The sequence below is a fragment of the Mesorhizobium sp. B2-3-7 genome (genome assembly GCF_006442695.1).
Taxonomy (GTDB): domain Bacteria; phylum Pseudomonadota; class Alphaproteobacteria; order Rhizobiales; family Rhizobiaceae; genus Mesorhizobium.
The window spans coordinates 1-452038 of record NZ_VFVV01000002.1; the positions used below are offsets into that span (position 1 = coordinate 1).

Below are 452038 nucleotides of genomic sequence, written 5' to 3' on the forward strand. Positions count from 1 at the left end.
GCGACCGAATGCAGGTCCAGCACCACCGTGTCGTCCGGATTGGAGGCGTCCGAATGATGAAGCGACAGATATTGCTCGACGGTCACCTTGCCGGTGGCCGGATCGATCGACAGCGCGAACGCCGCATCGCCATCGAACATGCCGCCCTGGACGACGCCGACCACGACGCCGTTGGCCAGCGTCTGCAAGGTGATCAGCGAGCCGTCGGTGACAGCAAGGCCGGAGACCGCATTGGTGACGCTTAGCGCATAGACGGTGCTGCCCGAAACGGCCGGACCGTCGGCGCCGAACAGCGCCGTGATGTTGACGAAGGCACTGTCGCTGGTGCCGTGCGCGATCGCGCCGGTGCCGCCGACATCGGGATCCTCGCCCTTGGTGACCGTACCAGTGTCGATCCCAGCCGGGGTGCTCGTGGTCGCCGTCTCGTCAAGCGCTACCGTAACGCCGGTGGCGGCGACAGCCGTCACCTTCGGCCCGTCGTCGTCGAAACTGATCTGGCCCGACACGTCGGCGCTGGCGCTGGCGGAGTCGCCATCGCTATCCGTGACCGTGACCTTCACGGCCAGCGAGCCGGCGGTGAGTGCAACCGTGTCGTCGGGATTACCGGTGTCGGAATGGTGGAGCGACAGATATTGCTCGACGGTCACCTTGCCGGTGGCCGGATCGATCGACAGCGCGAACGCGGCCTCGCCCTTGAACGCGCCGCCCTGCACGACTCCGACAACCACTCCGTTCGCAAGCGTCTGCAAGGTGATCGTTGAGCCGTCGGTGACGGTCAGGCCGGAAACGGCGTTCGTGACGCTCAGCTGATAGACGGTGGCGGTGCTTGCCGCCGGGCCGTCGCCGCCGAACAGCGCCGTCACATTGACCAGGGCGCCGTTGCTGGTGCCGGAGGTGATCGCCCCGGTACCGCCGATATCGGGATCATCGCCCTTGACGATGGTTCCTGTGTTGATCGCAGCCGCCATGCTCAAGGCCTGCGTTTCGTCGAGTGAGACCACGGCGCCGGCGTCGGCGACGACTGTCACCAAAGGTCCATCGTCGTGGAACTGGATCGCGCCGCCGATCTGGGCACCGCCGAATGCGCTGTCGCCATCGAAGTCGGTGACGGTCACCGAGGCTGTGATCTTGCCCGAGAGGGTCAGCACGTCGTCATGGGCAGCAGCGCTCGATCCATCGACAGTGTGCTCCAGCGGAGCGTATTGGGTGACCGTAAGCGTGCCATTGCCGTTGATGACGATGGTAAAGGCGGTGTGGGTGCCGCCGTTCTGATAAGTGCCGGTGACCGTCGTCGCATTGGTCTGCAGCAGCGTGATCGCAAAATCGCCAATGGCCGTCTTCAGGCCCGAATCGAGCGATGCGACATTGCCGGTCAGGCCCAGCGCATAGGCGATGCCGCCGCCGGCGGCGGCGCCGTCGGCACCGAAATTGGATGCAACGGAAATAATCGGGTTGGCGCTCGTCACATCGATCGGAAAGCCAGCCGGCGAACCGGCGTTGCTTTCATCGAGCACCGCGGAACTGGCTGCCGTGTTGCCCACCGTCAGGGCAGGGCTGTCGTCCTCGACGATCACGGTCATGTTGGCCGTTGCCGAGCCGCCGAACGGGTCCTGCACGGTAACCGGGACGACGATGGAGAGGTCATCCTCGAAGCCGGCCAGCGGGTGGTCGAGGGGACCGAGCAGGGCGATCTGGAAGGTTCCCGTGCTCGCATCCGTGATGGTGACGCTGATCACAACGTCCGATCCGACCCTGCCGACGAGATGCGTCGAATCGACCAGTTCCCACACGACGTCGGTGCCGTGCGAGGTAAGCGTCGTGGCAGGCACTCCGAGGCCGTAGGTCAGCGGATCGCCATTGGGATCCGTAGCGCCGAAGCTGCCGTTGATCACCGAAAGATTCGATTCGTCGAAGGGTGAGCCGGGATCGCCGTCCGGGTTTGCGCCGGAAAGCCCTTCTTCCGACACGCGGACGGTGAGATCGCCAAATTCCGGGTTCGCATTGGGAAGGAACAGTTCCCGCCTCTCGGCCTGCCCGAACTGCAGATCGGTCGGCGGCAAGAGCGCCGAAAGATCAAATCCATCGCCGATGCCGCCAGGAGGAATTTCAAAATTTCCACCGGCGCTCGAGGTCGAACCTCCAGGGCCAGCCGACATCGAACCATCGGCGCCGAAGGCGACATCCACATGGCTCGCCTCGAGCGCGGCGATCAAGGCGACGCGCGGCACCTCGACGTCGCCAAGTACGAAGGTCGGCACGTTGAGCGCGCCGTCCTTGATCACGATGACCGAGCCGTCGGCCTGTTCGAGCACGAGATTGTGGCCGTCGACCTTGATGTTGTCGATAGAGACGTTCGCCGGAAGCTTCACGACGTTGCCGGCGTCGGCGACGTATTCGTGCGGCGCGGCTGCCGCCTGGGCCTTCGCCTCCGCGGGTGCTTCCGCCGGCGCGCCACTGCCCACATCGACCGGCACTGGTTCGGCCGCTGCCGGCGCGGCCTGTTGCGTCGAAGCCGCCTGTGCGACCTGGAACTCTGCCGGCGAGGTCTGGTCGTGACGTTCACTGGCCATGGAATGCTCGTCCCACGAACCCGAAACGGCGTCCAATTCGTTATTGATGGTCATTGCTTGTACCCCTCCGGCATTTCCCCGAAAGAGACAGCGGCAGCCATTACTTTGCAACCGTCCGTCAATCTACTTTATATACCATTATATGCCTACAATGGCATTTTTTACGCGTGGTAAACTGGGAGCATATATTCTGTTATATAAGTCGATAGGTGCCAGTGCGGATGAGGCCTCGCCCCCTGTTGCATGGTAAATAGAAGTATAAATTCAAATAAAATTTTACGAAAAATAGTGGAAACAAGTTTCGTCGCCATTATCTACCTTCATTGGCAATAATTTGAGACAAGATCGGTACCGTCCACAGTCAAAAGGTGGGCGTTATGAAAAAAGAAAAAACCGCGCCGGGAACAGCCGGCCTCAAGCTACTCTTGCTGACGATCAGCCTCGCAGGCCTGCCGCAGCCATCGCTCGCGAGCGTCCATTTAGAGGGCACCGCTTCGGTCGGCGGGCTTGTTGAAGACGTGCGGATGCCGCCCAGCCTGGGCGGCGTTTCCCTGGAAAGATTCCAGCCTTGGCGACCGGCGGTAGGATACCAGCCCGACCTGGTTTCCATGAGTTACACGATCGACGATGCCCAAGCGGGCGTTGCGCCGGCGCCTGCGAATGTCGGAATTGATCCCATCAAGACGGCAACGATTATCCCCGGCGTGTTCGGCTCGGTCGCGTTGTCCATGCATAACTTTCCCGTCGCCGCGCGGTGGGCACCGGTCTACCAGGCAATTGTCGGCTGCTCGGCGGGCAGTGCCTGCGAGCAGAAGAGTGCGGCTTTTGCCAGGCTGATCTCGTCGGCACAGGGCAAAGGGTTCAGCGAGAAACTGTCATTCGTCAACAGCGGCATCAATCACCTGATCGCCTACAGGAAGGACAGCGTCATCTATGGCAAGCTCGATTACTGGGCAAAGCCCACCGAGGTGCTCGATAAGCGCGCCGGCGACTGCGAGGATTTCGTCATACTGAAGATGACGGCGCTGCTGAGGGCCGGCATCCCCGCGCAAAGCATGGCGTTGGTTGTTCTCCAGGATCGCAGGCGGGGATTCTTCCATGCGGTCCTGTCGGTAAGCACGGCAAGTGGCGTGTTCATTCTCGACAGCCTCAACAACACCGTGCTGCGCGACAGCGATCTCCCCGATTATGTGCCGCTTTATTCCTTCAGCACGGACCGAGCCTGGATCCATGGTTCGAGATCGGGCAGCGCGCAGGTCGCGGAGATCAAGGGCGGTTTTGCAGGCGTCGCGCCCGGCGAGGGATTGCAGCCCGACACGGCTTCTGGAGCGCTTGCCCGTCGGTGAGCAACCGCGGTTCGCCGGCTTTTATGGAAAACGCCGAACCGCTCTATCTCTTTGTTTTGCGCAATTCCCAACGGAAAGCGCTACACGCTTTTCCCGGGAAGCGTTTCGCACTTTTCCTGGAACTGCTGCTAGCCGCTGACGAATGCCATCAGCAGGTCCTGCCCGACCAGCGGTGCTCGCACGGCATTCAATTGGCCACGATATCGGCGTTCGCCGGCGCCGATGACGAACCCGCTGGCGACCGGAATCTCGCCATTGGCATCCAGCCGCGCGAAGATGTCCGCCACGTTGAGATCGAGCGCCAGCCTGAGATCCTGACGCCCGTCATCGCTCGGCGCCGTCGGCAATTGGCGCTTTACCAATTGTTGGAACGGAGCGTTGAAGGTCAGGATCTTTTTCGACGATGAAAGGGCGAAGGCGGGCGAGGGGCAGGCGACCAGTATCGCGGTGATCGTCCTGATCGACGCAAGCCTCTTCAACGTCAGGTTTTCTTCCGTCAAGTCACGAATGCAGGCAACCCTGATCGCCGACGTCAGATTGCCGGCCGGAGGCTGGCTCTCGGCGATCTCATCGACAAGCATGCCGATCGTGCATTTGCGGCTTTCCGCCATCTGCCTGAGCGACGTCCAGAACGTCCGCTCCAGGCGGATGCCGCGGCGGATGCCGCGGCGCGCGACAACCCGGAACTCCATACCGAGGTCTTCCGTAGCCATCGGCACGAGCAATCGCTCAAGGACAGCGGGAGGCGTGGCGCTATCGTTCACTCATCGCCTCCTCTCGTGCCTTGTTTATGGGTTTCAGCAGGTAGGTCAGGATCGTCTTGCGGCCGGTCTTGATGTCGACGGAGCAGATCATGCCCGGGATGATCGAATAGGTCTTGCCATCCCGCGTCAGCGTCGACCTGTCGGTCGCGACGCGCACCTGATAATAGGGCTCGCCTGTCTTCTGGTCGACGAGACTGTCGGCGGTGATGTTCGAGACCTTGCCTTCGATGCCGCCGAAGATCGAGAAATCATAGGCGGTGACCTTGATCAGCGCCTCCTGGTCCGGCCGGATGAAGGCAACGTCGCGGGGCGAAACCCGCGCTTCGACCAGCAAGGTCTCCGAAGTCGGAACGATGCCGGCGACCACCGCGCCGGGCTGCACGAACGCGCCAACCGTATTGATGTCAAGCGTGTTGACGATACCGTCGACTGGAGAACGGATGTCGGTGCGGGCCACCTTGTCGGTCGCGCCGCGAATGGTTTCATCGACCACCGAGAGGTCAGCCAGCGCCTGCGTGAGGTCGCTCAGCGCCTCCTGTTGCAGCTGCAGGCCGAGCTCGTCGACCTGAAGCTGGGCCTCGGTGATAGCCGATTTGGCTTTCTTGGTGGTTTCTCCAGCAAGCGTCAGCTGCCCATTGAGCTCGGTCTGCTCGCGTTCGACCCGGAGTTGCTCGGTTCGCGCCATCAGGCCTTTCTTGACCATGGCTTCGACCAGCTTTGCCTCCTGGTCGCTGACGACCAGATTCTTCGTGAGGCGATCGGAATTGGCGGTCGCCTCGTCCAATTCCTTCTCGCGCTGATCGAGGCGCGACTTGAGAACCGACAGCTTGACTTCGAAGTTGTCGCGGCGGGCGACGAGCAGCTTCTGCTCGTTGTCGCAGATTTCCGGGGCGACCTTCTGGATTTCGGCCGGACATGGAAATTCGCCTTGCAGATCGCCGCTCTGCTCGAACTTCAGCCGTGCAATGCGGGTCTGTAATGCCCGTGCCTTGGCCTGTTGCTCGCCAAGGCTAGAGGTGTTGAACGTATTGTCGAGGCGGATGATGAGGTCGTTCTTCTTCACGACCTGCCCGATCTTGACGGCAATTTCCTGGACGACGCCCGGCTCGCTGGCCTGGATGATCTGCGTTTTGGAAGCAGGTATGACCTTGCCGTCGCCGCGTGCGATTTCATCCACCTCGGCAAAGGACGCCCAAGCAACGGAAGACACGAAGAGTGCACCTATGATAAATATGGACGCCGACGCAAAGAGCGGCGGCCGGTCTTCCCTTGCAAGCATTTCCCACGGCCCCAACGCATTGAATACTTTGATAGTTTTCGTTCTTCAGGTGCTTTTTTTCTGCAGCGCCTGTATCACTTGGTCCTTTGGTCCATCGGCAACGATCCTGCCTTGCTCGATGACGATAAGCCGGTCGGCAAGTTCGAGCATGCTGAAGCGGTGCGTGGAGACGATCAGCGTGGTGTTTCGATCGAAAGCCACTTTGAGCTGCTTGATCAGTTGACGCTCGGAAGCCAGATCCATCGAGCCGGACGGCTCGTCCAGGAAGACGACTTTCGGTTTCGTCAGCAACAGCCGGGCGATCGCCATCGTCTGTCTCTGGCCGCCCGAGAGATTGGTGCCGCGCTCGCCGACATTCATGTCATAGCCGCGCGGGTGGCGGGAGACGAAATCGTCGACGCCGGCGGCCTTGGCCGCTTCGACGATCTGCTCATCGGTCGCCTCCGGACAGGCCATCAAAAGATTTTCCTTGATGGTGCCTGAAAACAGATCGTTCGCCTGCGCGACGATGCCGACGGCGGCCCGAACCTCGGAGGGGTGGTATTGACGGATGTCGATGCCGTCCAGCAGCAGTTCGCCGGAACTCGGCAAGAAAAGCCTGCCGATCAGCCGCCCCATCGTCGTCTTTCCCGATCCTATGCGGCCGATGATGCCGATCCGCTCCCCCGGCTTCACGGAGAAATTCAGGCCGGTCAGGACTTCGTTCTCGGAGCCGGGATAGGTAAAGCCGACGTTCCGGAACACCATGGCGCCGTTGCGGATGGGCCGGTTGACGAAGCCCACAGTGTCCGGACGATCCTCCGGCTGAGCCATGATCGAATTCACCATCCGCAAAGAGAGCATGGCCTGGCGCAATCTCGACAAGGTGATGGCGATCTGCCCGAGCGGGGCCACAGCCCGGCTGGCCAGCATGACGGTGCCGATGATGGCTCCGGTGGAGACATGTCCTTCGGAGAAGGCGTAGGCGCCGGCCACCACCAGCGCGACGGTGACCAGCTGCTGGATGGCCTGCGTTATATTGCCGGCGGCGGCCGAAAGCTGCTTGATCTTCTCGGAGGTGTTGGAGGCGTTTTTGGAATGCTCTCCCCATTTTCGCAACAGGTAGGCTTCGGCGCGCAGCGACTTGATCGTCTCCAGCGTGGAAATGGATTCGACCAGCAGCGCCTGGCGCTGCGAGGCCTCGTTCATGGAGGCCGCCACACGCTTGCCGATGCGCCGCTGCGTGACCAGTCCGACGATCACCGACGCGACGAAGGCCAGCGCGGGTATCATGACCAGCCAGCCGCCTATCGCATAGATGACGAGGAGAAAAACAAACACGAAAGCCGTGTCGATGAACACGCTGATGGTGTTGGACGTGAAGAATTCGCGCACGAATTCATATTGGGTTACGCGATTTGCGTATTCGCCCGTCGAGCCCGGCCGTGCCGCCAGAGACGAGTTCAGCACCTTCTCGAACAGCATGTATGAAATGCGCAGATCCGCCTTGCGCCCGGCATAGTCGATGAGCGATGCCCGGGAGGTCTTTAGCAGCAGGTCGAACAGGATGACCGCGCCGATGCCGATGGCCAGCACCCAGAGCGTCGATATCGCTTTGTTCGGCAGGATCCTGTCGTACACGTTCATGGTGAAGATCGGCGAGGCGATGGCGAGCAGATTGATGAACACCGCCGACAGGATAACTTTCGAATAGGTGCGCCAGAACGGCCCCATCGTTCCCGTCAGCCAATGTCGCCGCTCGATTTTCGGCGCCGAGCCGACGCTCATGGCCTCCGTCGCGTTGGCGTAGGTGATGGAGAAGGACGCACCGCCGCTGATATAGCTGTTGGCCAGCTCCGACCGGCTGATCGTGGTGCGCCCGTCCTCCTGGGGAGCTGTAAAATATTCCCCGGCTTCACCATCGGCCAGCAGCGCGACAGGCAGCTGGCTGACGCGAAAGACGATCGCGGGGAGGTCGATGCGCCCCCGAACAAAGTCGCGCTGGCTGAATTCGGTGATTTCAAGGCCGACGCGCTCGGCAAGATGCCGGATTGCGTCGATATCGATGCGCGTTTCGGCCAGCGGCACGCCGGCAAAGAGCACGGTTTCGGCGCTGGGGCGGCCGAGATATGCGGCGACGGCCGAAAAGCAGGCCTTGAAAGCCTCTTTCGGTGACAGGATGTTGGGTTGCTGGTTCACGATCCGCCCGCGGGGACTCTCGATCGATCCTTAGGCCCGCCTATTTTTTCCTGACCGGTGCCAGAATATCGAACGGCACGTCGTTTTTCTGTTCCGAGGGCGTGCGCGCATAGGTTTCGGTGTCGGCCGTTTCCGGCGCGGCGAACTCGGTCCGCGCGTATGCCGTAGCCTGTTTTGGCGGGTGGACGTCCATCGTTTTCAGCAACTGCCCGGTCGCCGCCAGAAGCCGATATTGCGCGAAAAGGGATGCGTAGGACGCGGTGTCGGCCAGTGTCGCGGTGTTGAATCGCGTGTTCTGCGCATCGAGCACGTCGAGCAACGAGCGCTGACCGACCTTAAACTGTTCGCGATAGGACGCGACCAGCTTTTCGTTGGAGACTGCTTGTAGCTTCAGGGTCTTGGCCAGATCGGCCTGCCGGAAGCGACGATCCCATGACGTGCGAACGGCTTCCTCGATCTCTCGGAGAACCTGGTGCATCGCGAGCCGCTGCTCGCTGGTGCGGCGGATCTGCTCCTGCTCATTGGCCTTGTCGATGCCGCCCCGATAGAGATTCCAGCGCAACACCAGACGTGCCTGCAGATCGGATGCGTCTCCATTGTCGCCGTCAATGTCGTAGCCCGCCCGGGCAGAGCCTTCGGCAATGATCGAAGGGCCGTATTTCGCGCGCGCCGCGTCCACCAGCGAGGCCGCCGCGGCAATATCGCTGTTGGCCATGTGGACGCGCGGGTTGCTCTCGCGCGCAAGGCCCAAGGCATCGTCCAGCGACCTTGGCAGCGTGCCGGACACGTCAGCCGGCCTCGCTGCATTGGTCAGCGGCTTGCCGACAGTCTTGAAAAACCGTATCCGCGCGGCCTCCAGTTCCTCCGACGCTTCCTGCATGCGGGCCTTGGCCGCGAACAGCCGCTCCTCAGCCTGTTGCCGGTCGGCTTCGTTCAACCCGCCGCCGGCAATGCCTTCCTGGATGTCGTGGAGGATTGCTTGATGGAAGCCCAGGTTTTTCTTTGCCTCGGCAACAATCGAAGCCTGGAGCATGTATTCGAGGTAGTCCTGGACAACAGAGAGGCCGATGAATTCCGACCGTTCCAGCACTCGAAACGACGCGCCATCGACGCGGGAGGCCTGGCGGTTCAATTCTGCGCGCCTTGCGCCGCTGTCATAGAGCGTCTGCGAAACGGTCAGGTCGGTTTCTGCCGGATAAAGCGCGTCGTCCTCTATCGAGAGTGCGCGCCGTGACGAATTGTCGAGACGGCGAGCGCCAGCCGACGCCTGCAGGTCGACGCTGGGCAAATAGAGGCCCTTTGCCTGACGCAATTCGAACTCGATCGCTTCGCGATTTTCTATCGCCTGGCCGATCTCCGGATTGGATTCGACCGCTACCGCCACGGCCTCCTTGAGCGTGAGGGCGTTCGCCCCCCCGCAAGTCAGCATCGTAGCCGCCATCAAAAGACCAAGGCGCTTGCCTATGGCCGACATGCCAGTTCTATTCATTTAGCCCACCCGTTTCCCCAACGCCTTCCTCAAGGCGCATAAGCGGGCCAACCCCAGGCCCACCATTGCCGAATTACCCGATATATTCAGAAAATACGTGAGCGAATATTAATTTAGGCGACTCTAAATGGGTTTTCCCAGTCATGAGCAGCGACATGTAGCAAAAATAACACATAACAGCGGGACCGATGGGGGTGGGAGAATGCCGATCGGCTGCAACGAAAAAATGCCTTGGTTGGAGCGGCTAGGGCACTTTTTGAAAAAAACCGCATAATGGTCCCGAAAGTTGCCTGGGCCGAGACGGTGGCGCTGTTGCCGAACGGGGATGCCGGACGCGGACTATAACGGATGTAGCCTCCGATAACTGCCGATAACGCGTCAATGGAGTGCTGCCCATCCAGTCACAAGAACAAGGGCAAGCGTAACCAGCGCTCCCGAAACGTACAGAACCGTCCTGACACTGCCTCCCTTTGCGGCGTTTCCGCCACGTAGGTAGATTCCCAGATGAATCAGGCGTATCGCCAGGTGCAGCCCCACAAGCGTCGCCAATGTGGTCGGTCCAACACCAACCATCATCGCCAGCACCGCGGGCACGACAAAGGGCGCCAGCGCCTCAACCGAGTTCATGTGGACGCGGTCGATCCTGTAGAGCGGGTTGTGGTCGTCCGCCGGGACTACCGGTCCTGAAAGCACCCCTGCAAATCCCTTGGACGAACCGGAATAGACTGCCAACACCACCGACAGCAAACAAAGCGTAAGCACGCCGAGGATGCTTAACCAATAGACTTCCATATTGTCTCTGCTCCTGGAATCTCAGTGGGCGATACGGTGCTTGCGAGTCATACCCCATGAACTGCAACGCGGTTGTCAGGCTGTCCGATGGTTGAACAAGTCGTGGAACCGTTGCAGGTAGAGCGGCCAGCCCTGATCGCTATCAACTGCACCCCTCACGCCTACCCAGCCTTCCCCATGGCGCTCGAAATGCCGGTGCTCGATCTCAACTCGGGTTCTGTTCTCGGTCTCGGCCGTGAACCGGACCTCCCATTCGCTCGTCTTGTTCGGGTCGGTCTCGATCTGCCACCGAGGGCTGATGTCCCAGCTCAGAACCAGCCGGCTGGGCGGATCGTAGGCCAACACACGAGCCCAGCGGCACTCGCTGCCATCCACACCTCGGTCGTAAATGTGCCCTCCGACCCGGGGTTCGAAGATCGTTTCTGCGATCGGAACGGCAAGAAGATTGTGCTCTCGAGGTTTGAATCTCCCGAAATCCTCGGTGAAAACCTTGAAGGCACGCGCAATGGATGCCTCGACAACGACGAAATGCCTTACGGGCGCGAGTGCAGGGTCCTTACTCATGCTTGGTCCTTTTTTGGATACTCGACGGCTAATTTGTAGCCCGCCAGGGTCTTGCTCCAGAACTGGTCGATTTCCGCGCGCAGGCCTGCCAGCCCATCCTGATCGATACGGTATATGCGTTCTTTGCCCGAGCGCGTGTCGGCCACAAGCCCGGCAGCCTTGAGTATCTTCAAGTGCTGAGAGACGGCCGGCCGGGTTACAGGCAGGGCACGAGCAAGTCCGCTGACCGAACAGGGCTGTTCGACCAGCAGTTCGAAGATCGTGCGCCTTGTCGGATCTCCGAGCGCTGTCCAGTAGTTCGCGTTAGTGGCCACTAACGCGAACTTAAATCGATGGCCGCGACCTGTCAATATCGGGAGGTCAACGATGCGTCGTCCAAGCCCCCGTCCGGCTCCGCGGGATTAAAGGAAACCATTCAGCGACCTGCGCCGTCTCGTGGCGTGAATCATGCGGCCGTCGCAGAGAGTGCCCGTTGCGCTTTGACGGTATCGGCATACCGAATTGCATTTTTTGAATTGGTCTTTGCCGACCTGCCTTGGCATTTATCGAGCAGTCAGTTGATGCTGGGATCGAGGATGGCCAAAGTGGCGCAAGTCTATTGCAATCGGCGTTACATGCCCGAAGACGAGGCGCGCATCGGTCTCTTCGATCGGGGGTTCCTCTTTGCAGACGCGGTCTACGAGGTGACCGCCGTGATGGGCGGCAGGCTGATAGACAATGATTTCCATCTCAATCGTCTCCAGCGGTCGCTTGCCGAGATATGTATTCCCATGCCCGTGACGCTGCCTGAGATAGAAGCCATTCAATTGGAACTGATCTCGCTCAACGGATTGGATGAAGGAACGGTCTATCTCCAGATTTCGCGCGGCGAAGCCAAGCGCAATTTCCTGTTTCCCGATGATCTTGAGCCGACCATGGTCGCCTTCACAAGCGCCCGCAAACTCGTAGGAACCAAGGCTCAGGCCGAAGGCGTCGCCGTCGACCTGGCGCCTGATCCGCGCTGGGCGCGGCGCGACATAAAGACTGTCATGCTGCTGGGGCAGGTTCTGGCAAAGCATGCTGCAAGCGAGAAAGGCTTCGATGATGTCTGGTTTGTCGAGGGTGGACAGGTGACCGAGGGCGCATCGGCGACGGCTTTCATCGTTACGCACGACGGCCGTGTCATTACTCGCGCCAATTCTCAAGCCATCCTGCCCGGCTGTACGCGGCGAGCAGTGGCGCGTCTATGTGAAGACCAGGGCATTTTGTTTGAAGAGCGTGCGTTCTCGCCAGAGGAGGCGTTTTCGGCGGCGGAAGCGTTCCTGACCTCCGCCTCCAGCCTGGTCACCCCCGTCATCCGTATTGCCGGCCACAGGATCGGAAACGGCCAACCTGGTCCATTGACACGCCGCCTGCAGGAAATTTACGTCCAGACAGCTTTTGCAGAGATGAACGGGCATGCGGCCGGAAGAGCGGCCCTTGCTTGATGAGTGGGATGTGAAAATGGGCGCGGCACGGCGTTTAGGCCTTTGCATGGGGCGGCTGCCGCCCGGCCCGAACAATGCGATCACGGACGTGCCGGGTGTCCTGGTCGGCCATAAGACGATCATCGCCGACGGACTTGCGACAGGCGTCACCGCCGTCTTGCCCCATGGCGGCGACCTGTTCAGATCCAAGGTCAGGGCGGCGGTCGATATCATCAACGGTTTCGGCAAGTCCGTCGGGCTCATGCAATTGTCCGAACTGTGCACGATCGAAACGCCGATCCTTCTGACCAACACGTTCTCGGTCGCACCATGTGCGGAGGCGCTGATCAAGCGTGCCATTGCCGCCAACCCGGAGATCGGGCGCAAGACCAGCACGGTCAACCCCGTCGTTTGCGAATGCAACGACGGCGGCATCAATGATATTCAGGCAATGGCGGTCACCCGGCATGACGCCGAAGCGGCGCTGGATGCCGCGAGCGCCGGTCCGGTCGAACAGGGCAGCATCGGCGCCGGCACCGGAATGACGTCGTTTGGCTTCAAGGCGGGTATCGGCAGCGCGTCCAGGTCTGTCGAGATCGGGTCTCGCGCCTTCACGCTTGGCGCTCTGGTGTTGTCCAACTTCGGCAGGGCAGGGGATCTTGTCCTCCCGGATGGCCGCAGAGCCGATCCCAAAGGGCTCGGCGAGCCTGAAAGCGGGTCGATCATCATCATTCTCGGCACGGATATTCCTCTTGACGACCGGCAATTGAACCGTGCCGCCAGCCGGGCCGGCGCCGGCATTGCCCGCCTCGGTTCGTATTGGGGACACGGCAGTGGCGATATCGCCATCGCCTTCACGACCGCCGATCCTCTGCCGCACGTCTCGCCTTCACCGTTCATTTCGATTTCGCGTGTCGATGACAGATACATCGACCTCGTTTTCGAAGCGGTTGTGGAAACCACGGTCGAGGCCGTTCTGAACGCCCTGTGCGCCGCGCAAGGCGTGGTTGGACGAAATAGACGCAGGATTCCGGCGTTGACCGACTGGCTGAAGGAGCCCCTTTGAGCATGAAGATTTTCATTTCGGCCGATATCGAAGGCACCGCGGGCATTCAATCCTGGGACGAGGCGGAAAGAACGCATGCCGACCACAGGGAATTCCGCGAACTGATGACCGGGGAGGTCCTGGCCGCCTGCGAAGGAGCGCGAGCCGCTGGCGCCACCGAAATCATGATCAAGGATGCGCATGACAGCGGGCGCAACCTTATTCTCGAACGCATGCCGCCTTTCGCGCGCATCGTGAGGGGCTGGTCGGGACATCCGGACGCAATGATGTTCGGGATCGATGAAAGCTTCGATGCCGCGCTTTATGCCGGCTACCATTCCAAGGCCGGCGTCGAGGACAACCCGCTTGCACACACATCGACATTGCGAATATCGCGGCTGATCCTGAATGGCGAAACAGCGTCCGAATTCACATTGAATGCGTTGTGCGCCGCGCGCTATGGCGTGCGCTCGGTATTTCTTTCCGGCGACGAAGGCATTTGCGCCGACGCCAGAGCCCTCGTCCCGGGGATAGCCACTGTCGAAACCCTCAAAGGCATCGGCGCGGCCACCATCTCCCTGGCGCCTGCGGCGGCGCGCGGCGCAATATGCGAGGGCGTTGAAAGGGCGTTGCGCGACAGGGCGCGGCAAGCTTTGCCGTCAATGCCGGAAAGGGTCGAGATCATCATCGAATTCAGCAACCCCGTCGATGCCTATCGCGCCTCCTGGTATCCCGGAGTGCGCCGGCACGGGCCACGTGCCGTCGCCTTTGCATCGAACGACTATTTCGAGGTGCTGCGCGCCTTCCGCTTCATGAAGAGCTGAAGGTCGCCGTGCCCGCGGCTGGCGCGGCGGGCTTCAACGTTTGCGCCAGCGCCTTGGATGATTGCCAAAGAGCCTCCACCATGGTGCTTCGCGTCTTCTCCGAGCTGCGATACAATCGTATCTCGAGATCGAGCGTCCATGTGCTGTCATTCGAACAGATGACAAGGGCTCCATTGGAGATGTCGTTCTCGACGAGGCTTTCCGGCAGCCAGCAGATGCCCGCGCCGGTCAGCGCAAGTTCCTTGAGTCCGGCGCTTATTGTGCTTTCATGCACTGTCTGACGCCGGAACGGCGAGTGCTTCGAGAACAGTTTTCCGAGGGCGACACCAAAGAAAGAGCTGTAACCATAGCCCAGATAGGGCAAAGCTCGCTTTGCCGTTTCCGGACTGTCCAGAATGCCCGCCGCGGGCACGGTCGACTTGTCGAAGCGCAGTTCCGGCGCCGCGACCGGGATGAGCCGATCCGATCCGATAGCCAGATGAGAAAACTTGTCGCGATCCAGGTGAAACGGCACTTCACGGTGCGCATAGGTCAGGAAGAAGTCGGTTTCGCCATCGGTCAGTGCAGCCAGGTTCGCCTCGATGCCACCCCTGTCAGCCATGAAGGATGTGCCGAAGGTGCGAGTGTTCCGCTGCACCTCCCGCAGCCAAACCGGAAAGAACGTGATGGTCAATGTGTGAAGGGCCGCAAAGCGTACAAGCCCCTGTTCCGCAGGCGGGCGCAGAGACTCGCGCACCGAATAGAACATCCTGATGGCGTCTTGCGCCATCGGAAGAAAATTGCGTCCGGCCGATGTCAGTTCGGCCGGCATGGTGGCACGACTGATGAGCGGTGCTCCGAGCCACGTCTCAAGCTGCTTGATGCGCCGACTGAAGGCCGACTGGGTGACATTGCGGATTTCGGCTGCCCGCGAAAAGCTCGATGTTTCTGCAAGTGTCACGAAATCTTCGAGCCATTTGATTTCCACGCGGCCTCTCCTCCACTGCGTTCGAGCATTGATCCAGCCGCAATGGGAGCATATTTCATTATAATTGCAATGTTATGCAAATTTTGCATGCTTGATTGCGAAAACCGAATTGGCCTTGTGATCGCCGACGCCCCAACGTCTGCAAAACGAAAAAGCTGGCAACTGGAGCCGGTGGCAGGGGAACGTGACGTCGAGCGCGGGAGAAGAATCTGACCGCACACGAAACGGAATGCCACTCAAAGTCAAATCTATGTCGGCGACGTCCGTGAACGCCGGGGAGAAGAAAAGGCAGCATGAATTCGCAGAACCAAGCCGATCTCGTTTTGCATGGCGGCAAGATTTGGACCGGTTACGGAAATCCGATCGCGGAGGCGATTGCGGTCTTGGGCAACCAAGTCGTGGCCAGTGGCTCCAACGCCGATATCAAGCCCCTGATCGGAAAGGGCACGAGGGTCGTGGATCTGGCCGGGCGCTTCGCAATGCCCGGTTTGAACGATGCGCACCTGCATCTGATCTCGACGGGGCTCCTGCGTGGCAAGGTCGATGCGACGCCCGATGCCGCGCCGACCCGCGGCGCGCTGATGGCTGCGTTGCAGGCACGGGCCGCCGAAACGCCCAAAGGCGCATGGGTGACCGCGCGCGGTTTTGACCAGACCCGATATCCGGACGCACTGATGCCGACCGTGAAGGAGCTGGACGCCGCCCTGCCGGATCATCCCGTTTCGGTCACGCGCGCCTGCGGCCATGTCACTGTCGTGAATTCGCTGGCGCTGGCGCTGGCGGGAATCGATATCGACACGCCCGATCCGGATGGTGGCGTCATTGGGCGCGAGGCCGGGCAACTGACCGGAATGCTGGCTGAGAACGCCCAGAACCTCGTCTACGACGTCCAGCCGACACCCTCTTTCGCCGAGATACTCGATGCTATCGAAGCGGGGGGCCGTGACCTCCTACGGTTCGGCATAACGTCCTGCATGGACGCGGCCACTGGCCAGATCGACGGTATGGCCGAGATCGAGGCTTATCATGAGGCCGAGCGCAGCGGCCGGCTCCCGGTACGGGTCTGGGCAACACTTCTGGGCGACCCCGGTTCGTCCATCGTCGAGCCTTGCCATGCCGCGGGTCTCGTTACCGGGGTCGGCAGCGACATGTTCCGCATAGGCGGCGTGAAGATATTCACGGACGGCTCGGCCGGCGGACGCACGGCCTGGATGCGCCAGCCATATATTGGCCAGCCTGACAATTTCGGTGTCCGGATGCTGCCAGACGCTCAATTGTTCGAACTGGTCGACCGCTACACCGCAATGGGCTACACCATGGTCTGCCATGGCATTGGCGATGCCGCCATCGACCAGCTCGTGCGGGCTTATGAACGTGTGCGCGCCGCCAGGCCGGATCACAAGCACCGGCACCGGATCGAGCATTGCGGTTATGTCGATGGTGCCATCAATCAGCGGATGTTGAAGGCAGGCATCCTGCCTGCGCCGCAGCAGGCCTTCATCTATGATTTCGGCGACGCCTACGTCTCTGTTCTCGGGCCGGAGCGCGGGTTGCGCTCCTATCCGATCGGAACCTGGGATCGCCTCGGCATGAAGCCGTCCACCGGCAGCGACTCGCCGGTCTGTTCGCCCAATCCCTTCCCGGACCTCTACGCCATGCTGACGCGCAAGACGCACAAGGGCACGGTAATGGACGCTTCCGAGATACTGACGCCCGAGCAGGCGTTGCGCGCCTATACCGAACATGGTGCCTACTCCCAGGGCGCGGAAATGGTGAAGGGCCGGCTGGAGCCTGGAATGCTCGCGGACATCGCCGTGTTCTCCAACGACCTCCTGACGGCCACACCGGAGACAATCCTGCGTGAAACGCGCTGTGAGATGACAATTCTGGATGGGCGCATCGTCCATGAAGGAAGTTGAGGCGGAATGCCGGCTGGGCCCGTCTCTGACAGGAAATCACCAACGAACCACAGGGAGGAATTGAGGGATGTTGAACAGACTTGGCTTGATCGCGGCGCTTGCGCTTGGAACGGCGACCGCCGCGCTGGCGCAGGACGCCACACCGAAGGATGGGGGGAAATTGGTGTTCACCGCGCCCTATGGCAACTCCATCACATCGCTGGACATCACGGCGACACCGCATACGCAAGACGAGATCGTGGCCAAAGCGATCAACCGCTCCCTCTACAAATGGAACCCGGAAAGCGGCAAGCCTGAGCTCGACCTCGCCGAAACGGTAGAGAAGTCGGCGGATGGCAAGACCTATACCTACAAGCTCCGGGAAGCGACCTTTCACAATGGCGACAAGCTCGACGCCGATGACGTGATCTGGTCCTACAACCGTCTGGCCGATCCCAAGAAGGCCCTGCCGGGCGCCGAGCAGATGTTGCAGATCGCCGGCGTCGCCGAATTTCAGGCAGGCAAGGCCGATCATATTTCCGGGTTGAAGAAGATCGACGACAGGACCATCGAAATCACCTTCATCAACCTGGCCGATCCGGGCTGGAACCTGATGTCCAACTATGCGCCGATCTACTCCAAGGACTATCCGGAGGATCAGCTCGCCTCCAAGCCGAACGGCCTTGGCCCGTTCAAGCTCGCCAATTACGTCGCGGGCTCGAAGGTCGAACTGGAGAAGTTCGACGGCTATTATGAGAAGGGCAAGCCGCATCTCGACAAGCTCGACATCATGCTGATGGGCGAAGCTTCGGCTCGCGACGTCGCCTTCCGCAACGCGGAGATCGATACCAACGTTCTCGGCCCTGTGCAGTATGAGGCCTACAGCCAGGATCCGGCGCTGAAGGATCACATCCTTGAGGTGGCCGAAGTCTACACCCGCAATATCGGCTTCAATCCGAAGGTCGAGGCATTCAAGGACAAGCGCGTCCGGCAGGCGATCAATTATGCGATCAACAAGGACCTGATTGTCGAGAAGCTCTTGAAGAACAAGGCTTATCCCGCGGTCTCCTGGCTGCCGATTTCATCGCCGGCCTTCGACAAGGACGCCAAGCCCTATGCCTATGATCCGGAAAAGGCCAAGGAACTGCTGAAGGAGGCAGGGTTCGAGACCGGTCTGAAGTTCTCGGTCACCGCGACCTCGAACGAAAGCTGGGGCCTGCCGATCGTCGAGGCGATCATCCCGATGCTGGCCAAGGTGGGCGTCACCGTGACGACCGACCCGGTGGAAAGCTCGGTCCTGTCCGACAAGATCCTGTCCGACAATTTTGATGCCTTTATCTGGTCGAACTCGTCGGGCCCGGATCCGCTGAAATATCTGAACTGCTTCTATTCGAAGACATCGCAAACCGCCTGCAACTACGTCAAGTTCAACAATGCCGACTTCGACAAGCTGATCGAGCAGGCAGGCAACGAAACCGATCCGGCCAAACAGAACGATCTTCTGAGGCAAGCCAACAACCTGCTGCAGGACGAGGCTCCGGTCTGGTTCTTCAATTACAACAAGGCCGTCATGGCCTACCAGCCATGGGTCCACGGGCTGAAGCCGAACGGCGCGGAACTGGCTATCCAGGATTACGAGGACATCTGGATCGACGACAGCGCACCCGCATCACGCAAGTAGCGCGATGGCATGGCTGGCGGGCGGGACCGGTTTGTACGGCCCCGCCCACCGCATGGCGCCCACTCCTCGCCCGCCGCATGGCGCCCAGTTGTTGAAAGGCAGGATTCGCGGATGTCGCGCTTCATCTTTCGTCGCACGCTGCAGATGATCCCGACCCTGCTGGCGGTCGTGCTGATCATTTTCGTGATATTCAGCGTCGTCCCCGGCAGCTTCATATCGAGCCTGATGTCGGAGGGGCGCAACGCCACGAATGCCGATGTGATGGCGCATCTGAACGAGCAGTTCGGGCTGGACAAGCCTCTGCCGGTCCGCCTGTGGGACTATCTGTGGGGGCTGGCGCATTTCGACCTTGGAATTTCCTACCGCACCCGCGAACCGGTGTGGAACGTGATCGAGCCGCGGCTCTGGCCTTCGATCAAACTGGCGCTGGCGGCGATGGGCTTTGCCGCGGCAGTCGGTATTCCTCTGGGATTTCTGGCCGCGCTGAAGCCCGGCAGCGTGTTGGACACCGGCACGATGATGCTGGCGGTTTCCGGCCTGTCGGTTCCCGAATTCTGGCTAGGCTTGCTGCTAATGTACGTCTTTGCGCTGCAGCTCGGTCTGCTGCCGAGCTTCGGCTACCAGCCCGGCGGCATCCGCTACATCATATTGCCTGCCATCGCGCTCGGCGTATCGCCGATGGCGCTCCTGGCGCGAACCACCCGCGCTGGCGTTCTGGACGTGATGAACGCGGATTTCGTGCGAACGGCGCGAGCCAAAGGGTTGACCGAACCGCGTCTGGTGCGCAGTCACGTCACCCGCAACGTGCTGGTGTTGATCCTGACCACGCTTGGCCTTCAGATCGGTTCGCTCATGGGGCAGGCGATCGTGATCGAGAAACTGTTTTCCTGGCCAGGGATCGGGTCGCTTCTGGTCGACAGCGTGTCGGCACGCGACATTCCCGTGGTTCAGGGTACGGTCATCGTGATCGTGTTGTGGTTCCTTGTCATCAACATGCTGGTCGATATCGCCTATGCCATGATCGACCCGCGCATCAAGGTGGCCTGATCCATGCGGTTGCGTTTCAATTTCGCCCTTGGCCTGGCGCTGGCGTTGCTCGTGGTCGCCGCAGCCGTCAGCGCCGGCTGGATTGCCCCGTACAACCCGATATTCGACGCCGACCTGATGAATTCTGAAATGCCGCCGAGCTGGGACCATCTTTTGGGCACGGACGGGCAGGGTCGCGACGTCTTTTCCCGTATCCTCTACGGCGCCAGGGTGTCGCTGACCGTCGGCCTCGTTTCGCAGTTGATCAACTCGTGCATCGGTATGGCGCTTGGGGTTTCGGCCGGTTATTTCGGAGGCTGGTGGGACGACCTGGTGAACGGGCTGACCAACGTCATGCTGGCGATCCCATCCCTGGTCTTCGCGCTCGCCATCATGGCGGTGTTGGGACCCGGCTTGCCAAGTCTCCTGATCGCATTGGGCCTGACCAACTGGTCCTGGACCTGCCGCATCGCCCGCAGCTCCACCTTGTCGCTCAAGAATCAGGGCTTCGTGCAGGCCGCCAGGGCGGCCGGCTTCAGCGACGCCAACATCATGCGCACGCAGATACTGCCGAATATCGTCGGTCCGGTGCTGGTCATCGCGACACTTGGCATCGGCGGCGCGGTTCTGGCGGAAGCTGCACTGTCTTTCCTCGGCGTCGGCATCCGGCCACCACAGCCGAGCTGGGGGAACATGCTGACCGACGCGCGCGAACTGATCCGCACCGCCCCCTGGGCCTCGCTGTTCCCCGGCCTCGCAATCTTCGCCACGGTCCTTGGCTTCAATCTGCTCGGTGACGGGCTGCGCGACATGCTGGATCCGCATATGAGGATAAGGCAGGCATGAGCGGCATTCTTCCCGACCCTGTTCTGTCCATCCGCGACTTGCGCATCGGCGTCGGCAAGCGGAACGAAATCCTTCACGGCGTGTCTTTCGATATCCTGCCTGGGGAAACTTACGGACTTGTCGGCGAATCCGGTTCGGGCAAAAGCATCACCGGCCTTTCGGTGATGGGGTTGCTTAAACGCCCGCTGGAGGTGACCGGCGGCTCGATCTTCTTCCGGAGCCAGGACGTGTTGAAGCTTGGCAGCCGCGCCAGGCGCCGTCTGCGCGGCGACCGTATGGCGATGGTGTTTCAAGAGCCCATGACGGCGCTCAATCCGCTGATGGCGATTGGCCGTCAGATCGCGGAAATGTTCGTCGTTCACAGGGGCTTCGGGTGGTCGGATGCGCGCAGGAAAGCCGTCGAGGCACTGGAAAGTGTTCGTGTGCCGGCGCCCGAGGAACGCGCCCTGTCCTACCCCCATCAACTGTCGGGAGGGATGCGCCAGCGCGTCATGGTCGCCATTGCACTGGCCTGCCGTCCCGACCTGCTGATTGCGGACGAGCCGACCACCGCACTTGATGTGACGGTCCAGGCAGGCGTCCTGGAATTGCTTGCCGAGCTTTGCACGGCTGAAGGAACGGCCGTGCTGCTGGTCAGTCACGATTTGGGCGTGATCGCCAATATGTGCCGGCGCGTCGGGGTCATGGACCGGGGGCGGCTCGTCGAGGAGCAGGACACCAAGGCTCTGTTCGAAAATCCGCTGCATCCCTATACCCGAGGCCTGCTCGCGGCACGCCCTCGCCTGGGGTCGCGAACGCTGGTTGGACGCGCCCGCCTGACCGAACTGGACCAGGTCGTGGGCAGCGAGGAGCGTGGACGCGACGCACCGACGCTGACCACGCCGCGCGGCCTTGGTCTGGAGGCGACCGCATGAACCAGCCTCTTCTGGAAATCCGCGACCTCAACGTCCATTTCCCGCTGCCGCGTCGCTCGCTGTTGGGGCCAAAGCGGACGCTTCGTGCCGTTCAGGGCGTGAATCTGACCCTGAACGACGGAGAGTGCCTGTCCATCGTCGGTGAATCCGGCTGCGGAAAATCCACCACCGCGCTGACCGTGATGGGTCTGCAGGAGCCGACTTCGGGAAGAATCCTGTTCCAGGGCAAGCCGTTGACAGGCCCTGGCGCTCCCGCCCGCAAGGAGCGCGCGCGCATCGCTCAGATGGTGTTTCAGGACCCGTATGCGTCGCTGAATCCGCGCCAGACCATCGGCCGCATGCTGTCCTCGCAGCTTTCCCTGCATGGAATTGCCAAGGGAAGCGAGGCCAGCCACCGCGTCGCCGAGATGCTGACCCGCGTCGGCCTGACGCCCGATCACGCCGACCGTTATCCGCATGAATTCTCCGGTGGGCAGCGCCAGCGGATCGGCATCGCGCGGGCGTTGATGCTTGATCCGAAGATCCTGGTGCTGGACGAGCCGGTGTCGGCATTGGACGTGTCTATCCAGGCGCAGATCATCAACCTGCTGATGGACCTGCAGGAAACGCTGGGCTTGAGCTACATCATGATCTCCCACGATCTGAGCGTGGTCGAGCATGTCAGCGACAGGGTTGCCGTCATGTATTTCGGCCGCGTGGTGGAGGAGGGTGACTGGCATTCGATTTTTAGTCGCCCGACGCATCCCTACACGCGTCGCCTGATCGGTTCGGTTCCCGATCCCGACGCGATCCTGACCGGGGCACGCACCTTGCCGGATGCCGCCTTCGTCCCAGACGCCGCCCGCTTTTCGCCCGACATTTCGCGCCGTCCGGACCCCGACGAAGAACCCGAGTCAAGCGAGCTTGTCGAGATCGGCCGCGGTCATCGCGTGCGTCTCGCGCAATAGGAATTGCCCATGACCTTCAATGTCCTTACCTGCGAATTCATGCACGAGAGCAATACGTTCTCGCGCTTCCGCACCGACTTGCCGCAGTTTCAGGTGGACACGCTTCTCCTTGGCGACGACGCGATCCGCGCCCGCCGCAACGCCAACACCGAACTTGCTGGGTTCATGGATGTGGCGGAACCGGCGGGCTGGAACGTGATCCACGCGATTTCGGCACATGCCGTGCCCGGGGGGCGGGTGACGAAAGCCGCCTATGACCACATCGCCGGTATTGTCCTGGAGGCAGCGCGTTCGAACAAGAGCCGCCTCGACGGAGTGCTGCTTGGACTTCATGGCTCGATGGTGCCTGAGTTTTGCCCGGACGGGGAAGGGTATCTGCTAGGCCTTCTGCGGGCCGAACTTGGAGCGGACATTCCTGTTGCGGTAACGCTCGACCTTCATGCGATGGTGTCCGAAGACATGGTTCGGGACGCGCAGATCCTTGTTTCCTACAAGACCTATCCGCATGTGGACATGCGCGAAATCGGCGCGCATGCCGCCCGTATCCTGGATCGCGCAATGAAAGGTGAAATCGCGCCCCGGACCGTCAGGGCGCATGTGCCGATGCTGGACGAAGCGAATTCCGGCCGCACCGACATTCCCGAGACGCTGGCCCTTTATGACCGCGCCCGCGAGGCCGAGGCCGAGGGCTTGCTCGCGGTTTCCGTCAATGCAGCCTTCACGGGCGCCGACGTGTCCTGCGTCGGTCCCACCGTGCTCGCAACCTATGACAGCCGTGATCCCGGCGCCAAGCCAACCGCCATGCGTGTGACAGAGGAAATTGCGGGCAGGATCTGGCAGGGCCGGACCAAGAAGCGCAATGTTTTCATCGAGGTCGATGAGGCGGCTGCCGAGGCGCATGCCTGGCGCGGCGACAAACCGCTTGTTATCGCCGATTACGCCGACAATCCCGGCGCCGGTTCCTACGGCGACTCGACCGCGCTGTTGAAGGGCCTGCTTGATGCGGGAATAAAGGGTGCGGTACTCGCGCCGATGATCGATCCTCAAGCGGCAAATGAATTGCACCGTCACCGGCAAGGCGAAACCGTGACGGTGACGATTGGCGGCAAGGGCGACGCCAACTTCGGCGGTGGCCCGCTAACGGTGAGGGGTGTGCTGACCAGGCTTTCGGAGGGCAACTATGTCGGCGACGGACCGATTCAGGGCGGGCTGACCCATAGTTTCGGGCCCACCGCCGTAATCGATGTCGACGGGATCGAAGTCCTGGTCGTTTCAGAAGCGCAGCAGATGGTCGACCTCCAGCAATTGCGCGCTTTCGGGATAGAACCAACGGCTCGCCGCGTGTTGGTCCTGAAGTCGATGCAGCATTTCCGGGCGGCATTCGAGCCGATAGCGGGCAAGGTCATCGTCTGCGATGCGGGCGCGCTGGCAACGCCGCGGGCAGAGCGGCGCCCCTATATCCACGCGCCGCGCCCGCTCTGGCCGCTCGACAAGGATTTCGAGCGCTTCGTTCGTCCCTTGGTCGACACACTCTAAATTACCAAAGCGGGGCCAGTGCAGACGGCCCCTTCCTGGATGCGAATGCTGACAGCGAGCGCACTCTTCGCAGGCCCTGCATGTCGACCGGATTTGACCTCGCCATCCTCCTCCTCAGCGTGCCCTCGATACCGTCCAGTACGATGCCGCGCACACGCGTGGCGACGCGGTGCTATCGATCACCGACCGTCAAGACATCGCCACGTTTGCGATACGCTTCAGCTCATCTATTCGCTCCGACCTGCGGGCCTGCCCGGGCCGTTCTTCGAGGCTCGGAAAACGGCGGCGTCCGTGCTGCATCGTGACGCGAGTCGTCCCAGTGCCAGAAGTCGAGAACGGCTGCGGTAATAGCCTCTGGCGCGTCCTCCTGAACAAGATGCTTCGCATCCGGTACGACAACGAGTGGAGCGTTTGGAATGCGCCGTGCGAGTTCCTCACCATCTTTCAGCGGGATGAATTCATCCTCGGCGCCCCAAAGAATGGTCACGGAGCAGCGGATTTCGCCGTAACGATCCTCGATCTCCATGCTGTATTTGTCGTCCATCTGCGCCACCTGGCGCCAGAACGCCTTCTTACCCTCCTCGGTAAGCCAGGGCTGGAGATAAAGCCGCATCTCTTCTTCGCGCAATCCGTGCTTCACAGCGGCACCGATATACGCGCGCAGGACGGCTTCATGGATATAGGCCGGTAGACCGGCAAAAACGTCTTCGTGCGTCTTGGCCGCCTGCACCAGCGCGGATCCCTGCGGGCTGATTGCGACAGGATCGATCAGCATGAGGCTGCTGTAGTCGATGCCGTCCATGAGATGGGCGCGCAGCGCGGCAGACCCGCCAAAGTCATGCGCGACGACGTCCGGGCGCTCTATACCCCAGTGCTTTACCAGCGCCGCGAAAAGTCCATTCTGAAGACCGTGCAGAACGTCGGTATCCGGCTTGTCGGACTGCCCGAAACCTACCAAATCATAATAGAAAACCCGACGGTGCCGCGCGAGCCACGGTGCAATTCGCCGCCACACCAGCGAGGAAAATGGCGAGCCGTGCAAGAGGACCGCAGCCTGTCCCTTGCCGAGCGTGCCCCAGGCGATCGCATGACCGCGGTAGATGAAGCGTTCAGGCAGAGTCCAGTTCGCAGTCATCTCGTCCTCCGTATCCAGAGACTTGTCCAGGAATCCGACAGGAAGCGGGTCGGACCGAAACTCTCAGCCATGGTGCGATGGTGCGAATTCCGGCCCTGGACAATCTCTCGGCGACAGAAACCCAGGTGGTAGCGTCGTCAGGCCAGCCGTGCAGCAGCAAAGCCGCTGTGTCATGCTTCGCGCCTTTCTCCAGAAAGGCGATGTCGAGCATTTGTAGCCGCGGTTGACGGCATGATGAAGCGCGCGTGGGTCTGCATCCCTGCCCAACGAGGACGGCGCGATCGGGTTCCTTGGCATGCGACCATCCGGCCGCTCTTGTCGACCTCCGTCCGAGGCAGCCCGTTCACGGAAAGCCTTCCCCTATCCGAGCCGGACTTGCTTCATGATCCTGTTCCTCAGATGACCCCGCCATTCGCTCGGACGATCTGGCCGTTGATCCAGCCGCTGTCCGGTCCGACCAGCAGGGAGACGACGCGCGCGATGTCGTCGACCTCGCCCAGACGGCCGAGCGGGTTCATATGTTTGATGCGATCGAGCGTCGCCTGATCCTTGCCTTCGAGAAAAAGCTCGGTGGCCACCGGCCCCGGCGCAACCGCGTTGACCGTGATGGCGCGGGATCCCAACTCCTTCGCCAGAATGTGGGTGAGCGCTTCGACCGCGGCCTTGGTGGCCGCATAAACGCCATAGGTCGGCTGGTAGAGTCCGACGACGCTGGTCGAGAAGTTCACGATGCGGCCGCCGTCGCGCAGGCGCCTCGCCGCCTCGCGAAGGCCGTTGAACGTGCCCTTGAGATTGATCGCGATGGTCTGATCGAAAGTCGCATCATCAAATTGAGCGACCGGTGCGAGCTTCATGATGCCGGCATTGTTCACCAGCACGTCGACGCCGCCATGGGCCGCTTCGGCGGAATCGAACATCCGTCTCACAGCTTGGGGGTCGCTGACATCGGCCTGGAAGGAGGTGGCCCGACCGCCGGCCTTTTCGATCTCGTCCACCAGCTTGGCGGCCGCTTTGGTGCTACCTGCATAGTTGATGACGACCGTGAGGCCGTCGCTCGCCAGCCGGCGGGCGATGGCCGCTCCAATGCCACGAGACGCTCCCGTGACGATCGCAACTTTGTTCGTTGACGTGGTCATTGTCGTTGTTCCTTTGCCGTGTTGTTGCCGACATCAATCCTTCGCTCGATATTCCTGCGGGATCACGAAGACCTCGTCGGCGCGGGCGTAACCGCCGTCCTTGACCTCCTCGATCAGGACCATGGTATGCGGCCGAGCGGCCTCGGAGAAATATTCCACGAGCATCGCGGTGGCCCGATGGACGATCTCTTCTTTCTGGGCCCGGTTCAGCGCCGCCTCGGGGACCTTGAAATTGACGAAAGGCATGATCTTCACTCCTGTCGATCTGAGGACTTGAATGGTGTGAAGATAGCCGTTTTTAAAACTAGCACTAGAAAGCCGATTTCAACATCACCATTTCAAAAACCATAACAATCGACTACGAGATGGTCATGGATCGTATCGACGTCATGCGGCTCTTCGTCAGGATCGTCGAGCGTGGGAGCTTTGCCCAGGCCTCGCGGGACCTGCAGGTTCCGCGGCCCACTGCCACTCATGCGATCCAGCGCCTGGAAGCGGATCTCGGCGTTCGGCTCCTCGAACGGACAACTCGAAATGTGAGGCCGACGCTCGATGGCGCACTCTACCATGAACGCTGCATCCGGCTCCTTGCGGACCTGGATGAGGTGGAGAGCGTCTTCAGGAATGCCGAACCCAAGGGTCCGCTTCGTGTGGATATGCAGGGGACCATCGCGCGGTTTTTCGTCATGCCTGCCTTGCCCGAGTTCATCATGCGTTATCCCGGCATCTCACTCAGCCTCAGCGAAGGCGACCGGATGGTCGACCTCATCACTGAAGGTGTCGATTGCGTCGTGCGAGCCGGCGAGCTGTCCGACTCGTCTCTGATCGGTCGCCGCATAACCGCATTCGAGCAACTCACCCTGGCGAGCCCAGCCTATCTTGAACGTCACGGCGTCCCTTCGACACCGGATGATCTCGGCGGCCATCGCATGGTTGCCTATACCGCCTCCGCGACAGGGCAGCCGTACCCGCTGGAATTCTATAAGGACGGCGCGGCAAGGGAGGTTCCACTACCCTACGACATCGTCGTCCGGGGCGCCGAAATCTACACGGCCTCCGGCGTCGCTGGGCTCGGGTTGATACAGGTCCCGCGTTATCGCGTAGAGCATCAGATCGCCACCGGGCAGTTGGTTCCGGTACTGGAAGCCTTCCCACCACCGCCGATACCCGTATCCGTGCTCTATCCCCAGAGCCGCCATCTGTCTTCGCGGATCAGGGTGTTCATTGATTGGCTGGCGGAGGTTTTTCGGGCCCCTCGCGGCGTTGCCGGGAGTTCCTCTCAGAAGGGCTCGGTCGAGATATCAAGCTGAGGCAGTTCATCGTTGCACGGAAAGGCGGAACAGGTACGCCACGCTTCGGCACACCGTCTCATGGCCTGCCCCTTGACACGAATGTGAGATGCCTCTGGTGCATTCTCAGACGAAGGCGTCTGGCGAGCAGAAGCGCCAGACCAAGCACAAATACGATGCCGCCCCCCACCAGCCCCTGGGCCGCCAGAACCAGCACCGTCTGCTCTGTCGTCGAGCCTGCCCGCATCTGGCGCACATCGGCTGCCGTGACGCTGACTTGCGGGTTTCCGAAGCGCGCTGTCACATAGTTTGCAAGGGCCGCCACCTGGCCGTCGTCCAGCCAGCCGTCAAAGGCCGCCATCGATTTGCGGCCCGCGACGCCGCCTGCCTTGACGCCTTCAAGGATGGTCATGACGACATTCTCAGGCGAGGTTACGCCGAGAGTGCTGTTGTTGGTCAGTGATGGATAGGTGCCATCCGCCGATCCGCCTCCGTTCAGGCCATGACATCCCGAGCAGAGCGACCGGTAGAGATCGTCGCCCACCGCGACCCCGCTGCCCTCCACGCTGGTCTTCGTCCCGGCATCGCGGGCGGCTGCGGGCGGATTGGTCCACGCGAAGCGCGGCCGCTTCTCGTCTCCCGATTGGGCGGGCACGGTCCTGAGATAGGCGACGACGGCATGAATGTCATCGTCCGAAAGATATTGCAGACTGTTCATGACCGTTTCCGCCATCGGACCGCCCGCATATGCCTTTCCAGGTACGGCGCCGGTCTTGAGAAACCGAAACAGCTCCTCATCGCTCCAGCCGCCTATGCCCGCGATCTTGTCGCCGCTGATGTTGAACGCCTGCCAGATGCCGGCGCTGCCGCTGGCAAGCTTGCGATCTTCATCCATGCCGAACGTCGTATTCCTTGGAGTGTGGCAGGCGCCGCAGTGGCCAAGCACCTCCACCAGGTAGGCGCCCCTGTTCCATGCGCCGGTTCGGCTTGGATTTGGTCCGAAGCCGCCGGCGTGGAGGTTGGCAAGTTTCCACAACCAGAGCGTCCAGCGCTGGTTAAATGGAAAGGGCAGTATGTTTGGCGGCGGCGGCTGAGAAATCGGCGCGGTCGTGAGCAGGTAGGCTCGGATCGCGAGCACATCCTCGCGGTTCATCCCGACGAAGCTGTCATATGGCATGGCGGGATAGAGATCGGCCCCGTCGCGTCTGACGCCTTTCTGCACGGCTCGCACGAATTCGTCGGCGGAATAGCGCCCGATGCCTGTGTCGAGGTCCGGTGTGATGTTGGTGGAATAGACATCGCCGAACGGCGTCGGCACCCGATAGCCTCCGGCGAAAGGCCGGCTCGGATTGGACGTGTGGCAGCCGACGCAATCGGCGGCTCGGGCAAGATATTCGCCTTTCTGGATCTCGTTCGCCCGCAGCGGCGTGCCAGGCGCCAGCGACGCCATGACGGCCGCGATTCGTAGGAGAACGGCGAGGAACGGAACGCTTGCAGCAGGCCAACGCAAACACTGCCAATGGCGGATGACCGCTCGTCGGCTCCGCTGCACAGTCACAGTTCGCATCCGCTGAAGATCAATCCGGCCGCCATTTGCGCCAGCATGACGAGCGTGAACAGGGCCCCGATGCCTACCGAAGTCCTGGCCAGAAACGCGCGCGTGCGCGCCTTCAGGGGCGGGCTCGTGCCGTGCCCTGGATCATGAACGGCGCGCCATGACAACAGGACGCCCAGCGCCGCGACGGCGGCGCCTGTCAGCGAGAACAGAACAGTGGGCTGAAACCCGGCGTCGCATTGCCAATATGCGATTGAATAGTCGAGCTGCAGCGATATCGCCCACGCCGTTGGTCCGGTGGCCATGCCTGCCCAGGAAACGCCCGTGCGGATCGCCTGCATGTTACATCCTCGGAACCCAGTAGATTACGAGATAGAGCACGACCCATGAGACGACCACGAAGCCCCAGTAGAAGGCATTGTCCGACACGTCGCTGAAGTGGCGTCCGGTGTTGCCTTTCTTGGTGAACATGAGAACGGCGAGCACGATCGTGTCCCCGACATCGGTGAGGAGGTGTGTCGTGTGCAGGCCGAGCAGGAACCAGACGATCGACCCGTAGGCGTTCTGGTCCCAGGAGATCCGGAGCGCGGGAAATTCCCAGATGCGCACGATCAGGGGAAGAATTCCGGCGATCGACATGACGACGATGCCGATGCGCACCTTCACAAGGTCCTGCCGCCGCGCCCAAAGATCGATCAGACGGTTGGGGACGGCGCTGGCAAGCAGAATGATCAATATTGCCGTGCCCGGCAGGAGGTCGGGTGCCGGCGCTCCGATCGGCCAATGCCGCGCCTGCACAGCCAGGTAGAAATAGGTGCCGATCGCCAGGGCAAAACCGGTTGCTTCAAGGGTGATGAAGGCCACCGTTCCCCACCAGATCGGGCTTGCCGATCCAAAATCATAGGTGGGCAGGTGGCTGACGTCGACGGTTGGCCAGTGTCTCATTCTTCGTCCTCCGGCTCGCCTTTCGGCCAGAACCAGCAGATAAAGCCGATCGAGACCGGTATCGCGCCCCAGACCACCGCCCATGGCGTGTAAATCGAGCCCAGAAACGCGCCACCCACGGCGATGGCCGAGAGCAGCGGCCAGATCGAATTGTCGGCCGATGGCACGCGCAGTTGCGGCACCGCATCGGCGACCGTGCCGGCAAGCACTTCGCGCGCATCGACGCGCAGGCCCTCGACCACCGGGAGTATGTCGGGTTCGGCCCAGAGCGGCTCGCGATGGGTCACCACTGGCAGGCGCGAAAAATCGTAGGAAGCCGGCGGTGACGTCGTTGCCCATTCCAGTGTGCTCGCCCCCCAGGGATTGTCTCCCGCGAGGCGACCGTTGCGAAGGCTGAGCAGCATGTTCAGGACGAGAAGCGCGAAGCCGGCGAACACCACCAGCGACGAGATGCTGATGAACAGGTTCGTGCCGCCCCAGCCGCTCGCCGGCGGATAGGTGTAGACGCGCCGCGGCATGCCTTGCAAGCCAAGGATGTGCATCGGGAAGAAGGTGAGATTGAAGCCGATGAAGACAAGCCAGAAATTCCAGCGGCCGAGCCTCTCGGACAGCATGCGGCCGGTGATCTTGGGAAACCAGTAGTAGACGGCGCCGAGCAGGGGGAAGACGGCGCCTCCGACCAGCACATAGTGGAAATGTGCGACGACGAAATAGGTATCGTGCACCTGCAGGTCGAGCGGCACCGAGGCGACCATGACCCCGGTCAGCCCGCCGATCACGAAGGTGAAGATGAAGCCGAGCACGAAAAGCAGCGGCGTGGCAAAAATCGGCCGGCCGCCCCAGATCGTCGCGATCCAGCAGAAGATCTGGATGCCGCTCGGAATGGCGATCATCATCGAGGAGGCGGTGAAGAAGCTTTCGCCGAGCTGCGGCAGGCCCGTGGCGAACATATGGTGCACCCATAGTCCAAAGGATAGGAAGCCGATCGCAACCAGCGACAGCACGATCCCGAGATAGCCAAAGACCGGACGGCGCACGAAGCTCGGCAGGATAGCCGAGACGAAGCCGGTCGCGGGAATGAAGATGATATAGACCTCCGGGTGGCCGAAGAACCAGAACAGGTGCTGCCAGAGCAGTGCGTCGCCCCCCGCCGCCGGGTCGAAGAACCTGGTGCCGACCAGCCGGTCGAGGATCAGCATGGTGCTCGACACCATCACCGCGGGCATGGCGAACAATATGATGAAAGCCATGACGAGGACTGACCAGACATAGAGCGGGATGCGATCGAGCGACATGCCAGGGGCGCGCTGCTTGAACACAGTCGCGATGATCTCGACGGCGACCGCGAGTGCGGACACTTCGGTGTAGGTCACCATCTGCGCCCAGAAATCGGGGCGCTTGCCGATCCCATATTCAGGTCCGGCGAGCGGCACGTAGGAAAACCAGCCGGCATCCGCGCCGGTGTCGAAAGCGAAGGCGATCCAGATCATCAACCCACCGGAGAGATAGACCCAGTAGCTGAAGGCGTTGAGCCGCGGGAAGGCGACGTTTCGGGTGCCGATCATCAGCGGCACCAGGTAGATGGCGAACGCTTCCATGACCGGTACGGCGAACAGGAACATCATCGTCGTGCCATGCATGGTGAAGAGCTGGTTGTAGAGATCGGGGCCGATATGGCGTGCCTCCGGCGTGGCAAGCTGGAACCGCATGGCAAGTGCCGACAGGCCTGCAAGGGCGAGGAACAGGAAGGCCGTCACCATATAGCGCCGGGCGATCAGCTTGTGGTCGACCGTGACCAGCCAACCATAGAGGCCGTTCGGCGTCCGCCAGGCATGCGCCAGATAGTCGTGCAGTCTTGCCTCGTCGAGCCCGGTGTCGCGGATGCCTTTCAGGGCCGCTTCCTGTTTTCGCCTAGCCGTCTTCCTGGCAACGCCACTCATTCAAGACTTCCAAGATAGGCGACGACCGCACGAAGATCGTCGGCGCTGAGAGCAATGCGCGGCATCTTCGCGCCGGGTTTTATGGATTGCGGATCGGCGATCCACGCGGCGAGCGCGCCGGGTGTCATGGCCAGCGTGTCGGCGGCCAATGCACGCCGGTGTGCGAGATGGGTAAGGTCGGGCCCGACCGCTCCCTTGGCCGGCGTCCCCCTTATCGTGTGGCAGAGCGCGCAACCGGTGGAAAGAAAAGCCCGCTGGCCGCGGCGTTCCTCCTCGCTGGCAGGCGCGATGGCGGCGGCGTCTTGTCTGGACCGCCATGCCTCGAACGCTTCGCGGCTTTCCGCGATGATGGTGACGGCCATGTGAGCATGCTGGTAGCCGCAGAACTCGGCGCACTGGCCGCGATAGATACCAGGCCTGTCGGCAATGAGGGTGATCTCGCTCGGCCGGCCCGGAATGAGGTCCCTTTTACCGGCGAGGCTTGGCACCCAGAAGCTGTGAATGACATCGGTCGAATCGAGTTCCACCTTTACCCGTTCGCCGACGGGAAGATGGATCTCGTTCGCCGTGACAATCATGCGCGACCGATCATCGTTGGGATAGCGTATTTCCCACCACCATTGATGCCCTGTGATGCGGATGGTGAGCGTCTCCTTTCCGCCCAGCGAGGCAATGGATTTGCCGGCGAAGAAGCTCGTTATCGTCAGCGCGGCGAGAACCAGCACGGTCGCCGCGACGGCGCTTCCGACCGCGCGGCTAAACCTGTGCTCCTGATGGCTGTCGATGACCAGCGGCGGGGGTCCTGCTTGTGCCCGGCGCTGATGGAAGAGCGCCATTGCCAGGGCCAGCATGACGAGCAGCCAGGTGATGGTCGCCACCGCGCCAAAAGACCAGATGAGATCGAGAATCGCACGGGCATTCGCACCATGTGCGTGGAGTGCGGATTGCCAGCCGCTGCACCCGCTCAGGACCGGTGCCGAGACCACTGTAGACGCGAGGCCGAGCCATTTCAGGACGCCTGGAAGACGGCTGCCGGACGTGCTTCGAGCTGGACGTGCAAAGGCGGACGCAATGGGCCATTGCCGCCGTTGCCGCAGGCGGATGGACGGGCCCGTGCATCTTGCCATGTGAAATCCCCATGGATGCCAAGGCGATAACGCGAATCGCTGTAAAAGGATGCCTGGCAACGATGGCCGGCTTTTCTCCGCCATGCGATTGGCGCCGGGCCGATGCTTGCGCGCCGGGAGCGCAACCAAATGGCGGATATGTCCGTTTCTCCAGGCAAAGGCGCGGGACGCGCATCGGACGGTTCCACGCCGCGAAAGCTTAGGAACTAGCCATGAGCAACACAGACAAAACGGCCGGCGGAAATCGAAGCGTCGCAGGCAAGGACGATCACAGCCAGGACGCGACGCGCAACGACCGCCGAGGCAGGGAAGAGACGCGGCAGGAACAGGCTGCGGACAGCCATCCGGAAGAGGATCCGGCGGAGGGCTCTCGCCAAACGGTCGAGCACGAGTTGGACAGGCTGGATCGGTCGGGGCGCAGCGCCTCGCAATCCGCGGGCGAGGGCCAGGTGGAACGCGCGCGTGAGGAGCTGCGGAAGCAGGTCAGCGAAGAGACGCAATTACCGGGACGAGGTTCCGCCTGACAGCGGCTGTGGATCGCCCCGCGGTTGGCTTTTTGTTTCGATTCTTCGGTGTCAGACGGCACGCAGGTCGTGTCGGGCCTGCCGCCTTCCGCTTTCCCGGATCCAGAGGGTCGCCATGAGCAGCGCCGCCCCGCCATAGATCAGGCCGGCTAGGGGAAGGTGCGGGTGAAGAGCCTCACCGCACTCTTTTCGACCGTCGGCCCCAGGCATATCCATGTCGATCTTCAAGGCGATGCGGCTCCAGCCGCATCAACGGCCAAGGCGGGCGCTGCGTTTCATTGGCGGTTGGCTTCCACAGGAACAAAAAGCTTGACCGGAGGTTCGAACCTCAATCTCGGCATCGGCACTTGGTCGGAACAATCGACATGATTTTTTCCCGTGTGGCCTCGTTGGACACGCATCTCCCATGAGTGGAGCAGCTGACGATGCCGGCCGAAGCGAGGGAAAGCGAAAAGACGGCGGCATCACACGCGCTCTCGGGCTCGGACTGATCACTGGGGCGGCTGACGACGATTGCTCGGCCATTGGCACCTATGCGAGTGCCGGAGCCCGGTTCGGGCCCGACCTTTTGTGGACGGCTCCTGTCACTCTCCCGATGATGTACATCGTCGTCTATCTCTCGTCCAAACTTGGCCAGGTGTCGGGCCGTGGTCTTTTCAAGGTCATTTCCGATTTCTATCCGCGTTGGCTGCTGTGGTCCGTGCTGGTGGGCGTGCTGATCGGCAACACGATCGAGGCAGCCGCCGACCTTGGCGCGATGTCGGCGGCTGTCGTGCTGTTCGTTCCGCTGCCTTCAAACTCGGTCGTCATCGGTGTCGCGATGATTATTTTTGCCTTGCAGATGTTCGGATCCTACAAGCTAATCCGCAACATATTCCGATGGTTGGCACTGGCCCTGCTCGCCTATGTGGTCTCCGCTGTGCTCGCCAAGCCGGATGTGGTCTCGGTGCTGCGCGGCACCTTGCTGCCGAAAATCGAGTTCAGCCGCGAATATCTGTCCATCATCGTCGCCATCATCGGCACGACGCTGTCCGCCTATCTCTACACCTGGCAGTCCAATCAGGAGGTGGAGGAGGAGATCGCCAAGGGCAGGACGAGCCTCGAAGAGCGCAAGGGAGCCACCGAGGGTGAACTCCGCCGGTCCCGGCGCGATATCCTGATCGGCATGATCTTTTCCAACCTGATCATGTATTTCATCATCCTTTCGACCGGATCGACGCTGTACGAGGCGGGGCATACCCAGATCGAAACGGCAGCGCAGGCGGCCGAAGCGCTGCGGCCGCTTGCGGGCGACGCGGCAGGAATTCTCTTTGCGGCCGGGGTGATCGGCGTCGGCTTCCTGGCGGTGCCGGTCATGACTGCCGGCGCCGCTTTCGATTTCGCGCAGGCCATGGGGTGGAAGAATGGCTTGAACGCCAAGCCCCGGCATGCGCCCAAATTCTACATCGCGACGGGAGTGATCACCCTGGTGGCGGTGGGTCTCAATTTCTTTGGCTTCAACCCGATGAAAGCCTTGGTCTGGTCCGGCATCGTGCAGGGTTTTTCGACGCCACCTCTGCTGCTTCTCATGCTCATCATGACCAACAATCGCAAGATCATGGGCGACAAGGTCAACAGCAGGGCCACCAACATTCTGGGCGGCGTGACGACCATAGCGGTCTTTGCGGCGTCCGCGGGACTGGTGGCGACCTGGTTCATGTAGTTCGCCGGCGCGGAAGGACGTTCAGGCGCAGTGGAACATCCACGGTCAACTCTCGTTGAAATGCGTGTGAGAGAAAGGGCTGTCCATGTCAAAGCTCCAAGCCGCCACTCAAGAGCATTTAGAGCAACTGAGACTCGAGGCTTCGGCTCGTTTCGCCCCGATGATGCTGCATGAGGCATTGTTGCGTCTTTCCCGGGCCTGCGGGGGTGATAGCCTTGCCCGGTTCGAGAAAGCCATGGTCGATCAGATCGAGGCGACCAAGGACGATCGAGCCGATTTCGAGGCAATCAAGGAATTCGCGATCGAACAGCTTTATGCCTGGATCAGGAACGCGAACGAATCGCCGGATAAGAAGCAACCGCTGGAAAAGATAGAGGACCGCAGAACCCCCGGCCGCTCGGAAGAGCCGCAAACGCTGGAGGATCAGCTGCAGGCCGGTCTGGAAGATTCCTTTCCCGCCAGCGACCCGCCAGCGGTGGTGTCCACCTCCATTCCAGGCGGAGCCAAGAAGCTGGTCGGAACCGACGAAGTGCTGAGAAAACAGCGGGAGGCCAAGGAGCAAGACCGCCCCTAGCCCGCACCGACTGGAATCCCGCTGGCCGAACCGCCGCTCACGGACGGGAATCCGTGCCGGTCGATAGCGTCACAGCTTGACGGCCGCTTCCCGGGCCCACAGCCGCAGCTTGCGGCAAGCCTGCACGAATGTGTTGGCGGAGGCTGCGGAGTCCAGCCGCATCAATCCCTCATCGGCATCGGCTGCGATGCCTGCCTTGGCCAGGAGAGGCGCGGCTCCCGGTGTGAAGCCGATGAATTTGCAATGCGCAAAGGCATCCGACACGAAGTCCTTCGCGGCTGCCTCCTTGACCAACAACTCGGCGCCCGGCTCGGACAGGAGCAGTACCACGGCGTCGAACAGGACCGACGGACCGCCGTCGATCATGTGTCTGGCTTCGATGTGGGTGCCGTCTGCGGCCTCGACGCCGCCCACCTTGGGCGCTATCACCTCCATGACCGCGCCTTCCGTTTCGATGGCCGAGCGAAGTTGTTCGAAAAGGGCCGTGTCGGCCCCGTCGCTCAGCAAGACGCCGACCTTGCGGCCTTTGAAACTGTCGGGGCCGTTCTCGATAATGCTGAGAGCCGGAGACGGCGGCAGGTCGTCGCGCGGCGGGACGGCGGCCTCGGCGGGGTCGGGCATGTTTCGAATGCCAAGCTTGTCGGCGACTTGAGTCGCCAGCGTTTCATCTATGTTCAGCAGATGCGCCACCATGCGTTCGCGGATCGCCGGTGCCTGCACCTTGCTCAATTCGAATGTCAGCGCCATGGCGATATGGCGTTGCTCCGGCGCTGTCTGGCTGTTGAAGAATTGCCGCGCCTGGCTGTAGTGGTCGGCGAAGCTCTCCGCCCGCAGACGCACCTTCTGCCCCTCTTCGGCGTCGGCGAAAGAGCGGAAGCCGCGTTGCGGATCCTCGCGGGGACCCGAGCCCCACGAATTCGGCTCATAGTTGGCGCGGCCGACCGGGTTGTGCATGGCCATGTGCCCGTCCTGCTGAAAATGTGCGAAGGGGCATTTCGGAGCGTTGATTGGAATATGGGTGAAGTTCGGGCTGCCCAGCCGCTTCAACTGGGTGTCGAGATAGGAGAAGTTGCGGCCCTGCAGAAGCGGGTCGTTGGAGAAGTCGATCCCGGGCGGCACGTTCTGGGTCATGAATGCAACCTGCTCGGTCTCGGCGAAGAAATTCTCCGGCATGCGGTCGAGCACCAGCCGCCCGACCGGGATTGGCTCGATGATCTCTTCAGGGATGATCTTCGTGGCGTCCAAGATGTCGAAGTCGAAGCTGTCGGCAAAATCCTGGTCGAACAATTGCACCGCCAGCTCCCATTCCGGGAAGTTTCCTGACTGGATCGCTTCCCACAGGTCGCGGCGGTGGAAGTCGGGATCGGCGCCATTGATCTTGACCGCTTCGTTCCAGATCACCGACTGCATGCCGAGTTTCGGCTTCCAGATGAATTTGACGAATGTGGATTCGTCGTTGGCATTGACGAGGCGGAACGTGTGGACGCCAAAGCCTTGCATGAAACGGAAGGAGCGCGGTATCGCTCGATCCGACATGATCCACATGACCATGTGCATCGATTCCGGCATCAGGCTGATGAAATCCCAGAAATTGTCATGTGCGGTCTGGGCCTGCGGGAAAGCCCGGTCTGGCTCCTGCTTGGCAGCATGGATGAGGTCCGGAAATTTGATGGCGTCCTGGATGAAGAACACGGGAATATTGTTGCCGACGAGGTCCCAATTGCCTTCTTTGGTATAGAGCTTGACGGCAAAGCCGCGCACGTCTCGGGCGAGGTCGAACGAGCCCTTGTTGCCGGCAACGGTCGAGAACCGCACGAAGGCAGGCGTCTTTTCGCCGGTACGCTGGAAAATGTCGGCACGCGTGTATTTGGCCAGCGATTCGTAGGTCTCGAAATAGCCATGAGCGCCGTAACCGCGGGCATGCACCACCCTTTCCGGGATGCGTTCGTGATCGAAGTGGAAGATCTTGTCGCGAAAGTGGGAGTCCTCGATCAGAGACGGTCCGCGCTCGCCAATCCGCAATGTGTTCTGGTCGTCGGAGACAGGCGTTCCCAGGGCAGTCGTGAGAACAGGCGTGTCGGCTTCCGCGATCTGGTGCAATTCGCCGCCATTTCCGCGCGCGGCATTCTGATCGTGCATACGCGCCGATTTGGGAACTGAACGGTGTGCGGATTTGGCCATGATTTTTTCCTCGATTGACGCTCGTGGGCTGACTTGGCTCAAGGCGCCGAACTGCCGGTGCATGGCTTTGTTCCCGCACAACGGCGCGTCGCGCCTATCCTAAGCCAGCGCGAACACGCTGGTGGACGGCGCGCAAGGGGGGCGCGGCCGCAGCAGGATCGTTCGGCCGCATCAGAATTTTCTGGAGAGTTGTCTTCAACGCCCGGAACGATACAAACGTCCATGCATTTAGCTGGGGTCTGCATTCATACTTCTTTCTGGGAGCTGGACCATTGTCAGGCGAAGGCTATCTTTTGGCCGACCAGGAAACCCATGAAGTTTCCATCGTTGACCTGATACCCGCGCTACGGGCTTTCGCGCGCACCTTCTGCCGTATTCCCGACGATGCCGACGATCTGGTGCAGGAAACGTTGACGAAGGGCCTTGCCAACATCGACAAGTTCGAACCCGGCACGCGCATGAAGTCGTGGCTCTTCACGATCATGCGCAACACCTACTACACCCGGGTCAAGGTCGCGGCCAGGGAAGCGCCTGGCCTGCTCGACTGCGCGTCCTCGAGGCCGATTTCGGAAGCCACACAGGAATGGACCGTTCAGAGCAAGGAAGTTCACGGCGCCATCCAGAGGCTCCCTGAACACCAGCGCGAGGTGCTGATGCTGATCGGCGTCCTAGGTGTCAGCTATGAGGAGACGGCCGAGATATGTGGCTGTGCGGTGGGAACGGTCAAAAGCCGGCTCAACCGTGCCCGCGCCGCCGTTCTTGAGTTCCTGGGGGAGAGTTCGCTGCAGACGCTGATGGAAAGACGAAATCATCTGTCGGACGGGCAGATCGATATCGATGCCGACAGCCGCAGATAGTCAGTTCTTTATGTCGCGCCGGCGTTTCGCAAGGAGCGCGTTTTGCAGTTCGATCGCCAGTCTGGTCAAGCGATCAGGAACCTTTTCCTGCTCGATCGCGATCAGCAGAGAGGCAATCTCCTGATCCATCGCCATTCCTGCGCGCGGGTCCATTCTATCATCGCTCGAACGAGACATCGTATTCCCTGGCTGGATGGATGGCAGTCCGTCATCCTATTGTGATGACAAGCAACCGCCATTACAAGGAGATGCCCGGTGCCGAAACCGTTGCCGGCAGCCCTTGCACAGGTTTTTCTTCCACTCTCGATTGCCGAGGTCACAGATCCACTGCGGCGCTTTCAGTCCTTCAGCAATCGATTTGCGGCATGATCCTGATATTGATCGGACTTGATCTGATTGCCGTCCAGGCCGCGTTCCTCGCTGTGCTGCTTCTTGTCCCTGTTGGATAAAACGGCATTCTCTTCGATCTTGTCCTTGGCCAGTTCGGTCATTGCTCCGGCGCCGGCCCCTTTGCCGTGGCTGCCACGGCCGATATGTTTCTTGCTGCCGGATGCCATGCTGTCCTCCTTCGAATTGGCGCCGCTCTTCAGCGTCGCTGTGTTCGACGCCCGAACTGGCATTGGCTGGTAATGTTCCGTCACGCCGGCAAGCAGGAAGGCGTCGCCGTCCCACAGCCGAAACGCTTTTTCGCCATCGATGACGACCTGCAATCCGTGACGTTGCGCCAGGTGACGGATATCGGAGCGGTCCAAAAACAGTGATTCGCGATATGAGTAGTTCAGCAAGGCCAGCCTGCCCGGCCTTTTGAGGACGCGCGCAATTTCGCCGAAATGCCGCTCCGCCACGCCGGCTAGCACCAGATAGGGGAAACTGTCGACCGCCAGAACGCAGTCGAAACTCGCGTCGCCGAACTCCGCCAGATCCAGGCCTGAGGTCCGCCGCAACTCTACATTGCCAAGCGCTGCGCATTGCTCACGGGCGATCGAGACCATCCTCGACGATATGTCGATACCGACGACCCGCCCACAGGATGCCGACAGCGCGCGTTCGAAACGCCCGATGCCGCAACCGATGTCCAGAATGTTGCGTCCAGCACCGGTGAAGTCTTGCGCTGTCAGCCATGCAACGATTTCGTCGGTCGTGGCTGCCAGCCTTTCCTCATCGCCAAGGGAAGCCAACTGGACACTCGCCACCCGGGAAATCGCTGCCGCGGCATCAAAGCCCGAGGCCAGCCGCGTCACGACATCTGCATCCGTCTCGTCGTCGTCGCGTTCGTGACGAACGGCAGAACCCGTTTTCTGCAACGTGGCAAAAACCTCCGATCCGCGGCGAAGCAGCCCGGCTATCTGCTGGAGCCTTTCCCTGTCTCGAGTATCGACCGGATCGATCTCCGCCACGATCTCCGCCAATTCGACTGCCCCGATGCCTGGGTGGAGATGCAGCGCCAGCCTGGCGATGACGGCCTCGGCACTGACAGCGTCCGCCATACAGTCCTCGACCGCCAGCCTGACCGCTATCCGGCGGCGCACGGATGTTGGTTCCATCGAAACCATGGTCTCATTTCCGCGTCCAAGTCCTTCGCATCGTCCACCTGTCGCCAGCGCCCCAGCCATATTTGTACGGCTCCTGGCCGCGCAGGAAGTCGAACTCGCGCGCACCTTCGCGGATCGATTCGGCGATTGCGTGGCCGACCAGGATCGCGCCTGGACTTTCCTCGGCATAGGCAGGATCGAAACCGCCAAGATAGGCATAGGCACGGCCGCGATGGTGAAATCCGTAGTAGGCGCCGATTGGCTTGCCGTCGATGGCGAGCACCCAGCGTCGGGTCAGATCTCGAGCGTCGAGCAGGGGAAGCGAGCACCTGTGGAATTGCTCGACGGCGGGGTCGGCCAGCACGCCGCCTCCGTTTCCGGCCCAGCGCGCGCCGTGCAGGCCTATCAGGTGGTCGAGGAACAGTTGAGGATCGCCTCGTGCCGGCGACAACTCGACCCGGCCGCGTCTGGATGCGGCGCGGCGCGCCCGGCGCAACTGGCGTCTGCGCCGGGCAGGGACGCAGCCCGCCAGCGTTTCATCGCCGTCGGTGGCAAGCACGGGACAAACGGCGTGGCCGACCAGTCCATCGGCTTTCAATTCGGGATGTTCGATCGCCAGACCGGCACTGCCTTGCGGCAGATCCGGCAGGATCCACTGCGACCACTCGATCGAGAGTATCTTCTCTGCAAGGGCAGTGGCGACCTGGGCCTCGCTGCCGGGCACACACAGCACGTCCAGATAGTCGCTGAGGGAAATGCCGATCGGAAGCAGTTTCGAGCCTTCCGTGCCATGTTCGAGATAGAGCGGCGCCAGGCCCACCAGATCGTTGCCGCGCCAGATGGCGACCGTCGCCAGCTCCCCCGGAGCGAATGTGCGCCACCACGGCAGCAGCCAGGCGGGACATTGAAAGGGCGTCGCCGACGAACTCTGCTCCCACAGGTTCCACCAGTGCGGCGCCAGTGCATGCAATTGCTCTGGATCGCCGATGATCTCGCTGCGCAGCATCTGCTCTTTCACCGCACCGCGGCGAGACGCCTGCGGTCGGCGCCGAGCCGGGCCAGCGCCAGATAGGCGCTCATGTAGGACGAGACCATGCGCTCGAGCGAAAACCGCCGGCGCGCCTCGCTTCGGCACGTCTCGGCATCAAGGCTGGGTGCCGCGACAATTGCTTGCGCCATCTCGTCGACATTGTTGACGATAAAGCCGGTCTTGCCGTGCTCGACCACTTCGGGAAGCGCACCATTTGGAAAGGCGATCACCGGTGTGCCGCAGGCGAGTGCTTCCATCGCGACCAGCGAACTGGTCTCGGCGGCGAGGCTCGGAACGACCAGGCAGCGTGCTGCATTGAGCAAGCGCCGCTTGGCGATGAAGCCGAGCGGACCGAGGAAGCGGCGCCGACGATCGAGGCGAGGTTCGACCTCATCGCGAAAGTACTGGGTATGCGTCTCGTAAGGATAGACCCGCCCGCCGATGACCAGCGGCACATCAGCCTGCCTGGCGGCATCCAATGCCAGGTGTATGCCCTTTTCCGGGCAGATGCGGCTGAGCACGACGGCGAAGTCGCCCCTGGGCCGCGGCTGGTTCAGCGCGTCGATATCGACACCATTCGGGATCGGGGCAACCAAGCTTGCGTCCGGCGGTGCGGTTCTTTGCTGGGCTGACGAGACGGCGTGAAGCCAGAGATCGTCGCGCCCTGGGCGCAGCGCCCCGGCCGGGTACCAGTCGAGCGGCAGGTGAAGCGTCACCAGGGTCGGACCGTCGGCAGGCAGGTAGGCGTCGAAGTCGATGCCATGCAGGTGAACCACGTCGATCGGCCATTGGGCGCGGGCAGCGGCGATCGCGGCGCGATGGGACTCCTGTGCCCGGTTTTTTGCTGACTGGTCGAGCACGCCGGCTTCGGCGGGCGTTTCCACCAGAATGCCGCTTGCACTGGAACCCTGGCAGCCGATGACGATGGATCGGTGACCGGCGCGGGTCAGGGCCTGATCGAGCATTGACAGCACCTGCTCGGCGCCGCCAACGGCGTTCGGTCCCACCGGCGCGAGAGGATAGGCAACATTGAGCACTGTGAGCGTCATGGCCGGTCGAGCCGGAGCGCCTCGTGAGCACGGGCGCTTGCATGCAGCCAGGTGCCGGGCTCGAAGCCCAGCGGCAGCGATTCATAGTAGAGCCTGCCATCGTTGGGCAGCTTCAGGAAATCATAGGTCGGCGCCAGCCGGAAACGCTCGGTGCGGGTCGAGAACGGCGCCAGCGTCCGCTGCTGCGTCAGGTGGCTGGCCAGCATGCGCTGCTTTTGCTGAAAGGCCGCTTCGGTCAGGCAGACCTCTATGCAATCACTGCCGGTGCCGCTGGCGAAATCCTGAAATACCGGGCCGTCCGGGCCAGCCGAATAAAAGGCCATTTCGATGACGGTGGGCACGGGCCGGCGGTCACGGCGCAGAAGATGGCAGGCCGCGTGAACGGCGAAAGCGGTCGCGTCGTGGTCGGGATGGCCTCCCTCGAAAGGATGTGTGCAGACGAAGCGGATGTCGGGTTCGCAAACAAGGCAGGCGAGTTCCTGCGCGAGCGCCACGAGATTCGCCGCAGCCTCCTTGTCGGGATAGCCAAGAGCGGTCAGGCCCGATGGCGATATGCCGGCCGCGGCCAAGGCTTCCGTCAGTTCCGCACGGCGGGCATCGGCATAGTCCTGCCATGTCTCGAAACCATGCGCTTGCGCGTCGGCAAGATCGCGTGGTGCTCCGTCCGTGACATGGACGATGCGGCATGACCGCAGTCCGGCAAGATGCCCGCCGATGCCGATCGTCTCGTCGTCCGGATGCGCGACGACGACCATGATGGCGGAGCCATGTGCTGCGTCACTGCCCGTCAACAGGGCCGCGAATTCGCCCAGGGTTGCCGACGGTTGATGCATGGGGGCCTCACGCTGCCGAGGCTCGCCGCTTCGACGTGGAAGCCACGCCGGGCGCGTAGCGGCGGATCATGGTTGCACAGAATTCGGCGAATTCCTCCGGCACCAGCGGCGGACTGGTGTGGTGAGGCATCATCCCGCGATGCTCTGGCGTGAAGCAGAAGGTGACGGTCACGTCGAAATCGGCGAGCGCTTCCATCTGTCGGTCGAACCAGTTCAATGCATTCGGCCTGAAACTGTCGGCCCAGGAAAGTCCGGTCCGCATATTGGTGACCCCGAGCCGCTTCATCCAGGCGACGGCGTCGTCCAGCCGCGGGTCCTCGAAATGAAACCACTGCACCAGCCCCATCTCGGGCGTATGGCGCAGGAATTCCTCCAGTGCCGGTTTTGGCGTGCCGTCCTGGCGCAGCAGCCCCATATGGAAGTGACGATAGTAGGAGGAGCCTTCCGCTTCGCGATGGCGCGTTGTTGCTTCCCATTCGCGCGGGAGATCATAAAGGCTGTACCACTGGATGCGCGGAGCGTTGCCGAGCAGCAATTCAGCGGTGCGCCTGAGGCCCCAGACCTGGATCTCGTCGGCGCCGAAGGTCGATACGCCAACTTCGCTGACCCAGATCGGGAGATCGGTGACGGCCGCGATCTCACCGATCTTCTGTGGCCATTCCTGGATCTGCCACAGGTTCCAGTCGAGCGGAAAGCCATGCACCGCGACGGCATCAACGTGGTCCAGCAATCTGAGTTCCTTCATGCGCGTGACGAAGCCGGGGTCGATCGGAGAGATGCCGCCGAGCACCTTGGTCAGGGCCGGGTTCTCGGACGCTATCGCATCCGCCGACAACATTGCCATGGCGGCGAAGCGGCTCCAATCGGGGTCGAGCTCGGGATCCCAATGCGATTTGTTGTTGGGCTCGTTCCAGATCATCGCGGCTTCAATCATGGATCTGTCCTTTCGACGGGTAGACGGCGCCGCCGCCGGCCGGATCGCCGGCGGAACGGCAAAAATAAACCTCCTGCTCGGGGTGCAAAAAAATCTCGAAGCCGGCGCTGCGCAACATCGCTTCGGTGCAGGCGCGGTTGGGAATCCACCAATTGGTCGGATCGTCGGCATATCGATGTTCGATGAAATGCAGTTTCGGAAATTCCGGCCGCTCGAACAGGTCGTGCGTCCAGAAATGATAATTCTGCTCAAGCGCAGGCAGATCGGCGCTGCCGCGTTGCATGGACTGGAAGATCATCAGGTCGCCGGCGACATGCCCGCGGATCAGGTCGAGCGCGAGCAGGGGATGGCGCAGGTGGTAAAGAACCCCCATGAACAGCACGATGTCGAATGTCTCGCGCAGGGCGCCGACGTCATAAACCGAAAGCTTCTGGAACTCGATGTCGCAGTCCGCGATCTCGGCGGCAAAGCGCGCCTGTGCCAGATAGGCCTCGTCGAAATCGATGCCGAGGACGCGACCGGCGCCGCGCCGTTTCATTTCGATGGAATAGAAACCGGCATTGCAGCCGATATCGAGCACGGACTTGCCGGACAGGTCGGCTGGAATGGCATAGGCGAACTTGCGCCATTTGACCAGCGGGTAGTTACCGAGAAAATGGTCCGGAGCAGTTTCGACGCCGGCCAGTTCCATGTTGTGGAACCATGGGCCGAGGGCATCGATACGGCGTTGGATTTCAGCATGGGAATGCAGCATGGCTAAGCTCCTTCGCCCGGAACGGCATGCGAATGTGCAGTAGGCGCGATCATCGTGGGCCGGTGCTGTTTGGACGCAGCATCGTCGTCGAGCAGCCGAAGGGCCGCGCGATAACCGTTGAAAGTGCCGACATCGACGTAGGCGGCCCCTGCCTTCACCCCATACGCCTGACCGCCCGCCGTCAGGTAGGCGTTGATCAACGTGCCGATATATTCGTCATAGCAATCCCGCTCGCGCCAGAGTGCCGCGAGCTGGTGCAGGACATGGCCCGGCATCTTGAACGCGCCCCATATCCAGTTCGTCGCCGCGTCCTGCCGCTTGACCTGGATTTCCCGCACCCGGCCCTCCTCGTCGAGAACCACGGCATCGAAGAATTCCGGCCGATCCACCGGGAAGAGCAGGAATGACAGCCGGTCGTACGGCAGACGGCAGAAGCCGTCTTCGGGAAACCAGATCGTATCGGGAAGCCCGATCAACACCGTCTCGTCCGGTGCGACGAGGGGTGCTGCCCGGAAGATGGCGTCGCAAAGGCCAACAGGGTTGGGTTGTACCACGAACAGAGCGGTCGCCGCTCCGTAGCCCGCGGCATAGTATTCGAGAATGTCGGATTTACCCGATCCGATGATGAAACAGACCTTGTCGACGCCGGCGCGCACCATCCGCCGCACCAGGTACTCGCTTACGGCACATGGGCGCTCTGTCTGTCCATCGATCCGGCTCCCGACCGGCAGCAGCTCTTTCGAGAAGCCGAGCGGTTGAATGCGGCTGCCGCGTCCGGCAGCGGGCACGATGCCCAACATCAGACTGCTTCCTTCATCGGTTCGCCGGCCGACCTCTGCAAGGCTTCGTTCAGGATGCGATCCAGTTCCGCCGCGCGCCGCGTGGATGTGTGTTCGTCCAGAACCCGTTCACGCGCACGGCTTCGAATTGCATCGAGCTCGTGCGATGGCAGTTTGAGCGCCGCGATTACGTCGTCTGTGTCGTACGCCAGCAGGATCTCGCTACCGGGTTCGAAGAAACTGCTGAGGCCCGGCCAGGTGTCGGTGACGATCGGCACGCCGCATGCCGCTGCTTCGAACAGCCGGCCCGAAGGGCACCACCCCTTTTGCGCCATCGCCTCGCGCGTCACATTCAGCGTCAGGCGGGACGACGAAAAGAAGGCTGGATGATCTGCCGGCGGAAGATGCCTGACGAAGAAGATGTTGTCGCTCCACGGGAATTCCTGTGGATATTGTGCACCGCCGATGATGAAGCGGTGGTCAGGCAGGAGTGCGGCCGGACGGACCAGCAGTTTCTCGACGCCGGCCTGGCGATCTGCCGCATAGGTCCCGAGATAGGACAGATCGCCCGCAAATTCCGGCCTAGGTACTGCCGGCCGGTGTTGGTCGGGATCGACGTGGCCATAGAGCGGCACCACGTGGCGTGCACCGAGGACCGACTTGAGTGCATCGATTGCCGAGCCGCCCGTGTAACTCAGGACGAGATCGAAATCGGCAAGGCCCTCGGGCCCGAAATAGGGTGGGCGTTCACCTTGATCGAGGCGCGCCAGAGTGACCGGAGTGTCCAAGTCGTAAAAGACGCGCAGCCCGCGGCATGCCTGCTGCGCCAGGCGCGAAGCGTCCACGGCGTCGGGACAGTAGGAGGTAATGATGACGACGTCGGATTGCTTGATCGTCTGCTCCGCGACCCTCCGGATGTCCTCCCAGTCGGGGTAGAGCACGATATTGCCGCCATCCAGTTGATCGAGGTCCCGCGCACCGGCATAGTAGGGGGTGTTGCGCTCGAAAAAGGTGATGGACCAGCCGTGCCGGGCCAGCGCGCGGATCAGGCCACGCCACAGGGTGGCGTGGCCGTTTCCCCATGAAGACGTGACGGTGAGACCGAAAATGACCATCTGCATCCGGCAAGTCCTCGTCAGGCAAGTTCGTTCAGACGGATGAGCTTTGCTCCCCAGTCTCCGGACACGATCGTCGTGATTGAGGCGGGGTCGATATCGAAGCGAAAACTGTCGCCGACGGGCAGACCAAGCACATGGCAGATGGCTGCCTTGATCACGTCGGCATGGCTGATCAGCGCGACGCATTGATTCTGATGCCGCTCGCGAGCCTGATCCATCAGCGAGACGATACGCTGTTGGACATCCAGCATGGTTTCGCCGCTTGGGGTGCTTGCTTCCTGCCGCCGGCTGTTCCACGCCTGCCAGCCGGCATCGCCGTTCAGCTCCTCGAACGTCTTTCCCGACCAGATGCCGAAGTCGATCTCGTCGAGTTCGGCGCAGATCGCGATTTCGCCGACATTACAGGCAGTCGCGATCGGCTTGGCGGTTTCCTGCGTGCGCTCGCGTGGGCTGCACCAGATAGCGGCAATCGGCTCGCGGGCCATGCGGCGGCCAAGATGCGCCGCCTGAGCCCTGCCGGATTCGCCAAGGCGAACTCCGCCCATCCGTCCGGCCAGATAGGAGCCGACATTGTCGTGTGCCGCGTGCCGGATCAGGAAGAAGGTCGTCGTCATTCCGCGGCATCGAGCATAGGCTCGTCCCTGCCTGTGATGAATGCGAGCGTGCGCTGCCGAGCTTCGGCATCGGTGAACTGCTCAGGCGGAGACTTCATGAAATAGCTGCACGGACCGGTCAGCGCGCCGGCGATGCCGCGGTCAAGCGCCAGCTTGGCGCAGCGCACGGCGTCGATGACCACGCCGGCCGAATTGGGCGAATCCCAGACTTCCAGCTTGAGTTCGGCGTTGAGCGGCACTCCACCGAAGGTCGTGCCTTCAACCCGGATGTAGGCCCATTTGCGATCGGTGAGCCATGGCACATGGTCACTGGGGCCGACATGAATGTTGCCCGGCTCCAGGGGAACATCGAACTGGCTGGTCACGGACTGCGTCTTCGAGATCTTCTTCGATTCCAGCCGCTCGCGTTCCAGCATGTTGAGGAAATCGGTGTTGCCGCCGAAGTTCAACTGATAAGTGCGGTCGATGCGGACGCCGCGCTCGCGGAAGAGATTGGCCAGCAACCGATGCACGATTGTCGCGCCGACCTGGCTCTTGATATCGTCGCCGACCAGCGGCAGCCCGCGTTCCTCGAAACGCAGGCGCCATTCGGGCCGTGACGCGATGAAAACCGGTATGCAGTTGACGAAGGCGCAGCCGGCCTCGAGGGCGCATTCGGCATAAAAGCGCGTCGCTTCCTCCGACCCCACCGGCAGGTACGAGACGAGCACATCGGCACCGCTGTTCCGCAGGATTTCGCTGACATTGGCAACCGGCTCCGGCGCTTCCTCGATTTCCGTGCGCAGATATTTGCCGATGCCGTCCAACGTGGGGCCACGCTCCACGCGAACCCCGGTTGCAACCGCATCGGCAAAACGGAACGTGTTGTTCGGGGCGCTGTAGATCGCTTCGGCCACGTCGCACCCGACCTTGCCCTTGGCGACGTCGAACGCACAGACGACCTCGATGTCATCGACGTGGTACCCGCCGAGATCGGCGTGCATCAGCCCGGGGATCGGCTCGTTGCCTTTTGCGTCTCGGTAATAGGAAAGGCCTTGCACCAGGGAGGATGCGCAATTGCCTACACCGACGATACCGACACGAACTTTCTTCGATCCCACGAAACTGCCGTCCTGTGCTGTCCAAGGTAAGTTCCTGGGCCCGAACCGTCAGCTTGCCGGAATGTTCCTTGGCATGTGGAAAAATTGCGCGCGGCAGGATGGATCAAAGCCGCGCATGCCGCGTTGGCGCACGGCGAGCTTGGAATCGGTGGATGATCGTCTACGGCGACCACAAACGAACGGAAGACGCGCGACAGCTTCGCGAGGCTGCAAGCGAAATGGCTGAAAGCCTCGATTGCAGGCCCTGCGGCATTCAACGCCACGCTGCGCTGGTAGGGTTGTTCGTCAAGGTCTCGGAACTGGTCCAGGCACTGGCCGACGTCGAGTTCGAGGCCCGCGGCGGGGACACCCCTTCGCCGAGGCAGCGGCAAGGTGCCAAGCTGCTGGTCGGCCTTGCGGCGGAAGTGGCGAGGTCCTGGCGAAGCGGCTTCACAGTGACCGGCGCCGTCGATCCCATGCTGAGGCATATGCTGGCCGCGCTCGACTGCCGGGGCAAGGTTCTTACCGGCACGGCCGAGGGATACGCGCATTATGCGCTCTATCCTGAAAGCTATCTCGGCGCGGCGCGGGCATCAGGCCTCGACGCGAATACATGCGTCATCGGCATCCGCAGCATTGGCCTCGGGCTTGCCGCCCTGGTCGCCGCGGCGATCGACGCGCCGGTACCCATCAGCGTGCGCCCGATCGGCCATCCTTTCCGCAGGTATGTCAACGCCGACCCGGAATTGATCAGCGCCTGGAGGGACAAGCCCTCGGCTTGCTTCGCTGTCGTCGACGAGGGCCCCGGCCTGTCGGGCAGTTCGATGCATGCCGTCGTCGCATGGCTGCGGCGGCTGGGCATCGATAGGGATCGCATTCACCTGTTCCCCAGCCATTCCGGCGGCCCAGGTGCCGAAGCCTCTAAGGAGGTTCGTGAGACATGGTCGGGTTGCCGCAAACATGTGGCGCGGGCCTTCGAACGCACCTTCCCGGGCGGCGCGCAAATGCCGACGCTACGCGATTGGGTGGCGGAGGCTGCCGGCAGCCCGCAATTGGCCCTGACCGAAATATCCGCTGGAGAGTGGCGAAACCTCCACTACGCCGAGGAGAGGCTCTGGCCGCCGAGTCAACGCGGCATCGAGCGGCGAAAATTCCTGGCGTCCGCGGGACGCGATCGGTGGCTCGTCAAATTTGCCGGCCTCGGTCAAACCGGGCAGCGCAAGATGCAAACCGCGGAGATGCTGCACGAAGCCGGCTTCGGACCGCAGATCGTCGGGCTTTGTCACGGTTTTCTGGTTGAACGGTGGGTCGAGGGAAAGACAATGGATCAGGTAAACCTGTCCAGAGACAGGCTTGTCGCGGAGCTCGCACACTATCTCGCTTGGCGTGCGGCCAATCTCAGAACTCCGGAACTGGGTGCTGGATTGCCGGAACTCGCTGAGATGGCCGTCCACAATGGCGCCGAAGCCCTGGGTGAGCGGCGCGCGGCGGAGCTGCGGAACTGGTTCTCGAAGCGTGCCCCTGCGCAAGCGCTGCCACGGGTCGAGATCGACGGAAGGCTTCACCCGTGGGAGTTTCTCGTTTGTGCCGACGGGACGTTGATCAAGACGGATGCCGTCGATCACTGCCGGGGACATGATTTGATCGGCTGCCAGCCCATAGAGTGGGATATTGCCGGCGCTTGCGTCGAATATGGATTTTCCGACAGCGAGCTAGCGACGTTGGTCCACCGCATGGAAGCCGGGGAGCGGCTCAATATCGATACCGGCCTCATTGACTGTCTCGAACCTTGCTACCTGGCGTTTCAACTGGGACTCTGGGACGTTGCTGCCCGATCCGAGCATGGCCCGGAGAAGCCAAGGCTGGTAGCTGCGGCAACGCGGTACAAGAAAGGGCTGCTACGCTTCCTGGAGAGGTCCGGGCCGTGACGATCAGTCCAGTCTCCGCAGCATGTCCGCTTCGCGTTCGAGAATGGTGGCCACTTCCTCGCGCTGCAGATGCGTCATCATTAGGCTGACGCAGCACTCGAGATAGGTGATGGAGGCCCGTCGCAGAAAGGCAGCCGTCTCTCTTTCCGCAATCTGCTCGATATCCTTTGCGGATCGTTTGGGTTGCACAGGTCCGTTCTCCATAGCGGGATCTCATCGTCAAACCCCGAGCTTGCCAGGATGTTCCGCGCAATCCGCAAAAGTGCGGCAGGAGGCATGACCGTGCTTGAGCGGTCATACCGGAACACGTGGCTGCGGCGGCCTGGCCTCAGGCCGGAAGGTTCTGCAACCTGCCCGATCTTGCGTTTGTCGCAATAGCTGTCATCCGGCCGTCGATCCCGCTGGTTTCGAGATTGGAGAAGTATCCGATCGTCTGCATCAGCCCTTGCCTGAGCGGCACTTTCGGCGTCCAGCCGAGCAGCGCCTTCGCACGCGAGATGTCGGGCTGCCTCCGGCGGGGATCGTCTTGCGGCAAGGGCAGGAATTTCAGATCCGATTTGGTTCCGGTCATGTCTCTCACCATGGATGCCAGTCGCATGATGGTGAATTCTCCGGGATTGCCCAGGTTGACAGGTTTTCCGGGATTGGGGTCGAGATCCATCAGGCGCATCATACCTTCGATCAGATCGGAGACGTAGCAGAAGGACCTTGTCTGCAACCCATCACCGAATATCGTCATCGAGCGCTTCTCAAGCGCCTGCATGATCAGGTTCGAGACGATGCGGCCGTCGGCGGGGTCCATCCTGGGACCGTAGGTATTGAAGATGCGAGCCACGCGAATATCGGCTTTTGCTGCTCTCAGATAATCGAAGCAAAGCGTTTCGGCGGTGCGCTTGCCTTCGTCGTAGCAGGCGCGCGGGCCGGTGAAGTTCACATGGCCAACATAGTCTTCCCGTTGCGGATGTTGTTCCGGGTCGCCATAAACTTCACTTGTCGACGCCTGCAGGAATCGCGCATTGTTGCGGGCGGCGAGTTCGAGCAGGTTGAGCGTTCCGATGACGCAGGTGCGTGTCGTGTGTATCGGATCGGCCTGGTAGCGCGGCGGCGAAGCAGCGCATGCCAGGTTGAAAACGCGATCGACCGGCTCGCCGAGGTTCAGCGGCCGGCAGATATCCTGCTCGATCAGCCGGAAGCGCGGCTGGTCCATGATCGAGACGATGTTGTCCATGCGGCCGGTAAGGAAATTGTCGACGCAGATCACACGCCAGCCGTTGCGGAACAACGTTTCGCAAAGATGCGAGCCGAGGAAACCCGCGCCGCCGGCGACAAGCACTGTCTTCGCCCTTCGCGCTTTTCTTGTTTGCCGCATCGCTGTTTTCTCCTGTCTTTCAGTCATGCTGCGGTTCCGATATCGAGATCGATCATCGCCGCTCTCGGTCGTGTCAGCAGCGACACGAATTCGCGGGCCCTGGCCGCACCGGTATGTGCTGCCAGGACGAGTTCGCGCGCCCGGCCGGCCATGGCGAGCCGGGCGCGCTCGGATTCCCTGAGCAGGATATCGACGATGTCATCCGCCTTGTCGGCCGTGCGGATCGCCGAAGCAGGAAAGAAGCTGTCGAGACCCGGCCAGCGATCGCTGATAATCGGCGTGCCGCAAGCGGCAGCCTCGAAAAGCCGTACGCTGGGCGACCATCCGGCGGCGATCATCGATCTGCGCGTGACGTTCAGCGTGTAGCGCTGGCGGCTATAGAATGCGGCATGGTCGGCCGGCGGCAAATGTTCGATTCGTTCGACATTCTCAGGCCAGACGATGTCGGACGGATATTGCGAGCCGGCGACGACGAAACGGCGCTCCGGCATGCGCCGTGCGGGCTCGAGCAACAGCGCGTTGAGCGTTGCCTGCCGGTCGGTGCTGTAGGTGCCGAGATAACCGAGGTCCCAGCCGACTGGGTCGGCGGTTCGGTGATGCCGTTGCGGATCGACCGAACAGTAGAGCGGTTCGGCACGGCGCGCACCGAAATCCTGCGCCAGTCGGCCAAGCGTCGGCCCGCCGGTGAAGGAGAAATAGACATCGAAATACGGAATCTGGCGCCGACTAAGATAGTCGCATTCATCCGTCGAAAGCTTTGCCAGGGTCACCGGCGTGTCGATGTCATAAAAGCAGAGCGCCCCTTTGCAGAGCGCCGCGGCAATGTCGATGACCGCGCGCCCCTCCGGAACGAAGGACCCGACGACCACGACATCGGCCTGTTGCAGGCGTCGTGCCCAGTCCTGTTGTAACTCCTGCGTCGTTTCGTAGTAGCGCAGAGTGCAGAAATCGGGATCGCGCAAGTCGCGGTGATTGGCATACCACGGCACGTTGCGCTCCAGGAAGGTCACGCGGTGACCGAGTTCATGCAGGCCTTTCAGCAGGCCTCGAAATGTCGTGGCGTGGCCGTTTCCCCAGGACGAGGAGAGGGACAGGCCGAGAAAGACGATGTTGAGCCGCTTGGTCATTACGCCGCCTCCACGGTCCCGCGCTCGAAGTGCCGCCTCAAGACCGTATCGGTCACGGCCGCTCTCATGGCGTAGGTATGTTCACCGCGGACGCGGCGCAGCGCGGACGCGCCGATCGCCTTTGCCCGATTGGGGGTCAAGGTGCGCATGATTTCGGCGACATCGCCGCCGTCGCGCGCGACCAGGATCTCCTCGCCGGGTTTCAGGAACAGTTCGACGCCCAGCCACGCATCCGTGATGAGGCAGGCACCGGCGCCCGCCGCCTCGAAAACCCGGGTGGCGGGCGAAAAGCCGTTTGCGGCCATGCTGTCGCGGCTGATGTTCAACACGGCCTTCGGGGTGACGTTGAAGGCGTTGTGGTCGCGGGTGCCGACGTGGCCGAGCCAACTGACATTGCCGGGAAGCGGCTTGTCGCCCCAGCCCGATCCGCCAAGCAGGAAACGCTGCTCCTGCAAACGGCTGGCCGGATCGAGAAAAAACGCCTCGACGCGCGCCTCACGGTCCGGCAGCCGGTTTCCGAGGAAAGCGAGGTCGCAAGCAAAACGCGCCTGACTGGCGACTGGATAATGCGTTTCAGGATCGAGCGCATTGTAGATCGGCACGCATTCCTTCGCTCCCATGGCGCGATAGGCCCAGACCACGGGGTCGCCGCCGCCATAGGTCAACACAAGATCGATTTGCCGCAGCGCGGCATGCAGCGGATGGTCCGGTTCATCGCGCAATTGGCCGAGCGTCGCCGGAGCATCCACGTCCCAGAACACGACGAGCGCGTCAGGACGCGCGTGATCGAGCACGGCGCGCAGCAGCGCCTCATCCTCGAAACCGACGCCGCTCGCCTTGACGACGATATCCGCCTCGGCGGCGCACGCCGCCACCTGCATCAGCGCGTGCTGGGTCGCCTCGTACACGACGACGGCGCACCAATCCGGCGCCTCGATGTCGCGGTTGTTCCGGCGGTCATAGACGTCAGGTTCATAGAAGGTGATTTCGTAGCCGAGTTGGGAAAGCCCCTTGAGCAACCCACGGTAATAGGTAGCGGCGCCGTTCCAGTAGGACGACAACAGGCTCGATCCATAAAAAGCGATCTTCATTCAGCAGCTTCCTTTGCGGCGGTCGGATTGGTGATGTGTTGAGGTCCGCATTCGGCGAGCACGCCGAACAACTCGTCCACGCGGTGCCGGCATGTGTGCCGCAGGCGGATGGTCTCGAGACCAGACGCCGCCAGGGAGGCAGCGAAATCCGCGTCGCCGAGTACGGCCCAGAGGTGTCGCCGCATCTGGGAGCCATTGTCCGCGAACAGGAAATCGACGCCTGGCCTGAACAGTTGCTCGGTGTCGGACCACGGGGCCGAAATCAGCGGAATGCCGCAGGCGAGCGCCTCGAACACGCGGATGGTCGGAATGCCGGGCAGGCCTTCCCGATAGGGGCGGCGCGGAACATGCACCGTGACACGATGCGCTGCGAACGCCTTCGGCACGTCGGCATTGGCGATCCAGCCTTCATGGCGCAGGCCGGCGGCTGCGAGATCGGCGAGCGCCTGCCTGGGGTAGCGCACGCCATGAACGGTGGCATCGAGGCCGAGTTCGTGCACCGGCTCGATCAGAAATTCCTTGAGCTCCGCGGTACGCTCGTCGTCGCCCCAGTTTCCAATCCAGATCAGATCGGAGGTCGGGCGGATCTCAGGATGCGGTCTGAACAGGCGGTCGTCAGCCGCCTCGTGCCAGGTGAAGACGCGTTTGCCCCACCCGGCGCGCAGGTAGCTCTCGCGCAGGGCTTCGCCAAAGGCGAGGACGCCGTCGTAATGCTCCAGCCGGAGCGCCGAGATCGCCTCGGTCGCCGACACGGCGCGGTGGTGGGTGTCGTGAAACAGGAGGATAAAGTTGCCGCCGTTGGCCCTGGCGCGACCAAGGCGCGCGACGAGGTCCGGCTCGGTCCATTCATGGACGACCACCACGTCCGCATCGGCGATCCAGGCCTCGTGGTCGAAGCCGGCATCGTAGGTCACCGGCATCAGCTCGGGGAAATCGTTCCTGAAGCGCTCGATGGCGAAGGAGCCCTTCTCGGCCAGCAGATTCGAGCGGCTCCAGCCGTCCGCCGGCTCCAGCGCGATCGCCTGATGCTGGCGCGCGACCAGCTCCCGCATGACGCCGCGCAGGAAATGTGCGTTGCCGTGGTTCCAGTCGGAAACGACCGAATGGGTATAAAACAGAAAGCGCATGATCAGCGCTCCGCCATCGCTAGGGCCGCTTTGTCGTAGACGTCGCGCATGGCCGTTGCCTGCCTCGCCAGCGAAAACCTGCGGCTCCGGCGCAGGGCTGCCCGTCCGAGCTCCCGCCTGTGCTGCGCATCCGCGGAGAGACGGTTGATGCAGGCGGCGAGGTCGTGCGGGTCGCGCGCGTCGTAGAATAACGCGGCCCCGTCCCATAACTCGCGGTAGGTGGCGATGTCGGATAGAACCAGCGGCGTCGCCGACATGGCCGCTTCCAGCGTCGCCAGGCCGAACGGCTCGTAGAGCGATGGCGACACGAAGATTCCGGCGCGTGCCATCAGGGAGCGCATCTCATCATGCGGTAGCGCTCCGAGAGCGACGGCATGGCTGAAGCCGGCGCGCTGGCCGTCCGGACCTAGCGTGGAACCGGCTGCAAAGACGGGCCATTGCGTTATCGACGCGGCCTGGTCGATCACCGCGGCGTTCTTGGCTTCATCCCACCAGCGGGCGGCGGCGAAGACGAGCGGTTGACGCTTTTCGGCTTTCGCTACCGGGCGGGCGCCGTTGGCGACGACATTAAGATGCGCGATTTGTCCATAGCAGGTTTCGAGCATGCCGGCGTGGCTGTGGCTCGGCGCGATGACGGCGTCGGCCCTGTCGAAGCCGCGCCTGTTGCGCTGCCTCTGCCAGTCCCATGCTCTGTCCACCGCCTGTCCCTTGACGGCATGGAACCATGTGACCACGCAGGAATGCGAGACCACCACGACAGGGCAGGGCGCATCGAGCCCCACTGCCTGCGTCGGCGCATTGAGATGAACAAGGTCGATGGCGTGGTCACGAATGGGCGCATGCAGCTCCCCCGGCAACGCATCGAGGTCGCTGGCATTGCGGGTCATCCAGTCCGGCGGCGTGTTCAGCCAGCTCAGTGTCGCCAAGGACTGTGCTTCTTCGGCCTGTTGCGTGGATGGTTCCGGACCGAGACCGGCGAGCAAAACGCTGTCCCCGCCATCCACGAATTCCCGCGCCAGATCAAGCGCGTACCGCCACACGCCGCCCACGGCATCGACCGTCATCAAGATGCGCCGCGAACGCGGGGTCAGTGTCCGCAACATGTCGCCTCCAGTTCCGCCAGCGGACGCGGGCGCTTCTCCTGGATGTCGCTGAATTTTTGGAACGAGGCGAGATAGTGTTCATGCGCGCGCTCCCACGCGATGTCATCGGGCTCGCCCCAAAGCTCGCGATAGCTGGGCGAACTCGGGTAGGGATAGAGCGGTACCGGCTCATTGGCCCATACCCCGTTGTCGATCAGGTGGTTTCGCCAGTAGTCGACCAGGGCAGGGTCATCTTCGACCACGCCGATCAGATTGGCCTGGACGAACGGAACATGGCGTCTTGCATCGACGAGCAGCGCGGCGAGTTCCTCCGTGCCCAGGCGGCAGCGCTTGGCCAGCATGGCCCGGCCCTCCACTGTCAGGCTTTCGAGGCCCGCTTCGATTGACACGCAACCGGCCGCGCCAAGCAATTCCAGCAGTTCGGGCTTCCACAGGTCGATGCGGGTCTGTACGCCGAATTTCACGTCACGGTCGACCAGTGCCTCCAGCAAGGCTTTCTGCGGCAGGAAAATCTCGTCGATGAAGTAGATATAGCCGACACCTTGGGCGATCAGCCGGTCTATTTCCGTCACGACCGCCTCGTGATTTCGGCGGCGATAGGCATCGCGGAAATCCATCTTGGCGCAGAAGCTGCAATTGTAAGGGCAGCCGCGCGACGCCTCGACTTCCGCGCCGAACCCCACCTGGTGGTCGTCGAACCTGTGATGGTGGTGCGCGTGCGCGGCGATCCAGTCCGATGGCCATTCGAGCGGCGGATGGTCGATGAACGAACTGGCGTGGACGCCGCCGTTCGAGATCAGCCTTGCTTCGCTAAAGTAGGCGGTTGACGACACCGCACTCCAATCATCGCGCCGTGCAAGGTCGGCCACGACCTCCTCGCATTCGCCGCGCACGATGATGTCGACGCCGAGCTTGCGCAGCGTTGGCGCCGGTGTCGCCGAGCCATGCGGCCCGACCGCGACGGTGCGCCCGCCCCGCCCGGCAAGGCGGTTGAGAAAATCGGCCGGCACGCGCAATTCCGGCGGCGCGCAGCGCCAGAACAGATAGGTCGGCGCGGTGGTGACGACCGTCATTGCCGGCGCGAACTCGGCCACCCGTTCGGAAAGGCTGGAATTGTCAAGCTTCTGAAGCTGTCCGTCCAGCATCAGAACCTCATGGCCAGCCCGTTCGAGCAAGGCTTTCGAGTAGCCGAGTTCCAGGGGTAGATGCGGTTGGCGGCAGCCGAAATAGATGCTGTCGTCGTAGGTCCAGAATGGGTTGACCAACGCGATTTTCATGCGACGTACCTCTCGGCTTCGGCGTGGGGTTCGAGCCGGTGACGCTGCAACCATTCGGCGAGGTCGCGGATGCCTTCGCGCCACGAAACATGCGCCGTCCAGCCAAGCGTGGTTTGCATCTTCCTGGTATCGGCGACGAAGAAGGGCTGGTCGCCCGTCCGCTCTGCCTCATAACGGATCGACAGTGCTCGATCCGTCAGGGTACCGATCTCGCTCAACAGCATGCGCAGGCTGAGCGCATTTTTCGGTCCGCCGCCGAGATTGAACGCCTGGCCCGTGATCGTCTCGATCCGGTCGAGCACGGCCCTGTAGGCTGCAACCGCATCGGAGACGTGCAGGATGTCGCGCACCTGCCTGCCGTCGCCGTAAATGGTTATCGGCCGCCCCGAAAGCGCGCAAAGCAGGAAGTGCGCAACCCAGCCCTGGTCCTCCGTTCCGAACTGGCGCGGACCGTAGATGCAGCTCATCCGCAGGACCGCCGTCGGCAAGCCATAGGACTTGGCGTAGTCGAGCACGTACTGGTCGGCCGCGCCTTTGGAGCAGCCATAGGGTGTGCAAAAGTCCAGGCTGCGGCCCTCGCCGATACCCTCGGTGCGGATCGCAGGGTGGCAGGGCACATAGCGCTCGCCCTCCGGGCGAACTGCGATGTCGGGGAGGCTGCCGTACACCTTGTTGGTGCTGGCGAAGATCACCGGGATGCGTTCGCCGCTCTGTCGCGCCGCCTCCAGGACGTTGAAAGTTCCCCTAAGGTTAATGTCGAAATCCTCGCCCGGCCGAACCAGGCTGGTGGTAACGGCGGTCTGCGCGGCCAGGTGGAATATGGCTTTCGACCCCGTGAGGGCCGAAGCCAAGGCGTTGGCGTCGCGCACATCGACAGTTTCCACGGTGAGGCGGCTTCCATGCTTGTGCGACAACCATTCAAGGTTCTGTTCGACACCGGGGCGACTGAGATTGTCGATCACCAGCACCGGCTCGCCGTCCGACAACAGGCTGTCGGCGAGATTGGACCCGATGAAGCCGCTGCCGCCGACGATGGCGACAGGTGCTTCGCGACGATTGCGTCTACCCGGCTTCATGACACCAGCCCGCGTTCTTCGAGCTCGCGTTTCATGTCGGCGCCGCGATCGATGGCAATCGTGTTGCGCACCCAGGAAACGAAGTCGCCGAGGGAATTCTCCAACTGCCGCCCTGGTTCGAAACCCAGCAGTTCGCGCGCCTTGGAAATGTCGGCGAAGCAGTTGCGAATGTCACCGGAACGCGCTTTGCCGAGCAGCTCGGGCGAGCGGTCCGGCGTTCCCATGGCCTCGGCCAGCAGCCGCGCGACATCGCGGATCGCATAAGCCCGGCCGCTTCCGATGTTGATGACGTGGCCTTTTGCCTGGCGTTGCTCCAGTGCCAGGCGAAAGGCGCGGGCGACGTCACGTACATGAACGAAATCGCGCTTCTGCTGGCCATCTTCGAAGATCATCGGCCGCTTACCGTTGGCCAGACGCGAGGCGAAGTTGGCCAGCACGCCGGTATAGGGGTTTGAAAGCGCCTGTCCGGCGCCGAAAACGTTGAACAGGCGCAGCGCCACCGCATCGACGCCATAGGCTTCGCCGAAGATCAGCACGGCGCGTTCCTGGGCATATTTCGTCAATGCATAGATGGAGGCGAGATCGATCGGCTTTTCTTCGTCTGTCGGCAACGGCGAGAGAGGTTCACCGTCCGCCGACAAGGGATCCCACTGTCCGCCTTTGAGGTCGTTGGCCTTGCGCCGGGCGTTGCCGACGCGCCGGCCGTCGGGCGTGGCATACAGACCTTCGCCGTAGACGCTCATCGAAGACGCGACGACGATCCGCTCGACCGGGTGCTTGATCAACACCTCGAGCAGTGTTGCAGTGCCGAGATCGTTGGCGCCGACATAGCGGGCGATCTCGTACATGGATTGGCCGACGCCGACTTCCGCAGCCAGGTGAACCACCCCGTCGACGCCCTTCAGCGCCTTGGTGACGGCTTCGCGATCGCGCACGTCGCCCTTGATCAGTTCGGCTCCAGCGGGAAGGTTGACCGCTTCGCCGCCATGCACCTGATCCAGCAATGCATCTAGGATGCAAACCGAATAACCGTGATCGGCGAATTCTTGTGCGACGTGGCGACCAATGAAACCACAGCCCCCTGTGACCAGTATACGTTTCACGACAACTCCTCGGACTGGTGACCTCGGCGCCCCCAACTTCTCGGCAAAAGCTTTGTTCCCTGCGCATCAACAAAGTTCTCCTGGCGGTTTCATTCGACAGCAGGCGCATCGCACCACGCGACGGGTGCTGGAACATTGCCTGCCGTGTGCTGTTAGGACGCTCAACAGTTGCCGCGGTGCGTGCGCGGCGAGAGAGCTGGCTGAAAGGAGATTTCAATGTCGCAATCGCAGACGACCACCAATCACGAGGAGATTCGCAAATGGGCCGAGGAGCGGAACGGCCGGCCGGCAGTGGTGCGAACCAAGGGCGAGGGCGGCATCCTGCGGATCGATTTCGGCGAGCCCGAGGAGGCATTCGAACCAGTCGAATGGGATGAGTTCTTTCGGATATTCGATGAGAACCGTCTGGCTTTTCTTTACCAGGCCAACACCGGCGGCGGGCAAACCAGCCGTTTCAACAAGTTCGTCGAGCGTGACCAAAAGGGCTGACCGAGGGCCGGCTGGCGATCAATCGGAAACCTGGTTCGGCTCAGTTCAGAAGCCTTGCGCCGCCGGACTTTGCCAAATCGCGCATGATGGCGTTAAGCCAGTCTTCGGTGGACTGGCCGATCCGCCTTTGGTCGATGTCACGGATCGCTCGCTCGAGCGTCCTTTCGACAAGCCGGTCGGAGGCTTCCACATCCCCCAGCAACAGACGTGCCGCAAGCCTGAGCTTGGGCAGGAGCGAAAACACGTCATCCGGCGAACTTGGCACAAAGCCGCTCGCCTCAGCCGGGCCTTGCGGCGGGAAAAGGGCGTTGAATACAGCCCCGCTGCCCGAGGATTTTCGCAGGTTGCTGGCATGCCGGAGATGTTCGGGAATGGCGATATCGCTGTCACCGCTGAAAAACACGAACGGGACGCCGCGGCGCATCAGTTCGTCCGCGATCGGAAAGACACGTCGCCCGTTGAGGTTGACGTCGAGGATGGCAGCCTCGGCCGATTCAGTGTGCAATGATGCTTGTTCGACCGTCGCTGCCGGTCCCAGGATGATCGCACCCATATTGCTGAAATAGCGGGCGAGATCTCCGGCTACCATCCATTCGTCTTCGACGATCAGAAGATGCACCCCTTGCAGATCGCGCACCCGGTCATCCTTTCTCGAGCAGTATCTGGTGGAAACAGTGTCGCCGAGCCTGCTGGCGTTTCGGCACGAGCCCGGCAATTCCACGCCGCTGACTCCATGTGCGTCGGGAGCTTTGTTTCAGATGGACGTTTGGTCATTGAACACGTGAACTCCAAATTCAACGCCATCCGTCGCGACTTGTTCCGTATCTCCGCCGCGCCTATGCTTACCTGCTGTCCAGCCTGCTCATAAGTGATTTCGCACAAAGGTGCCGAAAGGGGAACTTCCAGTGACAGCCCAGGCGAAAAGATTTCCCATCGTGGGCGTCGGCGCGTCCGCCGGCGGGATTCCGGCGATGGAAGGGCTGTTCAAGGGGATGACCGATCAGCCCGGCATGGCGTTCGTCGTCATTACTCATCTCAGCCCTAAGCGAGAGAGCCTGTTGCACGAGGTCGTCGGCCGCTACACCGAAATGGCGGTCGAAATCGCGGCGGACGGCATGGTCGTTCAACCGAACCACGTCTATGTCATGCCGCAGAACGTGACCATGACCATCGACAAGGGAATGCTGCGCCTGCGCCGGCCCAATGGGTTCAGCCAGGAGCGCAAACCCATAGACATCTTCTTCAGCGCACTGGCCGAAGACCAGGGCGAACATGCCGTCGGCGTCATCCTGTCGGGCGGAGATTCCGATGGAACCTTGGGCGCCAAGGCGATCAAGGAGCATGGCGGGCTCACCGTCGCGCAGATCTCCGACGGCTACGGCCCGCGCAACCCCGATATGCCGCAGAGCGCCATCACCAGCGGACTTATCGATATAGCCGCGCCCGCCGAGGAGATCGGCACGAAACTGGAAGCCTTCACGCGCGGCTTCGACGCGTTGAATGGGTTGGCGGAGGAGGATAGCGTCCGCACGGCGGGTATGGAAAAGGTCCTGTCTCAGATCTACGGCATCCTGCGCAGCCACTCAGGCCATGATTTCTCGGGCTACAAGACCAAGACGTTCCTGCGACGCATCAAGCGGCGCATGCAGATCGCGCAGATGCAATCCATTGGCGCATACGTGGAATGGCTGCAGAAGGACCCTCGCGAGGTGATGAACCTTTTTCGCGACCTGCTGATCAACGTCACCAGCTTCTTTCGCGATCCCGAGGCCTTCGAAATGCTCGAGCGAAAGATCGTACCGCAACTCTTCGAAGGCAAGACCGCCAACGACATCATCAGGGTGTGGATTCCCGGCTGCGCCACAGGCGAAGAGGTGTTCTCCATCGGCATCCTGCTACGCGAACATGTGGAAAAGCTCCCGGTCGTTCCGCGAATCCAGATATTCGCGACCGATATCGACGAACCGGCGCTGGCGGTGGCGCGGGCAGGGCGCTATCCCGAAGCCTTGCTGCAGGGACTTTCCCCCGAACGCCGCCAACGGTTTTTCAATGGCGACGGCGACACCTATGTCATCAGCAACGAGATACGGGAGCTGTGCATCTTCTCGCCGCACAGCGTCGTTCGCGACCCGCCTTTCTCACGCATGGACCTGGTCTCGTGCCGCAACCTGCTGATCTATTTCGGCCCAGCCATTCAGAGCCGGGTCATTCCTATTTTTCATTACGCCCTGAAGCCTGGCGGTTACCTTTTCCTCGGCACCTCGGAGAGCGTCGGACAGAACGACGATCTGTTCGCTACCGTCGACAAGAAACATCGCATCTTCCAGGCGCGGGAGCATGCCTCGCCGCATGTCAGGCTGCCGGCCCTGATCGGCGATGGCCGTTCAGGCGCGTTCCCGTCCGAGAGCACTGGCTTGAGGAAGGGAGCCGCCGGTTATCCCCTACGCCAGGCGGTCGAGGCGCAGGTGCTGGAGCGCTTCGCCCCCCCGCATGTGCTGGTCAACGCCGAGGGCGATGTCGTCTACTACTCAGCTCGCACCGGCAAATATCTCGAAGCGCCGCAAGGCATTCCCAGCCGGCAACTGTTGACAATGGCGCGCCGTGGGCTGCGACTCGACTTGCGCGCCGCGCTGCGGGAAGCGACGTCGACGCGCCGGACCGTCATACGGGAAAATCTCACGGTCGAGGAGGATGATGAGCGGATCCAGCCGATCAAGCTCACCATTGAGCCGCTGGCGGAACGCGACAATGGCGAGCCGCTCTATCTCGTCCTGTTCGAACCGTCGGGACCTACGCAGATCCGCACAGACCAAGGCGGCAGCCATGACACCGACAGCACCGCCGATCTGGAGCGAGAACTGCGCGATGCGAGGGAGCGCCTGCAATCGACGATCGAGGAATATGAGACCGCACTGGAAGAGGTGAAATCGTCCAACGAGGAACTCGTCTCTGTCAACGAGGAGGCCCAGTCGACCAATGAGGAACTTGAGGCCTCGAAGGAGGAAATGCAGTCGCTCAATGAGGAACTGAACACTATCAATGCCGAGTTGACGAACAAGATCGAGGAACTCGATCACGCCAACAGCGATCTGCGCAACCTGTTCGAAAGCACGGAGATCGCGACCATTTTCCTCGATCGCAATCTGGTGGTGCGGACCTTCACGCCCGCGGCTTCGTCGTTCTTCAGTCTGCGACCCTCCGACGTCGGCCGGCCGCTGACGGACCTGTCGAGCCAGTTGGAGTATCCCGAGTTGAAGCAGCATATCGCCGAGGTGTTCGAGACAGGCGAGACCCTGAACCACCACCTTGCGCGCGACAGCGCCGGGCGGTTTCACATGGTCCATATCAATCCCTATCGGGACAAGAGCAACCGCGTTCAGGGTGTGGTCGTGACACTGGTCGACGTCACCACTCTGGCTCAGGCGGAAGAACATCAGCAGGTTCTCATCTCTGAGCTCAACCACCGGGTCAAGAACATGTTGGCGGTGATCGTCAGCATTGCGAGCCGCACGCGGGAGAAATCCGTGTCGAAGGATGAATTCGCGGAAGCCTTGATCGGGCGCTTGCATGCGATGTCGCGGGCCTATGGGTTATTGAGCCGGAAAAGCTGGAAGGAAGCTTCGGTCAGCGAGCTGCTTCACCAGGAGCTCGAGCCGTTTGGCATTGAACGGTTCGAACTGAACGGCCAGGAGATAGAACTTGGACCGCAACAGGGCCTTTCCCTTAGCATGGCCGTCCACGAACTGGCCACCAACGCGGCCAAATATGGCGGTCTTTCCAAACCTCGTGGCAAGGTGGTGGTGATGTGGTCGATCGCTGACGACATGTTTACGCTTACCTGGCGCGAGAAGGACGGTCCCCCTGTCAATGAACCCGTCGGCAGCGGCTTCGGCCTCACGCTGCTGCAGGGAGAGATCGGCTACAGGCTTGGCGGCCATGTCGAAACCGTTTTTCGCAAGGAAGGCCTCAACGTTCAGATCGCATTTCCCGTTAACCGGAAGGAGGGGTCGTGAACGACGGACCGCGCGTCCTGGTTGTCGAGGATGAATGGCTAATCGCGGAAGACACCGCGTTAGTCCTGCGTAGCGCCGGTTACCAGGTGGTCGGTCCCGCGCCTTCGGTAGCCGCGGCGCTTCGTCTCGTCGGCTCGGACAAGATCGACATGGCGTTGCTGGACATTCAGTTGAACGGTGAAACGAGCCTGCCCCTCGCGGAGACATTGCAGGCGCAGGGTGTTCCCTTCGCCCTCATGACGGGATTTGGCGCGCGCGACCTACCGGCATCCTTTCGCGACTGCAAATTCGTGCCCAAGCCGGCGACTGAAGCAGCTATCCTGGCTGCGCTGGCCGACCTGGGGTCGCTGCGCGACGTTTCGCGTTGACGGGCACTCGAAGGGCGCCACAGGATCAGTCCAAGGGCTTGTCCGTCGGTCGCGGAGTCGTGCTGGGCTGACGGGGACGACCGGCATTTCGATTGGCTGTGGGATTGTCCAGGGGAGGGGCTGAAGGGTGAGATCCTCCGGCAGTCTTCGGCGTCGGCGATTTCGCCCCTGCGTCCGTATCACCGGCGTCTCGCCTCGGGTGTGGCAAACCATCGGTGTTCGGAGACCGAATAACGGGTTTCGAGCGAGAATTCTCGTTGGCCATGGCGGCCCCCTTCTTCTGAACCGAACTCAGCGGGTCAATCGCCGACACAGCAGAAGGTTCCGAACTGCCAATGCCGATCGGGCGGGCGTCCAACGGATGCCGGGAATGAGACAGCTCTTGCCTCTGGAATTGCGACATCTCAGCCATGCGGCCGCATAACCACCTTGATGCAACCATCCTGCTTGTCTCGGAAGGTCTTGTAGAGGTCCGGCCCGGCTTCGAGCTCGGCTCTGTGGGTGATGACGAAAGACGGGTCGATCTCGCCATTCTGGACCTTGGCCAGAAGTGGTTCGAGATAGCGCTGGGTATGGGTTTGGCCCATTCGGAAGGTCAGCCCCTTGTTCATCGCGGCGCCGAACGGGATGTGATCGACCAGGCCGATATAGACGCCGGGAACCGAGATGGTGCCGCCCTTGCGGCAGCAATAGATCGCCTCTCGCAGCACATGCGGCCGATCGGTGCCGAGATAGACGGCGGCCTTCACCTTGTCGAGCATGGCGTCGGCGCTGGCGCCGGGGTCGGATTCAGTGCCGACGCAGTCGATGCAGCGATCCGGGCCGCGGCCGTCGGTCATCGCCATCAGTGCGTCGTAGATATTGGAATTGCTGAAGTCGAGCGTCTCTGCTTTGCCGTGTTCACGCGCCATGGCCAGCCGCTCCGGCACCTTGTCGATGGCGATGACGCGGCCGGCGCCGAGCATCCACGCGCTCTGGATGGCGAATTGGCCAACCGGGCCGCAACCCCATATCGCGACCGTATCGCCCGGCTCGATGCCGGCGTTCTCTGCCGCCATGTAGCCGGTCGGGAAGATGTCGGAGAGAAACAGCACCTGTTCATCTTCCATTCCCTCCGGCACCTTGATCGGACCGACATCGGCGAACGGAACCCGCAGATATTCCGCTTGTCCGCCCCAATAGCCGCCGACAAGATGCGAATATCCGAAAAGGCCGGCCGGCGATTGCCCCATCGCTTCGGCGGCCTGTTTTGCGTTGGGATTCGAGCGGTCGCAAAGCGAAAACAGCCCGTTCTGGCAAAACCAGCACTCGCCGCAGGAAATGTTGAACGGCACCACCACCCGGTCACCCTTCTTGAACTTCGAATGGCCCTGACCAACCTCCACCACTTCGCCCATCGTCTCGTGGCCAAGCACGTCGCCCGATTTCATCGTCGGCATGTAACCGTTCATCAGGTGGAGGTCGGAGCCGCATATGGCGCAGCACGTAACCTTGATGATCACGTCGCGGTCATCCTCGATGACGGGATCGGCCACTTGGTCGCAGCGTATGTCGCCTTTGCCGTGCCATGTAAGGGCTTTCACGATGTTGCTCCTGAGTTTCGAGGGTGCGTTTCATTGGTGAGACGCGCGTTTCTCGTGCGTGGCGCCGAAGATGCCGCCGGTCAGTCCTGGGACGCCGAGCCCGGCGCAGCCATCTCGCGGTGCTGTTCGGCCAGCGTACCCGCTGGCGTGACATGCGCAGCGGCGACCTGCAGCTTGTTCTTCCAGCCGCTGACCACCTGTTCTTCGCCAGTCATCATCGCTTCGTAGCCGGCCTTGGCAACGTCGGCCGGATTGTCCTTCTCGTCGGTGCCGACCTTGGTGTCCATCATCTCGGCGCGTTCGAAGAAGCGTGTCTGCGTGGCGCCGGGCATCAACACGGTCACCGTGACGCCGGTGTCCTGCAATTCGTGACGCAAGGCGATCGCGAAGGAATCGATGAATGCCTTGGTGCCGTTGTAGACGGCTTGGAAAGTCCCGGGCATGAAACCGGCGATCGACCCGGTGAAAAGAATGCGCCCGCGCCCGCGGCGAGCCATCTTGGCGCCGAGTTCATGCGCGAGATACACCGTTCCGGTGATATTGGTGTCGATGATGCGCCGGATCTTCCCCCAGTCCTGGTCGACGAAGCCATTCCCGAGCCCGCGTCCAGCGTTGAGAAACAGCAGGTCGATGTCACGCTCGCCAATTCGGGAGATCAGCCGATCCACGCCTTCGACGGTCGCGAGATCGGCCTCGACGGCTTCGACTGCGATATTATGTGAGCCGAGTGCCTCGGCGGCCTGCTGGATTGCCGGTTCATCAGCCGCAACGACGAGATTGTAGCCATCCTTCGCGCAGAGTTTCGCAAGTTCCTTGCCTATGCCGCTCGAGGCGCCGGTGACCACTGCGAGTTTTGCATCCGTCATGATTTCCTCCGTCGTGCCGGCCGAACCAGCAGAGGAGATGATTGTTCCGTGGATCGGTATCGTCCGGTCGGCGCCTGTCGGGAGTCTGACTTCTGCTCTTGGCCGGGCGATGGATTTTCGGAATTCGGGCGGGAACAACCGGATGGTCCCGCAGTTCGGCGCGTGCAGGAGGAACATGATGCAACATGCTGATAAGATCGCGCTCCGGCGTGTGAAAATGCTGGTCGAGCAATATGTGCTGACCAGGAGCAGGCGATATGATTTCGTGTCGACGGAGTTGGCTTGCAGGGCCATTCGTGAGGTGATGCGCAGCCCGATCGAAGATGCCGAACTGGATCGCATGTTGGCCAGAAGCGCGGCCAGGCAGGGGCTTTCGGTGCGATTCGACCGGATGGAAGCTTGGCAGGCTGCTTCGCCATCTCCCACCGAAGGAGTATCGATATGAGAGCCGTGTTGCTGATGCTGGCACTGGTCTGTCTGGCCGGGTGCAACAATCCCGATCCCGACAAATCCAAAGCGGATACGAACAGTCAGCCGGTCGACAAAAACCCCACAACCGACACGAACCCCACCCCACAAACCACCACCGGCGGAGATCAGCAAGGCACCCAACCGGCCCAGCCGGCATCCCCTAAGCCGGCTGGCGGCTAGCTACCGGCCTAGCCCACCAGACTGGGACCGCCATAGAGCAGTTCATCGTCTGCGGAAACGGCTAACCACTCTGTGTTGTTGTTTTTGCGCAATTCCTAAGGGAAAGCGCACCGCGCTTTTCCCCGGAAAGCCGTACACACTTTTCCTGGATTGCTTTAGTGGCGCGCCGAGCTTCTCGTTCTGGGTTCCCTGGCAACAATTCTGACGGGTACCGATTTGACGGCGGGGACGTGAGCCTTCTTGGCCCGGTGCCACAGAGGAACCAGGGGATTGAGTTCCGGATAATAACCGGCGCAGTTGCCTTCGGGCACGGAGTAGGGGGTGATGCGCAAACCTCGAACCCGCCGCTCCACGCCATCATCGGCATGGGTTTCCAGATCGATTTCCTGCCCGGCGCTCAATCCGAACCGCTGAATGTCGGCCTCGTTCATCAACAGGACCATGCGTGTGCCGTGTATGCCGCGCAGTCTGTCATTGTACCCATAGACGGTGGTATTGAACTGGTCATTGGAGCGCACCGTTATCAGCGTCAGCACATTGTGACCCGAAACATCGATGTCCGGGTCTGTTTCAAGCGTCGTCGGCAGCTTGAAATTGGCTTTCTTGTTCGGCGTCTCCCAGACCCGTTTCGAGGCCTTGATATCGCGGTGAAAGCCTCCCGGCGTCAGGAACCGCTTGTTGAACTCACGAAAATGCTGCGGGTAACAACGCTCGATCTCATCGCGGATAAGGGAATAATCGGCGACCCATTTATCCCACGGGATCGAACTCACCCCCGATACGGTGGCCTTGGCCAGTTCCGCCACGATCTTCGGTTCGGAAAGCAGATGCGGTGAAGCCGGCGGACGCGAACCGAAGGAGCCGTGGATACAGGCGGTGGAGTCCTCCATTGAAACGGTCTGGTCACCGCTCGCCTGATGGTCCCTTTCCAGCCGCGACAGGCAGGGCAGCAGATAGGTCACCGCCCCTGGCAGGAGATGGCTGCGGTTGAGCTTGGTGGCGACTTCGACATGCAGCCCAAGCCGACGCCATGCTTTCTCGATCAGGCCGGTTTCGGGAACGGCGCGAACGAAATTGCCGCCGAGTCCGATGAAGCCTTTCACCGAGCCGGCGATGACGCCCTCGCAGGCCTCGACCGTGTCGAGACCCTTCTCGCGTGGCGGCTCGAAATCATAGAACCGGGCGAACTTGTCGAGCGGAACGAGCTCGGGCTTTTCGGATATGCCGATAGTGCGCTGGCCCTGGACATTGGAATGGCCGCGCAGCGGTGAAATGCCGGCGCCGGGCTTTCCCATGTTGCCGCGCATGAGCAGCAGGTTGCATAGCATCTGGACGTTCTCGGTACCGTGCCGGTGCTGTGTCAAACCCATGCCGTAATTGCCGATCACCGCATTGGAGCGGCTGTAGACCTCGGCAACATGTTCGAGATCCGCCTGCGCTATTCCCGAGCGCCTGACGACTTCGTCCCACCTGGCTGCCCGCAAGTAAGCCTCGAATTCGGCAAAACCATCCGTGTGCTCGGCAATGAAATCGACGTCGAGGACGCGCGGATTCCCGTGTTCCCGTGCCGCGTCGTCGAGCGCCAGCACCGCCTTGGCGATGCCGGTCATGGCGGCGATATCGCCGCCGCTGCGGACCTGGAAGAAGTCGCTGGACATCTTCGTGCCGGGCCCCGGCGACAGCATCTCAAGGGGATCTTGCGGATTCTTGAAGCGCTTCAGCCCCCTTTCCGGCAAGGGATTGAAGGTGAACACCGGCACCCCACGTTGACGAGCCTCTTGCAGCGGATGCAGCAGCCGCGGCGCCGTCACCCCGGTGTTGTGGCCAAAAAAGAACATCATGTCGCACTGGGAGAAGTCCTCGAGCTGCACGGTTCCAACCGGCGAGCCGATCGATTCGGGCAGCCCGACCGATGTCGATTCGTGGCACATGTTGGAAGAATCGGGCAGGTTCGATGAGCCATAGATACGCGCAAAGAGCTGATACATGAACGAAGCCTCCAGCGAGGCCCGGCCGGATGTGTAGAAGACGACCGATTTCGGATCGAGCCGCCGCAGCTCCATGCCGATCTCGAGGAATGCGTCATCCCAGGAAACCGGTTCATAGCGGTCGGTGACGGCATTGTAGCGTAGGGGATCCGTAAGCCTACCCTGTTTTTCGAGGTCACGATCCGGCCAGTCGAGCAGTTCGGTGACCGTATGTCGTGCGAAGAAATCCGGGCCGCAACGCAGCTTTGTCTGATCCCACATGGTCGCCTTCGCGCCATTTTCGCAGAACTCGAAGGGCCGCGGATCGGCCGGCTTGGCCCATGAACAGGAAACGCACATGTAGCCATCGGCCTTGTTCTGCTTGAGCAGCGTGCTCCATATGCCCGACATCAGCAGGCCTTCGCCGTATGCCTTGCGGACCAATGACCTCAGGGATCCCCATCCGCCGGTGGGATGGTTGTATTTTTTTGTTTCGATACGGTCGGTTACGGCAGGTTTCATCGAGATCGTCCTTGAAGAACCGATACCGAACCTCGCCCGTCACCGATTGTTCCCGCGGCTCCGTGCAGTGTTGGGGTCGAATCTTGCGGGTCGAAGCCGACGCGACCGAGGAGTGATCGCGGCCGGTCGTGGAACTATTTTCGTGATCGGCTGTTCGGCTTGGGAAGGGAGCCTGGCAATGGTGCGACGCAATGCAGTGCTTTCGCTCGTGATAGCCGCCATCATCATCATCGGCTTCCTCATAGGATCTCTCTATGCCGACATGGGCTGGCATACCTCGCCACTGAAGCGGGCGCCTGAACAGAACCGGGGCGGTAACGCGCCGACGGATACTTCGCCAGCCGCGGGTGTCCGGAAAAATCCCCAGGAAAACACCGAAATGCCGGGGCAGCAGTAGCGACCTCGAACGGGATCCCGCGCGAAAGGATGTCATGCTGTCAGATCCTACCGTGCTGATCTTGATGTATTTCCTGCTGCCGGTCTGGTTGGCCGCCGGATTTGCCGACTGGCTCTGCCATCGCGCCTCTCACATCGAATCGACGACAGGCGCCAAGGAATCGTTGATCCACCTTCTGATGTTCGCCGAGGTCGGAATACCTTTGCTGGCCGCCATGTTTCTTGACGTGAATGCTCTCATCATTCTCGTCATGATCGTTACCTTCTTCGTCCACGAGGCGACAGCGATGTGGGACGTCAGCTACGCCACCACCGCCCGCACCGTCACGCCGATCGAGCAGCACGTTCACAGCTTCCTGGAGATGATCCCGCTGATGGGGCTGGTCAGCGTCATTTCCCTCCACTGGGGACAGTTCCTCGCCTTGTTCGGGGCAGGGACGGAAACCGCGCGCTTCGAACTTGTCTGGAAATCGCAGCAGCTGCCGGTGATCTACATTGCCTGCGTGATGGGCGTGATCCTGCTTTTCGAACTGCTTCCCTATCTGGAAGAGCTCGTCAGGGGATTGCGGGCCAATGCCGGGAAACTGATCCCGTCGAAGGCCAGGCGAGGAGATCCGGGCCAGACGACATGGCGTTGACACGGATCGCGCGGCAGCACCCCTCCAGCCGCCGGCGTCGGATATCCCGCCGGTCCGCAATGCCAGCATCCTTGTGCGGAACATTTCTGCCGGGCTGGCCATTGAGCGAGCGGGCATGGCAGCGATGGGGAGTGCGATGATGGGATTTCTATCCGACCTCGACAAGAAACTGACGGACAATGTCTACGAACATGGCAGCCAGCTCACCGATTCCGCCGCGGATCTCCCGCAGACGGTCGGCGAAATTGTCGAACGGCTGATGCCTTTCGTCCAACCTGAGGCGCGCGAGACGGTCAAGGCTCAGATTCTGGGCCTGATCCACGAGTACAAAGCCGAGCGCACCCGGAGCGCCGCCGAGCAGGATCATCCAGACTGAACTACCCGTTCTGGTCTATCGCGTGAGGCGCCGGCTGGCTGCCGCCCCCGCTGCCCGATGTATCGCGACCGAACCATATCCAAGCCGCGACAAGCACAATCACCACAATGGCTATCCAGGCAATGAGACGGGGCATTGAGGGATCCTTCCCTGCCAGTCGATCATTTGGGGGCGCGACGATCAGGATGGAAATCGAACCGCCCCGCCGCCTCCTCGTTAATCCGGCTACCGATCCTTTGTTCCGCTCGCGCTGGTCCCTGCCTCGGTTGACGGGGAGGGCGGGCGCGCTAGATCAAAACTTACGCCGAACATGGTTTTCGTTGGTGGGGGAGGTCATTCGTGTGGCGGGTCCAACGCCGGATCTAATTCTTAGCGGTCGTCGCCTTGGCCGCAACAGCGCATGCCTGCTGTTGCTCATGGCCATGTCGACCGCGTGCTCGTCCTCGGACCAGATCGAACAGCAATCCCGAACTGCCGCCTCGACGGCGCAGACCGTATCAATGACGCTTGATGCCTGGGCGGCGGGAGCTGCCCCTTCCAAATATGCTTCGGGCACGCTGCAATCGGCCGGCACGACACTGGCCGATATCGACGCGAAGATCCGATCGGCCACTACGGCTGAACCTGCCGAGCAGGCTGCGTTGGCGGAGGCGGTCAAGGACCTGTCGATCGCGGTGAACCGCGCCCAGGCGGGAGTGCAAGCGGACCGCCGCCCGCAAGTGCAGGAGGCTCAGGAAGATATTCGGACGGCCACGCGCTCCCTGGCCGCCGCTTACTTCAGATATTTCGCGCCGAAGCCATGAAGAAGCTCCTGGAAATATCGCTGGGCATCGTCACCAGTGTTGGCGGCTTCCTGGAAGTCGGATCGATGGCGACGGCAGCCCAGGCAGGTGCGACCTTCGGGTTTCAGCTGATCTGGGCGGTGGTTCTCGGCACCATCTGCATCATTTTTCTGGTCGAGATGGCCGGCCGGTTTGCCGCCGTGAGCCATCACACGATCTCTGACGGGATCCGGGAACGATTTGGCTTCAACGTTTCGCTATGGCCATTGCTTGCCGCCCTGCTGGTCAATTTCATGCTGCTGTCCGCCGAGATCGGTGGTGTTGCCATCGCGCTCGAACTTGCCACCGGCATTGGCTTCCAATGGTGGGCTTTACCCGTGGCTTTGATGGCATGGCTGTTGCTGTGGAAAGGCACGTTCGGACTGATCGAGAAAGGCGTGTCGATACTCGGCCTCGTGACGCTGTGCTTCGTGGTCGCAGCGGTGATGCTGAAGCCCGATTGGACAGCTGTCGCGTCCGGCGCGGTGCCTACACTGCCGGCCCACGACGCGGCGAATTACTGGTACATGGCGGTCAGCATTCTTGGCGCTTCGATATCGCCTTACCTGTTCATGTTCTATTCCTCGGGGGCGATCGAGGACCAGTGGGACAGAAGCTATCTCGGAACCAATCGGGCCATCGCCGGACTGGGCATGGCGTTTGGCGGCACCATTTCGATCGGTGTCTTGATGGTGGCCGCGCTCGTGCTTGCAACGCACGGCATCGATCAGGTCGACGACTATCATCAATTACCATTGATGCTGATCCCGATATTCGGCTTCTGGGGGTTCGTCCTGTTCGTTGCCTCGCTCGCTATCGCTTGCTTCGGCGCCGCACTCGAGGTTGGGCTGCAACAGGCTTATCTGGTGGCGCAAGGGTTTGGATGGAACTGGGGCGAAAACCTCAAGCCACGCGACGATCCTGGCTTCAGTGCCGTCTACACGGTATCATTGTTTCTGGCCGCCATCCCCATCATGCTTGGGCTCGATCCGCTGAAGCTCACCATTTTTTCCATGGCGCTGACCGCCGCCAGCCTGCCGCTGACGGTAATTCCTTTCCTTTTCCTGCTGAACGACAAGCGCTATGTCGGCGAGCACCGCAACGGCATTGTCTCGAATGCCGCGGTGATCTTCATCATCGGGCTTGGTTTCGTGCTCGCCGTGGTGACCATTCCCCTGCAGATATTCGGAGGCACGTGATGGATTTGCTGCGCGACATCCTCGACAAGCAGATCGTCGACCGCGAGCAGGTCAAGATCGGCAAGATCGACGGGCTGGTGGCGGAGTTGCGGCCGGGCAAGCCGCCGAGGATCATCGCGGTCGAGCTCGGCTCCGTCACCTTGGCGCGTCGACTGGGCGTACGGCCAGGGCGTTGGATGACGCAACTCGCGGCAGCGTGGGGCGGCAAACGCCATCGCAAGCCGCACCGGATCGCCTGGAAGAAGGTCCAGGACATAGGCGTCGACATCCAGTTCGATATCGATGTGCGCGAAACCTCGATCTTCGCCTGGCAGGACTGGCTGCGCGACCATGTCATCGGACGCATTCCGGGAGCTTGATGATGTCCACCGTCAACCTCGAGCATCTGGCCGGACGACGCGTTCTCTCGCGGCAAGGCGAAAGCATCGGCTATATCGAGGAGATACGAGCCGAACCGGCCGGCGACGACTTCGTCGTTACCGAATTCCATGTCGGTATCTACGCCGCTTTCGAGCGTCTCTCGGCCTCGACCATCGGCACGGCGGTGCTGGATTTCTTCCGGTTGCGCCGTCGCGACGGCCTGTACCGTATTCCCTGGGACAAGCTCGACATCTCCGATCCTGCACGGCCGCGGCTGCTGTGTTCGACAACGGAACTTTCCGGCATGAAGGGCGCCCCCGAATTTCATCCACGAGGGAGGCAGGATCGATGACGACCCAGGCGGACGGCCGCGCGAAAGTGCTCGAACCAAGGGTTGTCTGATGCTGTCTGCACTCAGGATGATGCGCCTTACCGCAGCAGGCTGGCTGCCAGGAACACCGCGGCCGCTATCAGCACGAAGGCCGCAATCATCATTAGCGGCCAGTTGCTGCGGGGCTGCAGTTCGGGCTCGTTCTCCACCGGCCGCATCGCGTTGGCGAAGCTGGCATCGTTTTCGAATTTTGGCCGGAGAGAACGCTGCGGACCTGCTTCAGTGACCGGGTTCTGCGTGTCCGCCGCCTCGGCGTCGGTCTCGAACGGGGCAACTGCAGGATCGAATCCGGGCGTTTTGTCCCGTGTGGCTCCGGCCTGAACTTCTCCCCTGGCTGCGGCAGGTGTGGAATTTGAAATCTTGGCCATGAACTCTCCTCGGAACCCAATTCGGCAAGTTCGCTCGGTCGACAGATTGACGCTCATGGGTCGCATTTAAAATCAAATCTCGCAGCCGCCGATTTGTTCCGCGCCGCGGTCCCGATGTTGAGGGTCTCCTGGCCGGCTGTGGGGCCTGTCCGAAGGCGCTTGCAGCGCATCGCACGGCGCCGGAACAAAGCCCATCCTGGCTTGTTAGGGCGCATCGTAAGTTCGCGCATCGACAAGGACAAAGCCAATGAAAACGCGACACCTTCTTGCCTCGCTCGCCGCTGCTTCCATGCTTATCGCAATGCCTGCTTTGGCTGCTTCCGACAGCGCTCAGGATTTCGTCGACAAGGCCGCCGTCGGCGGCAAGTTCGAGGTCGATTCGAGCAAGATTGCCCAGGACAAGGCCCAGGATCAAAGCATCAAGAATTTCGCGCAGACGATGATCCGGGACCATGGCGCGGCCAACGCCAAGCTGGAAACAATTGCCGGCGAACAGAAGTTGAAGGTGCCGACGGCGCTCGATGCGCAGCATCAGGCCGATCTGGATAAGCTCCAGAACGCACAGCCGCCAATCGATCCGGCCTATGTGGACATGCAGCGCAAGGCGCACGCCGATGCCGTCAATCTGTTTGAAAGCTACGCCCGCGACGGCGACAACGCGGCCCTCAAGACGTTCGCCCAGCAAACGGTCGGCACCTTGAAGATGCATCGGCAGATGATCGAAAAGATCGCCTCCGCCCAGGACTCCATCACGGGAGCGACAACGCCCGCGGTGAAAACCACGAACACACCCAATGCCGCGGCCCTGGTGCCCGGCGCAAACAGTTTCACCGAGCCCCAGGCAAAGAGCCGCATCGAGGATGCCGGCTATTCCAATGTGTCGAAGCTTGCCAAGGACGATCAAGGCATCTGGCGCGGGCAGGCGACCAAGTCAGGCCAAAGTGTCGCCGTCGGGCTCGACTATCAGGGCAACGTCGTCGCCGACAGCAAATGAGCACGATCAGGAGATATCAAAATGAAAACCGTAACTGCACTGTTCGACAACTATGACGACGCAGCCGACGCGGTCGGCGAACTGGAAGCGTCCGGAGTGCCACATTCCGATATCAGCATCATCGCCAACAACTCGGATGGCTGGTACGAGAGAGATCGTTCCGAAACCGCTGAAGATGCCGCGAGCGGCGCAGGGATAGGGGCCGTGGTCGGTGGCGCCGGCGGTTTGCTGACAGGGTTGGGCGTCATGGCCGTTCCGGGCGTCGGACCTGTGGTTGCGGCCGGATGGCTTGCCGCTACCGCCACCGGGGCGGTTGCCGGCGCGGTGGCTGGTGGTGCGGCGGGCGGTATCATTGGCGCTCTGACGGATTCGGGCGTTTCCGAAAACGATGCAAATGTCTATGCAGAGGGCGTACGTCGTGGCGGTACGCTGGTGACGGCCAAGGTGGACGATGGGCTTGTTCCGGAAGCCGAGGACATTCTGGGTCAGTCCAGCTCGGTTGACGTGATGGAACGCCGCAGGGCTTACGAGGCGGATGGCTGGACCGGCTTTGACGTCAACGCGGGCGACTATGTCCCTGAGCGCGACGGCGGCAGGGCAATAAACCGGCCCTGAAGAACAAGCCTGCCAGGGCGGCGGGGCACTTTGCAGCCAGGCCGGCGTGGGTGCCTCGCCCGAAATTTGATCTTCGGGACATGTGCGAGGGATGTTTGGACCGCTGATCGAGTTTGCTGTGGGCCACAGTAGCTACAATCAATCCTTGTCCTGATGATAGAGCCGATCGGTGGCTCGATCGCTTTCTCTGTGTTCTGCGGGACCGCGGCGACGTCGAGTGACAATGACGTAGGCCAGCAATACGAGCAGTAGCAATGGCCCGCCGGCGACGACGATCAACCACATGACGCTTTCAAACATGGGAGGTCTCCTTTCCCTCACAACCGGCAAGGAGAAGAACCGTTCCGCGCGTGGACGACGGCACCTGGATCAATCTGCCTTCAATTGCCGGCCACGTTCGTAGGTTCCGACGAGTTCCGCCTGCTCCAGCAAATGTTTTTGCGCCTCCTGCCAGATACGCTCCACGCCCGTGCTTGCGGGGATAGCAAGGTTCGGCGTGTCGAGCGCCGCCAGCCGGAAGTGGTAGTGATGGACACCGTGGCCCACAGGCGGTTCAGGGCCGTCGTAATAGGCGTTACCGAAATCGTTCCGCGCTTGCCTGAGGGCCTGTGGACCCGGTCTGCCGCTTTCCGCTTCGGGCAACTCCTGCACCTCCGGCGATATGTTGAACACCCCCCAATGGCCGAACATTCCGCTCGGCGCGTCGGGATCCTGGACGACAAGGACGAGGCTCTTTGTGCCGTCCGGTACCCCGGCCCACTTCAGAGGCGGAGATACGTTCTTGCCGTCACGAGTATAGGCTTCGGGGATCTCTCCGCCGTCGGCAAAGGCGGGGCTGCTGAGCGTCAGGGGCATGGTTGGCACTCCTTTGAGGGAACATTCGATCGCATCACCGCCGCGTCGCAAAGCGTGCCGGAATTGTTGCGGTCATCGAATTGCTTGCGAGCACGTTCCGGCGCGGCTCAAGCGCGCTGCGGCTCGAAAGGATTCTAAGATCCCGTCATAAGCGGCTTGAGGACGAATATGGCCAAGAGGCCAATAAAAAACACGGCGGCGATCACGACACCCCAGGTGATGAGCTTTCCGGTACCGCGTTGCTCTTCCTCGCGAGACAGGTCTTCCGGCATTGCGCGGATCCTCCTGTAAGGTTCGATGATTTTAACAACCTGTTTTGTCGAGGTCCCGGCAGCCAAATCCAGAGCAGGACCCGCAGTTCAACTCGAACGCACCCCGCTCTGGACAGGAAGGCTGCCGGGCGCTTAGCGCCGGGCTGCCCCGCGGCTAAGCGGCTTTCTCAAGAGCCCGCTCATTGACCCCGCCTTCGCCTAAGCCTGTAAGCGCTTCATCGGTTGCCACTTCCTCTTTGAGCGTCTCGTTGAGGAGCTTGACCGCGTCGCTCTTGCCAAGCTGTTCAGCCCACGCGATCAACGTGCCGTAGCGTGCGATTTCATAGTGCTCGACCGCCTGTGCCGCTCCGACCAGTCCTGCATCCAATGCTGGGTCGCCCTTATAGTCGTCGAGAATCTCCGAACCCTCTTCGAGAATGCCGTCGATTGCCGGACAGGTCTTGCCGCGGGCTGGCTTGTCCATCAGGTCGAACACCTGTTCGAGGCGGTCGACCTGGCCTTCGGTTTCCACGCGATGTTTCTCGAACGCCGCCGCGACCTCCTCGGACTCGGCACCCTTGGCCATCTTGGGCAGCGCCTTTAGTATTTTCTTTTCGGCGTAATAAATATCCTTCAGCCCGTCGAGGAACAGGGCTTCCAGCCCTTTCGTCGCCGCCTTCTTCGCAGTCGCCATGTCTTCGTCTCCCTAAGGTTGTCATGAAAGCTCCACCACCGGTGTAGCTTTCCATAACCTTGAACACGGGCCGTTGTTCCCGCCGGATCGAGACAAAGACAAGGACGGCCGTATCTCACACGATCGCACTGTCCCAGCTGACATAGTGCGCATCGCTTGACGCTGGCTGCGGTCCAGCTACCTCTCACCAGCCGGCTGGAGAGAGTGCGCAGCGGGTTTTCGACCTTCTAGTCTAGGTTCGGCCCGCACGCGTGCTGGCGGCCTTCTGCGCTGCTTTCTTTCTTCCGGCAGCACCCTTGGTGCGGACCGCCTTGCGTGCGGCGGCGGACCGGCCTGCAGTGCCCTTCGTCTCCGAGGCTTTCTTGGCTGCGGCCGAGCGCTCCTCGGCCGTCCGGCGCGACGCCGCCTGCTTGGTCTGTCTTGAAAGCGCCTCATGGGATGCCGTGTTCTTCGGCTCGTGCTCGAGAACCTCGGAAACGGCCTTCGAGACCTTGGGGCTGCGTTTTGGCTTACGTTCGCCCTGGCCAACTTCATAGGCGTATTCGGCGCTCTTGCGGGTGCTCTCCTTGACGCTTCGTTTCTTGGGCGGAGGCAGGTCGACGCCTGCGCGGCGCGCCTCCGAAAGACCGATGGCGATCGCCTGCTTGGTCGAGCGCGCGCCGTGCTTGCCGCGACGGACCTTCTCGATCTCGTCATGCACGAATTCGCCGGCCTGCGTGGTGGGCGATTTACCTTCGCGCTTGTCTTTTTTCGCTTTCTCGATGGTTTTCTTATCCGGCATCGCTTTCTCCTCGTTGGATACAGCGGGACAGATGGCGGTGCGACGTCGCGACCTCCAGAAAACCTAACGCATCGATGGCGCGAATGATCCGGAGGAAAAGAGACTTTCTCCGGCGACAATCTACAGATCGGCCGGACGCCACGAGAGCGCCGACAGCGTCGCGAGACAGAGTGCTGCAAATACAATCGCGGTATTTACCGCATGAGAATATTCCCATTGCTGCCTGAGCGCTTCCCAGTTTGCGGGAATTGTCGTCCAGTTCTGCGTCGCCTGGTTGGCAGGGAGCGTCCAGACAACGAAGATCGCGAGCATGATCGCGAAACACAGCGCCGCAAGCAGGGCGAGCCAAAAGGGCCAAGCCTGTGAGCGCACGGAGATCGCCAACAATGCGTTCACGATCAGCGCGGCAGGCCAGAGCAATCCAAGGATCGCCCATCCGTAATAGATGCCTTGGACGGTGAAATATTCCGGCTGCGGCAGAGATATCTTGTTGGGGAGAGCTGCGAGATGGGCCCCTGCCGGGATGAGCGCGAGGGCCGAAATGACAATGGCGAGAAATTGCAGAACCCTGACTGTCATGGAAGCTTCTCCGCGGAATGATTTTTAACGCGCCGACGACCCAATCGATCTGGCTCTCTGATGAGGCGTTGGCGCCGGCGTCACGCGGGCAGTTGGCGCAGGAACCATTGGATCGCGAGGTCCGCCACTTCTTCCATCGCGCCGGGCTCCTCGAACAGGTGCGTCGCAGCCGGAACGATGGCCAGCTCCTTTTCACACCGCAGCGCCGCGAACGCCGAACGGTTGAGCGCAATCACCTGCGTGTCTGCGCCGCCGACCACGAGCAGCGTTGGTGCCCGGACGCGGGGCAGGGCAGGTGCCGCAAGATCCGGACGCCCGCCGCGCGAGACGACGGCGGCCGCCCGATCCGGACGTTCGGCCGCAGCTATCAGCGCCGCGGCAGCCCCTGTGCTCGCGCCGAAATAACCGACGCGCAGCGCCGACGTTTCCTCGGACATGTGCAGCCAGTCGGTAACCTGAACCAGTCGATCGGCGAGCAAGCGGATGTCGAACCGCAACTCGGCGGTAATCTGGTCGATACGCTCCTCTTCGGTCGTCAACAGGTCGATGAGCAACGTGGCGAGTTCCGCCTCGTTCAACCGTCCGGCCACATAGCGGTTGCGCGGGCTGTGCCGGCTGCTGCCGCTGCCGTGAGCGAAGAGGACGAGCCCACGGGCTTCCTGCGGCAGCGACAGGTTGCCCGCGAGCATTGCGCCGCCGGCGGGAACCTGCACGGCCTTCTCGTTTGTCTTCAGGACTGAGACCATGGCGATCTCCATCTCAACTGGATCGGTCCCTAAACCCCGAACGGATAGGTCTCCGCGAGCTCGCCGGCGTCCCATTGCGAGCTGCGCTCCAGCGGCTCAACCGCCCGCGTCTCGTCGAAATGCAGCAGCATGTCGAATTGCGCGGCAAGGTCGGCATGGAAGTAGTGGCTGGCCCGTTCGGTCTCAGGCCGGTAGATGACGCCGATCGCGCGCTCCAGGAGCCGTCGCGGCAGGGCTTCGCCGTCGCCGCGCAGATCGAGCTGGAAGCGATCAGCCGGGACTGCATGCAGCAGCGCCTCATAGCTGCGCGCTAGGGCAGGCCGGACAACCTTGCGCTCCGCGGGGCCGTCCCAGTTCGATGCCGCCGTCACCGTTCCTTGATACGTCGTGAAGCCGACGAGGAAGGCGTCGCGCTGATGCTTTTCGCGGATAAGCTGTCCGAGGTTGATTTCGCCATGCAGGCTCCTGTCCGTCGCCCTGGCGTCGCCGAGATGGGAGTTATGCGCCCAAACCACGATCTTCGGCGGCCGCCCGAGCCGGCCGAGATGAGCGGTGAGAGCTTCGAACGTCTCGGCCATGTGCCGGTCACGCAGGTTCCAGGTCGATTCGGGCGCCAGGAACATGGCGCGATAATAGGCCTCCGCATTCTTCACCAGGCGGGCGTTTTGCTGCGCCGCGAAGAGTTCGTCCGCGATGGCGCCTTCGCGCGGCTCGGCCTTCGCCGGGCGCCGCTTCAGCATCTCGACCAGCTGTGCGACCACAGCCTCCTGGCAAGATTTATCGACCTCATTGCCGGCTATGAAGCCATAAGCCTGCGGGTCAGGGCCGAAATGGTCGAAACAGGCATAGCGGCGACGCGCGATCTCCGCCGCGGCCGGGTCGGCCTTTTCGAGATAGCGCAGCACAGCCTTCATCGCGCCATGCAGGGCATAGAGGTCGAGGCCGTAGAACCCGGCTTTCGGATTGCCCTTGCCGGGCGCTTCATTGTGCCGGCGCAGCCATTCGACAAAATCGACGACGACCCTGTTCCGCCACATCCAGATCGGGAAGCGCCGGAAATCGGCGAGCGCCTCTTCGGCGTCGATATCCTCGCCTGTTCCCTGAACATAGCGGTTGACCCGGTATGTGTCGGGCCAGTCGGCTTCGACAGCGACGGCGGCAAAACCCTGCTCCTCGATCAGCCGCCGCGTGATCCGCGCGCGCTCCTGATAGAATTCGTGTGTGCCGTGCGAAGCTTCACCGAGCAACACGAAGCGCGCCTCGCCGATCGCCGCCAAGAGCTCGTCGTAGTCTCGCGCGTCTCCGGAGAGCCGAACGACGTGCTTGTGCAATCGGTTTGCCGTATTCTGCGGCGCATCGTGGCCGGACGGTGCGGTTGGTCGCCCCGCCTTGGCGAGAAGGGCGCGGACCTCGTCGTCGCTGGTTTGGGAGAAATCTTCATACCAGCGCCCGACGCCGATGAGCGGCTGCGGCGTCGTCGCACAGACGACCTCGTCGGCCTCGCTCTCCATCGCCTCGCAGGTGTCGGGACTGCCGACCGGAACGGCCGCAACGATACGGGCAGGCCGCTTTCCGCGCAGCGCCCTGACCGCCGCGCGCATGGTCGACCCAGTGGCGAGCCCATCGTCCACGAGAATGACGATTCGATCCTCCACAAGGAGCGGTACCCGCTCGCCGCGATAGAGGTGCTCGCGGCGTAAAAGCTCCCTCTCCTCGCTGGCAGTGACCGCATCGATGACGTGGGCCGGCACAGCGAGGCCTTCCACGATCTCGTCGTTCAGGACGCGTACGCCGGAGGTCGCGATTGCGCCCATGGCCAACTCTTCGTAACCGGGAACGCCGAGCTTGCGTACGACGAAAACGTCGAGCGGTGCCTTCAATGCCTGTGCGACTTCGTAGGCGACAGGCACGCCGCCGCGCGGCAGCGCCAGCACGGTGACATCATCGCGCGCTGCGAAGTGGCCGAGCTTATCAGCGAGAACGCGTCCTGCCTCGCGACGATCCGAAAAGACAATAGTCATGATCTCAAGCCCAATATTTGCGTCGCGCCCACCCTTTGGAGTCCCGCTGCAAGGCTTTGATTGGCCGAGGCCACACGGGGCGGCAAGGCGTGGCGCAGGCACGTCATTGGCGTGTTCGTCGCCAAGAGTTCGAGCGGCGGGCATTCCCAAGCCATCCCCCACTGCGCCGATGCTCGGAAACGGCCTAATCCCCCAAGGGTTCCGTGTCGCTCCGGTGCGGCTAGTCCGGATCGCTCCAAAAGCGTTGCCTTTGTTTCCGGAGGGAACAAAGCGGCCTGCCGGAGATTGGGGCACGCAGGAGGAGTTTCCAATGGACAAGGAAGAACTCATAAAGCGACGAGCCTACGAGATCTGGGAGCGCGAAGGCCGCCCGCCGGGCCGAGAGCAGGAGCATTGGGACCAGGCCGTGCAGGAAATAGAGGCGGAAGGATCGGAAGCCGAGCGCGGTCCGGTGGTGCCCGATCCGACCATCGGCAGCGGGTCGGAGCCTCGAAGCTCCTGAAGCGACGTCACTTGCCGCCAAGGAGGAAAAATGCGTCGACCGACTGTTCATTCCGTCGACGCATTCGAGATGGCGTCTCGGTCAACGTCCGAGCAGCGCCCTGAGCCTGGCGAAGATATTGAAACCTTCGCCCATGGCGGCGCGCACGCGAACGGCGACCCACCCGGCTTTCATGGTCGCACCGACGTGGCAATCGCAGACGATGTTGTGCAACTGCCAGTTGGACAGTTCGAAAAAGCGCTTTGCCTCGCCATAGGTGTCGCCTTCCAGACCCTGCGCCCGCAGTATCGGATCTTCGAACGCGACGCTGATGGGGGATTGCACGCAGTAGGCGTTTTCGCGCATGTCGGGGCTCATATATTCGGTGCCCGGAAGCGCTCCGAGGCGCCGTTCAGGATGACGCTCAAGAAGACTTGCCCAGCGCTCCAGGCGTTGGTTCCGCGTCATTGTCGGGCACACCGTATCAACTTCCGCGATTGCGTGTAGTTGTTCGAGTGTATGGGACTTCATGGTCAGCTCCTGTTGATCCAGGTTCCTCCCGCTTCAAGGTGAGTCGCGAGATCACGACAGCGCGCTCGCCGTCGCCGCGCTCCGAACTCTTTGTTGTCGCTGAAGTTCCATCATTTTGAGAATTTGAAGGCTGGTGCGGCGGCAACTCGGCAAACCCCAGGGCCGTTGCGCCACCTCGGTCGGTGCTGGGTCAGCCCCTTCCAACTCCACGCTCCTGGCCCCGGCCGGCTTTCGGCGCAGGAGTGTCGGTGTTCAATGCTGGAGATCGTCGGGCGGGTCCTCCAGGCTCCTGCTGGGGTGAATTTCGTTCGAGAGGGGGATATCCATCGTGCAGATCACCTCGGCATCGGTGAAGCGCAGCGAGCCAGCTCCGCCGATCTCATAGGGCACCACCTTTTCGATCAGCTCGGATCCGAAGCCGCGTCGCGCAGGTATTGCTGCCGGACCATGCAGGTCCTCGATCCAGCGGATCTTCAGCTCCTGTCTGGCGGGCGTGCCACCCACTTTCCAGCTTACGCTGATTGATTTGTCGGCTGCCGACAGCGCGCCATATTTCATCGAGTTGGTGGCGAGTTCGTGGAACGCCAGGCCCAAGGTCTCCGCCGTCTTTCCGGACAAGGAAATATCCGGGCCATCTATGGTGAACTGATCTTCCGTCCGGCCGCCTTGGGACGCAAGCTCGTCAAGGACAAGCATGTCAAGCTGCACGGTGGCCGAGGCCGATCGCATCAGCACATTGTGCGTGCGTGCAAGCGCATTGATGCGGCCCTCGAGGTGAAAGGCATAGTCCTCGACATTGTTGCTGTTTTCAACCGACCGGCGAGCGATCGAACGGACAATGCTCAACGTGTTGCGAACGCGGTGCTGCAATTCGGCGGCAAATGCCTTCGTCGCCTGGAGGCGGTCGCGTGTGACCTGGAGTTCGGCTTCGAGCCGGGCGATATGATCGTCACGTTCGTCCATCTGTTCATCGACATGGCTGAGCCGCATCGACGCGGAAGCATCGCGTTCTTCGGCGGACACACCTTGCGGACGGGAGAATGTACCCGTGACGTCTTTCTTGGGAGGTCTTTTTCCAGCCACCTGTCAGTCTTTCAACCGTTCATCGATCATGCGCGGTGCCAAGCGCATCGTCTCGTCGGCCTTTGGCTCGCGTTCACGCGCCCAGGATTGGCTTTCGTGCCGCCGCGCGCGGTTTTCAGCCGGCGAAAATGATACCGTCGAGCCGGCAGGAGCATTAATGCCGCCGCTGTCGGCGGAAATATGGAGGGCGATCGCAGCGGCCCAGCGGATCGATCGTACCTGCCGATCCGCCGATCAAATCGCGCTTGGCCATCGCTCGCTACCGCCTCCGGTCACGCCGAACCGGCAGAAGCAGGCCAGGTTCCCTATGATGTTTCATTTTTGCGCTCCACTCGATGAGGCCGTGCCTGATCATGCAAAAGGCTCCCTGACGTCCAACAGATGAAGGTAATCAGGATTGAAAAAGGCCGCCGCCTCCAGTTTCGCCAGGTTCTTGATCGTTACAGTGCCGTTGTTGAACGAAATGAGGCCGTCGCGCCTGAGATCCTGAAGCGTACGGTTGATGTGCACGTTCGAAAGACCGAGCGTATCGCCCAGGGTCGCCTGGGTTACCGGTAGGGGATAGCTCTTGCCGGCCGTTTCACCAATTGCGTGAAGCCTGTGGAACAGCTCGCAAAAAAGGTGAGCCATCCGCTCATAAGCAGTCCGCTGGCCGATGTTGACGACCCATTCGCGGGTGATCGCCTCGTCGAGCAGCGTGGTCCACCAGAGCGCACGCGTAAGATTGGGATAGCTGTTGGTGAAGCCGAGGATGGCGCTCTGCGGGATCGCCGCAACCTTGGAGCGGCTGAGAGCACCGATCGAGTGGTCCATGCGCCGCAGCAGGAACACGTGAAGATCGCAAAGGTCGCCCGGCACCAAATAGGCAAGGATCTGTCGCCGACCGTCTTCGAGAATCTTGTAGCGGCAGGCAAATCCTTCGAGCAGCAGGTTGACCCCGCCTGTCCTGTCGCCCCTTTGGATGACGTCATCGCCGGCGGCGAATTCGGCGACCTTTGTTGTCGCGCTCTCGATGGCGTCGCATTCTTCCACGGACAGGACCGTGAAATTGGACAGCTTGCGGATAAGCGGGTGCCGCGCGGTCTTCGCTCTCAGGCCAACCGCCGGCTCGCTTCTCTCGTTCATCGCGTATCGTGTGCCGTCGCGGCAACGAACTCGACAATGCTGCCGAATTCCAGAGGCTTTTCAAATCGCCTGATCCCGCCGAGCTCTGCTGGTATGGCCGTCTGATCATAGCCGGTGGCGAAGGCGATCGGAACGCCTTTCGCCAACGACTCGCGGGCAATCTCGAATGTCTGCTCGCCGCGCAAGTTGATATCGAGAATCGCAAAATCGCATTGACCGCTGTTCAGCAATTCGATTGCGGGCTCGACCGTGGCGACCGGGCCGAGCACTGTCGCCCCTTGTGTGACGAGAGCCTTACGCAGGTCATCGGCGAGAAAATATTCGTCTTCCACGATCAAAACGCGAATCCCGCCCAGAAAGGCTGATTTCGCCGCTTCCCCGTCCATGGTGCAAGAGCTCTCCCTTTGCAGCGGCCATCACTTGGGACACTACACCGCAACCCGCTGCACTCCCAGTTATATTTCCACCGATGCAGCGGAGGTGAACTCCAAAGCCACCGCCAGCCCCTATTTTCCTGAATCGACATCTTTTTCGTCTGCCGTTTTAACAATTGTGATGGCAGGTTTCGGTGTCCGTCAACACAGTGAGAAAAACGGGGAAATAAGGAGGAGGAACCGATGCCTGTGATCGATATGACCTCGAAGGAACTGATCCGGGCCATCGATCACTACATCAATTCCCGCAGAAATCTCGAATGGCCAATTTCCACGGCGCAGGCGGTGTCAGCCATCCGTTACGAACTGCCAGAATGCACTCTCTCCGACAAAGAACTGGCGGACATTGTTGCCAGCTCAGCAATTCAAAAGCATCGCAACATCGCATTTGACCTGCAGTCGTAGCCATGCTCATGCATGTCGCCCAAAACGCCTCGGTTTGGAACAAAGACATGCATGAAAACAGAAACCTGACACAGGTCGCCCGCCTCGACGCATGCCGGGGCGGGCGCTTTGGAACATGCGGTCATTGAAGGACCTGGACGATTTTCCGGGTTTCCGGGTCGACCAGAACTGTTCGATTGTCGACCACGACGTAGCGGTATTTCACATCGGGAACTTCATGAAGTTCGACCGTATCAGGCACGGTGGATCCGACATTGAGTTCCACGCCGGGCAGTTGGACCGAGGCCAGCGGCTGCTTCTTCACATACTCCTTGATAACGGTTTCTTGCTCCGGCTGGATGACCACATCTTGCGCCGCGGCCGCTCCGGCCCCCGCAAGAAACAGGATGCCCACTGCCGTTCCCAGTAGATATTTTTCCACTTCTGTCTCCATCAGATGTTGGGCAGGGCGCCAAGCCGACGACGCCACCGGCGTTTCGGCAGGTGCGCCCCATGCGCCGAACTTCGCAAAATGCCGGCAGTTCCATCCGCTCCGGAATATATTAGCCTTCGGTGGAACAATCACGGGGTGGCAAAGTTTTGCCGCGAAGGGACTGCCATCCTAGGAGATTTCCCATGAGAACCACTCTGATCACCAGCATGTTAGCGCTTACCCTCGGATGTGGGGCGGCAATCGCGCAGACCCAGCAGCAGTCGGGCGAAGCGGCCCAATCGGGTGGGGCAGACACTTGCGCAGCCGGCTCGGCCAATTGCCAGAAGGGCGGCAGCACCGAGCAGCAGACGCAAGGCAAGGCCGGCATGAAGACCGACGAGCAGGCGCAAGGCAAAGCCGGAGCGAAGACCGATGAGCAGGCGCAGGGCAAGGCGGGCGTAAAGACCGACGAGCAGGCGCAAGGTAAGGCCGGCATGAAGACCGATGAGCAGGCGCAAGGCAAGGCCGGCATGAAGACCGACGAGCAGGCGCAAGGCAAAGCCGGAGCGAAGACCGACGAGCAGGCGCAAGGCAAGGCGGGCGTGAAGACCGATCAGCAGGCGCAAGGCAAGCCCCGCATGAAGACCGACGAGCAGGCGCAGGGCAAGGCCGGTACGACTACCGGTCAGCAAGCGCAGGGCAAGGCCGGTACGACTACCGATCAGCAAGCGCAGGGCAAGGCCGGTATGACGACCGACCAGCAGGCGCAGGGCAAGGCCGGTACGACTACCGATCAGCAAGCGCAGGGCAAGGCCGGTACGACTACCGACCAGAGTTCAACCGCTTCAATCAACAATATATCCGTCGAGCAGAAGACCGAAATCACCAACGTCATCCGCGAGACGAAGGTGGAACCGGTCTCGAACCTCGACGTGGACATTTCGGTCGGCGTGAAAGTGCCGAAGCAGAAGGTGCGGCTGCATCGACTTCCGCACCGGATCGTCGAAATCGTTCCTGCCTATGAGAGCTATGAATATTTCCTCCTGGCCGATGGCAGGATTGTTATTGTCGATCCGAACTCATATGAGATCGTCGCTATCCTGAGTTAGGAACCGAGCCGACTAACAAAAGCCCGCTCTCCATCGAAAGCGGGCTTTTGCGGCGCCTTCGGGCTCGAAAAATGTCAGTCGTGCGTCCCCTATTCACTCCGCTGCCATGTCGGGTGCCCGGCTTCGTACCGGGCCTAGCGCGTCGGCGTTCTGCACCAGTGCGCGCATGTAGCCCAATGCGAAGGCCTTGCCGGCGTGCCATGGCGCGTCGCAGGCCATCTCAGGCGTGTGATCGGGTATCATGACGCCTTGATAATTCTCGTCGCGCAGAATGCGCACGATCTCGGCCATGTCGATGTCGCCGTCGTCGACGAAGGTTTCGTGATATTTCGGCACTTTGCCCCGCACATTGCGGAAATGGATATAGCCGATGCGGCCACGCCGCGCGAAACGGCGCACATGGCTGTAGATCTCCTCGGTCTGCGGCATCTCCTGCAGCGAGCCGAGGCAGAGCTCCAGCCCGTTGGCGGGCGAGTCGACGATATCCATCAGCCGATCATATTTCTGCGGCCGGTTGACGAGGCGCGCCGTGCCGCGCAGCGCCTCGGCGGGTGGATCGTCCGGATGCGCAGCCATCACGACGCCGGCCTCTTCGGCCACCGGTACGATTTCGCGCAGAAAGACGCCAAGCCGTTCCCACAGTTCTTCTTGCGAGACCCTGACAGGCGCGGCGCCGGCTCGGCCCGGCCGGTAGCGCATATTCCAGACCACTCCGTCGGGCAGCGGCAGGTCGGGATCGATATTGGACAAATCGAGCCCCACGGACATGGCGTCGCCGCGCGCGAATGGCCCGCGCTGCCAGCCCCACACGCCCGCGATCGAGAAGTTGTAGCCTATGCAGGGAATGCCGGCCCGGCCGGCGTCACGCACCAGGCGCTTGAGGCCGTCGAGCTGCCTCGACCGATCGGGGCCGCCGAGCAGCACGTCGGACCAGAAGCGCGGCGACAGGTTTTCGATGCCGGCGATCTCCAGGCCGTTGTCGCGTACGGTTTTCACCAGTCCGGTGAAATCCTCGTAGCTCCACAATCCATCCGTTGAACAATCGCCCCAGCCATCCGTTTCGGTGCCGGCCGACAGCGAGGGATCGCGGCCGCGAAAATAGTTGGTCAGATGCGCAACGACATGCGTTGCGCCGGCCTGCCGGGCAAAGCGGAAATTCTCCGGCGTCAGCGAATCGCGATAGAGGCCAAGTCCGATCTTCATCCGCGTTACCCTACTTGACGCCGATGCCGGCGGTGAGGCCGCCATCGATCTTGTAGTCAGCGCCGGTGCAGAAGCCGGCTTTCGATGAACACAGGAAAGCGATGAGTTCCGCCACTTCCTCCGGCTCGCCGATACGGCCGAGCGGATGGGCGGCGCCGAAGCGCCTGTAGGCTTCTTCGACATCGGCGTCGCTGCCATTGTCGCCACGCGCCGCCTTCTCGAGGATTGGCGTGCGGATCGAGCCCGGGCTGACCGAATTGACCCGGATGCCGGCCGCGGCATAGTCGAGCGCCAGCGAACGCGTCAACGTGTGGATGGCGCCCTTGGTTGTGGCATAGGCTGCGACGTTCTGCTGGCAGGCGAACCCCTGCACCGAGGCGACATTGACGATGGCACCGCCGCCTCGGCGGATCATTTCGGGAATGCCGAAATGCGCGGTCAGGTAGATCGACCCGACATTGACCGTCATCGCCCGGTTCCAGGTTTCCCAGTCGGTGGTGGTCGCCGTGCCGTAGGGGTGGACCGCCGCCGAATTGACGATGATGTCGATGCCGCCGAACCTCGCGACGCCCGCTGCGACCGCGTCGCGCACCTGGTCGGAAACGGAGACATCCACCGTTTGCACCAGCGCATTCGCTCCGGCCTTGGCGAGGTTCTCCTGCATGGCGGCATTGGCCGCCCGGTCGATGCCGCAGGCGATGATCGCAGCGCCGCCTTGCGCCAGGCGACTCGCAGTGGCGAGCGCGATGCCGGTCGTGCCGGTGATCAGCGCCACCTTGTTCTCAAAATCAGACATGATGCAAATCCTTGGAAGATGCCGGACCCGGATGCACCGGGTTTGCCGCCGACATACGGGCGTTTTCGAGGTCGTCGGGAACGAAGCGCAAGCCGAAATCGAGATGCCGGCTCATCAGGTAGCAGTAGGCAATGCGGTCGCGCGCGCGCAGCGCCGCGATGATCTCGCCATGCGCGTGGCGTGTTTCGCTCAGCACCGGCCGGATGGATTTGCCGACGGTCATGATGTGCAGGATGACCGGCGACAGGAACTGATAAGTCTGCACCAGCATGCGGTTGCCGGCGAGCTTCATCAGCGCCAGATGGAAATCGAAATCGCGTTGCGCGGCTTCCTGGACATCCTTGCTGGTCTCGATCAGGCCATTGACCTCGTCCAGGGCTTCAAGTTCGGCGGCGCTGGCATTGAGGATGATGTGGTCGCCGACGCTCACTTCGATGATGCGGCGAAATCCTTGTATGTCGTGAAAGGACGTTTTCGATATGTCCATTTGCGCGGCGAAAAAATTCTGGATCGCGACATTCTGGCGATCGGCGAGCACCGCGCCGACGCGCGGCTTGGGATCGATCAGCCCATAGGTTCGGATGGTGCGCAGCGCCTCGCGTATCGTGTTGCGGCTGGCGCCGAACAGTTCGCCAAGCTCCCGTTCGGTGGGCAGCACATCGCCGATGGACATGGCGCGATTGCGGATGAGGTCGAGGATCTGCCGCACGGTCTGGTCGACGGCGGAACTGCTGATCCCGGCTTCGTCTGCCGCCTCCATCGAATCGTGGCTCGCCTGTTCCACCGCAGAACTCCTTGCTATTTGTTGGACCACCCTAGGGCTCGATCCACAGGAAATCAACTGTATGGCGACGGAGAGGTTCTGTTGACAGGCTTGTGGTCCGACAATATGGTCGCCGCCAACCCTGAGGAGGCTTCATGGAACAGTGCTGGCGCTGGTATGGTCCCGATGATCCGGTGACGCTTGAACATGTCAGGCAGGCCGGCGCCACCGGCGTTGTCTCCGCGTTGCACCAGATCTATGACGGCCGCGCCTGGCCTGAGGCCGATGTGCTCGAGCGCAAGCGGATCATCGAGGCGGCTGGCCTGAAATGGTCGGTCGTCGAGAGTATTCCGGTGCACAATTCCTTCAAGATCGGCGCGCCCGAGCGCGAGCGCTATGCCGGCTACTACCGCGACAGCATCCGGGCGCTCGCCAAGGCCGGCATCGAGACGATCTGCTACAATTTCATGCCGGTGGTGGACTGGACCCGCACCGACCTAATGTATCGCCTGCCGACAACCGGCTATGCGCTGCGCTTCGATGCGATCGATTTCGCGGCCTACGATCTTTTCGTGCTGCAGCGCAAGAACGGTGCGGCAAGCTATACGCCGGCGCGTATCGCCGAGGCCGAGAAGCGGCTGAAGACGCTGACGCCGGAGCAGATCGACCGGATCGAGCGCAATCTCATCGCCGGCCTGCCGGCGACCGAACGCAGCTACAACAGGGACAGTTTTCGCGAAGCCCTGGCGGAATACGATTCGATCGGGCCGAACGAACTGCGCGACAACCTTGCCTGGTTCCTGCGCGAGATTGTTCCGGCGGCCGAAGAGGAGGGGGTGCGCATGTGCATTCATCCCGACGACCCGCCCTTCTCGCTCTATGGCCTGCCGCGCGTGGTTTCGACGGCGCAGGACGCGCGTTTTATCCTCAACGCCGTCGACAGTCCCGCCAATGGACTGACCTTCTGTACCGGCTCCTATGGCACGCGCGCCGACAACGACATCGTCGCCATGGTCAAGGAATTCGCTGACCGCATCCACTTCGTCCACCTGCGCAACATCACCATCGAGGAGGACGGCTCGTTCTATGAAGCCGAGCATCTCGAAGGCGGCACCGACATGGCGCACGTTATCCTGGCTCTGATGCAGGAAGAAAAGCGCCGCCGCGAGCAAGGCCGGGCCGACTGGCAGATCCCGATGCGGCCGGACCATGGGCATCTGCTTGCCGACGACATCGGCAAGAAAAAGATCAACCCCGGCTATTCGCTTATCGGACGGCTCAAGGGTTTGGCTGAACTGCGCGGCATCATGCGCGCCGTGGAGCGTTTCGATCTGGCTTGAAGCGATGCATCGGCCAGTCGGGAGGATGTGTGCGCTTTTTGCGCAAATGAAAACAAGTTGCGCATATGAAAAATGGTGCTAGTGTCGATGGCGAGCCGGCTATTGCCGGTGCCGGGAGGATTTGAGTGGCATGACGAAGCTGCGCGGACTGGCGTGGGATCATAGACGATGCTGGGGTCCGCTGGACGCCAGCATCGAGTCCTATTGCGCCGCGCATCCCGGCCTGGAGATCCAATGGGACCGCCGCAGCCTCTATGAATTCGGTGAGGGCGCCCTCGGTCCGGTGCTCGGCACTTACGATCTGGTCGTGTTCGACCATCCCTTCATCGGCGATATCGCCCAGGATGAACTGATGGTCCCGTTCGACGCTTATCTGTCGGCCGAACAGATCCATTTCTTCGAACGTGACTCAGTCGGGGCGTCCTGGCGTTCCTACCAGAAGAACAGCCGCCAGTGGGCGCTGCCGATCGACGCCGCCTGCCAGGTCGCCTCCTATCGGCCGGATTTGCTGGAGCGCTACGGCCCGGTGCCCGGCACGCAGCAGGACGTGCTGGAGCTTGGCCGGCGCGCGCGCAGCGACGGCAAGTGGCTCGGCCTGCCCTTCGTGCCGACCGACGCCATGTGTCTGCTTCTGACGCTTGGCCGTCCCCAGGAAGATGGCGAGCAATTCATCGCGAAGGAAATGGTCGAGCAGGCGATTGCGCAATTGCGCGAGCTTGTCGCGCTTTCGCACCCGGACTCGTCGAAGTGGAATCCGATCCGCTGCTACGACCACATGATCGCGCATGACGACGTTGTCTACGTGCCGTTCGCCTTCGGCTATGTGAATTACGCCTCGAAACCCGACAGGCCCCATCTGCGCTTCGCCGACGTGCCCACCCCGCAAGCCGCCGGCGCCTTGCTCGGCGGTGCCGGCATCGGCGTCAGCGCCCAATCGAAGCACAAGCAGGCCGCGATCGACTACGCACTGTTCCTGTGCTCGCCCGAATACCAGCGCGGCGACTATGTGAAGTCTGGCGGACAACCGGGTTCGCTGGCTGCCTGGAAGGATGCCGGGGTCAATGGTCTTTCCGGCGATTTCTTCGGCTCGACGCTGCGGACGATCGCCTCGTCCTATCTGCGTCCGACCCATCCGGGCTTCATCGCCTTCTTCCGCGAATGCGCGCCGCATGCCGCCGCAGCCATAGCCGGTGACATGTCGGCGACCGAACTCGCAGGCCACGTCAACAGCCTCTACCGCGAAACCAGGCAAGTCCAGCCGGAACGGAGCGTCGCCTGATGGCCGCCAGCGTTGCCGAGACGCTCGACGAGGGCGAAAGCGGCCGCAACGGCTATCGCGTGCCGGCGGTGGAGAAGGCGCTCGACGTTCTGGAATTCATGGCCTCCAGCGCCGAAACGCTGACCCAGACCGAGATCGCGACCGGCCTCGGCCGCTCCATTCACGAGATCTACCGTATCCTGCTTCTGCTGGAGAAACGGGGCTATATCTTTCGCACGCAATCGGACCGTTTCCGGCTGTCGCTGAAGCTGTTCGAACTGGCGCACATGCATCCGCCGGTAAACCGGCTGGTGGAATGCGCTCTGCCGGTGATGCGCGAATTGACCGCCAATGCCGACCAGAGCTGCCATCTCGTGGTGCGCGAGGGCCAGAACGCACTGGTGGTTTTGCAGATCGATTCGCCGCTGCCGATGCGCTACTCGGTAGCACTCGGGTCGCATTTCCCGATCCTCGAAACAAGTTCGGGTGCCGTGCTGCTCGCCCATTCGAACCGGGCCGAGCGCGACCGCATCGTCGAGCGCATCGTGGCCGCCGGTGAGGGCCAGGGCACGCGGGCCGAAATCGAGGCGCGGCTGAACGAGGTCGCCAGGCTCGGCTACGAGATGCGCGCTTCCTTGGCCGTTGCGGCCTGCACCAACATCTCCATGCCTGTGCACGATCACACCGGTGCCGTCATCGCCGCGCTAACCGTGCCGCTGCTGCCGCAGAAGGCGGCGCGGTTCGACAGCGAAACCGTCTTCGAACGCACCCGCGCCGCCGCCGAGAAGATATCGGCGGCACTCGGCTGGGGCGAAGCCACCAACTCCTTACGTGCCGACCCGGAACGGCGGGACTATCCGTTCAGCGACTAACAAAAGCGATAAATCTGGGAGAAGAAAATGCTCTGGTCCAAGTCAATCCTGTTTGCGTCCGCCGCCGTGCTGGCGCTCGGCGCCGCCGCCGCGCATGCCGAGAACATGCCCAAGCGCATCGGCTACGTCACCAACTACGCCACCCATGAGTGGTATCAGAACGTCATCAAGGGCATGAAGGCTCACGGCAAGGAACTCGGCATCGAGGTCGAGGTGCAGGATGCCAATCTCGACATAGCCAAGCAGGTCGCCGCGGCCGAAGACTTCATCGCCAAGGGCGTCGACGTGCTGATCATCACCCCGGTGAACGAAGAAGGCGTGGTGCCGCTGCTGCGCCAGGCCAAGGCCGCCAACGTGCCGGTCGTGCTGGAAGGCAATCCGGTCAAGGGCATGACGACCATGGTCGCCATCTGCGACTACGACACCGGCTATTTCTCCGGCGTCGAGGCCGGCAAATACGCGAAGGAAAAGCTCGGCGGCGTTGCCAAGGTGATGAATGTCGGCCTGCCGCTGCTTTCCGCCACCGTGCTGCGCTCGCACGGCTTCATGGACGGGCTGAAGACCATCATCCCCGATGCGGTCATGGTCCACGATCTCGACGGCGGCGGCAATCCGGACCGCGCTCTCGAAGTGTCCTCCGCGGCACTGGCCAAGAACGCCGATATCAACATCATCTACGGCATCAATGATTCGTCTTCGTTGGGTGGCCTGCAGGCCTGGAAAGCGGCGGGCAAGTCGCAAGATGGCCTGTTGACGGTCGGCACGGGCGGCGAAGGGCTTGCCTTCATCAACGCGATGCAGAACGAGCCTTCCTACCGCATCGAAGCCGCGATGTTCCCCGAGAAGGAAGGCTTTACCGCCATCGATGCCGCGGTGAAGCTTTTCAACAATGAGGAAGTGCCGGAGCACATCGTCAGCCCGACCGCGCCGATGAACGGCGACGATTGGAAGAAGTTCTATGACTATGACGGCACCACCCGCACCATCAAATGGGATGCCGTCAACGCGCTGCAGCCGCCGGCAAAGTGCATGAAGACCTCCGCCGACCTGAAGAAATAAGGCCGGCCGATATCGCCCTTCCCGTGTTGCGGGAAGGGCAGGCGGCCAGGACCTTTCGGTGGCCAAGACAAATGCCGGGTTCGACACGACAGGTTCCAGAGGGACCAGGCAAACGGCCGGGAATGGACTGAAATGAGCGAGCTTACACAGGCCTCCGCGTCGAAGCGTTTCATCGGCGGCAACCTTCTGGGCAGCAGCCAGCTCGTGCTGGGCGCAATCCTGGCCGTGCTGTGCATCGCCATCTCGATCGCGGCGCCGCAATTCTATTCGGAGGCCAACATCATCGCCATCCTGCGCCAATGCGCTCTGGTGCTGATCGTCGCCTCGGGCATGACCATGCTCATCATCACCGCCGAGGTCGACTTGTCGGTCGGCGCGTCGCTCGCCTTCGTCGGCTGCATCGGCATGGCGGTGCTCAATTCCACCCATAGTCTTACGCTCGGCATGCTGGCGGCGCTCGCCTTTGCCGGCGGGGTCGGCCTGTTCAACGGGCTGGTCGTCACCAGGCTCAGGGTGAATTCGCTGATCGCCACCATCGGCACGATGATGATGCTGCAGGGCGGCGTCTATCTCTTCACGCGCGAGGCGGTGCAGAACCACAACCAATTGGCAAACTTCACCGATCTCGGCGCCGGTTATGTCGGCCCCGTGCCGGTTCCCGTCATCCTGGCGGCGCTGATCTTCGTGGTTGCCTATGTGACGCTGCGCTTCACCACGCTCGGCCGCTACCTCTACGCGGTCGGCGCCAATGAAAAGGCGGTGCGCCTGTCAGGCATTCGCTCGGAACGGCTCAAGCTGTTGGCCTTCGTCGTCACCGGCCTGTGCGTCGGTGTTGCCGGCATGATCCTGTCGTCGCTGATGAATGCCGGCCAGCCGACCGCCGGCCGTGGCTTCGAGCTGACGGTGATTGCCGCCGTCATCCTCGGCGGCACCAGCCTGCTTGGTGGCCGCGGTTCGCTGTTCGGTACCTTGCTTGGCGTTCTGGTGCTGAAGGTGATCGACAACGGCATCATCATCCTCGGCTGGAACCAGGATTTGCAGATGGTGGTGCCGGGCATCGTCATCATCCTGGCAACCTATCTCGACATCATCCGGAACAGAGCCAATGTCCGTTGATTTCCTGCATCCTGGCGAAGGCGCGGCCATCGATACCGATGTGCCGGCGCTGGAATTGCGCGGCATCGGCAAGCGCTTTCCCGGCGTCGTGGCGCTCGACAATGTCGACTTCACCCTGGAGCCCGGCAAGATCCATGCGCTGATGGGCGAGAACGGCGCCGGCAAGTCGACGCTGATCAAGATCATGGCCGGCGTCTACGGCAAGGATGCCGGCTCCATCCGCATGCACGGACGCGAGGTCGACATCAAGTCGCCGCGCGACAGCTTGAAGCAAGGCATCAAGGTCGTGTTCCAGGAGATCGCGCTGATCTCCGAATTCACCGTTGCCGAGAACATCTTCCTGGAAGGCTATCCGACCGGCAGAAGCGGCTCCATCGACTGGAAGAAGATCCGCGCCGATTCAGCCGCGCTCTTCGACCGCATCGGCTTCAACGTCGATCCGGCGGCGCGCACCGGCTCGTTGCCGGTCAGCCAGCAGCAAATGGTCGAGATCGCCCGCGCGCTCGCTCATGAAGCCCGCGTGGTGGTGATGGACGAGCCGACATCCTCGCTGACGCCGAACGAGGTTTCGCTGCTGTTCACCGTCATCCGCCGGCTTGCCGGCCTCGGCATCGCGGTGGTCTATGTCAGCCATAAGCTCGACGAAGTGTTCGAGATCGCCGACACGGTGACGGTGCTGCGCGACGGGCGCCACATCTCGACCAAGCCGATCGGCGAGCACACCAACGACACGCTGATCCAGGACATGATCGGCCGGCGCATCGAAAATCTGTTTCCCCGCAAGCGTGGCGCACCGGCTAGCAAGGTAGCCCTGTCAGTGGACAAGCTCAGCACGGCGAAGAAGCTCAACGGCGTGTCCTTCGAGGCGCGCGCCGGCGAGGTGCTCGGCTTCTTCGGGCTGATGGGCGCCGGTCGCACCGAACTCGCCAAGGCGATCGTCGGTTACGATCCGATTACTTCGGGCACGATCACCGTCGACGGCCAGCGCCTCTCGCCGCACGATACGCGCACCGGCGTCAGGTTAGGCATCGGTCTGCTCACCGAGGACCGCAAGAGCGAAGGGCTGATGGGCGAGCTGCCTGTCTACCAGAATGCCAGCCTCGCCTCGCTCGGCGCCTTCGCCCGCATGGGCTTCGTCGATAAGGCCAGGGAACACAAAGCGGTGCAGGATTACGTCGACCGCTTCCGCATCAAGACGCCCAGCCTGTTCCAAGAGGTGAAGAACCTGTCTGGCGGCAACCAGCAGAAGGTGCTGATCTCGCGCTGGCTGATGCGCGGCCTCAAGGTCATCGTCGTCGACGAGCCGACCCGCGGCATCGATGTCGGCGCCAAGTCGGAGATATTCGCCCTGATCGACCGGCTCGCCGGCGAAGGCTTGGCTGTCGTCATGATGACGTCGGAGATGCCGGAACTGCTCGGTCTTGCCGACCGGGTCGCGGTGATGTGCGAAGGCCGCCTGACCGCGATCATGCCGCGCGACGAAGCCACGCAGGAGAAGATCCTCAATGCGGCGATCGGATAAGACATGAGCGTTGTGAATACAGTCTCCGCGAAAGCCCGGCCGTCCATGCTGGCGCGGCTCTTTGCCCGGCAGGAATTGGCGCTGCTGGTCTGCCTCGTGCTGGTGCTGGCTTTCTTCTCCGTTACCGTCGAGAATTTCTTCTCCGTGCGCAACATGACCAATGTGCTCGGCCAGGCCTCGCTCGCGCTCACCGCCGGCATTGGCTGCGCCATCGTCTTCATTTCCGGCGAGGTCGATATTTCGATCGGATCGCTGCTGGCGACCATTGCACTGCCGCTGATCATCATCATGAACGACACCAATTCGCTGCTGCTCGGCGTCGGCGGCGCGCTGTTGTTCGGGCTGATCATCGGTGTCGTCAACGGCTATCTCACCGCCTATGCCGGCATCAACTCGCTGATCGTGACGCTGGGCACGATGTTCATCATGCGCGGCGGCGTCTATCTCTACACTGGTCAGCGGGCGATCCCTGACGATGCCAGCCTCGACAGCTTCATCGCGCTGTCGGATGGCCGCCTGTTCAACGTCATCCCCTATTCGGCCGTCATCGCCATCGTCCTGCTCGCCGCCTTCGCCTACATGATGCAGCACCGGCCGTTCGGACGGCAAATCTATGCCGTCGGCGGCAATCAGGAAGTGGCCCGTCTTGCAGGCTACGACGTGCGGCGGGTCAAGTTCATCTGCTTCATCATCAGCGCGCTGCTGGCGACGGTCGCCGGCATCATCCTGGCCGCGCGGGTCGGCTCGGCACAGCATACGGCGGGGCTCAATTTCGAATTCCAGGTGGTTGCCGCCACCGTGCTCGGCGGGGTCAGCCTTGCGGGGGGCATCGGCAGCCTGACCGGCATGGCGCTGGGCGTGCTGATCCTGCAATTCCTGTCCAACGGCCTGCGCGGGCTTGGCCTGCCGACCGAGTGGCAGCTGGTCATCACCGGCATGATCATCATTGCCGCGGTCGCCCTTGATGAAGCGAAACGCCGGCGTGCGAATGGAGGCTGAAGATGGCTCGTCTTGAAGCAAAAATCGCCGTCATCACTGGTGCGGCCGACGGGATCGGCCACGCGATCACGCAAGCGATGGCGCGCGAAGGGGCGCATGTCTTCCTGGGCGACATCGCCGACAGCGCTGGTGAGGATTTCGCGGCCGCACTTCGCGCCGCCGGCCACCGCGCCGACTATCTGCATTGCGACGTTTCGCAGGAGGCCGACATTTCAGGCCTCATCGAGAGTGCCGTCAAAAAGACGGGACGCCTCGACATCCTCGTCAACAACGCGGCCATTGCCATTGGCGGCATGCCGGTGCACGAGATGACCGACGAGCAGTGGCACCGGCTGATAGCAGTCAACCTGACCAGCGTGTTTCGCGGCTGTAAATACGCGTTGCCGCACATGATCGCGCAGAAATCGGGCTCGATCATCAACATGGCCTCCGCGCAAGGCCACATCGGGCTTGATGGCTGGACCGCCTATGCCGGTGCCAAGGGCGCGGTCATGGCGATGACACGCCAGATGGCGGTTGAATTCGGGCCGCTGAACATCCGCGTCAATTCGATCTCTCCGGGCACCATCAACACGCCGATGAACGACAAACTCATCAAGGAGATCGGCGGCAATCTTGCCAAGGCCTGGGTCAAGATGCATCCGCTCGGCCGTATCGGCGAGCCTTCGGAAGTGGCCGAGGCCGCCGTCTATCTTGCCTCCGATGCCGCCGGCTTCACCACCGGCACCGACCTGCGCGTCGATGGCGGGCTGACGGCGGCGCCGCGCTACGTTCCCGAACTGCTTTGAAAATTTTGAAACGAGACATGACATGAACAAGGCCCTCGAAGGCGTCCGCATCCTCGATTTCAGCCATCTGCTGCAGGGGCCGTTCGCTACCCAGCTGCTCGGCGACATGGGCGCCGATGTCATCAAGATCGAGCGCGCCGGCGCCGGCGACATGTTCCGTGGCATGACCTTTTTCGCCAAGTGGGTCGGCGGTTCGGAGAGCCCGAACTTCCTCGCCTGGAACCGCAACAAGCGTTCGATCGCGCTCAACCTGAAGAGCCGCAAGGTGCATGCCATCATCATGGAGATGGCGAAAAGCGCCGACGTGGTGGTGCAGAACTTCCGCCCAGGCGTGCTGGCCAAGCTCGGCTATGGTTATGAGGATTTCAAGACTGTCAATCCGCGCATCATCTATTGCTCGGGCTCGGGCTATGGCGAGGAAGGGCCTTATGTCGAGCGCCCCGGCCAGGACATGCTGATCCAGGGGCTCGCAGGGCTGATCGCCAACACCGGCCGCGGCGATCAAGCCCCGGTTCCCGCCGGCGCCGGCCTCGCCGACCAGATCGGCGCCATGAACATGGTCTACGGCATCCTGTCGGCGCTCTATTATCGCGAGAAGACCGGCAAGGGCCAGAAGATCGAGGTCAACCTGCTGGCCGGCCTCTTGGCGCACCTCAACCAGGAATATGTCGCGGTGCTCAACCTTGGTGAGGACTTCGTGCGGCCGAATTCCGGGATCGGCCATCCCGGCATGCAGGCGCCGTTTGGCATCTACGAGACCAGCGACGGCGGCTACGTGTCGATCGCCATGAGCCCGTTCAAGACGCTCTACGAGGTGCTGGAGGCGCCGCAGCTTGCCGTCTACGACGATCTCAAGACTTTGTTCGACAAGCGCGATGAAGTCTTCGAGAAGGTGAATGCCGAGACCAGGAAATTCGCCACGCAGGATTTGTTGGCGCGGCTGCTGGCAGCCGATATCTGGTGCGCCGAGGTGAAGGATATCCGCCGCGCCGCTGAGGACCCGCAGGTCAAGCACATGGGCATGATCACCAGCTACGACCATCCGCGCGGCGGCAAGGTGCAGGTGGTCGCCCCGGCGGTCAAGATGAGCGAGACGCCCGCGACCATAGAACGGCCGGCGCCGCTGGTCGGCCAGCACGGCCGCGAGATCCTGGCCGAGTTCGGCCTCTCCAAGGACGAGATCGCCGCATTGGAGGCGTCCGGTGACATGACCGTGGACGCCGCCTGACGATGCGCGCCTACCAGACACTCACGGTCGAAACCGCGGGCCGGGTCGCGATCGTCACCTTCCGCCGCGCCGATCAGCTCAACGCCATGAACCGGCTGATGCAAGGCGAGATCACTGAAACCTTCGAGTCGCTATCCGGCGATGCAAGCATCGGGGCGATCGTGGTGACAGGGGAAGGGCGCGGCTTCATGGCCGGCGCCGACATCAAGGAATACGCCGCCCAGACCGGACCGGAATTCGACATTTTCCAGGCTGCCGGCATGCGCATGTACGCGGCCATCGAGAACAACCGCAAACCGGTGATCGCGGCGGTCAACGGCTTCGCGCTGGGCGGCGGCATGGAGCTGGTGCTGTGCTGCGACCTCGTCATCGCCAACCAATTCGCCAAGCTCGGCCTGCCGGAAATCAAGCTCGGGCTGATCCCCGGCGGCGGCGGCACGCAACGCAGCGTGGCCAAGCTCGGCCGCAACCGCGCCAATTTCCTGCTGATGACCGGCGCCATCGTCCCGGCCTCGGAATTCGTCGCTGCCGGTCTGGTCAACGAGATCGTCGAGGTCGACCGGCTGATGCCGCGCGCGCTGGAACTGGCCGAAATGATCGCCGCCGAGCCTGCTGCCGCAATCGAGGGACTGAAGGCGCTGACGGCGCATGCCGTGTCCGGCGATCTGGACGATGGGCTCACCATGGAGCGCGACATATTGGGTGAGCTCTATCGCAGCGAGATCGGCCAGCAGCGCGTCAAGGAGTTCGCCGAGCGGAGCACGACAAAGGCAAAGAAGGGCGGGCCGTGAACGCGGGCGACGATTATCGCGGATTGGGCTGGGCGCATGGCGCGCTGACTGTCCAGCGGCTTGGCGCGATGCTGGCGCCGGTTACGTTCATTCTGGAGGACGGTCGGCAGGTTTCGCCGATGCACATTGCGCCGTGGTCGAACGAGCCGCAGGCGCAAGCGCTGCCAGGCATCCTGCGCAAGCTGCGCGGCGAATGGCCCTGCGTGCCGTTCGGCTATTCGGTGCCTGCCGAGGGATGGCCGCAGAACTGGGCACCGCTGATGGGTCCGCCGGAGCCGGATGAAGAGATCCATGGCCACAGTTCCAACCATGACTGGCAATGGCGCGACAACGACGGCGGATCATTGTCGCTGGAGCTTGCCTATCCTCAGGGGAGCCCGGTCGAGCGCGTTGAACGGACGGTGACGCCCGATCCGTCGGCGCCGGCCGTCGACATTGAACTCAAGATCGTTGTCCGCCGTGCCTGCCGCTTGCCAATCGGCCTGCACCCGGTTTTCCGGTTGCCGTTCGAGACGGGCGCGGCCACGCTGGAACTCGGTCGCTTCGATCGAGGCCTTACCTATCCGCATGATGTCGAACCCGGCGCTGAGCTGTTTGCCCGGAACACCTCGTTCAGCGACTTGGCCAGCGTGCCCGCGCGGGCCGGCGGGGTGGCCGACGCCTCTCGCCTGCCATTGGCGGTGGACACGGAGGAATTGCTGCAGATCGAGGGCGTCGACGGCGCGGTCGCGCTGGCCAACCACGCGGACGGCTACAGGACAAAGCTCACTTGGCAGAAAGAGCATTTCCCAAGCCTTCTGCTCTGGTACTCCAATCGCGGGCGCAAGGCGCACCCCTGGAACGGGCGTCATGTCGCCATCGGCATCGAGCCGATCTGCTCACCCTTCGGCCTCGGACCGGCGACCGCGCTGGCCGACAATCCCATCGCCCAATCCGGCATTGCGACGGCGTTGGAATTCTCACCCGAAAGGCCGTTCGTGACCCGCTATCGCATCGAGGCTTCCCCACTGTGACGAACTGTGCCGCAACGTCCCTGGTAAAGCCGAACAGGCCGCGCTTCACCGATGTCGAGGGACTGGCCGCGATGGTTGGCCATGGTGACTCGCTTGGCGTGGGCGGCCACCATTTCGCACGCCTGCCGATCGCATTGCTGCGCGCGATCGCGCTGTCCGGCATCAGGGACTTGCACTACGTCTCCTGGGCCGGCGGGTTGCCTCTCGAAATGCTGCTCGAAGCGGATGCTGTGGCGCGTATCGACCTCTGCTTTTCCAGCCTCGACATTTTTGGCTTGCCGCCCCGGTTTCGGGCCGCCGCCGAAAGCGGCGCGATACCGGTTCGCGATTGGACGGCGCTGGCCATGATCCAGGCGCTGCGGGCGGCGCAGCAGAACCTGCCCTCGATGCCGTTCCAGCTTCCGCTGGGATCGGGCATGCTGGCGCGCGTGCCGGGTGCGAGCGCCAGACCTGATCCGATTGCCGGTACCGAAAACGGATTCGTCCCGCCGCTGCGGCTCGACACATTCGTCGTCCATGCCCAGCGCGCCGATGAAAGCGGCAATGTGCAGATCATCGGGCCCCGCGCGCTGGACTTCGCCATGGCGGGTGCGGCGCGCAAGGTGCTGGTCACGGTCGAGGAAATCGTGCCGGGCGGGACGCTGCGCCAGGACGGCCGCCAGAGCGTGCTGACCCGCAACCAGGTTTCGGCGATTGCGCTGGCGCCGGCCGGCGCCTATCCGGCCTCGTGCCTGCCGTTTTACGTCACGGATTATCAGCGATTGTCGGAGGCGTTCGCCGACCGGCAAACGCCTTTGGCGGACAATCTGCGCCCGCCTTCCGAGGGCGTGCCGAAGCCGTTGCAAAGAGCTGCGAAGGTTCGAGCTGACACAGTGCTTGCCATGCCGGCGCTTGCGCGCGCCGAAGAGAAAGCATCCGTCGACGAGATCATCGCCGCCCGCATCGCCGCCGAACTCACCAATGAGAGCTTCGCCAGCGCGGGTGCCGTCTCGCCGCTGGCCAATGTCGCCTATCGCCTGGCCAAGGCGACGCACGCGCCGGATATGATCATCGCGACGATGAGCTGCGGCCATCTCGACATCGCGCCGAGCCCGATGATCCTGTCGCTGATCGAAAGCCTCGATTGCGAAACGGCCGTCGCGCATGCCGGCGGCGACGATACCTACTCGACCTATTACCAGGCCGGCGCGGTGACGCACGAGATCGTCGGCGCGGCACAGGTCGACCGGCGCGGCCGCGTCAACACGATCGCACTGCGCAAACCAAGCGGCGGCCTCATCCGGTTGCCGGGGCAAGGCGGCATGGCCGATGTCGCCAACATGCACCGCGATTACCTGCTCTACATCCCCCGCCACTCGATCCAGTCGCTGGTGGACGAGGTCGAGATCGTCAGTTCCGCCCGGGGGTTGCTGACGGCGGCCGAACGCGAGCCGATGGGCTATCGCACCGGCAGGGCGCTGGTCTTCACTGATCTCTGCGTCTTCCGGCTCGACGAGACTTCGAGGGAATTGATCGTCATCGAAACCATGCCGGGCGTTACGCAGCAGCAAATCCGTGACGCCACCGGATTTGCGGTGTCGTTCGATCCCGACTGCCGGGAGGTCTCGCTGCCTTCCGACGACATGCTCGCCACCTTGCGAAACCGCATCGATCCGCTCGGTCTGCGCCGTCTGGAGTTCGTCCGCGCCAAGGAGCGCGGCGCGCTGATCGCCGAGATTCTTGAAGCCGACCGCGCGATGGTCGAACGCTGCATCGCCGCGCAGACGGCGCTTGTCGAAAGCTGAGATCCCATGGCCAAGCCGTTGCTCGACATGTCAGCCGCGCGCGTTTTCTTCGACGGCATCTTCACCAGCCCGCGCGTCGCGCATCCGGAGGGCGTGGCCGTTCACCGCGATGGCTCGATCTGGTGTGGCACCGAAACCGGCGACCTGCTGCGGCTGGCCGCCGATGGCGGCTCGGTCGGGCGCATGGGCGGCACCGACGGTTTTCTGCTCGGCATCGCTTTCGACAGCGCGGGAAACTGCTTTGCCTGCGACCTCAGGCATGCCGCGATTTTCCGCTGGGATGCCGCGACAGCGCGCATGGAGCGCTTCGCGTCGGCCGGCATTCGCGTGCCGAACTACCCGATCGTCGACGAGGCGAGGGGTTGGCTCTTCGTTTCGGACAGCGTTGGCCAGGACAATCGCTCGGGCATCTTCCGCTACGATCTCAAGACGGGCGAGGGCGGCCTGTGGTGCCGGGAGGCGATGTCGTTCGCCAACGGCATGGCGATGGCGCCGGACGGCAACGGCCTCTATGTCGTGGAAAGCGACGCACCCTGCATCAGCTATGTGCCGATCCTTGCTGACGGATCGGCGGGGGCTCGTGAGATCGTCGTCGAGGGCGTGCACAATGTTCCGGACGGAGTGGCCTTTGCGCCTGACGGCTCATTGTTCATCTCATGTTATGAGCCCAGCCGTATTTATCGCTGGCAAAAGGACAAAGGTCTCGAAGTGCTGATCGAGGATCCCGCCGCAACCACGCTGGCGCACCCCACCAACATCGCCTTCAAGGGCGACAAGCTCTATACCGCCAATCTGGGTCGCTGGCATATTACCGAGATCGACTTGAGCCTTCTCCAGCAAGGGAAGTAGCATTTCGCAGAAGGTCAACTCGTCGGGCGAAAGGGTTTTGCCAGCGAGGCCGGGAAGTGCAGGGCCAGCATCTGGCGGTTTCGTGAGATCAGCACCAGAACGATGATGGTGGCGAGATAAGGCAGGGCCGAGAGCAGTTCGGATGGCACGTCCAGCCCCAGCGCCTGACCTTGCAACTGAAGGATCGTCATCCCGCCGAACAGCCACGCGCCAAGCAGGATGCGCAGCGGCCGCCAGGTGGCGAAGACCACCAGCGCAAGCGCGATCCAACCCTTGCCGGCAGTCATGTTCTCGACCCAGAGCGGCGTGTAGGCGACCGACAAATAGGCGCCTGCCAGGCCTGCCATCAGCCCGCCGAACAGCACGGCCATGTAGCGGATCCTGATCACGGGATAGCCGATCGCATGCGACGTCTGCGGCGACTCGCCGATCGTGCGCAGCACCAGGCCAGCTTTCGTGCGGTAGAGAAACCAACTGATGGCGACGAACATCAGCAGGGCCAGATAGACCATCGGATCGAAGCGGAACAGTAGCGGACCGATCAGCGGCAGATCGGACAGAACGGGGATGTCGAGGCGGCGCAGTGCCTCGATCGGCTCGCTGCCGAAGCCGCGCCCGAGGAAGGCGGAGACGCCCGAACCGAAGATCGCCAGCGCCAGGCCGGCTGCATATTGGTTGGTCAGGAACGTCAGCGCCAGAACGCCGAACAGCAGCGAGGCGGCCGCACCCGCCAACGCGCCGGCCAGGATCGCCACAGGCATCGGATAGCCCGCGGTGACGGCCCAGAATGCCAATGCGGCGCCCATCAGCATCATGCCTTCGATTCCGAGATTGAGGACACCCGACTTCTCCACCACGAGCTCGCCGAGCGCGGCGAATATCAGCGGTGTGGCGGCAATGACGGTGCCGGTGAAGATGGCGATGAATAGATCCATCAGGCTGTCTCCCGCACGATCCGAAATCCGCTCATCGTGCCGTCTCCAGCGCATGCGTGTCCCGGACGGGTCGCACCAGTCGAACGCGATAGAAGATGAAGAAGTCGGCGGCGAGCAGGAAGAACAGCAGGATGCCCTGGAAGATCCGCGTCAGGGCCGAAGGCAGGCCGAGCGTCATCTGCACACCTTCGCCGCCGAGGAAAAGCAGCGACATCAACAGCCCGCCAAGCACGATACCGAAGGCGTTCAGCCGTCCGACGAAGGCAACGATGATGGCCGCGAAGCCGTAGCCTGGCGAAATCTGAGGCGAGAGCTGCCCGAGCGGCCCGGCGGCTTCCGCCATGCCGGCGATGCCGGCCGCGGCACCTCCCGCCAGCAGTCCGATCCAGACCGCAGCCGATTCGCGAAAGCCGGCATAACGGGCGGCAAGCGGTGCAGCCCCGCTCACCGACATCTTGTAGCCGAGGAAGCTGCGGTCGGTGAACAGCCACATCAGGAGCACGGCGACGACCGTGATGAAGATCGACGGGTTGAGGCGATAGGCGGGGTCAAAGGATTCGAACAGGGCCGCCGTCGGCAGAAGTGCCGTCTGCGGATAGTTGAAGCCGGCCGGATCGCGCCACGGTCCGTGCACGAGATAGGACAGGAACAGCGTCGCGATATAGGTCATCATCAGCGTGACGAGGATCTCGTTGGTGTTCATGCGGGCGCGCAGAAAGGCGGGGATTGCCGCCCAGGCCATGCCGGCGCCCATGCCGGCGATGAACATCAGCGGCAACAGCAGCACGCTTTCGGGGTTCGGCCAGAAAAGCCCCACGCCGCTGGCCGCGATTGCCCCCATGGTGAACTGGCCCTCGGCGCCGATATTCCAGACATTGGCGCGGAAGCCGACCGCCAGCCCGCAAGCAATGAGGATCAGCGGCGAGGCCTTGAGCAGCCATTCGGACAGGCCGTTCATGGAAGAGAGCGGCTCGATGAAGAAGGCATGGAGGGTCGCCAGCGGATCATGTCCGAGGGAGGCGAAGAAAATCGATCCGACGACGACAGTCAACAGGGTCGCCAGTGCCGGCGCGGCAACGCGCATCAGCGAGGAGGGCTCCGGCCTTTGTTCAATCCTGAAGCGCATTGTTGCCACCCCCATTGGCCAATGCGCCGTCGCTCATGCCGCGGCCCGTCATCAGAAGTCCGATCTCCTCGCGATCGGTCGTCTTGCGCTCCAGCGGCGGGGAAACCTTCCCTTGGCAAATGACCAGCAGCCGGTCGCAGATCTCGAACAACTCGTCGAGTTCCTCGGAGACGACGAGCACCGCCGCGCCGGCGCGGCTGAGATCGACGATGGTCTGCCGGATGAAGGCGCTCGCGCCGACGTCTACCCCCCAGGTCGGCTGAGACACCAGGAGGAGCTTCGGCTGGAGCGCGATCTCACGCCCGACGATGAATTTCTGCAGATTGCCGCCGGACAGGCTTTGCGCGGTCGCCTGCGGCCCGTTGGCCTTGACCTTGAACCTATCGATTATGCCGGCGGCGAACGCCTTGGCCCGGCGCCGGTCGACCAGCCCGTTGCGCACCGTGCCGAAGCGGTGCGCGGTCAGCACCGCATTCTCCCACAGCGTGTGCGAGGGCACGGCGCCGCGCCCGAGCCGCTCTTCGGGAACGAAGGCGACGCCGAGCTTGCGGCGCTCGTGCGGGCGAAGGCGGGCTGCGCCGGTTCCGCAAATCCGGATGGCGTCGCTGCGCTCATGCGTGCGCTCGCCGCTGAGCAAGGCGATCAGCTCGGCCTGGCCATTGCCGGAAACCCCGGCCAGGCCGACAATCTCGCCGCCATGCACCTTGAAAGAAATGTCCTTCAGGTCGACGCCGAAATGATCCCGGGACTTCACCGTAAGTCTGTTGACCTCGAGCACCGGTCTGTCGCTTGGCGTCGGCGGGCCGACATGCATTTCAGGCAGCTTCGAACCCACCATCATGCGGGCAAGCTCCAGCGACGTCGTCTCCTTCGGACGCGCGGTACCGGTGACCTTGCCGTTGCGCAGCACGGTGGCGGTGTCGCAGAGCTCCTGGACCTCGTCGAGCTTGTGGCTGATATAGACGATGCTGCAGCCCTCGGCGGCAAGTTGGCGGAGCGTCTCGAACAGCTTCACCACCGCCTGCGGCGTCAGTACCGAGGTCGGCTCGTCGAGGATCAGCAGTTTCGGCCCCTGCAGCAGGCAGCGCACGATCTCGACGCGCTGGCGCTCGCCGACCGACAGGTCGTGCACCTGGCGATGCGGGTCGATGGGCATGCCGTAGCGGCGCGACAGATCGCGGATCTTGTCGGCGAGCGAAGGCAGGTCGTATGCGCTGCTTGCCGAGAGCGCTATGTTCTCGACCACCGAAACGGATTCGAACAGCGCGAAATGCTGATAGACCATTTCGATGCCGAGTGCGCGCGACATCGCCGGGGTGTGCGTGGCGATCGGATTGCCGTCGCAAAAGATCTCGCCGGAATCGGCTTGCGTCGCCCCATAGATGATTTTCATCAGGGTGGATTTGCCGGCGCCGTTTTCGCCCAGCACGGCATGGATCTCGCCGGGTTGAATCGACAGCGACACATCGTCATTGGCGACGACGCCGGGATAGCGCTTGCAGATGTTGCGCAGTTCTAGTCGCGGATGCATGGCGGGTCCTGCCGTGGCGTGAAGCGAGGTTGGACGGGAACCAGGCAAGGAGACGCCGAAGGTATGGACTTGGGCGTCTCCCGGCACTTTTACGGTGATCAGCTCAGCCTGCCGATCATCCCCTTCACAAACCAGTTCATGCCGCGAATGTCGTCATCGGCCAGAACCGAACCGGCGGCAACCTTGACGTTGCCGTCCTGATCCTTCAGCTCCCCGGCGTAGGGATGAAGCTTGCCGCTGCCGATGTCGGCCTCGAGCTGCTTGAGCTTGGCGCGCGCATCGGCGGGGATACCCTCATTGTAGGGGGCCATTTTCACCACCCCGGCCGCCAATCCGTCCCAGCGGACTTCCGGCTTCCAGGTACCGGCGGCCACGGCCTTGGCTGCGCCGACATAGTCGCTGGTCCAATCGAGAACGAAAGAGGTCAGCTGCTTGCCCGAGGCGAATTTCGACATGTCGCTGGCATAGCCGATCGACCAGGCGCCACCTTCGCCGGCGACCTGTACGCCGGTCGCGGTGTCCGTCATCGAGCAGACCACGTCGCAGCCTTGAGAGATCAGCGTCTTGGCCGCCTCCTTCTCCTTGCCCGGGTCGAACCAGGAATTCAGGAAGATGGTGTTGCAGGTCGCGTTTGGATTGACGCTCTGCGCGCCAAGCAGCAGCGCATTTGCCGGACCGACGATGTCGGGGATCGGAAAGCCGCCGATGAAACCGATCTTGCCCGATTTGGACATGTAGCCGCCCGCCGCGCCGGCGACGAAGGTGCCTTCGTAATATTTCGCTTCGAAGGTTCCCAGATTGGCTAGGTGGACGATGCCTGAGCAGTGTTCGAACGCCACCTTGGGAAAGCGCGGCGCCACCTTCTGCATCGGCGTTCCATGCGAAAAGCTTGTGCCGAAGATCAGCCTGTTGCCGGCGCTGGCCAGTTCGCGGAAGACACGCTCGGCGTCCTGCGGCATGAAGATGTTGTCGATGACGGTGAGCTCGACCTTGTCGCCGAATTCGGCCTTGATGGCCTCGACGCCGAGGCTGTGCTGCTTGGTCCAGCCGATCTCGGCGACCGGCGAGACGTAGACGGCACCGATCTTCAGCACCTCCTGCGCCTGTGCGATGGTGCTCAGCGCTCCCGCGCCAAGAGCCGCGCCGGCCGCGCCGCTGTGTTTCAGGAATTCACGTCTCGTCAGTTTCTTCATGATGGTAGCCCTCTGTTGGTCTTTTTTGTTGATGCCCGGCTTGTCGGTGCCCGGTCTGTTCTGGGGATATGGAGGTGGAGATGCGTTGCCGCGTCGCCGCCGCCGGATGCATTCGACAATCTTCGCAGCGGCACAGTCGCGCCGTCGGCCTTGCCGTCGAGATAGGGCGCTAGCGCTTCGGCAGGCGTCATCTCTGGAAACACTGCGCGATCCATGATGTAGCCGCGCACCACCGCGCGGTGGTGGGTGTCGATCAGGTCCATGGCCGGTTTCAGCCGGCCCTTCTCCAGCAGGTCGACGACCCGCGAGTGGTCGTCCAGCAGATTGCAATAGTCGAAATCGGCTGAAATGAGGGAGCGCAGCAGCGTCGTGCGGCGCACCAGCTGCGCGTGGATTTCCTGCATGACCTTGTTGCGGCTGAGGCGTACGAATACGGTATGGAACTCTTGGCCAAGCACGTCGGCCAGCGCATCGTTGCCCGCCGCAACAGCTTGGCGCTGGCGCTCGACATGCTGGCGCAGCTCAGCCCAGCCGGCCGGCCCGAGGCGATCGCTGAGCTGTGCTGCGACGCCCTGTTCGACGAGCGTCAACGCGTCGTAGATCTCCATCGCCTCCTGCATGCTCGGCTTGGCGACGAAGGCACCGCGGTTGCGTTCGATCTGGGCCAGCCCGTCATCGGCGAGCCGGATCAGGGCCTGGCGCACCACGATGCGGCTCACGTTGAATATTTCGGAGAGTTCGCGTTCGCCGAGCTTGCAGCCGGGCACGAGGCGATGGTCGATGATGGCGCGGGTCAGCGTATCCGCGATGGTCTGGGAACGGCTGCTCAAGGCATGGTTCTCCGCCATTTCGACGTCATGATCAGCGGGCTTTCGTGATGGCGACATGCCTTGTCAGGACACGACATATCCCAGGTTCAGCTTTCTCATATCGGAATTCAATCATCATAATCTGTCAACACAAAAAAGGATTTTGGACGACAAAAAAATGTTGATTGGTATCCAATCTTGTGGTTTCGTCATCCCGAAACGTCGGGCTAGGTTCATGGTGAAGGGCTAGCCGAGTTGGGAGGGAAGCCGATGGCAACCCGTTGCGTTGACCGCGAGCTTTTGAACGACTGGCACATCGTCGCGGATCAGGAATCGCTAAGCCAGGATACGCGGTTTGCCACATGCCTGCTTGGGGTCGCTCTCTCCGTTTACAAGTGTTCAAACAAGATCGAAGTCGTTCGCAGCGATACGGGCGCCACGCTGAAAAGCGCCCAGCGTTATGGCTTCATCTGGACCTGCCTGGACAAGCCCCGGCGCGACATCATCTATATCCCTGAGGCCAATGAGGCAGACCGGCATCTGGTCAGCGGCGGTTCGATCGCGGTCAAGGTGTCGGGCCTCCGCGCGGTCGAGAATTTTCTCGATATGGGGCATTTCCCCTTCATTCATGCCGGCTGGCTCGGCGAGGAGCCGCACACCGAGGTCGCGCCGTACAAGGTTGAGATCACAGCGCAGGACGAGGTGCTGGCGACCGAATGCAAATTCTATCAGCCGGTGGCTTCGCCGACCGCCAAGGAAGGCTTTGTCGTCGACTACATCTACAAGGTGATTCGGCCCTACACGGTGGCTCTCTACAAGAGCAACCCGATCCAGAAGGACCGGCTCGACGTCATTACCCTGTTCGTGCAGCCGGTGGACGAGGAAAACTGCATCGCGCATCCTTACCTCTGCTATCTTAAGGAAGGCATGGAGGCGGCAACGGTGCGCAGCTTCATGCAATTGATCTTCGCCCAGGACAAACCGATCCTGGAGAACCAGGTACCCAAGCGCCTGCCGCTCGATCCACGTGCCGAGACCCCGATCCGTGCCGATGCCGTGTCGGTTTCCTACCGGCGCTGGTTGCGTGATCGGGCCGTCACCTATGGCGCGATACCGGCACAAGCCTGATGACGTCTGAGGGCTTCCAGAGGATAAAACGATGACAAAATGCTCGGATCCTGTGATCCTCAATCTCTGGCATCCCGTAGGGGCGATCGCCGAGACCATTCCCGGCGCTGTCCAGGACACCGTTCTGCTCGAGGAGCGCCTCAGTTTTGCGGTCGATATGGATGGTGAGCCCGTCGTCTGGCGCTCACGTCCCGATGTAGAAGGGGTGGATCGTGTTCCAGGCGCCGACAGACTGCCGGCAAGAAGCGCCTACGGCTATGTCTGGACTTCGCTCGGCTCGCCACCGGCCGAGCTGTTCCCGATCCCGGAATATGAAGAGCCGGACCGCCGCAAGCTCAACGCGGCCACGTTTGGCGTCAACGTCTCGGCACCGCGCGCCATCGAGAACTTTCTCGACATGGGCCACTTTCCCTATGTGCATACCGACATACTCGGCGTCGAGCCGCATACCGAAGTCAAGGAATACGACGTCGAGATATCCGTCGACCGTGACGAGATCCTGGCCACGCGCTGCCGCTTCTTCCAGCCGATGGCTTCGACCGCTTCCGGTGGCGGCGCCGACGTGGACTATGTCTATCGCGTGCCGCACCCCTATTGCTCCGTGCTCTATAAATCGAGCCCGGTCGACGAGGCACGGCGCGACGTCATCGCCATCTTCCTGCAGCCGGTCGACCAGGAGCATGTGCGCGCCCACATGCTGCTTTGCGTGCTCGACGAAGACAATGAAGACAAGGTGATCAAGCGCTTCCAGCAGACGATCTTCGGCCAGGACAAGCCGATCCTGGAAAACCAGGTGCCCAAACGCCTGCCGCTCGATCCGCGCGCCGAAACGCCCATCCGGGCCGATAAGTCGGCCATCGCCTACCGGCGCTGGCTCAGCCAGAAGGGCGTGACCTACGGTGTCATTCCGGTTGCGGCCTGACGAGATTCTTGGAGACGATTGATGTTGGAAGAAGCCAGAAGCCAGTGGCATCCGATCGCCGCTTCCCATGATTTGCCGTACCGCCACGTTTTCCATGGTCAATTGCTCGGCCGGGAATTCGCCGTCTGGCGTGCCGATGACGGCTACGTCAACATCTGGGAAAACCGTTGCCTGCATCGCGGCGTCAGGCTGTCGATAGGCATCAATGACGGGCGCGAGCTGAAGTGCCAATATCACGGCTGGCGTTATTCGAACCGCACCGCCGGCTGCACCTACATTCCCGCGCATCCTGCCGACGCGCCGGCCCGCACCATCACCAACCGCACCTTCCCCGGGGTCGAGCGCTACGGCTTGGTCTGGTCCTCCGAGGAGCCTCGCGGCGAGGTGCCGGATGTTGCCGCGCTGACCGAAGGCAAGCTGCTCGCCTTGCGCGGCATCGCGGTCAACGCGCCGGCCGACAAGGTCGTCGAAGGGCTGAAGGCCTATCGCTTTCAGCCCAACGCAGCGATCGAAGGCGAGGGCGCGGAAACCATCATCGAGGCCGCGCGGGATTTTGCCGTGGCGCTGCACTCGCACGATGGTGGTGCCGAGACGCGCGGCGTGTTCTTCGTGCAGCCGGTTGATTCAAACCGTTCGGTGATCCGTGGCGTGCTCGATCAGGAGGTCGAAGCAGCCGCCCGCATCGCCATCCTGCGCCACCACAATGAGCGGCTTTCCAAGCTGCGCGACGAGGTCGAGCGCGACGTCGCGAACGCACCGGCGCCCGCGCCGATCGAGCCGATCTACGAAAGGGTGTCGGCCGAACTCGCCGAAATGCCCGAGGTGACCGCGCATGGCCGCAAGGCGGCGCTGCGCGTCAGCGTGGCCAGGAAATGGCAGGCGGCCGACGGCGTTGCCGGTTTCGAGCTCCGCCCGATCAAGGGCATCCTGCCGACGTTCCAACCTGGGGCCCATATCGACGTCCATATGCCCAATGGCGAGATCAGGCAGTATTCGATCACCAACGGCCCTGGTGAAACCGACAGCTTCATCATCGGCGTCAAGCTGGAGCGGGATTCGAAGGGCGGCTCCAAATGCATGCATGAGACAGTCCGCGAGGGCGACGTGCTGGCGATCTCCGAGCCGCGCAACAATTTCCCGCTGCGCCGTGACGCGATCAAGACGCTGTTCGTCGCCGGCGGCATCGGCATCACGCCGCTGCTCGCAATGGCGCAGGCGCTGAAGAACCAGGAGCTGGCGCACGAGCTGCACTATTTTGCGCAAGGGGAGGAACACCTCGCTTTCGCCGATCGGCTGAAGCATCTCGGCGATGCGCTGAAGCCGCATCTCGGGCTGTCGCCGGACGCGACCGGCGCCGAGCTTCGGGGGATTCTCGCCGGTTACCGGAACGGCATGCATCTCTACATCTGCGGTCCCGGACCGATGCTGGAAGCCGCGCGCAAGATCGCCGCCGAGCAGGGCTGGCCGGATACCGCCATCCATTTCGAATATTTCAAGAACACCAACAAGATCGACGACAGTTCGAGCTTCGAAGTAGCGCTGGCGCGCTCCTGCGTCACGCTGCAGGTGCCGGCCGGCAAGACGATCATGCAGGTGATGCGCGAAAATGGCATCGATGTTCCGTCGTCGTGCGAGCAGGGCGCATGCGGCACCTGCGTCGCCACCGTGATCGAGGGCGAGCCGGACCATCAGGACGTCTACCTCAACGATGCCGAACGCAAAGCCGGAACCAGGATCATGACCTGCGTCTCGCGCGCCAAATCGGCACGCCTCGTGCTCGACATTTAGGAACTCCCGATGATCACGCTTTACGATTACGAACTGTCGGGCAATTGCTACAAGCTGCGGCTGCTGATGAGTTTTCTCGGCATCGACTACAAGACAGTGCCGGTCGACTTCTACCCCGGCCGCGAACACAAGTCGGAATGGTTCCTGAAGCTCAATCCGCTTGGCCAGCTGCCGGTCATCGAGGATGAAGGGCTGATCTTGCGCGACGCCCAGGCGATCCTGGTCTACCTGGCGTCGAAATACGATCCGTCGAGCACATGGTATCCCCGGAACAGACCGGCCCTGCTCGGCGAGATCAGCCAGTGGCTGGCCTTCGCCGACGGCATCACTTCGACGGCGTCGGCCGCCCGCCTGCACGACGCGCTGTTCTACGATTTCGACATCGATGCCGCACGCGCCGGCGCGCACCGGCTGTTCCGTATGCTCGACGAGCATCTGTGGTTCGGCGAGCAGCAGGGCCGCGGCTGGATCTGCTCGGCCGATCATCCGACCATCGCCGATATTGCCTGCTTTCCCTACATCATGCTGTCGGAGGAGGGCGGCATTACGCGCCAGGACTATCCCGCCATCCGGCGTTGGTGCGATCGTGTCAAACGCATCAAAGGCTTTACCGTGATGTCGGGCGTGTTCCCGGCGGGGCCGGCCAAGGCCGCATGATTTCTATCGCAACGCCGGGCGATCGATCGTCCCGGCAAGCAAGTTTGGGAGAAAGAAATGAAAACCCGCGCCGCTGTTGCCGTTGCTGCCGGAAAGCCGCTTGAGATCATGGAGGTCGACCTTGACGGCCCGCGCGAGGGCGAGGTGCTGGTCGAGATCAAGGCGACCGGCATCTGCCACACCGACGAGTTCACGCTGTCGGGCGCCGATCCCGAGGGCCTGTTCCCGGCCATTCTCGGCCACGAGGGCGCCGGCGTGGTGGTCGATGTCGGCAAGGGCGTCACCTCGGTCAAAAAGGGCGACCATGTGATCCCGCTCTATACGCCCGAATGCCGCCAGTGCCCGTCGTGTTTGTCGCGCAAGACCAATCTGTGCACCGCCATCCGCGCCACGCAGGGGCAAGGCCTGATGCCGGACGGCACCTCGCGCTTCTCGATCGGGGGCGAAAAATTGTTTCACTATATGGGCTGCTCGACCTTCTCCAACTTCACCGTGCTGCCGGAGATCGCCGTTGCCAAAGTCAATCCCGACGCGCCCTTCGACAAGATCTGCTACATCGGCTGCGGGGTGACCACCGGCGTGGGCGCGGCCATCAACACCGCCAAGGTCGAGCAAGGCGCGACCGCGGTGGTCTTCGGCCTCGGCGGCATCGGGCTCAACGTCATCCAGGGCCTGAAACTTGCCGGCGCCGACATGATCATCGGTGTCGATCTCAACAACGACAGACGAGCCTGGGGCGAGCGCTTCGGCATGACGCATTTCGTCAATCCGAAGGAGATCGACGGCGACATCGTTCCCCATCTCGTCAACATGACCAAGCGCGGCGCCGACCAGATCGGCGGCGCCGACTATACGTTCGACTGCACCGGCAACACCAAGGTGATGCGCCAGGCGCTGGAGGCTTCGCATCGCGGCTGGGGCAAGTCGGTGGTCATCGGTGTGGCGGGTGCCGGCCAGGAGATCTCGACGCGGCCCTTCCAGCTGGTCACCGGGCGGACCTGGATGGGCACCGCCTTCGGCGGCGCGCGCGGCCGCACCGACGTGCCCAGGATCGTCGACTGGTACATGGACGGCAAGATCGAGATCGACCCGATGATCACCCACACGCTCAAGCTCGAGGACATCAACAAGGGGTTCGACCTCATGCATGAGGGCAAGTCGATCAGGAGTGTCGTGGTTTACTGAGGGCGGCCCACACGCCGCGGGCCCGAGGACATCCCCGCTTGGACCGACAGGAGCCCTGTCGGCTTGAGAAGGCGGGCCACAGAAATGCCCGGACTTTTCGCTACCTCCAGCCTCCCGGCCAGGTCGGCGTGTTCCCAAAGTCCGGCGTCGACCGGCGGCGTGACCAAGGTGCACCTCGGTTACGCCGCCGGTGCTGTTTGCAGGGCTGAAGGTTGCGGGTGCGGCGGCCGGCAGCTATGTCGGACGGAAAGGTCATGACGAAAAGGCAGAGTTGATGAAAGTCGTTTCCACGTCCAAGTCGCATGGCGGCGTCCAGGGTGTTTATTCGCACGCTTCAGAGGTCTGCGCCTGCGATATGACCTTTGCCGTCTTCGTGCCGCCGCAGGTCAACGATGGGCCGGTGCCGGTGCTGTGGTATCTTTCGGGTCTCACCTGCACCCATGCCAATGTCATGGACAAGGGCGAGTACCGGCGCCTGGCGGCCGAGCTTGGCCTCATCGTGGTCTGCCCCGACACCAGCCCGCGCGGTGCCGATGTGCCGGACGAGAAGGATAATTGGCAGTTCGGCTGCGGCGCCGGTTTCTATGTCGATGCGACGCAGCAGCCTTACGCCAGGAACTACCGTATGTATTCCTACGTCCTCGACGAGCTGCCGGGATTAATCGCCGCGAACTTCCCTGCCGACACGGCGCGCCAGGGCATATCGGGTCATTCGATGGGCGGACACGGCGCGTTGACGATCGCGCTGAAGAACCCCGACCGCTTCAGGAGTTGCTCGGCCTTCGCGCCGATCGTTCAGCCGACGACCGCTGGCTGGTCGCGGCCTGCGCTCGAGAAATATCTCGGCGCCGACGACAGGGACTGGCGCGCCTATGACGCCACGCTGCTTATCGAGGACGGCCGCCGTTTTGGCGAGTTCCTGGTTGATCAGGGCACGGCCGATGGGTTCCTTGACGAAGGCCTCCGTCCGTGGCTGCTGGATGAAGCCTGCAAGAAGGCCGGCATCGACCTCACCTTGCGCATGCAGGAAGGCTACGATCATTCCTACAACTTCATCTCGACCTTCATGGACGATCACCTGAAGTGGCACGCCGCGCGGCTAGGCTGAAGAACCGCCGGGCATTATCAGCGGTAGGACCTGTGCATCGGCGAAGGCGACATAGCCATGGCGCAGGCGGCGCACGGGTCCGCGCCCGATATCGCCGGCAAGGGTATCGTCAATCCCTACGATGATCGAATCCACCCGCATGCTGCTGCAATGGCTTGGCCACAACCGCGGCGCCATCGTCGCTGCCATCGAGAAGGAAACTGAAAATGTCCTCGCATAGGATCGCTGTCATCGGTGGTGACGGTATCGGGCCGGAGGTCGTCGAGGCCGGCGTGAAGGTTCTGGAAGCCCTGACCGCTGTCGAGCCGGGTTTGGCCTTCGACTTCAAGCGCTTCGACTGGGGCTCCGATTATTACCGCCGCAACGGCCGCATGATGCCGCAGGACGGCCTCGGGCAATTGGAGGGCTTCGATGCGATCTATTTCGGCTCGGTCGGCGATCCGAACCTTCCCGACGACGTCACCCTCTGGGGGCTGCGTCTGGCCATCTGCCAGGGGTTCGACCAATACGCCAACGTGCGGCCGACGCGCCTCTTGCCCGGGCTGACCGGCCCGTTGCGGCCCGATCTCGGCAAGCAGATTGACTGGGTGATCGTGCGCGAAAACAGCGAAGGCGAATATGCCGGCGTCGGTGGTCGCGCCCATCGCGGACTGCCTATCGAGGTCGGCATGGATGTCGCCGTCTTTACCCGCGCCGGGATAGAACGCATCGCACGTTTCGCCTGCGAGCTTGCGCTGTCGCGCCCCCGCAAGCTTCTGACGGTTGTCACCAAGTCGAATGCGCAGCGTCATGGCATGGTGCTGTGGGACGAAGTCGTGCGCGGCCTGCTTCGCGACTACCCCGGTCTCACCGTCGACTGGATGCTGGTGGACGCCATGACCCAGCGCATGGTCAACAAGCCCGGCAGCATCGACACGGTTTTGGCGACCAATTTGCATGCCGACATCCTCTCCGACCTGGCCGCCGCGCTGGGCGGATCGCTCGGCATAGGCTCGACGTCGAACATCGATCCCTCGCGCAGCCGGCCGTCCATGTTCGAACCCATCCATGGTTCGGCCTTCGACATCACCGGCAAGGGCGTCGCCAATCCGCTCGGATCGTTCTGGACGGCGAGCCTGATGCTTGAGCATCTCGGCGAGCAGGCCGCCGCGCGGCGCCTCATGGTTGCGATCGAGCTTGTCACGGACCGGGCGGAATATCTCAGCCCCGATCTCGGCGGCACCGCGAGCACCGCCGAGGTTACCGCCGCGGTGATCGCGGCCCTTCGCGCCAATTAGCGCGGCACGAACAGGCAAGCATGTCATCGAGGGCGTGGCCTCAGGAAGTTCGCGCGCCTTCGGCGTCCGTTCCCCGATATTTAACATGCTCTATGAACGCGCGCAGCTTGGGCAGGACCTGGCGTCTGTCGGGATAATACAGAAAAACGCCCGGCGTCGTGACGGCGAAGGGCGTGAGCAACGCTTGCAACCGGCCATCGGCAATCGGGGCTTCGGTGAGAGGGCCGGGCACCTGTGCAAGTCCGACACCTTGGATCGCCGCGCCAAGCAGTGTCGGGTAATCATGCGCGACCAGCGGCCCGGAGACGATTGCCTCGACGGTCTTGTTGCCGTCGATGAAGGGCCAGGGCGCGATCGATCCGTTGGAGCGGCGCATGCGCAGGCAGGCATGGCCGCGCAGATCGTCGAGGCGCTCCGGCCGCTTCTGCCGGCGCAGATAGCCAAGGCTGCCGACGACCACGAGCGGGAACGGCGGCGTCAGCCGAACCGCGACCATGTCGGCGGCGATGAACTGGCCGAGCCGGATGCCGGCGTCGAACCCCTCGGCCGCCAGGTCGACCAGATCACCGCTTGCGGCGATCTCCACCTCTACTTCGGGATAGGCCTGGCAAAAGGATGCCACCAGCGGCTCCAGCAGGATCGGCACCACGGCGCGCGGCACAGAGAGGCGCAACAGCCCAGTCGGCCGCTGCCCAAGTTCACGTGCGACTTCGCTTGCGGCGACCAGTTCCTCGAAAGCGGGCTTTGCGCGCGAAAGGAACCGTTCGCCGGCTTCGGTCAGGCCGACGCTGCGCGTCGTGCGCATGAAGAGCGCCGCACCGACGCGCACCTCGAGCGCGCGCACCGCCTGGCTGATCGCCGATGGCGTGACGCCGAGCTCCGCGGCCGCTTTTCGGAAGCTGCGGTGTTGCGCGACGCCGAGGAACGCCTCCACGCCGTCGAGCGCACCTTTCCGGATTGTGAAGTTCTGCTTCATGCCCCGTCAACATTATCGCGAATAGTCGACCGCTGGAAGCGGGCGTAAATTGCGCCTTACATCTCTTGGGAGGCCATAGTGTCGCCTGCAACCATTTTCCTGTTACATCTCGCTCTAGGCTACGTGCCTTGGCTGCTCTGCGTCGGCGTGTATGTCTTGCCCCGGCTCAAATCCGTCAACCTGGTCGAGGCGCAACGTGCCATCGCCACGCTGCACAGCTTCCGCTTCTTCGGGCTTGTCTTCATCGTTCCAGGCGTCGTCGGGCGCGATTTGCCGGCTGATTTCGCCACCTTCGCCGCCTATGGCGACTTCGCAACTGGAGTGTTGGCCATGCTGGCGCTTTTGACGACGAGGATACGTCCGCTGTTCTGGTTGTCCGTCGTCGCGTTCAATCTCGTGGGGACGATCGATATCGCCGTCGACTACTATCACGGCAGCCAAGCCGGTCTTCCTGAGCTGGCGGGGCAGTTGGGCGCTGCATACGCGATCCCCGTAATCTATGTCCCACTGCTGATGATCACGCACGCCGTCGCGTTCTACCTGATGGCGCGCCCCCAGCCCCAGGCAGCTCGAGCCTTCGCCGGCGGCGCGGCCGCATCTCCGTGAGGCAGCAAGTGCCGGTGTACCGGCGCGCCGCGGCGCAGACGCTTCGCGGCGCGCGGGTATTCGACTAATAGGTCGTGCGCCCGCCCGACAGGTCGAAGGTCGAGGCGGTGGTGAAGCTGTTTTCCTTTGAGACGAGCCAGGCGACCATGGCGGCGGCCTCGTCGACCTCCAGCAGACGGCCGCGTGGAATGCGCGAGCGCATGTATTCGATGTGCTCGGGCGTGAGCTGTTCGAGGATTCGAGTCTGCGCGGTGGCCGGCGAGATGCAGTTGACTGCAATGTCATACTGCGCGAGCTCCTTGCCGAGCGATTTGGTCATGCCGATGACCGCCGCCTTCGAAGCGGAATAGGCGGCGGCGTTGGGATTGCCTTCCTTGCCAGCGACGGAAGCGATGTTGACGATCCGCCCGTAATTGCGCGCCTTCATCCCGGGCACCACGGCGCGGTTGGCGTAGAAGGTGCCGTTGACGTTGATGTCGATGATCTTCTTCCACGTCTCTATGTCGTAGCTGTCGAGCGGGGCGGCGGGACCGGCAATGCCGGCAGAATTGACCAGGATGGAGATTTTGCCGGCGCTCTCCTCGGTTTTTGCCCGCGCGGCGTCCACCGTCTCCCAATCCGCAATGTCGACGACCAGGGTCGTGGCGGCCTTGCCAAGGTCGCGCTTGGCCGCTTCGAGGCGCGCCTCGTCGACGTCCCATAAGGTGACCGTCGCGCCGGAGGCGACGAAACGTTTGGCCATCGCGAAGCCGAGGCCTTGCGCGCCTCCGGTGACCACGGCGTGTTGGCCGTCAAGATCGATCCTGTTCATGCCGAGCGTTCTTTCTGGTTGAGTGAATTGAGGTTGCCCGTTGCGGGCGGGCGATGTCGCTACATGGTAGCGCCGAGGTTCCAGGGCACGAACTCATTGTCGCCGTAGCCCAGCAATTCCGATTTGGTACGCGCGCCCGATGCCACGCGCAGGATCTCTGCGAAGATCTCCTGGCCTTTGTCGTCCAGCGTGATGCCGTCGAGGATGTCCCCGCAATTGATGTCCATGTCCTCGCGCATATGCTCGAAAATGAAGGAATTGGAGGCAAGCTTGATCGAGGGTGTCGGCTTGCAGCCGAAGGCCGAACCGCGCCCGGTGGTGAAGCACAATATGTTCGCGCCGCCGGCGACCTGGCCGGTTGCCGAAACCGGATCGTAGCCGGGCGTGTCCATGAAGACGAGGCCGCGTTCGTTGATCGGTTCGGCATATTCCAGCACCGCGCGCAGATTGGTCGTCCCGCCCTTGGCGGACGCGCCGAGCGACTTCTCCAGGATCGTCGTCAACCCGCCGAGCTTGTTGCCGGGAGACGGGTTGTTGTTCATCTCCATGTCGTGCTTGGCTGTGTAGTCCTCCCACCAGCGGATACGCTCGATCAGCTTCTCGCCGACCGCGCGGTTTTCCGCACGCATGGTGAGCAGATGTTCGGCGCCGTAGATCTCCGGCGTCTCGGACAGCACCGCCGTGCCGCCTTGCGCGACAAGCAGGTCCACGGCGGCGCCAAGCGCCGGATTGGCGCTGATGCCGGAATAGCCGTCCGACCCGCCGCATTGCAGCGCGAGCACCAGTTCGGAGGCCGGTTGTGGCGTCCTTTGCGCGGCGTTGACGATGGGCAGCATATCGACGATCGCCTTGACCCCGGCCTCGACCGTCTTGCGTGTGCCGCCGGTCTCCTGGATCGTCATCGTGCGGAAGGTCGTGCTCTCCTCGATGTTGTAGGACTGCATCCAGCGCGGAATCTGGAACGCCTCGCAGCCGAGCCCGACCATCAGCACGCCGCCGACATTGGGGTTCGTGGCAAAACCCCACTGCGTGCGCTTCAAGAGGTCGTAAGCGGGGCCTTTGGTGTCGATGCCGCAGCCAGCGCCATGGACGAGTGAGATCACGCCGTCGACATTGGGATAGTCGCGCAGGATGCCGCAGCGGTTGACCTCTTCTACGATGAAGCGGGCGACGCTGGCCGAACAATTTACCGAGGTCAGCACAGCGATGAAGTTGCGCGTCCCGACCTTGCCGCTCGGCCTGCGGTAACCCATGAAGCTCGCGCGCTCGGCTTCAGGGACGACAGGCGTTTGCCTGGCGTTGGTGCCGAACAGATAGTCGCGTTCGAAATTGCGCAAATATACATTGTGCTCGTGAACCCAATCGCCGGCGGCGATCGGTCCGCGGGCGAATCCGATGGTCTGCCCATATTTCACGACCGGCTCGTCCGAAGCGATGTCGCGGATCGCCATCTTGTGGCCGCGCGGTATGCGCGCCTTCGCGGGCATGTCGCCTGCCTTGTCGCCGATCATCAACGGATCGATCGCCAGAAGGATGTTGTCGGCATGCGAAAGCTGGATGAACCGCGCCATTACAAACTCTGAAAAAGCCCCCGTCGGCACAATGCCGCCGAATGGATCGGAATACTAATATAATAGATGGTCAACGGTCAAGCTGCGAACACGGCTCACCAGGCATCGGCAAGCCGGTCGGATGCCAGGTTCGGGACCTCAAACCTCCGCCGCCCGTCTCAGCGCTCAGTCGAGGTCGTCAGTCGAGAAGCTCGGCGGCGACTTCGAGCGTGTTGCGAAATGACGTCTCGAGGTGATGCTCCATCGCCTGTGCGGCGCCCTCGGCGTCGTGACGCTTCAGCGCGTCCAGAATGGCCTCGTGCTGCTCGATCGTCTGCTCGCCATAGCCGGGCTTCGGAATGGCGAGATAGCGGCCGCGATCCATCTGCGCCTTTGAGATGTCGACGGCGCGCCAGATCATCGGCAAGCCGCATATTTCGGCGATGGTGCGGTGAAAGACATCGTCGAGCTGAATCGCTGTGGCGTACCTGCCGCGCGCTATGGCGAGCTTATGCGCTGCCATGTTGTCTTCCAGCAATTCACTGGCAGCCGGCGTCAGCTTGGCGGCGGCGCGCCTGGCGCTCTCCATTTCCAATGCGCGCCGGATGACATAGGCTTCCTCGAGGTCGGCCCGGCTGATGGGAGCAACGTAGGTGCCGGTCTGCGCCAGGATCTTGACGAGCCCTTCGTCGCTGATGCGTTTGACCGCTTCGCGCACGGGCGTGCGCGAGACGCCCAGCGCTTCGGCAATTGCGATCTCATTGATGACCTCACCCGGTTTCAGCCGTCCGACGACGATCATGTTGCGGATCTTGTTGTATATCTGGTCGCGCAGCGGGAGGGCTCGATTGAGGGTCGAAGGATCTAGATCCATGGAAAATCCCATCGTTCGTCCACCTGAAATGGCAAAATTATTCGAATGTCAAACGGAATGCACCTGCTTGCGACGCGGGGTTCGTTGCGATCCGACGCCAGTGACGGAGCGGTCAGATCCAGCTTGCCAGAACTATTATATTAGTGCAATAGTGCCGCCCGTTGCGTGATTTTCAGCCTATGGTGAAGTGCCTGGTGCGGATGCGCTGAAAGGGGCCTTCGGGCCGGCTCGAGGTGGGCCGAACCGTGCCTTGAAGTGCATTATACTAACATAACGCTGCCCGCATGCTACCAGGGAGGACCAAGCCTAGATGAGTGCCGCCGCCGATTGTGCCCTGGACATGAGAGGCATCTCCAAGAGTTTTCCCGGCGTGAAGGCCCTGTCGAACGTCAATTTCGCCGTCCGGTTCGGCACCGTCCATGCGGTCGTCGGCGAGAATGGCGCCGGCAAATCGACGCTGATGAAGGTGCTCAACGGATCCTACGCTCCGACCGCCGGCACGATCCTCGTCGGCGGCGCCGAAGTGCGCATGCGGCGTCCCGCCGACGCCCAGGCGCTCGGCATCCGCATGGTGCACCAGGAGATCAATCTTGTTCCCGACCTGACCGTCGCGGAGAACGTCTATCTCGGCCGCATGCCCGGCAAATGGAGCTGGCTGCACAAGGGCGAAATGGTCAGGAAGGCCGCCGCCGTCCTCCACGAGCTGGGCGCGGCCATCAACCCGCGCGCGCGGCTCGGCGACCTGTCGATCAGCCAGCAGCAACTGGTCGAGATCGCCAAGGCCTACGCGGCGCAGCCCAGGATCATCGTGCTGGACGAGCCGACATCGAGCCTGAGCGAGCACGAAACCGCGGCGCTGTTCCGGATCCTTCGCAAGATGCGCGATGACGGCATCGCCATCGTCTACATCAGCCATAGGCTGAAGGAGGTTCTCGAGATCGCCGACGAGGTGACCGTGCTGCGCGACGGCTCAATGATCGAGACCCGTCCGATCGACGGCATAACCGCGGCCGAGATGATCAGGCTGATGGTTGGCCGCGAGGTCGCCAACGTGTTCCCGAAAAGCCCGGCCGCGATCGGCAAGTCCGTGCTGCGTGTCGAACGCATCGGCGACGGGGCGCATTTCAGTGATGTCAGCTTCGATGTGCGCGCTGGGGAGATACTGGGCTTGACCGGACTGGTCGGGGCCGGTCGCACCGAGGTAGCACGCGCCATCTTCGGCCTGTCGCGGCTGGTGGAGGGAACGGTCAGCGTCTACGGGCGCAAGGTCGCCATCAACTCTCCTTCCGAGGCGGTGCGAGCCGGGATCGCCTACGTCCCCGAGGACCGCAAGGGCGACGGCATCGTTCCGGGCATGTCGGTCCGCGAGAACATCAGCCTGTCGATATTGCGGCGTCTGACCAGCTTCGGCCGTATCAGGCGCAGCGCCGACCGTTCGCTGGCGGCGATCTATGTGAAGCAGTTTTCCATTTCGCCGCCCGACGGGGAGCGGCGCATCAACCTGTTGTCGGGAGGCAACCAGCAGAAGGCGGTCATCGCCAAATGGCTCGCGGCCAAGCCCTCCGTGCTCATTCTCGACGAGCCGACGCGCGGCGTCGACGTCGGCGCCAAGGCCGAGATCCACAGCATCATCGGCCGGCTTGTCGCCGACGGCATGGCGGTGGTGATGATCTCGTCGGAACTGCCCGAAATCCTCGGCGTCTGCGATCGCGTCGTTGTGATGCGCGACGGCCGCGCATCGGGGGCGCTCGCCCGCGCCGAACTGAGCGAGGAGCGCATCATGGCGCTGGCGACGGGGGAGGCTGCATGACTGATGCGGCCATGGAGACCAGCGGGGCGAACCGCAATGACCGCTTCACGCGCGGCAGCAGGCTTGCCGATGTCCTGTCCAAGGCGGGGCTTGGCTTCGCTATCCTTGCAGTGGTGCTCTACGGCTCATTCGTCAGCCCCGCCTTCTTCACCACAGGCAATCTGCTCAACGTCCTGACCTCGATGTCCATTGTCGGCATCGTCGTTGTCGGCATGACTTTCGTGCTTGTGGCAGGCGGCTTGGCCGACCTGTCGGTGCCGGCCACCATCGCCTGCGGGGCCATCCTTTCGCTCGGGCTGCAGCCAATGATCGGGCCGGTTCCTGCCTTCGTCCTGGCGGTGGCGCTTGCGGGCCTTATCGGCCTGCTCAACGGCGTGCTGGTCGGCTATGTCGGTATCAATCCCATCATCGCTACGCTCGGCATCGGCACCATCGGGTTGGGCATCGTGCAGGCGGCCGTCGGCGGCGTCATCGTCTATGGCAACAATCCCGCTTCGGCCGAATTCGCCAAGGGCCGGCTCTTCGGCGTCCCGGTCGTGGTGCTGATTTTCCTGCTGATCGCCCTCATAGGGCATTTCGTCCTCTCGCGCTCCTTCTGGGGCAGGTGGACGCTCGCCACGGGCGGCAATTACAGCGCCGCCGAGGCGAGCGCGGTGCCCGTGCGAGCGGTGAAGGCCGGTGCGTTCGTGATCACGGCGTTGGCTTCGGGCGTCAGCGGCGGCCTGCTGGGCCTGACCTTGCAAAGCGCGCGGCCGCTGATCGGCGCCGGCTACGAGTTCAGCGCCATCACCGCGGTCGTGGTCGGCGGCGTGTCGATTATCGGCGGTTTCGGCTCGGTGCCGAGGGCGATCGCGGGCCTGATCTTCGTGCAGCTTCTGACCAACGTCATGGTGCTCGACGGCGTGCGCACGCCGATCCAGGGTTTTGTCCTCGGCATCCTGATCGTCGGCGCCGTCGGCATGGACGCGGCATTGCGCAAGAGGGGGGTGGCGTGATGAGGTTCCTGGCGCTTGCCTCGCGGCACAGGGTGGTGATCATCCTCGGCCTGACGCTGATCATTTCCGCCTTGGCGGTTCCGGGTTATTTCTCCGCATCGACCCTCGGACTCGGCCTCGACCGGGCGGCGACGATCGGCCTGATCGCCATTGGACTTACGGTGCTTCTGGTCGCCGGCCAGATCGACCTCTCCGGCGGCGCGGTGTTCGCGCTGGCGGGGATCATGTCGGTCATCCTGCAGCGCGAGATCGGCATCCTGCCTGCCGCACTTGTCGGTATCCTGGTCGGCATGCTGGCAGGCGCCATCAACGGCGCGCTGGTCGTCGGGCTGAAGGTGAACTCGCTGGTGCTGACGCTGGCGACGATGCTGATCTTCCGCTCGCTCGCGCATTGGATCACCAACAGCCAGCCGGTGACCGGCACCGACATCATGCTTTCACTGGCGTTCGCCAAGATCCATCTCGAAATCTTCACCATCCGCAGTGCGCTGTTCATCGTTCTGATCGTGCTGCTGCATGTCTGGCTGACGCGTACAATACCGGGCCGAAATGTCTTTGCGATGGGGTCCAATCCGGCGGCAGCCAAGGAGAGCGGCATCGCTTCCGATCGCATCGTTTTTCTGGGCTTCGTCTTCGCCGGGACGCTCGCCGGTCTCGCAGGCGTTCTCCAGAGCCTCGTCACCAACACCGGTTCGCCCGTCTTCGGCTCGGAACTGACGGTCGCCGTCATTGCCGCGGTCGTGGTCGGCGGAACCCGCCTCGAAGGCGGCAAGGGATCCGCGCTCGGCACGCTTGGCGGCGTGCTGACGATCGGCTCGCTGACCATCGCGATGGAGTTCCAATCCGTTCCCGCATACGTCCAGCAGGTCGTGTCGGGGCTTATCCTGATCCTGCTCGTCGTGCTCGATCGGGCCGTGACTACCAAGGGGAGGGCGCCGGGCACAGGCCCCGCGCTCATTCGCGACAATCCAATCACTCAAGGAGGAAATACATGATCGGGAGGAAACCTATGGTTGGCAAGAAAAGCATGCTCCACATTACCGCCATGGCGGTAATATTGGCCTCGACGGGCTGGGCCAGTGCAAAGACGGTCTGCTACGTCACGGCCGCGGATTCGCATGCCTATGCGACGCCGGCCAACAAGGCGCTCCAGGCGCGCGCCGGCGAGCTCGGCATCGAGATCCTGAGCCTCAGCCAGGATTTCGACGTCCAGAAGGGCACCGAGCAGCTCAACACCTGCGTCGCGCGCAAGGTTGACGGCATCATCCTGTGGCCGCTCGACCCGCAGGCCTACATACCGGGCCTGGCCCGCGCACAACAGGCGAACATTCCCGCGATCCTCATCAACTCGCCGATGAGCGACGATGCCAAGCCGTTCATCAAGTCGTTCACCGGGCCCGACGTTTACGAGGAAGGCAAGCTTGCGGCCGACTCGCTCAGCAAGGCGTTGGGTGGCAAGGGTTCCGTCGTCATCATCGCCGGCCAGGCCGGCAACGGCACGACGATCGGCCGCGTCGGCGGCTTCACCGATCGTCTCAAGGAAACCAACGCCGACATCAAGGTGCTCGACGCGGTCAATGCCGATTTCGACCAGCAGAAGGCGCTGGTGGTCAGCCGCGACCTGATCACCCGCTTCGGCGACGAGATCAGCGGCGTCTACGCCAATGACGACACCATGGCGCGCGGCTTCATCGACGCCTGGAAGGAGGCCAATCCGTCCAAGGCGGCACCGCCGATCGTCGGCATCAATGGCCAGAAGGATGCGTTCGAATCGATCCGCACCAACGAAATGTACTCCACCATCGTGCAGTCGCCGGTTGAGGACGGCCGCCTGGCGATCAACACCATGGCGGAGATCATGGACGGCAAGGAGGTCAAGGACCGTTTGCCGATCCCGCTGACGGTCGTCACCAAGGACAATGTCAACGCGGTCGAGCCGGCGTTCTGATCCCTTGGGGCCGGCTCGGCAGAACCGGGCCGGCTCCTTCGTCTTCTGGCGCGGACGGACGATCCGGCTGCGCTGCTCACTATAGGAAGGCCTGCCAGCCAAGGCTGCGCGGCACAGTTGGAACTTCCGTTTGCGCCCCGGATTATCCATCCGGGAGAACGCCAATGCCTTCTACGGCCATCCGCAGCACACAGTACCATTTCGCCACCAGGGTGCTCTCGGTCTGGTTCGTGCCGAGCGGAAACCGCTATGACTACGAAGACGTGGAGCCCGAGACATACGCTGCCTTCAAAGCCGCCTCTTCCAAGGGACGCTTCTTCAATGAATTCATACGGGATCGCTATAGGTTTCGTCTGGTCGAACGCGCCCCTGAACGCTGACGAACGCCAGCAACAAAGCGCGGTATCGCGGGACTGTTCGTCGGTCACGAATTCGTGCTGACAGGCATACGCCGAACAAGATCAGCAACTTAATTGCCGGATAGTCGTTTCATGATGTCCTCGAGGCCATGAAATGTCTCAAGTTTACGATCTTGCATCCGGTCTGGTGCGGCGGATCTACGAAAAGCGCATCGACGCGCCGGCGATCCTCGATACCGCCAGCGAATTTCCAAACGCCACCAAGTTCACGGCCGCCTGGCAGGCCATCCGCGACGAAGCGCTTGCCGTGGGCAAGGCGCCCCGCTTCCACGACATCATGCCTGAACAGGCCGACATCTCGGCCAATGACGGTCGCGACTGGCGTATGTTCGTGCTGAAGGCTTACGATGTCGCGGTTCCGCAAAATCTCGCGCGAATGCCGGTCCTCGACCGGCTGCTTGCAGAATGCCCTGAAGTGAAGTCGGCGGCGATCTCTTTCCTGGCTCCGGGCAAGCACATTCCCAGCCATCGCGGCCCTTTCAGAGGCATAATGAGGTTCCATCTCGGCCTGGTAATCCCTCGACAGGCAGATGGTCGTCCGGCGACGGTCATGATTATCAATCATCAGGAGAGGCGGATCGCCGACGGCGAGTGTCTGTTGTGGGACGACACGTTCCCTCACGAAGTGACAAACAACGCCGACAAGCCTCGCGTGGCCCTGCTTTTGGATATCTGGCGTCCACGAATGCCGCGCGACATGGAAATCCTGTCACGCCTGATCGTCCACGGCGTGCAGGCAGGCATGCGCCGCAGAGGCGTGTCCTTTTCTGCGTGAGGAGAGGCTCGCGGGCCATGGGCTCGCCGAGCGCCTTGGCGCGTCAGTCGCGTGGGCCCGCCACCATCCGTGCGATCCGTGTCATGTCCGTGCTCATTTCACGGTCATCGTCAAGCGGGCTGACAAGGGAGCGCACGGCGGCGAAGGTGCGCTGCGGTCCGTCGCCCATGCTGTCGACGACACCGCGCAATTCCACCCCCGTAGCCGCAAAGATCAGTTCCATCGCAACGAGATAACGCAGCCGCTCGACGATCTCGGCTGTCTTGGCCACCACGCGCGGGGCCATCGACGACTGATCCTCGATGCCGTCCGAAACGGCGAGCGGGCTGAGCGACATCGGGTTGGCGAGGTGCCGGATCTCGACTTCCAGCGCGGCAAGCGGTTTCTGCAGCTCCGCATAGCCCTGGCGGCTCCCACCCCTGGCCGACAGGAAGCGCGGCAGCTCCGCCGTTATCGGCGACATCAGCTTCATGCAACGGTTGGCGGTGCCGACCGCGCAATGCGCAAGCGCCTGGCCGAGCTGTTCCCAGGCCAGCGTCATCGCCGTCAGGTCGAAGTTGCCGTTCGAGACGACCCGCTCGATCTCCGGCAGGATAACCGGGTTGTCGCCCGAATGAGCCAGTTCGATCTCCGTCGCCAGCTTCGCCTGTTCGAACGCATGCAGCAGGCCGCCCCACACCTGCGGCACGCAGCGATAGCTGAGCGGGTCCTGGAGACGCCGCGCGGCGTTGTCCTCCCACAGGCCGCTTCCCGCTAGTTCCGCCCGCAGACGCGCGCCGATCTCGCGCTGGCCGAATGCCGGGCGGGCTGACAGCGCCTCCTCGGTGATTGCGCTGACGGATGAGCGGAATGCCTCATAATTGAGGGCCACGGCAGCCAGCGACCAGTCGATAAGATGGGCGACGTCTTCCAGGCACAGGCATGCCGTTCCGGTCGAAAGGCTGTTCGCGACGATGATGGCGTGGCCGTCCTTCTCGCGCACGTTGAGTGGTTCGAGCCCGGCGAGAGCCAGCGCCTCGGCCGACGGCATGATCTTGCCCTGGAACTCCGCTTCGCCGTCGCCGCGCAGCGCCCTTGCCATATGCCCGAGGGCGGCAAGGTCCGCCGCCCCGATCGATCCCCAACTGGGGATCACCGGATGGACCCCGGCGTTAAGTGCCGCCACAAGGCCCATGACCACATGTTCGGAGGTGCCGGTGCCGCCGGCCGCCATGCCTGAAATCCTTGCGGCCATAAGCGCCCGCACGGCCTCCGTCGGAAGGGCGGGGCCGATGCCCATACTGTGGCTGAGCGGTACGCTATGCTGGAACGCGATCAGGTCGGCCTGCGCAAGCGGAGTATCCACGCACGCACCGAGACCGGTGGTGACGCCATACATGGGCTCGCCAAGTTGCGTGAGATGCTCGATGAGCGCACGGCTCTCGCGGATGCGGCGCATCGCCTGACCGCCCAACTCGAGGCGGGCATTGCGCCGTGCGACCTCGGCCACATCGGCCGCACTGAGCGGCTTGCCGTCAAGCACTACCATTCTGAGTGTCATATCCTGCCCCCATGATCGCTGCCGCCAATGCCGCGCCGGCCTGGCCGCATGCGGCTTGCGGCTGCCAGTTTTGCTGTTTCCGCGGGCCAAACTGCAAGCCATTCCCGTTCCGCGGGCTTCGCCGCGGCAGTTCCCGTGTCGACGCCGGCCCATCGCCGCCGGCTTGCCACTTTTCTCGTACACATGGATACCTATATCCGAGAATGAAGCTTTCCCCTAAGCTGACGATGCGTGAAATGGGAGCATGGATTGCGCGGATTTGGCGAAGGCTTGATCGAGAGGCCGCAAACGGTTGCCGAGCAGGTCGCCAATGTCTTGCGCGAGGCCATTGCCAGCGGGACCTTGACGGCCGGCACGACGCTGCGCCAGGATGATCTGGCCGAGCAGTTTGGCTTCAGCCGGATGCCGATCCGGGACGCGCTTCGTCAGCTCGAGGCCGAAGGCATCGTGTCCATCCACCCGACAAAGGGTGCGCACGTCGCCAGAATGGACGGCGACGAGATCCGAGAGATCTATGCCGTGCGCGAACTGCTCGAGTACGAGGCACTGCGGCTCTCCATTCCCGGCCTGCCCGGCGGCAAGCTGGACGAGGCCGAACAGGTGCTCGATCAGATCGATGCCGAGCGCAATGTCGGCAGGTGGGGCGTGCTGAACCGGGCCTTTCATCTGGCGCTTTATGACGCCTGCGGCAATCGCCGGTTGCTCGGCCTGATCGAGGCGCACCATAATGCGGCCGACCGCTACGTCCGTATCCTGTTGTCGAACCTCGACTACCGCGCCCGCTCGCAGACGGAGCATCGCGACCTCTTGGCCGCTTGCCGGCGACGCGACCCCGGCGAGGCCGTCAGCGTTTTGACGCAGCATCTGCGCCAAGGCAGCGAGACACTGGTCAACGCCATAGAAGGCGACGGTCTGTCGCGAAAATCTTAGAATCTTTGTCCAATTCCGATGGGCGCGCGTGACGGGCTGTACGCCTTCGTCTAGCCGCTGCCGCCAGGGACGCTGCTTTTCAGCCTGCCTGATTTGATCAAATGGAAGAATTGGTTCTGGATTTCTCCCTGAAAATGCGTTTTGAAGAGCACTCCAAATAAAAGTGTGATCAAATTGGAAAGGCTGGGCTATTGACGGTGCAAAAAGAAGAGATCGACATCCAGAATGCGCTGGCTCTTGCCGAGCGCTTCACGATGGCTGGCCGGCGCGCCTTGGTGACCGGCGGCAGCGTCAGCATCGGCCGTGAGATCGTGCGGGTTTTTGCCGAGGCGGGCGCCGATGTGGCCGTCCATTTCGCTCGCGACGCCGACGTGGCATTCGGGCAGCCGGATGCGGCCGCCGAAGCTGTCCGTGAAATTCGCGGGAAGGGCAGGCGCGGCGTCGCCATCGATGCTGATTTCGCTCGGGCCGGAGAGGCGGCTCGCTGTGTCCAGGCGGCGATCGAGGCGTTGGGTGGTGTCGACGTGCTTGTCGTCTGCGCCTCGATCCAGTACCGCACGCCTTTCCTCGACCTTCCCACCGATCAGATCGAGCACCAGATCCAGATCAACTTCAAGGCGACGATCGAATTGCTGCAGGCCGCCTTGCCCGGCATGAAGGACAATGGCTGGGGCCGTGTGCTGACGATCGGCAGCATCAACCAGACGCGGCCCGAATCCGATCTCGCCGTCTATGCCGCGCTGAAGAGCGCGCAGCACAATCTGTCATTCAACCTTGCCAAGGATTATGCGCCACACGGGGTGACGATCAACAACCTGTCGCCCGGGCTTGTCGTTACCGAGCGCAATCGCTGGCGCCGCGAGGACGCGGCCAAATGGGCGGAGATCCAGAAGGGGTCCGCGCCGATGCAGCGGGCCGGCGAGGCGCGCGAGATGGCGGGAGCGGCGCTGCTGCTTTGCTCCGACGCCGGCAGCTTCATCACCGGGGCGGACCTGCAGGCGACGGGTGGCCGCCATCTCGGCTGGCAATAGCCGAGATTAACCGGCAAAAGCCGGCTCCGGCAGTCCCGCCACGCCGACGTCGAGTGCAAGCAGGCAACCCGCCAGGGGCTCGTTGGCCAGTTGATCCTCCGTCAGCTTCTGCGTTGCGGTCGTTACGTACAGTGTCTTCAGGCCTGGACCGCCGAAGGCGCAGGAGGTCGGCTGGGTGACTGGGAGAGGGACCAGCCTGTCGAGCCGGCCATCGGGCGCGAACCGCGCCAGCGAGCCGCCTTGGTAGCGCGCATTCCAGAGGAAGCCGTCCGCATCGACGGTGGCGCCGTCGGGCCTTCCAGGCGCCGCGTGCCGGTCGGCGAACAGAGACCACGGCCCCACGAATCCGCTCGCCGGGTCGAAATCCGCCCGCTCTATGTCGCCTTGCCGCGTATCCGTGAAGTAGACGGTACGGCCCGCGCCAGCCATGTCGGCGATTCGCCCAGCGTATCGCCCGTCGACGCCGCGACCTCGAACCCGGCCGTCATTGCCGGCCGATATCGGGTTTGGGATCGACGGCGATGCGCGCCAGGAGGTCGTGTTTGGCCTTTTCGATATGCGCGCCCATCAAGGTCGCCGCCGAGCCGGCATCCTGGCGCTCTATGGCCCGGATGATGTGGCGATGATCGTCGATGACGCCATGGAAGCGCCCCTCGTCATAGCCGTAGCGTTGCCAGATCGCCGCCACCAGCAGCCAGTTGCGATCCACCATCGACAGCGCGCCCGGATTGCCGGCCGCCTCGTTGATGACGCCGTGAAAGATGTTGTTGGCATGTGGGACGGCAAGGAAGTCGTCGCTGGCCACTCTTTGCTCAAGCATGTCCTGCGCGGCCTTCAGATCGCGCAGGTGCTCGGCGGTGCGCCTTTCGCTGGCGCGCCGTGCCAGCATCGTTTCGACGGCGCTGCGGATATCGAACAGGTCGATCACAAACGACATGTGGACCGTCCTGACGCTGGCACCGCGATTGGGTTCCAGCACGACCAGTCCCGTGCCGCTCAAGGCGCGCAAGGCCTCGCGGACCGGCATGTGGCTTACGCCATAGCGGCCGGCGAGATCGTCGATCCTCAGCCTTGCCCCGAATGGAATGGCTCCGGAAACGATGTCGTCTCGAAGAAGCTTCTGAACGTCGGGAATACGCGCCATGCATCCAAGCCTACCCTGATTTGAGCAAATATTGCTCGCACGGCGATCGAAAGAAGTCAATTTTGCCCTTGCCAAGGCGACATTTGATCAAATATTGAGATTTGAAGAGATTGCCACGCTCGCGACCGTTTGGAAACGCCAATGCCACTGCCTGCCTCCGGTGCCGACAAAATCGACGGCCTGCCGCCATTCAGTGGCTACAGGCGGGTCGATGGCCGCGCCGGAATCCGCAACTATGTGCTGATCCTGTGCATCAATGGTTTGGCGCTGCGTGTCAGCGAGCGAATCGCGGCGGGTCTCGAAGGCGCGCTTCTGGCCGCGACGAGCGCGGGCAGGGGGCACATCGAGCCGGACCTCGGCCTGCACCTTGATCAACTTGTCGGTCTCGGCCGCAATCCGAACGCCGCCGCCGTTCTGGTGGTCGGAGTGGATTCGGCGACGACCGAGATGGTCGCGGCCCGCATTTCGGCTTGCGGCAAGCCGGTCGCCAGCGTTTCCTTCGCCGAGCAGCATGAGGACATGCTGTCGGTCATGGGCGAGGGCATCAGGCGCGGTGCGGCGTTGCTGCGCGAGGCTTCGCGGATCCGGCGCGAGACCTTGCCCGGCGCGCAGCTGGTGGTCGGCATCGAATGCGGCCATTCCGACGCGACGTCGGGTCTGGTCAGCAATCCGGTCGTGGGGGCCGCGGTCGATCTTCTGGTTTCGCATGGCGGCACCGTCATTGTCGGTGAGACCGTCGAGTGGCTGGGGGCAGAACATATACTCGCGGCGCGCGCTCGCGATGCAACGGTGGCACGACAGATCCTGCAGGCCGTGGAGCGCAAGGAAGGCTTCGCCGCCGCTTCCGGCCACAGCCTGACCGGCAACAATCCGGGCGAGGAGAATATACGCGGCGGGTTGAGCACGATCGAGGAGAAGTCGCTCGGCGCCCTGGCCAAGACGGGAACTTGCCGCATCGACGGCGTGCTCGGCATGGCCGAGCCGGTCACCGCCGGCGGCCTTTACCTCATGGACGGCCCGTCCTTCTCGCCGGAATCGATGACAGGCTTCGCCGCGGCCGGTGCCCAGATCATGCTGTTCACAACCGGGCCAGGCAACAGCACCGCGAGCGCGCTCGCGCCGACGATCAAGATCACGGCGCGGCGCGAGACGGCTCGCCGGCTGCCTGAGCAGATCGATTTCGACGCCAGCCCGGTTTCGGAGGGGATCGAAACCGTCGCCGAAGCGGCGAACCGGCTGCTGGCGACCATCCTCGATGTCGCCGGCGGCACCCTCACCTTCGGCGAGATTTTGGGGGAAGGGCTCGAAGTTCCGACCCGCGTGCGGGGCTCGTTGTGACGGCTATCTCCTCGAACGATGCCGGCCAAAGGACAATGCGCTTTGCGCGCCTGACCAGCCTGTTCGTGTATTTGCGCACGATGGGCCTGTTCGTCCTTGCCTGGTATGTCGGCTCGTTCTTCGTGCCTTCGAAGCTGCTCTTGCCGTCGCCGGTCGCGGTTGCGCTTGCGCTGCGCGATACGGCCCTCAACGGCGAACTGCTCGGCAATGCAGGGATCAGTCTGGCCCGTCTGCTGGTAAGCGTCGCGGCTGCCGCGGCGGTGGCGGTGCCGCTCGGGCTGCTGATGGGCCGCAGCCGGCTCTGGAACGATCTGCTCGAACTGCCGGTGGAGATCCTGCGGCCGATAGCCGGCATCGCATGGATACCGCTTGCGCTATACATGTTCGGCATCGGCCATCGGCTGCCGCTGTTCATCATGTTCTATACCGCCTTCTTCCCGCTGCTGATCGGCACCGCCGCGGGCGCCGCCGCCGTCGACAGGCGGCTCGTCGCGGCGGCCAGCACGATGGGCCTGTCTGGGCGGGCGATCATGCGGCGCGTCATCGTTCCGGCGGCGCTGCCGGCGATCCTGGTCTCGGCACGGCTTGCGGTGGCGGCCTCGTGGACCGCCGTCGTCGCTGCCGAACTGGTAGGAGCGCCGAACGGCCTCGGCTACGCCATCGAATACTACCGCAGCATGCTGTCGACGCCGACGGTGATGGCTTTCATCGTCGCCATCGGCCTGCTCGGCTTCCTGACGGACAAGGGGTTGCGCTGGCTCTCTGATGTCTTGACTCCGTGGGCGCGGACGGAGGTGGCGCGATGAACAGGTTTGCGCTTCGCCTCATCGTTCCCGTGCTGCTGCTGGTCGTCTGGGAAGCTCTCGCGTCCGGCTCCGCCCAGGCGCCACGCCCCAGCACGGTGGCCGAAACGGCCATTTCCATGCTGCGCGACGGCGATCTCGTGGCCGGTCTCGCCACCAGCCTCGGACGGGTCTTCGCCGGCTTCGCGGCGGCGGCCCTGTTGGCGATCCCGCTTGGCATCGCCATGGGCAGCATGCCGGCCGTCGAGCGCAATCTCGATCCGCTGGTCGAGACCTTCCGGCCGATAGCGGCACTTGCCATCCTGCCCCTGGTTATCCTCTGGTTGGGCTCGGGCTCCGGGGCAGCTGTCGCCATCGTTGCCTATGCCGCCTTCTTCCCGATCCTGATCAACACCATCTCGGGCGTGAAGCGTATCGAGCCCAGTCTGATGCGCGCCGCGCTGACCATGGGGCTGGCGCCGCTGACGCGGATGCGGGTGGTGCTGCTGCCGGCCGCCTTGCCATCCATTCTGGTCGGCATGCGCATCGGCCTCGGCATCGCCTGGACGGCGATCATTGCCGCCGAGCTCGCGGTCGGCGCCAAGTCCGGCAGCAGCGGCGGCATCGGCCAGATGATGTTCGTCTTCTACGCCTACTCGATCAACCTCAACGGCATGGTGGTCTGCATGATCGCGGTCGGCATCGTGGCCTTCGCGCTCGACCGCATCCTGCGTGCCGCACTCGCCTTCGCCGTGCCGTGGAGCCAGCCATGAGCGATGCCAAGATCCGCCTCGACGGCGTCAGCAAATGCTTCGGGGAATCTGCGTCCGTGGTGGCGGTCGACAGCCTGTCGCTGGACATCAAGGCCGGCGAGTTCATGGCTATCGTCGGCCCGTCCGGATGCGGCAAGACGACCGTTCTCAACATGCTCGCCGGCCTCGACAGGCCGACGTCGGGTACGATGAGCCTGAACGGCAGGCCGATCGAAGGACCGGGGGCCGAACGCGGCGTGATGTTCCAGGACTATGCCCTGTTTCCCTGGCGCACCGTGCGCGGCAATGTCGAGTTCGGATTGATCTATGGGCCGGCCGGGCGAGGGCTTTCGCCCGCGCAGCGCGCCGACCGCGTCAACCGCACCGTCGAAATGGTCGGCCTGACCGGCTCCGAGGACAAGTACCCGCACCAGCTATCGGGCGGCATGCGCCAGCGCGTGGCACTGGCGCGCCTGATGGCGAACGAGCCGGAAATCCTGCTGATGGACGAGCCGCTAGCGGCGCTGGACGCCCAGACCCGCGTCATCCTGCAAGACGAATTGCTGCGCATCTGGGGGCAGGACCGCCCCGCTGCCGAGCGGCGGACGGTCGTCTTCATCACGCACGCCATAGACGAGGCGGTGTTCCTGGCCGACCGGGTCGCGGTGCTAAGCAGCCATCCGGGCCGCCTGAAGCAGGTCATCGACATCGACCTGCCCAGGCCGCGCGGCGACGAGACGCGGCGCTCCGGCGATTTCGCCAGGCTCAGCCAATCGATCTGGGAACTGATCCGCGAAGAGGCTTACCGCGCAACGATGAACTGAAACGACAACAGGGAGAGGATAGTCATGAGGAAACTTATGGAAACCGCATTCAACCGACGCGCAGTCCTGAGTGGCGCCGCGGCCGCCGCGCTGGCCATGCCATCGATCGTGCGGGCGCAGGACCGCAAGCCGGCCAAGGTCTCCATCGGCCGCCAGCCTTACGCGGCCGGCAACTCGCCGCTGACGCAACGCATGATCAACGAAAAGCTGCTGGAGAAGGCGGCCGCCGAACTCGGCTACGACCTGACGGTCGACTGGCGCGACTATCCCTCCGCGCTGCCGATGGTGGAAGCTTTCGTCTCCGGCGATCTCGACATCGGCATGTGGGGCAACACGCCGATCGTGCGGCTGCTTTCGCAGGCGCAGCCGATCAACATCCTCACCGTCGGCGAGGGCCACATGCGCATGGTGCTGGCGACCCGCAAGGGCTCCGCCATCAAGAACATCGGCGACCTCAAGGGCAAGACCGTCGGCGCGCTTGTCGGCGGCGACCCCTACAACGCGCTCTCGCAAATGCTGCTGCAGGAACTGGGCGACGCCGACCCGCGCGCCTTCGGCATCAACATCGTCAACACGCCGACCCAGGCCGTTGCCGCGTCCCTCCCGGAGGGCATGGACGCGTCGGTGGTGATCTACCCGGCCTTCCTGAAGGCGAATGCCGAAACCGGCCTCACCGGGATCATGAATTCGTTCGGCTATACCGAGGCCGGCTACAGCGGACCCGCGGGCGAGGGCGAAGGCCACATGCTGCCCGGCGTCAAGAAGTCGAAATTCTACCCCGACGGCTACTATTTGCACCGTTCCTTCTGGATCTGCAGCGACCGCATCGTCGGCGACGATGCCGCGCTCGGCCAGGCCTTCCTGACGGCCGCGCAACGTGCGCTTGCCGATCTCCAGAAGATCGACGCGCGGGAGATCTCGCAGTCGGTAGTCAAATATTGGGGGCTCGATCCTGCGCTGGGCGCCAAGGTCATCGGCGACGAGGTGCTTTTCCAGCGCGGCTGGATCTGGCCGACCGAAGGCGATGCGGCGGCGATCAGCCAGATCTCCCAGTTCATGGTTGCCGGCAAGATGATTCCTGAGGCGCTGAGCTGGGACCAGGTCAAGGCCGCCTTCGGCAAGGCGGCGCCGCTGCTTCAGAAAGCCTATGAGGGCACGGGCAAGGTGCCGGACGAAAGCGGCTTCACCGACAAGAATGCCAAGGATCTGCGTGGCCTGCCGGCATGGCAGCTCGACCAGTGGAAAGTGCCGTCCTGAGGAGTTCGGGCGGCACGCGCATTCAGAGTAATTCAGGGAAGGAAGTTGATCCATGACGTCAGTCGGTTTTGTCGGGCTTGGAACCATGGGCGCACCCATGGCCCGCAACGTGCTCAAGGCGGGACACGCGCTGACGGTCTTCGACCTCAATCCCGTGGCGGTGAAAAAACTCGTCGAGGCCGGCGCTCGGGCGGCGGCGTCGCCGCGCGAGGTTGCACAGCAATCGGAAATCGTCATCACCATGCTGCCGGATGCGCCTGATGTGGAGGCCGCCGTGCTCGGTGCCGACGGCATCGGTCATGGCCTCAGGGCCGGCAGCCTCTATATCGACATGAGCACGATCGACCCGCAGACCACCCAGCGTATCGGCGCATGGCTGGCGCAACGCGGCGTCGACATGATCGACAGCCCTGTTGGCAAGACGGTGGAGCACGCCATCGCCGGAACCTCGACGCTGATGATCGGCGGCGATGCCGCCGTGCTGGAGCGCGCGCGCCCGATCCTGTCGAGCATGGGGGCCGACCTCATCCATTGCGGCGGGCTCGGCATGGGGCAGGCAATGAAGCTCACCAACAACCTGCTGGCCAGCGTGCTGATAACGGCCAGCTCCGAGGCGCTGGTCGCCGGCGCCAAGGCGGGCCTGACGCTCGACACCATGATCAACGTGCTGAAGACGACGATGGCCTGGAACCAGCAATTGGCGGTGGCGATGCACAATCGCGCGCTCAAGGGCGACTTCGAGCCAGGCTTCATGGTCAAGCTTGCCCACAAGGATTGCCGGCTTGCCCTGGCGATGAACGACGCGCTCGGCGTCGAGACGCCGGTCGGGGGCGCCACGCTCGCCGTGCTCAGGGAGGCGATGGATGCTGGCATGGCGGGCAAGGATGTCGGCGCCGTGCTGAAGCTGCGCGAAGACGCGACCGGCGTCCAGGTCCGGCTTGCCGGCGCATGACCAAGCCTGGAGCCATAGTGCTGCACGCTGACGACGACGTGGCTGTCCTCGTCGAACCGGTCGAGGCAGGCGCCGAAGTGACGACGCGAGGCGCCCGCGAGGGGGTTGTCCTCAAGGCCGGCGCCGCGTTGCAAGCCGGTCATAAGCTGGCGTTGCACGACCTGGCCGCCGGCTCCACCATACGCAAATACGGCGAGGCGATCGGCCGCCTGACGGCTGCCGTGGCGGCCGGCGACCACGTCCATGTGCACAATCTGCAAAGCCTGCGCGGACGCTGACGCCGGGTCAGCACCCGAACAGGGCCAGACCTTATCGATCGACTATGGCCACGCCGTCCTCGCGGTTGCCTTCCGGCCGGTTCACTGCCACATATTGCAACATCATTCGTTCGATATGAGGTTCTTCATGTCCCCCGACAGCCGTCTGCCGGCACGTGCCCTTGCTCCCCGCCGTCATGACGAGATCCTGAGGCGCCTGGGTGCCCAGGGCTCGGTCAGCGTCGCCGAACTGGCCGGCTTTTTCGACGTCTCGCGCGAGACCATCCGCCGCGACCTGAAGCTGCTTTCGGACCAGGGACGGCTCGGCATCGTGCATGGCGGCGCCGCTCGCTTCGAGCCGAGCGAGCCGGCGATGGGCCTGCGCAGCCGGGAGAATGCGCACGGCAAGGCGGCGATCGGCAGGGCGGCGGCCGGCCTTGTCAGCAGCGGTATGGTGGTCTTCCTCGATTCCGGCACCACCACCTTGGCCGTCGCGCAGGCCATTAACGACCTGCGCGATCTCACCATCTGCACGACCAGCCTGAAGATTGCACTGCATCTGTGCCATGTGCCCGGCATGCGCGTGCACATACTGGGCGGTGAAGTCGACCCGGGCGAGGAGGCCGCTTCCGGCATCGATGCGCTCGATGCAATGGCGCGCTTTCGCGTCGACATCGCCTTTCTCGGCGGCGGCGCGTTGTCGCCGAATGGCGAGGTGACCGATTTCACCAGGGCCGGTGCCGAGCAGCGCGGCCGCATGATCGCGCTCGCCGGCAAAACCTATTTCGTCCTCGACAGCAGCAAGTTCGGCAAGCTGACGCCGCTCAGGATTCCGAATTTCGACCGCGCCGCCGGCGTTATCGTCGACGCCCGGCCGCAAACTGCGCTTGCCGACGCGCTTTTACAAAAAGGGCCGGAACTGATCATCGCATCTTGATGTGATATTTTGTGACTTTTTGGCTTGATATTTGACTTTCCTGTGTTAGCTTGCCGACCATCCCTCAAGATGGCGGAACCCCTCATGGCACATGAATTTCCCACGCAGGCACGCGTCGTGATCGTCGGCGGCGGCATCATCGGCTGCTCCGTCGCTTATCACCTGACGAAGCTTGGCTGGGCCGACGTCGTCCTGCTTGAACAGGGGCAGCTCAGCGGCGGCACCACCTGGCATGCCGCGGGCCTGGTCGGGCAATTGCGCAGCCATTCCAACATGACCAGCCTGATCAGATACTCCACTCAACTCTATGGCGAACTGGAGGCCGAGACCGGTCTCGCGACCGGCTGGAAGAATTGCGGCTCGCTGTCGGTGGCGCGCACCGCCGACCGCATGACGGTGCTGAAGCGCACGGCTGCGTCGGCGCGTGCGCAAGGGGTTGAGATCGATGTCATCTCGCCGAGCGAAGCCGGCGATCTGTGGCCGGTCATGGCGACGGACGATCTGGTCGGCGCGGTCTGGCTGCCTGGCGACGGCAAGGCCAATCCGACCGATCTCACGCAATCGCTCGCCAAGGGCGCGCGCAATCGCGGCGCGAGGATATTCGAGCGGGTCAAGGTCACCGGCATCACGGTGAGAAACGGCGTCGCCTGCGGTGTCGAGACCGACCGTGGCGACATCGTCGCCGAGATCGTCGTCAACTGCGCCGGCCAGTGGGCGCGTAAGGTCGGGCTGATGTGCGGCGTCTCGGTGCCGCTGCATTCGGCCGAGCACATGTACATCGTCACGGGCCGGATCGAGGGTGTGCATCCGGACCTGCCCGTCATGCGCGATCCGGACGGCTTCATCTATTTCAAGGAAGAGGTCGGCGGGCTGGTCATGGGCGGCTTCGAACCGCATGCCAAGCCGTGGGGCATGAACGGCATCCCCGAGAATTTCGAGTTCGCGCTGCTGCCGGACGATTGGGATCAGTTCGAGATTCTGATGGAAAACGCGCTGGTGCGCGTGCCGCAACTGGCGCAAGCCGAGGTCAAGAAGTTCTACAACGGTCCCGAAAGCTTTACGCCCGACAACAATTTTCTCCTCGGCGAGGCGCCGGAGCTGAAGAATTTCTATGTTGGCGCCGGCTTTAACTCGATGGGCATCGCCAGCGCCGGCGGTGCCGGCAAGGCGCTGGCCGAGTGGATCGTCAACGGCGCGCCGACCATGGATTTGTGGCCTGTCGATATCAGGCGCTTCGCCGCCTTCAACAACAATCCGCGCTGGCTGCATGATCGCGTCAAGGAGACGCTCGGTTTGCATTACGCCATGCCGTGGCCGAACCGCGAGCTGGACACCGCCCGACCCTTCCGCCGCTCGCCGCTCTACGACCGGCTGGCCGCCAGGGGCGCCTGCTTCGGTTCCAAGATGGGCTGGGAGCGCGCCAACTGGTTCGCGGCCCCGGGAGAGAGGGCCGGGAACGATTATGCCTTCGGCCGCCAGAACTGGCATGAGGCAGTCAAGCGCGAAATGAAGGCGACGCGCGAGGCTGTTGCCGTATTCGACCAGACCTCTTTCGCCAAGCTTCTCGTGCAGGGCCGCGACGCCTGTGCCCTGCTCAACCGCATCTGCGCCGGCAATGTCGATGTACCGGTCGGTACATCCGTTTACACGGGCGTGCTCAACGCGCGCGGCGGGTACGAAAGCGATCTCACCGTAATGCGACTTGGTGCGCAAAAATTCCTCATCGTCACCGGTTCGGCGCAAGCGGTCCACGACGCCGACTGGATCGCCAGGAACATCCCACCGGACGCACATGCCATCGTGACCGACGTCACCTCGTCCTACGCGGTGCTGGCGCTGATGGGGCCGCGCTCGCGCGATCTCCTGGGCAAATTGTCGTCGGCCGATCTTTCCAACGCCGGCTTCCCCTTCGCCACCATCCGCGAGATCGATATCGGCTACGCTACCGCCTACGCCAACCGCATGACCTATGTCGGCGAGCTCGGCTGGGAGCTGATCGTGCCGACGGAATTCGCCGTCGGCGTCTACGAGGCGCTGCACGAGGCTGGCGGCGAATTCGGCCTCCTGGACGCCGGCTACTACGCGCTTGATGGCTTGCGCATCGAAAAGGGTTTTCGCGCCTGGGGCCGTGAGTTGACGCCTGACATTAGCCCCTGGCAGGCGGGGCTTGGCTTCGCCGTCGCCATGGACAAACCGGGTGGCTTCATCGGCCGTGACGCGCTGGTCGAGGCCAAGCCGTCGACGGCGCCAGCAAAACGCATCGTACTGTTCACGCTCGACCATGCCGAGCCGATGCTGTGGGGCGGCGAGCTGATCCTGCGCGACGGCAAGCCCGTCGGCGAGGTCCGCTCGGCCGCCTACGGTCACACGCTTGGCCGCTCGGTGGCGCTCGGGCTGATCGAGAACGAGACGGGCGTCGACGCTGCGTTTCTGGCTAGCGGCCGTTTCGAGATCGATCTTGCCGGCGTTCGCCACGCGGCCACGGCACATTTGCGCACCCCTTACGATCCGAAGTCGGAACGGGTGAAAGCGGATGTGGAGGAGATCAGGGCCGCCGCCTAATCCGCCGACATCGAACGCGCCATGTCGAGGAAGGCGCGCACCAGCTTGCCGCCGCTGCGTTCGCGCAGGCAGATCAGCGCTTCGTCCATCAACGTCTCAGGCGCGTCGAGCGCGATCGCTACCAGCCGCGAATCCTGGCCGAATTCGGCCGCCGAAACAAAGCCGATGCCGGCACCCGAGGCGACGATCTCGCGGACGGCTTCACGGCCTTCGGCCTCGATCACCGGCCTGAGTTCGACCTTCGATGCCGCGGCCAGATCCTCGAGCTTCTGGCGCGTCTTGGAGCCGCGCTCCCGCATGACCAGCGATTCCTGCGCGAGTTGCTTGAGACTCAATGATTTCTTGCCCGACAGCGGATGATCGACCGACGCAAAAGCGATGATCGGCGTCGAATTGAGTTTCAGCACCTCGAAGTCGCGTCCGGTCGGCACCTCGCCCAGCACGCCGATGTCGGCATCATAGCTGTAGAGGCTGCTGATTACCGTCTCGGTGTTGCCGGCGCGCAGCGAAACCTGGACGCCGGGATAGCGCGCGCGAAAACTGCCGAGGATGTGAAGCAGATGATGCGCGGCGTCGGCGACGATGCGCAGCGTGCCGGAGCGCAGGGCGCGCGATTCCGTCAGAAGCTCGAGCGCCTGCTGCTCGGTATCGAACATGCGGTGGGTTATTTCGAGCAGCTTCTGGCCCGAATGGGTCAGCGTGACCTGCTTCTTGTTCCGGTTGAACAGCAGCACGTCATATTCTTCCTCGAGCTTGCGCACCTGGTCCGAAATTGCCGGCTGCGTCAGGAACAGCGCTTCCGCGGCACGTGAAAACCCGCCTGATATCGCCACCTGGTGAAAGGCTCGCAATTGAACGTAGCGCATGTTCTCACCTTTCTAGATCCGAGTTCCGGCCGCCAACCTATCATAAGCCTCGCAGGCAAAAAGGCATGAAGGAACGATTCTTCTTATATCTGGGGAGGATCGCCCACGGTCACGCACGTGTCATGGATACCACGCAGGCTGCGCTCGGCTGGAGGCGCGATTATCCCGCCGGGCAATAATTCGACTGCAAGCCAGATCATCGGGTGAGCTTATACATCAATACAAAATAACGATTTTACAAATACGTCGTTCCAGCCAAGAATGGCCCCACATAAAAAGCAGCGGAGGACACTATGCTCGCCGAGACGAAATTTGCCGCGGAGCCGTTGGCCGGTCCGGCGCTGGGCGAGCCATACCTGCTGACGCCCGGGCCGCTCACCACCTCCTATCCGGTCAAGCAGGCGATGCTGCGCGACTGGGGATCCTGGGACGGCGATTTCCGCGCCATGACGTCAGACATGCGCCGCCGCCTGCTGGCGCTGACCGGCGATGCGAAAGGCGAATTCGACTGTGTGCCGATGCAAGGCAGCGGCTCCTTTTGCGTCGAGGCGATGCTGGGTTCGTTCGTGCCGAAGGACGGCAAGGTTCTGGTCCTGGCCAATGGCGCCTACGGCCTGCGCGCGGCCCAGACCATGCAGTATCTCGGCCGCGCCTATACGCTGATCGACAAGGGCGACTACCTGCCGCCGCGCGGCGACGAGGTGGCCGCCGCCCTCGAGGCCGATCCTGCCATCACGCATGTGATCGCCATCCATTGCGAGACCAGTTCCGGCATCCTCAACCCCGTCGCCGAGATTGCCGAAGCCGTCCATGCCAAGGGCCGCAAGCTGCTGGTCGATTCCATGAGCGCCTTCGGCGCCATCGCGCTCGACGTGAACGAGATCCGCTACGAGGCGATGGTCTCGTCCGCCAACAAGTGCATCGAGGGCGTGCCGGGCTTCGGCTTCATCATCGCCCGCAAGAGCGAATTGGAAGCCGCCAAGGGCCGCAGCCATTCGCTGTCGCTCGACGTCCATGCGCAGTGGGCGCATATGAACAAGACCGGGCAGTGGCGCTACACTCCGCCGACCCATGTCGTCGCCGCCTTCCTTGAAGCGCTTCGCCAGCACGAGGCCGAGGGCGGCGTTGCCGGCCGCGGCGCCCGCTACACCAGGAACCGCGACGTGATGGTGGCCGGCATGCGCGAGCTCGGCTTCGAGACTTTGCTCAGGGATCGCTGGCTGTCGCCGATCATCGTCACCTTCTTCAACCCGGCCCACGCCAACTTCGCCTTCGACCGCTTCTACGAGCTGATGAAGGACAAGGGCTTCATCATCTATCCGGGCAAGCTGACCGTCGTCGATAGCTTCCGTATCGGCTGCATCGGCCAGATGGACGAACATGTCATGCGCCGCGTCGTAGAGGCGGCGGCGCAGTCGCTGAAGGAGATGGACGTCGACACCGCCGCTCCTCCCGCCGCGGCAATCGCCGAGCGCGCCAAACTCGCCGCCTGAAGCGGCAGAATTTTTGAGGATTTCGATGAACCAGATGTCTCCCATCAACGTCGCGGTCAACGGCCGCACCTACGCCTGGCCACGTGTGCCGGCCATCGCCATCTGCCTCGACGGCTGCGAGCCGGCCTATCTCGACGAAGCCATCAAGGCCGGGCTGATGCCGGCGCTGGAGAAGATCAAGCAGAAAGGCACGGTGCGTTTTGCGCATTCTGTCATTCCGAGCTTCACCAACCCCAACAATCTGTCGATCGCCACAGGCCGCCCGCCCTCGGTGCACGGCATTTGCGGCAACTATCTCTACGAGCGCGAAACCGGCAAGGAAGTGATGATGAACGACCCGCGCTTCCTGCGCGCGCCGACCATCTTCCAGGCCTTCTACGATGCCGGCGCCAAGGTCGCGGTGGTCACCGCCAAGGACAAATTGCGTGCGCTGCTCGGCAAGGGCCTCGCCTTCGACGACGGCCGCGCGCTGTGCTTCTCGGCCGAAAAATCCGACACCACCACCAAGGCCGAGCACGGCATCGACAATGCCTCGAAGCACTTTGGGCTGCCGGTGCCGGAAGTCTATTCGGCCGAACTGTCGGAATTCGTCTTCGCCGCCGGCGTCCAACTGCTGAAGGAATTCCGCCCCGACATCATGTACCTGACCACCACCGACTATGTGCAGCACAAATACGCGCCCGGCGTGCCGCAGGCCAACGCCTTCTACGAGATGTTCGACAAGTACCTGGCCGAGCTTGATGCGCTGGGCGCGGCAATCGTGGTGACCGCCGACCACGGCATGAAGCCCAAGCACAAGCAGGATGGTTCGCCTGACGTCGTCTATGTCCAGGACCTGCTCGACGAATGGCTGGGCAAGGATGCCGCGCGCGTCATTCTGCCGATCACAGATCCCTATGTCGTGCATCACGGCGCGCTCGGCTCGTTCGCCACCGCCTACCTTCCTGACGGCGCCGATCAGGCCGACATCATGGCGCGGCTGGCGAAGATCGACGGCATCATGCTGGTTGTCGACAGCCCGACCGCCTGCGAGCGTTTCGAACTGCCGGCCGACCGCATCGGCGACATCGTGCTGATCTCGACGCAGAACAAGACGATCGGCACCTCGGAACACCGCCACGACCTGGCAGCCCTCAACGAGCCGCTGCGCTCGCATGGCGGGCTGACCGAGCAGGAGGTGCCGTTCATCGTCAACCGCGTGCTGGCCGATTTGCCTGATGAGCCCGTGCTGAGGAACTTCGACGCGTTCTACTACGCGACGATGGCGGCCGCGCAGGCTTGATCTCGAGCGTGATTGTCGACCCCCACTCCGCCGAGCTTCGCTCGGCACCTCTCCCCCGATCGACGGGGGAGAGGAAAGGCGCCAGGGCTAGCGGCGGCTTAGCCCGGAAACGTGGTGGCGCCGACCTCACCTGATTTCCTCTCCCCCGTCGATCGGGGGAGAGGTGGCCCGAAGGGCCGGAGTGGGGGTCGACAATCCGTTGCACCACTTTCTCCTTCGAATTGCTGGAACGGAACCGATGACCAAGCTCGATACTTCGATCAAAGTCCGCCACGAACCGATGCGCATAGCTGGTCGCAAGGTCGACGCCGACGGCGTCGTTCCTGTCCACTACCCCTATACCAATGCGGTTATCGGCACCGTGCCCGCCGGCCGCGCCGAGCATGCCCGCCAGGCCTTCGAGATCGCCGCCGGCTACAGGTCGAAGCTGACGCGCTACGAGCGCCAGCAGATCCTGTTCCGCACGGCGGAAAAACTGGCGTCGCGCCGGGAAGAAATATCTGATCTCATTACGCTCGAGCTCGGCATCTCCAAGACGGATTCGCTCTATGAGGTCGGCCGCGCCTATGACGTGTTCACATTGTCGGCGCAGATGTGCATCCAGGATGACGGCCAGATCTTCTCCTGCGATCTCACCCCGCACGGCAAGGCGCGCAAGATCTTCACCACGCGCGAGCCGCTGAAGGCGATCTCGGCGATCACCCCGTTCAACCATCCGCTCAACATGGTCTCGCACAAGGTGGCGCCGGCGATCGCCACCAACAATTGCGTGGTGGTCAAGCCGACCGAACTGACGCCGATGACGGCGCTGCTTTTGGCCGACATCCTCTACGAAGCCGGCCTGCCGCCGGAAATGCTCTCGGTGGTGACCGGCTGGCCGGCCGACATTGGCAACGAGATGATCACCAACGACAATATCGACCTGATCACCTTTACCGGCGGCGTGCCGGTCGGCAAGATGATCGCCCGCACCGCCGGCTACAAGCGCCAGGTGCTGGAGCTCGGCGGCAACGATCCGCTGATCGTCCTCAACGATCTCTCGGACGACGATCTGGCCAGGGCCGCGGATCTCGCCGTCGCCGGCGCCACGAAGAACTCCGGCCAGCGCTGCACGGCGGTCAAGCGCATCCTTGTCCAGGAAAGCGTCGCCGACCGCTTCGTGCCGCTGGTGCTGGAGCGGGCCAGGAAGATCCGCTTCGGCGACCCCATGGACCGCACGACAGATCTTGGCACCGTCGTGCACGAGAAGGCGGCGGCACTCTTCGAAGCCCGGGTCCACATGGCCGCCGGGCAGGGCGCCGAAATCCTCTACAATCCGGGCCGGCAAGGCGCGCTGCTGCCGCCGATCGTCGTCGATCGCGTGCCGCACACATCCGAACTGGTGATGGAAGAGACCTTCGGCCCGATCATCCCGATCGTGCGCGCACCGGACGATGACGAGGCGCTGATCAGGCTCTCCAACTCGACCGCCTTCGGCCTGTCGTCGGGCGTCTGCACCAACTCGTTTCCGCGCATGCAGAAATACATCACCGGCCTTGAGGTCGGCACCGTCAACATCTGGGAAGTGCCGGGCTACCGCATCGAGATGTCGCCGTTCGGCGGCATCAAGGACAGTGGCAATGGCTACAAGGAAGGCGTCATCGAGGCAATGAAGAGCTATACCAATGTGAAGACGTTTTCGCTGCCCTGGTCCTGACCGGACGGCTCGGCTGACAGAACAACCGAGGGAGCGTTCCACGCTCCCTCATTCGCGTTTCGGAGATGGTTATGGCCGCGATCAAAGAGCTTGTGCATACCGAGGGCGATTCCAACACCACGGCGGCCCGCAGCCGCTGGGATTCCGGCCAGGACGATCCACGCATCCGCGGGCTGCTTGACCGCGACGCTTCGGCCTTCATGCACCAGAGCCTGTCCAGCCCTTGTCTTTCGACGATCGCTAAGGCCGAAGGCATCTGGATCGAGGACACCGCCGGCCGCCGTTTCATGGATTTCCACGGCAACAGCGTGCACCATCTCGGCTATGGCCATCCGAAGCTGGTCGCCGCGATCAAGAAACAGCTCGACGATCTCTGTTTTGCGCCGCGCCGCTTCACCTGCGAACCCGCTGTCGAACTGGCCGAGAAATTGGCCGAGTTGGCGCCCGGCGATCTCGGCAAGGTGCTGTTCACGACAGGCGGTTCCGACGCCATCGAGGTGGCGCTGAAGATCGCGCGCGCCGCGACCGGCCGCTTCAAGACGGTTTCGTTCTGGGATGCCTTTCATGGCGCTGGCTTCGGTGCCGCAAGCGTCGGCGGCGAAGCGACCTTCCGTTCCCATATCGCCGGCCCGATGATGACCGGCACCGAACATGTCGCGCCCTGGGACGGCTACCGCTGTCCTTACGGCCACGGCACCCTGGAAGCCTCCGGGCTCGCCTGCGCCAACATGATCGCCTATGTGCTCGGTCGCGAACAGGATGTGGCCGCGGTCGTCGCCGAGCCGATGCGGGCAACGCCCAACCCGCCGCCGCCCGGTTTCTGGAATCGGGTGCGCGAGGCCTGCGACCGGCACGGCACGCTGCTGATCTTCGACGAGATCCCGACCGGCCTTGGCAAGACCGGAAAATTCTTCGCCCATGAGCATGACGGCGTGACGCCGGACATCGTCGTTCTCGGCAAGTCGCTCGGCGGCGGCATCCTGCCGATCGCCGCTGTCATCGCCCGCCGCGATCTCGACGTCACCGGCGGTTTTGCCATCGGTCACTACACCCACGAGAAGAACCCGGTGACGACGCGCGCGGCGCTGACGACGATCGATATCATCCTGGAAGAAGGACTGGTCGAGCGTGCGGCCGAGCTTGGCCGGCATATGCTGGGACGCATGCAGGATCTGATGGGGCGTTCGCCCCATGTCGGCGATGTCAGGGGCAGGGGACTGATGGTCGGCGTCGAACTTGTCGAGGACCGTACCTCGCGCCAGCCCGCGCGCGATCTTGCCGAACGCGTCTTCTATGCCTGCCTCGAACGGGGGCTGAGCTTCAAGGTCAGCCACGGCAACGTGCTGACGCTGTCGCCGCCGCTGGTGATTTCGAAAGCCGACCTCGACCGTGCGCTCGATATCGTCGAACGCGCCGTGCTGGCGGCCTGACCGTGAAGGCCGTCCGCACCGACCGCGAGCTCGAATGCCCAGGCATCGATGCCGGCTTGCGGGCAAGGGGTGTCGAGCTGGTGACGCTGCCGGACGGCATTTCCGAGGCGGAGCTCAAAGCCGCGGTCGCCGACGCCGATCTGCTCTTGATGTGCTACACGCCAGTCACTGCGGAGGTGATCGACGCGGCGCCGAGGTTGAAGGGCATCATCAAATATGGCGTCGGTATCGACGCCATCGATATCCCCGCTGCCATGCGGCGCGGTATCCCCGTCGTCAACGTGCCCGAATATGCCGAGGAAACCGTCGCCGAAGGTGCTTTCGCCATGATGGTCGCGCTGGCCAAGCGGCTGCCCGCCATCACCGCGGCGGTATCGCGCGATGGCTGGATCTGGCCCGAGCCGCGCTGGCTGGGACGCGACATTTCAGGCGCCACGCTTGGGATCGTCGGTTGTGGCAAAATTGGCCGCAGCATGGCGCGCATGGCCGGCCAGGGATTTCGTGCGCGGCTTCTTGGCTTCGATCCCGGTGTCGACGCCGAAACGATGCGCGCCGCCGGCATCGAAAAAGCCGACGACCTCCAGGCAATGCTTCGCGCCTGCGACTTCGTCTCAATCCATTGCGTGCTGAACGACAGCACGCGCGGCCTGATCGGCAAGGCTGAACTCGCCTGCCTCAAGCCTTCCGCCATCATCGTCAACGTCTCGCGCGGCGCGCTCATCGACGAGGCGGCCCTTGTCGAGGCGATCGTTTCCGAGCGCATCGGCGGCGCCGGGCTCGACGTCTATTCGGTCGAGCCGCTGGCCAAGTCGGGCCATCCGATGGGCGCGCTTTTCGGCCGCGACGACGTCATCCTGTTCCCGCACCTCACCTTCTTTACGCATCAGGCGATGCGCCGGCTCGAGGACGACACGCTCGCGCGCTGCTTTGAGATTCTCGACGGCCGGCCGGTGATCGTGCGCTCGTCCGACCCGCGGTTGCGGGCGCAGACTTCTGGCGTTTCATTCGTCTGATCATCACCTGCTCAAACGCTTCGACGGCCTGCCCTGAGCAGGCCGAAATATGTTCGCGACATGACTGCGACGGTTCCATGACAACTATCAGATGAAGTTTGCCTATCATAAAATAAATAGATTTTACTTATCGATTCCCAATCCCCAGAGTTGCACTTAACGACGACGCTGCCGGCACCCATCGAAGCAGAAGCAGCCGGCGCGGTCGCCACAGTGCATCGCAGAATGTGCCATCAATCAAAAAAGGGGAACTGGACATGAAATCACGCAACGCAACCATGGTCGCGGCTTTCGCCGCGTTGCTGGCGTCGGCTGCCCTCATCGGACCGGCGATGGCGGATGGCGTCGTCACCATCTACTCCGCCGATGGCCTGCATGACGGCAACGGCAGCTGGTTCGAAACCGAGTTCGCCGCCTTCACCAAGGCCACCGGCATAAAAGTGCAGTATATCGAGGCTGGTTCGGGCGGTGTCGTTGAGCGTGTCGCCAAGGAGAAGTCGAACCCGCAAGCGGACGTGCTGGTGACATTGCCGCCCTTCGTGCAGCGCGCCGCCGCCGGCGGCCTGCTGCAGGATTACAAGCCCGAAGGGGCGGACCAGATCGACGGCGGCACCGACAAATACCGGCCGCTGGTCAACAACTACATGAACTTCATCTACAACAGCGCCGTGCTTTCGGAAGCGCCGAAGAGCTACGACGATCTGCTGGACCCGAAATTCAAGGGCAAGATCCAATACTCGACGCCCGGCCAGGCCGGCGACGGCACCGCTGTCATGCTGCAGATCATCCATGCCTTCGGCGGCGAGGATGCAGGTTTCGAGTTCATGAGGAAATTGCAGGACAACAATGTCGGCCCCTCCGCTTCGACCGGCAAGCTGACGGCGCTGGTCAACAAGGGCGAGCTGCATGTCGCCAACGGCGATTTGCAGATGAACATGTCGCAAATGGCCGACAATCCCAACATCAAGGTGTTCTGGCCGGCGGGGCCTAACGGCGTGCGCTCCACCTTTGCGCTGCCCTATGAGATCGGCCTGGTAACCGGCGCGCCCAATGCCGACAACGGCAAGAAGCTGATCGACTTCCTGCTCTCAAAGGAAGCTCAGTCGAAGGTCAGTTCCGTGGCTCTTGGCCTGCCGGCCCGCAAGGATGTGACGCCGAACGACGCCAATTTCGCGAAGGCGCAAGAGGCGATGAAGGGCCTGACCATCTGGTCGCCGAACTGGGATGACGCTCTGGCCAAGCTGCCCGACTACGTCAAGCGGTGGAACGAAGCGACCGGAAGTTGATCCCTGCCAATCCGGAGGACCATGCCATGTCGGCCGCCGCTTTTACTGGGACCAGTGTCATGGACATCGACGCCGCGAAGGTTCGCGGCGCCGGCTCCAACGTCCATTTCGACAAGGTCGTTGTCGCCTATGGCGCGCATGTCGTTCTGCATCCGCTGACCCTGGATATTGCTCCCGGCGAGATCCTGGCGATGATCGGCCCGTCCGGCTCCGGCAAGACCACCGCCTTGCGGGCGGTGGCCGGCTTCGTGCGGCCGAGAAGCGGACGAATCCGCATTGGCGCGACGGATGTGACCGATCTGCCGCCTTATGAGCGTGGGCTCGGCATGGTGGTCCAGAACTACGCGCTGTTTCCGCATATGCGGGTCGAGGACAACGTCGCCTTCGGCCTCAGGGCTCAGGGCGCCGACAAGGCGCTGATCGCCGAGCGGGTCAAGGATGCGCTCGGCACCGTCGGCATGGCTGCCTATGCAGCACGTTATCCGCGCGAGCTTTCCGGCGGCCAGCAGCAGCGTGTCGCGATTGCGCGCGCTCTTGCCGTGCGGCCCCGCGTGCTGCTGCTTGACGAGCCGCTTTCGGCGCTGGACGCACAGATCCGCCGCAATATGGTCGAGGAGATCGCCAGGCTGCACCGCAGCCTGCCGGGCCTGACGATCCTCTATGTCACTCACGACCAGACAGAGGCGCTCACCCTCGCCGACAAGATCGCCATCATGCGCGACGGCTCGGTCTGTTCGCATGGACCGACGACCGAGCTCTATCGCCGCCCGCCCAACCGCTTCACCGCCGAGTTCCTCGGCCGCGCCAATCTCCTGCCGGTCACCATTGCCGAGGCTGCCGGCTCCAAGGGTTTTGCCGCGGCAAGGCATGGCGACGCGGTGCTGATGGGCACCGGCCGTGACGAGAAGGCCGGCGACAAGAGCCTGCTTTGTATCAGGCCCCAGCACCTCAGCCTGACGGCCGATGGCGACCATACCAATCGCATTGTCGGCACGCTCCTGGAGGTGCACTGGCAAGGCGAACTCACCCATCTCGTGCTCGATGTCGACGGCACGACGGTGCGCGTCTCGGCGACGAGACTGCCGATGGCCCTGCCGGAACCCGGCGCCAAGGTGCCGCTGTTCTTCGCGCCCACCGACACCTCGCTCGTTCCGGAAGACGCCGGTGTCTGAGGCTGTCGCTATCGCCTCGCCAGCGGTCAGGAGAGAGCCTGGCAGATTCTGGATCGTGCCGCCGGCCGCACTCTTGGCCCTGCTGTTCCTCTATCCGCTGGCGCTCATCGCCCGGCAGGCCTTCCTGGACGACAGCGGCGTTGCCAATGTCGCCGAAGTGATCCGCGTCCTGCATTCGCGCTTCTTCCTCAACGCGCTGATCAACACGGTGACGATTTCGGTTACCGCGACTGCCGGGTGCCTGATCGTCGGTCTCGTGCTGGCACTGATCCTGGCCTTCGTTCCGTTCCCCGGCAGCGGCTTCATTGCCAGGCTGATCGACACCTTCATCGCATTGCCGACCTTCCTGGTGACGCTCGCCTTCACCTTCCTCTACGGCTCCGCAGGCATGCTCAACGCAGGGCTGATGGAGACCTTTTCACTGCCGTCGCCGCCCGTCGATTTTCTCTATTCGGGCTGGGGCGTGGTGCTGGCCGAGGTCACTGTCTACACGCCGTTCATCCTGCGGCCGCTGCTTGCCGCCTTCTCGCTGGTGGACCGCGGCCAGATCGAAGCGGCAAGCGTGCTCGGCGCGCGGTCGTTCCGCATCGTGCGCCAAATCATCCTGCCGGCCGCCATCCCGGCACTCATTGCCGGCGGGAGCCTCTGCCTGCTGCTCACCGTCAACGAGTTCGGCATCGTGCTGTTCATCGGCGCCAAGGGGGTCATCACGCTGCCGCTGCTGATCTATGGCAAGGCGATCCAGGAATCGGCCTATCAGGTCGCCTGCATCATCGCCCTGATCAACATCGCGCTGTCGCTCGGCCTGTTCGGGCTCTATCGTTTCGCAGCCGGCCGGCTGGGGGTCTAGCCATGCTGGTTTGGTCCCGCTCCGGTCGCCTCGTTCTGTGGCTCCTCTTCGCGCTGATCTTCGGTGTGCTGTTCCTGGCGCCGCTTGCGGTCATTCTCCTGTCCAGCCTTGCCGGCCAGTGGAACGGGGTGCTGCCGAGCAGCCTGACGACGGAACACTACAGCGACGTCTTGCATGGCGCGGCCGGCGATGCGGTCAAGGCGAGCCTTCTCACCGGTTTTGCAGCCAGCGCGCTGGCGCTGGTCAGCGGCACCTGGGCGGCGCTGTCGCTGCGGGTCCAGGGGCATGCGCTGCGGCGCCTGCTGGGCCTGTTGTTCTTCGTCCCCAGCGCCGTGCCTTCGGTCTCCGTCGGCCTTGGCCTGCTGGTCGCCTTCAGCCATCCGCCGCTGCTGCTCAACGGTACGATCGCGATCGTCATGATCGCGCATTTCGTGCTGATATCGGCCTTCACCTTCGGCAATGTGTCGGCCGGACTGGCGCGGCTCTCGCCCGACTTCGAGCAGGTGGCATCGAGCCTCGGCGCGCGGCCGGCCTACCGCCTCTGGCACGTCACCTTGCCTCTGCTCGCACCCCATCTGGTCGCAGCGTTCGGGCTCAGCTTCGCACTGTCGATGGGTGAACTCGGCGCCACCGTGATGGTCTATCCGCCGGGTTGGGTGACGCTGCCGGTGTCGATCTTCAGCCTCACCGACCGAGGCGACATCTTTGCGGGAGCAGCGCTCACCATGATCCTGGTGATGGCGACCCTGGCGCTGCTGCTCGGTCTGGAGCGCATCACCGCGCGCGCCACCGGATCGTAGCGCTGCCTCAGCCGGGTTTGCGTTCGACGATGTAGATGTGATCCGCGGCCAACACCACTTCGTCGCGCTGGTTGATCACCTCGCAGCGTTCGATGACCCGGCCCGCGGCCGGCCGCTTCGGATCGTCCTGCTTGGCTGCGATGGTGGTGCGCGTGCGGATCGTGTCGCCGATGAACACCGGCTTGATGAAACGCAGCCGATCATAGCCATAGGAGAAGGCAACGGGATTGACGACGCTTGCCGTCAGTCCGATGCCGACCGAGAACACCAGCGTGCCGTGCGCGATGCGCTGGCCGAACGGCGTCGTCTTCATGAACTCGGCGTCCATGTGGTGCGGAAAGAAATCGCCGGTGTGGCCGGAATGGACGACGAAATCGGTCTCGGTAATGGTGCGGCCGCTGGTCAGCCGCGAGGAGCCGATCTCGTAGTCCTCGAAATAGGTGATCTGTTCCATGTCCCGCCTATGGCTTTTCGGCCAGCGGCGTCGCCGGCGCCGCACTCGATTTATAGGCGGCTTCCACCAGCGCCATCGTGTTCCAGGCGTCCTCGACCGAGCTGACCAGCTCGTCGTCTTCTCCGCAAGCAAAACGCTGGACATTGGCCATACGCCCGACAAAGGCATCGGGGAACCATTCGCCTGCGAGTGGCACGGCAATCCAATCCGTCCCGCCTTTCGGGTATATTTCCAGGACGTCCGGTTCGCCGCGGGGATAGTCGAGGTTGAGGCCGAGTTTGAGATAGGCCGCGCCCTCGGTGCCGCCGATGCGGAATTCGCAGGCCTGGTGCCGGCGCCCGAACTTGTGGTCATGGTTGATCGACAGCGCGCAGCGCACGGTGTCGCCATAGTCGAGGATGGCGCTGGTGCGCGTCTGAGCCACGGTATGGTTGGGGTGGCCGAGCGTCTTGGCGTGCACCCCTTTGGGTTCGCCCAGCAATTGCCTGACGAGGTCGAGATAGTGGATCGAATGCATCGCGATCTCGACGCGCGGCGCCTTGAGCAGGAATTCCCACAGTTCCCAAGGTGTCGCCAGCGCCAGCCAGGCATCGAAGTCGACGACCTCGCCGAGCCATCCCTTGGCGATGGCGTCCTTGAGCGCCAGCATCATCGGCGCGAAACGCAATTGGAAATTCACCGCAGCCTTGAGCTTCCTGGCGCGGCAGATTTCGAGGATTTCGGTTGCCTCGCCGAGATAGTTGCCCATCGGCTTCTGGATCAGTGCGACCGCCCCCTCGGGAAGCGCCTTCAGGATCTCGGCATGCCGACCGGGCGGTGTCGCGAGATCGAAGATCGCATCGTTGATTCCGGCGGCTTCTTCCACGGAGCGGAATGCGGTGACACCCCATTTCTCGGCCAACGTCCGCGCCTTGGCCTGGTCCGGATCATAGAGGCCGGCAACCGGAAACTCGGCCTTCCGGTAGGCGGGAAAATGGGCATCGCCGACAATCGAACCTGCGCCGAAGGTGACGATCGGCCGGGGCTTTGTAGGCTTGGGCCAGGACTGGATGAGTGAGGCAGGGTCGAAACCGCCTTCAGTCATGATGGAAGACCTCGTCCATCGAAGCCCACCATTCGCTCTCCTTGCGGGTCGCCAGCGGCTCCTGGCAAGGCATGCAGAGGGCCCACCATTCCTGTGTTTTCGGGTCTGCCGCCATCTTGGCCATGTCGGCGGCATAGTCGGTGCCGTGGTATTCGAAATAGGCAAACAGCAGGTTCTCCGGCCGTTTCAGGTAGATCGAATAGTTCTTGATGTTGCAGGCCGAGATCATGGTCAGCACGTCGGGCCAGACGGCGGCATGGAGGCGCACATACTCCTCGACCTTTTCCGGCTTCAGTCCCAGAACCATTCCCATCCGCTGCATGTTCGTTCCCCTATTTCGTGATCGCCGTGGTGAATTCGGCGATGCTCATGGCCTTGACCGCGTCCCAGTCCCAATCGATGCCGATGCCTGGCTCCTCGGGTGCCAGAGCGTGCCCATCCTCGATGCGCATGCGCTTGCCGGTCAACTGGTCAAGCTGCGGAATGTACTCGACATACCGGCCGTTCTGAACAGCGCAGGTGAGGCTGACATGCAATTCCATCAGGAAATGCGGACAGACCGGGATGTCGAAGGCCTCCGCCGCATGCGCCACCTTTAGCCAGGGCGTGATACCGCCAATGCGACCGACATCGACTTGCACGATCGAAGAGGCGCCTTTCTGCATGTATTCGCGGAAATGCCTGATGGAATAGAGCGACTCGCCGATGGCAATCGGCGTCTGCGTCGAATTCGACAGCCTGACATGGCCATCGATGTCGTCGGCCGGCAGCGGCTCCTCGATCCAGGCGAGATCGAGTTCACGCAGCCTCGCTGCGCGGCGGATCGCTTCGTCGACGGAGAATCCCTGATTGGCGTCGGTCATGATCTCGTAGCCGTCGCCCACCGCCTTGCGCACCGCCGCCAGCCGCGCCAGATCTTCCGATCCGTGCGGTTTGCCGATCTTCACCTTCGAGCCGCGAAATCCCTTGGCCTTCGCGGCCAGCGCGTCATCGACCAGCGCCTGCGTCTCGATGTGCAGCCAGCCGCCCTCCGTCGTGTAGAGCGGGCAGCGGTCCTTGGCGCCGCCCGCCAGCTTCCACAGAGGCAGCCCCTGCTTCTTCGCCCGCAGGTCCCAAAGCGCGGTGTCGATCGCCGCGATCGCGATGGCCGTGATCGCGCCGATCGTGGTGGCGTGTGTGGCGAATTCGAGATCGTGCCAGATCGCCTCGATCATGTCGGGGTCGCGGCCGATCAGGCGCGGCGCCAGATGGTCGGACAAGAGCCGCATCACGGACGAGCCGCCGGTGCCGATCGTGTAGCTGTAGCCGGTGCCGACGGCGCCGTCGGAATCGGTGATCGTGACGAGAGGCGTTTCCTGGCTGACGAAACTCTGGATCGCGTCCGTGCGCTTGACCTTCGGCACAAGGTCCACCATCCGCAGTTCTATCTTTTCGATCGTGGCCATGTCGTCAGCTCCGCAATGACTTTCCCGTGTCGGCGGCAAACAGGTGCGCCTGCGACAGGTCGAGGCTCATGGCCACCCGCTCGCCCGATCTCAAAGCTCTTGGGTTCAGCATGCGCGAAACCCAGTCTGCGCCATTGAACTCGACGAACACCAGCGTCTCGTTGCCGAGTGGTTCGGTGACCGTGATCGGCAATTCGATCTGGTGGACGTCTGCGGCACCACCGGAACTGATACCATGGCCGGTCGGGTAGATGTCGTCGGGCCGCAACCCGAACACCACCTTGTTACCCCTGGCGACATTGGCTTTGAATTGGCTAGGCAATGGCAGCTTTTCGCCGCTGGCGAAAACCAGCTGGCCGTCATCGATCGTCGCCTCGTGCAGGTTCATCGGCGGCGAGCCGATGAAGCCCGCGACGAACCGCGTCGCCGGCCGTCGGAACACCTCGTCTGGGGTGCCGACCTGTTCGATATGGCCGTCGCGCATGATGACGATGCGGTCGGCAAGCGTCATCGCCTCGACCTGGTCATGGGTGACATAGATCACCGTCGACCGCACCTTGGCGTGCAGCTTCTTGATTTCGGTCCGCATCTGCGTGCGCAGTTTGGCGTCGAGATTTGAAAGCGGCTCGTCGAACAGGAACACGTCGGGATCGCGTACGATGGCGCGGCCCATGGCGACGCGCTGGCGCTGGCCGCCGGAAAGTTGCGACGGGCGACGGTCGAGCAGCGTGTCGAGGCCGAGGATGGCCGAGGCTTCGGCGACGCGGCGCTCCATATCCTCCTTGGCGGCCCCGGCAATCTTCAGGGAGAAGCCGAGGTTCTCGCGCACCGTCATGTGGGGATAAAGCGCGTAGGACTGGAACACCATCGAGATGTTGCGCGAACGCGGCGGCAAATCGTTGACGACGCGGCCGCCGATCTCGATCGAGCCGGCGCTGATCTCTTCCAGCCCTGCGATCATCCTGAGCGTCGTCGACTTGCCGCAGCCGGAGGGGCCGACCAGCGCGATGAATTCGCGGTCCGCAATGTCGAGGTCGATGCCGTGCACGATCCCGACATTGCCGTAGCGCTTGGTCAGCTTTTGGAGGGAAACCGTTGCCATGGGATCAGCCTTTCACCGCGCCGGAGGTCAAGCCGCCGACAAGGTGTTTCTGGACGATGTAGGTGAGGGTGAGCGCCGGGATGATCATCACCACGGCGAGCGCGCACATGCCGCGCCAGTCGATGGTGAATTCGGCCGTGTAGTCGAGCAGGCCGACCGGCAGCGTCTTGGCGCTGACCGAGCGGGTCAGCTGCGAGGCCAGCGCGAACTCGTTCCAGCAGGTCAGGAAAGCAAAGATCGCGGCGGAGGCGATGCCGGGCCCGGCAAGCGGGAACTCGACCTGCCAGAAGGCCTGCCAGCGGGTGCAGCCGTCGATCTGGGCGGCTTCCGCGAGGTCCTTCGGCACCTGGCGGAAGAAGCCGTCGATCAGCCAGATGGTGAACGGCACGTTGAGCGCGACATAGGCCAGGATCAGTCCGAAATGCGTGTCGATGATGCCGAGCCTGACATAAAGGAAGAACAGCGGCAGCGAGAGCGCGATACCCGGCACCGTGCGCGTCAGCATCAGGCCGAGGAAGACGCCCGACTTGCCGCGGAAACGGTAGCGCGCGAAGGCATAGCCGCCGGCCATGCCGATGGCCACTGCGATCACCGTCGAGGTCACCGAGATGATCAGCGAGTTGCGGAAGTATTCTATGACCGGGATGCCGCCCTTGCCGATCCCTGAGAACATCGCGACATAGGCGTCGAACGAGATCTGCTGCGGGATCCACACCGGCGGCTTGGCCATGATCTCCACCGTCGGCCGCAGCGACGAAAGCACGATCCACAGGCCGGGCAGGCAGATGGTCAGCATCGCCAGGAACAGGCCGATGCGATAGGCGATGCCCAGCAGCCGGCGCTTGAGGCGGGCGGAAGAATTCTCGTCCATCACCACTCCGCGCCGATCTGCGTGCGCGCCGCGGCGAGCTTGTTGAAGAAGTAGACGGTGAAGGCGATCGACAGCAGGATCGAGAAATAGGCCATGGCGTTGGCCATGCCCATCCGCCCGTCGCTGTAAGCGGTGCGCGCCACCAGCGTCCACAACAGCTCGGTGCGGCCGGCCGGCCCGCCATCGGTCATGATCTTGACGATGTCATAGGCGCGCGCGACGTCGAGCGAACGGATGGTCATGGCGATGTAGGCGAAAGGCATGACGAACGGCCAGGTCACATAGCGGAATGTCTGCCACGGCGTGCAGCCGTCGACGCGCGCCGCCTCGATTGGCTCCTTGGGCATGGCGAGCAGCCCGGCGAGGATCAGGATGGCGAAGATCGCCGTCGACGACCAGATCTCGGCGATCGAGATGGCGATGAAGGCGAGATGGCCTTCGATCAGCCACGCAATGGCATCCCTGGTGATGCCGAGCGATTGCAGGGCGTTGTTCACCAGGCCGATATTGTCGTTGAACATGAACTTGAACTGGAAGCCGACGAGGATCGGCGAGAACATCATCGGAAACATCATCAGCGTGCGCAGGATGCGCTGGCCGCGCGTCGCCTTTTCGACCAGCATGGCGAGGCCGAGGCCCAGCAGCATTTCGAGATTGAGCGCGATGGTCAGCAACAGAACCGTGCGGCCGAACGCCCACCAGAAATCGGCGTTCGCCAGGATCGAGAGATAATTGCGGAAGCCGACAAAGACGAAGAACGTTTCGGGCTTGGTCAGGCGGAACGGCGTGAAGCTGGAATAGAGCGACAAAAGCAACGGCACCACGACGACCGCCGCCAGCACGATCATCGCCGGAAGCAGCAGCAGGAATGGCGCGGATGGCTTGAAGCCCTTCATTGGGACCCTGTGAGTTGCATTCGATTGCCGCCTGTCGAGCCGGGCGGGGCAGGCATCGTCATCGTGGAACACCCGAGGCAGTGCGCGCCCTAAAACGCGAGCGCCTCCCCCATGACTGATGGGGGAGGCGGCCTTGGGAGCGGTTCTACAGCTTGCCGGCGTCTTCGAGGATTTGCGTCGCCTTGGCGGCGGCTTCGTCGAGCGCCTGCTTGGACGTCTTGTCGCCGAGGATCGCCGCCTGCAATTCGGGATAGACGGCGTTCGAGATCTCGATCCATTCAGGCGTCTGCGGCACCGCGAAGGCGTGCTTGGCTTCTTCCTGGAAGGCGGAGAGGACCTCCTTCTTGTAAGGATCGTTTTCGGCCTGCTTCAGGTCCCAGTCCCAGACCGCGGTGCGGGTCGGCAGCGGGCCCGCGGCGGCTTCCAGCTTCTGGCTGTCCTCGTTGGTCAGCCACCACACCAGCGATGCCGCGGCCTCCTTGTTCGGGCAGTTCTCGGTAACCGAGAAGCCATGGAAACCGGACCAGCCGGTGCGCTTGCCGGACGAGCCTTTCGGCGCGACCTTGACGCCGACATTGCCGGCGACCTTCGACGACTTCGGATCGTTGAAGAAGCCGGCCCAGCCCGGCCAGTCCAAGTTGATGGCGACGGTGCCCGAGGCAAAACCCTGGCCCAGATCGTCCCAGAGATAGTTGGTGGTTCCGGCCGGCACGGCCTTGGCCTTGTAGAGGTTGACGAACCAGTCGAGCGCCCGCACGCCGGCTTCGGAGTTGAAGACCGGCTTGCCGTCCTTGTCGAGATACTCGCCGCCCTCGGCCACCACCATCTCGTAGAAGCGGCCGTTGATCGCCTCTTCTTTACCGGCGAACTGCGTGCCGTAGAAGTTGGGCGGGTTGGCGAAGAACTCGGCCTGGTCGGTGACTTCCTTCCAGGTGTCCGGCGGCACCAGATCATAGCCGTATTTCGCCTTGAACTTGGCCTTGTTGTCGGCGTTCTCGTAGAGGCTCTTCTGGTAGTAGAGGGCAGAGACGTCGAACTGCGCGCGCGGCAGCATCTCCAGCTTGCCATCTATGGTCGCCGCCTTGATCGTCGATGGCACGAAGGCGTCGATCTCTTCCTTGGGCAGCAATTTGCTGAGGTCGGTATAGAGGCCGGTATACTGCGGCGCGAAGGAGGAATGGTTCCAGCCGACGCACCAGTTGGTGCTGCCCGAGGCGATGTCGGACTTCAACTCCTTGTCGATGTCGAAGCCGTTCTTCTTGGTCAGGATGTTGACCTTGGCGCCGGTCGCCTTCTCCCATTCGGGGATGCGCTCGTAGAGCTTTTCATATTGCTGGCCGCCGATCAGCTTCACGTCGACGGTGACGCCTTCGAACTTGCCGGGCAGGTCGCCGGCAAGGGCTGCGCCTGCGCCTGACGCGAGCAACAAAGCGCCGGCGCACACGCCGGAAAGCAGTCTGTTCATTGGTATCCTCCCTGGGTGCGCCTTGGCGGCGACCGCAACTCGTCTGATGACAAGAAGCGCTACATTCATATACAAACAAAACATTCATAGAAACGTCAAGGCGAAATTTGTTTCCGTCGGCGGCGTTCCTGCGTATATGAAGAATCGATTTCACTGGAGGGAACGCCCATGGATGACAGCGAAGACGAGCGGTATCGCGCGCCTGCGCTCGACAAGGGGCTCGACATCCTGGAACTGCTGGCCGGCGTCGACGGCGGCCTGACGCAGGCGGAAATCGCCAAGAAGCTCGACCGCAGCCCCAACGAGTTCTACCGCATGCTGGACCGGCTGGTGCGGCGCGGCTATGTCACGCGGCTCGACGGTGACCGGTATTCACTGACGCTCAAGCTGTTCGGCCTGGCGCAACTGCACGCGCCGGTGCGGCGGCTGGTTTCCTACGCGACGCCGTTGATGCGGGAGCTGGCGGAGACGTCGCAGCAGGCCAACCAACTTGTTGTTTTCGATCGCGGTTCGGCCGTGGTGATTGGCCAGCAGGAGGCGCCGAACTACTGGGGCATCTCGATCCGGGTCGGTGCCCACATCAGCCTGTTCGACACCGGTTCGGGACATGTGCTGCTCGCTTTCCGTTCGCAGGAGGAGCGCCAGATGATGATCTCCGAACATGTCCGCAGCACCGACAATACGGCGCAGCCGCCCGAGTTCTTTGCCCGTCTCGACCAGATCAGGGAACGGGGATATGAGATGATGGCCTCGATGCAGACTGCCGGCGTCTACAATCTGTCGGCACCGGTGCGCGGCTCCGACGGCAAGGCCATCGCGGCGCTTTCGATTCCTTACATTACCGTCGTCAACGCACCGTCCGCGCCGGACATGACCCGCACCATCGAACTGCTGCTGGCCACATGTGAGAAGCTATCGCGTCTGGCCGGGTCGGCCGTCGGTTCATCGGCGTAATTCTTATTTGAATGAAGAATTCCTCCGTGAGATGATGTGAAAGATACGGGAGGAGCCCTGCCATGATCATCGACACCCACCTGCACCTCATCGACCGCTCGGCCTTGCGCTACCCGTGGCTTGCCGGCGTGCCCGCTCTCAACCGCGACTTCTCCTATGAGGAGTACGGCGTGGAAGCTCAACGTGTCGGCGTCGAGCGTGTGCTGCATATGGAGGTCGATGTCGACCCTGCCGATATCGAGGCCGAGACCGAACGTGTCGAAGGCCTGTCGAGACAGGCCGGCAGCATGCTGGCCGGGGCGATCGCCGCCTGCCGTCCGGAAGAGGCCAATTTTGCGGCCTATCTCGAGCGCCAGCGAGCAAAGCCGTTCGTCAAGGGTTTTCGCCGCGTCCTCCACGTCATGCCCGATGAACTCTCGGAAGGCGCGCTATTCCGGGACAGCATCCGGCGGCTCGGCGGCACCGGGCTCACCTTCGATCTCGTCGTGCTACCGCATCAGATTCCCAAGGCGATCGCGCTCGCCGATCTGGCGCCCGACGTCCAGTTCGTGCTCGACCATTGCGGCGTCCCCGACATCAAGGGCAATGGCGAGCATCCGTGGCGCGAACACATGAGCGAAATCGCGCGGCGTCCCAACGTCGTGGCCAAGATTTCCGGCGTCGTCGCCTATGCGGATCCCGGCAGTTGGACGGTCGAGACGCTGCGGCCCTATGTCGAACACACGATAGGTTCGTTCGGCTGGGACCGCGTCGTCTGGGGCAGCGACTGGCCTGTCTGCACGCTGGGTGGCGGTCTGTCGACCTGGGTGGCGGCGACCCATGCGCTGCTTGCCGGTTGCAGTGTTGCGGAACGCGACAGGCTGCTCTCGGTGAACGCCCGCAAGCTCTGGCGGCTTTAACCGGCTCTGCTTGGGGCTCTTCAGATCGTCGCCGAAACGTGCCGTTCGCGGCCGTAGAGCGACACCAACAGCACGATGATGAAGCCGAGTGCTGCCTGCACCGCCGAGGGCTGGAAGCCCAGCCCGATGAGCAGCGTGTTGATCTCGGTCAGCACCAGCACGCCGGCAATGGTCCCGAGATAGCTGCCGCGCCCGCCGACCAGCGCCGCGCCGCCGACGACCACGGCCGCGATGGTCTGGAACAGGTAGGGCTGCCCGACATCGCCATAGGCCGAGCCGGTGAAGCCGAGCAGCAGAACGCCCGCCACCGCGGCGAAGAAGGCGCTTGCCGCATAGGTGATCACCCACATGCGGACGGGATCGATCAGCGCCAGAGGCGCGGCACCCGGATTGCTGCCGAGTGCGTAGAGCCGGCGCCCATAGGGCGTCCGCTCCAGCACCAGGACGACGAGCGCCGCCAGCACGACAAGACAGGGCACCAGCCATGGAACCGGCAGTGGCCCGGCCGATCCGCCGATCGACACGAAGCTCGAAACCGCTTGCGGCGCGGAGCCTGAAGGGAAGCCCGCGGTCCATAAAAGCACCAGCCCTTGCACGACCATGCCGATGCCGAGCGTGACGATAAGCGGCTGGATGTCGAGGCTGCGCGCGATGAGCCCGTTCAGGCCACCGATAAGGATCGCCAGCACGCCGACGAGGCCGCAGACCAGGACAAAATTCCAGCCATCGCCGTAGAGTTGCGCGGCCACGACATTGGCAAAGCCGATGACGAACGGGATCGACAGGTCGATGCCGCCCATGATGACGACCAGCGTCTGCCCGATCGAGGCGACGGCGAGCAGCGAGGCAAGCACCAGCATGGCGCGCACCGCAAACGGGCTGGAGTAGCCCGGAATGAGGATGATGCCGGCAAGATGCAGAAGGGCGGCAACACAGAAGGCGCCGACGACACGGGCATTGGTTGTCGCGAATAGATTTCGGCCAGCCATGTCAGCGCCTCCCGATGGCAAAGCGTTCCTGCAGCGCGGTCAGCATCACCGCCAGCACCAGTATGGCGCCGTAGGCGATCTGCAGCACGAAGGTCGAGACGTTGAACGTCGTCAGCACGCTTTGCAGCAGGAAGATGTCGACAGCGCCGATCGCGGCACCCGCGACGCCACCACGGCCGCCGGCAAGACTGACACCGCCGAGCGCCACGGCGGCGATGGCGATCAGCGTGTAGGTCGGGCCGATGTTGGGATCGGCCGACCCGATCAGCGCAGTCAGCATCAGTCCGGCGCAGCCGCCCAGGATGCCGGTCATGACATAGGCGATGAAGCGCACGAGCGTGACGTCGACGCCGGCCGTATAGGCGGCGCGATCGTCGCTGCCGACCGCCATCAGCTGGTCGTAATAAGGGCTGCGCCGCACCAGCCACCAAAAAAGGAACATCAAGGCCAGCGGCAGAAGCGAGAGTGGGCCCGCCAGGGCTTTCAGCCAGGCCGGCGCCGGGCCGATCGGCGCCGGCAGGATGGTCAGCGTCACCCCCGTCAGGATCAGATAGGTGCCGAGCGTGGCCACGATCGGCTGGATGCGCACGATGGTCGCCAGGAAACCGTTCGCCGCCCCGACCAGCGCACCGATGAGCAGCGCCGCCGGAACAAGCGCCAGCGGCGAGGATATTCCGGCGCGCAGGAAAAGCACCTGGATCACGATGGCGTTGACGAAGCCCATCAGCGGCCCGACCGAAATATCGATGCCGCCGCGCCCGGCGAGGATCACCGGCGTCGAGGCGATGGCCGCACCGATCAGCGGCGCCGCCAGACCAACCAGCGCACCCCAGGAGCCCGGCTGGAACCGTGCCGGGCTCAGCATCAGATTGATCGCCAGCAGGGCGATCAGCAGTACGACGGCGAAGCCGACGCTTCGGCCGAGGGACAGGATGCGTGCGAAGGGTCTCATGCCGCGCGTCCGAACATGGCTGCGATCACGTTCCCGGTGGTCATCGCCTGGCCGGCGATTTCCGCCACGACTTCATTTTCGCGGAACACCAGCACGCGATGGCAGAGAAGAAGGATCTCCTCGATCTCGCTGGACAGGATGACGAGCCCCATGCCGTCGGAAGCCAGCCCGCGAAAGACGTCGTAGAGAACATGCCGGGTCGCTACGTCGACGCCGCGCGTCGGGTCGTTGAGAAGCAACATTGCGGGGTCCAGCGCCAGGGCCCGCGCCAACAGCACCTTCTGCTGGTTGCCGCCGGACAGGGTGGTGATCGGCGCGTCGGGCCGAGGCGCCGATATCGACAGCCTTTCGCGATAGGCCTCGTAGCGCGCCTTGCGCGCCGCCGGGCTGATCAGGCCGAGGCGGGTATCGCGAGACAGCGTCGAGACGGCGAAATTGTCGAGCACCGATTGCGTCGGGAAAATGCCTTTGGCACGCCCGCGCGGAAGATAGGCGATGCCGCTCGATACGGCCTTGCGGAAGCCGGTGATGGCGCGGGATGCGCCGGGCAGATCGAGGGTTATCGAACCGCCAAGCGGCGCGACTAGGCCGGCGAGCATCTCGAGGAAAAGCTCCTGGCCGTGGCCATCCAGGCCGGCGAGCCCAACGATCTCGCCGGCGGCGACCGCCTGCATGATCGGGCTGGCGTCCGGTGCGATGACGAGGTCGCGGATAGTGAGGGCGGCGCGATCAGCCATGCGCCAGCTCCGCGGCGGTGCGTGGCGCCATCGCCTTGAGAAGCTCCGCCGGCGTCGAAGCGCCGCGCTCCTCGGTGCGCACCACGCTGCCGCCGCGCAGGATCGAGATGCGATCCGAAAGCGACGTCACCTCATCCATGCGGTGGGTGATGAACAGGATCAGGCAGCCTTCGCCGGCAAGCGTGCGCATCAGCGAAAAAACGGACTCGCGGTCGGCGAAGTCGAGTGCTGCGGTCACTTCGTCGAGGATCAGGATCTTTGGATCGCGCACGACCGCACGAGCAAGAACGACGAGTTGCTGTGCTGCGAGCGGCAACTGCCCGGCGGGCATGTCGAGCGGAACGTTGGTGACGGCGAAACGTTTGAGGGCGGCGGCTGCCCTGTCGCGCCGCTCGTTGCGGGGAACCGCGCGCCGGACCAGGCCGTCGAGGCCAAGCAGGATATTGTCGGTCACGCTGCGGTCCGGCGCGATCAGCACTTCCTGAAAGACCGTGGCGAAGCCTTGCGCCTGGAAGGCCGAGGGGGTTCCGCCCGAAAACGGCCTGCCTTGCAGCAGGACCGTGCCGCTGTCGGGCTGAACGATGCCGGACAGCAGCTTGACCATGGTGCTCTTGCCCGAACCATTCTCGCCCAGGATGGTGTGGATGGTTCCTGCCCGGAACGCGATCGAGGCGTCCGCAAGCGCGACCGTCTCGCCATAGCGTTTGGATATGTTTCTGATTTCAAGCATGTCGCGTTTCGAAGCTGGCAAGCCGGCCCTCCGAAAGGAGCCGGCTTGTCGAGGTCTTATCCGGCCCAGGCGTCACTTCGCGCAGGCGTCTGGCACCTTCGAATAGTCCCATCCCTTGGTCGGCGCCGGGTTGGAGAAATAGGCGTCGAGCCATTCTTCCGGCATCGGATCCTTGGGCGGCACCGGGAAGATCGATACGGCATCCGTCGTCATGCAGTCCTTGTACCAGGCGCCGAGATCGGCATTGTGGACCGGCGGAATCGGAATGAGCAGCGTGTTCAGCTTCGGCTTCTGGCCGTCGAGCATGCGTTCGCCGACGCGAAACAGCGTTTCGGCGGTCCAGTGCGGCAGCACGGCATGGCCCTCGAAGCGGTACTTGTCGGGATTGGCCTTCCAGTAGCCCAGGGCATCGCCGGTGATCGAACCGGTGATCAGCGGCGCCGGCCGGCCGGCTTCGGCGAACGCCTCCGCGACGACGCGGCTTTCGCTGCCTGTCGTCCACACCGCATCGATCGGCGCCGGGTTGGTGGCGATCGCCTGCAGCACCACCGTCTTGGTGACATTGGCCGTCCAATTGCCGTTGACCGTGCGCGAGATCTTCAGCTTGGGGTTTTCCGCCAGCGCCTTGTCGGCGCCCTGGCGCTCCTGAACCACGATCGGGTGGCCGGCGATGCCCTCGACCAGCAGGATGCTGGCGCCATCAGGCTTGGCCTTGCCGATCGCCGTCATCATGTCGTAGCCCCAGCGCGCATAGTTGGAATCGACATTGATCGCGTTCGGGCTGGTCACCGAACCGGCGGCGGTGATGAACGGGATGCCTGCCTTGGCGGCCGCATCGATGGCGTCATCGAGCGCTGTTGCCGAGCCCGGGATCGAGGTGATGATCGAGCACTTCTTGTCGATGAAGGCGCGGATCTGGTTGATCTGCTGGCTGGCGTCGTTGTTGGAATCCGACACTTCGAAGCTGGAGACGGTGCCGTCGGCGATCAGCCCGTCGACCAGGCGCTTCAGCTCCTTGGTGACGGTGACCCGCCAGGGGTTGCCCTGGTAGGATTCCGAATGGCACCATTTCCATGGCTTGGACGGCGGATTGAAATTGTCCCAGGCCGATGGCAGCACCTTCTGCGGCGCGCCGTCATATTGCGCCTTGAGTTCATCGGGCAGCCCGCTGATGACGCCTTGCACGTCTTCGGCAAAAGCTGTCGTTGCGAGTGAGGCGAAGGCGGTTGCGGCCACAAGGCCGCGGATCAGGCTTTTCATTTGTCTCCTCCGTTCGATTTTTTCAGGCTCCTCCACCGGCAGTGCCGGTCGCCTGCGCCGGGGCGCTCTGCCGAAACAGGCGATTGAGATCGGCAATAACCTGGCTGGAACGATGCCCTGAGGTCATGCCGGAATTGACGCGGTCGGACGCGGCCTGCTGGAACGCCATATAACCATCATGGCGAGGCCGCACCCATGCGCCCTCCAGGGTCGCGCGCGTATCGCGATAGAAATTGCCGGTCGCCGCATTGACGGCCTGATCCTCCCAGGCCGCGGCATGGCCGGGCTGTCCGCCGGCCGCGGCATAGGGGCCACGCTGGACCTCGCCGCTGGCGAGCCAGTAGGCGAAATCGGTTGCCGCCTCTTTCGCCTTCGAGAAGGCCGACACCGCTATGCCTGTGCCGCCAAGCGCCGTGCCAATCGGGCCGCTGGATCCGACAACAGGGATGTCGCCAAATGCCAGGCGATGTGGGCGAAACCCGGCCATCGCGTAGGAAACATAGCCGTAGATCAGCGGTGCGCAGACGATCGGGGATCCGGCCTGCGCCATCCGCTCCGAAACGGCGATCGGATCCATCTCGAAGCAGGCCGGGTCGACCAGCGCGGCAATCTCGCGCATTGTCTCGAAGACTTCGCTGCCGGCCTCGCCGTCGATGAGATCGTTGGACGGGTCGGTCGCGCAAGCATGCCCGAGATTGCCTGCGAGCGTGAAGAACACCATCATCGAATGCGGTGGCCGCAACGGCAGCAGCACGCGTGCCTGCCGGGCGAGATCGAGCACTTCGCTCCATCGCGATGGCGGTGCGCCAAGCGCATCGGGCCGCCATGCCTGGACCTGCGTCGCGGCATCGATGGGAAACGCCCAGTGCCGTCCCTGCCATGTGTAACTCGGATAGGACTGGCCGACGCTGCCGGAGGAAAGTGCCGCGCGCTCCGCCTCGCGGCCGGCGACATCGAGCGGCTCCAGGCAGCGTTCGGCGGTGATCTGGCCGACATGCGGATGGTCGATGACGATCAGATCATAGGCGCGCGCCAGTTCCTCGACCGGGAAGGACTCGAAATCCTGCAGCGAACGCTTGTCCCATTCGACGGCAATGCCGGTTTTCTGCTTCCACAGCGACGAGCAGGCGACCATCGGATCATAGCCGCGCGGATGGTTCCAGGTCATGCCCTTGAGCCTGGTCACAGGCCGAACTCCTCGCGGATCGCGGCGCTATGCTCGCCGATGCGCGGTGCTGCCCGGTCGACCTTGGCCCTGATGCCGTCGACCCTGAGCGGCGAACTGGTGGTAAGGATCGAGACATCGTCCTCGCGCGTCACCGTCTGCAGCATGTCGAGCGACTGGAAGCCCCCGCTTGCCAGCATTTCCGGCCAGGTCAGCACCTTGGCGCACCAGATGTCGGCGGGTTCGAGAACATCGAGCCACTCGTCGACCGTCCTGGTCGCGATCCGCTGCGCGACGATCGCCTTGATGTCGTCGCGCGCAGTGAACCACGATGCCGGCTCGTCGCGGTAGGGCGCCAGTTCCTCCAGCGACAGCAGGTCGGCGAGTTTCGGGATTGGCGTCATGGCGATGGCGAGATAGCCGTCCTTGGCGGGATAGACGCCGTAAGGTGCCGACAGATAGGCATGCGCGCTGCGGAAGCTGGAGCGGCGCGGCAAACGGCGGCCATCGTTGAGATGCGTGGTCAGTACCTCGAACTGGAAGTCGACCAGCGCTTCCAGCAGGCTGGTTTCGATATGGCTGCCCTGACCGGTGATGCCGCGCCGCACAAGGGCGGCCAGTATGCCTTGCGCGCACGCCGCGCCCGCCAGCATGTCGCCGATGGCAAGCCCAAACGGCACCGGCCCCTGGTCCTCGTCGCCGTTCAGCCACATCACCCCGGAGCGCGCCTGCGCCAGGAGGTCCTGGCCGGGCCGCTTGACCCATGGGCCATCCTCGCCATAGCCGCTGATCGAGGCATAGACCAGGCGCGGGTTGATCTTGCGGACGGCCTCGTAGTCGAGGCCGAGCCGTTCGATGACACCTGGCCTGAAATTCTGGATCAGCACGTCGGCCTTGGCCAGCAGGCCGCGCAACGCTTTGAGATCCGCCTCGTCCTTCAGGTCGATGGCGAGGCTTTCCTTGGCCCGGTTGATGGCATGGAAGATGGTGGAATCACCGCCGATCTCGGTGTCGCTGAGATAGAGCCGGCGCGACAGGTCGCCGCCGTCCGGACGCTCGATCTTGATGACGCGGGCGCCGAGATCCAGCAGCCTGAGCGAGCAGTAGGGCCCGGACAGGAACTGGCTCATGTCGACGACGACGAGACCGGCAAGCGGCAATTCGGCTGCTGCCGGCATTTCTACTTCTCCGTCTTGCCGAGGAAATCGGCAGGGTTGCGGTACTTCACCGTCTGCAGATGCTCGCAATAGAGTACGAGTTCGCCTTCGCCCTTGAACACCTCGTAGCTGGCGCGGATCAGCCCCATGTCCTTGTAGCGCGGCGTCTTGTCGAGGTTGGAGCGGATCGAATAGATCGTGTCGCCGATGAAGACGGGCTTTATGAAGCGGAGCTTGTCGTAGCCATAGGAAAACGCATTGACGCAATTAGTGGCGACGAGCCCCAGGCCAGCCGAGAAGACGAAGGCGCCGGCCACCAGCCGCTTGCCGAAAATGCCCTCCGTCTCGGCAAACATCTGGTCCTGCACGTAAGGATGGATGTCGAGCACCAGCGTGTTGAACAGGTGGCTGTCCCCTTCGGCCAGGGTGCGGCGCAACGAGCGGATCTTCTGGCCGACCGGCCAGTCCTCGTAGAACCAGTTCTCGGCGTTCCAAACCGGCAGGGCGGCATGCGCCTCGGGCATGTTGGCCGGATGCGTCGAGGCGACGCCGACGGTCGGTGCGAAGTCGTTCATCGCTGGCTCCGCTGGCACTGCGCGAGGCACGGCACAAGTTTCGGAACACGCGTCAAGGCGCCAGATTGCACGACGTCTCCTCCCGTCAATCTTCTTTTGTAAATACTATTTTCACATATGGGGTTGCGTTGCAAGCGAGGACGGGCGAAATTTTGGCTGTTTCCGCTGCGCTCGAGCCCGGCGGAACAGGGAGGAAAACATGCGCGATGCCTGTCTGGTCTTTGTCGGCAGCCTGAACCGGGAGGCGCCCTATTTTCAGGGCGCACGCGGCGTCGGCCTCGGCGTCTACAGCTTCGACGAGGAGACGCTGGAAACACGAAAGCTGGCCGAGACCAGTGACATCGACAATCCGACCTTCCTTTCGGTGACGCCGGACGGTTCGCGCCTCTACGCCAATTCGGAAGTCTTCGCCTGGCGCGAAGGAACGGTTTCGGCCTACGGCTTCGACCGCGCCTCGGGCACGCTCACTTACCTGAACAAGCAGCCGTCACTCGGCAGCATCACCGCGCATAACACCATCACCCACGATGGCACGAAGCTGCTGGTCGCCAACTACGGCATGGGCGAGGGCGGTCCGGATCGCGCAGTCGCGGTCTATGGCTTCGACAGCGATGGCGCCTTGTCGACTCCTCTGGCCAGCGTTTCGCACAAGGGCACTGGCCCGAACGCAGCCCGGCAAGAGCGCTCGCATGCCCATAGCGTCACCGAAACCATCGCCGGCGGAACGGCCATCGTCGCCGATCTCGGCATCGACCGGCTGGTGTCCTACCGGATCGAGCATGATGGCAATCTGACCAAACTGGCCGAATCTGCTTTGCCGCCGGGCGCCGGTCCACGCCATCTCGCCTTGCATCCGAACGGCCGTTTTGTCTTCGTCATGAACGAGCTGGATTCGACCATCGTGTCGATGGCGCTGGACGAGGCAAGCGGCAAGCTCTCGACCATCGACGCCAGGCCGGCCGTGCCGGCCGAGGCGCGCCAGGCCAATCACTGCGCCGATATCCAGATCTCGCCCGACGGCCGCTTCCTCTACGGCTCCAACCGAGGCCATGACAGTGTGGTCGTCATGGCCGTCGACCAGCAAAGTGGCGCGCTGAGCCTTGTCGGCTATGTCCCTTGCGGGGGCGCCACGCCGCGCAACCTGGCGCTGACGCCGTCCGGCGGCCACCTGTTCTCGGCCAACCAGAATGCCGACCGCATATCGATTCTCGCGCGCGACGCCGAGAGCGGCGGGCTGACCGACACCGGCCGTGCCATCAAGATCGGCACGCCGATGTGCGTCAAGATCGTGCGGTGAACCGTGCGCGACATCGGCATCGAGCTTCGGACGGAAACGGGCCGGAGCTCAGGCCGGGCGATCCGGGTTGACGGGTGCCTTCGCCGGAGCTGTTGACGGAGCATTGAACGAAAAAAACCCGCCTGCGCGGCGGGTTCCTGGCGCAACTCAGCACCATAGATAAATATCTACCATAGTTGCCTTCACCCAGTCAAGAAAAAATTCCTATCTTGAGAGCTGCCGGCCATGGAAGGCTGCTGACACAGCCGGACCGGCCGTCGTCAGGCCGCCTTTGTCAACGCGAGTTCGCACGCTGGAGCTCAGGCCTGTTGGATTGCCGAGAGCTTCCAACTCGAGCCATTCTGACGCGTGAAGGTCCACAGCTCCGTCGTCTCCGTGGGATGATCCTCGTCGCCCTCGACGACCTTGCCGTTGGCCCGTTCGCGCATCACGTCGCGCGATTCATAACGCAGGGCCGCCGTGGCATAGTCGCGGTCATCCTCGCGCCAGCTTTCCGCGATGTCGGCCTGCAGGAGGGTGACGTCGGATACCTCGTTCCTGAGGCCCTTCTTCGCATTGTCGGCCAGCTCTTCAGAGAGATAGGACACCATTTCGGGAGTCGTCGTCTTGCGCAACGCGGCATGATCCTCACGCCCGAACGCTTCCTGGACATCGCTCAACAGCTGCTGGAATGCGTCGAGGTCGGTCTGGGCGAGCCGGATTTCATCGGAACCGGTGGCCGCGGCGGAGCCTCCGCCTGAACCGCCGCCAAAGCCGGGAATGGCGAAAGAATGCGCATTGTTGGCATCGCTCTGTCCGGCTGCGCGGTTTTCAAATCGCGAGGCATTGCCGGCGCCGGCGAGCGCAGGGGCGGGGCCACGCGCGGATTGCGACCGGAAGAACCTGATTGCCAGCATGATGGCGCCACCGATCAGCACGGCCTGCAGCAGGAAACCGAACATGCCCGCCAGCCCGCCGAAGCCCTGGCCCAGGAGCAGCCCGATCAGGCCGCCGATCAGCAGGCCGCGCATCATTGTTCCACCGAAGCCGCTCATGAAGCCGGGCCTCTGCGGGCCGGCCTGCGGCTGCCGGGCCGCGGTGTTCACGCCCGTATTGGGCGTCATCGAACGCTCGACCGGAGCGGTCGGCGCCGGAGCGGTCCTGGTCGGCGGCGCTGATTGGAACGTGCGCATGCCGCGGCTGCCGAAACTGCCGCCGCGACGGGCCTCGGCATGGTCTACCGCGACCATGGAGAATGCCAGGAACAGTCCGGCAAACAGGGCGGCAAATCGGCTTGTGCGGGAAATCATCTGGACGGACCTTTATCGATGGGTTTCGGAAATTCTCGACAGACGTCGGGCCGGCTACCGGCGTGCGGTCAATCGAACAGCTCTTCGAAGAACGATTTCTTCCGTTTCGGATAGCGGTGGCCCTGCGAGCGCGCATAGTCGTCATCGCGGTCCCGGCCATGCTGGGGCTGGGAGAACGCTGCCGGCTGTGGCGCGGGCGAGGCCTCCTTGGCCGATCGCTCGATGATCTTGTCGAGTTCGCCTCGGTCAAGCCACACGCCACGGCACTGCGGGCAATAATCGATCTCGATACCCTGGCGTTCGCTCATCACGAGCGCGACGCGGCAGGAGGGGCAAACCAATCCAAGAAGGGAAGACGATGTCATATGGGGCTCCAAACCAAAAGAGATGAGCCCGCTTGACCGAAAGGATGGAAACGGGCCCGTTAAAGCGGTCCGACATCACGGTCGCGAGATGCGACAGTCAGAGGGGCCCGGCCCGCATGCGAGACTTAGGAATGGAGAACCGCGCCTTCAAGAGCGACATTGTCCGCGAGGATCGAATTTGTTCCCCATCGCTGACGTCATTGCGCTTCGAGCGTTGGGTACCGCGCCTGCGCCAACGACCCCGGCGTCCCTGCTCAGACCGTCACCACGATCTTGCCGAACTGCTCGTTCGATTCGAGATAGCGATGCGCCTCGACGATGTGCTCGAATGGAAAGGTCCTGTCGATGATCGGCTTCAGCGTGCCGGCCTCCAGCCCTTCGAGGATGAACGCCTTGGCGGCTTCCAGCTTCGCTGGGTCGCCGGTGATCTCGTGGACGAGGTAGCCGCGCAGCGTCAATGTCTTGCCAAGCACGGCGGGCAAGGGAAACGGCGTCGGCTCGGAGCTCAACCCGCCATATTCGATGAGAATGCCACCACGGGACATCGCCGCCGCGAGCGGCTCGAAAATCGGGCCGCCGATCGCCTCCAACACGATGCGCACGCCTCGCGGCCCGGCGATCCGGCGTAGCCGCGCCTCCAGATCCTCCTCGGCCAGGACCACGACTTCAGCCGCGCCGGCGTCGAGCAGGGCCTGCTTCTTCGTCGAGGTCCGTGTCACCGCGATCGCCGTCGCGCCGACGCTGTTGGCGATCTGGATCGCGGCAAGCCCGACGCTGCTCGAGGCTGCCGTGATGACGACGAAGTCCTCGTTGCGCAGCCTGGCGATGTCTATCAGCGCGCCATAGGCGGTGAGGTACGGCATCCACATCGCGGCCGCGGTCCGCCAGTCGAGTGATATCGGATTTTTGACGACGAGCCCGGCAGGATAGGTAACAAGCTCTCCGTAAGCCGGCCAGCGGATCATCGATTGCGGCGGGATGACGCTGACGGCATCACCCGGAGCCAGACCCGTCACGGCTTCGCCGACCGCTTCGATGAGGCCTGCGGCCTCCAGGCCAAGCCCGGAGGGCAGGGTGGGCGTCTCGATATAGGTGCCCGCGCGCAGCAGCGCCTCGGCGCGATTGAGGCCGAGCGCCTTGACGCGGATCTGAACCTCGCCCGGGCCGGGTAGGGGAAGATCCACATTTTCGATCCGCAGGACCTCGGGGCCACCATGCCGATGAAAGCGAACGACGCGCGCCATTCGGTCTACTCCTAATTGTCTGAACCGAAAGGAGCTATGCCGGTAAGATGAAGTCGGATAAATGGCCTTCGGAGCAGAACAGTAGAAACCAGGAGTTTCGAATATGGATCGGCTTGAGAGCATGGCCGTGTTCGTCAGGGCGGTCGACCTCGGCTCGTTCGCGGCGGCCGCGGCCGCACTCGATCTGTCCGGACCGATGGTCGGCAAACACGTCCGGTTTCTGGAGGAGCGTCTCGGCATGCGCCTGCTCAACCGCACCACGCGCCGGCAGAACCTCACCGAGTTCGGACGCGCCTACTACGACCGCTGTCGGCTGGTGCTGGCCGAGGCCGAAGCTGCCGATCAACTTGCCGCCGGCCAAATCTCGGAGCCGCGGGGCAAGCTGCGCGTCACCATGCCGGCGCATTTCGGCCGCCACTGCGTAACACCCGTGCTGCTGAAACTGGCGCGGCAATATCCGATGCTGGAACTCGATCTGTCGCTCAGCGACCGCTTCGCCGATCTTGCCGAGGACGGCTACGATCTTGCCATCCGAACCGGTGATCTGGAGGACAGGGCAGGCGTGATCGCGCGCCGCGTCGCGAGCCAGGACATGATTGTCTGTGCGGCGCCGTCCTATCTGAAAATTCAGGGCGAGCCACGGCGGATCGAAGATCTCGCCAATCATCATGCCATCGTATATCGCCGGCTCGGCCAAGCCGTTCAGCCTTGGCTGTTCCCGCGCGAAGGACAACCAGCACAGGAGATCATGCCCGGCAGCCGGCTGCGGCTCGACGATCTCGATGCCATCGCCGATGCTTCGGCCGAGGGCATGGGGCTCGCCTGGTTGCCATGGTGGCTGGTTCGCGAGCGCATTCAGGCAGGCGCGCTGGTCGAGCTCTTGCCGGACCAGCCGCGATATCTTTATGACTGCCACGCCCTTTGGCTGCAGACGCCTCACTTGCCGCTGAAAGTTCGGCTGGCCGTCGATGCGCTGGCGGCCGCCTTGCCGAAACGGATGGCTTGATCGCCAGCGCTCGCGGCCACTCTCGTTTTGGATCGCGCGGACATTCCGTGGAGAGGCGCCTCCGGCTCTTTGAGGCATCGCTTTCCAATGTGATATGGGGCAAAGCTGGCGGCATGCACGCGCATTGCGGGAGAGACGGTTGATGACCAAAGGTTCGGATCTGTTCGTGGCGGCCCTCGAGAACGAAGGGGTCGACCGGATATTCGGCATTCCGGGCGAGGAGAATCTCGACATCGTCGAATCCATCCGCCGCTCCTCGATCCAGCTCATCCTGACCCGTCACGAGCAGGCGGCCGCCTTCATGGCCGCGACCTATGGCCGGCTCACCGGCAAGCCAGGTGTGTGCATCACCACGCTCGGCCCCGGCGCGCTCAATCTGACGACCGGCTCGGCCTATGCGCTGCTCGGCGCCATGCCGATGATCATGATCACCGGCCAGAAGGGAATCCTGTCGTCCAGGCAGGCGCGGTTCCAGATCGTCGACATCGTCGCGGCGATGAAACCGCTGACCAAGCTGTCGCGCCAGATCGTCTCGCCCAAAATGATCCCCTCGCTGGTGCGCGAAGCCTTCCGCGTCGCGCAGGAAGAGCGGCCGGGTCCCGTGCATCTGGAACTGCCGGAAGACATTGCGGCGGCGGAGTGCGATCCGGTTCCGCTGGTGCCGACGCATCCGGTCGAACTGCCGCTGGCCGGTGCGGGCGCGCTCGACCGCGCCGCCCGCATGATCATCGAGGCCAAACGTCCGCTGCTGATGTTCGGCGCCGCGGCGTCGCGGCCGCGCGTCACGCCCGATGTCGCCCAGTTCGTGCTGCGCACCCAAATTCCCTATTTCACCACGCAGATGGGCAAGGGCACCGTGCCCGGCGGCACCGAACTCTACATGGGAACGGCGGCCCTTTCGGAACGCGACTACGTGCACGAGGCCATCGAACAGGCCGACCTGATCATCACCATCGGTCACGACACGGTCGAGAAGCCGCCCTTCATCATGGGCGTCAACGGGCCGAAGGTCATTCATGTCGGCTATCAAACCGCCGATGTCGAGCAGGTCTATTTCCCGCAGACCGAGATCGTCGGCGACCTCGGTCCTTCGCTGGCGCTGCTGGCGGATCGCATCGAGGGCAAGATCCCCAACGCGCAGGCCCTGTTGCCGTTGCGCGAAGGCATTCTGAGCCGCATCGCCGCGCGCGCCACGGAAGACCGCTTCACGCCGCAACGCATCGTGCATGACGTGCGCGTCGTGATGCCCGCCGACGGGATCCTTGCCCTCGACAACGGCATGTACAAGATCTGGTTCGCGCGCAACTACCGCACGCGCATGGCGAATACGCTGCTGCTCGACAATGCGCTGGCCACCATGGGCGCGGGGCTGCCGTCGGCGATGATGGCGGCACTGCTCCATCCGCAGCGCCGCGTCATGGCCATCTGCGGCGATGGCGGCTTCATGATGAACAGCCAGGAACTGGAGACCGCCGTCCGGCTCAAGCTCAATCTTGTCGTCCTGCTGCTCGAGGACCACGCCTATGGCATGATCCGCTGGAAGCAGGCGGTCGACGAGTTTCCGGATTTCGGCATGACCTTCGGCAATCCCGACTTCGTCAAATACGCCGAGGCCTATGGCGCCAAGGGAACCAGGGTCGGCGCGATCGCCGAATTCCGGCCGGCGCTGGAACAGGCTTTTGCCGGCGGCGGCGTGCATCTCGTCGTCGTGCCCATCGACTATTCCGAAAACATCAGGGTGCTCGTCGACGAATTGCGTGAGCGGCTGCCAGCGGTGCAGGCGACCTGACGGCGGCCGGCGCCAAGGCCGTCGATGCCGAGATGCCTGGCTGGTTGTGAAGGCGTTTTCATCTGGCGTCGGGGGACCAGTCCGTCTCGATCAAGGGAATCTGCGGCGCCGCATCACGCGGCAACGTTCCCTTGGTCCTGGGGTCGTCGGCGATTTCGAAGCCGGTCGCAAAGGGCTCAAATCCGCAGGCCCTGTAGAAACCGATGACACTGTGATGGTCGAAGCTGCTGGTATGAAGCCAAATGCGGCTGGGCCGGAGACGCCATGCCTGGTCGAGCGCGCCGGCCATCAGCCGCTTGCCGAAGCCGCGGCCGGTCAGGGAGGGGAACAGGCCGAAATAGGTGATCTCGATCTCGTTGTCCTCGGCCGCCGAGAACTCGACCATGCCGACATGGGCGCCGCTTTCATCATGGCCGTAATAGAGATGCTGGCGCGGATCGGCGAAATGCGCGGCGATCTCGGCATCCGACATTTCGGCGGCGTGATCCCAGAGCCAGGGAGCGCCGATCTCCAGGAAGATTGCACGGTAGGAAGCACTGTCGGGTTTCGCGATCCTTGTCATGGTCAACGGCCGCGCGAGACCCGGCACCGGCGCGCGCGCTTCCATCCATGTCACCGCATTGACGATCTTGCCGGCCGGCACCCGCCGATAGCCAACCGTTAGATTGGTGATTTCATCAGGCAATCTGCCTTCGGTGACCAACATCTGTCCTCGACCTTCCCCACCGGCGCGCAAGAAGCTGATGCCAACTCTGCGCTCGCCTGCCAAGAGGCTCCCGAGGTGGGTCAAGATTTTTGGCCCGCCTGTCCCTTGCGTTTCACAGAGATGGCATATGAGATATGATACACCATCGAACGGAAAGCGGAATATCATGCCTGAGCGAATTGCCGACGAGGCCATTTTGAACGCGGTCGACGACGGCTTCGCGCGGCAGGTGGAATTCCTCGCGAACCTCGTGCGCTTCCCCTCGCAACGCGGCGAAGAACACGCGGCGCAATCCTTCATGGCAGCCGCGTATGAAGCAGATGGCTATACGGTGGACATGTGGCGTGTCGATGTCGATGCGATCCGCGACCTGCCGGGCTTTTCGCCCGTGGCCGTCTCCTATGACGACGCCTTCAACGTCGTCGCCACCCACATGCCGCGAAACGCGACCGGCCGCTCGCTGATCCTCAACGGCCACATCGACGTCGTGCCGACGGGCCCGCTCGATCGCTGGCTGCGCGATCCCTATGATCCGGTCATCGAGGACGGCTGGATGCATGGTCGCGGCGCCGGCGACATGAAGGCTGGGCTCTCGGCCTGCCTCTACGCGCTGGCCGCACTGCGCCGCCTCGGCTATCAGCCGGCCGCGAAGGTCTTCCTGCAATCGGTGGTCGAGGAAGAGTGCACCGGCAATGGCGCGCTCGCTTGCCTGCAGCGCGGTTACCGCGCCGACGCAGCCTTCATCCCCGAACCGCTAGAGCCGAAGCTGATGCGGGCGCAGGTCGGCCCGATCTGGTTTAGGGTCGAGGTCGACGGCGATCCCCAGCATGCGTCGGGCGCTTTCTCGGCCGGCGCCAACGCCATCGAAAAGGCTTTCCTCATCATCCAGGCGTTGAAGCAGCTCGAAATCGTCTGGAACGCGCGCAAGGTCGACGACAGGCATTTCTGCGATCACCCGCATCCGATCCGTTTCAATCTCGGCAAGATCGAAGGTGGCGAGTGGACATCGAGCGTCCCCGCACGCTGTGTGTTCGAGATGCGTGTCGCCACCTATCCCGGCCAGAAGCTGGAGGATGCCAGAGCCGAGCTCGAGGCCTGCATCGCCGACGCGGCCCGCGCCGATCCGTTCATGGCCAACCGCCCGCCCAGGATCACCTACAATGGCTTCATGGCCGAGGGCTATGTGCTGGAGGGCGCCGACGAGATGGAAACCGTGCTGCGTCGTAGCCATACCGCCGTCTGGGGCGAGCCGCTGCAGGAACACGTCACCTCTGCCACCACCGATGCGCGCTTCTTCGGCCTCTACGCCGACACGCCGGCCATCGTCTACGGTCCGATCTGCCGCATGCCGCATGGCTATGACGAAGCGGTGGACCTCGATTCCGTACGCAAGGTCACCCAGACAATCGCACTGTTCATCGCCGACTGGTGTGGGCTGGAGCCTGTCGACCCCGAGGCAAGGCCATGACCGGCGCCGTGACCAATGCATTCGGCGAGACGCTGGCCGAGGACGCGCCCGATGTCCCGATTGCCGATGCGCTTGCCATCTTGCGCCTGCACTACGGCCTTGCCGGCACCGCTCAACCCTTGCCCGGGGAGCGCGACCACAATTTTCACATCCGCACCGATGGCGAGGGCGAATTTGTCCTGAAAATATCGCATCCGGCGGAAGAGGCCGGCTTCACCGATTTCCAGAACAAGGCGCTGGACCACATCCTTGCGGTCGATCCCGCCTTGCCGGTTCCCTCGGTGCGCAAAAGCCTCGATCGCGATGCGCAGTTTACGGTCAGCATCGGCGGTTCGCAGCCGCGTATCGTCCGGCTGGTCACCTATCTGCCCGGCCAGTTGCTTTCGCGCTCGCCGGTGTCGGCTGCGCAAGATCGCAATCTCGGCATCTTCCTCGCTCGGCTTGGCAGGGCACTGCGCGGCTTTTTCCACCCGGCCGCCGGCAGCGATCTTTTGTGGGATATCCGCAAGGTCGCCAAGACGCGGCCCATGCTGGCACATATCGCCGATGGCGGGCGCCGCGCCATGGTCGAGCGCGTCATCGATGCCTTCGAGGAGCACGCCGCGCCCATTATTCCCAGCCTGCGCGCCCAGATCGTCCACAACGACATGAATTCCTACAATGTGGTGATGGACGCATCGCGGCCCGAGATCGTCAGCGGCATCCTCGATTTCGGCGACATGATCCATTCGCCGCTGATCTGCGATCTCGCCATCGGCGCCGTCTACCGCTGGCCGGCCGACGGCCACCCGCTGGCGCCCGCCGCACGCTTCGTTGCTGGCTACCAGTCGGTGCAGCCGCTCGAGGCCGAGGAGATCGGCATCCTGTTCGACCTGATCCGTGCCCGCCTTGCGCTCATCGCCAACATTGCCACCTGGCAGGCGGAGCGCTTCCCGGCCAAGCGCGACTATGTGCTGCGCCTCATCACCGAGGTCTGGGCCTCGCTCGAGCGGCTGGACGGACTGTCACACAGCGATGCCCGCCGTTATTTCCTCGATCATTCCAATCCGGAGTAGACGCTCGTGTCCCAATCCTCGCCCGCAAATGCCTCCGCCGATGCCGGTGCATCAGCATCCGCGCTGCTCGAGCGCCGTGCCAGGCTGCTCGGCCCGACCTATCGCGCCTTCTACCGCAACCCGATCCATCTCGTGCGTGGCAGCGGCGTTTGGCTCTACGATGCCCACGGACGCAAGTTTCTCGATGCGTACAACAACGTCGCCTCGGTCGGCCATTGCCATCCACGTGTCGTCGAGGCGCTGTCGGGGCAGGCGGCCACGCTCAACACCCACACGCGTTACCTCAGCGAAATCATCCTCGACTACGCGGAAAGACTTCTCGGCACGCTTCCGCCCCATCTCGGCCATGCCATGTTCACCTGCACCGGCAGCGAGGCCAACGATCTCGCCATCCGCATCGCCCAGCATTCGAGCGGCAATACCGGCGTGATCATCACCGATTTCGCCTATCATGGCGCCACCATCGCCACCGCGCAGCTGTCGCCGGCCGCGGTCGGGGCGAAGGGCGTGCCCGCGCAGCACAGGACCGTGGCCGCCCCGGATACGTTTCGCGATCAGGGCCGGGCCGCACGCGATTTCGCCAGGAATGTCGCCGCCGCCATTGAGGACATGCGCGCACAGAACGTGCGCCCGGCGGCGCTGCTGATCGACTCGGCATTTTCCAGCGACGGAATTTTCTTCCCCGATGCGTCGGCGATGCGCGAGGCCGCCGATCACGTCAGGAAGGCGGGCGGCATCGTCATTGCCGACGAAGTCCAGTCCGGCTTCGGCAGGCTCGGCCAGGGCATGTGGGGTTTCGCCAATTACGGCCTCGAACCTGACATCGTCACCATGGGCAAGCCGATCGGCGACGGGCATCCGATGGCCGCGGTCATCGTGCGGCCGCAGCTTGTTGCCTCCTTCGGTTCCAACACCGGCTACTTCAACACATTCGGCGGCAACCCCGTCGCCGCCGCCGTCGGCATCGCGGTGCTCGATGTCATCGAAGGCGAGGGACTGGTCGAGAATGCGCGCACGGTTGGGGCCTATACGGGCGAGCTGCTGCGGGCTCTGCAGAACCGGCATGCCATGGTCGCCGATGTCAGGCATAACGGCCTTTATTTCGGCGTCGAGTTGACGGCGGAGGAGGACGAGGCGCTGGCCGCCACCAGGACGTCGGCGGTCGTCGAAGCCATGCGCGAGGACGGCGTGCTGATCTCGTCATGCGGTCCGCGCGGGAACGTGCTGAAGATCAGGCCGCCATTGCCGTTCGCCAGGGACAATGCCGAGCAACTTGCCGAAACGCTCGATCGCACCCTGTCGCGCTGGTGAGGGGATAGGAAAGGGTGCGGCAATCGACATGCTGAAGCTCGAACATCAGACCCTGAACGACCGCGCCTATGGCGCGCTCAAGCAGGAGCTGATTTCGGGCGGCTTCAGCCCGGGCCAGACATTGGTCATCCGCAAGCTTGCCGAGACGTTCGGCATTTCGACGACGCCAATCCGCGAGGCGCTGCAACGGCTCGTCGCCGAGCGGCTTCTGGAGTTGCAGAACAACCGCTCGATCATCGTGCCCTTGCTGTCTGCCCCCGCCTTCGAGGAACTGACGCGCATCCGCGTCGCGGTGGAGGGGCTGGCGGGCGAGATGGCCGCCTCGCGCATCACCGAAGACGGGCTGGTCGACATACAGGCCACGCTGGCGGGCATGCAGCGCGCGATCGAGGCGGGCGACGCCGGGGCCTATCTCGCGCTCAACGAGGCCTTCCACTTCGCCATCTACCGGCATGCCGGCGCGCCGATCCTCCTCAACATGATCCGTGATCTCTGGGGGCGGGTTGGGCCCTATCTCAAGCTCCTGATGCAGGCTGAGCGCTACAAACCCCAGTCGAACGAGGCGCATCGCAAGATCGTCGCGGCATTGGCGCAGCGCAACGGCGCCGACGTCAGGACCTCCATAGAACAGGACATCGCCACGGCGGCAGCGGTGCTGGCGGGGAACCTTCGCGCGGCCGAATGACGACGCGATCCCGTCGCGCCCCGGCGATCGGCCTATCCGGTCTTGTCCAGCCGGTCGCGAAGCATGCTCCACGGCAGCAGCGCGTTCGGCGCGAAGCGCAGCAGGCTGTGGAACGGCATCGGCGACGGTGGCCCGAAGGGCAGCGGCAGATCGCGGGCGTCGGTTCCACCAGCCCAATCCGCAAGCACCTTGCCCAGGGCCGTGGTCATGGCGATGCCGCGGCCGTTGCAGGCGCGACCCGCGATCAGCCCCGGTCCGAGATCGATGAGGTGGGGCAGGAAATCGGGTTCGACCGCAGCCATGCCCGACCAGCCATAGGCGAGCGGCGGCAGGTCCGGGAGCTCGAGATGCCGGGCCAGCCGCCGCCGGATCGTCTGCGGCAGGCGTCGTTCCGCACCCGCGCCGAAGACATGCATGCCGCCGCTGATCAGCCGGTTTTCGGCATCGAAGCGGTAGGTGAAGAGATTGCGTCTCGTGTCGCCGACGCCTTGCCCGTAGGGCAACAGGCGGCTGCGCACCTCGCGCGGCAGCGGCGCCGTCGCGATTTGGAAAATTTTCAGCGGGAAATAACTTTTCCGAAGCTCCGGATTGAGCCGTCCGCCATAGGCGTTGGTGGCGATCAGCACCTTTCCGGTGCGCACCGAACCCGTTTGCGTCTTCAGCGACCAGCCGTCCGCGATAGGGTCGATCGCGACGACGCGCGTGTGCTCGAACAGACGCGCGCCGGCTTTTTCCGCCACGTCGGCCAGGCCGCGCGCATAGGCGACCGGATTGAGCACGCCGCCGGAACGGTCCATCCAGCCGCCGGCATAGCCGCGCGCGCCGGTTAGCGCCTCCGTTTCTTGCCGGTCCAACACGACAGCCGGCCGGCCGCGCTGCGCCCATTGCCCTGCGCGTGATTTGACCTTTTCGAGCGCAACAGGGGAATGTGCCGGCTGGATCCAACCGCTCTGCACCGCGTCGCACTCGATGCCGTGCCGCCTGATCAGGCCGAAGACCAGATCGGCGCTGCCGGCCGCGAATTCGATCAGCCTCTCGCCGCGCTCGGGTCCAAGATGGGCCTTTATCGCATCCGGATCCATTTTGGCGAAGTTCGGCACGATGAAGCCGGCATTCCTGCCGGTAGCGCCCCAGGCGATGGTTTCGGCCTCGAGAACGGCGACCGAAAGACCTCTGGCCGCGGCATGCAAGGCCGTCGAAAGGCCGGTGAAGCCGCCGCCGACGATGGCAAGGTCGACATCGAGCTCGCCTTCCAGCGCCGGGCGGAGGCGGGTCTCACGGCTGACCGCGTGCCAAAGCGAAAGCGCTTCCTGCCGGGCCATTGCGGTCACGAGCCGCTCTCGCCGGCGGCCACCTTCGCCCGCTTGCCGAGCCGTGCCCGCCGCGGCCGTTCCCCGAACAGTCCGTTGGGGCGGACCAGGAGGATAATGCACAGCATGACGCCGATTGCCACGATCTGCAGGGATGCGGCGCGGGCCTGTTGCTCCGGCGGGAACAGCGCGCTGGTGAGCGTGCCCGACCCGGCCCATATCCCCCAGACCAGGATGCTGCCGATGACGGCACCGGCATTGCTGCCCGAGCCGCCGACGATCAGCATCACCCAGACCTGGAAGGTCAGGATCGGCAGGTAATTGTCCGGCGCAATGAAGCCGGTGAAATGCGCCTGCAAGGCGCCCGCTAGGGCCATGATGGCGCCGCCGACCGCGAAGGCCTGGACACGGTAGAAGCGCGCGCTCTTGCCGAGCGAGATCGCCGCCCGCTCGTCCTCCCGCAGCGCCTTCAGCACCCGGCCCCACGGGCTGCGAGACAGGTGCTCCAGCGCCAGATAGGCGACCAGCGTGACCGCCGAGACGACGGCAAGGTTCGACAGGTTGAACAGCAGCGGCGTCTCGGCGAGGCTGCCGAAAGGGCGCGGGATGAAGCCGATGCCGAACGGACCGCCGGTCAGTTTCTGCGCATTAAGCGCGACCAGTTGCACGACCACGGCGACGCCGAAGGTGGTGATGGCAAGGTAGTCGGATCTGAGCCGCAACGTGGCGATGCCCGTCAGGGCCGCGGCGATGCCGCCGACGACCATGGCGCCGACCCAGCCGGCCAGGATCGGTAGCCCAAAACCGCCCAGACGCGCGGCATCGTCCGGCGTCGTCAGCAGCGCCGATGTATAGGCGCCGATGGCGACGAAGCCGGCGAGCCCGACATTGAAGAGCCCAGTCAGCCCCCATTGCAGATTGAGCCCCAGCGTGACCAACGAAAAGATCAGCGCCGTGGTCAGGAAGAAAGCGCCATAGCCGAGCAGGTCCATCAGCGTTCCTTCACACCAAAAAGGCCGATCGGCCGCACGAACAGCACCGCCATCAAGATGATGAAGGAGACCGCGGCGCGCCATTCGGCGCCGATCAGTTGCACCGCGGCGGCCTCGGTGAGCCCGATGATCAACCCGCCGAGCACGGCGCCCGGGATGCTGCCGATACCGCCCAGAATGGCGGCCGCGAACATCGGCAGCAGCATGTCGAAGCCCATGAATGGGCGGATCTGCACCAGGATGCCGATCATCACGCCGGCGACGCAGGCAAGCGCTGCGCCGAGGATCCAGGTGACGCGCACCACCTTGGCGACATCGATGCCGACGACGCGGGCAAGTGCTGCATTCTGGCTCAGGGCCTGCATGGACCGGCCGGTCTGCGTGCGCGTCATCAACAGGTGTACGCCCAACACCAGAATCGCCGTCAGCAGCAACAGCGCGATCTGGTCCGGCGTGATGCGGATGCCGAAGCCGACCGGCATGGCGATCTGGATGGCGCGGCTGAAATAGGTCGGGCGTGAGGTGAAGGTGAACTCGAGCAGGCTTCGCAGCGCCATCGAGGCGCCGAAGCTTGCCATCACCACGATGATGGCCTGGCCCTGGGAGCGCAGCCGCGCGAACAGCACTTTGTCGAGCAGCAGCGCCAGCAGGGCGGTGAATGCCATGCCGACGACCAGCGCGACGATGAGAGGCCACCCGAAGGAAAGCGGGGCGATCGGCACCACCTTGCCGATCGTCGCGCCGATGGCGCCTACGACGGCCAGCGTCGCATAGGTGCCCCAGGCCATGAAGTCGCCATGGGCGAAGTTCGAGAAGCGCAGGATCGAATAGGTCAGCGTCACGCCGATGGCGCCGAGGCCTATCATCGAGCCGGTCAGCAATCCGTCGACGATGAATTGCAGGTTCATGCCGCACTTCCCTTGCCTGAAGGCGCGGCCTTGCCGGCACTGTCCGAGCGCTGGCCAAGATAGAGCTCGGCGACCACCGGATCGCTCCACAATTCAGCGGCGATGCCCTCGTGCCGGTCCTTGCCTTCGACCAGCACATAGGCGCGGTCGCCGATGGCGAGCGCCGCCTTGGCGTTCTGTTCGACGAGAAGGATGGTGACGCCGGACTTGCGGATGCCGGCCAGCATCTCGAACACCATCGAGACGAATTTCGGCGACAGGCCGGCCGACGGCTCGTCCAGCACCAGCACCTTGGGGTGGACGATCAGCGCCCGCGCCACGGCCAGCATCTGGCGTTGCCCGCCCGACAGATTGCCGGCGGCGATGCGGCGCTGGCGCGCCAGGTCGGGGAAGGTCGCGTACATCTCGTCGATGCGGGCGGGAACCCCGCGGCGCTCGATGATGCCGCAGGCAACCCTGAGATTGTCGTCGACCGACATCAGTGGAAACACGTTCTCGGTCTGAGGCACGAAGGCGAGCCCAAGCCGCACCATGGTGTGGGCCGGTGCGGTGGTGATATCCTTGCCGTCGAGGAGAACGGTGCCGCCGGTGACCGGGACGAGACCGGCAATTGCCTTGATCAGGCTCGACTTGCCGGCACCGTTGGGGCCGAGAACGACGACGATTTCGCCCTTCCTCACCGTGATCGAGGCACCGCGCACGATCGGCACGCCGGGCTCGTAACCGGCTTCGAGGTTGCGGACGTCAAGCACGGTCCCGCTCATGCCGCGCCCCCGAGATAGGCCTCGATGACGCGCGGATCGCGCGCCACCTCGTCGGCCGTGCCCTCGCACAGAAGCTCGCCGCCCGCCATCACCAGGACGCGATGGCAAAGCCGCGTCACCATGTCGATGTTGTGCTCGATCAGAAGAAAGGTGATGCCGCTTCTGTTGATGTCGCGGATGCGGTCGATGATGACTTCGAGCAGCGTGGCGTTGACGCCGGCCGCGGGCTCGTCGAGCAGGATGATCGCCGGGTCGGCCATCATCACACGGGCAAGTTCGAGCAGTTTGCGCTGGCCGCCCGAAAGCACCCGCGCCGGTTCGTGCGCCAGCCGGGTGAGCGAGACGAGTTCAAGCAGTTCGGCAGCCTTCTCGGCGGCTGCCTTCTCTTCGGCGGCGACCCGCCACGGGATCAGGAAATTGGCGAGCAGCCGCTCCCCTGCCTGACGTTGCGCGGCGAGCATGACGTTTTCGATCAGCGTGAGATTGGGCAAGGGCCGTGGAATCTGAAAGGTGCGCCCAAGACCGCGGCCAATGCGCAGGTGCGCTGCTTCGCCGGAGACGAGCGCCCCGTTGAGACGTATCTCGCCGCTTGTAGGCAGGATGCTGCCGGCGAGCAGGTCGAACATCGTCGTCTTGCCGGCGCCGTTGGGGCCGATCAGGCCGAGGATCTCGCCCGGGCGGACCTCGAACGAGACATCGTTGACGGCGACAAGGCCGCCGAAACGCCGCACGACGTTCTTTGCCGCCAGAACCGGCGCCTGGGTCTCCGTCCCATGCCGTTTCGCCGTGTCGTTCATCAAGCCCTCTGGCCGAAGCGGTCTTTGCCGCTTTCTGATTTTTTGATTTGTGATCACACTTGCTTTGATCACGGTAATCAGCTTTAATTTTCTCCGCAAGCCGAAAACAGGCCAGGCCGCCGAAAGGGCCAAGATCGGGAACGCCATGCAAAGGGCTGCTGTCGAGCGCACCAACGAGGTCATCGCCGCGCAACTCGCGCCGGTCGGCCGCGAGACGGTGCAGGACCGCGTCTATTCCGAATTGCGCAGGGCGCTGATTGGCGGTCTCTTCGAGCCGAGCCAGGTTCTGACCATACGCGGCCTTGCCGATGCGCTGGTCACGTCTACCATGCCGGTGCGCGAGGCGCTTGGGCGGCTGATCACGGAAAAGGCGCTGGAAGCGCTTCCAAACCGCTCGGTGCGGGTGCCGCCGATCACGCTGGAACGCATCGACGACCTCCTGCGCGCCCGTGCCCTGATCGAAGGCGAGGCAATCGCGCTTGCCGCCGCGCGCATGGATCCGCGTCAGATCGCCACCATCGAAACCATTCTCGGTGAATGGGACGAGATGCGGGCGCTGAAGCACAAGAAGGATGTCGACCGCGAGGTGACGCTCAATCAGAGCTTTCATTTCGAAATCTATCGCGCCTGCGGTTCCGCCGTGCTGATCCCGATGATCGAGAGCCTCTGGCTGCAGTCGGGACCCTGCATCCGCGTTGCGATCTATGCCTTTTCCGAGGCCGGCGAGGTCGACACCGCCCATTATCATCGCAGCATCGTCGCCGCGCTTGCGGCGCAGGATGCCCAGGCCGCACGCGAGGCGCTGGTGGCCGACATCAGCCGCCCTTTCGCTTTCCTGCGCGACAAGCTGAAGTTGACGGCAAAGGCGGAGTGAATGCCTGATATGACCAGACGCATCATCAGGATCACCGAGCCGCATTCCGAGCTGTCGGTGACGGCGCAGTTGCTGCCGGAAAAAGCGCCAGAGAACGCAACGTTCCTGTGGTCTTACCTGGCCGAGCCGCGCGTCGTCGCGGGCATTCATGCCATGTGGACCGGCCCGGAAATCTCCTGTCCGATCCCCGCGGCGCATCTGGACGGCGAGGCCTTTGCCCAGGCCTTGCCGGCGGAGAACGCGACGCTGACGCCGCAGCCCGGCGACATCGTGCTTTCCTATGTGCCGCCGCGCATGTGGGGCGGCAACCCGCACGCGATCTTCGACATTGGCCTGTTCTACGGGCAAGGCGCGCGCCTGCTGTTTCCGATCGGCTGGCTCGCGGGGAGCGTCGTTGCGCAGGTGCTGCCTGAGCAACGCGATCAGTTCGCATCTGCCTGCGGCATCATTCGCCGCAATGGCGCCTGCGACGTCACCTTCGCGCGGCTGGAGAGCTGAAATGGCTGAACGCGACGACAGCTTCGAACTTTTCGACCTCCGCGTCGAGGCTGTCGTCCCCGAGGGCAAGCCGGTTTATTGCGGCGCCAGGCCCGGCGACTATTTCGAGCTGAAGGGCGAGATGCTGTCGATGCCGGCGGGCCAGGGATTTTCGATCTATTCCATAGCGGCCGTGCTGCCGCTGCTGGCGGCGAAGCAGCGCCCCACCCATGCCAATGACTGGATGACCTCGGATGCCGAGATCGCCTGTCCCGATCCCAATTGCGCCAGCAGGCTCAGGATCGTCAGGACCGGCAAACGGCGGTTCAGCCACGCCGAGACGACGGCGGTGCCGCTGCCGAAGGAGAGTGAGCAGAGATGACCGCCAAGACTTTCGAACTCAGCCCCGGCTACACAATCTCGCGCGTCATTCGCGGTGGCTGGCAGTTGGCCGGCGGCCACGGCGCGGTCGACCGTCAGCAGGCAGTATCTGACCTGATCGCCACGTTCGACGCCGGCATCTGGACCTATGACTGCGCCGATATCTACACCGGCGTCGAGGAGCTGATCGGAGCGGCGCGGCTGCGTCTGGCCAACGAACGTGGTCTCGATGCCGCCGCCAGGATGAGGGTGCACACCAAGCTCGTGCCGGACCTCGAGCGGCTCGCCGGCATCAGCCGCGATTACATCAAAGGCATAGTCGACCAGTCTCTGCGCCGGCTGAAGACCGAGCGGCTCGACCTCGTGCAGTTCCACTGGTGGGACTATTCAGTGCCTCGCTATGTCGACGCGATGGGTTGGCTCGACGAGCTCCGGCTGGAAGGCAAGGTGCGCAATGTCGGCACCACCAATTTCGATACGCAGCGCCTGGGCGAAATCCTATCGGCCGGCGTGCCAGTCGTCAGCCAGCAACTGCAATACTCCGTCCTCGACCAGCGTCCGGCGGCGAGCCTCGCCGCGCTCGCCGCGCGCAACGGCGTCAGTTTTCTCTGCTACGGTTCGGTGGCCGGCGGCTTTCTCGGCGACAGATGGCTCGGCGTCGCCGAACCGGACATGCCGCTCGAAAACCGCTCGCTGGTCAAATACAAGCTGATCATCGACGACTTCGGCGGCTGGGAGCTCTTCCAGACCCTGCTCAGGGTGCTGAAGCGGATCGGCGACCGCCACGGCGTCGACATCGCCACTGTCGCCAGCGCCTGGGTGCTCGAGCAGCCGCAAGTGGCGGCCGTCATCGTCGGCGCCCGCAACCAGGCGCATGCGCTGGCCAATGCGAAGATCATGGATGTCGCGCTCGGGACTGAGGACCGGGCGGAGATCGGCGCCGTGATCGCCCAGAGCCGCGGTCCCCTCGGCGACGTCTACACGCTGGAGCGCGATCGTCACGGCCGCCACGGCTCGATCATGCACTACAACCTCAACGCGGCCCGGCCATGAGCGCCACCACCGAAAGGCTGTTTTCGCGGGCCAGCACCGAAATCGTCGAGTTGCATCGCTTCTTCGTCGACTGGTTCGTCGCATCGCGCGCCGGCAAGGCCGATTTCAGCCGCTTCGAACGCGTCATGGGCGAAGGCCTGGCCATGGTCACGCCTGACGGCACGGTCCTCGATCGCGATGCGGTGGTCGACCATGTCCGCGCAAGCCGCGCTTCCTGCGACGAAGCCTTCGCCATCTCGATCGAGGACATCCGGCCGGGCTGGCAAACCGGCGACGCGATCATCGTGCTCTATGTCGAGGCGCAGTTGCGAGGCGGCAAGCATAGCCGCCGTCAGTCGAGTGCGCTCTTCACCACCAATCCATCGGCGCCCAACGGCGTCGAATGGCGACATCTGCATGAAACCTGGCTGCAGATGCCGGAAAGCTGAACAGGCTCCAGACGTGAAATTTGGTTCGTGTAACTCAATTCGTGTAGCTCAAGGGGAACAACAATGAGAAAGACGATACTCCAACTCACCACCGCGCTCGCTCTCGTGACGATCGCCGGCGCGGCACATGCCGCCGACTGCAAGATCACGGTCGGCCTAGTCATGGAATTGACCGGACCGGCCGGTGAATACGGCCAGGCCGGCGCAAAATCGGTCGAGATGGCCTTCCGCGACATTAACGACGCCGGCGGCGTTCGCGGCTGCGATCTGGTGACCGACACGCGTGATAGTCAGAGCCAGGGCAATATCGCCGTCGATGCGGCGACCCAGTTGGTTCAGGTCAAGAAGGTGCCGGTGATCATCGGCGGCATCATCTCCTCTGTGTCGATCCCGATCCTGACCTCGGTCACCGCCCCGGCCAAGATCGTGCAGGTCTCGCCGGCTTCGTCCTCGCCGACGCTGACCGCACTCGGGCGCGATGGCAAGACCAACGGCATCTTCTTCCGCACCATCACCTCCGATGCGCTGCAAGGCGTGGCCGCCGCGAAATACGCCATCGACAAGGGCTTCAAGAAGCTGTCGATCATCCATGTCAACAATGATTTCGGGGTCAACATGGTGGCCGAATTCTCCCGCGCCTACAAAGCGCTCGGCGGCACCGTCGTCTCCGACACGCCCTACAATGAGAAGCAGTCGAGCTATGCCTCGGAAGTCACGGCGGCCATGGCCGGCGAGCCTGACGGGCTTTATCTCGTCAGCACGCCGGTTGACGGCGCCACCGTCGCCCGCACCTGGATTTCGCAAGGGGGCGTGCAGAAATTCCTGCTCAATGACGGCATGAACAGCCCGGACTTCATCGAGTCCGTCGGCGCCGACTATCTCAAGGAGGCCTATGGCACCTCGTCCGGCACCAGCCCGACCGCCTCCACCGACTACTTCACCAAGAATTACAAGGCGTTTTCGGGCATCGAACCGTCCAATCCCGCGGCCGACCGTTCCTATGATGCCGGCGCCATTGTCGGCCTGGCAATCGCCATCGCTGGCTCGGAGGATCCGGCCAAGATCAAGGACGCCATGTACAAGGCGGTCGATCCTGCTGGCGCGCCGATCTTTGCCGGCAAGGACGAGTTCGCCAAGGCGCTCGGACTGATCAAGGAAGGCAAGCCGATCCGCTACGAAGGTGTCATCGGCCCGGTCGCCTTCGACAAATATGGCGACATCACCGGGCCGTTCCGCTTGTGGAAGATCGTCGACGGCAAGGTAACGACCGACGGTGAAATGACCACCGACGACGTCAACGCCTTGCAGGCGAAGCTCCAATAGGCCGCCACATCAGGCAGTCCGGCACCGATCGCTCGATGCCGGACTGCTCGTAACCCAACCCTGGCCCTTGCGCCCTGAAATCATGCCGTCCACAACAAGGGCTGCGGGCTTCATTCTCCCGACCTGCGTGACAGCCAGCGCCTGCGTCTTTCGCGCTGTTCGGCGAGCTCGGCTTCGTCCCAGTAACCGATCAGCACGCCGGGCTCGATCAGCGGATCGAAGTGCCGCAGCTTGTCGTCGTTTCCCGTCAGCCATTCCTCGGCGACGGTGATGCGGTTGTTGGGCAGCGCCAGCCAGCGGAACAGCGCCTGCCGCAGTCGTTCGATGTCGGCCGCCGCCGATGCTTCGGTGCCGAGGTCGCGCAATTCGTCCGGATCGCCGTTCAGATCGAAGAACATCGGCGCCAGGCCCTCGCCATGGACCAGTTTGAAGCGGCCGTCGGTGATCATGTAGAGCTTGCAGTCGGCGACCGGCATAGCGAGCTTCAGCCGCGCGGCATCGCCGCCATAATCGTACTCGCTCACCGCGTGCCGCCGCCAGTTCACGTCCTGGCCTGCCAGCAGCGGCAGCAGCGACCGGCCCTCGAGAACATGCGGCTTCGCCTTGCCGCCGAAGACGTCGAGGAAGGTGGGCGCGAGGTCGATCATCTCCACCAGCGCATCGGACGTCGTGCCGCGCGTCGCGTCGGCCTGCCGGCGCGGATCGCAGACGATCATCGGCACCTTGGCCGCGACGTCGTGGAACAGGTATTTTTCGCCCAGCCAATGGTCGCCGAGATAATCGCCGTGGTCGGAGGTGAACACGATCAGCGTGTTGTCGAACAGACCGCGCTCCTCCATGAACTCGAACAATCTGCCCAACTGATCGTCGATCTGCCTGATCAGGCCCATATAGCAGGGAATGACCCTTTCGCGGACCTCGTCGCGGGAGAAGTTCCTGGAATAGCGCTCCTGCTGGAAGGCTTCGAAGATCGGGTGGGGCGAGACGCGTTCTGCTTCGCTGCGCACGACCGGCTTTATGTCGGCCTTGCCGTACATGTCGTGATAGGGCGCCGGCACGATGTAGGGCCAGTGCGGCTTGATGTAGGAGAGATGCGCGCACCAGGCTTCGCCCCTTGCCTCGGCCTCCTCGATGAAGCGCATGGCGCGGCGCGTCATGTAGGGTGTTTCCGAATGCTCCTCGGGAATGCGCGCCGGCTTGTCGGCATGGACGAGCAGCCAGCCGTTGAAATTCTCGCCGTTCTCGCCTTCACCGGAATTGGCCCAGTGCTCCCACGGATTGGCGGCGTCGAAGCCGTGCTCGCGCAGATATTGGTCATAGGCCGGATCGGGATCGTAGGCGGATGACGGATGCAACCCGTCGTCGCGCTCGAACGGTTCGAAGCCGCATTCGGCGACGCGCACGCCGATGATGGACGTCTTGTCGATGCCGAGGCGCTCCATGCCTTCCTCGTCGGCCCTCATATGCGTCTTGCCGATCAGCGCGCAGCGCACGCCGATCTCGCGCAGATGCTCGCCGAGCGTAGGCTCGCCGACCCTGAGCGGCACGCCGTTAAGCGTCGATCCGTGCGAGCGGACATAGCGGCCTGTATAGGCACTCATGCGCGAGGGCCCGCACACGGTCGATTGCACATAGGCGTTGGTGAAGCGCACGCCGCGGCTGGCCAGCCGGTCGATATTCGGCGTGTGCAGGGTCTGGTGTCCGGCGCAGCTCAAATAGTCGAAGCGCAGCTGGTCGCACATGATGAAAAGGACGTTGCGGCGGTCTGTCATTGGTCGTCCGTCATTGTGGTTCGCGCAAGACCGGTGTGCCAGAACGGCCGATGTCCTACAACGATGCCTCAAAATATCATTTTACCCAACCAGATGCCTCATGCACTGTGGGAGCCGGGAGGGTCGAAATCGTGCCGTTCGTCACCATTGGCGGCCTTGCGCTGCACCACCGCTATGTCGAGGCGACCGGCACCGCGCGGCCGGTGATCTTCATCAATTCGCTGGGTACCGATTTGCGCATCTGGGACGATGTCATCTCGCAATTAAGCGGTGACATGCCTCTGCTGGTCTACGACAAGCGCGGCCACGGACTTTCCGATATCGGCAGCGGCATCCGGTCGATCGATGATCATGTCGACGATCTCCTGGGCCTCATCGATCATTTCGATCTCGGCAGGGTCGTGCTGTTCGGCCTGTCGGTCGGTGGCTTGATCGCGCAGCGGCTCTATACCCGTCATCCCAGCTGCGTTGAGGCTCTGATCCTGTCCGACACGGCGCACAAGATCGGCACGGACGAGAGCTGGAATAAGCGTATCGCCACCGTCGAGCGCGACGGGATCGAGGCGATAGCCGACGGTGTGATGGAAGCATGGTTCACGCCCGGCTTCCATGCCGCGCGTGCGGCCGACCTTGCCGGTTGCCGCAATATGCTGACCAGGCAGGCGCTGCCGGGTTACATCGGGACATGCATGGCGGTCCGCGACGCCGACCTCACCGAGGCCGCGCGGCGTATCGCGGTGCCGACACTTTGCATGGTCGGCGACCAGGACGGCTCGACACCGCCCGATCTCGTCCGCTCGCTGGCAGCGCTGATCCCCGGCGCCCGCTTTGAAATCATTCCTAATGCCGGCCATATTCCCTGCATCGAACAGCCGGAGGCGGTGGTCGCGCTGATCCGCGATTTTGTCGCGTCGCCTCCTCCGGGGCAGAAACCTTTGAGCGCGGCTACCCCTTGATCGCCGAGCCGACGATGGAATCGACGAAAAAGCGCTGCAGCAGGACGAAGAGGATGAGCGGCGGCAGCACGGCAAGCGTCGCGCCGGCCATCACCAACCCGGTGTTGACGGCGCCTCTGTTGTAACTCAACAGCCGGCTGAGGCTGATGACGATCGGATAGGCGTCGGCGTTGCCTTGCAGCACGGTCAGCGGCCACAGATAGCTGTTCCAGTGATAGACGAAGGCAAACAGCGCCAATGCCGCGATCGCCGGCGCCACGCTGGGCGCCACGATCTTGAACAGGATCAGCAGTTCGGAGGCGCCGTCCATGCGCGCAGCGTCGATCAGATCGTCAGGCACGCTTGCAATGAACTGGCGCATCAGGAAGATACCGAAGGCATTGGCGAGGTTGGGCACGATGATGCCGGCGAGGCTGGCATTGAGGCCGATCGAGCCGACGAGGCGATAGAGCGGGATCAGCGTCACGATCGGCGGCAGGAACATGGTCGCGATCAGCACCGAGAACAAAAGCGAGCGGCCGGGGAAGTGGTATTTGGCGAAGGCGTAGCCGGCCATCATGCTGGTGATGAGGATACCGGCTGTGGTGATCGAGGCGATGACCAGGGAATTCCACATAGAACGGCCGACATTGACCACGCCCGAAACTTTCCCGTAGGCGTCGAGGCTCGGCGTGTGCGGGATCCACACCGGCGGCACCTGCATGCTCTCGGCCGGAGTCTTGAGACTGGACAGAACCATCCAAACCAGCGGAAAGGCCGACGCCACGGCCACGAGCAGCATGAGCGTGGCCAGCAGCGCCTTGCGGCCGGCGGGGCGTCTGCGCGGCAACCGGCTCGACGATCCCGCGCTCATTCCTGATCCTTCCGGTTGGCAAAGGCGAACAGAGCGCAGACCACGACGATCAGCGACAGCATCAGCATGACGGCCATGGCCGAACCCAGTCCGCCCTGCGCGCGCTCGATGCCGACGCGGCGTATGTGATAGGTCAAGACATTGGTCGAGCCGACCGGCCCGCCCTGCGTGATCAGCGCCACCGGCTCGAACACCTGCACGGCGTTGATGATGGCGATCACCGCGCTGAACAGGAGTGTGCGCCGCAGCAACGGCAAGGTGATGAAGCGGAACTGCTCGAACCGGTTGGCGCCGTCGAGTTTTGCCGCCTCGTAGAGGCTGCCGGAAATCTGGGTCAGCCCCGCAATCGCCAGCACCGTGAAATAGCCGACCTGCTGCCACACATTGAGCAGAACGATCGAGATCAGCGCCGAGCGCGGGGACGACAGAAAGGGCTGCGGGCCGACGCCGATCAGGCCGAGCATCTGATTCAGCGGCCCTTCACCAGGCGAATAGAGTTTCGACCACACCAGCGCCACCGCGATCATCGGTACCACATAGGTGGAAAACAGCACGGTCCGCAGCGCCGTGCCGCCGCCAACATCGTGCTGGTGGACCATCAGCCCGAAGGCGACCGAGAGCGGCAGGATGAGGATGACGGAAAGCGCGGTGTAGATGGAGGTGTTGATCAACGCGCCCTTGAAGTCGCGTCCGACCGATGAGGCGCCGAAAATCTCGCGAAAATTGTCGAAGCCAATGAAGGCCGCATTGGAAAAAGGCGTCTGCGTCGACCAGTCCTGGAAGGATAGCCAGACGGTGAGCAGCATCGGCAACAGGATGAAGATGCCGATCAGCGTCACGGCGGGCGCCAGCATGATGCCCGCCGAGGCACGGTACCTGTTGATCATGGTTCGGTCTACTTGGCGGCGCGCTCCAGGATCGAGGCGGCGTCCGCTTGCGCCGTCGCCTGCGCATCCTTGGCCGAGACCTGGCCGTACTGCAACGCCTCCAGCGTCTGCTGCAGGGATTCCGAGAACTCCTGTCCGCCCGGCACGACCGGGAAGGGCTTGGCGTCGGCCAGCACGCTGACATAGCCCGACAGGAATTCCGAGCCGAGCTTGTCCTTGTGGGCCTCGATATCGGAGGAGCGCGAGGGCAGGATGCCCATCGACATCAAGATGTCGGACATCGCCGAGGCGCCGTTCTTGCCGGATTTCGGATTGTTGAGCCAGGCCAGGAATTCCCATGCGGCCTTCTGCTCGGCCTCGCCGGCATTGCCGTTGACCACGGTCATCCAGGAATAGGAGATCGAATGCGGCTTGTCGCCGCTCGGGCCGACGGGGATTGGTGCGGTGGCGATATCCGCGAACCTGTCGCCCATGCCTGCCTTCAGCGCGCTTTCCCACCAATTGGCCATGATGATCATGCCGGTCTTGCCGGAGACGAAATTGTCGAGGAAGGGGCCGGTGGTGTTGGCGTCTGCCGTCGCCATGGCCGGCACGCTGGCGCCCGATTTGATGAGATCCTCATAGAGCTGGAAGGTCTGCGCGGCCTGCGGAGTGTCCAGCGCCGGCTTGCCGTCTTTGACCAGGTCGCCGCCATTGGAGACCAGCAGCGAGGCGAAGGGGTGGACGACGCCCGCCGCCCAGGAATTGATCATGCCGAAACCCTGCTGGCCGGCATCCTTGTTGGTCAGCTTCTTCGCCGCCTCCTTGAACTCGTCCCAGGTCTTCGGCGCAGCAGTAATGCCGGCCTGCTTGAACAGTGCCTTGTTGTAGTTCAGCGCGTAGACGTCGATCTCGTTGGGAATGCCGTAGAGCTTGCCGCCGACCGACGCGGCGCTCACCACGCCAGCGGGCCATGCTCCCTTGACCTCTTCGGCGACGGGGTCGGGGGCGGGCGCGACGAGCTTGTCGCGGGCGAGCTCAGGCAACCAGAGATCGTAGATGCCGCCGATCGTGGGACCGTCCGCGCCGCCGCCCTGGGAGCGCAGCGTGGTCAGGAGATCGCCGAAGGGAACGGCGCGCACGGTGACGCTGACATCTGGATTTGTCTTCGCATAGTCCTTGGCCGCCGCTTCCAGCAATGCGACCGTCTCCGGCGACCAATGGGTGAGATAGGAGATGTTGACCGACTGCGCCCAGCCGCTGGCGGGCAGGATGGCCAGGCTCGCGGCCAGAGCCAGTTTCGAAGTCCAGGCAAGAGACATCCTCATCCTCCCTCAGGCTAGCGATCACGATGACGTTATGACAACATGAAGCATTGGCGCAAGGGCCCGATTGCGAAAAAGCTGCGCATGGCGCTGTCCCTGATTTCTCTGCTGTCCGTTCATATACGGAATTTACAGTTGAAATACAGTTAGCTATGAAGGAATCATGGTTGATTGGCTTAGCCCAGCCGTTCCCGGAGGGAGTGTCAGACCTCTTGCGGATGCTGCTATGTCATTATAATGACTTTCCTGAGGAATGACTCTCCGCGGCGTCGATAGGGCCGTGGGACGCCAAGGACAGATAAAAATGGGAGACTGGCAATGAGCATGCTTTCAATTCACCGACGCGCAGCCCTTGGCCTGATCGGCGGCCTTGCCGCCTGCGCTGGCCTGTTCACCAGCCTGCCGGCGCGGGCCGACAGCACGGTGACGCTGTGGAGCTGGCGCACCGAGGACGAAGCCGCGATGCGCCGCATCTTCGATGCCTTCGAGGCCAAGAACCCAGGCATCAAGGTCAACATCCAGTTCACGCCGGATGCCGACTACCAGAACCGCCTGAGCACGGCGTTGCGTGGCGGGCGCGGGCCCGACATCGCCCAGCTCAAGGCCTATGGCGAATTGCAGCCTTTCGTCGAGGCGGGCTATCTCGACGCGCTCGACGAGAGCGTGCCGGAACTGAAGAGCATGCCGGACGCAGCCCTTGGCGGCGCGCGTGGGCGCTCCGACGGCAAGCTCTACGGCGTGCCCTATTCGGTGCCGATGATGGGCGTCTTCTACAACAAGGATATCTTTGCCGCGCAGGGCATCGAGGTCCCCAAGACCTACAAGGATTTCGTCGCCGCCTGCGACAAGCTGAAGGCGGCCGGCATCACGCCGATCGCCACCGGCGGCGCCAACGGCTCGGCGTGGGAGCTGGAGATCGGCGTCGGCGTCATCGGCCCGACCGTCTACGGCCCCGGCTTTTACGACGAGATGATGACCGGCAAGGCGACCTTCGAGGATCCGCGCTATGTCGCGGCGCTGAAGCGCTTCGCCGAGCTGAAGCCTTATTTCCCCGACGGCTTCGCCGGGATCGACTACACCACCGCCACCCAGCAGTTCATTGGTGGCAAGGCCGCGATGTTTCTTGGCGGTTCGTTCGAGAATGGCAGCTTCAAATCGCAGAACCCGAAGCTGAAATTCTCGATCTTCCCGTTCCCGGCCGACGATGCGGGGGCAAAGCTCTACACCTCGGCCTTCTCGGACGGCTCCTACGGCCTCGTCTCCGAAAGCGCGAACAAGGAAGCCGCGATCAAGGTGCTGGACTTCATGGCCTCGGCCGAATTCGCGCAGATGTTCGCAGACGAACTCGGCTGGCCGCCGGCCCGCACCGATGTCACGGTGAAGGACCCGGTATTGGCCGAGATGATGGAGATGTCGAAGAACTCGACGCCCTACCTGACGCTGGTCGGCTTCCGCTGGCAGTCGCCGACGGCCTCTTCCGTCCTGCAAGCGGAGATCATCGACATGGTCGAAGGCAACATCGCACCGGAGAAGCTGGCGGCCGACATGCAGGCCGCCGTCGCCACCTGGTTCAAGCCGAAGCAGTAAGGAGCCGGGCCGGCCGCAATGCGGCCGGCCTCCCACCGGGCAAGCCACGCATGATCGATCGTCGCCGCAAAAGCAGCCTGAAGCGAACGCAGCAGCGCATGGCCGTGCTTTTCATCCTGCCGGCGCTGGCCGTCTACGCCCTGTTCGTCCTCTATCCCCTGGCGATGTCGCTGTGGGGCAGCTTCTTCATCTGGAAGGGGCTGCGCATCACCGAGTTCGCCGGCCTGTCGAATTTTTCGCGCCTGTTCGTCTTCCCCAGTAGTGCCAGGCTCTACGGCGCCCTCTGGCACAACACCGCCTGGTTCTTCGGCATCATGGTCTTCCAGAACGGCATCGGGCTGCTGTTTGCCTGGCTGCTGTTCCTGCGCGACAGGGGTGCTGCCTTCTTCCAGTCGGTTTTTTTCTTCCCCGCGGTGCTGAGCCCGGTCATCGTCGGTGCGCTGTGGCGCCTGCTGTTGGCGCCGGGCGGCGTGGTCGAATGGGCGCTGAACGGGCTTGGCCTGCATCAGGGCAGCCTGACCGTGCTTGGCAACAGCCACACCGCGCTGGCCATGCTGGTCGCCGTCGACGCCTGGAACTGGATGGGCCTGCCGGTGCTGATCTACACGGCGGGCCTGCGGCAGATTTCGGGCCAGATCTTCGAGGCGGCGAAACTCGACGGCGCCGGCAATGCGCGCATGCTGTTCTCCGTCGCGCTGCCCTTGCTGATGCCGGCGCTGGGCACGCTGACGACTTTGTCCTTCATCAACACCTTCAACCAGTTCGACATCGTCTATGTGATGCAAGGCGTGCAGGGCAATCCGAGCTATTCGACCGACACGCTGGTGACCTATTTCTACAGGCTGGCCTTCGGCGCGGAGGGCGCCGTCGGCATCACCGACATCGGCCTAGCGCTGGCGTTGGGCACCATGCTGTTCCTCATCCTCAGCGTCGGCACGCTGTTGATGCTGCGTTTTTTCGACCGCCGCACGGTGCAGCTATGAGCGCGCTGACCATGGCAGGCAATCCCGTGATCTCGCGCCGGCTTTCGCGGCTGCCCGGCTGGACGGTGCTTGCCCTGTGGACGGCGGCCGTGCTGCTGCCGCTCTACATCCTCGTCGTCTCCTGCTTCAAGTCGACGGCCGAAATCTACGACAACCGGCTCGGCCTGCCGGCAAGCTGGGCCTTCGACAATTTCGTCAACGCCTGGACGCGCGCCGACCTCGGCCACAATTTCATCAACAGCCTGATCGTCACCGCCGGCGCGGTCATCCTCACCATCGTCGTCTCGGCCATGGCCGCCTATCCGCTCAGCCGCTATCGGCTGGGCTGGAACGCCATCATGCTCGGCCTGTTCCTGTCCGGCATCATGCTGCCGATAAGGCTCGCCTCGGTCGAGCTGTTCACGCTGATGCGCAATCTCGGCCTGCTGGATTCCCTGACCGGACTGATCCTCGTCTATTCGGCGATCCGCATTCCCTTCGCCGTCTTCATCTTCGCCAATTTCATGCGCGTCCTGCCCTCCGAACTCGACGAGGCGGCACGCATGGACGGCGCCGGCGAGGTCCGCATCCTGTTCCAGATCATCCTGCCGATGGTGAAGCCGGCGGTGTCGATCGTCGCCATCTTCACGGCGATCGCCGTGTGGAACGACTTCTTCTTCCCGCTGATCTTCATCTTCGACGACCGCTACAAGACCGTGCCGCTGGCCATCAGCGTCTTCGTCGGCCAGTACCGCACCGATTGGGGCCTGGTGTTCGCCTCGCTGGCGATCTCCATGGCGCCGATCCTGATCATGTATTGTCTGCTCGCCCGCCAGATTCGAGAGGGCGTAGGCGCCGGGGGAGGCATGAAATGATCGAGGACAGGATCTATGCCGCCAAATCCATCCTGGTCGTCGGCGCGCATGCCTTCGATGCCGAGGTGATCGCCGGACCGCTGGCGGCGGCCGCCGTAATGAGGGGCGCCACGGTGACGTTCCTGCACCTGAGCATGGGCGAGCAGGGCCATCCGTGCCTGATCCCCGAGCACTATTGCGCTCAGAAGGAAGAGGAAGCGGGCAGGGCCGCCGCTCGCCTCGGCGTCGCCATGCGCAATCTTGGCCTGCATGACGCCTTCCTGCCTTCCGATGACGAGACGGCGCTGAAACTGTGCGATGTCATTCGCGAGCTGAAGCCGGAAGTGGTCATAACCCATTGGCATGGCAGCTGGCACAAGGACCATCGCGCCGCAGCCAAGCTGACGCAGACCGGCATCTTCTTCGCCGCCCTTCCGACTGTTGCGCGCGACCATGCCGCCTTTACGCCGGGCTTGCTGCTGTTCGGCGAGAACTGGGAGGACGATGACGGTTTCCGCCCCGAGCACCTGGTCGACGTCAGCGACGGCTTCGAGGCGTGGAGCGAGGCGGTGCATGAATACGAGCTGGCGCGGGGCCTGAGCAGCTTCCCCTATGTCGATTACTACAGCGCGCTCTACCGTCTGCGCGGCTGCCTGCGCGGCACGCGCCATGCGCAGGCCTTCGCGGCGGCCTCGCATTCCTGGAACGCCGGCAGCGGTCTGTTCGCGCCACCGGCTGCCGGAGGGCGCCGATGACGCGGGTTCTGGCCATCGATCTCGGCGGCACAAATCTGCGTGCCGCCGTCCAGTCCGGCAATGTCAGCGCGCTGGAGAGGCCGAGCCGCGAACCGGCGCCGGCAAGCCTTGATGCCTTCGTCGCCCGTATCGCGGCGCTTTGCGCCGAGGCTGGCGCGGTCAAGGCGTTGGGCCTGGCGGTGCCAGGTCTCGTCGAGGGGTCGGTCTGCCGCTGGATCCCGAATCTCCCTTGGCTCGACGGTGTCGACATCGCGGCGCTGTTCCCGCAATTGCGCGTCGCCGTTGGCAATGACGCGCAGATCGCCCTGCTGGCGGAAGCCGTTGAAGGCAGCGCGAAGGGCATGTCGGATGCGATCCTGCTGGCAATCGGCACGGGCATAGGCTCGGCGGTGCTCGCCAACCACCGCATCGTCGCCGGCACGCATGGCGGCGCCTGCTCGTTCGGCTGGGCCTGCGCCGACATCAAGGACCATGGCGAGGAGCGCAGCGGCTGGCTGGAGCGCGTTGCATCGGGCCGTGCGCTTGACGCGCTTGCCGGTCAGGTCGGCCTTGCCAGCGGCCGCCAGCTGATCGCGGCTGCCCAGGCGGGCGAACTCGCGGCACAGACCTTGCTCGAGCTGCCGGCGCGCCGGCTGGGCACCGCGCTTGCCGGCGCCGTCGCGCTGCTCGACCCCCAGGTGATCCTGGTTTCCGGCGGCCTTGCCGATGCGCTTGACGTCATCGGACCGCCGCTGCTTGCCGCGCTGCGGCGCCAACTGCCGCCGCATCTGCGCGGCATTTCTCTCAAGGCTGGCGCGTTCGGCCCTGGCGCAGGCCTGGTCGGTGCGGCAGTGGCCGGGCAGGCCGGAAGCGGGTGGAGACAGATCCGATGAGTGAAGCCAGTTTTCAGCAGCCGGATCGCAGAAGGCCCGAGCCGCTCTGGTATCAGGTCGAGGAGGCCATCCGCGCCATCGTCAAGAGCGGCGAATGGGCGACGGGCGACCAGATCCCGGCCGAAGACCGGCTGGGCGCGCTGTTCGGGGTCAGCCGCATCACGCTGCGCCACGCTTTGCGCAATCTGGAGGAAAGCGGATTGCTGCGCCGCGAACACGGACGCGGCACCTTCGTGCGCTCCACCACGCTCGTCGCCGGCACCCGCGAACTGACGAGCTTCACTCAGGAGATGGGCAATATCGGCGTCGTTGCCGGCTCGCGCCTGCTCGATTGCAGCCTCACCACCGCCAATGCGGCAGCGGCCGGCGCGCTGGAGATTGAGGAGGGTGACCCGGTGGTGCGCATCCGGCGGCTGCGGCTCGGCAACAACGAACCGATCGGCATCCAGACGGCGCAGCTCTCAGCCGCACGTGTGCCGGGCTTCCTCGACGCCGGCCTGCTGCAGGGATCGCTGTACGAGGCGCTGGAGCGCCACTACGGCATCGTGCCGGTGGCGGCGCGCGAGAATTATCGCGTCGGCGCGGTTGGCGCGGCGGATGCCGAGCTGCTCGATCTGCCGATCGGCAGTCCGGCTTTCGTGGTCGAGCGTATCGCCACCGACGAGCGCGGTCCGTTCGAGTTCACCGTCTCCATCATGCGTGGCGACCGCTACGAGATACGCTCGACGCTGCGCGCCGGGCGCGTCCCGTCAAATCCGCGAAGCTGATCCATCATCACCCAAGCAGACACTAACAGGAGTACCCACGTGTCCGACCTCTACATTCACCGTCTCGCCGCCCTCATCGACCAGGCAGCGAAAACCAATGAAGCGGCCTTTGCCCAGGCAGCCAGCCGCTTTGCCGACTCGCTTGAAGGCGGCGGTCTGATCCATCTCTACGGTTCAGGCCATTCGGTGCTGCCGGTGCAGGAAGTGTTTCCGCGTTACGGCAGCTATGTCGGTTTCAACCCGCTGACGGACCCGCGCGTGATGTGGCACAATGTGCTCGGCGCCGGCGGCGTGCGTGAGCTGCTGTGGCTGGAGCGCACCGAGAAATACGCCGAAAAATTCCTGGATCATCAGCCGCTCAACAAGGGTGACTCCATCATCATCTTCGGCCACAGCGGCCGCAACTCTTCCGGCATCGATACGGCGCTCTATGCCAGGAAGCGCGGCATCTTCGTCGTTGCGGTCACCAGCAAGAACAATCTCGACAAGCCCGCGACGCACTCCTCCGGCAAGCGACTGGCCGACGCGGCCGATCTCGTCATCGACACCTGCTCGCCGATCGAGGATGCGATCGTGCCGGTCGAGGGCTGGAGCCGTCCGGTGTCGGGCTCGTCGACCGTGCTCGCCATGATCCTGGCGCATGAGCTGGTCGCGCGTACCGCCGAGCAGCTCGCCAAGCGCGGCATCGAACTGCCGGTCTTCGCCTCGCCGACGATCGCGGGCGTGACCCTGCACGACACCGATGTCATCTACGGCGTCTACCGCGAACGCATGCTGGAAGCGCAGAAAAAGCACCTGCCGGCCTTCCAGGCGACGATGCGGGGCGAATGATGTTCGGGGGCGGGAGGCGTCGCGGACGCCTCCCGCCCATGGATGCGCCCAATGCGAGCTTATCATCGTCGATGCAAGACCGGGCCTATCCCCTTGGCTTCCTTCTGAAGCTCCAGTGCCGCTTTGAAAGCGTCAATAAATAATTTGACGCGCGTAATGACTCTGCGATCCATTGGGAACCGTTAAAACTTGACTGGACAAGTTCGGTCGAGCATTGCTGCTTCCAGGCAACGGCCGCGTGACTGGTGTCGGCCGGGGCGGCGAGGGCAAGGGACCCTGAATATCGATGGCGGAAAAGACGCACCGCACGATGGATGACTTCGCCCGGGCGTGCGGCGTGTCACGGCCGACCCTGTCGAAATATTTCGATGATCCGGCAAGCGTCAAGCCGGCGACGCGCGCCCGCATCGAGGCCGCGCTTCGCTCCTCGGATTATCAGCCGAACCTCTTCGCCCGCAATCTCAACCGCAAGCGCACCCGCAATGTCGGCATCGTCGTGCCGGCGATCACCGATCCGTTCTATGCCGAGATGGTCAGCCGCATTGAACTGCGCTGCCGCGACGAGGGTTTTTGGCCGATCGTCATCTCCTCGCACGGTTCGCCCAGGCTTGAGTCGGAATCGGTCAAGACGCTCACCTCGCTGAAGGTGGCCGGCGCCATCGTGGCCCCGCTGGGATCGGTCTCCGAGCCGGGCGTCTTCGAACGGATGGGCAAAGACATCCCGATCGTCTATTTCGACACCTATATCGAGGGTGACACGCCCTTCGTCGGCAACGACAACCACCAGAGCACGTCGATCATGGTCGATTATCTCTGCCGGTCCGGCGAGCCGCCGGTGTATGTCGACATCCCGCACGTCAACCACAATTCGGGCGAGCGACTGCAAAGCTATATCGAGACGATGCGGGCCGCCGGCCTTGAGCCTGTCGTCATCAACGCGGCGCGTGACTACACCTGGGACTTCGAGCGGATCGGCCATGAATGGATGGAAAGGACGCTCGAGAAGGGAGGCCTGCCTGGCCGCACCATTCTGTGCGCCAATGACCGTCTCGCCTTCGGCATCATGTCGGCCGCCTTCACGCGCGGGCTGAAGATCGGCCGCAAGCCCGATTGCGATTTCCGTGTCGCCGCCCATGACGACCACCCGTTGAGCCGCTACACCTGTCCGCCGCTCACCACCATGGCGCAGGACTTCGCCGCAATGGCCGGCCGCAGCGTCGAGATCCTGCTGGCCTTGCTCGACGAGGCCCGCCCGCCCGCGCATGACCTCGTGCGAAACGTCAAGCTCGGCGCGACCCTGGTGATGCGTCAGTCGGCCTGAGCGCGCGTCTGCAATTGGAGCCAGGCGGCGGCCTCGCTCATCGCTTGCCGCGCGGCGAGAATATAGCGGCCCATCGAGACGAAGCCGTGGATCTGGCCCGGCCAGTGCCGCAGGACCAGCGGCACCCCTTCAGCGAGCAGGCGTTCGCCATAGGCGGTCCCTTCGTCGGCCAGGATATCGTGACCGGCGGTCACGACAAACGCCGGCGCCGCGCCTGCAAGGCTCGGTGCCAGCAGCGTCGAAACGCGCCAGTCCTTGATGTCGTCCGGGGTGCGCACATAGTGGTCGCGGAACCAGGCCATGGTGGCGGCGGTCAGTCCAAACCCGTTGCCGAAACGGCGGTAGCTGTCCGCCGTCTGGCGGGCATCGGTGTTGGGATAGATCAGGATCTGGGCAGCAAGCGGCGGTGCTTGCCCATCGCGGGCGAGCAGTGCCAGCACGGCGGCAAGATTGCCGCCGGCGCTGTCGCCGGCAACGGCGATACGGGCAGGATCGATGCCGAGCTCCCCGGCGTCTTGCGCCATGAAGCGGAGCGCTGCCGCGCAGTCTTCGAGCCCGGCGGGGAATTTGTGCTCTGGTGCCAGTCGATAATCGGGGCAGACGACGAGGGCATTGGCCAGATTGGCCAGCCAGCGGCAGATCTCGTCATGCGAATCGAGATTGCCGATGACCCAGCCGCCGCCATGCAGATGGAGCACGGCGCGCGCGCCGGTTCGCGGTGCGCCGATGCCGCGATGGATGCGGATCGGAACCGGGCCGTTCGGTCCGTCGATCTGCCGCTGCGACGTCGCCGCGACCGGCTCATGTTCGCCCTGCTGCGCCGGGAACGAAGCGTTGTAGGCGGCCCGCGCCGCCGCCACGCTGCCGTTCTCGAACGGCGCACCGCCGGCCGCGCGGCCGATTTCCAGGGCACGCAGAGCATCAGGATCGAGCGTCATCGCAATCTCCGTCATGATTGCATCTAGGCGAGCAGGTCGCGCGCCTCGTCCTCCGAGAGTAGGGCCGGCTGGACGACATCGCCAGCAATGGCGACCGGGTTTTTCGTTTCGCCGGAGTGCAGGATCGCCTCCATGATCTCCAGCACATGCAGCGCCAGAGTGCCGGACGCGCGGGGCGTGGCACCTGTCGCGAGCGAACGCACGAGGTCGGCGACGCCGAGCATGCGATAGTTGGCGCGGTCGGGCGCGGCATAGGGCCAGTTGCGGGCGCCGTAGAGTTCGCCCTCGCTGGGGAAATCCTTCCACTCCGCGCCGCGCTCGGACAAGGACACGGTGCCGCCGAACGTGTCGGGGTCGGGCAGGCGCAGCGAGCCCTCCGTGCCGTGCAGTTCGATCGGATGGTTGGAGTGCTTGAAGACGTCCCATGAGGCGCCGAAGGTGACTGTCGCGCCTGACCGGAATTCGAGCAGCGACAGCACGTTGGTCGGCGTGCCGACCTTGAAGGTCGTGTTCTTGAACGGTCCCTCGGCTGATATCAGCCGCTCCTGCTGGCCCCGCGTCGCCATTGCCATGACGCGTTGGACGGGACCGAGCAAATTGACCAGCATGGTCAGATAGTAGGGGCCCATGTCGAACACCGGGCCGCCGCCCGGCTGGTAGTAGAATTGTGGGTTGGGGTGCCAGTGCTCCATGCCGCGGCCCATCATGAAGGCTGTGCCGGTCACGGCGCGGCCGATGGCGCCTTCATCCATCAGGCGGCGCGCCCGCCGCCCGGCGGCGCCGAGGAAAGTATCGGGGGCCGAGCCGAGCAGCAGCCCTCGCTTGGCCGCCTCCGACACCAGGCGGCGCCCGTCGCTGGCCGAGGTCGCCAGCGGCTTTTCGGTAAACACATGCTTGCCCGCCGAAAGCGCCGAAAGCGAAACGTCGAAATGCGCAGCCGGGATGGTCAGGTTGAGGACGAGATCGATCTCGGGATCGGCCAGCATGGCGTCGACGCCGAGCGCGCGGATGCCATATTCCTTCGCCCGCAGCGCCGCCATGTCGGCCGAGATGTCGGCGCAGGCGCGCAGCTCGATGCTGCCGAAGAGGGCGGCATTGCGCAGGTAGGTCATCGAGATGTTGCCGCATCCGACGACGCCGATCCCAAGCTTCGTCTTCGATCGTCCGTGCATTTTCTGTGTCATTCCTCCGATGCGGCCACGCTCTGCCGGATCCATTGCGCCGGCAACGGATCACTCCCCGCAAGCCGCTATACAACATTTTGAATATTGACGCGCGTAAAATTTTTATAGACCATGCGAAACCCAGGGGCGCCAAGGAAACCCAGGGCAGCGTCAAGGAATGAACAACATGACGAAGACGAAGCTCAAGGTCGGCTGCCAGACCTTCACCTGGGAAATGCTCGGCAAGGCCTGGACCGGCGGCCCCGACGATCTCCTGAAGGCGATCGCCGATGGCGGCTATGCCGGCATCGAAATCACCGACACCATGATCGGCCGCTATGCAGGCAAGCCGACGGAGTTCGCCGCGGCGCTTGGAGCATCCGGCCTGACGCTGGTCTCCTTCGCCTTCGGTTCGAAAAGCGGCTTCACGCTGAAGGACGAGATCGGCGCCGATCTCGAAACCGCGAGGCGCTGGATCGATTTCGCTGCCGCGTTCCCAGGTGCGCTTGTCTCGATGGGCTCGGCGACCGTCGTCTCCAACGGCTCGCGCGACGACAAATTCGCTATCGCCGCGGAGGTCTACAACAGGGCCGGCGAGCTCGGGCGCAAGGCCGGCGTCCAGGTCGCAGTGCATCCGAGTTCGCACCACAACACGCTGCTGTTCGACCGCGCCGACTACGACGCGATCTTTGCCTTGCTCGAACCCGACCTGGTCGGCTGGGTGCCCGATACCGGCCACATATTGCGCGGCCACAAGGACATGGCCGATACGCTTACCACCTACCGCGACCGCATCCGCTACATCCATCTGAAGGACGTCGACGCCAAGGGCGATTGGGCGATGCTGGGTAAAGGCGTCTGCGACACCCGTGAAGTGATCGAGATCGTCGGTAGGGCGCCGCGCTTCAACGGCTGGCTGGTGCTTGAGGAAGAATCCGACACGGCCGCCGCCGATCCTGCCGGCGCGGTCAAGACCAACCGCCAGACGATGCGCGGCTACGGAGCCTGAGACGATGATCAGGAAACAGGACAGGCGCCTCAGGGTCGGCGTGCTCGGCTGCGGCCCCATCGCGCAGTTCGCGCATCTGGAATCCTGCGTCAAGGCAGGCAATGCCGACCTCTACGCCATTTGCGACGCCGCGCCCGACCTGCTCGCCCGCATGGGCGCCACCTACGAGCCGCGGAAGATGTATGCCGACTATGACGAGATGCTCGCCGATCCGGAGCTGGAAGCGGTCATCGTCGCCACCTCGGACGCCTATCACGTGCCGATGTCGATCAAGGCGCTCGACGCCGGCAAGCATGTGCTGTGCGAAAAGCCGATCGGAACTTCGGTCGAGGAAGGCGAGGCGCTGGCGGCGGCGGTGAAACGCTCCGGCAGGATCCTGCAGGTCGGCCACATGAAACGCTTCGATCCGGCGCTGGAGGCGGCGCGCGACTTCGTCCGCGACGAAATGGGCGAGGTGCTGGCGCTGAAGGCCTGGTATTGCGATTCCACCCACCGCTACACCAATACGGATGCGGTGCAGCCGCTGCCTGTCACCAGCAAGCTGGCGAAGAAACCGTCCGGCAATCCGAAGGCGGATCTCCGGCAGTATTTCATGCTGGCGCACGGCTCGCATCTGGTCGATACGGCCCGCTTCCTCTGCGGCGAGATCACGGCCGTACGCGCCCGTCTCAACGAACGCTTCGGCGCCTATTGCTGGTTCGTCGAGACCGAGTTCGCCAGCGGCGCGCTCGGCCATCTCGATCTCACCGTCGCCGTACGCATGGACTGGCACGAGGGTTTCCAGCTCTATGGCGAGAACGGCTCCGTCATCGCCAAGACGTTCAATCCCTGGTACTTCCGCGCCAGCGAGGTCGACATCTTCCATGAGAAGGACGCGACCTCGCGAAAACCGCTCGGCGCCGACGGCCATTTCTTCCGTCGCCAGCTGGAAGGTCTCGCCGACACGGTGCTGAACGGCGCGCCGATGCGCGGTGCCAATGTCGAGGACGGCATTGCCTCGATCCGCGCCATGGTCGCCATTGCCCGCTCCGTCGAGACCGGCGAGCGGATCGAGCTCGCTTCGGTCTCGGGTGCGGTCTGATGCGTCTCGGCATCTTCGCCAAGACCTTTGCGGGCACCGAGCCGGCTGTTGTGCTGGAAGCAGTGCGGCAGGCGGGCTATGAGACGACGCAATTCAATCTCGCTTGCGCCGGCCTGCCGTCGATGCCCGATGCGGTGCCTGACGCAGCCATTTCGGCCATTCGCGCCGCCGCCCGATCAACAAGCGTATCGCTCGCCGCCCTGTCAGGCACCTACAACATGGCGCATCCAGACAAGGCGGTGCGCGACGATGGTCTTTGCCGCCTTGCCGTCGTCATCGATACAGCCGCCGCCCTCGACATTCCGCTGGTCACGCTCTGCACCGGCTCCCGCAATGCAGCCGACCAATGGGCCTATCATCCCGACAACGCCACACCGGCCGCCTGGTCCGACATGGCCACTGAGATGGAAAAGGCGCTGGCGCTGGCCGAAGGGGCAGGCGTCGATCTCGGCATCGAGCCCGAACAGGCCAACATCGTCACCTCGGCGAACGATGCCACCCGCTTGATCGCCGACATGGGCTCGAAGCATCTGAAGGTCGTGCTCGATCCGGCGAACCTGTTCGAGCATGCGACGCCGGGCGAGGCGCGCGCCATCGTCGCGGCGGCGATCGACGAGGCCGCTGCCCATATAGCCATGGCGCATGCAAAGGACAGGCATGGCGACGGCCGCTTCGCCACAACAGGGGAGGGCATTGTCGATTTTCCGGATTTCGTCGCGCGGCTGAACGCTGTGAAATTCGATGGCCCGCTTGTCACGCACGGATTGTCGGCCGACGAAGCTCCCGCCGTCGCCGCGTTTCTGCGCGGGCTGCTCCGATGAGCGTCGCACCGACAATGATGCTTCGCGACGATGCTGCGCTTCGTATCTTCGACACGGAGCAAGGTAGGCTTTCCGTCGTCTTCCAGCACGGTCTCGGCGGTGACGCCGCCCAGGTGGCGCAGAATTTTCCCGACAGCCCGTCGCGACGCCGGCTCACCGTCGAATGCCGGGCCCAAGGCGGCTCCGGTGCCGGCCATAAGCGCCCCTTTTCGATCGCCATGTTCGCCGACGACGTGCTGGCCGCCGCCGATGCGGCCGGCATCGAACGCTTCGTCGCCGGCGGCATCTCGATGGGTGCGGCGATCGCGCTGCGCCTGGCCGTCCGGCATCCCGAGCGCGTCAGCGGCCTGGTGCTGGTCCGGCCTGCCTGGGCCTTCGACGCGGCCCCTGAAAACATGCGTCCCTATGCGGCAGTGGCCGAGCTCATCCGAAACCGTCCGCCGAACGAGGCGCGCGCCATCTTTGCCGCTTCGGCCACGGCGGCCCGGTTCCGCGCCGAGGCACCCGACAATCTGGCGTCCTTGCTCGGTTTCTTCGAACGCGACAATGCAGCGGACTTCGCCGAAATGATGCAGGCAGTCGCCGGCGATGGACCCGGCGTCTCGCGTGGCGTGGCCGGCTCGCTCGCTGTCCCCACACTGGTCATCGGCAGCGGTACCGATCTCGTCCATCCGTTGGCGATTGCGCGCGAACTGGCGAAGACAATCCTCAACGCGATCTTCACCGAGGTGACACCGAAGGCCACCGACAAGGATCGCCACTTCGCCGAAATCCGTGCCGCGATCGGCGGCTTTCTCGATAAAAATTTCAACAACCAGGACCAGTCATGATCTCGAAACTCCTTTCAGGCCCGGCCGCCATCGCCGCATTGCCGCGCGATCGTCTGATCGCCGAATTCTCGCTGTGGTCGGCCGATCTCGCCAATTTCGAGAGCGACCTCAGGCGCATCGAACCCTATGTCGATCTTCACCACATCGATGTCGCTGACGGCCACTTCGCGCCGTCCTTCCTGTTCTTTCCCGATCTGGTCGCTCGCATCGCCAAGCTGACGGCCAAGCCCATCCATGTCCATCTGATGGTCGACGGGACAATCGTCGGGGAACAGACGCGCCAATTCATCGAGGCCGGCGCCGACATGATCAGCGTCCATGCCGAGAATGGCGAAGCAGGATTGCGCGCTGTGCGGCTGGCGCGCGAACTTGGCGCCGAAGCCGGCGTCGTGCTGCGGCTGGAAACGCCGGTCGAAGCGGTGAGGCCCTTCGTGTCCGAAGTCGCGTTCGTCACGCTTCTGGGAACCGCGATCGGCGTCAAGGGGCAAGGCCTTTCGGAGAAAGCCTGCGACAGGTTGGTTGAGGCCCGCGCCATCCTGCGCAAGACCGGACGCGAGGCGGACGTGGTTCTTGCCGCCGACGGCGGCATCCGCCATGAGACGGTGCCGCTGCTGCGTGCCGCGGGTGCCGAGACCGTGGTTCTTGGTTCGCTCGCCTTCGGTGACAAGGATCTGGCCGGCCGCATTGGCTGGCTGCACGGGCTGAAAGTCGCGGCATGAGCAACGAGGCCGCTCTCGCGATCGATCTGGGCGGCACCGAGCTTCGTGCCGCCCTGGTCGACCGTGATGGCAAGATACTGGCGTTCGCGGCGGTGCCGACGCAGGCGCAGGCCGGTCCCGAAGTGGTGATCGGCCAGATCGAGGCTCTCGCCGCGACCATCCATGCCGAGGCGCCGGCGCTCGCCATCCTCGGTGTCGGCGTCGGCGCGCCGGGACCGCTCGATCCGCTGGCCGGCATCGCGGTCGGGCCGCCGACGCTTGCCGGCTGGCTGGACGTGCCGCTGGCCGACATCCTCGAGCGGCGGCTCGGCCTGCCGGTGCGGCTGGAGAACGACGCCAATGCGGCAGCGCTCGGCGAGTGGCGCTTCGGCGCCGGCCACCGCGCCCGTTCGCTCGTCTTCGTCACCGTCTCGACTGGCATCGGCGGCGGCGTCGTCGTCGACGGGCGCATCCTGCATGGCCGCCGGGGTCTTGCCGCCGAGATCGGCCACATGACCATAACCAACGAAGGCGAGCGCTGCATATGCGGCGTCGTCGGCTGTTTCGAGGCCATCGCCTCGGGCACCGCGCTCGGCCGCCGCGCCAATGCCGCGACGTCGGCCTTCGACGGCTCGACGCTGCGCCGCCTCTCGGCTAATGCCGAGGTGACGGGCCGCCATGTCGTCGATGCAGCGCGGCTGCAGGACGATCTCGCCCTGGCCCTGCTCGAGGAGGAAGCGCGCTGGCTGGGCGTCGGCTTCACCAACCTCCTGCATCTCTATTCGCCCGACGTGCTGGTCGTCGGCGGCGGCATCGCCAATGGCCTCGATCTGATGGCTCCGGCAATAGAGGCGACAATCCGCCAGCGCGCCATGCGCGCCTATCGCGACGTGCCGGTGGTTCAGGCCCAGCTCGGCCGCCACGCCGGGCTGGTCGGCGCGGCAAGCCTTGTCCTGTTCGACGACGGCACGGCCCGCGTGCCTGTCGAAGGGCCGAACAGATATCCCGGACATGGGGAGGGACACTGATGGCCGGGCTGCGCGGCGTGCGCAAGTCCTGCCGCCTCACACGGTGAACACACGAAAAATGGCCGGAGGCAGCAATGCCTCCGGCCATTTGCTATCGCTATGCGGCCGCTGCGATTACTCGGCTGGAACGATGTCCGCCGGCAGGCTGTCGTCGGCCGTTCCCGCCAGCGCCCTGGCCAGCTTGGCCTCGTCGAGCTCGCCTTCCCAGCGCGCCACCACCAGCGTCGCCACCGCATTGCCGACGAAGTTGGTCAGCGCCCGGCATTCCGACATGAAGCGATCGACGCCGAGGATAAGCGCCATGCCGGCGACAGGCACGGCCGGCACCACCGAAAGCGTGGCGGCAAGGGTGATGAAGCCGGCGCCGGTGATGCCGGCCGCCCCCTTGGAGGAAAGCATCGCCACCAGGAGCAGCAGGATCTGGTCGCCGAAGGAGAGGTGGATGTTCGTCGCCTGCGCGATGAACAGCGCGGCCAGCGTCATGTAGATGTTGGTGCCGTCGAGGTTGAAGGAATAGCCGGTCGGGATGACCAGGCCGACCACCGAGCGCTTCGCGCCGGCCTTCTCCATTTTCTCCATCAGCGAGGGCAGTGCCGCTTCCGAAGACGAGGTGCCCAGCACCAGAAGCAGCTCCTCCTTGATGTAGCGGATCAGCGACAGGATGGAGAAGCCGTTGTAGCGGCAGACGGCGCCCAGCACGATGAACACGAACAGGAAAGCGGTCATGTAGAAGGTGCCGACCAGCATGGCGAGGTTGATGACCGAGCCGATGCCGTACTTGCCGATGGTGAAGGCCATGGCGCCGAAGGCGCCGATAGGGGCTGCCTTCATCAGCACGCTGACCAGCTTGAACATCGGCGCCATCAGCGCCTGCAGGAAATTGAGCACCGGCGCGCCCTTGTCGCCGACCAGCGCCAGCGCAATGCCGAACAGCACTGAAAAGAACAGCACCTGCAATATGTCGCCGTCGGCGAAGGCGCCGACGATGGTGGCAGGGATGATGTTCATCAGGAAGCCGGTGACCGACTGGTCGTGCGCCTTGGCGGCGTAGCTGTTGACGGTCGCGGCGTCGAGCGTCGCCGGGTCGATGTTGAAGCCGGCCCCGGGCTGCACGACATTGGCCACGATCAGGCCGATGATGAGCGCCAGCGTCGAGAAGGTGAGGAAGTAGAGCATCGCCTTGCCGGCGACGCGGCCGACCTTCTGCAGGTCGCTCATGCCGGCAATGCCGGTGGCGACCGTCAGGAAGATGACCGGGGCGATGATCATCTTGACCAGCTTGATGAAGGCGTCGCCAAGCGGCTTCATGCTCTCGCCGAGCGACGGATAGAAATGGCCGAGCAGGATGCCGACGGTGATCGCCACCAGCACTTGCACGTAGAGTTGGGCATAGAGCGGCTTGCGCTGCGCGGCGGGCGCGCGTGATTGGTCTGCCATGTGCATCTGCTATCTCCCTGGCCGGAGGGAACGGCACGCGCCGCCCCGCAAGACTTCTCCCATCGCGGCGCTCCGGTCGCTCGCCGCTGTCGGGAGTTTTGCAAGCGCCGTGCCAGATCGAGAAAAGGCCGGAACCCTGGGTTTCCGGCGGTTTTGTCCCCGCTTCGATGGAGGCCTGTGCGGATTTCCGCACTCACCCTTGTTTGCCTGGGCGGAGTTTCGCATTACAGTGGCTGCTGAACAGCGAACGGTGGAGAGGGCAGACGCCGCAGGCAGGCACCGATAGCGCATACCCGGAGTTCGCCGGCCGCGACCTGCTGCGCGAAGCGATGGCCAGGCTGCGTGACGGCCGCTGGCTCATTCTCCTGATCGGCCTGGCAATGCTGGCGGGAGCGGTCGCGATTGCCGGGCGCCTTGCCGCCAACCAGGCTGCCGGCGATCTGCGCGACGGAGCACTGGCAGCCTTGCCGCTGGCGGCGGGCACCTTGACCGGCGAAATCGAAAAGCAGCGTCTCGTTCCCTTGGTGCTGGCACGCGACGATGCCGTGCGCGACGCGTTGCGCCGGGCCAGCAAAACGCAAGAGACGGCGCTCGACGACAAGCTCCGGGCCATTGCCGCCGATGCCTCGGCATCCGCCATCTATGTCATCGACACGGCAGGCATCGCGATATCGGCCAGCAACGCCGGCGAGCCGGGCAGCTTCGTCGGCATCGACTACAATTTCCGCCACTATTTCACCGACGCCATGACCAAGGGCGCCGCCAGCCAGTATGGCCTCGGCACGATCAGCGGCAGGCCGGGACTTTATCTCGCCAGCCGCGTCGATGACGGCAAGACGCCGCTCGGCGTTGCCGTACTGAAGGTCGAACTCGACGGCGTCGAAGCCAATTGGCGCTCCAGCGGCTTTGTCGTCTTCGTCACGGACGAGCGCGGTGTCGTGCTGGCGACCAGCCGGCCCGAGTGGCGGTTCCACGCGCTTGCGCCGCTCTCGGCCGCGGATGCCGCGACAGCTCACGCGCAGCTTCAACTTGCCGAAACCGGCTTCGAACCGCTGCCGATACGACGCGGTGCCGGTGACGGCCTGGCGACAATCGACAATGCCGGAAAATCGCGCCAGTTCGTCGAAGTGGCGCAGGACCTGCCCGGCGCCGTTCCCGGTTGGCGTCTGTGGCTGCTCACGCCTGCCGATGCCGCTTTGACGTCGGCCGCCAACACGGCACGCCTGACCACGCTGCTGGCGCTGCTGTTCACGGGTTTACTTGCCTACGTGCTTCTCAGGCGCCGCCGTGCGCGCCGCGTGAGGCAGGAAGCGCTGGCGCGCATGAATGCCGAGCTGGAGAGCAGGGTAAGCACGCGAACGGCGGAACTGACCCGCTCCAACATGGCCCTTGCCGGCGAGATCGCCGAGCGCGAAAACGCCGAGGCCAAGGTTCGCCGGCTGCGCGACGACCTCGCCCAGGCCAACCGGCTTTCCATCCTCGGCCAGATCGCCGCCGGCGTCGCGCATGAGATCAACCAGCCGGTGGCGGCGATACGCACCTACGCCGAGAATGCCGGCCGCTTCCTGCATGGCGGCAGGGTCGAATCCGTCTCGGGCAACCTGACATCGATCGTGTCGATGACCGAGCGCATCGGCGCCATCACCAGCACGCTGCGCACCTTCGCGCGGCGGCCAGGCGTCGCCGCCTCGCCATTGCCCGTGCGCGAAGCGATCGACGGCGCGCTGTCGCTCCTGTCCGGCCGCATCCGCGATTCCGGCGTGACCGTCGTCAAGCCGCGCGGCACCGCCTCGCCGACGGTCATGGCCAGCCGAATCCGGCTGGAGCAGATCCTGGTCAATCTCTTGCAGAATGCGCTGGATGCCCTGAAGGACCGGCCCGATCCGCGCATCGAGATCGAGCTTGCCGAGCGCGACGACAGGGTGCTGGTTTCGGTGCGCGACAATGGACCTGGCCTCGGGCCGGAAGCGGCCGGCAATCTGTTCATGCCGTTCCAGACCACAAAGGAAAAGGGGCTTGGCCTCGGTCTGGTGATCTCGCAGGAGATCGCCCAGGAACTGGGCGGCACGCTGCGCCTCGATCCGGGCAGCACGAAAGGCGCATCCTTCACCATAGATCTGAGGCGAATTGAATGACTGAGGGATCAGGGCTGGTCGCGCTCGTCGAAGACGACGCGGATCTGCTTCACGCCACCACGCAATTGCTCGAGCTTGCCGGCTTCGGCGTGATCGCGTTCAAGGCCGCGGAGGCAGCGCTTGCCGCCGTCGACCGGGATTTTCAGGGCGTGGTGGTCAGCGACATCCGCATGCCCGGCATGAACGGTTTGCAGCTGTTCGATCGGATCAGGGCGATCGACATCGACATACCGGTGATCCTGGTCACCGGACATGGCGATATTGATCTCGCGGTGGCCGCGCTCAAGGATGGCGTCTACGATTTCATCCCGAAACCCTATGCCGGCGAGCGCCTTGTCGAAGCGCTGAAGCGGGCAAGCGAAAAGCGGCGGCTGGTGATGGAGAACCGGCGGCTGCACGAGGCCGCCGCGCAGGCCGCCGACGGCCTGCCGCTGATCGGCGAGGCGCCCGCCATCCGCCGCCTTCGCGAGACCTTGCGCCAGATCGCCGACATGGATGTCGACGTGCTGGTGGAAGGGGAGACCGGCACCGGCAAGGAGGTGGTGGCGGATCTCCTGCACCGATGGAGCCGGCGCCGCGCCAAGCCTTTCGTGGCGCTGAATTGCGGTGCCCTGCCGGAGACCGTCATCGAGAGCGAGCTGTTCGGCCACGAGCCGGGTGCGTTCACCGGGGCGCAGCGGCGGCGGATCGGTCGCATCGAGCATTCGAGCGGCGGCACGCTGTTCCTCGACGAAATCGAATCCATGCCGCCGCCGCTACAGGTCAAGCTGCTGCGGGTGCTGGAAACGCGCAGCCTCACCCCGCTCGGCTCCAACGAAACGCGCCGCCTCGATCTGCGGGTCGTCGCGGCAACGAAGGTCGATCTAGGCCGGCCGGACCAGCGCGGCGATTTTCGCGAGGATCTCTATTTCCGCCTCAACGTCGTGACGCTGCGCATCCCGCCGCTGCGCGAGCGGCGCGGCGACATCCCGCTGCTGTTCGGGCATTTCCTGGGCAAGGCTTCGCAGCGTTTCGGCCGTCCTGTCGCGGCCGTGAATGCCGCGGTGAGCGACCATCTCCAGTCGCATGACTGGCCGGGCAATGTGCGCGAGCTCGCGCATTTTGCCGACCGGGTCGCGCTTGGCCTCGGGCCCGACGAGGAGGCCAGGGCAACGTCCGCGCGCTTGCCGGAGCCCTCGGCGGCGCTGCCCGAACGGGTCGGCCGCTACGAGGCGCAACTCATCCGCGAGGCCTTGCGCGATCATGCCGGCGACGTGCGCGGGGCCATCGACGCACTCGGCGTGCCGCGCAAGACTTTCTACGACAAGCTCAAGCGCTACGGCATTTCCGCCTCCGAATTCCGCAATGGTGGCGACCCGGACCGGCAAGCTGTTCGGGAACGGACATAGGCGTTGCGCAGGCGCTCCAGCCTTCGTAACTCTGTTCGTATTCCGTTGCGCATTTCGGATGAGCCATGATCACGACACTTGAGACGACGGCAACCCCCTTGCCCGAGGAACTCGCCTTTCTCGGCGAGCGTTTGATGGCGTTCAACGACGGCGATGTCGGCGCTTCCGAAAGGAAGGCCCTTGCGGTGTTCGTGCGTGACGAAGCCGGCGCGATTGTCGCGGGCATTTCGGGATACACCGCCTGGGGCTGGCTTTACGTGCAATGGCTGTGGGTCGACGAAAGGCTGCGCGGCCGGCGCATGGCCGGCACGATGCTGGACGCGGCTGAGAAGGAGGCGATGGCGCGCGGCTGCCAGAACGCCTGGATCGACACCTTCAACCCCAACGCCGCCAGGGTCTATCGGCGCCAGGGCTATCAGCCCTTCGGAACACTCGCCGATTTCCCCGTCGGCCGCAGCCGCGTCTTCCTGCAGAAAAAACTGTCGGCGGGCTGATCAACCGGCCAGCCGTCCGCCGCGCATCGGCTGCGGCGCGCCCGTCGTGCTGGGAAAGCTGATCGGCAGGCCGCGCAGTACGCGCACCGCCAAAAAGGCAAAACACTCCGCCTCCACCGCGTCGCCGCTCCAGCCGAGGCTTTCGGCCTGCACCACCTCCACACCGGCGCGGCTGGCGATCATTGCCATCATCGTCGGGTTGTGGCGGCCGCCGCCGCTGACCACCAGTCTTTTCGGCCGGCTCGGCAGAAGATCGAGTGCCTTGCCGACCGCGGCGGCGGTGAAGGCGGTCAAAAGCGCGGCGCCGTCCTCGGCGCTCAGGCCATCCGCCATGGTGGCGCCGAAGTCGAAACGGTCCAGCGATTTCGGATAGGGTTTGGTCAAATAGGGGTGTTGCAGCAGCTTGGCGAGCCGGGCTTCGTCGACCGTTCCCGCCCGGCCAAGCGCGCCGTCGCGGTCCATTTCGCCGAGCCCCTTCGACTTGATGAAATCGTTGAGCGGCGCGTTGGCGGGGCCGGTGTCGAAGGCAACGACATTGTCGCCGCCGTCCCACCAGGTGATGTTGGCGACGCCGCCGAGGTTCAGCACGGCCACCTCGCCGCTGGCGCCGGCGCTGCGCATCAGCGCGGTGTGATAGGCGGCCGCCAACGGTGCGCCCTGTCCTCCGGCGCGCATGTCGGCAGAGCGGAAATCATAGGCAACCTTGGTGCCGAGGATCGCATGCATCAATTCGCCATCACCAAGCTGCCGGGTCTGGCCGAGCCGGCCGATTTGCGGCGCGCGATGCAGTACGGTCTGGCCGTGGAAGCCGACGACGCCGATATCCGCCATCGTCATCCCATAATCTTCTACGAGCTCCTTGACCGCCGCCGATTGCGCGCGCGTCAGCGCCTCCTCGGCCTCGCGGAAGATCGCCGGCTCCGGTCCGGCAAAATTCCAGGCCCGCGCCTGCTTAAGCGTGTCTTCCAGCAGCGAGCGGATCGACGGGGGGTAGGGCATCAGCCGGTAGGTGCCGAAATCGTCGATGCGCTCGCCATCGGTCTTGATCAGGGCGACATCGATGTTGCCGTCCAGCACGGTGCCGGTCATCAGGCCGATGGCCCAGATGGATTCCATTATCGAACTCCGTTGATGAGATCGCCGACCGCCTGGCGAAGCGCGACGATTCCGCTGTCGAAGTGACGTGTCGGATGGATCCGGTTGGTAAGCAAGGTCCAGGCCTTTCCCTTGTCGAAGTCGATCCACAGCCCCGTACCGGTAAAGCCGGTGTGGCCTATCGTTTGCGGGCTGCACAAGGCGCCGCCGGACCAGCCGTCATAAGGACGCTCCCAACCATGGGTGCGGGTGGCGGACAAGGGCGTGCGCATCGGCGCGATCGACCGTTCGGATGCGCCGGTCAGCAGCCCTTGGGCGAAATCGAGCACCGAGGCCGCCGTGCCGAACAGGCCAGCATGGCCGGCGCCTTGCAACGCCGCGCAATTGTCGTCGTGAACCTCGCCGGACAGAACGCGATGGCGCCAGGTGCAGTCTTCTGTTGCCGCGGCGAGATCTGGCTCGGCAGACCACGCAAAGCCCGGGCCGGCCTCTATGTCCCGGATGCTTTTTCCCGACAGCCGTTCGAGCGCAAAGCCGAGCAGGATGAAATTGATGTCGGAATAGACCGGATCGCGGGCCCGCCATTCCCGTTGCAGGATGAAGGCGCGCAGCAAGTCGGGGTCGCGCCCGTAAGTGTAGATCGGTTCGACGGCCGGGAAGGGCGTCTGGTGCCCGAGGCACTGGCGAAACGTCACCTTCCGCTCCCAGGCACTCGCGTCATATTGGCGAAGGTCCGGCAGCACCGAGACGAGTGGTGCGTCGAGATCGATGGCACCGTCCTGAGCCAGCGCCAGAATGCGCGGCGTGGTGAAGATCACCTTGGTCAGGGATGCCAGGTCGAACCAGCTCTCCTCACGCATCGGTCGCTGCTTAGGCACGAGTTGGGCTGAGCCGATCGCCCTGGTGATGCGGTCGCCATTCCTGTCAACAATGCCGAGCACGCCACCGGGGATGCGCTTGGCGGCAACTGCCGCTGCGAGTGGTTGGAACGCGCGGTCGAAGATCTGGGCGAGGTTGGTCAATGCGGGCCTCCTGAAAGGCCGAGTTCCGTCACACCCCCCTCTGCCCTGCCGGGCATCTCCCCCGCAAGCGGGGAGATTGGCAGAGTTGATGTCCCGCCAGCCTTCCACCATTGGAGATTGGCGAAGGCCGAGGCGACATCCGATCTCCCCCCTTGCGGGGGAGATGCCCGGCAGGGCAGAGGGGGGTGCTGTCCCGCCAACCTGAGATATCCGAGGGCCATCACGCCTCCACCCTCGCCACATGATCCCCGCCAAACCGCTCCCATCTCGCCGGCGCCGGCTCAAACCCTTGCGGGCGCACCAGGGAAGGCACCTGGCGTGTGTCGACCTCGAAACGCTCATGCCGCCGGTCGATGGCCGGAACCGCTGATATGAGCTTCTTCGTGTAGGAATGTTTCGGCGCCGACAGCACCGAGGCCGCGTCTCCGATCTCGACGATCTGGCCGGCATAGATGACGGCGATGCGATGAGCGATCCGCTCGACGACAGCCATATCGTGCGAGATGAACAGATAGGCCAGCCCGAACTCGCGCTGCAGGTCGACCAGCAGCTCCAGCACCTTGGCCTGCACTGAAACATCGAGGGCGGAAACCGCTTCATCCAGAACGACGACCGACGGGTTGAGCATCAGCGCGCGGGCGATGCACAGCCTTTGCCGCTGGCCTCCGGAGAATTCGTGCGGATAGCGCTGCAAACTGTTCTGCGGCAGGCCGACGCGCTCCAGCAGGCTCGCCATCCTGGCTCGCGTTTCGGCGTCCGCCCGGCCGCCATTGGCGATCACCGGCTCCGCCAGGATGCTCTCGATGCTCAGCCGCGGGTTGAGCGAAGCGTAGGGATTCTGGAAAACCATCTGCACGGGCTTGGCGTTGTGCTTTGCCGAGGCCGTCCGGGCGCCCACCGAGAAGCTGCCGCGCGTCGAGCGCACCAGCCCAAGGACTGCTTTCGCGGTGGTTGATTTGCCCGAGCCGCTCTCGCCGACAATGGCCAGTGTCTCTCCCGGCATCAGGTCGAAGTCGATGCCATCCACGGCGTGCACCGCGCCGCTGGCATGGCTGAAGAAACTGCTCTTGAGCGGAAACCGCACCACGAGGCCATTGACCTCAAGGGCCGGGTCCTTCCTTGCGTTCTTGTCGCGCTGCCCGTCCGTGCGTGTCGCGCGGCCGTGGGCGAAATGCGGCACATCCTGCAACAGATGCTGCGTGTAGGCGTGCTGCGGCCTGTCGAGGACCTGGTTCAGTTCGCCCTGTTCTACGGCCTGCCCGTTCTGCATCACCATCACCGTGTCGGCGATCCCGGCGACAAGGCCGATGTCGTGGGTGATGAAGATCATCGACATGCCGCTTTCCTGCTTGAGCTCCGCAAGCAGCGCCATGATCTGCGCCTGTACCGTCACATCGAGCGCCGTGGTCGGTTCGTCGGCGATCAGCAGACGCGGATTGCAGGCGAGCGCAATGGCGATCATCACCCTTTGCAGCATGCCGCCCGACAGCTGGTTGGGTGTGTATTTCAGCCGCCTTGCCGCATCGGGGATGCGCACTCGGTCGAGCGCGTCCCTGGCCGCCGCCGTGGCCTGCCGGCCGGTCAGGCCGCGATGCAGCCGGAAGGATTCCTCGATCTGCGTGCCGATCGTCAGCACAGGATTGAGCGAGGTCATCGGCTCCTGGAAGATCATGCCGATCTCCGCGCCGCGAATGCCGGCCAGTTGCGGCTCGGTCGCGGTCGTCAGGTCGAAGAGACTGCCGTCGGCCCGTTTCAGCGTCATGGCGCCGCCGGTGATGCGGCCGCCGCCGAAATCGATGAGACGGTTGATCGACAGCGCGGTGACCGACTTGCCCGAGCCGCTTTCGCCGACGATGGCCAGCGTTTCGCCGTCGGCGAGGTCGAAGCTGACGCCGCGCACCACCTCATTGGCTTTCGGGTCGCGGCCGAAGCCGACGTTCAGGTCGCGGACCGACAGAAGCGGGATCATGCGAGCGCTCTCCGCATCCTCGGATCGAGGATGTCGCGCAAGGCGTCGCCCAAGAGGTTGAAGCCCAGAATGCTGATCATGATCGCCAGGCCGGGGAAGATCATCAGCCATGGGGCGGTTTCCATCAGATTGCGGCTGTCGCTCAGCATCAGGCCGAGCGAAGCGGCCGGCGGCTGCGTGCCGAGACCGAGGAAGCTCAGGCCGGCCTCGGTCAGCAATGCCCAGGCGAGCGCCAGCGTCACCTGGACGGTCAGCGGCGCGACCAGATTGAGCAGCAGGTGCCGCGTGACGATGTAGCTGGAGCTGCTGCCGAAGGTGCGCGCGGCGTCGACGAATTCGCGCGCTTTGAGCGACAAAGCAGGGCCGCGCACCACTCGTGTGAAGATCGGCGTATAGACGATGCCGATGGCGACCACGCTGGTCCATGTGCCCGGTCCGGCAACGGTGACGATCAGCAGCGCCAGAAGAATGGCAGGAAAAGCCAGCAGCACATCCATGATCCGCATCAGCACGCCGTCCCAGCGACGCCCGAGCCAAGCGGCGGCGAGCCCAAGCACGGTGCCGGCAAGCGCGGCGAAGGCGACCGAAAGAAAGGCAACGGTGAAGGACTGGCCGACGCCCGCCATCAGCCGGCTCGCCACGTCGCGGCCGAACAGGTCGGTGCCCATCCAGTAGGCGGCACTGGGCGCGTGCAGCCGGTCGATCCGGTATTGCGTGATCGGATTGTGCGGCGTCAGTCCAAGCAAACCGAGGATGGCGACCAGGAGATAGACGCCGACGATCACGCCGCCGATACGACCGCTGCCGTGCCCGAGGATGGCGCGCAGCATGCGCATCACTGTTCGCCCAGCCGGATGCGCGGATCGAGCGCGACATAGGCGAGGTCGACCAGGAGATTGACGATCATGAAGTTGAAGGCGATGAACAGCACGCTGCCCTGCACCAGCGCGTAGTCGCGCTGGAGGATGGCGTCGAGCACCATGCGGCCGAGGCCGGGCAGGGCATAGATCTGCTCGACGATGACCGCGCCGCCCAGGAGATAGCCGAATTCAATGCCGCTCAGCGTCACCACGGGGATCAGCGCGTTGGGCAGCGCATGCCGCCAGATGACGCTGCGCGCCGAGGCGCCCTTGCTGCGGGCGGTGCGCACATAGTCGTCGCTCAACACGTCGAGCATGGCCGAGCGCGAGATGCGGGTGACCGATGCGGCGAAGGCGAAGCCGAGCGTGATGGCAGGCAGGATCAATTGGCTGAGATTGCGCAAGGGATCCTGCCAGAGCGGCGCGAATTCGCCCATGGCCGGCAGCACGCCGAAGCCGGCCGACAGCGCGTAGATGATCAAAAGGCCGAGCACGAAGCTCGGCGTCGACTGGCCGATCATAGCGACGACGCGCACACCGAGGTCGGACAGTTTCTCACTATGCGTGGCGGCGTAGATGCCCGCCGGCATGCCGGCGGCGAGTGCGATGATCATCGACAGCACGGCCAGTTCCAGCGTCAGCGGGAAGCGCTCGAGGATGACGTCCAATACCGGCCTACCATAGGTGACGGAGATGCCGAAATTGCCGTGCAGGATGCCGCCGATCCAGCGCCAGTACTGGACGAACCAGGGCTGGTCGATGCCGAAATAGGCGGCGAGCGCATCGCGCTGTGCCGGCGTCAGCAGGCCGGCTTCGGTGCCCAGCATCGCGGTGATCGAATCGCCCGGCACCATCCGGATCGCCACGAAGACCAGGATCGACACGCCAAGCAGGACGAGAGGAAACGCCGCAAGTCGTCGCATCAGATAGTTCACGCGAAGAAGACCTCTCGTCTAGAGCATGATGCCGAGTGTGAAGCGGTTTTCGGACGACGTCATGCTCTATCCCTTTGATCTAGAGGCGGATTCAGATTTCAGGTCGATTCAACCTGAAATCATCCGTCTCCAGGGCCGCCCACGGCTACTGCTGGATGGTAACCTTGCTGAGGCTGAACAGCGTGCCCGTCGGCGTCGGCACGAACCCGGCGACGTTCTTCTGCTGGGCGGTATAGCTGTAGGACGTGTAGAGCCAGATCCAGGGCGAGACTTCGGCGAGGTGCTTCTCGAACTCGGTGAAGATCGCCTTGCGCTTGGCCGGATCGGTCTCGGCGCGGCCTTTCTGCATCAGGCTGTCCAGCGTATCGTCGATGTAGTTGGCCACCTTCTGCAGATTGCCTGATTTGGTCCAGTAGCGGTTGTACATGGTGTAGGGGTCGGCGCGACCGCCATTGAGCGCGATCGCCATGTCGAAATCGCCCTTCAGCCAGGCGTCGACATAGACGTTGAGCTCCATCATCTTGATGTCGAGCTTGACGCCGATCTCGGCGAGCTGCGATTGGATGACCTGGGCTTCTGCCGCCGCCGTCGGCGGCTCGCCGGTGGCGCCGATCACGGTCGCCGAAAAGCCGTCGGCAAAGCCTGCCTCCGCCATCAACTTCTTGGCCTTCTCGACATCACGCTTGTAGCAGAAGAGCTGGCTTGGATCGGTCGCAAGTGCTGGGATGGTCAGCGGTCCGGTGACCTTGCCTTCACCGAGCGCGGCGGTGTCCAGAACCTCCTGCCGGTCGATGGCGCAGGAGATCGCCTGGCGCACCTTGAGTTCGGTCATCGGCTTGCGTGACGGATTGAGCTGCAGCACGTTATAGGCCAGCACCGGCGCGCGGTTCAGTTGCAGGCTAGCCTCCTTCGGCACCAGCGTGGCGACGAGCGGATCGTTGAGCAGCGCGAAATCGACCTGCTTGGTGCGCATGGCGGCGAGGATCGCCGCTTCATCGGGCAGCACGCTGATTTCGATACCGTCGACGCCGATCGCGCCGCCGGCCCATTCCTTGTTGGCGCTCAAGACTTCCTTGGCGTTGGGGTCCCATTTATCGAGCTGGAACGGGCCGGAGCCGACCGTTTTGGTGCCGATCGAGCCGGCCTTGATCTCGGCCGCCGGCACGATGGCCGCGTTGATGTCGCTCATCGCCGTCAGGATCGGCGCGTCGGGCTGCGATAAATGGAACACGACGGTTCCAACGTCCGGCGTGTCGATGCTGGCGATCGACAGGAAGTTGGCGCGGGCGGCGGCGCCTGTCTTCTCGTCCAGGATGCGCTCGAAAGACGCCTTGACGTCGGCCGAGGTCACGGCAGCGCCGTCCTGGAATTTCGCCTTGGGATCGAGCTTGAAGGTCAGCTCCTTGCCGTCCTTGGAGAATTCCCAGGACGTGGCGATGGCCGGGATGATCTGCAGGCTGGCATCGACCCGCACCAGCGGCTCATAGATCAGCTCCAGGAGCCGCAGCGAGGAAAAGGCCGTCTGCTTGTGCGGATCAAGTCCCGTTGCGTCCTGCGACCAGGCCATGTGCAGCGTCGCCGCCTGCGTCGAGACCGTGGCGATGCCGAGCATGGCTGCCAGCGTGATGCCCGACAGCAGCTTTCTTGTGAGGTGAACCATTCTCGTCTCCCATCTTTGCTTGAACCCGATGCCCTTGCAGTTTCTGCGGACCGCTTCCAAGACACACGCGCTTTGGACTATCGGCCCAGTCTATGCGGCTTCGCGCCGTCTTGTGTAAAGCAGCTTCACGCCGTCTGGTCTCAAGCGCCTTCATGCGTCTCGTCGCTGATTGCCTTTCGCAGGAAACCCCTTGCCTTGGCGAGGGCTGCGCGCGCCTCCTCGACCTCAAGCCCGGTGATGGTCAGCAGGATCGCCAGCTTCACGTCGTTGCCGGTCCGGCCGAGCGCGTGGCGCGCCTGCGCCGCCGTGCAGCCTGTGGTCTGCATCACGATCCTGGTTGCCCTGGCGGCCAGTTTCCTGTTGGACGGATTAAGGTCCACCATCAGGTTCTGGTAGCTCTTGCCGATGCGGATCATCGAGGCCGTGCTCAGCATGTTGAGCACCAGCTTCTGCGCCGTTCCGGATTTCAGCCGCGTCGAGCCGGTCAGCACCTCGGGACCGACGACCGGCGAGATGGCGATGTCGGCAATGCCTGCTATGGTCGATGCCGGATTGCAGGACAGGGCGACCGTCGTTGCCCCCACCTGCTTGGCATAATTCAACCCGCCGATCACATAGGGCGTGCGCCCGCTGACCGCGATGCCGACCACCACGTCGTCCGGGGTGAGCTTGATGTCCTGCAAGGCCCTGGCGCCCATCTTGGGATCATCCTCGGCCCCTTCGGTCGAGCGCACCAGCGCGTCGGGCCCGCCGGCGATCAGGCCAACGACCATGCCTTCCGGCACGCCGAAAGTGGGCGGACATTCCGAGGCGTCGAGCACGCCCAGCCGGCCGCTGGTGCCGGCGCCCATATAGATAAGCCGAGCGCCTTTCTGGAAGGCGAGGACGATGCGGTCGACCGCGGCCGCGATGTCCGGCAGCACCTTTTCGACCGCTGCCGGAACCACCCGGTCCTCGTCGTTGATCTTGCGCAGCACATCGATCGTCGGCAGCAGGTCGATGTCCATGGTCCGCGGATTCCGGCCTTCGGAAACCAGCCGGTCCAGCTCGGACATCAAACCTTGCTCGCTCATCCCAGTGCTTTCAAATCAGTGCTTTCAAAAATCAGGCCGCTCAGCCTGTTCGGAAGTGGTTCCTCTTTGGCTCCGGCACACGCGTATTTCGTTATGCTACCCCGTTTCGTTAACGTCTTAGAATTCTATATTCGTTCCGTCAACGGAAAGATGGAATAAATTATTCCTGCCGCGCTAATGCTTGCCGAGTGACCTGCGGGCAAGAATGATCGCCCCGGAAACCGCGTCGCCATCGGCGGCTTTCAGGCGCCGGCGAACGTCGGGTGCGAGCCATGGTTCGAGCGGACTGGCGAGCCCGCCCAGCAGGGCCACGCGCGGCGCGCCTTTTTCGAACAGAACCCGCACCAGCGTGTCGATCTGTTCGGCGGCCTTTTGCACGATGCGCCGCCCTGCCGGATCGCCTTGGTCGGCGTGGCGCATCACCATCGGCGCCAGGGCCGCATAGTCGGTGGCGCTGGCGCGGTCCATCCAGGCCACGGCTTGCATCGGGTCGTTCTCGAAACGCTGCATGACTTCCGCCAGCAGTGCCGTGCGCTCATGCCGGCCGTCATGGGCGCGCAACGCCAGCTGCACGGCCTTCAGCCCGAGATCGGCGCCGCTGCCTTCGTCGGAGATCGGAAAGCCATAGCCTCCGGCGCGCAGGTCGCGGCCCTCGACGAAGCCGAGGCCGATCGAACCGGTGCCGGCGATGACGATGGCGCCGTCCTGGCCCGAATGCGCGCCGAGGCAGGCGGCGACGCCATCGCTGACGAAATCGATGCTGGCAAAGGGATGCGCGATCGCCCGCAGCGCCTCCAGCGCGCCCTTGCGGCCGATCCCGGCAAGGCCGATGCCGGCGTGAATTCGGGCGCTTTCCGCCGCGCCGAACCCTGCCTCCTCGATCGCCGCGCCAAAGGCCTTGGCAACCGACGCCCAGGCCGTATCGATGCCGAGCCGCGTCGACGCCGGACCGGAGAGGCCTTGTCCCAGCACGGTTCCCTCGGCATCCTCGACGCGGGCGCGACAGCCGGTTCCGCCGCCGTCGACGCCGAGAAAATAATCGGAGCGGCCGTTGTTCATGCGCTCAGCCGCTCGATGTCGGCGCCGCACAGACGCAGCTTGCGGTCCAGTTGCTCATAGCCACGGTCGAGATGATAGACCCGGTTGATGGTCGTCTCGCCCTCGGCGACCAAGGCCGCCAGCACCAGCGACACCGAGGCGCGCAAATCGGTGGCCATGACTTGCGCGCCATGCAGTTTCTCGCCGCCGCGCACCAGCGCGGTGGTGCCTTGCAGCTTGATGTTGGCGCCGAGCCGCATCAGTTCGGGAACATGCATGAAGCGGTTCTCGAAAATGGTTTCGCGCAGCAGCGACGCGCCCTGCGCGCAGCACATCAGCGCCATGAACTGCGCCTGGAGATCGGTCGGAAAGCCCGGATAGGGTTCCGTCGTGACGTCGGCGGCCTTGAACGGCCGCTCGCGCGACACGATGAGCCCGCGGTCGCCCGGCCAGACGCCGACGCCGGTCGCCTCCAGCAGTTGCACCACCGAGGCCATGTGCTCGAGCCGGGCATGCGTCAGTTCCAGTTGCCCGCCGGTGATCGCCGCGGCGATGGCATAGGTGCCGGCCTCTATCCGGTCCGGAATGATGTCGTGCCTGGCCGCGCGCCAGTCCGTGTCGCCGGCGATCAGGATGCGATGCGTGCCGGCGCCTTCGACGCGCGCGCCCATCGCGTTGAGGCAAGCGGCGAGGTCAGCCACCTCCGGCTCGCGCGCCGCGTTGAGGATTTCGGTTTCGCCCTTGGCCGTGGCCGCCGCCATCATGGCGGTTTCCGTCGCCCCCACCGATGGCGAGCTCAGCACGATGCGCGTGCCGGTGAGCCCGTTCGGCGCCGAGGCGACGATCAGCCCGTTCTCGATGGCGATGCGGGCGCCCAGCGCCGCGAGTGCGGCGACATGCATGTCGACCGGCCGCGCGCCGATCGCGCAGCCGCCGGGCAGCGAAACCCGCGCATGGCCGAAACGGGCGAGCAGCGGCGCCAGCACCAGCACCGTCGCGCGCATCTTTCTGACGGTGTCGTAGGACGTCTCCCTGGAAACGGCGGCACTGGTGTCGATCGTCGCGGCATGGGCCGATCGCGTCACCTCGGCGCCGTGCAGCCGCACCACGCCGAGCATGTTCTCGACATCGGTCACATCGGGCAGGTTGGTCAGTTCGAGCGGGTAGGGACTGAGCAGCGCCGCCGCGATCTGCGGCAGAGCGGCGTTCTTGGCACCCGATATGGTGACCGCGCCTTGCAGTCTTTGCCCGCCGACGATGCGCAGTCTGTCCATGGCTGAAACCTTGTGCGCCGGGCCGCGTCCGGGCGCGGCGCTCTCGAAAGCTGTTCCCGAGCTCAATCCGGCCCGCTTGAGAATTAATTCCGCGTTCTTGGCTGTCAATCGAAATTGGAATAAATTATTCCTTGGCCGTGCGGCTGGACGCCAAAGCGCAAGGGGAATCATGTCCGTTCTGAACAGGATCAATGCCAAGCTCGACGGCATGGCGCCCGGCGATCGTGAGATCGGCCAGTACATCGTCGAAAATCCCGAGGAGATGCTGCGGCTGTCGACGGCTGCTCTTGCGGCTGAGATCGGGCGCAGCCAGTCGAGCGTCGTCAAATTCAGCCAGAAGCTCGGCTATGCCAGCTACCAGGAGCTCAAGCTCGCCGTCAGCGAAGCCAAGGCGCGGGAATGGCAGGTGCCGGCCGGTATGATCCACGGTTCGATCGAGGTCGGCGACGGCTATCAGGTCATCTTGAAGAAGCTGATCGGCAGCAAGCTTCTGTCGATGGAGCGGACCGTCGCCGCCAACAGCGAGCGGATCATCTCCAGGGCGCTGGAACTGCTGGATGGTGCGCGCCGCATACATCTGGCCGGCGTCGGCGCCTCCTCGCTGGTGGCGCGTGATTTCTCCTACAAGCTGATGAAGCTTGGCCGCGATGTGCTGCATGACAGCGACAGCCATATCCAGATGGCCAATGCCTCGACGCTCGGGCCTGACGATGTGCTGTTCGCGCTCTCCCATTCGGGCGCCAGCATCGAAACTCTGCGCATCGCCGAGCTTGCCCGCAAGCGCGGCACCATGGTGATCGCGGTCACCGGCCTGCACGACAATCCGCTGAGCCGCGTTGCCGATATCTGCCTCTACACCATCGCCGACGAGGAGCGTGCGCGCTCATCGTCCATCACCGCGCGCGATGCGCAGCTGACGCTGACCGACCTTCTGTTCATCCTCCTGGTGCAGAAGCAGCCGGACGCCAATGACTACGTCCACAACAGCGAGGCGGCGGTCTCGGTGCTGAAGGCCGAATGGTCTTCCTGACATGCCCGGACCGCGTCAGCCCTGACGAGGCACGCCCTTGGCAAGCAGGTAGACGAGATACGGCCCGCCGAGCAGTGAGGCGAACAGGCCGACAGGCAGTTCGTACGGGAAGGCCGCCATGCGCGACAGCCAGTCCGATATGGTCATCAGCAAGGCGCCCAGAAGCATCGCCCCGGCAAGATGAATGCGTGCGCGCCAAAAGCCGAGGAGCCGGGCAAGGTGTGGCGCGATCAGGCCGACGAAGCTCAACGGGCCGACGATCAAAGCGGCCAGCGCGGTCAGGAGCGCGCTGACGACGACCAGCATCAGCCGCCCGCCGGCTACGGGCACGCCAAGTCCGCGCGCGCTGTCGGCCCCGAGCGGCAGGATGTCCAGCCAGCGCGCGGCAAGAAAAAGCGGCAGCGTCAGTGGCAACAGGCAGGCCAGTGCAACGGCTGCGTCCAGGGCGGTCGCCTGGCCGGTCGAACCGCTCAGCCAGCGCAACAGCACATAGGACTGTGTATTGCCCATCGCGATCGTCGCGGTGATCAGCGCGCTGCACAGTGCGCTCATGGCAATGCCGGCAAGCAGCAATCGGTCGGCGCCGAACTTTGCCTTGGCGGCGATGGCCAGCATGGCGGCCAGTGCCGCCAGTGAGCCCGCGGCCGAGCCGGCGAGCTGCCAGCCGAGCCCGGTCGTTGCGCTGACCGTCAGCACGGCGGTCAGACCGGCGCCCGCGCCGGTGCCGACGCCAAGCACTTCGGGGCTCGCCAGAGGGTTGCCGGTAACGCGCTGGATGACCACGCCCGCCGCCGCGAGCATCGCGCCGGCGGCCGCGGCCACGCCGACACGCGGCGCGCGCCAGGAGACGAGATCGGCCAGCAGGTCGCAGCCGGCGATCGACCACCCTGCCGGTCCACGCCCGACGACGAGAGCCAAGGCGGCGGCGGCAAATGTGAGCGCCAGCAGGACGAAGATGATGAGCCATGGCCGGCGAGCCTTGCGCGGTGCCGCGCCATTGGAACCGAGATGCGGCCATTCGAACATGCGCAGCCTCGGCAACAGCCACAGCAGCAGTGGGCCGCCCAGAAGCGCGGTTCCCGCGCCGGTCGGAATACGCTCGCCGCCGGAGCCGGCGGCCAGTTGGACCAGCCCGTCCGTCAGCCACAGCAGTACCGCGCCAATCAGCGGCGCGGCGATCAGCTTCCGCCGCAGGGTGCGCGCGCCCGAAAGCGTGGCGAGCGCCGGCGCGGCAAGGCCGACGAAACCGATGACGCCGATCTGCGCCGCGACAGTCGTTGCCATCCACACCGCAAGCGCGATGATGAGAAAGCGGCTGGTGTGGCGGGCAACGCCAAGGCCGCGCGCCGAGGCGTCGTCGAGGCCAAGGATGGTCAGCGGCCGCAGCAGCATCAGCGCCGCGGCGGCGCCGGCCGCCAGCCTGATCGTCAGCGCGATGGCCGGTCGCCAATCCTGCTGCACCAGCGACCCGCCGCCCCAGATGAACAGCGAGAACAGGTAATCGCCATTGGCGAGGATCAGCGCGGCGCTGACGGAACTCGCGGTCAGCGCCACCATCATTCCGGCGAGCACGACCGACACCGGCTCCAGCCCGCGCCGCCAGGTCAACGCCAGCACCAGCAGCACAGCGGCGGTGCCGCCGGCAAAGGCCACCAGCCCTTGCGATCGCTCCATCAGCAACGGCGCGTAAAGCGAGGCGAGCGTCATCGCCAGTTGCGCGCCGCCCGAAATGCCGAGCGTCGATGGTTCCGCCAGCGGATTGCGCAGCACATGCTGCAACAGCAGGCCGGACAGGCCGAGCACGGCGCCCGCCAGCACCGCTACGACGGCGCGCGGCAGCGAGCTGTAGAACAGGATGACATGGCGGAGATCGCCCGGCACCGATGCCGGCTGCTGCATGCCGACGCGCCATGCGAACAAGAGTGCGGCCAGCCCCGCGAGCAGGCCCCACAGGATGATGGGCGACAGCGCGCCGCCGATGGTGCGGTGAGGTATCTTGCTTCGGGCCACAGCGCGCTCCGTCACGAAGCATGACCCGCAAGCGCCGCCGTCGCCAGGCGCGCGAAGCGGCGGGCCGACGGCAGGCAGCCGAAATGGTTGATGGCTTCGAGCACCGCGACGCGGCCCTGGCGCACGGCCGGCAGCGCGTTCCACAAGGCATTGGTGGGAAGCGAGCGCCCGACGTCCGCCGGCAAGGGCGAGACGATCAGGATGGAGGCCTCGGGCACCCGCGCCAGCGCCTCCAGGCCAACGGGTGCTGCCGCGCTGTAACTTGTCTCGTCGGACCAGGCATTGACCAGGCCGAGCCGCGTGAGCACGTCACCGAACATGGAGTCCCGGCCGAAGGCGCGGAAGTGCCTGGAGTCGCCGAGGCTAATGACAAAGACCGGCCGTGCGGACCTGGTTGGCATGGCGGCGCGACGCCGCGCTATGTCGTCGGCGGTTTCGTCGACGTAACGCTTCGCTTCGGCCGGTCGTCCGAGCTTTTCGCCCAGGGCCAGCGTCGCTGCCTCGGCGAGTGCGTAGGGCGGCACTCCGGCCTCGTAGACGGTTTGCGCGAACACCGGCGCGATGCGCTCCAGAATCGGGCGTTGGTACTCGTAGAAATTGGAGATGACGATCAGGTCCGGCGCGACGATGCGCAACAGCTCGTAGTTGGGCGTGCCGCGCAGTCCGAGATCGGTCACGGATTGGGGAATTGCAGGCTCGACCGCAATCCTGCGGAACTGGATCAGTTCGGCCGCCGCCGCCGGCTCGATGCCGAGCGCCAGAAGCGTTTCCAGCATGCCCCAATCGATCGCGGCAACATTTGTCGTCGTAGTCCTGCCGGCAACCGGCGGCAGCAAGGCCGCGGCCGTTAGCGCAAGCACCTGCCGTCTGTTGGGCGGATGGATCATCGCCGGCGGGTTCGGTCCATGATTACCAACTCGTGTGCGCCTTCAGCTTGAAGGAGCGGCCTTCGCCGTAGGAGCAGGTGAGCGTTGTCTGGCAGCTCGACACATAGGTCTTGTCGAAAAGGTTGGTGATGTTGAGGTCGACGCCCCAGTTCTCCTTCTCGTAGCCGAGCTTCAGGTCGGCCAGCGTCACCGCCGGAACCTTCGCCGTATTCTCATTGTCTGCCCATGAGGAGCCGATATAGCGCAACCCGCCGCCAATCGAGATGCCGTCATACCAGTCGCCACGGAAGGTGTAATCGACCGATGCGGAAGCCATCACTTCCGGCACGATGAAAGGCGTCTTGCCGATGAGCGCCGGGTTGGCGTCCTTGGTGATGTCGATGTCGTAAGCTGTGAATGCACCGGTAACCCGGAAATCCTCCGTCACGTTCACCTTGCCTTCGAGTTCGACGCCGCGTGAACGCACCTCGCCGGTCTGCATCTGGGTGAAGGGAGTGACATTCGACGGCACGTTCTGGCGGGTCAGGTCGAACAGCGACAGGGTGAACAGGCCATCGATAAAAGTCGGCACGTATTTCACGCCGACTTCGTATTGCGTGCCCTCTTCCGGCTTGAACAGATTGCCCATCGCATCGGTGCCGATGATCGGATTGAAGAAGGTGGCGATGCTGGCATAGGGGGTTACGCCGTTGGCAAACTCATAGGCCAGGCCGGCGCGGCCGGAGAAATCGCCAACCGTGCTGCTCTGCGTGCTGGAGCCCGCCGAGTAATAGGTCGGGCGGTTGTCGGCTTCGAGCCAGCCACGGTCGTAGCGGCCGTTCAGCGTCACCAGCCAGCCGTCGCCGAAGCGCATTTGATCCTGTGCATAGAAGCCAAGCTGTTTCTGCGTCAGGTTCTGATTGAGATAGCTGACGCGAGGTGTCAGCGGCGAACCGTACACCGGATCGAAAGCGTCGATTGGATTGTCATAATTGGGATCGTAGAGGCCGGACGACTGTACCTGGTCGATGTTGTAATATTTGAAATCGACGCCAGCGAGGATCGTATGTTCGATCGCTCCGGTCGCCACCTTGCCTTCGATCTGGTTGTCGGCGAGGAACGTCTTGGCCGTGGTGTCATGATCGAAATTGATCCGCGCCAGCTCGGTCGGCCCTCCGATCGTTGACCAGCCGTTCGGATAGACGCTGACCTCGTTGATGTCGGCGGCGGTGAAACGGGCGCTGGAGCGAACGGTCCAGTCATTGTCGAACGTGTGCTCGAACTCGTAGCCGAGGGAGCCCTGTTCGCGCTTGTAGAGATCGATGCTCGGCTCCGTGAAGTTCGCATCGGGATCGATGCGGCCATAGTTCACGCCGCCGACAATGTGATCGACCACGGTGCCATCGTAGGGCAGGAAGCTGCCGCCATTATGGTTCTCGTCGATGTGGCTGTAATTGGCCAGTATGGTTAGCGTGGTCGCTTCGTCTGGCTTCCAGCTAATGCTCGGCGAGATGAAGCCGCGCCAGCCGTTCTGCAGGTCGCTGTAGGTATCGCCGCCGGCGACCTTGCCCGTCATCCGGTAGCTGACCGTGCCGTTGCTGGCGACATCGCCGATGTCGAAGCCGAGATAGACATTGCCGGCATCGTTGATGCCGGTTTCGACATAGCGCGTGCGTTCGAAATCCGGGCGCTTGCTGACATAGTTGACCAGGCCGCCCGGATTGCTGCCGCCATAAAGCACCGAGGCCGGCCCCTTCAGCACTTCGATGCGCTCAAGGCCGAAGCTGTCGACATAGAAACCGCCGAAACCATAACTGAACAGCTGGAGGCCATCCATGTAGGTGCCGGTGGCCGTTGCATCGAAGCCGCGAATGTACATCCAGTTGGTGTCGCTGTCGGGACCGAAAGGCTGCGCAAAGAGGCCGGCGGTGTAGCGCAGCGCCTCGTCAGCTTTCTGTGCACCCTGATCCTCGATCTCCTGCCGTCCGACCACCGAGACGGATTGCGGGACCTCCTTGATGTCGGTCGCCGTCTTGGAGCCGGTTCTGGTTGTCTTGGCGACGACGCCGTCGACCGGCCCGGTCGCGCTGTCTCCGGCCTCGCCCTCGACAACGACCGGTTCGAGCTGGGTGCTGGATTGCGCCGTCTGCGCGAACGCCGGCATTGGCGGGATCGTCGCGGCAGCGGCGACGCCAGCCGCCAGAAGCGCCTTGATCCGGTAAATTCTGCTCATCAGGAAAGTCCCCGTCTGTCGTCGTTGAGATACTTGATGATTTACCTCAACTTATCAACGGGTCATTGGACTGATTTGGGCGGCTTGTCCATTCTTGTCCAAACCACTGATATCGCGGTGCCGTGTTGCGGAAATGTCACCGGCGGCCGGCGCTCTTCATCCACGCACCCGGGGTCAATCCGACCACGGACTTGAACACGCGGGTGAGGTGCGCCTGGTCGAAGAAGCCGGTGGCCTGCGCGATGTCGCCAAGCGAGGCAGCCTCATGCGCCATCATCGCCTTTGCCCTGTCGATCCGCGCCTGCATCTGCCAGCGATGCGGCGGCACGCCCGTTGCTGCCTTGAAGGCATGGCTCATCGCGGTTTCGGACAGGCCGGTCAGCGCGGCAAGATCAGCAAGGCGGATCCTGTCCAGGCAGTGGGCGTCGATGTAATCCGTGACGAGGCGCAGTTTGCGGCGGGGCAGGGGCGACCGGCGCCTGGCGGCACTTGGCCGGTCTATCTGGAAAAGGCATGCGAACAAGGCGTTGAGCAGACCTTCGCCATAAAGATCATGCAGGTTCCACTCGCTGCCGCATTCAGCGGCGATAAGGCCGGCAAGCGTGGCGATCCGATCATCGCGAAACTGGAGGCGCGAGATCTGCAAGGCATCGCGATCGAGGCTGCGGCCGAAGCGGCGGGTCAGTGTCGCAGCGTCGAAATGCAGGTCGAGATGCCTGATCCGTTTGAGTCCCTCGACGCGGCCGCGGATCGGCACCCCGGCCGGTATATAGGCTGCGGAAAACGCCTGGTTGTGGCGGCGCGGTTCGCCCTGGGCGCCTTCGACGACGAAGGCACCGTCGCCGTCGATATCGAGAGCGACGAACAGCCGGGGGTCGGGAGAGACGTAATAACCCTCGGCATTGTCACCGCATGAGACATCCCAGAGGTCGGCGACGACGCCGTCCCAGACGTGCCATTTCAGCTCGCCGATCACGGCAAATCCCTGAATCCGGCTCTCCATGCGCGCGACGAAGGTCAATTCTGCTTATCCCGGGCATAAACATGATAGAAAAGATCATGTTTATGCCCGGTCAGCGACAGCACCGCAAGCCCTTGCGTTCGAAGGTCGTGCTGAACCGACGCCGCTGCTGTCGGTCAGCGCAGCCTCAGACGCTTTCGAGATAGGTCTCGATCTCGAAGTCGCTGACGTTGAGCGCGAATGTATTCAGTTCCTGGCGTTTGCAGGCGATGAAAGAGTGGCGCAGGATCGCCGGGAAGATCTCCGCCACATGCGTCCCGCTTTCAAAGGCCGCGATCGCGGATGCCCAGTCCGGCGGCAACTTGGCCGGGGCAAGGCCTTGCCCATCATTCCCGGTTGGGTCGCCCGGTGACATCTGCCTTTCGATGCCGACCAGTGCCGCGCCCAGTATGGCGGCAAGCACAAGATAGGGATTGGCGTCCGCTCCCGACACGCGATGCTCGATCCGGCGCGCACCAGTCGGGCCGCCGGGAATGCGGATCGCGACCATGCGGTTCTCGTAACCCCAGGCGACGGCGGTCGGCGCGTAGGATCTCGGCCGGAGCCTGCGGTAGGAGTTGAAATGCGGCGCGAACACCAGCGTGCTCTCGGCCATCGCCGCCAGCAGTCCGCCGACAGCGTGGCGCATAATGCCGGAGCCCTGGTCGGTGCCGTCGTCGAAGACGTTGCGCCCGTTGGCGTCGACAAGGCTGAAATGGACGTGGAAGCCGTTGCCGGCTCGGTCGCCATAAGGCTTGGCCATGAAGCAGGCGGCAAAGCCGTGCTTGCGGGCAATGCCCTTCACCGTGCGCTTGAACAGGACGGCGTCGTCGGCCGCCCGCAGCGCGTCCGCGACATGGTTCAAATTGATTTCGAACTGGCCGACGCCGTTCTCGGCAATGGCGGTATCGACGGGAATGTCTTGTGCTCGGCAGGCTTCGTAGATGTCGTGGATGAAGGCCTCGAAGTCGTCGATCTCGTCGATTGACAGTGCCGCGTCGGAATCCAGACGCCGCCCGGTGACCGGCGAGACAGGCCCGACCGGTCGCTGCGATTGCGGGTCGACAAGATAGAATTCGAGCTCGGTGGCGGCCACAGGCGTCAGGCCCAAAGCCTTGTAGCGGTCGAGGATACGGGCCAGTGCCCGCCGGGGATCCCCGAGATACGGTGCGCCGCCTTCGTCGGCGAGCCAGAGCGGGATGAGGGCGGTCGGATGCGCCGTCCAGTTCACCGGAAGGATGCCGCGGCCGGTCCATTGGCACAATCCGTCTGCGTCGCCGGTCGAGAACACCAGCGCGTTGCCTTCGATATCCTCGCCCCAGATGTCCAGCCCGATCAGCGAATAGGGCATGCGCAGCTTGCCCTCCAGTGCCTTGCGCGCCTGCTCGACGGGGATGCGCTTTCCCCGCATGATGCCGTTGAGGTCGCACACCGCGGCCCTCAGGCTCTGGATGTCGTTTCGGCTCTCAAGCCAGCTCAGAACGTCCGCAATTGCATCGCCCAATTTCCAACCTCTGGTTTCGAAGGTGCCCGAGCCCTGATCGGCCGCGCTGTCCCTGGTAAAAATGGCTTGTGAGTTTTCGGGATCCATATCTGGCCGCAGCCGGATGTTTCCCTATTTATTCAAGTCATTAGCTGGGATGTCGGGAGGCATTTCAAAACCAGTTGCGCGATCTGCGACCGAAACATAGAGGCAAGAGCGTGGAAAGCCAAGGCTCGGCATCGGGCTTGGCGCGCGCAGGGTGAAGCCGGGATGCCGGCATCACTCTCGGGCATGCGCGGCCGTCGTGGGGATATGAAACGTCCCTATCACAAATCTTGACCTTCCCCGCACTTGCACCTCTGGCCGCTCTCTGGCTTTTTGGGACACCCATCCGAGCGGACTGATTCGTCACGCCGCTCTGCGTCGATTGCCGTTTTGCGGTGTGATCGATCTGGCGGGGCGTGAAGCGCGAGCGACTGGCGAAGGAGAAGACGCATGGCCGAGTTCAAGAAGCCCGAGATCTCCGAGATGAGACCCAAGATCACCGTTGTCGGCGTCGGCGGCGGCGGCGGCAACGCCATCAACAACATGATCGCCGAGCAGCTTCAGGGCACCGAATTCATTGCCGCCAACACAGACGCGCAGGCGCTCACCATGTCCAAGGCGACGCGGCTGATCCAACTCGGCGCGCATGTGACCGAAGGGCTGGGCGCCGGATCGCTTCCCGAGATCGGCCGCGCCGCGGCCGAGGAATCGCTGGACGAGATCATGGACCATCTGGCCGGCACCCACATGTGCTTCGTCACCGCCGGAATGGGCGGCGGCACCGGAACCGGCGCCGCGCCGGTCATAGCCCAAGCGGCGCGCAAGGCAGGCATCCTGACGGTCGGCGTCGTCACCAAGCCGTTCACTTTCGAGGGCAGGCGCCGCATGCAGATGGCCGAAGAAGGCATCGAGCGGCTGCGCGAAAGCGCCGACACCGTGATCGTCATCCCCAACCAGAACCTGTTCCGGATCGCCGACGCCAAGACCACCTTCGCCGATGCCTTCGTCATCGCCGACCGGGTGCTCTATGCCGGCGTCAGCTGCATCACCGATCTCATCGTCAAGGAAGGCCTGATCAATCTCGACTTCGCCGACGTCAAATCGGTGATGCGCGGCATGGGCCGCGCCATGATGGGAACCGGCGAGGCGTCAGGCGATAGCCGGGCGATGAAGGCGGCGGAAGCCGCCATCGCCAACCCGCTGCTGGACGAGATGTCGATGAAGGGCGCCAAGGGCGTGCTGGTCTCGATTTCCGGCGGCCGCGACATGACCCTGTTCGAGGTCGACGAGGCCGCCACGAGAATCCGTGAAGAGGTCTATGAAGACGCCGACATCATCGTCGGCGCCATCTTCGACAAGAGCATGGAAGGCCGGTTCAGGGTTTCGGTGGTGGCCACCGGCCTCGACCGCGGGCTCGGCGTGGAAGATGCCGATGCCGGCATGGCGCACGACCATTCCATGCCATTCGCGGCGCGGACGTTGCAATAGGCGCTGCTCGCCGGCGGCCTTGGCCGCTGCCGGGCACCTCGACGTCCCCGGCGCACCACCAAGTTCGGCCTGGACCTGATCACCCGAAAGCGGCTTGCCGAATGGTGCGATCCGCTCACCGGCGAACGCTGGGCGCCGCCGCTTCACCTAGACGGCGGCGACGGTGATCGGATTCCTGCGCTTTCGCTGCCGCTGTTACCCTGACCGGTGCCACGCCCGGTGTTCGCTCGTCCATTCTCATTGAAAATCAGCGTTTGCAGGCGCTTGGCGCTTGACTCCGATGCGTCCATGTGAAAAATTTTGCAGAACCTGAAAAAAATATCAGAGGGCGGAACGTGGTTGGATTTGGAAACGGCCTCTTGCGCGATGATGAAACCGGCATGGCGGCACGCGCCGCCTGGCTTCATTACGCTGGCGGCCTGACCCAGTCCGAGGTTGCCAAGCGCCTCGGGCTGACCAGCCTCAAGGCCCACCGCCTCATCACCAAGGCCAATCAGGAAGGGCTGGTGAAGGTCTATATCGACGGCGAAGTCTCGGAATGCGTCGAGCTCGAGGACGAGCTTTCGCGCCGCTACGGCCTCGATTATTGCGAGGTGGTTCCCGATTTCGATTCCGAGGAATTGCCGCTCAAGGCGCTCGGCATCGCCGGCGCGCAATTCCTCAAGCGTGAGATCGAACGCGGCGAGCAGGCGCTGATCGGCGTCGGCCATGGCCGCACGCTCGCCGCCTGCGTGGAATACCTGCCGCGCAGCTCGACAGACAAGATCCGCTTCGTTTCGCTGCTCGGCGGCTTGACGCGGAAGTTCTCGGCCAACCCGCATGACGTCATTCACCGCCTCGCCGAGCGCACCGGCGCCGAAGCCTATGTTATGCCGGTGCCGATGTTCGCCAACACGGTGGACGACCGCGCGGTATTGCTGGGACAGAAGGGCATCAGCGAGGTTTTCGATCTCGCAAGATCCGCCGACCTTTTGTTTGCCGGCATCGGCACGGCCGAACGCGAAGCCTCGCTCGTCGCCACCGGCATGATCGAGAAGGGCGAGATGGAGGAGATCCGCCGCAATGGCGGCGTCGGCGAATTGCTCGGCCATTTCTTCGACGATGCCGGCAAAGCGGTGGCGACAACCCTTTCCAATCGGGCGCTGGCGCTGGCGCGCGAGGACATCGCCAGCCGCCGGATCGTCGCGGTCGCCGGCGGCAAGGTCAAGGTTCGAGCCGTCAAAGCGGTGCTGGAGGGCCGCTATCTCAAGGGCCTGATAACTGATGAGCGGACAGCGCGATCGCTCGTGGAGGAGACGCCAGTCGGGTAGCCGGCGTCGGTTCAGTTAAAACTACCCTGTGGAGGAGAAGACCAAATGCATGAGAAAGAGAAAGACCTCATTGACGCTTTCCTGCGCGGACAAGTCGACCGTCGTGGGCTGATCAAGGGCCTGGGTGCGATGGGCCTTGCCGCCGGCACGGCCGGTACGCTGCTCAATCTTGGGCAGACCCGGGCGCTGGCCGCCGACTTCGACTGGAAGGCGCACCAGGGCAAGACCATCAAGCTCCTGCTCAACAAGCATCCCTATGCGGATGCGATGATCGCCAACCTCGAAAACTTCAAGCAGTTGACCGGCATGAATGTCGTCTACGACGTGTTCCCGGAAGACGTCTATTTCGACAAGGTCACGGCCGCGTTGTCGGCGAGCTCGCCCGAATACGATGCCTTCATGACCGGCGCCTATATGACCTGGACCTACGGCCCAGCCGGCTGGATCACCGACCTCAATGAATGGATCAAGGATCCGGCCAAGACCAACCCCAACTATGCCTGGGATGACTTCCTGCCCGGCGTCAAGAACTCCTGCGCCTGGAACGGCAAGCCGGGCGGCGCTCTGGGGTCCGAAGACGCCAAGCAATGGTGCATTCCGTGGGGCTTCGAGCAAAACAACATCACCTACAACAAGGGGATGTTCGACAAGGCGGGCGTCAAGGTTCCCGGCAATATGGACGAGATGGTGGCCGCGGCCGCCAAGCTCACCAAGGATGTCGGCGGCGGCGTCTACGGCATTGGCGTGCGCGGGTCGCGCTCCTGGGCGACGATCCATCCGGGTTTCCTTTCGGCCTACGCCAATTTCGACCAGAAGGATCTGAACGTGTCGGCCGACGGCAAATTGTCGGCCGCCATGAACACCGCCCAGTCCAAGGCTTTCCACAAGCAATGGGTGCAGATGATCCAGGAAAGCGGTCCGAAGGACTGGTCGACCTACACCTGGTACCAGGTCGGCGCCGATCTCGGCGCCGGCGCCTCGGCGATGATCTTCGACGCCGACATCCTCGGCTACTTCATGAATGGCGGCGACAACAAGATGGCCGGCAAGCTTGCCTTTGCCGCCTTCAAGGCCAACCCGGAGGCCAAGGCGCCAACGCCGAACATCTGGATCTGGTCGCTGTCGATGTCCAACTTCTCCAAGGACAAGGACGCCACGTGGTACTTCATGCAGTGGGCCTCCGGACCCGAGCATGCTCTGTTCGGCGCCACCAAGATGGATTTCGTCAATCCGGTCCGCCAGTCGGTCTGGAAGGATGAGACGTTCCGCGAGAAGCTGAACAAGAGCTATCCCGGTTATGTCGAGATGTTCGACGCCTCGGCGCCGGGCGCCTCGATCAAGTTCACGGCGCAGCCGCTGTTCTTCGATCTCACCACCGAATGGGCGGCGACGCTGCAAAAGATGGTGGCCAAGGAAGTGCCGGTGGACGAGGGTCTCGATAAGCTGGCCGAAAGCATCAACGGCCAGCTCAAGGAAGCCGGCCTCGGCTAGATGTAATGGAGGACCGGCCAGCCTTGGCAGGCCGGTCCTCACCTGACCTTTTCAAGATTGCGACGCGGGGCCGTAAGGTGGCCGCCAATTCGCCCGACCGGCCGCCTTGCTCCCTTGGGCGGCCGGCAGGGCGGAGCGACAGGGACAACGGAGCAGCACGATGACTGCGGTGGTATCGCAAAGGCCCAAGCCCTCGGGCTTCAGGATCAGCAAGAGAGTGCTGCCCTACGTGCTCAGCCTGCCGGCTCTGCTGGTCTGCATCGGCATCCTGATTCCGTTCCTGACCTCGGTCGTCTATTCCTTCCAGCGCTATCGGCTGAGCCAGCCCTGGGCGCGGCAGTTCAACTGGGGCGACAACTACATCTCCTTCTTCACCGATCCGAAGTTCTGGAACACGCTCAAGATCTCGCTGCTCTATGCCGGCACCACGGTGGTGCTGGAACTGCTTCTCGGCCTCGCCATCGCGCTGCTTTTGCAGAAGCGATCGACCCTGAACAACTTCATCTCGATCATGCTGCTGATGCCGCTGATGACGGCGCCGGCACTGGCCGCGCTGATGTGGAAGCTGATGACCAATCCCGGCTTCGGCGTGCTGAGCTATCTTGCCAGCCTCATCGGCTTACAGGACTTCCGCTGGGCCTCGTCGCCGTCGACGGCTTTGTTCACCGTCGTTCTCGTCGATATCTGGGTCTACACGCCCTTCATCATGATCCTGCTGCTTGCCGGCCTGCGCAGCCTGCCGACGCAGCCCTTCGAGGCCGCGGCCCTCGATGGCGTGCCGAGGAGCTTCGTCTTCTTCCGCATCACGCTGCCGATGCTGACGCCGTATATCCTGTCGGCGACTTTGTTCCGCCTGCTCGATTCCATCCAGCAGTTCGACATCATCTACGCCATGACGCAAGGAGGACCGGGCGACACGCTGACCGTCTTCCAGGTCGAGGCCTATCTCAACTTCTTCCAGTCGACCAATGTCGGCCGCTCGGCGGCGCTGATGATCATCCTGTGGGCGATCACCTATTTCCTCTCCAACATCTTCATCAAGAACTGGCTCAGGCTGCGCGAGCGCGCCCGTGGCCAGGCATAGGAGGAGGCAGCCATGGAACACACCTCCTTGCTTGAACGCACCCTGCGCGGCGCGGCACTCACGCTGGTCGTGATCTTCTTCATGTTCCCGATCGTCTGGATCCTGATGATGTCGTTCCAGACCAACGAGACCATCCTGCGCATTCCGCCGCAGCTGGTCTTCGAGCCGACGCTTGCCAACTACACAGCGCTGATCACCGGCAAGCTGACGACCGCCGCCGGCACGCTCGACATCGCCTTCATGCGCAACCTGTGGAATTCGGTGTTCCTGTCGGTGACCTCGGTGGCGGTCTCGCTGCTGCTCGGCGTCCCGGCGGCCTACGCCTTCGCGCGGCACAAGTTCCGCGGCTCGGAGGACATCGCCTTCACGCTGCTGTCGTTCAGGTTCGCGCCGGCCCTGCTGGTGCTGTTGCCGCTCACGCTCTATTTCCAGAAGCTCGGGCTGGCCAACACCTATATCGGGCTGATCTGGGTCTACCAGCTGATCTGCCTGCCGCTGATCCTGTGGATCGTGCGCGGCTATTTCGAGGATATTCCGGCCGACATCGAATATGCCTATCGCATCGGCGGCCATTCCTGGTTTGCCACCTTCCGCAAGATCGCGCTGCCGCTCGCCGGCCCCGGCATCGCCGCTGCCGGCCTGCTTGCCTTCATCTTCGCCTGGAACAATTTCGTCTTCGCGCTGGTGCTGGCCTCGGCCGACAAGCAGCCGGTGACGGTCGGCGCGCTCGCCTTCATCACCTCCTCGGGCATCCAGTACGGCCAGATCTCGGCGGCCATCGTCCTGTCGATCACGCCGACGCTGGCGCTCGCCCTCTATGCACAGCGCTATCTGGTCGAAGGCCTGTCGCTCGGCGCGGTGAAGGGGTAGTTCCATGGCCAGCCTCGAACTCAGAAACCTCGTCAAGCGCTACAAGAGCCAGACCGTGCTCGACAATCTTTCGCTGACCGTCGCTGACGGTGAGACGCTGGTCCTGTTCGGACCCTCCGGCGCCGGCAAGACGGTGCTGCTGCGCCTCGTCGCCGGCGTCATCGACCCCGACGAAGGCAAGATCCTCATCGGCGGCGAGGACATGACCGACGTCGACGCCGAATTCCGTGGCGTCGGCATGGCGTTCCAGAATTTCGCGCTGTTTCCGCATATGAGCGCGTTCGACAACATCGCGACGCCGCTGGAGGCCAAGCGGTCGTCGCAGGGCGCGATCAAGGCCGGCGTCGAGAGCGTCGCCAAGCTGTTGAAGATCGCCCATGTGCTCTCCCACAAGCCGCGCGCTCTTTCCAACGGCCAGAAGCAGCGCACCGCGCTTGCCCGTGCGCTGGTCGGCTCGCCACCGCTGCTGCTGCTCGACGATCCCTTGCGCAATGTCGACGCCAAGCTGCGTTTTGAGATGCGGCTCGAACTGCCGCGACTGCTTGCCGACCGCGGCGCCACCGTCGTTTACGTCACCCAGGATTATAAGGAAGCCATGGCGCTCGGCGACCGCATCGCGGTCATGTCGCAAGGCGTCGTCAGCCAGCTCGGCACGCCCGAACAGATCTATCGCGAGCCGGCAAATGTCGAGATCGCGCGGCTGTTCGGCGACCCGACCATCAACCTGCTCGACGTCAAGCCGGCGCTTGGCGCCAAGGGAATCCATGTCGCCCTGTCGAATGTGCAGGTCCATCTCGGCGGGGCTCCCGAGACCGCGGTCGGCCGCGACTGCATCATCGGGCTCAGGCCGGAAGCACTGCATTTCGTCGGAGAAAATGAACCCGGCGCCATTCCGGTGACGGTCGAGGCCGAAACCCCGCTCAACGAAAAGATCGTCACGCTGGTGCGCACGTTGCGCGGCCGCGAGATCCTGGTTTCGCGGCCGGCCGGAACACCGGGCCGCAGCGAAGGCAAGGCCCACATTGCCGTCGACGGCAAGAGCGCCCTGTTGTTCGATCGCGCCGGCGGCGAGCGCATCGGCTCGAAGAATGTCGTCAGTTTGCGCAACGGAGAAGCCGCATGAGCGCGAGCGCACTCACCATTTCCGGCGTCGACAAATTCTATGGCCCGATCGACCGGGGCGTCCACGCCGTCAAGAAGCTGACGATGGAGATCGGCAAGGGCGAGATCGTGGCGCTGCTCGGTTCGTCCGGCTGCGGCAAGACCTCGACCTTGCGCATGATCGCCGGCTTCGAGGAGGTGTCGCGCGGCGCGATCGCGGTCGCCGGCCGCCAGGTGCACACGCTGCCGCCGGTCAGGCGCAACGTGGCGATGGCCTTCGAGGGCTATTCGCTCTACCCGCCGCTGACGGTGCGCGAGAACATGGCCTTCGCGCTCAAGGCGGCCCGGCTGCCCAGAAGCGAGGTTGAGGCCAGGGTCGCCAGCATCGCCAAGCTGCTCGAGATCGAGGATATGTTGGAGCGTTACCCAAGCTCTATCTCCGGCGGCCAGCAGCAGCGCGCCAGCCTGGGCCGGGCGCTGATCCGCGACGCCGATTTGCACCTGCTCGACGAGCCGATGGGGCAGCTCGAACCGCAGCTTCGCGCCGTGCTGCGCGGCCGCATCAAGCATTTCATCAAGGAGCGCGGCTTGACCGCGATCCTGGTCACCCACGACCAGACCGAGGCCAATGCGCTTGCCGACCGCATCGCGGTGATGGAAGGCGGCGTGCTGCAGCAATTCGATACGCCGGACAGGATCAAGGAGCGTCCGGCGAACCTGTTCACCGGCACCTTCGTCGGCGAGCCGCCGATGAATGTCTTCGAGGCCTATGTTGGAACCGCCGCCGGCCGCATCAATCTCAAGCTGCCCGACGGATTGTCGCTCGACTACGACAAGGACGCCTTCAGCGCTCCCGTCCGCGACCAGCTGCTCAGCCGCGAGCGGGTCGTCATCGGCATCAGGCCTTACGCGGTGCGGCGCTCGAAGGAGGGTGTTCCCGCCAGGGTCTCGGCCAACCAGTGGCTTGGCGACCAGACCCATATCGCGGCCGATTTCGCCGGCGGCTCGCTGGTCCTGGTCGAGCACGACCGCACCCGGCTGGACCTTGGCGCGCCGATCAATGTCAGCATCGACCCGAAGAACCTGCATGTCTTCGACCAGGCGAGCGGCGAGGCCATTTCGCACGGCATGGAGCTCGCCTGATGCGTGATCTCTTGATCGGTATCGACGCCGGTACTTCCGTCATCAAGTCCATCGCCTTCGACACGAAAGGCCGGCAGATCGCCGCCGCGGCAACGCCGAACCATTACGAGACGCTGCCGGGCGGCGGCGCCGAACAGGATCTGGCTTGCACATGGGCGGATGCGGCGGCGACCTTGCGCCAGCTTGCCGACAAGGTGCCCGATCTCGCCAGCCGGACGATCGCCATCGCGGTGACCGGGCAGGGCGACGGCACCTGGTTGATCGACGGCAAGGGCGAGCCGGTGGCAAAGGGCTGGCTCTGGCTCGACGCGCGCGCCGCCGGCGTCGTCGAGGAGATCCGCGCGCGGCCCGAGGACCGGCTGCGTTTCGAAAAGACCGGCAGCGGGCTCGCCGCCTGCCAGCAGGGCTCGCAGTTCGTGTTCATGAAGCGCAACATGCCTGAAATGCTCGACAAGGCGGCGACGGCGTTTCATTGCAAGGATTGGCTCTATTTCAAGCTGACCGGCGAACGCGCCACCGATCCTTCCGAGGGAACCTTCACCTTCGGTGATTTCCGCACCCGCGACTATAGCGACGATGTGCTCGACGTGCTCGGCGTCGCGGACCTCCGGCATCTCCTGCCGCCGGTCACAGACGGCACCAGGCACAGCGCCGGTCTGTCGCAGGCGGCGGCCGCCGCCACCGGCATGCTTGCCGGCACGCCGATCGTGCTCGGCTATGTCGACGTCGTCTGCACCGCGCTTGGCGCCGGCCTGCTCGACCGCGAGCGCAAGCCCGGCTGCACCATCATCGGTTCCACTGGCATGCATATGCGGCTGGCCGAGACGCCGGACGACGTGCAACTGAACGAGGCGGCAACCGGCTACACCATGGCCATGCCGGCGCCCGGCGTGTTCGCGCAGATGCAGTCCAACATGGCGGCGACGCTAAACATCGACTGGGTGCTTGGGCTTGCCTCCGGCATCCTCGCCTCGCAAGGCATCACCCGCAGCAATGGCGAAATGATTGCGCTCGTCGATGCCTGGATCGCGGCCTCGCAGCCCGCCTCACTGCTCTACCAGCCCTATGTGTCGGAGGCCGGCGAGAGGGGGCCGTTCGTCGATGCCAATGCGAGAGCCGGCTTCGTCGGCATTTCCTCGCGCCACGGCTATGCCGACCTGGTGCGCGCTGTCTTCGAGGGATTGGCCTTCGCCGCGCGTGACTGCTACGCCGCCATGGGGCCATTGCCGCGCGAGATCCGGCTGACCGGCGGCGCCGCCCGAAGCCCGGCGCTGCGCAAGATCCTCGGAGCCGCCGTCGGCGCAGACATCCGCACCAGCCAGCGCGAGGAGGCCGGGGCGGCCGGCGCGGCGATGATAGCCGCGGTCTGCGTCGGCCTGTACAAGTCGATGGACGAATGCGTCGCGGAATGGGTGACGCCGCTGCTTGGCGAGGCGGAGCCGAGTGATCGGGACCTCGCCGCGATCTACGACAGGATGACCCCGTCCTACATGTTGGCGCACCAGGCGCTGCGGCCGGTCTGGCGCGCGATGGCTTCGGTGCAGGCAAATTGAGAAGTCGAGTATGCCCAGGAAAATAGCGATCATTGGTGACAACTTCATGCTTCCGGAGGTGTTTCGCGCCAAAATCGAGAAGGTCGCGAGCGGTGACCTCGATGTCAGGACATTGCAGACCGCCTGGCCCGACGAGCCGATGGAATTCGGCGATCCGGCGCTCGGCCTCGACAAGGTCAAGGAGTATTTCGGCCGTCCCGACGAGGTCGTCGAGTTCATTGGCGATGCCGAGATCCTCGTCACCCAGCTTGCACCATTGTCGGAGGGCATGATGCGCCGCCTGCCGGCCCTGAAGCTGGTCGCGGTGTCGCGCGGCGGCCCGATCAACATCGACATGGAAGCGGCGCGCGCGCATGGCATCACCGTCGTCAACGTGCCCGGCCGCAACGCGACCGCCGTGGCCGAATTCACCATCGGCGCCATATTGGCCGAAACGCGGCTGATCCGGGTCGGCCACGAAGCGCTGCGCAGGGGCGAATGGCGCGGCGATCTCTACCGCGCCGACCGCACCGGCCGCGAGCTTAGCGAGATGACGGTCGGCGTCGTCGGTTACGGCAATATCGGAACAAAGGTAGTCAGGCTGCTGCGCGCTTTCGGCTGCCACGTTCTGGTCAGCGACCCCTATGTGCAGTTGAGCGCAGAGGACCGCAACGCCGGCGTCGAACTGGTCGCGCTTGACGATCTCCTATCCCGCTCCGACGTGGTCACGCTGCATTCGCGGGTGACGCCGGAGACGCGCGGCCTGATCGGCAAGGACACCATCGCGCGGATGAAACCCGGGGTGATCTTCGTCAACACGGCGCGCGGGCCGCTGGTCGACTATGACGCACTCTATGAGGCGCTTGTTTCAGGCCAGATCGCCAGCGCCATGCTGGAGACGTTCGCGGTCGAGCCTGTGCCGTCGGACTGGCCCTTGCTGCAGCTTCCCAACGTGACGCTGACGCCGCATATCGCCGGCGCCTCGGTGCGCACCGTGACCTATGCGGCCGAGCAGGCCGCCGAGGAAGTGCGCCGCTATATCGCCGGGCTGCCTCCGGTCAATCCGTGCTGAGGCGGCAGCCATGGTGTGTAAATCCGGCAGCGAGATCGTGACGAGATGAGTGGCGGACCCGAAATCGTCGACCTTTTCGTCATCGGCGGCGGCGTCAACGGCGCCGGCATAGCCCGCGATGCAGCAGGCCGCGGCCTCTCCGTCATCCTGTGCGAAAAGGACGATCTGGCGGAAGGCACCAGTTCGCGATCGGGCAAGCTCGTCCATGGCGGCCTGCGCTACCTCGAATATTACGAGTTCCGCCTGGTGCGCGAGGCGCTGATCGAGCGCGAGGTACTCCTGGAATCGGCACCGCACATCATCTGGCCGATGCGCTTCGTGCTGCCGCACAGTCCTGACGACCGGCCGGCCTGGCTGGTGCGGCTCGGCCTGTTCCTCTACGACCATCTCGGCGGCCGCAAGCGGCTGCCGGCCACCCGCACGCTCGACCTGCGCACCGCGCCCGAGGGCGCGCCGATCAAGGACGAGTTCAAGCGCGGTTTCGAATATTCCGATTGCTGGGTCGACGACGCCCGTCTCGTGCTGATCAATGCGCTGGATGCGCGCGAGCGCGGAGCGAAGATCTTCACCCGAACCGCCTGCACCGCCGCCCGCCGGGAAGGCGGCCTCTGGTCGGTGGAGATGCGCGACGGCAAGACCGGCGTGAAAACCACCGTGCGAGCGCGGGCGCTGGTCAATGCCGCTGGCCCTTGGGTCAACGACATCATCAACCGCGTTGCTGGCCAGAACTCGACGCGCAATGTCCGCCTGGTCAAGGGCAGCCATATCGTCGTGCCCAAATTCTGGGAGGGCCGCCAAGCTTACCTCATCCAGAACAGCGACAAGCGGGTGATCTTCATCAATCCTTATCAGGGCGATCTCGCCTTGATCGGCACCACCGACATTCCCTATGACGGCCGACCCGAGGACGTGGCGGCGGATGAGAGCGAGATCGAATACCTGATCAGGGTGGTCAACCGCTATTTCAAGCGCGGCCTCGCGCGCGGCGATGTCGTCTATTCGTTCTCCGGCGTCAGGCCGCTCTATGACGACAATGCCGATAACCCGAGTGCCGTGACCCGCGACTATATTTTCGAACTCGACGCGCCGGATGCTGAGGCGCCGCTGCTGTCCGTCTTCGGCGGCAAGATCACCACCTTCCGCAAGCTCGCCGAGCATGCGCTGGACAGGATCGCTCCGTTCTTCCCCCGGATGGGCAAGCCCTGGACGGCGAAGGCGCATCTGCCTGGCGGCGACATCGCCAATGCCGATTTCGAACAGTTTTTAGGCGATCTCGGGCGGGAGTATCCATGGATGCCTGCATCGCTGCTCAAGCACTACGGCCGGCTCTACGGCACCAGGACACGCCTTCTGGTCGGCGCGGCCCGTTCGCTCGCGGAACTCGGGCGATGCTTCGGCAAGGATTTCTTCGAGCGCGAGGCCAGTTACCTGTTCGAGCAGGAATGGGCTGAGACACCGGCCGACATTCTCGAACGGCGCACCAAGCACGGCCTGCATCTTTCCGCCGAGGAGAGATCGGCTTTCGAACACTGGTGCGCGAGCCGGCTGGCGAGGGCAGGGTGATGGCAATCATCGCCAATGTAGCGCGAAAGGGCTGAGAGGATCGCGATCGTGGCATTCACGCTCTCCCTCAACACCAATCCGCTGGTCAACCGCTTTGCCGAGCCTGACGACCTGGTCGATACCATCGCCTATGACATCGGCATCAGGGACATTCAGCTCACGCATGAATTCGTCAATCCGGGCTGGCCGGCGGCGACGATCGTGAAATTCGTCCGCCTGTTTCGTGGCGCACTCTCCCGCACGGGCGTGCGCGTGACCTCGGGCACGACCGGTCCTTACGGCCGGCTCAACCATTTCGGCCATCCAGACGCGGATGTGCGCCGCTACTATGTCGGCTGGTTCAAGACCTTTGCCGACATCTCGGCCGAGCTTGGCGCCGGCGGCATGGGTACCCAATTCGCGATCTTCACCCATCGCGATTATGATGATCCCGCGCGCCGCGCGCGCCTGTTCGACATTGCACTGGAATGCTGGCGCGAGGTCGCCGAACACGCCCGCGCGGCCGGGCTTAACTACCTGTTCTGGGAGCCGATGTCGGTCGGCCGCGAGTTCGGCCACACGATCGAGAATTGCAGGCTGCTGCAGAATGCGATCGACGCGGCCGGGATGGCCATTCCGCTGGAGATGATGGTCGACATCGACCATGGCGACGTCACCTCCAGCAACCCGGCCGATATCGATCCCTATGCCTGGGCCGAGGCTTTCCCCAGGAAGTCGCCGATCATCCACATCAAGCAATCGTCGATGAACAAGGGTGGCCATTGGCCGTTCACCGCGGCTCACAACAGGGACGGCCGCATCACGCCTGAAAAGCTGCTGGAGACGGTGCGGCGCGGCGGCGGCACCGACAACGAGATCTGCCTCGAACTGTCGTTTCGCGAGCGCGAACCGGTCGACCACCAGGTGGTCGCCATGATCCGCGAATCGGTCGACTACTGGGCGCCCTTTATCGACACGGGCAGGCCTGACCTGCTGCCGAAAAACGGGTAGAGGTCGGAGTGGGGAGCCGATGCCACTCGCGCTGTTGACGTCCAACCGGTTGGCCCGCCAGCGAAGCAACCAGATGACATATTAGATAATGCGAGTATTGCGGCAGCCTGCGCTGCTGATTGCTATAAAAGTACAATGCGAAAGATACTTTTGTTTAACTTCGCCATGCATACTGCGAATTGGTCCGATTTGTTGTCCGGCTTCCCTCGCGAACTAGAGAATCCGCATGTCGGTTACACGTCGCACGCTGCTCACGGCCGGAAGCGTCGGCTTGCTGGTCGCGCAAGCTCGGGCGGCCAATACTCCAGGACAGCAGGCGGAGATCGCTCCCGTCGTCGGCGACAATGCGCTGCGCATTGCAATGCCGGCCTTTGCCTCCGATCCATTCTTCCCGGCCGATGGATCGGGGAACAGCGGCATAGACATGGAACTGGCCCGCGGCATAGCAGCGGAGCTCGGCGTCGAGCCGGTGTTCGACCGATCCGCCGCAACGTTCGACGGCATGGTGAAACAGCTGACTTCCGGCCAGGCGGACATAGCCATCGGCAAGCTCAGCCGAACCCTTCGCCGTGGCCGCTCAATCCTCTATTCCCGGCCCTATGCCATGCTGCACCAAGGCCTCATCGCCAATCGCCTCAACCTGGCGCGCATCGCGCAAGGCAAACCACCCGAGCAGATCATCCGCGATTTCTCGGGCGATCTCGGCGTGATCGAGGGCTCTTCATTCGCAACCTATGCGGCGACGACCTTCCCGCATGCACAAGTTCATCGTTTCGCAGGCTGGGACATGGTTGTCGATGCGATCCGCGACGGGACGATCGACATGGCGTATCGCGACGATTTCGAGATCAAGAAGCTGATGGTCGACGATCCGTCGATGATGGTCGCCGCACGCTCGATCACGCTGACCGACAAGCTAGACACGATCGCAATCGGCGTGCGACCGGACAATCCGCATCTCGCGGCCTTTATCGACCTTTACCTCGATCTCGCGCGCGCTCAGCAGGTTCTCAGCACTGACGAGATCATCGCGCGCTACCGGTTGGGGAGCAAAGCTTGACTATGGCCGTTTCGGAGGCAGCCGGACCCTTGGCTTTCGATTGGCGCCTGGCGGCAAGGCGCATATTGCGCTCGCCCGCGACGACGATCGCGATGATCGGGGCGGGAATCCTTTGCGGCCTCTATTATCCAGCATTTGCCCATGCGATCAGCCCTGTCGCGCAGCTCTACCTGAATTTCCTCAAGATGGTCGTCCTGCCCTATCTGGTCTCGTCGGTCATCTTCTCGATCATGTCGATGGTTCAGGATCCGAACTCGGTCCGTTACCTGGGCCGGGTGGGCATGGCGGTGCTGGTCGTGTCGTTCCTGAGCGTGTTGGTGAGTGGCACCTACTCGCTTGTCCTTCAGCCGGGCCAGATCGAGAATCCTCAATCGCGCATCGAGCTTGGCGAGTTCATCAATTCGCAGGGCAGCGTATCCACCGATCTCGCATTCCCCTATCAACCACCACCCAATGAGGGCTCCGACAACGGGCATTCGATACTGCTCGATCTTGTGCCGAACAACGTCTTCAGCGCGCTGGCCTCCGGCCAAACCATCCAGGTCCTGCTGTTCTGCCTGCTGTTCGGGCTCGCGATGGGCAAGATTCCGCAGCCTTCATCGATGAGCCTGTCTCAGGCGCTGAACGCGGTTTACCGGGCCTGCACGGTCCTCACCAACTGGTTCATCTGGGGATTGCCGTTTGCAACCTTCATCCTCATCGCGGATCAGACCGCGTCGACCGGAACCAAGCCGCTCACGCTGATGGGCGGTTATCTGCTGGTGATGGGTCTTTCCTGCCTCACATTCATCGCCGGCGCATTTGCCGTTATCGCCATCCGCTCTCGGCGAAGCTACTGGACCACGATCAAGACCTGTCAGCCCCTTCTCATGGTGGCCATCACCACGCGCTCTACCGTCGCCTCGCTTCCGTGGGTCATCAACCTGTTGAGCGAGCGTCTGCGGTTCAGCCTTGTGGTCGTCGAACTGCTCGTGCCGCTGCAGGCGGCATTGCTGCGGACAGGCCCGGCGCTGCTTTACACGTCGGGTGTTCTTTTCATCGCTCAGCTCTACGGCCGTCCCCTGGCAATCCCCGACCTCCTGCTCGTCGGCATCACCTCGGCGCTTCTCGCGCTGACGACTGGCGGCATGGGCAGCCTGCTCATCCTGTCCCAGATGTCGATCGTCTGTGGCTACCTGAAGATTCCCTTCGAGGCGGCGTTCGCCCTGTTCGTCGCGGTCGACGCGGCCGTCGACACGTTCATGACGCTGTCCAGCGTCTGCACCGTGGCGGCGAGCACCGCAATGATCGCGCCCAGCCACAGGGAGACGACGCAGCCTGTCGAAGCGGCGTCGGAACAGCTCGAAGCCGAGCCCGTCCGATGATCGACCATGGCGTCAGCCTCCAGCTCGGCGTCATCGGCGGTCTCGGGCCGTTGGCATCGGCTGACTTCTACTTCAAGCTGACCCGAATGACCCAGGCGTTCCGGGACAATGAGCATGTGCCCGCCGTCATCCTCAGCGTGCCTCAGCTGCCTGACAGGACCGAGGCGATCCTTGCCGGCCATGACGGTCCGTTGCCGTCTTTGAAAGCCGCGGTCTCGACGCTCAATGCGCTCGGCGTTGCCTGTATCGCGATGCCGTGCAACACCGCCCATCATTGGTATGAGCAGCTGGCGGCGAGCTCGCAGGCGCGGATCATCCATATCGCCGACGCGGTCGTGGCTGAAACCCATCGTAGCCTGAGCCGAGGCAAGGTTACGATCCTCGCCACGCAGGGCACGCTGGTCTCCGGCTTCTATCGGGACAGGATGTCGGCGGCGGGATTTGAGCTCTGCTTTCCCGCCGTCACGGAATTCCAGGGCCGCGTCGATAGCGCGATCGGCCTCGTCAAGGCCGGTTCGATCGCGGAGGCGGCGAGCGAAACCGAGCGCGCGCTTGAAATCGCGCGATCGGCCGGCGCCGATACGGCCGTTCTCGGCTGCACCGAACTGTCGGTGGTGGCCGCCAGCCTCAACCCTACGAACGGATTGGTCGTCATCGACAGCAATGCAGCCTTGGCGCGAGCCTGTTTGACACGGTTGGGCTTCGCCGCGCAGGACGTTCCGCGACCTCGGCCGGTGTTCTCATCCCGTAAAGAGCTGGAGCGGTTCGGCGGTTCTATCCAACACTGAACCGCTCCGGGAACTGGTCGTTTAGCCGAATTTCGGATCGAGGCTGCCCGCTTTGTAACGCTTGGCCATTTCCGAGACCGGCAGCGGCTTGATCTTCGGCGCGTTGCCGGCGGTGCCGAACTGCTCGAAACGCTCCTTGCACAGCTTCCTCATCGCCGCCATCGCCGGCGTCAGATATTTACGCGGATCGAATTCCGAGGGATTTTCCGTCAGCACCTTGCGGATCGCGCCGGTCAGCGCCATGCGGTTGTCGGTGTCGATGTTGATCTTGCGCACGCCATGCTTGATTCCGCGCTGGATCTCTTCCACCGGCACGCCCCAGGTCGGCTTCATCTGCCCGCCATATTTGTTGATGATCTCCTGCAGATCCTCCGGCACCGAGGACGAACCATGCATGACCAAGTGCATGTTCGGCAGGCGGCGGTGGATTTCCTCGATGACGTTCATCGCCAGCACCGCGCCATCCGGCTTGCGCGAGAATTTATAGGCGCCGTGGCTGGTGCCCATGGCAACCGCCAGCGCGTCGACATGGGTGTCGCGCACGAACTGCTCGGCCTGCACCGGATCGGTGAGCAATTGGTCGTGGCTGATCGCGCCTTCGATGCCGTGGCCGTCCTCCTGTTCGCCGCCGCCGCTCTCCAGCGAGCCCAGCACGCCGATCTCGCCCTCGACCGAAACGCCGCCCCAATGCGCCATGTCGACGACGCGCTTGGTGATGCCCGAATTATAGGCGTAGTCGGCCGGCGACTTGCCGTCCTCCTTGAGTGATCCATCCATCATTACCGAGGTGAAACCATGCTGGATCGCGGTGACGCAGGTAGCCTCGTTGTTGCCGTGGTCGAGGTGCATGCAGACTGGGATGTCGGGATGGATCTCGACCAGCGCATCGATCAGCTTGGCCAGCACCACGTCATTGGCATAGGCACGCGCACCGCGGCTTGCCTGCAGGATGACCGGCGACTTAGTCTCCTCCGCAGCCTCCATGATGGCGAGGCCCTGTTCCATGTTGTTCATGTTGAAGGCCGGCACGCCATAGCCGTATTCGGCGGCGTGATCGAGCAATTGTCTCAGTGTGATGCGAGCCAACGAATAGTCTCCCGTATCTGGTTTCTAACCTTTGCTTGCTGGCTGTCCGCGCATCGTCCAGCCCACCGATGCTTCTGGCCGGATTTCCGCGCAACCGCAACCGTCAGACACCGTCCCGGCAGCAATTCTTGTTACAGGGCCGTGATGAAAGCCACGGGAATATCCCAGGAAAATATCTCATTATAACAAAAATCATGATAGTTTCAGGAAGAAATATGTTATCTTGTCGAGGAGCCAGCGCCGGTTGGCGGATAACGGCAGCAATGAAGAGCGATAGCAGACGTCAAGGCATCATGGACTTTCTGATGGACGTCGGCGCGGCGAGCGTCGACGATCTTGCCTCACGCTTTGGCGTCTCCAGGATGACGGTGCATCGTGATCTCGACGACCTTGAGGAGAGCGGTTTCCTGCGCAAGGTGCGTGGCGGCGCTTCGATCCAGCCGAGCGGTCTCTTCGAAAGCGATTTTCGCTACCGGCAAAAGCAGGCGACAGGGGAAAAGCAGCGCCTTGCGGCGGCCGCCGTGGCGATGATCGAACCCGGCCAGACTGTCATCATCGACGACGGCTCGACGGCTGGCGGCATCGCACGGCATCTCGCCGATTTCAGGCCGCTGACGGTGATCTCCAACAATCTGGCCGTCATCCAGGACCTGGCCGGCGCCGGGGGCATCGACCTGATTGCGCTCGGCGGCCAGTATAGCAAGAAGTTCCACGGCTTCTTCGGACTGCTTGCCGAGGCTTCGCTGAGATCGCTGCGCGCGGACGTCGCCTTCCTGTCGTCATCGGCTATCCACGGCGCCTCCGCTTTCCACCAGGACCAGGAGGTGGTGCAGATCAAGCGGCTGATGATGGAAGCAGCGACCCGCAAATACCTTCTGGTCGATCACGGCAAGTTCGGCCGCACGGCGCTGCATTTCCTGACCGAACTCGAGGCGTTCGATGCCGTCTTCACCGGTCGCGCGCCTGAGCCCGGAATGCGCGCCGCACTGGATGCCGCCGGCGTTTCGCTGACGGTGGTCGCCAACAAGGATTGAGGATCAAGGAGCGCAGGCGTGGTTTATTGGGTCGGTACAAGCTGGAAGATGAACAAGACGCTCGCCGAGGCGCTGGATTTCGCCGGGGCATTGGCCGGCTTCGTGCCAGGCTTCGACGAGCGCATCCAGCCTTTCGTCATCCCGCCGTTCACGGCGGTGCGCGAGGTCAAGCAGGCGCTGTCGTCGACGCGGGTCAAGGTCGGTGCCCAGAACATGCACTGGGCCGATGCCGGGGCCTGGACCGGCGAGATCTCGCCGCTGATGCTGAGCGACTGCGGTCTCGACATGGTCGAACTCGGCCACAGCGAACGGCGCGAGCATTTCGGCGAGACCGATCGCACCGTCGGCCTGAAGACGGCGGCCGCCGTCAAGCACGGACTGATACCGCTGATCTGCGTCGGCGAGACGCTGGCGGAGCGCGAAAACGGCAAGGCGGATGCGGTGTTGACCGGCCAGGTCGAGGGTGCGCTGCTGTTCCTCGAAGGCGAGGCGAAGGCGGCAAAAATCCTGTTTGCCTATGAGCCGGTCTGGGCGATCGGCGACAAGGGTATTCCGGCCAGCTCCGCCTATGCCGAAAAACAGCAGGCGCTGATCAAGAAAGTGGCCGGCGGCCTGCTGCCGTCCATCCCGCCGGTGCTCTATGGCGGCAGCGTCAATCCCGGCAACGCGGCCGAGCTGATCGGCCAGCCCAGCATCGATGGCCTCTTTATCGGCCGCTCGGCCTGGCAGGCGGAGGGCTACATCGACATCCTCAGGCGCGCCTCGGTGGCGATCTGAACGAACGAAATCTCATTCAAGAAAGGACACGACCATGAAAATAGCCATTGGAGCCGACAGCGCCGGCAAGCCGTTGCTTGATGTCATCGCCGCGCATCTCGCGACAAAATCCGGCCTCACCGTCAGCGACCTCAGCCAGGCCGGCTTTTATGCCGACCTGTCACAAAAGCTCGCCCAGACGATCATCGACGGCGAGAACGACCGCGGCATCCTGTTCTGCGGCACCGGCATCGGCGTCTCGATCTCGGCCAACAAGGTGCCTGGCATCCGGGCGGCACTCACCCACGACACCTATTCCGCGGAGCGCGCCGCCAAATCCAACAACGCGCAGATCATCACCATGGGCGCCCGCGTCATCGGCCCGGAACTCGCCAAGGCGATCGTCGATACCTGGTTGGCCTCGGAGTTCGACGAGAAGGGACCGTCGGCCGGCAATGTCCAGGCGATCAACAAGCTCGATGAAGCGAAGCAGGCCTAAGCCAGGTTGTCGCGCAAAGCCTCGATGACGGTCACGGCCGAGGCGGCGCCGGGGTCGATATGGCCGAGCGAGCGTTCGCCGAGCCGCGAGGAGCGGCCCTTGACGGCGATCATGTCCTTGGTCGCCTCGGCCCCCCGGCGCGCCGCGTCCACTGCCGCGTCGAGGCTTTCGGCAAGACCTTTTCCCGCCGCATTGCTGGCGCCGGCCGCTTCCGCCGCCGGCAACCAGGCGTCGATCATCGTCTTCTCGCCGATCTCGGCCTTGCCGCGATCGCGGATGCCTTGCGCCATCGCCTGGAACAGCGCGACGACATCCGCATCAGCTAGCGTGGTCTTGCCCTTGACGGCAGCGGCGGCGCGCATGAAGGCGGTGGCATAGAGCGGGCCAGACGACGCACCGACCGCGTTGAGGAACGATTTAGCCGCCATGTTGAGAAGCGCGGTCGGCTCGGTCGCCGCCAGGTCGAGTGGCGCCAGCGCGTCGCGCACTGCGTTGAAGCCGAGCGCCATGGCGATGCCGTGATCGGCGTCGCCGATGACGCCGTCGAGCTGGCAGAGCCGGTCCTTGTCGGCTTCGATCGCCACCGCGATCGCATCGAACATTCTCTTCAGGTCAGCGCTATCGATGCTCACGGGTCACTCCTCAGCCGGCGCGGAACATGGCGCAGTCGCACGGATGGTCGAGCATGGTCTGCAACTCGCCATCGAGATGGAACAGCGTCACCGAGGCGCCGGCCATTTCGAGCGACGTGCAGTAATTGCCGACCCAGGTCGCATGGATGGAAACGCCGATGTCGTCGAGACGCTGCTTGACGCGACGGTTCATGATGTAGAGCTCCATCAACGGTGTCGAGCCCAGCGAATTGACCAGCACCGCGACCTTGTCGCCACGCGAAGGCGCCATCTCGGCGAGGATCTTGTCCAGCATCTCGTCGGTGATCTCGTTGGCGGTCCCGAGCTTGCCGCGCGCGATGCCCGGCTCGCCATGGATGCCCATGCCGATCTCCATCTCGTCGGCGCCGATCTCGAAATTCGGCCGCCGGGTCTGCGGCAGCGAGCAGGGCGACAGCGCCACGCCCATGGTGAAGGTGTGATCGTTGGCCTTGCGCGCGATGCGCTCGCATTCGTCGAAGGAGAGCATGCGGTCACAGGCCGCGCCGGCCGCCTTGAAGACGAAGAAATTGCCGGCGACGCCGCGACGCTTCTGCCGCTGGTCGCGCGGTGCCGAGGCGACATCGTCGGTGGTCAGCACCGTGCGCACCTCGATATCGTCCATGGCGGCCATTTCGGCCGCCATGTCGAAATTCATCACGTCCCCGGCATAGTTGCCGTACGTGAACAGGACGCCGGCGCCGCCGTTCGCCGCCTTGGCGCATTCAAGGATGGGATCGGGTGGCGGCGAGGCAAAGACATTGCCGATCGCCGCCGCGTCCGCCAGGCCCTTGCCGACAAAACCGAGAAAGGTCGGCTCATGGCCCGAGCCGCCGCCGACGACGAGCCCGACCTTGCCGGGACGCGGTCCGTTGCGGGCGATGATCGAGCGCGGGTTGCCGTCCACGCTCCTGAGATGGCTGGGATGCGCGGCCAGAATCCCCTCTAGCATCTCGTCGACGGCACGGTTGCCGTCATTGATGATCTTCTTGGTCTGCACCGGCATCCTCCCGAACTCGGCATTTTCCCGAGATACTACAGGCTGTTACCGGGATTTCTACCCCGCTCTCGGCTGTTTCAGGCGGCGATGTGCCTTCGCGCCGCCAGAATCTGGAGGCATGCGCCGGCCGCTTCCTTGCCCTTTACCTGGAAGTGCTCGAGGAAGAAGCGGTGGTGCTCGGAGCTGTCGTGGTAATTGTGCGGCGTCAGTACCGCCGAAAGCACCGGCACGCCGGTCGTCAACTGCACATTCATCATGCCGTCGATGACCGCGCCGGCGACGAATTCGTGCCGGTAGATGCCGCCATTGACGACGAAGGCAGCGCCGAGGATCGCGGCGTAGCGACCCGTCTCGGCCAATGTCTTGGCGTGCAGCGGGATCTCGTAGGCGCCGGGCACGTCGAAGATTTCGACGGCAAAGCGGCCGTCGCCCAGTGCAGCAAGCTCCGCCTCGAAGGCAGCGACACACTGGTCGACGATATCCGCGTGCCAGCGCGCCCTGACAACGGCAACGCGGGTCGTTTCATAGTCTTTGTGGGAATGCTGATTCATGGGTCCATCCTTCCGTTTCGAACCAGAATCAGGACGCACGATACGAAAACCGGCCGCCGGGGCGGTCCGTCTTCCGTTTCGTTCTCTTCCATCCGGACTGTAACCGTCGGCTCCGGAATCACACCGGATCTGCTGACCCTTCCGGTTTTGCCGGAAAGCGCTCGCGGGCTTGGGTCCCGCGCATGACCCCGAAAACCGGACCGGTTTTCGGAAAGAAATCATGCGCAATCAGGAGTCCTTACCGCCGGTGGGGACTTTCACCCCGCCCTGAGAACATTAACGGCTTTGTATGGAAGGGCAGGGGCGCCGCTGTCAACCGCGCGCGGGCTGGTGGCCCATCACGTCCTGTGTGGCTGGCGCGTGCGCCAAGCGGCGGCCGAAGCCGCGACCAGCATCAGCAACGCCGCCACCATTGCCGATGCGGCAAAGCCGAAATCCGAATATAGCGGCCCGAAGCCGGTGGTGCCGACAAAGACCGCCAGATATGTCACCGCGCTGTTCAGGCCCATGATCGTGCCGCGCCGTGACGGATCGAGCGCCGACAGACGCATCACCAGTACGTTCAGACCGAAGTGATTGGCGAGACCCCAAGCCGCCACCATGGCGAGCATCATGCCATAGCTGTTGCTTGTCGCGGCGATCGCGACATAGACGATGGCGACGAGCAGGTAAGCGAAGGGCATGACGCGGCGAGCCCCCAGGCGATCGATGATGCCGTCGAAGAGCGCCGCCGTGCCGAACCCGGCGCCATAGGCGAGTGCGGCCAGGCCGTTGGCGCTGACCGGCTGACCCAGCCCGCCGTGCAGATGGTCGCCAAGATAGCCATAGACACCATAGAAGGCGGTCATGAAGGCGCCGCAGGCGATCAGAAGCGGCACGATGCCGGGAATGCCGAGCGCCTCGAGCGGCGCAGGCGCCGGGCCGGCCTTTCTGACATCCGGGAGTGACGACGCGGTAAGGCTGCCAAGCGCCAGCGCCGCCAGCAGCGCCACGGCGGCGAAGACGGCCCGCCAGTGCACGAGATCGGCAAGCACCGCCGACAGCGAAACGCCGGCCACCATGCTCAGCGTCCATCCGGTCAGCACAACGCCGATCGTCCCGCTTTCCCGTCCAGGTGGGGCAATCGCCGCGGAGCTGGCATAGATTGCCGGCATGGCGACGCCGGCGGCGATGCCGGCGAGAAGCTGCGCGGCGACCAGCGCCGTCACCGTCGGCGCCGCAGCGCTTGCGACAAGCGCCAACGCCAGCAGCAGCAAGGCCGCCTGAAGGATCCGGCGCGCGCCGACCCGGTCGATGTAGCGCGCCAGGAACAAGGCGCTCGCCGAGGTGCCGAGGCCGAACGCGGCGGCCGCCATCATGACGACAGGCACGCTGGTCGCGAACGACACGGCCACGGCGGGAGCAATCGGACCCAGCACCAGGGAGTTCGAGCCGATGACGGCGATGCATCCGGTCAAGAGATAGGCCAGCGCCGGGATGGGCGGCCGGGCATTCGCCCCCAGGGTTGCTGCTTGATCGCTGTTCGACATATATTCATAATGGCCGTATTTTATTCGGCTACAATCGGGAATTTCCACTATGGACGAAGAAACAAATGGCATTCCGCAGAACAGGCCGGCGCCCCGCGATCTCGACGCGATCGACAGAAAGATATTAGGCGTTCTCGTCGACGACGCCACGGTCAGCTATGCTGAGCTTGGCGATCGTGTCGGCCTCTCTCCGCCCGCCGCGCATGAGCGCGTCAAGCGCCTTCGGCGCAGCGGCGCCATTCGCGGCACGGCTGCCATCATCGACCCCAAGGCGGTCAAGAAGCCGCTGCTGGCATTCGTGCATATCGACACCAAGGGCTGGGGCAAGACGCCGGAGCTGATGGCGGTTTCGCAATATCCGGAGGTCGAGGAGATCCACACGGTTGCCGGCGACACCTGCATGCTGCTGAAGGTCCGCACGGAGGACACGCGGGCGCTCGAAGGCCTGCTGTCGCGCCTCTACGAGACACCCGGCGTCACCTCGACGCGCAGCTACGTGGTGCTGTCGACCTATCTCGAGCGGCCGGTGCAGCCCGGCGTCACGACGCAGTGGCCGGCGCCCAAGCACATGGCCGAGCCTCTGTACTAAGGCCTGATGCCATAAGCGCGAAGCGGTTTTCGGACGACATCATGCTCTATTTCTTTGATTTGGAGCTGGACTCGCCGCCTCCGCCGAAAACGCCGCAAAACAAGCAATGATATGCTAATCTCCCGAGCCTCTAGGCAGAGGGCGGGTGGTGGCAATGCTGGAAACGGACAAGGTATTCGCTGGCTCCATACCGGAAAACTACGACCGCTATATGGTGCCGTTGATTTTCGAGCCCTTCGCTGCGGATATTGCAGGACGAGCAGCATCCCTGTCGCCCGCCGCCGTTTTGGAGACGGCCGCCGGCACCGGGGTCGTCACCCGTGCATTGGCGCCGAAACTGTCTCCCGGCGCAAGCTATACGGTAACCGACCTCAACCAGCCGATGCTCGACTACGCCGCTTCGCGACAACCTCCCGACGGTCGCATCACATGGCGTCAAGCGGACGCCTTGGCGCTGCCGTTTGAAGATGCGACCTTCGACCTCGTTTGCTGTCAGTTCGGTGCGATGTTCTTTCCCGACCGGCCATCGGCCTACCGCGAAGCCAGGCGTGTCCTGAGGCCGGGCGGACATTTCCTGTTCAGCGTATGGGATCGCATCGAGGAGAACGTCTTTGCCGATGATGTGACGAATGCTCTCGCAAGGATCTTCCCCGACGATCCGCCGCGCTTTCTGGCACGCACGCCGCATGGCTACCACGACAAGGCAGTGATCCGTCGCGAGCTGGAGGAGGCTGGCTTTTCTCCTGTGATGATCGAGACGAGAGCCGAACAAAGCCGTGCATCCTCGCCGCGCCTTCCCGCCGTCGCTTATTGCCAGGGAACTGTGCTTCGCACCGAAATCGAGGCCCGGGAGGCAGAGAAGCTGCAAGCCGCGACCGACTACGCCGCATCCGCGATTGCAGACAGACATGGCAGCGGCGCGGTGGCCGCCAAAATTCAGGCCCACGTCATCATGGCAACGGCTTAGAGCAATTCCAGGAAAAGTGTATACGGTTTTCCGTCCGGAATTGCGCAAAAACAAACGTCTAGCTTCCCAGCCGGATCGTCTCGAAATAGGCGTCGGTGCCGACCTGGCCGCCCTTGAGCGCGATTTCGAGTCCATCGATCGCACCGCCGCCATGGGCGACACAGAGCGGTGATCCCGGCGATTGCGGCAACGGCATGCGCACGGTCAGCGCGTCGATGGCCAATTGTCCGAGCGCGTGACTGGAGGTGTCGCCCCCAGCGATCACCGCGCGCTTGAGTTTCTTCTCGACGACCAGCCGGCGCAGAATGTCACCCAGCGCCCGGCCCAGCCTGTTGCGTGCCCCTTCGATATGGTCGATCTCCGCACTACGGTCGGCCTGTGGGCCAAGAGCTGTGTAGAGGATGACGCTGCGCCCCGCAGCCAGGCTTGCCAATCCGCTCGCGACGGCGCGCTCGATTGCCTCCTTGGCGCCCTCCGTGACCAGTTGCATGGCATCCATCTCGACGCCGTCGAAACCGTGGGCAAGGGCGTGGCGGATCTGCTTTTCGGTGGTCGGCGACACGCTGCCCGAGACCACCGCGAGGCGGTCTACCGGTCCCGGCGGCGCGAACGACGCCTGCCCGGAGGCAATGCCTTTGCCGGCCCATTCGGCAAGCAAGGCATATTCGACGCCCGAGGATCCGACGACGAAGCCATGGCCTTGGTCATGGATGCGCCAGATCTGTTCGCCGACGCGTCTCTGTGTCTGGCGGCTTTCGACATCAAACAGGATGACCGCCCTGTTTTGCACGGCCTGGTCGACCGTTTGCGCGAGATCGTCGGTCTGCAATGCAGCCAGGTCGACAAGGCCGGAACTGAGACTGGTCTGGCGCGAGAGATGCACGAGCAGGTCTGCTTCGTTCATCGGCGTCACCGGATGCCTGCTCATCACCGGATGCCTGTCGATGCGGAAATACTCGCCGCGGAACGCCGCGAAAAGATTGCCGAAGGCCGTGTAGCGCTTGAGCTGCGGCGCGCCGACGACCATCGGCACGCTACTCTGGCCGAAGATGCGCCGGCCGATCTCGATGGCGCGGCCGATATTGCCGACCGTCGGGCTGGAATCGAAGGTCGAACAGATCTTGTAATGGCAGATCGCCGCTTCGAGGCTCTTCAGCCATTCGAAGGCGGGCGCCAGATTCTGCTCCATCCATTGCGGCGTTTCGCTTCGGCTGGTGCCGGCCAGTCCGACGGCGCGGCAATGGAAAAATCGCGCCAGCAGGCGCTCATCGGGCCGACGCATGAACAGCACCGTCGGCACGCCGCCGAGCTCGAGCGCCTCCATGACATCCGTCGAGCCGGTGAGGTCGTCGCCATAATAGCTCAGGAGCAGGTTCTGCATGGCTTCGCTCAGGCCGCCTTGCCGTCGCTGAATTTCTCGATCGAGCGTGCCAGCTCGGCATGGTCGCGCGCGAATTCGTCGAGGGCAATGCCCTCGACCGCGGCCTGCCACGCTTGCAGCACCGCGCGCACCCCGGCGCCGGGCCCGTCCGGATGGCTGACGATGCCGCCGCCGCAGAGATAGAGGAGATCGACCGTGCGGCCGGTGCGCTCATAGGTCTCGGGCGCCTGGCCGCCCCATTGGCCGGAGCAGGCCACGGGCAGCGCGCAATCGTATGATGAAAACAGCGGCGTGGTCACCGCTTCGAAAGAGCGGATGAAAGAATCGTCCGGCTCCCAGTATTTCGAGCCGATACCGTTGATCTGGAACTGGTCGACGCCGAGCAGCCGCCAGAATTGCTGCCATACCTTGAAATCCATGCCGAGGCCGGGATGGCGGGTGAGAATGTCCCAGCCATTGCGGTGCGCATGCAGCGCCAGCCCGGAGCGCTTCCTGAGGAAAGCCATGCCGCCGAATCCGATGGAGTTGATGTTGACGAGCGCGCAATTGCCGCCGGCTTCCAGCACCAGATCGTGGTTGCGCATCATCTCGTCGGGATCGGCATGCGAGATTCCGAAGGCGTACATTACTTTCTTGCCGGTCTTTTGCTCGTGGTCACGGATCAGCGGCATGATCGCCTTCACCCGCTCAGCGAGCGGCGAATAGGCCGGGCTCATCAGCTTCTCGTCGTCCTTGATGAAATCGACGCCGGCTTCGATCAGTTCGCCCACCATCGCGGCTGTCTCGTGCGGCCTGAGGCCAAGCGCCGGCTTGACGATGGTGCCGATGATGGGACGGCCCTCGACCCCGGTCAGCCTGCGGCTGCCGGCAACGCCGAATTGCGGGCCGGGATGGGCGCCCCGGTATTGTTCCGGCAGCTTCATGTCGATGACCCGGATACCGGACAGGCCCCTGATCGAATAGGTGCCGCTGATGGCGATCGTCATCAACGCCGACAGGTCGGTGCCGATGGCGTCGAACGGGAAGCCGATATCGACATCGGCGCGCCGGAAGGGGCCATTCCCGGATCCGGGAAGCGACGGCTGCTCGGCATCGGGCAGGGGCCTGATCGCCAGCACACGAGCCGCCACACGCGCCTTTAATTCCTCGGTCTCGCCGGGCAGTGGGACGAAGGTGCCGGTCGACTGGTCGCTCGCGATCTTGGCCGCCAGCGCTTCGATGCTGCCAGAGGTTTCGATGCGATAGGTAAGCGTGATCATGGTCTGTCGGCCGCTCGAAAAGGGTTCGAAAAAAGTTTTGTCGCGCAGGAAATCTGGTATAATGAGTACCTAAGTATTGCAAGCAATATCCGACTTCGGCAAGAGGGCCGGCTTCGGCAATTCCGGGAAATGAGCGGCGTTTTTCGTTCGGAATGCCTGGAACAAACAGCTGGCGCGGCTTGGCGATTGCATGAAATCGCGGGACCGCTCCAGGCGCAGGCATTCCGGTAATCCTGCCTGGAATGCTAAACAGGAACCGGGCCAGGGAGTGATTCGTCACGATGAACCGTTCGGAGCCGATCGTCCGGCGCAAACTTTCCGACGAAGTCTTTGCAAGGCTGAAGCGGCTGATCACCAGCGGCGAGCTGCAGCCGGGCGACGACATGCCGTCCGAACGCGAGTTGATGGAGCGCTTCGAGGTCGGCCGGCCGGCGATCCGCGAGGCCATGCAGGCGCTGAGCAATATGGGACTGGTCGCCATCTCGCATGGCGAGCGCGCCAAGGTGCTGCAACTAACCGCCAAATCGATCATCAAGCAGGTCGACGGCGCGGCCAAGATCATCCTGTCTTCATCCAGGGACACGCTGGAGCACCTGAAGACGGCGCGCATCTTCTTCGAGCGCGGCATGGTCAGGGAAGCCGCGGAAAAGGCGACCGCCGAGGATGTGCAGCGGCTCAGGGCAACGGTGGCCGAGCAGCGCGCCGCGCGCGGTGATTCCGAAGCCTTCATCTCCGCCGACATGAAGTTCCACACCCAGATATCGGCGATATCGGGCAATCCGATCTATGTCGCCGTCAGCGAAGCCACGCTCGGCTGGCTGAAGGAATACCACACCGAGATGCTGATCTGGACCGGCAAGGAACAATACACGCTTACCGAGCATGAGGAGATCATCGACCGCATTGAGCACCGTGATGCCGACGGCGCCGAAAAGGCGATGATCAAGCATCTCGAACGCTCGCGTGCGCTCTATGTGATGAATTCCGATAAGTAGCTCTAGCCAACCCGGACAATGGCGTAGGGCGACATCGTAAGATGGCCCTGACCCAGTGCCGAAACATCAACCGGGACGTCGTTCGCCGTCAGGTTCGCCAGCCAGACGGCAATGTCGCCCGAGGCGGCGCGACCGGCCAGCGCCGCAACACGCGTCTCGTCGCTTGTTTTCGCGGCAACATGCGCGAGCCCAGCCAGTTCGCAAAGCCCTTGGACGGCCCGGAAAATCGGCCGCGGCGATCCCTCGGCGACAGGTTCGCCGGATGCGGCCAGCACGCCGAATGGTCCGGTGATGCTGGACAGTGTCAGCATCTCCAGCCCGGCCGGCGCGACGCGCGCGGCATAGCCAATGGTCCAGGCGGCGGCAAACTGCGCGGCATGGCGGGGATCACGGTTCGCCATGGCAATGCGTTGGCCGGCAAAATTGTCCTTGGTCGCACCGCCATAGGGGTTCTGTCGCATGGCAATGGTCGACGGGCCGATCCGGTAAGGCTTGTCGCCGAAGATCGCCCGGGTCGACCGGGTGATGAAGGGCAGCGCCTCCAGCGATTGCATGACGCTGAGATCGTCGGCGGCGTGAACGATCGGACAGGTGCAGTGCGTGACGAAATCGAGTTGGTCGGCGGGCACGCGCTTACGGTTGAGCTCGGTGAAATAGCTGAACATGCCGCCGCCGAGGCGGATCCCGGGAAAGGCGCGCCGCGCCGCGGCATAGATTTCTTCCAGCGGCGGGCATGCCGGCCAGGCGCTGCCCGGCGGCGTCGACTGGCGGTCGACCGAAGGCGAGACGGCAACCGCATCGAGCCGCAGGCCGACCCGGCGCACCATATCGGCGACATCGGAGAATTCGGCATCGAGGTCGCCCGTGCAGGCCACCACGCATTCGAGCGTGGTCGAGGCGGGATGCGCCGCGGCGAGCCGGGCATGGGCGCGCAGCGCGTCCAGGCCGTGGCCGCGCGTCGGATCGAAGTGGAACAGGAGTTGCTGCGGACCGAGCCTTGCGAGCATCGGCAGTTCGGCCAGCGTTGCCTCTACGTCCTCGGGATAGACGATCACGCCGACATCGGGCAGCCTCGGCCCGGTCTCGCCGAGTTCGATGCGGACCGGTTCGGCACTCGCGGTCGCGGCGGGCATCCCGGCGCCGCCGGTGAGGCGCAGGCTCACCGTCTGGCGCAGCGGTTCGCCGGCCGGCAGCACATAGGGCCACGGCAAGGCCAGCGGCCGCACATAGGTCTTGTAGGAGGCGTCCGACCAGTTGCGCTGGTCCTCCATTTCGAAAGTATCGCCTTCCATCCTGCATTCGGCGCTGACGCCGGGACGCACTGCATGGGTGATGGCACGCAGGTCCTTGAAGGGCTGCCATGGGTCGATCAGATCAGGCAGTTCCGTGTCCACCACCCTGCCATCGGTGTGCTCCACCGTCACCGGGCTGCCGGCGAGGCCGGCGATCGGATGCAGGATGCAGAAGCCGCAGCGGTTGGTCTCGAAATCGCTCTCCGGCAGCGTTGTCACATCGAAGACCAGCCTGCCGTCGGCGGAGCCTTCGATCGTCGCGTGGAAGCGCAGGCTGCTGCCGCCCGGGCCGGTGCAATTCGCCTCATAGCTTACCGAGAAACGGTCGACCTTCTGGTCGATGGTCAGGTCCGTCAGCTCCGGCTCATAAGTGCCCCAGTCGCGGTCGCGTACGATATAGGCGATGGCGCGCAGCACTTCGGTGCCGGCATGCCGGATTGTGCGCAGATTGCCATTGACCAGCTCGGCACTCAGCGCGCCCGCCTGCAGCAGGATCGGTGCCGCTTCGGCCGCCCGTGTGCCGTAAAGATCGAACACGTCGGCCGTCATTGCAGCAAGGCTTCGATCTGCACCGGTTCGCGGCTCGCAGCACCCGCATAGGCGGCCTCGACCAGGGCGAATGTCTTCAGATTGTCGGCGCCCGAGGTCGCCGGCTCCTTGCCGCCGACAAGGCAGTCGACCCAGTGCCGCTGGATGGCCAGCACGCTTTCCTGGATGTTGTGCCATGGCCGCGAGGCCCAGGGCAGGAGCGGCGGCGAGACATCGCTCACTCTGGTTCCGCTCTTGCCGGTGACGGTCAGCCGGTAGCCCTGCGCCAGCCGGATCGTGCCGTCGACGCCGTCGAGCTCGATAAGTGTTTCCGGGAACGGCTCGGTGGCAAGCTTGGTCGCATAGCTGCAATCGACAACCGACGTGGCGCCGCCGGCATGATCCATGAGCATCGTCGCCACATCCTCGCCGGCGATCGCGGGGTTGATGCGTGTGGTCCGCGCGGTCAGGCTCGTGACGTCGCCGAGCAGGAAGCGGGCGATGTCGAGGATGTGGATGCCGAGGTCCTCGATGATGAAGCGTTTTCCGGTCGCCAGATAGGGCTGGCCGGAAAACACGTCATAGCCGGAGCGGAAGGAGATGCGGCCGAAGAACGGCGTGCCGATCTCGCCCTTGTCGAGCAGGGCGCGCACCGCCTGGATCGGCGACTGCCAGCGGAAGTTCTCATGCACCATAAGCGGCACGCCGGCCTTGGCACAGGCCGCGACCATCGCCTTGGCATCGCCAAGCGTCGGCGCGAACGGCTTCTGGCAGATGACGGGAACACCATGCGCGGCCGCCATCTCGACCAGCGGTCGATGGCTGCCGACAGTGGTGGCGATGTCGACGAAGTCGAGCGTCTCGGCGGTGAAAAGTTCCGCCGCATCGGTGTAGCGCCGCGCCACGCCGAACTGGTCGCCGACGATCCGCAACCGCTCCGGATCGCGGTCGCAGATGGCGACGATCGAGGCGCCCTCTATGTCGCGCCAGGCATGCATCTGGTTGACCGCGAAGAAGCCGCAACCGATCAGCGCTCCACGCAACTCCGCCATGCTCAGCCCGCCTTTGCCATCTGCATCAGGGTAACGCGCTGCTGCAGCCGGCGCTGCGCCTGGTCGACGACGACGGCGACGATGATGACGAGGCCCTTGATCACCATCTGCCAGAACGAGCTCACGCCCATCATCACCAGTCCGTCCGAAAGGATGCCGATGACGAAGGCGCCGACGATGGTGCCGCCGATCGTGCCGCGGCCGCCCGACATCGAAGTGCCGCCAAGCACCGCCGCGGCGATGGCGTTGAGCTCAAAGCTCTCGCCCGTCGCCGGATGCGAGGCCATCAGCTCCGACGAGATGATCAGCCCGACGATTGCCGCGCAGAAGCCGGAGAACATGTAGACGAACATCTTGACCATGTTGACGCGCACGCCCGAGATGCGCGCGGCGCGCTCATTGCCGCCGACGGCGAAGATGTGGCGGCCAAGCGGCGTGTAGCGGGCGAGATAGGCCGCCCCCAGCGCCACCACGATCAGGATCCAGATCGAGACCGGCAGGCCGAGCAGCCGGCCGGCACCCAGGAAGCCGAAGCCGGTGGTGCCGAGTTCCGGCTTGCCGACGAGATTGGGGAAAGTGCGGCCGTCGGAGGAAAGCAGCGCGAAGCCGCGCGCCACATAGAGCACGCCGAGCGTGGCGATGAAGGGCGCGACGTTGAGCCTGGTGATCAGCAGCCCGTTGACGGCGCCGATCAGCATGCCGACCGCGAGCGTGATCAAGGCGATCTCGACGACATTGAAATAGATGGTGTAGCCGATCTGCAGGTCGATGCCGTTGAGCACGACGTAGCCGGCCACCATGCCGCACAGGCCGACGATCGAGCCAACCGAAAGGTCGATGCCGCCGGTGATGATGACGAAGGTCATGCCCATGGCGAGAAAGGCATTGAGCGCCACGTGCTTGGCCATCAGGATCAGATTGGCGGCCGACAGGAAGTTCGGCGCGGCGATCGAGAAGAACACCAGCACAGCGATCAGCGCAATGAAGGTTCTGAGCTTCATCAGCGTCAGCAGCGCCGAGCCGCTGGAGGCGGAGGAAGCGGCCGCCCTGGCCGGAATGTCAGTCATCAGCGTTGCTCCCCATGTGCGGCCGGTCCGTGGCCCAGCGCGGACGCGGCGACGATCGCCGCCTCCGTCGCTTCGGCGCGGTCGAACATGCCGGTCAATCTGCCATTGCTCATCACCGCGATGCGGTCGGACAGCGCCATCACCTCATCGAGGTCCGAGGTGGCGAACAGGATGCCCAGCCCGTCGCGCGAAAGCTTGCGCATGGTGCGGAAGACATCGGCCTTGGCGCCGACATCGATGCCGCGGCTGGGCTCGTCCATCAGAAGCACTTTCGGTCCGGTGAGCAGCGCCTTGCCGATCACCACCTTCTGCTGGTTGCCGCCCGACAGCGACGAGACCTCCTGCGCCGGGTCGGCGACCTTGATTGCGAGTTCCCGCACCATCTGCATCACGGCCTGCCGCTCGGCGCCGCCTCGGATGTGAAACAGGCGCACGAAGCGCGACAGGCTCGCCATCGTCAGGTTGCTGGCGACCGACAGGATCGACACCAGGCCCTCGCGCTGGCGGTCCTCGGGGATCAAGGCCAGCCCTCGCTGGATGCGGCGCGTCGTGTCGCGATCCTTCACCTGCTTTCCGGCGATGAAGATCCTGCCGCTGGCATGGCCGTGACGGCCCATGATGCAGTCGAACAGCTCGCTGCGCCCCGCGCCCATCAGCCCGTATATGCCGAGAATCTCGCCGGCGCGCAGCGACAGCGAGACGTGGTCGACCGCCAGCCCGCCGGTGACGCGTGGCAGGCAGATCTCCTCGGCGCGGAAGATTTCCGCGCCCGGCACATGGCCGTCGGCCTTGGCGAAGTCCTTGGCGTCCGAGCCGATCATCTGCCGCACGATCCACTGCGTATCGACGTTTTTCATCTGCTCCTGGCCGGTGATGCGGCCGTCGCGCAGCACGGTGATGTAGTCGCCGATGCGGATCAGTTCCTCCAGCCGGTGGGAGATGTAGACGATGGCGACGCCGCGCGCCTTGAGGTCGGCGATCACCTTGAACAGGATCTCGACTTCGGCGGCGCTCAGCGCCGAGGTCGGCTCGTCCATGATGAGGATCTTGGCGTCGAGCGAAACCGCCTTGGCGATCTCGACCAGTTGCTGCTGGCCGATGCGCAGATCCTCGACCAGCATGTCGGGCCGGATGCCGGCTTCCAGCCGCTCCAGGAATTCACCGGCCCGGCGCTCCTGTTCCTTGCGGTCGATCTTGCGGAAGCGGTTGGTGATCTCGCGCGTGGCGAAGATGTTCTCGGCGACCGACAGGTTGCCGAACAGGTTCAGCTCCTGGAACACCATGCCGATGCCGCGGTCGACCGCATCTCCCGACGACGAGAAAGAGACCTCTTCGCCTTCGAGCAGGATGCGCCCTACGGTCGGCTGCTCGACGCCGGCGATGATCTTCATCAGCGTCGACTTGCCGGCGCCGTTTTCGCCGACCAGCACGTTGACCGCGCCCTTGCGCACTTCGAAATTCGCCTGCTTGACCGCGACCGTGCCGGCATAGACTTTCGAGACATCCTCCAGCTTGAGGATGACGTCATGGCCATTGGCCTGGCTCATGGCTTCGGCCCGATCTCGGCCTCAGCCGGCGTCACCAGCGGCAGGTCCTGGCCGCCTTCGATCGTATAGGCGCCGAGCACCTTGGCGGTGCGGCCTTCCAGCGCCTCGCGCGGCAGCTTGGAGAGCATCGTCTTGGCCGCATGGGCGTTGAAAGCCTTGCCGAACTGGGCGAAGTCGATCTGGTTGGTGAAGTCGTTGAACTGGACGAAGTCGAGGCTGTCGCGCAGTGCCGTGCCGCGCATCGCCGGCCCGATCTGAACGCGCGCGTCCGCCTTGCCGTCACCGTCGGCGTCGACATCGATGGTGGCCGCGCGCGACTGCGTGTTTGCCGCGACGATCTTGCCCTCGACGCGCACGGCGAACGTCCATGGCGAATTCGCCTGCTTCTTCGGATTGCCGTATTTGGCGCCGGCCGCGGCCGGATCGGTCTTCGCCAGCGCATGGACCTCGGCGAACGGTCCAGCCTTCTGCTGCAGATAGGGAATGACTTTCGCCGCCCAGATGTCCTCGACCATCTTGTCAGGGTTGAAGGCGGAGGCATTGCCGTCGCCTTGCGCCGATGGCGTCGGAAGGATCTTGCAGGCGCTGAGCGCGATGCCGGCGGTCAGGGCAAGGATCGGCCAACTCGGCTTTTTCTGCATGGCGGTCGAGGCATCCTGGTGAAAAGGAGCGAGGGACGAACCTCGGTTCGCCCCCCGCTGTTCGCGTTGCGCCGGCTCAGTTCTTGAGCGCGAAGGTTTCCAGCTTGGCGGCATTGTCGCCATTGATGAGCACGCAGTCCATCAGCTGCTTTTCCTTCTCGGGCGACTTCTTGTTCTTGATGAAGTCGTTGGCCTGTTCGACCGCCATCTGCGCCTGGGCATAGGCCGGCTGCAGCACCGTCGCCTTGATGCCGCCCGAGGTGATGGAATCGCGCACGTCGTTCGATCCGTCGAAGCCAACGACGATGACGTCCTTGCGGCCGGCCGCGGCAAGCGCCGCATAGGCGCCCATCGCCATCGTGTCGTTGCCGGAGATGACGCCCTTGATGTCAGGATTGGCCTGCAGGATCGATTCCATCTTGGAATAGGCCTCGGTCTGGCTCCAATTGGCCGATTGCTGCGCGACCATCTTCAGGTCCGGATAGTCGTCGATGACGTCGTGATAGCCCTTGGAGCGGATGCCGGCATTGGTGTCGGATTCCTTGCCGACCAGCTCCACGAAATTACCCTTCTCGCCCATCAGCTTGACGAATTCCTGCGCGCCGAGCTGGGCGCCCTGGTAGTTGTTGGAGACGATCTGAGCCACCGCGACGCCGGTGGCGTTGATCTCGCGGTCGATAAGGAAGGAGGGGACGCCGGCCTCCTTGGCCTTCTGCACGGCGGCGACGGTGGCGTCGGCACCGGCATTATCGAGGATGATCGCCTTCGCGCCGCGGCCGATCGCGGTGTCGATCAGTTCGGACTGCTTGTTGGCGTCGTCGTCATGCACCAGCACCAGCGCCTCGTAGCCCAATTCCTTGGCCTTGGCTTCGGCGCCGACGGCTTCCGCCTTGAAGAAGGGATTGTCGTGCGATGGGGTGATGATGGCGATGAGATCCGCCGCGTAGGCGGGCATCGCCGTGCCGAGTGCCAGCACGCCTGCGAAGGCGGCAAGCGTCATTCTACGTGTCAGTTTCATGAAGTCCTCCCGTTGAAACCCCTGCCTCGATCGTTTCGAGGCCTCTATCTACGATTGAATTCGTCAGGCAGGGCCGGCAGCGCGCCGCCCGGATTTCAGAGCCGATCGCCGGCTGTCATCCGAACTGCTCCTCGCTCCGCTCCCGCCGTCCTCACTCGCATCAACTTCAAACTTCCAACGAAGCATGACCGATCCGAGTCCGGGAACAGCTAAAGCTAACTGGTATAATGAGTCAACCACTAATTCAGGTGATCTGTATCTAAGCGGCGGCCCGCTCAGGTAATCCGCTGGATGCTGGCTGCGATCTCTTCCGGTTCGAAGACCCGCTTCCAGTCGTCGCGCATCAGCACCGGCTTGCCGAATTCGATGGCCTTGTTGCAGGCGTCGGAGAACACACCTTTGGTTTCGCCGAAGATTACGGCGCCGAGCACATTCATGTGGCCGAGCAGGAAATCGAGGGCCGCCTGCTGGTCGACGCCGCGCGCCACGACCTCGTCGACAGCTTCCTTCATGACCACCAGCAGCGAGGCGCACACGGTCTCCGAAAGGCCGGGCTCGAGCAGCGCCATCTGTTCGACGGAGACGCGGTGCGAGCGCATCACCGGCGCCCAGATGATCTTGGCAATGGCCTCGCCCTTGGCGTAGTCCGCTTCCGGTCCCTGCATCAGTGCGCTGACCATGTGCTGCTTGGCCTTGACGCCGCCGAAATAATCTTTCTTGGCCGCCATGTCGGTTTCGTCGTTGAAGATCGGCGGATGGCAGGGGTGGGTGACGAAGTAGGTCAGGTCGGGACGATCAGGCAAATGGCCGGCAAACGGCGCCGCGGCATCGAGAACGATCACCATCGTGCCCGGCGCAAGCTTGCTTTCGATGCTTGCCGCGACCTTGCCGATATGGGTGTCCGGAACTGCCAGGATCACCACCTCGGCGCCGTCCAGCGCCTCGTCGGCACCGACCGTATCGAAGCCAAGCCCGGTCTTCAGCCGCTCGCGCCCGGCCTCGCTGACCTCGACATGGCGGATCGTATAGGGCGAGCCGCGGAAATTGGTCGAAAGGCGGTAGCCCATTTTGCCGCCGGCACCGAACAGCGCGATCGTCGTCATCTAGCTTTGCTCCTAAATATTGAACGATGGTCTCGCCAATCGTCACCTTATATACTGGTATGATCACTCTACCATCTTGGCAAGAGAAATCATTGTCACTGCGGCCTAATTGCCGCAGCGCCCGCCTTAGGTTTCGCCGTGCCGTCGCCGGCTGCGCTCTCGATGGCGGCAGGGTCGATGGCGGCGCGCCGCGACAGCACCTGCCGGCCGGCCAGCGCCAGCACGAAAATGACGACGATGCCCTGGACGATGTCCTGAGCGCCGGGCGGCAGGCCGATGATCTGCATGGTGGTGACGATGAGGATCAAAAGGATGCTGGCGAACAATGTGCCGAGCGCCGTCGCGGAGCCGCCGAAGATCAGCGTCCCGCCCAGCACCACCGCGGCGATGGATTGCAGGAGATAGGGCTGGCCCATTTCAAGAAAGGCGCCGCCGATATAGGCACCCAGCAGCAGCCCGTTGAGCGAGGCCAGCACCGAGGAGATGATGAAGGCCGAGGCGATGACCCGGTTGTTGCGGATCGCTGCTAGCCGCGCCGCCGCGCGGTTCTGGCCGACTGCCGAGAGCAGTTGCCCGTAAACGGTATAGCGTAGCACGAACGACGTTGCGGCGACGCCCAGGATGGCGATGACTGCCATGATCGGCACGCCCGCGACACGGCCCGTCGCCAGCGTCTTCAACAGCGGACTGACGGCGAAGCCCGATATCGCGCGGTTCGACAGCAGCGTTGCGGTTGCCAGCACATAGCCCGTCGCCAGCGTGGCGATGATGGCCGGTATGTTCAGCCCGACGACGAGCAGCGCGTTGAGAGCGCCGACCGCAAGGCCGAGCAGGATCGCGGCGCCGACGCCGACGGCGAGGTTGGCGTCCTGGCCCTTGATGGTCAGCAGCGCCACGAAGGCGCTGAGCGTGATCACCGAGGCCACGGAAAGGTCGATATTGCCGCGCCCGGTGGTGACGACGAACATCTGGCCGATGCCGACGACCGTTAGGAACGAGGCCGACAGAACGATGCCCGACAGGCTGGAGAGGCTGAAGCGGTTGGTGACGATGGACAGCACCAGCCAGAGCAGCAGCACCCCGATCGCCGACCAGATCCAGCGGTTTTTCTGCGCCCAAGGGCTGAAGGCGGCAAGCGCGTTCATTGTTCGCTCCTGCGGTCCGCGGTCAGGCTGCGCAAGGTCAGCAGGGCGATGAGGATCAATCCCTGCGTCGCCGCATTGAAGTCGCTGCTCACGCTCAGCGTGCCGAGCAGGGCGCCGATCAACGCCAGCGTGACCGCGCCGGCGACGGCGCCGACCGGCGAGATGACGCCGCCCAACAGCGAACAGCCGCCCATCACCACGGCGGCGACGCTGAGCAGGGTGAACGAATTGCCGGAATTGATGTCGCTCGCCGTGTTGATCGCCGTCAGCGACAGGCCGGCGGCGGCGGCGAACAGCCCGGCGACGAGATAGCGCACCAGCGCGTAGCGCGTCGGCGACCAGCCGGAACGGATCATCGCGGTCGGATTGTTGCCGAAACCGCGCAGCACCACGCCGAGGGGCAGCCGGTCGATCACGAACACCACGATTGCCACCGCGGCGATGAGGATGATCGAGGTTGGCACAAAGCCGAGTGACCAGTTGAACATTGCCGACAGCCATTCGGGGCTGGTGCCGCCGGGCGTCGGCTGCAGCGCATAGCCTATCCCGACCCAGATGAAGGAGGCGCCCAGCGTGACGACGATGGCCGGGATCTTGCGCGCCTGGATCAGGCCGCCGAGCCCGGCATAGGCGGCGATCGCCGCCGCCAGCGCCAGGGCGCCGAGCCACGGCTGGTCGTAGAGCAGCGTGGCGCTGAGCACGCTGACGAGCCCCGCGAACGCGCCGACGCCGAGGTCGATCTCGCTGCCGCCGACGATGAACATCTGCGCCGCGGTCACCAGCACCAGCGACAGCGCCGGCATCAGCAAGAGGTCGAGCCCGAAAATGGAGGCGACCGCCGGATTGGCCGACATCATCACGGCCAGTACGGCGGCGAGGCCGATGAAGGGGGCAGCGTTCACCAGCCTGCGGGCAAGCCCGGCGCCGACAGCGCCGCTGCGTCTCGCACTGGCAGCTTTGTCCGTCTGCTGGGCAAAGGACGCTCCAACGACGGCTGATTCCGTGATCGCCTCGCCGGCCAGTTCCTTGACGATGCGGCCGCCTGAAAACACCAGCACGCGGTCGCAGGCCAGGAGTTCGGCATCTTCGGTCGTGTGCCAGATGAGCGTGCGCCCGCCTCGCGCAATGTCGTCGCAGAGGCGGTAGAAGTCCTGCTTGGTGGCGATGTCGACGCCGCGCGTCGGGTCGTCGAGCAGGACGATCGGCGTGTCGGCGACGAGCGCCCGGGCAACCAGCGCCTTCTGCTGGTTGCCGCCGCTGAGCTCCAATATGTTGGATCCGAAGCGGGTCTCGTCGAGCCGCAGCCGGCCGGCGGCGTCGGCCGCTGCCGCGCGGTTGGCGCGGTCCGAGACCAGGCCCAGCGCCGGGCGGCGCGCCAGAGCGCCGATGCTGATGTTTCCCAGCACGCTCCACAAGGGGAACACGCCTTCCTTCTGGCGGTCGCCCGCGATGAAACCGGCTTCACCGTTCCTGGCGACGGCCGCATCCGTTCCGGAATCGGGCTTGAAGATTGCGTGCAGCAACTCTTTCTGGCCGCTGCCCTCGAGGCCTGCCAGTCCGATGATTTCACCGCGGCCGATCTCGATGTCGTGGCCGAGTTCGGCCGTCAGGAACCCGGACAGTCGCACCAGCGCTTCGCGGCTGCCGGTGGTGGCGGTACCGTGCTGGTGGATCGAGTTGGCGTCGCCTCCCATGAGCTGCACCAGCTTGCCGATCGACGTATCGGCCACATCGCCGCGCCAGGCGGTGCGCCCATTGCGCAGCACGACCACCTGAGTGGCGATGTCGATGATTTCCTGAAGCTTGTGGCTGATGAAGATGAAGGCGAGGCCGGATTTGGCCCGCTCGCGGATGAAGGCCCGCAACTGTCTCGAGCGATCGAGATCGAGCGATGAGGTCGGTTCGTCAAGAACGATCAGCTTGACACCGGGTGTCGCGGCGGCGCGCGCAATCTCGACCATTTGCCGTTCGGCGATGGAGAGGTGGCCGACTTCGGCATTCACATCGATGCCGTTTGCGGGGAAGACGGCGTCCAGCGCCGAGCGGGCGCGCGCCCTGTAGAGTGCCCGCCAGCCCGGCCGGTTGGCGGCATCCGCCGGAATTTCCAGGAAGAAGTTTTCGGCCACCGAGAGGTTGGCGCACAGCGACAATTCCTGGTGCACCATGCGGATGCCGCGGCGCTGTGCCTCCGCCGTGTCGTAGCCGGCGAAGCCGATATTCTGGCCGGCAAACGAAATCGAGCCCAGGGTCGGCCACATCGCCCCGCACAGGATGCGCATCAGCGTCGATTTGCCGGCGCCGTTGCCGCCGACCAGCCCGATGATCTCGCCGGTGGAGACGGCGAGGTCGATCTCTGCATTCGCCAGCGTCGGTCCGAAGCTCTTGGTGATCCCGGAAAGCGAAACAACGCTCTGCCGGGTCGGATCGGCGAGCACCGCGGCGGCTGCGCCTTCCGGGGCTACGGCGAGATGGGACATTCGTCCTCCGTTTCTTCACGGGCAGGGACCGGGCGCGGCCGTTCCGCGGCGCCCGGTCCCTGGCATTGCCAATCTTACTTGCTCAGCAGGTTCTGCTTGACCCAGTCGAGCGAATAGCTGGGGCTGATGATCTGGCCGCCAGGCAGCTTTGCATATTCCTTGAGGTTGCCGGCATCGACGGTGGCCACCGGCATGATCATCATCTTGGGTGCCTTGGCGCCCTTGAGCAGCGACAGGCCGAGCCAGAACGCGGCGCCGCCAATACCGGGCGTGGTGTTCATCGAGACCGTCTGGTAGCCGTTCTTGGCGTTCTCCTCGGCCCACCATTTGACGAAGTCGGTGCCGCCGCCGCCTTCGATGATCGGCATCTTGCCGGCATAGTCGCCGCCATACTGGACGAACGCCTGGGCGATGCCGACATCGTCGCTGCCGCCTTGTGCGAGCACGGCGTCGACATGCGGCAGGGAGGGCAGCACGTTGGCGATGGCCGCCTGTGCGACCGACGCGGTCGCCTGGCCATAGACCGTGGCGACAACCTTGATATCGGGATATTTGGCCAGCACCGACTGTTGCGCGTTGAACATGTCGTTGTCGGGCGCCGAACCCTTGACGCCGCGCACCTGGATGACGTTGCCCTTGCCGCCGATCATCTTGAAGACGGCCTCGGCCTGGGCTGCCTTGTAGCCCTTGAAGTCGAAGTTGAGCTGGTAGTTGCAGGGCGCCGAGGCGACCGAATCGAACGAAACGACGATGATGCCGGCCTTGCAGGCTTTTTCGATGATCCCGTTGACCGCGGTTTCCGATGCGGCATCGACGGCGAGCACGTCGACCTTCTTGAGGATCAGCTCGGCGATCTGGCTGTTCTGCTGCGCCACCGAGCCGTCGCCGTTCATGACGATGTAGTCGGCAATCTGGCCGGCCGCCTTGGCTTCCTTGGCCGAGGCTTCGAAAGCCTCCACCATCTGGTGCCGCCAGGTGTTGCCGTAATAGGCGTTGGCGAGCGCGATCACCGGCGCATCCGGTGACGCCATTGCCGGCACAGCCGAGACGCTGACCAGCGCGGCGCCGGCAAGCGCCGCCACGGTTGAAAACTTCATGATATTTTCCTCCCAAAAAACACCGGCCGATACGTCGGCCTTCTGCCATTCCGTTACGACGTCCTCCGAAAGACGCCATACCAGCTACATGTTATACCAGCATACCAAATAGGCAAGCGGGCACCGGAACCTCGATTGCCGAAACCTCCTTCGATTTAAGGACGAGACGAAGCTCGGCCGTCAGCTTCGTTCTTCCTTGGCCAAACGGAGCCGGCCTGCTCCAGCAACTGGTGACCAGTCCAAAGTCGGCCGTAGACGGACGTTAGGTCATCATATATGTAATGTCAATCGATGGCGCGACCCTTGTCTGCCGACGCGACTCGGGATCGATTGTTCCGCGAACACCCCAGGGAGGGACAGATGGAGCCGGTCCAGAAAAAGAAATTGTATGTGGAGGTGCTTGACCGGCTGATGGCGGCAATCTCGACGTCCGAATTCCCGCCCGGCTCTCAATTGCCGTCGGAAAAGGAACTAATGACGATGATCGGCGTCGGCCGGCCCTCGATCAGGGAAGCGATGCTGTCGCTGCAGCAGATGGGACTTATCAGGATCTCGCACGGAGAACGTGCCCGCGTCATCAATCCGACGCCTGATGTCATCGTCGATCAGGTCTCAGCGGCGATGGTCATGATGCTGGCGACGAACTCTCGCGGGCTTGAAGAACTCAAGGAAGTCAGGCTCTTGCTGGAAACCGGCCTGGTTCGGATAGCCACGCGGCGCGCTACGGCCAAGAGTTTGGAACGCCTCGCGGAGACCTTGCGTCATTTGCGCGAGGCAAAGGGCGACCAAGCCCGGTTTGTAGCTGCCGACATGGAGTTCCACGCCGTCATTGCGGAGATGAGCGGCAATTCGATGATAGCGGCGGTGGCGAAGGGAATGCTCGAATGGCTGTCCCGTTTCAAGCGGGATCTGGTGGCGATGAAAGGCGCCGAGCGGCTGACGGTCGAGGAGCATGAGCGGATCTACAAGGCAATCGCCGGCGGCGATCCGGAAGGCGCGAGCGCGGCAATGGCCGACCACATTGGCCGCGCCAACGAGCTCTATTCGAAACTGGCCGGCGGCGGCGCCGGCTGAGCGGCCGCCGAAATTTTTTGCCCGGGAAAACTCATATGATGACATGATTTCTTTTTGGTGCTAACGGTCACTCCGTGAACGTCATTCCAGTCGGGAAGCCTGCATTGTCCGGTCGCCTCCGCGCCACCTATCTGATCGAAACCCGCTACCCGCTGGAGGTTGCCGCGGCTGCGATGGCGGGCGAACAATCAAGCGGGACTTTCCGCGCCATACCCGGAGAAACGCCGGAGCTGCTGCGCAGGTTCGGAGCCCGCGTCGAATTCATCAGCGATGTTGCCGAGGTCGACAGCGAGGCGTTGCCGTTCTCGCGCTCGCCAAAAAATGCGACCGTGAGGCCGCACCGGGCCAAGGTGGGCCTTTCCTGGAACATCGAGAATACGGGGACAGTGCTGGCTTCGGTCTGGTCGACGGTTCTCGGCAATCTGTTCGAGCTGCATCATTTCTCGGCCATGCGTCTCCTCGACGTTACCTTTCCCGATGCCTTCGCGGATGCCTATCCAGGGCCGGCCTTCGCCGTCGAGGGAACGCGTCGCCTGACAAGCGTCGAAGGGCGCCCGCTGATCGGCACCATCGTCAAGCCGAGCGTTGGTCTTACCCCGCAGGAGACGGCAGCCCTGGCCGACACGCTGATTGCCGCGGGTCTTGATTTTATCAAGGACGACGAATTGATGGGAGACCCTCCGCATTCGCCGTTCGAACACCGGTTCGAAGCGGTCATGGCGGTGATAGACAGGCACGCCGACAGGACCGGGCGCAAGGTCATGTATGCGGCCAACATTTCCGGTGACATCGACGCCATGCGTCGCCAGCTGGATCTGATCGAGCGCCGTGGCGGGACCTGCGCCATGCTGGTCCTGAATTCCGTCGGCCTGTCCGCCGTCATCGAGATGCGTCGCCACTCCGCCGTTGCGCTGCACGGCCATCGGGCCGGCTGGGGCCTCTTCAGCCGCTCTCCCGATCTCGGCATGAGCTATCTCGCCTATCAGAAATTCTGGCGTCTGGCGGGCATCGACCACATGCACGTCAACGGGCTGTCCAACAAGTTCTGCGAGCCGGACGAATCGGTGATGGCGTCGGCCCATGGCTGTCTCACCCCGATGTTCGAGCGGGCTGGCCGTCCCGATACGGTCATGCCGGTGTTTTCGTCCGGGCAGACCGCTGTGCAGGCAGCCGAGACTTATACGAGGCTCGGCTCGGACGATTTCATCTATTGCTGCGGCGGCGGGATCATGGCGCATCCAGGCGGGCCGGCCGCCGGCGTTCGAAGCCTGCATGATGCTTTCGAAGCCGCGGCGGCAGGGATTCCCGCACGCGACTATGCCGCCACGCATCCGGAGCTCGAAGCCGCGCTGCAAGCGTTCGGCTGAATCTGCGCCATCGGCGCGCCATCAAGGCAAATGGGAGAGAAAGCAAATGACGACATCCGTGGCGGTGCTTGGGGCCGGAGGGAAGATGGGCTTCCGCGTGACACGCAAGTTGATCGAAGCGGGCTACGATGTCCGCGCCGTGGAGATCGGCGAGGCCGGCCGCAAGCGGCTGGGAGAGGCCGATATCGGCGCCGTCGCCATGGACGAGGGCATTCCCGGCGCCAAGGTGGTGGTAATGGCCCTGCCGGACAATATCATCGGCCAGGTGGCGCGGCAGATCTCGCCGATGCTTGCCGCGGGCACCATGATCCTCATTCTGGATGCGGCAGCGCCCTATGCCGGCGACTTGCCCGCGGATCGGCCGGATCTCACCTATTTCGTCGGCCATCCCTGCCATCCGCCACTGTTCGGCGAAGAGACGGAATGGGCCGCGCGTCGCGATTACCATGGCGGCATCGCCAGGCAATCGATCGTCTGTGCCCTGATGCAAGGTCCGGAAGAGCACTATGCGCTTGGCGAGGAAGTGTGCAGGGCCATGTGGTCGCCGATCATCGACAGCCATCGCGTCACGGTCGAACAATTGGCGATCCTGGAGCCGGGCCTGTCCGAAATGGTGGCCATGCCCTTCGTCGACACCATGGTCGAGGCTGTCGAGGAGTGCGAACGCAAATATGGCATTCCCAGGAAGGCCGCGATGGATTTCCTGATAGGCCATCTGAACGTCGAGATTGCCATGTGGTTCGGCTTCTCTCCGAAAGTGCCGTCCGATGCGGCGCTACGCCTGATGCGGTTCGCCAAGGGCGTCGTGGTCCGTGACGATTGGCGCGAAGCGCTGTCTCCTGCCAAGGTCAAGGAAGCCTCGGAATTGATCGTCTACGGCAAGGGAGCCTGAGCCCTGCCTTCGCCGCGCCGGACCTCGGTATCGACCGCGCTCTTCGATGGCTATCCCATGGAATTGGCCCTCGAGGAGATTGCGGCGGCCGGCGCCCTCCATGTCGAGCCGGCCTTCATCCGCGGCTATGTCGATTTCGACGAAGGCATGTTTGCGGCTGCGCACGCCGCGAAGTTGCGCCAGGCAGCGGAACATGCCGGGCTGGGGATCAATGCCGTGTCGGCTCATCTCGACCTGTCGGGGGCCGATGCCGTCGACGCCTTGTCCCGCCGCATCGGCTTTGCCGCCGGTCTTGGCGCGTCCTTCCTGATTACCAATGCCGGCCCGGCGAGAAACAGCGCGGCGATCCGCAAAACGATTGACGCCCTCCTGCCGAGGCTGGAGGAAGTCGGCATCGTCCTGGCGCTTGAAAACCCCGGACATGGCCAAGGCGATCTGCTCGGCAGTGCCCGGATGGGGGCAAGCTTCATTCGGGACATCGGATCGCGACACGTGCGCCTGAACCACGACGCCGGAAATGTCTTTACCTACAGCAACGAGACGGTGCAGCCGGCGCAAGATATCGCTGATGCCATCGATGCCGTTGGGCATGCTCATCTGAAGGATGTCGTCAGCACCGGGGAGGGATGGACATTTTGCGCCATCGGTGACGGCTCGATCGGCTACGAACCGTACTGGGCAACGCTTCCCGCGACGCTGCCGGTCAGCATCGAACTGCCATTGCGGCTGCGGCGCCCGCAGCACCGTGATCCCCAACGGCGGAGCGCGCCGGTGGATATCGCCACCATTCGGAGCGCGCTGCGGCGTTCACTGGATTTCGTCAACTCGCTGGAGATCGCAAAGAGCAGCACCTTCTGAACAGCGAAAGGTGGTTCCTTGCCTTTGCGAGAGCCGGCTATCCACGCTCCGGGAACATCGCCTTCAGCCCTTCACGCGAGGCCTTGGCGACGCCGCGTTCGGTGATCAGGCCGGTGACCAGCCGCGCCGGCGTCACGTCGAAGGCGGGGTTTGCCGCGGGCGTCGCTTCCGGCGAGACGCGCACCTGGGCGATCTCGCCGCTCGCGGTCTTGCCCCACACCAGCGAAACCTCGTCGCCGGAGCGTTCCTCGATCGGGATTTCGGCAAGTCCGTCGCCCACCGTCCAGTCGATGGTCGGCGAAGGCAGCGCAACGTAAAACGGCACGTCATTGTCTGCGGCGGCGAGTGCCTTCAAATAGGTGCCGATCTTGTTGCAGACGTCGCCGTCGGCCGTCGTGCGGTCGGTGCCGACGATGACCATGTCGATTGCGCCGCGCTGCATCAGATGGCCGCCGGCATTGTCGACGATCAGCGTATGCGGCACGCCGTGGCCGGCCATCTCCCAGGCCGTCAACTGGGCGCCCTGGTTGCGCGGCCGCGTCTCGTCGACATAGACATGGACCGGAATGCCGGCCTCCGTTGCCAGGTAGATCGGCGCGGTGGCCGTGCCGTAGTCGACGGTAGCCAGCCAGCCGGCGTTGCAATGGGTCAGGATGTTGACGGTTTCGCCCGGCTTTTTGCGCGCCGCGATGTCCTTGATGATGGCGAGACCGTTCTCGCCTATGGCGCGATTGAGCCCGACATCCTCGTTGGCGATCTCGCTGGCGCGACGATAGGCGGCTGCGGCGCGTTGTTCCGTCGGCAGCGGCCGCAGGAACCGCCGCATCTCATCCAGTGCCCAGCGCAGATTGATCGCCGTGGGACGCGTCTCGTGGAGCGTCTCCCAGACGGCATCGAGCGCGGCATCCGCCGGATCGTCCGCCATCTGCATGGCAACGCCATAGGCAGCGGTGACACCGATCAGCGGCGCGCCGCGCACCCACATGTCGCGGATGGCGGTGGCGATGCCATTAACGGTGTCGACCTTCACGATACGGAAGTCATGCGGCAGCCAGCGCTGGTCAATGATCTCCACCGAGCGCCCATCGTCGCTCAGCCAGATGGTGCGATAGTGGCGCTCGCCGACGTTCAAATGCGGTTCTCCTGTTCGATCAGCGCGGCCAGGTTGTTGACCTCGTCGATGCTGTGAATATGACGCCTGTTGACGGCGATGTGGCGGCCGAACTTCAGCGCCCTCGCTTCACATGTGGCGCGCAGGTCTTCGTCGGCAATGGTTTCGAAATCGGCATTGTGGGCGAGGCCGAGGATGCGCCGGTGCACCTCGATGCCGGCAAAGCCGAGGAGGTCGTCCCATATCTGGTGCAGCACATGGTCGAGCGCCTGTTCTGCGCCCAGCCTGTCGCCCTGATCCTCGAACAAGCTCTTTTGATAAAGCATGCCGTTGCGCTCCGTGCGCCACAGATGCGAGAATTCGGTGCGGAACACCGACCACGTCTGCGCCGTGACATCGAGCAGATAAGCGCGCATGGCGTCGCGCTTGCCGCTCTGCTCATGACCCCGCTGCGAGAAGAAGGCCATCCAGAAATTGGCGAGCAACATGCCGACGTCGAACGCCATCGGCCCGTAGAAGGCGAATTCAGGGTCGATCATCCTGGTCTCTGTATCCGTGACCATGATCGAGCCGGAATGCAGGTCGCCATGCAGCAATGTCTCTGCATTGGCGGCGAAAAGATGCTTCAGGCGCTGCGCTTCCACCTTGAGGTCGCGGTCGGCGCGCAACTCGGCGACCAGGGCGTCGAGTTGCGGCGAAGTGTGCCGGTTCATCTTGGCGTCGAAGTAGGGGTCGGAGAACACCAGATTCTCGGTGATGTCGCACAGCTCGACATTGTCGGCGAACAGCGCCAGATCCGCTTTGCGATCCTTGGTCACCATCGAGAAGTCGGAGCCGCGGAACAGGGTGCGGGCCATGAACAGCCCGATATCCCTGGCGATGTTCGGCAATTGCCGGCCCTCGATCAGCGCCCGCCGCAAAATGATGTGCGGCGACAGATACTCCATGATGATCAGCGCCTGGGTCTCGTCGAAATGGTAGATGGCCGGCACCGAGCCCGGCGCGCGCGCCTCCTGCCGTGTCAGCGCGTGATATTCGAAGAAGGAACGCTTCAGCGGCAGCGGCCAGCTGTCGCCGACCAGCCGGACATAGGGCAGGGCCTGCTTGACGACAGCCGCGCCCTTGTCGCCCTCGACGATGAAGACGAGATTCAGATTGCCATCGCCGACCTCGCGCACCTTCCAGCGGCTGGTGTCCTCGCCGATGCGCTGGGTGAGCGCCTCGTTGCTGCCGAGCCGCGTGGCGAGCGTCTCCACCGACAGTGCTTCGAACGGCGTCTTCCCGGTCATCCTCACCTCTCCTGCTCGTCCCCTATAGTAGCGGAGCCACGGCGGCGGGGCCAAGCTAGGTAGCGCTCTGGCAATTGTCAATCGTGTTGACAATTGCCGACGTAGCCCATAGCGTCACCGTCAGGGAGGAACGCATGGTCGGCAATGCCGTGTTCCGCGTAGAGGGACTGAGGAAATCCTTTGGCCGCAACGAGGTGCTTGGCGGCGTCTCGCTCGAACTCCATGCCGGTGAAGTGACCGTCCTGATGGGCGCCAACGGCGCCGGCAAATCCACCCTCGTCAAGATCGTCAGCGGCGTCTACGAGCGCGACGGCGGCACCATGACCCTGGCCGGCCAGGACTTTGCGCCGGGAAGACCGGCGGAAGCGATCCGCGCTGGCGTCGTCACCGTTCACCAGAACATCAATGACGGTGTCGTCGCCGACCTTGACGTGGCCACCAACCTGACATTGGACAGGCTGAGCGGCAGTGGCGCCCCGGTGCTCTTCAACCCGGTCCGTGTGCGTCGCGAGGCCAAGGCGGTTGCCGACCGCATGGACCTGGCGATCGACTTGAAGGCGCGCGTCAGCGATCTCTCGCTGGCCGATCGCCAGATGGTGGCGATTGCCCGCGCGCTGGCACATCAGCCGAAAGTGCTGATCCTCGACGAACCGACCTCATCGCTATCGAGCGCCGAAGCCGATCGGCTTTTTGCGCTGGTCGACAGGCTGCGCGCGCAAGGCGTGGCGATCCTCTATATCTCGCACCGCATGTCCGACATAAGGCGGCTTGCCGACCGCATCGTCTCGATGCGCGACGGCGCCGTGTCCGGCGTCTTCGACAAGAAGCCGCTCGACTACGAAGGCGCGGTCAATGCCATGCTCGGCCGCAAGATCCACCTCGACCAGATCGTCGTCAGGCATTCGGCCCGGGCGGTGCTGACCGTCGAGGGCCTGCGTATCGCCCAGGGCGCCAGGCCGATATCGCTGACGCTTGGCGACGGCGAGATCGTTGCCGTCACCGGGCTGGTCGGCGTCGGCAAGACAGCGCTTGCCGAGACGCTGTTCGGCGTGCGCAGGCCTCTCGCCGGCATCATGACAATGAACGGCAAGCCCTACGCGCCGCGCTCGGCTGGCGACGCGATCGCCGCCGGCGTCTTCCTCGTCGCCAAGGATCGCGCCACCAGCGGCATCGTCGGCGGCTTCAACATCGAGCGCAATGTCAGCCTGCCGTTCCTGAGGCGGATGTCGAACCTGGGCGTGCTCAAGCGCCGCCTGGAACGCGCCACGGCGCGCCGGCAGATCCAGGAATTGGGCATCGTCTGCCGCTCCGAGAAGGACGAAATGTCGGCATTGTCCGGTGGCAACCAGCAGAAGGTGATGGTCGCCCGCTGGATGGCGCAGGATGCAAGCCTGTTCATTCTCGACGAGCCGTTTCAAGGCGTCGACATCTCGGCGAGGCGCGACATCGCAGCCAAGCTGAGGGCAAGCGCCAATGGCCGCGCGACGCTTTTGTTCGTCACCGAACTCGACGAGGCGCTGGAGACGGCCGACCGTATCCTGGTGATGTCGGAGCAGACCATTGTCGGCGAACACCGCAACGCGGACATCGATCTCGATCGCCTGCTGGCCGAGGTGGCCGGCGGGCTGCCGCACCGCGCGGCTTGACCGGCTGGAATTGAAGAGCTGACGATGACAATTGGAATGGAGAGCATGGGTTCGAGTTGGGTAAAAACGGCAGCGGCGCGCGGGGGCGCTGAATGACGCAGCGCAACCACGCCATCCGCTACGGTTTCATCGTCCTGTTGTTCGGGCTCGTCGCTTATTTCGCGATCGCCGCCGACGGTTTCGTTTCGCCGCAAAGCGCGGTCTTCATTTTTCAGTCGGTCGCCATCACCGGCGTGCTGGCGCTTGGCGTCACCGCCACGCTGGTCGTTGGCGGCTTCGACCTGTCGATCGGCTCGGTCGCCACGTCAGCCATGATGGCTGCGGCATATGTGATGGTGGTGCTGGAGCAGAACGCTGTCGTCGCGGTCATCGTCTGCCTGCTGATCGGCGTTATTGTTGGGCTCATCAATGGTTGGCTGATCGTCTATATGCGCGTGCCGGACCTGCTGGCGACGCTCGGCATGATGTTCCTGCTGGTCGGCCTGCAGCGCATCCCGACCGAAGGCCGCTCGATCGCCACCGGCATGACCATGCCCGATGGCTCGGTCGCCAACGGCAAGTTCGGCGAGGCGTTCCTGGCGCTCGGCCGCCACCGCTTCGACTTCTTCATTCCCAATCTCGTTCCGGTCTCGGTCGTCGTCCTCGCGGTGCTCGCGGTGCTGATCTGGTTCTTCCTCGAATACACCCGCTTCGGCCGCATGATGTATGCCGTCGGCTCCAATGAGCGCGCCGCCGAACTCGCCGGCGCGCCTGTCAAGGCATACAAAATCTGGGCCTATATCATTTCAGGAGTTTTTGCCTCGATCGGCGGTATTTTGCTCGCCGCCCGGCTTGGACGCGGCGACATCGCCTCGGGTAATAATCTGCTGCTCGACGCCGTCGCCGCGGCGCTCATCGGCTACGCGGTGCTAGGCGCCGCCAAGCCGAACGCGTTCGGCACGGCTGTCGGCGCCGTCTTCGTCGGTGTCCTGCTGCAGGGCCTGACGATGATGAACGCGCCGTACTACACGCAGGATTTCATCAAGGGCGCCGTTCTGGTCGTCGCCCTTGTCTTCACCTTCGCTCTTTCCGGCAGGGGCAGGACATAGATTTCGGCTGGGTTGCATTTCAACAAGTGGAGGAAACGACGTGAACATCACAAGAAGACTTTTGGGCAAGGCAGCGCTCGGGCTCGCCGGCGCGGCGTTGCTGATGCAGGGGACGGCCCTGGCTGCCGATCGCCCGGCGCCGTTCGACAAGCCAGGCGTCAAGATCGCCTTGGTGCGCTATCTCTCGACCGGTGACTTCTTCCAGGCCTATCTGTCCGGCGTCGAGGCGCAGGCCAAGGCCCTCGGCGTCGACCTGCGCGTGCTCGACAGCCGCCAGGACGCCGCCCTCCAGGCCGACATGGTCGACCAGGCCATCGCGCTTGGCGTGCAGGGTATCATCATCCAGCACGGCCTGACGGAATCGATGAAGGACGCCGCCCAGCGCGCGGTCGACGCCGGCATCAAGGTGGTCGCTTTCGACGTCAACGTCGAAAACCCCAAGATCCCGCAGATCGAGCAGTCAGACCGCGACCTTGCGCGCCTCGCGCTCGAGCAGGCGGTCAAGGACAATGGCGAGAGCTGGAAGGCCGGCTATGTCTATGTCGCGGGCATCGCGCCGCTCGACCGCCGCAATGAAACATGGGTCGACGTGAAGAAGAAATACTCGGGCATCAAGGAAGTCGCCATGTTCGGCACGCTGGACAACCCGATCGCCAACTCGGTCGCCAACCAGGCGCGCTCGGTGCTGACCGCCCATCCCGACATCAAGGTGATGTTCGCTCCCTATGACGAGTTCGCCAAGGGTGTGAAGATCGCCGTCGACGAGGCAGGCCTGAACAAGGACATCAAGATCTATTCGGCCGACATTTCGACCTCGGACATTGCGGCGATGCGGGAGCCCGACAGCGCCTGGGCGGCAACCGCCGCGACCAACCCGGCCGTCGTGGGCCAGGTCTCGGTGCGTGCGCTGGCGCAACTGCTGGCCGGCGAAGACCCCGGCCACAACGTCGTCGTGCCGCCGACGCTGATCACCCAGAGGGACCTTCTCGACAAGGACATCAAGAACATGGAGGACCTGTCGGCCAAGCTGCCGCAGTTCGCCCATGCCGATGTCGCCATGCCCGCCTGGATGCCGAACCCGAACGCGAAGTAGGCCAATCGATATTGCAATTCGCTCACACTTGGAACAGCCGCTTGCAGCAACTGCAGGCGGCTTTTTTGCTGTCTTCATTCGTTGAACAGATCGGAGTAGGAGCCGGTGCGGGCAAGCCGCAGCTCATCGTCGGCAATGCGGTAGATCAAGAGCCAATCCGGTTCTACATGCGCATCCCGATAGTCTTTCCAGTCGCCTTTTAGAGGGGTGATCCTTATAACGCGCCGGCAGTCCGGCGATGAGCAGGCCCAACAACTCGCGCAATTTAGCGAGGTCTTTGCCACGCTTCTCCATGCGCTTAACGTCCCTGCGGAATTGCCCGGAGTGAACGGGCGTCGGCATGTCAGATGCCCAAATCCTTGAACAATTCGTCGGCTGACGCGAAACGCTTGCCTTTGCCTTTTTCCAATTCGGCCATGGCCTTTTGGGTGGTTGCGTTCGGCACCTTCACCGGAAAGGGAAATTCCTTGTCGGCGGCGACGCGGACCAGCAGCAGCCGAATGGCGTCGGAGACCGACAGTCCCATTGCCGCCAGGGCTTCGGTAGCCTGGTCCTTTGTCGCGGCATCAATTCGAGCGCGGACAACCGTGTCCGTAGCCATGTTGCGACTCCCTACTGTTGAGCCACAATGTAGCTACAAACGGGTGTTCTTGCAAGCCTGCCGTCTGCGCTGTGCGTGACGGTGCTACCGCAGCGCCGCCGCGATATTGCCGCCGTCGACCGTCGTTACGTCGGCGGTTGTGCGGTCGGCCAGCGCGTGGTGCAGGAAAGCCTGCGCCACGTCCTGCGCCGTCACCTCCTGGCCGAGCAGATTGCCGGACATGTACTCTTTTTCCGAGACACCGCGTGCGCCCGATCGGCTGGCGATCATGGCGTCGGTCAACAGCCCGGAGCGGATGCGGTCGGCATTGACGGCGTTGGAACGGATGCCATGCGCGCCGTAATCCAGTGCATATTGCCGGGACAGGAACAGCGTCGCCGCCTTCGGCACGCCGTAGGCGCCGAATTTCGGACCCGGATTGACCGCCTGCTTAGAGGTGTTGAACAGCAGTGCGCCGCCGGTACCCTGTTCGAGCATGATGCGCACCGCGTTCTGCGCCACCGACTGGTGGGCGAAGAAATTGAGCTCGAAGCTCTTGCGCAGCAGCGCGTCGTCAAGTTCGCCGATCCGGCCTTCCCAGGCAGCACCGGCATTGGACACCACTATGTCGACGCCGCCATACACGGCGACCGCCCTGTCGAAGGCTGCACGCACTTGGTCCGGATCGGTGATATCGGCGGCGACGCCGATCGAATTGTTGCCGGCCTTCTTCGCGGCATCAGCGGCTTTTTCGCCATCGAGATCGACGACCACCGCATGCGCGCCATTGTCCGCAAACAGCTTGGCGGTCGCCGCACCGATCGCACCGGCACCGCCAGTGATCAGCACGACCTGGCCGGTCAGCGGCTTCGGCTTGTTGGAGGCGAGTTTGGCCTGTTCCAGCGACCAGTATTCGAGCGGGAACAGGTCGGCCTTGGAAAGCGGATGAAAACGGCCGACCGCCTCGGCGCCACGCACGGCCTCGATCCACATTTCGCCGACATCGGAAGCGATCCTGGCATCCTTCAGCGTGCGGCCATGGCCGAACATGCCGAGCCCTGGCACCAGCGTCAGCCGCGGCATCGGGTCGAGCATGGTGCGTTTGACGTCGTCGAGCGCGTCATTGGTCTCGAAATAGGCGCGGTATTCCTTGGCGAAGGCGTCGACATGGCTCTTGATGACGGCCTTGTAGTCGCCGGCCTTGTCCGCATCTGGCGCCGGCACCGCCATCGGCCCGGTCTTGATGCGGATCGACAGGTCCGGCGTCGACACGCCGCGCGCGGCGTAGTCGGCGATCTCGGCCGAATTGATGAAATCGACGATCGCATCCGAGGTACGGAAATCGCTGATCATGCGGTCGAAGCGGCCTTCGCCGCGTGCCACCGCCACGGCGCCGCGCAACATAGGAGCGATGGAAGCCGGCGTCGCGAGCTTCGCCGGAAGGGCGGCCTTTGCCGCCTTGGGCTTGGCATGCTTGGCTACATACTCCTCGGCGACATTCACATAATGGATCATCCGGTCGTAGGCCTGCTTGGCGTCGTCGCCGAAGGTGAAGATGCCGTGCTTGTCGAGGATCAGTCCTTCCACATCAGGGTCGGCGTCGAAAACATCGGCCGCCGCCTTGGCGAGGTCGAAGCCCGGCATGATGTAGGGCACGTAACCCATCTTGGCCCCGAACACCGTCTTCACCAGCGGCTTGCTGTCTTCCTGGTCGACGATCGCCAGGATGGCGGTCGAGTGCGTGTGGTCGACGAATTTGTGCGGCAGAAAGGCATGCAGCAAAGTCTCGACCGAAGGATTGGGCGAGGACGGATCGATGAGGTTCGCCCGCTGCAGCGCGACCATGTCCTCGTCGGAGAGCTTGTTCAGCGCGCGCGCCTTGATGAGCGCGCCCATCTTCACCGCCGGCAAGCCCTGCGGCTCGATGACGGCCATGTCCCAGCCGCTGCCCTTGACGCACAGCACGTCCCATTCGTCGCCGACGAGGTCGGTCGCCTTGGTCTTGCAGGAAGTGTTGCCGCCGCCATGCAGCACCAGTCGCGGTTCGCCGCCCAGCAGGCGCGTCGTGTAGACGCGCAGCGCGAGATCGCGTCCGACGCCTTTCTTTGCATAGTCGGCAACCATCTTCTCCGCGTCGCCGTCATTCCACAGGTTCTTCATTAGCTTCGTCCAGTTGCTGTCATAGTGGTGAAACAGGAATGCCACGACGCCTTGATGACGGGCGCGGCAGGAATGGTCTCTAGGATACCTTTTTGCCTGGCGCTCCGGCATGATCCAGAAGCCGCTGCGCCATATCGGCGCCGACCACCAGATGCGTGCAAAGGCCGCCGGCGATCGCAGCGAGCAGGGGTTCGAACTTGCTGTTCTCCTGCACCACCATCAGCCGCTTCTGAATGGCGCGCAGCGAGGAAAGCTCCGCCGAGATCACCCGCCGGTTGTAGCCGCAGTCGAGCACCTTGCCCTCGGCATCGATGATCTGCCCGGCAATGACGCCGGCCGCGCCCGCCTTGCGCAGGTCGGCCATTTCGTCTGATGTCAGCGCGCCGCATTTGACCAGATGGCTGTCGGCATCGACGGCGCCGACCGAATACAGCGCCAGATCGCATTCGTGGATGCTCGACAGCTGTTCGCGGATTACAGGCTCGGCGCGCAGGCCGCGCGCCAGCTCTTCGGTGGTCAGCACGAGCGGCGCGTAGAAATTGATGCCCTTGGCGTTGAGCCGCCGGGCGATCTCCATCGTGCACTGGTCGGGACGATAGGAATAGGGCGCGCCGAGATTGCCGCAGAGCTGCACCACGGTGACATCCTGGAGATCGGCGTAGGACATGATGTCGGCGATCATGTAGACGGTGCGTCCCCAGGCGACGCCGATGCGGTCGCCTTTTTTCACCAGTTCGAGAAAGACGCTCGCCGCCAGCACCGCGATGTCGGTGGCGGGATCGGCGATATGGCCGTTTTCCGGCGCGATCCAGACCGCGTCGAGACCGAGTGCATCCTCGAGCTTGCGCGCGATGACGTCGTCGGTGAAAAGCTGGGTCGAGGTCGAGATGTTGACGATGCCGGTCTCGCGCGCCTTGCGCAGATACATGGCAACCGAGGCGCGGGAAATGTTAAGCTGGCTCGCCACCTGGTCCTGGCGCAGGCCATGCGCATAATAGAGCCAGGCGGCCTTGTGGATAAGTTGTTCTGCCGGTCGGATTGCCATGCCTTCTCCTCGGCTGACATTAGTCACGGCTCTCGACAAAAGTCAAACCGCGCGGAGGTACGCGATGCCTTTACGCGCGGCAAATCTAGACCATCATTGCGCCAGACGCGCTTTGTCGTGGCATCATTGCTGGTGACGCGGCCCGAGCCTGTGGTTAGAACATGTCGGCAAAGGGAGATACGGGGAGGACAGGATGGGCAACCCTTACGAACAGGATCTCGACAGGAACGCTGCCAACCACCAGCCGCTGACGCCGCTCACTTATCTGGAGCGGGCAGCCAAGACCTATCCCGATCATGTCGCCATCATCCATGGCCGGCAGCGCGTGACGTATCGCGATTTCTGGCGGCGTTCGCTGCAGTTCGCCTCGGCGCTCTCCAGGCGCGGCATAGGCAAGGGCGACACGGTGACGGTGATGCTGTCGAACACGCCGCCGATGCTGGAGGCGCATTTCGGCGTGCCAATGACCAAGGCGGTGCTGCATTCGCTCAACACTCGCCTCGACGCCGCCGTGATCGCTTTCCAGCTCGACCATGCCGGGACCAGGGTGCTTATTGTCGATCGCGAATTCTCCGGAGTGGTTCGGCAAGCGCTCGATCTGGCCAAGGTGAAGCCCCTGGTCATCGACTGTGACGATCCCGACTACGCCGCGGACGCTCCCTATCCGAAGGGTGGTCGCATCGGCACTCTTGATTACGAGGCCTTCGTTGCCGAGGGCGAGGAGAATTTCGCCTGGTCGATGCCAGACGACGAGTGGGACGCCATTTCGCTCAACTACACCTCGGGCACGACAGGCAACCCGAAAGGCGTCGTCTATCATCATCGGGGTGCTGCGCTGATGGCCTACGCCAACACCGTCCATGCCGGCATGGCCAAGCACGCGGTCTATCTGTGGACGCTGCCGATGTTCCACTGCAATGGCTGGTGCTTTCCGTGGACCTTGGCCGTCCAGGCCGGCACCCATGTCTGTCTGCGCTGGGTTCGGCCGAAGCAGATCTACGACGCCATCGCCGACCATGGCGTCACCCATCTGTGCGGCGCACCGATCGTCATGTCGGTGCTGATCAATGCCAGGGATGAGGACAAGCGCCAGTTCCCGCAAGCCGTCACCTTCAACACGGCCGCCGCGCCGCCGCCGGAAGCGGTGCTCACCGGCATGGCCGATGCCGGCTTCGCCGTCACGCATCTCTACGGCCTGACCGAAACCTACGGCCCGGCGGTGGTCAACGAGTGGCACAATGAATGGGACCATCTTGAGAAGGGGCAGAGGGCCACGAGGAAGGCCAGGCAAGGCGTGCGCTACGCCGCGCTCGAAGGCCTCACGGTGATGGATCCCGAAACGATGACGCAGACGCCCGCCGACGGCCAGACCATCGGCGAGGTCATGTTTCGCGGCAACATCGTCATGAAAGGCTATCTCAGGAACCGCAAGGCCACCGACGAGGCGTTCGCCGGCGGCTGGTTCCACTCCGGCGATCTCGGCGTCATGCATGCGGATGGATATATCCAGCTCAAGGACCGCTCCAAGGACATCATCATTTCGGGCGGCGAGAACATTTCCTCGATCGAGGTCGAGGACGCGCTCTACAAGCACCCGTCCGTTGCGTCTTGCGGCGTGGTGGCGCGGGCGGACGAGAAATGGGGCGAGGTGCCGGTCGCCTATGTCGAGCTGAAGCCTGGCAAGACGGCGACCGAGGCAGAGATCATCGAGCATTGCCGCGCGCTGCTTGCCCGCTTCAAGCTGCCGAAAGCGGTGGTGTTCGCCGAGATCCCCAAGACCTCGACGGGGAAGATCCAGAAATTCCGGCTAAGGGAGATGGCGAAGGAGGCGTAGGCCGCATGGCCGCTCTTGCCATGACCTCGACAATTTGCGGCGGGCCTTGTGACTTCGTCATCCCAGGGGGAAGCAAGGACCAAGCGACGCGGCGCAGACCCTAGGATCCATGCCCTGATGTCAGTCAAAAAATGAGGTGGATCAGGAAGTTACTGTAGCCTACAGCAGCCATCCTCGACTGCCGGAGCACGGCCGCAAGGCCACGGCATGGATCCTAGGATTTCCGCGACGTCGCTTCGCGACTGCTCCACCCTGGGATGACGAAGTGCGAGGCGAGCCACCCCCCTCACTGTCACCATCTGTCACCATTTTGTACGCGTACGCCGAATCCGCGTTGACATCGCGTTCCTTTCGATTTACGAGTGACGAAAATCAAAATTCATCACTAGTAAATCGAAAGAGGCTATGTCCGAAACCGCCAACCTCGTCGCCGATGCCGCTCGCCAGGAGAATGTAACGCGCATTCTCGATTGCGCCGAGCGCCTGTTCCGGCACTATGGCTACGGCAAGACCAATGTCGCCGACATTGCCCGCGAACTCGGCATGTCGCCAGCCAACATCTATCGCTTCTTTGCGTCCAAGGTCGAAATCCACCAGGCGGTCTGTGGCCGGATGCTCGGGGCCAGCTACAGGATGGCCTACGAGATCATGCATTTGCCGATCAGCGCCGAGGAACGGCTGCGGCGCTACGTGCACGCGCAGTACAAGATGACGATGGAGGTCATGCTCGACGACCAGAAGGTCCATGAGATGGTCATCGTCGCTCTCGAGCGCGATTGGGGCGTCATCGACAAGCATGTCGACAGTATCCACGATCTTTTTGCCGAGGTGATCCGCGAGGGCATCGCGGCCGGCGAATTCAGGGAACAGGATCCGGTGATTGCGTCGCGCTGCTTCGGCGCCGCCACGGTCATTTTGTGCCACCCGCAGATGGTGGCCCAGTGTCTTGCCAAGACCAACCGGGCAATGCCCGACGACCTCATCGACTATGCGATCAAGGCCTTGAAGAAATAGCCGCCGCCCGCCGGGCGCCGGCAACGACAGTCAATCTCCAGTTTGGGAGTGCTAAGGTGTCTTCGTCCAATTCCATTATCCGCTGGCTGCCCGTTGCCGGCCTGATCGTCGCGGCACTCGGCCTGGCCGGTTGTTCCCAGGAGAAGGCGGAGGTCAGGGATATCATCCGCCCCGTCAAGGTCGTCGAGATCGGCGCGGCGCAGACCACCCGCCAGCTCGATTACTCCGGCTCGGTGCGTGCTCGCACCGAGATGAATCTCGGCTTCCGCGTTGCCGGCAAGGTCACCGAGAGGCTCGTCGACATCGGCCAGCATGTCACCTCGGGCGACGTCCTCGCCCGCATCGATCCCTCCGATTACGAGCTTTCGGTCAAAAGCGCCGCGGCGAGCCTTGACGCCGCCGAGCGCCAGGTCGAGACGGTGGATCTCGCCAGGAAGCGCGCCGAGCAGCTTTATGCCAAGAATTTCGCGCCGAAATCGCAGCTCGAGCAGGCGACGCTGGCCTACAACCAGGCGGTCGCGACGCGCGATGCCGCCCGCTCGACCCTCGCCCAGGCTCAGAACCAGGTCCACTATACCGACCTCAAGGCGAGCGAGAACGGCATCGTCACCGCGGTCAGTGCCGATGTCGGCCAGGTGGTCGGTGCCGGCACGCCCGTGATGACGGTTGCCGTCGATGGCGAGAAGGAAGTGCTGATCGCGGTACCGGAAATGGATATTGCCGGCTTCAGGCCGGGCAAGGAGGTCAAGGCAAGCTTCTGGGCGGACGATGCCCTGACGCTTGCCGGCAAGGTCCGCGAAGTTGCCGGCAGCGCCGACCCGCAGTCGCGTACCTTCGCCGTTCGCGTCTCGCTCCCCAACGACCCGCGCGTGCTGCTCGGCATGACCGCCAACGTGCAGGCCTCGATCGACAGCAAGACCCAGCTGGTCTCGATCCCGCTCAGCGCTCTGGCTGAAAAGGACGGCCAGAAGATCGTCTGGGCCGTGGACCGCGGCAGCGACACCGTGCATTCGCGTCCGGTCAAGATCGCGAACTTCACCGCCGATGGCGTCGCGGTTGCCGACGGCCTCAAGCAGGGCGACGTCGTGGTTGCCGCTGGCACCCAGTTCATGACCGACAATCTGAAGGTCAAGCTGTCCGGCGACAGTCTCCAGCAGTCCGCCTCGGCGGCGGAAGACGCTGCCACCAGCAGCCTGCGCTGACAGCCAGGCACAACGAAACCCTTCCCTGTCTTGGCGGCGCGAGCCGCAAGACCGGGCAGGCCATGGTTTCCGGGCGGCAGGCGCCCGATCGTCGAGACGCCGACAAGATGGCTCCCCCGCATCATTGTCGCGTCACACGCGATGCGAGTCTCTCCGCTTGAGGGAGCTTCGCCGCCCGGAAGCCAGACGAAGAACGCATGAACGGCATGATGAACCTGCCCTGCAGATCAATTGGACTGGACTGGCGCCATGACCACCGACAGCAACACTGAAAAGCGGCCTTTCAACCTCTCGCGTTGGGCGATCGGGCATCCGAGCATCGCACGTTTCCTGTTCGGCCTGATCATCCTTGCCGGTGCGCTCGGCCTGATGCGCATGGGCCAGAAGGAAGATCCCGATTTCACCTTCCGCGTCATGGTCGTGCAGGCGATCTGGCCGGGTTCTTCGATCCAGGAGATGGAAGACCAGGTCGTCAACAAGATCGAACGCAAGCTGCAGGAAACGCCGCATCTCGACTTCGTGCGCTCCTATACGCGCGCCGGCAGCGCCATCATCACGGTTCAGATCAAGGGCGACACCAATGCGGCCCAGGTCAACGACGCCTTCTATCAGGTGCGCAAGAAGGTCGGCGACATAGCAGGCGATCTGCCGCAAGGCCTGCTCGGCCCCTATTTCAACGATGAATTCGGCGATACCTTCATCACCTTGCATTCGATCAGCGGCGATGGCTTCAGCTATCCCGAATTGAAGAAGTTCGCCATCCAGGCCCGCGATATGCTGCTGACGACGCCCGGCGTCGAAAAGGCGGTCATCATCGGCGACCAGCCCGAGAAGATCTATATCGACGTCTCGTCCAAGGCGCTGGCCGAGCGCGGCCTGACGCTGACTGACCTGCAGAACGCGATCAAGGGACAGAACAATGTTGACCCGGCAGGCTCTGTCGACACCGGCCTGCGCTCCGTCCGCATTTCGGTCGAGGGCGACGTCACCAGGGCGGCCGACATTCGCGAGCTGCGCTTGCGCGCCGGCAATCAGGTGACGCGCCTTGGCGATATCGCGACCGTGAGCTCGGGGCTGGAGGATCCTTTCGAGCGCAAGTACCGGTTCAATGGCCACGAGAGCGTCCAGCTCGGTGTCGTCATGGCCAAGGGCTTCAACGTCACCGATGTCGGCAAGGACGTCGAGGCGACCTACAAGCGATTCGAGGAGGCGCTGCCCTATGGCGTCTCCGTCGACCAGATATCGGACCAACCCGAGGTCGTCAGGGACGCTGTCAGCGAGTTCATGCATGCGCTCGGCGAAGCGCTGCTGATCGTGCTCGTCGTCTCGTTCCTGTCGATCGGCTGGCGCTCCGGACTTGTCATTGCGATCGCCATCCCGCTGGTCCTGGCCGCCACTTTCGCCATCATGTACGAGATCGGCATCGACCTGCAGCGCATTTCTCTCGGCGCCTTGATCATCGCGCTCGGCCTGCTTGTCGACGACGCCATGATCGTCGTCGAGATGATGGAACGCAAGCTGGAGGAGGGGCTGGTCAAGATCGAGGCGGCGGGTTTCGCCTATTCCTCGACCGCTTTCCCGATGCTGACCGGCACGCTGATCACCACCGCCGGCTTCATTCCCGTCGGCTTCGCCGCCTCCACCGCCGGCGAATATGTCCGCACGCTGTTCTACGTCGTCGGCATCGCGCTCGTCGTGTCCTGGTTCGTGGCGGTCTATTTCACGCCATGGCTGGGATATATGATCCTCAAGCAGCGCAAGCATGCCGGCTCCCACCACGACGTCTTCGACACCAGCTTCTATCGCCGGCTTCGCTCGACCGTTACCTGGGCCGTGCGCCATCGCATCATCGTGCTGACGATGACGCTGGTGACCTTCGCCACCAGCCTGTGGGCCTTCCAGTTCATTCCACAGAACTTCTTCCCGCAATCGTCGCGCCCGGAAATCCTCGTCGATCTCTGGCTGCCGGAAGGCACCAGCATCAAGGAAGTCGAGACGCAGGCCAAGGCGCTGGAAGCCAAGATGATGGACGACAAGGACAAGCGCTTCATCGCCACCTATATCGGCGAAGGCGCGCCGCGCTTCTTCCTGCCGCTGGACCAGCAGCTCAGGAATCCTAACTTCGCCCAGCTTCTTGTGATGGCCAATGACGAGCCGGCGCGCGAGCGGCTGATCGTCAAGCTGCGCACCATCCTGGCGCAGGACTTCCCCTCCATCCGCGGCAAGGTCGACCGCTTGTTCCTCGGCCCGCCGACAGGCTGGCCGGTGCAGATGCGCGTCATGGGCCCGGACCGCCAGGAAGTGCGGCGCATTGCCGACCAGGTGAAGGCGAAATTCCAGGCCAACCCGCTGCTCAGCGCCGTCCACGACGACTGGCTGGAACCTGTGCCGGCGATGAAGCTGGTCATCGACCAGGACCGCGCCCGCGCGCTGGGCGTCACCTCGCAACGCATTCGCCAGATGCTGCAGGCGTCCATGTCCGGCGCGCCGCTGGGCGACTTCCGCGACGGCGAAGAAACGGTGTCCATCGTCGCCCGCGAACCGGATGCCAGCCGCGCCCTGCTGTCCTCGGTCGATTCCATCTACATCCCGACCGATTTCGGTGGCTTCGTGCCGCTGTCGCAGGTGGCCAAGGTTGTGCCGGTGCTGGAGCAAGGCGTCGAGTGGCGGCGCGACCGCTTGCCGACCATCAGCGTGCGGGCGACCTTGCCCGACGGCGTGCAGTCCAACGATGTCGTCACCAAAATGTACAACGACATGAAGGATCTGCGCGACGGGCTTGCGCCGGGCTACAAGATCGAGATCCAGGGCGGTGCCGAGGACTCGGCGGAAAGCCAGGCTTCCATCGCCGCCAAGGCGCCGATCATGCTGGCCGTCATCGTCATATTGCTGATGGTCCAGCTGCAGCATTTCGGCAAGGCGATGCTGGTGCTGGCCACCGGTCCGCTCGGCATCATCGGTGCGGCCGCGGCCCTTTTGATCAGCGGCGCGCCGTTCGGCTTCGTCGCCATCCTCGGCGTCATCGCGCTGCTCGGCATCATCATGCGAAACTCCATCATCCTCGTCGACCAGATCGACCAGGACATCGCGAAAGGCATGGAACGCTCCGAAGCGATCATCGGCTCGGCTGTGCGCCGTTTCCGGCCGATCGTGTTGACGGCAATGACCGCGGTGCTGGCGCTGATCCCAATCTCGCGCGGCGTGTTCTGGGGGCCGCTCGCCTACGCCATGATGGGCGGCATTCTGGTTGCAACCGTGCTCACCATCCTGGTGCTGCCCGCTGGCTACGCCCTGTTCTTCGGCCGTGAGCGAAAGAAGGTGCCGACCGACGAACAGACGCCCGAACCGGAAACCGTCGAAGGCGTCGAGAGGCCGCAACTCGCTTTGGCGGCTGAATGAACCAAATCGGCCGGTCTCATTTGAGACCGGCCAATTTCTGTTCTTGCGGAGCCGAAGGCCGCTTGCCCGTCAGGCAATCAGATGACGAAAAACCAGTTGGCGATCAGCATTACCGCCACTCCGGCGACCAGCGTCAGATAGGGCAGCATGCCCGCCTTTTTCACCGAGAGGTCCGCTCCCGCCATGCCGAGGTCGGCCAGCATGTGGTCGGGGAACTTGCCGCCGTCCTGGATGTAATGGCGGAAGCAGAACACCGGGATGATCAGCGCCGCGGTGATCAGCCCGGCCCACAGCGCCATCGGGTTCCACACCTTGGCGCCGGCGCCCATGAAGATCGCGTTGACATAGGCGAAGATCGCCCCGATCCCCAAGAGCCACGTCGGGGCCTTCCATGGCCGCGCGATATGGCCGTTGTCGATGCGATGGATCCAGCCGGCATTGAGGTTGAGGAAGTTGAAGATGATGTAGCCGCAATTGGATACGGCGAGAATGAAGAAGAAGCTCGTCGCGTCGGCCGAGGCGATCGCCAGCACGATCAGGTTGAAGCACAGGTCGGTCCACATCGCCCGCGTCGGCGCGCCATGCTCGTTGACGTGACTGAGGTAGCGCGGCAGCCAGCCGTCGACGGAGCCCTGGTAGAGCGTGCGCGAGGAGCCGGCCATAGCCGTCATGATGCACAGCACAAGCGCCAGGATCATCAGCATCACCAGCAGGCTGTGGATAAGCCCGCCGCCGCCGACCATGCCGGCGAGAGCATCCGCCACGCCTGAGCCGTCAACGATCGGCGTCGCCAGCATGCCGTTGAGGCCGAGCACGCCCTGGAAGGTGAACGGCACCAGGATGAACAGCAGCATGCAGAGCAGGCCGGAATAGAAGATGGCCTTGAAGGTGTCGGTGCCCGGATTCTTGAACTCGGACGTATAGCAGACGGCGGTCTCGAAGCCGTAGGTCGACCAGGCCGCGATGAACATGCCGCCGAGCACCAGAGTCCAGCCGGCGATGTTCCAGGCGCCGGGCTCTGGCGCATAGGCGGCGGCCAAGGGAACCAGCGGCGAGAAATTGGCCCAGTTGATCTGGCCGGTGAAGATCGGCACGACGCCGACGATCAGCATCGGGACGATGACCAGCAGGCCGATATATTTCTGCACATTGGCGGTGCCCAGGATACCGCGATGCTGGATCGAGAAGATCATCAGCATCAGCACGGCGCCGATGAAGAAGGTGGCGTTGAAGGTGAAGGACACCGGACCCAGCGTGTGGCTGAACGCCGACCACGTGCGGATCGCCGGGGTCGCCGCCGCGGTCACCGCGGTAATGGCGTCGGCGGCGCTTGTTCCGGCATGTGCCGTGACATAGGCGGCGACCTCGGGCGACGTGTCGGTAAAGATCGGCACCGGCGCCAGCGCGTTGAGGATATAAGCGGCGGCGATCGAGCAGCCGAGCGAGAGCACCGGCGACCAGGCGAACCAGTTGCACCACACCGACAAGGGCGCGATGAACTTGGAGTAACGCAGCCAGGCGGTGGCGCCGTAGATCGAGGCGCCGCCCGATTTGTTCGGGAACAGGCCGGCGATCTCGGCATAGGTGAAGGATTGCAGGAAGCCCATGACCATGGACACCGTCCAGATCAGGAAAGCGAGCGTCCCGGTCGTGCCGGCAATGCCGCCGATCGAGAACAGGACGAGGGCCGGGACGCCGCTCGCCACCCAGAAGGCGCCGCGCCAGTCGATATGCCTGAGCAGCTTGCTTTCGGCAGGCTGGTCCAGGACTGTGCTTATGGTGCTCATGTCGGTGAATTCCCCTTTTTGATGTTCCCCGCCGGCGACGCCTCGGCTGTGCGAAGCTTGCTCCCGGCCAATATCGCCGCGACTTCAGTGTTTCCACTCAGTCGTATTTTTTTCTTAGGAGTGAAGATTGATCCGGCGCGCTTTCACGTCAAGCGTTTTGTCGCGCCGTGCACATCACGCTTGCGGGCGGGCGCACAAATGTGCCCCGCGGCGCCGCCGATGGGCAATCCCGTATGCCCGGAAGGCCGCGGTCAGGAACGCGGCCTGGTCTTCTGCGGATCGTAATGGGCGAAGGCCACGACTCGCGCCGGCAGCCGCTTGGCGTGGCCGTCGAGCTTGCCGATTTCAACTCGCGCGCCGATGGCGGCGTGGGTGACATCGAGCCGCGCCAGCGCGATGGTCTTGTTCAGCACCGGCGAGCGCATGCCCGACGTGACGACCCCGATCTGGGCGCGGCCGACATGCACGCAATCGCCATGGCCGACCGCGACGTTGGCATCGATGTCGAGCCCGACCAGTTTGTTCTGCGGGTTCTCCTTGCGCCGGATCAGCGCCTCGCGGCCGATGAAGTCGTCGGTCTTGGACTTCAGCGGCACGGTGAAGCCGATGCCGGCCTCGAACGGGTCGGTCTGGTCGGAGAACTCGTAACCGGCGAAGATCAGCCCGGCCTCGATGCGCACCATGTCCAGCGCCTGCAGGCCCATCGGCTTCAATCCATGCGGCTGGCCGGCGGCCCAGATCGCGTCGAAGACCTTTTCGGCGTCGCGCGGATGACACCAGATCTCGTAGCCGAGTTCACCGGTATAGCCGGTGCGCGAGACGACGACCGGAACGCCATTGCCGCCGCCGATGCGCGCGACGGCGAAGCGGAACCATTCCAGTTCCTCGATCGACGGCTGCAGCGGCGAGGTCCAGATCACCTTCCTCAGGATGTCGCGGCTCTTCGGCCCCTGCACGGCGATATTGTGCATCTGGTCGGTGGACGAGCGCACCAGCACGTTGAGGCCGAGCTTTGTCGCCGTCTCGCGCAGCCATTCGCCGGACAGATCGTCGCCGCCGACCCAGCGGAAATTGTCCTTGCCGAGCCTGAGCAGCGTGCCATCGTCGATCATGCCGCCATGCTCGTAGCACATGGCGGAATAGACGACCTGGCCCACGCCGAGCTTCTTGACGTCGCGGGTCAGCGTATATTGCAGCAGCGCTTCGGAATCCGGGCCGGTGACCTCGAATTTGCGCAGCGGCGACAGGTCCATGATCACGGCGTCCTGCCGGCAGGCCCAGTACTCGGCGATCGCGCCTTCCCTGGCGAAGGAATTGGCCAGCCAATAGCCCCTGTACTCGACGAAGTCGCGGGTGTGCTTGGCAAAGCTCGAATGAAAGGAGGTCTCGCGGGTCATTTTCGGTTCCGAATCGGGCGTCATGCGTCTGGCGATCGCACGCGAGAATTTGTGCTGGCCGGAATAGGTGCGCACATGGATGTCGGTCAGGTCCCAGCCATTGGCCGGCGTTGTGTCGTCGGGGCAGGCGGAGGACACGCAGACGATGTCGGTCAGCGCCCGCAGCAGCACATAGTCACCTGGCCGCGACCATGGCTCGTCGGAGACCATGACGCCATGCGCGTCGATTGCCGTGTTGAAGAAGAAGTTGATAGCCATCCAGCCGGCGCGTGGTGTGACGCCCTTGTCCGACAGCGCGCGGTTGAAGTTCTCCGAGCAGTTGGCATGGCCGGGATAGCCGATGTCATCGTAATATTTGGCGGCGCATGCGAGCGCGAAGGCGTCGTGCCGGCCGCATGTGTCCTGCACCACTTCGACCAGCGGCTCCATGTCCTGGTCGTAATATTTCGAGTGCAGCCCCGGCATCGGATAGCTCGATCCCATCAGCGTGCGTGTTGTCGTCACATCGAGCGGATGGTCGAGCCCCTTGTCCAGCTTGCGCGCCGAAAAGCACTGGAAGTCGGTGCATTGGCGCCCGTCGACGTCGATGATCTGCAGATAGTCGCCGGCTTTGACGAAATAGGATTCCGCCGTCGCCGAATGGACGCGCAGGTCGAGCACCGGATCGGCGAGCGGGTCGGCCAATTGGGACTTCGCCGCCGGACGGATGGTGGCACGCCGCACGATCACAGTAAGCGGCGTCGCCGTATCATGGCCGTCGACCAGCATCGGCCCGCCGGGCGCGGCGATCACCACCGAGCCGACGCGCACGATGGTGAAAGCCTGTTCGGTGCCGGCCGGCGTGGCGCCGCCGAATACGCGCACCGCCTTGGCCTGGTCGAGCTGCACCTGCCGGCGCGCGAGCCCGCGCCGCAGGGACGCGAGGCTGTCATCGCCCTCGGCAAGCAGTGCCTTGATGCCGGCGGCATTGCTGTTGGATTTTTCCCCGAGGATGGAGGGATCGGTCGCACCGGTGCCATCCCATGCCAGCAGTTCGCAAGCCTGGCCGCCCTCGACATTGCGCACTGTGATCGTGTCGCCGGCCTCGACCTCGATCAGCACCGCACCATTGCCCTGGACCGTATAGCGCTCCATGCCCGGCGGCAGCGCGATCTGGCCGGGCCGCAGGATCAGGCTCGGCCGGGGTGGTCCGGATGCGACGGCAGGGTAGGGCGACTGGCTCATCTCAGCCTTGCGGTTCGAGAAACAAGTTTGCCTGTGCGTGAAATTATTTTAGCAGCAAGAATAGCAGTGCGGGTGGGTTTGGCAAGGCGGTGGTGGGGCAGGTTCTTCCTTCTCCCCTTGTGGGGTCCGAAGGACGGGGCGAGATCCGTGGCTCGCCCCAGGGCGGTGGATCAGTGCCCAGCGCCGAGACGGTTGAGGGGGTGGGTGACGGCGTGCCGTCATTGCCAAGCTGGAGCACCACTCATCCGACCTCGCTCCGCGAGGCCACCTTCTCCTACAAGGGGAGAAGGGAAGGGCGTGCGCAAGGCTACGTCACTTCCTCGGAATGGCTGATATCCACACCATATTCCGCCGCCGCATCGAGCATCGTGTGCCACAGGCTCTCGGCAAAGGTCGCGAAGACCAGAACGTTGAACACCGCCTGTCCGTCCGCCCGATCATTCCCACGCCAGAGCGTGACGCTGGTGTGATCCATCGAGGTTGCGGCGGCAGAGCCGACCGCGAACACACCGGCATACAGATCGAGCGATGAAAGCTTGGCCAACATCGCCCGCGCCTTGTCACCGGAGATGCTGATCAGCGCCCGCGCATGCGACTGGTCAGACAGCGAAGCCGATCCGGCAAGCAGAGGAGCAAGCGCCTTCATCCCGTGCTTGCCACTCTTCGACAGCACGAAAAACTGATCCGGCCCGGACCAGATCAGCGTGGCGTCCGCAATCCGCACCGCCTTGGGCGCATCCGGACCGGCAATGCCGAAACACGCCGTCGCAGCCCTGGCCAGGTCACCCGCCTTGCCGCGGCGTGCCATCACTTGCACGAGGTCGAAATTGCGGATCTCGGTCAGCGAAACGCCGGTATCGCCCTGCGCGCCATGCGGACCGACGACCAGCGTGCGGTCGAGAGGGCTGCGCGCATCCCAGGTAAATTCAGCCACGCTGGCGCCCTCCATCCGGGTCGTAGAAGACGGGATTGCACAGTTCGACATCATACTCCTCTGCGCGCAGCGGATCGTGCGCGCGCACGGTCTCGCCGATACGCTCGCGACCACGTTCCACGAGAGCAAGCCCGATCCATTGATCCGATGTCGGCGAGAAGCAGACTGAGGTGACATAGCCCTGGTCGTTATCAGGTCCGGGCGTCTGGCCCTTCGGAACGATGTGCGCGCCGGAGCGCAGCCGCCGCGCCTTGTCGGTCGGCTTGATGCCGACGACGACCTGCCGGTCCGGCGCGACCAGTGCCTCGCGCCCGGCCATGATGCGGCCCACAAAATCCTTCTTGGTCGACATCATCTTGCCCAGGCCGAGGTCGGCGGCCGTGGTCGTGCCGTTCAGTTCCGGTCCGGCGACATGGCCCTTTTCGATGCGCATGACGCCAAGAGCCTCGGTGCCGTATGGCGTCACGCCGAACGGCTTGCCGGCCAGCATCAGATTGCGCACGAGCGCCTCGCCATAGCGCGCCGGCACCGAAATTTCGAACGCCATTTCGCCGGAGAAAGAGATGCGGAACAGCCGCGCCTTGATGCCGCCGCGCAGCGCGACTTCGCGTGCACCCATGAAGGGGAAGCCCTCGTTCGACAGGTCCTCGGCCGGATCGACGATCTCCTTCAGCAGATCACGCGTCTTCGGCCCGGCGACCGAAAACTGCGCCCACTGGTCGGAGACAGAGGTCAGTTGCACATCGAGTTTCGGGAACAGCACCTGCCGGCAGAATTCGAGATGCTGCATCACCAGTCCGGCCTTGGCGGTGGTGGTGGTGAGGAAATAATGATCCTCGGCCAGCCGCGAGGTCGTGCCGTCGTCGTAGACGAACCCGTCCTCGCGCAGCATCAGCCCGTAGCGCGCCTTGCCGACGGCGAGGCTGGAGAAGGTGTTGATGTAGACGCGGTCGAGGAAGGCGCCGGCATCGGGGCCGTGCACGTCGATCTTGCCGAGCGTCGAGACATCGCAGAAGCCGACGCCGGAACGCACCGTCTTGACCTCGCGTGTGACTGATTCCAGCCAGTCCTTCTCGCCCGTGTGCGGATACCATTGCGCGCGCTTCCACAGGCCGGTGTCGACGAAGACGGCACCCTGTTCGGCGGCCCAGTGATGCGAGGGCGTCAGCCTTGTGGCGTGAAAAGTCTCGTCGCGGTGATGGCCGGCAAAGGCGCCGATCGCGACCGGCACATAGGGCGGGCGGTAGATCGTCGTGCCGGTTTCGGGAATGGACTTGCCCGACACCGCGGCCATGATGGCAAGGCCGGCGACGTTGGAGGTCTTGCCCTGGTCGGTCGCCATGCCGAGCGTCGTGTAGCGCTTCAGATGCTCGACCGACTCGAAGCCCTCGCGCTGCGCCAGTTCGATGTCGGAAGCTGTGACATCGTGCTGCTGGTCGACGAACGCCTTGCCCTTGCCGGCGACATGCCAGAGCGGCGTCAACGAGAACGCCTCGTCATCGGCAGTTGGCGCTGTGCCGGCCTTGCCGCTGCGCCCGGCGTCGAGCGCGGCCGCCGCGCCTGCTGCAAACCCTCCCGCCAAACAGGCGCCGAGACCGAACGAGCCATTGGCTGCACCGGCGGCGACCATGCCGGGAGGCGCGCCGTCGGGCACGAAGGCGGCGATGTCGTCGCGCCATTTCGGCCGGCCGCGATGATAGGAGGTGAGCCCGACCGCCGGGTTCCAGCCGCCGGAGACCGCAAGCCCGTCCGCTTCCACTTCGGCTCGCGCGCCGCCGGTGAGAGAGACGGAGATTTTCCTCACACCGTCCTTGCCGCCGTCCGCACGGCTGACGGCGCCATGCAGCACCGGGAAGCCGCTCTTCGAGGCGAGCGAACGATGGGCGGGCGAGACGTCAGGCCGTGCGTCGATGACCGCCGCAATCTGCAAGCCTGCGCCGAGTACTGTCTCGACCGTGCGCCAGCCATCCTCATTGTTGGTGAACAGCGCGATGCGTTTTGCCGGCGCGGCGGCATAGCGCGCGACATAGGTCCGCATGGCCGAAGCCATCATCACGCCGGGCGTATCGTTGCCGGCAAAGACGACCGGCCGCTCGAGGGCGCCGGCCGCGACGACGCAACGCCTGGCCACGATGCGCCACATGCGCTGGCGCACCTGGTGCTCGGGCGGCGAGGGCAGATGGTCGTTGACCCGCTCGATCGCGCCATAGGTGCCGCCATCGTAGACGCCGAACAGCGTCGTGCGGGTCATGATGCGGACATCGGGCATTGCCTCGAGTTCCGCCAGGGTTCGCGACAGCCACTCGGCTGCCGGCAGCCCGTCGATCGTGCCGCCATCCGAGAGCAGGCGGCCGCCGGGGATAAAATCCTCTTCGCACAGGATGACGCGGGCGCCGGAGCGGCCGGCGGCAAGGGCCGCCGCAAGCCCGGTCGGGCCGGAGCCGGCGATCAGCACGTCGCAATGCGCCCAGGCCTTGTCATAGTGGTCGGGATCGGCAACGCCGGCGGCGCGGCCGAGGCCTGCGGCGCGGCGGATCGCCGGCTCGTAGATCGCCTCCCAGAATTTCGCCGGCCACATGAAGGTCTTGTAGTAGAAGCCGGCGACGAAGATCGGCGCGAAGAGCTGGTTGACCGACATCACGTCGAAATGGAGCGACGGCCAGCGGTTCTGGCTGGCGGCCTCAAGCCCTTCATAGAGCTCGGCGGTCGTGGCCTTGGTGTTCGGCTCGCGGCGTGCGCCGGTGCGCAGTTCGACCAGCGCGTTGGGCTCTTCCGAGCCAGCGGTCAGAATGCCGCGCGGACGGTGGTATTTGAACGAGCGGCCGACCAGCTTGACGCCGTTGGCGATCAGCGCCGACGCCAGCGTGTCGCCCTCGAAGCCGAAGAACGTCTTGCCATCGAAGCGGAAGCTCAGCGGTGACGAACGATCGAGGAGGCCGCCAGTGGAGAGACGATTGGACTGGGAGGAAATCACGATGCAGCCCCATGCACTGGCGTCGCGCTGCCCCTCATCGCCCTGCCGCTTCTTACCCTCCCCCTGGTGGGGAGGGTCGCTGCGAAGCAGCGGGGTGGGGGGGCGGCGCCGACCCCCACCCGGACCTGCGGTCCGACCTCCCTACAAGGGGGAGGTAAAGACGTACCGGCCTTCACCGCGGCGCTGAGCTGGACAGAAAAATTCATTTCGCAACCTGCCTCGCCCCGGCGCCCGCCGCCGGCTCCACGGCCGAAATTTCGTGCGTCAGCGTGTTGCGGGTGACCTTCAGCCACGCTCGGCAGCCGCCACCGTGATACCAATTCTCGTCCATCACGCCGGCGACATTGTCGCGCAGGTAAACGTAGTCGAAGACGTCGTCCTCCGAAGCGCCAGCCTCCGGACGCATCGGCTTGGCGTCGCCGAGATAGGTGAACTCGCCGAGGTCGCGTTCGCCGCAGAAGGGACAGGTGATGCGCATGGCAGGGCCTTCAGTGCAGGTTCGGTTGGGCGCCCTGGCCCTTTTCGTCTATCATCGCACCAGACCGGAACCGGTCGAGGCGAAAGCGGGCGGCCTCCTTGTGGGACTGGTCGCGGGCCAGCAGGTGGGCAAAGACGAGGCCTGAGCCCGGCGTCGCCTTGAAGCCGCCATAGCACCAGCCGGCATTGAGGTAGAGCCCGTCGACCGGCGTCTTGTCGATGATCGGCGAACCGTCCATCGACATGTCCATGATGCCGCCCCACTGGCGCAGCAGGCGCACGCGGCCGATCATCGGCATCAGCGCCATGCCGCCTTCGCAGACGTCTTCCATCACAGGCAAATTGCCGCGCTGGGCGTAGGAATTGTAGCCGTCTATGTCGCCGCCGAAGACCAGGCCGCCCTTGTCCGACTGGCTGACGTAGAAATGGCCGGCGCCGAACGTCATCACATTGGGGATGAGCGGCTTGATCGCCTCGGAGACGAAGGCCTGCAGCACATGGCTTTCGATCGGGAGGCGCAGGCCCGCCATCGCGGCGACGCGCGAGGAGGAGCCCGCGACGGCCATGCCGACTTTCCCGGCGCCGATCTTGCCGCGCGAGGTCTCGACGCCGGTCACCTTGCCGTTGGCGTCGCGCACGAAGCCCGTCACTTCGCAATTCTGGATGATGTCGACGCCGAGCGCGCTCGCCGCATGGGCGTAGCCCCAGACCACCGCGTCGTGCCGCGCCGTGCCGCCGCGCCGCTGCAAGAGCCCACCTTGCACGGGAAAGCGCGCATTGTCGAAATTCAGGAACGGCATCATCTTCTTGACCGCGGCAAGGTCGAGCAATTCGGCATCGATGCCGTTGATGCGCATCGTGTTGCCGCGCCGCGCATAGGCGTCGCGCTGCGCGTCGGAGTGATAGAGGTTTATGACGCCGCGCTGGCTGACCATCGTGTTGTAGTTGAGGTCCTGCTCCATCCGCTCCCACAGCTTCATCGATAATTCGTAGAAGCCGGTGTTGCCGGGCAGGCCGTAATTGGAACGGATGATGGTGGTGTTACGGCCGGCATTGCCGGAGCCGATCCAGCCCTTTTCCAGCACGGCCACATTCCTGATGCCGTACTCGCTGGCGAGGAACCAGGCGGTGGCCAGGCCATGGCCGCCGCCGCCGATGATCACCACGTCGTAGCGGTCCTTCGGGCTGGCGTCGCGCCAGGTGCGCTGCCAGTTCTTGTGGCCGGAGAAGGCGGCGCGGGCGAGCGAGAAGATCGAATATTTCATACGTTCATTCCGAGGTCGCTCGCACGCTGCGCCGGTCAGATGTCCAGCGTGTGGTCGCGCTCCCATTGCGTGAAGTGCGAAGCATAGGAATTCCATTCCTGGTGCTTCAGCTTTAGATAAGCCGACGAGAATTCCTCACCCAGCGCCGTCTTGAGCGATTTGTCATTGTCGAATTCGCGCAACGCGTCGAGCAGGTTGAGCGGCAATTTCGGCGCGCCCTCCACCGTGTGACCGTGCTGGTACATATCGATGTCGTAGCGCCTGCCGGGGTCGGCCTTGGAGCGGATGCCGTCGAGGCCGGCGGCGATGATGACGGCTTGCAGCAGATAAGGGTTGGCCGCGCCATCAGGCAGCCGCAGCTCGAAACGGCCGGGGCCGGGCACGCGCACCATGTGGGTGCGGTTGTTGCCGGTCCAGGTCACCGTGTTTGGCGCCCAGGTGGCGCCTGAAATGGTGCGCGGGGCGTTGATGCGCTTGTAGGAGTTGACGGTCGGGTTGGTGATGGCGGCGAGAGCCGAGGCATGTTTCATGATGCCGCCAAGAAAGTTCTTGCCCTTGGCCGACAGGCCGAGCTCCATCGAATTGTCGGCAAAGACATTGGTCTTGCCTGTTTTGTCCCACACCGAGATGTGCGCATGGCAGCCATTGCCGGTCAGTCCCTGGAAGGGCTTGGGCATGAAGGTGGCGCGCAGGCCGTGTTTCTCTGCGATCGACTTGACCATGAACTTGAAGAAAGAATGCTTATCGGCGGTCGCCAGCGCATCGTCGAAGGCCCAGTTCATCTCGAACTGGCCATTGGCATCCTCGTGGTCGTTCTGGTAGGCGCCCCAGCCGAGCGCCAGCATGTGGTCGCAGATCTCGGCGATGACGTCGTAGCGGCGCATCAACGCTTGCTGGTCGTAGCATGGTTTCGCCGCCGTATCATATTCGTCGGAGATCGTTTTGCCGTCGGGCGAGATCAGGAAGAATTCCGCCTCGACGCCGGTCTTGACATGCATGCCGTCGTTAGCGGCTTCCGCGATCAGTCGCTTAAGCGTGTTGCGCGGTGCCTGGTCGACCTCCTTGTCGTCCATGATGCAGTTGGCGGCGACCCAGGCGACGTCAGGCTTCCAGGGCAGCTGGATAACCGAATTCGGATCCGGCACCGCCAGCATGTCGGGATGTGCCGGCGTGAGGTCAAGCGAGGTAGCGAAACCGGCGAAGCCGGCGCCATCCTTCTGCATATCTGATATCGCCTGCGCCGGCACCAGCTTGGCGCGTTGCCCGCTGAACAGGTCGGTGTAGGAGATCATGAAATATTTGACGTTTTTCGCCCTTGCGAACTCTGCAAGATCAACTGTCACGGAAGTTCCCCATTTTTTGTCGATTGTTGGCCCTAGAGCATATGGCCTTCGGCCCTTTGTTGATCAGAAGCCGTTCTTCCCCGGTATCCAGTTGGTGCCGGCCAGCGGCACGCCGGCCATCGCGGCGGCCTCGATCGTGAGCGCGACGAGATCCTCGGGTTCGAGATTGTGCAGGCTGTTCTTGCCGCAAGCGCGGGCGATGGTCTGCGCCTCCAGCGTCATCACCTTGAGATAGTTCGCCAGCCGGCGGCCGGCGGCCACCGGATCGACCCGCTTCATCAGTTCGGGATCCTGCGTGGTGATGCCGGCCGGGTCGCGGCCCTCGTGCCAGTCGTCATAGGCGCCTGATGTGGTGCCGAGCTCGTTGTACTCCGCCTCCCAGCGGGGATCGTTGTCGCCGAGCGCGACAAGGGCAGCCGTGCCGATGGAGACCGCGTCGACGCCGAGCGCCAGCGCCTTGGCGACATCGGCGCCGTTGCGGATGCCGCCCGAGACGATCAACTGCACCTTGCGATGCATGCCGAGATCCTGCAGCGCCTGCACCGCCGGCCTGATGCAAGCGAGCGTCGGCTGGCCGACATTCTCGATGAACACTTCCTGCGTCGCCGCCGTGCCGCCCTGCATGCCGTCGACGACGACGACGTCGGCGCCGGCCTTCACCGCAAGCGCTGTGTCGTAGTAGGGGCGGGCGCCGCCGACCTTGACGTAAATCGGCTTCTCCCAGTCGGTGATTTCGCGCAGTTCGAGAATCTTGATCTCGAGATCGTCCGGCCCGGTCCAGTCGGGATGGCGCGAGGCCGAGCGCTGGTCGATGCCCTTGGGCAGCGTGCGCATCTCGGCGACGCGATCGGAGATCTTCTGTCCGAGCAGCATGCCGCCGCCGCCGGGCTTGGCGCCCTGGCCGACGACGACCTCGATGGCATCGGCGCGCCGCAGGTCGCGCAGATTCATGCCATAGCGCGAGGGGAGATATTGGTAGACGAGTTGCTTGGAATGGCCGCGCTCTTCCTCGGTCATGCCGCCGTCGCCGGTCGTGGTCGAGGTGCCCGACAGCGTCGCGCCGCGCCCGAGCGCTTCCTTGGCCGGGCCCGACAGCGAGCCGAAGCTCATGCCAGCAACGGTGATCGGGATTTTCAGCTCGATCGGCTTCTTGGCATGGCGTGAGCCCAACACGACTGATGTGTCGCAGCGCTCGCGATAGCCTTCGAGCGGATAGCGCGAGATCGATGCGCCCAGGAACAGAAGGTCGTCGAAATGCGGCAGCTTGCGCTTGGCGCCGGCGCCCCGGATGTCATAGATGCCGGTGGCCGCGGCGCGGCGGATCTCGGAAAGCGTGTAGTCGTCGAAAGTCGCGGATTTGCGCGGCGTCGTCGGCGGGTTGCGATAGGTCATGCTGCCTCAATACGCGTCGGCGTTGTCGATATTGAAATTGTAGAGCGTGCGCGCCGAGCCGTAGCGCTTGAACTCCGACGGCTTGACGCCGGTGACGCCGGCACGATCGAGCAGGCCTTGCAGGAGTTCGAGGTGTTCGGGCCGCATTTCCTTGGCGATGCAGTCGGCGCCCAAACTGTCGACCTTGCCGCGCACGAATAGCCGTGCCTCGTAGATGGAATCGCCGAGCGCGTCGCCGGCATCGCCCAGCACCACCAGATTGCCGGACTGTGCCATGAAGGCCGACATATGGCCGATATTGCCGTGCACGACGATGTCGATGCCTTTCATCGAAATGCCGCAGCGCGAGGACGCATTGCCCTCGATGACGAGCAGCCCGCCCTTGCCGGTGGCGCCGGCATATTGGCTGGCGTCGCCTTTGACTGTTATCGACCCCGACATCATGTTTTCGCCAACGCCGGGTCCCGCCGAACCATGCACGGTGATGGCACTGCCGGAATTCATGCCGCCACAGTAATAGCCGACGCTGCCGCGCACATCGATGCTGACCGGCTGGTCGGCGCCGACGGCGACCGAATGGCTGCCCTTCGGGTTCAACACTTCCCAGGCGGTCTCGTTCGAGCCTGGCGTCAGATTGTGCAGTGCCTGGTTGAGCTCGCGCAGCGACATCTGGTCCAGGTCGAACACCCGGGAGGCATGGTCGCTCGCCGCCGCGGTTGAAAGTTTTGTTGCCGGCATGAACTCAATGCTCCCAGAAATAGACGGTTGCGGGTTCCGGTTCCCAGACTCTCGCATTGTCTATGCCGGGCAGTTTGGTCAGCGCGCGATATTCCGAGCCGAAGGCGACATACTGGTCCGTTTCGGCCATCACGGCGGGCTTGCAGGCGATCGGGTCGCGCACCACGCCGAAGCCGTTCTTGGTGCCGACGACGAAGGTGAAGAAACCGTCGAGATCTGAGAGGGTGCCCTCCAGCGCCTCGCCGAGGTTCTTGCCATGCGCCATCTGGGAGGAGAGATAGGCGGCCGCCACTTCGGTGTCGTTCTCGGTCTCGAATTTCATGCCTTCGCGGACCAGTTCGCGGCGAACGTTGTTGTGGTTGGACAGCGAGCCATTGTGCACCAGGCACTGGTCGGCGCCGGTCGAGAACGGATGCGCGCCCATCGTCGTCACCGCCGATTCCGTCGCCATGCGGGTGTGCCCGATGCCATGCGTTCCGGTCATCCCACGGATGTCGAAGCGGTCGACCACAGCCTCGGGCAAGCCGACTTCCTTGTATATTTCCACGGCTTCGCCGGCGCCCATGATGCGGATGTCGGGCCTGAGCGACTGGATGATCTCACGCGCCGCATCGACCTTTTCGGGCGTGGTCCTGATGACGGCATGCGTCGATTTTACCGTGACGCCCACCGGCACGCCGAGCGCCTTGGTGAGTTCGGCGTCCAGTCCACGGAAATCACGCTCCGGCTTCGGCGACTGGATGGTGATCTTGGCCTCGTTGCCGGACGGCGCGCCATAGATCGCGATGCCGGCGCTGTCGGGGCCGCGATCGCTGAGCGATACCAGCATCTGCGACAACATCGCACCGAGCTGCGGCTCCAGCGCCTTGTCCTTCAGGAAAAGTCCAACGATTCCGCACATGCCAGCCTCCAGACCCTTTGTAGCTAAAAATGATGTATCGAATGAGTTCGGGGAATTCAATTGGTATGAAAAAAATATTCCTCTCGTTACGCGTTGTGTTTTGTCCCATCCGGCGGCCCATCGCCTTGTCGGCGCATGGAATGGGCCCATTTGGCGGTCCGGATACGAGCCATTTTGTAGGCGTCGAGGATCGACAGCGCATAGATCAGGAAGCCGCCGGCGTGGCGGCCGACAAAGCTGGCGTCGGGCGGGGCGATCTTCGCCGTCACCCAGGCCAGGATGACCATGAAGAAAAGAAACTGCAGGCCGCGCGTCGGAACGCCCAGCATGACGTGGCCGCTGCCCGGCAGCAGGGTTGCCGCGCCCAGGACGATATATGGGCTGGTAGGTCCGGGCGAGGGGGTTGCGCCGGTCATGCCGCTTTCCGTTCGTTCCTGTTGATCGCGTCGCGCAGTCCCGAAAGGGATACGAGCAGCCGCGAGATCAGCGCCGGGTCGATTTGCGCGTCACCGAAAGCGGCTTGCCGGAAGACACCGTAGCGGGCCCGCTCGGCTTCGGCCAGCAGCCAGACGATACGCACACCCTTTGGCGTGATCAGTAGCTCCTTGGCGCGTCCTTCTGAAAAGGGCTCCAGATGGTCGGCGATGATGTTTTGCGGGAAGCGCACGCCTCTGCGGTCCGTTCGAAGCACCGCCTCGGCGGGAAAGCCGGGCGCCTTCGGCAGCGTGTGGTCGAGATGGTCGAAATTGGAGAATGTCGTCGGCGAGCCCGGCCGCATCATCATGTCGAACGTGCCGGGCACGGCTGTTTTCTCCGTTATCGATACGCTGAGCCAGCGCGCCGGCAGCTTTCTCGTCGCCAGCGTGTCGACGATGGTGCGCAACTGCACGCGCTGGCCATTCCACGAGCCTTCCCAGGTGATGACGCCGGCAGTACCGTCCGAGACATCTTCGGCGTCGGCAATGACGGCGCGGATGCTGGCCTGGTCGGCGGCGCGCGCCACGGCAGCCCTGTTGCGGCTGCGGCGTGCCAGCCAGGCAAAGTGCAGGACGAGAGCCAGGACAGCCGCCCCGGCAAGCAGTGCTGACGTCACGTCGGACATTTCGTCATGCCAGGCCCGCCCAATTCGGACGGGCCTACTCCCATCAATAGCCCTGCGGTTTCGGCCACGGCATGGTGAACTGGTCGCCGCGCCGCACGAATTTGTAGCGATAGAAATGGAACCACAGCGAGATCAGGAAATAGAACGCGACCATGGCAATGAGCTGCGAGCCGAAGCCGAGGAAGATCGCGAAGAAGGTGACCACGCACAGGCAGAACAAGACGATCGCCGGCAGCGGGTGGAAGGGATGCGTGTAGCCGCGGCGGATCGAACCCAGAGGCCACTTCTTCCGGAACATCATGATGTTGATGCTCATGAACGTATATTGCAGCACGCCGGACAGGATCGAGAAGGTGATCGCCTGGTTGAGGTCGGCGATGAAGGCGAAGGCGAGCGCGATCGGCAGCAGGAACAGGATCGAGCGGTAGGGTGTGCGGTATCTCGGGTGCACCGCCGAGAACCAGCTCGGCAGGTAGCGATCGCGGCCGAGCGAGAACCAGGCGCGCGCCGCGTCGTTGATGCAGCCATTGGCGGACGCCAGTGCGGCAAGCAGCGTGGCGATGAACAGGAGGTTTTCCAGCAGCGGGTTGCCGGTCAGCTTGCCGGCGTCCCACAGCGGATAATAAGTGATGCCGAGATATTCCCAGGGCATCAGCGAGGCGCAGACATACCAGGTCATGGCGGCGGCGATCAGAAGCGTGATCATGCCGGCCATCGTGCCATAAGGCAGCGAGCGCGCGGGCGAGCGCACTTCCTCGGCCGCCTGCGTGGTGCCCTCGATGCCGAGATAGTACCAGATGCCGAACTGGAAAGCGGCGATGACGCCGATCCAGCCATAGGGCAGCGCGTTCTCTGGGGTGACCAACTCGTTGAGCTTGAGCACCGCGCCTTGCGTCCACGGGCTGACCGAGAAGAACAGGATGACGATGGAGATGTAGGCAATCGCGGTGATGACGAAGTTGACGTTGAGCGTCATCAGCACGCCGCGATAGTTGAGCCATGCCAGGACGACGATGGTGGCGGCGATGAAGGAGTTGTGGGTGAGGCCCTCGACGCCCGCCTTGGCGACGATCGTGTCGCCGAGCAGGATGGCGTCCGACACTTCGAGCATGGTGTAGGCAAAGACCAGGAACAGCGCGACGTTGAAGGCCATCAGCGGCCCGACGATGTGCTTGGCCTGCGCATATTGGCCGCCCGCGGCGGCGACCGTCGACGTCACTTCGGAATCGATCATGGCGACCGAGGTATAGAGCAGCCCGACGACCCAGCAGACGATCAGCGCGGCAAGCGCGCCGCCCTTGTCGGCGGAGAAATTCCAGCCGGTGAACTCGCCGACCAGGACGATGCCCACACCCAACGCCCAGACATGGGCCGGGCCAAGCACCCGAAGCAGCGAGACCCTGTCGCCATTTGTTGCCGAACCCGCAGTTTCAACCACGACCGTCATCGATCAATCCCCACTCAGATCCGGTGTTTTTCGGAAGCGGCTTCAAGTTCGCCTTCGCGCGAGGACGTCAGCACATCCTCGGAGTAGGTCGTATCGACCTTGAACCAATCGTAGAGCATCCACAGCGCAAGCACGATCGAGATGCCCCAGCATGCGTAAGAGAGCGCTATCCACATGGTCTTGTCCCCGGATTATTTCTCGTCGAACTTCTCGTTGATGACGTCGCGATATTCACGGTCCGATGCCCGGAACAGGAACACGAAATAACCGATCAACACGGCTGCCATGACAACCAGCGTCGGCCAGTCGATGATGTAGTGGAAACGGTTCTGGATGATGTCGTGCGCGGTCTCGGGCGTATAGCCGAGCCTTTCCCAGATCGACGCCATGGTCGGGTTCTGGCCGAGCGCCTCCCAGGTCTTGGCGTCGAGCGCATCGATGGACTTGGCTGCTCCCGCCAATCCCAGTTTCAGCGGCAGCCACAGCGCCACGAAGATGGCGACCACGACGACGGCGATATCGAAGACCTGCCCGGCCTTGCTCTGTTGCGGCGGCGTGTAGCGGGACATGCTTCTCTCCCCCCTCAGGATTTGCGGTTGCGGTCGTAATTCTTGATGTCGAGCCCGTAGATGAACTCCTTGTCCTCCTTGTAGTGGTTGACCATGGCCAGGATCGCCGCCGTGTTGAAGATCAGCACCGCGGCGGCGGCAATCGCGACGACGGCCTTGATGCCGTCATGCGGGATATGCGGCCATGTCATGAAGAGAACGAAGAGGATCGTCGCCCACAGGCAGACGATCAGGAGCGCGGATCCGCGCAAGTCGGAACGGTACAGCGCCTCGATGCGCTGCTGCAGGTCTGACATCGGTTTTCCCCTTTTTCGACGTCCGGTTCCGAATCCACCGTCCGCCGTTCTCTTTCAAGAGAGTGAAATTTTTTTCATAAATTCAGACCGAATTCGGAAATTGTCAAGGCGAATTTACGCAGAGTTAACCGTCTTGTTCGGATGACGAATTTTGCCTGACAATGAAATTATTTGCTTTCAGGGGATTGCAGGCCCCACGCGTTTGCGATCAATATTCGCTCAAAGCTCCAGCCCGCGCGCACAGGAGCAGGGAACATAATCAAAATATCGAACGGAGGATCGGATGACGGCATCCTGGAGATTTTCAACCCTGGCGGATCGCCATCGCGCGCTGGGTTCGAAACTCGAAGACTGGAGCGGCATGGGCACCGCCTGGACCTACGACAAGGATGCCGACGAGGAATACATCGCTATCCGCACCAAGGCCGGGCTGATGGATGTCTCGGGCCTGAAGAAGGTCCACCTCACAGGCCCGCACGCCTCGCACCTCATCGATCTCGCCACCACGCGCGACGTCGAAAAAATCTATCCCGGCAAATCGGCCTATGCCTGCATGCTCAACGAGGCGGGAAAATTCACCGACGACTGCATCCTCTACCGCACCGGGCCGAATAGCTGGATGGTGGTGCATGGCTCGGGAACCGGACATGAGGAGTTGCAGCGGGCGGCGATGGGCAGGGACGTGTCGCTGCGCTTCGACGACAATCTGCACGACCTCTCGCTGCAGGGGCCGGCGGCGGTCGACTATCTTGCCAGGCACGTGCCGGGCATTCGCGACCTCAACTATTTCCATCACATGCAGACGCAGCTCTTCGGTTTTCCGGTGATGATCTCGCGCACCGGCTATACCGGCGAGCGCGGCTATGAAATCTTCTGCCGCGGCCAGGATGCCGGCACGATCTGGGACAGGATCCTCGACGAGGGCAAGAGCGCCGGCATCATCCCGTGCCGCTTCACTACGCTCGACATGCTGCGCGTCGAGAGCTATCTCCTGTTCTATCCCTACGACAATTCGCAGAAATATCCGTTCGAGAATGAAGGCCCCGGCGACACGCTGTGGGAACTCGGCCTCGACTTCACCGTCAGCCCGGGCAAGACCGGCTTTCGCGGCGCCGAGGAGCACTACCGTCTCAAGGGCAAGGAGCGCTTCAAGATCTATGGCGTGTTGCTCGACGGCAAGGAGCCGGCCGACGAGGGCGCTCCGGTCTATCGCGATGGCAGACAAGTCGGCGTCGTCACCTGCGCCATGTATTCGCCGCTGGTCGAGAAATCGATGGGCATCGCCCGCCTCGACGTCGACTGCGCCGTCAAGGACACAAGGCTCGAGATCCGCAACAGGAGCGGATCGATCAAGGCGACGGCGCAGCCATTGCCGTTCGATGACCCAAGGAAGACCAAGCGCACGGCGAAAGGCTGAGGCATAGTCGAAGCGAGGGTTCGAGGCGCGAAGCAGAGAATGGCAGCCAAGTCGATCATCAGCCGGCCCGTCTACGGAATCTTGTCGCCGCAGCCCGGCAAGCATCATCTTTTCATCGCCGATGCCGAGGGTGCGCTCGCGATAGCGGACATGGCCAAAACGGCTCCGGACAGGTTCTTCGACGGTGCCGAAATCGTCTTCATTCCCGGGCCGGACGACAAGCATGTCGCCGCTCTCGAAGCGCTGAAACCGGCGCGCTTCCACCAGGCGCCGTCCTTCGCCAGCCTGCTGCCGCGGCTGAAACAGACGCTTGATAACGCGCATATGGGCCTGCGCCTCTATCTCGCCGGTACCGAAGGGCTGATCGGCCAGGCCATGCAGGTGGCGCTCGATGCCGGCATCGACCACACCGCGATCCAGACCGAACATCGCGGCTCGCTGGCGCGCCGCGTGCAGTGCGTGCATTGCAAGGGCATCACCGAGAATGTAACGACGCAACCCGCCACCTGCTCGCATTGCGGCCTGCTACTTCTGGTGCGCGACCACTATTCGCGGCGGCTGGCGGCGTTCCAGGGCGTCTGCATCAATGCCGAGGATCGCAGCGAAATTCCTCCGTTCGAGGAGGTCTTCCGATGAGCACCGGCACCACCAAACTCGACGTCGTCGTCAGCGATGTTGTCCCCGTCAACGAGCTGGTCACCCGCTTTCATTTCCGCCGCCGCGACGGCGAGCTGTTGCCGACCTTTTCAGGCGGCGCCCATGTTGTGGTCGAGATGCGCGACGGCGACCGCACAAGGCTCAATCCCTATTCGCTGATGGGCTCGCCGCTCGACACGCGCGAATACACGATCTCGATACGTCGCGACGATGTCGGCCGGGGCGGCTCGCTTTTCATGCACCGGAGCGTCAAGCCCGGCCTGGAGATGGTGATCTCCTATCCAGTCAATCTGTTCTCACTCGATCTCCGGGCGAAGAAACATTTGATGCTGGCGGGCGGCATCGGCATCACGCCCTTCATGGCCCAGACCGCGCAGTTGGCAGGCGATGGCGGCAATTTCGAACTGCACTACACCTGCCGCACGGCTTCGCTCGGCACCTATGCCGATGTGCTGCAACAGCGCTACGGCCGCCGGGTCCGGCTCTATCACGACGACCGCGGGGAACGCATAGACCTCGACCGGCTGCTGTCGTCGCAGCCGCTCGGCACGCATCTCTATGTCTGCGGTCCGGCAGGCATGATCGGCTGGGTGCGCGAGCGCGCCGCCGCGCTTGGCTGGCCACCGGAGACCGTGCATTTCGAGCATTTCGCGGCGCCGCAACCGGGATTGCCCTTCGATGTGACGCTGGCCGTCAGCGGCAAGAGCATCCGGGTCGGCGAGCAGCAGAGCCTGCTCGAGGCGATCGAGGCGGCCGGCGTCGATCCGCCCTATCTCTGCCGCGGCGGCGTTTGCGGCCAATGCGAAACCAACGTCATCGCGTCCGACGGCAAGTTCATCCACAACGACCATTGGCTGAGCGAGGAAGATCATCGCTCCGGCTGCAAGATCATGCCGTGCGTGTCGCGCTTCGAAGGCAAATCGCTGGTCTTGGAAAGATAGGAGGCGAGCTTGGGCATCACCTTTCGCAAGGAAACGTTTCGCGACGACTTCACCTTCAGGAACAGCCCTGAGCACATCAGGCGGTTCCCGTTTCCGTTCCATGAAGACAGCTACATGTATGCGGTCAACATCGAGCCGCATGTCGTCGGTCCGAAGGGCAGCGTGCTGGAAAACCTGATAGATGTCGATGAGCACTATGTCGCCGAGATGCAGGACCGCGCTCTGGTCCTGGCCGAGGATCCGTTGCGCTGCCAGTCGCTGCCGCACATGACGCTCGCCGGCTGGGATCTGCTCGAACTTCTGATGGAGCAGCAGGCGCTGGGCTATCCCGAGCATTTCACGCTGACCCGAGACGGCGATCGCTGGCGCTGGATCAACCGGCCGCTCGGCATCGACGACACCTTCACCTTCGGCGACACAACGACGCTGCCTTACGGGCCGATGGAGTACATCACCCGCCAGAGCCAGGGCGATTTCTGCATCCTCGATCAGCGCGACGGCAATCTTTGGATGGATGCCGGAATGGTCACCACCCAGGCCGACTGGTCGCTCGATTTTGACATCGGCATGAACTTCTTCGAGTGGCACGCGCCGGTACCGCTGGCACATGAAAAGGGGATTTTCGTCAGGGCGCTGAAGTTCCTCATCAACATCCAGCAGGGCAAGCCGGCGCGTCGCCTGAACTGGACCATGACCGTCAATCCGCGCCTCGACACCAGCCCCGAGAATTATCACAAATGGGGCCCGGACCGGGCGACGGTGACGCCCGACAATGTCGGCGACAAGGTGCATCTGCGCGTCGAGTTGCAGAGCTTCTGGCGCCTGCCGCGCTCCAACGCCATCGTCTTCCCGATCCGCTGCTACCTGATCAAGATGGACGAGCTGGTGACGCAACCGAAATGGGCGCGCCGCCTGCACCGCGTCGTCCGCGACCTGCCCGAGGAGCTTGCCACCTACAAGGGGCTGACGCGCTACCGCCCGACACTGGTCGAGTGGCTGTCGAAATTGGATGATGGCAGTGCGACGAGCCCGGGATTCGGGCCGGATTGATTGCTGTATTGACGCTGCCCTCCAAGCAGCCAATCTCCCCCCAAGAGGGGGAGATGCCCGGCAGGGCAGAAGGGGCGCCGTGGAGCGCAGGCCTTGCCCAATGTCCAACCTCTAACGCTCCGCGAAACTCACCCGCCGCCCAGCCCGGCCACAATCACGACATGCTGGCAGACACTGTCGATGTCGCGGATAACATCGTCGTTCCAGAAGCGCAGGACGGTCCAGCCCAGGGCTTCGAACTTGGCGGTTCTTGCAGCGTCCAATTCCAACGCTTCGGCTTGGCCATGCTGGGAACCATCAAGCTCGACGATCAGCTTTTTGTCCGGGCATGCAAAATCGACGATATGGCCGGCGATAGGCATCTGGCGCCGAAAACCCCAGTCCCATCAACCTACGTGCCCTGATCTCATTCCAGAGCTTGAGTTCGGCGTCGGTCATCACCTTGCGCATCCTGCGCGCATTGCGGCGGTTGTTGGAGGATACGAGATTATGCGTCATCGCGGTTCGCCCCCCTCTGTCCTGCCGGACATCTCCCCCTCAAGGGGGGAGATCGGATGTCACTTCGGCTTTCGCCAATCGCCAATGCTGTAAAAAAGGAATCGAGCCCCGTTAACCCGCGCTCTGCGGATAGCAAATAATCGACAGATAGCGCATGGGCAGTTTCGTCAGCTGCTCCGGTCCGTGCGGGGCGTCGGCGTCGAAGAACAGGCTGTCGCCGGGCTTCATCGGATAGAGATTGCTGCCGTGCCGGTAAATGACCTCGCCCTCGAGCATATAAAGGAATTCCATGCCCTCGTGCTGGAAGGTCGGGAACACGTCCGAATCCTCGGTCAGCGTGATCAGATAGGGCTCGACGACGACGCCGCTGGTGTTTGAGCCGATATGGCCAAGCAGATTGTACTGGTGGCCGGCGCGCGTGCCGCGGCGCTCGACGTCCAACCCTTCGCCCGCCTTGACGAAAACGGCGCTGCGCTCCTCTTCGAAGCGGCGGAAGAAGGCGGTGACGGGAACACCCAGCGCCCGCGACAGCGCCTGCAAGGTGGTCAGCGACGGCGAGGTGATGCCGTTCTCGATCTTCGACAGCATGCCCAGCGAAATGTCGGTGGCGACCGCCAGATCGGCGACGGTGATGCCGAGCTTCTTGCGGAACGCGCGCACCTCGCGGCCGATCGCCACTTCCAGCACCTTTTCACGCGTGTCGCGGATGGCGTGCGGGTTCTGGGTAAGCGGCGCGCGGATGGTCTTCCCGTCCACCGAGACCTTTGGCAGCGGCTTTGCCTTTGCGCCGCCGGCTCCAGCACCGGCCTTTGGATTTGAAGCGTTTTTCGCCATGTCGCCCCCGGACTTCGCGGATTTATTTCACTCAAGGTGAACATATTCGGTGGCGATACATGAGCGCAGCCGCGTCGGCAAGCCGTCTTATGCCGCATGCGCCAATCCCGCGATTTCGGGCAATGCGGGTTCTTCGCCAGGAATCCGCCTTGCGCAAACGCCGTTCCCGCAGATGGCTGTTGACAGTGCCGGAGGGCCAATTACTGTCACTGCCAGTGAAATTTGTTTCGCTGGGGAAATTAAAAAAAATGGAGGCCCGGACATGAACACTCGCGTTGCCGTCATCGGGGCCGGACCGTCCGGCCTAGCACAGCTCAGGGCCTTCAAGTCAGCGGCCGACAAACGGGCAGACATTCCCGAGATCGTCTGCTTCGAAAAGCAGTCCGACTGGGGCGGCCTGTGGAATTATACATGGCGCACCGGCCTCGACGAGCATGGCGATCCGGTGCACGGCTCGATGTATCGCTATCTCTGGTCGAACGGGCCGAAGGAATGCCTGGAATTTGCCGACTACACGTTCGAGGAACATTTCGGCCGACCGATCGGCTCCTATCCCCCGCGCGCCGTGCTGTGGGACTACATCAAGGGCCGCGTCGAAAAGTCAGGCGTGCGCAAATGGGTGCGCTTCAACAGTCCTGTGCGCATGGTGACCTTCACGGACGAGACGAAGAAATTCACCGTCACCGCGCATGACCGCACCAACGACGTCACCTATTCGGAAGAGTTCGACAATGTCGTCGTCGCGTCCGGGCATTTCTCGGTGCCAAACGTTCCCTATTTCGAGGGGTTCTCGACCTTCAACGGCCGCATCCTGCACAGCCACGATTTCCGCGACGCGATGGAATTCAAGGGCAAGGACATCCTGATCATCGGCCGCTCCTATTCGGCCGAGGACATCGGCTCGCAGTGCTACAAATACGGGGCGAAGTCGATCACCTCGAGCTACCGCTCCAAGCCGATGGGCTTCAAATGGCCTGAGAACTGGAAAGAGGTGCCGCTGCTGCAGAAGGTCGTCGGCAAGACCGCGCATTTCAAGGATGGTTCAACCAAGGATATCGACGCAATCATCCTGTGCACCGGCTATCTCCATTCCTTCCCCTTCCTCACCGACGACCTGAAGCTCAAGACCGCCAACCGCATGTGGCCGCTGGATCTTTATGAAGGCGTCGTTTGGGAGAAGAACCCGAAGCTTTTCTACATCGGCATGCAGGACCAGTTCTACACTTTCAACATGTTCGACGCGCAGGCTTGGTACGCGCGCGACGTCATCATGGGCCGCATCAAGCTGCCGTCCGCGCAGGCAATGGCCGAGCACGGTGCCAGATGGCGGGCGCGCGAGGAGACGCTGGAAGACGCCGAGCAGATGATCTGGTTCCAGGGCGACTACACCAAGGAATTGATGGACCAGACCGACTATCCCGGCTTCGACGTCGAGGCGGTCAACCAGACCTTCATGGAATGGGAGCATCACAAGGTGGAAGACATCATGAGCTTCCGCGACCATTCCTACCGCTCGTTGATGACCGGCACCATGGCGCCGCTGCACCATACGCCCTGGCTGCAGGCGCTGGACGATTCGATAGAGAGCTATCTGGAGGTGAAGGGCGTCGCGGCGGAGTAGCGGCTTTCAGGCCGGCAACACGACCCAGTCGTGGCGGCTTTCGCCGTAGACGGCTTGCGTCGGCGCAGGGAAAGACGGATCGGCGAAACAGCCGACCGCGACAGCGACCGCCTCCGGTTTGCGCGACGGATACCAGAACACCGTCGAGCCACAGTTTCCGCAGAAGTGGAAAGTGACGGGAAAGCCGCTGTCGGAATTGCGCCGGAATGTCTGGGATGAGCCGTCGATGTCGATCGCGTCGGCATCGAAGAAAGCCGCTATCCCGAACGGACTGCCGGTGCGCCGCTGGCAATCCAGGCAGTGGCAAAGCGATATTTTGGCCGGCTGTTGCGGACAGCGGATCTGCAATTGGCCACAGGTGCAGCGAGCAATCCTGCTGGTCATGTCTTCCTCCCTTGATAAGTTCGCCGCTTGAGCTTTAACCCAGCCTCGCCCGTGCTTTCGCCGTCCAGGCATTGAACAGCCGGTCGGCGACGATGCCGATGAAGGCGATGGCGAGGCCCGCCACGATGCCGCGGCCGGAATCGGCCTTGGACAGCGCGATGAACACCTCCTGGCCGAGATCACGGGTGCCGACCATGGCGCAGATGATGATCATCGCCAAAGCCATCAGGATCGTCTGGTTGACGCCCAGCATGATCTCGGGCAGCGCGAGTGGCAATTGCACGCGAAAGAAAGTCTGGCGCGGCGTGCAGCCCGAAACCTTGGCCGCCTCGATCAGTGCCGGCGGCACTTGCCTGATACCGTGATTGGTGTAGCGGATCGCCGGCACCACGGCGAAGGCGATCGTTGCGATCATCGCGGTGACGTCACCGACGCGGAACAGCATCACCACCGGAATGATGAAGCAGAAGGAGGGCAGTACCTGCAGCGTATCGATGACGGGCGTGATCACCTTCTCGACGCGGTCGCTGCGCGCGGCCATCAGGCCGATCGGAATCCCGATCAGGCAAGCGACGAAGGCCGAGATGCCGCAGAGATAGACGGTCGCCATGGTCTTTTCCCACAGCCCGGTGACGGCGCAGAAGGCGGTCAGCACTGCCACCAGAGCGGCCAGGCGCAGGCCGGAAAGCTGATAGCCGGCAAGGCCGAGCAGAAATACCGCGCCCAGCCACGGAAAGCTTTCGCAGAAGGCGCGCACCGGGTTCAGCACGTTAAGGATCAGCGCCACGCGGAACGCCTCGATGACATCGAAGAAGTTGATCGTCACCCAATTCACCGCCGCTTTCCACAATGGCGCGGTGGTGAAGGTGATCGCCTTCGGCACCGCCGCAAAGGCAGGCACGAAGAGGCCAAGCAGTGTGGTGACGATCAGGATGGCGACGGCCAGCGTCAGATTGGGATAGCGCCGCCAGAAGGCGGGCTGGACTTGCCGGTGGACGTGACCTTTTGCGTGGTTGGCGGCGATGGCCTGGCTCAACCGGTCGAGCGCGACGGCCAGCGCCACGATGGCCAGCCCCGCTTCCATGGCTTCGCCGACCTTCAGCGCACGCAGCGCCAGCAACACGTCATAGCCTAGCCCGCCGGCGCCGATCATCGAGGCGATGATCACCATGTTCAGCGCCAGCATGATCACCTGGTTGACGCCGACCATCAGCGTCGGCCGCGCCGACGGCAAAAGCACGCGCCACAGTTTCTGCCGCGCCGTGCAGCCGGCCATCTCGCTGAAATCGTCGATCTCGGACGGCACCCGCGACAGGCCGAGCATCGTTGCCCGCACCATTGGCGGGGTGGCGAAGATGGCGGTGGCGATCATCGCCGAAACCGGACTGTTGCCGAACAGAAGCAGCATCGGGATGAGGTACGCGAAGGTCGGGATGGTCTGCATCAGATCGAGGGCAGGGGAGACCACCAGCCGCTCCGCCCAGGGTTTCCGCCAGGCCCAGATGCCGACGAACAATCCCGTGGCGATGCAGAATGGCACGGCGATGGAAATCAGCGCCAGCGTCAGCATGGCGCTGGTCCATTGGCCGAACAGCGCGACGTAGAGAAAGCAGCCGCCGACCAGCATGCCGAGCTTGCGGCCGCCAGCGGCATGCCCGGCGACAAACGCCGCCGCGCAGATGCCGATCCAGGACAGGCGCGGCAGCATATAGGCGTCGGCACCGTGGCCGATCTTGAAATTCTTTGCCAGAAGGTCGAGCGCGAAATCGAGCGGCACGCCGAGCACGGCAGTGATCGACCGCGTCAGCCATGACAGGTTTATCTTTATCCAGCGCATCAGGGCGCTGACCCAATCGGCGACCGGCACGATCGCCTCGGCCGGATAGTTGGCAGCCCAGGGGAGACTGTCCTGGAGCAGGAACACGACCAGCACCACGGCAAGCGCTGCGGCCCAGACCAGCAGCCGGGTCTGCGCCGGTCGCGGCCTCGTCCCACTGGCGCTTGCCGTTACTGTCATGCACCGGCTCCTGACCTCTCGATGCCGGCGAGCAGGTCGATCACCGCTTGCGGCGTCACCTCGCCGATCGGCTTGCCGCTGCCGTTGATCACCGCGAACGGTCTGCCGCCCGCCACGATGCTGGCCGAGAAGCTGGCAATCTTGGCCTCCGGCGCCACCGTGCCGCCATGCTCGGCGCCGTCGCAGGCGCGCATCAGGCTCTTCGCCGAGATCACCTTGGCGCGGTCGACGTCGCGGGTGAATTCGGCGACATAGTCTGTCGCGGGATTAACCACCAGTTCCTCCGGCGTGCCGATCTGGATGACTTCGCCATCCTTCATGATGGCGATGCGGTCGGCCAGCCTTATCGCCTCGTCGAAATCATGGGTGATGAAGACGATGGTCTTGTGCAGCATGGTTTGCAATCGCATCAACTCGTCCTGCATCTCGCGGCGGATCAACGGGTCGAGCGCCGAGAACGGTTCGTCGAGGAACCAGATCTCCGGCTTGGTCGCCAGGCTGCGGGCGATGCCGACACGCTGCTGCTGGCCGCCTGAAAGTTCGCGTGGATAGAAATGCTCGCGGCCGCGCAGGCCGACAAGCTCGATCACGTCGCGGGCGCGTGCTTCGCGCGTCGCGCGGTCCTGCCCCTGGATGCTGAGCGGAAAGGCGATGTTGTCCAGCACGTTGAGATGCGGCAGCAGCGCGAAATTCTGGAACACCATGCCCATGCGGTGGCGCCTGAGTTCGATGAGCGCCGCATCGGAGATCTTGAGCAGGTCCTTGCCCTCGAACTCGACCTTGCCGTGCGTCGGCTCGACCAGACGCGACATGCAGCGCACCAGGGTCGACTTGCCCGACCCCGAGAGCCCCATGATGGTGAAGACATCGCCCTGGCGGATTTCAAGATCGACGCCGCGTACCGCCCCGACCAGTCCGGCAGCGGCGACATCGGCCATGCTGGCCTTGCCGTCGCGCTCGCGGATGAAACTGGCCGCGTTCGAACCGAACAGTTTCCAGACATTGCGGCAAGCCAGCTTTATCGGGCGGGCATCCTTTGGCGCGCCCGCAACGTTTGATCCCGGTTCGGTCTTGTCAAGCATTCAAGCGTCCTTCTGGAATATCGACGATTGAGACCCGGCCGATCGACGGCCGGGTCTCATTCTCCAGTCGGAGCGATCACTGTGCCCAGGCTTTCCAGTCGGCTTCGTGGGCGGCGATCCAGGCGGCGGCGACGTCCTCCGGCGTCTTGCCGCCGAGGTCGATCTCGCCGCTCATCTTGTTGAGCTCGTCGGTGTCGACCGTGTAGGCCTTGGCCACCTTGTAGGCGACGGGCCATTTGTCCTTCATGCCGTTCCAGGCATATTTCCAGATCTCGCCATGCGGCTTGCCGCAATCATATTTGGCATCGGGATTCGTGCCCCATTTCGGGTCGCTGTAGCATTCGAGCGTGTATTCGGGGAATTCGACCCACTCGCCCTTGTATTTGGCCGGCGCCCAATGCGGCGAATAGATCCACAGCATAATCGGCGCCTTGCGCTGATAGGCCGAATCCAGCTCCGCGAACATCGCCGCGTCGGTGCCGGCGTGGATGACTGTGAATGGCAATTTGAGTGCCTCGACGCGCTCGTCGTCAAAACCCTCCCAGGTCACCGGACCGCCGAGATAACGACCCTTGGGTGCCGTCTCGGCTGTCGAAAAGGCCTCGGCGCATTTCGGGTCTTTCAGCGCTTCCCAATTGGGCAAGCCGGGGCATTTCTCTTTCATATATTCGGGGAACCACCACTCTTCCTTGGCCTTGGGGCCGAGCTTGCCGAGGCGCTCGGTCTGGCCGGTGGCATCGGAAGCCTTCATCGCCTCGCCGGCGGTCGTGTCCCAGAATTCCAGGCCGACATCGAGGTCGCCATTGGTGAGACCGGTGGTCAGGCTGGAGAGGTAATCGGCGGTCGGATATTCGACGGTGTAGCCGAGCTTTTCGAGAATGCCGCCGAGAATCTTGGCGTTGAGGTTGACGCTGGTCCAGTCGAACAGCGCGATCTTGATGGGGTCGTTGGATTCAGGGGCTGCGGCGTGGACGGAAAGCGTTGGCAGGCTCAGTGCCGCGAGCGCGGCGGCGCCCAGGGACAGTTTAGAAACTCTGCTCCGAAATGACATGCTTGTTCTCCTTCAAGCTGTGACGGTTATCGTTCGTTCCCTTCTTGCGTCTTTCTGCCCTTGTTGGGTTTTTTCTTGATTGTGTTGGAAAGACCTGCCTTTGCGCAAGGCCGTTTCCGCCATCGCGCGGCCAAAACCGGCGCAGGCGGGATTGTGCTGAGTTTTTGATTTGCGGAAATGGTGCTGAGAGGGTCGGCGTCATAGCTGCCGACGCATCGCTACGACAGCGATCACCTGCCGGTCGATTGCCAGCCTTATGGCGCCCTGCAAAATGCGAGCCATCAGGGTCCCCTGACCTCGGCTATCGGCCCGGCAAGCCCCATCGCCAGGACGGTTTCATGGGATGAAATTATATATACCAACGTTCATCGCGCGCAACGACTAAGGCTTTGCTGGATGCATAATTCGGACCGCAGGCGAGGTCGCACCCAACCCACCTGCCGAGCCACCTTACCAGCAGACGTAGCCGCCATCGACGATCAGGTCGAGGCCGGTGACAAAGCTCGACGCGCGGCTGGCCAGGAACACGGTCGGCCCGACCATTTCCTCGGGCGCCGCCATGCGCCCCATCGGCGTGTCGCGCTTGAAGATCTTTATCTCTTCCGCCACCTCCGGCCGCTTGTTCATCGGCGTCAGCGTGTAGCCCGGGCTGACCACATTGACGCGCAGGCCGCGGTCGGCCCACTCCATGGCGAGGCTCTTCGACATGTGGATGACGGCGGCCTTCGAGGAATTGTAATGCGCCTGCGTCAGCCCGCGATTGACGATGGTGCCCGACATCGAGGCGATGTTGACGATCGAGCCCTTGCGCCGCGCCAGCATCTTGCGCGCTTCGGCCTGGCAGGACAGGAACACGCCGGCGACATTGACCTCGTGCACCTTCCGCCACGTCTCCAGGGCCATTGTCTCGGCCGGCTCCGATCCGGCGATGCCGGCATTGTTGACGGCAATCGTCAGGGCGCCGAGTTCGCTCTCGACGCGGTCGGTCGCCGCCGCGAGATCGCCCTCGGACGTCACCGTGCCCGTCAGCACCAGCGCCTTGCGCCCAAGCGCGGTGATACGCTGTGCGGTCTCCTCCAGCCCGCCCTTCGATGCATGGCCGAAACAGGCGACGTCGGCGCCGGCCTGCGCCAATCCGATCGCGATTGCCTGGCCGATGCCGCTGCCGGCACCGGTAACCAGCGCGACATCGCCGTCCAGCTTGAAAAGATCCATCGATAGCCCTCCCTGCTTCAGGGAGGGTATGCGCTGTCCCGCGTTCCGATCAAGCCTTCAGCGCGGGCATGGCGACACGGCTAGAAATAGCCGTCGGAGGCGGCCGTGGCTTCTTTCGGGATCTCGACGCCGTCGACCAGGATCTTGTCGACCAGTTCGTGATGGAAGCAGACCAGGCCCTTGATGCGCTCCGCCTCATGCACCGGCTCGGGATAAGACCAGACGAGGTTCTCGTGGCGCTTCTTGCCCGTCGTCACGTGATAGTAGTTGGAGATGCCCTTGTAGGGGCAGCGCGAGATGTAGCGGCTGGGCGCGAACATATCGAGCCGCGTGTCGGAGATCGGCAGATAATGGCGTACCGGATGGCCGGTCTCGAACAGGAACACGCCGCGCCGTGAATCGGCGACCTGCTCGCCGTCCAGGATGACCTGCACCCGCCGTGAGGACGGCAGGCAGTCGACCCGCCGGAACGGGTCGCGGGCGTGGACGAAGATCTCCTCGTCCTCCTCATACCAGTGCGTCATCTTGGGCCAGTAGAAGGACATGTAGTCCGCGATCGGCGGACAGCCCTTGACCGGGTCGAGATAGCGCCAGGCGGCATCCTCGACCAGCGTGATGCCGGTGTTGAGCGAGTAGTGCGTAGCCAGGCCCTTGAACGGATCTTCCGTCGTCGTCCTGCTCGGCAGCAGGAACTCCTCGCGCACGTCACTCATCGGGAAGTAGTAGACCGGCAGGTGATCGGATTCGTAGAACACCAGCGCCCTGGTCGTGTCGGCGACGATCATCGATCCCACTTGCACGCGCAGCCGCTTCTGCATCGGCATGGTGAAGGCGACGTAGCCGGGCTCGAACTCATACTGCACGATCGTGTCGAGCAAGGGAAAATGCGGCCCGCGGCCGCGCAAATGAGGCTTGCGAATGGTAGTCTCCCGTTTCTTTTCTTTTGTCATCGAGTGTTCGCGCAAAGCGAGATGGAGCTGGATTGAGTCATCGTATCGGAGTGGGTTTCCGGGCGGCGGGCTTCTCCTGAGTCGAGCGGCTCGAACAATGGCCCCCCATCGCCCTTCGCAGCCCGCTGGCGGATAGCCTCGCCGCCCGAAATCAGAAATTGTCCATCCAGCCCCTATCCCAGCGACACCCGGTCGAGCAGCAGGCCGGCGGCGATCGGCGGCAGCCCGCTGACATTCTTGCGCACCGGCACCAGGAGGTCGGGGAAATAGCTGAAGATGACAGGCGTCTCGTCGAGCAGCAGCTTCTGGATGTCTGACGCCGCCGCGCGCTGTGCGCCGATGTCGAGCGCCTTGAGATAGGAAGTGACCATGCCGTCATAGGCTGGGCTCTTGAAATGCGCCGCGTTCCACGGACCGTCGCTGACCAGCGGGCTTTTCAGGAACACGTTCGGCACGCTGCGATGGGCGTAGTCGGTGATGCCGAGCGGGCTGTCCAGCCAGTCCGATTGACCGAACACCGCCTTGCCGTAATATTTGTCCTGGTCCTCGATGTTGAGCGAGACGCGCGCGCCGATCTCCTTGGCGAAGTTCTGGAACAGCTGCGCGTAGCCGGGAATGTCGGAGTAGCGCAGCGTCGTCAGCGTGATGTCGAAGCCGCTGCCGAGGCCCACGGCTTCCATAAGCTGCTTGGCCTTGGCGATGTCCTGGGCGCGCTGCGGCACCGTTCTGTCGGTCGCGGGGAAGGCCGGCGCAAACGGGCTGTCATTGCCGGTCGCCGCCATCCCGCGGCACAGCCCATCCACCAGCTTGGAACGGTCGATGCACAGCGCCAGCGCCTGGCGCACGCGCTTGTCGGTGAAAGGCGCCATGTCGCAGCGCATGTGGAGCTGGCGGTGCGCGGTCGAGGCGACGCGCAGCACGGTGATGTCGGGGCTGTTCAGCACCACTTGGCTGACATCGAGCGGAACGGCGTCGAGAATGTCCACTTCGCCGGCCTGCAGCGCCAGGATGCGCGGCTGGACATCGCCGTAGAATTTGAACTCGAGCCGGTCGGGCAGCGCCTTCTCGCCCCAATAATCGGGGTTGCGGATGAACGTCGCGCCGACTTTCGGCGTGTAGCTCTCCAGCCGAAATGGGCCGGTGCCTTCAAAAGTCTTTTCGTAATCGCCCTTGTAGCTCGCCGGCAGGATGACGGCATTGTAGTTGTCGATCGACACCGAATAGGGAAAGCTGCCGTTCGGCACGTCGAGATGGAAGGCGACGGTGTGGTCGTCGACCTTGCGGGTGCCGCCCTTCGACAGCAGGCCCTTGAACACCGAAAGCGCGTTCGAGGCCCCGTCCGGGTCGGCCAGCCGGTCGAAGGTCGCGACGACGTCGTCGGCCTTGAAGTCCTCGCCATTGTGGAATTTCACGCCCTTGCGCAGCTTGAACGTCCAGACGCTGCCGTCCTCGTTCGGCGACCAGCTTTCCGCCAGCACCGGCTTCAGCGTGAGGTCCGGCTGTGTGACGCAGAGGAATTCGGCGGTCTGGAAAACCAGCTGGTAGCTGCCGCTGTCGTAGTAGGTGACGGGATCGATGGCCCCGCCTGGCGTCGCCACGCCGGCGCGCACCGTGCCGCCCGGCTTGCCTTCGGCGCGGGCTTCTTGCGTGTCGAGACCGGCGGCGGCGACAAGGCTGCCCAAGAACGGCAGCGAAAGGCCGAGAACGCTGCCATGACGCAGGAAATCGCGCCGGTCGAGCCGGCCGGCCAGCAACTCGTCGACAGCGGAATTTTCGATTGCAGTCAGATTCCTGCGGGCGATGTCGATCCTCTCGAAATGCTTCGGCATGGCTGCAATCCTCGCTTGTCTTGGGACAGGCCATCTAGTTCATCGTTGACCGCGAGCGGAAAGCGATATTTTTTGATAGGGGGCATCGGAATTTTCGATGCGGGGAGCCAAGGCATGGACACCGAAAACCTGCGCAGTTTCCTGGAGATTGCCGAGCATGGCAGCTTCACCGTCGCGGCCAATCGGCTGAACCTTGCCCAGTCCACCGTCAGTGCGCGGATAAGAGTGCTGGAGGAGCAGTTGGGGCGACGGCTTTTCATCCGCGACCGCGATGGCATCACGCTGACGCCGGCCGGCCGCCAGTTCCTGCCGCATGCATCCGCCATCACCCGTACCTGGGAGCAATCGAGGCAGGACATCGCCGTTCCCGATGGCTACGAAACACTGCTGCGGCTGACCGCGCCCGCCTATCTGTGGGAGCGCATCACTTCGCCATGGGTCGAATGGATGCGCGCCGAGCGGCCGAACGTTGCGTTGCGGCTCGAGGGCAGTTTTCCCGATCTGGCGATCGATCAACTGGCCGAAGGCCTGCTCGACATCTGCATCCTCTATCTGCCGCGGCCGCATCCCGGCATCGTTTACGAAACGCTGGCCGTCGACCAGGTGGTGCTTGTCCAGCATGCCGCCCAGACGAAGCCGTGGACCGAGAACTACATACTGATGGACTGGGGGCTCGAATTCCGCATCGAGCATGATCGGGCGTTTGCCGGCATGGTCAAGCCGGCCATTTCGGCCGGCCTAGTCTTCATCGGGTTGCAGCACGTGCTGTCGCAGCAAGCCGCCGCCTATCTGCCGCTCAGCGCCGTCAGCGCCCATATCGAGCGCGGCGAAATGAAACGCGTCGCGAACACGCCCGTGTTCCAGCGGCCGATCTATCTTGCCTATCCCAGCAATCCGGCCTCGTCGGATGTGCTCGACGTGGCCTTGGCGGGATTGCGGGCACTGACGAGGGATTGGGCCGGCGAGCAGGGCTTCGCCGAGGGCGACCGGTCCTTCAGCATGGCCGGCCATCCGTGAAGGGCAGGGGCCGTATGTTCGGCTACGCCGGCTCGGTATCGACCGCTGCCGGCCTCTGCAGCCTGGCGAGTTCCGCGTAGGGAATATGGCAGCGGATCGAGTGTCCGGGGCGCGCCTCGGCCAGCGCCGGTTCCTGCTGTTCGCAGATCGGGCCGATCTTGCGTGGGCAGCGCGTGTGGAAGACACAGCCCGGCGGCGGATTGGTGGCGCTGGGGATTTCGCCGTCGAGACGGATGCGTGCCGTCTCGGTCTGGTCGAGCCTGGGCACGGCCGACAGCAGCGCTTCGGTGTAGGGATGATGCGGGCCGGAGAAAACCTCTTCCGACGGCCCAAGCTCCATGATGCGACCGAGATAGAGCACGGCGATCTTGTCGGAGAGGTAGCGCACCACGCCAAGGTCATGCGAGATGAAGATGTAGCTGACGTCTTCCTTCGCTTGCAGATCGGCGAGCAGGTTCAGGATCGCGGCCTGCACCGACACGTCGAGCGCCGAGGTCGGCTCGTCGCACACGACGATGCGTGGATCGCCGGCGAAGGCGCGCGCTATGGCAACGCGCTGTTTCAGTCCGCCCGACAGCTGGCGCGGCTTCACGACCAGATGCCGGTCGGTCAGCCGCACCGAGCGGACGAGGTCGTCGAGGCGCGCCTCGAGCGCCTTGCCGCTCAAGCCCGCCAGCCGCTTCAGCGCGCGGCCGATCAGATGCCTTATCGAATGCGACCGGTTGAGTGCGGAGTCCGGATTCTGGAAGACGATCTGCATCGCCTTGACCTGGTCGTCGCTGCGGTCCCCCAGCCGCGGCGCCAGCGCCTTGCCCTCGAGCTCGATGCTGCCGCCGTCGTCGGGCGGCACAAGGCCGAGCAGCAGCCTGGCGAAAGTGGTCTTGCCGCTGCCGGATTCGCCGACCAGCCCGAGCGTTTCGCCCGGCCTGAGATCGAGCGACACGTCCTTCACCGCGCGCAGCGAATGGCCATGGCTGGCAAAGGTCTTGTTCAGCCCGGCGACCCGCAATACCGGCGCGGCTGCGGCTTTCGGCGCGGCGGGCGCGTCGCTGGGCGTCGCGCGCGGCAGGGATTGCGCCTTCTCGTGATAGTGGCAGCGCGACAGCCGGCCGCCCAGTTCGTAGAGCGGCGGCAACTCGTTGCGGCAGCGATCGGTAGCGAGAGCGCAGCGGTCGGTGAAGGGGCAGCCCTTGATGTCGGCCCCGATGCCGGGCAAAAAGCCCGGGATGGTGTCGAGGCGGCCCTGGTCCTTGCGCTGGCCGCCGCGCGGCAGGCAGCGCAGCAGCGCTACCGTATAGGGATGGCGCGGATCGTTGAAGACGGCCTCCGTCGGCCCTTCCTCGACCAGCATGCCGGCATAGAGCACGCCGACGCGATCGCACATGTTGGAGACGACGGCGAGATTGTGGCTGATGAACAGGATCGAGGCCGACAATTCTTGCCGCAGCTGCGCGATCAGGTCGAGCACCTCGGCTTCGACGGTCGCGTCGAGGCCGGTCGTCGGCTCGTCCAGGATCAGCATCGAAGGATCGTTGGCCAGCGCCATGGCGATCGCCACGCGCTGCTGCATGCCGCCGGAAAGCTGGTGCGGATAGCGTTGCATGACGCTGGCCGGATCGGAGATCCGCACCCGGTTGAGCATGGCGATTGCGCGATCCTCGGCTGCCTGCCCCGTTTTGCCCCCAAGCTCGAAGATCTCGGTCAGCTGGCGACCGATGCGGATCGACGGGTTGAGCGCCTTGCCGGGGTCCTGATAGACCATGGAGACGCTTTCGGCGCGCATTTGCCTGAGCGCCTCGGCATCGAGCTTCATGACGTCCTGGCCGTCGAGCGAGATCGCGCCGCCTGATATCGAACCGTTTCGCGGCAGGTAGCGCACGACGGAAAGGGCGACTGTGGATTTGCCGCAGCCGGATTCGCCGACCAGCCCATAGGCCTCGCCTTGGCCGATGGTGAGACTGAGATTGCGCAGCACCGCCCGGTTTCGGCCCGAAACACGATAAGCGACCGACAGGTCGTCGAGGTCGAGTGCGTTCTGGGCCTTGGCCTTCCGGGTCTTGGAGGGTTCAGTCATTGAAGGCTCCATGCACGCCGTCGGCCGCCAGATTGACGCCGATCACCAGCGAGGCGATGGCGAGCGCGTCGAACAGCACGGTCCACCAGAAGCCGCCGCCGATCATGCCGTAATTGCTGGAAATCGAGAGCCCCCAGTCCGGCGACGGCGGCTGGATGCCGAAGCCCATGAAGGAAAGCGTGGCAACCGCGAAAATGGCATAACCAAGCCGCACGGTCGTTTCAACCAGGATCGGCGGAATGACGTTGGGCAGGATCTCGACGAACATCGTATGCAGCGCACTCTCATGCCTGAGCTGGGCCGCGGCGACATAGTCGAGCTCGCGCTCAGCCAGCACCGCCGAGCGCACGGTGCGCGCGATGATCGGCGCGAAGCTCAGGCCGATGACCACGATGACGGTGGTCTTGGACGTGCCGAGCGCCACGATGGCGAGCAGCGCCACGATCACCACCGGGATTGCCATGAAGGCTTCCAGGATGCGGCTGACGACATCGTCGACGATACCGCGGAAGTAACCGGTGAGCAGCCCGAGCGCCGTGCCGGCCACCGTCGCCAGCAATGTCGCCAGCGGCGCCACGGTCAGGATGTCGCGCGAGCCGACGATGACGCGCGAGAAGACGTCGCGGCCGATCTGGTCGGTGCCGAACCAGTGTTCGGCCGAAGGCGGCGCCAGCGCGTTGATGATGTCGTCGGCGAGCGGATCGTAGGGCGCGAAATGTTCGCCGAACAGCGCACAGGCGACCCAGAACAGCACGATGGTGATGCCGACGAGGAAGGTGCCGGAGCGAAGCAGCGAGGACAAAACCTCCGCCAGGGGGCTGCGCTGGCGGGTGTCGTCCTGTCTGGCGGGACTGGTCTGGACGGCGCTCATTGTTCTGACCCCAGCCGGATGCGTGGATTGAGCACGGAATAGAGGAAGTCGGCCACAAGGGTGGCCACGGCATACACGATGCCGATGGTCAGGATGCCTGATTCCAGCATCGGGAAATCCTTGCCGCGCGCAGCGGTGAAGATCAGCGAGCCGATACCCTGGTAGCGGAACAGCGTCTCGATCACCACGAGGCCGCCGATGAGATAGCCGGTCTGGGTGGCAATGACGGTGATGGTGGGCAGCAGCGCATTGCGCAGCACATGGCGCCAGATCACCGTGCGCCAGGGCAGGCCCTTGAGCACCGCGGTTCGCGTATAGTCGGAATCGAGCGCCTCGATCATGCCCGAGCGCGCCATGCGCGCGATATAGCCGAACAGCACCAGGAACAGCGGCAGCGCCGGCAGGATCAGGTAGTAAAGCTGCGTGAAGAAACCGGCATCACGCGGCCATGCCGCCGAGATCGGCAGCCAGCGCAGCCAGACACCGAAGATCAGGATCAGGATGATGCCGGTGACGAACTCCGGCAGCACCGTCACCGACAGGCCGCCAAGGCTGATGATGCGGTCGAGCGGCCGGTTGAGGTTGAGGGCCGCGACGACGCCGCCAAGGATGCCGATTGGCACCACCAGCACGAAGGCGACCGCCGCCAGCTTCATCGAATTGCCCAGCGCATCGATGACGAAGGGGGCGACCGGCGAGCGGAAGATGTAGGACGTGCCCATGTCGCCCTGGACGAAGTTTGAAATCCAGCTCCAGTACTGGGCAAGCAGTGGCCGGTCGACGCCGAGCGAATGGTTGAGCGCATCGACGGCGCGCTGGTCGGCGAACGGCCCCAATATGGCGCGCCCGACATTGCCTGGAAGCACCTGTCCGCCCAGAAAGACCATGATGCTGAGCAGGAACAGCGTGACGAGCGAAAGCGAGACGCGCCGGACAAGGAAGGAGAGAATGGCTAACACTCCCTGAGTAGCCAGCTCCCGTCAGGAAGCTGGCTGTTATAGGATTGGCTTTCCCTTCCGCTCAGGCCTTCGACGCCTTTTCCAGGAACAGCTGCGACATCGCGGTCGGCTGCACGCCGGCCACGCCCTTCGCCGTCGCCGTCAGATAGTCGTAGAAATAGCCGAAGATGACCGGCGTCTCCTCGAGCAGAAGTTTCTGGATCTTGCCTGCCGTCGCCTTCTGCGCTTCGAGATCGAGGGCCGCGATATAGCTGGTCGCCAGCGCGTCGTAGTCCTTGTTCTTGAAGTGCGCCGCGTTCCACGTGCCTTCGCTCTTCAGCGGGGCGGCAAGATAGACGTTCGGCACGCCGCGGTGGCCGTAGTCGGTGATGCCCATTTCCGAGTCCAGCCAGTTCGATTTGCCGAACACGGCGTCGCCGTAATAGGCGCTCTGGTCGAGGATGTTGAGCTCGAGCTCGATGCCGATTTCCTTGACCCAGTTCTGGATGAGCTGGGCGTATTCGGGGATTTCGAGATAGCGCTCGGTGGTCAGCGTCATCTTGAAGCCCTTGCCCGCGCCCGCCGCCTCCATGAGCTGCTTGGCCTGCGCGATGTCCTGCTTGCGCTGCGGCACGCTCGCATCGGTCGAGGGATAAACCGGGGCGAACGGGCTGTCGTTGCCGGCCACGGCGCGCCCCTTCATCAGGCCCGCGACTAGCTTGTCGCGGTCCAGGCTGAGCGCGATGGCGCGGCGCACGCGCGCATCCTTCATCGGCCCGTCGTCGCAGCGCAGGTGCAGTTGCTGGTGCGCCGACGATTTCAGGCTGATGATGTCGATGTTGGGATCGTTGAGCAGCGCCACGCCAGACAGGACAGGCATCTGGTTGATGATGTCGACCTGCCCGCCCTGCAGCGCCAGGATCATTGGCTGCATGTCGGCAAAGAACGTGAATTCGGTGCGTTCCGGCAGCGCCTTCTCGCCCCAGTAGCCTTCGTTGCGGACGAAGGAAGCGCCGACCTTCGGCGTGTATTTGTCGATCTTGAACGGCCCGGTGCCGTCGAAGCTCTTTTCGTAGTCGCCCTTGTAGCTCGCCGGCACGATGACGGCGTTGTAATTATCGGACGACACCATGTAGGGAAAGTTGCCGTTCGGGGCGTCGAGGTGGAATTCCACCGTGTAGTCGTCGACCTTCTTGCTGGCGCCCTTCGACAGGATACCGGTGAACACCGACAATGCGTTGGACGAGTTGGCCGGGTCGGCGATCCGGTCGATGCTGGCCACCACGTCGTCGGCCTTCATTTCGCCGCCTGAGTGGAACTTCACGCCCTTGCGCAGCTTGAAAGTCCACACCGAGCCGTTGTCGTTCGGCTTCCAGCTTTCAGCCAGCGCCGGCTTGAGCACGAGATCGGGGCCGTCGACGCAGAGGAACTCCGCGACTTGCTGCATGATCAGCAGGCCGCCGGCATCGGCGATGGTGACAGGGTCGATCGTCGCCGCCGGCACGCTGCTTGCGACGCGGATCGTGGCGCCTGGCGCGCCTTGCGCCCGGGCGAGCGACGGCATGGCACCGAGGCCCGCGGCCGTGGTGATGCCGCCCAGCAGCGGCAGCGACAGGCCGAGCAGGCTGCCATGGCGGATGAAGTCGCGGCGGCTGACACGGCCGTCGACGAGACCGTCGATGAGGTGATTTTCGAGCGGCGAGCGATTGCGCCGGATGAGGTCGAGAATGCGATAATTCTTGCTCATGGGTTTGACCCTTTCCCCTGTTTCTTATGGTTGACGAAAATTCGCGACTATACCGTTTCCGGTCGCCAGAGGCCTGTAGACCGGGACTGTAGCACGCGGTTTTGTCCGGTCCATCCAGTCCTTGGCGCGGACGTGCCGGTTTCTGGGCTGCACTGCTTCCTCTAGTCCGTGGCCACCCTTTCCGACCGGGATCGCGGCGGCTGGCTTCTGCTGTTGTGGCCGGCCGCCCTCATCTAGTTCAGCGGCAAACGACGGTAAGTTCCGGGCTTTGCCGGATCGTGATATTTGTTGCAGGGCCCGTTCTCGGCGAAGTTGCGATGGCAGGCAGCGAGCCGTTCTCGCGACAATGTGATGCCGAGACCGGGCCCCTCCGGCACAGGCACGACATTATTCCTCGGGCAAAACGGTCCTTCCTCGGTGACGTCGGTCGGTTGCATGCGAAACAGCGACTGGTTCGGTTCCCGTATCCAGCCGAGCGCCGCGCATAGATGCAGGTAGGCGGCGCTGCCGATGCCGCTGTCGCCGCTGTAGCACCAGAAATCGATGCCGGCGTGCTCGCAGGCGCCGACGAAGCGCAGCATGCGGCCGATGCCGCCATGCGCGGTTGGATTGCCGACGAAGGCGTCGGGCACCTTGAGGTCCATGGCGCGGGCGATGTCGATGTTGTGGGTCGAGAACGGGATCGAGCAATGGCGCCTGAGTTCGCGCATCTCCTCGATCGTCGCCACTGGATCCTCCCAATTGCGCACGCTAAGCTCTTCCAGCGGCCGTGCCAGTCGCCGGGCGGTGCTGAGCGAATAGGCCTGGTTGGAATCGATGCGGATCATCGCATCGTCGCCGAGCTTCCTGCGGATCAATTCGATCATCTTCAGCGAGATTTTTGGATCCTGCGTCGAGAACTTCCCTTCGAAGAAGGTCGTTCCGTGGGTCTCATGAAGCTCGACGCAGTAGTCGGCGACTTCCTCCGGCGTCGTCTCGCCTTTCACCCTTGGCCCGTCGCCGCGCAGCGAAAAGTAATCGGTGAACGGGATCTCCTTGCGCACGGCGCCGCCGAGCAGTTGGTAGAGCGGCTGGTTCCACACCTTGCCGCGCAGGTCCCAGAGCGCCATCTCGATCGCGCCGAAGGCCATGATGCGGGCGCGGTCGTTGATCGACTGCACGCCGGTCCAGTAGGGGAGGCAGACATGCTCGGCGCCCGCGATGTCGAAGGCGTCGCGGCCCACGAGCCGCGGTGCCAGGATGTCGTTGATGATCGCGGCTGCTGCCGGCGTCGGTGCTTCGCCGAGGCCGATCAGGCCATCTTCGGTCTCCACTTCGACAATGGTCGGCGAGAAGCCGTCGAGTTCACCGAACACCCAGGCATAAGGCGCCTCGAGCCTGAGGTTGATCGGCGTCGCCTTGATGCCGCGGATTTTCACCGGCCGACCTCGAAGAAGGGCTTGCCGAGAAGATCCGGGACGACGTCGATGCCGAGGCCCGGACCATCCGGAACGCCCATGCGGCTGCCGGTGACCGGCGGCTTGTTCGACGCCGTGCGCACCGTCACCCATTCGTGGAACGCGATGGCGTGCAGGCGGCGCTCCTGCGGCGTCGACAGCGACAGATGCGCCATGGCTGCCGTGTCGATCTCGGCGCCGCCGGTATCCTCGACGGTGATCATGAAGCCGAGGTCAACGGCGACATCGCGGATCAGCCGGGTCCTGCCGACGCCGCCGAGCCGCGAGATCTTCAGCGTCAGCCCGTCGGCCGCGCCCCGGCGATGAATTTCCAGCATGTCCTCCAGCGAGGTGACGGATTCGTCGAGCACCATCGGCTTGTCGAGCATGCGGCGCACCGACATGTTTTCCTCGATCGTCGTGCAGGGTTGCTCGAATGTGTAATCGATCGAGCGCGTCGCATCAGCGAACTGGCGCGCCTGGTAGTGCGTCCAGCCGGCATTGGCATCGCAGAAGATGACAGTGTCTTTCGGCACTGAGGCGGCGACCGCCGTGACGCGTTCGATGTCGTCGCGAACGTTGCCGCCGACCTTGACCTGCAGCCGGTGGAAGCCGTCCTGGACGATGCGCTTCGCAAGTGCGGCCATGGCATCGACGCTGCCATGGGTGACGACCTTGTAAAGCTCGGCCGTATCGCTCTCCTTGCCGCCCAGCATCGTCACCAGCGGCACGTCGGCGGCGCGCGCGGCGAGATCCCAGCAGGCCATGTCGAGCGCCGACTTGATGTAGGGATGCCCTTTGAACACGATGTCCATCAGCCGGCCGATGCCGGCGAGGCCGCGCGGGTCGTGGCCGATGAGGTGCGGGGCGATCTCCATAACGCCGGCACGGGCGCCCGCCGGGAAGGCGGCCGAATAGAAATTGCCGAGCGGCGCCATCTCGCCCCAGCCGGTGATGCCGTCATCGGAGGTGATCGATACGATCACTGCGTCGAAGGCGTCGGCGACGCGCCCCTTCGACATGCGATAGGGGCCGTCCACGAAGGGCTGCGCGACATGGTAGGCTTTGATGGTTGCGATCTGCACGTTGATGTCCGTTGTCCGCTGGGGAAGGATCAGGCGCCTTTCGACGGGCGCCGTTCGAGAGCGCGCGCGTAGGCAAGAAGCTCTTCGAAGTCGTGGTCTATATGCTCGCGGGCGTGGCGCTGGGCAGCGCGCATGTCGTCGCCCTTGAGCAGCCGCACGTAAGTCTCGTGAACGTTCTCGGCAGGCACCGCTTCGTTGCGTGCCTGCTGGTGCAGGGCAAAATACATCTGCAACCGGCTGGTCAGCCGTTGCCATGTTTCCAAAAGAACGGAATTGTCGGCCCATTCGTGAATCAGGCCATGCAGTTGCAGCGCGGTTTCGATCTGCCTTGTGGTGTCGCGGTCGCGCGTCGCCTGCTTCACCGCCTCATGGCGCCGGTCGAGCTCATCGAAAAAGCGCTGGTCGCGCAGCTCCCATGTCCGCTCGATGGCGAATTCGTCGAGCACCTTGTTGAGCGAGTAGACATCGTCGATGTCCTTGGCGGTGACATTGATGACGAAGGTGCCGGCATAGGGGATGCTGGTCAGGATACCTTCCTGCACCAGCTCGCGCATCGCTTCGCGCAAAGGCGCGCGGCTGACGCGCATCTGTTCGGAAATCCTGAGCTCGTTGAGCTTTTGGCCCGGCTCCAACTGGCCGGTTAGGATTGCCCGTCGCAGCAGCGCCACGATCTCCGCGCGTCGGGTCGTATCCGCGATTGGACTGAAATCCGCCTTTGCCATCCCGGCCACTCCCGACGAAACAAAGGCAAGACAAGCAGATTGTCGACAATCTAACAAGGACTTTTGCGGCTTTTTTCACATCGCCGGTACTGGCCGGGCGGAGCTGCTCGCAAAAGCGGCGCCCGCGACCTGTGGGAAGGCCGGGGCGCCGCGCTGAAACCGGGCCTGCGGGGGAGTCAGGTGGCCGGTTTCTGTGGCAGTGGCGAAATCGGCATTCCAGGGCCGATCTTCTGCAGATTGCCTGTTATCACCTGGTCGCCTTCCGTGACTCCGCTCAGGATGGCGACCAGGTCGCCGCTGGTCGGCCCGGTCGAGACCAGCCGCTGGTCGACCGTGTTGCCCTTGCCGACGACGTAGAGATATTTGCCGAGCTGGCTCGAACCCAGTGCCACCTGCGGCACCATCAGCGCATCGGGCTGCTGTTTGACGTGCAGCCGGACGCGGACATATTGGCCAGGCAGCAGCGCGAACTTGGCGTTGCCGATGGTGGCGCGCGCGGTGATGGTGCCGGTCGAATGGTCGATCGTGTTGTCGATGAAGGTGAGTTCACCCTTCTGATGGGCTTCGGTCTCGCCCGGGAGCAGCACCTCGACCTCGATCGGGCCGGCGGCACGAGCTTCCTCGATCTGCGCCAGATCGCTCTCGCTCGGATTGAAGGTTACATAGATCGGGTCGAGCTGCACCAGCGTGTTGAGCACCGTGCCGGCGACGCTGACCAGCGTGCCGATCGAGGCCTGGTTACGGCCGATGCGGCCTGCGAAGGGAGCGCGAATCTCCGAATAGCTCAAATTGAGCTCGGCCGAGCGGACCGCCGCCTGGTTGAGCGCCAGCGACGCCAGCGCCTCGCGCAAGGTGCTGGTGCGCTGGTCGAAGCTGTCCTTGGCCAAATAGCCGCTCTTGGCGAGCTCGGTGCCGCGGCCGAGATTGGAGCGGGCATAGTCGAGCGTCGCTGTATCACGCTGCACCTGCGCCTTCGCCTGGTCGAGCGCCGCCTGGAAGTCCTGCGGCGCGATCCTGTAGAGGAGGTCGCCCTTCTTGACGTCGGCGCCGTCTTCGGCGGCCTGCTCTTCCAGGTAGCCCGGCACTCTGGCCTGCAGCGTGACGCTGCGGATCGGTTCGGTGCGGGCGGCATAGTCGAGATAGATCGGGATCGTTTTCTTCACCACGCTGGTCACCGGCACCGGCATGACGAATGCCGCGGGAGCGGGCGTTGCCGCTCCGGCCGTGCCGGCATTGAGGCTGAGGCTGCCCATATCGAGCAGGTGAACGCTCGCCACCGAGATTGCGCCCAGCGCGACAGCGGCGCCCAAAGCGATTTTCCATTTACGCATGTTCAGTCTCCAATCTTATTCGGCCGCTTGCGCCATGGGCGGCAAGGCGGGTTCGGCAGTTGGTTCGGAATGCAGGGAAGCGGGCTCGTCGCCGCCGCGCCGTTCGCGCAGCTGTTCGATGACCGCATAGAAGACCGGCACGAACACCAGCGACAGGATGGTCGCCGCCACCATGCCGCCGAAGACGGTGGTGCCGATCGATTGACGGCTGGCAGCACCGGCGCCGGTCGCGAACATCAGCGGCAGCACGCCCAGGATGAAGGCGAAGGCCGTCATCAGGATCGGCCGCAGCCTCAGCCGTGCCGCTTCCATCGCCGCTTCGACAATGCTGAGGCCTTCTTCGCGCCGTCGCCGGGCGAACTCGACGATCAGGATGGCGTTCTTGGCCGCCAGGCCGATCAGCATGACGAAGCCGATCTGCGAGTAGACGTCGATCTGCATGCCGCGCACCCACAGCACCACGAACGCGCCGAACAAGGCGAGCGGCACTGCCAGCAGCACCATGAACGGCATCGCCCAGCTCTCATATTGCGCCGCCAGGATCAGGAAGACGAAGACGATGGCGAGGCCGAAGACGACCGACGCGATCGATCCCGCCTTGAGCTCCTGGAAGGTGATGCCGGTCCATTCGAAGCCGAAATCCCTTGGCAGAGCCGTGGCGGCGGCCCGTTCCATGGCGGCGACCGCCTGGCCGGACGAATAGCCGGGCGCGGCGCCGCCATTGATCGAGGCCGAGGCGTTGTTGTTGTAGTGCGGCACCGTTTCCGGGCCGACGAACGGCACCAGCTTGCCCAGCGTGCTGAGCGGCACCATGCCGCCGGAGGCATTGCGCACATAGAGCCGCGAAATGTCGGCCGCACCTGCGCGTGCATCCTTGTCGGCCTGGATGGTCACCCGGAAGGTGCGGCCGAACAGGTTGAAGTCGTTGACGTAGAGCGAGCCGAGATAGATCTGCAGCGTGTTGAAGACGTCAGGCAGGTTGAGCCCGAGCAGCTTCGCCTTGGCGCGGTCGAGGTCGTAGTTGAACTGCGGCGTCGAGGTCGAGAATGGCGAGAAAAGCTGCTGAGGGTTGATTTCCGGCTGCTTGCGCGCCTCGGCGATCACGGCTTGCGTCGCGTCGTTGAGCGCGGTGCTGCCGCGGCCGGTAAGGTCCTCGACGACGAATTCGAAGCCGCCCGTGGTGCCGATACCCGGGATCGAGGGCGGATCGAAGGAGAGCGCGAACGCCTCCGGGATCTGCATCAGCTTGCCGCGCACGTCGGCGACGAGCTTGGAGGCGCTCTGGTCGGGGCCACGCTCCTCCCACGGCTTTAGGATGGCGAATTCGACCGCGGAATTCGACTGCGCCGCGCTGGTCAGGAAGTTCAGGCCGCTGATCGAGCCGACGATGTCGACGCCGGGCGTCGCCTGCAGGATGTCGCGCGCCTTCTGCGCCACAGCGTCGGTGCGTTCCAGCGAAGCGCCGTCGGGCAACTGGATGACGACGAAGAAATAGCCCTGGTCCTCGACCGGAAGGAAGGTCGAGGGAAGCTTCGCCCAGACGAAATAGGTGGCGACCAGCCCGGCTGCGAACAGGCCGAGCATGATCCAGCGCAAACGGATGAGGATGCGCACGCCATTGGCATAGGCATGCGACAGCCTGTCGAAGCCCGAATTGAACCAGCGGAACAGCACGAATTGCGTGCCTTGGCGATGGCGCAGGAAGGCAGCGCTCAGCGCCGGGCTCAGCGTCAGCGAATTGAAGGCGGAAATGCCGACCGAGATCGCCACCGTCAGCGCGAACTGGTTGTAGAGCCGTCCCGAAACGCCGGGGATGAAGGCGACCGGCACGAAGACGGCCATCAGCACGGCTGTGGTGGCGATGATCGGACCGGTGACCTCGGCCATGGCGGCTTTCGTCGCTGCCAGCGGTTTCAGCCCGGCCTCGAGCTGTCGTTCGACATTCTCGACCACCACGATGGCATCGTCGACCACAAGGCCGATCGCCAGCACCATGCCGAGCAGGGAGAGCATGTTGAGCGAGAAGCCCATCATCTCCATGACGACGAGCGTCGCCACCAGCGACACCGGAATGGCGATCGTCGGAATGATTGTGGTGCGCCAGCTTTGCAGGAAGATGAAAACCACGGCGACGACGAGGACCAGAGCCTCGCCGAGCGTGATCAGCACGTCATGCATGGAGGCCGAGACGAAGCGCGTCGTGTCGTAGTGCATGGCATAGCTGACGCCCTTGGGGAAGCGGGCGGACAGCTCCTGCATCTTGTCCTTGACGCGCTGCTGCAGATCGAGCGCGTTGGAGCCGGGCATCTGATAGACGGCGAGCACCACGGTCGGGTCCTTGCCGAAGAAGGCCGACGACGAATATTGCAGGGCGCCGAGCTCGATGCGCGCGACGTCGCGCAGCCGCACCAGCGAACCGGTGGCGGTGTTGGCGCGCACGACGATGTCGCCGAACTCCTTGGGATCGCTCAACCGGCCGACGGCATTGACCTGCATCTCGAAAGCGGTGCCGGCAGGCGCCGGAGACTGGCCGATCTTGCCGGCGGCCACCTGGACGTTCTGCTCGGCAATGGCGTTCTGGACGTCGACGGCGGTGATGCCGAGATTGGCAAGCTTGTCCGGATCGAGCCAGACGCGCATCGAATAGCGCCGCTCGCCGAAGATCTGCACGTCACCGACACCGGGCAGCCGCTTCAGCGGGTCGACCACTTGCAGATAGGCAAGGTTCGACAGTGCCACCGGATCGACGGAACCGTCGGGCGAGGTGAGGTTGACGATGAGGACAAAGTTCGGATTCTGCTTCTTGATCGTCACGCCGCCCTGATTGACGATCGCCGGCAGCGACGAGGCAGCCTGCGAGACGCGGTTCTGGACGTCGACGGCGGCGGTGCTCAGGGAGTAGCCGACATCGAAGGTGATGGTGATCGTCGAGGAACCGTCATTGGAGCTGGTCGACGACATGTAGGTCATGCCTTGCACGCCGTTGATCTGCTGCTCCAGCGGCGTCGTCACAGTGTCGGCGACCACCTGCGCGCTGGCTCCCGGATAGTGGGCGCTGACCACGACCTGCGGCGGTGTGATGTCGGGAAACTGCGAGACGGGCAGCAGGAAATAACAAATCGTCCCGGCGAGCACCATGATGATGGCGATCGCCGAGGCGAAGATCGGGCGGTGAATGAAGAAGTTTACCACGACACGCACGCCTCTCCGGCTGCTCTTGCCCTGCCGAACGCAGTGGCAACCCTGGACAGCCTCTGGCCGCGTCCGAACTCTTCCGACGAACGGAGCAACGGCACCTCGCCGCGCTGCGTGCCGGCAAGCGTGCGCAGCATTGTTTCGAAAGCGCGCGGATCGACCCCGTCGGCTTTCATGACCAGCCGGATCATCGGATCCCGAACGGCTTCATCTATGGTAAGATCGCGGCGCTGTGGCATTGGCCGGCTCCTTGTCTGTCGATTCGCAGCCCATGCTCGCGAACCGTTTTTCATCTCTTCACCGGCCGGAGCCGCATGAAATGCAATTTTTCGCCCGCCCCGATCTGGCCGGACCAGATCACGGTCTTGTTATTGACGGCGGACGCCATAGGTGTTACCAGTAAGTAACATTCTGGAAGTTACAGACCGGTAACACCCTAGTCAAGAGGTGGCCGAGGGATTTTTGGAAACGAAAGGAGATCAATGATGACAGACGGCGTCGTGGAGCGTCCTCGTCCCCGGGATCGGATCCTGGAGACGGCGCGCGACATGTTCCACAAGCACGGCATCAAGGGCGTCGGCGTCGACGCCATCACCGAGGCTGCCGGCACGAACAAGATGACGCTCTACCGTCATTTCGAATCCAAGGACGATCTGATCATCGAATGCCTGCGCGCCACCGCATCAAAGGCCGGCGCGATGTGGGACGCATTCGAAGCCGAGCACCCGGGCGACAAGCTCGCGCAACTGCATGCCTGGGTTCGCAAGGCGGCCGAGATGCTTACGGCCGATTGCCGGGGCTGCGACATGGCCAACGCCGCGGTTGAGCTGACTGAACCCGACCATCCGGCCAGGCGCGTGATCAAGGAACTCAAGGAAGCCCAGCGCGAGCGCTTGGTGGCGCTCTGCCGGGGCGCCGGCATCGGCCAGGCCGAACTTCTGGCCGATACGCTTTCGCTGCTGTGCGAAGGCGCGCGCGTGAGCGTGCAGACCGTTGGCACCGAAGGTCCCAGCGCGCAATTGGTGCGCATGGCGGAAGGGTTGATCCAGTCCTTCAGGGGCGGAGCCGCCGCGGGCTGATCCATCGGCAAGGCTCATTGGCGCCGGACAGCGCGTGCGCTTCCGGTTTGCCGTGGCTTTGATGTTGCGTGGATTCCCTGCCGTTCCCGGAAATGTCCGGCATGCAATAAAAAAGCCCGCTGCCGGGAGGAGGTGGCAGCGGGCTCGATTTCGAATGTGGTGCGGGAGGAGGTGCACCCCACTCAGCGCCGGCATCGCATCTGGGAGGAGTAGATGGCCGACAACCAAAAGCTATGAGTTGCCCAATGATTCGGCAATCGTGAATCGTGCATAGCAGCTGTGCAGATTCGCCGTATCGCTCGCGACGTGACCGGAAGGCCTCGCGGCCCGCGTCACTGCACCGGGACGTTTTCCCGGAAGATCAGCCGCGGCTCGATGAATTTCCGCGTCAGGTAGGGCGCCGATGATGCGATCGAGCCAAGCAGGCGGATGACCGATTGCTCGGCGATCAGCCTGGCATTCTGGTCGATGACGACGTCGGCGAGATCGTCGACGAGATAGCCGCGCGTTTCCCTCGCCAGGTCGTGACAGATGAATACCGGCTTGCGGTTGGGCCTGGCCTCCCGGATGGCCTTGGCAACGCCGGAGCGTCCGGCTCCAATGCAATAGATGCCGAGCAGTTCCGGCTCGTTGCGCAGCGCCTTCATGGTTTCGGCATAGCTGGCACCGGTCTCGTCGTTGATCTCGACGGCGCTGCTGACGCTCAGGTTGGGGAACTCCTCGCCGAGCACGGAGCGGAAACCCATCTCACGTTCCTCATGGCCGCGATAGGAGCGCGAGCCGACCACCATCGCCAACTGGCCCTCGCGGTCGCCGAGAAAGCGCCCCATCAGGAGTGCGGCGGTCCGTCCCGCCACCCGGTTGTCTATGCCGACATAGGCCGAGCGTGGTGCGGCCGGAATATCGGACACCAGCGTCACCAGGCGAATGCCGGCCTCGACGATGTCGCGCAGGATGTTGCGCGTCCTGGGATGATCGACGGCGATGACGCCGACGCCGTTGGCTTTCAGCGACAGGTTTTCGACGGCGGTCTGCAAAGCGTTCGGCGAGATTCCGGCGAGGTTGTGGATCCGGCACGAGGCAACGAGCGGCAGGCGCGAGGCATAATCCTCGATATGCCTGGCCAAATCCTGCATGAAGGCGTTGCTGCCGATCGGCAGGAAGAATTCCAGATTGGCCGGCCGCGAGGGGAGCGTTACCTGATCGGCGACCGGCAGATAGCCGAGCTGCTTGGCGGCCTCCATGACGCGCTGCCGGTTGGCCGCGCTGACCCCCTTCCGGTTGTTGAGCACCCTGTCGACCGTCGCCGTCGACAGTTCGCAGTTCCTGGCGATGTCAGAGACGGTGGCTTTCATGCCGCAACCCTATTGCCGATGCGATGGCACGCCAGACGGGCGATTTGAGCGGCGCCGATCGCGCCCATCGCCCGGACGCCCATTCTGCTGTTTCGCAGGGATGTTGCGCTCGTCCTCAATGCGATCCCTTGCCATCGGCGATGGCGTCGCGGATCTCCTTGTCCGACATGCCGGTGATGACGCGTTCAACCTCCGCCACGCTGGTCGTCTTGGGGTCGATGTCCCCGGCCACCACCTTGCCGCGCCGCATGACGACGATGCGGTCCACCACCTGGAAGACATGGTGGATGTTGTGCGCGATGAAGATGCAGGAATGGCCGGAATCGCGCGCGCTGCGCACGAAGCTCAGCACGCCCTGGGTTTCGGCGACGCCAAGATTGTTGGTCGGTTCGTCGAGGATGATGAGATCGCTGTCGAAATGCATGGCGCGCGCGATCGCCACCGCCTGGCGCTCGCCGCCGGAGAGCGAGCCGATCGGCGTGGTCGGCGGAATGTTCTTGGAAATGCCGACCTGCTTGAGCAGGTCGCGGGCGACCGTGTTCATCGCCTCCTGGTCCATGCGGTTGAGGAAGCGCGGCGGCTTGATCGGCTCGCGTCCGAGGAACAAATTGCGGGCGATCGACAATTGCGTGACCAGCGCCGAGTCCTGGTAGATGGTCTCTATGCCGTTGGCGATGGCGTCGCTGGTGTTGCGCAGGTTCACCTTCTTGCCGCGGATGAAGATGTCGCCGCTGGTCAGCGGCACCGCGCCCGACAGCACTTTGATCAGCGTCGACTTGCCGGCGCCATTGTCGCCGAGCAGGCCGACGATCTCGCGCTCGTTGACATGGAAATTGGCGTCCACCAGCGCCTGCACGCGCCCGTAGGACTTGCGGATGTTCTGCATGCGGATCAGTGGCTCGGCCATGGTTCACGTCCCTGCCTGATGCCGGCGTTCCAGCCATGAATGAAGCGCCATCATGCCAAGGATGATCGCGCCGATGAAGATGTTGTAGGCAAGGCCGGGCACGCCGATCAGCACGATGCCGTTGCGCATGACGCGCAGGATCAGGATGCCGAGCACGGTGCCGATGATGGTGCCGCGCCCGCCCGTCAGCGCCGTGCCGCCGATCACCACCATGGCGATGACCTCGAGTTCGTAGCCGGTGCCGCTGTTGGGGTTGGCCGCCGAGGTGCGCAGCGAGGAGATGACGCCGGCAAGCGAGGCCATGACCGAGGACAGCACGAACAGGCCGATCTTGACGCGGCTGACATTGACGCCGCGCGCCCTCGCAGCGTTCGGGTTGCCGCCGGCGGCCTGGATCCAGTTGCCGGTGCGGCTTTGCGTCAGCACATAGCCCAGCGCGATGGCCGCGGCGATGAACCAGAACAGCGACATGTAGATGCGGAACGGGCCGATGAAGAAATCGCCGACCAGCGCCTCCGCCAGCCAACTGCCCTCGGCGCTCCAGGTGCGCTGCGGAAAGCCGTCGGTGACGAACAGCGCGGTGCCGCGCACCACCAGGAGCATGCCGAGCGTGACCAGGAAGGACGGGATCTTGAGCTGCGTGACGAACCAGCCATTGACCAGGCCGATGAAGGCGGCGACCAGCAGCGCGACAACGAAGCCCATCTCCAGCGAGGTGAGGCCGCTGTTGAACAGCGTCCACATCAGCACCGGCGAGAAGCCGAACAGCGAGCCGACGGAAAGGTCGAATTCGCCCGACGTCATCAGCAATGTCATGGCCAGCGCGATCAGCCCGAGCTCGACCGTGAAGGCCAACGTGTTGGAGATGTTCTGGGGTGACAGGAAGTCGTGGTTGAAACCCCAGAAGACGGCGATCTCGACGACGAGCAGCACGAAGGGGCCGAATTCCGGCCGCGCGATCAGGCCTTGGACAAGCGAACGATTTTCCACGTGTAACCCGCGACTGGTTGGAATGGGCCGGACCATCGGGCCGCATCAAACGGCTCGATACCAGGCGAAAGGCGGGACGCCGCACGCCCGGTGGACGCGCGGCGTTGGGGATCAGGGACTATTTGCCGGACAGGATCTTGTCGTAGATCTGGGCGGTGTCTTTCTCATAGAGCGCGCCGGTGATGACGTTGAAGCCCGGGGGAATGCCGCTTGCGGCCATGTTGGCGAGCGACAGCGCGACATAGCTGGTCGCCTGCGGATCCTGCCACTGGCCGGCATTGACGTAGCCGTTCAGCACTTCCTGGGTGGTGTCGAGCGAGTTGCCCCAGCCGACGACGGGGATTTCGCCGGGCTTGACGCCGACCTGGTCGAACACGCGTTTGATCGAGCCGGTGACGAGGTCGCCAAGGCCGATGATCGCCTTCACCTTGGCCTTGTTGGCGGTGAGATAGTCGACCATGCGGTTGATCACCTCGGCCTGGTCGAGCGTCGCCTCGGTCACCTCATAGGTGATGCCGAGCGGCTCGAACACGCTCTTGATGCCTTCCTCTTCCTGCACGCCATAGGTGGCGCCGGGAATCTCGACAGGCATCCAGACGAAGTCGCCCTTCTTCACCAGGCCCTTGTCGACCAGATACTGCGCCCAGTGCTTGCCGAAGGTGACATTGTCGCCGCCGACATAGGCGTTGAAATTGGCCTTGGGATCGGGCGTGTTGAAATTGATGATCGGAATGTTGGCCGCGCGGGCTTCCTTGACGATCTCGACAAGGCTGCCCGGATCGGGGCTGGTGGTGGTGATGCCGTCGGCCTTGGCCGAGATCGCGGCCCGCACCGCCTCCTGCTGCGAGGCGACGTCGCCATTGTGGAAAGAGGTGTTGACGGTATTGCCGGTGTCCTTGGCCCATTGCTTGGCGCCGGCAAGGAAGTAGGTCCAGACCGGATCGGCCGGGCCGCCATGTGAAATCCAGTAGAACGTCTTGGCCTGCGCCGCCGCCGGAATGACCGTCAGCGCGACCAGCAGGCCGTATAGAACCACTCTTAGCCGTGTCAGCATTTGATTTCCTCCCGTTTGAAACTGATCAGTTCGAGACGCCCTCTTGATCGGGCAAGACCGCGTCCTCCCCGCCAACGTCGTGTTGGATGATCAGAGCATCCTCTTTTTCGACAAATGGCAAGCCTCCGCCCGTCAGTCGTAGTCGGCGCCTGACGGGGCGCCATCAGCGGTCCCATCAGATTGCATCAGTTCGGATGATTTTTCGCGGCAGGTGATACCGGCCTCGAGGGTCGCCGGAGCGATGATTGACCGCCCTCGGGTGAACCCAGAGCTAGAGGAGGCCGGCCCTGGCAAGATCGCGCATCAGATGGCTGGCGCCGTAGGTCCAGTGCGGGCAGTCCGGCGACAGTCGCACCCGGTTGACCAGCGCGCCGAATTTCTCCGACGAGATGGTGACGATGTCGCCGACCTTATGGGTGAACCCCTTGCCCTTCTCGCCGCGGTCCTTCGAAGGCACGAACATGGTGCCGAGATAGAGCGCCAGGCCGTCCGGGTACTGGTGATGCGGGCCCATGGCAGCCGCTACGAGCTCTTCGGGAGAGCGGCTGATCTCGGCCATCGAGCTCGCGCCCTCCAGCGAGAACCCGTCCTCACCTTCCACTTTCAGCCGGACCACGGCCCGCTTTACGTCGTCGATGGAGAACGTGCCGTCGAACAGGCGGATGAAAGGCCCAAGCGAGGCGGAGGCGTTGTTGTCCTTGGCCTTGCCGAGCAGCAGCGCGGAGCGCCCTTCGACATCGCGCAGATTGACGTCGTTGCCGATGGTGGCGCCGACGATCCTGCCGCTTGAGGCGGCGATCACGGCGATCTCCGGCTCCGGATTGTTCCAGGTAGAGACGGGATGCAGGCCGACATCGGCGCCGAAACCGACCGAGGCCATCGGCTGGCACTTGGTGAAGATCTCGGCGTCGGGGCCGATGCCCACTTCCAGATATTGCGACCAGGCGCCGCGCGCGATGAGCTTGGCCTTGATCTCCATCGCTTCCGGCGAACCGGGCTTGAGCTTGGACAGATCGTGGCCGATCAGCCCGGCAATGTCGGCGCGGATGGCATCGGCCTTTTCCGCCGAACCGCGCGCCTGTTCCTCGATGACGCGTTCCAGCAGGCTGACGACGAAGGTGACGCCCGAGGCCTTGATCGCCTGCAGGTCGACGGGGGAGATGAGATAGGGCCTTGCCGGATCACGCGCGGCCTCGAAACTGTTGGCCGCGATCTCATCGAGCGAGCCGATCGGCTTGCCCTTGGCCGAGCGCACATAACCGGCCGGATCGGCCATCTCGCAGATATCGCGCACGGTCGGCGCCGTGCTCGACGTGATGTCGAAGACGGTGCCATCACGCACCGTGACCACCAGGGGATGCGAGGCGTCGCTGCTTCTGGCGCGCCCGACAAAAAGGCCTTCGGCGGGCAGATGCATCGGGTTTGTCATGCGTGCGGTCCTCTGATCATCAAAAATGCGGCTTGCTGGTTCGGCGCGGCACTTTCACCGGATTCCTGTCAAAGGTCTATCCCGTTTGTGGTGAGCCAGGCGCCATGTCTGCCGGCGTCGTCGGCGATTGGCGTACCGCAAGGAAGCACTCCTTCAGGGGTTGGATGCATGCGGCGGTGCGGGAGCCCCAACGCCTGCGTCATTTTTCGGCTTGCGTTTGTTCTCGTTTTGTTCTCGTATGCTCGCCCTGAGTCAATTGGCGGACGAGATCAGTATGAGTGGGCAACCCGCATTCGGAACCGCGAAGAACGGCCAGGCCTTTTTCCGATGGGAACAGGCCGGGAAGCATTTCCACCGGCTGTTCTTTGCCATCCTCGTCGGCAGCGCGATTGCTGGTCGTCTCGCGCGAAAGGCCATTGCCTTGAACCGTGAATTCGGATTGCAAGGCTGGCTGGTTCCGGAAAATCACATCCACATCTCGCTTGTCGGCCTCGGCGACCATGAGGAGTACCCGCAGGAGTTGGCAGAGGCCGCCTGTCATATCGGATCGATGATCGTTGCGAAGCCCTTCGAGGTCTCGTTCGATCGCCTGTCGGCTTTTGGCGGTGGTGCACTGGTCCTGCGCGGCAGCGATGGCAATCCGCCGCTGCAGAAATTCTGGCGTGATCTGACGGCGGTGATCTCGGACAGCCCGCTAAACCCCTTTCTCACCAGGTCCATCGAACCGCATGTTACATTGCTTCGTGATGAAGTGGGCGTTCCCAGCATTCGCGAGCGGTCGATCGATCCGATCGGCTGGACTGTCCGGGATTTTGTGCTGATCCACAGTCTCATTGGGAAGGGCGCCTACAAGCAGCCCGGACGTTGGCGGCTGACCGGCCAGGACGATGCATTGCCCGCCATGTGAGAGCCTGCATCGTCCTCGCATAGTCCGCGCGGTCCATCATCCTGACATGGCATGTCAGCTACCAGACGGCACGACGATGGCAGGCCGCCAACCTTTCCCTATTTGCAATGCGTCTGAACAGGAGGAACACATGACCAACACGGAAATTGCCAAGGATTTCACGGAGCTTCTCAAGCGCGGTGACTACGAAAGTGCTGCCGAGAAATACAATGCCGACGACATCGTCAGCTATGAGGCCATGGAGGGGCCGATGGCCGTCTGCCGCGGCAAGGACGCCGTCAAGCAGAAAGGCCAGTGGTGGCAGGAAAACAACGAAGTCCATGGCGGCTCGGTCGAGGGCCCTTATGTCAACGGCGACCAGTTCGCCGTACGCTTTACATTTGACATAACGCCCAAGGCCACGGGCCAGCGTGTCACCATGGACGAGGTTGGCCTGTACACGGTCAAGAGCGGAAAGATTGCCGAAGAGCGCTTCTATTATTGAGACGGGTTTCCGGCTGTCGGCACATTTCGCCGCATCCTGAGCGGCCAGGATCATGTCCTGGCCGCTATCCGACCTGATGCACATCGTCGTCACGGATCGGCGACCGCGCGCCCGCCATTGAAGAAACTTACTCTTCGATGGTTCTGCCGGGCCGCTGGCAAAGCGCGCCGGGGCTGCTTAATCTGCGGCCAGATTCGAAGTCCGGAAAGCACCTGTTTTGACGATCACCATGTACGGCATCACCACCTGCGACACGATCAGGAAGGCCCGCGTCTGGCTGGAGGGCCACGACGTGCCGTACCGGTTCCACGACTATCGGGCCGAAGGCATCGAGGCGGGCAGGCTGGATGGCTGGGTCCGCAAGCTCGGCTGGGAAAAGCTGCTCAATAAGGGCAGCACCACGTTCCGCGAGTTGCCGGACAAGGATAAGCAGGGCCTGGATGAAAAGAAGGCCAAGGCACTGATGCTGGCCAAGCCGACGATGATCAAACGGCCTGTGCTCGAGGTTGGCGACCGCATCCTGGTCGGGTTCAAGCCGGATGTTTATGAGGCGGCGGTGGTCGGGAAGTAGGGCGCGGTACACTCTCAATTCGTCATCCTAGGGCGGAGCAAGGAGCGAAGCGACGCGGCGCAGACCCTAGGATCCATGCCGTGACTTTTGGGCGTCGCAGCCGTGCTGATTCTGCTCCGTTGCATTTCCGGACGGACGTCACGGCATGGATCCTCGGGTCAAGCCCGAGGATGACGAAGGGACAGGTCACTGTCCTCTCAGATACCCCGCCAGTGCCACGGCATTGTTGTGCGCCTCGTCATGGGCGCCGTAGAGCAGCGTCACCTTACCGTCGCGGAGCAGGGCGCGCAGTTGCGCCACGGCCTCGCCATTGCCTTCCAGTTCGGCACGATACCGCTTCTGGAACTCGGCCCATCGTTCGGACTCGTGCCCGAACCACTTGCGCAAGTCGGTGCTCGGCGCGATGTCCTTCAGCCATAGCGCCAGCGCGGCATGCTCCTTGCTGACGCCACGTGGCCAGACTCGATCGACCAGGACCCGCTGCCCGTCATCGAACGAGGGTGGTTCATACACCCGCTTGACCGCGATCTCGAAGGCCATCCGCTCTCCTTCGTGCGCTCCCGTCAGGCCCACTCGCCCTTGCGCATGACCGGCACGCGGCTGCCGTCCTTGCCGACGCCTTCGATGTCGATCTTGTCCGAGCCGATCATCCAGTCGATGTGGATGAAGCTCTTGTTGCCGCCGCGCTCCGCGATCTCGGCCTGGCTGAGCGAGGCGCCGTCGACGAAGCACTTCGAATAGCATTGGCCGAGCGCGATGTGACAGGCGGCGTTTTCGTCGAACAGCGTGTTGAAGAACAACAGGCCGCTCGCCGAGATCGGTGAGGAATGCGGCACCAGCGCCACTTCGCCAAGCCGGCGTGCGCCCTCGTCGGTGTCCAGCACTTTCTTCAGCACGTCCTCGCCCTTCGAAGCCTTCGCCTCGACGATCCTGCCGCCCTCGAAACGCACCGAGATCTCGTCGATCAGCGTGCCCTGGTAGGAGAGCGGCTTGGTCGATGAAACATGGCCTTCCACCCGCCGCGCATGTGGCGTGGTGAAGACCTCCTCGGTCGGGATGTTGGGATTGCAGGTGACGCCGTTCTTGGCGGTGGAGGCGCCGCCCATCCACTCATGGCCGTCGGCCAGCCCGACCGTCAGGTCGGTGCCCGGCCCGGTGAAATGAAGCGCATGGAAAGCATGGCCGTTGAGCCATTCGGTGCGGCTGCGAAGGGCGGCATTGTGCGCCTTCCAGTTGCCGATCGGATCTTCCACGTCCACCCGCGAGGCGGCAAAGATGGCGTCGGCGAGCTTGGCCACCGCAACGTCGTCGGCATCATCGGGGAAGACCTGCTTGGCCCAGGCGAGGTCCGGATAGGCGACGATGTTCCAGTTGATGTCGAAGCCGGTGATCTTCTCCAACGCCGGCTGGTAGGCCATCGAATTGGCCTTGTTGGCGCGCGCCACTTTCGCCGGGTCCTGCGCCGACAAAAGCGAGGGATCCTCGCCGCGCACGGCAAGTCGCGCCGCATTGTTGGAGAAGGCTTTGGCCATGCCTTCATAGAGCCAGCCGGCGGCGCGGTCGAAGCCGGCGTCCGCGCCATAACGAAAGCGCGCCAGCGTGATCTCGTCATCGTTGAAGATCGGCGTCACCAGCCCCGCGCCGGCCTTGTAGGCATGCTCGACGATGCGCCGGGTCAGCGGCAGCGCGGCGATGGAGGAGGTCAGCACCAGGTCCTGCCCGGGCTGCAATTGCAGCCCCACTTTGATGGCGACTTCGGCCAGCCTGTCGAGCTTCACCGGGTCGATCGTTGCGGAAACGCCGCGCGAATGTGTGGTCATGATCCTGCCTGCCGTAGTTTGATGTCGGACTCTACATAGACCGGCGCCACGGTGCTTTCCACCGTGATCGCGTCGCTCGTGCCCGCCTTCGCTGAGCCGAACCGCGCCATCGTCGCCTCGATCTCTTCCCGGATCCAGAGCTTGAAATCCCGGACCTTGCGGCTTTCGGCCTTGGCGGCGGAGGTCACCAGCCAATAGCCAAGCCCGCTCTGGGCGCGGATCCCGAACGGCGCGACGAGCCGCCCGTCGGCCAGCGCGTCGGCGGCGAGCAACTGCCAGCCCAGCATCACGCCATGGCCGGCAATCGCCGATTCCAGGCAAAGCATCGGATCGGTGAAGCGAGCGCCCTTCAGGAAGGTGACGGGTTCGACACCGGCCGCGGCGAACCAGCTTTCCCAGTTGATCATCGCCCGTTCGTCGGTGATCGCGCAGGTCTGGGCAAGGTCTTCGATCGATTTCAGTTTCTTCGCTATCGAGGGTGCGCAGACCGGGAACACCTCTTGTGCCAAAAGCAACTCCGCCTTGCCGCCCGGCCATTTGCCGTCGCCGAGCCGGATGGCGATATCGATATCGGAATGGTCGAGGTCGGCCAGCCGCACCGAGGCGTCGATGCGCAACAGCACGTTGGGATGCCGGGTGAAGTGATGCGACAGCCGCGGCAGCAGCCATTTCGAGGCGAATGCCGGCGCCACGGAAACCACCAGCGTGCATTGGCGCGCCTCGTCGGCCAGCGCCACGGCCTGGGTGAGCTCGCGGAAACCCGCGCCGAGGCGCATCGCGAACATGGCGCCGAATTCCGTCAGGACCAGCCCCTTGGCCGTTCGCTCGAACACGGCCTGGCCGAGCTGCTGTTCCGCGCGCTTTATCTGCTGGCTGACGGCGCTGGCCGAAACGTTGAGTTCGCCGGCGGCCGCGGCGAGCGAGCCGAGACGGGCGACGGTCTCCACGGCGCGAAGGCCGTTGAGGTGGACGCGGTTGAGCATGGCCATTGAGTTTTTCTAAACCAGCGGGGCTGAAATCTCAATTGAAAGTGATGCCGAAAACGCAGACTTTATTCACGGGACAGGCCTGCGGAGGCTGACATGTTGAGGCTGTTATCGTCGCTCAAGATAGTATTCCCTGTGCACGAGCCGCCATACGGTGGCGAAGCGGTCGCCTGGCTGGCCGATCCGCTTGCGCATCCCGTGCTCGACGCCATGTCGGAGCGTGAGCTCGGCGACATACCGTTCCGGCTGACGGCGCGACGCACCGCCCACGAGACGGCGCAAGCGGGCTGCCGCTGATTGGTGCTGACGGTCCGGCGCCTGGCCCAACGCAAGCACGTTGTGTCGCCGGTCTTCGCACTTATTGTGCACCGCGATGACATCCGCCACCTCAACAGCGCTGCGGTTCGCTTTCGCCGGCATGATCGCCATGGCTGTCGCCATGGGCATTGGTCGTTTCGTCTATACGCCGATCCTGCCCGGCATGATGGAAGAACTCCATCTGTCGGCGGCCGATGCGGGCTGGATCGCGTCGGCCAATTATCTCGGCTACCTCGCCGGCGCCTTTGCCGCGGCGGGCGGCTGGGCGCATGGGCGCGAGCGCCTGCTGATGCTGGCCGGCCTCGGCGCCAGCGCCTTGCTTGCCGCGCTGATGGGGCTGTCGGATACGATCGCCGCGTTTCTCGTCATCCGCTTTCTTGCAGGCCTGGCCAGCGCCTTTGTCATGGTGTTCCTGGCCAGCATTGTTTTCAGCCATCTTGCCGCGGCCGGCCGCAGCGATCTGCAGGCGTGGCATTTCGGCGGCGTCGGCCTCGGCATCGCCCTGTCCTCGGTGCTGATGGCGGCCCTGGTCAGCGAACATGCCGGCTGGGCGGCGGGCTGGCTGTGGTCGGCGGCGATCTCGGCTTGTGGCTTCGTCGTCGTGGCGCTGTTGGTGGACAGCGGTCCGCTGGCCAGCGGCGATACCGGCCGCGAGCCGGCGCTGCCAAAAGACCGCTCGCTGACCAAGGTGATCGTCGCTTACGGCTTGTTCGGCTTCGGCTACGTGGTAACGGCTACCTTCCTTGTCGCCATTGTCCGGCAAGGCGGCGGCGGACGCGTGTTCGAGGCGGTGGTCTGGATGGTCACCGGTCTTGCCGGCTTTCCCTCGGTCTGGCTCTGGCAGAAGATATCGGCGCGGATCGGCCTATACGCGACCTATGCGCTGGGATGTTTCGTCGAGGTCGTCGGCATTGTCGCAAGCGTCGCGGTGGGCGGGCGCACCGGGCCGCTGCTCGGCGGCCTGCTCGTTGGCGGCACGTTCATCGCCATCACCGCGCTTGGCCTGCAGACCGCGCGGCAACTGGCGCCACAGGCCCCCCGGCGGACCTTCGCCTTGATGACGGCTTCGTTCGGTCTTGGCCAGATCATCGGCCCGATTGCCGCCGGGCTCCTGGCGCAGGCGTCGGGCGATTTCTTCCTTGCCTCGATCGCCGCCGCGGCCGTTCTGGTCGCCTCCGGCGTCATCATATGGTCGGCCGCGCCAAAATCGCCATGATTGTGGGTTTGCTCGGTGCCGGGCATCGGGCATGGGCATTTTCTTTCCCCCTAATGTGTGACTTTATGCCTGCTGAACCCAGCTGATTTGCGCAAAAATCGAGGAATTCGCCACAGTGTTCGTATCCTTCTTCCCGCAGCCGAAGCTGTTTTTCTCTTCGGCCGCCGTCTGGAGCCTTGCGGCGATCCTGTTCTGGTTTTTCGGGGGTGAGCAACTGGGCGCCGTCTTCGGCCTGCCGCCGGCAGCAGCCGGTGCACCGCCCATTATCGGCATCGCCGTCCTCGTCTCGAAGCCGTTTCTCTGGTTCTACATCTACTTCGCGTTCTGCGTGGTCGCTTTCTATGCGTTCTGGAGCTGGTATTCGCCGCATCCGTGGCAACGCTGGTCGATCCTGATGACGGCGGTCATCCTGTTCTTCATCTATTTCAATGTGCAGGTCAGCGTCGCCGTCAACGCCTGGTACGGGCCCTTCTTCGACTATGTGCAGGGGCTGATGTCGGGCACCGGAAAATCGACCAACGCCGAATTCTACATTGGGCTGGCCGATTTCTCGTGGCTTGCGCTGGTCGGCATGAACGTGCAGGTGGTCAACGCCTTCATCGTCAGCCATTGGATCTTCCGCTGGCGCACGGCGATGAACAACTATTTCGTCGAGAACTGGGGCAGGCTGCGCCACATCGAGGGCGCCTCGCAACGTATCCAGGAGGACACGATGCGGTTTTCCCAGATCATGGAAGATCTGGGTTCCAGCTTCGTCCAGTCGATCATGACGCTGATCGCCTTCCTGCCGGTCATGATCCAGTTGCAGGCCCATATAACCGAGTTGCCGATCATCGGCGCGATCCCCCAGCCATTGGTGGTCGCGGCACTGGCCTGGTGTCTGTTCGGAACGATTTCGGTCATGATTGCCGGCATGAAGCTTCCAGGGCTGCAGTTCCGCAACCAGCGCGTGGAGGCGGCCTACCGCAAGGAGCTCGTTTACGGCGAGGATCATGCCGACCGGGCCCAGCCCGCCACCACCGCCGCGCTGTTCGCCAATGTTCGCCACAATTATTTCCGGCTGTATTTCCACTACATCTATTTCAATGTCGTCCGGTACACCTACCTGCAGGCCGACAATATTTTCTCGCTGCTGATCCTCGGGCCGTCGCTGGTCGCCCACAAGATAACGTTCGGCGCGCTGAACCAGATTTCGAATGCATTCGGCAAGGTGACAGGTTCCTTGCAGTTCCTGCTCACCTCCTGGTCGACCATCGTCGAACTGCAATCGGTGCATAAGCGCCTGCGCGCCTTCGAGGCGACGCTGCAGGGCGAGCCGCTGCCGGAAATCGACCAGCGCTATCTGGCGCGGCAAGGCGCCGAGGATCCCGCTTAAGTCAGGAAAGACCTGGGTGCGAAACGGGTCGGCGGCTCAGCCGCCGACGGAAGCCTGCTTCTGGCCAGAACCCTGCCGCGAGATGTAATCGCGAAAACTGATGCATTCGACGTCTGATTTGACGCAGACCTCGCCGGCAAAACGCTCCAGCGCGTTCCAGTAGGCGCCGTCATTCATCAGCGCGAAATGGAAGCCGAGTTGCAGCGGAACGCGCTTGCCCCGGTATTGATCCTCGAAGGCGGCGCGGAAAGCCTGGTAGGTGCGGTCCGCGAACTCGCCTGCCTTGCTCGGCCGCTCGAAGCCGCCGGAATGCCTGACATAGAGATTGTAGTCCATGGCGATCACCGGCCGCGATTTCGGTCCTTCCGGGATCTGCGGCAGTGAAAAGCGCGCGAGGCCGGCGGTGGTCGGCGGCTGGACCGGGCCGCGCGAGACGCCGCTGGCGTCGAACCGGTAACCGGCGGCGGGCAGCGCCTCGTAGAGCGCCTTGCTCGTCGACAGATAGGGCGCGCGGAAGCCAACCACCGCATGCCGCGCGAAATCGCGCCAGCCGGTCGGCTCGGGCTCGATGCCGTTGATCGCATAGGCGTTTTCGAGGATGTGCTCGAACGAGGCGAACTCCTTCAGCCAGTCGGCCTTGCTCCAGTCCTTGCCGTCGAAATGGCCGCAGCCATGACTGGCGATGTCATGGCCTTCCGATGCCGCAAGCCCGATCTGCTCCAGCCGCTGGCTCACTTCCTGCGTCGAGGCGGCGAAGCCGATGTTGGATTTGCCCGATGTCTTGCCCGGCGCGGTGTATTGGCTGCGCGTTTCGGGTGACAGCAGGAAGACACAGGAGAGGAAATAGGTGAAATGCGCTCCGGTGCGCTTCGCCAGCGCCCGGCTGCGCTTCCATTGCGAGATGTCGCGGGCGCTGTCGAAGGAGATGATGACGACCTGCTTCGGCCTTGCCGGCAAAGGCGCCCGCGAGCCGGGTGGATCGGCGAAAGCCGCACCGGCCGTGGCAAGCGAAGCGAGACAGAACGCGGCAACGCGAGACGAAAAGGATATTGGCAACAGCTACTGACCCCGGGGCGGTTTTGGCCCCGCTATAGCGCAAATGTGGCGTGGGTGCGGTGGCCTTTTCGTCCGTTTGCCCCGCGAATAGGTGATTTTCCGGTCGAACCCCTTCCATGCCGACAAAATTTCGCTAAAACGCGGGCTCGCGAACGCTCCGGCCCGGGGCAGGAATGGTTTTATTGATGTCCGACGACAGTTTTATCCGTGAAGTCAACGACGAGATCCGTCGCGAACAGGCGCAGAAGCTGTGGGACCGTTTCGGCCCGGCCCTGCTTGTGGTCGCGGTGCTGGTCGTGCTCGGCACCGCCGCCTTCGTCGGCTACCGCTACTGGGACGAGACCCGCGCCAACCGTTCGGGCGATGCCTTCTCGCAAGCGTTGAAGCTGGCCAATGACGGCAAGAACGACGAGGCGCTGGCCGCGCTCGATCAATTGGAGAAGGATGGCTACGGCGCCTATCCGCTGCTCGCCCGCATGCGCGCTGCCACCGTCAAGGCCGACAAGGGCGACGTCGATGCCGCCGTCAAGGATTTCGACGAGGTGGCGGCCGACGCCGCCATTCCCCAGGGCATTCGCGACATGGCGCGGTTGAGGGCGGCGCTGCTGCTGGTCGATCACGGCTCCTTCGCCGATGTGTCGAGCCGCGTCGAGGCCCTGACCTCGGACACCAACACGCTGCGCCACACCGCGCGCGAGGCGCTCGGGCTGGCCGCCTGGAAGGAAGGCAAGACCCAGGATGCGCTGAAGCTGTTCGACCAGATCGCCGCCGATGACGGTGCCCCGCGCAACACCCGGGAACGGGCGACCCTGATGTCCGAGCTGATCCGCGGCTCGGGCAGCGCGTCGTGACATATGAGCTTCAAAGTCGCCATCATTGGCCGGCCTAACGTCGGCAAATCGACTCTTTTCAATCGGCTGGTGGGAAGGAAGCTGGCGCTTGTCGATGACACGCCGGGCGTCACCCGCGACCGCCGCGTCCATGCGGCAAAGCTTTACGACCTGCATTTCGACGTCATCGACACTGCGGGTTTCGAGGACGCCGCCGCCTCGACGCTGCCCGGCCGCATGCGTGCGCAGACCGAGATCGCTATCCGTGAGGCCGACCTGATCTTCTTCACCGTCGACGCCAAATCCGGCCTGTTGCCGGACGACCGGACCTTTGCCGAGATCGTGCGCAAATCCGGCAAGCCGGTCGTGCTGGTCGCCAACAAGGCCGAGGCGAAGGGCGCGCAGGGCGGCATGCTGGAGGCCTGGGAGCTCGGGCTTGGCGAGCCGGTTCCGGTCTCGGCCGAACACGCCCAAGGCATGCCCGACCTGCGCGACGCGGTGATCGCCGCACTTGGCGAGGCGAGAGCCTTTGGCGAGGATGAGGACGACGACGAGGAGATCGCCTCCAGCGAGGTGCTGATCGGCGAGGATATCGCCGATCCCGACGCCGACGAGGTGCCGGCCTATGACGACACCAAGCCGATGCGCATTGCCGTCGTCGGCCGCCCCAATGCCGGCAAGTCGACGCTGATCAACGCACTGATCGGCGAGGAGCGGCTTTTGACCGGACCGGAAGCCGGCATCACCCGCGATTCCATCTCGGTCGATTGGGACTGGCGCGGCCGCCGCATAAAATTGTTCGACACCGCCGGCATGCGCCGCAAGGCCAGGATCCATGAAAAGCTCGAGGTCATGTCGGTGCAGGATGGCCTGCGCGCCATCCGCTTCGCCGAGATCGTCATCATCGTGCTCGACGCCACCATCCCTTTCGAGAAGCAGGATCTCCAGATTGCCGACCTGATCATCCGCGAGGGCCGCGCGCCGGTGATCGCCTTCAACAAATGGGACCTGATCGACAATCCGCAGGAACTGTTGGCAGAACTGCGCGAGAAAACCGAACGGCTTTTGCCGCAGGCGCGCGGCATGCAGGCGGTGACGGTTTCGGCCGAGACCGGACGGGGCCTCGACAAGCTCATGGAAGCCGTCATCCGCACGCACAAGGTCTGGAACAGCCGCGTCTCGACCGGCAGGCTCAATCGCTGGCTGGAAGGCATTCTTGCGCATCATCCGCCGCCCGCGGTTGCCGGTCGCCGGCTGAAGGTTAAATATGTCACGCAGGCCAAGACGCGCCCGCCGGGCTTCGTCGTCTCGTGCTCGCGCCCGGATGCGATGCCGCAATCCTATGTCCGCTATCTCACCAACAGCCTGCGCGAAGCCTTCGACATGCCGGGCGTACCGATCCGCATGGCGTTGAGGACTTCGGACAATCCCTTTGCCGGCAGGGCCAAGAAGCGCTGACGTCCGGGGGAAGGGTGCCAACCCTTCGACGCGGTGTAGACCCTGGAATGACGAAGAGGGGCTGCGACCAGGGCCTAGGCGACCTTCAGCAGGTTCTCATCCGTCCGCGCGCCCTCCGGTAGTGCCTGCCGCGCCGCTTCCAGCAGGATATCGGCGAGGCGGGCGGCCACCGGTTCGGGTTCGGCATCCCTGCGGTGCAGGAACAGCGTCATCCTGGGCAGCGCCGGCAGACCGGCAATCTCCGGCGTCATCGCGCTGACGCTGGCCGGCAGGCCGATGTCGGTGCGGATCGTCAGCCCGAGCCCGGCTGCCACAGCCGCCCAGATGCCACCAAGGCTCGGGCTGGAGAAGGCCATGCGCCAGGGCAGGCCGGCGCGGTCGAGCGTTTCGGTTGCGACCGTGCGCAACAGGCAAGGTGCTTCCAGCGCCACCAGCGGCAGCGGCTCGCCATGGCGCAGGCTGGTCTCGATGCGCTTTGCCGGGCCGATCCAGCGCATCTGCACGTCGGCGACATGCTGGCTGTATGGCAGCGTCGCGCCGCTGTGCCAGGCAAGTGCGATGTCCAGGCTGCCCGAGATGATCCGCTCCGCGAGCTCATGGCTGCGCGCGATGCGGGCCTCGATCTTGACTTTGGGATGGGCACGGGCGAAGCGGCCGAGCACGTCAGGTAGCACCGCCTCGCCAAAATCCTCCTGCAGGCCGAGCCGCACCCAGCCTTCCAGCTCGACATCATGGATGGCGGCGGCCGCCTCGTCATTGAGCTCGACCAGCCGCCGCGCATAGCCGAGCATGGTCTCGCCGGCTTCCGTCAGTGCCAGCCCGCGTCCCGACTTGCGGAAGATAGGCGTCGCCGCCTGCTCCTCCAGTTTCTTCAACTGCGCGCTGACCGCCGAGGTCGAGCGGCCAAGCCGGTCGGCCGCCTTGGCGAAGCTGCCAAGCTCCATTCCGGTGACGAAGCTTCTGAGGACGTCGAGGTCGAATGTCACGCGTCGCATGATAATCCCGTTTTTTAGGATTGTGCGTCAAAAACTTCCTGATTTTATGGACAAAGCTATGGCGATAGACATGCGCCGTCAAGGCCGGTCACCGGGCCGCAAACGGGAATGAAACCATGTCCGCCATCGTCACCCGCACCGATTGTCAGTCGACGCCACGGGCCGAAGGCTCCGGCTCCAGGACCTTCGCGCCCAACCACCGCTGGAAGGTGCTGGGCATCGGCGTCGCCGCCAATGCCGGTTTTTCCGCTACTTTCTCCGGCATACCGGCAACCGCGGTGCTGATGCGGCAGGGCTATCATCTCGGCAATGCTCAGCTCGGCCTGGCGCTTGGCCTTCTCGGTCTGGGCGTTGCGCTCAGCGAACTGCCCTGGGGCCTGCTCACCGATCGCTGGGGCGATCGCCGTGTGCTTTTGACCGGGCTCGGCGCCACGGCGGCGTGGCTGTTCCTGATGGCGTTGCTCATCGTTCCATCCTCGTCCGGCGAGCCGGGCGTTCATGTCCTGGCCGCTGCCTTGCTCGTCACCGGCCTGCTCGGCGGCAGCGTCAACGGTTCGAGCGGCCGCGCCATCATGGGCTGGTTCCGCGAAGGCGAGCGCGGATTCGCCATGAGCATCCGGCAGACGGCGGTGCCGCTTGGCGGCGGGCTGGGCGCTCTTGTCCTGCCCTCGCTTGCCGCCAGGCATGGCTTCGCGGCGGTCTATGGCCTGCTCGCCGCCTTCTCCGTGATCTCCGCCTTCTTCGCCTGGCGGTGGCTGCACGAACCGCCGACGCAGGGTTCGGCCGCGCCGACTGTTCTGGCCGGGCCCCGGCCGCTGCGCAATGTCGAGGTCTGGCGCATCGCAGCGGCCATCGGCCTGCTGTGCTTTCCGCAAGTGGCCGTACTCACCTTCGCATCGGTCTTCCTGCACGACTTCGCCGGCATGGGGACCCTGGCCACCAGCGCAAGCCTCGCCGCCGTGCAGACCGGCGCCATGGCGATGCGCGTCTGGAGCGGCCGCTTCACCGACCGCCACGGCAACCGCCGGCCGTTCCTGCGCCTGTGCAGTGCGCTCAGCGCGCTTGCCTTCACGCTGCTCTGGCTGCTGGTCCTGGCCAGCCCGACCATATCAGGCGGCCAACCCGTCGTGATGGCCACGCTTCCCGTGATGCTGATTGTCGCAGGCATCCTGGTCTCCGCCTGGCATGGCGTCGCCTACACCGAGCTTGCCACGCTTGCCGGCGCTGGCCATGTCGGCACCGCGCTCAGCCTGGCCAACAGCTTCGTTTTCATAGGTTTCTTCCTGGTTCCGGTGGCCATTCCGGGGCTCTTGCATCTCTGGTCCTGGCCCGGCGTTTGGTTGTCGGCGGCGGCGTGCGCGTTGATCGCGTGGCCCATCTTCCTGCGGCCGGCCTCCATGTCCGTCCCGCCGCAAAACCGCCCCACTTCGCAACCACGAGCCTGAGCCGACCGGGAAAACCCGATCGAAGCTGTTAACGTCCCATCAAGGTTAATGCATCATTTTGCTCTCCAGTGGGGTCAGTAGCGTTCCTGGAGAGAGTTCCGTGCATCGACGTGTCTTGACGCGCCTTGTTGCCGTCGCCGGTGAGAAGAAACGCAGCCTCGTGGCACCTTTCATCGTCGGCCTCGGCATCTGGATCGGATTTCCGACGGTTTCCGCCTACCAGGATATGACGAGCCTCGTTTCCGGCCTCGAGGCGCCGACCCGCTGGAATTCCTATGTCGAGAAATCCGTCGCCGGATCGGTCCATGCCGCCGAGATGCCGTTTGTCGACGACGCTGTGACGGGTTCGCTCTCCGGATCGGGGGTGCGCCTGCCCGGCGTAGGCGCCGTCTCCTTTCGCGGCAAGGGCGGCAAGGTCAGCACCACGCCTGATGAGGACCGCATCGTGCGCGCCGACAAGAAGGGCCGCATCGTCCAGATCTCTCCCGTCGCCCCGCCGAAGAACTTCAACGCCGGCTCGATCTTCGAGCGCACCTCATCCCTGCTGCGGCCCAGCATGGACAGCGGCCTGAAGATGGCTTTCGCCAAACCCGAGATCAAAGGCAAGGAAATCCAGATCGCCGCGGCATTCCATGCGCGTGAGGACAAGAAGCCGGATCCCGGCGTGTCGCCCATGCTCGCCGCCCTGGTCAATAATGACCATCCGGATGTGCTGGCGACGGCCTATGCCCAGGCCGCGCCCGATTATGCCAAGGCGTCGCCCTTCGAGGCCCTGCTCCAGGACGAGGAGCCCAACAGCGGCCGTTTCATCCCGCCGATGGCCAAGGGCGACCATTCTTGGATCCAGAATCCGCTTCCGGCGAGCGTCTTCTCCAAGCCCGAGCAGAAATGCCTGGCCAACGGCATCTACTTCGAGGCGCGGGGCGAATCCGTGCGCGGCCAGGCCGCCGTCGCCCAGGTCATCCTCAACCGTGTCCGCAATCCGGCCTATCCCAATTCGATCTGCGGCGTCGTCTACCAGAACGACAGCTGGTTCAACCGTTGCCAGTTCTCCTTCGCCTGCGACGGCAGGAAGAAGCGCATCGACAACCCGGTCGCCTACAAGACCGCGCAGGATGTCGGCATGGCGGTGACCGCCGGCAAGGTCTTCATTCCAGAAGTCGGATCGTCGACCCATTACTATGCCAATTACGTCCATCCCAACTGGGCGCGTACGATGCAGAAGATGACCAAGATCGGCCTGCATATCTTCTACCGCACCTATGGCGGCGGCTGGAGCTGAACGCCCGATAGGCGTCCATATTTTTGCGCGGCTGCGCGGTCTCTCGAAGAGCCGTCGCGCGGAGGATTCGCTCAAGGCGTCCGCGCCGCCATGGCGGGCACGATGTCGCACCTCTCTATTATATTGATTTCATTGTATAAAATACATGGTAACGAACTTCCGCCCGTGGCTTGACGGGCGCAAACCCTCTAACTATGTTGCCGGCGACTTTAGAAGCGGACGGACGGTGACGGTCTGCCCGGGCAGGGGGGTTGCGATGGCCGATGAAACTGGGCCAGGCGGAACCGGAGAAACCGGCCGCGGCAAGCAGCACGAAGCCGCCATCCGCGACGACGAACTTGAGCGCCGCCGGCGTGAACTTGAAGCATCGCTTGCGACAAGACGGCCGGACCGGCTCGAGGGGAAAGACGCGAAACCAGTGACCGGGTACGGTCAGGCACTCAAGCTGTCCAGCGAGTTCATCGCCGGGGTGGTGGTCGGTGCCGCCATCGGCTGGATCATCGACCGTCTGGCGGGGACATCGCCATGGGGTCTGATCGTGTTTCTGCTGCTTGGTTTTGGCGCGGGCGTGCTCAATGTCATGCGTTCGGCAGGCGTTGTGGCGGAATTCGGACAGGGCGACAAATCGCGCTCTGGCCGCAACGACAGCAAGTGACCGCTCTTCAGGCGGCATTTGGAAATAGCCGCCTTTCGACGGGCGGCATGGTAACAAGGCCGCATGCGGCACTGACGGGGTTTGAACGTGGCAGCTGACAAGGTCGATCCGATCCACCAGTTCCATATCAACAAGCTGATACCGATCGATATCGGCGGCTACGACTTGTCCTTTACCAATTCGGCGCTGTTCATGGTCGCGACCGTGGTCGTCGCCGCGGCATTCCTGTTTCTGACGACGTCGAGCCGCAGCCTCGTTCCCGGCCGGCTGCAATCGATCTCCGAAATGGCCTATGAATTCGTCGGCAACATGTTGCGCGACGCCGCCGGCACGCAGGGCATGAAGTTCTTTCCCTTCGTGTTTTCCCTGTTCATGTTCGTGCTGGTCGCCAACCTGCTTGGCCTGTTCCCGTATTTCTTCACCGTCACCAGCCACATCATCGTCACCTTCGGCCTCGCCGTCTTGGTTATCGGCACCGTGATTGTCTACGGTTTCGGCAAGCACGGCCTTGGTTTCCTCAAGCTGTTCGTGCCGCAAGGCGTGCCGGTGTTCCTGCTGCCGCTGGTGGTGCTGATCGAAGTGATCTCCTTCGTCTCGCGCCCCGTCAGCCTTTCGGTTCGTCTGTTCGCCAACATGCTCGCCGGGCACATCACGCTGAAGGTCTTCTCCGGCTTCGTGGTCAGCCTCTCGGCGCTGGGCGCGGTCGGCGTCGCTGGCTCGGTGCTGCCGCTGGCGATGGCCGTGGCGTTGACCGCGCTCGAACTGCTGGTCGCCTTCCTTCAGGCCTATGTCTTCGCGGTGCTGACCTGCATGTACCTCAACGACGCCCTGCACCCGGGGCACTAATCAAAAGTTTCCGGCGCAAGAGTTTCCAACATTGCCGCCGGAATGGAATCGCAACGGAATTTCAGATCCAAAGGAGTTGAACAAATGGACGTAGAAGCAGCAAAGTACATCGGCGCCGGCATCGCTTGCCTCGGCATGGGCGGCGCGGGCATTGGCCTCGGCAACATCTTCGGCAGCTACCTCTCGGGCGCGCTGCGCAACCCGTCGGCGGCCGATGGCCAGTTCGGCCGTCTGATCTTCGGCTTCGCCGTGACCGAAGCTCTGGGCATCTTCTCGCTTCTCATCGCGCTGCTGGCCCTGTTCGGCTGAGCCCCTGTTTGGCTGAGCCGCTATTTGGCTAAGCTATGGGAAGATTGGACAGGCCGGCCGCGAGAGCGGCGGGTCTGATATCAGGGGATAGTCCATGTTCGTGACATCTGCCTTTGCGCAAGAGTCCGCGCCTGCCACCGAGGCTGGCCACGCTGCGACGGAAGGCGACACGCATTCCGGCACCAGCGTACCTGCCGAAGCGCATGGCATGTTTCCGCCATTCGATCCGGCGACGTTTCCGTCGCAGCTTCTTTGGCTGGCGATCACGTTCGGGCTCTTCTACCTCTTCCTGAAGAGGGTGGTGGTGCCGCGCGTCGGCGGCATCATCGATGTCCGCAACGACCGTATCAGCCAGGATCTCGATCAGGCCGCGAAGTTGAAGGGCGAGGCCGACGCTGCCGTTGCTGCTTACGAGCAGGAATTGGCGGAAGCCAAGAAGAACGCCAACGCCATCGGCCAGCAGGCCAATGACGCGGCCAAGGCGGAAGCCGAGACCGCGCGCAAGAAGATCGAGGCCGCGCTCGACGAGAAGCTCGGCGAGGCCGAGGCGCGCATTTCTTCCATCAAGGCCAACGCCATGAAGGAAGTCGGCAGCATCGCCGAGGACACTGCCTCGGCGATCGTCGAGGCGTTGGTCGGCGGCAAGGCCAGCAAGGCCGAGATCGCGGCCGCGGTCAAATCCGTGGCCGGGTGAGGAGCGCATCATGGACGCCACATCTCTTGCAACGCTCTGGGCCACGATCGCCCTGGTCATCTTTTTGGGCATCGCCATCTACATCAAGGTGCCCCGCCTGATCGCCAAGGCGCTCGATGCCCGCGCCGCCAGGATCAGCAGCGAGCTTGACGAGGCGCGCAGGCTGCGCGAGGAGGCCCAGCAGCTGCTTGGCCAATACCAGCGCAAGCGCAAGGAAGCCGAGCAGGAGGCCGCAGACATCGTCGCCGCGGCCAAGCGCGAAGCCGAACTGCTCGCCGCCGAGGCGCACAAGAAGACCGAGGACTACGTCGCGCGGCGCACCGCTCTTGCCGAACAGAAGATCGGCCAGGCCGAGCGCGAGGCGATCGGCGAAGTGCGCGCCAGCGCCGTCGACATTGCCGTCGAAGCCGCTCGCACGCTGCTCGCCGGCAAGATCGACGCCAAGGCCGGCGCGGATTTGTTCAAATCCGCGCTCCAGGATGTGAAGGCGAAGCTGAACTGAGCCTTGACCGACGCAGAACAATCAAAAGCCGCCTGGGCAACCTGGCGGCTTTTTTGTTGGAGCAGTGCGCAGAAGCTGCCAATCTCCCCCCTCGTGGGGGAGATGCCCGGCAGGGCAGAGGGGGGCGCTGTCCCGCCAGCCTGTCAGACAATCCCTCAGACAATCCCTGCGCTGCCTTGCGACTTCTGCGTGAGTAGAAGTAGTTCTGGAAGGTAGCGATCTTTCGCGCCCCCCTCTGTCCTGCCGGACATCTCCCCCACGAGGGGGGAGATCAGCTATATCGCTGCCGGCTCACTCCAGCCCGGCGAAGCTCTCTTCTTCCACCACCTCGGCACCTTCAAGCCTGAATGGCGCGAACGACACGCGGTGCAGCCGCGCCACCGGCCCGTGCGTCTCGATCGCGGTGCGATGGCGGACCGTGGCATAGCCCATATGCACTTCGAAGCCGTAGTGCTGGTGATGGCTGCCGCAGCCGCACATCATGCGGTCGCGCATCACCTTGGCGACGATCGAGGCGGCGGCTATGGATTGCGAGCGCTGGTCGCCCTTGATCAGCGCGCGCCCCGTGCAAGGCAGGCCCGGCGGCACGTCGCGCCCATCGGCAAGCGCGAGCTTCGGCTGCACCGGCAGGCCGGCGACCGCACGGCGCATCGCCTCCAGGCTCGCCTTGAGGATGTTGCTGCCGTCAATGCCCTCGGCGCTGACCGAGGCCATCGACACGCCGAGCGCGGAGCCGATGATGCGCACGAACAGCGCCTCGCGCTGCAAATGGCTGAGCCGTTTGGAATCGTCGAGGCCGTCGGGGATGTTGGCAGGGTCGAGCACGACCGCAGCCGCCACCACCGGTCCGGCCAGCGGGCCGCGTCCGGCCTCGTCCATCCCCGCGACCGGCCACAGGCCTTCGGCCATCGCCTTCGTCTCGAAGGAGAAATCGGGTTTCTCGACGATTTCGAAGAGAGGCGGAGAATCAGAACGCGCGCGAGCCATGTTGCGGCGAGGTTCGCATCGGCTCTGATTCTCCGCAAGTCCCTCCGGGTCGGGTGGGGCGCCGGACCGGGAGGGCACCGTCTGCAGGCCGGGGCAGGCCGGACGGGATTTTTTCGCCACGGCGGCAAACAGCCGCGGTCGTTCAAAGCAGCATCAACTGCTCCTGGTCCTTGCCGGCGGCGACGAACTGGTCGGTCCGCAGCGTGCGCCGCTCGGCATTGAGACCGAGCCGCTTGGCGGTGATTTCGAAGCGCCGGCCGATCTGCCAGGCGTAAGGACCCGCGCCCTTCATGCGCTTGCCCCATTCCGAATCGTAATCCTTGCCCTCGCGCATCGAGCGGATCAGCGACATCACATGGCGATAGCGGTCGGGATAGTGGCGCAGCAGCCAGTCCTTGAAGATCGGGCTGACCTCGAGCGGCAGGCGCAGCACGACATAGCCCGCCTCGCGTGCGCCGGCATGGTGCGCCGAATCGAGGATGCGTTCCATCTCCTGATCGGTCAGCCCGGGGATGATCGGCGCCACCATGACCGAAGCAGGGATGCCGGCATCCGCAAGCTGCCTGATCGCCTCCAGCCGCTTGGCCGGCGTCGAGGCGCGTGGCTCCATGGTGCGCGCCAGCATGCGGTCGAGCGTGGTCACCGACAACGCCACCTTGGCGAGGCCCCGTTCAGCCATGCGTGACAAGATGTCGATATCGCGCGTCACCAGGGCGGATTTGGTGACGATGCCGACCGGGTGGCCGCGCGCCTCCAGCACTTCGAGGATCTCGCGCATGATCCGGTACTGCTTCTCGATCGGCTGGTAGGGATCGGTATTGGTGCCGATGGCGATGGTTCGCGGCTGGTAACCGTCCTTCGACAGTTCCTTGTCGAGCAGGCGCGCCGCGTCGGGCTTGGCGAACAGTTTGGATTCGAAATCCAGCCCCGGCGACAGGCCCATGAAACTGTGCGTCGGCCGCGCAAAGCAATAGACGCAGCCATGCTCGCAGCCGCGATAGGGATTGATCGAGCGGTCGAAGGAGATGTCGGGCGATTCATTGCGGGTGATTATGGTACGCGGCTTCTCGACCTGCACCTCGGTCTTGAAGGGAGGCAGTTCCTCCAGCGAGTTCCAGCCATCGTCGAAGACATGCCGGCTGACCGGCTCGAACCGGCCGGACGGGTTGATGCCTGCCGACCGGCCGCGGTTGCGGTCCGGACGCACGCGCATGCCGCTCTGCTCGATCATAGCATTGGCCATTTCGGCTCGTCCTGCTCCGAAGGCGGCAATGTCGGCGCGCATGATCGGTTCCATCTTCGCCCGCTCCCAGGGACTGTCCATGTTGTTTCGAATCGCTCTGCTCATGAATTTAATCCTATTTGCCGAACGAGAACAAAGCAAGAACTTTCTATGGTGCGCCGCAAAAACTGGCGCTGCGTTCCGCTTTCCGCTATTCGGCAAATGATGCTCACCGTTCTCATAGAGACCCACAATGACGAGGAGGGCCTCGCTCGCACCCTGGCGACGCTGATCGGCGGCGCGGTCGAGGGCGTGGTGCGCGAGGTCATCGTCTGCGACACCGGTTCCACCGACCAGACTCATCGCGTCGCCGAGCATGCCGGGTGCCAGTATGCGACCGACGGCGTCGCGGCGGCCATCCGGCACGCCAAAGGCGATTGGCTGTTGCTGCTGGAACCGGGCGCGCGGCTGGTCGACGGATGGATCGACGAGGTCGTTGCGCATACAGCGAGGCAAACCATGGCGGCGCGGTTTTCACGCACACGCGCCGGCCGCGCGCCATTCCTGGCCCGGATCTTCTCGGGAAACCGTGCCTTGGCCGACGGGCTGCTGATCAGCAAGCGCCAGGCCGCGTCCTTGTCGAAAAAAGCCGGCAGCGCCGAGGCCCTCGCACGCGGCCTGGCGACCAACCGGCTGGATGCCGAAATCTGGGCCGCTCCGGCAAAACAAGAGCACCGCCTGTCCAAATGATTTTGCAGCTGCTCTGTCTACGTGCGTTGCACATGTGACGCGCAGCTAGTTTCCGATCACGCGGGTGGCGGCGCGCCGGCCGCGGCTGATGATGGAAGTGGTTTCGGTGTCTCGCGGTCCTCGCGCCGGCGCTTCCACGGCGAGCCGGTCATTCGCTAAAACGCATCTCCACAGGCATCCAGCGAAGACGACGTCTGGCTTGACGCTCTGCCTTGCTTTCCGCGTCGTAGTCGACCGGGATCGGTTCCTGACTGAACGACCTTTGATCGTCCAGGGCGTTGATGATGACGATTGCCCTGGCATCGTCCTCTCCGGCGATTGCGGCGGTATAGACACCGCATTCACCGCAGATCAGGTAGTCGGCCGTCCCCAATCCAAAACGGTATTTCTTCAATCGCTGGATGTCCTTGACTGAGATGACCAGCCTGCCGTCCGGATCGGCGACGGCGCGCGAGCCATGCTTGGTACAGAACGAGCACTGGCAGGCGCGAACCTCGATTGTCGATGGATCGAGCTCGGTTGAAAATCGAAGGCGTATGTTGCCGCAATGGCACCCGCCATTATGCACTGTCATCGCGTCCGCCCGTCTTCAACGGCGATGGCCGCCGCCGCGAGACGATACGTCCTGCCGCATCCGGTTTGGAATGGTCTTTCGAAGGCGAAGGCGGTGTTCTGCCTGGCAAACGCGGCGTGAAACCAGCGCCTTGCCTCGGCTTTCACGGAGCCGACATGCCGCGCCGCAGGTGCTCGTCCAGGCGCGGCATGATCTCGACGAAGTTGCAGGGCATGTGCCGGTAGTCGAGCTGCGCCTTCAAGATGCCGTCCCAGGCATCCTTGCAGGCGCCGGGCGAGCCCGGCAGCACGAAGACGAAGGTGGCGTTGACGACGCCGCCGGTCGCCCGGCTCTGGATCGTGGAGGTGCCGATCTTGTCGTAGGAAATGCGGTGGAACACCTCGGAAAAACCATCCATGCGCTTTTCGAAGATCGGCTCCAGCGCGTCCGGCGTCACGTCGCGCCCGGTGAAGCCGGTGCCGCCGGTGGTGATGACGACGTCGATGTCCTTGTCACGCGACCACGCCAGAACCTTGTCGCGGATCTTGTCGCGGTCGTCGGTGACAATGTCGCGGGCGGCGAGGATGTGGCCGGCATCCGCGATGCGATCGGCCAGCGTCTGGCCGGACCTGTCGTCGGCAAGGCTGCGCGTGTCGGAAACGGTCAGCACCGCGATGCGGACCGGAATGAAGGAACGGCTCTCGTCAGTCCTGGCCATGGGCATCTGCCTCCGCCGTCATGCTGCGCGTCGCGGCGACGAACCAGTCGGGTTGCCGGGCGCGGATGTCCGCGGCCGCGCGCTTGGCGACATTGCCGGTCTCGAACAGGCCGAAGCACGTGGCGCCGGAACCCGACATGCGGGCACAACCGGCCCCGGCCTTGTTCAGCACCGAAAGTGCCTTGCCGATGGCGGGCTCGATGGCGCGGGCCGCCGGCTCGAGATCGTTGCGCGTTATCTCCAGCCAGTTGCGCAGGCCGTGGAAGTCAACCACATGCGGCAGCGGCGGCAGCGCATCATTGTCGCGCCGCGACAGCGCGTTGAATACGTCGGCGGTCGAGACCGCCTTGCCGGGATTGACCAGCACCAGTCCGAGCGCCGAGAAATCAGGCACGATCGACAGCTCCTCGCCGATGCCGCGTGCAATCAGCGGCCTGGCTGCCAGACACATGGGAATATCGGCGCCAAGCGAAAGCCCGATCCGCGCCAGCGCGACATCGTCGATGTCGAGTTGCCAGCTTGCCGCAAGCCCACGCAGAACTGCTGCCGCATCGCTCGACCCGCCGCCGACGCCGGAAGCGACGGGCAGGTTCTTTTCGAGCTTGATGGCGACCGGCGGCGTGCCGCGAGGACCGGCTGCCTGCCGCAGCGCGTCACGCGCCCTGAGCACCAGATTGCTGCCGTCGACGGGAACATCCGGAGCGTAGCGGCCGGACACGCTGAAATCGTCTCGCTCGGCAAGCGCGATCTCGATCCTGTCGCCAAAGCGCGTGAACACCGCCAGGCTTTCGATCAGATGATACCCGTCATCGCGCCTGCCGGTGACATGCAGAGCGAGGTTTATCTTGGCGGGCGCCGGCCATATCCGGACGCGCTGGCCGGATTCCAGGCTCTCGATTGCGAGTGAAATGAGGATCAGTCCTTGGCCAGCCGGTACTCGCCGGTCTTCGGATCCTTCACCAGCGTCCCCATCGCGCCGTTTGCCGTCTGCTTTTCGGTGCGCCGCACCTTGGCGGTTACACGCTCGGCCTCGCGGATGAAGGTGCGGTAGCCAAAATAAGCGGCGATCCCGACGACGGCGAAGAAAATGATCTGCGGCATATCAAAACTCCTCCCACGCTGGGCCGGCGAAGGGCGGCCGGTCGGGTCGGTTGGCGCATGTCGTCCAAAGGCGGTTTCTGGAGAAAAACGACATGCATGGAACTTCGAGGTTCATGCTAGACGGTTTTGCCGGGTTTTCAAAGCCCGAAGCGCGCCCACAAAGCGCGCTCTTGCGCCGCATCGATCACGCCCCCGGTGGCAGCGGCGGCAATATCGGGCGCCGAAAATCCCTTGCTCGAGCCGAACAGCCCGAAGCGGCCGAACAAACCGCGCGGCGCCGAGATCAGCTTGAGTTGGGTTTTCGCCCCGAACCGCGTCTTGAGCACGGATCGCATGTCGCCGAGCGCATCGACAAGCCCAAGCTCCAGGCCGCGCTTGCCGGTCCAGAACAGGCCCGTGAACAGGTCGGGATCGTCCTTGAGCTTGGTGCCGCGCCGCTCCTTGACCAGATCGATGAAGGTTTCGTGCACTTCGAGCTGCAGCGCCTTCAGCCGTTCGATGTCTTCCTTTTTCTCGGGCTTGAATGGATCAAGCACCGACTTGTTCTGGCCAGCGGTGTGGACGCGGCGCTCGACGCCGATCTTCTTCATCAGCTCCGGGAAGCCGAACGAAGCCGAGACCACGCCGATCGAGCCGACGATGGACGACGGGTCGGCGAAAATCTCATCGCCGGCGACCGCGATCATGTAGCCGCCCGAGGCAGCGACGTCCTCGACGAAGACCAGCACCTTTCTGTTCTTCTCGGTCGCCAGGTCGCGGATACGCTTGAAGATCAGCCGCGACTGCACCGGCGAGCCGCCGGGCGAATTGATGGAGATGGCGATGGCAGGCGCATCGAAGGAAAACGCCTTTTCGATCAGCCCGGCGGTGGAGGCAAGCGACAGGCTGGGACGGAACGGGCCGCCGCCCGCCAGGATGGTGCCGTGCAACCGGATAACCGGAATGGTGACGACCGTGGAACGCCAGGATTTCGGCAGCAGGCGGTTGAAAAGGCGTTTCACTGAGGTCGATCTCCGCTCGATGGGTTGCCAGCATGTAGGAATTTCAAGGCCAACGGCAATGCCGCGGCCATCGCGGCCAGGTTGTGTTCAATCTCCGAACAAGGAGGCGAGGCCGTTGTTGATCATCTCCGTCCGTTCCGACGGGCCGTCGCCCGTCTGCGCGTGAAGCATCAAAGGCGGCCGAATAGCGAGTTTGCCGCGCGCCCCGAGCGTTGCCCTGACGATGATGCGGATCGCCGCGGCATCGGGGCGGGGATGCACGGCCAGCATCTCGGCGTCGCCGAAACGGCCCGCGATCGCATCGAGAAGCGAACCGAGTTGCTCGGGCCGCGCGATGACGGCAAGCCCGCCGCGCGGCCTGACCACTGCTGCGGCGCTGCGGATCCAGCCCTCTAACAGCCCGTCCTCCATGACATGCGCTTCCTTTCTCAAGCGCTCGGGCGTGGCGCGGTCCTGCGCGGCGTTGAAGGGCGGATTCATGATGACGAAATCGAAATCATTGTCGCCGAGGCCGGCCGCCGTCCTGGCGCGGCCCGAAAGCGCGACATTGGCGACGAGCACCGAAGCGCGGTCGACGAGGTGAGCGTTGCCGGGATGCGCGAGCGTGGCCGCGGCGAAAGCCGCCATTTCCGGCGCGCGTTCGACCAGCACGGCCCGGGCCGTCGGGCAGCGCGCCAGAACGGCAAGTGCCGCGGCACCGGCGCCGGCGCCGAAATCGGCGAGACGCCCGCCGAAGGAGGACGGCACGGCAGCCGCCAGCATCATGGCGTCCATGCCGGCGCGATGGCCGCCATGCTTGGGCTGCACCAGCCAGAACCGGCCGCGATGGAAGGCATCGACCGTGTGGGCTGGCGTGTCCGGGGCGAGGGCGGCTGGCGCGGCGGACATTATTTTTGGCGGATCTCGTTGGCGATGCCGGCATCCGTCAGGATGCGCCGCGCCGCGTCAGCCTTGTCGGCGTCGACCATGACGCGCCGCGGCAGGATGCCGAGCGAGCCGTCGAGCACGCTCATATTCTGGTCGGCCACGAAGCAGCCGATGCCGGCATCGCGCATCAGCGATTCGACGAAGGAGATGATGACCGCGTCGTTGGTGCGAATGAGCTCTATCATCGGACGAAACTCTCAGTTTGCCGCGTTCATGTAAACGCATGCGAGGCCCGAAACCAGAGAAGCCGCGCCAATTCGCCACTTGCCGTGGCCGCGTTCGCCGCCCTAGAGTCCGTAACGGAACTAAGGGTGCCGTCGCACGCGTTACATCAGACGGGAGAGTTTGTCGTGGGTGTCGTTCTCAACATCGAAAACGGAAAGCGGGAACCCGCCTCCATCAAGGATCTGATCGACCTGACGGCGGCCGACATGGGGCGCGTCAACGAATTGATCCTGTCGAAGGCCGGATCCGATGTCGAGATGATCCCGGAGGTCGCCAACCACTTGATCTCGTCGGGCGGCAAGCGGCTCAGGCCAATGCTGACGCTCGCCGCCGCACAGATGTTCGGCTATGCCGGCGAGGGCCACGTCAAGCTCGCCACATCGGTCGAGTTCATGCACACGGCGACGCTGCTCCACGACGACGTCGTTGACGAGAGCGGCATGCGACGCGGCAAGAAGACGGCCCGCATGATCTGGGGCAACCAGGCGAGCGTGCTGGTCGGCGACTTCCTGCTTGGCCAGGCATTCCGCATGATGGTCGATGTCGGTTCGCTGGAGGCGCTCGACATCCTGTCGAGCGCGGCCTCGATCATCGCCGAGGGCGAGGTCATGCAGCTTGCCGCCGCCAAGAACCTGGAGACCACCGAGGACGAGCATTTCGCCGTCATCAAGGCCAAGACCGCGGCCCTTTTCTCGGCTGCCGCCGAGGTCGGCCCCGTCATCGCCCAGGCGACGCGCAACGACCGCGCCGCCTTGCGCTCCTACGGCATGAATCTCGGGCTCGCCTTCCAGCTGATCGACGATGCGCTGGACTATGGCGGCACCAGCAAGGATCTGGGCAAGAATGTCGGCGACGATTTTCGCGAGGGCAAGGTGACGCTGCCGGTCATTCTCGCCTACCGGCGCGGCAGCAAGGCCGAGCGCACCTTCTGGAAGCGGGCCATCGAGGACAATGTCACCGATGACGCCGGCCTCGGAAAGGCGATCGGGCTGATGACCCACCACGGCGCGATCGCCGACACGATCGGGCGCGCCCGTCATTTCGGCGAGATCGCCCGCGACGCGCTGGCGCCGCTGGAGGCGACGCCGCAGAAATCGGCGCTGATCGACGTCATCGACTTCTGCATCAGCCGGGTGAACTGAGCCGCTGCCTTTCACGCAGCTCTCCTCTGGCTCGTGCTGGGGAGAAATCCGTGAATCCTTCTCCGCCGCCTCGACAAGCTGCCCGGCTGCAAATTATCTATAAAACATGGCAAAGGGCACGGACGACACCATCGCGGTGCGCATCGGCAAGGTTCTGGCGGATCGCATCATCTCGGGCGCGATCGAGCCGGGCGCCCGGTTGCGGCAGGACCATGTCGCCGAGGAGTTTAACACCAGCCATGTGCCCGTGCGCGAGGCCTTTCGCCGCCTCGAGGCGCAAGGCCTCGCCGTCAGCGAACCGCGCCGCGGCGTGCGCGTGGCGGCTTTCGACCTCGGCGAGGTCAAGGAGGTCGCCGAAATGCGGGCGGCGCTCGAAGTGCTGGCGCTGCGCCACGCGGCGCCGCATCTGACCTCCGCTATTCTCGATCGGGCCGAGGAGGCCAGCAAGGCCGGCGACAAATCCCTGGACGTCAGGTCGTGGGAAGAAGCCAACCGCGCCTTTCACCGGTTGATCCTGACGCCATGCGGCATGTCGCGTCTTCTCGCCACCATCGATGACCTGCACGCCGCAAGCGCCCGTTTCCTGTTCGCCGCATGGCGTTCGGAATGGGAGACCCGTACCGACCAGGACCACCGGGCGATATTGGCCGCCTTGCGGCAGGGCAACACCGAATCGGCCGCGGCGACATTGGGGCGGCACGTGCAATGGATTGGCCGCAAGCCGGTCAGGACAGCCTCCGGCACCACGCGAGAGGCCTTCGCGATCGTGGGCTAACCGCCTTGCGCAAGGCATGCCTTGCCATCGTCCGAAAATTGTGGCTTCGATAATAGATCGAAGGCAAAAATTATCTATAATTTTGGATCGACCAAGGGAGCCCCTATGACCGACATCGCGTTCTCGTCCGCAAAACCGTCCTTCAGCCCGCTCCGGCTTCAGGAGCGATCGCTCGGCTGGCAGGCGGGCGCCGTCGTGCTCGGCACCCTGTTCCTGGCGCTGTCCTCCTACATCCAGGTGCCGATGGTGCCGGTTCCGGTGACGATGCAGACCTTTGCCGTGACGCTGGTCGGCGCGCTCTACGGCTGGCGGCTGGGCGCGATCACCATCGCCGCCTGGCTGGCCGAGGGTGCGGTCGGCTTCCCGGTTCTGGCCGGCGGGGCTGCCGGCGTACAACATTTCATTGGCCCGACGGGCGGCTATCTCTTCGCCTTCCCGGTTGTCGGCGCACTGGTCGGCTGGCTGGCGGAGCGCGGCTGGAACGGCGGCAGGGTCGTGCTTGCCTTTGCCGCCATGCTGCTCGGCAACCTGCTGTGCCTAGCCCTTGGCACGGCGTGGCTCGCCGTCATCATCGGCGCCGAGAAGGCTGTTGCCTTCGGCTTCCTGCCGTTTGTCCTCGGTGGCCTGCTCAAGTCGGCGCTTGGCGCCGCCACGCTGATGGCGCTCCCGCGCGGCAAGGCGAAATAGCGCCAGCCGTGACGATAAGGCTGCGCGCTCATCACCTCCTTTGCCTGCTCACCTATGTGGGCAAGGGATACAGCCCCGCATTCACGGCCAACTACGACGGTATCGCGCAGCGCCTTGGCCGGGGCGAGGACATACTGGTCGTGTCCGGCCCGGACGACATCTGCGCACCGTTGCTGGATGAACAGGAGTCACATTGCCTGCGGGACAGCGCCGCCGAGCGGGACCGGCTTGCCGCCCACGATGCCGGCGCCTTGCTCGGGCGACCAATCCGGGCCGGTGCGCGCCTCGATCCCGGTGCGGACATGCTGGCGCGGATGCGGCAGGCCTTCTCGGCCGGCCTCACGCGCGAGGCCTGCCGAGGCTGTGAATGGAGCGGCCTGTGCAGCGCGGTGGCGTCAGGCGGATATCAGGGCGCGCGCCTGCGGCCCTCCGGTCTTCCGGGCACTCCTGACGCCGATGCGCCGGTTTCGGGCTGAAAGCCGTTCTTTGCCGGCATGGTTTGTTAATCGGGTGACCCGATTGTGAATTCGAGGCGGATTGAAGCGTGACCCCAAAAAGGCCATGCTTTTCTCCGAAAGATCGAATCTACGTCGATCCCGCTGACGCGGAGATGGCGCCTGGCTGAAAGGGATACGATGCAGCAGGGACGTGCGCGCTGGCTGACAAGGCTGGCACTTGTGACGGGCATGGCGATTTCGGCGCTGCCGGCCTATGCCAAGCAGACCACCGAACCGGTGAAGATCACATCTTTCTCGGGAGCCTATCTGGCTGCCCGGATCGCCGAGGGTGACAACGACCTGGATAGTGCCATTGCCTACTACAAGCAGGCCCTGGCCTTCGATCCAAGCGATACGGGCCTGCAGCAGAGTCTGATGCTGTCGCTGATCGCGCAAGGCCGCTTCGACGAATCCCTTGTCTATGCCGACAAGCTCAAGGAAGTTCCCGACGTCGAACGGTTCTCGCGCCTGGCGCTGGCGGTCGATTCCTTCCACAAGAAGGATTTTTCCAAGGCGCAGTATTGGTTGAAGCTGTCGCTGGAATCCGATCTCGACCGGCTGATCTCCGGCGTCATGTCCGGCTGGGCCCAAGAGGGCGCCGGCGACCCCAGCGAGGCGATGGCATCCATCGACAAGCTGCAGGGGCCGGACTGGTTCGGCCTGTTCAAATCCTTCCACCGCGCACTGATCGCCGACGCGTCCAACATGCCTGAGAAGGCCGACGCGATCTACGCCGCGACCATGCAGGACACCGCCGCCGGCAGCGCGGCTCCCGAAACATGGATGCGCAATGCGCAGGCCTATGCCTCGTTCCTGGCCCGCAAGGGCGACACGGCCAAGGCGGTATCGGTGCTCGACCAGGCCGAGGCGTTTTCGCCGGGCAAGCTGGAAATTGTCGCCTTGCGCGACAGGATCAGCAAGGGCGACAAGATCCCGCCCTTCATAGCCGGCCCATCCGACGGCGCCTCCGAGATATTGCTCGATCTGGCAACCGCGCTCAATCGCGGCGGCGGTGAGCCTTTCGTCAGGCTCTATCTGCAATATGCGCTGGCGCTGAAACCCGACAGCGATGCCGCCCTGGTGCAGCTTGCCGCCGTTTCCGAACAGCTGAAGGACGGCGAGGGGGCCATCGCGCTCTACCGACGGATACCGGATACCTCGCCGCTGAAGGAGCTTTCGGACTTACAGCTTGGCCTCAACCTGGCCGATCTCGATCGCCATGACGAGGCGATCACGCATCTGAAGGCCTTCGTCGATAAGCATCCCAACGACATGCGCGCCTATCTGGCGCTTGGTGGGGTCTATTCGTCGAAGGAGGATTTCCGTTCCGCCGCCAATCTCTACGACAAGGCCGTCGAGGCGCTGAAGACGCCGACCGCCGCCAACTGGAATATCTTCTACCAGCGGGGCATCGCCTATGAGCGGCTGAAGGAATGGCCGAAGGCCGAGCCGAATTTCCGCAAGGCGCTGGAATTGCAGCCCGACCAGCCGCAGGTGCTGAACTATCTCGGCTATTCCTGGGTCGACATGAATATGAACCTGAAGGAAGGCCTGGCGATGATACAGAAGGCCGTCGATCTCAGGCCGAGCGACGGTTACATCGTCGACTCGCTGGGCTGGGCCTATTTCCGCCTCGGCAGGTACGATGACGCGGTGCGCGAAATGGAACGCGCGGTGTCGCTGAAGCCGGAAGATCCGGTGCTGAACGACCATCTCGGCGACGCCTATTGGCGCGTCGGCCGCAAGCTGGAAGCCACCTTCCAGTGGAACCAGGCGCGCGACCTGAAGCCGGATCCCGACGTGCTTGCCGCCTTGCAGCAGAAGCTGATGAAGGGACTGCCGCCGATCGAGTCCAACACGGCGCAGGAAACCCCCAAGGTCAAGCCGGCACCGGCTGCGCCGAAGGGCTAAGATGAAATGATGTTGCTCGCGAACGGGGCCCTTGTCGGGCTCCGTTTTCGTTGGCAGCCGTGTCAGAACAGCTTGCGGTAGACGACGAAGCCCGAGCGTTCGCCGATCCTGTCGTAGAGCTTCATGGCGGTGTGATTGGTCTCGTGCGTCAGCCAGTAGACCCGGCCCGAACCGGCCGCCTGCGCCCGCTCGTAGACGCCCTCGATGAGAGCCCGGCCGATGCCCTTGCCGCGCAAGGTCTCGTCGGTGAAAAGATCCTGCAGATAGCAGTTCGGCGCGACCGCCGTGGTGCTGCGGTGGAAGAGGTAGTGCACGAGGCCGACGAGCCGTCCTTCACTTTCGGCAACCAGCGCATGCACCGGCTCATAGGCGTCGAAGAAGCGCGACCATGTCATGGCGGTGATCTCGCTTGCCAGCGCCGTCTCGCCCGAGCGCCCGTAAAACGCGTTGTAGCCGTCCCACAGCGGCAGCCATTGCGCGAAATCCTGGCGCGTGACCGGGCGGACGGTGATGGAGTTGGGCATGGCTGACCTGTTGTCTGGCGAGACGGAGTTGTGAGCGTTCACCAGAAGGCACGTGCTCATCGCCGGCAATGGGCCAGCCGCTCGCAAAGCTTTCGACATGCCTCGCGACGCCCGCGCCTTGCTTGACGCTTCGCCGCCGTGTCTCTAGGACGGGGCCGCAAGTCAGCCCTTGCAGCCGAGGCCACCGTGACGATTGAAATCCCCGCCCATATGCATCCCAGCCGCTCCTTTCAGGGGCTGATCCTGACTCTGCACAATTACTGGGCGGACTATGGCTGCGTGATCCTCCAGCCCTACGACATGGAGGTCGGTGCCGGCACCTTCCATCCGGCCACGACGCTGCGGGCGCTTGGACCGAGGCGCTGGAACGCCGCCTACGTCCAGCCTTCGCGCCGCCCCAAGGACGGCCGCTACGGAGAGAATCCGAACCGGCTGCAGCACTACTACCAGTATCAGGTGATCCTGAAGCCCAATCCGCCCAATCTGCAGGAGCTCTATCTCGGCTCTTTGGCGGCGATCGGCATCGACCCGCTGCTGCATGACATCCGCTTTGTCGAAGACGATTGGGAAAGCCCGACGCTGGGCGCCTGGGGCCTTGGCTGGGAATGCTGGTGCGACGGCATGGAGGTGTCGCAGTTCACCTACTTCCAGCAGGTCTGCGGCATCGAATGCGCGCCGGTTGCGGGCGAGCTCACTTATGGTCTGGAACGGCTGGCCATGTATGTGCAGGGCGTCGACAATGTCTACGACCTCAATTTCAACGGCCGCGACGGCGCCGACAAGGTCACCTACGGCGATGTCTTCCTGCAGGCCGAGCAGGAATATTCGCGTCACAATTTCGAATACGCCGACACGACGATGCTGCTGCGCCACTTCGACGATGCCGAGGCCGAATGCAAGGCACTGCTCGATGCCGGTGCGCCCGCATCGAACGACAATCTGCCTGTGCACCGCATGGTGTTTCCCGCCTACGACCAGTGCATCAAGGCCAGTCACGTCTTCAACCTGCTCGACGCGCGCGGCGTGATCTCCGTCACCGAGCGGCAGAGCTACATCCTGCGCGTGCGCAATCTGGCGAAAGCCTGTGGCGAGGCGTTCTTGAAGACGCAGGCCGGCGGATTGGCGGCCTGATCTCAGGCACCCTCCCTCATCAAATCGAGGGAAGCGTTGATCGGCGATAGAATATGGCCGCTCGGGCCGGCTATTATGCGCAATGCTTGGCGCACGCCCGGCATCGAGAAGGCGCCATGGGCCTGAGCGGTGAAGCAGGCGCTGAGCGCCAGGATTTGCAAAAGTCTGGATACCGTTTTCATGGTCGTTCAGCCAATAGCTCTCTGCCTGAGCGTGGGTCGCTTCAGCGCTGCGTTCGGTTCATGGAAATCTTTGATCCAAGGACGGGTGGGATCATCCCGTCCCGACAGGACGCCCAAAATTTCTGGAAAGGGTGACAGCGGCCAGCCGAGTTGCTATGGCCTCTTTACCTCCCCCTGGATGGGGGAGGTCGCCGCGAAGCGGCGGGTGGGGGTGACAGCGCGACTTCTCATGCCGAAACTCGATCGGTTCAAACTGCGGTCGGTGCAACGGCTTCGTGCGGCGATGACCGACGAAGAACGCACCTTGTGGCGGCACCTATGGCGCATCCCGGTGGAAAGGCACTCATTTCGCAAGCAGGCGTCGGTCGGTATTTACTTCCCTGATTTCATCTCGCACCGCCTGAAGCTGATCGTCGAGGTGGACGGCGCTCACCACAGTTTCGATCGTCAGCAACGACACGACGAAATTCGGACAAAATGGTTCGAAAGTCAGGGCTATCGTGTCATCCGTTTCTGGAACCACGAAATCAAAAACGAACTGGATTCCGTGCTCGATACGATCTATGCGGCGGTGGAAGAACGAAAATCAGACCTTCGCCCGTCAGACGCCGAAGGCGCTTGAGATTGAGACGCCGCCACCCCACCCTGGCGCTGACGCGCCGACCCTCCCCATCGAGGGGAGGGTGAGGAGCTATCCATGCCTGACCTGCTTCTAGAACTTCGCTCCGAGGAAATCCCGGCCCAGCCGCGCGCCCGCAGCGCCGGAGGCGCGAGGACGCGCGAACAGGAAAATGGCATGCGGGCGGAGACACTCTGATGCCGGATCTTTTGCTCGAACTTCGCTCCGAGGAAATCCCGGCCCGCATGCAGCGCAAGGCGGCGGGCGATCTGAGGAAGATGCTGACCGACGGCCTGGTCGAGGCAGGGCTGACCTACGAGGCGGCGCGCGAGTACTGGACACCGCGGCGACTGGCGCTCGACATCAGGGGCCTGACCGCGCGCTCGAAGGATATCCGCGAGGAGATCAAGGGGCCGTCGACGACGGCGCCGGAACAGGCGGTCCAGGGCTTCCTGCGCAAGGCCGGGCTTTCCTCGGTCGCCGAGGCACACGTCCATTCCGACCCGAAGAAAGGCGATTTCTACGTCGCCCATGTCTCGAAGCCGGGCAGGGCGGCGGAAGAGATCATCGCCGGACTGGTGCCTGACATCATCCGCAATTTCCCGTGGCCGAAATCGATGCGTTGGGGGCCGGCCTCGGCCAAGCCCGGCTCGCTGCGCTGGGTACGGCCGCTGCAATCGATCCTGTGCACCTTCGGTCCGGAAACCGAGGAGCCGGTCGTGGTCGATTTCGAGATCGACGGCATCCGTTCGGGCAATGTCACTTACGGCCACCGCTTTCACGCGCCCGGCGAAATCACCGTGCGCCGCTTCGACGATTATGTAAGCAAGCTGGAAGCGGCCAAGGTCGTGCTCGACGCCGACCGGCGCAAGGAGATCATCCTTGCCGATGCCCGCAACCTCGCTTTCGCCAACGGGCTGGATCTGGTCGAGGACGAGGGGCTTCTGGAAGAGGTGTCCGGGCTGGTGGAATGGCCTGTCGTGCTGATGGGCGCGTTCGAAGACGCTTTCCTGGCCATTCCGGCCGAGGTGATCCGCCTGACCATCCGCGCCAACCAGAAGTGCTTTGTGACATCGCGCCCAATCTCCCCCCTCGAGGGGGAGATGTCGGCGAAGCCGACAGAGGGGGGCGGCACGACGGGACGCGACTCCCTTTCGCACACAGAGGACGCCGGCGCTCCACGTGAGACGACCCCCTCTGCCCTGCCGGGCATCTCCCCCTCAAGGGGGGAGATCAGCGAACTTTCCAACCGCTTCATCCTCACCGCCAACATCGAGGCGAGCGACGGCGGCAAGGAGATCGCCCAGGGCAACGGCAAGGTGGTGCGCGCGCGCCTCTCCGACGCGCTCTATTTCTGGACGACCGACCAGGGCGATCTGCCCGATCTCGCCGAGCTCGAGGCGTCGGCGAGAAAGTTCGGGCTTGACCTGAAGAAGCCTCTCGACCAGCGCATCGCGCGCCTCGACCACCTCAATGTGACCTTCCATGCCAAGCTTGGCACGCAGGGCGCGCGCGTGGAGCGGATCAGGCGATTGGCGGAGGAACTGGCGCCGCTCGTCGGCGCCGATCCCGCGCTCGCCGCTCGCGCCGCGGTTCTCGCCAAGGCCGATCTGACCACCGAAGTGGTCGGCGAGTTTCCCGAATTGCAGGGCGCCATGGGCCGCAAATACGCGTTGCTCCAGGGCGAGCATCCGTCCGTGGCGGCAGCCATCGAAGAGCACTACAAACCGCAGGGGCCGTCCGATTACGTGCCGAGCGATCCGGTGTCGATCGCCGTCGCGCTCGCCGACAAGCTGGATACGCTTGTCGGCTTCTGGGCCATCGATGAAAAACCGACCGGCTCGAAGGATCCTTACGCGCTGCGCCGCGCTGCGCTCGGCGTGGTGAGGATTTTGGTCGAGAACCGCATTCGACTGGGGCTGACGACGATCTTCGGCAGCGCCTCCATGAATTACACGGTTGGCAGTACGGATCAGGTCCGAGACCTCCTCGCCTTCTTCCACGACCGCCTGAAAGTCTACCTGCGCGATCAGGGCGCTCGCCACGACCTGATCGACGCTGTCATCACGCCGCAGTCGGATGACCTGCTGCAGATCGTACGCCGCGTCGAGGCGCTCGGCACTTTCCTCGACACCGAGAACGGCAAGAACCTGCTTGCCGGCACCAAGCGCGCGGCCAATATTTTGGCTGCCGAGGAGAAGAAGAAAACGGCGATCGCCGAAACCGTCGAGCCCGCGCTGTTCCGCGAGGATGCCGAGAAATCGCTGTTCGCGGCGGTGAATCAGGCCGAGAAGCAAGCCGGCGAAGCGATTCAAAACGAAGACTTTTCCGCCGCCATGCTGGCGCTTAGCGTTTTGCGCGAACCGGTTGATTCATTCTTTGAACGCGTTCTCGTGAATGATGAGGATCAGGCCGTGCGCGCCAATCGATTGGCGCTGCTCGCCCGCATCCGCGCGGCCACCGACCAGGTTGCGGATTTCTCCAAGATCGCGGGCTAGAGACTTCAGGCGGCGACACTCGTCCACGGCGCAAAAGCGGCCTGTCCGGCAATGGTGCCGGACGCCGGACCGACGTCAAGACAGCCGCTACTTGAGCTTGCCGACTCCAGGGACGGGCTGCTGCGCTGCCGCCGCCGGCGCGGCTGCCGGTGATGTCGCCGGGGTCTTCTGCCCATTCGCCGCCGGTGCCGTCGAAGCGGTGGCGGTTGCAGGGGCAGTGGCCGGCACCTTGGCCTGCGTGGGCGTCGAGAAGGCGCTGCCGACGATACCGCCGCGAATGATCATCGGGTTTTGCAGGAAGCCGTGCCGCGCCTCAGGCGCGTTCGGGATCGCCGCCACCTTTTCATAGGTGACGTCAGGGTCGCCGAGTGCGGTGACCGACCGCGTATCGCCTGCCTGGGCAGCGTCGGCTGCCTCCAGCGTGACAATGGACGGCGTTGCGGACGGCGCTCCGGGAAAGACCAGTGACGAGGCCTGGGCCCCGCCGGCCATCGCCGCCAGAGTGACACCCAGCGTTCCCCAAATACGCACAGACACGATGAAAGCTCCCCATTACCCGGAAGCCCCACGATAGCGGGTCGGAATTGATGCCGGCTTTCGCGGAACCGTAGCATTTTAGGGATTGTTAAATCGCCAAGGGCCGGGCTTGCCCCTTGGACGCCATCGTACTACGCAGCCGGCATTCGTGAGGTGACCAGAGTGGCTGAAATTCTTGCCGTCGGCGAGGCGATGGAACGGGCATTGGCGCTGCTTGAAAGCGGCGAGGTGGTCGCCATTCCGACCGAGACCGTCTATGGGCTCGCCGGCGACGCCACCAACGGCATCGGCGTGGCGCGCATCTTCGAGGCCAAGGGGCGGCCGCGCTTCAACCCTCTGATCGCCCATATCGCCGATATGGAGATGGCCGAGCGCATCGCTGTGTTCGATCCGCTGTCGAGGAAATTGGCGCTTGCGTTCTGGCCAGGTCCTTTGACGCTGGTGCTGCCGCAGCGGCCCGGCAACGGCACCCATCCTTTGGTCACCGCCGGGCTCGACACGATCGCCTTGCGCATGCCGAGGGGCTTTGGCGGCGACCTGATTGCAAGGCTCGGCCGGCCGCTTGCGGCCCCCAGCGCCAATTCCTCCGGCAGGATCAGCGCGACGACGGCGCAAGCCGTGGCGGCTGATCTCGGCGCACGCATAAAGCTGGTCGTCGATGGCGGGGCGACGCCGGTCGGGCTGGAATCGACCATCGTCAAGGCCGAAGAGGGAAAATTGCGTCTGCTGAGGCCCGGCGGGATTGCCGCCCAGGAAATCGAGGCGGTCGTCGGCATGGAGTTGTTGCGCGGCGCCGACGCCGGTGTCGAGGCGCCGGGCATGCTTGCCTCGCACTATGCGCCTGACGCCGCGGTGCGGCTCAACGCCGGGACCGTCGGCGAAGGCGAGGCGCTGCTGGCCTTCGGCAAACGTCGCGCTGAAGGCTGGCAAAACGCGGCCGCCTGCCTCAATCTGTCCCAGGCTGGCGACCTGCGCGAAGCGGCGAGCAATCTTTTCGCCTACATGCAGGAACTCGATCGCAGCGGCGCGCGGATCATCGCCGTCGAACCCGTTCCCTTCGACGGGCTCGGCGAAGCGATCAACGATCGGCTTTCGCGGGCCGCCGCGCCGCGTGACAATAGCTTGCCGCCAACATAGTTTCGCGCACATGACCGACATCGCCGAGATTCCCGACACCGCTCTCATCGACCGCTTCGCGGCGATCGTCGGTGAGAAATACGCGCTGCGCGACCAGCGCGATATAGCACCCTACATCACCGAACGGCGCGGGCTGTGGCATGGCGCGACATCGCTTGTGCTGCGGCCAGGCAGTGTGGAGGAGGTCAGCCGGATCATGCGGCTGGCGACCGAGACGGCAACGCCGGTCGTGCCGCAAAGCGGCAATACCGGGCTGGTCGGCGCCCAGGTGCCGGACAACTCCGGCCGCGAGATCGTGCTGTCCCTGTCGCGGCTGAACCGCATCCGCGAGATCGATGTCTTGTCCAACACCGTGACGGCGGAGGCCGGCGTCATCTTGCAGACGTTGCAGGAAGCGGCCGATGCCGCCGACCGGCTGTTTCCGCTGTCGCTGGCCGCGCAGGGCTCCTGCCAGATCGGCGGCAACCTTTCCTCCAATGCCGGCGGCACCGGCGTGCTGGCCTATGGCAATGCGCGCGAGCTTTGCCTTGGCGTCGAGGTGGTGCTGCCGACGGGCGAAGTGTTCGACGATCTGCGCAAGCTGAAGAAGGACAATACCGGCTACGACCTCAAGAACCTGTTCGTCGGCGCCGAAGGCACGCTCGGCATCATCACGGCCGCGGTGCTGAAACTGTTCCCGAAGCCGAAAGGTCGCGAGGTCGCGTTCGTCGGCCTGCCGTCGGCCGCGGCGGCGCTGTCGCTGTTCAGCCTGGCGACGGACCGCGCCGGCGCCGCGCTCACCGCCTTCGAACTGATCGGCAAGCGGCCCTACGATTTCACGCTGGCGCATGCCCAGGGCGTGGTGCGGCCGCTGGCGCAGGATTGGCCGTGGTATGTGCTGATGCAGATCTCGTCCGGCCGTTCACCGGAAGATGCCAGGGCCTTGATCGAGGACGTGCTCGGGGCCGGGCTGGAACAGGAAGTCGTCGGCGATGCGGTGATCGCGGCCAGCCTTGCGCAAGGCGATGCCTTCTGGAATTTTCGCGAGGTGCTGCCCGACGCGCAGAAGCCCGAGGGCGCCTCGATCAAGCATGACATTTCGGTCCCGGTGGCATCGATCCCACGTTTCATCGAAGAGGCCGCCGGCGCGGTGGCTTCGGTCAGCCCCGGAGCGCGCGTGGTCTGCTTCGGCCATATGGGCGACGGCAATCTCCACTATAACATCTCGCGGCCAGTCGACGGCGACGACCAGGCGTTCCTCGATCTCTACCACCCCATGAACAAGGCCGTGCACGACGTCGTGCGCTCCTTCCACGGCTCGATCTCGGCCGAGCACGGCATCGGCCAGTTGAAGCGGGACGAACTGATCGCCACCGCCCCGCCGATGGCGATCGACCTGATGCGCAGGGTCAAGCAGGCCTTCGACCCGGCCGGCATCATGAATCCTGGTAAGGTTATCTGATCCTTTCGGATTCAAGCGCTCGGTCGCATTCCGATAACCATCCCCGTGATCAGCAAAATTTAACCGACTTTCTTAAGCGCGGCGGTAAGGAGGCCGCGCTACTGTTTCCCCATAACGAGGCCGGGAAAACTGGCCCGGAGAGAACCGGACACCGGCTCTCAGGAGAAACAGGAAGGCATTCAATGAACACTGGACTGAAGCCAGTCTGGGCGGGACGCAACATGCGCCTCGACCCATTCCGCCTGCCGCAGGTGGTAAGCTACGCCACGCGCGACGACTATGGCGACGTGACCTTCACCATCGACCACCGTGGCGCCGTGATCCGCCGCCTGCTCGAGATGAGCGGCGTACCGGCAATCATCGCTCTGCCCGCCAATGCGTTCCGCGGCGTTGCCGCCCGCGCGATGGAGGACCCGGAAGGTAACGTCACGGTGACTTTGGAACTCCTGCACAATGATCCGATGCTGTCGGTGCCGCTGCTGGTGGCCGACGATCTCGACGACGTCGCCGCCGACTGGCGCGCCTGGGCCGACGCCTATCGCCTGCCGATGCTGTTGATCGAATCGGACGGCATCGCCCGCACGCTGGAGGAATCGCTCGGCGCCGCCATCAAGACGCTGCCGCCGCAGGACCGCCGCAAGGGCCGCGTTTCGACCATGCGCCGCCCGCGCTTCCTCGCCCGCCGCAGGGCGGGTGACCTCGGTCTCAGGCTGGTGATCGGCGGCGAGGAGATCATCGCGCGCGAATAGGCTGAAATTCTGTCTGGAAGGCTGGCGCCGGCTAGCGCCACCTTCTCTCCGTAAACGGGGAGAAGGAAAAGAAAACTACACCAGTGGCTTCAGCGCCACCCACAGCGCGCCGCCGATGAGGCCGAGGAAGATCAGCCAGCCGACCTGGTTGTTCGACCTGAACAGCCGCAGGCATTGATCCGGATTGTCGATATCCAGCACCAGGATCTGCCGCGCCATGTGGGCGCCGGCGGCGATAAGTCCGGCCAGAGCCACGACAGGGGCCTGCGCTGACGCGAAGGCGATGGCGAAGCAGACAAGCGCGCCGCCGTAAAGCCCGGCCAGCCACGACTTGGTATTGTCGCCGAACAGGCGCGCGGTCGAGCGTACGCCGACGATGGCGTCGTCTTCCTTGTCCTGGTGCGCATAGATCGTGTCGTAGCCGATCACCCACAGGATCGAGCCGAGATAGAGCATGACGGCCGGCCCGTCGAGGTCGCCGAACTCAACCGCCCATCCCATCAGCGCGCCCCAGGAAAAGGCAAGGCCGAGAACCAGTTGCGGCCAGTTGGTGATCCGCTTCATGAATGGATAGATGGCGACGATGGCCAGCGAGCAGACGCCGAGCAGGACGGCGAAGCTGTTGAACTGCAAGAGCACGGCAAGTCCGACCAGTGCCTGCAGGATGACAAACAGCCACGCCCCACGCCGCGTGACCTTGCCCGACGGAAGCGGCCGCGAGCGCGTGCGCTCGACCTGATTGTCGATGTCTTCGTCAGCCAAGTCGTTGTAGGTGCAGCCGGCGCCGCGCATGGCGATGGCGCCGGCCAGGAACAGCACGAGATACAAGGGCGCCGGCAGCAGCGAAGGCAGCGGATCGCCCGGGCGCGGATAGGCGCTGGCCGCGAGAGCCGCGGACCACCAGCACGGCCACAGAAGCAACTGCCAGCCGATCGGCCTGTCCCATCGGGCAAGCTGCGCGTAGGGCCATATCGGCCGCGGCAGCACGCGGTACACCCAATGGCCGTTCGGCGCGTCGGCGACGCGGCCCTGGGCTGCTTTCGACTGAACCGTTTCCATGACGATGGAGTGGCAGCAGCCGCGCAAACCGTCAAGCGGCGAGCAGGGCAGTGGCATTCGTCAGCGCTTCAGGAGGCGAAGATGTCGCGGGTGGAGAACCAGCCCTTTGCCACGTCGATGAAGGCCAGCACGGCATTGGGCAGGCGCTGATGCGTGTCATGGGTGAGGATGATGCGCTGCATGGGCAGCGGATCGGAAAGCGGTTTGCAGACGAGAGGCAAGCCGTCATAGCTGCGGTCGCCATGCGGCCTCGTGTAGCTGACGGCGACGCCGAAGCCGTTGGCCACCATGCTGCGCTGGAGTTCGAACGAGCTTGTCTGCCTGTCGGCGACCGGCGACAGGCCACGGCTGCGGAACAGGTCCAGCATGTGCTGCCAGCTATGCGGCTGGTCCGTCGTGATCAGCGGATAGGCGGCCAGATCGGCCAGGCTGACATCGGGACGATCCGCCAGCGCGTGTCCAGCCGGCAAAAGCGCGTGCGGCCTGAGCTCATGCAGCAGGATGCGGGCGAAATGCGAAGGCAGCCCAAGATCATAGGTGAGCCCGAGGTCGACGGCGGCATCGCCGAGGCGCCGCCCGAGCGTCTCGAAGGTCTCGTCGCGCACGATCACTGCAACCTCAGGATGGCGTTCCGAGAAGGCGCGGATCAGGGCCGGCGCGAAATAAGGCGCCAGATCTTCGAAGCATCCGAGCACCAGTTCGCCCCCGAGCGCCGACTTGCGCGAGCCGAGACCGATGAGCTCGTCCGTCTCGGCAAGGACCTGTTTCGCCTTGGCCACCACGGCGCGGCCGAAGGATGTCAGCGAAACGCCGCTTCCGCGCTGGCGCACGAAGAGTTTCTGGCCGAAATCCTGTTCGACCGCGTCGATCGCCACCGAAATGGACGGCTGTGAGACGTTCAGCGCCCTGGCCGCGCCGGTAACGCTGCCCTGGCGAGCGACGGCAACCAGATAGCGCAGCTGCGTTAGGGTCAGACTCATAGAGTGGCACTATGTGACAGATGAGAAGTTATTATTTTACTGAATGAAAGAGGCTTGCGATAGTGGCATCGATCCCTGAAAGGAGAATGCCATGGCTTCCCAGACCGCACCTCGCGCGATCGACACAGGCTTGATCGATGCGCGGACAATAGCGGATTACCAGCGCGACGGCGCTGTCTGCATCCGCGGCGCTTTCAAGGACTGGGTCGAAACGATCGCCGCCGGCATCGAGCGCAACATGCAAAACCGCAGCGCCACCGCGTCGGATATCGCCAATGGGCGAGGCAGCTTCTTCGACGACTACTGCAACTGGGAACGCATTCCAGAATTCGTCAAGCTGGTGGGCGAATCGCCGGCGGCTGAACTGGCGGCCGCGGTGATGCGGTCGCGCACGGCGCAGTTCTTCCACGATCATGTCCTTGTCAAGGAACCGGGCACGCAGAAGCCGACGCCCTGGCATCAGGACATCCCCTATTATTTCGTCGACGGCCGGCAGACGGTGAGCTTCTGGATCCCTATCGACCCTGTAAAGGAGGCAACGCTGCGGCTGATTGCCGGCTCGCACAAATGGGACAAGATGATCCTGCCGGTGCGCTGGCTCGACGACAGCAATTTCTATGCCGACGAGGGCGACTACCTGCCGGTGCCGGATCCAGACACGGACCCCTCGCTGGAGGTGCTTGAATGGGAAATGGAGCCGGGCGATGCCATCCTGTTCGATTTCAGGACCGCGCATGGCGCGCGCGGCAACCTGACCGCGGCGCGGCGGCGTGCGCTATCGCTGCGCTGGGTTGGTGACGACGCCCACTATGTCGAACGGCCGGGGCGCACCTCGCCGCCCTATCATGGCCATGGCATGCAGCCGGGGCAGAAGCTGCGCGAGGACTGGTTCCCGATCGTCTTCCAGGGCTGAGGCGCTTGCCCGAAATCGGCGGCGGAGGACGCCGCCGATTTTCTGGCAGGGGTAACGTTCCCGTGCGCAATTTCGACCAAATCGCCCGGATGCCTTGACCCGTCGTCCAGAGAGCAATAGCGGGTTCTTTGGAAGATTACAGGCATCAAGAGGTGGCCATGAACGTTCTTCTTCTCGGCTCCGGCGGCCGCGAACATGCGCTCGCCTGGAAGATCGCCGCGTCGCCGTTGCTGACCAAGCTCTATGCTGCGCCCGGCAATCCTGGCATCGGCCGCGAGGCGGAGCTGGTCAAGCTCGACATCGCCGATCATTCCGCTGTCGCCGCCTTCTGCAAGGACAAGCAGATCGACCTCGTCGTGGTTGGGCCGGAAGGGCCGCTGGTGGCCGGCATATCAGACGATCTGCGCGGCTGGGGCATCCGCGTCTTTGGCCCGTCGCGTGCGGCGGCGCGGCTCGAAGGATCGAAGGGCTTCACCAAGGATCTCTGCGCCAGATATGACATCCCCACCGCCACCTATGGCCGTTTCTCAGACCTGGCATCGGCCAAGGCCTATGTCGAGAAGATGGGCACGCCGATTGTCATCAAGGCCGATGGCCTTGCCGCGGGCAAGGGCGTCACGGTCGCAATGACGATGGATGAGGCGCTGGCCGCGCTCGACGCCTGTTTCGACGGCTCTTTCGGCACGGCCGGCGCGGAAGTGGTGATCGAGGAGTTTCTGACCGGCGAGGAGGCCAGCTTCTTCTGCCTGTGCGACGGCACTACAGCACTGCCCTTCGGCACCGCGCAGGATCACAAACGCGTCGGCGACGGTGATGTCGGCCCCAACACCGGCGGCATGGGCGCCTATTCGCCGGCCCCGGTAATGACGCCGCAGATGGTAGAGCGCACCATGCGCGAGATCATCGAACCGACCATGCGCGGCATGGCTTTAACGGGTGCCTCCTTCGCCGGCATTCTCTTCGCCGGGCTGATGATAACGGACGAAGGGCCGAAGCTGATCGAATACAACACCCGCTTCGGCGACCCCGAATGCCAGGTGCTGATGATGCGGCTGAAGGACGACCTGCTGGTGCTGCTCAATGCCGCCGTCGATGGCCAGCTCGCGCACATATCGGCGCGCTGGAGCGACGAGGCGGCACTGACCGTCGTCATGGCCGCGAGGGGCTATCCCGGCACGCCCGAAAAAGGCTCGGTCATTCGCGGGCTCGATGAGGCTGCCAGCGAAGGCGCCCAGATTTTCCATGCCGGCACCGCCATCAATGGCGGTGCGCTGGTCGCCAATGGCGGTCGCGTCTTGAACGTCACCGCGGTCGGCGCGACTGTCGGCGAGGCGCAGGAGAAGGCCTATGCCGCGCTCGACCGTATCGACTGGCCGCAGGGCTTCTGCCGCCGCGACATTGGCTGGCAGGCCGTGGCGCGCGAAGCGGCAGGAGCAAGCTGACCGCAAGGATCCTGTCGCGCGCTTTCAGCGTTTGCCGCGGTCGGGTTCGGTAGAAGCGGTGCTCACCGGGTCCGCCGCCGCAGCGAAGGCGGCGTCGAGTTGCGCTGGGGTACGCTGCCCGGTGCGCTTCCAGGAGACATATTGGACGATGCCGAAGATCGGCCGCCGCAGCACCGTCTTCACGACAGGCATGCGGAACCCGTCGCGGAATTTCGACCAGCGCGAACCAAGCACCGCGACCATTTCCCCGAAACTCGGTGGCGTCGCCACATCGGCGTAGATGAGAGTGGTCTTGCCGGCCAAAGCGGCTTCGCGCGAGAGCGGCACCGGTACGCTGGCGAGATAATCCGCCGGCACGTCGATCAGCCCGCCGAACGGCCATTGCTGGCGCAGCGTGGCGGCATCTGTCGGCGCGACGTTGACGTCGATGTCGTCGGGCGTGCCGGCTACCCTGTAGGGGCACCGGAAGCGGCCGCAATTGGCCTGCGCCGAAAACTGCCAGAGCGCATAGCCTTGCCAGTTGCCGATGGGAAAATGCACGTCGATGTCAGGCTTGTAGCGCGCGTACCAGAGCGGCAGCCGCGACAGCAGCCGGTATTTGTAGCTGTTGTCGGCGATATACTGGGCGGTCTTGCCATTGGTGTAGAGTACCGGGAAGCGGCCGATGCGCCGATGCACCTGGCGCACGAACGCCTCGGCGTCGTCGAGCGACATCCATTGCGCGGGATCAATGCCTTCGATGTCGAGGGCCATGAGGTCGTCCGGCGCGGGATCGGCGAAATCGAGGAAATTATTGGCCTGCTCGACCGGATTGCCGGGGCGGGCGAGGTGATAGGCGCCCCATTTCAGGCCGAGGGCCTTGGCGACCACCTTGCGCGTCTGGAACAGTTCGCGCGTCACCGCATGGCGTTTCCACAGTGCCTTGCAGAGTTTGACCTCGGTATCGTCTCCGGAGCAGGAATAGGGCGGCGACATGCCATCGGAGGCTTTGTTGATGAAGCCGACGACGCGCTTGTCCGTGGCAAGCTGCGCCCAGTCGATGGAATTGTATTCGTAAGCATCGACGACAAGCGCCCGGTCGGCACTTTTCCACGGCTCGGAGAAATCCGAGACCCTTGCCGCCGTTGTCAGCGCCATCATCGCCGCGAGAGCGATCGCTGGGCGGCGAAGAAGATGCGCCGTTCTCTTCAAACAGGAATCCCCGTTGATCAAAGGCAAATCCTGGACCGCTATGGTTAAGGATTCGCTTTCAAGGCAATGCGGTCCGTCAGCCGAACAGCTTCAACGCCGTCGCTACTGATAGGAACAGCGACAACCGCCGGTCTTGAAATGGCCTGAAACCATATTTGCAATAGAAGGCGGCGGCCATGTCGTCCTTTGCGTCGACGATCAGTGCGAAGGAAGCAGGAGCAGCTTGGGCGCAGCGCCGAAGTGCATCCACGATCAGTATCGATCCTACTCTTTTTCCCTGATATCGGGTATCAACTGCCAACCTTCCGATCAATATGGCGGGCAGGACCGGGTAACGCGGTACGCGTCTTGTCAGGTCTTCCGGCAGAGAAGTGATGGGCACATTTGACGCTGCAAGAGTGTAGTATCCGGCAATGAGATCGACATCACGGTCCGCGGCGACAAAGCAGTTGCTAACTCGGCGTTTGACGTCCTGGCTTGCCAACTCGTGTAGATATTGGCCGAGTGCCAGCACGCCACAGCTGAATGTCTTACGATCATACGATCCGCCCAGCGGCTCGATGATCAAGCCTAGACTCACCGGGATTCGACGACAACTCGCTTGTAGGCGTCGGCGGCTTTGCGCAGCGCTTCATTAGGTTCGGGCGGATTGAGAATGGCCTCTACCAGAGCGAGCTGATCCTCGATGGACAGGCGGATGATAGCGATCTCCTCAATGGTGCGTTGTGCAGCTTCCTGCGCTGCGGAGACCACGAAGTCGCTGACGCTGCGGCCCTGGATTTCGGCGGCACGTTTCACCACACCCAGCATATCCGGGGATATCCGAGCTTCGAGACGGGAGGTACGGGTCAGTTGGTTTGTCATTTCGATCACCTCTAGCACGGTATGTACGGGAATACATATCAAGTGCGACGGTCAGCGCGGCCGAATGGCTGAACTTCAAACGGATCCGGCGCGGGCTGTTGCGGCAGCGTGCCTTCGGCCGCGCGTTTGCGATGATGGGCGAGCGAGCATTTCGGCGAGCACAATATACCGCGATCCGACCAATAGGCGGCGCCGTTTTCCAATTCACCGTGATAGTATGAGAACCCCGCCGCCCGGTAGGGCAGGCCGCACTCGATACAACGGTAGGCGTCAGGTCTGGCAAGCATGAGTTGGTTTCCAGTCGGCTGGTTCTGGTCTGTTGCCGGTCGATTTTGACCCGGCGTCCATCGCATTTAATACGAGCCGGCGCGATTACAAAATCAGCGTGACAAAATTTGACGTTTACGTAAAAAGAAGATGGGCGATCGCCCAAAGGCGAATACGGTGTGTGGCAAGCAGGTCCCACTCAGGTCCTAGGATCAGCCTGGCCGATGCATCAGGAGGAGCGAGCGGCATGTATCTGGCACCGGTCGAGGACATCGCGTTCACCCTCAAGCATGTGGCCGGCCTGAAGCCTGCCCTCGATGACGGCACGTTCGGCGATCTCGGCGAGGATCTCGTCGACGCCGTTCTTAGCGAGGCCGGCCGCTTCGCCACCGAAGAGGTCGCGCCGCTCTACAAGATCGGCGACGAGCACGGCGCGGTGCTGAAGGACGCGGCAGTGACCATGCCGCCGGGCTGGAAGGAACTTTATCGCCGCTGGATCGACGGCGGCTGGAACGCGCTCTCCGGCCCGGAAGGATATGGCGGGCAGGCGCTTCCGACCATGCTCGGCGTCGCCGCGCTCGAAATGTGGAATTCCGCCGCCATGGCCTTCGGCATTGGCCCGACGCTGACCATGGGTGCGGTCGAGGCGCTCGACAAGCACGCTTCGGAAGAGCTCAAGGCCAAGTATCTCGCAAAGCTCGTCTCCGGCGAGTGGATGGGCACGATGAACCTGACTGAGCCGCAGGCCGGCTCGGACCTCGCTGCCTTGCGCACGCGCGCCGAACCGGCCCGCGACGGCACCTACCGCATCTTCGGCCAGAAGATATTCATCACCTATGGCGAGCATGATCTCACCGACAATATCGTCCATCTGGTACTGGCGCGGCTGCCTGACGCGCCTGCGGGCACGCGCGGCATCTCGCTCTTCCTGGTGCCGAAATTCCTGGTCGGCGCGGACGGCTCGCCTGGCGCACGCAACGACGTCTTCTGTTCGGGCCTCGAGCACAAGCTCGGCATCCATGCCTCGCCGACCTGCACCATGATCTATGGCGACGGTTTTCAGGGCGCCAAGCCCGGCGCCATCGGATGGCTGATCGGCGAGGAGAACAAGGGGCTGGCCTGCATGTTCACCATGATGAACAATGCCCGCCTCGCCGTCGGCATGCAGGGCGTGGCGGTCGCGGAAGCCGCGACCCAGAAGGCGATTGCCTATGCCAATGAGCGCCGCCAGGGCAAGGCGGCGGATTACGCCGGTGCCGGCATGGCGCCGATCGTCCATCACCCCGACGTGCAGCGCAATCTCCTGACCATGAAGGCGCTGACGCAGATCGCGCGGGCGATCAGCTATTCCTGTGCCCATGCCATCGACCTGGCGCGCGTATCGTCTGGTGACCAGGCGGCGCATTGGCGCGACCGGGCCAACCTGTTGACGCCGCTTGCCAAGGCTTTTTCGACCGATATCGGCGTCGAGGTCGCCTCGCTTGGCGTCCAGGTCCATGGCGGCATGGGTTTCATCGAGGAGACGGGGGCTGCGGCACTCTATCGCGACGCCCGCATCGCGCCGATCTACGAGGGCACCAACGGCATCCAGGCGATCGATCTGGTGACCCGAAAACTGCCGCTCGGCGGCGGCGAGCATGTGCACGGCTTCATCGCCGAGCTTGCCGCTGTCGCCAGCGCCGTGCGGACATCGAATCTCGAAGGGTTTGGCCATACGGCCGATGCTCTCGACCGCGGGCTCGACGATCTGACGCAAGCGACACGTTTCCTGCAAAAACTGTCGGCCGATGGCCGGACTGGCGAGGCGCTTGCCGGCGCGACACCCTATCTCCGGCTGGTCTCGCTTGCAGCCGGCGGCGCCTACTTGGCGCGGGGCGCCGTTGCCGATCACGGCCGCGTCGCCCTTTGCCGCTTTTTCGCCGAAAACCTGCTCGGCGAGACAAGTGCCTTGAAGGAGCGCGTTGTCGACGGCGCCGCAAGCCTCGCCGCTGCCGGCAAGACATTGATTTCCGCCTGACGTTCACAAGGAAAGAACCGTGACAGACCATATCCTCGTCGAGCGCCAGGGCGCCATGCAGATCATCCGCATAAACCGCCCGGACAAGAAGAACGCGCTGACGCGCGCCATGTACGCCAAGATGTCGCAAACCTTGGCCGAAGGGGATGCGGATCCGGCAATTCGCGTCCATGTCTTTCTCGGCGTGCCCGGTGCCTTCTCCTCCGGCAACGACCTCGCCGATTTCATGGTCGTCGCGACTGGCGGCGAAGGCGGCACGGAAGTCTGGGATTTCCTGACGGCGCTGGCCAGGGTCGCAAAACCCATCGTCTCCGGTGTCGACGGCATCGCGGTCGGCATCGGCACCACGCTCAATTTGCACTGCGACCTGACCTTCGCCACGCCGCGCACCGTGTTCAGGACACCCTTCGTCGACCTCGGCCTTGTGCCCGAAGCGGGATCGAGCCTGCTGGCGCCGCGCATCCTGGGCCAGCAGGGCGCGTTCGCGCTGCTCGGCCTTGGCGAAGGCTTCTCGGCCGAACGCGCCAAGGCCGCTGGTCTGATCTACGAAGTTGTCGAGGAAGGAGCGCTGGAGGCGTCGGTTCTGGCGGCCGCCGGCCAGATCGCCGCCAAGCCGCCGCAGGCGCTCAGGATCGCGCGCGACCTGATGCGCGGCTCTCGCGAGGACCTCGTCGCCCGCATCAACGTGGAAAGCGAGCATTTTCGCGAGCGGCTGAAATCGGACGAAGCCCGCGCTGCACTGACGGCATTCATGACCAGAAAAAAATAGTTCGGCCCCCGCCTCCCTTAGATGGGGAGGTCGGCCCGCAGGGTGGGGTGGAGCGCCGACCTATCCCGCGTGCCTCGGTCGCCACTGGCCAGCCCGGGCTAGGCGCAGTGAGGATGTCGGCGCTAGTTTACAAACTCAGGGATAAAGCCGCGTCTTCTCCCAACCGCCCCCGGCATTGCGCGAAAACACCACGCGGTCATGCAGCCGAAACGGTCTGTCGTGCCAGAACTCGATCGTCTTCGGCACGATGCGGAAACCCGACCAGTGTTTTGGGCGCGGAATCTCGCCGATGGCGTAGCGGGCCGTGTATTCGGCCACCGCCTTTTCCAGCGCGAACCGGCTTTCCAGCGGCCGCGACTGTTTCGAGGCCCAGGCGCCGATGCGGCTGCCGCGCGGCCGTGTCGCGTAATAGGCGTCGGCTTCGGCATCGCTGACGATCTCCACCGGCCCGCGCACGCGCACCTGGCGGCGCAGCGATTTCCAGTGGAAGCACATCGCCGCCTTCATGCTGCCTAGGATCTCCCGGCCCTTGGCGCTTTCGAAATTCGTGTAGAACACAAAGCCGCTCTCATCGAACCCCTTGAGCAGCACCATCCGCACATCCGGCATGCCCTCGGCATCGACGGTTGCCAACGCCACGCCGTTGGGGTCGTTCATTTCGCTTTTGGTGGCGTCGTCCAGCCATGCGGCAAAAAGGCGAAACGGCTCGGCGGCCTCGGTAAAGTCACCGCTTGTTAACTCAGTCTCACTCATAGTTTTTCTCAAATTTTCATCAAACAGGGGAGGTTGCCGATTGTCGCGTATCGCGCAAGCTTTTGACAGCAGGCAAGGCAGCCTATTTGCTTCAGCCAGCGCCAAAGCCGCGATCATGATGATTGCCTTGCCGCTTGCCGCATGTGGCGCGGGCGGCTTCAGCCTGCAAAAGGCCGAGGTCGATCGCTCGATCCTGACCGGCAGCATTTCGGCTCCAGCCGCGCCGGCCGATTCGGACCGCGATTCCGACCAGACGACGATCGGCAACGCGGTGTCCTCCGCCGACATCGAGCAGCTCGGCGGTCAAGCCGTGCCGTGGGCCAATGCCGGTACGGGTTCGCGCGGCTCAATTACCGAACTGGCGGAATTGAAGGACGGGGGCCAGACCTGCCGCCGCTTCAAGGCTTCGCGCGAAAGCTTTGACGGCGTTGCCATGTTCGCGGGCGAACTTTGCCTGGCCAGCGCCGGCGGCTGGCGCATGCAGGACTTCAGGGCGCTTTGAGCTTCCACCTTTGAATAACGTCCAGCACTGGAATTTCTTCCTATGCGAGCGCATATAAGAGGCGACTATGGACTCACTCTTTCTCCAGGGCAGGAAGCATGCGCGACCCCTATGAGGTGCTGGGCGTTGCAAAGAACGCATCGGCCAAGGACATAAAATCGGCGTACCGCAAACTCGCCAAGAAGCATCATCCGGACCAGAATCCGAATGATCCCAAGGCGAAGGACCGTTTTGCCGCGGCCAATCAGGCCTATGAGATCGTCGGGGACGAGAAGACCCGCGCCGCTTTCGATCGGGGCGAGATCGACGCCGACGGCAAGCCGCGTTTCCAGGGCTTCGAGGGCGCCCCCGGTGGCGGTGACCCCTTCGCCGGTTTTCGTCGCCAGCAGCAGGGAGCCGGCGGTTCGCGATTCGAGTTCCGCTCCGGACGCCCGGGCGGCGATCCGTTCGACGGCAACAGCGATATCTTCAGCCAGATTTTTGGCGACGTCTTCTCCGGCTCGCGCGGCCCCGGCCAAAGCGGGGCAGGAATGGGTGACCGCCGCCAGCCGGCAACCGCCGCCGACCTGAATGTCACGCTCGACATCACCATCGAGGAAGCGGCGAACGCTGAAAAGGTCACGGCGATGTTCCCTGACGGCCGCAAGGTGGCGGTCAAGCTGCCGGCCTATGTCGAGGACGGGCAGACCATCCGGCTGAAGGGGCAGGGCGAGCAAGGGCCGGGCCAGCCCGGCGACGCGTTGGTCAAGATCCGCTTCCGCCGGCATCCGCGCTACCGCCTGGAGGGCCGCGACCTGCATGCCGATTTGCCGGTGGGGCTGGCCGATGCCGTGCTTGGCGCCAAGGTGGCCGTAGAAACGCCGACCGGCAAGCTCGCGGTCAACGTTCCCGCCTGGTCGAGCTCGGACAAGGTCCTGCGCCTGAAGGGCAGGGGCCTGCCGGAAAAGGCCGGTGGCCACGGTGATCTCTACGCCCATGTGCGCATCATGCTGCCAGAAGGCGGCGACAGCGCGCTCGAAGGGCTGTTGCGCAGCCAAAAAGGCTGATTGGCGGCTCTTGTCCCCGAACTGTCCCGTTTGAGCGCTTGAAGGGGCTCTGTGCCTGTGCGATAGGGCTCTCCACAAATAAGAAATCTTGCGGAGAGCACGCATATGGCGGGTGGACAGGGCCTGATGGCCGGCAAACGCGGCCTGATCCTCGGCGTCGCCAACAACAGGTCGATCGCCTACGGCATCGCCAAGGCATGCGTCGACCACGGCGCCGAGATCGCGCTGACCTATCAGGGTGAAGCGTTCAAGAAGCGGGTCGAGCCACTGGCTGCGGAACTCGGCGCCTTTGTCGCCGGCCATTGCGATGTGACCGATCCGGCGAGCCTCGACGACGTTTTCGCAAATGTCGCCAATCATTGGGGCAAGCTCGACTTCCTCGTCCATGCCATCGCTTTTTCCGACAAGGACGAACTGACCGGCCGCTATGTCGAGACGACGCGCGATAATTTCCTGCGCACGATGGATATTTCGGTCTATTCCTTCACCACCATCGCCAAGCGCGCCGAGGCGCTGATGACCGATGGCGGTTCGCTTTTGACGCTGACCTATTACGGCGCCGAAAAGGTGATGCCGCATTACAACGTCATGGGCGTCGCCAAGGCCGCACTCGAGGCCAGCGTGCGTTACCTCGCCGTCGATCTCGGCGCCAAGAAGATCCGCGTCAACGCGATCTCGGCGGGCCCGATCAAGACGCTGGCCGCTTCCGGCATTGGTGACTTCCGCTACATCCTGAAGTGGAACGAGTACAATTCGCCGCTGAAGCAGACGGTCACCCAGGAAGAGGTCGGCGATTCCGGCGTCTATTTCCTGTCCGACCTGTCGCGCGGCGTCACCGGCGAAGTGCATCATGTCGATTCCGGCTATCACGTCGTCGGCATGAAGGCGGTCGACGCACCTGACATTTCGACAGTCAAGGATTAACTCCTCCGCCTATCCTCCGCCCAGGCCCTGGCCCGACCTCCGGAAGACCTGATGTACCCGCTGGTTTATATCGTGCGCCACGGCCAGACCGCGTGGAATGCCGAATTCCGGCTTCAGGGGCAGGCCGATACCGACATCAACGCGCTCGGCCGCGAGCAGGCGAGCGCAAACGGGCATCGGCTGGCTGACCTGATCTCCAATCCCGCAGAGTTCGATTTCGTCGCCAGCCCGATGCGGCGCACGCGCGAGACCATGGAGCGCATTCGCGCCGCCATGAAGCTCGACCCGGCTGCCTACGGGACCGACCCCCGCCTTGTTGAAGTGAATTTCGGCGACTGGCAGGGTTTCACCTTTGCCGAGCTGGAGACGCAATTTCCGGGTGCGAGCAGGACGCGTGCGCTGGACAAATGGAACTTTCAGCCGCCGGGCAAAGATGCCGAGAGCTACCAGATGCTGCTCGAACGGGTAAAGCCGTGGTTCGACGCGCTCGAGCGCCAGACAGTCTGCGTGACGCATGGCGGCGTCATGCGCACCTTGTTTCGCTTCGTGCTTGACATGGCCGAGGATGATGCGGCGAAGCTGGCGATACCGCAGGACCGCGTGCTCAAGCTGGAAGGCGACAGCCTGGGGTGGCTTTAGGCACCTGGCACGATCCAGGAAGGCTCATGCAGGCTGTCGGTTGCAGGTGCATAAAACGGCTGCAACGGCTCAACAAACGCCGAACGGCCGATTTGCATTGGAAGCCTAGTTGGAGTCGCTGTCCGGCAACTGCATATCGGTGACGACGTTTTCGCCGTTGGTTACGTCATAGGCGATGACGATGTCCATGCCGGGCTTCAGCGCGTCGAGATCGGTTTCCGCGTTCAGCTTGTAGGATTTGCCGTCGTCCAGCGTCAGGGTCAGCGCGTCCTTGTCGATCTTCTTGATCAGGCCTTCGGTCTGCCCGGCGAAAGCGGCGGTGCAAAGCAGGAATGTGGCGGCAACAGCGCCAATCAGGGTACGCATCATCGTCCTCTTTGGTATTGCGCCGGCATGGGTAGCGGCGGATCCTCAACGGCGAATGGAGCAGAGCAGAAACCAATCGAATGTGTCAAAACTAAATCCGTAGATCACGGTTTGACCCCTGTGGAAAACGCCAATAGAAGGCAGGCTTCAGTCGGCTCCGATGCCGGGCAAGGCACTTTGCGATGTCTCACAACACGTTCGGCCATCTTTTCCGCGTCACCACCTGGGGCGAAAGCCATGGGGCCGCATTGGGCTGCGTGGTCGACGGCTGCCCACCCGGCATCCGCTTCACGCGTGACGAAATCCAGGCCGAACTCGACAAGCGCCGGCCCGGCCAGTCGCGCTTCGTCACGCAGCGCCGTGAGCCTGACGAAGTGAAGGTGCTGTCGGGCTTCATCCTTGACGATGACGGCGAGACGATGATCGCGACAGGTACGCCGATCTCCATGCTGATCGAGAATGTCGACCAGCGCTCGAAGGACTATGGAGAGATCGCCCGCCAGTACAGGCCGGGCCATGCGGACTACACCTATGACGTCAAATACGGCGTGCGCGACTATCGCGGCGGCGGCCGATCCTCGGCGCGCGAGACCGCGGCTCGGGTCGCTGCCGGAGCCCTCGCCCGCAAGGTCGTGCCGGGCATGGTGGTGCGCGGTGCACTGGTATCGATGGGCGAGAAGTCGATCGACCGCGCCAACTGGAACTGGAATTTCATTGGCGACGCGGACAATCCGTTCTTCACGCCGGATCCGGCGTCCGTTCCCGTTTTCACGAGCTATCTCGACGGCATCCGCAAGGCGGGTTCCTCCGTCGGCGCCGTGATCGAGATCGTCGCCGACGGCGTTCCGGCCGGCCTCGGCGCGCCGATCTACGCAAAGCTCGACCAGGATATCGCGTCAGGCCTGATGTCGATCAACGCCGTCAAGGGCGTCGAGATCGGCAACGGCTTCGAGGCCGCCCGCATCACCGGCGAACAGAATGCCGACGAGATGCGCATCGGCAATGACGGCCAGCCGGTGTTCCTGTCCAACAATGCCGGCGGCATCCTTGGCGGCATCTCGACCGGCCAGGCGATCATCGCCCGCTTCGCCGTCAAGCCGACGTCTTCAATCCTGACGCCCCGGAAGTCGATCGACAAGGACGGCAACGACGTCGAAGTGATGACCAAGGGTCGCCATGATCCGTGTGTGGGCATTCGCGCCGTACCGATCGGCGAGGCGATGGTTGCCTGCGCAATCGCCGACCATTATCTGCGGCACCGAGGACAGACAGGCAAGGAAGGCAGTAGGGCAGTAGGGCAGTAGGGCAGTCTGTTAAGCTGCCCGCGAGACGAGCAATTTTTCCTTTCCCTTACTCCCTTACTGCCCTATTCCCCTACTCCCTTGCGAGCGAAGCGAGCATTCCATGTCTTACGACCAGAAGAAGATCGTCGAAGCAATCCGGGCCTTCGAGCGCGGCGAGATCGTCGTCGTCATGGATGATGACGGGCGCGAGAACGAGGGCGACCTGATCGTCGCCGCCGTCCATTGCACGCCGGAAAAGATGGCCTTCATTGTGCGCAACACTTCGGGCATCGTCTGCACGCCGATGCCGCGCGAGGAGGCCAAGCGCCTCAACCTTGCGCCGATGGTCGCCGACAATGATTCGGCGCACACCACCGCCTTCACCGTCAGCGTCGATTTCAAGCATGGTACCACGACAGGCATTTCGGCCGACGACCGCACGCTGACCGTGCGCAATCTCGCCAACGGCAATGTCGGCGCCTCCGATTTCGTCCGCCCCGGCCACATCTTCCCGCTCATCGCGCGCGAAGGCGGCGTGCTGATGCGTTCGGGCCATACCGAGGCGGCCGTCGATCTGTGCAAGCTCGCCGGCCTGCCGCCGATCGGCGTGATCTCGGAACTGGTCAATGATGACGGCACCGTCAAGCGCGGCCCGCAGGTCGCGGCTTTTGCCGAGGAGCACGGCCTGAAGCAGGTTTCTGTCGCCGACCTCATTGCTTACCGGCAACGCAAGGAAACGCTGGTCGAACGCGTGGCGTGCTCCGAGATCGACACGCTCGGCGGCAAGGCGCAGGTCTTCACCTACACGCTGCCGTGGGATTCCATGCACCATGTCGCCGTCGTCTTCGGCGACATCCGCGACGGAGAAGAGGTGCCTGTGCGTCTGCACTCCGAGGACGTGGTGACCGACGTCTTCGGCACCAGCCACCGGCTGGACGCCATCATGAAGGCGATGGGCGAGCGCAAGCGCGGCGTCATCGTCTATCTGCGCGAGGGCTCGGTCGGTGTCGCCCACCAGGAGCGCAACCGGCCGGCGAGCGGCGACCGGGAGGACCACGAAGAGGCGCGCCGCCGCGAGAATGAATGGCGCGAGATCGGGCTCGGTGCTCAGATCCTGAAGGATCTCGGCATTTCCTCGATCAATTTGATCGCCTCGCGCGAGCGCCACTATGTCGGCCTCGAAGGTTTTGGCATCCACATCGCCAAGACCGAGATTCTCTAGGTTCGACGGCGGCAATAGCGTCCGATCCGCTGAACCGGACGCGTCATGGTTCATTCCGCGGCAGCGACGGCCGCTTCACACCCATCCAACTCGCATTTGTGAGTGGCAAGACTGCGCTGGCCGAGCAGCACCGTGACCAGCGCGATGCCGCCCGCGACCACCGAGACCCAGAACCCGTTCTGGGCGCCGAACGCATCCACCACCGCGCCGGCGGCGAAAGAGCCCAGCGCCATGCCGATGCCGATTCCCGTTGTCACCCAGGTAATGCCCTCGGTCAGCATCGCTTCCGGCACATGCCGTTCGATCAGGCCGAATGCCGTGATGAAAGTCGGCGAGATCGCCACGCCGCTGATGAAGACGGTCAGCGCCAAAATCGGCACGCTGTCGGCGGTGAGCGGCAAAATCGTGCTGACTGCGATGATGGCGACCGCGACGGTCAGCTGGCGCTGTAGCGGCGTCTTGAGGTTGAGCGCGCCGACCACGATGCCCAACACGAACGATCCCAGCGCATAGACGCCGATCACCAGGCTTGCGGCACCGGCTTGGCCGAACTCGTTGGTGATCGCCACGGTGCTCACTTCCGTCGTCGCGAAGGTCGCGCCGATGAAGATTAGGGCGAAGGTGATGATCTGTACCGGCCGCAGGCGGATTGCCGAGCCAGTCGAACCATGGTCCACCGGCCGCACTTTCGGCTCGGTCGATCGCTGCAGGATGAATGCTATCGAGCCCAAAGCGAGAAACAACGTGCTCGCCAGCATGCCTGCTTCCGGAAACAGCGCCGCACTGAGGCCCACCGACAGCGACGCGCCGGCGATATAGACCAGTTCGTCGGCCGCCGATTCGAAGGCGAAGGCGGTGTTCATCTCCGGCCGGCCGCGAAAAAGCTCGGTCCAGCGCGCGCGCACCATTGCCGGCATGCTGGGCATGGCCGCTGCCAGCAGCGCCGACACGAACATTGTCCATACCGGCCAATCCTGATTGGCCGACGCAATCAGCAGCAGGAATGCCAGCACGGAGATGATGGTGGTGGGCACGACGATCCATGTCTGGCCGAGGCGGTCGACCAGCCTGGAGATCTGCGGCGCCAGGAAAGCGTTGGCCAGCGCGAATGTCGCCGAGACGGCACCCGCCAGCCAGTATTCGCCACGCGTCTGCGACAGCATCGCCACGATGCCGATCGGCGCCATGGCGACCGGCAGGCGCGCCATGAAGCCTGCAGCGGCAAAGCCCTTGGCGCCAGGGGCTCGAAAGATCTCGGAATAGGGGTTCTGCATGGTCCGTTCCTCGACAAAAGGCGATTCGGAAATTACATACGATGCGTATGAATACTAAATAGATCATACGTCGCGTATGTCAATTGGCATACGTGACGTATGTGGATAAGGCCAGAAGAGATGCACAAGCCCCGCAGGGAAATGATCGCCGAAACGCGCGCCAAATTGATTGCCGCGGCCCGGCATGCGTTCGGAACGATCGGTTATGCCGAGGCATCGATGGATGATTTCACCGCATCGGCCGGGCTGACGCGCGGTGCGCTCTATCATCATTTCGGGGACAAGAAGGGGCTTTTGCAGGCGGTTATCGCCGAGATAGACGCCGAGATGGCGGCACGGGTGAATGAGGTTGCAGCGAAAGCACCGACCCGCTGGCAAAGCTTCGTCGACGAATGCACGAGCTACATCGAAATGGCGCTGGAGCCGGAAATCCAGCGCATCATGTTTCGGGACGGTCCGGCCGTGCTGGGGGATCCCGCGCAATGGCCGAACGCCAATGCCTGCGTCGCGTCGATGACCGATCACCTGACGACGCTGCAGGGCGACGGGGTGGTTGTCCCGGGCGTAGACCCCGAGACCGCGGCACGGCTGATCAACGGGGCGAGCAGCCAGGCGGCGCAGCGGATCGCCAATTCGAACGACCCGGAAGCGACGTCGAAGACCGTGGTGGCGGCATTCAAGCAACTGCTCGAAGGATTGTTGAGGAAGGATGCCGGAGCCGCCTGACGACGGCAGGCCGCCGGCAGCGCGCTGCGCATGCCATATCGGCAATCAAATCAAGGGTTTGTCAGACTTTTCGCATGTTGCCGCCTTGAGGCGTGCGATCGTTGATTTGAGCGGAACTTCGCCCTGTCCGCAAAACGTCTCGCTCATGATCAGCTCGGGCAGCGGCAGCCGCCGCCCCCAGCCATGTGTTTCGAGGTCCGGTTTCGGCGCGAACTCCGAGACACGGCCGACACAGAGATAGGCCACCGGCGTCACATGCCCGGGAATCGACAGAAGGTCTTTCAACGCCTGCGCCTCGATAATGCTGACCCAGCCGACGCCGACGCCTTCGGCGCGCGCCGCCAGCCAGAAATTCTGCACCGCGCAGACCGTGCTGTAGAGATCCATCTCGGGATTGTGCCAGCGTCCCAGCGGCGAACCCTGTGAGCGTCGGCGGTCGCAGGTGATACAGATATTGAGCGCGCTTTCGCAGATGCCTTCCAGCTTGAGCTTGCGGTAGAGCGCCCGCCGCTCTTCCTCGATCGCCGGCAATTCCTGCTCGCGCGCCGCGAGGAACAGGTCGCGCACCTGTTCCCGTCGTTCGGTGCCACGAATGACGATGAAATTCCATGGCTGCATGAAGCCGACCGATGGCGCGTGATGGGCGGCAAGCAGCAGCCGCGCCAAGACCTCGTCGTCGACGGCCTCTGATGTAAAATGGCTGCGAACATCGCGCCGCGTGAACATGGCGCGGTAGACCGCATCGCGCGCCATCTGGTCGAATCCGTCACCCACGGGGATGGTCATATTGTCCGGCATCGCTTGTCCCCTTGCGATTGCAATCAACTGCCGTCCGCCTGACCATGCGGATGACGATGCCTGCCAGGCCGGTCTTCTGGCTCGGGATCAACCCGCATCCGGCGCCTTCCCGTCATCGACAGTGGCATTACCGGCGCGGTCCCCCTTACAGCGTTGGGCACGCCACGGTATCAAACCGTGTTCCCGATTCTCCCGCTCGCGGCGGGCACCAGGCAGTGGCCGGGACTTTACGACGAAGCCCCTGCGCCGCCAATCCCCGCGGCGACGCGAATGGACGCAGGCGCGATTTTCCCCAGCCATCAGGCCGCAACGCATGGCCATCGCCGCGCCGGGGCACTAGATAGGGGGCATGGCCACTCGTCTCTACACCCATCCGATCTTCCTTGAGCACATCACGCCGCCCGGCCATCCGGAGCGGCCGGACCGCTTGCGCGCCATCGAGCGCGTGCTCGACGACGAGGCTTTTGCCGCGCTCGACCGCCTCGAGGCGCCGGAAGGCGACGAGGCCACCATTCTCTACGCGCATCCCGAGGATTTCGTCGAGCGGGTACGCGCCGCCATTCCCGAGACGGGCATCGCCCGCATCGATGCCGACACAACGGCCAGCCCGAAGAGCTGGCAGGCGGCGATCACCGCGATCGGAGCCGCCAACGCCGCCGTCGACGACGTCTTTGCCGGCAGGGCAGACAACGTTTTCGTCGCCGCCCGGCCGCCCGGCCATCATGCCGAGAAAGCGACCGCGATGGGCTTCTGCCTGTTCAACACGGCGGCCATCGCCGCACGTTATGCACAGCGCAAACACGATATCGAACGTGTCGCCATCGTCGACTGGGACGTGCATCACGGCAACGGCACGCAGGATGTTTTCTGGGACGATCCGTCCGTGCTTTATTGCTCGACGCACCAGATGCCGCTCTACCCCGGCACCGGAGCAAAGAACGAAACCGGCGCCGGCAACATCGTCAACGCGCCGCTTGCGCCGCAGACCGGCAGCGAGGCGTTCCGCGATGCCTTCCTGTCGCGCGTGCTGCCCTCGCTCGACAATTTTGCACCCGACCTGATCATTATTTCGGCCGGCTTCGATGCGCATCATCGCGACCCGCTGGCCGAGATCAACCTGACCGAGGATGATTTCGACTGGGCGACCGGCCAACTCATGCAGCGCGCGGCGCGCCACAGCGGCAACCGGCTCGTCAGCCTGCTCGAGGGCGGCTACGATCTGCAAGGATTGGCATTTTCGGTCGCCGCCCATGTCGGGCGACTGATGAAAGGATGAATGATGGCTGGTGAAACCAACGAAGACGTCAAGGCGATGAGCTTCGAACAGGCTCTCGACGCGCTGGAGAAGATCGTCGATGATCTGGAGCGTGGCGATGTGCCGCTCGACCAGTCGATCAGGATCTACGAGCGCGGCGAGGCGCTGAAGGTGCATTGCGACCGGCTGCTGAAGGCGGCCGAGGACAAGGTGGAGAAGATCAGGCTGTCCCGCGACGGCAAGCCGGTCGGGACGGAGCCGCTGGACGCGGATTGAGGCACGCAGCCGTCTCTCTGGTTTTTGACATGATCATGATTGAGGATAGAACGCGTCCCGATTGAAACGGCTCCAGGACAAGAGGAGATACGGAAGCGATGTGCAGAAACATCAAGACCCTGTTCAATTTTGATCCGCCGGCGACCAACGACGAGGTGCGCGATGCAGCCCTTCAATTCGTTCGCAAGCTGAGCGGAACGACGCGGCCTTCGAAGCAGAACCAGCACGCATTCGACCATGCCGTCGAGGCCATCGCGGCGTCGGCGCGCGAGCTTCTCGATTCGCTTGAAACCAACCAGCATCCGCGCAATCGCGAGGAGGTTGCGGCCAAGCTGCGGGCGAAGGCGGCGATCCGCTTTGCCTGATCTGGCCAAAGCAGCCATCGGCCGCTGACAAGGAGAGTTCATGAGCTTCTTTCCCGGGAAGGATCCTGAAGCCGGCGATGCCTTTGCCAGCGACCAGATCGAATTGATGGTCATTCCGAACGCCAAGGACATTGGCGGTTTTCAGGTTCGCCGCGCCTTGCCGACTGCCAAAAGGCGGCTGGTCGGTCCCTTCATCTTCTTCGACCGCATGGGCCCGGCCATCCTGCGTGCCGGTCAGGCGCTCGACGTCCGGCCGCATCCTCATATCGGCCTGTCGACGGTCACCTACCTGTTCGACGGCAGGATCAGGCATCGCGATTCGCTCGGCACCGAGATGGTGATCGAGCCGGGTGACGTGAACCTGATGACCGCCGGCCGCGGCATCGTCCATTCGGAGCGCACGCCGGAAGAACTGCGCGGCGCGCCGATGTCGATCTCGGGGCTGCAGACATGGTTGGCGCTGCCGGACGGCAAGGAGGAAGTGGCGCCGGTTTTCGAAAACACCGCTGTCGCGCGGCTTCCCGACATCGACGCGGAAGGCGTCAGCGGCCGCATCGTTATAGGCGATTTCCAGGGGCTGCGTTCCCCGGTGCGAGCCGATTCCGAGACGCTCTACGCCGACCTCAGGCTGGCGCCCGGCGCCAGCGTGAAAATCCCTGCTGACGCGGAAGAACGCGCCATCTATACGCTGGAAGGCGAGGTCTCGATTTCCGGCGACGTGTTTCCGGCGGAACGGCTTCTGGTGTTCCGGCCCGGCGACGAGATCGTCGTATCCTCACAGGCTGGTGCCCATTTCATGCTTTTCGGCGGTGCCTCGCTGGGCTCGAAGCGCTACATCTGGTGGAATTTTGTCTCGTCCTCCAAGGAGCGCATCGAACAGGCCAAGCAAGAATGGAAGACCGGCCGCTTCGACATCGTTCCCGGCGATGAGGAAGAGTTCATTCCACTGCCGGAAGGCTGAGGAAGTCGACGACGGGGCGTGCCTTTCGCGTCATTTGGCAGGCATTTACTTTCGCCTGCCGGCGGCCTATCCCGCGCATGAACAGAAGCTTGGGCCTACCCGTGAACGCAACGCCGCATACGCCGCTTCTCGACAAGGTCCGCATCCCGGCCGAGCTGCGCACGCTTTCCGAAAGCGAATTGCCGCAACTGGCATCGGAGCTTCGCCTCGAACTGATCGACGCGGTGTCGCGCACCGGCGGTCATCTCGGCGCCGGGCTTGGCGTGGTCGAACTGACCGTGGCGCTGCACTATGTCTTCAACACGCCCGATGACCGGTTGATCTGGGATGTCGGCCACCAGGCCTATCCGCACAAGATCCTGACCGGGCGCCGCGATCGCATCCGCACCCTGCGGCAGGAGGGCGGCCTCTCCGGCTTCACCCGCCGCACCGAAAGCGAATACGATCCGTTTGGCGCCGCCCACTCCTCGACGTCGATATCGGCCGGCCTCGGCATGGCGGCGGCCCGCGATCTTGCCGGCGGCCGCAACAATGTCATCGCTGTCATCGGCGACGGCGCCATGTCGGCCGGCATGGCCTACGAGGCGATGAACAATGCCGGTGCGCTCGACGCCCGCCTGATCGTCATCCTCAACGACAACGACATGTCGATCGCCCCGCCGACCGGCGCCATGAGCGCCTATCTGGCGCGCCTGGCCTCTGGCAAGGCCTATGTCGGCCTGCGCGACTTCGGCAAGAAACTGACCTCGTATCTTGGCAAGCGTGCCGACCGTGCCATCACCAGGGCGGTCGAGCATGCGCGCGGCTACGTCACCGGCGGCACGCTGTTCGAGGAGCTCGGCTTCTACCACATCGGTCCGATCGACGGTCACAATCTGGACCATCTGATCCCGGTGCTGAAAAATGTCCGTGACAATGGCAAGGGCCCCGTGCTGATCCATGTCGTCACCCAGAAGGGCAAGGGCTACGCGCCGGCCGAGGCCGCGGCCGACAAATATCACGGCGTCAACAAGTTCGACGTCATCACCGGCGCTCAGGCCAAGGCCCCGGCCAACGCGCCGGCCTATACCAAGGTGTTCGCCGAAAGCCTGATCCGGGAGGCCCAGGAGGACGAGCGCATCGTCGCCGTCACCGCCGCTATGCCGGGCGGCACCGGGCTTGATCTGTTCGGCGAAGTGTTTCCGGCCAGGACCTTCGACGTCGGCATCGCCGAACAGCATGCGGTGACGTTCGCGGCCGGCCTCGCGACCGAAGGCTACAAGCCGTTCGCGGCGATCTATTCGACCTTCTTGCAACGTGCCTACGATCAGGTCGTGCACGACGTGGCGATCCAGAAATTGCCGGTGCGCTTCCCCATCGATCGCGCCGGCTTCGTCGGAGCCGACGGCGCCACCCATTGCGGCGCCTTCGACACCACCTTCCTGGCCTCCCTGCCGGGCTTCGTCGTCATGGCGGCGGCCGACGAGGCGGAACTGCGCCACATGGTGCGCACTGCGGCAACCTACGATGACGGCCCGATCGCCTTCCGCTATCCGCGCGGCAATGGCGTCGGCGTCGACATGCCCGATCGCGGCTCGGTGCTCGAAATCGGCAAGGGCCGCATCATCAGGGAAGGCGGCAAGGTGGCACTCCTCTCCTTCGGCACGCGCTTGCAGGATTGCCTGATCGCGGCCGAGGAGCTGGGCGCGGCCGGGCTTTCGACCACCGTCGCCGATGCGCGCTTCGCGAAGCCGCTCGACGAGGACCTGATCCGACGGCTGGCCCGCTCGCACGAGGTTCTGGTCACGGTGGAGGAGGGCGCCGTCGGCGGCTTCGCCAGTCACGTTTTGCAGTTCCTCGCCCATGAGGGCCTGCTGGAAAGCGGCCTGAAAGTGCGCCCGCTTGTGCTACCGGACGTGTTTGCCGACCACGCCAAGCCGGAAAAGATGTATGCCGATGCCGGTCTCGATGCCGCCGGCATCGTCCATACGGTTTTCACCGCCCTCGGGCAGGCGGCCCACGCCCAGCGCGCCTGACTCGACACATCAAGCGCTTGAATCGGTTTGCCGGCTCGATGTCGTAACGCATTGTTGACATTGCGGTTTGGCGTTTTGCTTACCGTGTCTCTTGCCCGTTTTTCAACGGCACGCTGCTAGGTTCTGGCCAGGCAGGGAGACAACAACAGTGAAGACGCTTCTGTGGGGCATGGCGATCCTGACCGCCATCGCAGCGCCGGCCATCGCCGGAACGCGCTACGACCGCAATCTCGAGAAGGCGGCCGTGGATATAGTCGCCAGCAGGATGGGGCATATCAGGGGCGGCTTCTCCTACAAGCAGCTGCCGCAGCTTATTGTCCCGCCGGACGCCGCATCGGCATCCGCCGCGCCAGTCGAGCGCCCGCGCAGGGAAGTTGCCCGCGATCGGGATGACGGCCTGTCTCCCGCCGTCGAACGGCAGGCTCCCCGCACCATCTTCTGATCTCGCCCAAATCAAACCACCCAAATCAAAACCACATGTCGCGCACGCAGCGGCCATCGCGCGGCAGATCGTCGTAGGTCTCGAGACCGTCGAAATGGTCGATCGGCAGGTCGGCCACGGCTTCCGGCGGCGCAAGCCTTACATTGACGGCGATCCGCGTGCGGCCGGACTCGGCTGGGCGCAAACCGCGCCAGGCAAGCACGCACGCACATGTCGGGCAGAACAGGATCTCGAGCATGGGTTCGGCCTTGCCGGCACGTTTATAGCTTTTTATCGGCCCCACGACGCGGATACGTTCATCGACAAAGTCGTAGGCCCAGAGCGTGCCGTAACGTCGGCACAGCGTGCAGTTGCAAGCGGTGATCGGCCCGGGATCGCCCTTCAAGGTCCAGTGGGCCGCACCGCAATGGCAGGTTCCCGTAAGCATCCGTCCTCCTTCGCCTTCGGCAGCAAAACGGCGTTTCTTCCTTATCATCGTGGCCGACCTGATGCGATATGCGACTGGCCGCGAGCGGCTCTCTGCGGTCGCTGCCCTGCGGCGATTTTGCTTCTCCTGCTCCAATCTCCTTGCCTTCGCCGCCGGCTTTCGCCAAGGAAGACCGATGAATTTTCCCCGGCCAGCCAGCACGCGCCAGCGGCTCGACGATCTGCTCGTAGCGCGTGGGCTGTTTTCCAGCCGCTCGCGTGCACGTGACGCGATCGAACGTGGTACGGTAACGGTTGATGGCGTCATTGGCCGCAAGCCGGGTCAGGCCGTGCAACCGGAATGCGTCATCGCCGTTGATGACCCGGCCCAAGGCTATGTCTCACGCGCGGCGCTGAAGCTGATCGCCGGGCTCGACCATTTCGGCCTCGATCCGGCCGGCTGTGAGGCGCTCGACATCGGCGCCTCGACCGGCGGATTCACCCAGGTCCTGCTCGAACGCGGCGCGACCCATGTCACGGCGATCGATGTCGGTCACGGACAGATGCATGCTGATATCGGCAAGGACGCGCGCGTGACGGTCATCGAGGGGCTGAACGCCCGCGATCTCTCAACCGCCGATCTTGGCGGCCGCAGTCCGGACTTCATAGTCTCCGACGTCAGTTTCATTTCACTGAAACTGGCCCTGCCGCCTGCGCTTGCCATCGCCAAGCCCGGTGCCGCAGCGATGTTTCTGGTCAAGCCGCAGTTCGAGGCGGGTCGCGAGGCGATCGGCAAGGGCGGCCTGCTGAAAGACCCCTATCATGCCGCCCGTGTCGCCGGCTTGCTGCAGGATTGGCTGGATGCCGTGCCCGGCTGGCGCTCGCTCGGCTTGCATCTGTCGCCAATCGAGGGCGGTGACGGCAATCGCGAATTCCTGCTTGGTGGGGTCAAGGACCGATGAGTGCACGCTTCACCATCAAAAAGCTTGGCGCCCAGGGGGATGGCATCGCCGACACCGAAAGCGGCGATCTGTTCATTCCTTTCACGCTGCCAGGCGAGGTCGTCACCGCGGCGCGTGAAAGGGATCGCGCCACGCTGATGGCGCTGATCGAGGCCTCGCCCCTGCGCATCGAACCCGCCTGCCGCCATTTCGGCGAGTGCGGCGGCTGCGCCCTCCAGCATTTGGAGGCGCAAGCCTATCAGCAGTGGAAGCGCGAGAAGGTCGTGCATGCGCTGAGAGGCATCGATTGCGAAATAGGCGGTCTGGTCGCCTGCGCGCCGCACACGCGCCGCCGCGTCGTGCTCGCCGCCAGGCGCACCGAAACAGGCATGCTGCTCGGCTTCAATCGCCATCTGTCGCCGGAAATCATTTCCATCTCCGAATGCCCGATCTCGCTGCCTGGGATCGTCAACGCGCTCGACAGCTTGAGGGCACTCGCCGAATTGATCTGCGCCACCCCGAAATCGTTTCGCATGGCAGTCACAGTGACGGGTTCCGGCCTCGACGTGGCGGTGCATGAATCGGGCAAGCTCGGCGAAAACCAGCGCCGCATCGCCGCCAATTTTGTCATTGCGCAGGGCTTTGCCAGACTGTCCATCGATGACGAGATCATCATCGAGCCGAAGAAGCCTGTCGTCATGTTCGGCAGCGTTGCCGTCGCGGTGCCGCCGGGCGCCTTCCTGCAGGCGACGGAGGCAGCCGAACGGACCATGGCCGATATCGTCGGCGGACATCTGAAACGTGCCAAAAAAATTGCCGATCTCTTCGCCGGCTGCGGCAGCTTCGCCCTGCGGTTGGCCGCGAGATCGGAAGTGCATGCGGTGGAGGGCGATGCGGCCGCACTTTCGGCGCTCGATCGGGGTTCACGCTTCGCCACCGGCCTGAAACGCGTGACCGGCGAGCGCCGAGACCTGTTCCGCCGTCCGCTGACGTTCAAGGAGTTAAACGCCTTTGATGGCGTTGTCTTCGATCCGCCCCGCGCGGGCGCGGAGGATCAGTCGAAGCAGATCGCCCGCTCGGATGTTCCATTCGTTGCCGCGGTCTCCTGCAACCCGGTGACGCTCGCGCGGGATTTGCGCATCCTCATCGACGGCGGCTACGCGGTGAAAAGCGTGACGCCGATCGATCAGTTTCTGTGGTCGCCCCATGTCGAGGCTGTTGCCTTGCTGGAGAAGCCGCGGAAAAGACGCTAGGCGCTTAGCCCTGCTCAGCGAGACCGGCAGCGTCATGCAGTCTGCCCCGAAATCCCAGCCAGGTTTATCGCTAAAGTTGTGGATCATCGCCACTGCGGTTGAATCTGCCCCTCAAAAAGGCATATCCAAATTGGGATAGGGGGAGAAGATGATTTCACCAGGCTTTGTTGCCGAGATTTTTGGCTCGGCTCTCATCATGGCGCTCACCGGTGCGGTGCTCGCTTGGATCTTGAGAAAATTCACGCGTGTGGGGCTGGTGCCATCCTATGCGCTAGGCGTCGCGGTCATGACGTTTGTCGGCGCTGCGCTCTATGTCTCCGGCCATGATGGGACCGTCGACTACCTGAGTGCATGGACCCGGTACGCGATCGGCGGCGTTGTCGGTTTCCTGATCCTGTACGCTACGTCGCGCCGGTCTGTGAGCAAGACCTAGCAGACTGGCCACGAGGCGGCTTCAAACCCTTGTGCCGCCGACCGTCATCTGGTCCATCCTGAGGTGCGGCTGGCCGACGCCGACCGGCACGCCCTGTCCAGCCTTGCCGCACATGCCAATGCCGTTGTCGAGCTTCATGTCGTTGCCGATCATCGAAACGCGGTGCATGGCGTCGGGCCCGTTACCGATCAGCATGGCGCCCTTGATCGGCTGCGTCACCTTGCCGTTCTCGATCATGTAGGCTTCGGTGCAGCCGAACACAAATTTTCCGGAGGTGATGTCGACCTGGCCGCCGCCGAAGGAGACGGCATAGATGCCGTTCCTGACCGAGGCGATGATCTCGTCCGGCTCCATGTCGCCCGATGTCATGTAGGTGTTGGTCATGCGCGGCATCGGCTGGTGCGCGTAGCCCTCGCGCCTTCCGTTGCCGGTGGCCCGCATGCCCATCAGCCGGGCGTTCTGGCGATCCTGCATGTAACCGACCAGCTTGCCGTCCTCGATCAGCACGTTGCGCGCCGAAGGCGTGCCTTCATCGTCGACGGTGAGTGACCCGCGTCGTTCCGCGATCGTGCCGTCATCGACGACGGTGACGCCCTTTGCCGCCACCTGCTGGCCCATCAGGCCGGCGAAAGCCGAAGTTTTCTTGCGGTTGAAGTCGCCTTCCAGCCCGTGGCCGACGGCCTCGTGCAGCATGACGCCGGGCCAGCCGCTGGAGAGCACGATGTCGAACGTGCCGGCCGGCGCCGGTACGGCTTCGAGATTGACCAGCGCCTGGCGCAGCGCCTCCTTGGCGGCGTGCTTCCAGCTGTCCTCGACGAGGAAGTCGCCGAACGCCTTGCGTCCGCCCATGCCGTAGGAGCCGCTTTCCTGGCGGTCGCCGTCGCCGACCACCACCGACACGTTCACCCTGACCAGCGGCCGGATGTCGCGCACCACCTGGCCGTCGGCGCGCACGATCTCGACATGCTGCCAGGACGAGGTCAGCGATGCCGAGACCTGGCGCACGCGCGGATCCTCGGCGCGCAGCCATGCGTCGACTTCCTGCAACAGCTTCGCCTTGGCCTCGAAGGAAGGGGAGGGGATCGGGTTCTCATCGCCATAGAGATGGCGGTTGGTGCGGGCGGGCGCGGCGGCAAGCGTTCCGGAATAACCGCCCTTAACGGTCGAGACGGCGTCAGCCGCGCGTCGCAGCGAAGCCTCGGACAGGTCGCTGGAGTGGGCATAGCCGCTGGCTTCGCCGGCAACCGCGCGTAGGCCGAAACCCTGGTCGGTGTTGAAATTGGCCGTCTTCAGCCGACCGTTGTCGAACATCAGCGCTTCGCTCTCGCTGTATTCGACGAACAACTCGCCATCGTCGGCGCCGTTGATGGTCTCTGCGACGATCTCCTTGACGCGATCGTCGGAAATATCGAATTGGCCGATAAGGCTGTTCATGGCGTATGTCCGTGGATGAATGGTTATATCCGGGATGTAGGCGCGAAGCCGCGCCCAGACAATCGCCAATCGTCATTCAAATGCAGGGCGGCGGCGTCCCGGATCTATCCCAGGTCCGGAAAACCTATCGTTGATCGGCAGCTCCCGGGTCGAGGCGCGGGAGTCTACGGCAGGGCCGCAAATCCGTCAGCAAAACCCTTGAGGTCCACCGGGATGCCGATGCCTTCTTCTGGCGTCTGGAAGACGATGAACGTGGCCGACGTGCCGGTCTTCAGCGTATCGAGCAGCGGCTTCTCGAGAATGACCTCAGCGTAGCAGCCGTCCTGGAAGCAGCGCACGAAATAAGCGCGGCCGATATCCTTGCCGTCGACATTGAGGCCGAGCCCGTTGGGCAAGAGCACGCCGAGCGGCGCCAGCACGCGCAGGATCTCCGCCTTGTTGTCGGCGGTGCGCAGCACCACGACCGACAGCCCCATCTCGGGGCGGTCCTCGGCGACGACGTTCTGCATCATCACGCATTGTTCGGACGTGGCGCCGGCCGGCGTGTCGCAGATGATCGACCACGCGCCATGGGTCGAGCGCACCGTGCCGCTCGGCTGGGCCGCGTTGGCCTGGCCGGCGGCCGACAAGCCGGCGACGGACAAGGCGGCGAGAAAGATGACCTTCGCCAAGGGGCTCGAAAGCCCAAATCCCGACAGCCAAGAGTTCATGACGGCTCCATTGCGAATCACGGCACTTTAAGCCGCGCCAAAGCCAAGTAAAGGACGAGACAGCGGCCGAGCCGCCACGAAAATGCCCATGCGGCGCTTTTCCTAGCCAATTTCGCCCGAATTACGACGCCAGGCGCGCCGGCCGGCAGGAAGCAGCCGATCCGTTGAACATAGCCGATTCGCCATGGCGGCCGCCGCCTTCAAAGATGCATTCCGGCTTGCGCGCAAAAATGCCGCACGGTTTCCTCCGCTCCTTTCTTGCGGAGGGAAAAAGAGTATGGTTTGAACCAGCTTGAGACAGTCGGGATTCCCGTCCCGGCATTGTTCGTTATTCTCGTGGACACAGCCGCGAGGAACTGGGAGACGAAGAGGGCGATGAGAAATTTCCTGGCAAACGCCAAGCTTCCAGCAAGTGCCAAGTTTCTAAGCGCTTGTGCCGTTACCACGTTTTTCGCCGGCACGGCCGCCCATGCCGATCAGCCCGTCGAGTGGGAGACGACCTTCCAGGCGCCGGCAACCGACATGATGCGCCAGATCGAGTGGTTCGGAAACTACACGATGTGGTTCATCATCCCGATCACCGCCCTAGTATTGGTCCTTCTGATCTACTGCATCGTGAAATTCCGCGCGAGCGCCAACCCGGTTCCGTCCAAGACCAGCCACAACACGCTGATCGAGGTGATCTGGACTGTCGGTCCCGTCGTCGTCCTGCTCTGCCTCGCGATCCCGTCGTTCCAGCTCTTGACCGCGCAGTACACGCCGCCGGAAGAAGCTAAGCTCACCGTCAAGGCGACGGGCAACCAGTGGAACTGGGATTACGAATACCAGACCGACAACACGCTCTCGTTCAACTCGGCGATCCTCCAGGATGGCGACCGTGCCGCCGCCGGCAAGGAAGATCGCAAGGTCTATCCGCGCCTGCTTGCCGTCGACAACGAGATGGTGGTGCCCGTCCACACGATGACCCGGGTGCTCGTCACCGCGACCGACGTGATCCATTCCTTCGCCATGCCGTCCTTCGGCATCAAGATCGATGCCATTCCCGGCCGCACCAACGAGACCTGGTTCAAGGCGGAGAAGGAAGGCCTCTACTACGGCCAGTGCTCGCAGCTCTGCGGCAAGGACCATGCCTTCATGCCGATCGCCATCCGCGTCGTCTCCGACGCGCAGTTCAAGACCTGGCTGGCTGCGGCCAAGACCGATCTGCCCGGCGCCAACAAGACGCTGATGGCCGAGATCGATGGCCAGAACAAGGTAGCGGCCGCCGGCAACTGATGCCGCGGGTTAGCAAGATTTAGGGAACGGAGCGGAACATGGCAGACGCTGCAGCTCACGACAGGCACGACCACAAGCCTTATCATGGTTGGGTGCGCTGGGTTTATTCGACCAACCACAAGGACATCGGTACGCTCTACCTGATCTTCGCGATCATGGCCGGCATCATCGGCGGCGCGCTGTCGGTCGCCATCCGCATGGAGTTGCAGGAGCCTGGCATCCAGATCTTCAGCGGCCTGGCGCAGATGGTCTACGGCATGAACGGTGACGCCGCGATCGACGGCGGCAAGAGCATGTACAACGCCTTCGCCACGGCGCACGCGCTGATCATGATCTTCTTCATGGTCATGCCGGCCCTGATCGGCGGTTTTGCCAACTGGATGGTGCCCATCATGATCGGCGCCCCGGACATGGCGTTCCCGCGCATGAACAACATCTCGTTCTGGCTGCTGCCGCCGGCTTTCATCCTGCTGCTTATCTCGATGTTCGTGCCGAGCGCGCCTGGCGCCTACGGCGTCGGCGGCGGCTGGACGCTCTATCCGCCGCTTTCGACCTCCGGTCAGCCCGGTCCGGCCATGGATCTGGCGATCCTGTCGATCCACATCGCCGGCGCGTCCTCGATCCTGGGTGCCATCAACTTCATCACCACCATCTTCAACATGCGCGCGCCAGGCATGACGCTGCACAAGATGCCGCTGTTTGCTTGGTCGGTGCTGGTCACCGCATTCCTGCTGCTGTTGTCGCTTCCGGTCCTTGCCGGCGGCATCACCATGCTGCTTACCGACCGCAATTTCGGCACGACCTTTTTCGCTCCCGATGGCGGCGGCGATCCGCTGCTGTTCCAGCACCTGTTCTGGTTCTTCGGCCATCCGGAAGTGTATATCCTGATCCTGCCGGGCTTCGGCATCATCAGCCATATCGTCTCCACCTTCTCGCGCAAGCCGGTGTTCGGCTATCTCGGCATGGCCTACGCCATGGTCGCGATCGGCGCGGTCGGCTTCATCGTCTGGGCGCACCACATGTACACGACCGGCCTGTCGCTCGACACGCAGCGCTACTTCGTCTTCGCCACCATGGTCATCGCGGTGCCGACGGGCGTGAAGATCTTCTCCTGGATCGCGACGATGTGGGGCGGATCGATATCGTTCAAGCCGCCGATGCTGTGGGCGCTGGGCTTCATCTTCCTGTTCACGATCGGTGGTGTTACCGGGGTTCAGCTGGCCAATGCCGGTCTCGACCGGTCGCTGCACGACACCTATTTCGTGATCGCGCACTTCCATTACGTGCTGTCGCTGGGGGCGGTGTTCGCCATCTTCGCCGGCTGGTACTACTGGTTCCCGAAGATGACCGGCTACATGTATTCGCCCGTCATCGCCAACACCCATTTCTGGGTCATGTTCGTCGGCGTCAACCTTGTCTTCTTCCCGCAGCACTTCCTCGGCCTTGCCGGCATGCCGCGCCGCACCATCGACTATCCGGACGCGTTTGCGGGCTGGAACATGGTGTCGTCCTACGGTTCGTATATTTCGGCCGTCGGCGTGGTGATCTTCCTCTATGGCGTGTTCGAAGCCTTCCAGAAGAAGCGGATCGCTGGCGCCAATCCATGGGGCGAGGGCGCAACGACGCTGGAATGGCAGCTGCCGTCGCCGCCGCCGTTCCACCAATGGGAGCAGCTGCCGAAGATCAAATAAGGCGGCAGCCCGGAATCGAAACCGCCGGCCTGCCGGCGGTTTCGGCCAAACGGAATATGGATTTGAGTACGCATGGCCCTTGTCGACGAAACCAGCATTGACGAAGCGGGCTTCCGCATGTCGGAAGCGACGGCGGGTGATTTCTTCGCCCTCCTGAAGCCGCGCGTCATGTCGCTGGTGGTGTTCACCGCCTTTGTCGGACTGGTCGCGGCACCCGTGACCATCAATCCGCTGCTGGCGGTGATCGCGATCCTGGCTATTGCCATCGGGGCTGGTGCCTCCGGCGCGCTCAATATGTGGTACGATGCCGATATCGACGCGGTGATGACACGCACCGCCACCCGCCCGGTGCCGGCCGGCCGCATCCAGCCCCACGAGGCGTTGAGCTTTGGGTTGGTGCTTTCGGTTTTGTCGGTGATGACGCTCGGCGTGCTGGTCAACTGGCTGTCGGCGGCGCTGCTGGCCTTCACCATCTTCTTCTATGCCGTCGTCTACACAATGTGGCTGAAGCGCTGGACGCCGCAGAACATCGTCATCGGCGGTGCTGCCGGCGCCATTCCGCCCGTGATCGGCTGGGCCGCGGTGACCGGCACGGTCAGCCTGGAGAGCGTCGTCCTGTTCCTCATCATCTTCCTGTGGACGCCGCCGCATTTCTGGGCGCTGGCGCTGTTCAAGTCGCAGGATTATGAACGCGCCGGCATCCCGATGATGCCCAATGTCGCCGGCCCGGCGTCGACCCGCCGTCAGATCTTCGCCTATGCTCTGGTGCTGGCCCCGGTCGGTGTGCTGCCGTGGCTGCTTGGCTACACCACGCCGTTCTATGGCGTGGCTGCCCTGCTGCTCGGGCTCGGCTTTGTCTGGTATGCGTGGAAAGTGCTTGGCATGTCCGACGACGATCGCGCGATGAAGCCAGCCAAGGCGTTGTTCGGCTATTCGCTGCTCTATCTCTTCGCCATCTTCGCCGTCTATCTCGCCGACAGCGTCGTCGAACGTGCACTTGCGGTGGGTGGAGCATGAGCATGATCGAAGACAAGCTCGAAACGGTCACCTTGACCGAACGCCAGCGGAAGGCCCGGCGCAACCGCTCGGTCGCCATCGGCGTAGCCTTGGCCGTGCTGGTCGTTATCTTCTATATCGCGACGATCGTGAAGTTCGGTCATAACCTCTCTGGCACGATGTGAGGCGGGAGATGGGTGTCGACACGAGCGCCAAACCGGCCGGGCACAACAGCAACCGCCTTGTTGCGGCCGTCTGCCTTGCCTTCTTCACCGGCATGATCGGCATGGCCTATGCCGCGGTGCCGCTGTACAAGATGTTCTGCCAGGCGACAGGCTATGGCGGCACGACGCAACGCGTCGAGAAGCAGTATGCCGGCCGCGTGCTCGATCGCGAGATCACCGTCCGCTTCGATGCCAATATCGCCGGCGTGCCGTGGGATTTCCAGCCGGTCCAGCGCTCGATGACCATGAAGATCGGCGAGACGGTGCAGGCGCACTATCAGGCGACCAACAAGTTCGATCGCCCCATCACCGGCCGCGCCACCTTCAATGTCCAGCCTGAACTGGCGGGTCCCTATTTCAACAAGGTCGAATGCTTCTGCTTCACCGACACCACGCTGAAGCCCGGCGAAACGCTTGACATGCCGGTCCTGTTCTACGTGGACCCCGATATCGTCAACGTGCCGGAACTGAAGGACGTGAAGACGATCACCCTGTCCTACACGATGTTTCCGGTCGAGAAGAACAAGCCGGTCGCATCGTCGGAGCCGGTCCAGGGCAACAGCAAGACAATTTCAAATACCGAAGGAAATCTCGGGGGTTGATATGGCAGACGCGCACGCAAAACATCACGACTATCATCTCGTCGACCCGAGCCCGTGGCCTTTCCTGGGATCGATAGGGGCGCTCGTCACCGCCTTTGGCGGCGTTTGCCTCATGGAATACCTGAAGGGCGGCTCGTTCCCGATCTTCGGCTTCAACATCGCCAATCCGTGGCTGTTCTTCATCGGCCTCGCGATCGTCCTCTACACCATGTTCGCCTGGTGGTCGGACACGATCAAGGAAGCGCATGAGGGCCATCATACGCGGGTCGTGTCGTTGCATCTGCGCTATGGCATGATCATGTTCATCGCCTCCGAGGTGATGTTCTTCGTCGCGTGGTTCTGGGCCTATTTCGATGCCAGCCTGTTTCCGAGCGAAGCCCATCAATATGCCCGCACCGCGTTCACCGGCGGCGTCTGGCCGCCGAAGGGCATGGAGGTTCTCGATCCTTTCCATCTGCCGCTCTACAACACCGTGATCCTGCTGTTGTCGGGCACCACGGTCACCTGGGCGCACCACTCCCTTATCCACGGTGATCGCAAGGGCCTGATCAACGGGCTGGTGCTGACCGTCGGCCTCGGCATGCTGTTTACCATGGTGCAGGCCTACGAGTACATGCATGCTCCGTTCGCCTTCAAGGATTCCATCTATGGCGCCACCTTCTTCATGGCGACCGGCTTCCACGGCTTCCATGTCATCATCGGCACCATCTTCTTGGCCGTCTGCCTGATCCGGGCCATGAAGGGCGATTTCACGCCCAAGCAGCATTTCGGTTTCGAGGCTGCCGCATGGTACTGGCATTTCGTCGACGTGGTCTGGCTGTTCCTGTTCGCCTCGATCTATGTCTGGGGATCGGTCGGCGCGGTAATCGAAGCCCATTGATACCGGTCTGATGACTTTGAAGGGGCGGCTGCGGCAACGTGGCCGCCTTCTTCTTTTCGGTGCAATAAGATCCGGCTGCGAGGGCGCGCAGTGTCGATGCCGGCGGCATGATCATGATCCACGGCCAGCCGAACGGATTCGGCGGCTGCTTCAATTGGTCGGCTGGACCGACGGCGGCATTGCCGTTACGGACTCCGGCATGGACGAAGTCTGGGCAGTGGTGGTCGATGGAACACCCATCGGAACACCCATCAGGATTGAGCGGTAAAGCAATGAGCGACGACAAGGCGATCTGGCCTCCGATCGACCCTATTTCGGCGGGCTTGCATGGACGCTGCCCGCGCTGCGGCGAGGGGCGGCTGTTTTCCGGCTTTCTCACCGTAGGCAAACGCTGCACCAATTGCGGCCTTGATTATTCCTATGCCGATGCCGGCGACGGGCCCGCGGTTTTCGTCATCCTGATCATCGGCTTCATCATCGTCGGCCTGGCGCTCTGGGTCGAAGTGACGCTGAGCCCGCCGCTCTGGCTGCATCTGCTGGTCTGGATCCCGCTGGCGCTGGTGCTGTGCCTGACGGCGCTCCGGCTGATCAAGGGGGTGCTGCTTACGCTACAGTACCGCAACAAGGCGGCCGAGGGCCGGCTGGATCGCGGCGAATGACCGACATGTCCGCCAAAGACGGCGGTCGTTCGCGGCCAGGATCGGTATTGCTGCTCGGCATTGGCGTCGTCCTGCTCCTGATCCTGCTGGCGCTCGGCACTTGGCAAGTCCAGCGCCTGCACTGGAAGGAAGGTCTTCTCCAGACCATCGACCAGCGCACCCACTCGCGGCCGCTCCCGCTGGCCGAGGTGGAGAAACAATTCGCCTCGACTGGGGACGTCGACTACACGCCGGTGACGGTGACCGGCACGTTCCTGCATTCCGGCGAGCGGCATTTCTACGCGACATGGGAAGGCGAAGCCGGCTTCAACGTCTACACGCCGCTGGCCCTCGACGATGGCCGCTTCGTCCTGATCAATCGCGGTTTCGTGCCATACGATCTGAAGGATGCCGCCAAGCGCGCCAAGGGACAGGTCGCGGGCAAGGTCACGGTCACCGGCCTCGCTCGCAATCCGCTGCCGGCAAAGCCGTCGATGATGCTTCCCGACAACGACGTGGCGAAGAACATCTTTTACTGGAAGGACCGTGACGTGATGGCGGCGAGCGCTGGCTTGCCGGCGAGCGCCAAGCTGGTGCCAATCTTCATCGACGCCGACAAGACGCCGAATCCGGGCGGTTTGCCCATCGGCGGTGTCACCATCATCGACCTGCCGAACAGCCATCTGCAATATGCTATGACCTGGTATGGGCTTGCCGCGGCACTTGCCGCCGTTCTCATCCTGCGGCTTCGCAGGCCAGCGAAAGAGGAATGAGCGCGACCGACCCGCTTGAAGGGCCATCGCCCTTGACAGGACGGGGGTAGGCACCTCATTTCGGCTCTGATCAAACGGCCCGGATTCATGCTTCAGACCACGACAAAGCCTTCTCTGACGATCCGCCTCTGCCAGCCGCGCGGTTTTTGCGCCGGCGTCGACCGTGCTATCCAGATCGTCGTGCTGGCGCTGAAGAAATATGGCGCGCCGGTCTATGTCCGCCATGAGATCGTGCACAACCGCTATGTCGTCGAGGGTCTGCAAAGCCTTGGCGCCGTCTTCATCGAGGAACTTTCCGAGATTCCGGCCGAACATCGGCAGTCGCCGGTCGTCTTTTCCGCGCATGGCGTGCCGAAGTCGGTACCGGCGGATGCCCAGGCGCGCAATTTGTTCTATCTCGACGCCACCTGTCCGCTGGTCTCCAAGGTCCACAAGCAAGCGATGCGCCACCAGCGGCTCGGCCGCCACGTGCTCCTGATCGGCCATGCCGGACACCCCGAGGTGATCGGCACGATGGGACAATTGCCGGAGGGCGCGGTAACGCTGATCGAGACCGAAGCCGATGCCGCGAGGCTTGCGCCGGCGGACCCGAAGGCGCTCGGCTTCGTCACCCAGACCACGCTATCGGTCGAGGACACGGCCGGCATCATCCGCGCGCTGCAGGACCGCTTTCCCGACCTGCAGGCGCCGGCGGCGGAATCGATCTGCTATGCCACCACGAACCGTCAGGAAGCGGTCAAGGATACCGCCGCGGGCGCCGATCTCTACCTGATCGTCGGCGCGCCCAATTCCTCCAATTCGCGGCGTCTTGTCGAAGTGGCTGAGCGTGCCGGCGCCACCATGTCGCTTCTCGTGCAGCGCGCCGCCGAGATTCCGTGGGACGACATCGGAGACATCTCGACGCTCGGTCTGTCGGCGGGGGCATCCGCCCCGGAGATCATCGTCGACGAGATCATCGATGCGTTCCGCCAGCGCTTCGATGTCACGATCGACCTGGCCATCACGGCCACCGAAACGGAGGATTTTCCCGTCATGCGGGTACTGCGCGATGTCGAACTGACGGCGGCCGACATGGCTTTCGTCAACGGGGCGCCGTAAGGCACATGGCGGTCTACACCGACGTTGCGGAAGGCGAACTCGGCGCATTCCTGAAGCACTACCCAGTCGGCGATCTCCTGTCCTACAAGGGCATCGCGGAGGGCACCGAGAACTCGAATTTTTTGCTGCACACCTCCAGCGGCTCCTACATCCTGACGCTCTATGAAAGACGGGTCGAAAAGGCGGATCTGCCGTTTTTCCTCGGGTTGATGGGTCATCTCGCCAAAAAGGGCGTGTCCTGCCCGCTGCCGGTAACCGCGCATGACGGCAGCGTCATCGGCACGCTGGCGGGCCGGCCGGCCGTCATCATCACTTTCCTCGAGGGTCTCTCGCTCCGGCGACCGACATCCATCCATTGCGCCGAGGTCGGCAAGGCGCTGGCCTCCCTGCACCTGGCCGGTTCCGACTTTCCGATGATCCGCCCCAATGCGCTCGCAATCGACGGCTGGCGCAAGCTCTGGTCGGCAGCTCGCGACCGTGCCGATGAGGTCGAGCCGGGCCTTGCGGCCGAAGTCGACGCCGACTTCGCCGACTTCGAGCGGAATTGGCCGAAGGGTCTCCCGGAAGGCATCATCCACGCCGATCTTTTCCCGGACAATGTGTTCTTTCTCGGCGAGAAGCTCTCCGGCTTGATTGATTTTTATTTCGCTTGCAACGACCTCTACGCCTATGACGTCGCCACATGCCTGAACGCCTGGTGTTTCGAGAAGGATTTTTCCTTCAATCTCACCAAGGGCAAGGCGCTGCTTGCCGGCTACCAAGGTGTGCGGCCTCTGAGCAATCAGGAAAAGGCGGCACTTCCGATGCTGGCACGGGGCTCGGCGCTGCGTTTCATGCTGACCCGGCTGTATGACTGGCTGACCGTTCCCGATGGCGGGCTGGTAATGAAACGCGATCCGACCGAATACATCAGGAGAATGCGGTTTCATCGGACGATCAAATCTGCTTCGGAATATGGGCTGGCATGAGCAAACACGTTGAGATCTTCACCGATGGCGCCTGTTCGGGCAATCCTGGCCCGGGCGGCTGGGGCGCGATCCTGCGCTTCAACGGCGCCACCAAGGAACTATCGGGTGGCGAGGCCGAGACGACCAACAACCGTATGGAATTGCTTGCCGCCATCTCGGCGCTGAATGCGCTCAAGGAACCTTGCACGGTCGATCTTCACACCGACAGCAAATATGTCATGGACGGCATTTCAAAGTGGATCCATGGCTGGAAGAAGAACGGCTGGAAGACCGCCGACAAGAAGCCCGTCAAGAACGGCGAACTCTGGCAGGCGCTGGATGAAGCCAATCGGCGTCACAAGGTCACCTGGATCTGGGTCAAGGGCCATGCCGGCCATACCGAGAACGAACGCGCCGACGAACTTGCTCGTGAGGGCATGGCGCCGTTCAAGAAGGGCCCGGTCAGGCTTGTTTCTACCCCACCCAAGCCGGTCTCGCAGTCCAAACAGCCGGCGGTGGCAAAGGCGCGGCGTTCGACCCAAAGCTATTGAATTCCGGGGCGGCACCATCCCCAGGCTGGGATCTCTGTCATGCCGGGCCTGCGCTATGTGACGCATCCCCAGGTTCAGGTGGACGCCAAGATTCCGGTGCCGGAATGGGACGACGCGCGCCGAATTGTCCACGGGTGGCGGCCGATCGGCAGGCCGGCACAGCCGCAGATCCTCAGCGGATCAGCAGCGCCGTACCGTAGAGTCCGAAAGCGAACACTGTGTGTGACACCAGATTCAGCGCCCGTACCTTCATCGGGTTGGGCCGCTTCGACGCTGCCCAGCCCGCGCCCATGCCGGGCGCCAGCAGGAACCAGCCGGCGCCGACCGTGACCATGCCGAGGATGAAAGCCGGCAGGAAAGTCGGCGCGACAAGCCAGCCCGCTCCGGCCACCACGACAAGGATGATGCCGTAGACGATGCCGACAAAATAGTGAAAGGCCCAGCCCAAAGCCGATTCGTGTACATAGGGCGTCGCATCGCCAATATCGTCGTGAAAGACTTTTTCGCGTAAATGCCAGACCCAGCGGCCAACGGGGGCCCAGTTCGGCCGTGCTTGACCGAACATCTTGTAGAGAAGAAAGGCCCAGATATCCATCAGTAGCGTGGCGCCGACGCCGATCGCCACGCTACGCCAGACGATGTCGAACGTCATGGTCAGAGCAGTTCGAGGATCTTGGCGGCGCCGGATTCATCGACGCCGGGCTTGGTCTCGACATTGAGGGCGGTGACCTTGCCGTCATCGACGATCATTGAAAACCGCTTCGACCGAAGACCCATGCCTCCGCCGGAGAAGTCGGCGTCGAGGCCGATCGCCTTGGCGAAGTCGCCATTGCCGTCGGCGAGGAACAGGATCTTGCCTTCACCGCCGGTGAAGCGTGCCCAGGCGCCCATGACATGGACGTCGTTGACCGAAACCACGGCGACCGTATCGACACCGCGCGCCAGGATGGCGTCGCGGTTCTCCAGGTAGCCCGGCAAATGATTGTTGCTGCAGGTCGGCGTGAAGGCGCCAGGCACAGCAAACAGCACGACCTTCTTTCCCGCAAAAATCTCGGCCGTCGTGATCGGCTTGGGACCGTCGGCAGTCATCGTCTTGAACGTCGTATCGGGCAGTCTGTCGCCAGCGGAAATGGTCATGAGTTCCTCGCTTGGGAGAATGGGGAAGGACGTAGCCTTGGGTAGCGAACTATGCGGTTTCCCGCAACCATCGCGGAGGGCTGGATCAAGGGAAAGGCAAGAGCCCTTCGACCGCGCCTGCCGAACTCGTCAGTGTATAGTGAAGTCCGCCATCCGTGGGGGTCGTCGATGGCCGGTCGAGGATCGGCACAGTGAAGACCAGCTTGCCGTTCTTCTGGCTGCGGGCCGGCGAACCGAACATGTAATCGCGGTCTCCTGCAACGAAGAAGTCAGCCGCTTCCGGATCGCCGGGAAAGCTCGCCTCCACAACCAGCGTTTCATGGTCGCCCGGCAGCACGTTGATGCCGAAGTCGGATCTTGCCGGCGCGGGCAAGGCGGCGAAGCTCGCCTTGACCAGCTCCGCGTCCTCGGCATTGTCCGGGTCGGAGCCGGGGTCGACGGTCAGCCGCGTCTGCACAGGGATGCATATCGTCTCGCAAATGCCGAGGAAAATGTCGGCGTCGATGACGGACGGATCCTTCGCGGCCGACAGCGTGAACGTCACCGGCAGCGAGACCGGATAGTCGTAGCCCGCCCATTTGCCGTAGCCGTCGTCATGACGCTTCGGCGCCGGGAAGGAAAGGCTGGCATCGGAAATGTTGGTGCTGGCCGAGATATCGAGTTGCGGCGGCACGCCCGCGTCGCCCGGGTCGCGCCAATAAGTCTTCCAGCCAGGCTTGAGCGCTATGTCGAGAACGCCTCGGATGCGGCCGGCATCGTCGGGCTTGCCGCTCGTCACCAGCCGTACCTTGCCGCCTTCGCTGTTGTACCAGGCGGACGAAGAGGCGGCGGCTGGGAGTGTGATTGCCGATCCGATAACGGCGCCGAGCAACAGGATTTTCAAGCTTTGCATGTGATGATTTGATCGTCCGTTCATGGCCGTGCAATGATTTCATGGGCTTGCCGGTATCATATTTGCGTGACCTTTGCCGCAGGTAATGATCGGCCTGCGGCACGGGCTTGGTCGAAAACCGGCGCGGTACATCTTTTCGGCGCCCGGGAAACGCGTTACCCTCTGATCATGGACTTGTTGCGCCACAAGAAGACGGCCGCCGGCAGCGGCTTTCTCGACGATCAGTTCCTCATTGCCATGCCTGGCATGAAGGACGACCGTTTCACGCGCTCGGTCATCTATATCTGCGCCCACAGCGATGAGGGCGCGATGGGCCTGATCATCAACCAGACGCAGCAGATGCTCTTTCCGGACCTTTTGGTGCAACTTGGCATCATGAACGAGCACGAGGCGATCCGGTTGCCCGCCCGTACCCGTGATTTCGTCGTTCGCAATGGCGGGCCCGTCGACCGAAGCCGCGGCTTCGTGCTGCATACGGGCGATTACCGGGTGGAGTCTTCGTTGACCGTTTCCGACGATGTCTGCCTGACCGCGACCGTCGACATATTGCGCGCCATATCGTCGGGCCGGGGACCCCGTCACGCGCTGATGGCGCTGGGCTATTCGGGTTGGGGCGCCGGCCAGTTGGAAACCGAGATAGCCGAAAACGGCTGGCTGACTTGTCCGGCCACTCCGGAGCTTCTGTTCGATACCGACATCGAGCGCAAATACGACCGGATTCTCGCCTCGATCGGCATCGACCTCGCGCATTTGAGTGTAGCGGCCGGCCACGCCTGAGCTCCAGCGGCGTGAAAGCCAACTACGCCTGCGTCAGCGGATACTGTTCCTTCAGCGTCTTCAGCACCTGATCCCCGGGCATCGGGGCGCCGAACATGAAGCTCTGCACATATTCGCAGCCCATCTGGCGCAGCTCCAGCGCGTCGCGCTCGTCCGAAATGCCTTCGGCGACCACCGACAGGCCGAGCTCATGCGCCATGCTGACCATGGATTTGAGCAGCACGGCGCGTTTGGGCGTGCTGTCGTCCACGAAACTCTTGTCGATCTTGATCGTGTCGAAGGGAAAGCGCGTCAGGTAGGCCAGCGAAGAATAGCCGGTACCGAAATCGTCCAGCGACAGGCCGATGCCGAGCTGCTTCAGCTTGGTCAGCACATGGGCAGTCTGCTCGGGATTGTCCATAACCAGCGATTCCGTGAGCTCGAGCCGGAAGCAGCGCGGCTTCAGATTGGCTCGCGCAATCACGGAGCGGACGTCGCTGACCAGGTCGCGGCGGATGAGCTGGCGGCTGGAAAGGTTGACCGAAACCGACAGCGGCGCGTCGCCGATCTGCTTTTGCCATGCCGCCAGATCCTCGGCGGCTTGCTGCATGGCGAACAGCCCAAGCTGTACGATCAGCCCGCAGCTTTCGGCGACCGGAATGAAATCCGCCGGCGGGATCATGCCGCGGCGCGGATGGTCCCAGCGCAGCAATGCCTCGAAGCCGGCGACGCTGCCGTCTTCCAGCCGAACGATCGGCTGGTAGGCAAGCGTGAATTCGCGCCGTTCGATGGCACGGCGCAGGTCGGATTCGAACTGCAGCCGATCGGTGCCGACGGTGCGGAAGGCCGGGCGGAACGGTTCGATCCTGTCGCCGCCGAAGCGTTTGGCCTGATGCATGGCAAGCTCGGCGTCCTTGACCATGTCCTCGGCCGAGGTCTGCGCCGAGGTCCAGGTGATCAGCCCGATCGAGGCGGTCAGCACGATCTCGCGCTTGGCAAAGGTGATCGGGGCGTTGATGGCATGCTTGATGGCGTCCGCCACCGCCGCGATGCGGGCCGGGTCCTGCTCGGAAAGCAGCATCAAGGCGAACTGGTCGCCGGCGAAGCGTGACAGCGAGTCCTTCGGCTTCAAGAGCCGGTGCAGGCGTCGCGCGATGGTGAGCAGGATGGTGTCGCCGGCCGAGATGCCGAGCCCGTCATTGACCTGCTTGAAGCGGTCGATGTCGATGACGAAGACGGTCGGGCGCACCTTCTCTTCGGTCCGTGCGATCGAGATGATCGCCTCGAGCCGGTTCATGAACAATTCGCGATTGGGCAGGCCGGTGAGGTTGTCGTGCACCGCGTCGTGCAGCAGCCTCTCCTCGGATTTTTTCTGCTCGGTGACGTCAACCATGGTGCCGACACAGCGGATGACCTCACCGTCCGATCCGATAACCGGGCGCGCGCGCAGCGCAAACCAGTGATAGTGGCCGTCGGCGCCGCGCAACCGGAAGTTCTGCGCCACCTTGCCGCGACGGTGCTCGAGCACCACGTCGAGCGTGGTGCGGAACGTGTCGCGGTCATCGACATGCAGCACCGGCAGCCAGTTGCGGGCTGCACCCCCCAGGCTGTTAGGGGCGAGGCCGAGCTGGATGCTGACGTCGGGCTTGGTGACGACGCGGTCGCGCAGCACGTCCCAGTCCCACACCGTGTCGCCCGAGCCGGCCACCGCCAGCGCCTGCCGCTCGAGGTCGGAGAACAGACCCTGGTGCAGCGCGCCGCCGGCAAAGGCATGCTGCATGACGGTGAAGCCGATCAGCAGGATGATGAGGATCAGACCGCCGCCAAGCGCCGGCTGGGCGATGTCGTTGTCGAGCATGCCGGTTATCGCCATCCACGATCCGCATAGCCACAACAGCACCATCACCCAACTGGGCACCAGCATGATGGCACGGTCATAGCCGCGTATGCCGAGGAAGATGATCAGGCCGAGCCCGGTCAGCGCGGTGGCGGCGAAGGACAGCCTGGCGATGCCCGCGGCGACCGCCGGGTCGACGATGGCGACGCCGGCGATCAAGAGCAGCCCGAGGATCCAGACCAGCGCCCCATAGCTGAAATGGCCGTGCCATCGGTTGAGGTTGAGATAGGCGAACAGGAACACCACGAAGGTCGCCGCCAGGGCCACCTCCGTTCCCGCCCGCCACATCTGCTCGTTGCCGGGCGATATCTCGATGATCTTGTTGAGGAAGCCGAAATCGACGCAGATATAGGCAAGCACGGCCCAGGCGAGTGCTGCGGTCGCAGGGAACATGGAGGTTCCCTTGACCACGAACAGGATGGTCAGGAACAGCGCGAGAAGCCCGGCGATGCCGATGACGATGCCGCGGAACAGCGTGTAGGAATTGACTGAGTCCTTGTAGGATTCCGGGTCCCAGAGATAGACCTGCGGCAGCTTGGGCGAGGCGAGTTCGGCGATGAAGGTGATCACCGTCCCCGGGTTCAGCGTCACCCGGAAGACGTCGGCGTCCGGGCTGCTCTGGCGGTCGAGCGCAAAGCCTTCGCTGGGCGTGATGGCGGCGATACGGGTCGAGCCGAGATCCGGCCAGAAGATGCCGGAATTGACCAGTCGGAAATGCGGCGCCACGATCAGCCGGTCGAGCTGCTGGTCGGTGGTATTGGCAAGCGCGAACACGGCCCAGTCGCCGGTGGAACGGGCGTCATTGGCCTCGACCTCGATGCGTCGCACGATGCCGTCGGGTCCGGGCGCGGTTGAAACCTGGAAGTTTTCGCCCTGGTTCCGGTAAATTTCCACGGCGCCGGACAGATCGAGCGCGACATCGTCGCGAGCGATCTTGATCGGTTCGACGGCAAAGGCCGAGGACGCCGCGTACAGCGTCAGGATCGTCGCGAGGACAAAGGCGAACAGCGGCCCGTTGCGCAGGAATTTCGTCAAAAATCAGTCCTTCGTTCCAGCGCCTGGCGGATCGTCCGCGATCCGGGCGTAGAGGTAATGGTCCTGCCAGATGCCATTGATCCTGAGGTAGGATCGCAGAAGTCCTTCGCGCCGGAATCCGGCTTTTTCAAGCACACGGATCGACCTGATATTGTCGGGAATACAGGCCGCTTCGATCCGGTGCAACCTCAGCGTATCGAAGGCGAAGCGGGTCACGACCTTGACGGCGTCGGTCATCAGGCCACGGCCGCCGAAGCGCTCGCCGATCCAGTAGCCGACATGCCCGCTCTGCGAGACCCCGTGGCGTATGTTGCCGAGCGTAATTCCGCCAGCCAACCTGCCGCTCGACTTCTCGAATATGAAGAAGGCGATCGCGGTTCCCTGCGCATAGTCCTCGCGGTAGCGGCTGATGCGCAGCCGCCATGCCGCCCGGTCAAGCTCGTCCGGCGCCCAGCGCGGCTCCCATGGTTCGAGGAATGCCCGGCTCTCGCCGCGCACAGTCGACCACTCCCGGTAGTCATTGGTGAACGGCACGCGCAGCGTCACGCGGTCGCCCTTCAGTGCCGGCAGGTCGCGGCGAAAGAAAGGGAGCGCGAACACGGCGCTTGTGCGGGCTTAGACGGCGAGCTTGCGGGCCGTGGTGGGCGTGCCCGGAAGCGAATCGAGGATCGCTTCGTATGGCGCCAGCGTACCCACAGGCCCTACAGCGGTAAGCGTCGGTTTGGTCGAGAACAGCCGTGACGACAGGTCGGTCAAACGATCGACCGTCAGCGCCGACAGCCGCTCCATCAGTTCCTCCTTGGCGATCGGCCGGCCGAACAAGAGCAGCTGTCGCGCGATCTGCGAGGCGCGGCTGGCCGGGCTTTCCGCCGACATGATCAGACCTGCGCGGTATTGCGCGCGCGCCCGGTCGAGCTCTTCCTGCAGGATGTTCTCGCCGGCCTTCTGCAATTCCTCGATGATGACGGGCACCAGTTCGGCGATGTCGCTCTGCCCGGTCGCGGCATGGACGCCGAATATGCCGGTATCGGAAAAGCCCCAGTGGAAGGCATAGACCGAATAGCACAGGCCACGCTTTTCGCGGACTTCCTGGAACAGCCTGGACGACATGCCGCCGCCGAGGATCATCGACAGCACCTGCGAGGCGTAGAAATCGCGCACATGGTAGGCGCGGCCTTCGAAGCCCAGCACGATCTGCGCGTCCATCAGGTCGCGGTCCTCGCGGAAATCGCCGCCGACATATTGCGCATATTGCGGGATGGTGTTGTCGGCCTTGGTGCGGAAGCCGCCGAGCTGCTTTTCCACTTCGCGCACGAAATTGTCGTGCTTGATGTCGCCGGCGGCCACGATCACCATGCGTTCGGCGCCATACTGGCGCTCGATGAAATCGTGCAATTGCTTCGAGGTAAAGGATTTGACGGTTTCCGGCGTGCCCAGAATCGAGCGGCCGATGGTCTGGTGGCGAAAGGCCGTCTCGGTGAACCGGTCGAACACGATGTCATCGGGCGTGTCGTGCGCGGCGCCGATTTCCTGCAGGATCACGTGCTGCTCGCGTTCGAGCTCCTGCGGATCGAATTCCGATTCCTGCAGGATGTCGGCAAGAATGTCGACGGCCAGCGGCACGTCGTCGGAGAGCACCCTGGCATAGTAGGATGTGGTCTCGACGCTGGTGGCGGCGTTGATCTCGCCGCCCACGTCCTCGATCTCCGATGCGATCTCGAAGGCTGTTCGCCGCTTTGTGCCCTTGAACGCCATGTGCTCGAGCAGATGGGCCATGCCATGCTCTTCGTCACGTTCATTGCGGGCACCCGACTTGACCCAGGCACCCAGGGCAACCGATTCGATGCTTGGAAGGGTTTCGGTGGCGACTGTCAGGCCGTTCGACAGACGGCTTACCTCAACACCCATATGGTTCGTACTCCTTAACGCGCCGCTCGCGCACGGCGGCTGACGTAATCTTCCACCATTTTCAGGTCGGATGGAAGTACCGTGTATTTTTCCTCCGATGTCATCAACCCACCTAGCCATGCGGGCAGCGCGGGTGACACGCCGCTGGCGGCCTCGACGGCAGCCGGGAATTTTGCTGGGTGCGCAGTGCCCAGCACCACCATCGGCACGGCATTCGAAGCCTTGCCGGCCGCGACATGCACGGCTGCCGCGGTATGCGGATCAAGCAGGTAGTTGCTGGCCGCGAGCGTCGAGCGGATCGTCGCGGCGACCTCGTCCATATCTGCGCGGCCGGCATCGAATTCGGCTCGCATCCCTGCGATTTCCGTGGCTTCTATGGTGAAGGCGCCGGATTGTTTGAGCCCGGCCATGTAGCGCCGCACAGTCGCCGGGTCGCGGCCCGACGCCTCGAACAGCAGGCGCTCGAAATTCGACGACACCTGAATGTCCATGGAAGGCGAGGTGGTCGCGAACACGCCCTTGGTGCGGTATTCGCCGGTCGCGAAAGTGCGTGCCAGTATGTCGTTGTCGTTGGTGGCGATGACCAGCCGATCGATCGGCAGGCCCATTTTTTTGGCGGCGTAACCGGCAAAGATATCGCCGAAATTCCCTGTGGGCACGGTGAAGGAGACGGGGCGATCGGGCGCGCCGAGCGACAGGGCCGAGGAGAAATAATAGACGATCTGGGCCATGATGCGGGCCCAGTTGATTGAATTCACCCCCGACAGCGAGACACGGTCGCGAAAGCCGTGATCGTTGAACATGTCCTTGAGCATGCCCTGGCAATCGTCGAAATTGCCTTCGATCGCCAGGGCATGCACGTTCTCAGCCTTCGATGTCGTCATCTGCCGTTGCTGCACCGGCGACACGCGGCCATGCGGGAAGAGAATGAAGATGTCGGTGCGGCTGCGCCCGGCGAAGGCGTCTATCGCTGCTCCGCCGGTGTCGCCCGATGTGGCTCCGACGATGGTGGCATGCTGGTTGCGTTCGGCGAGCACATGGTCCATCAGCCGGGCGAGCAGCTGCATCGCGACATCCTTGAAGGCGAGCGTAGGTCCATGGAAGAGTTCGAGGATAAAAGCGTTGGGGCCGGTCTGGACCAGCGGGCAGACAGCCTCGTGGCGGAAGGTGGCATAGGCCTCCCGCACCAGACGCTCGAACACGGGAGCCGGGATTTCGTCGCCAAGAAACGGCGACAGCACGCGGATGGCCAGCTCGGGATAGGCCAAGCCGCGCATGGCGCGGATCTCGGCCATCGAGAATTGCGGCCACTGGCGCGGCACATAGAGCCCGCCGTCGCGTGCCAGGCCTGTCAGGACGGCATCGCAAAACCCAAGCGCGGGCGCCTCGCCGCGGGTACTCACATATTGCATCGTCACAATTCCGTTACTGCCTTGGGTTTTCGACCCACGCAAGGTGGTTAATTTCTACGCTGGCTCAGTCGCATTTTTGCCGCGCGGTTGATATACGTCACCAGCTTTGCGAGAGGGAAGTGCAGTTTCATGGCGTTTCATACATTCAGCGGTCGCTTTTTCGCGGGTCTTGCGCTCACCGGCTTTATGCTTGCCGCCGCCGGCTGCCAATCAGGCGACAACGGTATGCTGAACCTGGGTTTTGGCAAGAAGGACCCGACCGCGCCACCGCCGCCGCAGGACCCCAAGATTCTGGCCAGCCAGTTGAATGCCTATTGCCCGAGGGTGATGCTTCGCGACGGCACGGCATTCTTCAACACCTACGCCAACGAAGCCCGGAAGCCCAGGCCCAAGCTCAAGAAGACCGGCGACGCCGCGCAGGATGCCGCGGCCCAGGCTGCGGCCGATGCTGCCGCTGCTACTCCGCCGGACGATTCGGCGAGGGTCATTTATCAGGCCTCGATCAGCGACGTGACCCGCGATTGCAGCCGCGCCGACGGACAGCTGACGATGAAGATCGCCGTCGCCGGCAAGATCGTGCCAGGGCCGAAATTCACGCCCGGCACCATCACCATGCCGATCCGCACCGCGGTGATGCATGGCACCGAGGTGCTTTATTCGCAGATCCACCAATATCAGGTCCAGGTTACCGACCCCTCGGTCGCCACGCAGTTCGTCTTCACCGATTCCAACATCGTCGTGCCGGCGCCGACGGCGCAGGACTATCAGGCCTATGCCGGCTATGATGAAAATGCGCCGAAGGCCGCGACCGACAAATCGAAGAAAAACAGGAAGAAAGCCGCCGCGACCAACTAAATCCGCAGGGGTGCTCGTCGGGGCCTAGCGGACGCTCACACGTCCGCCGACCATTCTGATAGGGCGGCCAGCGTGCCGCTCAGATCCGCCCAGCGGCGGATCACCGTCTCGGCGCCCGCCTCCGTCAGCGCATCGGCATGGCCGGGATAGCTATGGGCGGCGCCCGTGAACCCGATGACACGCATTCCTGCCGACCTTGCGCCGGTCACGCCGTGCACGGAATCCTCGATGACGAAAGTGTTTGCCGGATGGGCGCCGAGCTTTTCGGCGGCGAACAGGAACACGTCCGGAGCCGGTTTGGTTTTTCCGGTCGGCGTCTCCATCGCGGAGAAGATGCGCCCGGCAAAGAATGGCAGCAGATGCACCTTCTCCAGCATGAATTCTATCCGCTCCGAGCGTGAGTTGGAGCAGATGCAACGTTGCGCCGTCACCGAGGCGACCGCTTCGCGCACGCCCTCGATGGCACGAACGTCGCTGCGCAGTTTCCGGTCGACCAGCTCTTCGGCGCGATCGATCAGCGAAACCTGGAACGGGATGTTGGACTTCTCCTCAACCCGCATCAGAATGTCCTTGAACGTCAGCCCCGCATAAGTCTCGGCAATCTCCTCGGCCGAGATTTCGTATCCGGACAAGGTCAGGAGCTCGGCCTCGACGCGCGCGGCGATGATTTCGGAATCGACGAGCACGCCGTCGCAATCGAAGATGACAAGGTCTGGCTGGGGCATGGTGATCCGGGCAATGAGAACGGGCAGGCTTCAGGCGGCGCGGCATACACCAACGGGCACGTCGGCGCAAACCGGCGGCGTCCGATCGCTGCCCTTCACCGAATATTTACGCTGATCGGTAACCATAACCGGGAGTAAACAGTAACGCGTGCCTTGGGTGTAAAAATGTCAGCCGTGCGTCTTGTCGACGAGCTTTCCCATGCTCCCCAGCAATCCGAATGGCTGGACACGATCCTGAAGGGCGACTGCGTCGCGGCGCTCGACCGGCTGCCCGAAAAATGCATCGACGTCATCTTCGCCGATCCACCCTACAATCTGCAGCTCGACGGCGACCTGCACCGGCCCGACCAATCCAAGGTCGATGCGGTGGACGACGACTGGGACCGGTTCGAGAGCTTCGAGGCCTACGATGCCTTCACGCGCGCCTGGCTGCTGGCCGCGCGCCGGGTGTTGAAGCCCAACGGCACCATCTGGGTCATCGGCTCCTATCACAACATCTTCCGGGTCGGCGCCAAGATGCAGGATCTCGGCTTCTGGATCCTCAACGACGTCGTCTGGCGCAAGACCAATCCGATGCCGAATTTTCGCGGTCGCCGCTTCCAGAACGCGCATGAGACGATGATCTGGGCCTCCCGCGACCAGAAGGGCAAGGGCTATACCTTCAACTACGAAGCGTTGAAGGCGTCGAACGACGACATACAGATGCGTTCCGACTGGCTGTTCCCGATCTGCACCGGTGGCGAGCGGCTGAAGAACGACAATGGCGATAAACTGCACCCGACGCAGAAGCCGGAGGCGCTGCTCGCCCGCATCATGATGGCCTCGACCAAGCCGGGCGACGTCGTGCTCGATCCCTTCTTCGGCTCCGGCACGACAGGCGCGGTGGCCAAGCGCCTTGGCAGGCATTTTGTCGGCATAGAGCGCGAGCAGGCCTATATCGACGCCGCCAATGAACGCATCGACGCGGTGCGGCCGCTCGACGGCGCGGACCTGACCGTGCTCACTGGCAAGCGCGCCGAGCCTCGCGTCGCCTTCGTCAGCCTGATCGACACCGGGCTGGTGACGCCCGGTGCTACGCTCTACGACGCCAAGAAGCGCTGGGCGGCCAAGGTTCGCGCCGATGGCACGGTGGCGATCGGCGACAGTGCCGGATCGATCCACAAAATCGGCGCCGAAGTTCAGGGCCTGGATGCCTGCAACGGCTGGACCTTCTGGCACTATGAACGCAGCGGCGGCCTGACCCCGATCGACGAACTGCGTCGCATCGCGCGTCTCGGCATGGAAAGGGCAGGGGGCTGACCCTGCCGATTGCCGCGGCTTTGGCGTTGGTTCAAAGTCTCAACGAAGTACTGGAAGCGATTCAAATCACGCCTTGATTCCGAGCCGCTCAAGGTCTGCTTGAAGTGTCTTGGCATCGGTGAACAGCACTGCCTGCCAGCCGGCCGCTTTGGCGCCGTCGACATTCTTCTGGCTGTCGTCGATGAACAGCGTCGCGGACGGTTCGAGCTCGAACGCGGCGACGTGATGGTCGTAGATGTCGCGATCCGGCTTGATCTTGCCGATCTCACCCGAAATGGTGACACCGCGCGGACGATTGAGAAAATCGAAGCGTTTGCGCGCTTCGGCCAGCGTATCGGCGGCGAAGTTGGTCAGCATGGTGACATCGTGGCCGCTGTCGATCAGACCGACCATGATGGCGACGCTGTCGTCATAGGCATGCGGCACCATGTCGTGCCAGTGGCGGCGAAAATTGCGGATGTTTTCCGCGTGATCCGGGTGGTCCGCGATCAGCAGCGTTTCCGCCTCTTCCCATGTCCGGCCGCGGTCCTGCTCGATGTTCCAGTCATGCGTGCAGACATTGTCGAAGAACCACTTTCTCTCCTCGGCATCGGGAATAAGCCGGCTGAACGGGATATTGGGATCGTAGTGGATCAGCACTTTGCCGATGTCGAACACGATGTGGCGGATTTCAGTCATGGGGCCTCTCTGCACTGTTCGGTGACGGCTTTTTTCGTCGCGCCGGGTATCGCAGCCTCGATTGCCTTTTTCATGACAGTGGGCAGCGCTTCACCCGAAATGTCCGACGGCAGCGACCAGAAATGCCCGGCGGGCGTCTCGCCGGTGCTTCGGGCGAGGAAGATTTCGAGCTCGAGCGCAAAATGGGTGAAGACATGCGCGATCCGGCCGGCTTGTCGCCAGTCGCCGGGAAAGGGTGCGGCCGCCGCTGTGGTCGCGCCGTCCAGCCGCGCCGTCCAGCCGGTCGTCGGCACCTCGGTCATGCCGCCGAGCAGCCCTTTGTCGGCGCGTTTGCGCAGAAGAATGGCACCGTCGCTTCGCACGGCGACGAAGGCTGCGCCGCGCCGCAGCGGTTTGTCGGCCTTGGGCAGACGCACCGGGTAATGTTCGGGATCGCCTGAAACGACCGCGCTGCAGCCCTCGCGCAGCGGGCAAAGCATGCAGCGCGGTCGGCGCGGGGTACAGATCGTGGCGCCGAGGTCCATCATCGCCTGGGCGAAATCGCCGGGCCTCGTCGTGGGAACCATGCGCTCGACACGGGCGCGAATGTCGGCCTTGGCTTCGCTGAGCGGCGTGGCAATGGAGAACAGGCGGGTCACGACACGTTCGACATTGCCATCGACGACGGCAGCCGGCCGGTCGAAAGCGATCGCCGCGATCGCCGCCGAAGTATAGGCGCCGATGCCCGGCAATTCCTTCAAGCCGGCTTCCGTATCCGGAAACCGGCCGTCGCGCCCGGCCACCAGATCGGCACAGGCCTTGAGGTTGCGGGCACGGGAATAGTAGCCGAGCCCTGCCCAGGCTTTCATCACGTCCTCGACGGGCGCCGCCGCCAGCGCCGCGACATCAGGCCATTTCTCGACAAAGGCGCGAAAATAGGCCTTCACGGCTTCAACCGTGGTCTGCTGCAGCATGACCTCCGACAGCCAGATCCGGTAAGGATCGGGCCGCACGCCACGGGCATGGTCGCGCGGGGTCACGCGCCACGGCAACTCGCGATGATGCACGTCGTACCATGCGAGCAGGCGGGATGCGGTATCGCCAGCTTTGCTGCTGTCCCCGGACGCAGCTCTGCTGCTGTCACTAGACGCAGCTTTGCTGCTGTCACTAGACGCAGCTTTGCTGCTGCTGTCCTCTGATATGGCCTTGCGGGTCTGCTCGTGCGGTGCCATTGATCTCGTATCGGCCTCGGCCGGGAAGAGTGGAGGTGGGTGGCTGGAGAACGCACATGGCAGGGAAAAAGCCCTTCGGCAATCCCGTTCCGGTGAGCGATCTCGCCACCGCGATCCTCGACCCGGTGCTGCGCAAGCGGGCGGGCATTTCGGTCAGCCTGGTCCAGTCGTGGGAAGAGATTGCCGGTTCGCGCCTGGCCGGCCATTCGCGCCCTGAAAAGATCCAGTGGCCTCGGCGGCTGCACGAAGACGACCCGTTCGAGCCGGCCGTGCTGGTGATCGCCTGCGAGGGCATGGCGGCGCTCCATCTGCAGCATGAGGCCGGCGAGATCATCAATCGCGTCAATGCATTTCTCGGCTTCACGGCCATCGGCCGCATCAGGATAGTGCAGAAGCCGGTTCTAAGTGAAAAGGCGCGGCCGAAACCACCCGTCAGGCCTCTCAATGAGGCGGAAAAATCAAGACTGTCGCACATCGTCGGCAAGATAGAAGACGATGGCCTGCGTGCCTCTCTGGAGCGGCTCGGCGCCACTATTCTGGGACAAAGAAAGTCATAGCACCGTCGCCAATCTCGCGATTTCGTGATTATAAGCTTCAAGTTTCACGATTGGATTGGGGACGGCGATGCCTTAATTCGCGCCAACTCTCGCCTTTTCGTGCCTTTGCGTTGCAAAATCCAACCCCTGTCAGGTGATTCGTATGAACCGTCCTCCGTTCGGCAAAAGCTTGTCCCGCAGAAACCTGCTGTCTTCGCTGGCCGCCATTCCGGTGGTGGCCGTGCTTGCGGCATGCAGCGACTCTGGTGAGGAAGCCAAGGCGGCCGATGTGAAGCCTGCCGCTCCCGCCGCACCCGCGACATCGGC

434 protein-coding genes, 4 pseudogenes and 2 riboswitches (1 of these 440 cut by a window edge) are annotated in these 452038 nt (G+C 63.7%); of the genes and pseudogenes, 217 read left to right on the forward strand and 221 right to left on the reverse strand.

Annotated elements, in window-relative coordinates:
- Positions 1 to 2624 (reverse strand): DUF5801 repeats-in-toxin domain-containing protein (locus tag FJ940_RS03905; protein WP_210243511.1); only part of this gene is annotated, 2624 nt, incomplete at its 3' end.
- A gap of 323 nt (positions 2625 to 2947) precedes the next feature.
- Between FJ940_RS03905 and FJ940_RS03910 the strand changes: the two genes are divergently transcribed.
- On the forward strand, positions 2948 to 3916 hold the full coding sequence (locus FJ940_RS03910; RefSeq protein ID WP_140515173.1) for a transglutaminase-like cysteine peptidase: 969 nt from the start codon (positions 2948 to 2950) through the stop codon (positions 3914 to 3916).
- A 128-nt stretch (positions 3917 to 4044) separates the two neighbouring features.
- On the opposite strand, the gene FJ940_RS03915 is transcribed toward FJ940_RS03910, so the two are convergent.
- The 7 genes from FJ940_RS03915 to FJ940_RS03945 form a co-directional block, all read right to left on the reverse strand.
- A complete protein-coding gene (locus tag FJ940_RS03915; RefSeq protein WP_140515174.1) occupies positions 4045 to 4680 on the reverse strand; it encodes a ribbon-helix-helix domain-containing protein in 636 nt (211 codons plus the stop codon).
- Positions 4670 to 5959 carry an HlyD family type I secretion periplasmic adaptor subunit gene (locus tag FJ940_RS03920; protein WP_140497322.1) on the reverse strand — a complete coding sequence of 430 codons (1290 nt, stop codon included), beginning with the start codon at positions 5957 to 5959 and terminating at the stop codon, positions 4670 to 4672. Before FJ940_RS03920 ends, FJ940_RS03915 begins: the two co-directional genes overlap by 11 nt.
- Positions 5960 to 6004: 45 nt before the next feature.
- Entirely contained in the window at positions 6005 to 8137 is a 2133-nt protein-coding gene (locus tag FJ940_RS03925; RefSeq protein ID WP_140655410.1) for a type I secretion system permease/ATPase, read from the reverse strand.
- A gap of 40 nt (positions 8138 to 8177) precedes the next feature.
- A complete protein-coding gene (locus FJ940_RS03930) occupies positions 8178 to 9626 on the reverse strand; it encodes a TolC family protein (RefSeq protein WP_140515176.1) in 1449 nt (482 codons plus the stop codon).
- A 378-nt stretch (positions 9627 to 10004) separates the two neighbouring features.
- Positions 10005 to 10418 (reverse strand): MAPEG family protein, encoded by a 414-nt coding sequence (locus tag FJ940_RS03935; protein WP_140655413.1) that lies wholly within the window; start codon positions 10416 to 10418, stop codon positions 10005 to 10007.
- A 75-nt stretch (positions 10419 to 10493) separates the two neighbouring features.
- The gene (locus tag FJ940_RS03940; RefSeq protein ID WP_140515178.1) at positions 10494 to 10982 is read right to left on the reverse strand and encodes an SRPBCC family protein; all 489 of its coding nucleotides are present in this window, start codon (positions 10980 to 10982) and stop codon (positions 10494 to 10496) included.
- Entirely contained in the window at positions 10979 to 11296 is a 318-nt protein-coding gene (locus FJ940_RS03945) for a metalloregulator ArsR/SmtB family transcription factor (RefSeq protein WP_210239498.1), read from the reverse strand. Before FJ940_RS03945 ends, FJ940_RS03940 begins: the two co-directional genes overlap by 4 nt.
- A 261-nt stretch (positions 11297 to 11557) precedes the next feature.
- Between FJ940_RS03945 and FJ940_RS03950 the strand changes: the two genes are divergently transcribed.
- Genes FJ940_RS03950 through FJ940_RS03960 form a run of 3 tightly spaced genes read left to right on the forward strand, consistent with a single transcriptional unit; the run spans position 11558 to position 14296 of the window.
- Complete coding sequence (locus FJ940_RS03950) at positions 11558 to 12448, forward strand: D-amino-acid transaminase (protein ID WP_140498074.1); 891 nt, start codon at positions 11558 to 11560, stop codon at positions 12446 to 12448.
- 16 nt (positions 12449 to 12464) lie between these two features.
- Entirely contained in the window at positions 12465 to 13493 is a 1029-nt protein-coding gene (locus FJ940_RS03955) for a P1 family peptidase (RefSeq protein ID WP_140515179.1), read from the forward strand.
- 2 nt (positions 13494 to 13495) lie between these two features.
- Positions 13496 to 14296 carry a M55 family metallopeptidase gene (locus FJ940_RS03960; protein ID WP_140515180.1) on the forward strand — a complete coding sequence of 267 codons (801 nt, stop codon included), beginning with the start codon at positions 13496 to 13498 and terminating at the stop codon, positions 14294 to 14296.
- Here the strand turns inward: FJ940_RS03960 and FJ940_RS03965 are convergent.
- Positions 14283 to 15263 (reverse strand): LysR family transcriptional regulator, encoded by a 981-nt coding sequence (locus FJ940_RS03965; protein WP_140497338.1) that lies wholly within the window; start codon positions 15261 to 15263, stop codon positions 14283 to 14285. The two genes, FJ940_RS03960 and FJ940_RS03965, sit on opposite strands and share 14 nt — an antisense overlap.
- Before the next feature lie 293 nt (positions 15264 to 15556).
- Between FJ940_RS03965 and FJ940_RS03970 the strand changes: the two genes are divergently transcribed.
- The 7 genes from FJ940_RS03970 (at position 15557) to FJ940_RS04000 (ending at position 24111) form a co-directional block, all read left to right on the forward strand.
- Positions 15557 to 17182 (forward strand): amidohydrolase, encoded by a 1626-nt coding sequence (locus FJ940_RS03970; protein ID WP_140655416.1) that lies wholly within the window; start codon positions 15557 to 15559, stop codon positions 17180 to 17182.
- Between the two features lie 67 nt (positions 17183 to 17249).
- The gene (locus FJ940_RS03975) at positions 17250 to 18842 is read left to right on the forward strand and encodes an ABC transporter substrate-binding protein (protein ID WP_140515182.1); all 1593 of its coding nucleotides are present in this window, start codon (positions 17250 to 17252) and stop codon (positions 18840 to 18842) included.
- A gap of 111 nt (positions 18843 to 18953) precedes the next feature.
- Entirely contained in the window at positions 18954 to 19889 is a 936-nt protein-coding gene (locus FJ940_RS03980) for an ABC transporter permease (RefSeq protein WP_140497345.1), read from the forward strand.
- Between the two features lie 3 nt (positions 19890 to 19892).
- Entirely contained in the window at positions 19893 to 20714 is an 822-nt protein-coding gene (locus FJ940_RS03985; RefSeq protein ID WP_140497347.1) for an ABC transporter permease, read from the forward strand.
- Positions 20711 to 21628, forward strand: coding sequence for an ABC transporter ATP-binding protein (locus FJ940_RS03990; protein ID WP_140497349.1), 918 nt, complete (start codon positions 20711 to 20713; stop codon positions 21626 to 21628). Before FJ940_RS03985 ends, FJ940_RS03990 begins: the two co-directional genes overlap by 4 nt.
- Positions 21625 to 22575, forward strand: a complete 951-nt coding sequence (locus FJ940_RS03995) for an ATP-binding cassette domain-containing protein (RefSeq protein WP_140655419.1) — start codon at positions 21625 to 21627, stop codon at positions 22573 to 22575. Before FJ940_RS03990 ends, FJ940_RS03995 begins: the two co-directional genes overlap by 4 nt.
- A 9-nt stretch (positions 22576 to 22584) precedes the next feature.
- Positions 22585 to 24111 (forward strand): M81 family metallopeptidase, encoded by a 1527-nt coding sequence (locus tag FJ940_RS04000; protein WP_140655422.1) that lies wholly within the window; start codon positions 22585 to 22587, stop codon positions 24109 to 24111.
- 223 nt (positions 24112 to 24334) lie between these two features.
- Here FJ940_RS04000 and FJ940_RS04005 read toward each other — a convergent pair whose 3' ends face one another.
- The 3 genes from FJ940_RS04005 to FJ940_RS04015 form a co-directional block, all read right to left on the reverse strand.
- A complete protein-coding gene (locus tag FJ940_RS04005; RefSeq protein ID WP_140655425.1) occupies positions 24335 to 25246 on the reverse strand; it encodes an alpha/beta hydrolase in 912 nt (303 codons plus the stop codon).
- A 395-nt stretch (positions 25247 to 25641) separates the two neighbouring features.
- Positions 25642 to 26382 (reverse strand): SDR family oxidoreductase, encoded by a 741-nt coding sequence (locus tag FJ940_RS04010; protein ID WP_140655428.1) that lies wholly within the window; start codon positions 26380 to 26382, stop codon positions 25642 to 25644.
- A gap of 33 nt (positions 26383 to 26415) precedes the next feature.
- Positions 26416 to 26628, reverse strand: a complete 213-nt coding sequence (locus FJ940_RS04015) for a 4-oxalocrotonate tautomerase family protein (RefSeq protein ID WP_140497359.1) — start codon at positions 26626 to 26628, stop codon at positions 26416 to 26418.
- Between the two features lie 125 nt (positions 26629 to 26753).
- On the opposite strand from FJ940_RS04015, the gene FJ940_RS04020 reads away from it, so the two are divergent.
- Complete coding sequence (locus tag FJ940_RS04020) at positions 26754 to 27692, forward strand: LysR family transcriptional regulator (RefSeq protein WP_140655431.1); 939 nt, start codon at positions 26754 to 26756, stop codon at positions 27690 to 27692.
- Positions 27693 to 27750: 58 nt separating this feature from the next.
- On the opposite strand, the gene FJ940_RS04025 is transcribed toward FJ940_RS04020, so the two are convergent.
- The 5 genes from FJ940_RS04025 to coxB (FJ940_RS04045) all read right to left on the reverse strand — a co-directional run bounded on the left by FJ940_RS04025 (position 27751) and on the right by coxB (FJ940_RS04045) (position 33097).
- Positions 27751 to 29121 carry a cytochrome c gene (locus FJ940_RS04025; RefSeq protein ID WP_140655432.1) on the reverse strand — a complete coding sequence of 457 codons (1371 nt, stop codon included), beginning with the start codon at positions 29119 to 29121 and terminating at the stop codon, positions 27751 to 27753.
- 104 nt (positions 29122 to 29225) lie between these two features.
- Positions 29226 to 29567 (reverse strand): hypothetical protein, encoded by a 342-nt coding sequence (locus FJ940_RS04030; protein ID WP_140525144.1) that lies wholly within the window; start codon positions 29565 to 29567, stop codon positions 29226 to 29228.
- 1 nt (position 29568) lies between these two features.
- A complete protein-coding gene (locus tag FJ940_RS04035) occupies positions 29569 to 30171 on the reverse strand; it encodes a cytochrome c oxidase subunit 3 (protein WP_140623818.1) in 603 nt (200 codons plus the stop codon).
- Positions 30168 to 32111 carry a cytochrome c oxidase subunit I gene (gene ctaD, locus FJ940_RS04040; RefSeq protein WP_140555688.1) on the reverse strand — a complete coding sequence of 648 codons (1944 nt, stop codon included), beginning with the start codon at positions 32109 to 32111 and terminating at the stop codon, positions 30168 to 30170. Before ctaD (FJ940_RS04040) ends, FJ940_RS04035 begins: the two co-directional genes overlap by 4 nt.
- Positions 32108 to 33097 carry a cytochrome c oxidase subunit II gene (gene coxB, locus FJ940_RS04045; RefSeq protein ID WP_348640483.1) on the reverse strand — a complete coding sequence of 330 codons (990 nt, stop codon included), beginning with the start codon at positions 33095 to 33097 and terminating at the stop codon, positions 32108 to 32110. Before coxB (FJ940_RS04045) ends, ctaD (FJ940_RS04040) begins: the two co-directional genes overlap by 4 nt.
- A 353-nt stretch (positions 33098 to 33450) precedes the next feature.
- Between coxB (FJ940_RS04045) and FJ940_RS04050 the strand changes: the two genes are divergently transcribed.
- From FJ940_RS04050 to FJ940_RS04065, 4 genes are all read left to right on the forward strand, one after another.
- The gene (locus FJ940_RS04050) at positions 33451 to 33762 is read left to right on the forward strand and encodes a hypothetical protein (protein WP_140555686.1); all 312 of its coding nucleotides are present in this window, start codon (positions 33451 to 33453) and stop codon (positions 33760 to 33762) included.
- Positions 33763 to 33927: 165 nt separating this feature from the next.
- The gene (locus FJ940_RS28370) at positions 33928 to 34131 is read left to right on the forward strand and encodes a hypothetical protein (RefSeq protein ID WP_181167659.1); all 204 of its coding nucleotides are present in this window, start codon (positions 33928 to 33930) and stop codon (positions 34129 to 34131) included.
- A gap of 37 nt (positions 34132 to 34168) precedes the next feature.
- On the forward strand, positions 34169 to 35464 hold the full coding sequence (locus tag FJ940_RS04060) for an Nramp family divalent metal transporter (protein ID WP_140650311.1): 1296 nt from the start codon (positions 34169 to 34171) through the stop codon (positions 35462 to 35464).
- An 85-nt stretch (positions 35465 to 35549) separates the two neighbouring features.
- Positions 35550 to 36038, forward strand: coding sequence for a hypothetical protein (locus FJ940_RS04065; RefSeq protein WP_140497376.1), 489 nt, complete (start codon positions 35550 to 35552; stop codon positions 36036 to 36038).
- Between the two features lie 69 nt (positions 36039 to 36107).
- Here the strand turns inward: FJ940_RS04065 and FJ940_RS04070 are convergent, their stop codons facing one another.
- The gene (locus FJ940_RS04070) at positions 36108 to 38219 is read right to left on the reverse strand and encodes a catalase (RefSeq protein WP_140655435.1); all 2112 of its coding nucleotides are present in this window, start codon (positions 38217 to 38219) and stop codon (positions 36108 to 36110) included.
- 293 nt (positions 38220 to 38512) lie between these two features.
- Here FJ940_RS04070 and FJ940_RS04075 point away from each other — a divergent pair, with 293 nt between their 5' ends.
- Positions 38513 to 39076 carry a sigma-70 family RNA polymerase sigma factor gene (locus tag FJ940_RS04075; protein WP_140498076.1) on the forward strand — a complete coding sequence of 188 codons (564 nt, stop codon included), beginning with the start codon at positions 38513 to 38515 and terminating at the stop codon, positions 39074 to 39076.
- Here the strand turns inward: FJ940_RS04075 and FJ940_RS04080 are convergent, their stop codons facing one another.
- The 12 genes and pseudogenes from FJ940_RS04080 to FJ940_RS04130 form a co-directional block, all read right to left on the reverse strand.
- Positions 39077 to 39229 (reverse strand): hypothetical protein, encoded by a 153-nt coding sequence (locus FJ940_RS04080; protein ID WP_181165412.1) that lies wholly within the window; start codon positions 39227 to 39229, stop codon positions 39077 to 39079.
- Between the two features lie 185 nt (positions 39230 to 39414).
- Positions 39415 to 39633 (reverse strand): hypothetical protein, encoded by a 219-nt coding sequence (locus FJ940_RS28660; RefSeq protein ID WP_246670985.1) that lies wholly within the window; start codon positions 39631 to 39633, stop codon positions 39415 to 39417.
- 213 nt (positions 39634 to 39846) lie between these two features.
- Positions 39847 to 40689 (reverse strand): annotated as a pseudogene (locus FJ940_RS28665) (methyltransferase domain-containing protein); the annotation flags it as partial.
- The gene (locus FJ940_RS04090; RefSeq protein WP_181169760.1) at positions 40634 to 41614 is read right to left on the reverse strand and encodes a GNAT family N-acetyltransferase; all 981 of its coding nucleotides are present in this window, start codon (positions 41612 to 41614) and stop codon (positions 40634 to 40636) included. The gene FJ940_RS04090 and the pseudogene FJ940_RS28665, both read right to left, overlap by 56 nt.
- Before the next feature lie 8 nt (positions 41615 to 41622).
- The gene (locus tag FJ940_RS04095; protein WP_140623804.1) at positions 41623 to 42687 is read right to left on the reverse strand and encodes a glycosyltransferase family 4 protein; all 1065 of its coding nucleotides are present in this window, start codon (positions 42685 to 42687) and stop codon (positions 41623 to 41625) included.
- Positions 42684 to 43520: a PIG-L family deacetylase gene (locus tag FJ940_RS04100; RefSeq protein ID WP_140655441.1), complete on the reverse strand. Its 837-nt coding sequence runs from the start codon at positions 43518 to 43520 to the stop codon at positions 42684 to 42686. The genes FJ940_RS04095 and FJ940_RS04100 overlap by 4 nt, the downstream gene beginning before the upstream one ends.
- Positions 43521 to 43527: 7 nt before the next feature.
- Positions 43528 to 44454, reverse strand: coding sequence for a beta-xylosidase (locus tag FJ940_RS04105; RefSeq protein ID WP_140497390.1), 927 nt, complete (start codon positions 44452 to 44454; stop codon positions 43528 to 43530).
- Positions 44447 to 45208 carry a TIGR04290 family methyltransferase gene (locus tag FJ940_RS04110; RefSeq protein WP_140497392.1) on the reverse strand — a complete coding sequence of 254 codons (762 nt, stop codon included), beginning with the start codon at positions 45206 to 45208 and terminating at the stop codon, positions 44447 to 44449. Before FJ940_RS04110 ends, FJ940_RS04105 begins: the two co-directional genes overlap by 8 nt.
- 2 nt (positions 45209 to 45210) lie before the next feature.
- Positions 45211 to 46008, reverse strand: coding sequence for a sugar phosphate nucleotidyltransferase (locus FJ940_RS04115; RefSeq protein WP_140655444.1), 798 nt, complete (start codon positions 46006 to 46008; stop codon positions 45211 to 45213).
- Positions 46008 to 47108: a glycosyltransferase gene (locus FJ940_RS04120; RefSeq protein WP_140497396.1), complete on the reverse strand. Its 1101-nt coding sequence runs from the start codon at positions 47106 to 47108 to the stop codon at positions 46008 to 46010. Before FJ940_RS04120 ends, FJ940_RS04115 begins: the two co-directional genes overlap by 1 nt.
- A gap of 14 nt (positions 47109 to 47122) precedes the next feature.
- A complete protein-coding gene (locus FJ940_RS04125; RefSeq protein ID WP_140515201.1) occupies positions 47123 to 47719 on the reverse strand; it encodes a histidine phosphatase family protein in 597 nt (198 codons plus the stop codon).
- Complete coding sequence (locus FJ940_RS04130; RefSeq protein ID WP_140515202.1) at positions 47716 to 48819, reverse strand: inositol-3-phosphate synthase; 1104 nt, start codon at positions 48817 to 48819, stop codon at positions 47716 to 47718. The genes FJ940_RS04125 and FJ940_RS04130 overlap by 4 nt, the downstream gene beginning before the upstream one ends.
- A gap of 467 nt (positions 48820 to 49286) precedes the next feature.
- Here FJ940_RS04130 and FJ940_RS04135 point away from each other — a divergent pair, with 467 nt between their 5' ends.
- Positions 49287 to 50726, forward strand: coding sequence for a hypothetical protein (locus FJ940_RS04135; protein ID WP_246670973.1), 1440 nt, complete (start codon positions 49287 to 49289; stop codon positions 50724 to 50726).
- 3 nt (positions 50727 to 50729) lie between these two features.
- Here FJ940_RS04135 and FJ940_RS04140 read toward each other — a convergent pair whose 3' ends face one another.
- The 9 genes from FJ940_RS04140 to FJ940_RS04180 all read right to left on the reverse strand — a co-directional run bounded on the left by FJ940_RS04140 (position 50730) and on the right by FJ940_RS04180 (position 59999).
- Positions 50730 to 50915 (reverse strand): hypothetical protein, encoded by a 186-nt coding sequence (locus FJ940_RS04140; protein WP_140497402.1) that lies wholly within the window; start codon positions 50913 to 50915, stop codon positions 50730 to 50732.
- A gap of 139 nt (positions 50916 to 51054) precedes the next feature.
- Positions 51055 to 52095, reverse strand: a complete 1041-nt coding sequence (locus FJ940_RS04145) for a UDP-glucuronic acid decarboxylase family protein (protein ID WP_140497404.1) — start codon at positions 52093 to 52095, stop codon at positions 51055 to 51057.
- 23 nt (positions 52096 to 52118) lie between these two features.
- The gene (locus FJ940_RS04150) at positions 52119 to 53222 is read right to left on the reverse strand and encodes a glycosyltransferase (protein ID WP_140655449.1); all 1104 of its coding nucleotides are present in this window, start codon (positions 53220 to 53222) and stop codon (positions 52119 to 52121) included.
- Positions 53222 to 54313 carry a glycosyltransferase gene (locus FJ940_RS04155; RefSeq protein WP_140655452.1) on the reverse strand — a complete coding sequence of 364 codons (1092 nt, stop codon included), beginning with the start codon at positions 54311 to 54313 and terminating at the stop codon, positions 53222 to 53224. The genes FJ940_RS04150 and FJ940_RS04155 overlap by 1 nt, the downstream gene beginning before the upstream one ends.
- The gene (locus FJ940_RS04160) at positions 54310 to 55440 is read right to left on the reverse strand and encodes a glycosyltransferase (RefSeq protein WP_140655454.1); all 1131 of its coding nucleotides are present in this window, start codon (positions 55438 to 55440) and stop codon (positions 54310 to 54312) included. Before FJ940_RS04160 ends, FJ940_RS04155 begins: the two co-directional genes overlap by 4 nt.
- Before the next feature lie 2 nt (positions 55441 to 55442).
- Positions 55443 to 56543, reverse strand: a complete 1101-nt coding sequence (locus tag FJ940_RS04165) for a glycosyltransferase family 4 protein (protein WP_140628907.1) — start codon at positions 56541 to 56543, stop codon at positions 55443 to 55445.
- A complete protein-coding gene (locus FJ940_RS04170) occupies positions 56528 to 57820 on the reverse strand; it encodes a TIGR04295 family B12-binding domain-containing radical SAM protein (protein WP_140497414.1) in 1293 nt (430 codons plus the stop codon). The genes FJ940_RS04165 and FJ940_RS04170 overlap by 16 nt, the downstream gene beginning before the upstream one ends.
- The gene (locus tag FJ940_RS04175; RefSeq protein ID WP_140561678.1) at positions 57817 to 58896 is read right to left on the reverse strand and encodes an NAD-dependent epimerase/dehydratase family protein; all 1080 of its coding nucleotides are present in this window, start codon (positions 58894 to 58896) and stop codon (positions 57817 to 57819) included. Before FJ940_RS04175 ends, FJ940_RS04170 begins: the two co-directional genes overlap by 4 nt.
- On the reverse strand, positions 58893 to 59999 hold the full coding sequence (locus tag FJ940_RS04180) for an SDR family NAD(P)-dependent oxidoreductase (RefSeq protein ID WP_140628910.1): 1107 nt from the start codon (positions 59997 to 59999) through the stop codon (positions 58893 to 58895). Before FJ940_RS04180 ends, FJ940_RS04175 begins: the two co-directional genes overlap by 4 nt.
- 216 nt (positions 60000 to 60215) lie before the next feature.
- Here FJ940_RS04180 and FJ940_RS04185 point away from each other — a divergent pair, with 216 nt between their 5' ends.
- The gene (locus tag FJ940_RS04185; RefSeq protein ID WP_140497420.1) at positions 60216 to 60488 is read left to right on the forward strand and encodes a hypothetical protein; all 273 of its coding nucleotides are present in this window, start codon (positions 60216 to 60218) and stop codon (positions 60486 to 60488) included.
- Positions 60489 to 60528: 40 nt separating this feature from the next.
- On the opposite strand, the gene FJ940_RS04190 is transcribed toward FJ940_RS04185, so the two are convergent.
- Positions 60529 to 61125 (reverse strand): response regulator, encoded by a 597-nt coding sequence (locus FJ940_RS04190; protein WP_140497422.1) that lies wholly within the window; start codon positions 61123 to 61125, stop codon positions 60529 to 60531.
- Between the two features lie 268 nt (positions 61126 to 61393).
- Here FJ940_RS04190 and FJ940_RS04195 point away from each other — a divergent pair, with 268 nt between their 5' ends.
- Positions 61394 to 64501, forward strand: a complete 3108-nt coding sequence (locus FJ940_RS04195; RefSeq protein ID WP_140655457.1) for a CheR family methyltransferase — start codon at positions 61394 to 61396, stop codon at positions 64499 to 64501.
- Positions 64498 to 64869, forward strand: a complete 372-nt coding sequence (locus FJ940_RS04200; RefSeq protein WP_140515210.1) for a response regulator — start codon at positions 64498 to 64500, stop codon at positions 64867 to 64869. Before FJ940_RS04195 ends, FJ940_RS04200 begins: the two co-directional genes overlap by 4 nt.
- A 404-nt stretch (positions 64870 to 65273) precedes the next feature.
- On the opposite strand, the gene FJ940_RS04205 is transcribed toward FJ940_RS04200, so the two are convergent.
- The 3 genes from FJ940_RS04205 to FJ940_RS04225 form a co-directional block, all read right to left on the reverse strand.
- Positions 65274 to 66452: a zinc-dependent alcohol dehydrogenase gene (locus FJ940_RS04205; protein ID WP_140497428.1), complete on the reverse strand. Its 1179-nt coding sequence runs from the start codon at positions 66450 to 66452 to the stop codon at positions 65274 to 65276.
- Between the two features lie 80 nt (positions 66453 to 66532).
- Complete coding sequence (locus tag FJ940_RS04210; protein ID WP_140497430.1) at positions 66533 to 67318, reverse strand: SDR family NAD(P)-dependent oxidoreductase; 786 nt, start codon at positions 67316 to 67318, stop codon at positions 66533 to 66535.
- 806 nt (positions 67319 to 68124) lie between these two features.
- On the reverse strand, positions 68125 to 70458 hold the full coding sequence (locus FJ940_RS04225; protein WP_140655460.1) for an FdhF/YdeP family oxidoreductase: 2334 nt from the start codon (positions 70456 to 70458) through the stop codon (positions 68125 to 68127).
- 178 nt (positions 70459 to 70636) lie between these two features.
- Here FJ940_RS04225 and FJ940_RS04230 point away from each other — a divergent pair, with 178 nt between their 5' ends.
- The 7 genes from FJ940_RS04230 to FJ940_RS04260 all read left to right on the forward strand — a co-directional run bounded on the left by FJ940_RS04230 (position 70637) and on the right by FJ940_RS04260 (position 74600).
- Complete coding sequence (locus tag FJ940_RS04230; RefSeq protein WP_140655463.1) at positions 70637 to 70855, forward strand: hypothetical protein; 219 nt, start codon at positions 70637 to 70639, stop codon at positions 70853 to 70855.
- A gap of 34 nt (positions 70856 to 70889) precedes the next feature.
- A complete protein-coding gene (locus FJ940_RS04235; RefSeq protein ID WP_140655465.1) occupies positions 70890 to 71492 on the forward strand; it encodes a diguanylate cyclase in 603 nt (200 codons plus the stop codon).
- Between the two features lie 136 nt (positions 71493 to 71628).
- The gene (locus tag FJ940_RS04240) at positions 71629 to 71868 is read left to right on the forward strand and encodes a hypothetical protein (RefSeq protein ID WP_140515215.1); all 240 of its coding nucleotides are present in this window, start codon (positions 71629 to 71631) and stop codon (positions 71866 to 71868) included.
- Between the two features lie 416 nt (positions 71869 to 72284).
- Positions 72285 to 72671 carry a hypothetical protein gene (locus FJ940_RS04245; protein WP_224647132.1) on the forward strand — a complete coding sequence of 129 codons (387 nt, stop codon included), beginning with the start codon at positions 72285 to 72287 and terminating at the stop codon, positions 72669 to 72671.
- Positions 72668 to 73888: an Nramp family divalent metal transporter gene (locus FJ940_RS04250; protein WP_140655468.1), complete on the forward strand. Its 1221-nt coding sequence runs from the start codon at positions 72668 to 72670 to the stop codon at positions 73886 to 73888. The genes FJ940_RS04245 and FJ940_RS04250 overlap by 4 nt, the downstream gene beginning before the upstream one ends.
- Positions 73888 to 74247, forward strand: a complete 360-nt coding sequence (locus tag FJ940_RS04255) for a hypothetical protein (RefSeq protein WP_140515218.1) — start codon at positions 73888 to 73890, stop codon at positions 74245 to 74247. Before FJ940_RS04250 ends, FJ940_RS04255 begins: the two co-directional genes overlap by 1 nt.
- 2 nt (positions 74248 to 74249) lie before the next feature.
- On the forward strand, positions 74250 to 74600 hold the full coding sequence (locus FJ940_RS04260; RefSeq protein ID WP_140497446.1) for a hypothetical protein: 351 nt from the start codon (positions 74250 to 74252) through the stop codon (positions 74598 to 74600).
- A 77-nt stretch (positions 74601 to 74677) separates the two neighbouring features.
- On the opposite strand, the gene FJ940_RS04265 is transcribed toward FJ940_RS04260, so the two are convergent.
- Positions 74678 to 75007, reverse strand: coding sequence for a hypothetical protein (locus FJ940_RS04265; RefSeq protein ID WP_140655472.1), 330 nt, complete (start codon positions 75005 to 75007; stop codon positions 74678 to 74680).
- A 247-nt stretch (positions 75008 to 75254) separates the two neighbouring features.
- On the opposite strand from FJ940_RS04265, the gene FJ940_RS04270 reads away from it, so the two are divergent.
- Both FJ940_RS04270 and FJ940_RS04275 read left to right on the forward strand, forming a co-directional pair.
- The gene (locus FJ940_RS04270; protein ID WP_140623783.1) at positions 75255 to 76001 is read left to right on the forward strand and encodes a DUF4142 domain-containing protein; all 747 of its coding nucleotides are present in this window, start codon (positions 75255 to 75257) and stop codon (positions 75999 to 76001) included.
- A gap of 21 nt (positions 76002 to 76022) precedes the next feature.
- Positions 76023 to 76616 carry a general stress protein gene (locus FJ940_RS04275; RefSeq protein WP_140623781.1) on the forward strand — a complete coding sequence of 198 codons (594 nt, stop codon included), beginning with the start codon at positions 76023 to 76025 and terminating at the stop codon, positions 76614 to 76616.
- Between the two features lie 138 nt (positions 76617 to 76754).
- Here FJ940_RS04275 and FJ940_RS04280 read toward each other — a convergent pair whose 3' ends face one another.
- The 8 genes from FJ940_RS04280 to FJ940_RS04310 all read right to left on the reverse strand — a co-directional run bounded on the left by FJ940_RS04280 (position 76755) and on the right by FJ940_RS04310 (position 82543).
- A complete protein-coding gene (locus FJ940_RS04280; RefSeq protein WP_140655475.1) occupies positions 76755 to 76916 on the reverse strand; it encodes a hypothetical protein in 162 nt (53 codons plus the stop codon).
- Between the two features lie 69 nt (positions 76917 to 76985).
- A complete protein-coding gene (locus tag FJ940_RS04285) occupies positions 76986 to 77471 on the reverse strand; it encodes a YbhB/YbcL family Raf kinase inhibitor-like protein (RefSeq protein WP_140525118.1) in 486 nt (161 codons plus the stop codon).
- Positions 77472 to 77605: 134 nt separating this feature from the next.
- Positions 77606 to 77743, reverse strand: coding sequence for a hypothetical protein (locus FJ940_RS28375; protein ID WP_181167175.1), 138 nt, complete (start codon positions 77741 to 77743; stop codon positions 77606 to 77608).
- 154 nt (positions 77744 to 77897) lie between these two features.
- Positions 77898 to 78416, reverse strand: coding sequence for a ferritin-like domain-containing protein (locus FJ940_RS04290; RefSeq protein ID WP_140497458.1), 519 nt, complete (start codon positions 78414 to 78416; stop codon positions 77898 to 77900).
- Positions 78417 to 78648: 232 nt separating this feature from the next.
- Positions 78649 to 79197, reverse strand: coding sequence for a DUF6496 domain-containing protein (locus FJ940_RS04295; RefSeq protein WP_140655477.1), 549 nt, complete (start codon positions 79195 to 79197; stop codon positions 78649 to 78651).
- A gap of 120 nt (positions 79198 to 79317) precedes the next feature.
- The gene (locus tag FJ940_RS04300) at positions 79318 to 79776 is read right to left on the reverse strand and encodes a DUF1772 domain-containing protein (protein ID WP_140515222.1); all 459 of its coding nucleotides are present in this window, start codon (positions 79774 to 79776) and stop codon (positions 79318 to 79320) included.
- Between the two features lie 80 nt (positions 79777 to 79856).
- Positions 79857 to 80522, reverse strand: a complete 666-nt coding sequence (locus tag FJ940_RS04305) for a dienelactone hydrolase family protein (RefSeq protein ID WP_140650287.1) — start codon at positions 80520 to 80522, stop codon at positions 79857 to 79859.
- Positions 80523 to 80551: 29 nt separating this feature from the next.
- Entirely contained in the window at positions 80552 to 82543 is a 1992-nt protein-coding gene (locus FJ940_RS04310; protein WP_246670974.1) for an erythromycin esterase family protein, read from the reverse strand.
- Between the two features lie 310 nt (positions 82544 to 82853).
- Between FJ940_RS04310 and FJ940_RS04315 the strand changes: the two genes are divergently transcribed.
- On the forward strand, positions 82854 to 83045 hold the full coding sequence (locus FJ940_RS04315) for a DUF2934 domain-containing protein (protein WP_140497466.1): 192 nt from the start codon (positions 82854 to 82856) through the stop codon (positions 83043 to 83045).
- Positions 83046 to 83126: 81 nt separating this feature from the next.
- On the opposite strand, the gene FJ940_RS04320 is transcribed toward FJ940_RS04315, so the two are convergent.
- Complete coding sequence (locus FJ940_RS04320) at positions 83127 to 83555, reverse strand: hypothetical protein (RefSeq protein ID WP_140515225.1); 429 nt, start codon at positions 83553 to 83555, stop codon at positions 83127 to 83129.
- Between the two features lie 252 nt (positions 83556 to 83807).
- Positions 83808 to 84149 carry a sensor histidine kinase gene (locus tag FJ940_RS28670; RefSeq protein WP_224519092.1) on the reverse strand — a complete coding sequence of 114 codons (342 nt, stop codon included), beginning with the start codon at positions 84147 to 84149 and terminating at the stop codon, positions 83808 to 83810.
- Here FJ940_RS28670 and FJ940_RS28675 point away from each other — a divergent pair.
- Entirely contained in the window at positions 84132 to 84770 is a 639-nt protein-coding gene (locus tag FJ940_RS28675) for a hypothetical protein (RefSeq protein ID WP_246670975.1), read from the forward strand. The genes FJ940_RS28670 and FJ940_RS28675 overlap by 18 nt on opposite strands.
- A gap of 219 nt (positions 84771 to 84989) precedes the next feature.
- Here FJ940_RS28675 and FJ940_RS04330 read toward each other — a convergent pair whose 3' ends face one another.
- Both FJ940_RS04330 and FJ940_RS04335 read right to left on the reverse strand, forming a co-directional pair.
- A complete protein-coding gene (locus FJ940_RS04330) occupies positions 84990 to 85763 on the reverse strand; it encodes a Crp/Fnr family transcriptional regulator (protein WP_140497473.1) in 774 nt (257 codons plus the stop codon).
- Entirely contained in the window at positions 85760 to 86149 is a 390-nt protein-coding gene (locus tag FJ940_RS04335; protein WP_140655479.1) for a response regulator, read from the reverse strand. Before FJ940_RS04335 ends, FJ940_RS04330 begins: the two co-directional genes overlap by 4 nt.
- A 231-nt stretch (positions 86150 to 86380) precedes the next feature.
- Between FJ940_RS04335 and FJ940_RS04340 the strand changes: the two genes are divergently transcribed.
- A complete protein-coding gene (locus FJ940_RS04340) occupies positions 86381 to 86602 on the forward strand; it encodes a hypothetical protein (RefSeq protein ID WP_140497477.1) in 222 nt (73 codons plus the stop codon).
- A gap of 121 nt (positions 86603 to 86723) precedes the next feature.
- On the opposite strand, the gene FJ940_RS04345 is transcribed toward FJ940_RS04340, so the two are convergent.
- Complete coding sequence (locus tag FJ940_RS04345) at positions 86724 to 87023, reverse strand: DUF1236 domain-containing protein (RefSeq protein ID WP_224519082.1); 300 nt, start codon at positions 87021 to 87023, stop codon at positions 86724 to 86726.
- Positions 87024 to 87217: 194 nt separating this feature from the next.
- Between FJ940_RS04345 and FJ940_RS04350 the strand changes: the two genes are divergently transcribed.
- Positions 87218 to 88123 (forward strand): DUF1236 domain-containing protein, encoded by a 906-nt coding sequence (locus FJ940_RS04350; RefSeq protein ID WP_140655481.1) that lies wholly within the window; start codon positions 87218 to 87220, stop codon positions 88121 to 88123.
- A 93-nt stretch (positions 88124 to 88216) separates the two neighbouring features.
- On the opposite strand, the gene FJ940_RS04355 is transcribed toward FJ940_RS04350, so the two are convergent.
- From FJ940_RS04355 to FJ940_RS04365, 3 genes are read right to left on the reverse strand one after another with little or no spacing between them, the layout of a single operon-like run.
- Positions 88217 to 89326, reverse strand: coding sequence for a mannonate dehydratase (locus tag FJ940_RS04355; protein ID WP_140515229.1), 1110 nt, complete (start codon positions 89324 to 89326; stop codon positions 88217 to 88219).
- A 10-nt stretch (positions 89327 to 89336) separates the two neighbouring features.
- Positions 89337 to 90122: an SDR family oxidoreductase gene (locus tag FJ940_RS04360; RefSeq protein WP_140515230.1), complete on the reverse strand. Its 786-nt coding sequence runs from the start codon at positions 90120 to 90122 to the stop codon at positions 89337 to 89339.
- Positions 90115 to 90906, reverse strand: coding sequence for a FadR/GntR family transcriptional regulator (locus FJ940_RS04365; RefSeq protein ID WP_224671760.1), 792 nt, complete (start codon positions 90904 to 90906; stop codon positions 90115 to 90117). Before FJ940_RS04365 ends, FJ940_RS04360 begins: the two co-directional genes overlap by 8 nt.
- Positions 90907 to 91040: 134 nt before the next feature.
- On the opposite strand from FJ940_RS04365, the gene uxuA reads away from it, so the two are divergent.
- The 13 genes from uxuA to FJ940_RS04430 all read left to right on the forward strand — a co-directional run bounded on the left by uxuA (position 91041) and on the right by FJ940_RS04430 (position 105504).
- Entirely contained in the window at positions 91041 to 92225 is a 1185-nt protein-coding gene (uxuA, locus tag FJ940_RS04370; protein WP_140555658.1) for a mannonate dehydratase, read from the forward strand.
- Positions 92226 to 92355: 130 nt separating this feature from the next.
- The gene (locus tag FJ940_RS04375) at positions 92356 to 93504 is read left to right on the forward strand and encodes an extracellular solute-binding protein (RefSeq protein ID WP_140515232.1); all 1149 of its coding nucleotides are present in this window, start codon (positions 92356 to 92358) and stop codon (positions 93502 to 93504) included.
- Complete coding sequence (locus tag FJ940_RS04380) at positions 93504 to 94355, forward strand: IclR family transcriptional regulator (RefSeq protein ID WP_140515233.1); 852 nt, start codon at positions 93504 to 93506, stop codon at positions 94353 to 94355. Before FJ940_RS04375 ends, FJ940_RS04380 begins: the two co-directional genes overlap by 1 nt.
- A gap of 27 nt (positions 94356 to 94382) precedes the next feature.
- Positions 94383 to 95414 (forward strand): sugar ABC transporter substrate-binding protein, encoded by a 1032-nt coding sequence (locus FJ940_RS04385; RefSeq protein ID WP_027027652.1) that lies wholly within the window; start codon positions 94383 to 94385, stop codon positions 95412 to 95414.
- Between the two features lie 132 nt (positions 95415 to 95546).
- Entirely contained in the window at positions 95547 to 96530 is a 984-nt protein-coding gene (locus FJ940_RS04390; RefSeq protein WP_140515234.1) for an ABC transporter permease, read from the forward strand.
- A complete protein-coding gene (locus tag FJ940_RS04395; protein ID WP_140655484.1) occupies positions 96520 to 98052 on the forward strand; it encodes a sugar ABC transporter ATP-binding protein in 1533 nt (510 codons plus the stop codon). The genes FJ940_RS04390 and FJ940_RS04395 overlap by 11 nt, the downstream gene beginning before the upstream one ends.
- Positions 98053 to 98055: 3 nt before the next feature.
- Positions 98056 to 99051, forward strand: a complete 996-nt coding sequence (locus FJ940_RS04400; RefSeq protein WP_140515236.1) for an ABC transporter permease — start codon at positions 98056 to 98058, stop codon at positions 99049 to 99051.
- 2 nt (positions 99052 to 99053) lie between these two features.
- Complete coding sequence (locus FJ940_RS04405) at positions 99054 to 99839, forward strand: SDR family oxidoreductase (RefSeq protein ID WP_140655487.1); 786 nt, start codon at positions 99054 to 99056, stop codon at positions 99837 to 99839.
- A 22-nt stretch (positions 99840 to 99861) separates the two neighbouring features.
- Positions 99862 to 101067, forward strand: coding sequence for a CaiB/BaiF CoA-transferase family protein (locus tag FJ940_RS04410; protein ID WP_140515238.1), 1206 nt, complete (start codon positions 99862 to 99864; stop codon positions 101065 to 101067).
- 2 nt (positions 101068 to 101069) lie between these two features.
- Positions 101070 to 101858 carry an enoyl-CoA hydratase/isomerase family protein gene (locus FJ940_RS04415; protein ID WP_140497502.1) on the forward strand — a complete coding sequence of 263 codons (789 nt, stop codon included), beginning with the start codon at positions 101070 to 101072 and terminating at the stop codon, positions 101856 to 101858.
- Positions 101855 to 102871, forward strand: coding sequence for a hypothetical protein (locus FJ940_RS04420; RefSeq protein ID WP_140655490.1), 1017 nt, complete (start codon positions 101855 to 101857; stop codon positions 102869 to 102871). The genes FJ940_RS04415 and FJ940_RS04420 overlap by 4 nt, the downstream gene beginning before the upstream one ends.
- On the forward strand, positions 102868 to 104655 hold the full coding sequence (locus FJ940_RS04425; RefSeq protein WP_140655492.1) for a CoA-transferase: 1788 nt from the start codon (positions 102868 to 102870) through the stop codon (positions 104653 to 104655). Before FJ940_RS04420 ends, FJ940_RS04425 begins: the two co-directional genes overlap by 4 nt.
- A 6-nt stretch (positions 104656 to 104661) precedes the next feature.
- The gene (locus FJ940_RS04430) at positions 104662 to 105504 is read left to right on the forward strand and encodes an SMP-30/gluconolactonase/LRE family protein (protein WP_140497508.1); all 843 of its coding nucleotides are present in this window, start codon (positions 104662 to 104664) and stop codon (positions 105502 to 105504) included.
- 14 nt (positions 105505 to 105518) lie between these two features.
- Here the strand turns inward: FJ940_RS04430 and FJ940_RS04435 are convergent, their stop codons facing one another.
- The 5 genes from FJ940_RS04435 to FJ940_RS04455 form a co-directional block, all read right to left on the reverse strand.
- Positions 105519 to 106439 (reverse strand): ABC transporter permease, encoded by a 921-nt coding sequence (locus tag FJ940_RS04435; RefSeq protein ID WP_140515241.1) that lies wholly within the window; start codon positions 106437 to 106439, stop codon positions 105519 to 105521.
- 31 nt (positions 106440 to 106470) lie between these two features.
- On the reverse strand, positions 106471 to 107565 hold the full coding sequence (locus FJ940_RS04440; RefSeq protein WP_140561639.1) for an ABC transporter permease: 1095 nt from the start codon (positions 107563 to 107565) through the stop codon (positions 106471 to 106473).
- The gene (locus tag FJ940_RS04445; RefSeq protein ID WP_140515242.1) at positions 107549 to 109096 is read right to left on the reverse strand and encodes an ABC transporter ATP-binding protein; all 1548 of its coding nucleotides are present in this window, start codon (positions 109094 to 109096) and stop codon (positions 107549 to 107551) included. Before FJ940_RS04445 ends, FJ940_RS04440 begins: the two co-directional genes overlap by 17 nt.
- A 98-nt stretch (positions 109097 to 109194) precedes the next feature.
- On the reverse strand, positions 109195 to 110289 hold the full coding sequence (locus FJ940_RS04450) for a BMP family ABC transporter substrate-binding protein (RefSeq protein ID WP_140555643.1): 1095 nt from the start codon (positions 110287 to 110289) through the stop codon (positions 109195 to 109197).
- Positions 110286 to 111119: a GntR family transcriptional regulator gene (locus FJ940_RS04455; RefSeq protein ID WP_140497518.1), complete on the reverse strand. Its 834-nt coding sequence runs from the start codon at positions 111117 to 111119 to the stop codon at positions 110286 to 110288. The genes FJ940_RS04450 and FJ940_RS04455 overlap by 4 nt, the downstream gene beginning before the upstream one ends.
- Before the next feature lie 249 nt (positions 111120 to 111368).
- Here FJ940_RS04455 and FJ940_RS04460 point away from each other — a divergent pair, with 249 nt between their 5' ends.
- The 7 genes from FJ940_RS04460 to FJ940_RS04495 all read left to right on the forward strand — a co-directional run bounded on the left by FJ940_RS04460 (position 111369) and on the right by FJ940_RS04495 (position 119163).
- Positions 111369 to 112226: an aromatic ring-hydroxylating dioxygenase subunit alpha gene (locus tag FJ940_RS04460; RefSeq protein WP_140655495.1), complete on the forward strand. Its 858-nt coding sequence runs from the start codon at positions 111369 to 111371 to the stop codon at positions 112224 to 112226.
- A gap of 31 nt (positions 112227 to 112257) precedes the next feature.
- Positions 112258 to 113148, forward strand: coding sequence for an aromatic ring-hydroxylating dioxygenase subunit alpha (locus tag FJ940_RS04465; protein ID WP_140515245.1), 891 nt, complete (start codon positions 112258 to 112260; stop codon positions 113146 to 113148).
- A 21-nt stretch (positions 113149 to 113169) separates the two neighbouring features.
- Positions 113170 to 114936, forward strand: a complete 1767-nt coding sequence (locus FJ940_RS04470) for a Rieske 2Fe-2S domain-containing protein (protein WP_140515246.1) — start codon at positions 113170 to 113172, stop codon at positions 114934 to 114936.
- A gap of 9 nt (positions 114937 to 114945) precedes the next feature.
- Complete coding sequence (locus FJ940_RS04475) at positions 114946 to 115593, forward strand: glutathione S-transferase (protein ID WP_140515247.1); 648 nt, start codon at positions 114946 to 114948, stop codon at positions 115591 to 115593.
- 57 nt (positions 115594 to 115650) lie between these two features.
- Entirely contained in the window at positions 115651 to 116778 is a 1128-nt protein-coding gene (locus tag FJ940_RS04480) for an S-(hydroxymethyl)glutathione dehydrogenase/class III alcohol dehydrogenase (RefSeq protein WP_140655499.1), read from the forward strand.
- 274 nt (positions 116779 to 117052) lie between these two features.
- Positions 117053 to 117886 (forward strand): S-formylglutathione hydrolase, encoded by an 834-nt coding sequence (fghA, locus tag FJ940_RS04485; RefSeq protein ID WP_140562365.1) that lies wholly within the window; start codon positions 117053 to 117055, stop codon positions 117884 to 117886.
- Positions 117887 to 118092: 206 nt separating this feature from the next.
- Complete coding sequence (locus FJ940_RS04495; RefSeq protein ID WP_140628968.1) at positions 118093 to 119163, forward strand: tartrate dehydrogenase; 1071 nt, start codon at positions 118093 to 118095, stop codon at positions 119161 to 119163.
- Between the two features lie 40 nt (positions 119164 to 119203).
- Here FJ940_RS04495 and FJ940_RS04500 read toward each other — a convergent pair whose 3' ends face one another.
- Entirely contained in the window at positions 119204 to 120139 is a 936-nt protein-coding gene (locus FJ940_RS04500; protein WP_140655502.1) for a LysR substrate-binding domain-containing protein, read from the reverse strand.
- A gap of 78 nt (positions 120140 to 120217) precedes the next feature.
- Here FJ940_RS04500 and FJ940_RS04505 point away from each other — a divergent pair, with 78 nt between their 5' ends.
- Positions 120218 to 120745, forward strand: coding sequence for a hypothetical protein (locus FJ940_RS04505; RefSeq protein WP_140655505.1), 528 nt, complete (start codon positions 120218 to 120220; stop codon positions 120743 to 120745).
- Between the two features lie 64 nt (positions 120746 to 120809).
- Here FJ940_RS04505 and FJ940_RS04510 read toward each other — a convergent pair whose 3' ends face one another.
- From FJ940_RS04510 to FJ940_RS04520, 3 genes are all read right to left on the reverse strand, one after another.
- Positions 120810 to 121556 carry an SDR family NAD(P)-dependent oxidoreductase gene (locus FJ940_RS04510; protein WP_140655507.1) on the reverse strand — a complete coding sequence of 249 codons (747 nt, stop codon included), beginning with the start codon at positions 121554 to 121556 and terminating at the stop codon, positions 120810 to 120812.
- 59 nt (positions 121557 to 121615) lie between these two features.
- On the reverse strand, positions 121616 to 123127 hold the full coding sequence (locus tag FJ940_RS04515) for an altronate dehydratase family protein (protein ID WP_140655510.1): 1512 nt from the start codon (positions 123125 to 123127) through the stop codon (positions 121616 to 121618).
- 178 nt (positions 123128 to 123305) lie between these two features.
- Positions 123306 to 123980, reverse strand: a complete 675-nt coding sequence (locus tag FJ940_RS04520; protein ID WP_140562356.1) for a GntR family transcriptional regulator — start codon at positions 123978 to 123980, stop codon at positions 123306 to 123308.
- Between the two features lie 310 nt (positions 123981 to 124290).
- Here FJ940_RS04520 and FJ940_RS04525 point away from each other — a divergent pair, with 310 nt between their 5' ends.
- The 6 genes from FJ940_RS04525 to FJ940_RS04550 all read left to right on the forward strand — a co-directional run bounded on the left by FJ940_RS04525 (position 124291) and on the right by FJ940_RS04550 (position 129927).
- Positions 124291 to 125790, forward strand: coding sequence for a sugar ABC transporter ATP-binding protein (locus FJ940_RS04525; protein ID WP_140655513.1), 1500 nt, complete (start codon positions 124291 to 124293; stop codon positions 125788 to 125790).
- On the forward strand, positions 125787 to 126785 hold the full coding sequence (locus FJ940_RS04530; RefSeq protein ID WP_246670976.1) for an ABC transporter permease: 999 nt from the start codon (positions 125787 to 125789) through the stop codon (positions 126783 to 126785). Before FJ940_RS04525 ends, FJ940_RS04530 begins: the two co-directional genes overlap by 4 nt.
- The gene (locus FJ940_RS04535; protein ID WP_140655880.1) at positions 126785 to 127780 is read left to right on the forward strand and encodes an ABC transporter permease; all 996 of its coding nucleotides are present in this window, start codon (positions 126785 to 126787) and stop codon (positions 127778 to 127780) included. Before FJ940_RS04530 ends, FJ940_RS04535 begins: the two co-directional genes overlap by 1 nt.
- A 14-nt stretch (positions 127781 to 127794) precedes the next feature.
- Positions 127795 to 128733 carry a sugar ABC transporter substrate-binding protein gene (locus tag FJ940_RS04540; RefSeq protein WP_140655515.1) on the forward strand — a complete coding sequence of 313 codons (939 nt, stop codon included), beginning with the start codon at positions 127795 to 127797 and terminating at the stop codon, positions 128731 to 128733.
- 164 nt (positions 128734 to 128897) lie between these two features.
- Complete coding sequence (locus FJ940_RS04545; protein WP_140497550.1) at positions 128898 to 129113, forward strand: KTSC domain-containing protein; 216 nt, start codon at positions 128898 to 128900, stop codon at positions 129111 to 129113.
- Between the two features lie 133 nt (positions 129114 to 129246).
- A complete protein-coding gene (locus FJ940_RS04550; RefSeq protein WP_140655518.1) occupies positions 129247 to 129927 on the forward strand; it encodes an aspartyl/asparaginyl beta-hydroxylase domain-containing protein in 681 nt (226 codons plus the stop codon).
- Between the two features lie 43 nt (positions 129928 to 129970).
- Here FJ940_RS04550 and hutH read toward each other — a convergent pair whose 3' ends face one another.
- Positions 129971 to 131467 carry a histidine ammonia-lyase gene (gene hutH / locus FJ940_RS04555; RefSeq protein ID WP_140655520.1) on the reverse strand — a complete coding sequence of 499 codons (1497 nt, stop codon included), beginning with the start codon at positions 131465 to 131467 and terminating at the stop codon, positions 129971 to 129973.
- A gap of 249 nt (positions 131468 to 131716) precedes the next feature.
- On the opposite strand from hutH, the gene FJ940_RS04560 reads away from it, so the two are divergent.
- Both FJ940_RS04560 and FJ940_RS04565 read left to right on the forward strand, forming a co-directional pair.
- Positions 131717 to 132397 carry a GntR family transcriptional regulator gene (locus FJ940_RS04560; RefSeq protein ID WP_246670977.1) on the forward strand — a complete coding sequence of 227 codons (681 nt, stop codon included), beginning with the start codon at positions 131717 to 131719 and terminating at the stop codon, positions 132395 to 132397.
- 197 nt (positions 132398 to 132594) lie between these two features.
- Positions 132595 to 133428: an SDR family oxidoreductase gene (locus FJ940_RS04565; RefSeq protein WP_246670986.1), complete on the forward strand. Its 834-nt coding sequence runs from the start codon at positions 132595 to 132597 to the stop codon at positions 133426 to 133428.
- Between the two features lie 6 nt (positions 133429 to 133434).
- Here FJ940_RS04565 and FJ940_RS04570 read toward each other — a convergent pair whose 3' ends face one another.
- A complete protein-coding gene (locus FJ940_RS04570) occupies positions 133435 to 133857 on the reverse strand; it encodes an SMP-30/gluconolactonase/LRE family protein (protein ID WP_140655526.1) in 423 nt (140 codons plus the stop codon).
- 55 nt (positions 133858 to 133912) lie between these two features.
- Entirely contained in the window at positions 133913 to 134572 is a 660-nt protein-coding gene (locus tag FJ940_RS04575) for a GntR family transcriptional regulator (protein ID WP_140497561.1), read from the reverse strand.
- 141 nt (positions 134573 to 134713) lie between these two features.
- Between FJ940_RS04575 and FJ940_RS04580 the strand changes: the two genes are divergently transcribed.
- The 9 genes from FJ940_RS04580 to FJ940_RS04620 all read left to right on the forward strand — a co-directional run bounded on the left by FJ940_RS04580 (position 134714) and on the right by FJ940_RS04620 (position 144233).
- Entirely contained in the window at positions 134714 to 135910 is a 1197-nt protein-coding gene (locus FJ940_RS04580; RefSeq protein ID WP_140525091.1) for a UxaA family hydrolase, read from the forward strand.
- 35 nt (positions 135911 to 135945) lie between these two features.
- Complete coding sequence (locus FJ940_RS04585; protein ID WP_140497565.1) at positions 135946 to 136716, forward strand: ABC transporter permease; 771 nt, start codon at positions 135946 to 135948, stop codon at positions 136714 to 136716.
- Positions 136713 to 137465, forward strand: coding sequence for an ABC transporter permease (locus FJ940_RS04590; RefSeq protein WP_140583911.1), 753 nt, complete (start codon positions 136713 to 136715; stop codon positions 137463 to 137465). The genes FJ940_RS04585 and FJ940_RS04590 overlap by 4 nt, the downstream gene beginning before the upstream one ends.
- Positions 137462 to 138268 carry an ABC transporter ATP-binding protein gene (locus FJ940_RS04595; protein ID WP_140497569.1) on the forward strand — a complete coding sequence of 269 codons (807 nt, stop codon included), beginning with the start codon at positions 137462 to 137464 and terminating at the stop codon, positions 138266 to 138268. The genes FJ940_RS04590 and FJ940_RS04595 overlap by 4 nt, the downstream gene beginning before the upstream one ends.
- Positions 138269 to 138292: 24 nt before the next feature.
- The gene (locus tag FJ940_RS04600) at positions 138293 to 139525 is read left to right on the forward strand and encodes a PhnD/SsuA/transferrin family substrate-binding protein (RefSeq protein ID WP_140564386.1); all 1233 of its coding nucleotides are present in this window, start codon (positions 138293 to 138295) and stop codon (positions 139523 to 139525) included.
- Between the two features lie 52 nt (positions 139526 to 139577).
- Positions 139578 to 140477: an NAD(P)-dependent oxidoreductase gene (locus tag FJ940_RS04605; RefSeq protein ID WP_140497574.1), complete on the forward strand. Its 900-nt coding sequence runs from the start codon at positions 139578 to 139580 to the stop codon at positions 140475 to 140477.
- The gene (locus FJ940_RS04610; RefSeq protein WP_140497576.1) at positions 140474 to 140755 is read left to right on the forward strand and encodes a UxaA family hydrolase; all 282 of its coding nucleotides are present in this window, start codon (positions 140474 to 140476) and stop codon (positions 140753 to 140755) included. Before FJ940_RS04605 ends, FJ940_RS04610 begins: the two co-directional genes overlap by 4 nt.
- 127 nt (positions 140756 to 140882) lie before the next feature.
- Entirely contained in the window at positions 140883 to 141671 is a 789-nt protein-coding gene (locus FJ940_RS04615) for a DeoR/GlpR family DNA-binding transcription regulator (protein ID WP_140655528.1), read from the forward strand.
- 84 nt (positions 141672 to 141755) lie between these two features.
- Complete coding sequence (locus FJ940_RS04620) at positions 141756 to 144233, forward strand: FAD-dependent oxidoreductase (RefSeq protein ID WP_140655531.1); 2478 nt, start codon at positions 141756 to 141758, stop codon at positions 144231 to 144233.
- Here the strand turns inward: FJ940_RS04620 and FJ940_RS04625 are convergent.
- Entirely contained in the window at positions 144230 to 145099 is an 870-nt protein-coding gene (locus FJ940_RS04625; RefSeq protein ID WP_140497582.1) for a LysR substrate-binding domain-containing protein, read from the reverse strand. The two genes, FJ940_RS04620 and FJ940_RS04625, sit on opposite strands and share 4 nt — an antisense overlap.
- A 293-nt stretch (positions 145100 to 145392) precedes the next feature.
- Here FJ940_RS04625 and FJ940_RS04630 point away from each other — a divergent pair, with 293 nt between their 5' ends.
- The 9 genes from FJ940_RS04630 (at position 145393) to FJ940_RS04670 (ending at position 156121) form a co-directional block, all read left to right on the forward strand.
- Complete coding sequence (locus tag FJ940_RS04630; RefSeq protein ID WP_140497584.1) at positions 145393 to 146592, forward strand: 2-aminoethylphosphonate--pyruvate transaminase; 1200 nt, start codon at positions 145393 to 145395, stop codon at positions 146590 to 146592.
- Between the two features lie 25 nt (positions 146593 to 146617).
- Entirely contained in the window at positions 146618 to 147874 is a 1257-nt protein-coding gene (phnA, locus tag FJ940_RS04635) for a phosphonoacetate hydrolase (protein ID WP_140583901.1), read from the forward strand.
- A gap of 238 nt (positions 147875 to 148112) precedes the next feature.
- Positions 148113 to 149570 (forward strand): phosphonoacetaldehyde dehydrogenase, encoded by a 1458-nt coding sequence (gene phnY / locus FJ940_RS04640; protein ID WP_140555610.1) that lies wholly within the window; start codon positions 148113 to 148115, stop codon positions 149568 to 149570.
- 71 nt (positions 149571 to 149641) lie between these two features.
- Positions 149642 to 151000 (forward strand): aspartate aminotransferase family protein, encoded by a 1359-nt coding sequence (locus FJ940_RS04645; protein WP_140555608.1) that lies wholly within the window; start codon positions 149642 to 149644, stop codon positions 150998 to 151000.
- A 2-nt stretch (positions 151001 to 151002) separates the two neighbouring features.
- The gene (locus tag FJ940_RS04650) at positions 151003 to 152013 is read left to right on the forward strand and encodes an NAD(P)-dependent oxidoreductase (RefSeq protein WP_140623732.1); all 1011 of its coding nucleotides are present in this window, start codon (positions 151003 to 151005) and stop codon (positions 152011 to 152013) included.
- A gap of 257 nt (positions 152014 to 152270) precedes the next feature.
- Positions 152271 to 153299, forward strand: coding sequence for a 2-aminoethylphosphonate ABC transporter substrate-binding protein (locus tag FJ940_RS04655; protein ID WP_140655534.1), 1029 nt, complete (start codon positions 152271 to 152273; stop codon positions 153297 to 153299).
- 59 nt (positions 153300 to 153358) lie between these two features.
- Positions 153359 to 154471: an ATP-binding cassette domain-containing protein gene (locus FJ940_RS04660; protein WP_246670978.1), complete on the forward strand. Its 1113-nt coding sequence runs from the start codon at positions 153359 to 153361 to the stop codon at positions 154469 to 154471.
- Complete coding sequence (locus FJ940_RS04665) at positions 154464 to 155321, forward strand: 2-aminoethylphosphonate ABC transporter permease subunit (protein WP_140655537.1); 858 nt, start codon at positions 154464 to 154466, stop codon at positions 155319 to 155321. The genes FJ940_RS04660 and FJ940_RS04665 overlap by 8 nt, the downstream gene beginning before the upstream one ends.
- A gap of 2 nt (positions 155322 to 155323) precedes the next feature.
- Entirely contained in the window at positions 155324 to 156121 is a 798-nt protein-coding gene (locus tag FJ940_RS04670; RefSeq protein ID WP_140655540.1) for an ABC transporter permease subunit, read from the forward strand.
- Positions 156122 to 156128: 7 nt separating this feature from the next.
- Here the strand turns inward: FJ940_RS04670 and FJ940_RS04675 are convergent, their stop codons facing one another.
- The 8 genes from FJ940_RS04675 to FJ940_RS04710 form a co-directional block, all read right to left on the reverse strand.
- Positions 156129 to 156575, reverse strand: coding sequence for a MaoC/PaaZ C-terminal domain-containing protein (locus FJ940_RS04675; protein WP_140655543.1), 447 nt, complete (start codon positions 156573 to 156575; stop codon positions 156129 to 156131).
- Positions 156576 to 156582: 7 nt separating this feature from the next.
- A complete protein-coding gene (locus FJ940_RS04680) occupies positions 156583 to 157659 on the reverse strand; it encodes a Gfo/Idh/MocA family oxidoreductase (protein WP_140655546.1) in 1077 nt (358 codons plus the stop codon).
- Complete coding sequence (locus FJ940_RS04685; protein ID WP_140629016.1) at positions 157652 to 157981, reverse strand: L-rhamnose mutarotase; 330 nt, start codon at positions 157979 to 157981, stop codon at positions 157652 to 157654. Before FJ940_RS04685 ends, FJ940_RS04680 begins: the two co-directional genes overlap by 8 nt.
- A gap of 10 nt (positions 157982 to 157991) precedes the next feature.
- Complete coding sequence (locus FJ940_RS04690) at positions 157992 to 159104, reverse strand: mandelate racemase/muconate lactonizing enzyme family protein (RefSeq protein WP_140497607.1); 1113 nt, start codon at positions 159102 to 159104, stop codon at positions 157992 to 157994.
- A 4-nt stretch (positions 159105 to 159108) separates the two neighbouring features.
- Entirely contained in the window at positions 159109 to 160206 is a 1098-nt protein-coding gene (ugpC, locus tag FJ940_RS04695) for a sn-glycerol-3-phosphate ABC transporter ATP-binding protein UgpC (protein ID WP_140555594.1), read from the reverse strand.
- A 4-nt stretch (positions 160207 to 160210) separates the two neighbouring features.
- On the reverse strand, positions 160211 to 161077 hold the full coding sequence (locus FJ940_RS04700; RefSeq protein ID WP_140564375.1) for a carbohydrate ABC transporter permease: 867 nt from the start codon (positions 161075 to 161077) through the stop codon (positions 160211 to 160213).
- Positions 161077 to 161973, reverse strand: a complete 897-nt coding sequence (locus tag FJ940_RS04705; protein ID WP_140514521.1) for a sugar ABC transporter permease — start codon at positions 161971 to 161973, stop codon at positions 161077 to 161079. Before FJ940_RS04705 ends, FJ940_RS04700 begins: the two co-directional genes overlap by 1 nt.
- Positions 161974 to 162118: 145 nt before the next feature.
- Positions 162119 to 163438, reverse strand: a complete 1320-nt coding sequence (locus tag FJ940_RS04710) for a sugar ABC transporter substrate-binding protein (protein WP_140655549.1) — start codon at positions 163436 to 163438, stop codon at positions 162119 to 162121.
- Positions 163439 to 163606: 168 nt separating this feature from the next.
- On the opposite strand from FJ940_RS04710, the gene FJ940_RS04715 reads away from it, so the two are divergent.
- Complete coding sequence (locus FJ940_RS04715; protein ID WP_140497617.1) at positions 163607 to 164392, forward strand: IclR family transcriptional regulator; 786 nt, start codon at positions 163607 to 163609, stop codon at positions 164390 to 164392.
- 62 nt (positions 164393 to 164454) lie between these two features.
- Complete coding sequence (locus FJ940_RS04720; RefSeq protein WP_140514526.1) at positions 164455 to 165291, forward strand: amidohydrolase; 837 nt, start codon at positions 164455 to 164457, stop codon at positions 165289 to 165291.
- Positions 165292 to 165311: 20 nt separating this feature from the next.
- On the opposite strand, the gene FJ940_RS04725 is transcribed toward FJ940_RS04720, so the two are convergent.
- The 8 genes from FJ940_RS04725 to FJ940_RS04760 all read right to left on the reverse strand — a co-directional run bounded on the left by FJ940_RS04725 (position 165312) and on the right by FJ940_RS04760 (position 172856).
- Positions 165312 to 166280, reverse strand: a complete 969-nt coding sequence (locus FJ940_RS04725) for an ABC transporter permease (protein WP_140562010.1) — start codon at positions 166278 to 166280, stop codon at positions 165312 to 165314.
- A 1-nt stretch (position 166281) separates the two neighbouring features.
- A complete protein-coding gene (locus FJ940_RS04730; protein ID WP_140497623.1) occupies positions 166282 to 167232 on the reverse strand; it encodes an ABC transporter permease in 951 nt (316 codons plus the stop codon).
- Positions 167229 to 167969, reverse strand: coding sequence for an ATP-binding cassette domain-containing protein (locus FJ940_RS04735; RefSeq protein ID WP_140497625.1), 741 nt, complete (start codon positions 167967 to 167969; stop codon positions 167229 to 167231). Before FJ940_RS04735 ends, FJ940_RS04730 begins: the two co-directional genes overlap by 4 nt.
- Positions 167962 to 168699, reverse strand: a complete 738-nt coding sequence (locus tag FJ940_RS04740; RefSeq protein WP_140497628.1) for an ATP-binding cassette domain-containing protein — start codon at positions 168697 to 168699, stop codon at positions 167962 to 167964. Before FJ940_RS04740 ends, FJ940_RS04735 begins: the two co-directional genes overlap by 8 nt.
- A gap of 72 nt (positions 168700 to 168771) precedes the next feature.
- The gene (locus FJ940_RS04745; protein WP_140497630.1) at positions 168772 to 169959 is read right to left on the reverse strand and encodes an ABC transporter substrate-binding protein; all 1188 of its coding nucleotides are present in this window, start codon (positions 169957 to 169959) and stop codon (positions 168772 to 168774) included.
- A 22-nt stretch (positions 169960 to 169981) separates the two neighbouring features.
- Complete coding sequence (locus FJ940_RS04750) at positions 169982 to 171127, reverse strand: extracellular solute-binding protein (RefSeq protein ID WP_140498094.1); 1146 nt, start codon at positions 171125 to 171127, stop codon at positions 169982 to 169984.
- Positions 171128 to 171141: 14 nt separating this feature from the next.
- Positions 171142 to 172302: a CaiB/BaiF CoA-transferase family protein gene (locus FJ940_RS04755; RefSeq protein WP_140655552.1), complete on the reverse strand. Its 1161-nt coding sequence runs from the start codon at positions 172300 to 172302 to the stop codon at positions 171142 to 171144.
- Positions 172303 to 172304: 2 nt separating this feature from the next.
- Positions 172305 to 172856: a MaoC family dehydratase gene (locus FJ940_RS04760; RefSeq protein WP_140655555.1), complete on the reverse strand. Its 552-nt coding sequence runs from the start codon at positions 172854 to 172856 to the stop codon at positions 172305 to 172307.
- 199 nt (positions 172857 to 173055) lie between these two features.
- Between FJ940_RS04760 and FJ940_RS04765 the strand changes: the two genes are divergently transcribed.
- The gene (locus FJ940_RS04765; RefSeq protein ID WP_140655558.1) at positions 173056 to 174153 is read left to right on the forward strand and encodes a lactonase family protein; all 1098 of its coding nucleotides are present in this window, start codon (positions 173056 to 173058) and stop codon (positions 174151 to 174153) included.
- Positions 174154 to 174452: 299 nt separating this feature from the next.
- On the opposite strand, the gene FJ940_RS04770 is transcribed toward FJ940_RS04765, so the two are convergent.
- The 3 genes from FJ940_RS04770 to FJ940_RS04780 form a co-directional block, all read right to left on the reverse strand.
- Complete coding sequence (locus FJ940_RS04770; protein ID WP_140655561.1) at positions 174453 to 175442, reverse strand: Tim44 domain-containing protein; 990 nt, start codon at positions 175440 to 175442, stop codon at positions 174453 to 174455.
- A gap of 68 nt (positions 175443 to 175510) precedes the next feature.
- Positions 175511 to 175807 carry a zf-TFIIB domain-containing protein gene (locus tag FJ940_RS04775; protein ID WP_140497640.1) on the reverse strand — a complete coding sequence of 99 codons (297 nt, stop codon included), beginning with the start codon at positions 175805 to 175807 and terminating at the stop codon, positions 175511 to 175513.
- 254 nt (positions 175808 to 176061) lie between these two features.
- Positions 176062 to 177051 (reverse strand): zinc-dependent alcohol dehydrogenase family protein, encoded by a 990-nt coding sequence (locus FJ940_RS04780; protein WP_140514536.1) that lies wholly within the window; start codon positions 177049 to 177051, stop codon positions 176062 to 176064.
- A gap of 103 nt (positions 177052 to 177154) precedes the next feature.
- On the opposite strand from FJ940_RS04780, the gene FJ940_RS04785 reads away from it, so the two are divergent.
- Both FJ940_RS04785 and FJ940_RS04790 read left to right on the forward strand, forming a co-directional pair.
- On the forward strand, positions 177155 to 178057 hold the full coding sequence (locus FJ940_RS04785; RefSeq protein WP_140514537.1) for a LysR family transcriptional regulator: 903 nt from the start codon (positions 177155 to 177157) through the stop codon (positions 178055 to 178057).
- A gap of 142 nt (positions 178058 to 178199) precedes the next feature.
- Positions 178200 to 179846, forward strand: coding sequence for an acetolactate synthase large subunit (locus tag FJ940_RS04790; RefSeq protein WP_140655564.1), 1647 nt, complete (start codon positions 178200 to 178202; stop codon positions 179844 to 179846).
- A 58-nt stretch (positions 179847 to 179904) separates the two neighbouring features.
- Here FJ940_RS04790 and FJ940_RS04795 read toward each other — a convergent pair whose 3' ends face one another.
- Positions 179905 to 180552 (reverse strand): GNAT family N-acetyltransferase, encoded by a 648-nt coding sequence (locus FJ940_RS04795; protein ID WP_181171737.1) that lies wholly within the window; start codon positions 180550 to 180552, stop codon positions 179905 to 179907.
- A 166-nt stretch (positions 180553 to 180718) separates the two neighbouring features.
- Here FJ940_RS04795 and FJ940_RS04800 point away from each other — a divergent pair, with 166 nt between their 5' ends.
- The 4 genes from FJ940_RS04800 to FJ940_RS04815 are packed head-to-tail and all read left to right on the forward strand — an operon-like array spanning position 180719 to position 185071.
- Positions 180719 to 182020, forward strand: a complete 1302-nt coding sequence (locus FJ940_RS04800; protein ID WP_181165160.1) for an ArgE/DapE family deacylase — start codon at positions 180719 to 180721, stop codon at positions 182018 to 182020.
- Positions 182017 to 183075 (forward strand): phosphotransferase, encoded by a 1059-nt coding sequence (locus FJ940_RS04805; protein ID WP_140655567.1) that lies wholly within the window; start codon positions 182017 to 182019, stop codon positions 183073 to 183075. The genes FJ940_RS04800 and FJ940_RS04805 overlap by 4 nt, the downstream gene beginning before the upstream one ends.
- Before the next feature lie 6 nt (positions 183076 to 183081).
- Positions 183082 to 184386: an aspartate aminotransferase family protein gene (locus tag FJ940_RS04810; protein WP_140497650.1), complete on the forward strand. Its 1305-nt coding sequence runs from the start codon at positions 183082 to 183084 to the stop codon at positions 184384 to 184386.
- A 28-nt stretch (positions 184387 to 184414) separates the two neighbouring features.
- On the forward strand, positions 184415 to 185071 hold the full coding sequence (locus FJ940_RS04815) for a GntR family transcriptional regulator (protein ID WP_140555566.1): 657 nt from the start codon (positions 184415 to 184417) through the stop codon (positions 185069 to 185071).
- 32 nt (positions 185072 to 185103) lie between these two features.
- Here the strand turns inward: FJ940_RS04815 and FJ940_RS04820 are convergent, their stop codons facing one another.
- From FJ940_RS04820 to FJ940_RS04840, 5 genes are read right to left on the reverse strand one after another with little or no spacing between them, the layout of a single operon-like run.
- On the reverse strand, positions 185104 to 186402 hold the full coding sequence (locus FJ940_RS04820) for an FAD-dependent oxidoreductase (protein WP_140555564.1): 1299 nt from the start codon (positions 186400 to 186402) through the stop codon (positions 185104 to 185106).
- Entirely contained in the window at positions 186399 to 187376 is a 978-nt protein-coding gene (locus FJ940_RS04825; protein WP_181167207.1) for a branched-chain amino acid ABC transporter permease, read from the reverse strand. The genes FJ940_RS04820 and FJ940_RS04825 overlap by 4 nt, the downstream gene beginning before the upstream one ends.
- Entirely contained in the window at positions 187373 to 188281 is a 909-nt protein-coding gene (locus tag FJ940_RS04830; protein WP_140514550.1) for a branched-chain amino acid ABC transporter permease, read from the reverse strand. The genes FJ940_RS04825 and FJ940_RS04830 overlap by 4 nt, the downstream gene beginning before the upstream one ends.
- Positions 188278 to 189045: an ABC transporter ATP-binding protein gene (locus FJ940_RS04835; RefSeq protein ID WP_140555562.1), complete on the reverse strand. Its 768-nt coding sequence runs from the start codon at positions 189043 to 189045 to the stop codon at positions 188278 to 188280. The genes FJ940_RS04830 and FJ940_RS04835 overlap by 4 nt, the downstream gene beginning before the upstream one ends.
- Complete coding sequence (locus FJ940_RS04840) at positions 189042 to 189842, reverse strand: ABC transporter ATP-binding protein (protein ID WP_140520932.1); 801 nt, start codon at positions 189840 to 189842, stop codon at positions 189042 to 189044. The genes FJ940_RS04835 and FJ940_RS04840 overlap by 4 nt, the downstream gene beginning before the upstream one ends.
- A gap of 145 nt (positions 189843 to 189987) precedes the next feature.
- On the opposite strand from FJ940_RS04840, the gene FJ940_RS04845 reads away from it, so the two are divergent.
- From FJ940_RS04845 to FJ940_RS04870, 6 genes are all read left to right on the forward strand, one after another.
- Positions 189988 to 190716: a GntR family transcriptional regulator gene (locus tag FJ940_RS04845; protein WP_140497664.1), complete on the forward strand. Its 729-nt coding sequence runs from the start codon at positions 189988 to 189990 to the stop codon at positions 190714 to 190716.
- Positions 190717 to 191214, forward strand: coding sequence for a DUF3830 family protein (locus tag FJ940_RS04850; RefSeq protein WP_246670979.1), 498 nt, complete (start codon positions 190717 to 190719; stop codon positions 191212 to 191214).
- Between the two features lies 1 nt (position 191215).
- On the forward strand, positions 191216 to 191575 hold the full coding sequence (locus FJ940_RS04855) for a TIGR04076 family protein (protein ID WP_140648998.1): 360 nt from the start codon (positions 191216 to 191218) through the stop codon (positions 191573 to 191575).
- A complete protein-coding gene (locus FJ940_RS04860) occupies positions 191572 to 192627 on the forward strand; it encodes an aldo/keto reductase (RefSeq protein WP_140655569.1) in 1056 nt (351 codons plus the stop codon). Before FJ940_RS04855 ends, FJ940_RS04860 begins: the two co-directional genes overlap by 4 nt.
- Entirely contained in the window at positions 192624 to 193055 is a 432-nt protein-coding gene (locus FJ940_RS04865) for a DUF4440 domain-containing protein (protein WP_140655572.1), read from the forward strand. Before FJ940_RS04860 ends, FJ940_RS04865 begins: the two co-directional genes overlap by 4 nt.
- A gap of 63 nt (positions 193056 to 193118) precedes the next feature.
- A complete protein-coding gene (locus FJ940_RS04870; RefSeq protein WP_140564358.1) occupies positions 193119 to 194378 on the forward strand; it encodes an ABC transporter substrate-binding protein in 1260 nt (419 codons plus the stop codon).
- Between the two features lie 110 nt (positions 194379 to 194488).
- On the opposite strand, the gene FJ940_RS04875 is transcribed toward FJ940_RS04870, so the two are convergent.
- The gene (locus tag FJ940_RS04875) at positions 194489 to 196150 is read right to left on the reverse strand and encodes an alkaline phosphatase family protein (protein WP_140655575.1); all 1662 of its coding nucleotides are present in this window, start codon (positions 196148 to 196150) and stop codon (positions 194489 to 194491) included.
- Between the two features lie 131 nt (positions 196151 to 196281).
- Here FJ940_RS04875 and pcaD point away from each other — a divergent pair, with 131 nt between their 5' ends.
- Positions 196282 to 197106, forward strand: coding sequence for a 3-oxoadipate enol-lactonase (gene pcaD / locus FJ940_RS04880; RefSeq protein ID WP_140520927.1), 825 nt, complete (start codon positions 196282 to 196284; stop codon positions 197104 to 197106).
- Here the strand turns inward: pcaD and FJ940_RS04885 are convergent.
- The 3 genes from FJ940_RS04885 to FJ940_RS04895 are packed head-to-tail and all read right to left on the reverse strand — an operon-like array spanning position 197096 to position 200147.
- Positions 197096 to 197959 (reverse strand): carbohydrate ABC transporter permease, encoded by an 864-nt coding sequence (locus FJ940_RS04885; RefSeq protein WP_140497680.1) that lies wholly within the window; start codon positions 197957 to 197959, stop codon positions 197096 to 197098. The two genes, pcaD and FJ940_RS04885, sit on opposite strands and share 11 nt — an antisense overlap.
- Positions 197956 to 198846 carry a sugar ABC transporter permease gene (locus FJ940_RS04890; protein ID WP_140555552.1) on the reverse strand — a complete coding sequence of 297 codons (891 nt, stop codon included), beginning with the start codon at positions 198844 to 198846 and terminating at the stop codon, positions 197956 to 197958. Before FJ940_RS04890 ends, FJ940_RS04885 begins: the two co-directional genes overlap by 4 nt.
- Before the next feature lie 8 nt (positions 198847 to 198854).
- On the reverse strand, positions 198855 to 200147 hold the full coding sequence (locus FJ940_RS04895; protein ID WP_140555550.1) for a sugar ABC transporter substrate-binding protein: 1293 nt from the start codon (positions 200145 to 200147) through the stop codon (positions 198855 to 198857).
- 321 nt (positions 200148 to 200468) lie between these two features.
- Here FJ940_RS04895 and FJ940_RS04900 point away from each other — a divergent pair, with 321 nt between their 5' ends.
- The 8 genes from FJ940_RS04900 (at position 200469) to FJ940_RS04935 (ending at position 208099) form a co-directional block, all read left to right on the forward strand.
- A complete protein-coding gene (locus tag FJ940_RS04900) occupies positions 200469 to 201737 on the forward strand; it encodes an extracellular solute-binding protein (RefSeq protein WP_140514572.1) in 1269 nt (422 codons plus the stop codon).
- 50 nt (positions 201738 to 201787) lie between these two features.
- Entirely contained in the window at positions 201788 to 202720 is a 933-nt protein-coding gene (locus FJ940_RS04905) for a sugar ABC transporter permease (protein WP_140514575.1), read from the forward strand.
- Positions 202717 to 203574: a carbohydrate ABC transporter permease gene (locus tag FJ940_RS04910; protein WP_140520924.1), complete on the forward strand. Its 858-nt coding sequence runs from the start codon at positions 202717 to 202719 to the stop codon at positions 203572 to 203574. Before FJ940_RS04905 ends, FJ940_RS04910 begins: the two co-directional genes overlap by 4 nt.
- Complete coding sequence (locus FJ940_RS04915) at positions 203571 to 204308, forward strand: PIG-L family deacetylase (RefSeq protein ID WP_140514580.1); 738 nt, start codon at positions 203571 to 203573, stop codon at positions 204306 to 204308. The genes FJ940_RS04910 and FJ940_RS04915 overlap by 4 nt, the downstream gene beginning before the upstream one ends.
- Complete coding sequence (locus FJ940_RS04920) at positions 204305 to 205180, forward strand: ROK family protein (protein ID WP_140497694.1); 876 nt, start codon at positions 204305 to 204307, stop codon at positions 205178 to 205180. Before FJ940_RS04915 ends, FJ940_RS04920 begins: the two co-directional genes overlap by 4 nt.
- Positions 205177 to 205947 carry a GntR family transcriptional regulator gene (locus tag FJ940_RS04925; protein WP_140497696.1) on the forward strand — a complete coding sequence of 257 codons (771 nt, stop codon included), beginning with the start codon at positions 205177 to 205179 and terminating at the stop codon, positions 205945 to 205947. Before FJ940_RS04920 ends, FJ940_RS04925 begins: the two co-directional genes overlap by 4 nt.
- A 39-nt stretch (positions 205948 to 205986) precedes the next feature.
- Positions 205987 to 206778: an SIS domain-containing protein gene (locus tag FJ940_RS04930; RefSeq protein WP_140514582.1), complete on the forward strand. Its 792-nt coding sequence runs from the start codon at positions 205987 to 205989 to the stop codon at positions 206776 to 206778.
- A gap of 286 nt (positions 206779 to 207064) precedes the next feature.
- Entirely contained in the window at positions 207065 to 208099 is a 1035-nt protein-coding gene (locus FJ940_RS04935; RefSeq protein ID WP_140514584.1) for a LacI family DNA-binding transcriptional regulator, read from the forward strand.
- On the opposite strand, the gene FJ940_RS04940 is transcribed toward FJ940_RS04935, so the two are convergent.
- Both FJ940_RS04940 and FJ940_RS04945 read right to left on the reverse strand, forming a co-directional pair.
- A complete protein-coding gene (locus FJ940_RS04940) occupies positions 208087 to 209037 on the reverse strand; it encodes an alpha/beta hydrolase (RefSeq protein ID WP_140655886.1) in 951 nt (316 codons plus the stop codon). The two genes, FJ940_RS04935 and FJ940_RS04940, sit on opposite strands and share 13 nt — an antisense overlap.
- A gap of 23 nt (positions 209038 to 209060) precedes the next feature.
- Positions 209061 to 210209, reverse strand: coding sequence for a Gfo/Idh/MocA family oxidoreductase (locus FJ940_RS04945; RefSeq protein ID WP_140514586.1), 1149 nt, complete (start codon positions 210207 to 210209; stop codon positions 209061 to 209063).
- A 178-nt stretch (positions 210210 to 210387) separates the two neighbouring features.
- On the opposite strand from FJ940_RS04945, the gene FJ940_RS04950 reads away from it, so the two are divergent.
- The 6 genes from FJ940_RS04950 to FJ940_RS04975 are packed head-to-tail and all read left to right on the forward strand — an operon-like array spanning position 210388 to position 215667.
- On the forward strand, positions 210388 to 211209 hold the full coding sequence (locus FJ940_RS04950; RefSeq protein WP_140514587.1) for a sugar phosphate isomerase/epimerase: 822 nt from the start codon (positions 210388 to 210390) through the stop codon (positions 211207 to 211209).
- Between the two features lie 4 nt (positions 211210 to 211213).
- Positions 211214 to 212290: a Gfo/Idh/MocA family oxidoreductase gene (locus tag FJ940_RS04955; RefSeq protein ID WP_140655578.1), complete on the forward strand. Its 1077-nt coding sequence runs from the start codon at positions 211214 to 211216 to the stop codon at positions 212288 to 212290.
- Positions 212290 to 213111, forward strand: a complete 822-nt coding sequence (locus FJ940_RS04960) for a sugar phosphate isomerase/epimerase (RefSeq protein ID WP_140655581.1) — start codon at positions 212290 to 212292, stop codon at positions 213109 to 213111. Before FJ940_RS04955 ends, FJ940_RS04960 begins: the two co-directional genes overlap by 1 nt.
- The gene (locus FJ940_RS04965; protein ID WP_140555535.1) at positions 213108 to 213941 is read left to right on the forward strand and encodes an alpha/beta hydrolase; all 834 of its coding nucleotides are present in this window, start codon (positions 213108 to 213110) and stop codon (positions 213939 to 213941) included. Before FJ940_RS04960 ends, FJ940_RS04965 begins: the two co-directional genes overlap by 4 nt.
- Complete coding sequence (locus FJ940_RS04970; protein WP_140520915.1) at positions 213938 to 214660, forward strand: ribulose-phosphate 3-epimerase; 723 nt, start codon at positions 213938 to 213940, stop codon at positions 214658 to 214660. Before FJ940_RS04965 ends, FJ940_RS04970 begins: the two co-directional genes overlap by 4 nt.
- Positions 214657 to 215667, forward strand: coding sequence for an ROK family protein (locus FJ940_RS04975; RefSeq protein ID WP_140655584.1), 1011 nt, complete (start codon positions 214657 to 214659; stop codon positions 215665 to 215667). The genes FJ940_RS04970 and FJ940_RS04975 overlap by 4 nt, the downstream gene beginning before the upstream one ends.
- 114 nt (positions 215668 to 215781) lie before the next feature.
- Here the strand turns inward: FJ940_RS04975 and FJ940_RS04980 are convergent, their stop codons facing one another.
- Entirely contained in the window at positions 215782 to 217110 is a 1329-nt protein-coding gene (locus tag FJ940_RS04980) for a dicarboxylate/amino acid:cation symporter (RefSeq protein ID WP_140520913.1), read from the reverse strand.
- 323 nt (positions 217111 to 217433) lie between these two features.
- On the opposite strand from FJ940_RS04980, the gene FJ940_RS04985 reads away from it, so the two are divergent.
- The 3 genes from FJ940_RS04985 to FJ940_RS04995 all read left to right on the forward strand — a co-directional run bounded on the left by FJ940_RS04985 (position 217434) and on the right by FJ940_RS04995 (position 221121).
- Complete coding sequence (locus tag FJ940_RS04985; protein ID WP_140655587.1) at positions 217434 to 219239, forward strand: sensor histidine kinase; 1806 nt, start codon at positions 217434 to 217436, stop codon at positions 219237 to 219239.
- On the forward strand, positions 219236 to 220627 hold the full coding sequence (locus tag FJ940_RS04990) for a sigma-54 dependent transcriptional regulator (protein WP_140655590.1): 1392 nt from the start codon (positions 219236 to 219238) through the stop codon (positions 220625 to 220627). The genes FJ940_RS04985 and FJ940_RS04990 overlap by 4 nt, the downstream gene beginning before the upstream one ends.
- A 65-nt stretch (positions 220628 to 220692) precedes the next feature.
- A complete protein-coding gene (locus FJ940_RS04995) occupies positions 220693 to 221121 on the forward strand; it encodes a GNAT family N-acetyltransferase (protein ID WP_140655593.1) in 429 nt (142 codons plus the stop codon).
- Here the strand turns inward: FJ940_RS04995 and FJ940_RS05000 are convergent, their stop codons facing one another.
- From FJ940_RS05000 to murA, 9 genes are all read right to left on the reverse strand, one after another.
- Positions 221122 to 222237 (reverse strand): anhydro-N-acetylmuramic acid kinase, encoded by a 1116-nt coding sequence (locus tag FJ940_RS05000; RefSeq protein WP_140655596.1) that lies wholly within the window; start codon positions 222235 to 222237, stop codon positions 221122 to 221124.
- Positions 222237 to 223238, reverse strand: coding sequence for a serine hydrolase (locus FJ940_RS05005; protein WP_140655599.1), 1002 nt, complete (start codon positions 223236 to 223238; stop codon positions 222237 to 222239). The genes FJ940_RS05000 and FJ940_RS05005 overlap by 1 nt, the downstream gene beginning before the upstream one ends.
- A gap of 220 nt (positions 223239 to 223458) precedes the next feature.
- Positions 223459 to 225207 carry an ABC transporter ATP-binding protein gene (locus FJ940_RS05015; protein ID WP_140655602.1) on the reverse strand — a complete coding sequence of 583 codons (1749 nt, stop codon included), beginning with the start codon at positions 225205 to 225207 and terminating at the stop codon, positions 223459 to 223461.
- Positions 225204 to 226043: an ABC transporter permease gene (locus FJ940_RS05020; protein WP_140497733.1), complete on the reverse strand. Its 840-nt coding sequence runs from the start codon at positions 226041 to 226043 to the stop codon at positions 225204 to 225206. The genes FJ940_RS05015 and FJ940_RS05020 overlap by 4 nt, the downstream gene beginning before the upstream one ends.
- Positions 226043 to 227002, reverse strand: coding sequence for an ABC transporter permease (locus tag FJ940_RS05025; protein ID WP_140555522.1), 960 nt, complete (start codon positions 227000 to 227002; stop codon positions 226043 to 226045). Before FJ940_RS05025 ends, FJ940_RS05020 begins: the two co-directional genes overlap by 1 nt.
- Before the next feature lie 145 nt (positions 227003 to 227147).
- Positions 227148 to 228662 (reverse strand): ABC transporter substrate-binding protein, encoded by a 1515-nt coding sequence (locus FJ940_RS05030; RefSeq protein WP_140655604.1) that lies wholly within the window; start codon positions 228660 to 228662, stop codon positions 227148 to 227150.
- Between the two features lie 140 nt (positions 228663 to 228802).
- Complete coding sequence (gene murQ / locus FJ940_RS05035; protein WP_140623650.1) at positions 228803 to 229735, reverse strand: N-acetylmuramic acid 6-phosphate etherase; 933 nt, start codon at positions 229733 to 229735, stop codon at positions 228803 to 228805.
- Between the two features lie 174 nt (positions 229736 to 229909).
- Positions 229910 to 230794, reverse strand: a complete 885-nt coding sequence (locus tag FJ940_RS05040; RefSeq protein WP_140562070.1) for an N-acetylglucosamine kinase — start codon at positions 230792 to 230794, stop codon at positions 229910 to 229912.
- Positions 230791 to 232047: a UDP-N-acetylglucosamine 1-carboxyvinyltransferase gene (gene murA / locus FJ940_RS05045; RefSeq protein WP_140655607.1), complete on the reverse strand. Its 1257-nt coding sequence runs from the start codon at positions 232045 to 232047 to the stop codon at positions 230791 to 230793. The genes FJ940_RS05040 and murA overlap by 4 nt, the downstream gene beginning before the upstream one ends.
- Before the next feature lie 169 nt (positions 232048 to 232216).
- Between murA and FJ940_RS05050 the strand changes: the two genes are divergently transcribed.
- Positions 232217 to 233077, forward strand: a complete 861-nt coding sequence (locus tag FJ940_RS05050; RefSeq protein WP_140655609.1) for a MurR/RpiR family transcriptional regulator — start codon at positions 232217 to 232219, stop codon at positions 233075 to 233077.
- A gap of 15 nt (positions 233078 to 233092) precedes the next feature.
- Here the strand turns inward: FJ940_RS05050 and fhuB are convergent, their stop codons facing one another.
- The 5 genes from fhuB to FJ940_RS05075 form a co-directional block, all read right to left on the reverse strand.
- Positions 233093 to 235087 (reverse strand): Fe(3+)-hydroxamate ABC transporter permease FhuB, encoded by a 1995-nt coding sequence (gene fhuB / locus FJ940_RS05055; protein WP_210239742.1) that lies wholly within the window; start codon positions 235085 to 235087, stop codon positions 233093 to 233095.
- 11 nt (positions 235088 to 235098) lie between these two features.
- Complete coding sequence (locus FJ940_RS05060; protein ID WP_246670980.1) at positions 235099 to 235947, reverse strand: ABC transporter substrate-binding protein; 849 nt, start codon at positions 235945 to 235947, stop codon at positions 235099 to 235101.
- Between the two features lie 49 nt (positions 235948 to 235996).
- A complete protein-coding gene (locus FJ940_RS05065; protein WP_140655611.1) occupies positions 235997 to 238186 on the reverse strand; it encodes a TonB-dependent siderophore receptor in 2190 nt (729 codons plus the stop codon).
- Positions 238187 to 238322: 136 nt separating this feature from the next.
- On the reverse strand, positions 238323 to 239207 hold the full coding sequence (locus FJ940_RS05070) for an AraC family transcriptional regulator (RefSeq protein ID WP_181171738.1): 885 nt from the start codon (positions 239205 to 239207) through the stop codon (positions 238323 to 238325).
- Positions 239208 to 239334: 127 nt separating this feature from the next.
- Complete coding sequence (locus tag FJ940_RS05075) at positions 239335 to 240690, reverse strand: glutamine synthetase family protein (RefSeq protein ID WP_140655614.1); 1356 nt, start codon at positions 240688 to 240690, stop codon at positions 239335 to 239337.
- Positions 240691 to 241164: 474 nt separating this feature from the next.
- Between FJ940_RS05075 and ftsZ the strand changes: the two genes are divergently transcribed.
- From ftsZ to FJ940_RS05145, 14 genes are all read left to right on the forward strand, one after another.
- Entirely contained in the window at positions 241165 to 242202 is a 1038-nt protein-coding gene (gene ftsZ / locus FJ940_RS05080; RefSeq protein WP_140497755.1) for a cell division protein FtsZ, read from the forward strand.
- A 335-nt stretch (positions 242203 to 242537) separates the two neighbouring features.
- Entirely contained in the window at positions 242538 to 243512 is a 975-nt protein-coding gene (locus FJ940_RS05085) for a sugar-binding transcriptional regulator (protein ID WP_181165158.1), read from the forward strand.
- A 45-nt stretch (positions 243513 to 243557) separates the two neighbouring features.
- Positions 243558 to 245003 (forward strand): extracellular solute-binding protein, encoded by a 1446-nt coding sequence (locus FJ940_RS05090; protein WP_140497757.1) that lies wholly within the window; start codon positions 243558 to 243560, stop codon positions 245001 to 245003.
- 160 nt (positions 245004 to 245163) lie between these two features.
- Positions 245164 to 246087: a sugar ABC transporter permease gene (locus FJ940_RS05095; protein WP_140655616.1), complete on the forward strand. Its 924-nt coding sequence runs from the start codon at positions 245164 to 245166 to the stop codon at positions 246085 to 246087.
- 12 nt (positions 246088 to 246099) lie between these two features.
- Positions 246100 to 246957 carry a carbohydrate ABC transporter permease gene (locus tag FJ940_RS05100; RefSeq protein WP_140497759.1) on the forward strand — a complete coding sequence of 286 codons (858 nt, stop codon included), beginning with the start codon at positions 246100 to 246102 and terminating at the stop codon, positions 246955 to 246957.
- Between the two features lie 4 nt (positions 246958 to 246961).
- Positions 246962 to 248080: an ABC transporter ATP-binding protein gene (locus FJ940_RS05105; protein WP_140580652.1), complete on the forward strand. Its 1119-nt coding sequence runs from the start codon at positions 246962 to 246964 to the stop codon at positions 248078 to 248080.
- Positions 248077 to 249201, forward strand: a complete 1125-nt coding sequence (locus FJ940_RS05110; protein ID WP_140655619.1) for an ABC transporter ATP-binding protein — start codon at positions 248077 to 248079, stop codon at positions 249199 to 249201. The genes FJ940_RS05105 and FJ940_RS05110 overlap by 4 nt, the downstream gene beginning before the upstream one ends.
- Entirely contained in the window at positions 249201 to 250754 is a 1554-nt protein-coding gene (locus FJ940_RS05115; RefSeq protein WP_140655622.1) for an FGGY-family carbohydrate kinase, read from the forward strand. The genes FJ940_RS05110 and FJ940_RS05115 overlap by 1 nt, the downstream gene beginning before the upstream one ends.
- 10 nt (positions 250755 to 250764) lie before the next feature.
- The gene (locus FJ940_RS05120; RefSeq protein WP_140497767.1) at positions 250765 to 251805 is read left to right on the forward strand and encodes a 2-hydroxyacid dehydrogenase; all 1041 of its coding nucleotides are present in this window, start codon (positions 250765 to 250767) and stop codon (positions 251803 to 251805) included.
- A gap of 45 nt (positions 251806 to 251850) precedes the next feature.
- Entirely contained in the window at positions 251851 to 253368 is a 1518-nt protein-coding gene (locus tag FJ940_RS05125) for a glycerol-3-phosphate dehydrogenase (RefSeq protein WP_140497769.1), read from the forward strand.
- A gap of 48 nt (positions 253369 to 253416) precedes the next feature.
- On the forward strand, positions 253417 to 254358 hold the full coding sequence (locus FJ940_RS05130) for a TIM barrel protein (protein ID WP_140655625.1): 942 nt from the start codon (positions 253417 to 253419) through the stop codon (positions 254356 to 254358).
- Positions 254359 to 254584: 226 nt separating this feature from the next.
- Positions 254585 to 255418, forward strand: coding sequence for a transporter substrate-binding domain-containing protein (locus tag FJ940_RS05135; protein ID WP_181171739.1), 834 nt, complete (start codon positions 254585 to 254587; stop codon positions 255416 to 255418).
- A gap of 2 nt (positions 255419 to 255420) precedes the next feature.
- Positions 255421 to 256782 (forward strand): cation:dicarboxylase symporter family transporter, encoded by a 1362-nt coding sequence (locus tag FJ940_RS05140; protein WP_140655891.1) that lies wholly within the window; start codon positions 255421 to 255423, stop codon positions 256780 to 256782.
- On the forward strand, positions 256779 to 257570 hold the full coding sequence (locus FJ940_RS05145) for an amino acid racemase (RefSeq protein WP_140655628.1): 792 nt from the start codon (positions 256779 to 256781) through the stop codon (positions 257568 to 257570). The genes FJ940_RS05140 and FJ940_RS05145 overlap by 4 nt, the downstream gene beginning before the upstream one ends.
- A 21-nt stretch (positions 257571 to 257591) precedes the next feature.
- Here FJ940_RS05145 and fba read toward each other — a convergent pair whose 3' ends face one another.
- Positions 257592 to 258656 carry a class II fructose-bisphosphate aldolase gene (gene fba, locus FJ940_RS05150; protein WP_140559305.1) on the reverse strand — a complete coding sequence of 355 codons (1065 nt, stop codon included), beginning with the start codon at positions 258654 to 258656 and terminating at the stop codon, positions 257592 to 257594.
- 263 nt (positions 258657 to 258919) lie between these two features.
- Here fba and FJ940_RS05160 point away from each other — a divergent pair, with 263 nt between their 5' ends.
- Genes FJ940_RS05160 through FJ940_RS05170 form a run of 3 tightly spaced genes read left to right on the forward strand, consistent with a single transcriptional unit; the run spans position 258920 to position 260945 of the window.
- Positions 258920 to 259690: a DeoR/GlpR family DNA-binding transcription regulator gene (locus tag FJ940_RS05160; protein ID WP_140580661.1), complete on the forward strand. Its 771-nt coding sequence runs from the start codon at positions 258920 to 258922 to the stop codon at positions 259688 to 259690.
- Between the two features lie 18 nt (positions 259691 to 259708).
- On the forward strand, positions 259709 to 260467 hold the full coding sequence (locus tag FJ940_RS05165; protein ID WP_140655631.1) for a triose-phosphate isomerase: 759 nt from the start codon (positions 259709 to 259711) through the stop codon (positions 260465 to 260467).
- Between the two features lie 34 nt (positions 260468 to 260501).
- Complete coding sequence (locus tag FJ940_RS05170; protein WP_140497783.1) at positions 260502 to 260945, forward strand: RpiB/LacA/LacB family sugar-phosphate isomerase; 444 nt, start codon at positions 260502 to 260504, stop codon at positions 260943 to 260945.
- Here the strand turns inward: FJ940_RS05170 and dhaL are convergent.
- The 4 genes from dhaL to FJ940_RS05190 form a co-directional block, all read right to left on the reverse strand.
- A complete protein-coding gene (gene dhaL, locus FJ940_RS05175; RefSeq protein ID WP_181169769.1) occupies positions 260942 to 261577 on the reverse strand; it encodes a dihydroxyacetone kinase subunit DhaL in 636 nt (211 codons plus the stop codon). The two genes, FJ940_RS05170 and dhaL, sit on opposite strands and share 4 nt — an antisense overlap.
- A gap of 10 nt (positions 261578 to 261587) precedes the next feature.
- Positions 261588 to 262595: a dihydroxyacetone kinase subunit DhaK gene (locus FJ940_RS05180; RefSeq protein WP_140655634.1), complete on the reverse strand. Its 1008-nt coding sequence runs from the start codon at positions 262593 to 262595 to the stop codon at positions 261588 to 261590.
- Positions 262596 to 262672: 77 nt separating this feature from the next.
- On the reverse strand, positions 262673 to 263146 hold the full coding sequence (locus tag FJ940_RS05185) for a 6,7-dimethyl-8-ribityllumazine synthase (protein WP_140497787.1): 474 nt from the start codon (positions 263144 to 263146) through the stop codon (positions 262673 to 262675).
- Between the two features lie 76 nt (positions 263147 to 263222).
- Positions 263223 to 263425, reverse strand: a riboswitch (FMN riboswitch).
- A 59-nt stretch (positions 263426 to 263484) separates the two neighbouring features.
- A complete protein-coding gene (locus FJ940_RS05190) occupies positions 263485 to 264675 on the reverse strand; it encodes an MFS transporter (RefSeq protein WP_140655637.1) in 1191 nt (396 codons plus the stop codon).
- Between the two features lie 49 nt (positions 264676 to 264724).
- Between FJ940_RS05190 and FJ940_RS05195 the strand changes: the two genes are divergently transcribed.
- Together FJ940_RS05195 and FJ940_RS05200 are read left to right on the forward strand one after the other, a co-directional pair.
- The gene (locus tag FJ940_RS05195; protein ID WP_140514639.1) at positions 264725 to 265264 is read left to right on the forward strand and encodes an Lrp/AsnC family transcriptional regulator; all 540 of its coding nucleotides are present in this window, start codon (positions 264725 to 264727) and stop codon (positions 265262 to 265264) included.
- Between the two features lie 154 nt (positions 265265 to 265418).
- Positions 265419 to 266231 (forward strand): class I SAM-dependent methyltransferase, encoded by an 813-nt coding sequence (locus FJ940_RS05200; protein WP_140655640.1) that lies wholly within the window; start codon positions 265419 to 265421, stop codon positions 266229 to 266231.
- A 58-nt stretch (positions 266232 to 266289) separates the two neighbouring features.
- Here the strand turns inward: FJ940_RS05200 and FJ940_RS05205 are convergent, their stop codons facing one another.
- A complete protein-coding gene (locus FJ940_RS05205; protein WP_140655643.1) occupies positions 266290 to 267612 on the reverse strand; it encodes a four-carbon acid sugar kinase family protein in 1323 nt (440 codons plus the stop codon).
- Between the two features lie 8 nt (positions 267613 to 267620).
- The gene (gene oiaX / locus FJ940_RS05210; protein WP_140564331.1) at positions 267621 to 268871 is read right to left on the reverse strand and encodes a 3-oxo-isoapionate-4-phosphate decarboxylase OiaX; all 1251 of its coding nucleotides are present in this window, start codon (positions 268869 to 268871) and stop codon (positions 267621 to 267623) included.
- Between the two features lie 281 nt (positions 268872 to 269152).
- On the opposite strand from oiaX, the gene FJ940_RS05215 reads away from it, so the two are divergent.
- A complete protein-coding gene (locus FJ940_RS05215) occupies positions 269153 to 269866 on the forward strand; it encodes a transcriptional regulator NanR (RefSeq protein ID WP_140514647.1) in 714 nt (237 codons plus the stop codon).
- Between the two features lie 2 nt (positions 269867 to 269868).
- Here the strand turns inward: FJ940_RS05215 and FJ940_RS05220 are convergent, their stop codons facing one another.
- From FJ940_RS05220 to FJ940_RS05265, 10 genes are all read right to left on the reverse strand, one after another.
- Positions 269869 to 271707 (reverse strand): hypothetical protein, encoded by a 1839-nt coding sequence (locus FJ940_RS05220; protein ID WP_140649024.1) that lies wholly within the window; start codon positions 271705 to 271707, stop codon positions 269869 to 269871.
- Positions 271704 to 272738 carry a Gfo/Idh/MocA family oxidoreductase gene (locus FJ940_RS05225; protein ID WP_140580673.1) on the reverse strand — a complete coding sequence of 345 codons (1035 nt, stop codon included), beginning with the start codon at positions 272736 to 272738 and terminating at the stop codon, positions 271704 to 271706. Before FJ940_RS05225 ends, FJ940_RS05220 begins: the two co-directional genes overlap by 4 nt.
- A 2-nt stretch (positions 272739 to 272740) precedes the next feature.
- On the reverse strand, positions 272741 to 273805 hold the full coding sequence (locus FJ940_RS05230) for an ABC transporter permease (protein WP_140655646.1): 1065 nt from the start codon (positions 273803 to 273805) through the stop codon (positions 272741 to 272743).
- Entirely contained in the window at positions 273805 to 275352 is a 1548-nt protein-coding gene (locus tag FJ940_RS05235) for a sugar ABC transporter ATP-binding protein (RefSeq protein ID WP_140580676.1), read from the reverse strand. The genes FJ940_RS05230 and FJ940_RS05235 overlap by 1 nt, the downstream gene beginning before the upstream one ends.
- The gene (locus FJ940_RS05240) at positions 275349 to 275993 is read right to left on the reverse strand and encodes a DUF2291 family protein (protein WP_140655649.1); all 645 of its coding nucleotides are present in this window, start codon (positions 275991 to 275993) and stop codon (positions 275349 to 275351) included. Before FJ940_RS05240 ends, FJ940_RS05235 begins: the two co-directional genes overlap by 4 nt.
- A 76-nt stretch (positions 275994 to 276069) precedes the next feature.
- Positions 276070 to 277011: a D-ribose ABC transporter substrate-binding protein gene (locus FJ940_RS05245; protein WP_140559315.1), complete on the reverse strand. Its 942-nt coding sequence runs from the start codon at positions 277009 to 277011 to the stop codon at positions 276070 to 276072.
- 275 nt (positions 277012 to 277286) lie between these two features.
- The gene (locus tag FJ940_RS05250) at positions 277287 to 278114 is read right to left on the reverse strand and encodes a phosphogluconate dehydrogenase C-terminal domain-containing protein (RefSeq protein WP_140655651.1); all 828 of its coding nucleotides are present in this window, start codon (positions 278112 to 278114) and stop codon (positions 277287 to 277289) included.
- Between the two features lie 95 nt (positions 278115 to 278209).
- The gene (locus FJ940_RS05255) at positions 278210 to 279259 is read right to left on the reverse strand and encodes an ABC transporter permease (RefSeq protein ID WP_140655654.1); all 1050 of its coding nucleotides are present in this window, start codon (positions 279257 to 279259) and stop codon (positions 278210 to 278212) included.
- Positions 279256 to 281736 carry an ATP-binding cassette domain-containing protein gene (locus tag FJ940_RS05260; protein ID WP_140655657.1) on the reverse strand — a complete coding sequence of 827 codons (2481 nt, stop codon included), beginning with the start codon at positions 281734 to 281736 and terminating at the stop codon, positions 279256 to 279258. The genes FJ940_RS05255 and FJ940_RS05260 overlap by 4 nt, the downstream gene beginning before the upstream one ends.
- Positions 281737 to 281810: 74 nt before the next feature.
- Entirely contained in the window at positions 281811 to 282833 is a 1023-nt protein-coding gene (locus FJ940_RS05265; protein ID WP_140520883.1) for an ABC transporter substrate-binding protein, read from the reverse strand.
- A 360-nt stretch (positions 282834 to 283193) separates the two neighbouring features.
- On the opposite strand from FJ940_RS05265, the gene nanR reads away from it, so the two are divergent.
- From nanR to FJ940_RS05285, 4 genes are all read left to right on the forward strand, one after another.
- On the forward strand, positions 283194 to 283907 hold the full coding sequence (nanR, locus tag FJ940_RS05270; RefSeq protein WP_140497819.1) for a transcriptional regulator NanR: 714 nt from the start codon (positions 283194 to 283196) through the stop codon (positions 283905 to 283907).
- A gap of 104 nt (positions 283908 to 284011) precedes the next feature.
- Complete coding sequence (locus FJ940_RS05275; RefSeq protein WP_181169532.1) at positions 284012 to 285274, forward strand: ribulose-bisphosphate carboxylase large subunit family protein; 1263 nt, start codon at positions 284012 to 284014, stop codon at positions 285272 to 285274.
- Positions 285275 to 285320: 46 nt separating this feature from the next.
- The gene (locus FJ940_RS05280) at positions 285321 to 286166 is read left to right on the forward strand and encodes a phosphogluconate dehydrogenase C-terminal domain-containing protein (RefSeq protein WP_140655663.1); all 846 of its coding nucleotides are present in this window, start codon (positions 285321 to 285323) and stop codon (positions 286164 to 286166) included.
- A gap of 57 nt (positions 286167 to 286223) precedes the next feature.
- Complete coding sequence (locus FJ940_RS05285) at positions 286224 to 287024, forward strand: sugar phosphate isomerase/epimerase (RefSeq protein WP_140655666.1); 801 nt, start codon at positions 286224 to 286226, stop codon at positions 287022 to 287024.
- Between the two features lie 37 nt (positions 287025 to 287061).
- Here FJ940_RS05285 and mtnA read toward each other — a convergent pair whose 3' ends face one another.
- Together mtnA and mtnK are read right to left on the reverse strand one after the other, a co-directional pair.
- Entirely contained in the window at positions 287062 to 288156 is a 1095-nt protein-coding gene (mtnA, locus tag FJ940_RS05290) for an S-methyl-5-thioribose-1-phosphate isomerase (RefSeq protein WP_140559320.1), read from the reverse strand.
- Positions 288153 to 289424 carry an S-methyl-5-thioribose kinase gene (mtnK, locus tag FJ940_RS05295; RefSeq protein ID WP_140514666.1) on the reverse strand — a complete coding sequence of 424 codons (1272 nt, stop codon included), beginning with the start codon at positions 289422 to 289424 and terminating at the stop codon, positions 288153 to 288155. Before mtnK ends, mtnA begins: the two co-directional genes overlap by 4 nt.
- A gap of 134 nt (positions 289425 to 289558) precedes the next feature.
- Between mtnK and FJ940_RS05300 the strand changes: the two genes are divergently transcribed.
- The 3 genes from FJ940_RS05300 to FJ940_RS05310 all read left to right on the forward strand — a co-directional run bounded on the left by FJ940_RS05300 (position 289559) and on the right by FJ940_RS05310 (position 293251).
- Positions 289559 to 291070: a sugar ABC transporter ATP-binding protein gene (locus FJ940_RS05300; protein WP_140655896.1), complete on the forward strand. Its 1512-nt coding sequence runs from the start codon at positions 289559 to 289561 to the stop codon at positions 291068 to 291070.
- Positions 291071 to 291162: 92 nt separating this feature from the next.
- Positions 291163 to 292158, forward strand: a complete 996-nt coding sequence (locus FJ940_RS05305; RefSeq protein ID WP_140551153.1) for an ABC transporter permease — start codon at positions 291163 to 291165, stop codon at positions 292156 to 292158.
- A gap of 40 nt (positions 292159 to 292198) precedes the next feature.
- Positions 292199 to 293251 carry a substrate-binding domain-containing protein gene (locus FJ940_RS05310; RefSeq protein ID WP_140655668.1) on the forward strand — a complete coding sequence of 351 codons (1053 nt, stop codon included), beginning with the start codon at positions 292199 to 292201 and terminating at the stop codon, positions 293249 to 293251.
- A gap of 74 nt (positions 293252 to 293325) precedes the next feature.
- Here the strand turns inward: FJ940_RS05310 and FJ940_RS05315 are convergent.
- The 4 genes and pseudogenes from FJ940_RS05315 to FJ940_RS05330 all read right to left on the reverse strand — a co-directional run bounded on the left by FJ940_RS05315 (position 293326) and on the right by FJ940_RS05330 (position 297036).
- A pseudogene (locus FJ940_RS05315) lies at positions 293326 to 293593 on the reverse strand (type II toxin-antitoxin system YafQ family toxin).
- A gap of 1 nt (position 293594) precedes the next feature.
- Positions 293595 to 293852 carry a type II toxin-antitoxin system RelB/DinJ family antitoxin gene (locus FJ940_RS05320; protein ID WP_140497837.1) on the reverse strand — a complete coding sequence of 86 codons (258 nt, stop codon included), beginning with the start codon at positions 293850 to 293852 and terminating at the stop codon, positions 293595 to 293597.
- Between the two features lie 84 nt (positions 293853 to 293936).
- The gene (locus tag FJ940_RS05325) at positions 293937 to 295991 is read right to left on the reverse strand and encodes a bifunctional aldolase/short-chain dehydrogenase (protein ID WP_140655899.1); all 2055 of its coding nucleotides are present in this window, start codon (positions 295989 to 295991) and stop codon (positions 293937 to 293939) included.
- Between the two features lie 79 nt (positions 295992 to 296070).
- Complete coding sequence (locus tag FJ940_RS05330) at positions 296071 to 297036, reverse strand: sugar-binding transcriptional regulator (RefSeq protein ID WP_140655670.1); 966 nt, start codon at positions 297034 to 297036, stop codon at positions 296071 to 296073.
- A gap of 193 nt (positions 297037 to 297229) precedes the next feature.
- Between FJ940_RS05330 and FJ940_RS05335 the strand changes: the two genes are divergently transcribed.
- From FJ940_RS05335 to FJ940_RS05350, 4 genes are all read left to right on the forward strand, one after another.
- Complete coding sequence (locus tag FJ940_RS05335; protein ID WP_140655672.1) at positions 297230 to 298870, forward strand: acyl-CoA synthetase; 1641 nt, start codon at positions 297230 to 297232, stop codon at positions 298868 to 298870.
- Positions 298871 to 299275: 405 nt separating this feature from the next.
- Positions 299276 to 299884, forward strand: coding sequence for a TetR family transcriptional regulator (locus FJ940_RS05340; RefSeq protein ID WP_140497843.1), 609 nt, complete (start codon positions 299276 to 299278; stop codon positions 299882 to 299884).
- A 56-nt stretch (positions 299885 to 299940) separates the two neighbouring features.
- Positions 299941 to 301086, forward strand: coding sequence for an efflux RND transporter periplasmic adaptor subunit (locus tag FJ940_RS05345; RefSeq protein ID WP_140629149.1), 1146 nt, complete (start codon positions 299941 to 299943; stop codon positions 301084 to 301086).
- Between the two features lie 249 nt (positions 301087 to 301335).
- Entirely contained in the window at positions 301336 to 304485 is a 3150-nt protein-coding gene (locus tag FJ940_RS05350; protein WP_140559325.1) for an efflux RND transporter permease subunit, read from the forward strand.
- A gap of 77 nt (positions 304486 to 304562) precedes the next feature.
- Here the strand turns inward: FJ940_RS05350 and FJ940_RS05355 are convergent, their stop codons facing one another.
- From FJ940_RS05355 to FJ940_RS05430, 16 genes are all read right to left on the reverse strand, one after another.
- Positions 304563 to 306272, reverse strand: coding sequence for an APC family permease (locus tag FJ940_RS05355; RefSeq protein ID WP_140555449.1), 1710 nt, complete (start codon positions 306270 to 306272; stop codon positions 304563 to 304565).
- Positions 306273 to 306523: 251 nt separating this feature from the next.
- Positions 306524 to 308893 carry an aminomethyltransferase family protein gene (locus FJ940_RS05360; protein WP_140655674.1) on the reverse strand — a complete coding sequence of 790 codons (2370 nt, stop codon included), beginning with the start codon at positions 308891 to 308893 and terminating at the stop codon, positions 306524 to 306526.
- A 307-nt stretch (positions 308894 to 309200) separates the two neighbouring features.
- Positions 309201 to 309827 carry a sarcosine oxidase subunit gamma family protein gene (locus FJ940_RS05365; protein WP_140655675.1) on the reverse strand — a complete coding sequence of 209 codons (627 nt, stop codon included), beginning with the start codon at positions 309825 to 309827 and terminating at the stop codon, positions 309201 to 309203.
- On the reverse strand, positions 309820 to 312801 hold the full coding sequence (locus tag FJ940_RS05370; protein WP_140555444.1) for a sarcosine oxidase subunit alpha: 2982 nt from the start codon (positions 312799 to 312801) through the stop codon (positions 309820 to 309822). The genes FJ940_RS05365 and FJ940_RS05370 overlap by 8 nt, the downstream gene beginning before the upstream one ends.
- A gap of 202 nt (positions 312802 to 313003) precedes the next feature.
- Positions 313004 to 313279: a sarcosine oxidase subunit delta gene (locus tag FJ940_RS05375; protein WP_140520863.1), complete on the reverse strand. Its 276-nt coding sequence runs from the start codon at positions 313277 to 313279 to the stop codon at positions 313004 to 313006.
- 10 nt (positions 313280 to 313289) lie between these two features.
- Entirely contained in the window at positions 313290 to 314543 is a 1254-nt protein-coding gene (locus tag FJ940_RS05380; RefSeq protein ID WP_140497859.1) for a sarcosine oxidase subunit beta family protein, read from the reverse strand.
- A gap of 35 nt (positions 314544 to 314578) precedes the next feature.
- Positions 314579 to 315886: a type III glutamate--ammonia ligase gene (gene glnT, locus FJ940_RS05385; RefSeq protein WP_140497861.1), complete on the reverse strand. Its 1308-nt coding sequence runs from the start codon at positions 315884 to 315886 to the stop codon at positions 314579 to 314581.
- Positions 315887 to 315949: 63 nt separating this feature from the next.
- On the reverse strand, positions 315950 to 317278 hold the full coding sequence (locus FJ940_RS05390; RefSeq protein ID WP_140514697.1) for an FMN-binding glutamate synthase family protein: 1329 nt from the start codon (positions 317276 to 317278) through the stop codon (positions 315950 to 315952).
- 6 nt (positions 317279 to 317284) lie between these two features.
- Positions 317285 to 318016 (reverse strand): GXGXG domain-containing protein, encoded by a 732-nt coding sequence (locus FJ940_RS05395; RefSeq protein ID WP_140655677.1) that lies wholly within the window; start codon positions 318014 to 318016, stop codon positions 317285 to 317287.
- A 4-nt stretch (positions 318017 to 318020) separates the two neighbouring features.
- Positions 318021 to 318917 (reverse strand): glutamine amidotransferase family protein, encoded by an 897-nt coding sequence (locus FJ940_RS05400; protein WP_140558281.1) that lies wholly within the window; start codon positions 318915 to 318917, stop codon positions 318021 to 318023.
- Between the two features lie 86 nt (positions 318918 to 319003).
- Positions 319004 to 319333, reverse strand: coding sequence for a hypothetical protein (locus FJ940_RS05405; protein ID WP_140497867.1), 330 nt, complete (start codon positions 319331 to 319333; stop codon positions 319004 to 319006).
- Positions 319330 to 320019 carry a hypothetical protein gene (locus FJ940_RS05410; RefSeq protein ID WP_181171740.1) on the reverse strand — a complete coding sequence of 230 codons (690 nt, stop codon included), beginning with the start codon at positions 320017 to 320019 and terminating at the stop codon, positions 319330 to 319332. Before FJ940_RS05410 ends, FJ940_RS05405 begins: the two co-directional genes overlap by 4 nt.
- A gap of 43 nt (positions 320020 to 320062) precedes the next feature.
- Positions 320063 to 321466 (reverse strand): amino acid permease, encoded by a 1404-nt coding sequence (locus FJ940_RS05415; protein ID WP_140497869.1) that lies wholly within the window; start codon positions 321464 to 321466, stop codon positions 320063 to 320065.
- A gap of 14 nt (positions 321467 to 321480) precedes the next feature.
- The gene (locus tag FJ940_RS05420; protein WP_140551131.1) at positions 321481 to 321642 is read right to left on the reverse strand and encodes a hypothetical protein; all 162 of its coding nucleotides are present in this window, start codon (positions 321640 to 321642) and stop codon (positions 321481 to 321483) included.
- A gap of 15 nt (positions 321643 to 321657) precedes the next feature.
- Positions 321658 to 322035, reverse strand: a complete 378-nt coding sequence (locus FJ940_RS05425) for a hypothetical protein (protein WP_140497873.1) — start codon at positions 322033 to 322035, stop codon at positions 321658 to 321660.
- A gap of 14 nt (positions 322036 to 322049) precedes the next feature.
- Positions 322050 to 322331 (reverse strand): hypothetical protein, encoded by a 282-nt coding sequence (locus tag FJ940_RS05430; RefSeq protein ID WP_140514705.1) that lies wholly within the window; start codon positions 322329 to 322331, stop codon positions 322050 to 322052.
- A 283-nt stretch (positions 322332 to 322614) separates the two neighbouring features.
- Here FJ940_RS05430 and FJ940_RS05435 point away from each other — a divergent pair, with 283 nt between their 5' ends.
- The 4 genes from FJ940_RS05435 to FJ940_RS05450 are packed head-to-tail and all read left to right on the forward strand — an operon-like array spanning position 322615 to position 326396.
- Entirely contained in the window at positions 322615 to 323748 is a 1134-nt protein-coding gene (locus FJ940_RS05435) for an aminomethyltransferase family protein (RefSeq protein WP_140655679.1), read from the forward strand.
- Positions 323749 to 323787: 39 nt separating this feature from the next.
- Positions 323788 to 324384 (forward strand): dimethylamine monooxygenase subunit DmmA family protein, encoded by a 597-nt coding sequence (locus FJ940_RS05440; protein ID WP_140655681.1) that lies wholly within the window; start codon positions 323788 to 323790, stop codon positions 324382 to 324384.
- Positions 324381 to 325346, forward strand: a complete 966-nt coding sequence (locus FJ940_RS05445) for a PDR/VanB family oxidoreductase (RefSeq protein WP_140514711.1) — start codon at positions 324381 to 324383, stop codon at positions 325344 to 325346. Before FJ940_RS05440 ends, FJ940_RS05445 begins: the two co-directional genes overlap by 4 nt.
- Positions 325347 to 325355: 9 nt before the next feature.
- Positions 325356 to 326396 (forward strand): DUF3445 domain-containing protein, encoded by a 1041-nt coding sequence (locus tag FJ940_RS05450; protein ID WP_140497883.1) that lies wholly within the window; start codon positions 325356 to 325358, stop codon positions 326394 to 326396.
- Between the two features lie 128 nt (positions 326397 to 326524).
- Here FJ940_RS05450 and FJ940_RS28680 read toward each other — a convergent pair.
- Positions 326525 to 326894, reverse strand: a pseudogene (locus FJ940_RS28680) (endonuclease domain-containing protein).
- A gap of 111 nt (positions 326895 to 327005) precedes the next feature.
- Positions 327006 to 327728, reverse strand: a complete 723-nt coding sequence (locus FJ940_RS05460; protein WP_140580709.1) for an XRE family transcriptional regulator — start codon at positions 327726 to 327728, stop codon at positions 327006 to 327008.
- A 262-nt stretch (positions 327729 to 327990) separates the two neighbouring features.
- On the opposite strand from FJ940_RS05460, the gene FJ940_RS05465 reads away from it, so the two are divergent.
- Positions 327991 to 329349 (forward strand): NAD(P)/FAD-dependent oxidoreductase, encoded by a 1359-nt coding sequence (locus FJ940_RS05465; protein ID WP_140655683.1) that lies wholly within the window; start codon positions 327991 to 327993, stop codon positions 329347 to 329349.
- A 6-nt stretch (positions 329350 to 329355) separates the two neighbouring features.
- Here FJ940_RS05465 and FJ940_RS05470 read toward each other — a convergent pair whose 3' ends face one another.
- The 7 genes from FJ940_RS05470 to FJ940_RS05500 all read right to left on the reverse strand — a co-directional run bounded on the left by FJ940_RS05470 (position 329356) and on the right by FJ940_RS05500 (position 337877).
- The gene (locus tag FJ940_RS05470) at positions 329356 to 329733 is read right to left on the reverse strand and encodes a GFA family protein (protein WP_140514715.1); all 378 of its coding nucleotides are present in this window, start codon (positions 329731 to 329733) and stop codon (positions 329356 to 329358) included.
- Between the two features lie 34 nt (positions 329734 to 329767).
- Positions 329768 to 331750, reverse strand: coding sequence for an ABC transporter permease subunit (locus FJ940_RS05475; protein WP_140655685.1), 1983 nt, complete (start codon positions 331748 to 331750; stop codon positions 329768 to 329770).
- The gene (locus tag FJ940_RS05480; RefSeq protein ID WP_140655686.1) at positions 331747 to 332832 is read right to left on the reverse strand and encodes a glycine betaine/L-proline ABC transporter ATP-binding protein; all 1086 of its coding nucleotides are present in this window, start codon (positions 332830 to 332832) and stop codon (positions 331747 to 331749) included. The genes FJ940_RS05475 and FJ940_RS05480 overlap by 4 nt, the downstream gene beginning before the upstream one ends.
- A gap of 76 nt (positions 332833 to 332908) precedes the next feature.
- Positions 332909 to 333883: an ABC transporter substrate-binding protein gene (locus FJ940_RS05485; RefSeq protein WP_140629168.1), complete on the reverse strand. Its 975-nt coding sequence runs from the start codon at positions 333881 to 333883 to the stop codon at positions 332909 to 332911.
- 450 nt (positions 333884 to 334333) lie between these two features.
- Positions 334334 to 335098: an SDR family oxidoreductase gene (locus FJ940_RS05490; protein WP_140514719.1), complete on the reverse strand. Its 765-nt coding sequence runs from the start codon at positions 335096 to 335098 to the stop codon at positions 334334 to 334336.
- Positions 335099 to 335178: 80 nt separating this feature from the next.
- A complete protein-coding gene (locus FJ940_RS05495) occupies positions 335179 to 336048 on the reverse strand; it encodes a DUF427 domain-containing protein (protein ID WP_140558266.1) in 870 nt (289 codons plus the stop codon).
- A 173-nt stretch (positions 336049 to 336221) separates the two neighbouring features.
- Entirely contained in the window at positions 336222 to 337877 is a 1656-nt protein-coding gene (locus FJ940_RS05500) for an ABC transporter substrate-binding protein (RefSeq protein ID WP_140520851.1), read from the reverse strand.
- Positions 337878 to 337991: 114 nt separating this feature from the next.
- On the opposite strand from FJ940_RS05500, the gene FJ940_RS05505 reads away from it, so the two are divergent.
- Positions 337992 to 338894: a LysR family transcriptional regulator gene (locus FJ940_RS05505; RefSeq protein WP_140520850.1), complete on the forward strand. Its 903-nt coding sequence runs from the start codon at positions 337992 to 337994 to the stop codon at positions 338892 to 338894.
- Positions 338895 to 338916: 22 nt separating this feature from the next.
- Here FJ940_RS05505 and FJ940_RS05510 read toward each other — a convergent pair whose 3' ends face one another.
- From FJ940_RS05510 to FJ940_RS05555, 10 genes are all read right to left on the reverse strand, one after another.
- Entirely contained in the window at positions 338917 to 340968 is a 2052-nt protein-coding gene (locus FJ940_RS05510) for an ABC transporter ATP-binding protein (protein ID WP_140655688.1), read from the reverse strand.
- A complete protein-coding gene (locus FJ940_RS05515; protein WP_140497909.1) occupies positions 340961 to 341839 on the reverse strand; it encodes an ABC transporter permease in 879 nt (292 codons plus the stop codon). Before FJ940_RS05515 ends, FJ940_RS05510 begins: the two co-directional genes overlap by 8 nt.
- Entirely contained in the window at positions 341836 to 342789 is a 954-nt protein-coding gene (locus FJ940_RS05520; protein WP_140498118.1) for an ABC transporter permease, read from the reverse strand. Before FJ940_RS05520 ends, FJ940_RS05515 begins: the two co-directional genes overlap by 4 nt.
- A gap of 70 nt (positions 342790 to 342859) precedes the next feature.
- The gene (locus tag FJ940_RS05525; protein WP_140497911.1) at positions 342860 to 344524 is read right to left on the reverse strand and encodes an ABC transporter substrate-binding protein; all 1665 of its coding nucleotides are present in this window, start codon (positions 344522 to 344524) and stop codon (positions 342860 to 342862) included.
- A gap of 233 nt (positions 344525 to 344757) precedes the next feature.
- Positions 344758 to 345942 (reverse strand): mandelate racemase/muconate lactonizing enzyme family protein, encoded by a 1185-nt coding sequence (locus tag FJ940_RS05530; RefSeq protein ID WP_140655690.1) that lies wholly within the window; start codon positions 345940 to 345942, stop codon positions 344758 to 344760.
- Positions 345939 to 347045 (reverse strand): mandelate racemase/muconate lactonizing enzyme family protein, encoded by a 1107-nt coding sequence (locus FJ940_RS05535; RefSeq protein WP_140558258.1) that lies wholly within the window; start codon positions 347043 to 347045, stop codon positions 345939 to 345941. The genes FJ940_RS05530 and FJ940_RS05535 overlap by 4 nt, the downstream gene beginning before the upstream one ends.
- Positions 347046 to 347074: 29 nt before the next feature.
- Positions 347075 to 347767: a GntR family transcriptional regulator gene (locus FJ940_RS05540; protein WP_140558256.1), complete on the reverse strand. Its 693-nt coding sequence runs from the start codon at positions 347765 to 347767 to the stop codon at positions 347075 to 347077.
- Positions 347768 to 347943: 176 nt separating this feature from the next.
- Positions 347944 to 349098, reverse strand: a complete 1155-nt coding sequence (locus FJ940_RS05545; RefSeq protein ID WP_140655692.1) for an efflux RND transporter periplasmic adaptor subunit — start codon at positions 349096 to 349098, stop codon at positions 347944 to 347946.
- Between the two features lie 15 nt (positions 349099 to 349113).
- Complete coding sequence (locus FJ940_RS05550) at positions 349114 to 352290, reverse strand: multidrug efflux RND transporter permease subunit (RefSeq protein WP_140655902.1); 3177 nt, start codon at positions 352288 to 352290, stop codon at positions 349114 to 349116.
- Positions 352284 to 352532 carry a hypothetical protein gene (locus FJ940_RS05555; RefSeq protein WP_140655694.1) on the reverse strand — a complete coding sequence of 83 codons (249 nt, stop codon included), beginning with the start codon at positions 352530 to 352532 and terminating at the stop codon, positions 352284 to 352286. The genes FJ940_RS05550 and FJ940_RS05555 overlap by 7 nt, the downstream gene beginning before the upstream one ends.
- 246 nt (positions 352533 to 352778) lie before the next feature.
- Here FJ940_RS05555 and FJ940_RS05560 point away from each other — a divergent pair, with 246 nt between their 5' ends.
- Positions 352779 to 353372 (forward strand): TetR/AcrR family transcriptional regulator, encoded by a 594-nt coding sequence (locus tag FJ940_RS05560; RefSeq protein ID WP_140497923.1) that lies wholly within the window; start codon positions 352779 to 352781, stop codon positions 353370 to 353372.
- A gap of 332 nt (positions 353373 to 353704) precedes the next feature.
- Here the strand turns inward: FJ940_RS05560 and FJ940_RS05570 are convergent, their stop codons facing one another.
- From FJ940_RS05570 to FJ940_RS05590, 5 genes are all read right to left on the reverse strand, one after another.
- Positions 353705 to 354727, reverse strand: coding sequence for a LacI family DNA-binding transcriptional regulator (locus FJ940_RS05570; RefSeq protein WP_140655696.1), 1023 nt, complete (start codon positions 354725 to 354727; stop codon positions 353705 to 353707).
- Positions 354728 to 354842: 115 nt separating this feature from the next.
- The gene (locus tag FJ940_RS05575; RefSeq protein WP_140497927.1) at positions 354843 to 355634 is read right to left on the reverse strand and encodes an ATP-binding cassette domain-containing protein; all 792 of its coding nucleotides are present in this window, start codon (positions 355632 to 355634) and stop codon (positions 354843 to 354845) included.
- 3 nt (positions 355635 to 355637) lie between these two features.
- A complete protein-coding gene (locus FJ940_RS05580; RefSeq protein WP_140558252.1) occupies positions 355638 to 356624 on the reverse strand; it encodes an ABC transporter permease in 987 nt (328 codons plus the stop codon).
- 118 nt (positions 356625 to 356742) lie between these two features.
- On the reverse strand, positions 356743 to 357678 hold the full coding sequence (locus FJ940_RS05585; RefSeq protein ID WP_140655698.1) for a substrate-binding domain-containing protein: 936 nt from the start codon (positions 357676 to 357678) through the stop codon (positions 356743 to 356745).
- Positions 357679 to 357949: 271 nt separating this feature from the next.
- Positions 357950 to 359107 (reverse strand): fumarylacetoacetate hydrolase family protein, encoded by a 1158-nt coding sequence (locus FJ940_RS05590; RefSeq protein WP_140655699.1) that lies wholly within the window; start codon positions 359105 to 359107, stop codon positions 357950 to 357952.
- Between the two features lie 127 nt (positions 359108 to 359234).
- Here FJ940_RS05590 and FJ940_RS05595 point away from each other — a divergent pair, with 127 nt between their 5' ends.
- The 3 genes from FJ940_RS05595 to FJ940_RS05605 all read left to right on the forward strand — a co-directional run bounded on the left by FJ940_RS05595 (position 359235) and on the right by FJ940_RS05605 (position 361069).
- Positions 359235 to 360014 (forward strand): 2'-5' RNA ligase family protein, encoded by a 780-nt coding sequence (locus FJ940_RS05595; protein ID WP_246670981.1) that lies wholly within the window; start codon positions 359235 to 359237, stop codon positions 360012 to 360014.
- 130 nt (positions 360015 to 360144) lie between these two features.
- A complete protein-coding gene (locus FJ940_RS05600; protein ID WP_140655701.1) occupies positions 360145 to 360498 on the forward strand; it encodes a nuclear transport factor 2 family protein in 354 nt (117 codons plus the stop codon).
- Between the two features lie 217 nt (positions 360499 to 360715).
- Entirely contained in the window at positions 360716 to 361069 is a 354-nt protein-coding gene (locus FJ940_RS05605) for an ArsC family reductase (RefSeq protein ID WP_140623566.1), read from the forward strand.
- Positions 361070 to 361255: 186 nt separating this feature from the next.
- On the opposite strand, the gene FJ940_RS05610 is transcribed toward FJ940_RS05605, so the two are convergent.
- Genes FJ940_RS05610 through FJ940_RS05620 form a run of 3 tightly spaced genes read right to left on the reverse strand, consistent with a single transcriptional unit; the run spans position 361256 to position 363878 of the window.
- Positions 361256 to 361609 carry a DUF488 domain-containing protein gene (locus FJ940_RS05610; protein WP_140655703.1) on the reverse strand — a complete coding sequence of 118 codons (354 nt, stop codon included), beginning with the start codon at positions 361607 to 361609 and terminating at the stop codon, positions 361256 to 361258.
- A gap of 23 nt (positions 361610 to 361632) precedes the next feature.
- Positions 361633 to 362889, reverse strand: a complete 1257-nt coding sequence (locus tag FJ940_RS05615; RefSeq protein ID WP_140655706.1) for an aminopeptidase — start codon at positions 362887 to 362889, stop codon at positions 361633 to 361635.
- On the reverse strand, positions 362886 to 363878 hold the full coding sequence (locus tag FJ940_RS05620) for a LysR substrate-binding domain-containing protein (RefSeq protein ID WP_140655709.1): 993 nt from the start codon (positions 363876 to 363878) through the stop codon (positions 362886 to 362888). Before FJ940_RS05620 ends, FJ940_RS05615 begins: the two co-directional genes overlap by 4 nt.
- A gap of 93 nt (positions 363879 to 363971) precedes the next feature.
- Between FJ940_RS05620 and FJ940_RS05625 the strand changes: the two genes are divergently transcribed.
- The 3 genes from FJ940_RS05625 to sbmA all read left to right on the forward strand — a co-directional run bounded on the left by FJ940_RS05625 (position 363972) and on the right by sbmA (position 366784).
- On the forward strand, positions 363972 to 364172 hold the full coding sequence (locus FJ940_RS05625) for a hypothetical protein (protein WP_140497946.1): 201 nt from the start codon (positions 363972 to 363974) through the stop codon (positions 364170 to 364172).
- A 76-nt stretch (positions 364173 to 364248) separates the two neighbouring features.
- Positions 364249 to 365409, forward strand: a complete 1161-nt coding sequence (locus FJ940_RS05630; protein ID WP_140514745.1) for a YbfB/YjiJ family MFS transporter — start codon at positions 364249 to 364251, stop codon at positions 365407 to 365409.
- Between the two features lie 115 nt (positions 365410 to 365524).
- Positions 365525 to 366784, forward strand: coding sequence for a peptide antibiotic transporter SbmA (sbmA, locus tag FJ940_RS05635; protein ID WP_140497950.1), 1260 nt, complete (start codon positions 365525 to 365527; stop codon positions 366782 to 366784).
- Positions 366785 to 366820: 36 nt separating this feature from the next.
- On the opposite strand, the gene FJ940_RS05640 is transcribed toward sbmA, so the two are convergent.
- Positions 366821 to 367834 (reverse strand): polysaccharide deacetylase, encoded by a 1014-nt coding sequence (locus tag FJ940_RS05640; RefSeq protein WP_140514949.1) that lies wholly within the window; start codon positions 367832 to 367834, stop codon positions 366821 to 366823.
- 191 nt (positions 367835 to 368025) lie between these two features.
- On the opposite strand from FJ940_RS05640, the gene FJ940_RS05645 reads away from it, so the two are divergent.
- Both FJ940_RS05645 and der read left to right on the forward strand, forming a co-directional pair.
- Positions 368026 to 368691, forward strand: a complete 666-nt coding sequence (locus FJ940_RS05645; RefSeq protein ID WP_140514747.1) for a tetratricopeptide repeat protein — start codon at positions 368026 to 368028, stop codon at positions 368689 to 368691.
- A 3-nt stretch (positions 368692 to 368694) separates the two neighbouring features.
- Positions 368695 to 370128: a ribosome biogenesis GTPase Der gene (gene der, locus FJ940_RS05650; RefSeq protein ID WP_140655712.1), complete on the forward strand. Its 1434-nt coding sequence runs from the start codon at positions 368695 to 368697 to the stop codon at positions 370126 to 370128.
- A 74-nt stretch (positions 370129 to 370202) separates the two neighbouring features.
- Here the strand turns inward: der and FJ940_RS05655 are convergent, their stop codons facing one another.
- Positions 370203 to 371123, reverse strand: a complete 921-nt coding sequence (locus FJ940_RS05655; RefSeq protein WP_140497956.1) for a LysR substrate-binding domain-containing protein — start codon at positions 371121 to 371123, stop codon at positions 370203 to 370205.
- A 116-nt stretch (positions 371124 to 371239) separates the two neighbouring features.
- Here FJ940_RS05655 and FJ940_RS05660 point away from each other — a divergent pair, with 116 nt between their 5' ends.
- The 7 genes from FJ940_RS05660 (at position 371240) to FJ940_RS05690 (ending at position 376856) form a co-directional block, all read left to right on the forward strand.
- Complete coding sequence (locus tag FJ940_RS05660) at positions 371240 to 372568, forward strand: MFS transporter (protein ID WP_140655715.1); 1329 nt, start codon at positions 371240 to 371242, stop codon at positions 372566 to 372568.
- A gap of 100 nt (positions 372569 to 372668) precedes the next feature.
- Entirely contained in the window at positions 372669 to 373850 is a 1182-nt protein-coding gene (locus tag FJ940_RS05665; RefSeq protein ID WP_140655718.1) for a cell wall hydrolase, read from the forward strand.
- A 256-nt stretch (positions 373851 to 374106) separates the two neighbouring features.
- Positions 374107 to 374505, forward strand: a complete 399-nt coding sequence (locus FJ940_RS05670) for an AtpZ/AtpI family protein (RefSeq protein ID WP_140558291.1) — start codon at positions 374107 to 374109, stop codon at positions 374503 to 374505.
- Between the two features lie 87 nt (positions 374506 to 374592).
- Positions 374593 to 375351 (forward strand): F0F1 ATP synthase subunit A, encoded by a 759-nt coding sequence (locus FJ940_RS05675; RefSeq protein ID WP_140497962.1) that lies wholly within the window; start codon positions 374593 to 374595, stop codon positions 375349 to 375351.
- Positions 375352 to 375435: 84 nt separating this feature from the next.
- Positions 375436 to 375660, forward strand: coding sequence for a F0F1 ATP synthase subunit C (locus FJ940_RS05680; protein WP_140497964.1), 225 nt, complete (start codon positions 375436 to 375438; stop codon positions 375658 to 375660).
- Between the two features lie 94 nt (positions 375661 to 375754).
- Positions 375755 to 376354, forward strand: a complete 600-nt coding sequence (locus FJ940_RS05685; protein ID WP_140497966.1) for a F0F1 ATP synthase subunit B — start codon at positions 375755 to 375757, stop codon at positions 376352 to 376354.
- 10 nt (positions 376355 to 376364) lie between these two features.
- Complete coding sequence (locus FJ940_RS05690; RefSeq protein WP_140497968.1) at positions 376365 to 376856, forward strand: F0F1 ATP synthase subunit B; 492 nt, start codon at positions 376365 to 376367, stop codon at positions 376854 to 376856.
- A 291-nt stretch (positions 376857 to 377147) separates the two neighbouring features.
- On the opposite strand, the gene FJ940_RS05695 is transcribed toward FJ940_RS05690, so the two are convergent.
- Together FJ940_RS05695 and FJ940_RS05700 are read right to left on the reverse strand one after the other, a co-directional pair.
- Positions 377148 to 377843: a ribonuclease HII gene (locus tag FJ940_RS05695; RefSeq protein ID WP_140497970.1), complete on the reverse strand. Its 696-nt coding sequence runs from the start codon at positions 377841 to 377843 to the stop codon at positions 377148 to 377150.
- Positions 377844 to 377985: 142 nt separating this feature from the next.
- Complete coding sequence (locus FJ940_RS05700; RefSeq protein WP_140514951.1) at positions 377986 to 379140, reverse strand: PA0069 family radical SAM protein; 1155 nt, start codon at positions 379138 to 379140, stop codon at positions 377986 to 377988.
- Between the two features lie 150 nt (positions 379141 to 379290).
- Here FJ940_RS05700 and FJ940_RS05705 point away from each other — a divergent pair, with 150 nt between their 5' ends.
- Entirely contained in the window at positions 379291 to 379815 is a 525-nt protein-coding gene (locus tag FJ940_RS05705) for a glycosyltransferase (protein ID WP_140655905.1), read from the forward strand.
- 148 nt (positions 379816 to 379963) lie between these two features.
- On the opposite strand, the gene FJ940_RS05710 is transcribed toward FJ940_RS05705, so the two are convergent.
- The 7 genes from FJ940_RS05710 to FJ940_RS05740 form a co-directional block, all read right to left on the reverse strand.
- On the reverse strand, positions 379964 to 380209 hold the full coding sequence (locus tag FJ940_RS05710) for a hypothetical protein (protein WP_140497974.1): 246 nt from the start codon (positions 380207 to 380209) through the stop codon (positions 379964 to 379966).
- Between the two features lie 322 nt (positions 380210 to 380531).
- A complete protein-coding gene (moaB, locus tag FJ940_RS05715) occupies positions 380532 to 381086 on the reverse strand; it encodes a molybdenum cofactor biosynthesis protein B (protein ID WP_140497976.1) in 555 nt (184 codons plus the stop codon).
- The gene (locus FJ940_RS05720) at positions 381073 to 381975 is read right to left on the reverse strand and encodes a 4-(cytidine 5'-diphospho)-2-C-methyl-D-erythritol kinase (protein ID WP_140497978.1); all 903 of its coding nucleotides are present in this window, start codon (positions 381973 to 381975) and stop codon (positions 381073 to 381075) included. The genes moaB and FJ940_RS05720 overlap by 14 nt, the downstream gene beginning before the upstream one ends.
- 26 nt (positions 381976 to 382001) lie before the next feature.
- Positions 382002 to 382187 carry a hypothetical protein gene (locus FJ940_RS05725; protein WP_140497980.1) on the reverse strand — a complete coding sequence of 62 codons (186 nt, stop codon included), beginning with the start codon at positions 382185 to 382187 and terminating at the stop codon, positions 382002 to 382004.
- 137 nt (positions 382188 to 382324) lie between these two features.
- Complete coding sequence (locus tag FJ940_RS05730; RefSeq protein ID WP_140514766.1) at positions 382325 to 383188, reverse strand: S49 family peptidase; 864 nt, start codon at positions 383186 to 383188, stop codon at positions 382325 to 382327.
- 87 nt (positions 383189 to 383275) lie between these two features.
- Positions 383276 to 384076: a methyltransferase gene (locus FJ940_RS05735; protein ID WP_140514767.1), complete on the reverse strand. Its 801-nt coding sequence runs from the start codon at positions 384074 to 384076 to the stop codon at positions 383276 to 383278.
- The gene (locus FJ940_RS05740; RefSeq protein ID WP_135901951.1) at positions 384076 to 384300 is read right to left on the reverse strand and encodes a DUF2007 domain-containing protein; all 225 of its coding nucleotides are present in this window, start codon (positions 384298 to 384300) and stop codon (positions 384076 to 384078) included. Before FJ940_RS05740 ends, FJ940_RS05735 begins: the two co-directional genes overlap by 1 nt.
- A 165-nt stretch (positions 384301 to 384465) precedes the next feature.
- Between FJ940_RS05740 and FJ940_RS05745 the strand changes: the two genes are divergently transcribed.
- The 5 genes from FJ940_RS05745 (at position 384466) to FJ940_RS05765 (ending at position 389352) form a co-directional block, all read left to right on the forward strand.
- On the forward strand, positions 384466 to 385482 hold the full coding sequence (locus FJ940_RS05745) for a polyprenyl synthetase family protein (protein ID WP_140497986.1): 1017 nt from the start codon (positions 384466 to 384468) through the stop codon (positions 385480 to 385482).
- Positions 385483 to 385588: 106 nt separating this feature from the next.
- Entirely contained in the window at positions 385589 to 386257 is a 669-nt protein-coding gene (locus tag FJ940_RS05750) for a GntR family transcriptional regulator (protein ID WP_140547324.1), read from the forward strand.
- A 105-nt stretch (positions 386258 to 386362) separates the two neighbouring features.
- Positions 386363 to 386944, forward strand: a complete 582-nt coding sequence (locus FJ940_RS05755) for a biotin transporter BioY (protein ID WP_140547325.1) — start codon at positions 386363 to 386365, stop codon at positions 386942 to 386944.
- A gap of 8 nt (positions 386945 to 386952) precedes the next feature.
- Entirely contained in the window at positions 386953 to 387420 is a 468-nt protein-coding gene (locus FJ940_RS05760; protein WP_140564279.1) for a DUF1284 domain-containing protein, read from the forward strand.
- A 159-nt stretch (positions 387421 to 387579) separates the two neighbouring features.
- Positions 387580 to 389352 (forward strand): tetratricopeptide repeat protein, encoded by a 1773-nt coding sequence (locus tag FJ940_RS05765; RefSeq protein ID WP_140564278.1) that lies wholly within the window; start codon positions 387580 to 387582, stop codon positions 389350 to 389352.
- A gap of 62 nt (positions 389353 to 389414) precedes the next feature.
- Here the strand turns inward: FJ940_RS05765 and FJ940_RS05770 are convergent, their stop codons facing one another.
- A complete protein-coding gene (locus tag FJ940_RS05770; RefSeq protein ID WP_140498002.1) occupies positions 389415 to 389876 on the reverse strand; it encodes a GNAT family N-acetyltransferase in 462 nt (153 codons plus the stop codon).
- A 210-nt stretch (positions 389877 to 390086) separates the two neighbouring features.
- On the opposite strand from FJ940_RS05770, the gene FJ940_RS05775 reads away from it, so the two are divergent.
- From FJ940_RS05775 to glyS, 3 genes are all read left to right on the forward strand, one after another.
- A complete protein-coding gene (locus tag FJ940_RS05775; protein ID WP_181165179.1) occupies positions 390087 to 391007 on the forward strand; it encodes a glycine--tRNA ligase subunit alpha in 921 nt (306 codons plus the stop codon).
- Between the two features lie 129 nt (positions 391008 to 391136).
- Positions 391137 to 391811: a DUF559 domain-containing protein gene (locus tag FJ940_RS28685; protein ID WP_246670982.1), complete on the forward strand. Its 675-nt coding sequence runs from the start codon at positions 391137 to 391139 to the stop codon at positions 391809 to 391811.
- A gap of 194 nt (positions 391812 to 392005) precedes the next feature.
- On the forward strand, positions 392006 to 394306 hold the full coding sequence (glyS, locus tag FJ940_RS05790) for a glycine--tRNA ligase subunit beta (RefSeq protein ID WP_140655724.1): 2301 nt from the start codon (positions 392006 to 392008) through the stop codon (positions 394304 to 394306).
- A gap of 87 nt (positions 394307 to 394393) precedes the next feature.
- On the opposite strand, the gene FJ940_RS05795 is transcribed toward glyS, so the two are convergent.
- The gene (locus tag FJ940_RS05795; protein ID WP_140559365.1) at positions 394394 to 394843 is read right to left on the reverse strand and encodes a hypothetical protein; all 450 of its coding nucleotides are present in this window, start codon (positions 394841 to 394843) and stop codon (positions 394394 to 394396) included.
- Positions 394844 to 395005: 162 nt separating this feature from the next.
- On the opposite strand from FJ940_RS05795, the gene FJ940_RS05800 reads away from it, so the two are divergent.
- The 3 genes from FJ940_RS05800 to FJ940_RS05810 all read left to right on the forward strand — a co-directional run bounded on the left by FJ940_RS05800 (position 395006) and on the right by FJ940_RS05810 (position 398170).
- On the forward strand, positions 395006 to 395980 hold the full coding sequence (locus FJ940_RS05800) for an L-threonylcarbamoyladenylate synthase (protein ID WP_181171741.1): 975 nt from the start codon (positions 395006 to 395008) through the stop codon (positions 395978 to 395980).
- A 10-nt stretch (positions 395981 to 395990) separates the two neighbouring features.
- On the forward strand, positions 395991 to 397421 hold the full coding sequence (locus tag FJ940_RS05805) for an FAD-binding oxidoreductase (protein ID WP_140558224.1): 1431 nt from the start codon (positions 395991 to 395993) through the stop codon (positions 397419 to 397421).
- 182 nt (positions 397422 to 397603) lie between these two features.
- The gene (locus FJ940_RS05810; protein ID WP_140498020.1) at positions 397604 to 398170 is read left to right on the forward strand and encodes a DUF6101 family protein; all 567 of its coding nucleotides are present in this window, start codon (positions 397604 to 397606) and stop codon (positions 398168 to 398170) included.
- A gap of 75 nt (positions 398171 to 398245) precedes the next feature.
- On the opposite strand, the gene ubiA is transcribed toward FJ940_RS05810, so the two are convergent.
- Both ubiA and FJ940_RS05820 read right to left on the reverse strand, forming a co-directional pair.
- Complete coding sequence (ubiA, locus tag FJ940_RS05815; RefSeq protein WP_140685264.1) at positions 398246 to 399229, reverse strand: 4-hydroxybenzoate octaprenyltransferase; 984 nt, start codon at positions 399227 to 399229, stop codon at positions 398246 to 398248.
- A gap of 68 nt (positions 399230 to 399297) precedes the next feature.
- Positions 399298 to 400209 carry a LysR family transcriptional regulator gene (locus FJ940_RS05820; protein ID WP_140655730.1) on the reverse strand — a complete coding sequence of 304 codons (912 nt, stop codon included), beginning with the start codon at positions 400207 to 400209 and terminating at the stop codon, positions 399298 to 399300.
- Between the two features lie 91 nt (positions 400210 to 400300).
- On the opposite strand from FJ940_RS05820, the gene FJ940_RS05825 reads away from it, so the two are divergent.
- Positions 400301 to 401122: a phytanoyl-CoA dioxygenase family protein gene (locus FJ940_RS05825; RefSeq protein WP_140655733.1), complete on the forward strand. Its 822-nt coding sequence runs from the start codon at positions 400301 to 400303 to the stop codon at positions 401120 to 401122.
- Positions 401123 to 401280: 158 nt separating this feature from the next.
- Positions 401281 to 402564 (forward strand): phosphoribosylamine--glycine ligase, encoded by a 1284-nt coding sequence (gene purD, locus FJ940_RS05830; protein WP_140520820.1) that lies wholly within the window; start codon positions 401281 to 401283, stop codon positions 402562 to 402564.
- A gap of 24 nt (positions 402565 to 402588) precedes the next feature.
- Here purD and FJ940_RS05835 read toward each other — a convergent pair whose 3' ends face one another.
- The 4 genes from FJ940_RS05835 to FJ940_RS28690 form a co-directional block, all read right to left on the reverse strand.
- Complete coding sequence (locus FJ940_RS05835; RefSeq protein WP_140655735.1) at positions 402589 to 403704, reverse strand: glycoside hydrolase family 25 protein; 1116 nt, start codon at positions 403702 to 403704, stop codon at positions 402589 to 402591.
- A 127-nt stretch (positions 403705 to 403831) separates the two neighbouring features.
- Positions 403832 to 404323, reverse strand: coding sequence for a GNAT family N-acetyltransferase (locus tag FJ940_RS05840; RefSeq protein WP_224617669.1), 492 nt, complete (start codon positions 404321 to 404323; stop codon positions 403832 to 403834).
- An 8-nt stretch (positions 404324 to 404331) separates the two neighbouring features.
- A complete protein-coding gene (locus FJ940_RS05845) occupies positions 404332 to 404619 on the reverse strand; it encodes a DUF1778 domain-containing protein (RefSeq protein ID WP_140498031.1) in 288 nt (95 codons plus the stop codon).
- Positions 404620 to 404657: 38 nt separating this feature from the next.
- Entirely contained in the window at positions 404658 to 404906 is a 249-nt protein-coding gene (locus tag FJ940_RS28690) for a hypothetical protein (RefSeq protein ID WP_140498033.1), read from the reverse strand.
- Between the two features lie 227 nt (positions 404907 to 405133).
- On the opposite strand from FJ940_RS28690, the gene FJ940_RS05855 reads away from it, so the two are divergent.
- Positions 405134 to 406903, forward strand: a complete 1770-nt coding sequence (locus FJ940_RS05855; RefSeq protein ID WP_140559372.1) for an acyl-CoA dehydrogenase — start codon at positions 405134 to 405136, stop codon at positions 406901 to 406903.
- Between the two features lie 19 nt (positions 406904 to 406922).
- Positions 406923 to 407672: a crotonase/enoyl-CoA hydratase family protein gene (locus FJ940_RS05860; RefSeq protein WP_140655741.1), complete on the forward strand. Its 750-nt coding sequence runs from the start codon at positions 406923 to 406925 to the stop codon at positions 407670 to 407672.
- A 135-nt stretch (positions 407673 to 407807) separates the two neighbouring features.
- Here FJ940_RS05860 and pdxH read toward each other — a convergent pair whose 3' ends face one another.
- A complete protein-coding gene (pdxH, locus tag FJ940_RS05865; RefSeq protein ID WP_140498039.1) occupies positions 407808 to 408425 on the reverse strand; it encodes a pyridoxamine 5'-phosphate oxidase in 618 nt (205 codons plus the stop codon).
- 40 nt (positions 408426 to 408465) lie between these two features.
- Between pdxH and FJ940_RS05870 the strand changes: the two genes are divergently transcribed.
- The 4 genes from FJ940_RS05870 (at position 408466) to FJ940_RS05885 (ending at position 411536) form a co-directional block, all read left to right on the forward strand.
- On the forward strand, positions 408466 to 408927 hold the full coding sequence (locus FJ940_RS05870) for an RT0821/Lpp0805 family surface protein (RefSeq protein ID WP_140514798.1): 462 nt from the start codon (positions 408466 to 408468) through the stop codon (positions 408925 to 408927).
- A gap of 98 nt (positions 408928 to 409025) precedes the next feature.
- Positions 409026 to 409973: a DnaJ C-terminal domain-containing protein gene (locus FJ940_RS05875; protein WP_140580765.1), complete on the forward strand. Its 948-nt coding sequence runs from the start codon at positions 409026 to 409028 to the stop codon at positions 409971 to 409973.
- Between the two features lie 105 nt (positions 409974 to 410078).
- Positions 410079 to 410897: an enoyl-ACP reductase FabI gene (gene fabI, locus FJ940_RS05880; RefSeq protein ID WP_140514802.1), complete on the forward strand. Its 819-nt coding sequence runs from the start codon at positions 410079 to 410081 to the stop codon at positions 410895 to 410897.
- A gap of 51 nt (positions 410898 to 410948) precedes the next feature.
- Positions 410949 to 411536 carry a histidine phosphatase family protein gene (locus tag FJ940_RS05885; protein ID WP_140498047.1) on the forward strand — a complete coding sequence of 196 codons (588 nt, stop codon included), beginning with the start codon at positions 410949 to 410951 and terminating at the stop codon, positions 411534 to 411536.
- A 105-nt stretch (positions 411537 to 411641) separates the two neighbouring features.
- Here the strand turns inward: FJ940_RS05885 and FJ940_RS05890 are convergent, their stop codons facing one another.
- Positions 411642 to 411902 (reverse strand): DUF1344 domain-containing protein, encoded by a 261-nt coding sequence (locus FJ940_RS05890; protein ID WP_140551058.1) that lies wholly within the window; start codon positions 411900 to 411902, stop codon positions 411642 to 411644.
- A 182-nt stretch (positions 411903 to 412084) separates the two neighbouring features.
- Between FJ940_RS05890 and aroC the strand changes: the two genes are divergently transcribed.
- Positions 412085 to 413206, forward strand: a complete 1122-nt coding sequence (aroC, locus tag FJ940_RS05895; RefSeq protein ID WP_140514806.1) for a chorismate synthase — start codon at positions 412085 to 412087, stop codon at positions 413204 to 413206.
- A gap of 100 nt (positions 413207 to 413306) precedes the next feature.
- Entirely contained in the window at positions 413307 to 414407 is a 1101-nt protein-coding gene (ribB, locus tag FJ940_RS05900; RefSeq protein WP_140514808.1) for a 3,4-dihydroxy-2-butanone-4-phosphate synthase, read from the forward strand.
- Positions 414408 to 414457: 50 nt separating this feature from the next.
- On the opposite strand, the gene FJ940_RS05905 is transcribed toward ribB, so the two are convergent.
- Positions 414458 to 415681: an MFS transporter gene (locus FJ940_RS05905; protein WP_140564265.1), complete on the reverse strand. Its 1224-nt coding sequence runs from the start codon at positions 415679 to 415681 to the stop codon at positions 414458 to 414460.
- 120 nt (positions 415682 to 415801) lie between these two features.
- Between FJ940_RS05905 and FJ940_RS05910 the strand changes: the two genes are divergently transcribed.
- On the forward strand, positions 415802 to 416407 hold the full coding sequence (locus FJ940_RS05910; protein WP_140498058.1) for a TetR/AcrR family transcriptional regulator: 606 nt from the start codon (positions 415802 to 415804) through the stop codon (positions 416405 to 416407).
- Between the two features lie 45 nt (positions 416408 to 416452).
- On the opposite strand, the gene bluB is transcribed toward FJ940_RS05910, so the two are convergent.
- Positions 416453 to 417205, reverse strand: a complete 753-nt coding sequence (bluB, locus tag FJ940_RS05915) for a 5,6-dimethylbenzimidazole synthase (protein ID WP_140564264.1) — start codon at positions 417203 to 417205, stop codon at positions 416453 to 416455.
- Positions 417206 to 417253: 48 nt separating this feature from the next.
- A riboswitch (cobalamin riboswitch) is annotated at positions 417254 to 417433 on the reverse strand.
- Positions 417434 to 417554: 121 nt separating this feature from the next.
- On the opposite strand from bluB, the gene FJ940_RS05920 reads away from it, so the two are divergent.
- The 6 genes from FJ940_RS05920 (at position 417555) to FJ940_RS05945 (ending at position 422519) form a co-directional block, all read left to right on the forward strand.
- A complete protein-coding gene (locus FJ940_RS05920) occupies positions 417555 to 418481 on the forward strand; it encodes a histone deacetylase family protein (protein ID WP_140655744.1) in 927 nt (308 codons plus the stop codon).
- Positions 418482 to 418484: 3 nt separating this feature from the next.
- The gene (locus FJ940_RS05925; RefSeq protein ID WP_140498064.1) at positions 418485 to 418736 is read left to right on the forward strand and encodes an exodeoxyribonuclease VII small subunit; all 252 of its coding nucleotides are present in this window, start codon (positions 418485 to 418487) and stop codon (positions 418734 to 418736) included.
- A gap of 98 nt (positions 418737 to 418834) precedes the next feature.
- Positions 418835 to 419101: a DUF2277 domain-containing protein gene (locus FJ940_RS05930; protein ID WP_010914875.1), complete on the forward strand. Its 267-nt coding sequence runs from the start codon at positions 418835 to 418837 to the stop codon at positions 419099 to 419101.
- Between the two features lie 40 nt (positions 419102 to 419141).
- Positions 419142 to 420062: a pirin family protein gene (locus tag FJ940_RS05935; RefSeq protein ID WP_140498066.1), complete on the forward strand. Its 921-nt coding sequence runs from the start codon at positions 419142 to 419144 to the stop codon at positions 420060 to 420062.
- Positions 420063 to 420139: 77 nt separating this feature from the next.
- Positions 420140 to 422077, forward strand: coding sequence for a 1-deoxy-D-xylulose-5-phosphate synthase (dxs, locus tag FJ940_RS05940; protein ID WP_181167185.1), 1938 nt, complete (start codon positions 420140 to 420142; stop codon positions 422075 to 422077).
- Between the two features lie 148 nt (positions 422078 to 422225).
- Positions 422226 to 422519: a hypothetical protein gene (locus FJ940_RS05945; RefSeq protein WP_140655747.1), complete on the forward strand. Its 294-nt coding sequence runs from the start codon at positions 422226 to 422228 to the stop codon at positions 422517 to 422519.
- A 25-nt stretch (positions 422520 to 422544) separates the two neighbouring features.
- Here the strand turns inward: FJ940_RS05945 and FJ940_RS05950 are convergent, their stop codons facing one another.
- Positions 422545 to 422946 carry a GFA family protein gene (locus tag FJ940_RS05950; protein WP_140655750.1) on the reverse strand — a complete coding sequence of 134 codons (402 nt, stop codon included), beginning with the start codon at positions 422944 to 422946 and terminating at the stop codon, positions 422545 to 422547.
- A 175-nt stretch (positions 422947 to 423121) separates the two neighbouring features.
- Here FJ940_RS05950 and FJ940_RS05955 point away from each other — a divergent pair, with 175 nt between their 5' ends.
- The 3 genes from FJ940_RS05955 to FJ940_RS05965 all read left to right on the forward strand — a co-directional run bounded on the left by FJ940_RS05955 (position 423122) and on the right by FJ940_RS05965 (position 425551).
- Positions 423122 to 423886, forward strand: a complete 765-nt coding sequence (locus FJ940_RS05955) for a TlyA family RNA methyltransferase (protein ID WP_140514818.1) — start codon at positions 423122 to 423124, stop codon at positions 423884 to 423886.
- Positions 423883 to 425118: a class I SAM-dependent RNA methyltransferase gene (locus tag FJ940_RS05960; protein WP_140564261.1), complete on the forward strand. Its 1236-nt coding sequence runs from the start codon at positions 423883 to 423885 to the stop codon at positions 425116 to 425118. The genes FJ940_RS05955 and FJ940_RS05960 overlap by 4 nt, the downstream gene beginning before the upstream one ends.
- Positions 425119 to 425266: 148 nt before the next feature.
- Positions 425267 to 425551: a hypothetical protein gene (locus FJ940_RS05965; RefSeq protein ID WP_140655752.1), complete on the forward strand. Its 285-nt coding sequence runs from the start codon at positions 425267 to 425269 to the stop codon at positions 425549 to 425551.
- A 21-nt stretch (positions 425552 to 425572) separates the two neighbouring features.
- Here FJ940_RS05965 and tldD read toward each other — a convergent pair whose 3' ends face one another.
- The gene (gene tldD, locus FJ940_RS05970) at positions 425573 to 426985 is read right to left on the reverse strand and encodes a metalloprotease TldD (RefSeq protein WP_140514821.1); all 1413 of its coding nucleotides are present in this window, start codon (positions 426983 to 426985) and stop codon (positions 425573 to 425575) included.
- Between the two features lie 164 nt (positions 426986 to 427149).
- Positions 427150 to 427695 (reverse strand): invasion associated locus B family protein, encoded by a 546-nt coding sequence (locus tag FJ940_RS05975; protein ID WP_140494976.1) that lies wholly within the window; start codon positions 427693 to 427695, stop codon positions 427150 to 427152.
- Between the two features lie 258 nt (positions 427696 to 427953).
- Here FJ940_RS05975 and coxB (FJ940_RS05980) point away from each other — a divergent pair, with 258 nt between their 5' ends.
- From coxB (FJ940_RS05980) to rnhA, 12 genes and pseudogenes are all read left to right on the forward strand, one after another.
- Positions 427954 to 428970 carry a cytochrome c oxidase subunit II gene (coxB, locus tag FJ940_RS05980; protein WP_181165149.1) on the forward strand — a complete coding sequence of 339 codons (1017 nt, stop codon included), beginning with the start codon at positions 427954 to 427956 and terminating at the stop codon, positions 428968 to 428970.
- A 38-nt stretch (positions 428971 to 429008) separates the two neighbouring features.
- A complete protein-coding gene (gene ctaD / locus FJ940_RS05985; RefSeq protein WP_140655758.1) occupies positions 429009 to 430661 on the forward strand; it encodes a cytochrome c oxidase subunit I in 1653 nt (550 codons plus the stop codon).
- A 72-nt stretch (positions 430662 to 430733) separates the two neighbouring features.
- Positions 430734 to 431678, forward strand: a complete 945-nt coding sequence (locus FJ940_RS05990) for a heme o synthase (protein WP_140494970.1) — start codon at positions 430734 to 430736, stop codon at positions 431676 to 431678.
- A gap of 2 nt (positions 431679 to 431680) precedes the next feature.
- Positions 431681 to 431842 carry a hypothetical protein gene (locus FJ940_RS05995; RefSeq protein ID WP_140494968.1) on the forward strand — a complete coding sequence of 54 codons (162 nt, stop codon included), beginning with the start codon at positions 431681 to 431683 and terminating at the stop codon, positions 431840 to 431842.
- Positions 431843 to 431850: 8 nt separating this feature from the next.
- Entirely contained in the window at positions 431851 to 432483 is a 633-nt protein-coding gene (locus FJ940_RS06000; protein ID WP_140514826.1) for a cytochrome c oxidase assembly protein, read from the forward strand.
- A 1-nt stretch (position 432484) separates the two neighbouring features.
- Positions 432485 to 433363 (forward strand): cytochrome c oxidase subunit 3, encoded by an 879-nt coding sequence (locus FJ940_RS06005; protein ID WP_140494964.1) that lies wholly within the window; start codon positions 432485 to 432487, stop codon positions 433361 to 433363.
- A gap of 74 nt (positions 433364 to 433437) precedes the next feature.
- Positions 433438 to 433631, forward strand: a pseudogene (locus FJ940_RS28695) (hypothetical protein); the annotation flags it as partial.
- Between the two features lie 4 nt (positions 433632 to 433635).
- Entirely contained in the window at positions 433636 to 434022 is a 387-nt protein-coding gene (locus FJ940_RS06015) for a DUF983 domain-containing protein (RefSeq protein ID WP_140494962.1), read from the forward strand.
- Positions 434019 to 434774, forward strand: a complete 756-nt coding sequence (locus FJ940_RS06020) for an SURF1 family protein (RefSeq protein ID WP_181165148.1) — start codon at positions 434019 to 434021, stop codon at positions 434772 to 434774. Before FJ940_RS06015 ends, FJ940_RS06020 begins: the two co-directional genes overlap by 4 nt.
- 87 nt (positions 434775 to 434861) lie before the next feature.
- Positions 434862 to 435872 carry a 4-hydroxy-3-methylbut-2-enyl diphosphate reductase gene (ispH, locus tag FJ940_RS06025; RefSeq protein WP_140655760.1) on the forward strand — a complete coding sequence of 337 codons (1011 nt, stop codon included), beginning with the start codon at positions 434862 to 434864 and terminating at the stop codon, positions 435870 to 435872.
- 5 nt (positions 435873 to 435877) lie between these two features.
- Positions 435878 to 436840 carry a homoserine kinase gene (locus FJ940_RS06030; protein ID WP_140655763.1) on the forward strand — a complete coding sequence of 321 codons (963 nt, stop codon included), beginning with the start codon at positions 435878 to 435880 and terminating at the stop codon, positions 436838 to 436840.
- Positions 436837 to 437370: a ribonuclease HI gene (gene rnhA, locus FJ940_RS06035; protein WP_140494956.1), complete on the forward strand. Its 534-nt coding sequence runs from the start codon at positions 436837 to 436839 to the stop codon at positions 437368 to 437370. The genes FJ940_RS06030 and rnhA overlap by 4 nt, the downstream gene beginning before the upstream one ends.
- Before the next feature lie 172 nt (positions 437371 to 437542).
- Here the strand turns inward: rnhA and FJ940_RS06040 are convergent, their stop codons facing one another.
- From FJ940_RS06040 to FJ940_RS06050, 3 genes are all read right to left on the reverse strand, one after another.
- A complete protein-coding gene (locus FJ940_RS06040; RefSeq protein ID WP_140520804.1) occupies positions 437543 to 438022 on the reverse strand; it encodes a DUF2938 domain-containing protein in 480 nt (159 codons plus the stop codon).
- 2 nt (positions 438023 to 438024) lie between these two features.
- A complete protein-coding gene (locus FJ940_RS06045; protein WP_140514835.1) occupies positions 438025 to 438507 on the reverse strand; it encodes a peroxiredoxin in 483 nt (160 codons plus the stop codon).
- 85 nt (positions 438508 to 438592) lie between these two features.
- Positions 438593 to 439399: a protein-disulfide reductase DsbD domain-containing protein gene (locus tag FJ940_RS06050; protein WP_140559385.1), complete on the reverse strand. Its 807-nt coding sequence runs from the start codon at positions 439397 to 439399 to the stop codon at positions 438593 to 438595.
- A 168-nt stretch (positions 439400 to 439567) separates the two neighbouring features.
- Here FJ940_RS06050 and FJ940_RS06055 point away from each other — a divergent pair, with 168 nt between their 5' ends.
- Positions 439568 to 440176 (forward strand): YqgE/AlgH family protein, encoded by a 609-nt coding sequence (locus FJ940_RS06055; protein WP_140494949.1) that lies wholly within the window; start codon positions 439568 to 439570, stop codon positions 440174 to 440176.
- A 22-nt stretch (positions 440177 to 440198) separates the two neighbouring features.
- On the opposite strand, the gene FJ940_RS06060 is transcribed toward FJ940_RS06055, so the two are convergent.
- Genes FJ940_RS06060 through thrC form a run of 4 tightly spaced genes read right to left on the reverse strand, consistent with a single transcriptional unit; the run spans position 440199 to position 446407 of the window.
- Complete coding sequence (locus FJ940_RS06060; RefSeq protein ID WP_140655766.1) at positions 440199 to 443087, reverse strand: EAL domain-containing protein; 2889 nt, start codon at positions 443085 to 443087, stop codon at positions 440199 to 440201.
- A gap of 3 nt (positions 443088 to 443090) precedes the next feature.
- Positions 443091 to 443687, reverse strand: coding sequence for a GNAT family protein (locus tag FJ940_RS06065; RefSeq protein ID WP_140494945.1), 597 nt, complete (start codon positions 443685 to 443687; stop codon positions 443091 to 443093).
- 15 nt (positions 443688 to 443702) lie between these two features.
- Entirely contained in the window at positions 443703 to 444995 is a 1293-nt protein-coding gene (locus FJ940_RS06070) for a pitrilysin family protein (protein ID WP_140494943.1), read from the reverse strand.
- A 14-nt stretch (positions 444996 to 445009) separates the two neighbouring features.
- Positions 445010 to 446407, reverse strand: a complete 1398-nt coding sequence (thrC, locus tag FJ940_RS06075; RefSeq protein ID WP_140558194.1) for a threonine synthase — start codon at positions 446405 to 446407, stop codon at positions 445010 to 445012.
- A 129-nt stretch (positions 446408 to 446536) separates the two neighbouring features.
- Between thrC and FJ940_RS06080 the strand changes: the two genes are divergently transcribed.
- Entirely contained in the window at positions 446537 to 447262 is a 726-nt protein-coding gene (locus FJ940_RS06080; protein WP_140494939.1) for a hypothetical protein, read from the forward strand.
- 35 nt (positions 447263 to 447297) lie between these two features.
- Here FJ940_RS06080 and FJ940_RS06085 read toward each other — a convergent pair whose 3' ends face one another.
- On the reverse strand, positions 447298 to 447987 hold the full coding sequence (locus FJ940_RS06085; RefSeq protein ID WP_140558193.1) for an HAD family phosphatase: 690 nt from the start codon (positions 447985 to 447987) through the stop codon (positions 447298 to 447300).
- A gap of 165 nt (positions 447988 to 448152) precedes the next feature.
- Here FJ940_RS06085 and FJ940_RS06090 point away from each other — a divergent pair, with 165 nt between their 5' ends.
- A complete protein-coding gene (locus FJ940_RS06090) occupies positions 448153 to 449286 on the forward strand; it encodes a site-specific DNA-methyltransferase (RefSeq protein ID WP_140558191.1) in 1134 nt (377 codons plus the stop codon).
- 66 nt (positions 449287 to 449352) lie between these two features.
- Here FJ940_RS06090 and FJ940_RS06095 read toward each other — a convergent pair whose 3' ends face one another.
- On the reverse strand, positions 449353 to 449964 hold the full coding sequence (locus FJ940_RS06095) for an HAD family phosphatase (protein WP_140494934.1): 612 nt from the start codon (positions 449962 to 449964) through the stop codon (positions 449353 to 449355).
- Complete coding sequence (gene mutY, locus FJ940_RS06100; protein ID WP_140655768.1) at positions 449961 to 451175, reverse strand: A/G-specific adenine glycosylase; 1215 nt, start codon at positions 451173 to 451175, stop codon at positions 449961 to 449963. The genes FJ940_RS06095 and mutY overlap by 4 nt, the downstream gene beginning before the upstream one ends.
- A gap of 56 nt (positions 451176 to 451231) precedes the next feature.
- Between mutY and FJ940_RS06105 the strand changes: the two genes are divergently transcribed.
- On the forward strand, positions 451232 to 451732 hold the full coding sequence (locus FJ940_RS06105; RefSeq protein ID WP_140494930.1) for a DUF721 domain-containing protein: 501 nt from the start codon (positions 451232 to 451234) through the stop codon (positions 451730 to 451732).
- Between the two features lie 142 nt (positions 451733 to 451874).
- Positions 451875 to 452038, forward strand: the start of a protein-coding gene (locus FJ940_RS06110; RefSeq protein WP_140494928.1) for a DsbA family protein. Its footprint extends 580 nt past the window's final position; only the first 164 of its 744 coding nucleotides appear in the window; its start codon is at positions 451875 to 451877; its stop codon lies off the right edge, out of view.

Excerpts from the sequence above, each read along its gene's own strand:
- FJ940_RS04780 (WP_140514536.1), bottom strand. The coding sequence starts at position 177,051 with ATGGCGCGCGTCGTTCGCTTTCATCGGCATGGTGGCCCCGAGGTCCTG.
- FJ940_RS04310 (WP_246670974.1), bottom strand. The coding sequence starts at position 82,543 with ATGACTATTGTCTTTTCGGATCGTCGCGAGGCAGGACGCGTTCTCGCT.
- FJ940_RS04645 (WP_140555608.1), top strand. The coding sequence starts at position 149,642 with ATGGCCGCGATCAAAGAGCTTGTGCATACCGAGGGCGATTCCAACACC.
- FJ940_RS04305 (WP_140650287.1), bottom strand. The coding sequence starts at position 80,522 with ATGGTCTCAGTCCTGAAGACAAACGAGAAGGCCGTGCAGGTTCCCGCC.
- FJ940_RS05955 (WP_140514818.1), top strand. The coding sequence starts at position 423,122 with ATGAATTTTCCCCGGCCAGCCAGCACGCGCCAGCGGCTCGACGATCTG.
- FJ940_RS05500 (WP_140520851.1), bottom strand. The coding sequence starts at position 337,877 with ATGCCGAAGCATTTCGAGAGGATCGACATCGCCCGCAGGAATCTGACT.
- FJ940_RS04700 (WP_140564375.1), bottom strand. The coding sequence starts at position 161,077 with ATGGACGAGAATTCTTCCGCCCGCCTCAAGCGCCGGCTGCTGGGCATC.
- FJ940_RS04265 (WP_140655472.1), bottom strand. The coding sequence starts at position 75,007 with ATGGCCAAGATTTCAAATTCCACACCTGCCGCAGCCAGGGGAGAAGTT.
- FJ940_RS05185 (WP_140497787.1), bottom strand. The coding sequence starts at position 263,146 with ATGAATCAGCATTCCCACAAAGACTATGAAACGACCCGCGTTGCCGTT.
- uxuA (WP_140555658.1), top strand. The coding sequence starts at position 91,041 with ATGGAACAGTGCTGGCGCTGGTATGGTCCCGATGATCCGGTGACGCTT.
- FJ940_RS05475 (WP_140655685.1), bottom strand. The coding sequence starts at position 331,750 with ATGACAGTAACGGCAAGCGCCAGTGGGACGAGGCCGCGACCGGCGCAG.
- FJ940_RS04015 (WP_140497359.1), bottom strand. The coding sequence starts at position 26,628 with ATGCCTTTCGTCAATTTCAAGGTCCCCGAGGCGGCGCTGAACCGGGCC.
- FJ940_RS04385 (WP_027027652.1), top strand. The coding sequence starts at position 94,383 with ATGCTCTGGTCCAAGTCAATCCTGTTTGCGTCCGCCGCCGTGCTGGCG.
- FJ940_RS04475 (WP_140515247.1), top strand. The coding sequence starts at position 114,946 with ATGATCACGCTTTACGATTACGAACTGTCGGGCAATTGCTACAAGCTG.
- FJ940_RS05810 (WP_140498020.1), top strand. The coding sequence starts at position 397,604 with ATGAACACTGGACTGAAGCCAGTCTGGGCGGGACGCAACATGCGCCTC.
- FJ940_RS05000 (WP_140655596.1), bottom strand. The coding sequence starts at position 222,237 with ATGGAATCCATCTGGGCCATCGGCCTGATGACCGGCACCGTGCTGGAC.
- FJ940_RS05405 (WP_140497867.1), bottom strand. The coding sequence starts at position 319,333 with ATGACCGGCGCAACCCCCTCGCCCGGACCTACCAGCCCATATATCGTC.
- tldD (WP_140514821.1), bottom strand. The coding sequence starts at position 426,985 with ATGAACAGCCTTATCGGCCAATTCGATATTTCCGACGATCGCGTCAAG.
- FJ940_RS05040 (WP_140562070.1), bottom strand. The coding sequence starts at position 230,794 with ATGAACAACGGCCGCTCCGATTATTTTCTCGGCGTCGACGGCGGCGGA.
- FJ940_RS04860 (WP_140655569.1), top strand. The coding sequence starts at position 191,572 with ATGACCGCCAAGACTTTCGAACTCAGCCCCGGCTACACAATCTCGCGC.
- FJ940_RS05835 (WP_140655735.1), bottom strand. The coding sequence starts at position 403,704 with ATGATGGCGCTGACAACGGCGGCAAGGGTCTCGGATTTCTCCGAGCCG.
- FJ940_RS04855 (WP_140648998.1), top strand. The coding sequence starts at position 191,216 with ATGGCTGAACGCGACGACAGCTTCGAACTTTTCGACCTCCGCGTCGAG.
- FJ940_RS04355 (WP_140515229.1), bottom strand. The coding sequence starts at position 89,326 with ATGAAGATCGGACTTGGCCTCTATCGCGATTCGCTGACGCCGGAGAAT.
- ctaD (WP_140655758.1), top strand. The coding sequence starts at position 429,009 with ATGGCAGACGCTGCAGCTCACGACAGGCACGACCACAAGCCTTATCAT.
- FJ940_RS04480 (WP_140655499.1), top strand. The coding sequence starts at position 115,651 with ATGAAAACCCGCGCCGCTGTTGCCGTTGCTGCCGGAAAGCCGCTTGAG.
- phnA (WP_140583901.1), top strand. The coding sequence starts at position 146,618 with ATGAACCAGATGTCTCCCATCAACGTCGCGGTCAACGGCCGCACCTAC.
- FJ940_RS04910 (WP_140520924.1), top strand. The coding sequence starts at position 202,717 with ATGAGCGCGCTGACCATGGCAGGCAATCCCGTGATCTCGCGCCGGCTT.
- FJ940_RS04525 (WP_140655513.1), top strand. The coding sequence starts at position 124,291 with ATGAGTGCCGCCGCCGATTGTGCCCTGGACATGAGAGGCATCTCCAAG.
- FJ940_RS05375 (WP_140520863.1), bottom strand. The coding sequence starts at position 313,279 with ATGCGCATCACCTGTCCCTTCTGCGGCGAACGCGACCTCGGCGAGTTC.
- FJ940_RS04600 (WP_140564386.1), top strand. The coding sequence starts at position 138,293 with ATGAGGAAACTTATGGAAACCGCATTCAACCGACGCGCAGTCCTGAGT.
- FJ940_RS04275 (WP_140623781.1), top strand. The coding sequence starts at position 76,023 with ATGAAAACCGTAACTGCACTGTTCGACAACTATGACGACGCAGCCGAC.
- purD (WP_140520820.1), top strand. The coding sequence starts at position 401,281 with ATGAACGTTCTTCTTCTCGGCTCCGGCGGCCGCGAACATGCGCTCGCC.
- FJ940_RS05545 (WP_140655692.1), bottom strand. The coding sequence starts at position 349,098 with ATGCGTAAATGGAAAATCGCTTTGGGCGCCGCTGTCGCGCTGGGCGCA.
- FJ940_RS04530 (WP_246670976.1), top strand. The coding sequence starts at position 125,787 with ATGACTGATGCGGCCATGGAGACCAGCGGGGCGAACCGCAATGACCGC.
- FJ940_RS06080 (WP_140494939.1), top strand. The coding sequence starts at position 446,537 with ATGGCGTTTCATACATTCAGCGGTCGCTTTTTCGCGGGTCTTGCGCTC.
- murA (WP_140655607.1), bottom strand. The coding sequence starts at position 232,047 with ATGGACAGACTGCGCATCGTCGGCGGGCAAAGACTGCAAGGCGCGGTC.
- FJ940_RS05975 (WP_140494976.1), bottom strand. The coding sequence starts at position 427,695 with ATGAACTCTTGGCTGTCGGGATTTGGGCTTTCGAGCCCCTTGGCGAAG.
- FJ940_RS04720 (WP_140514526.1), top strand. The coding sequence starts at position 164,455 with ATGATCATCGACACCCACCTGCACCTCATCGACCGCTCGGCCTTGCGC.
- FJ940_RS05820 (WP_140655730.1), bottom strand. The coding sequence starts at position 400,209 with ATGAGTCTGACCCTAACGCAGCTGCGCTATCTGGTTGCCGTCGCTCGC.
- FJ940_RS05265 (WP_140520883.1), bottom strand. The coding sequence starts at position 282,833 with ATGAAGTTTTCAACCGTGGCGGCGCTTGCCGGCGCCGCGCTGGTCAGC.
- FJ940_RS04320 (WP_140515225.1), bottom strand. The coding sequence starts at position 83,555 with ATGAAGTCCCATACACTCGAACAACTACACGCAATCGCGGAAGTTGAT.
- FJ940_RS04010 (WP_140655428.1), bottom strand. The coding sequence starts at position 26,382 with ATGACCACGTCAACGAACAAAGTTGCGATCGTCACGGGAGCGTCTCGT.
- FJ940_RS05335 (WP_140655672.1), top strand. The coding sequence starts at position 297,230 with ATGGGCAACCCTTACGAACAGGATCTCGACAGGAACGCTGCCAACCAC.
- FJ940_RS04730 (WP_140497623.1), bottom strand. The coding sequence starts at position 167,232 with ATGAGACCCTTCGCACGCATCCTGTCCCTCGGCCGAAGCGTCGGCTTC.
- FJ940_RS04865 (WP_140655572.1), top strand. The coding sequence starts at position 192,624 with ATGAGCGCCACCACCGAAAGGCTGTTTTCGCGGGCCAGCACCGAAATC.
- FJ940_RS04395 (WP_140655484.1), top strand. The coding sequence starts at position 96,520 with ATGTCCGTTGATTTCCTGCATCCTGGCGAAGGCGCGGCCATCGATACC.
- phnY (WP_140555610.1), top strand. The coding sequence starts at position 148,113 with ATGACCAAGCTCGATACTTCGATCAAAGTCCGCCACGAACCGATGCGC.
- FJ940_RS03920 (WP_140497322.1), bottom strand. The coding sequence starts at position 5,959 with ATGCTTGCAAGGGAAGACCGGCCGCCGCTCTTTGCGTCGGCGTCCATA.
- FJ940_RS04890 (WP_140555552.1), bottom strand. The coding sequence starts at position 198,846 with ATGATCAACAGGTACCGTGCCTCGGCGGGCATCATGCTGGCGCCCGCC.
- ribB (WP_140514808.1), top strand. The coding sequence starts at position 413,307 with ATGTCTTACGACCAGAAGAAGATCGTCGAAGCAATCCGGGCCTTCGAG.
- FJ940_RS04350 (WP_140655481.1), top strand. The coding sequence starts at position 87,218 with ATGAGAACCACTCTGATCACCAGCATGTTAGCGCTTACCCTCGGATGT.
- FJ940_RS05090 (WP_140497757.1), top strand. The coding sequence starts at position 243,558 with ATGCATGAGAAAGAGAAAGACCTCATTGACGCTTTCCTGCGCGGACAA.
- FJ940_RS04445 (WP_140515242.1), bottom strand. The coding sequence starts at position 109,096 with ATGCATCCGCGACTAGAACTGCGCAACATCTGCAAGCGCTATCCCGGC.
- FJ940_RS04150 (WP_140655449.1), bottom strand. The coding sequence starts at position 53,222 with ATGACCAAGCGGCTCAACATCGTCTTTCTCGGCCTGTCCCTCTCCTCG.
- FJ940_RS03955 (WP_140515179.1), top strand. The coding sequence starts at position 12,465 with ATGGGCGCGGCACGGCGTTTAGGCCTTTGCATGGGGCGGCTGCCGCCC.
- FJ940_RS04520 (WP_140562356.1), bottom strand. The coding sequence starts at position 123,980 with ATGGATCTAGATCCTTCGACCCTCAATCGAGCCCTCCCGCTGCGCGAC.
- moaB (WP_140497976.1), bottom strand. The coding sequence starts at position 381,086 with ATGGCCAGGACTGACGAGAGCCGTTCCTTCATTCCGGTCCGCATCGCG.
- FJ940_RS04630 (WP_140497584.1), top strand. The coding sequence starts at position 145,393 with ATGCTCGCCGAGACGAAATTTGCCGCGGAGCCGTTGGCCGGTCCGGCG.
- FJ940_RS05305 (WP_140551153.1), top strand. The coding sequence starts at position 291,163 with ATGACGCAGCGCAACCACGCCATCCGCTACGGTTTCATCGTCCTGTTG.
- FJ940_RS05725 (WP_140497980.1), bottom strand. The coding sequence starts at position 382,187 with ATGCCGCAGATCATTTTCTTCGCCGTCGTCGGGATCGCCGCTTATTTT.
- FJ940_RS04390 (WP_140515234.1), top strand. The coding sequence starts at position 95,547 with ATGAGCGAGCTTACACAGGCCTCCGCGTCGAAGCGTTTCATCGGCGGC.
- FJ940_RS04570 (WP_140655526.1), bottom strand. The coding sequence starts at position 133,857 with ATGGCTGGCGCGGGCCGTACCGTCTACTTCACGGATACGCGGCAAGGC.
- FJ940_RS05625 (WP_140497946.1), top strand. The coding sequence starts at position 363,972 with ATGTTGAGGCTGTTATCGTCGCTCAAGATAGTATTCCCTGTGCACGAG.
- FJ940_RS04080 (WP_181165412.1), bottom strand. The coding sequence starts at position 39,229 with ATGGACCCGCGCGCAGGAATGGCGATGGATCAGGAGATTGCCTCTCTG.
- FJ940_RS05735 (WP_140514767.1), bottom strand. The coding sequence starts at position 384,076 with ATGTCCGCCGCGCCAGCCGCCCTCGCCCCGGACACGCCAGCCCACACG.
- FJ940_RS05065 (WP_140655611.1), bottom strand. The coding sequence starts at position 238,186 with ATGAGCAGAATTTACCGGATCAAGGCGCTTCTGGCGGCTGGCGTCGCC.
- FJ940_RS04870 (WP_140564358.1), top strand. The coding sequence starts at position 193,119 with ATGAGAAAGACGATACTCCAACTCACCACCGCGCTCGCTCTCGTGACG.
- FJ940_RS05615 (WP_140655706.1), bottom strand. The coding sequence starts at position 362,889 with ATGACCACACATTCGCGCGGCGTTTCCGCAACGATCGACCCGGTGAAG.
- FJ940_RS04060 (WP_140650311.1), top strand. The coding sequence starts at position 34,169 with ATGAGTGGAGCAGCTGACGATGCCGGCCGAAGCGAGGGAAAGCGAAAA.
- FJ940_RS05505 (WP_140520850.1), top strand. The coding sequence starts at position 337,992 with ATGGACACCGAAAACCTGCGCAGTTTCCTGGAGATTGCCGAGCATGGC.
- FJ940_RS04470 (WP_140515246.1), top strand. The coding sequence starts at position 113,170 with ATGTTGGAAGAAGCCAGAAGCCAGTGGCATCCGATCGCCGCTTCCCAT.
- FJ940_RS05910 (WP_140498058.1), top strand. The coding sequence starts at position 415,802 with ATGCACAAGCCCCGCAGGGAAATGATCGCCGAAACGCGCGCCAAATTG.
- FJ940_RS06090 (WP_140558191.1), top strand. The coding sequence starts at position 448,153 with ATGTCAGCCGTGCGTCTTGTCGACGAGCTTTCCCATGCTCCCCAGCAA.
- FJ940_RS05125 (WP_140497769.1), top strand. The coding sequence starts at position 251,851 with ATGAGTGGCGGACCCGAAATCGTCGACCTTTTCGTCATCGGCGGCGGC.
- oiaX (WP_140564331.1), bottom strand. The coding sequence starts at position 268,871 with ATGATCACGCTTACCTATCGCATCGAAACCTCTGGCAGCATCGAAGCG.
- FJ940_RS04950 (WP_140514587.1), top strand. The coding sequence starts at position 210,388 with ATGACGAAGACGAAGCTCAAGGTCGGCTGCCAGACCTTCACCTGGGAA.
- ctaD (WP_140555688.1), bottom strand. The coding sequence starts at position 32,111 with ATGAGTGGCGTTGCCAGGAAGACGGCTAGGCGAAAACAGGAAGCGGCC.
- fghA (WP_140562365.1), top strand. The coding sequence starts at position 117,053 with ATGAAAGTCGTTTCCACGTCCAAGTCGCATGGCGGCGTCCAGGGTGTT.
- FJ940_RS04965 (WP_140555535.1), top strand. The coding sequence starts at position 213,108 with ATGAGCGTCGCACCGACAATGATGCTTCGCGACGATGCTGCGCTTCGT.
- FJ940_RS28690 (WP_140498033.1), bottom strand. The coding sequence starts at position 404,906 with ATGCTTGCCAGACCTGACGCCTACCGTTGTATCGAGTGCGGCCTGCCC.
- pdxH (WP_140498039.1), bottom strand. The coding sequence starts at position 408,425 with ATGAGTGAGACTGAGTTAACAAGCGGTGACTTTACCGAGGCCGCCGAG.
- rnhA (WP_140494956.1), top strand. The coding sequence starts at position 436,837 with ATGAGCAAACACGTTGAGATCTTCACCGATGGCGCCTGTTCGGGCAAT.
- FJ940_RS04260 (WP_140497446.1), top strand. The coding sequence starts at position 74,250 with ATGTCCACCGTCAACCTCGAGCATCTGGCCGGACGACGCGTTCTCTCG.
- FJ940_RS05770 (WP_140498002.1), bottom strand. The coding sequence starts at position 389,876 with ATGCCCAACTCCATCACCGTCCGCCCGGTCACGCGCCAGGATTTCGCG.
- FJ940_RS05190 (WP_140655637.1), bottom strand. The coding sequence starts at position 264,675 with ATGTCGAACAGCGATCAAGCAGCAACCCTGGGGGCGAATGCCCGGCCG.
- FJ940_RS05685 (WP_140497966.1), top strand. The coding sequence starts at position 375,755 with ATGTTCGTGACATCTGCCTTTGCGCAAGAGTCCGCGCCTGCCACCGAG.
- FJ940_RS05995 (WP_140494968.1), top strand. The coding sequence starts at position 431,681 with ATGATCGAAGACAAGCTCGAAACGGTCACCTTGACCGAACGCCAGCGG.
- FJ940_RS05285 (WP_140655666.1), top strand. The coding sequence starts at position 286,224 with ATGGAATTGGCCCTCGAGGAGATTGCGGCGGCCGGCGCCCTCCATGTC.
- FJ940_RS04175 (WP_140561678.1), bottom strand. The coding sequence starts at position 58,896 with ATGAAGCCGGGTAGACGCAATCGTCGCGAAGCACCTGTCGCCATCGTC.
- FJ940_RS04245 (WP_224647132.1), top strand. The coding sequence starts at position 72,285 with ATGGCCATGTCGACCGCGTGCTCGTCCTCGGACCAGATCGAACAGCAA.
- FJ940_RS04330 (WP_140497473.1), bottom strand. The coding sequence starts at position 85,763 with ATGAACGAGAGAAGCGAGCCGGCGGTTGGCCTGAGAGCGAAGACCGCG.
- FJ940_RS03935 (WP_140655413.1), bottom strand. The coding sequence starts at position 10,418 with ATGGAAGTCTATTGGTTAAGCATCCTCGGCGTGCTTACGCTTTGTTTG.
- der (WP_140655712.1), top strand. The coding sequence starts at position 368,695 with ATGAGCTTCAAAGTCGCCATCATTGGCCGGCCTAACGTCGGCAAATCG.
- FJ940_RS05200 (WP_140655640.1), top strand. The coding sequence starts at position 265,419 with ATGCTGGAAACGGACAAGGTATTCGCTGGCTCCATACCGGAAAACTAC.
- FJ940_RS04805 (WP_140655567.1), top strand. The coding sequence starts at position 182,017 with ATGACCGGCGCCGTGACCAATGCATTCGGCGAGACGCTGGCCGAGGAC.
- FJ940_RS05220 (WP_140649024.1), bottom strand. The coding sequence starts at position 271,707 with ATGACGGCCGACGTGTTCGATCTTTACGGCACACGGGCGGCCGAAGCG.
- FJ940_RS05660 (WP_140655715.1), top strand. The coding sequence starts at position 371,240 with ATGTCCGCCATCGTCACCCGCACCGATTGTCAGTCGACGCCACGGGCC.
- FJ940_RS06085 (WP_140558193.1), bottom strand. The coding sequence starts at position 447,987 with ATGCCCCAGCCAGACCTTGTCATCTTCGATTGCGACGGCGTGCTCGTC.
- FJ940_RS04830 (WP_140514550.1), bottom strand. The coding sequence starts at position 188,281 with ATGAACCTGCAATTCATCGTCGACGGATTGCTGACCGGCTCGATGATA.
- FJ940_RS05435 (WP_140655679.1), top strand. The coding sequence starts at position 322,615 with ATGACGGCATCCTGGAGATTTTCAACCCTGGCGGATCGCCATCGCGCG.
- FJ940_RS05115 (WP_140655622.1), top strand. The coding sequence starts at position 249,201 with ATGCGTGATCTCTTGATCGGTATCGACGCCGGTACTTCCGTCATCAAG.
- FJ940_RS05225 (WP_140580673.1), bottom strand. The coding sequence starts at position 272,738 with ATGGCGGAGTTGCGTGGAGCGCTGATCGGTTGCGGCTTCTTCGCGGTC.
- FJ940_RS05690 (WP_140497968.1), top strand. The coding sequence starts at position 376,365 with ATGGACGCCACATCTCTTGCAACGCTCTGGGCCACGATCGCCCTGGTC.
- FJ940_RS05340 (WP_140497843.1), top strand. The coding sequence starts at position 299,276 with ATGTCCGAAACCGCCAACCTCGTCGCCGATGCCGCTCGCCAGGAGAAT.
- FJ940_RS05140 (WP_140655891.1), top strand. The coding sequence starts at position 255,421 with ATGGCCGTTTCGGAGGCAGCCGGACCCTTGGCTTTCGATTGGCGCCTG.
- FJ940_RS05935 (WP_140498066.1), top strand. The coding sequence starts at position 419,142 with ATGAGCTTCTTTCCCGGGAAGGATCCTGAAGCCGGCGATGCCTTTGCC.
- FJ940_RS05360 (WP_140655674.1), bottom strand. The coding sequence starts at position 308,893 with ATGAGCCAGTCGCCCTACCCTGCCGTCGCATCCGGACCACCCCGGCCG.
- FJ940_RS04005 (WP_140655425.1), bottom strand. The coding sequence starts at position 25,246 with ATGACTGCGAACTGGACTCTGCCTGAACGCTTCATCTACCGCGGTCAT.
- FJ940_RS04680 (WP_140655546.1), bottom strand. The coding sequence starts at position 157,659 with ATGACTGAAGGCGGTTTCGACCCTGCCTCACTCATCCAGTCCTGGCCC.
- FJ940_RS05235 (WP_140580676.1), bottom strand. The coding sequence starts at position 275,352 with ATGAGCCAGGCCAATGGCCATGACGTCATCCTCAAGCTGGAGGATGTC.
- FJ940_RS04090 (WP_181169760.1), bottom strand. The coding sequence starts at position 41,614 with ATGCTGCGCAGCGAGATCATCGGCGATCCAGAGCAATTGCATGCACTG.
- FJ940_RS03990 (WP_140497349.1), top strand. The coding sequence starts at position 20,711 with ATGAGCGGCATTCTTCCCGACCCTGTTCTGTCCATCCGCGACTTGCGC.
- FJ940_RS03960 (WP_140515180.1), top strand. The coding sequence starts at position 13,496 with ATGAAGATTTTCATTTCGGCCGATATCGAAGGCACCGCGGGCATTCAA.
- FJ940_RS06015 (WP_140494962.1), top strand. The coding sequence starts at position 433,636 with ATGAGCGACGACAAGGCGATCTGGCCTCCGATCGACCCTATTTCGGCG.
- FJ940_RS04120 (WP_140497396.1), bottom strand. The coding sequence starts at position 47,108 with ATGCAGATGGTCATTTTCGGTCTCACCGTCACGTCTTCATGGGGAAAC.
- FJ940_RS05415 (WP_140497869.1), bottom strand. The coding sequence starts at position 321,466 with ATGACGGTCGTGGTTGAAACTGCGGGTTCGGCAACAAATGGCGACAGG.
- FJ940_RS04515 (WP_140655510.1), bottom strand. The coding sequence starts at position 123,127 with ATGGCGCGGTTCATCCAGCTTTCGCATGCCGACAACATCCTTCTGGCG.
- FJ940_RS04670 (WP_140655540.1), top strand. The coding sequence starts at position 155,324 with ATGCTGGTTTGGTCCCGCTCCGGTCGCCTCGTTCTGTGGCTCCTCTTC.
- FJ940_RS05590 (WP_140655699.1), bottom strand. The coding sequence starts at position 359,107 with ATGACAAACCCGATGCATCTGCCCGCCGAAGGCCTTTTTGTCGGGCGC.
- FJ940_RS04840 (WP_140520932.1), bottom strand. The coding sequence starts at position 189,842 with ATGAACGACACGGCGAAACGGCATGGGACGGAGACCCAGGCGCCGGTT.
- FJ940_RS05320 (WP_140497837.1), bottom strand. The coding sequence starts at position 293,852 with ATGGCTACGGACACGGTTGTCCGCGCTCGAATTGATGCCGCGACAAAG.
- mtnK (WP_140514666.1), bottom strand. The coding sequence starts at position 289,424 with ATGACCGGGAAGACGCCGTTCGAAGCACTGTCGGTGGAGACGCTCGCC.
- FJ940_RS04030 (WP_140525144.1), bottom strand. The coding sequence starts at position 29,567 with ATGCAGGCGATCCGCACGGGCGTTTCCTGGGCAGGCATGGCCACCGGA.
- FJ940_RS04845 (WP_140497664.1), top strand. The coding sequence starts at position 189,988 with ATGCAAAGGGCTGCTGTCGAGCGCACCAACGAGGTCATCGCCGCGCAA.
- FJ940_RS05630 (WP_140514745.1), top strand. The coding sequence starts at position 364,249 with ATGACATCCGCCACCTCAACAGCGCTGCGGTTCGCTTTCGCCGGCATG.
- FJ940_RS04095 (WP_140623804.1), bottom strand. The coding sequence starts at position 42,687 with ATGACGCTCACAGTGCTCAATGTTGCCTATCCTCTCGCGCCGGTGGGA.
- FJ940_RS04430 (WP_140497508.1), top strand. The coding sequence starts at position 104,662 with ATGGCCAAGCCGTTGCTCGACATGTCAGCCGCGCGCGTTTTCTTCGAC.
- FJ940_RS04790 (WP_140655564.1), top strand. The coding sequence starts at position 178,200 with ATGACCAAAGGTTCGGATCTGTTCGTGGCGGCCCTCGAGAACGAAGGG.
- FJ940_RS04945 (WP_140514586.1), bottom strand. The coding sequence starts at position 210,209 with ATGCACGGACGATCGAAGACGAAGCTTGGGATCGGCGTCGTCGGATGC.
- FJ940_RS04360 (WP_140515230.1), bottom strand. The coding sequence starts at position 90,122 with ATGTCTGATTTTGAGAACAAGGTGGCGCTGATCACCGGCACGACCGGC.
- FJ940_RS04110 (WP_140497392.1), bottom strand. The coding sequence starts at position 45,208 with ATGCTGCATTCCCATGCTGAAATCCAACGCCGTATCGATGCCCTCGGC.
- FJ940_RS06070 (WP_140494943.1), bottom strand. The coding sequence starts at position 444,995 with ATGGGTGTTGAGGTAAGCCGTCTGTCGAACGGCCTGACAGTCGCCACC.
- dxs (WP_181167185.1), top strand. The coding sequence starts at position 420,140 with ATGAACAGAAGCTTGGGCCTACCCGTGAACGCAACGCCGCATACGCCG.
- hutH (WP_140655520.1), bottom strand. The coding sequence starts at position 131,467 with ATGACACTCAGAATGGTAGTGCTTGACGGCAAGCCGCTCAGTGCGGCC.
- FJ940_RS04725 (WP_140562010.1), bottom strand. The coding sequence starts at position 166,280 with ATGGCTGGCCGAAATCTATTCGCGACAACCAATGCCCGTGTCGTCGGC.
- FJ940_RS06055 (WP_140494949.1), top strand. The coding sequence starts at position 439,568 with ATGGACTTGTTGCGCCACAAGAAGACGGCCGCCGGCAGCGGCTTTCTC.
- FJ940_RS05460 (WP_140580709.1), bottom strand. The coding sequence starts at position 327,728 with ATGGCGAAAAACGCTTCAAATCCAAAGGCCGGTGCTGGAGCCGGCGGC.
- FJ940_RS04915 (WP_140514580.1), top strand. The coding sequence starts at position 203,571 with ATGATCGAGGACAGGATCTATGCCGCCAAATCCATCCTGGTCGTCGGC.
- FJ940_RS04620 (WP_140655531.1), top strand. The coding sequence starts at position 141,756 with ATGGCACATGAATTTCCCACGCAGGCACGCGTCGTGATCGTCGGCGGC.
- FJ940_RS06020 (WP_181165148.1), top strand. The coding sequence starts at position 434,019 with ATGACCGACATGTCCGCCAAAGACGGCGGTCGTTCGCGGCCAGGATCG.
- FJ940_RS05135 (WP_181171739.1), top strand. The coding sequence starts at position 254,585 with ATGTCGGTTACACGTCGCACGCTGCTCACGGCCGGAAGCGTCGGCTTG.
- FJ940_RS04960 (WP_140655581.1), top strand. The coding sequence starts at position 212,290 with ATGCGTCTCGGCATCTTCGCCAAGACCTTTGCGGGCACCGAGCCGGCT.
- FJ940_RS04775 (WP_140497640.1), bottom strand. The coding sequence starts at position 175,807 with ATGACATCGTCTTCCCTTCTTGGATTGGTTTGCCCCTCCTGCCGCGTC.
- FJ940_RS04290 (WP_140497458.1), bottom strand. The coding sequence starts at position 78,416 with ATGGCGACTGCGAAGAAGGCGGCGACGAAAGGGCTGGAAGCCCTGTTC.
- FJ940_RS05960 (WP_140564261.1), top strand. The coding sequence starts at position 423,883 with ATGAGTGCACGCTTCACCATCAAAAAGCTTGGCGCCCAGGGGGATGGC.
- FJ940_RS05775 (WP_181165179.1), top strand. The coding sequence starts at position 390,087 with ATGCATCCCAGCCGCTCCTTTCAGGGGCTGATCCTGACTCTGCACAAT.
- FJ940_RS04270 (WP_140623783.1), top strand. The coding sequence starts at position 75,255 with ATGAAAACGCGACACCTTCTTGCCTCGCTCGCCGCTGCTTCCATGCTT.
- FJ940_RS04295 (WP_140655477.1), bottom strand. The coding sequence starts at position 79,197 with ATGCCGGATAAGAAAACCATCGAGAAAGCGAAAAAAGACAAGCGCGAA.
- FJ940_RS05470 (WP_140514715.1), bottom strand. The coding sequence starts at position 329,733 with ATGACCAGCAGGATTGCTCGCTGCACCTGTGGCCAATTGCAGATCCGC.
- FJ940_RS04685 (WP_140629016.1), bottom strand. The coding sequence starts at position 157,981 with ATGCAGCGGATGGGAATGGTTCTGGGACTGAAGCCGGAAAAGGTCGAG.
- FJ940_RS05525 (WP_140497911.1), bottom strand. The coding sequence starts at position 344,524 with ATGAGCAAGAATTATCGCATTCTCGACCTCATCCGGCGCAATCGCTCG.
- FJ940_RS05695 (WP_140497970.1), bottom strand. The coding sequence starts at position 377,843 with ATGGCTCGCGCGCGTTCTGATTCTCCGCCTCTCTTCGAAATCGTCGAG.
- FJ940_RS04795 (WP_181171737.1), bottom strand. The coding sequence starts at position 180,552 with ATGTTGGTCACCGAAGGCAGATTGCCTGATGAAATCACCAATCTAACG.
- FJ940_RS04770 (WP_140655561.1), bottom strand. The coding sequence starts at position 175,442 with ATGATTTCCCGCACAAGCCGATTTGCCGCCCTGTTTGCCGGACTGTTC.
- mutY (WP_140655768.1), bottom strand. The coding sequence starts at position 451,175 with ATGGCACCGCACGAGCAGACCCGCAAGGCCATATCAGAGGACAGCAGC.
- FJ940_RS05280 (WP_140655663.1), top strand. The coding sequence starts at position 285,321 with ATGACGACATCCGTGGCGGTGCTTGGGGCCGGAGGGAAGATGGGCTTC.
- FJ940_RS04070 (WP_140655435.1), bottom strand. The coding sequence starts at position 38,219 with ATGGCCAAATCCGCACACCGTTCAGTTCCCAAATCGGCGCGTATGCAC.
- FJ940_RS04835 (WP_140555562.1), bottom strand. The coding sequence starts at position 189,045 with ATGAGCGGGACCGTGCTTGACGTCCGCAACCTCGAAGCCGGTTACGAG.
- FJ940_RS04280 (WP_140655475.1), bottom strand. The coding sequence starts at position 76,916 with ATGTTTGAAAGCGTCATGTGGTTGATCGTCGTCGCCGGCGGGCCATTG.
- FJ940_RS04605 (WP_140497574.1), top strand. The coding sequence starts at position 139,578 with ATGACGTCAGTCGGTTTTGTCGGGCTTGGAACCATGGGCGCACCCATG.
- FJ940_RS05240 (WP_140655649.1), bottom strand. The coding sequence starts at position 275,993 with ATGCAGAAAAAGCCGAGTTGGCCGATCCTTGCCCTGACCGCCGGCATC.
- FJ940_RS04920 (WP_140497694.1), top strand. The coding sequence starts at position 204,305 with ATGACGCGGGTTCTGGCCATCGATCTCGGCGGCACAAATCTGCGTGCC.
- FJ940_RS05740 (WP_135901951.1), bottom strand. The coding sequence starts at position 384,300 with ATGATAGAGCTCATTCGCACCAACGACGCGGTCATCATCTCCTTCGTC.
- FJ940_RS04975 (WP_140655584.1), top strand. The coding sequence starts at position 214,657 with ATGAGCAACGAGGCCGCTCTCGCGATCGATCTGGGCGGCACCGAGCTT.
- FJ940_RS05445 (WP_140514711.1), top strand. The coding sequence starts at position 324,381 with ATGAGCACCGGCACCACCAAACTCGACGTCGTCGTCAGCGATGTTGTC.
- FJ940_RS05825 (WP_140655733.1), top strand. The coding sequence starts at position 400,301 with ATGGCTTCCCAGACCGCACCTCGCGCGATCGACACAGGCTTGATCGAT.
- FJ940_RS05705 (WP_140655905.1), top strand. The coding sequence starts at position 379,291 with ATGCTCACCGTTCTCATAGAGACCCACAATGACGAGGAGGGCCTCGCT.
- FJ940_RS04760 (WP_140655555.1), bottom strand. The coding sequence starts at position 172,856 with ATGAACGACTTCGCACCGACCGTCGGCGTCGCCTCGACGCATCCGGCC.
- FJ940_RS04815 (WP_140555566.1), top strand. The coding sequence starts at position 184,415 with ATGCTGAAGCTCGAACATCAGACCCTGAACGACCGCGCCTATGGCGCG.
- FJ940_RS04735 (WP_140497625.1), bottom strand. The coding sequence starts at position 167,969 with ATGGCTGATCGCGCCGCCCTCACTATCCGCGACCTCGTCATCGCACCG.
- FJ940_RS04750 (WP_140498094.1), bottom strand. The coding sequence starts at position 171,127 with ATGACCTGGAACCATCCGCGCGGCTATGATCCGATGGTCGCCTGCTCG.
- FJ940_RS04675 (WP_140655543.1), bottom strand. The coding sequence starts at position 156,575 with ATGGAACAGATCACCTATTTCGAGGACTACGAGATCGGCTCCTCGCGG.
- FJ940_RS04660 (WP_246670978.1), top strand. The coding sequence starts at position 153,359 with ATGGACATCGACGCCGCGAAGGTTCGCGGCGCCGGCTCCAACGTCCAT.
- FJ940_RS04170 (WP_140497414.1), bottom strand. The coding sequence starts at position 57,820 with ATGAAAATCGCGTTGGTCAACCCATTCTGGACCTACGACGACAGCATC.
- FJ940_RS05330 (WP_140655670.1), bottom strand. The coding sequence starts at position 297,036 with ATGGCAATCCGACCGGCAGAACAACTTATCCACAAGGCCGCCTGGCTC.
- FJ940_RS05015 (WP_140655602.1), bottom strand. The coding sequence starts at position 225,207 with ATGATCCCGCTTCTGTCGGTCCGCGACCTGAACGTCGGCTTCGGCCGC.
- FJ940_RS06040 (WP_140520804.1), bottom strand. The coding sequence starts at position 438,022 with ATGACGTTCGACATCGTCTGGCGTAGCGTGGCGATCGGCGTCGGCGCC.
- FJ940_RS05095 (WP_140655616.1), top strand. The coding sequence starts at position 245,164 with ATGACTGCGGTGGTATCGCAAAGGCCCAAGCCCTCGGGCTTCAGGATC.
- FJ940_RS05610 (WP_140655703.1), bottom strand. The coding sequence starts at position 361,609 with ATGGCCTTCGAGATCGCGGTCAAGCGGGTGTATGAACCACCCTCGTTC.
- FJ940_RS05120 (WP_140497767.1), top strand. The coding sequence starts at position 250,765 with ATGCCCAGGAAAATAGCGATCATTGGTGACAACTTCATGCTTCCGGAG.
- FJ940_RS04450 (WP_140555643.1), bottom strand. The coding sequence starts at position 110,289 with ATGAAGAAACTGACGAGACGTGAATTCCTGAAACACAGCGGCGCGGCC.
- FJ940_RS04115 (WP_140655444.1), bottom strand. The coding sequence starts at position 46,008 with ATGTTGGGCATCGTGCCCGCTGCCGGACGCGGCAGCCGCATTCAACCG.
- FJ940_RS04500 (WP_140655502.1), bottom strand. The coding sequence starts at position 120,139 with ATGAAGCAGAACTTCACAATCCGGAAAGGTGCGCTCGACGGCGTGGAG.
- FJ940_RS05480 (WP_140655686.1), bottom strand. The coding sequence starts at position 332,832 with ATGCTTGACAAGACCGAACCGGGATCAAACGTTGCGGGCGCGCCAAAG.
- FJ940_RS06030 (WP_140655763.1), top strand. The coding sequence starts at position 435,878 with ATGGCGGTCTACACCGACGTTGCGGAAGGCGAACTCGGCGCATTCCTG.
- FJ940_RS04225 (WP_140655460.1), bottom strand. The coding sequence starts at position 70,458 with ATGAAACCTGCCGTAACCGACCGTATCGAAACAAAAAAATACAACCAT.
- FJ940_RS05510 (WP_140655688.1), bottom strand. The coding sequence starts at position 340,968 with ATGACTGAACCCTCCAAGACCCGGAAGGCCAAGGCCCAGAACGCACTC.
- FJ940_RS06045 (WP_140514835.1), bottom strand. The coding sequence starts at position 438,507 with ATGACCATTTCCGCTGGCGACAGACTGCCCGATACGACGTTCAAGACG.
- ispH (WP_140655760.1), top strand. The coding sequence starts at position 434,862 with ATGCTTCAGACCACGACAAAGCCTTCTCTGACGATCCGCCTCTGCCAG.
- FJ940_RS04185 (WP_140497420.1), top strand. The coding sequence starts at position 60,216 with ATGTCGCAATCGCAGACGACCACCAATCACGAGGAGATTCGCAAATGG.
- FJ940_RS05700 (WP_140514951.1), bottom strand. The coding sequence starts at position 379,140 with ATGGAACCGATCATGCGCGCCGACATTGCCGCCTTCGGAGCAGGACGA.
- FJ940_RS03950 (WP_140498074.1), top strand. The coding sequence starts at position 11,558 with ATGGCCAAAGTGGCGCAAGTCTATTGCAATCGGCGTTACATGCCCGAA.
- FJ940_RS05425 (WP_140497873.1), bottom strand. The coding sequence starts at position 322,035 with ATGTCCCGCTACACGCCGCCGCAACAGAGCAAGGCCGGGCAGGTCTTC.
- FJ940_RS04250 (WP_140655468.1), top strand. The coding sequence starts at position 72,668 with ATGAAGAAGCTCCTGGAAATATCGCTGGGCATCGTCACCAGTGTTGGC.
- FJ940_RS05160 (WP_140580661.1), top strand. The coding sequence starts at position 258,920 with ATGAAGAGCGATAGCAGACGTCAAGGCATCATGGACTTTCTGATGGAC.
- FJ940_RS04410 (WP_140515238.1), top strand. The coding sequence starts at position 99,862 with ATGAACAAGGCCCTCGAAGGCGTCCGCATCCTCGATTTCAGCCATCTG.
- aroC (WP_140514806.1), top strand. The coding sequence starts at position 412,085 with ATGTCTCACAACACGTTCGGCCATCTTTTCCGCGTCACCACCTGGGGC.
- FJ940_RS04595 (WP_140497569.1), top strand. The coding sequence starts at position 137,462 with ATGAGCGATGCCAAGATCCGCCTCGACGGCGTCAGCAAATGCTTCGGG.
- FJ940_RS04025 (WP_140655432.1), bottom strand. The coding sequence starts at position 29,121 with ATGGCGTCGCTGGCGCCTGGCACGCCGCTGCGGGCGAACGAGATCCAG.
- FJ940_RS04145 (WP_140497404.1), bottom strand. The coding sequence starts at position 52,095 with ATGCGGCAAACAAGAAAAGCGCGAAGGGCGAAGACAGTGCTTGTCGCC.
- ugpC (WP_140555594.1), bottom strand. The coding sequence starts at position 160,206 with ATGGCAACGGTTTCCCTCCAAAAGCTGACCAAGCGCTACGGCAATGTC.
- FJ940_RS05875 (WP_140580765.1), top strand. The coding sequence starts at position 409,026 with ATGCGCGACCCCTATGAGGTGCTGGGCGTTGCAAAGAACGCATCGGCC.
- murQ (WP_140623650.1), bottom strand. The coding sequence starts at position 229,735 with ATGAGCGAGCAAGGTTTGATGTCCGAGCTGGACCGGCTGGTTTCCGAA.
- FJ940_RS04440 (WP_140561639.1), bottom strand. The coding sequence starts at position 107,565 with ATGCGCTTCAGGATTGAACAAAGGCCGGAGCCCTCCTCGCTGATGCGC.
- FJ940_RS05255 (WP_140655654.1), bottom strand. The coding sequence starts at position 279,259 with ATGAACGCGCTTGCCGCCTTCAGCCCTTGGGCGCAGAAAAACCGCTGG.
- FJ940_RS05230 (WP_140655646.1), bottom strand. The coding sequence starts at position 273,805 with ATGACTGACATTCCGGCCAGGGCGGCCGCTTCCTCCGCCTCCAGCGGC.
- FJ940_RS04035 (WP_140623818.1), bottom strand. The coding sequence starts at position 30,171 with ATGAGACACTGGCCAACCGTCGACGTCAGCCACCTGCCCACCTATGAT.
- nanR (WP_140497819.1), top strand. The coding sequence starts at position 283,194 with ATGGAGCCGGTCCAGAAAAAGAAATTGTATGTGGAGGTGCTTGACCGG.
- FJ940_RS05585 (WP_140655698.1), bottom strand. The coding sequence starts at position 357,678 with ATGCTGACACGGCTAAGAGTGGTTCTATACGGCCTGCTGGTCGCGCTG.
- FJ940_RS05030 (WP_140655604.1), bottom strand. The coding sequence starts at position 228,662 with ATGGTTCACCTCACAAGAAAGCTGCTGTCGGGCATCACGCTGGCAGCC.
- FJ940_RS04585 (WP_140497565.1), top strand. The coding sequence starts at position 135,946 with ATGCGCTTTGCGCGCCTGACCAGCCTGTTCGTGTATTTGCGCACGATG.
- FJ940_RS04235 (WP_140655465.1), top strand. The coding sequence starts at position 70,890 with ATGCTGTCAGATCCTACCGTGCTGATCTTGATGTATTTCCTGCTGCCG.
- FJ940_RS05575 (WP_140497927.1), bottom strand. The coding sequence starts at position 355,634 with ATGGCCGAGCCACTGATCCGCATGCAGAACATCCGCAAGTCCTACGGG.
- FJ940_RS05560 (WP_140497923.1), top strand. The coding sequence starts at position 352,779 with ATGACAGACGGCGTCGTGGAGCGTCCTCGTCCCCGGGATCGGATCCTG.
- FJ940_RS04405 (WP_140655487.1), top strand. The coding sequence starts at position 99,054 with ATGGCTCGTCTTGAAGCAAAAATCGCCGTCATCACTGGTGCGGCCGAC.
- FJ940_RS05355 (WP_140555449.1), bottom strand. The coding sequence starts at position 306,272 with ATGAGCACCATAAGCACAGTCCTGGACCAGCCTGCCGAAAGCAAGCTG.
- FJ940_RS05100 (WP_140497759.1), top strand. The coding sequence starts at position 246,100 with ATGGAACACACCTCCTTGCTTGAACGCACCCTGCGCGGCGCGGCACTC.
- FJ940_RS04240 (WP_140515215.1), top strand. The coding sequence starts at position 71,629 with ATGATGGGATTTCTATCCGACCTCGACAAGAAACTGACGGACAATGTC.
- FJ940_RS04210 (WP_140497430.1), bottom strand. The coding sequence starts at position 67,318 with ATGACGGATGCAAAACTCGCAGTGGTCACCGGCGCCTCGAGCGGCATA.
- FJ940_RS04540 (WP_140655515.1), top strand. The coding sequence starts at position 127,795 with ATGGTTGGCAAGAAAAGCATGCTCCACATTACCGCCATGGCGGTAATA.
- FJ940_RS05555 (WP_140655694.1), bottom strand. The coding sequence starts at position 352,532 with ATGCCACAGCGCCGCGATCTTACCATAGATGAAGCCGTTCGGGATCCG.
- FJ940_RS05950 (WP_140655750.1), bottom strand. The coding sequence starts at position 422,946 with ATGCTTACGGGAACCTGCCATTGCGGTGCGGCCCACTGGACCTTGAAG.
- FJ940_RS04160 (WP_140655454.1), bottom strand. The coding sequence starts at position 55,440 with ATGCGCTTTCTGTTTTATACCCATTCGGTCGTTTCCGACTGGAACCAC.
- FJ940_RS05350 (WP_140559325.1), top strand. The coding sequence starts at position 301,336 with ATGACCACCGACAGCAACACTGAAAAGCGGCCTTTCAACCTCTCGCGT.
- FJ940_RS03910 (WP_140515173.1), top strand. The coding sequence starts at position 2,948 with ATGAAAAAAGAAAAAACCGCGCCGGGAACAGCCGGCCTCAAGCTACTC.
- FJ940_RS04875 (WP_140655575.1), bottom strand. The coding sequence starts at position 196,150 with ATGACAGACCGCCGCAACGTCCTTTTCATCATGTGCGACCAGCTGCGC.
- ftsZ (WP_140497755.1), top strand. The coding sequence starts at position 241,165 with ATGGCCGAGTTCAAGAAGCCCGAGATCTCCGAGATGAGACCCAAGATC.
- FJ940_RS03980 (WP_140497345.1), top strand. The coding sequence starts at position 18,954 with ATGTCGCGCTTCATCTTTCGTCGCACGCTGCAGATGATCCCGACCCTG.
- FJ940_RS04755 (WP_140655552.1), bottom strand. The coding sequence starts at position 172,302 with ATGCCGGCAGCAGCCGAATTGCCGCTTGCCGGTCTCGTCGTCGTCGAC.
- FJ940_RS04105 (WP_140497390.1), bottom strand. The coding sequence starts at position 44,454 with ATGATTGAAGCCGCGATGATCTGGAACGAGCCCAACAACAAATCGCAT.
- FJ940_RS04985 (WP_140655587.1), top strand. The coding sequence starts at position 217,434 with ATGGCCAGGCTGCGTGACGGCCGCTGGCTCATTCTCCTGATCGGCCTG.
- FJ940_RS05855 (WP_140559372.1), top strand. The coding sequence starts at position 405,134 with ATGTATCTGGCACCGGTCGAGGACATCGCGTTCACCCTCAAGCATGTG.
- FJ940_RS04785 (WP_140514537.1), top strand. The coding sequence starts at position 177,155 with ATGGATCGGCTTGAGAGCATGGCCGTGTTCGTCAGGGCGGTCGACCTC.
- FJ940_RS05430 (WP_140514705.1), bottom strand. The coding sequence starts at position 322,331 with ATGTCAGACCTGCAGCAGCGCATCGAGGCGCTGTACCGTTCCGACTTG.
- FJ940_RS04375 (WP_140515232.1), top strand. The coding sequence starts at position 92,356 with ATGACGAAGCTGCGCGGACTGGCGTGGGATCATAGACGATGCTGGGGT.
- FJ940_RS04955 (WP_140655578.1), top strand. The coding sequence starts at position 211,214 with ATGATCAGGAAACAGGACAGGCGCCTCAGGGTCGGCGTGCTCGGCTGC.
- FJ940_RS04230 (WP_140655463.1), top strand. The coding sequence starts at position 70,637 with ATGGTGCGACGCAATGCAGTGCTTTCGCTCGTGATAGCCGCCATCATC.
- FJ940_RS05600 (WP_140655701.1), top strand. The coding sequence starts at position 360,145 with ATGACCAACACGGAAATTGCCAAGGATTTCACGGAGCTTCTCAAGCGC.
- FJ940_RS05925 (WP_140498064.1), top strand. The coding sequence starts at position 418,485 with ATGGCTGGTGAAACCAACGAAGACGTCAAGGCGATGAGCTTCGAACAG.
- FJ940_RS05105 (WP_140580652.1), top strand. The coding sequence starts at position 246,962 with ATGGCCAGCCTCGAACTCAGAAACCTCGTCAAGCGCTACAAGAGCCAG.
- FJ940_RS04990 (WP_140655590.1), top strand. The coding sequence starts at position 219,236 with ATGACTGAGGGATCAGGGCTGGTCGCGCTCGTCGAAGACGACGCGGAT.
- FJ940_RS04740 (WP_140497628.1), bottom strand. The coding sequence starts at position 168,699 with ATGCTTGAAATCAGAAACATATCCAAACGCTATGGCGAGACGGTCGCG.
- glyS (WP_140655724.1), top strand. The coding sequence starts at position 392,006 with ATGCCGGATCTTTTGCTCGAACTTCGCTCCGAGGAAATCCCGGCCCGC.
- FJ940_RS05490 (WP_140514719.1), bottom strand. The coding sequence starts at position 335,098 with ATGGATCTTTTCAAGCTGGACGGCGATGTCGCGCTGGTTACCGGTGCC.
- FJ940_RS04590 (WP_140583911.1), top strand. The coding sequence starts at position 136,713 with ATGAACAGGTTTGCGCTTCGCCTCATCGTTCCCGTGCTGCTGCTGGTC.
- FJ940_RS04400 (WP_140515236.1), top strand. The coding sequence starts at position 98,056 with ATGAGCGTTGTGAATACAGTCTCCGCGAAAGCCCGGCCGTCCATGCTG.
- FJ940_RS05145 (WP_140655628.1), top strand. The coding sequence starts at position 256,779 with ATGATCGACCATGGCGTCAGCCTCCAGCTCGGCGTCATCGGCGGTCTC.
- FJ940_RS04050 (WP_140555686.1), top strand. The coding sequence starts at position 33,451 with ATGAGCAACACAGACAAAACGGCCGGCGGAAATCGAAGCGTCGCAGGC.
- FJ940_RS04550 (WP_140655518.1), top strand. The coding sequence starts at position 129,247 with ATGTCTCAAGTTTACGATCTTGCATCCGGTCTGGTGCGGCGGATCTAC.
- FJ940_RS28375 (WP_181167175.1), bottom strand. The coding sequence starts at position 77,743 with ATGCCGGAAGACCTGTCTCGCGAGGAAGAGCAACGCGGTACCGGAAAG.
- FJ940_RS04940 (WP_140655886.1), bottom strand. The coding sequence starts at position 209,037 with ATGACGCTCGATCCTGATGCTCTGCGTGCCCTGGAAATCGGCCGCGCG.
- FJ940_RS05110 (WP_140655619.1), top strand. The coding sequence starts at position 248,077 with ATGAGCGCGAGCGCACTCACCATTTCCGGCGTCGACAAATTCTATGGC.
- FJ940_RS03930 (WP_140515176.1), bottom strand. The coding sequence starts at position 9,626 with ATGAATAGAACTGGCATGTCGGCCATAGGCAAGCGCCTTGGTCTTTTG.
- FJ940_RS28660 (WP_246670985.1), bottom strand. The coding sequence starts at position 39,633 with ATGGCATCCGGCAGCAAGAAACATATCGGCCGTGGCAGCCACGGCAAA.
- FJ940_RS04615 (WP_140655528.1), top strand. The coding sequence starts at position 140,883 with ATGTCCCCCGACAGCCGTCTGCCGGCACGTGCCCTTGCTCCCCGCCGT.
- FJ940_RS03985 (WP_140497347.1), top strand. The coding sequence starts at position 19,893 with ATGCGGTTGCGTTTCAATTTCGCCCTTGGCCTGGCGCTGGCGTTGCTC.
- FJ940_RS04895 (WP_140555550.1), bottom strand. The coding sequence starts at position 200,147 with ATGTCTCTTGCCTGGACTTCGAAACTGGCTCTGGCCGCGAGCCTGGCC.
- FJ940_RS04800 (WP_181165160.1), top strand. The coding sequence starts at position 180,719 with ATGCCTGAGCGAATTGCCGACGAGGCCATTTTGAACGCGGTCGACGAC.
- FJ940_RS05655 (WP_140497956.1), bottom strand. The coding sequence starts at position 371,123 with ATGCGACGCGTGACATTCGACCTCGACGTCCTCAGAAGCTTCGTCACC.
- FJ940_RS04465 (WP_140515245.1), top strand. The coding sequence starts at position 112,258 with ATGACAAAATGCTCGGATCCTGTGATCCTCAATCTCTGGCATCCCGTA.
- FJ940_RS04580 (WP_140525091.1), top strand. The coding sequence starts at position 134,714 with ATGCCACTGCCTGCCTCCGGTGCCGACAAAATCGACGGCCTGCCGCCA.
- FJ940_RS04610 (WP_140497576.1), top strand. The coding sequence starts at position 140,474 with ATGACCAAGCCTGGAGCCATAGTGCTGCACGCTGACGACGACGTGGCT.
- FJ940_RS06095 (WP_140494934.1), bottom strand. The coding sequence starts at position 449,964 with ATGACTGAAATCCGCCACATCGTGTTCGACATCGGCAAAGTGCTGATC.
- FJ940_RS06000 (WP_140514826.1), top strand. The coding sequence starts at position 431,851 with ATGGGTGTCGACACGAGCGCCAAACCGGCCGGGCACAACAGCAACCGC.
- FJ940_RS05465 (WP_140655683.1), top strand. The coding sequence starts at position 327,991 with ATGAACACTCGCGTTGCCGTCATCGGGGCCGGACCGTCCGGCCTAGCA.
- FJ940_RS04690 (WP_140497607.1), bottom strand. The coding sequence starts at position 159,104 with ATGGCCACGATCGAAAAGATAGAACTGCGGATGGTGGACCTTGTGCCG.
- FJ940_RS05920 (WP_140655744.1), top strand. The coding sequence starts at position 417,555 with ATGGCCACTCGTCTCTACACCCATCCGATCTTCCTTGAGCACATCACG.
- FJ940_RS04535 (WP_140655880.1), top strand. The coding sequence starts at position 126,785 with ATGAGGTTCCTGGCGCTTGCCTCGCGGCACAGGGTGGTGATCATCCTC.
- FJ940_RS05570 (WP_140655696.1), bottom strand. The coding sequence starts at position 354,727 with ATGAAAGCCACCGTCTCTGACATCGCCAGGAACTGCGAACTGTCGACG.
- FJ940_RS04900 (WP_140514572.1), top strand. The coding sequence starts at position 200,469 with ATGAGCATGCTTTCAATTCACCGACGCGCAGCCCTTGGCCTGATCGGC.
- FJ940_RS04495 (WP_140628968.1), top strand. The coding sequence starts at position 118,093 with ATGTCCTCGCATAGGATCGCTGTCATCGGTGGTGACGGTATCGGGCCG.
- FJ940_RS05805 (WP_140558224.1), top strand. The coding sequence starts at position 395,991 with ATGACCGACATCGCCGAGATTCCCGACACCGCTCTCATCGACCGCTTC.
- FJ940_RS05170 (WP_140497783.1), top strand. The coding sequence starts at position 260,502 with ATGAAAATAGCCATTGGAGCCGACAGCGCCGGCAAGCCGTTGCTTGAT.
- FJ940_RS03970 (WP_140655416.1), top strand. The coding sequence starts at position 15,557 with ATGAATTCGCAGAACCAAGCCGATCTCGTTTTGCATGGCGGCAAGATT.
- FJ940_RS05755 (WP_140547325.1), top strand. The coding sequence starts at position 386,363 with ATGACCGACATCGCGTTCTCGTCCGCAAAACCGTCCTTCAGCCCGCTC.
- FJ940_RS04925 (WP_140497696.1), top strand. The coding sequence starts at position 205,177 with ATGAGTGAAGCCAGTTTTCAGCAGCCGGATCGCAGAAGGCCCGAGCCG.
- FJ940_RS04715 (WP_140497617.1), top strand. The coding sequence starts at position 163,607 with ATGGATGACAGCGAAGACGAGCGGTATCGCGCGCCTGCGCTCGACAAG.
- FJ940_RS05195 (WP_140514639.1), top strand. The coding sequence starts at position 264,725 with ATGGACGAAGAAACAAATGGCATTCCGCAGAACAGGCCGGCGCCCCGC.
- FJ940_RS05410 (WP_181171740.1), bottom strand. The coding sequence starts at position 320,019 with ATGTCCGACGTGACGTCAGCACTGCTTGCCGGGGCGGCTGTCCTGGCT.
- FJ940_RS05845 (WP_140498031.1), bottom strand. The coding sequence starts at position 404,619 with ATGACAAACCAACTGACCCGTACCTCCCGTCTCGAAGCTCGGATATCC.
- FJ940_RS04380 (WP_140515233.1), top strand. The coding sequence starts at position 93,504 with ATGGCCGCCAGCGTTGCCGAGACGCTCGACGAGGGCGAAAGCGGCCGC.
- FJ940_RS05750 (WP_140547324.1), top strand. The coding sequence starts at position 385,589 with ATGGCAAAGGGCACGGACGACACCATCGCGGTGCGCATCGGCAAGGTT.
- FJ940_RS05205 (WP_140655643.1), bottom strand. The coding sequence starts at position 267,612 with ATGCAGAACCTGCTCCTGAGCTATTATGGCGACGACCTCACCGGCTCG.
- FJ940_RS05645 (WP_140514747.1), top strand. The coding sequence starts at position 368,026 with ATGTCCGACGACAGTTTTATCCGTGAAGTCAACGACGAGATCCGTCGC.
- FJ940_RS05680 (WP_140497964.1), top strand. The coding sequence starts at position 375,436 with ATGGACGTAGAAGCAGCAAAGTACATCGGCGCCGGCATCGCTTGCCTC.
- FJ940_RS05420 (WP_140551131.1), bottom strand. The coding sequence starts at position 321,642 with ATGTGGATAGCGCTCTCTTACGCATGCTGGGGCATCTCGATCGTGCTT.
- FJ940_RS05250 (WP_140655651.1), bottom strand. The coding sequence starts at position 278,114 with ATGACGACGATCGCGCTGTTCGGTGCCGGCGGCAAAATGGGCTACCGC.
- FJ940_RS06105 (WP_140494930.1), top strand. The coding sequence starts at position 451,232 with ATGGCAGGGAAAAAGCCCTTCGGCAATCCCGTTCCGGTGAGCGATCTC.
- FJ940_RS04155 (WP_140655452.1), bottom strand. The coding sequence starts at position 54,313 with ATGAAGATCGCTTTTTATGGATCGAGCCTGTTGTCGTCCTACTGGAAC.
- FJ940_RS04745 (WP_140497630.1), bottom strand. The coding sequence starts at position 169,959 with ATGAAAAGCCTGATCCGCGGCCTTGTGGCCGCAACCGCCTTCGCCTCA.
- FJ940_RS05390 (WP_140514697.1), bottom strand. The coding sequence starts at position 317,278 with ATGACCTATCGCAACCCGCCGACGACGCCGCGCAAATCCGCGACTTTC.
- FJ940_RS04885 (WP_140497680.1), bottom strand. The coding sequence starts at position 197,959 with ATGAGCGCGGGATCGTCGAGCCGGTTGCCGCGCAGACGCCCCGCCGGC.
- FJ940_RS04255 (WP_140515218.1), top strand. The coding sequence starts at position 73,888 with ATGGATTTGCTGCGCGACATCCTCGACAAGCAGATCGTCGACCGCGAG.
- FJ940_RS04100 (WP_140655441.1), bottom strand. The coding sequence starts at position 43,520 with ATGCATCAACCGTCGGCAACCCTGGGCGAATTCGCGGCCCTGTTGACG.
- FJ940_RS05670 (WP_140558291.1), top strand. The coding sequence starts at position 374,107 with ATGGCCGATGAAACTGGGCCAGGCGGAACCGGAGAAACCGGCCGCGGC.
- FJ940_RS04625 (WP_140497582.1), bottom strand. The coding sequence starts at position 145,099 with ATGCGCTACGTTCAATTGCGAGCCTTTCACCAGGTGGCGATATCAGGC.
- FJ940_RS05325 (WP_140655899.1), bottom strand. The coding sequence starts at position 295,991 with ATGAAGAACCTGTGGAATGACGGCGACGCGGAGAAGATGGTTGCCGAC.
- FJ940_RS05440 (WP_140655681.1), top strand. The coding sequence starts at position 323,788 with ATGGCAGCCAAGTCGATCATCAGCCGGCCCGTCTACGGAATCTTGTCG.
- FJ940_RS05990 (WP_140494970.1), top strand. The coding sequence starts at position 430,734 with ATGGCCCTTGTCGACGAAACCAGCATTGACGAAGCGGGCTTCCGCATG.
- FJ940_RS05380 (WP_140497859.1), bottom strand. The coding sequence starts at position 314,543 with ATGAAATATTCGATCTTCTCGCTCGCCCGCGCCGCCTTCTCCGGCCAC.
- FJ940_RS05245 (WP_140559315.1), bottom strand. The coding sequence starts at position 277,011 with ATGAAACTGACACGTAGAATGACGCTTGCCGCCTTCGCAGGCGTGCTG.
- FJ940_RS05620 (WP_140655709.1), bottom strand. The coding sequence starts at position 363,878 with ATGGCCATGCTCAACCGCGTCCACCTCAACGGCCTTCGCGCCGTGGAG.
- FJ940_RS04435 (WP_140515241.1), bottom strand. The coding sequence starts at position 106,439 with ATGGATCTATTCATCGCCATCTTCACCGGCACCGTCATTGCCGCCACA.
- FJ940_RS05260 (WP_140655657.1), bottom strand. The coding sequence starts at position 281,736 with ATGTCCCATCTCGCCGTAGCCCCGGAAGGCGCAGCCGCCGCGGTGCTC.
- FJ940_RS04415 (WP_140497502.1), top strand. The coding sequence starts at position 101,070 with ATGCGCGCCTACCAGACACTCACGGTCGAAACCGCGGGCCGGGTCGCG.
- FJ940_RS04545 (WP_140497550.1), top strand. The coding sequence starts at position 128,898 with ATGCCTTCTACGGCCATCCGCAGCACACAGTACCATTTCGCCACCAGG.
- FJ940_RS05395 (WP_140655677.1), bottom strand. The coding sequence starts at position 318,016 with ATGCCGGCAACAAAACTTTCAACCGCGGCGGCGAGCGACCATGCCTCC.
- FJ940_RS05905 (WP_140564265.1), bottom strand. The coding sequence starts at position 415,681 with ATGCAGAACCCCTATTCCGAGATCTTTCGAGCCCCTGGCGCCAAGGGC.
- FJ940_RS04970 (WP_140520915.1), top strand. The coding sequence starts at position 213,938 with ATGATCTCGAAACTCCTTTCAGGCCCGGCCGCCATCGCCGCATTGCCG.
- FJ940_RS05885 (WP_140498047.1), top strand. The coding sequence starts at position 410,949 with ATGTACCCGCTGGTTTATATCGTGCGCCACGGCCAGACCGCGTGGAAT.
- FJ940_RS04705 (WP_140514521.1), bottom strand. The coding sequence starts at position 161,973 with ATGAAGGGCTTCAAGCCATCCGCGCCATTCCTGCTGCTGCTTCCGGCG.
- FJ940_RS04335 (WP_140655479.1), bottom strand. The coding sequence starts at position 86,149 with ATGGACGGGGAAGCGGCGAAATCAGCCTTTCTGGGCGGGATTCGCGTT.
- FJ940_RS04065 (WP_140497376.1), top strand. The coding sequence starts at position 35,550 with ATGTCAAAGCTCCAAGCCGCCACTCAAGAGCATTTAGAGCAACTGAGA.
- FJ940_RS04655 (WP_140655534.1), top strand. The coding sequence starts at position 152,271 with ATGAAATCACGCAACGCAACCATGGTCGCGGCTTTCGCCGCGTTGCTG.
- FJ940_RS04575 (WP_140497561.1), bottom strand. The coding sequence starts at position 134,572 with ATGGCGCGTATTCCCGACGTTCAGAAGCTTCTTCGAGACGACATCGTT.
- FJ940_RS05890 (WP_140551058.1), bottom strand. The coding sequence starts at position 411,902 with ATGCGTACCCTGATTGGCGCTGTTGCCGCCACATTCCTGCTTTGCACC.
- FJ940_RS05765 (WP_140564278.1), top strand. The coding sequence starts at position 387,580 with ATGCAGCAGGGACGTGCGCGCTGGCTGACAAGGCTGGCACTTGTGACG.
- FJ940_RS04935 (WP_140514584.1), top strand. The coding sequence starts at position 207,065 with ATGGCGGAAAAGACGCACCGCACGATGGATGACTTCGCCCGGGCGTGC.
- FJ940_RS04850 (WP_246670979.1), top strand. The coding sequence starts at position 190,717 with ATGCCTGATATGACCAGACGCATCATCAGGATCACCGAGCCGCATTCC.
- FJ940_RS04340 (WP_140497477.1), top strand. The coding sequence starts at position 86,381 with ATGCCTGTGATCGATATGACCTCGAAGGAACTGATCCGGGCCATCGAT.
- FJ940_RS04460 (WP_140655495.1), top strand. The coding sequence starts at position 111,369 with ATGGCAACCCGTTGCGTTGACCGCGAGCTTTTGAACGACTGGCACATC.
- FJ940_RS05050 (WP_140655609.1), top strand. The coding sequence starts at position 232,217 with ATGTCCGTTCTGAACAGGATCAATGCCAAGCTCGACGGCATGGCGCCC.
- FJ940_RS04125 (WP_140515201.1), bottom strand. The coding sequence starts at position 47,719 with ATGACGACGACCTTCTTCCTGATCCGGCACGCGGCACACGACAATGTC.
- FJ940_RS05515 (WP_140497909.1), bottom strand. The coding sequence starts at position 341,839 with ATGAGCGCCGTCCAGACCAGTCCCGCCAGACAGGACGACACCCGCCAG.
- FJ940_RS04905 (WP_140514575.1), top strand. The coding sequence starts at position 201,788 with ATGATCGATCGTCGCCGCAAAAGCAGCCTGAAGCGAACGCAGCAGCGC.
- thrC (WP_140558194.1), bottom strand. The coding sequence starts at position 446,407 with ATGCAATATGTGAGTACCCGCGGCGAGGCGCCCGCGCTTGGGTTTTGC.
- FJ940_RS04285 (WP_140525118.1), bottom strand. The coding sequence starts at position 77,471 with ATGCCCCTGACGCTCAGCAGCCCCGCCTTTGCCGACGGCGGAGAGATC.
- FJ940_RS05540 (WP_140558256.1), bottom strand. The coding sequence starts at position 347,767 with ATGGCAAAGGCGGATTTCAGTCCAATCGCGGATACGACCCGACGCGCG.
- FJ940_RS05965 (WP_140655752.1), top strand. The coding sequence starts at position 425,267 with ATGATTTCACCAGGCTTTGTTGCCGAGATTTTTGGCTCGGCTCTCATC.
- FJ940_RS04510 (WP_140655507.1), bottom strand. The coding sequence starts at position 121,556 with ATGAACAGGATCGATCTTGACGGCCAACACGCCGTGGTCACCGGAGGC.
- FJ940_RS04000 (WP_140655422.1), top strand. The coding sequence starts at position 22,585 with ATGACCTTCAATGTCCTTACCTGCGAATTCATGCACGAGAGCAATACG.
- FJ940_RS05400 (WP_140558281.1), bottom strand. The coding sequence starts at position 318,917 with ATGTGCGGAATCGTTGGACTTTTCCTGAAGGACAAGGCGCTGGAGCCG.
- FJ940_RS04980 (WP_140520913.1), bottom strand. The coding sequence starts at position 217,110 with ATGCACATGGCAGACCAATCACGCGCGCCCGCCGCGCAGCGCAAGCCG.
- FJ940_RS03940 (WP_140515178.1), bottom strand. The coding sequence starts at position 10,982 with ATGAGTAAGGACCCTGCACTCGCGCCCGTAAGGCATTTCGTCGTTGTC.
- FJ940_RS03975 (WP_140515182.1), top strand. The coding sequence starts at position 17,250 with ATGTTGAACAGACTTGGCTTGATCGCGGCGCTTGCGCTTGGAACGGCG.
- FJ940_RS04995 (WP_140655593.1), top strand. The coding sequence starts at position 220,693 with ATGATCACGACACTTGAGACGACGGCAACCCCCTTGCCCGAGGAACTC.
- FJ940_RS04710 (WP_140655549.1), bottom strand. The coding sequence starts at position 163,438 with ATGAACAGACTGCTTTCCGGCGTGTGCGCCGGCGCTTTGTTGCTCGCG.
- FJ940_RS04165 (WP_140628907.1), bottom strand. The coding sequence starts at position 56,543 with ATGTTGCGGACACTGACCCCGCGTTCGCGGCGCATCTTGATGACGGTC.
- fabI (WP_140514802.1), top strand. The coding sequence starts at position 410,079 with ATGGCGGGTGGACAGGGCCTGATGGCCGGCAAACGCGGCCTGATCCTC.
- FJ940_RS05485 (WP_140629168.1), bottom strand. The coding sequence starts at position 333,883 with ATGTCATTTCGGAGCAGAGTTTCTAAACTGTCCCTGGGCGCCGCCGCG.
- FJ940_RS04765 (WP_140655558.1), top strand. The coding sequence starts at position 173,056 with ATGCGCGATGCCTGTCTGGTCTTTGTCGGCAGCCTGAACCGGGAGGCG.
- bluB (WP_140564264.1), bottom strand. The coding sequence starts at position 417,205 with ATGCCGGACAATATGACCATCCCCGTGGGTGACGGATTCGACCAGATG.
- FJ940_RS03995 (WP_140655419.1), top strand. The coding sequence starts at position 21,625 with ATGAACCAGCCTCTTCTGGAAATCCGCGACCTCAACGTCCATTTCCCG.
- FJ940_RS05930 (WP_010914875.1), top strand. The coding sequence starts at position 418,835 with ATGTGCAGAAACATCAAGACCCTGTTCAATTTTGATCCGCCGGCGACC.
- FJ940_RS05495 (WP_140558266.1), bottom strand. The coding sequence starts at position 336,048 with ATGACAAAAGAAAAGAAACGGGAGACTACCATTCGCAAGCCTCATTTG.
- FJ940_RS05300 (WP_140655896.1), top strand. The coding sequence starts at position 289,559 with ATGGTCGGCAATGCCGTGTTCCGCGTAGAGGGACTGAGGAAATCCTTT.
- FJ940_RS04020 (WP_140655431.1), top strand. The coding sequence starts at position 26,754 with ATGGATCGTATCGACGTCATGCGGCTCTTCGTCAGGATCGTCGAGCGT.
- FJ940_RS04315 (WP_140497466.1), top strand. The coding sequence starts at position 82,854 with ATGGACAAGGAAGAACTCATAAAGCGACGAGCCTACGAGATCTGGGAG.
- ubiA (WP_140685264.1), bottom strand. The coding sequence starts at position 399,229 with ATGGAAACGGTTCAGTCGAAAGCAGCCCAGGGCCGCGTCGCCGACGCG.
- FJ940_RS05215 (WP_140514647.1), top strand. The coding sequence starts at position 269,153 with ATGAACCGTTCGGAGCCGATCGTCCGGCGCAAACTTTCCGACGAAGTC.
- FJ940_RS06005 (WP_140494964.1), top strand. The coding sequence starts at position 432,485 with ATGGCAGACGCGCACGCAAAACATCACGACTATCATCTCGTCGACCCG.
- FJ940_RS04135 (WP_246670973.1), top strand. The coding sequence starts at position 49,287 with ATGCTGGCCGCGCTCGACTGCCGGGGCAAGGTTCTTACCGGCACGGCC.
- FJ940_RS06050 (WP_140559385.1), bottom strand. The coding sequence starts at position 439,399 with ATGCAAAGCTTGAAAATCCTGTTGCTCGGCGCCGTTATCGGATCGGCA.
- FJ940_RS05020 (WP_140497733.1), bottom strand. The coding sequence starts at position 226,043 with ATGCGCATGCTGCGCGCCATCCTCGGGCACGGCAGCGGTCGTATCGGC.
- FJ940_RS04300 (WP_140515222.1), bottom strand. The coding sequence starts at position 79,776 with ATGACAGTCAGGGTTCTGCAATTTCTCGCCATTGTCATTTCGGCCCTC.